General features: G+C 59.2%; 390 protein-coding genes, 5 tRNA genes, 3 rRNA genes, 1 other RNA gene and 4 pseudogenes (2 of these 403 only partly in view). 193 read left to right on the top strand and 210 right to left on the bottom strand.

Annotation, left to right across the window (positions count from 1 at the left end; translation table 11 throughout):
- On the top strand, nucleotides 1-788 hold the 3' portion of the coding sequence (locus VY732_RS04930; RefSeq protein ID WP_331694809.1) for an NAD(P)/FAD-dependent oxidoreductase. It extends 340 nt beyond the left edge of the window; the window shows 788 of its 1,128 coding nt (coding positions 341-1,128); the start codon falls outside the window, past its left edge; the stop codon is at nucleotides 786-788.
- 93 nt (nucleotides 789-881) lie between these two features.
- Nucleotides 882-1,508 carry a helix-turn-helix transcriptional regulator gene (locus tag VY732_RS04925; RefSeq protein WP_331694807.1) on the top strand — a complete coding sequence of 209 codons (627 nt, stop codon included), beginning with the start codon at nucleotides 882-884 and terminating at the stop codon, nucleotides 1,506-1,508.
- Between the two features lie 101 nt (nucleotides 1,509-1,609).
- On the opposite strand, the gene VY732_RS04920 is transcribed toward VY732_RS04925, so the two are convergent.
- The 6 genes from VY732_RS04920 to VY732_RS04895 form a co-directional block, all read right to left on the bottom strand.
- Entirely contained in the window at nucleotides 1,610-2,386 is a 777-nt protein-coding gene (locus VY732_RS04920) for an ABC transporter substrate-binding protein (protein ID WP_077571220.1), read from the bottom strand.
- Between the two features lie 242 nt (nucleotides 2,387-2,628).
- Nucleotides 2,629-3,081, bottom strand: coding sequence for a molybdopterin synthase catalytic subunit MoaE (gene moaE / locus VY732_RS04915; protein WP_137219196.1), 453 nt, complete (start codon nucleotides 3,079-3,081; stop codon nucleotides 2,629-2,631).
- Nucleotides 3,082-3,084: 3 nt separating this feature from the next.
- Entirely contained in the window at nucleotides 3,085-3,327 is a 243-nt protein-coding gene (locus VY732_RS04910) for a MoaD/ThiS family protein (RefSeq protein WP_016985014.1), read from the bottom strand.
- Nucleotides 3,324-3,797, bottom strand: a complete 474-nt coding sequence (gene moaC, locus VY732_RS04905; RefSeq protein ID WP_007914310.1) for a cyclic pyranopterin monophosphate synthase MoaC — start codon at nucleotides 3,795-3,797, stop codon at nucleotides 3,324-3,326. Before moaC ends, VY732_RS04910 begins: the two co-directional genes overlap by 4 nt.
- Nucleotides 3,798-4,038: 241 nt before the next feature.
- Nucleotides 4,039-5,433, bottom strand: a complete 1,395-nt coding sequence (locus VY732_RS04900; protein ID WP_016985016.1) for a PhoH family protein — start codon at nucleotides 5,431-5,433, stop codon at nucleotides 4,039-4,041.
- Between the two features lie 337 nt (nucleotides 5,434-5,770).
- On the bottom strand, nucleotides 5,771-6,895 hold the full coding sequence (locus tag VY732_RS04895; protein WP_331694801.1) for a polysaccharide deacetylase family protein: 1,125 nt from the start codon (nucleotides 6,893-6,895) through the stop codon (nucleotides 5,771-5,773).
- A gap of 328 nt (nucleotides 6,896-7,223) precedes the next feature.
- On the opposite strand from VY732_RS04895, the gene yaaA reads away from it, so the two are divergent.
- The 15 genes from yaaA to VY732_RS04820 all read left to right on the top strand — a co-directional run bounded on the left by yaaA (nucleotide 7,224) and on the right by VY732_RS04820 (nucleotide 27,186).
- Nucleotides 7,224-8,003 carry a peroxide stress protein YaaA gene (gene yaaA / locus VY732_RS04890; RefSeq protein WP_331694800.1) on the top strand — a complete coding sequence of 260 codons (780 nt, stop codon included), beginning with the start codon at nucleotides 7,224-7,226 and terminating at the stop codon, nucleotides 8,001-8,003.
- An 810-nt stretch (nucleotides 8,004-8,813) separates the two neighbouring features.
- Nucleotides 8,814-10,130 carry a nucleotide sugar dehydrogenase gene (locus VY732_RS04885; RefSeq protein WP_007914305.1) on the top strand — a complete coding sequence of 439 codons (1,317 nt, stop codon included), beginning with the start codon at nucleotides 8,814-8,816 and terminating at the stop codon, nucleotides 10,128-10,130.
- Between the two features lie 99 nt (nucleotides 10,131-10,229).
- Entirely contained in the window at nucleotides 10,230-11,711 is a 1,482-nt protein-coding gene (gene alg8 / locus VY732_RS04880) for a mannuronan synthase (RefSeq protein WP_161986611.1), read from the top strand.
- Between the two features lie 35 nt (nucleotides 11,712-11,746).
- Nucleotides 11,747-12,916, top strand: coding sequence for an alginate biosynthesis protein Alg44 (locus VY732_RS04875; RefSeq protein ID WP_331694799.1), 1,170 nt, complete (start codon nucleotides 11,747-11,749; stop codon nucleotides 12,914-12,916).
- Nucleotides 12,917-12,925: 9 nt separating this feature from the next.
- A complete protein-coding gene (algK, locus tag VY732_RS04870; RefSeq protein ID WP_331694798.1) occupies nucleotides 12,926-14,431 on the top strand; it encodes an alginate biosynthesis TPR repeat lipoprotein AlgK in 1,506 nt (501 codons plus the stop codon).
- Nucleotides 14,428-15,909: an alginate export family protein gene (locus tag VY732_RS04865; protein ID WP_095119394.1), complete on the top strand. Its 1,482-nt coding sequence runs from the start codon at nucleotides 14,428-14,430 to the stop codon at nucleotides 15,907-15,909. Before algK ends, VY732_RS04865 begins: the two co-directional genes overlap by 4 nt.
- 26 nt (nucleotides 15,910-15,935) lie before the next feature.
- A complete protein-coding gene (gene algG, locus VY732_RS04860; protein WP_331694797.1) occupies nucleotides 15,936-17,522 on the top strand; it encodes a mannuronan 5-epimerase AlgG in 1,587 nt (528 codons plus the stop codon).
- A 10-nt stretch (nucleotides 17,523-17,532) separates the two neighbouring features.
- Complete coding sequence (locus VY732_RS04855) at nucleotides 17,533-18,993, top strand: alginate O-acetyltransferase (protein ID WP_007914298.1); 1,461 nt, start codon at nucleotides 17,533-17,535, stop codon at nucleotides 18,991-18,993.
- Nucleotides 18,994-19,001: 8 nt separating this feature from the next.
- Complete coding sequence (locus tag VY732_RS04850; protein WP_116029537.1) at nucleotides 19,002-20,126, top strand: mannuronate-specific alginate lyase; 1,125 nt, start codon at nucleotides 19,002-19,004, stop codon at nucleotides 20,124-20,126.
- Between the two features lie 380 nt (nucleotides 20,127-20,506).
- Nucleotides 20,507-22,072: an MBOAT family O-acyltransferase gene (locus tag VY732_RS04845; protein WP_105705580.1), complete on the top strand. Its 1,566-nt coding sequence runs from the start codon at nucleotides 20,507-20,509 to the stop codon at nucleotides 22,070-22,072.
- A 10-nt stretch (nucleotides 22,073-22,082) separates the two neighbouring features.
- Nucleotides 22,083-23,258 (top strand): alginate O-acetyltransferase, encoded by a 1,176-nt coding sequence (locus VY732_RS04840; RefSeq protein WP_331694794.1) that lies wholly within the window; start codon nucleotides 22,083-22,085, stop codon nucleotides 23,256-23,258.
- 14 nt (nucleotides 23,259-23,272) lie between these two features.
- Nucleotides 23,273-23,929: an alginate O-acetyltransferase AlgF gene (locus VY732_RS04835; protein ID WP_007914291.1), complete on the top strand. Its 657-nt coding sequence runs from the start codon at nucleotides 23,273-23,275 to the stop codon at nucleotides 23,927-23,929.
- Nucleotides 23,930-24,144: 215 nt separating this feature from the next.
- Nucleotides 24,145-25,596 (top strand): mannose-1-phosphate guanylyltransferase/mannose-6-phosphate isomerase, encoded by a 1,452-nt coding sequence (locus tag VY732_RS04830; protein ID WP_077571209.1) that lies wholly within the window; start codon nucleotides 24,145-24,147, stop codon nucleotides 25,594-25,596.
- A gap of 264 nt (nucleotides 25,597-25,860) precedes the next feature.
- Nucleotides 25,861-26,325 carry a multidrug transporter gene (locus tag VY732_RS04825; protein ID WP_077571208.1) on the top strand — a complete coding sequence of 155 codons (465 nt, stop codon included), beginning with the start codon at nucleotides 25,861-25,863 and terminating at the stop codon, nucleotides 26,323-26,325.
- Between the two features lie 36 nt (nucleotides 26,326-26,361).
- Nucleotides 26,362-27,186 (top strand): SDR family oxidoreductase, encoded by an 825-nt coding sequence (locus VY732_RS04820; RefSeq protein ID WP_331694793.1) that lies wholly within the window; start codon nucleotides 26,362-26,364, stop codon nucleotides 27,184-27,186.
- A 117-nt stretch (nucleotides 27,187-27,303) separates the two neighbouring features.
- On the opposite strand, the gene VY732_RS04815 is transcribed toward VY732_RS04820, so the two are convergent.
- On the bottom strand, nucleotides 27,304-28,185 hold the full coding sequence (locus VY732_RS04815; protein WP_331695841.1) for a LysR family transcriptional regulator: 882 nt from the start codon (nucleotides 28,183-28,185) through the stop codon (nucleotides 27,304-27,306).
- A gap of 109 nt (nucleotides 28,186-28,294) precedes the next feature.
- On the opposite strand from VY732_RS04815, the gene VY732_RS04810 reads away from it, so the two are divergent.
- Entirely contained in the window at nucleotides 28,295-29,665 is a 1,371-nt protein-coding gene (locus tag VY732_RS04810) for an MFS transporter (protein WP_331694791.1), read from the top strand.
- Nucleotides 29,662-30,060: a DUF4440 domain-containing protein gene (locus tag VY732_RS04805; RefSeq protein ID WP_331694789.1), complete on the top strand. Its 399-nt coding sequence runs from the start codon at nucleotides 29,662-29,664 to the stop codon at nucleotides 30,058-30,060. Before VY732_RS04810 ends, VY732_RS04805 begins: the two co-directional genes overlap by 4 nt.
- A gap of 129 nt (nucleotides 30,061-30,189) precedes the next feature.
- On the opposite strand, the gene VY732_RS04800 is transcribed toward VY732_RS04805, so the two are convergent.
- From VY732_RS04800 to VY732_RS04785, 4 genes are all read right to left on the bottom strand, one after another.
- Nucleotides 30,190-31,056, bottom strand: a complete 867-nt coding sequence (locus tag VY732_RS04800; protein ID WP_331694787.1) for an HlyD family secretion protein — start codon at nucleotides 31,054-31,056, stop codon at nucleotides 30,190-30,192.
- Between the two features lie 10 nt (nucleotides 31,057-31,066).
- The gene (locus VY732_RS04795) at nucleotides 31,067-31,267 is read right to left on the bottom strand and encodes a DUF1656 domain-containing protein (protein ID WP_007914106.1); all 201 of its coding nucleotides are present in this window, start codon (nucleotides 31,265-31,267) and stop codon (nucleotides 31,067-31,069) included.
- Nucleotides 31,257-33,449: an FUSC family protein gene (locus VY732_RS04790; protein ID WP_331694784.1), complete on the bottom strand. Its 2,193-nt coding sequence runs from the start codon at nucleotides 33,447-33,449 to the stop codon at nucleotides 31,257-31,259. The genes VY732_RS04795 and VY732_RS04790 overlap by 11 nt, the downstream gene beginning before the upstream one ends.
- A gap of 140 nt (nucleotides 33,450-33,589) precedes the next feature.
- Nucleotides 33,590-35,089, bottom strand: coding sequence for an efflux transporter outer membrane subunit (locus tag VY732_RS04785; RefSeq protein ID WP_331694782.1), 1,500 nt, complete (start codon nucleotides 35,087-35,089; stop codon nucleotides 33,590-33,592).
- 275 nt (nucleotides 35,090-35,364) lie between these two features.
- Between VY732_RS04785 and VY732_RS04780 the strand changes: the two genes are divergently transcribed.
- Both VY732_RS04780 and VY732_RS04775 read left to right on the top strand, forming a co-directional pair.
- A complete protein-coding gene (locus VY732_RS04780) occupies nucleotides 35,365-36,333 on the top strand; it encodes a LysR family transcriptional regulator (RefSeq protein ID WP_102900633.1) in 969 nt (322 codons plus the stop codon).
- 398 nt (nucleotides 36,334-36,731) lie between these two features.
- On the top strand, nucleotides 36,732-37,106 hold the full coding sequence (locus VY732_RS04775) for a DUF6124 family protein (protein WP_007914120.1): 375 nt from the start codon (nucleotides 36,732-36,734) through the stop codon (nucleotides 37,104-37,106).
- A 394-nt stretch (nucleotides 37,107-37,500) separates the two neighbouring features.
- Here the strand turns inward: VY732_RS04775 and VY732_RS04770 are convergent, their stop codons facing one another.
- Nucleotides 37,501-37,974: a hypothetical protein gene (locus VY732_RS04770; protein WP_331694779.1), complete on the bottom strand. Its 474-nt coding sequence runs from the start codon at nucleotides 37,972-37,974 to the stop codon at nucleotides 37,501-37,503.
- Nucleotides 37,975-38,057: 83 nt separating this feature from the next.
- On the opposite strand from VY732_RS04770, the gene VY732_RS04765 reads away from it, so the two are divergent.
- Both VY732_RS04765 and VY732_RS04760 read left to right on the top strand, forming a co-directional pair.
- The gene (locus tag VY732_RS04765; protein ID WP_331694778.1) at nucleotides 38,058-39,032 is read left to right on the top strand and encodes a 2-hydroxyacid dehydrogenase; all 975 of its coding nucleotides are present in this window, start codon (nucleotides 38,058-38,060) and stop codon (nucleotides 39,030-39,032) included.
- 147 nt (nucleotides 39,033-39,179) lie between these two features.
- Nucleotides 39,180-39,689, top strand: coding sequence for a DUF2165 domain-containing protein (locus tag VY732_RS04760; protein ID WP_077571198.1), 510 nt, complete (start codon nucleotides 39,180-39,182; stop codon nucleotides 39,687-39,689).
- Nucleotides 39,690-39,708: 19 nt separating this feature from the next.
- Here the strand turns inward: VY732_RS04760 and VY732_RS04755 are convergent, their stop codons facing one another.
- Nucleotides 39,709-40,611 (bottom strand): DMT family transporter, encoded by a 903-nt coding sequence (locus tag VY732_RS04755; protein WP_331694777.1) that lies wholly within the window; start codon nucleotides 40,609-40,611, stop codon nucleotides 39,709-39,711.
- A 139-nt stretch (nucleotides 40,612-40,750) separates the two neighbouring features.
- Here VY732_RS04755 and VY732_RS04750 point away from each other — a divergent pair, with 139 nt between their 5' ends.
- Entirely contained in the window at nucleotides 40,751-41,626 is an 876-nt protein-coding gene (locus VY732_RS04750; RefSeq protein ID WP_186616525.1) for an AraC family transcriptional regulator, read from the top strand.
- A 331-nt stretch (nucleotides 41,627-41,957) separates the two neighbouring features.
- Here VY732_RS04750 and VY732_RS04745 read toward each other — a convergent pair whose 3' ends face one another.
- The 6 genes from VY732_RS04745 to VY732_RS04720 all read right to left on the bottom strand — a co-directional run bounded on the left by VY732_RS04745 (nucleotide 41,958) and on the right by VY732_RS04720 (nucleotide 48,361).
- On the bottom strand, nucleotides 41,958-44,387 hold the full coding sequence (locus tag VY732_RS04745) for a TonB-dependent siderophore receptor (protein WP_331694774.1): 2,430 nt from the start codon (nucleotides 44,385-44,387) through the stop codon (nucleotides 41,958-41,960).
- Between the two features lie 205 nt (nucleotides 44,388-44,592).
- The gene (locus tag VY732_RS04740; protein ID WP_331694772.1) at nucleotides 44,593-45,582 is read right to left on the bottom strand and encodes a FecR family protein; all 990 of its coding nucleotides are present in this window, start codon (nucleotides 45,580-45,582) and stop codon (nucleotides 44,593-44,595) included.
- Nucleotides 45,579-46,145, bottom strand: a complete 567-nt coding sequence (locus VY732_RS04735) for an RNA polymerase sigma factor (protein WP_034154542.1) — start codon at nucleotides 46,143-46,145, stop codon at nucleotides 45,579-45,581. Before VY732_RS04735 ends, VY732_RS04740 begins: the two co-directional genes overlap by 4 nt.
- 1 nt (nucleotide 46,146) lies before the next feature.
- The gene (locus VY732_RS04730; RefSeq protein ID WP_116029524.1) at nucleotides 46,147-46,473 is read right to left on the bottom strand and encodes a DUF3325 domain-containing protein; all 327 of its coding nucleotides are present in this window, start codon (nucleotides 46,471-46,473) and stop codon (nucleotides 46,147-46,149) included.
- Nucleotides 46,473-48,059: a PepSY-associated TM helix domain-containing protein gene (locus VY732_RS04725; protein WP_331694770.1), complete on the bottom strand. Its 1,587-nt coding sequence runs from the start codon at nucleotides 48,057-48,059 to the stop codon at nucleotides 46,473-46,475. The genes VY732_RS04730 and VY732_RS04725 overlap by 1 nt, the downstream gene beginning before the upstream one ends.
- Nucleotides 48,056-48,361: a DUF3649 domain-containing protein gene (locus tag VY732_RS04720; RefSeq protein WP_331694768.1), complete on the bottom strand. Its 306-nt coding sequence runs from the start codon at nucleotides 48,359-48,361 to the stop codon at nucleotides 48,056-48,058. Before VY732_RS04720 ends, VY732_RS04725 begins: the two co-directional genes overlap by 4 nt.
- Before the next feature lie 188 nt (nucleotides 48,362-48,549).
- Here VY732_RS04720 and VY732_RS04715 point away from each other — a divergent pair, with 188 nt between their 5' ends.
- The 4 genes from VY732_RS04715 to VY732_RS04700 all read left to right on the top strand — a co-directional run bounded on the left by VY732_RS04715 (nucleotide 48,550) and on the right by VY732_RS04700 (nucleotide 53,083).
- Nucleotides 48,550-49,038, top strand: coding sequence for a sigma-70 family RNA polymerase sigma factor (locus tag VY732_RS04715; RefSeq protein ID WP_116029523.1), 489 nt, complete (start codon nucleotides 48,550-48,552; stop codon nucleotides 49,036-49,038).
- Complete coding sequence (locus VY732_RS04710; protein ID WP_331694766.1) at nucleotides 49,035-49,967, top strand: DUF4880 domain-containing protein; 933 nt, start codon at nucleotides 49,035-49,037, stop codon at nucleotides 49,965-49,967. The genes VY732_RS04715 and VY732_RS04710 overlap by 4 nt, the downstream gene beginning before the upstream one ends.
- 90 nt (nucleotides 49,968-50,057) lie before the next feature.
- Complete coding sequence (gene fecA, locus VY732_RS04705) at nucleotides 50,058-52,391, top strand: TonB-dependent Fe(3+) dicitrate receptor FecA (protein ID WP_331694764.1); 2,334 nt, start codon at nucleotides 50,058-50,060, stop codon at nucleotides 52,389-52,391.
- Between the two features lie 323 nt (nucleotides 52,392-52,714).
- A complete protein-coding gene (locus VY732_RS04700) occupies nucleotides 52,715-53,083 on the top strand; it encodes an endonuclease domain-containing protein (protein WP_331694761.1) in 369 nt (122 codons plus the stop codon).
- Between the two features lie 517 nt (nucleotides 53,084-53,600).
- Here the strand turns inward: VY732_RS04700 and VY732_RS04695 are convergent.
- On the bottom strand, nucleotides 53,601-54,005 hold the full coding sequence (locus tag VY732_RS04695; RefSeq protein WP_116029519.1) for an HPF/RaiA family ribosome-associated protein: 405 nt from the start codon (nucleotides 54,003-54,005) through the stop codon (nucleotides 53,601-53,603).
- Between the two features lie 200 nt (nucleotides 54,006-54,205).
- A complete protein-coding gene (locus VY732_RS04690; RefSeq protein WP_077571187.1) occupies nucleotides 54,206-55,153 on the bottom strand; it encodes a LysR substrate-binding domain-containing protein in 948 nt (315 codons plus the stop codon).
- Between the two features lie 135 nt (nucleotides 55,154-55,288).
- On the opposite strand from VY732_RS04690, the gene VY732_RS04685 reads away from it, so the two are divergent.
- The 3 genes from VY732_RS04685 (at nucleotide 55,289) to VY732_RS04675 (ending at nucleotide 58,674) form a co-directional block, all read left to right on the top strand.
- Nucleotides 55,289-56,665 (top strand): L-serine ammonia-lyase, encoded by a 1,377-nt coding sequence (locus VY732_RS04685; RefSeq protein ID WP_331694759.1) that lies wholly within the window; start codon nucleotides 55,289-55,291, stop codon nucleotides 56,663-56,665.
- Between the two features lie 86 nt (nucleotides 56,666-56,751).
- Nucleotides 56,752-58,053: an HAAAP family serine/threonine permease gene (locus VY732_RS04680; RefSeq protein WP_331694757.1), complete on the top strand. Its 1,302-nt coding sequence runs from the start codon at nucleotides 56,752-56,754 to the stop codon at nucleotides 58,051-58,053.
- Nucleotides 58,054-58,356: 303 nt separating this feature from the next.
- Nucleotides 58,357-58,674, top strand: a complete 318-nt coding sequence (locus tag VY732_RS04675; RefSeq protein ID WP_212622950.1) for a DUF3509 domain-containing protein — start codon at nucleotides 58,357-58,359, stop codon at nucleotides 58,672-58,674.
- Here the strand turns inward: VY732_RS04675 and VY732_RS04670 are convergent.
- On the bottom strand, nucleotides 58,671-59,171 hold the full coding sequence (locus VY732_RS04670) for a phosphate-starvation-inducible protein PsiE (RefSeq protein WP_026000737.1): 501 nt from the start codon (nucleotides 59,169-59,171) through the stop codon (nucleotides 58,671-58,673). The two genes, VY732_RS04675 and VY732_RS04670, sit on opposite strands and share 4 nt — an antisense overlap.
- A 327-nt stretch (nucleotides 59,172-59,498) precedes the next feature.
- Here VY732_RS04670 and VY732_RS04665 point away from each other — a divergent pair.
- Nucleotides 59,499-59,753, top strand: a pseudogene (locus tag VY732_RS04665) (YebG family protein); the annotation flags it as partial.
- A 144-nt stretch (nucleotides 59,754-59,897) separates the two neighbouring features.
- On the opposite strand, the gene VY732_RS04660 reads toward VY732_RS04665, so the two are convergent.
- A complete protein-coding gene (locus tag VY732_RS04660) occupies nucleotides 59,898-60,917 on the bottom strand; it encodes a Glu/Leu/Phe/Val dehydrogenase family protein (RefSeq protein WP_331694755.1) in 1,020 nt (339 codons plus the stop codon).
- A 185-nt stretch (nucleotides 60,918-61,102) separates the two neighbouring features.
- On the opposite strand from VY732_RS04660, the gene VY732_RS04655 reads away from it, so the two are divergent.
- The gene (locus VY732_RS04655; protein WP_077571181.1) at nucleotides 61,103-61,906 is read left to right on the top strand and encodes a SirB1 family protein; all 804 of its coding nucleotides are present in this window, start codon (nucleotides 61,103-61,105) and stop codon (nucleotides 61,904-61,906) included.
- A 50-nt stretch (nucleotides 61,907-61,956) separates the two neighbouring features.
- Here VY732_RS04655 and VY732_RS04650 read toward each other — a convergent pair whose 3' ends face one another.
- The 4 genes from VY732_RS04650 to hmgA form a co-directional block, all read right to left on the bottom strand.
- The gene (locus VY732_RS04650; protein ID WP_331694752.1) at nucleotides 61,957-63,327 is read right to left on the bottom strand and encodes an MFS transporter; all 1,371 of its coding nucleotides are present in this window, start codon (nucleotides 63,325-63,327) and stop codon (nucleotides 61,957-61,959) included.
- A gap of 142 nt (nucleotides 63,328-63,469) precedes the next feature.
- The gene (gene maiA, locus VY732_RS04645; RefSeq protein ID WP_331694751.1) at nucleotides 63,470-64,105 is read right to left on the bottom strand and encodes a maleylacetoacetate isomerase; all 636 of its coding nucleotides are present in this window, start codon (nucleotides 64,103-64,105) and stop codon (nucleotides 63,470-63,472) included.
- Between the two features lie 12 nt (nucleotides 64,106-64,117).
- Complete coding sequence (gene fahA, locus VY732_RS04640; RefSeq protein ID WP_137219281.1) at nucleotides 64,118-65,422, bottom strand: fumarylacetoacetase; 1,305 nt, start codon at nucleotides 65,420-65,422, stop codon at nucleotides 64,118-64,120.
- A 2-nt stretch (nucleotides 65,423-65,424) separates the two neighbouring features.
- Complete coding sequence (hmgA, locus tag VY732_RS04635; RefSeq protein ID WP_331694749.1) at nucleotides 65,425-66,729, bottom strand: homogentisate 1,2-dioxygenase; 1,305 nt, start codon at nucleotides 66,727-66,729, stop codon at nucleotides 65,425-65,427.
- A gap of 164 nt (nucleotides 66,730-66,893) precedes the next feature.
- On the opposite strand from hmgA, the gene VY732_RS04630 reads away from it, so the two are divergent.
- Complete coding sequence (locus tag VY732_RS04630) at nucleotides 66,894-67,673, top strand: IclR family transcriptional regulator (protein WP_331694748.1); 780 nt, start codon at nucleotides 66,894-66,896, stop codon at nucleotides 67,671-67,673.
- Nucleotides 67,674-67,702: 29 nt separating this feature from the next.
- Here VY732_RS04630 and VY732_RS04625 read toward each other — a convergent pair whose 3' ends face one another.
- From VY732_RS04625 to VY732_RS04610, 4 genes are all read right to left on the bottom strand, one after another.
- Nucleotides 67,703-71,167 (bottom strand): dermonecrotic toxin domain-containing protein, encoded by a 3,465-nt coding sequence (locus VY732_RS04625; RefSeq protein WP_331694747.1) that lies wholly within the window; start codon nucleotides 71,165-71,167, stop codon nucleotides 67,703-67,705.
- Nucleotides 71,168-71,319: 152 nt separating this feature from the next.
- Nucleotides 71,320-73,875 carry a helix-turn-helix transcriptional regulator gene (locus tag VY732_RS04620; RefSeq protein WP_331694746.1) on the bottom strand — a complete coding sequence of 852 codons (2,556 nt, stop codon included), beginning with the start codon at nucleotides 73,873-73,875 and terminating at the stop codon, nucleotides 71,320-71,322.
- Between the two features lie 139 nt (nucleotides 73,876-74,014).
- Nucleotides 74,015-75,382 (bottom strand): DUF1329 domain-containing protein, encoded by a 1,368-nt coding sequence (locus VY732_RS04615; protein ID WP_331694745.1) that lies wholly within the window; start codon nucleotides 75,380-75,382, stop codon nucleotides 74,015-74,017.
- Between the two features lie 23 nt (nucleotides 75,383-75,405).
- Nucleotides 75,406-77,199 carry a DUF1302 domain-containing protein gene (locus tag VY732_RS04610; RefSeq protein ID WP_077571172.1) on the bottom strand — a complete coding sequence of 598 codons (1,794 nt, stop codon included), beginning with the start codon at nucleotides 77,197-77,199 and terminating at the stop codon, nucleotides 75,406-75,408.
- 735 nt (nucleotides 77,200-77,934) lie between these two features.
- On the opposite strand from VY732_RS04610, the gene VY732_RS04605 reads away from it, so the two are divergent.
- On the top strand, nucleotides 77,935-80,037 hold the full coding sequence (locus VY732_RS04605) for an S-type pyocin domain-containing protein (RefSeq protein WP_331694743.1): 2,103 nt from the start codon (nucleotides 77,935-77,937) through the stop codon (nucleotides 80,035-80,037).
- A 1-nt stretch (nucleotide 80,038) separates the two neighbouring features.
- A complete protein-coding gene (locus VY732_RS04600) occupies nucleotides 80,039-80,299 on the top strand; it encodes a bacteriocin immunity protein (protein WP_212622959.1) in 261 nt (86 codons plus the stop codon).
- A gap of 43 nt (nucleotides 80,300-80,342) precedes the next feature.
- On the opposite strand, the gene VY732_RS04595 is transcribed toward VY732_RS04600, so the two are convergent.
- The 5 genes from VY732_RS04595 to VY732_RS04575 form a co-directional block, all read right to left on the bottom strand.
- A complete protein-coding gene (locus VY732_RS04595) occupies nucleotides 80,343-81,254 on the bottom strand; it encodes an SDR family oxidoreductase (RefSeq protein ID WP_077571170.1) in 912 nt (303 codons plus the stop codon).
- Nucleotides 81,255-81,463: 209 nt separating this feature from the next.
- Nucleotides 81,464-82,366, bottom strand: coding sequence for an alpha/beta fold hydrolase (locus VY732_RS04590; RefSeq protein ID WP_116029507.1), 903 nt, complete (start codon nucleotides 82,364-82,366; stop codon nucleotides 81,464-81,466).
- Entirely contained in the window at nucleotides 82,366-83,148 is a 783-nt protein-coding gene (locus VY732_RS04585) for a class II aldolase/adducin family protein (RefSeq protein WP_116029506.1), read from the bottom strand. The genes VY732_RS04590 and VY732_RS04585 overlap by 1 nt, the downstream gene beginning before the upstream one ends.
- A gap of 131 nt (nucleotides 83,149-83,279) precedes the next feature.
- On the bottom strand, nucleotides 83,280-83,966 hold the full coding sequence (locus VY732_RS04580) for an LrgB family protein (RefSeq protein ID WP_077571167.1): 687 nt from the start codon (nucleotides 83,964-83,966) through the stop codon (nucleotides 83,280-83,282).
- Entirely contained in the window at nucleotides 83,956-84,342 is a 387-nt protein-coding gene (locus VY732_RS04575; protein WP_331694740.1) for a CidA/LrgA family protein, read from the bottom strand. Before VY732_RS04575 ends, VY732_RS04580 begins: the two co-directional genes overlap by 11 nt.
- A 95-nt stretch (nucleotides 84,343-84,437) precedes the next feature.
- On the opposite strand from VY732_RS04575, the gene VY732_RS04570 reads away from it, so the two are divergent.
- Complete coding sequence (locus tag VY732_RS04570) at nucleotides 84,438-85,325, top strand: LysR family transcriptional regulator (protein ID WP_123594971.1); 888 nt, start codon at nucleotides 84,438-84,440, stop codon at nucleotides 85,323-85,325.
- On the opposite strand, the gene VY732_RS04565 is transcribed toward VY732_RS04570, so the two are convergent.
- Nucleotides 85,315-85,770 (bottom strand): flavodoxin, encoded by a 456-nt coding sequence (locus VY732_RS04565; protein ID WP_331694738.1) that lies wholly within the window; start codon nucleotides 85,768-85,770, stop codon nucleotides 85,315-85,317. The genes VY732_RS04570 and VY732_RS04565 overlap by 11 nt on opposite strands.
- A 153-nt stretch (nucleotides 85,771-85,923) precedes the next feature.
- Here VY732_RS04565 and VY732_RS04560 point away from each other — a divergent pair, with 153 nt between their 5' ends.
- Nucleotides 85,924-86,400 carry a PAS domain-containing protein gene (locus tag VY732_RS04560; protein WP_077571163.1) on the top strand — a complete coding sequence of 159 codons (477 nt, stop codon included), beginning with the start codon at nucleotides 85,924-85,926 and terminating at the stop codon, nucleotides 86,398-86,400.
- A gap of 54 nt (nucleotides 86,401-86,454) precedes the next feature.
- Nucleotides 86,455-87,060 (top strand): hypothetical protein, encoded by a 606-nt coding sequence (locus VY732_RS04555; protein WP_034154507.1) that lies wholly within the window; start codon nucleotides 86,455-86,457, stop codon nucleotides 87,058-87,060.
- Between the two features lie 3 nt (nucleotides 87,061-87,063).
- On the opposite strand, the gene VY732_RS04550 is transcribed toward VY732_RS04555, so the two are convergent.
- Nucleotides 87,064-88,023: a MerR family transcriptional regulator gene (locus tag VY732_RS04550; protein WP_077571445.1), complete on the bottom strand. Its 960-nt coding sequence runs from the start codon at nucleotides 88,021-88,023 to the stop codon at nucleotides 87,064-87,066.
- A 213-nt stretch (nucleotides 88,024-88,236) separates the two neighbouring features.
- Here VY732_RS04550 and VY732_RS04545 point away from each other — a divergent pair, with 213 nt between their 5' ends.
- The 6 genes from VY732_RS04545 (at nucleotide 88,237) to VY732_RS04520 (ending at nucleotide 91,368) form a co-directional block, all read left to right on the top strand.
- Entirely contained in the window at nucleotides 88,237-88,806 is a 570-nt protein-coding gene (locus VY732_RS04545; protein WP_331694736.1) for an antibiotic biosynthesis monooxygenase, read from the top strand.
- Nucleotides 88,807-88,978: 172 nt separating this feature from the next.
- Nucleotides 88,979-89,689 (top strand): dihydromonapterin reductase, encoded by a 711-nt coding sequence (gene folM / locus VY732_RS04540; protein WP_331694734.1) that lies wholly within the window; start codon nucleotides 88,979-88,981, stop codon nucleotides 89,687-89,689.
- A gap of 20 nt (nucleotides 89,690-89,709) precedes the next feature.
- Nucleotides 89,710-90,270 (top strand): GTP cyclohydrolase I FolE, encoded by a 561-nt coding sequence (gene folE / locus VY732_RS04535; RefSeq protein ID WP_331694732.1) that lies wholly within the window; start codon nucleotides 89,710-89,712, stop codon nucleotides 90,268-90,270.
- A complete protein-coding gene (gene folX, locus VY732_RS04530) occupies nucleotides 90,271-90,642 on the top strand; it encodes a dihydroneopterin triphosphate 2'-epimerase (RefSeq protein ID WP_007914273.1) in 372 nt (123 codons plus the stop codon). It abuts the gene before it with no gap.
- A gap of 98 nt (nucleotides 90,643-90,740) precedes the next feature.
- Nucleotides 90,741-91,037 carry a DUF1244 domain-containing protein gene (locus VY732_RS04525; RefSeq protein WP_016987026.1) on the top strand — a complete coding sequence of 99 codons (297 nt, stop codon included), beginning with the start codon at nucleotides 90,741-90,743 and terminating at the stop codon, nucleotides 91,035-91,037.
- Nucleotides 91,030-91,368, top strand: coding sequence for a HopJ type III effector protein (locus VY732_RS04520; protein WP_047299789.1), 339 nt, complete (start codon nucleotides 91,030-91,032; stop codon nucleotides 91,366-91,368). Before VY732_RS04525 ends, VY732_RS04520 begins: the two co-directional genes overlap by 8 nt.
- Nucleotides 91,369-91,555: 187 nt before the next feature.
- On the opposite strand, the gene trxB is transcribed toward VY732_RS04520, so the two are convergent.
- Nucleotides 91,556-92,518, bottom strand: coding sequence for a thioredoxin-disulfide reductase (gene trxB / locus VY732_RS04515; RefSeq protein ID WP_116029496.1), 963 nt, complete (start codon nucleotides 92,516-92,518; stop codon nucleotides 91,556-91,558).
- A gap of 311 nt (nucleotides 92,519-92,829) precedes the next feature.
- On the opposite strand from trxB, the gene cysZ reads away from it, so the two are divergent.
- The gene (gene cysZ, locus VY732_RS04510) at nucleotides 92,830-93,582 is read left to right on the top strand and encodes a sulfate transporter CysZ (protein ID WP_007912358.1); all 753 of its coding nucleotides are present in this window, start codon (nucleotides 92,830-92,832) and stop codon (nucleotides 93,580-93,582) included.
- 42 nt (nucleotides 93,583-93,624) lie between these two features.
- Nucleotides 93,625-94,824: a glycosyltransferase family 4 protein gene (locus tag VY732_RS04505; protein ID WP_331694727.1), complete on the top strand. Its 1,200-nt coding sequence runs from the start codon at nucleotides 93,625-93,627 to the stop codon at nucleotides 94,822-94,824.
- 109 nt (nucleotides 94,825-94,933) lie between these two features.
- On the opposite strand, the gene VY732_RS04500 is transcribed toward VY732_RS04505, so the two are convergent.
- The 3 genes from VY732_RS04500 to VY732_RS04490 all read right to left on the bottom strand — a co-directional run bounded on the left by VY732_RS04500 (nucleotide 94,934) and on the right by VY732_RS04490 (nucleotide 97,354).
- Nucleotides 94,934-96,037: an NADH:flavin oxidoreductase gene (locus VY732_RS04500; RefSeq protein ID WP_331694725.1), complete on the bottom strand. Its 1,104-nt coding sequence runs from the start codon at nucleotides 96,035-96,037 to the stop codon at nucleotides 94,934-94,936.
- 225 nt (nucleotides 96,038-96,262) lie between these two features.
- The gene (locus VY732_RS04495; protein WP_077571144.1) at nucleotides 96,263-96,745 is read right to left on the bottom strand and encodes a glutathione peroxidase; all 483 of its coding nucleotides are present in this window, start codon (nucleotides 96,743-96,745) and stop codon (nucleotides 96,263-96,265) included.
- 123 nt (nucleotides 96,746-96,868) lie between these two features.
- Nucleotides 96,869-97,354, bottom strand: a complete 486-nt coding sequence (locus VY732_RS04490) for an FKBP-type peptidyl-prolyl cis-trans isomerase (protein WP_007912368.1) — start codon at nucleotides 97,352-97,354, stop codon at nucleotides 96,869-96,871.
- On the opposite strand from VY732_RS04490, the gene VY732_RS04485 reads away from it, so the two are divergent.
- Genes VY732_RS04485 through VY732_RS04475 form a run of 3 tightly spaced genes read left to right on the top strand, consistent with a single transcriptional unit; the run spans nucleotide 97,323 to nucleotide 100,715 of the window.
- Nucleotides 97,323-97,649 (top strand): DUF3565 domain-containing protein, encoded by a 327-nt coding sequence (locus VY732_RS04485; RefSeq protein WP_077571443.1) that lies wholly within the window; start codon nucleotides 97,323-97,325, stop codon nucleotides 97,647-97,649. The genes VY732_RS04490 and VY732_RS04485 overlap by 32 nt on opposite strands.
- Before the next feature lie 60 nt (nucleotides 97,650-97,709).
- The gene (gene pta / locus VY732_RS04480) at nucleotides 97,710-99,809 is read left to right on the top strand and encodes a phosphate acetyltransferase (RefSeq protein WP_137219265.1); all 2,100 of its coding nucleotides are present in this window, start codon (nucleotides 97,710-97,712) and stop codon (nucleotides 99,807-99,809) included.
- Entirely contained in the window at nucleotides 99,810-100,715 is a 906-nt protein-coding gene (locus tag VY732_RS04475; RefSeq protein WP_077571142.1) for an acyltransferase, read from the top strand. It abuts the gene before it with no gap.
- A 171-nt stretch (nucleotides 100,716-100,886) separates the two neighbouring features.
- Here the strand turns inward: VY732_RS04475 and cysN are convergent, their stop codons facing one another.
- The 3 genes from cysN to VY732_RS04460 all read right to left on the bottom strand — a co-directional run bounded on the left by cysN (nucleotide 100,887) and on the right by VY732_RS04460 (nucleotide 104,720).
- A complete protein-coding gene (gene cysN, locus VY732_RS04470; protein ID WP_123594960.1) occupies nucleotides 100,887-102,785 on the bottom strand; it encodes a sulfate adenylyltransferase subunit CysN in 1,899 nt (632 codons plus the stop codon).
- Nucleotides 102,786-102,794: 9 nt separating this feature from the next.
- Nucleotides 102,795-103,712 carry a sulfate adenylyltransferase subunit CysD gene (gene cysD, locus VY732_RS04465; protein WP_007912374.1) on the bottom strand — a complete coding sequence of 306 codons (918 nt, stop codon included), beginning with the start codon at nucleotides 103,710-103,712 and terminating at the stop codon, nucleotides 102,795-102,797.
- 249 nt (nucleotides 103,713-103,961) lie between these two features.
- Entirely contained in the window at nucleotides 103,962-104,720 is a 759-nt protein-coding gene (locus VY732_RS04460; RefSeq protein WP_077571140.1) for a Nif3-like dinuclear metal center hexameric protein, read from the bottom strand.
- A 103-nt stretch (nucleotides 104,721-104,823) separates the two neighbouring features.
- Here VY732_RS04460 and algW point away from each other — a divergent pair, with 103 nt between their 5' ends.
- The 3 genes from algW (at nucleotide 104,824) to VY732_RS04445 (ending at nucleotide 108,907) form a co-directional block, all read left to right on the top strand.
- A complete protein-coding gene (gene algW, locus VY732_RS04455; RefSeq protein WP_064387994.1) occupies nucleotides 104,824-105,981 on the top strand; it encodes a Do family serine endopeptidase AlgW in 1,158 nt (385 codons plus the stop codon).
- Nucleotides 105,982-106,069: 88 nt separating this feature from the next.
- Nucleotides 106,070-108,175 carry a TonB-dependent siderophore receptor gene (locus tag VY732_RS04450; RefSeq protein WP_331694720.1) on the top strand — a complete coding sequence of 702 codons (2,106 nt, stop codon included), beginning with the start codon at nucleotides 106,070-106,072 and terminating at the stop codon, nucleotides 108,173-108,175.
- Between the two features lie 12 nt (nucleotides 108,176-108,187).
- Nucleotides 108,188-108,907: a DUF4198 domain-containing protein gene (locus tag VY732_RS04445; protein WP_331694718.1), complete on the top strand. Its 720-nt coding sequence runs from the start codon at nucleotides 108,188-108,190 to the stop codon at nucleotides 108,905-108,907.
- A gap of 453 nt (nucleotides 108,908-109,360) precedes the next feature.
- Here VY732_RS04445 and hisC read toward each other — a convergent pair whose 3' ends face one another.
- The 10 genes from hisC to VY732_RS04395 all read right to left on the bottom strand — a co-directional run bounded on the left by hisC (nucleotide 109,361) and on the right by VY732_RS04395 (nucleotide 117,314).
- Nucleotides 109,361-110,413, bottom strand: a complete 1,053-nt coding sequence (gene hisC, locus VY732_RS04440) for a histidinol-phosphate transaminase (RefSeq protein ID WP_331694716.1) — start codon at nucleotides 110,411-110,413, stop codon at nucleotides 109,361-109,363.
- A 3-nt stretch (nucleotides 110,414-110,416) separates the two neighbouring features.
- Nucleotides 110,417-111,754, bottom strand: coding sequence for a histidinol dehydrogenase (gene hisD / locus VY732_RS04435; RefSeq protein ID WP_322845918.1), 1,338 nt, complete (start codon nucleotides 111,752-111,754; stop codon nucleotides 110,417-110,419).
- 125 nt (nucleotides 111,755-111,879) lie between these two features.
- Entirely contained in the window at nucleotides 111,880-112,515 is a 636-nt protein-coding gene (gene hisG / locus VY732_RS04430; protein WP_007912384.1) for an ATP phosphoribosyltransferase, read from the bottom strand.
- Between the two features lie 124 nt (nucleotides 112,516-112,639).
- Nucleotides 112,640-113,905, bottom strand: coding sequence for a UDP-N-acetylglucosamine 1-carboxyvinyltransferase (murA, locus tag VY732_RS04425; protein ID WP_007912385.1), 1,266 nt, complete (start codon nucleotides 113,903-113,905; stop codon nucleotides 112,640-112,642).
- A 22-nt stretch (nucleotides 113,906-113,927) separates the two neighbouring features.
- A complete protein-coding gene (locus VY732_RS04420) occupies nucleotides 113,928-114,167 on the bottom strand; it encodes a BolA family protein (protein ID WP_016771670.1) in 240 nt (79 codons plus the stop codon).
- Nucleotides 114,168-114,282: 115 nt separating this feature from the next.
- Nucleotides 114,283-114,588, bottom strand: coding sequence for an STAS domain-containing protein (locus tag VY732_RS04415; RefSeq protein WP_331694711.1), 306 nt, complete (start codon nucleotides 114,586-114,588; stop codon nucleotides 114,283-114,285).
- A complete protein-coding gene (locus VY732_RS04410) occupies nucleotides 114,585-115,229 on the bottom strand; it encodes an MlaC/ttg2D family ABC transporter substrate-binding protein (protein ID WP_077571134.1) in 645 nt (214 codons plus the stop codon). The genes VY732_RS04415 and VY732_RS04410 overlap by 4 nt, the downstream gene beginning before the upstream one ends.
- A gap of 11 nt (nucleotides 115,230-115,240) precedes the next feature.
- Nucleotides 115,241-115,708, bottom strand: coding sequence for an outer membrane lipid asymmetry maintenance protein MlaD (gene mlaD, locus VY732_RS04405; protein ID WP_007912400.1), 468 nt, complete (start codon nucleotides 115,706-115,708; stop codon nucleotides 115,241-115,243).
- On the bottom strand, nucleotides 115,708-116,505 hold the full coding sequence (mlaE, locus tag VY732_RS04400; RefSeq protein WP_007912402.1) for a lipid asymmetry maintenance ABC transporter permease subunit MlaE: 798 nt from the start codon (nucleotides 116,503-116,505) through the stop codon (nucleotides 115,708-115,710). The genes mlaD and mlaE overlap by 1 nt, the downstream gene beginning before the upstream one ends.
- The gene (locus VY732_RS04395) at nucleotides 116,505-117,314 is read right to left on the bottom strand and encodes an ATP-binding cassette domain-containing protein (RefSeq protein WP_007912403.1); all 810 of its coding nucleotides are present in this window, start codon (nucleotides 117,312-117,314) and stop codon (nucleotides 116,505-116,507) included. The genes mlaE and VY732_RS04395 overlap by 1 nt, the downstream gene beginning before the upstream one ends.
- A 275-nt stretch (nucleotides 117,315-117,589) precedes the next feature.
- Here VY732_RS04395 and VY732_RS04390 point away from each other — a divergent pair, with 275 nt between their 5' ends.
- From VY732_RS04390 to VY732_RS04345, 10 genes are all read left to right on the top strand, one after another.
- Nucleotides 117,590-118,564, top strand: a complete 975-nt coding sequence (locus VY732_RS04390) for a KpsF/GutQ family sugar-phosphate isomerase (RefSeq protein WP_077571133.1) — start codon at nucleotides 117,590-117,592, stop codon at nucleotides 118,562-118,564.
- Nucleotides 118,564-119,088, top strand: coding sequence for a KdsC family phosphatase (locus tag VY732_RS04385; protein WP_077571132.1), 525 nt, complete (start codon nucleotides 118,564-118,566; stop codon nucleotides 119,086-119,088). Before VY732_RS04390 ends, VY732_RS04385 begins: the two co-directional genes overlap by 1 nt.
- A gap of 8 nt (nucleotides 119,089-119,096) precedes the next feature.
- Complete coding sequence (gene lptC, locus VY732_RS04380; protein ID WP_038357537.1) at nucleotides 119,097-119,669, top strand: LPS export ABC transporter periplasmic protein LptC; 573 nt, start codon at nucleotides 119,097-119,099, stop codon at nucleotides 119,667-119,669.
- Nucleotides 119,656-120,201 carry a lipopolysaccharide transport periplasmic protein LptA gene (gene lptA, locus VY732_RS04375; RefSeq protein ID WP_034154485.1) on the top strand — a complete coding sequence of 182 codons (546 nt, stop codon included), beginning with the start codon at nucleotides 119,656-119,658 and terminating at the stop codon, nucleotides 120,199-120,201. Before lptC ends, lptA begins: the two co-directional genes overlap by 14 nt.
- Entirely contained in the window at nucleotides 120,201-120,926 is a 726-nt protein-coding gene (lptB, locus tag VY732_RS04370) for an LPS export ABC transporter ATP-binding protein (protein ID WP_008085069.1), read from the top strand. The genes lptA and lptB overlap by 1 nt, the downstream gene beginning before the upstream one ends.
- Nucleotides 120,927-121,113: 187 nt before the next feature.
- Nucleotides 121,114-122,604: an RNA polymerase factor sigma-54 gene (locus VY732_RS04365; protein ID WP_077571131.1), complete on the top strand. Its 1,491-nt coding sequence runs from the start codon at nucleotides 121,114-121,116 to the stop codon at nucleotides 122,602-122,604.
- A 73-nt stretch (nucleotides 122,605-122,677) separates the two neighbouring features.
- Entirely contained in the window at nucleotides 122,678-122,986 is a 309-nt protein-coding gene (gene hpf / locus VY732_RS04360) for a ribosome hibernation-promoting factor, HPF/YfiA family (RefSeq protein WP_077571130.1), read from the top strand.
- An 11-nt stretch (nucleotides 122,987-122,997) separates the two neighbouring features.
- Entirely contained in the window at nucleotides 122,998-123,462 is a 465-nt protein-coding gene (ptsN, locus tag VY732_RS04355) for a PTS IIA-like nitrogen regulatory protein PtsN (RefSeq protein WP_077571129.1), read from the top strand.
- Nucleotides 123,463-123,464: 2 nt separating this feature from the next.
- On the top strand, nucleotides 123,465-124,322 hold the full coding sequence (gene rapZ, locus VY732_RS04350; RefSeq protein ID WP_038357533.1) for an RNase adapter RapZ: 858 nt from the start codon (nucleotides 123,465-123,467) through the stop codon (nucleotides 124,320-124,322).
- 15 nt (nucleotides 124,323-124,337) lie between these two features.
- Complete coding sequence (locus VY732_RS04345; protein WP_123594953.1) at nucleotides 124,338-124,613, top strand: HPr family phosphocarrier protein; 276 nt, start codon at nucleotides 124,338-124,340, stop codon at nucleotides 124,611-124,613.
- 94 nt (nucleotides 124,614-124,707) lie between these two features.
- Here the strand turns inward: VY732_RS04345 and VY732_RS04340 are convergent, their stop codons facing one another.
- The 6 genes from VY732_RS04340 to pmbA all read right to left on the bottom strand — a co-directional run bounded on the left by VY732_RS04340 (nucleotide 124,708) and on the right by pmbA (nucleotide 130,348).
- Nucleotides 124,708-125,607, bottom strand: coding sequence for a ZIP family metal transporter (locus VY732_RS04340; protein ID WP_331694705.1), 900 nt, complete (start codon nucleotides 125,605-125,607; stop codon nucleotides 124,708-124,710).
- A gap of 30 nt (nucleotides 125,608-125,637) precedes the next feature.
- Entirely contained in the window at nucleotides 125,638-126,249 is a 612-nt protein-coding gene (locus tag VY732_RS04335) for a superoxide dismutase (RefSeq protein ID WP_116029474.1), read from the bottom strand.
- Between the two features lies 1 nt (nucleotide 126,250).
- Nucleotides 126,251-126,691: a hypothetical protein gene (locus VY732_RS04330; RefSeq protein WP_016984162.1), complete on the bottom strand. Its 441-nt coding sequence runs from the start codon at nucleotides 126,689-126,691 to the stop codon at nucleotides 126,251-126,253.
- 27 nt (nucleotides 126,692-126,718) lie between these two features.
- Nucleotides 126,719-128,101: a class II fumarate hydratase gene (locus tag VY732_RS04325; RefSeq protein WP_331694703.1), complete on the bottom strand. Its 1,383-nt coding sequence runs from the start codon at nucleotides 128,099-128,101 to the stop codon at nucleotides 126,719-126,721.
- Between the two features lie 253 nt (nucleotides 128,102-128,354).
- The gene (locus VY732_RS04320) at nucleotides 128,355-128,750 is read right to left on the bottom strand and encodes a FagA protein (RefSeq protein ID WP_331694702.1); all 396 of its coding nucleotides are present in this window, start codon (nucleotides 128,748-128,750) and stop codon (nucleotides 128,355-128,357) included.
- Between the two features lie 251 nt (nucleotides 128,751-129,001).
- A complete protein-coding gene (gene pmbA, locus VY732_RS04315) occupies nucleotides 129,002-130,348 on the bottom strand; it encodes a metalloprotease PmbA (RefSeq protein ID WP_038357527.1) in 1,347 nt (448 codons plus the stop codon).
- Nucleotides 130,349-130,456: 108 nt separating this feature from the next.
- Between pmbA and yjgA the strand changes: the two genes are divergently transcribed.
- Nucleotides 130,457-130,981, top strand: coding sequence for a ribosome biogenesis factor YjgA (yjgA, locus tag VY732_RS04310; RefSeq protein WP_007915377.1), 525 nt, complete (start codon nucleotides 130,457-130,459; stop codon nucleotides 130,979-130,981).
- 51 nt (nucleotides 130,982-131,032) lie between these two features.
- On the opposite strand, the gene tldD is transcribed toward yjgA, so the two are convergent.
- The 8 genes from tldD to mreB all read right to left on the bottom strand — a co-directional run bounded on the left by tldD (nucleotide 131,033) and on the right by mreB (nucleotide 142,243).
- On the bottom strand, nucleotides 131,033-132,475 hold the full coding sequence (tldD, locus tag VY732_RS04305) for a metalloprotease TldD (RefSeq protein ID WP_007915374.1): 1,443 nt from the start codon (nucleotides 132,473-132,475) through the stop codon (nucleotides 131,033-131,035).
- Nucleotides 132,476-132,479: 4 nt separating this feature from the next.
- Nucleotides 132,480-133,340, bottom strand: a complete 861-nt coding sequence (locus tag VY732_RS04300; RefSeq protein ID WP_331694700.1) for a carbon-nitrogen hydrolase family protein — start codon at nucleotides 133,338-133,340, stop codon at nucleotides 132,480-132,482.
- 58 nt (nucleotides 133,341-133,398) lie between these two features.
- Complete coding sequence (locus VY732_RS04295; protein WP_331694698.1) at nucleotides 133,399-137,205, bottom strand: YhdP family protein; 3,807 nt, start codon at nucleotides 137,203-137,205, stop codon at nucleotides 133,399-133,401.
- 75 nt (nucleotides 137,206-137,280) lie between these two features.
- Nucleotides 137,281-138,738 carry a ribonuclease G gene (gene rng, locus VY732_RS04290; protein WP_077571121.1) on the bottom strand — a complete coding sequence of 486 codons (1,458 nt, stop codon included), beginning with the start codon at nucleotides 138,736-138,738 and terminating at the stop codon, nucleotides 137,281-137,283.
- 58 nt (nucleotides 138,739-138,796) lie between these two features.
- The gene (locus VY732_RS04285) at nucleotides 138,797-139,393 is read right to left on the bottom strand and encodes a Maf family protein (protein ID WP_331694697.1); all 597 of its coding nucleotides are present in this window, start codon (nucleotides 139,391-139,393) and stop codon (nucleotides 138,797-138,799) included.
- Between the two features lie 37 nt (nucleotides 139,394-139,430).
- Entirely contained in the window at nucleotides 139,431-139,922 is a 492-nt protein-coding gene (gene mreD, locus VY732_RS04280; RefSeq protein ID WP_331694696.1) for a rod shape-determining protein MreD, read from the bottom strand.
- Nucleotides 139,922-141,064, bottom strand: a complete 1,143-nt coding sequence (mreC, locus tag VY732_RS04275; protein ID WP_116029467.1) for a rod shape-determining protein MreC — start codon at nucleotides 141,062-141,064, stop codon at nucleotides 139,922-139,924. The genes mreD and mreC overlap by 1 nt, the downstream gene beginning before the upstream one ends.
- Before the next feature lie 141 nt (nucleotides 141,065-141,205).
- On the bottom strand, nucleotides 141,206-142,243 hold the full coding sequence (gene mreB / locus VY732_RS04270) for a rod shape-determining protein MreB (protein WP_002555108.1): 1,038 nt from the start codon (nucleotides 142,241-142,243) through the stop codon (nucleotides 141,206-141,208).
- Between the two features lie 211 nt (nucleotides 142,244-142,454).
- On the opposite strand from mreB, the gene gatC reads away from it, so the two are divergent.
- The 6 genes from gatC (at nucleotide 142,455) to VY732_RS04240 (ending at nucleotide 147,674) form a co-directional block, all read left to right on the top strand.
- The gene (gene gatC, locus VY732_RS04265) at nucleotides 142,455-142,742 is read left to right on the top strand and encodes an Asp-tRNA(Asn)/Glu-tRNA(Gln) amidotransferase subunit GatC (RefSeq protein ID WP_007901429.1); all 288 of its coding nucleotides are present in this window, start codon (nucleotides 142,455-142,457) and stop codon (nucleotides 142,740-142,742) included.
- Nucleotides 142,743-142,758: 16 nt separating this feature from the next.
- Nucleotides 142,759-144,210 carry an Asp-tRNA(Asn)/Glu-tRNA(Gln) amidotransferase subunit GatA gene (gene gatA / locus VY732_RS04260; RefSeq protein ID WP_025109475.1) on the top strand — a complete coding sequence of 484 codons (1,452 nt, stop codon included), beginning with the start codon at nucleotides 142,759-142,761 and terminating at the stop codon, nucleotides 144,208-144,210.
- A 10-nt stretch (nucleotides 144,211-144,220) separates the two neighbouring features.
- Nucleotides 144,221-145,666 (top strand): Asp-tRNA(Asn)/Glu-tRNA(Gln) amidotransferase subunit GatB, encoded by a 1,446-nt coding sequence (gene gatB / locus VY732_RS04255; RefSeq protein ID WP_331694427.1) that lies wholly within the window; start codon nucleotides 144,221-144,223, stop codon nucleotides 145,664-145,666.
- A gap of 148 nt (nucleotides 145,667-145,814) precedes the next feature.
- Nucleotides 145,815-146,189, top strand: coding sequence for a septal ring lytic transglycosylase RlpA family protein (locus VY732_RS04250; RefSeq protein WP_077571111.1), 375 nt, complete (start codon nucleotides 145,815-145,817; stop codon nucleotides 146,187-146,189).
- 46 nt (nucleotides 146,190-146,235) lie between these two features.
- Nucleotides 146,236-147,297: a calcium/sodium antiporter gene (locus tag VY732_RS04245; protein WP_331694425.1), complete on the top strand. Its 1,062-nt coding sequence runs from the start codon at nucleotides 146,236-146,238 to the stop codon at nucleotides 147,295-147,297.
- Complete coding sequence (locus tag VY732_RS04240; protein ID WP_016984177.1) at nucleotides 147,294-147,674, top strand: carboxymuconolactone decarboxylase family protein; 381 nt, start codon at nucleotides 147,294-147,296, stop codon at nucleotides 147,672-147,674. Before VY732_RS04245 ends, VY732_RS04240 begins: the two co-directional genes overlap by 4 nt.
- A gap of 108 nt (nucleotides 147,675-147,782) precedes the next feature.
- Here VY732_RS04240 and VY732_RS04235 read toward each other — a convergent pair whose 3' ends face one another.
- From VY732_RS04235 to kdgD, 5 genes are all read right to left on the bottom strand, one after another.
- The gene (locus VY732_RS04235; RefSeq protein ID WP_116029462.1) at nucleotides 147,783-148,724 is read right to left on the bottom strand and encodes an AEC family transporter; all 942 of its coding nucleotides are present in this window, start codon (nucleotides 148,722-148,724) and stop codon (nucleotides 147,783-147,785) included.
- Between the two features lie 405 nt (nucleotides 148,725-149,129).
- Nucleotides 149,130-150,683, bottom strand: coding sequence for a galactarate dehydratase (gene garD / locus VY732_RS04230; RefSeq protein ID WP_331694424.1), 1,554 nt, complete (start codon nucleotides 150,681-150,683; stop codon nucleotides 149,130-149,132).
- Nucleotides 150,684-150,694: 11 nt separating this feature from the next.
- A complete protein-coding gene (locus VY732_RS04225) occupies nucleotides 150,695-152,059 on the bottom strand; it encodes an MFS transporter (RefSeq protein WP_123594943.1) in 1,365 nt (454 codons plus the stop codon).
- A 138-nt stretch (nucleotides 152,060-152,197) separates the two neighbouring features.
- Entirely contained in the window at nucleotides 152,198-153,643 is a 1,446-nt protein-coding gene (locus VY732_RS04220; protein ID WP_034154458.1) for an aldehyde dehydrogenase family protein, read from the bottom strand.
- A gap of 75 nt (nucleotides 153,644-153,718) precedes the next feature.
- Nucleotides 153,719-154,630 (bottom strand): 5-dehydro-4-deoxyglucarate dehydratase, encoded by a 912-nt coding sequence (gene kdgD, locus VY732_RS04215; protein ID WP_016984321.1) that lies wholly within the window; start codon nucleotides 154,628-154,630, stop codon nucleotides 153,719-153,721.
- 297 nt (nucleotides 154,631-154,927) lie between these two features.
- Here kdgD and VY732_RS04210 point away from each other — a divergent pair, with 297 nt between their 5' ends.
- Nucleotides 154,928-155,308: a hypothetical protein gene (locus VY732_RS04210; protein WP_331694422.1), complete on the top strand. Its 381-nt coding sequence runs from the start codon at nucleotides 154,928-154,930 to the stop codon at nucleotides 155,306-155,308.
- 131 nt (nucleotides 155,309-155,439) lie between these two features.
- The gene (locus VY732_RS04205; RefSeq protein ID WP_331694421.1) at nucleotides 155,440-155,802 is read left to right on the top strand and encodes a hypothetical protein; all 363 of its coding nucleotides are present in this window, start codon (nucleotides 155,440-155,442) and stop codon (nucleotides 155,800-155,802) included.
- Between the two features lie 7 nt (nucleotides 155,803-155,809).
- On the opposite strand, the gene VY732_RS04200 is transcribed toward VY732_RS04205, so the two are convergent.
- From VY732_RS04200 to VY732_RS04185, 4 genes are all read right to left on the bottom strand, one after another.
- Nucleotides 155,810-156,556 (bottom strand): FadR/GntR family transcriptional regulator, encoded by a 747-nt coding sequence (locus VY732_RS04200; RefSeq protein WP_016984324.1) that lies wholly within the window; start codon nucleotides 156,554-156,556, stop codon nucleotides 155,810-155,812.
- A 190-nt stretch (nucleotides 156,557-156,746) separates the two neighbouring features.
- Complete coding sequence (locus VY732_RS04195) at nucleotides 156,747-158,474, bottom strand: ABC transporter ATP-binding protein/permease (RefSeq protein WP_331694418.1); 1,728 nt, start codon at nucleotides 158,472-158,474, stop codon at nucleotides 156,747-156,749.
- 96 nt (nucleotides 158,475-158,570) lie between these two features.
- On the bottom strand, nucleotides 158,571-159,131 hold the full coding sequence (locus VY732_RS04190) for a response regulator transcription factor (protein WP_003221630.1): 561 nt from the start codon (nucleotides 159,129-159,131) through the stop codon (nucleotides 158,571-158,573).
- Nucleotides 159,124-160,386, bottom strand: coding sequence for an ATP-binding protein (locus tag VY732_RS04185; RefSeq protein ID WP_007915316.1), 1,263 nt, complete (start codon nucleotides 160,384-160,386; stop codon nucleotides 159,124-159,126). The genes VY732_RS04190 and VY732_RS04185 overlap by 8 nt, the downstream gene beginning before the upstream one ends.
- Before the next feature lie 315 nt (nucleotides 160,387-160,701).
- Here VY732_RS04185 and VY732_RS04180 point away from each other — a divergent pair, with 315 nt between their 5' ends.
- The gene (locus VY732_RS04180; protein ID WP_077571098.1) at nucleotides 160,702-161,418 is read left to right on the top strand and encodes an SIMPL domain-containing protein; all 717 of its coding nucleotides are present in this window, start codon (nucleotides 160,702-160,704) and stop codon (nucleotides 161,416-161,418) included.
- A 172-nt stretch (nucleotides 161,419-161,590) separates the two neighbouring features.
- On the opposite strand, the gene VY732_RS04175 is transcribed toward VY732_RS04180, so the two are convergent.
- Nucleotides 161,591-161,947 (bottom strand): DUF6124 family protein, encoded by a 357-nt coding sequence (locus VY732_RS04175; RefSeq protein WP_137219249.1) that lies wholly within the window; start codon nucleotides 161,945-161,947, stop codon nucleotides 161,591-161,593.
- Between the two features lie 1,422 nt (nucleotides 161,948-163,369).
- On the opposite strand from VY732_RS04175, the gene VY732_RS04170 reads away from it, so the two are divergent.
- The 9 genes from VY732_RS04170 to VY732_RS04130 all read left to right on the top strand — a co-directional run bounded on the left by VY732_RS04170 (nucleotide 163,370) and on the right by VY732_RS04130 (nucleotide 176,017).
- Nucleotides 163,370-164,971 carry an ABC transporter substrate-binding protein gene (locus tag VY732_RS04170; RefSeq protein WP_331694408.1) on the top strand — a complete coding sequence of 534 codons (1,602 nt, stop codon included), beginning with the start codon at nucleotides 163,370-163,372 and terminating at the stop codon, nucleotides 164,969-164,971.
- Nucleotides 164,972-165,231: 260 nt separating this feature from the next.
- Nucleotides 165,232-166,857 carry an ABC transporter substrate-binding protein gene (locus VY732_RS04165; RefSeq protein WP_077571094.1) on the top strand — a complete coding sequence of 542 codons (1,626 nt, stop codon included), beginning with the start codon at nucleotides 165,232-165,234 and terminating at the stop codon, nucleotides 166,855-166,857.
- A 300-nt stretch (nucleotides 166,858-167,157) separates the two neighbouring features.
- Nucleotides 167,158-168,756 carry an ABC transporter substrate-binding protein gene (locus tag VY732_RS04160; RefSeq protein ID WP_331694405.1) on the top strand — a complete coding sequence of 533 codons (1,599 nt, stop codon included), beginning with the start codon at nucleotides 167,158-167,160 and terminating at the stop codon, nucleotides 168,754-168,756.
- 174 nt (nucleotides 168,757-168,930) lie between these two features.
- A complete protein-coding gene (locus VY732_RS04155; RefSeq protein ID WP_123594510.1) occupies nucleotides 168,931-170,367 on the top strand; it encodes an OprD family porin in 1,437 nt (478 codons plus the stop codon).
- A 77-nt stretch (nucleotides 170,368-170,444) separates the two neighbouring features.
- Nucleotides 170,445-172,040, top strand: a complete 1,596-nt coding sequence (locus tag VY732_RS04150) for an ABC transporter substrate-binding protein (RefSeq protein WP_137219245.1) — start codon at nucleotides 170,445-170,447, stop codon at nucleotides 172,038-172,040.
- A gap of 73 nt (nucleotides 172,041-172,113) precedes the next feature.
- Entirely contained in the window at nucleotides 172,114-173,124 is a 1,011-nt protein-coding gene (locus VY732_RS04145; RefSeq protein ID WP_008085273.1) for an ABC transporter permease subunit, read from the top strand.
- A 10-nt stretch (nucleotides 173,125-173,134) separates the two neighbouring features.
- Nucleotides 173,135-174,058, top strand: coding sequence for an ABC transporter permease subunit (locus VY732_RS04140; protein WP_034154447.1), 924 nt, complete (start codon nucleotides 173,135-173,137; stop codon nucleotides 174,056-174,058).
- A gap of 10 nt (nucleotides 174,059-174,068) precedes the next feature.
- Nucleotides 174,069-175,037, top strand: coding sequence for an ABC transporter ATP-binding protein (locus VY732_RS04135; protein ID WP_016985406.1), 969 nt, complete (start codon nucleotides 174,069-174,071; stop codon nucleotides 175,035-175,037).
- Nucleotides 175,037-176,017 carry a peptide ABC transporter ATP-binding protein gene (locus VY732_RS04130; RefSeq protein ID WP_007917625.1) on the top strand — a complete coding sequence of 327 codons (981 nt, stop codon included), beginning with the start codon at nucleotides 175,037-175,039 and terminating at the stop codon, nucleotides 176,015-176,017. Before VY732_RS04135 ends, VY732_RS04130 begins: the two co-directional genes overlap by 1 nt.
- Nucleotides 176,018-176,228: 211 nt before the next feature.
- On the opposite strand, the gene VY732_RS04125 is transcribed toward VY732_RS04130, so the two are convergent.
- The 3 genes from VY732_RS04125 to VY732_RS04115 all read right to left on the bottom strand — a co-directional run bounded on the left by VY732_RS04125 (nucleotide 176,229) and on the right by VY732_RS04115 (nucleotide 180,632).
- A complete protein-coding gene (locus tag VY732_RS04125) occupies nucleotides 176,229-176,486 on the bottom strand; it encodes a hypothetical protein (protein WP_331694402.1) in 258 nt (85 codons plus the stop codon).
- Between the two features lie 160 nt (nucleotides 176,487-176,646).
- Complete coding sequence (locus VY732_RS04120; protein ID WP_331694400.1) at nucleotides 176,647-177,843, bottom strand: MFS transporter; 1,197 nt, start codon at nucleotides 177,841-177,843, stop codon at nucleotides 176,647-176,649.
- 1,205 nt (nucleotides 177,844-179,048) lie between these two features.
- A complete protein-coding gene (locus tag VY732_RS04115) occupies nucleotides 179,049-180,632 on the bottom strand; it encodes a peptide chain release factor 3 (protein ID WP_007915312.1) in 1,584 nt (527 codons plus the stop codon).
- Nucleotides 180,633-180,990: 358 nt separating this feature from the next.
- Between VY732_RS04115 and VY732_RS04110 the strand changes: the two genes are divergently transcribed.
- The 5 genes from VY732_RS04110 to VY732_RS04090 all read left to right on the top strand — a co-directional run bounded on the left by VY732_RS04110 (nucleotide 180,991) and on the right by VY732_RS04090 (nucleotide 186,232).
- Nucleotides 180,991-181,680, top strand: a complete 690-nt coding sequence (locus tag VY732_RS04110) for an ABC transporter permease (RefSeq protein WP_169844036.1) — start codon at nucleotides 180,991-180,993, stop codon at nucleotides 181,678-181,680.
- A gap of 21 nt (nucleotides 181,681-181,701) precedes the next feature.
- Nucleotides 181,702-182,595 (top strand): glycine betaine ABC transporter substrate-binding protein, encoded by an 894-nt coding sequence (locus tag VY732_RS04105; RefSeq protein WP_331694398.1) that lies wholly within the window; start codon nucleotides 181,702-181,704, stop codon nucleotides 182,593-182,595.
- A 13-nt stretch (nucleotides 182,596-182,608) separates the two neighbouring features.
- The gene (locus VY732_RS04100) at nucleotides 182,609-183,262 is read left to right on the top strand and encodes an ABC transporter permease (protein WP_007915307.1); all 654 of its coding nucleotides are present in this window, start codon (nucleotides 182,609-182,611) and stop codon (nucleotides 183,260-183,262) included.
- A complete protein-coding gene (locus tag VY732_RS04095) occupies nucleotides 183,259-184,416 on the top strand; it encodes an osmoprotectant ABC transporter ATP-binding protein OsmV (protein WP_034154441.1) in 1,158 nt (385 codons plus the stop codon). The genes VY732_RS04100 and VY732_RS04095 overlap by 4 nt, the downstream gene beginning before the upstream one ends.
- 652 nt (nucleotides 184,417-185,068) lie before the next feature.
- Nucleotides 185,069-186,232, top strand: a complete 1,164-nt coding sequence (locus tag VY732_RS04090; RefSeq protein ID WP_034154440.1) for a type III PLP-dependent enzyme — start codon at nucleotides 185,069-185,071, stop codon at nucleotides 186,230-186,232.
- Nucleotides 186,233-186,270: 38 nt separating this feature from the next.
- On the opposite strand, the gene VY732_RS04085 is transcribed toward VY732_RS04090, so the two are convergent.
- From VY732_RS04085 to VY732_RS04070, 4 genes are all read right to left on the bottom strand, one after another.
- Nucleotides 186,271-187,149: a hypothetical protein gene (locus tag VY732_RS04085; RefSeq protein WP_331694396.1), complete on the bottom strand. Its 879-nt coding sequence runs from the start codon at nucleotides 187,147-187,149 to the stop codon at nucleotides 186,271-186,273.
- Nucleotides 187,150-187,194: 45 nt separating this feature from the next.
- Nucleotides 187,195-189,411 carry an alpha-xenorhabdolysin family binary toxin subunit A gene (locus tag VY732_RS04080; RefSeq protein WP_331694395.1) on the bottom strand — a complete coding sequence of 739 codons (2,217 nt, stop codon included), beginning with the start codon at nucleotides 189,409-189,411 and terminating at the stop codon, nucleotides 187,195-187,197.
- Between the two features lie 218 nt (nucleotides 189,412-189,629).
- Nucleotides 189,630-190,385 carry a tetratricopeptide repeat protein gene (locus VY732_RS04075; RefSeq protein ID WP_331694393.1) on the bottom strand — a complete coding sequence of 252 codons (756 nt, stop codon included), beginning with the start codon at nucleotides 190,383-190,385 and terminating at the stop codon, nucleotides 189,630-189,632.
- A complete protein-coding gene (locus VY732_RS04070; RefSeq protein WP_331694392.1) occupies nucleotides 190,382-191,062 on the bottom strand; it encodes a Fe2+-dependent dioxygenase in 681 nt (226 codons plus the stop codon). The genes VY732_RS04075 and VY732_RS04070 overlap by 4 nt, the downstream gene beginning before the upstream one ends.
- A 207-nt stretch (nucleotides 191,063-191,269) precedes the next feature.
- Between VY732_RS04070 and VY732_RS04065 the strand changes: the two genes are divergently transcribed.
- Together VY732_RS04065 and VY732_RS04060 are read left to right on the top strand one after the other, a co-directional pair.
- A complete protein-coding gene (locus tag VY732_RS04065) occupies nucleotides 191,270-193,588 on the top strand; it encodes a TonB-dependent receptor (protein ID WP_137219092.1) in 2,319 nt (772 codons plus the stop codon).
- Nucleotides 193,589-193,820: 232 nt separating this feature from the next.
- Nucleotides 193,821-196,349 carry a sulfite reductase flavoprotein subunit alpha gene (locus VY732_RS04060; protein ID WP_331695840.1) on the top strand — a complete coding sequence of 843 codons (2,529 nt, stop codon included), beginning with the start codon at nucleotides 193,821-193,823 and terminating at the stop codon, nucleotides 196,347-196,349.
- Between the two features lie 223 nt (nucleotides 196,350-196,572).
- On the opposite strand, the gene VY732_RS04055 is transcribed toward VY732_RS04060, so the two are convergent.
- The 4 genes from VY732_RS04055 to ptsP all read right to left on the bottom strand — a co-directional run bounded on the left by VY732_RS04055 (nucleotide 196,573) and on the right by ptsP (nucleotide 203,844).
- A complete protein-coding gene (locus VY732_RS04055; RefSeq protein WP_331694390.1) occupies nucleotides 196,573-198,114 on the bottom strand; it encodes an alkaline phosphatase D family protein in 1,542 nt (513 codons plus the stop codon).
- 182 nt (nucleotides 198,115-198,296) lie between these two features.
- Nucleotides 198,297-200,030 (bottom strand): PTS fructose-like transporter subunit IIB, encoded by a 1,734-nt coding sequence (locus tag VY732_RS04050; RefSeq protein WP_331694389.1) that lies wholly within the window; start codon nucleotides 200,028-200,030, stop codon nucleotides 198,297-198,299.
- 11 nt (nucleotides 200,031-200,041) lie between these two features.
- On the bottom strand, nucleotides 200,042-200,983 hold the full coding sequence (pfkB, locus tag VY732_RS04045) for a 1-phosphofructokinase (protein WP_331694388.1): 942 nt from the start codon (nucleotides 200,981-200,983) through the stop codon (nucleotides 200,042-200,044).
- Nucleotides 200,983-203,844: a phosphoenolpyruvate--protein phosphotransferase gene (ptsP, locus tag VY732_RS04040; RefSeq protein WP_331694386.1), complete on the bottom strand. Its 2,862-nt coding sequence runs from the start codon at nucleotides 203,842-203,844 to the stop codon at nucleotides 200,983-200,985. Before ptsP ends, pfkB begins: the two co-directional genes overlap by 1 nt.
- A gap of 308 nt (nucleotides 203,845-204,152) precedes the next feature.
- Between ptsP and cra the strand changes: the two genes are divergently transcribed.
- Both cra and VY732_RS04030 read left to right on the top strand, forming a co-directional pair.
- Nucleotides 204,153-205,148 (top strand): catabolite repressor/activator, encoded by a 996-nt coding sequence (gene cra / locus VY732_RS04035; RefSeq protein WP_077571058.1) that lies wholly within the window; start codon nucleotides 204,153-204,155, stop codon nucleotides 205,146-205,148.
- Nucleotides 205,149-205,151: 3 nt separating this feature from the next.
- Nucleotides 205,152-205,928 (top strand): TatD family hydrolase, encoded by a 777-nt coding sequence (locus VY732_RS04030; protein ID WP_331694383.1) that lies wholly within the window; start codon nucleotides 205,152-205,154, stop codon nucleotides 205,926-205,928.
- A gap of 7 nt (nucleotides 205,929-205,935) precedes the next feature.
- On the opposite strand, the gene VY732_RS04025 is transcribed toward VY732_RS04030, so the two are convergent.
- From VY732_RS04025 to VY732_RS04005, 5 genes are all read right to left on the bottom strand, one after another.
- The gene (locus VY732_RS04025) at nucleotides 205,936-206,325 is read right to left on the bottom strand and encodes a hypothetical protein (RefSeq protein WP_077571054.1); all 390 of its coding nucleotides are present in this window, start codon (nucleotides 206,323-206,325) and stop codon (nucleotides 205,936-205,938) included.
- A 248-nt stretch (nucleotides 206,326-206,573) separates the two neighbouring features.
- Nucleotides 206,574-207,278 carry a methyl-accepting chemotaxis protein gene (locus VY732_RS29915; RefSeq protein WP_413787284.1) on the bottom strand — a complete coding sequence of 235 codons (705 nt, stop codon included), beginning with the start codon at nucleotides 207,276-207,278 and terminating at the stop codon, nucleotides 206,574-206,576.
- Between the two features lie 1,554 nt (nucleotides 207,279-208,832).
- Nucleotides 208,833-209,672, bottom strand: coding sequence for a regulatory signaling modulator protein AmpE (ampE, locus tag VY732_RS04015; RefSeq protein WP_116029442.1), 840 nt, complete (start codon nucleotides 209,670-209,672; stop codon nucleotides 208,833-208,835).
- On the bottom strand, nucleotides 209,669-210,229 hold the full coding sequence (gene ampD, locus VY732_RS04010; protein WP_116029441.1) for a 1,6-anhydro-N-acetylmuramyl-L-alanine amidase AmpD: 561 nt from the start codon (nucleotides 210,227-210,229) through the stop codon (nucleotides 209,669-209,671). Before ampD ends, ampE begins: the two co-directional genes overlap by 4 nt.
- Nucleotides 210,230-210,293: 64 nt before the next feature.
- Nucleotides 210,294-212,474: a DUF1631 domain-containing protein gene (locus tag VY732_RS04005; protein WP_331694379.1), complete on the bottom strand. Its 2,181-nt coding sequence runs from the start codon at nucleotides 212,472-212,474 to the stop codon at nucleotides 210,294-210,296.
- A gap of 372 nt (nucleotides 212,475-212,846) precedes the next feature.
- Between VY732_RS04005 and nadC the strand changes: the two genes are divergently transcribed.
- The gene (gene nadC / locus VY732_RS04000; protein ID WP_016986492.1) at nucleotides 212,847-213,695 is read left to right on the top strand and encodes a carboxylating nicotinate-nucleotide diphosphorylase; all 849 of its coding nucleotides are present in this window, start codon (nucleotides 212,847-212,849) and stop codon (nucleotides 213,693-213,695) included.
- 89 nt (nucleotides 213,696-213,784) lie between these two features.
- Here the strand turns inward: nadC and VY732_RS03995 are convergent, their stop codons facing one another.
- Entirely contained in the window at nucleotides 213,785-214,084 is a 300-nt protein-coding gene (locus VY732_RS03995) for a DUF6388 family protein (RefSeq protein WP_034154593.1), read from the bottom strand.
- Between the two features lie 275 nt (nucleotides 214,085-214,359).
- Here VY732_RS03995 and VY732_RS03990 point away from each other — a divergent pair, with 275 nt between their 5' ends.
- Nucleotides 214,360-214,854, top strand: a complete 495-nt coding sequence (locus tag VY732_RS03990; RefSeq protein ID WP_123594497.1) for a hypothetical protein — start codon at nucleotides 214,360-214,362, stop codon at nucleotides 214,852-214,854.
- A gap of 6 nt (nucleotides 214,855-214,860) precedes the next feature.
- Here the strand turns inward: VY732_RS03990 and VY732_RS03985 are convergent.
- From VY732_RS03985 to rlmE, 16 genes are all read right to left on the bottom strand, one after another.
- Nucleotides 214,861-214,936: transfer RNA gene (locus VY732_RS03985), tRNA-Thr, on the bottom strand.
- A 129-nt stretch (nucleotides 214,937-215,065) separates the two neighbouring features.
- The gene (pnp, locus tag VY732_RS03980) at nucleotides 215,066-217,171 is read right to left on the bottom strand and encodes a polyribonucleotide nucleotidyltransferase (protein WP_053117036.1); all 2,106 of its coding nucleotides are present in this window, start codon (nucleotides 217,169-217,171) and stop codon (nucleotides 215,066-215,068) included.
- Between the two features lie 193 nt (nucleotides 217,172-217,364).
- Entirely contained in the window at nucleotides 217,365-217,634 is a 270-nt protein-coding gene (rpsO, locus tag VY732_RS03975; RefSeq protein ID WP_003177875.1) for a 30S ribosomal protein S15, read from the bottom strand.
- A 142-nt stretch (nucleotides 217,635-217,776) separates the two neighbouring features.
- Nucleotides 217,777-218,694, bottom strand: a complete 918-nt coding sequence (gene truB, locus VY732_RS03970) for a tRNA pseudouridine(55) synthase TruB (RefSeq protein WP_034154423.1) — start codon at nucleotides 218,692-218,694, stop codon at nucleotides 217,777-217,779.
- 4 nt (nucleotides 218,695-218,698) lie between these two features.
- Entirely contained in the window at nucleotides 218,699-219,100 is a 402-nt protein-coding gene (rbfA, locus tag VY732_RS03965; RefSeq protein WP_007915259.1) for a 30S ribosome-binding factor RbfA, read from the bottom strand.
- Between the two features lie 160 nt (nucleotides 219,101-219,260).
- On the bottom strand, nucleotides 219,261-221,792 hold the full coding sequence (gene infB / locus VY732_RS03960; protein WP_077571040.1) for a translation initiation factor IF-2: 2,532 nt from the start codon (nucleotides 221,790-221,792) through the stop codon (nucleotides 219,261-219,263).
- Between the two features lie 27 nt (nucleotides 221,793-221,819).
- On the bottom strand, nucleotides 221,820-223,301 hold the full coding sequence (gene nusA / locus VY732_RS03955; RefSeq protein WP_077571038.1) for a transcription termination factor NusA: 1,482 nt from the start codon (nucleotides 223,299-223,301) through the stop codon (nucleotides 221,820-221,822).
- 47 nt (nucleotides 223,302-223,348) lie between these two features.
- Nucleotides 223,349-223,807, bottom strand: a complete 459-nt coding sequence (rimP, locus tag VY732_RS03950; RefSeq protein WP_077571035.1) for a ribosome maturation factor RimP — start codon at nucleotides 223,805-223,807, stop codon at nucleotides 223,349-223,351.
- A gap of 139 nt (nucleotides 223,808-223,946) precedes the next feature.
- Nucleotides 223,947-224,023: transfer RNA gene (locus VY732_RS03945), tRNA-Met, on the bottom strand.
- Between the two features lie 97 nt (nucleotides 224,024-224,120).
- Nucleotides 224,121-224,206: transfer RNA gene (locus tag VY732_RS03940), tRNA-Leu, on the bottom strand.
- Between the two features lie 22 nt (nucleotides 224,207-224,228).
- On the bottom strand, nucleotides 224,229-224,615 hold the full coding sequence (gene secG / locus VY732_RS03935; protein WP_016986497.1) for a preprotein translocase subunit SecG: 387 nt from the start codon (nucleotides 224,613-224,615) through the stop codon (nucleotides 224,229-224,231).
- Between the two features lie 4 nt (nucleotides 224,616-224,619).
- On the bottom strand, nucleotides 224,620-225,375 hold the full coding sequence (gene tpiA / locus VY732_RS03930; protein WP_077571033.1) for a triose-phosphate isomerase: 756 nt from the start codon (nucleotides 225,373-225,375) through the stop codon (nucleotides 224,620-224,622).
- A 65-nt stretch (nucleotides 225,376-225,440) separates the two neighbouring features.
- Nucleotides 225,441-226,778 carry a phosphoglucosamine mutase gene (glmM, locus tag VY732_RS03925; RefSeq protein WP_077571031.1) on the bottom strand — a complete coding sequence of 446 codons (1,338 nt, stop codon included), beginning with the start codon at nucleotides 226,776-226,778 and terminating at the stop codon, nucleotides 225,441-225,443.
- A gap of 16 nt (nucleotides 226,779-226,794) precedes the next feature.
- Entirely contained in the window at nucleotides 226,795-227,646 is an 852-nt protein-coding gene (gene folP / locus VY732_RS03920) for a dihydropteroate synthase (protein WP_331694370.1), read from the bottom strand.
- An 8-nt stretch (nucleotides 227,647-227,654) separates the two neighbouring features.
- Entirely contained in the window at nucleotides 227,655-229,562 is a 1,908-nt protein-coding gene (gene ftsH, locus VY732_RS03915) for an ATP-dependent zinc metalloprotease FtsH (RefSeq protein ID WP_331694368.1), read from the bottom strand.
- Between the two features lie 202 nt (nucleotides 229,563-229,764).
- Nucleotides 229,765-230,394: a 23S rRNA (uridine(2552)-2'-O)-methyltransferase RlmE gene (gene rlmE / locus VY732_RS03910; protein WP_008088328.1), complete on the bottom strand. Its 630-nt coding sequence runs from the start codon at nucleotides 230,392-230,394 to the stop codon at nucleotides 229,765-229,767.
- 101 nt (nucleotides 230,395-230,495) lie between these two features.
- Here rlmE and VY732_RS03905 point away from each other — a divergent pair, with 101 nt between their 5' ends.
- Entirely contained in the window at nucleotides 230,496-230,804 is a 309-nt protein-coding gene (locus VY732_RS03905; protein WP_016771761.1) for a YhbY family RNA-binding protein, read from the top strand.
- Between the two features lie 9 nt (nucleotides 230,805-230,813).
- On the opposite strand, the gene VY732_RS03900 is transcribed toward VY732_RS03905, so the two are convergent.
- From VY732_RS03900 to grpE, 8 genes are all read right to left on the bottom strand, one after another.
- Nucleotides 230,814-231,218, bottom strand: coding sequence for a hypothetical protein (locus VY732_RS03900; protein ID WP_016986502.1), 405 nt, complete (start codon nucleotides 231,216-231,218; stop codon nucleotides 230,814-230,816).
- A 28-nt stretch (nucleotides 231,219-231,246) separates the two neighbouring features.
- The gene (gene greA / locus VY732_RS03895) at nucleotides 231,247-231,723 is read right to left on the bottom strand and encodes a transcription elongation factor GreA (protein ID WP_064119469.1); all 477 of its coding nucleotides are present in this window, start codon (nucleotides 231,721-231,723) and stop codon (nucleotides 231,247-231,249) included.
- A complete protein-coding gene (carB, locus tag VY732_RS03890; protein ID WP_077571025.1) occupies nucleotides 231,720-234,941 on the bottom strand; it encodes a carbamoyl-phosphate synthase large subunit in 3,222 nt (1,073 codons plus the stop codon). Before carB ends, greA begins: the two co-directional genes overlap by 4 nt.
- Nucleotides 234,942-235,066: 125 nt before the next feature.
- Nucleotides 235,067-236,203, bottom strand: a complete 1,137-nt coding sequence (carA, locus tag VY732_RS03885) for a glutamine-hydrolyzing carbamoyl-phosphate synthase small subunit (protein ID WP_212622995.1) — start codon at nucleotides 236,201-236,203, stop codon at nucleotides 235,067-235,069.
- A gap of 257 nt (nucleotides 236,204-236,460) precedes the next feature.
- Nucleotides 236,461-237,267 (bottom strand): 4-hydroxy-tetrahydrodipicolinate reductase, encoded by an 807-nt coding sequence (gene dapB, locus VY732_RS03880; RefSeq protein WP_008088318.1) that lies wholly within the window; start codon nucleotides 237,265-237,267, stop codon nucleotides 236,461-236,463.
- 9 nt (nucleotides 237,268-237,276) lie between these two features.
- Nucleotides 237,277-238,401: a molecular chaperone DnaJ gene (gene dnaJ, locus VY732_RS03875; RefSeq protein WP_016986506.1), complete on the bottom strand. Its 1,125-nt coding sequence runs from the start codon at nucleotides 238,399-238,401 to the stop codon at nucleotides 237,277-237,279.
- 297 nt (nucleotides 238,402-238,698) lie between these two features.
- Nucleotides 238,699-240,615: a molecular chaperone DnaK gene (gene dnaK / locus VY732_RS03870; protein ID WP_007915221.1), complete on the bottom strand. Its 1,917-nt coding sequence runs from the start codon at nucleotides 240,613-240,615 to the stop codon at nucleotides 238,699-238,701.
- 102 nt (nucleotides 240,616-240,717) lie between these two features.
- A complete protein-coding gene (gene grpE / locus VY732_RS03865; RefSeq protein WP_007915219.1) occupies nucleotides 240,718-241,284 on the bottom strand; it encodes a nucleotide exchange factor GrpE in 567 nt (188 codons plus the stop codon).
- Nucleotides 241,285-241,524: 240 nt separating this feature from the next.
- On the opposite strand from grpE, the gene recN reads away from it, so the two are divergent.
- Nucleotides 241,525-243,198, top strand: coding sequence for a DNA repair protein RecN (gene recN, locus VY732_RS03860; RefSeq protein WP_331694359.1), 1,674 nt, complete (start codon nucleotides 241,525-241,527; stop codon nucleotides 243,196-243,198).
- Between the two features lie 75 nt (nucleotides 243,199-243,273).
- Here the strand turns inward: recN and fur are convergent, their stop codons facing one another.
- Nucleotides 243,274-243,678 carry a ferric iron uptake transcriptional regulator gene (fur, locus tag VY732_RS03855; protein ID WP_003221515.1) on the bottom strand — a complete coding sequence of 135 codons (405 nt, stop codon included), beginning with the start codon at nucleotides 243,676-243,678 and terminating at the stop codon, nucleotides 243,274-243,276.
- A gap of 97 nt (nucleotides 243,679-243,775) precedes the next feature.
- Here fur and VY732_RS03850 point away from each other — a divergent pair, with 97 nt between their 5' ends.
- Nucleotides 243,776-244,303 carry an outer membrane protein assembly factor BamE gene (locus VY732_RS03850; RefSeq protein ID WP_123594493.1) on the top strand — a complete coding sequence of 176 codons (528 nt, stop codon included), beginning with the start codon at nucleotides 243,776-243,778 and terminating at the stop codon, nucleotides 244,301-244,303.
- A 60-nt stretch (nucleotides 244,304-244,363) separates the two neighbouring features.
- On the opposite strand, the gene VY732_RS03845 is transcribed toward VY732_RS03850, so the two are convergent.
- From VY732_RS03845 to VY732_RS03835, 3 genes are read right to left on the bottom strand one after another with little or no spacing between them, the layout of a single operon-like run.
- Entirely contained in the window at nucleotides 244,364-244,678 is a 315-nt protein-coding gene (locus tag VY732_RS03845; protein ID WP_331694353.1) for an RnfH family protein, read from the bottom strand.
- Nucleotides 244,671-245,105, bottom strand: coding sequence for a type II toxin-antitoxin system RatA family toxin (locus tag VY732_RS03840; protein WP_016986510.1), 435 nt, complete (start codon nucleotides 245,103-245,105; stop codon nucleotides 244,671-244,673). The genes VY732_RS03845 and VY732_RS03840 overlap by 8 nt, the downstream gene beginning before the upstream one ends.
- Nucleotides 245,106-245,112: 7 nt before the next feature.
- Nucleotides 245,113-246,516 (bottom strand): sodium-dependent transporter, encoded by a 1,404-nt coding sequence (locus VY732_RS03835; protein WP_331694350.1) that lies wholly within the window; start codon nucleotides 246,514-246,516, stop codon nucleotides 245,113-245,115.
- A gap of 118 nt (nucleotides 246,517-246,634) precedes the next feature.
- Between VY732_RS03835 and smpB the strand changes: the two genes are divergently transcribed.
- Nucleotides 246,635-247,117 (top strand): SsrA-binding protein SmpB, encoded by a 483-nt coding sequence (gene smpB / locus VY732_RS03830; RefSeq protein WP_008088297.1) that lies wholly within the window; start codon nucleotides 246,635-246,637, stop codon nucleotides 247,115-247,117.
- 134 nt (nucleotides 247,118-247,251) lie between these two features.
- Here the strand turns inward: smpB and VY732_RS03825 are convergent, their stop codons facing one another.
- Nucleotides 247,252-248,019 (bottom strand): FCD domain-containing protein, encoded by a 768-nt coding sequence (locus tag VY732_RS03825; protein WP_007915207.1) that lies wholly within the window; start codon nucleotides 248,017-248,019, stop codon nucleotides 247,252-247,254.
- Nucleotides 248,020-248,281: 262 nt separating this feature from the next.
- On the opposite strand from VY732_RS03825, the gene VY732_RS03820 reads away from it, so the two are divergent.
- The 13 genes and pseudogenes from VY732_RS03820 (at nucleotide 248,282) to VY732_RS03760 (ending at nucleotide 265,384) form a co-directional block, all read left to right on the top strand.
- On the top strand, nucleotides 248,282-249,976 hold the full coding sequence (locus VY732_RS03820) for a lactate permease LctP family transporter (protein WP_034154408.1): 1,695 nt from the start codon (nucleotides 248,282-248,284) through the stop codon (nucleotides 249,974-249,976).
- A 149-nt stretch (nucleotides 249,977-250,125) separates the two neighbouring features.
- Nucleotides 250,126-250,950 carry a (Fe-S)-binding protein gene (locus tag VY732_RS03815; protein ID WP_253498894.1) on the top strand — a complete coding sequence of 275 codons (825 nt, stop codon included), beginning with the start codon at nucleotides 250,126-250,128 and terminating at the stop codon, nucleotides 250,948-250,950.
- Entirely contained in the window at nucleotides 250,947-252,401 is a 1,455-nt protein-coding gene (locus tag VY732_RS03810; RefSeq protein WP_093435718.1) for a LutB/LldF family L-lactate oxidation iron-sulfur protein, read from the top strand. Before VY732_RS03815 ends, VY732_RS03810 begins: the two co-directional genes overlap by 4 nt.
- Complete coding sequence (locus tag VY732_RS03805; protein WP_331694342.1) at nucleotides 252,401-253,072, top strand: LutC/YkgG family protein; 672 nt, start codon at nucleotides 252,401-252,403, stop codon at nucleotides 253,070-253,072. The genes VY732_RS03810 and VY732_RS03805 overlap by 1 nt, the downstream gene beginning before the upstream one ends.
- Nucleotides 253,069-255,879: an FAD-binding and (Fe-S)-binding domain-containing protein gene (locus tag VY732_RS03800; protein ID WP_331694340.1), complete on the top strand. Its 2,811-nt coding sequence runs from the start codon at nucleotides 253,069-253,071 to the stop codon at nucleotides 255,877-255,879. The genes VY732_RS03805 and VY732_RS03800 overlap by 4 nt, the downstream gene beginning before the upstream one ends.
- A gap of 130 nt (nucleotides 255,880-256,009) precedes the next feature.
- Nucleotides 256,010-256,288: a hypothetical protein gene (locus VY732_RS03795; RefSeq protein WP_331694338.1), complete on the top strand. Its 279-nt coding sequence runs from the start codon at nucleotides 256,010-256,012 to the stop codon at nucleotides 256,286-256,288.
- A gap of 95 nt (nucleotides 256,289-256,383) precedes the next feature.
- Nucleotides 256,384-256,772: a transfer-messenger RNA gene (ssrA, locus tag VY732_RS03790) on the top strand.
- 186 nt (nucleotides 256,773-256,958) lie between these two features.
- Nucleotides 256,959-258,245: pseudogene (locus tag VY732_RS03785) on the top strand (integrase domain-containing protein).
- A gap of 405 nt (nucleotides 258,246-258,650) precedes the next feature.
- Complete coding sequence (locus VY732_RS03780) at nucleotides 258,651-259,811, top strand: Fic family protein (protein ID WP_331694337.1); 1,161 nt, start codon at nucleotides 258,651-258,653, stop codon at nucleotides 259,809-259,811.
- A complete protein-coding gene (locus VY732_RS03775) occupies nucleotides 259,808-261,286 on the top strand; it encodes a class I SAM-dependent DNA methyltransferase (protein WP_331694336.1) in 1,479 nt (492 codons plus the stop codon). Before VY732_RS03780 ends, VY732_RS03775 begins: the two co-directional genes overlap by 4 nt.
- Complete coding sequence (locus VY732_RS03770; protein ID WP_331694334.1) at nucleotides 261,279-262,874, top strand: restriction endonuclease subunit S; 1,596 nt, start codon at nucleotides 261,279-261,281, stop codon at nucleotides 262,872-262,874. Before VY732_RS03775 ends, VY732_RS03770 begins: the two co-directional genes overlap by 8 nt.
- A gap of 18 nt (nucleotides 262,875-262,892) precedes the next feature.
- Nucleotides 262,893-264,542, top strand: coding sequence for an AAA family ATPase (locus VY732_RS03765; RefSeq protein WP_331694332.1), 1,650 nt, complete (start codon nucleotides 262,893-262,895; stop codon nucleotides 264,540-264,542).
- Nucleotides 264,539-265,384 (top strand): hypothetical protein, encoded by an 846-nt coding sequence (locus tag VY732_RS03760; RefSeq protein ID WP_331694330.1) that lies wholly within the window; start codon nucleotides 264,539-264,541, stop codon nucleotides 265,382-265,384. Before VY732_RS03765 ends, VY732_RS03760 begins: the two co-directional genes overlap by 4 nt.
- A gap of 612 nt (nucleotides 265,385-265,996) precedes the next feature.
- On the opposite strand, the gene VY732_RS03755 is transcribed toward VY732_RS03760, so the two are convergent.
- Entirely contained in the window at nucleotides 265,997-267,037 is a 1,041-nt protein-coding gene (locus tag VY732_RS03755; protein WP_331695839.1) for a DMT family transporter, read from the bottom strand.
- Nucleotides 267,038-267,310: 273 nt separating this feature from the next.
- On the opposite strand from VY732_RS03755, the gene VY732_RS03750 reads away from it, so the two are divergent.
- From VY732_RS03750 to VY732_RS03735, 4 genes are all read left to right on the top strand, one after another.
- The gene (locus VY732_RS03750) at nucleotides 267,311-268,717 is read left to right on the top strand and encodes a DUF2252 domain-containing protein (protein WP_331694329.1); all 1,407 of its coding nucleotides are present in this window, start codon (nucleotides 267,311-267,313) and stop codon (nucleotides 268,715-268,717) included.
- A gap of 176 nt (nucleotides 268,718-268,893) precedes the next feature.
- Nucleotides 268,894-269,265, top strand: a complete 372-nt coding sequence (locus VY732_RS03745; protein WP_077570986.1) for a DUF6124 family protein — start codon at nucleotides 268,894-268,896, stop codon at nucleotides 269,263-269,265.
- A gap of 260 nt (nucleotides 269,266-269,525) precedes the next feature.
- Nucleotides 269,526-270,113: a ribosomal protein S5-alanine N-acetyltransferase gene (rimJ, locus tag VY732_RS03740; RefSeq protein WP_331694328.1), complete on the top strand. Its 588-nt coding sequence runs from the start codon at nucleotides 269,526-269,528 to the stop codon at nucleotides 270,111-270,113.
- 30 nt (nucleotides 270,114-270,143) lie between these two features.
- On the top strand, nucleotides 270,144-271,622 hold the full coding sequence (locus tag VY732_RS03735; protein ID WP_331694326.1) for an ArnT family glycosyltransferase: 1,479 nt from the start codon (nucleotides 270,144-270,146) through the stop codon (nucleotides 271,620-271,622).
- 66 nt (nucleotides 271,623-271,688) lie between these two features.
- Here VY732_RS03735 and VY732_RS03730 read toward each other — a convergent pair whose 3' ends face one another.
- The gene (locus VY732_RS03730) at nucleotides 271,689-272,510 is read right to left on the bottom strand and encodes a phosphatase PAP2 family protein (protein WP_331694325.1); all 822 of its coding nucleotides are present in this window, start codon (nucleotides 272,508-272,510) and stop codon (nucleotides 271,689-271,691) included.
- The gene (locus VY732_RS03725; protein WP_331694324.1) at nucleotides 272,507-273,178 is read right to left on the bottom strand and encodes a histidine phosphatase family protein; all 672 of its coding nucleotides are present in this window, start codon (nucleotides 273,176-273,178) and stop codon (nucleotides 272,507-272,509) included. Before VY732_RS03725 ends, VY732_RS03730 begins: the two co-directional genes overlap by 4 nt.
- A gap of 253 nt (nucleotides 273,179-273,431) precedes the next feature.
- On the opposite strand from VY732_RS03725, the pseudogene VY732_RS29910 reads away from it, so the two are divergent.
- Together VY732_RS29910 and VY732_RS29905 are read left to right on the top strand one after the other, a co-directional pair.
- Nucleotides 273,432-274,445 (top strand): annotated as a pseudogene (locus VY732_RS29910) (methyl-accepting chemotaxis protein); the annotation flags it as partial.
- Between the two features lie 42 nt (nucleotides 274,446-274,487).
- The gene (locus VY732_RS29905; RefSeq protein ID WP_371748303.1) at nucleotides 274,488-275,351 is read left to right on the top strand and encodes a methyl-accepting chemotaxis protein; all 864 of its coding nucleotides are present in this window, start codon (nucleotides 274,488-274,490) and stop codon (nucleotides 275,349-275,351) included.
- A 146-nt stretch (nucleotides 275,352-275,497) separates the two neighbouring features.
- On the opposite strand, the gene VY732_RS03715 is transcribed toward VY732_RS29905, so the two are convergent.
- The 8 genes from VY732_RS03715 to VY732_RS03680 form a co-directional block, all read right to left on the bottom strand.
- Nucleotides 275,498-275,971, bottom strand: coding sequence for a helix-turn-helix domain-containing protein (locus tag VY732_RS03715; RefSeq protein ID WP_100846304.1), 474 nt, complete (start codon nucleotides 275,969-275,971; stop codon nucleotides 275,498-275,500).
- A gap of 53 nt (nucleotides 275,972-276,024) precedes the next feature.
- Nucleotides 276,025-276,378 (bottom strand): type II toxin-antitoxin system HigB family toxin, encoded by a 354-nt coding sequence (locus tag VY732_RS03710; RefSeq protein WP_228759094.1) that lies wholly within the window; start codon nucleotides 276,376-276,378, stop codon nucleotides 276,025-276,027.
- Between the two features lie 155 nt (nucleotides 276,379-276,533).
- Nucleotides 276,534-277,907 carry a DUF1329 domain-containing protein gene (locus tag VY732_RS03705; protein WP_331694322.1) on the bottom strand — a complete coding sequence of 458 codons (1,374 nt, stop codon included), beginning with the start codon at nucleotides 277,905-277,907 and terminating at the stop codon, nucleotides 276,534-276,536.
- Between the two features lie 163 nt (nucleotides 277,908-278,070).
- The gene (locus tag VY732_RS03700) at nucleotides 278,071-280,029 is read right to left on the bottom strand and encodes a DUF1302 domain-containing protein (protein WP_331694321.1); all 1,959 of its coding nucleotides are present in this window, start codon (nucleotides 280,027-280,029) and stop codon (nucleotides 278,071-278,073) included.
- 48 nt (nucleotides 280,030-280,077) lie between these two features.
- Complete coding sequence (locus VY732_RS03695; RefSeq protein ID WP_331694320.1) at nucleotides 280,078-281,367, bottom strand: phospholipase; 1,290 nt, start codon at nucleotides 281,365-281,367, stop codon at nucleotides 280,078-280,080.
- A 241-nt stretch (nucleotides 281,368-281,608) separates the two neighbouring features.
- Complete coding sequence (locus VY732_RS03690; RefSeq protein WP_331694318.1) at nucleotides 281,609-283,177, bottom strand: FGGY-family carbohydrate kinase; 1,569 nt, start codon at nucleotides 283,175-283,177, stop codon at nucleotides 281,609-281,611.
- 20 nt (nucleotides 283,178-283,197) lie between these two features.
- The gene (locus tag VY732_RS03685) at nucleotides 283,198-284,790 is read right to left on the bottom strand and encodes a glycerol-3-phosphate dehydrogenase/oxidase (RefSeq protein ID WP_331694317.1); all 1,593 of its coding nucleotides are present in this window, start codon (nucleotides 284,788-284,790) and stop codon (nucleotides 283,198-283,200) included.
- 5 nt (nucleotides 284,791-284,795) lie between these two features.
- Nucleotides 284,796-286,391, bottom strand: a complete 1,596-nt coding sequence (locus tag VY732_RS03680; protein ID WP_331694315.1) for an FAD-binding oxidoreductase — start codon at nucleotides 286,389-286,391, stop codon at nucleotides 284,796-284,798.
- Nucleotides 286,392-286,601: 210 nt separating this feature from the next.
- Between VY732_RS03680 and gliR the strand changes: the two genes are divergently transcribed.
- Nucleotides 286,602-287,618: an AraC family transcriptional regulator GliR gene (gene gliR / locus VY732_RS03675; RefSeq protein WP_331694313.1), complete on the top strand. Its 1,017-nt coding sequence runs from the start codon at nucleotides 286,602-286,604 to the stop codon at nucleotides 287,616-287,618.
- A gap of 516 nt (nucleotides 287,619-288,134) precedes the next feature.
- Nucleotides 288,135-288,500 carry a DUF6124 family protein gene (locus tag VY732_RS03670; RefSeq protein WP_137218898.1) on the top strand — a complete coding sequence of 122 codons (366 nt, stop codon included), beginning with the start codon at nucleotides 288,135-288,137 and terminating at the stop codon, nucleotides 288,498-288,500.
- A gap of 406 nt (nucleotides 288,501-288,906) precedes the next feature.
- On the opposite strand, the gene VY732_RS03665 is transcribed toward VY732_RS03670, so the two are convergent.
- The 8 genes from VY732_RS03665 to VY732_RS03630 form a co-directional block, all read right to left on the bottom strand.
- The gene (locus VY732_RS03665; RefSeq protein ID WP_038357449.1) at nucleotides 288,907-289,275 is read right to left on the bottom strand and encodes a glyoxalase superfamily protein; all 369 of its coding nucleotides are present in this window, start codon (nucleotides 289,273-289,275) and stop codon (nucleotides 288,907-288,909) included.
- 118 nt (nucleotides 289,276-289,393) lie between these two features.
- Nucleotides 289,394-290,851, bottom strand: coding sequence for an N-acyl-D-amino-acid deacylase family protein (locus VY732_RS03660; RefSeq protein ID WP_331694310.1), 1,458 nt, complete (start codon nucleotides 290,849-290,851; stop codon nucleotides 289,394-289,396).
- Between the two features lies 1 nt (nucleotide 290,852).
- A complete protein-coding gene (locus VY732_RS03655) occupies nucleotides 290,853-291,713 on the bottom strand; it encodes a MurR/RpiR family transcriptional regulator (RefSeq protein ID WP_331694309.1) in 861 nt (286 codons plus the stop codon).
- 16 nt (nucleotides 291,714-291,729) lie between these two features.
- On the bottom strand, nucleotides 291,730-293,079 hold the full coding sequence (locus VY732_RS03650; RefSeq protein ID WP_331694308.1) for a GntP family permease: 1,350 nt from the start codon (nucleotides 293,077-293,079) through the stop codon (nucleotides 291,730-291,732).
- 631 nt (nucleotides 293,080-293,710) lie between these two features.
- On the bottom strand, nucleotides 293,711-294,379 hold the full coding sequence (locus tag VY732_RS03645) for a Fic/DOC family protein (RefSeq protein WP_331694306.1): 669 nt from the start codon (nucleotides 294,377-294,379) through the stop codon (nucleotides 293,711-293,713).
- A gap of 89 nt (nucleotides 294,380-294,468) precedes the next feature.
- Nucleotides 294,469-295,362 carry an NAD-dependent epimerase/dehydratase family protein gene (locus tag VY732_RS03640; RefSeq protein WP_331694304.1) on the bottom strand — a complete coding sequence of 298 codons (894 nt, stop codon included), beginning with the start codon at nucleotides 295,360-295,362 and terminating at the stop codon, nucleotides 294,469-294,471.
- 103 nt (nucleotides 295,363-295,465) lie between these two features.
- Complete coding sequence (locus VY732_RS03635; RefSeq protein ID WP_331694303.1) at nucleotides 295,466-296,377, bottom strand: LysR family transcriptional regulator; 912 nt, start codon at nucleotides 296,375-296,377, stop codon at nucleotides 295,466-295,468.
- A 108-nt stretch (nucleotides 296,378-296,485) separates the two neighbouring features.
- Entirely contained in the window at nucleotides 296,486-297,076 is a 591-nt protein-coding gene (locus tag VY732_RS03630; protein ID WP_116029403.1) for an NAD(P)H-dependent oxidoreductase, read from the bottom strand.
- 184 nt (nucleotides 297,077-297,260) lie between these two features.
- Here VY732_RS03630 and VY732_RS03625 point away from each other — a divergent pair, with 184 nt between their 5' ends.
- On the top strand, nucleotides 297,261-297,575 hold the full coding sequence (locus tag VY732_RS03625; protein ID WP_331694301.1) for a putative quinol monooxygenase: 315 nt from the start codon (nucleotides 297,261-297,263) through the stop codon (nucleotides 297,573-297,575).
- Here VY732_RS03625 and VY732_RS03620 read toward each other — a convergent pair.
- Entirely contained in the window at nucleotides 297,565-298,329 is a 765-nt protein-coding gene (locus tag VY732_RS03620) for a sulfite exporter TauE/SafE family protein (protein ID WP_331694299.1), read from the bottom strand. The genes VY732_RS03625 and VY732_RS03620 overlap by 11 nt on opposite strands.
- A 214-nt stretch (nucleotides 298,330-298,543) precedes the next feature.
- Between VY732_RS03620 and VY732_RS03615 the strand changes: the two genes are divergently transcribed.
- From VY732_RS03615 to VY732_RS03605, 3 genes are all read left to right on the top strand, one after another.
- Entirely contained in the window at nucleotides 298,544-299,425 is an 882-nt protein-coding gene (locus tag VY732_RS03615; RefSeq protein ID WP_123594454.1) for a LysR substrate-binding domain-containing protein, read from the top strand.
- A gap of 55 nt (nucleotides 299,426-299,480) precedes the next feature.
- Nucleotides 299,481-300,056, top strand: a complete 576-nt coding sequence (locus VY732_RS03610; protein WP_137218889.1) for an NAD(P)H-dependent oxidoreductase — start codon at nucleotides 299,481-299,483, stop codon at nucleotides 300,054-300,056.
- A 199-nt stretch (nucleotides 300,057-300,255) separates the two neighbouring features.
- Nucleotides 300,256-300,666, top strand: a complete 411-nt coding sequence (locus tag VY732_RS03605) for a MerR family transcriptional regulator (RefSeq protein WP_034154373.1) — start codon at nucleotides 300,256-300,258, stop codon at nucleotides 300,664-300,666.
- 69 nt (nucleotides 300,667-300,735) lie between these two features.
- On the opposite strand, the gene VY732_RS03600 is transcribed toward VY732_RS03605, so the two are convergent.
- The 11 genes from VY732_RS03600 to VY732_RS03550 are packed head-to-tail and all read right to left on the bottom strand — an operon-like array spanning nucleotide 300,736 to nucleotide 315,424.
- Entirely contained in the window at nucleotides 300,736-303,351 is a 2,616-nt protein-coding gene (locus VY732_RS03600) for an efflux RND transporter permease subunit (protein WP_331694295.1), read from the bottom strand.
- 33 nt (nucleotides 303,352-303,384) lie between these two features.
- A complete protein-coding gene (locus tag VY732_RS03595; protein ID WP_095119577.1) occupies nucleotides 303,385-304,221 on the bottom strand; it encodes an outer membrane lipoprotein-sorting protein in 837 nt (278 codons plus the stop codon).
- A 59-nt stretch (nucleotides 304,222-304,280) separates the two neighbouring features.
- Nucleotides 304,281-305,579 (bottom strand): DUF1302 family protein, encoded by a 1,299-nt coding sequence (locus VY732_RS03590; protein ID WP_442968559.1) that lies wholly within the window; start codon nucleotides 305,577-305,579, stop codon nucleotides 304,281-304,283.
- Nucleotides 305,580-305,581: 2 nt separating this feature from the next.
- On the bottom strand, nucleotides 305,582-306,346 hold the full coding sequence (locus tag VY732_RS03585; protein ID WP_331694292.1) for an SDR family NAD(P)-dependent oxidoreductase: 765 nt from the start codon (nucleotides 306,344-306,346) through the stop codon (nucleotides 305,582-305,584).
- Nucleotides 306,343-307,080, bottom strand: a complete 738-nt coding sequence (locus tag VY732_RS03580) for a 3-oxoacyl-ACP reductase family protein (RefSeq protein ID WP_116029398.1) — start codon at nucleotides 307,078-307,080, stop codon at nucleotides 306,343-306,345. Before VY732_RS03580 ends, VY732_RS03585 begins: the two co-directional genes overlap by 4 nt.
- Before the next feature lie 9 nt (nucleotides 307,081-307,089).
- Nucleotides 307,090-309,960, bottom strand: a complete 2,871-nt coding sequence (locus tag VY732_RS03575) for an aminotransferase class III-fold pyridoxal phosphate-dependent enzyme (protein ID WP_331694291.1) — start codon at nucleotides 309,958-309,960, stop codon at nucleotides 307,090-307,092.
- 54 nt (nucleotides 309,961-310,014) lie between these two features.
- Complete coding sequence (locus tag VY732_RS03570; protein ID WP_331694289.1) at nucleotides 310,015-311,223, bottom strand: beta-ketoacyl synthase N-terminal-like domain-containing protein; 1,209 nt, start codon at nucleotides 311,221-311,223, stop codon at nucleotides 310,015-310,017.
- Entirely contained in the window at nucleotides 311,220-312,515 is a 1,296-nt protein-coding gene (locus tag VY732_RS03565; protein ID WP_331694288.1) for a beta-ketoacyl-[acyl-carrier-protein] synthase family protein, read from the bottom strand. The genes VY732_RS03570 and VY732_RS03565 overlap by 4 nt, the downstream gene beginning before the upstream one ends.
- On the bottom strand, nucleotides 312,512-313,570 hold the full coding sequence (locus VY732_RS03560; protein ID WP_331694286.1) for a beta-ketoacyl synthase: 1,059 nt from the start codon (nucleotides 313,568-313,570) through the stop codon (nucleotides 312,512-312,514). Before VY732_RS03560 ends, VY732_RS03565 begins: the two co-directional genes overlap by 4 nt.
- Nucleotide 313,571: 1 nt before the next feature.
- Nucleotides 313,572-314,846: a beta-ketoacyl-[acyl-carrier-protein] synthase family protein gene (locus VY732_RS03555; protein ID WP_123594445.1), complete on the bottom strand. Its 1,275-nt coding sequence runs from the start codon at nucleotides 314,844-314,846 to the stop codon at nucleotides 313,572-313,574.
- An 8-nt stretch (nucleotides 314,847-314,854) separates the two neighbouring features.
- A complete protein-coding gene (locus tag VY732_RS03550) occupies nucleotides 314,855-315,424 on the bottom strand; it encodes an acyl carrier protein (RefSeq protein ID WP_331694284.1) in 570 nt (189 codons plus the stop codon).
- A 512-nt stretch (nucleotides 315,425-315,936) separates the two neighbouring features.
- Here VY732_RS03550 and VY732_RS03545 point away from each other — a divergent pair.
- Complete coding sequence (locus VY732_RS03545) at nucleotides 315,937-316,281, top strand: cupin domain-containing protein (protein ID WP_331694282.1); 345 nt, start codon at nucleotides 315,937-315,939, stop codon at nucleotides 316,279-316,281.
- Between the two features lie 163 nt (nucleotides 316,282-316,444).
- On the opposite strand, the gene mmsB is transcribed toward VY732_RS03545, so the two are convergent.
- Both mmsB and VY732_RS03535 read right to left on the bottom strand, forming a co-directional pair.
- Nucleotides 316,445-317,347, bottom strand: a complete 903-nt coding sequence (mmsB, locus tag VY732_RS03540; protein WP_123594444.1) for a 3-hydroxyisobutyrate dehydrogenase — start codon at nucleotides 317,345-317,347, stop codon at nucleotides 316,445-316,447.
- A gap of 10 nt (nucleotides 317,348-317,357) precedes the next feature.
- Nucleotides 317,358-318,884, bottom strand: coding sequence for a CoA-acylating methylmalonate-semialdehyde dehydrogenase (locus VY732_RS03535; protein ID WP_116029391.1), 1,527 nt, complete (start codon nucleotides 318,882-318,884; stop codon nucleotides 317,358-317,360).
- 149 nt (nucleotides 318,885-319,033) lie between these two features.
- Between VY732_RS03535 and VY732_RS03530 the strand changes: the two genes are divergently transcribed.
- Nucleotides 319,034-319,981, top strand: coding sequence for a LysR family transcriptional regulator (locus VY732_RS03530; RefSeq protein WP_331695837.1), 948 nt, complete (start codon nucleotides 319,034-319,036; stop codon nucleotides 319,979-319,981).
- Here the strand turns inward: VY732_RS03530 and VY732_RS03525 are convergent.
- From VY732_RS03525 to VY732_RS03465, 13 genes are all read right to left on the bottom strand, one after another.
- A complete protein-coding gene (locus VY732_RS03525; RefSeq protein WP_371043470.1) occupies nucleotides 319,978-320,430 on the bottom strand; it encodes an OmpA family protein in 453 nt (150 codons plus the stop codon). The two genes, VY732_RS03530 and VY732_RS03525, sit on opposite strands and share 4 nt — an antisense overlap.
- Before the next feature lie 47 nt (nucleotides 320,431-320,477).
- A complete protein-coding gene (locus VY732_RS03520; RefSeq protein WP_331694277.1) occupies nucleotides 320,478-321,746 on the bottom strand; it encodes a diguanylate cyclase domain-containing protein in 1,269 nt (422 codons plus the stop codon).
- Complete coding sequence (locus VY732_RS03515) at nucleotides 321,743-322,318, bottom strand: YfiR family protein (protein ID WP_331694276.1); 576 nt, start codon at nucleotides 322,316-322,318, stop codon at nucleotides 321,743-321,745. The genes VY732_RS03520 and VY732_RS03515 overlap by 4 nt, the downstream gene beginning before the upstream one ends.
- A gap of 90 nt (nucleotides 322,319-322,408) precedes the next feature.
- Nucleotides 322,409-324,547, bottom strand: a complete 2,139-nt coding sequence (gene recD / locus VY732_RS03510) for an exodeoxyribonuclease V subunit alpha (protein ID WP_331694274.1) — start codon at nucleotides 324,545-324,547, stop codon at nucleotides 322,409-322,411.
- On the bottom strand, nucleotides 324,544-328,233 hold the full coding sequence (gene recB, locus VY732_RS03505) for an exodeoxyribonuclease V subunit beta (RefSeq protein WP_331694272.1): 3,690 nt from the start codon (nucleotides 328,231-328,233) through the stop codon (nucleotides 324,544-324,546). The genes recD and recB overlap by 4 nt, the downstream gene beginning before the upstream one ends.
- Nucleotides 328,230-331,682 carry an exodeoxyribonuclease V subunit gamma gene (gene recC, locus VY732_RS03500; protein ID WP_331694270.1) on the bottom strand — a complete coding sequence of 1,151 codons (3,453 nt, stop codon included), beginning with the start codon at nucleotides 331,680-331,682 and terminating at the stop codon, nucleotides 328,230-328,232. The genes recB and recC overlap by 4 nt, the downstream gene beginning before the upstream one ends.
- A gap of 154 nt (nucleotides 331,683-331,836) precedes the next feature.
- Nucleotides 331,837-331,952 (bottom strand): 5S ribosomal RNA (rrf, locus tag VY732_RS03495).
- Between the two features lie 150 nt (nucleotides 331,953-332,102).
- Nucleotides 332,103-334,996 (bottom strand): 23S ribosomal RNA (locus VY732_RS03490).
- Nucleotides 334,997-335,242: 246 nt separating this feature from the next.
- Nucleotides 335,243-335,318 (bottom strand) — tRNA-Ala (locus VY732_RS03485).
- A 30-nt stretch (nucleotides 335,319-335,348) separates the two neighbouring features.
- A tRNA-Ile gene (locus VY732_RS03480) sits at nucleotides 335,349-335,425 on the bottom strand.
- 162 nt (nucleotides 335,426-335,587) lie between these two features.
- Nucleotides 335,588-337,124: ribosomal RNA gene (locus tag VY732_RS03475) — 16S ribosomal RNA — on the bottom strand.
- Together the 16S, 23S and 5S rRNA genes with 2 tRNA genes alongside form the textbook arrangement of a ribosomal RNA operon.
- A gap of 576 nt (nucleotides 337,125-337,700) precedes the next feature.
- Nucleotides 337,701-339,194: a CoA-acylating methylmalonate-semialdehyde dehydrogenase gene (locus VY732_RS03470; protein WP_077570889.1), complete on the bottom strand. Its 1,494-nt coding sequence runs from the start codon at nucleotides 339,192-339,194 to the stop codon at nucleotides 337,701-337,703.
- 76 nt (nucleotides 339,195-339,270) lie between these two features.
- Complete coding sequence (locus tag VY732_RS03465) at nucleotides 339,271-340,620, bottom strand: aspartate aminotransferase family protein (protein WP_116033320.1); 1,350 nt, start codon at nucleotides 340,618-340,620, stop codon at nucleotides 339,271-339,273.
- Nucleotides 340,621-340,758: 138 nt separating this feature from the next.
- Here VY732_RS03465 and VY732_RS03460 point away from each other — a divergent pair, with 138 nt between their 5' ends.
- The 7 genes from VY732_RS03460 to VY732_RS03430 all read left to right on the top strand — a co-directional run bounded on the left by VY732_RS03460 (nucleotide 340,759) and on the right by VY732_RS03430 (nucleotide 348,747).
- Entirely contained in the window at nucleotides 340,759-341,679 is a 921-nt protein-coding gene (locus VY732_RS03460) for a LysR family transcriptional regulator (RefSeq protein ID WP_064387741.1), read from the top strand.
- Nucleotides 341,680-341,810: 131 nt separating this feature from the next.
- Nucleotides 341,811-343,199 carry a uracil-xanthine permease family protein gene (locus VY732_RS03455; RefSeq protein WP_331694267.1) on the top strand — a complete coding sequence of 463 codons (1,389 nt, stop codon included), beginning with the start codon at nucleotides 341,811-341,813 and terminating at the stop codon, nucleotides 343,197-343,199.
- 88 nt (nucleotides 343,200-343,287) lie between these two features.
- Complete coding sequence (locus VY732_RS03450) at nucleotides 343,288-343,938, top strand: TetR/AcrR family transcriptional regulator (RefSeq protein ID WP_077570884.1); 651 nt, start codon at nucleotides 343,288-343,290, stop codon at nucleotides 343,936-343,938.
- 7 nt (nucleotides 343,939-343,945) lie between these two features.
- A complete protein-coding gene (locus VY732_RS03445) occupies nucleotides 343,946-344,527 on the top strand; it encodes an IMPACT family protein (RefSeq protein WP_077570882.1) in 582 nt (193 codons plus the stop codon).
- Between the two features lie 626 nt (nucleotides 344,528-345,153).
- Nucleotides 345,154-346,701 carry an ABC transporter ATP-binding protein gene (locus VY732_RS03440; RefSeq protein ID WP_331694265.1) on the top strand — a complete coding sequence of 516 codons (1,548 nt, stop codon included), beginning with the start codon at nucleotides 345,154-345,156 and terminating at the stop codon, nucleotides 346,699-346,701.
- 13 nt (nucleotides 346,702-346,714) lie between these two features.
- Nucleotides 346,715-347,821: an ABC transporter permease gene (locus VY732_RS03435; protein WP_331694263.1), complete on the top strand. Its 1,107-nt coding sequence runs from the start codon at nucleotides 346,715-346,717 to the stop codon at nucleotides 347,819-347,821.
- Nucleotides 347,821-348,747, top strand: coding sequence for an ABC transporter permease (locus VY732_RS03430; protein ID WP_331694262.1), 927 nt, complete (start codon nucleotides 347,821-347,823; stop codon nucleotides 348,745-348,747). Before VY732_RS03435 ends, VY732_RS03430 begins: the two co-directional genes overlap by 1 nt.
- 59 nt (nucleotides 348,748-348,806) lie before the next feature.
- Here the strand turns inward: VY732_RS03430 and VY732_RS03425 are convergent, their stop codons facing one another.
- The gene (locus VY732_RS03425) at nucleotides 348,807-349,223 is read right to left on the bottom strand and encodes a hypothetical protein (protein WP_331694260.1); all 417 of its coding nucleotides are present in this window, start codon (nucleotides 349,221-349,223) and stop codon (nucleotides 348,807-348,809) included.
- Nucleotides 349,224-349,306: 83 nt separating this feature from the next.
- Between VY732_RS03425 and VY732_RS03420 the strand changes: the two genes are divergently transcribed.
- The 3 genes from VY732_RS03420 (at nucleotide 349,307) to VY732_RS03410 (ending at nucleotide 351,978) form a co-directional block, all read left to right on the top strand.
- On the top strand, nucleotides 349,307-349,657 hold the full coding sequence (locus tag VY732_RS03420; protein ID WP_137217608.1) for a MerR family transcriptional regulator: 351 nt from the start codon (nucleotides 349,307-349,309) through the stop codon (nucleotides 349,655-349,657).
- 22 nt (nucleotides 349,658-349,679) lie between these two features.
- Nucleotides 349,680-350,366, top strand: coding sequence for an SDR family oxidoreductase (locus VY732_RS03415; protein ID WP_123594071.1), 687 nt, complete (start codon nucleotides 349,680-349,682; stop codon nucleotides 350,364-350,366).
- A 253-nt stretch (nucleotides 350,367-350,619) separates the two neighbouring features.
- Nucleotides 350,620-351,978, top strand: a complete 1,359-nt coding sequence (locus tag VY732_RS03410) for an 8-oxoguanine deaminase (RefSeq protein ID WP_212623059.1) — start codon at nucleotides 350,620-350,622, stop codon at nucleotides 351,976-351,978.
- A 124-nt stretch (nucleotides 351,979-352,102) separates the two neighbouring features.
- On the opposite strand, the gene VY732_RS03405 is transcribed toward VY732_RS03410, so the two are convergent.
- On the bottom strand, nucleotides 352,103-353,194 hold the full coding sequence (locus tag VY732_RS03405; RefSeq protein ID WP_331694257.1) for a calcium:proton antiporter: 1,092 nt from the start codon (nucleotides 353,192-353,194) through the stop codon (nucleotides 352,103-352,105).
- Nucleotides 353,195-353,480: 286 nt separating this feature from the next.
- Between VY732_RS03405 and VY732_RS03400 the strand changes: the two genes are divergently transcribed.
- The 3 genes from VY732_RS03400 (at nucleotide 353,481) to VY732_RS03390 (ending at nucleotide 356,696) form a co-directional block, all read left to right on the top strand.
- Entirely contained in the window at nucleotides 353,481-354,554 is a 1,074-nt protein-coding gene (locus VY732_RS03400) for a BMP family ABC transporter substrate-binding protein (protein ID WP_331694255.1), read from the top strand.
- Between the two features lie 142 nt (nucleotides 354,555-354,696).
- Nucleotides 354,697-355,662, top strand: coding sequence for a 2-oxoglutarate and iron-dependent oxygenase domain-containing protein (locus tag VY732_RS03395; protein ID WP_331694254.1), 966 nt, complete (start codon nucleotides 354,697-354,699; stop codon nucleotides 355,660-355,662).
- Nucleotides 355,663-355,742: 80 nt separating this feature from the next.
- Complete coding sequence (locus VY732_RS03390) at nucleotides 355,743-356,696, top strand: adenosine deaminase (protein ID WP_331694253.1); 954 nt, start codon at nucleotides 355,743-355,745, stop codon at nucleotides 356,694-356,696.
- A 118-nt stretch (nucleotides 356,697-356,814) separates the two neighbouring features.
- Here VY732_RS03390 and VY732_RS03385 read toward each other — a convergent pair whose 3' ends face one another.
- From VY732_RS03385 to VY732_RS03375, 3 genes are all read right to left on the bottom strand, one after another.
- Nucleotides 356,815-358,197, bottom strand: a complete 1,383-nt coding sequence (locus tag VY732_RS03385; protein WP_331694251.1) for an MFS transporter — start codon at nucleotides 358,195-358,197, stop codon at nucleotides 356,815-356,817.
- A 125-nt stretch (nucleotides 358,198-358,322) separates the two neighbouring features.
- On the bottom strand, nucleotides 358,323-359,057 hold the full coding sequence (locus VY732_RS03380; RefSeq protein WP_077570861.1) for an ArsR/SmtB family transcription factor: 735 nt from the start codon (nucleotides 359,055-359,057) through the stop codon (nucleotides 358,323-358,325).
- A gap of 317 nt (nucleotides 359,058-359,374) precedes the next feature.
- A complete protein-coding gene (locus tag VY732_RS03375) occupies nucleotides 359,375-360,304 on the bottom strand; it encodes a LysR family transcriptional regulator (protein WP_077570859.1) in 930 nt (309 codons plus the stop codon).
- 119 nt (nucleotides 360,305-360,423) lie between these two features.
- Here VY732_RS03375 and VY732_RS03370 point away from each other — a divergent pair, with 119 nt between their 5' ends.
- From VY732_RS03370 to VY732_RS03360, 3 genes are all read left to right on the top strand, one after another.
- Nucleotides 360,424-360,717: a putative quinol monooxygenase gene (locus VY732_RS03370; protein WP_077570857.1), complete on the top strand. Its 294-nt coding sequence runs from the start codon at nucleotides 360,424-360,426 to the stop codon at nucleotides 360,715-360,717.
- Nucleotides 360,718-360,747: 30 nt separating this feature from the next.
- Complete coding sequence (locus VY732_RS03365) at nucleotides 360,748-361,761, top strand: zinc-binding alcohol dehydrogenase family protein (RefSeq protein ID WP_137217616.1); 1,014 nt, start codon at nucleotides 360,748-360,750, stop codon at nucleotides 361,759-361,761.
- Between the two features lie 160 nt (nucleotides 361,762-361,921).
- Nucleotides 361,922-362,095, top strand: coding sequence for a hypothetical protein (locus tag VY732_RS03360; RefSeq protein ID WP_007914687.1), 174 nt, complete (start codon nucleotides 361,922-361,924; stop codon nucleotides 362,093-362,095).
- A gap of 6 nt (nucleotides 362,096-362,101) precedes the next feature.
- Here VY732_RS03360 and VY732_RS03355 read toward each other — a convergent pair whose 3' ends face one another.
- Both VY732_RS03355 and VY732_RS03350 read right to left on the bottom strand, forming a co-directional pair.
- Nucleotides 362,102-363,304, bottom strand: a complete 1,203-nt coding sequence (locus VY732_RS03355) for a multidrug effflux MFS transporter (RefSeq protein WP_331694249.1) — start codon at nucleotides 363,302-363,304, stop codon at nucleotides 362,102-362,104.
- A gap of 97 nt (nucleotides 363,305-363,401) precedes the next feature.
- Nucleotides 363,402-363,599, bottom strand: coding sequence for a cation transporter (locus VY732_RS03350; protein ID WP_331694247.1), 198 nt, complete (start codon nucleotides 363,597-363,599; stop codon nucleotides 363,402-363,404).
- A gap of 147 nt (nucleotides 363,600-363,746) precedes the next feature.
- On the opposite strand from VY732_RS03350, the gene VY732_RS03345 reads away from it, so the two are divergent.
- Nucleotides 363,747-364,130 (top strand): hypothetical protein, encoded by a 384-nt coding sequence (locus VY732_RS03345; RefSeq protein ID WP_077570848.1) that lies wholly within the window; start codon nucleotides 363,747-363,749, stop codon nucleotides 364,128-364,130.
- 9 nt (nucleotides 364,131-364,139) lie between these two features.
- Here VY732_RS03345 and VY732_RS03340 read toward each other — a convergent pair.
- Nucleotides 364,140-364,232 (bottom strand): annotated as a pseudogene (locus tag VY732_RS03340) (metal ABC transporter ATP-binding protein); the annotation flags it as partial.
- Nucleotides 364,233-364,325: 93 nt separating this feature from the next.
- On the opposite strand from VY732_RS03340, the gene VY732_RS03335 reads away from it, so the two are divergent.
- Together VY732_RS03335 and cueR are read left to right on the top strand one after the other, a co-directional pair.
- Nucleotides 364,326-366,719, top strand: a complete 2,394-nt coding sequence (locus VY732_RS03335) for a heavy metal translocating P-type ATPase (protein ID WP_331694245.1) — start codon at nucleotides 364,326-364,328, stop codon at nucleotides 366,717-366,719.
- A complete protein-coding gene (cueR, locus tag VY732_RS03330; protein ID WP_095122009.1) occupies nucleotides 366,716-367,129 on the top strand; it encodes a Cu(I)-responsive transcriptional regulator in 414 nt (137 codons plus the stop codon). Before VY732_RS03335 ends, cueR begins: the two co-directional genes overlap by 4 nt.
- Here the strand turns inward: cueR and VY732_RS03325 are convergent.
- The 3 genes from VY732_RS03325 to VY732_RS03315 form a co-directional block, all read right to left on the bottom strand.
- Nucleotides 367,083-368,291 (bottom strand): MFS transporter, encoded by a 1,209-nt coding sequence (locus VY732_RS03325; protein WP_331694242.1) that lies wholly within the window; start codon nucleotides 368,289-368,291, stop codon nucleotides 367,083-367,085. The genes cueR and VY732_RS03325 overlap by 47 nt on opposite strands.
- A gap of 661 nt (nucleotides 368,292-368,952) precedes the next feature.
- Nucleotides 368,953-369,849 carry a PA4780 family RIO1-like protein kinase gene (locus tag VY732_RS03320; RefSeq protein ID WP_007914672.1) on the bottom strand — a complete coding sequence of 299 codons (897 nt, stop codon included), beginning with the start codon at nucleotides 369,847-369,849 and terminating at the stop codon, nucleotides 368,953-368,955.
- A 490-nt stretch (nucleotides 369,850-370,339) separates the two neighbouring features.
- Nucleotides 370,340-371,617 (bottom strand): acetyl-CoA C-acetyltransferase, encoded by a 1,278-nt coding sequence (locus tag VY732_RS03315; RefSeq protein ID WP_331694239.1) that lies wholly within the window; start codon nucleotides 371,615-371,617, stop codon nucleotides 370,340-370,342.
- A 284-nt stretch (nucleotides 371,618-371,901) separates the two neighbouring features.
- Here VY732_RS03315 and VY732_RS03310 point away from each other — a divergent pair, with 284 nt between their 5' ends.
- From VY732_RS03310 to VY732_RS03295, 4 genes are all read left to right on the top strand, one after another.
- Nucleotides 371,902-373,254 carry a 3-oxoacyl-ACP reductase gene (locus VY732_RS03310; RefSeq protein ID WP_116031676.1) on the top strand — a complete coding sequence of 451 codons (1,353 nt, stop codon included), beginning with the start codon at nucleotides 371,902-371,904 and terminating at the stop codon, nucleotides 373,252-373,254.
- 2 nt (nucleotides 373,255-373,256) lie between these two features.
- Nucleotides 373,257-374,111, top strand: a complete 855-nt coding sequence (locus VY732_RS03305) for a MaoC family dehydratase (RefSeq protein WP_331694237.1) — start codon at nucleotides 373,257-373,259, stop codon at nucleotides 374,109-374,111.
- Between the two features lie 299 nt (nucleotides 374,112-374,410).
- Complete coding sequence (locus tag VY732_RS03300; RefSeq protein WP_331694235.1) at nucleotides 374,411-376,024, top strand: collagen-like triple helix repeat-containing protein; 1,614 nt, start codon at nucleotides 374,411-374,413, stop codon at nucleotides 376,022-376,024.
- Between the two features lie 134 nt (nucleotides 376,025-376,158).
- Nucleotides 376,159-377,829 carry a ShlB/FhaC/HecB family hemolysin secretion/activation protein gene (locus VY732_RS03295; protein WP_331694233.1) on the top strand — a complete coding sequence of 557 codons (1,671 nt, stop codon included), beginning with the start codon at nucleotides 376,159-376,161 and terminating at the stop codon, nucleotides 377,827-377,829.
- A gap of 666 nt (nucleotides 377,830-378,495) precedes the next feature.
- Here the strand turns inward: VY732_RS03295 and VY732_RS03290 are convergent.
- From VY732_RS03290 to VY732_RS03280, 3 genes are all read right to left on the bottom strand, one after another.
- Complete coding sequence (locus VY732_RS03290; RefSeq protein WP_123596031.1) at nucleotides 378,496-378,906, bottom strand: response regulator; 411 nt, start codon at nucleotides 378,904-378,906, stop codon at nucleotides 378,496-378,498.
- Nucleotides 378,907-378,978: 72 nt separating this feature from the next.
- On the bottom strand, nucleotides 378,979-379,194 hold the full coding sequence (locus VY732_RS03285; protein WP_123596029.1) for a Flp family type IVb pilin: 216 nt from the start codon (nucleotides 379,192-379,194) through the stop codon (nucleotides 378,979-378,981).
- A gap of 18 nt (nucleotides 379,195-379,212) precedes the next feature.
- On the bottom strand, nucleotides 379,213-379,422 hold the full coding sequence (locus VY732_RS03280; RefSeq protein WP_123596027.1) for a Flp family type IVb pilin: 210 nt from the start codon (nucleotides 379,420-379,422) through the stop codon (nucleotides 379,213-379,215).
- A gap of 331 nt (nucleotides 379,423-379,753) precedes the next feature.
- Here VY732_RS03280 and cpaB point away from each other — a divergent pair, with 331 nt between their 5' ends.
- Genes cpaB through VY732_RS03240 form a run of 8 tightly spaced genes read left to right on the top strand, consistent with a single transcriptional unit; the run spans nucleotide 379,754 to nucleotide 387,202 of the window.
- Nucleotides 379,754-380,695 (top strand): Flp pilus assembly protein CpaB, encoded by a 942-nt coding sequence (gene cpaB, locus VY732_RS03275; RefSeq protein WP_331694231.1) that lies wholly within the window; start codon nucleotides 379,754-379,756, stop codon nucleotides 380,693-380,695.
- Nucleotides 380,696-380,715: 20 nt separating this feature from the next.
- On the top strand, nucleotides 380,716-381,933 hold the full coding sequence (locus tag VY732_RS03270; RefSeq protein ID WP_137217624.1) for a type II and III secretion system protein family protein: 1,218 nt from the start codon (nucleotides 380,716-380,718) through the stop codon (nucleotides 381,931-381,933).
- The gene (locus VY732_RS03265; RefSeq protein ID WP_123596019.1) at nucleotides 381,930-383,120 is read left to right on the top strand and encodes a pilus assembly protein; all 1,191 of its coding nucleotides are present in this window, start codon (nucleotides 381,930-381,932) and stop codon (nucleotides 383,118-383,120) included. Before VY732_RS03270 ends, VY732_RS03265 begins: the two co-directional genes overlap by 4 nt.
- Nucleotides 383,117-384,385 (top strand): CpaF family protein, encoded by a 1,269-nt coding sequence (locus tag VY732_RS03260; protein WP_123596017.1) that lies wholly within the window; start codon nucleotides 383,117-383,119, stop codon nucleotides 384,383-384,385. The genes VY732_RS03265 and VY732_RS03260 overlap by 4 nt, the downstream gene beginning before the upstream one ends.
- A gap of 18 nt (nucleotides 384,386-384,403) precedes the next feature.
- On the top strand, nucleotides 384,404-385,288 hold the full coding sequence (locus tag VY732_RS03255) for a type II secretion system F family protein (RefSeq protein ID WP_331694228.1): 885 nt from the start codon (nucleotides 384,404-384,406) through the stop codon (nucleotides 385,286-385,288).
- A gap of 1 nt (nucleotide 385,289) precedes the next feature.
- Nucleotides 385,290-386,174, top strand: a complete 885-nt coding sequence (locus VY732_RS03250; protein ID WP_123596011.1) for a type II secretion system F family protein — start codon at nucleotides 385,290-385,292, stop codon at nucleotides 386,172-386,174.
- A 22-nt stretch (nucleotides 386,175-386,196) separates the two neighbouring features.
- Complete coding sequence (locus tag VY732_RS03245; protein ID WP_331694225.1) at nucleotides 386,197-386,919, top strand: hypothetical protein; 723 nt, start codon at nucleotides 386,197-386,199, stop codon at nucleotides 386,917-386,919.
- Nucleotides 386,920-386,929: 10 nt separating this feature from the next.
- Nucleotides 386,930-387,202: a DUF3613 domain-containing protein gene (locus VY732_RS03240; protein ID WP_331694224.1), complete on the top strand. Its 273-nt coding sequence runs from the start codon at nucleotides 386,930-386,932 to the stop codon at nucleotides 387,200-387,202.
- Between the two features lie 118 nt (nucleotides 387,203-387,320).
- Here VY732_RS03240 and VY732_RS03235 read toward each other — a convergent pair whose 3' ends face one another.
- The 3 genes from VY732_RS03235 to VY732_RS03225 all read right to left on the bottom strand — a co-directional run bounded on the left by VY732_RS03235 (nucleotide 387,321) and on the right by VY732_RS03225 (nucleotide 390,215).
- On the bottom strand, nucleotides 387,321-387,683 hold the full coding sequence (locus VY732_RS03235; protein WP_331694222.1) for a DUF6124 family protein: 363 nt from the start codon (nucleotides 387,681-387,683) through the stop codon (nucleotides 387,321-387,323).
- Nucleotides 387,684-388,829: 1,146 nt separating this feature from the next.
- Nucleotides 388,830-389,618, bottom strand: coding sequence for a response regulator transcription factor (locus tag VY732_RS03230; protein ID WP_137217629.1), 789 nt, complete (start codon nucleotides 389,616-389,618; stop codon nucleotides 388,830-388,832).
- 126 nt (nucleotides 389,619-389,744) lie between these two features.
- Nucleotides 389,745-390,215, bottom strand: coding sequence for a prepilin peptidase (locus tag VY732_RS03225; protein ID WP_331694220.1), 471 nt, complete (start codon nucleotides 390,213-390,215; stop codon nucleotides 389,745-389,747).
- Nucleotides 390,216-390,290: 75 nt separating this feature from the next.
- Between VY732_RS03225 and VY732_RS03220 the strand changes: the two genes are divergently transcribed.
- Both VY732_RS03220 and VY732_RS03215 read left to right on the top strand, forming a co-directional pair.
- Entirely contained in the window at nucleotides 390,291-390,734 is a 444-nt protein-coding gene (locus VY732_RS03220) for a TadE/TadG family type IV pilus assembly protein (RefSeq protein WP_095121976.1), read from the top strand.
- The gene (locus tag VY732_RS03215) at nucleotides 390,731-393,484 is read left to right on the top strand and encodes a PAS domain-containing sensor histidine kinase (protein WP_331694218.1); all 2,754 of its coding nucleotides are present in this window, start codon (nucleotides 390,731-390,733) and stop codon (nucleotides 393,482-393,484) included. Before VY732_RS03220 ends, VY732_RS03215 begins: the two co-directional genes overlap by 4 nt.
- Here VY732_RS03215 and VY732_RS03210 read toward each other — a convergent pair.
- The 5 genes from VY732_RS03210 to VY732_RS03190 all read right to left on the bottom strand — a co-directional run bounded on the left by VY732_RS03210 (nucleotide 393,481) and on the right by VY732_RS03190 (nucleotide 398,006).
- Entirely contained in the window at nucleotides 393,481-395,478 is a 1,998-nt protein-coding gene (locus VY732_RS03210) for a pilus assembly protein TadG-related protein (protein ID WP_331694216.1), read from the bottom strand. The two genes, VY732_RS03215 and VY732_RS03210, sit on opposite strands and share 4 nt — an antisense overlap.
- Before the next feature lie 237 nt (nucleotides 395,479-395,715).
- The gene (locus VY732_RS03205) at nucleotides 395,716-396,273 is read right to left on the bottom strand and encodes a DUF4136 domain-containing protein (RefSeq protein ID WP_137217633.1); all 558 of its coding nucleotides are present in this window, start codon (nucleotides 396,271-396,273) and stop codon (nucleotides 395,716-395,718) included.
- Nucleotides 396,274-396,327: 54 nt separating this feature from the next.
- Nucleotides 396,328-396,942, bottom strand: a complete 615-nt coding sequence (locus VY732_RS03200; protein ID WP_331694214.1) for a DUF4136 domain-containing protein — start codon at nucleotides 396,940-396,942, stop codon at nucleotides 396,328-396,330.
- A 12-nt stretch (nucleotides 396,943-396,954) separates the two neighbouring features.
- A complete protein-coding gene (locus VY732_RS03195) occupies nucleotides 396,955-397,704 on the bottom strand; it encodes a methyltransferase (protein ID WP_331694212.1) in 750 nt (249 codons plus the stop codon).
- Nucleotides 397,704-398,006 (bottom strand): MazG-like family protein, encoded by a 303-nt coding sequence (locus VY732_RS03190; protein WP_007951009.1) that lies wholly within the window; start codon nucleotides 398,004-398,006, stop codon nucleotides 397,704-397,706. The genes VY732_RS03195 and VY732_RS03190 overlap by 1 nt, the downstream gene beginning before the upstream one ends.
- 235 nt (nucleotides 398,007-398,241) lie before the next feature.
- Between VY732_RS03190 and VY732_RS03185 the strand changes: the two genes are divergently transcribed.
- Nucleotides 398,242-398,535 (top strand): hypothetical protein, encoded by a 294-nt coding sequence (locus VY732_RS03185; RefSeq protein ID WP_064388791.1) that lies wholly within the window; start codon nucleotides 398,242-398,244, stop codon nucleotides 398,533-398,535.
- A gap of 230 nt (nucleotides 398,536-398,765) precedes the next feature.
- Entirely contained in the window at nucleotides 398,766-400,115 is a 1,350-nt protein-coding gene (locus VY732_RS03180; protein WP_331694207.1) for an MATE family efflux transporter, read from the top strand.
- On the opposite strand, the gene VY732_RS03175 is transcribed toward VY732_RS03180, so the two are convergent.
- From VY732_RS03175 to VY732_RS03145, 7 genes are all read right to left on the bottom strand, one after another.
- Complete coding sequence (locus VY732_RS03175) at nucleotides 400,109-400,972, bottom strand: alpha/beta hydrolase (protein ID WP_331694204.1); 864 nt, start codon at nucleotides 400,970-400,972, stop codon at nucleotides 400,109-400,111. The genes VY732_RS03180 and VY732_RS03175 overlap by 7 nt on opposite strands.
- A gap of 17 nt (nucleotides 400,973-400,989) precedes the next feature.
- Nucleotides 400,990-401,784, bottom strand: a complete 795-nt coding sequence (locus VY732_RS03170; RefSeq protein WP_077570793.1) for a DUF4123 domain-containing protein — start codon at nucleotides 401,782-401,784, stop codon at nucleotides 400,990-400,992.
- Nucleotides 401,781-403,124: a type VI secretion system Vgr family protein gene (locus VY732_RS03165; RefSeq protein ID WP_137217636.1), complete on the bottom strand. Its 1,344-nt coding sequence runs from the start codon at nucleotides 403,122-403,124 to the stop codon at nucleotides 401,781-401,783. Before VY732_RS03165 ends, VY732_RS03170 begins: the two co-directional genes overlap by 4 nt.
- A 233-nt stretch (nucleotides 403,125-403,357) precedes the next feature.
- On the bottom strand, nucleotides 403,358-405,271 hold the full coding sequence (gene speA / locus VY732_RS03160; protein WP_034151560.1) for an arginine decarboxylase: 1,914 nt from the start codon (nucleotides 405,269-405,271) through the stop codon (nucleotides 403,358-403,360).
- Between the two features lie 219 nt (nucleotides 405,272-405,490).
- Nucleotides 405,491-405,862 (bottom strand): translation initiation factor Sui1, encoded by a 372-nt coding sequence (locus VY732_RS03155; protein WP_137217637.1) that lies wholly within the window; start codon nucleotides 405,860-405,862, stop codon nucleotides 405,491-405,493.
- 188 nt (nucleotides 405,863-406,050) lie between these two features.
- Nucleotides 406,051-406,608 (bottom strand): NUDIX hydrolase, encoded by a 558-nt coding sequence (locus VY732_RS03150; RefSeq protein ID WP_150795281.1) that lies wholly within the window; start codon nucleotides 406,606-406,608, stop codon nucleotides 406,051-406,053.
- 3 nt (nucleotides 406,609-406,611) lie between these two features.
- Nucleotides 406,612-407,679 (bottom strand): DUF2333 family protein, encoded by a 1,068-nt coding sequence (locus VY732_RS03145; RefSeq protein WP_016984927.1) that lies wholly within the window; start codon nucleotides 407,677-407,679, stop codon nucleotides 406,612-406,614.
- A gap of 434 nt (nucleotides 407,680-408,113) precedes the next feature.
- On the opposite strand from VY732_RS03145, the gene gcbA reads away from it, so the two are divergent.
- The 13 genes from gcbA to VY732_RS03080 all read left to right on the top strand — a co-directional run bounded on the left by gcbA (nucleotide 408,114) and on the right by VY732_RS03080 (nucleotide 425,011).
- Nucleotides 408,114-409,784 carry a diguanylate cyclase GcbA gene (gene gcbA / locus VY732_RS03140; RefSeq protein WP_034151562.1) on the top strand — a complete coding sequence of 557 codons (1,671 nt, stop codon included), beginning with the start codon at nucleotides 408,114-408,116 and terminating at the stop codon, nucleotides 409,782-409,784.
- A gap of 51 nt (nucleotides 409,785-409,835) precedes the next feature.
- Nucleotides 409,836-411,782 carry a methyl-accepting chemotaxis protein gene (locus VY732_RS03135; protein WP_331694200.1) on the top strand — a complete coding sequence of 649 codons (1,947 nt, stop codon included), beginning with the start codon at nucleotides 409,836-409,838 and terminating at the stop codon, nucleotides 411,780-411,782.
- A gap of 251 nt (nucleotides 411,783-412,033) precedes the next feature.
- Complete coding sequence (aroQ, locus tag VY732_RS03130; RefSeq protein ID WP_007914604.1) at nucleotides 412,034-412,486, top strand: type II 3-dehydroquinate dehydratase; 453 nt, start codon at nucleotides 412,034-412,036, stop codon at nucleotides 412,484-412,486.
- Nucleotides 412,487-412,534: 48 nt separating this feature from the next.
- Entirely contained in the window at nucleotides 412,535-412,996 is a 462-nt protein-coding gene (gene accB / locus VY732_RS03125; RefSeq protein WP_150652411.1) for an acetyl-CoA carboxylase biotin carboxyl carrier protein, read from the top strand.
- A gap of 17 nt (nucleotides 412,997-413,013) precedes the next feature.
- Entirely contained in the window at nucleotides 413,014-414,372 is a 1,359-nt protein-coding gene (gene accC / locus VY732_RS03120) for an acetyl-CoA carboxylase biotin carboxylase subunit (protein ID WP_077570780.1), read from the top strand.
- Nucleotides 414,373-414,640: 268 nt separating this feature from the next.
- On the top strand, nucleotides 414,641-415,519 hold the full coding sequence (gene prmA / locus VY732_RS03115) for a 50S ribosomal protein L11 methyltransferase (protein WP_008078183.1): 879 nt from the start codon (nucleotides 414,641-414,643) through the stop codon (nucleotides 415,517-415,519).
- A 30-nt stretch (nucleotides 415,520-415,549) separates the two neighbouring features.
- Nucleotides 415,550-416,818: a DUF3426 domain-containing protein gene (locus tag VY732_RS03110; RefSeq protein ID WP_331694195.1), complete on the top strand. Its 1,269-nt coding sequence runs from the start codon at nucleotides 415,550-415,552 to the stop codon at nucleotides 416,816-416,818.
- A gap of 185 nt (nucleotides 416,819-417,003) precedes the next feature.
- Nucleotides 417,004-418,014 (top strand): tRNA dihydrouridine synthase DusB, encoded by a 1,011-nt coding sequence (gene dusB, locus VY732_RS03105; protein WP_116031736.1) that lies wholly within the window; start codon nucleotides 417,004-417,006, stop codon nucleotides 418,012-418,014.
- Nucleotides 418,011-418,331, top strand: coding sequence for a DNA-binding transcriptional regulator Fis (gene fis, locus VY732_RS03100; protein WP_002555375.1), 321 nt, complete (start codon nucleotides 418,011-418,013; stop codon nucleotides 418,329-418,331). The genes dusB and fis overlap by 4 nt, the downstream gene beginning before the upstream one ends.
- An 83-nt stretch (nucleotides 418,332-418,414) precedes the next feature.
- Complete coding sequence (gene purH / locus VY732_RS03095) at nucleotides 418,415-420,022, top strand: bifunctional phosphoribosylaminoimidazolecarboxamide formyltransferase/IMP cyclohydrolase (RefSeq protein WP_095047355.1); 1,608 nt, start codon at nucleotides 418,415-418,417, stop codon at nucleotides 420,020-420,022.
- Nucleotides 420,023-420,177: 155 nt separating this feature from the next.
- A complete protein-coding gene (purD, locus tag VY732_RS03090; protein WP_331694090.1) occupies nucleotides 420,178-421,473 on the top strand; it encodes a phosphoribosylamine--glycine ligase in 1,296 nt (431 codons plus the stop codon).
- 99 nt (nucleotides 421,474-421,572) lie between these two features.
- Nucleotides 421,573-424,350: a hybrid sensor histidine kinase/response regulator gene (locus VY732_RS03085; RefSeq protein ID WP_331694088.1), complete on the top strand. Its 2,778-nt coding sequence runs from the start codon at nucleotides 421,573-421,575 to the stop codon at nucleotides 424,348-424,350.
- 64 nt (nucleotides 424,351-424,414) lie between these two features.
- Nucleotides 424,415-425,011, top strand: a complete 597-nt coding sequence (locus tag VY732_RS03080) for a MarC family protein (protein WP_331694086.1) — start codon at nucleotides 424,415-424,417, stop codon at nucleotides 425,009-425,011.
- Nucleotides 425,012-425,099: 88 nt separating this feature from the next.
- Here the strand turns inward: VY732_RS03080 and VY732_RS03075 are convergent, their stop codons facing one another.
- The 8 genes from VY732_RS03075 to cobG all read right to left on the bottom strand — a co-directional run bounded on the left by VY732_RS03075 (nucleotide 425,100) and on the right by cobG (nucleotide 439,652).
- A complete protein-coding gene (locus tag VY732_RS03075) occupies nucleotides 425,100-425,783 on the bottom strand; it encodes a hypothetical protein (RefSeq protein WP_331694084.1) in 684 nt (227 codons plus the stop codon).
- Nucleotides 425,784-425,833: 50 nt separating this feature from the next.
- Complete coding sequence (locus VY732_RS03070; protein ID WP_331694083.1) at nucleotides 425,834-426,652, bottom strand: hypothetical protein; 819 nt, start codon at nucleotides 426,650-426,652, stop codon at nucleotides 425,834-425,836.
- 112 nt (nucleotides 426,653-426,764) lie between these two features.
- On the bottom strand, nucleotides 426,765-427,544 hold the full coding sequence (locus tag VY732_RS03065; protein ID WP_331694081.1) for a hypothetical protein: 780 nt from the start codon (nucleotides 427,542-427,544) through the stop codon (nucleotides 426,765-426,767).
- A 309-nt stretch (nucleotides 427,545-427,853) separates the two neighbouring features.
- Nucleotides 427,854-434,813: a TcdA/TcdB pore-forming domain-containing protein gene (locus tag VY732_RS03060; protein WP_331694079.1), complete on the bottom strand. Its 6,960-nt coding sequence runs from the start codon at nucleotides 434,811-434,813 to the stop codon at nucleotides 427,854-427,856.
- Between the two features lie 493 nt (nucleotides 434,814-435,306).
- Nucleotides 435,307-437,007, bottom strand: a complete 1,701-nt coding sequence (gene cobJ / locus VY732_RS03055; RefSeq protein WP_331694077.1) for a precorrin-3B C(17)-methyltransferase — start codon at nucleotides 437,005-437,007, stop codon at nucleotides 435,307-435,309.
- Nucleotides 437,007-437,741: a precorrin-2 C(20)-methyltransferase gene (locus VY732_RS03050; RefSeq protein ID WP_419789271.1), complete on the bottom strand. Its 735-nt coding sequence runs from the start codon at nucleotides 437,739-437,741 to the stop codon at nucleotides 437,007-437,009. The genes cobJ and VY732_RS03050 overlap by 1 nt, the downstream gene beginning before the upstream one ends.
- A complete protein-coding gene (locus VY732_RS03045) occupies nucleotides 437,738-438,364 on the bottom strand; it encodes a precorrin-8X methylmutase (protein ID WP_331694076.1) in 627 nt (208 codons plus the stop codon). Before VY732_RS03045 ends, VY732_RS03050 begins: the two co-directional genes overlap by 4 nt.
- Nucleotides 438,357-439,652, bottom strand: a complete 1,296-nt coding sequence (cobG, locus tag VY732_RS03040) for a precorrin-3B synthase (protein WP_331470856.1) — start codon at nucleotides 439,650-439,652, stop codon at nucleotides 438,357-438,359. The genes VY732_RS03045 and cobG overlap by 8 nt, the downstream gene beginning before the upstream one ends.
- A gap of 132 nt (nucleotides 439,653-439,784) precedes the next feature.
- Here cobG and cbiE point away from each other — a divergent pair, with 132 nt between their 5' ends.
- From cbiE to ureC, 20 genes are all read left to right on the top strand, one after another.
- Entirely contained in the window at nucleotides 439,785-440,996 is a 1,212-nt protein-coding gene (gene cbiE, locus VY732_RS03035) for a precorrin-6y C5,15-methyltransferase (decarboxylating) subunit CbiE (RefSeq protein ID WP_331694073.1), read from the top strand.
- Nucleotides 440,989-442,086, top strand: a complete 1,098-nt coding sequence (locus VY732_RS03030) for a cobalt-precorrin-5B (C(1))-methyltransferase (RefSeq protein WP_116031763.1) — start codon at nucleotides 440,989-440,991, stop codon at nucleotides 442,084-442,086. Before cbiE ends, VY732_RS03030 begins: the two co-directional genes overlap by 8 nt.
- Nucleotides 442,083-442,811, top strand: coding sequence for a cobalt-precorrin-6A reductase (locus tag VY732_RS03025; protein WP_331694072.1), 729 nt, complete (start codon nucleotides 442,083-442,085; stop codon nucleotides 442,809-442,811). Before VY732_RS03030 ends, VY732_RS03025 begins: the two co-directional genes overlap by 4 nt.
- A 354-nt stretch (nucleotides 442,812-443,165) precedes the next feature.
- Complete coding sequence (locus tag VY732_RS03020) at nucleotides 443,166-443,477, top strand: hypothetical protein (protein ID WP_331694071.1); 312 nt, start codon at nucleotides 443,166-443,168, stop codon at nucleotides 443,475-443,477.
- Between the two features lie 47 nt (nucleotides 443,478-443,524).
- A complete protein-coding gene (locus tag VY732_RS03015) occupies nucleotides 443,525-443,923 on the top strand; it encodes a DUF2946 domain-containing protein (protein WP_331694070.1) in 399 nt (132 codons plus the stop codon).
- 48 nt (nucleotides 443,924-443,971) lie between these two features.
- Nucleotides 443,972-444,451 (top strand): copper chaperone PCu(A)C, encoded by a 480-nt coding sequence (locus VY732_RS03010; protein WP_331694068.1) that lies wholly within the window; start codon nucleotides 443,972-443,974, stop codon nucleotides 444,449-444,451.
- Between the two features lie 21 nt (nucleotides 444,452-444,472).
- Complete coding sequence (locus VY732_RS03005; RefSeq protein WP_331694066.1) at nucleotides 444,473-444,919, top strand: DUF2946 domain-containing protein; 447 nt, start codon at nucleotides 444,473-444,475, stop codon at nucleotides 444,917-444,919.
- An 84-nt stretch (nucleotides 444,920-445,003) separates the two neighbouring features.
- Nucleotides 445,004-447,124: a TonB-dependent copper receptor gene (locus tag VY732_RS03000; RefSeq protein ID WP_331694064.1), complete on the top strand. Its 2,121-nt coding sequence runs from the start codon at nucleotides 445,004-445,006 to the stop codon at nucleotides 447,122-447,124.
- Nucleotides 447,125-447,274: 150 nt separating this feature from the next.
- Entirely contained in the window at nucleotides 447,275-448,654 is a 1,380-nt protein-coding gene (locus tag VY732_RS02995) for a PepSY-associated TM helix domain-containing protein (RefSeq protein WP_331694063.1), read from the top strand.
- A gap of 256 nt (nucleotides 448,655-448,910) precedes the next feature.
- Nucleotides 448,911-450,176 (top strand): urea ABC transporter substrate-binding protein, encoded by a 1,266-nt coding sequence (gene urtA / locus VY732_RS02990; protein WP_007914554.1) that lies wholly within the window; start codon nucleotides 448,911-448,913, stop codon nucleotides 450,174-450,176.
- 364 nt (nucleotides 450,177-450,540) lie between these two features.
- Nucleotides 450,541-452,043 (top strand): urea ABC transporter permease subunit UrtB, encoded by a 1,503-nt coding sequence (urtB, locus tag VY732_RS02985; protein WP_331694061.1) that lies wholly within the window; start codon nucleotides 450,541-450,543, stop codon nucleotides 452,041-452,043.
- Nucleotides 452,043-453,122, top strand: a complete 1,080-nt coding sequence (gene urtC, locus VY732_RS02980) for an urea ABC transporter permease subunit UrtC (RefSeq protein ID WP_331694060.1) — start codon at nucleotides 452,043-452,045, stop codon at nucleotides 453,120-453,122. The genes urtB and urtC overlap by 1 nt, the downstream gene beginning before the upstream one ends.
- Nucleotides 453,119-453,988 (top strand): urea ABC transporter ATP-binding protein UrtD, encoded by an 870-nt coding sequence (urtD, locus tag VY732_RS02975; RefSeq protein ID WP_007918913.1) that lies wholly within the window; start codon nucleotides 453,119-453,121, stop codon nucleotides 453,986-453,988. The genes urtC and urtD overlap by 4 nt, the downstream gene beginning before the upstream one ends.
- A gap of 135 nt (nucleotides 453,989-454,123) precedes the next feature.
- Nucleotides 454,124-454,822, top strand: a complete 699-nt coding sequence (gene urtE / locus VY732_RS02970) for an urea ABC transporter ATP-binding subunit UrtE (RefSeq protein ID WP_016771889.1) — start codon at nucleotides 454,124-454,126, stop codon at nucleotides 454,820-454,822.
- A gap of 43 nt (nucleotides 454,823-454,865) precedes the next feature.
- Nucleotides 454,866-455,705, top strand: a complete 840-nt coding sequence (locus VY732_RS02965; RefSeq protein ID WP_331694058.1) for an urease accessory protein UreD — start codon at nucleotides 454,866-454,868, stop codon at nucleotides 455,703-455,705.
- Between the two features lie 330 nt (nucleotides 455,706-456,035).
- A complete protein-coding gene (gene ureA / locus VY732_RS02960) occupies nucleotides 456,036-456,338 on the top strand; it encodes an urease subunit gamma (protein WP_007915951.1) in 303 nt (100 codons plus the stop codon).
- Nucleotides 456,339-456,347: 9 nt separating this feature from the next.
- Nucleotides 456,348-456,881 carry a GNAT family N-acetyltransferase gene (locus tag VY732_RS02955; RefSeq protein WP_331694056.1) on the top strand — a complete coding sequence of 178 codons (534 nt, stop codon included), beginning with the start codon at nucleotides 456,348-456,350 and terminating at the stop codon, nucleotides 456,879-456,881.
- A gap of 5 nt (nucleotides 456,882-456,886) precedes the next feature.
- On the top strand, nucleotides 456,887-457,420 hold the full coding sequence (locus VY732_RS02950) for a GNAT family N-acetyltransferase (protein ID WP_331694055.1): 534 nt from the start codon (nucleotides 456,887-456,889) through the stop codon (nucleotides 457,418-457,420).
- Nucleotides 457,420-457,725, top strand: coding sequence for an urease subunit beta (locus VY732_RS02945; RefSeq protein WP_127925651.1), 306 nt, complete (start codon nucleotides 457,420-457,422; stop codon nucleotides 457,723-457,725). Before VY732_RS02950 ends, VY732_RS02945 begins: the two co-directional genes overlap by 1 nt.
- A gap of 202 nt (nucleotides 457,726-457,927) precedes the next feature.
- A complete protein-coding gene (gene ureC, locus VY732_RS02940; protein WP_331694051.1) occupies nucleotides 457,928-459,628 on the top strand; it encodes an urease subunit alpha in 1,701 nt (566 codons plus the stop codon).
- Nucleotides 459,629-459,798: 170 nt separating this feature from the next.
- On the opposite strand, the gene VY732_RS02935 is transcribed toward ureC, so the two are convergent.
- Both VY732_RS02935 and VY732_RS02930 read right to left on the bottom strand, forming a co-directional pair.
- Nucleotides 459,799-460,104 carry a chaperone modulator CbpM gene (locus VY732_RS02935; protein WP_102899419.1) on the bottom strand — a complete coding sequence of 102 codons (306 nt, stop codon included), beginning with the start codon at nucleotides 460,102-460,104 and terminating at the stop codon, nucleotides 459,799-459,801.
- 23 nt (nucleotides 460,105-460,127) lie between these two features.
- The gene (locus VY732_RS02930) at nucleotides 460,128-461,078 is read right to left on the bottom strand and encodes a DnaJ C-terminal domain-containing protein (protein WP_331694048.1); all 951 of its coding nucleotides are present in this window, start codon (nucleotides 461,076-461,078) and stop codon (nucleotides 460,128-460,130) included.
- Between the two features lie 291 nt (nucleotides 461,079-461,369).
- Between VY732_RS02930 and VY732_RS02925 the strand changes: the two genes are divergently transcribed.
- Nucleotides 461,370-461,373, top strand: partial view of an Hsp70 family protein gene (locus tag VY732_RS02925; RefSeq protein WP_331694046.1) — the start only. It continues 1,271 nt past the right edge of the window; only the first 4 of its 1,275 coding nucleotides appear in the window; its start codon is at nucleotides 461,370-461,372; the stop codon falls past the right edge of the window.

The raw sequence follows: 461,373 nt of genomic DNA, 5'->3' as shown, positions 1-461,373 counted from the left end.
AATTGCTCAGCGCCGACGAAGCCTGCGCACGCCTGCCGATCCTGCGCCGGGAAAAAGTCCATGGCGCGATCTACGATCCAAGCGCCAGCGACATCGACACCGACGCCTTGCATCAGGGCTACCTGCGCGGCATTCGTCGCAACAATGGCGAAGTGCGCACTGATTGCGAAGTGCTTGGTCTCAGCCGTGACACCGCTGGCCTTTGGCATGTGCAGACCAACGGTGAGACCCTCAGCGCGCCGGTGATCATCAACGCCGCCGGCGCCTGGGCCGACAAGATCGGTTCACTGGCGGGTGCCAAGCCGCTGGGCCTGCAACCAAAACGCCGCGCCGCGTTCATCTTCGCCGGCCCCGAAGGTGTCGATATTCATCATTGGCCGATGCTGGTCAGCCTCGACGAATCCTTCTATATGAAGCCAGACGCCGGCATGTTTCTCGGCTCGCCGGCCAACGCCGACCCGGTCGAACCCCACGACGTGCAGCCGGAAGAACTGGATATCGCCATGGGCATTTACCAGATCGAAGAAGCCACCACGCTGACCATCCGCCGCCCGACTCGCACCTGGGCCGGGCTGCGCAGTTTCGTCGCCGACGGTGATCTGCTCAGCGGTTTCGATTCGCAAGTGCCGGGATTGTTCTGGGTCGCCGCGCAAGGTGGCTACGGCATCCAGACTTCGCCAGCGATGGGCCAGGCCAGCGCGGCGTTGGTGCGCGGCGAGCCACTGCCCGAGCACTTGCGCAACTTCGGCCTGAGCAGCGCCATGCTCTCGCCCGCCCGCCTCGCCTGATCGTCCACCCGGATGACGCGCCCAACGGATTGCGGCACACTCGCAACGCCTCCTGATCAAGGGGGCGTTGACGCTGCCTGGAGTTCCACTGTCATGACCGCCCCTGAATTCGACCCGGCGCTGGATAACTTCCGTGCCATCGCCGATGCCATCGCCACGCTGTTCTTTCCGCACGCCGAAGTGGTGCTGCACGACCTGCGCACGCAGAAGGTCGACTACATCGCCAATAACCTGTCCAAACGTGAGATCGGCGACGACTCGTCACTGCAAGACATGCTCAGCGAGGATGTCAGCGACCGCAATATCGGTCCGTACGAAAAGCTCAATTGGGACGGTCAGAAGATTCGCAGCCTGAGCAGCGTCCTGCGCGACAGTGAAGGCATGCCGCTGGCGGTGCTGTGCATCAATCTGAATATTTCGCTGTTCGAGAACGCCAAGGCTGCGCTGGACCTGTTTCTGTCGCCGAGCAAACTGATCCCGCAACCGGACTCACTGTTTCGCGATGACTGGCAGGAACGCATCAACACCTTCCTGCACGCCTGGCTGCGTGAGCGGCAACTAAGCCTGAATGTGCTGACCCGCGATCACAAACGTGAACTGGTGCTGGCGCTGCACGCCGAAGGCGCGTTCAAGGGCAAGAGCGCCTCGAACTATGTGGCCAATGTGCTGAACATGGGGCGGGCGACGGTGTACAAGCATTTGAAGGAATTGAAGGGCTAGAGATTTGCGGTGATTTCTCTGACGCCATCGCGAGCAGGCTCACTCCTACAGGGGGAACGCATTCCAAATGTAGGAGTGAGCCTGCTCGCGATAGCGGACTATCAGTCGCCGTAGATGTCGGACTTGAAATACTTCTCGGAAATCTTCTGATACTCGCCACTCGCGCGAATGCCATCAATGGCGCCATTCAACTGGCTGACCAGTTCGGCATTACCCTTGCGTACCGCAATCCCCGCACCCTCGCCCACGTACTTCGGATCCTTCAACTCAGGCCCGACAAATGCATAGCCTTTGCCACGCGGCATCGACAGAAAGTCATTCAGCGGAATGGTGTCGGCAAAAATCGCATCCAGCCGCCCCGCCGCCAAATCCATGTAGATCTCTTCGTTGTTGCTGTAGCGCTTGACGTTGATGCCCTTGGGTTCGAACACCTCAGTGGCGTAACGATCAGTAGTCGTTGCGCGCTGCACGCCGACGTTCTTGCCTTTGAGGCTGGCGTATTGATCGTCGACCGTGGCGCCCTCCTTCATTACGAGGCGCGATGAAGTGAAGTAGTACTTGTGGCTGAAATCCACCGACTTCTTGCGGTCTTCGTTGATGGTCATCGAGGACAGGGCCATGTCGATCTTCTTCACTTTCAGCGAAGGAATCAGACCATCGAACTCACCTTCGACCCACACGCACTTGACCTTCATCTGCGCACACAGGGCATTGCCGATGTCGTAGTCGAAACCGACGATTTCGCCTTTGTCGGTTTTCGAGGCGAACGGCGGGTAAGCGGCTTCGATGCCGATGCGCAGGGTTTGTTCGGCGGCGAACACACTGGCGGAGGCCAACAGGCTGAGGGCCAGGCCGGTGATGAGGGGGAGTTTCTTCATGTTCGTTCTCTCGCGGGTTGTTGTTGGTTTGGCAAGAAAGAGCTGAAACGGAGGGAGACACTTTTTTTGTACTTATAAATCCATATTGGACTTATATGTATAGGCAGTCAATCAGGCAAAGACAGAGGTTTTTGGTGTTGCAGATGACGTCATCGCGAGCAGGCTCACTCCTACAGGGGGAACGCATTCCAATTGTAGGAGTGAGCCTGCTCGCGATGGCTGACTAGAGGGCGACTCAGGGTTTATTTCTTCCAGCGATCGGCGGCAGCATGATCACTGTCCCGCCCTTCAACCCAACGCGGCCCGTCGCTGGTGTTCTCTTTCTTCCAGAACGGCGCGCGGGTTTTCAGGTAGTCCATGACGAAGGCGCAGGCATCGAATGCGGCCTGACGATGGGCGCTAGCGGCGCCGACAAACACGATGGGTTCGCCCGGTTCCAGCGCGCCGATGCGATGCAGCACTTCCAGCTTCAGCAGCGGCCAGCGCTGTTCGGCTTCGATGGCGATCTTGCCGAGGGCTTTGTCGGTCATGCCCGGATAGTGTTCGAGGAACATCCCCGCCACATCCAGGCCATCATTGAAGTCGCGCACGTAGCCGACAAAACTCACCACTGCGCCGACGCCGACATTGGCCGCGTGCATCGCGTTGACTTCAGCACCCGGATCGAACGGCGTGGCCTGCACGCGAATCGCCATGGATCAGCCTCCGGTCACGGTGGGGAAAAACGCCACTTCGTCGCCATCGACCACTGGCTCGTCGAGCTGGCAGAGGTCTTCGTTGCGTGCGCACATCAGATTCTGCTCGCTCAGCACCTCGGCGCCATCGCGTTGTGCCAACAATGCCCGCACGTCGTCGACGGTGGCGAAATCACCCTCAACCTTTACCGAATCCACGCCCAGCGCTTCACGGTAACGGGCAAAAAACTTCACGGTCAGGTTCATGGCTGCTCCGCCTGAAAGTGCCCGCTCTTGCCGCCGACTTTCTCCAGCAGGCGCACGCTTTCGATGGTCATGCCGCGATCAACGGCTTTGCACATGTCGTAAATGGTCAGGGCGGCGACACTGGCGGCAGTCAGTGCTTCCATTTCCACACCGGTCTGCCCGGACAGTTTGCAACGGGCGACGATGCGCACGGTGTCTTCGCCATCCGCGCTGAGTTCGACTTTGACGCCGGTGAGCATCAGCGGATGGCACAGGGGAATCAGATCGCTGGTTTTCTTCGCCGCTTGAATGCCGGCAATGCGCGCCACGGCGAACACGTCGCCCTTGGGATGGCCGCCGCTGACGATCATCTGCAGCGTCGCGGGGAGCATGCGCACCAGCGCTTGGGCCGTCGCTTCACGGAACGTCACGGCTTTTTCGGTGACGTCGACCATGTTGGCGCGACCTTGGGAATCGAGATGAGTCAGCACGGGATTACTCCTGATCAGGAGCGTGGATTGTAAACCTGCGGGTCAAATTTCCGCATCACTGATTATGAAATCACCACTATCCCCTGTAGGAGTGAGCCTGCTCGCGATAGCGGTCTGATATTCAACATCGATGTCGACTGATCGAACGCTATCGCGAGCAGGCTCACTCCTACATTTTGATTTGCGTAGGGCATAAAAAACCGGGCGGCTTTGCGGCCGCCCGGTTTTGGTTGTGATGCAATTACAGATGGGTTTCGGCGTATTCAGCCAGAATCGAACGAGGCACCCCTTGCAGGGTGATGTGCACACCGTTGGGGAAATCCTTGAAGCGTTCGGTCAGGTAGGTCAGCCCAGAGCTGGTCGCGGACAGGTAAGGGGTGTCGATCTGTGCGAGGTTGCCCAGGCACACCACTTTCGAACCGGCACCGGCACGGGTGATGATGGTTTTCATCTGGTGCGGCGTGAGGTTCTGACATTCGTCGATCAGGATCAGGCTCTGCTGGAAGCTGCGACCGCGAATGTAGTTGAGCGATTTGAACTGCAACGGCACTTTGCTGAGGATGTAATCGACGCTGCCATGGGTGTTTTCGTCATCCATGTGCAAGGCTTCGAGGTTGTCGGTGATGGCGCCCAGCCACGGCTCCATTTTTTCCGCTTCGGTGCCGGGCAGGAAGCCGATTTCCTGGTCCAGGCCCTGCACGCTGCGGGTCGCGATGATGCGGCGATAGCGCTTGCTGACCATGGTCTGCTCGATCGCCGCGGCCAGTGCCAGAATGGTTTTACCGGAACCGGCGGCACCCGACAGATTGACCAGATGAATGTCCGGATCGAGCAGCGCGTACAACGCCAGGCTTTGATAGATGTCGCGCGGCTTGAGGCCCCAGGCCTCTTGGTGCAGCAGCGGTTCCTGATGCAGGTCGAGGATCAGCAGTTTGGCCTCGTCAATCTCCTTGATCCAGCCGACAAAGCCCTGTTCATCAATGATGAACTCGTTGATGTGCACGGCCGGCAGGTTATCGATCAGTTGCACTTGGTGCCAGGTGCGGCCGTGATCCTGACGGGTGTCGACCTTGCTCACGCGGTCCCAGAAAGAGCCGGTCATGTTGTGGTAGCCGTTGGGCAGCAGGGACACGTCATCGACCAGTTGGTCGGTGCTGTAATCCTCGGCATCGATGCCACAGGCGCGCGCCTTGAGGCGCATGTTGATGTCTTTGGTGACCAGCACCACCGGTTTTTTCGGGTCGCGGGTGTGCAGGTCGATAAGCTGGTTGATGATTTTGTTGTCGTTCAGATGCTCGGGCAGAATCAGGTTCGATTCCGCCTGCTTGCTCATCAGAATTGACAGCAAGCCCTTCGGCCCGCCCTTGCCGCGCTGGATCGGCACACCCAGCTCGACATCTTCCGGGGACGCATCGCCCAGGGTCTTGTCGATCAGCCGGATGGCCTGACGGCATTCAGCGGCCACGCTGTGATGCCCGCTCTTGAGCTTGTCCAGCTCTTCAAGCACGGTCATCGGGATCGCGACGTGGTGTTCTTCGAAATTCAGCAGGGCGTTTGGATCGTGAATCAATACGTTGGTATCGAGTACATAAAGGATTGGCTGGTTGGAGGAAGGGCTACGTCCGTGATCATCCATACTCGGTCACCTTTGTCAGAGCCAGTAGACGCAATACCTGAGCGGTGCTGCGCCTCGAAGTGACTGCCGAAATCTCACCTGCGGAGATTCAAGTGACTGCAAACAAACGGGTCTTGGAAGACGCCACCTGTGTTGCAGGTTTCGGCGGTCTGTCTTCGTAATACTCCAAAACCGATGACATAAAAAAGTACTTTGACGGTTTTTTTAAGTTTATTTTGCAGAGTGACGAAAAGCCCTTGGCGGACTGCCCAGACCCCGCTAAAGTCGGACGTCCGCCTGCACCGAATCCTGCAAAAAAATCGCCCCAAGCCCAATGTTTCCGGGCTTTCCCCGTTTCTCAGCGAAACGCGTCCTGACAGTCTTCCCAACCGATGCCGCTCTGCGCGGTTTGCGTGATCAGCCACGGCAACGAGGTCTTCACCGCGTCCTGTTTCATGTTGAAATTGATCACCCCGTGGCGCCACAACAGCATCAGCGTCAGTACCCGTTGCGCGCTCGCTGAGCCCTTGAGTTTGCCGGCACCGTCCTGGGCATCGATGTCCCACAGCGCCACTTGCAGGCCCTGAGTGTTAAAGAAACCTTGTGCATCGCTGCGGCGCTGACCTTCCGGCGGGCGGAACAGCGGCACATAGTTTTCCGGCAATTTGTTCTTCACCAGATCAGCACTGCGCCGCACTGAATCCTGCCAGTCCTGCCAGTGGCTGTGGGAGCGGAACTCCCAACCTTGAACGCCGACGCACTGTTTCGAGAAGCCCGCTTGCAGGCTGCTGACCGAGCGATCAGCCAGCCGCGCCTGAATATCCTTGCCCAACACAAAGAACGTGCCGCTCAGGTTTGCCTTGCGCAGGTATTCGGTGAGCCAACCGGTGTTATCCGGTTGCACGTTGGCGGCGCTGTCGAAGGTCAGCAGAAACAACCGGTCGTGCATCTCGTCGCCATTACGCTCGTAGTCGCCGAAACGATCGAATTCGTTGCTGGTCTGCGGTGACAACGCAGCCTTGCGCATCAACTCATCCAGATACTGCAAATGGAAGATCCGGCTCGGTTCGGCCCACTTGGTGTAATAGCTGTCGTCACTGACCACGAACTTGGCGGATTGCTCACGCAGGGTCGGCAGGTCTTCGACGAGGAAACAGAACGAGGCGTCCTGATCGCAGCTTTGCTGGGCGTAGTTGTAGTTCGCCAACAGGCGCTGCCAAAGACGTTGCCGCAGGCTATTGACTGCGTCGATGTTGATCGTGCGCAGGCCCAGGCGCTGAGCCAGCGCGGCTTCATCCATTGATTCGGTGCCGAGCAGACCTCGGGCGAACATGAGGATTTCCGCCCGTGAGGCGACGTCAAACAGCGTCGGATTGCCCAGCTGCTCTGGCCAGGTGCCGCGATCCAGCGTCGCCACATCACCCGGCGCCGCGACGGCACCAAAGCTCAACAGCCACGCGGTGAATAAAAGAACAATGCGCAAAAGGGATGTCTCCATAACAAAACCCGCGCGGCACTATAGCTGATGTGCAAGGCTGAAGGACGCCGCCCTCACCCCAGCCCTCTCCCGGAGGGAGAGGGAGCCGATCTTCATTGATTTCAAAATTTGAGTTCAACTCGATAGATCATGTCGGCGTAAATCGACAGTACAACTCGGTCAGCCCCCTCTCCCTCTGGGAGAGGGCTGGGGTGAGGGAAAAATCCACCAACCGTCGCAAATGCCCCTGCTAACCCCGACCTATAACCCCCATAGCTGGAGTCAACCGCGCCAACCCCCTAGAATCGCCCCCACGATTAAAGGAGACGACTTCATGCTGATGGTGATTTCCCCCGCCAAGACCCTCGATTACGAAACACCGCCGGCGACCCAGCGCTTCACTCAGCCGCAATACCTCGACCACTCCCAGGAACTGATCCAGCAACTGCGCGAGCTGACGCCTGCGCAGATCAGCGAACTGATGCACGTGTCCGACAAGATCGGCGGGCTCAACGCCGCGCGCTTCGGCAGCTGGACACCCGCGTTCACCCCGGACAACGCCAAGCAGGCGCTGCTCGCATTCAAAGGCGACGTCTACACCGGTCTCGACGCACAGTCCTTCAGCGAAGCCAACTTCGACTACGCGCAAAAACACCTGCGCATGCTCTCCGGCCTGTATGGCTTGCTGCGCCCACTCGACCTGATGCAACCGTATCGTCTGGAAATGGGCACCAAACTGGCCAACGCCCGGGGCAAGGACTTGTATGCCTTCTGGGGCACGCGCATCAGCGAATGGCTGAACGAAGCACTGGCCGATCAAGGCGACGACGTTCTGCTCAACCTGGCCTCCAACGAGTACTTCTCGGCGGTCAAACGCACGGCATTGAACGCACGGATCATCAACACCGAGTTCAAGGATCAGAAGAACGGTCAGTACAAGATCATCAGCTTCTATGCGAAGAAGGCCCGTGGCCTGATGAGCCGTTTCGTGATCCAGGAAAAAATCAACGATCCGGCCCTGCTCAAACAATTCGATGTGCAGGGGTATCGCTACAGCGCCGAGCAGTCGAAACCGGACAAACTGGTGTTTTTACGCGATCACGCCCCCGAATAAAGCATGCCCAATGCACGACTCTTTCTATATAGAGTCGTGCAGCTCGCACGATGTCAAAAAACCCCCGCTGTTTTTCGCCATTTTTATGGCGCCAGAAAATCCTCCCTGCCTTTTCTAAGATTAGTTTCACTCGACACTGATCATTTTTTTCAGTAGTGGCACCAAAATTTTTTCACGGTAGTGGCACAAAACTATCTAACGTGATTATTCGCCTGTTAATAAAGGTCGGAAACGAAAGTGCTATCAAATTGAGATTAGTGCCATCTCTGACAATATTTCAAGAAATTTCAGATTTCGCGATGAGCGGACAGGAACTTCGTCCGAATGCATAGCTCATACCACCGGTAACGATTCTCGCCGAGTTTGTACGAGATAACTTACGCAGAGCAGATGGCCATGTAACCAAGTTGTCACAGCAACTTGCCTAGATGACTAACTAGTCTCAAAACAGACGATGGACAGGAGATACGCACCATTTATATCCCCTACAAAGGCCATGGCCGCGCCCTTATAAACGTGCTCGCCTGAGCACCCAACCGCTTGATTCACGGGACTTTCATCCTGACATCGAGCGCGCAAGACGATTGCACAAGAGTCTTCCACAAGGAAGATCGGCTGCATAACAGGGCAAGTCATAACAACAAGGCCTGGTTGCGCACATCTTGAGTGCACTTATTTAGACACTCGGAACTTAGTATGCCTGCACACGGCATTGTGGCGCCTGTATGCCGCACTTTCGAGTGCACTAATGAACGCTGAACACCATTAACTCCGGCCTTCTAAGGCCTGATATATACAGAGGTAATTGCGATGCGCATCAGCATATTTGGTTTGGGTTACGTTGGCGCAGTATGTGCCGGTTGCCTGTCTGCACGGGGCCATGACGTGGTTGGCGTCGATGTTGCCAAAGACAAGATCGACATGATCAACGCCGGCAAGTCGCCGATTGTTGAACCGGGCCTGGGTGAACTTCTGCAACAGGGGATCCAGACCGGTCGTCTGCGTGGCACGACCAACTTCGCCGAGGCGATTCGTGACACTGACCTGTCGATGATCTGCGTTGGCACGCCGAGCAAGAAGAACGGCGACCTCGAACTGAACTACATCGAAGCGGTATGCCGCGAGATCGGTTTTGTTCTGCGTGAAAAAACCACCCGCCACACCATCGTCGTGCGCAGCACCGTGCTGCCGGGCACCGTGGCCAACGTGGTGATCCCGATTCTCGAAGACTGCTCGGGCAAGAAGGCCGGTGTCGACTTCGGCGTTGCGGTCAACCCTGAGTTCCTGCGTGAATCCACCGCCATCGCCGACTACGACCTGCCACCGATGACCGTTATCGGCGAGTTCGACAAGGCCTCGGGCGACGTTCTGCAATCGCTGTACGAAGAACTCGACGCGCCGATCATCCGCAAGGACATCGCCGTTGCCGAGATGATCAAGTACACCTGCAACGTCTGGCACGCGACCAAAGTGACCTTCGCCAACGAGATCGGCAACATCGCCAAAGCGGTCGGCGTCGATGGCCGTGAAGTGATGGAAGTGGTCTGCCAGGACAAGACCCTCAACCTGTCCCAGTACTACATGCGCCCAGGTTTCGCCTTCGGCGGTTCGTGCCTGCCGAAAGACGTGCGCGCCCTGACCTACCGCGCCGGTTCGCTGGACGTCGAAGCACCGCTGCTCAACTCGCTGATGCGCAGCAACGAATCGCAAGTGCAGAACGCCTTCGACATCGTTGAAAGCCACGACAAACGCAAAGTCGCCCTGCTCGGTCTGAGCTTCAAGGCCGGTACCGACGACCTGCGCGAAAGCCCGCTGGTAGAGCTGGCCGAGATGCTGATCGGCAAGGGTTACGACCTGAGCATCTACGACAGCAACGTCGAGTACGCCCGTGTTCACGGCGCGAACAAGGACTACATCGAGTCGAAGATCCCCCACGTTTCGTCCCTGCTCAACGCGGACTTCGATTCGGTGATCGACAACTCCGACGTAATCATCCTCGGCAACCGCGACGAGAAATTCCGCCCGTTGGCCCAGCAAGCGCCGCACGGCAAGCAGGTCATCGACCTGGTCGGCTTCATGGCCAAAGCCACCGACGCCGGTACGCGCACCGAAGGTATCTGCTGGTAACTCAGCGCCAAGCGACAAGCTTCGAGCTGCAAGTCAAAGCGATTTGCTTGCAGCTTGAGGCTTGCAACTTGAAGCCTCTCTTACCTTCGGATGACGTTGATGAGCAAGCTCAAACATTTTTTTCTGCAATCAGCCGGCTGGCTTTTTTATCTCAGTCTGCTGATGGGCCTAGCCTTGATGCTACCCACGTCCACATTCGACTCCGAGTCGAAGGACTTCATTTTCCTGATTGGCGCCGTGGGTATCTGGCGCTACTCGATGGGTGCAACGCACTTTGTGCGCGGCATGATTTTTCTCTACATCGTTTACCCGCACCTGCGCCGCAAAGTGCGCAAGCTGGGTAAAGCGGCGGATCCGTCGCATGTGTTCCTGATGGTCACCAGTTTCCGTATCGACGCGCTCACCACCGCGCAGGTCTACAGCTCGGTGATCCGCGAAGCCATCGACTGCGAACTGCCGACCACCGTGGTCTGCTCGATCGTCGAAATGTCCGATGAGCTGCTGGTCAAAGCACTGTGGGCACGGATGAATCCGCCCGACCGCGTCAAGCTCGACTTCGTGCGCATTCCCGGCACCGGCAAACGTGATGGCCTGGCCTATGGTTTCCGCGCGATCTCCCGTCACCTGCCAGACGACCGCGCCGTGGTGGCCGTGATCGATGGCGACACCGTGCTCGGCGAAGGCACCGTGCGCAAGACCGTGCCGTGGTTCCAGCTGTTCGGCAACGTCGGCGGCCTGACCACCAACGAGTTCTGCGAAGTACGCGGCGGCTACATCATGAGCGAATGGCACAAGCTGCGTTTCGCCCAGCGCCACATCAACATGTGCTCGATGGCCCTGTCCAAACGCGTGCTGACCATGACCGGTCGAATGTCGGTGTTCCGCGCCACCGTGGTGACCAACCCGGAATTCATTGCCGATGTGGAAAGCGACTCGCTGCAACACTGGCGTCTGGGCCGCTTCAAGTTTTTGACCGGCGACGACAAGTCGAGCTGGTTCAGCCTGATGCGCCTCGGTTATGACACCTTCTACGTGCCTGACGCGGCGATCAACACCGTTGAACACCCGCCGGAAAAAAGCTTCATCAAGGCCAGCCGCAAGCTGATGTTCCGCTGGTACGGCAACAACCTGCGCCAGAACTCGCGAGCACTGGGCCTGGGTGTGAAACGCCTCGGCGCCTTCACCTCGGTGGTGCTGTTCGATCAGCGCGTGTCGATGTGGACGTCCTTGCTCGGCCTGACCGTGGCGATGATCGCCAGCTTCAAATACGGCACCGCGTTCATCCTCGTTTACCTGCTGTGGATCGGCATCACCCGCCTGATTCTGACCCTGCTGTTGTCGTGTTCCGGTCACCGCATCGGCCCGGCTTACCCGGCGATTCTTTATTACAACCAGATCGTTGGCGCGCTGGTGAAGATCTACGTGTTCTTCCGCCTCGACCAACAATCCTGGACTCGCCAACCCACATCCCTGACCCGTGATCTCGCCAGCTTTCAACGTTGGTTCAACACTTGGTCGTCTCGGACCATGACCTTCTCCGCCGGCAGCATTTTCGTCGCCGTGCTGCTGATGATGGTCTGACCCGCCCCTATTGAATTAACAAGGAAATCGCCCCTATGAATACCGCCGTCAACGCCAACGTAGTGCATGAATCCGAAGCCCAGCGCCAACACGCCCGTGTGAAAATCCCGGCCAAACTGCGCTTCTTCGGTCCCGACCGGACCCCGGTAGAAGCGCGGGTGCTTGACCTGTCCGCCGGTGGTCTGGCGTTCAACGCCGGGCAGATGCCGCTGACCATCGGCGAGGTGTACAAGGCGCGTCTGCAATTCGTCATCGACAACCTCGGCCTGGCGATGGACGTTGAACTGCAAGTGCGTTCCTACGACCGCCAGACCGGCCGCGTCGGCTGCCAGTTCCAGAACCTCGAGCAGCAGGACATTTCCACCCTGCGCCACTTGATCACTTCACACCTGGCCGGCGACATCGTCAGCATCGGCGAAGTGCTGGCGACCCTGCAACGCGACAACTTCACCAAGGCGCGCAAGGTCAAGGACGGCGGTTCCGGCATGACCCCGTTCGGGCGCCTGAAAGCAGTGACCTTCAGCGCCGGTATCTTCGCGGTCGGTCTGGTCGCGGCGGGTTTCATTTTCAAATCGGTGTACGGCATGTACTTCGTCAGCCACGCGCAGGCCGGTCTGGTCAGCGTGCCGGGGATGAACATCACCATGCCGCGTGACGGCACCGTGCAGAGCCTGGTCAAGTCCGACGGCGTTGCGGCCAAAGGCGCGCCGCTGGCGACCTTCAGCACCAGCATGCTCGACGTGCTCAAGGGCCATCTGGAAGAAGATCAATTGTCCCCGGCCAAGGTTGAAGAACTGTTCGGCAAACAAATGACCGGCACCCTGACCTCGCCATGCGATTGCACCGTGGCCCAGCAACTGGTGGCGGACGGTCAGCACGCGAGCAAGGGTGACGTGATCTTCCAACTGGTACCGCGCAACACCCAGGCCACCGTTGATGCGCGCTTCTCCTATCGCCAGTTCGGCGACGTGCGTCCGGGCACCCCGGTGAGCTTCCAGATTGCCGGCGAAGACAAGACCCGCACCGGCAAGATCGTCAGCAGCACCAGCCTGAAGAGCGCCGACCTGTCCTCCGACATCCGCGTGCAGATCCAGCCTGACGAGCCGCTCGACAGCAGCCTCGCCGGCCGCCCGGTGGAAGTGAACAGCGACCGTGGCCCGAACCTGAACTGGCTGATCGACAAAGCCATGGCTGCCGGTCTTTAAGTCGAGGACATGCCTGTGACTACTCATATCTTCAACACACCGCCAACCCTGTGGGAGCGAGCCTGCTCGCGATGGGAGCGCCGCGGTTTGTCTGATGTACCGAGTTGCCTGAATCGCGAGCAGGCTCACTCCTACATGGGGACGGTGTGTGCCTTGGCATTGGCGGTCAGTCTGGCCGGTTGCGCCGGCCTGCCCGATCAACGTCTGGCCAACGAAGCGCTCAAGCGTGGCGACACCGCCACCGCTGCGCAGAACTATCAGCAACTGGCCGATCTGGGTTACAGCGAAGCGCAAGTCGGCCTCGCCGATATCCAGGTCGACAGCCGCGACCCTGCGCAAATGAAACAGGCCGAGGCGACTTACCGTGCCGCCGCCAGTGTTTCGCCGCGTGCCCAAGCCCGTTTGGGCCGCCTGCTGGTGGCCAAACCGGGTTCCACCGAAGCCGAGCACCACGAAGCCGAAACCCTGTTGAAAAAAGCCGCCGCCAATGGCGAAGGCAACACGTTGATCCCGCTGGCGATGCTCTATCTGCAATACCCGCACAGCTTCCCCAACATCAACGCGCAGCAGCAGATCGATCAGTGGCGCAAATCCGGTTACCCGGAAGCGGGTCTGGCGCAGGTGCTGCTGTATCGCACTCAGGGCACCTACGACCAGCACCTGGATGACGTGGAAAAAATCTGCAAAGCCGCGCTCAACACCACCGACATCTGCTACGTCGAACTGGCCACGGTTTATCAGAAACGTGCCCAGCCAGAACAGCAAGCCGAGCTGATCAAGCAGATGCAGGCCGGTTACAGCCGTGGCACCGTCACTGCACAGCGCGTCGATTCCGTCGCCCGCGTACTGGCCGACTCGACCCTCGGCAAGACCGACGAGAAAACCGCGCAGTCGCTGCTGGAGCCGATCGCTCCGGGCTACCCGGCGTCGTGGGTGACCCTCGCACAACTGCTTTACGACTACCCGGAACTGGGCGACGTCGATCAGATGATGAAGTACCTCGACAACGGCCGCGCCGCCGACCAGCCGCGCGCCGAGCTGTTGCTGGGCAAGCTCTACTACGAAGGCAAAATGGTCCCGGCCGACGCCAAAGTCGCCGAAGAACATTTCCAGAAAGCCGTTGGCCGTGAAGTCGCCGCCGACTACTACCTCGGCCAGATCTATCGCCGTGGCTACCTAGGCAAGGTCTATCCGCAGAAGGCTCTCGACCACTTGCTGACCGCCGCGCGCAACGGCCAGAACAGCGCCGATTTCGCCATCGCCCAGCTGTTCTCCCAAGGCAAGGGCACCAAACCCGACCCGCTCAACGCCTACGTGTTCAGCCAATTGGCCAAGGCACAAAACACTCCGCAAGCCGATGAGCTGGCGACCACCCTCGCCGCGCAACTGCCGCCCGAGCGTCTGGCCGAAGCGCAACGTCTGCTGCAACAAGAGCAAGCCAGCCGTGGCGCTCTGAACCCGAACACGCTGCAACTGCACGCCCTGCAAGAAGAAGACGGCGAGGAAAAATTATGAAGTTGAATCCATTCGTGAAGGCCGGCATTGGCCTTTCGTTCGCGCTGATCTGGTCTTGCCCGACACTGGCCGCGATGACTGAAACCAAGAACTTCGGCCTCGAAGTGAAAGTCACCGGCCAGTCCGAAGACGACCGTGACCTCGGCACCGCCAGCGGCGGCGACGTCAACGGTGTCGGCCTCGACCTGCGTCCGTGGATCTACGGCGAAAGCGGCGCGTGGAGCGCCTACGCCATGGGCCAGGCCGTGACCTCGACCGACATCATCGAAACCGACACCCTGCAACAATCCGACGGTGAACAAGCCACCGACAACAGTGATCGCAAAACCAAGAAAAACTACCTGGCGATGCGCGAGTTCTGGGTCGGCTACAGCGGCCTCACCCCGTACCCGGGCGAGATGCTCAAGTTCGGTCGCCAGCGTCTGCGTAATGACGACGGCCAATGGCGCGACACCAATATCGAAGCGCTGAACTGGACCTTCGACACCACCCTGTTGCGCGCCAACGCCGGTGTTGCCGAACGCTTCAGCGAATACCGCACCGACCTGAAAGAGCTGGCGCCGAAAGACAAGGATCGCCTGCACGCCTACGCCGATGCGGCCTATCAGTGGACGCCGGGCAACTGGGTCGGCATTCGCGGTCACCACACCCACGACGACGGCAAACTCGATTACGCCGAGCCGGGTGTTCCACGCGACTCGCTGGACAAGACCGAGAACGGCGACATCAGCTGGATCGGCCTGACCGCCGACAGCGACGCCTACAACTGGCGCAACACCAACACCGTCAACTACTGGGGCAGCATCACCGGCATGAGCGGCGACCGCGACACGGTCAACGCCTTGAATGCCGATGGTTCGCGTCCGGCGCAAGCCAAGCGCAGCGATGACGTCAACGGCTGGGCCACCGACATCGGTGTGCGCCTGCGCCTCGATCCGCAATGGCAAGTCGGCGGTGCCTATGCCCGTGCCAGCGCCGATTACGAGCAGACCGGTCTGGAGAGCAACCGCTCCAACTACACCGGTACGCGCTCGCGTGTGCACCGTTTCGGCGAAGCGTTCCGTGGCGAAATGAACAACATGCAGACCGCGACCCTGTTCGGTTCGTGGATGGTCAACGACGAGTACGACGCTAGCCTGATCTACCACAAGTTCTGGCGTGTCGATGGCAACAAGCCGGTCGGCAGCAACGGCATCAACGCCGTGGAAAACAACACCGACGACGCCACCGGCGCGATCCTCTCCAGCACCTCGCTGCCGCTTGAAGACGGCAACAAGGATCTGGGTCAGGAGATGGACCTGGTCGTCACCAAGTACTTCAAGCAAGGCCTGTTGCCGGCGGCGTTGAGCCAGTCGATCGACGAGCCTTCGGCCCTGGTGCGCTTCCGTGGCGGTGTGTTCAAACCGGGCGATGCCTACGGCAAGCAGGTTGATTCGTACATGCACCGCGCGTTCATCGACGTGATCTGGCGCTTCTGATGCAAACCGCCAAGGGAGTGCCCGACATGATCAGCACCAGGATAGGCTCACTCAGCCTGCTGGCCGGCGCGATGCTGCTGGCCAGCGCTGGCGCCTTCGCCAACGTGGAGCCGACGGTGCCACAACCGGCCAAGCCGGCCACCATGGCTAAAGAGCTGCAACAAGCCAAGACCTACACCGTCAGCAGCGCGCCGACCGAAGCGCTGAATCTGGCCGCGCCGAAACTGCCGGACATTTCCGGCTACACCGCCGAAGCCGCTGCGGCGAAGATCAACCGCAGCAAAGCGGGCAAGATCAGCGTGCGCCGGATGATGCAGGAAGATGCGCTGAAGGACTTTATCGGCGGCGACAACAAGATGGCCGAATGGGTGGTGCGTCAGCACGGTATCCCGCAAGCGATCTTCGTCGATGACGGCTACATGAACCTCAAGGATCTGGCGCAGAAACTGCCCAAGCAGTATTTCAGCGAAACCTCGCCGGGCGTGTACCTGTCGAAGCTGCCGATCGTGGTGGGCCGTAAAGGCATCCTCGAAATCGACGGCCAGACCCAGGAACTGCGCCTGTCGCAAGAGGCCGGTGCGTTCATGGTCAACGACGGCCAGCTGTTCGTGCGTGACACCAAAGTCACCGGCTGGCGCGAGAAGGAAAACGGCCCGGCGACCTTCCGTTCGCCGAAGGAATTCCGTCCGTTCCTGCTCGCCTGGGGTGGCACCGAGACCTACATCGTCAACAGCAAGATGGCCAGTTTCGGCTACGCCAACAGTAAGTCGTACGGCGTGAGTATTTCCCAGTACACGCCGAACATGGCCAAGGTCCTCAAGCGTCCTGAACCGACTGGCTGGATCGTCGGCTCCGAGTTCTCCGACATGTGGTACGGCTTCTACTGCTACGAGACCCGCGACTTCGTGGTCAAGGGCAACACCTACAAAGACAATATCGTCTACGGCATCGACCCGCACGACCGTTCCCACGGCCTGATCATTGCCGAGAACACCGTGCACGGCACGAAGAAGAAGCACGGGATCATTATTTCCCGTGAGGTCAACGACAGCTTCATCTTCAACAACAAGAGCTTCGACAACCACCTCTCGGGCCTGGTGATCGACCGTAACAGCGTCAACAACATCATTGCCTACAACGAGATCTACAAGAACCACACCGACGGCATCACCCTCTACGAGTCTGCCGACAATCTGCTGTGGGGCAACAAGGTCATCAGCAACAAGCGCCACGGCATCCGCATTCGTAACAGCGTGAACATCCGCCTCTACGAAAACGTTGCCATGGCCAACGGTTTGACCGGCGTCTACGGCCACATCAAAGACCTCACCGACACCGACCGTGACATCAAGCTCGACCCGTTCGATGCGCAGGTGTCGCTGATCGTCGTTGGCGGTGAGCTGGCGGCCAACGGCAGCGGCCCGCTGTCGATCGATTCACCGTTGAGTGTCGAGCTGTATCGCGTGTCGATGCTGGCGCCGACCAAATCCAGCGGCATCAGCTTCAACGGCATCCTCGGCGAGCGCCAGGATGAAATTCTCGACCTGCTGGTGCGCCAGCAGAAAGCCGTGCTGATCGACCCTGTCGAACGCCAGACCGAAATGCGGGACTGAGGATAATTTTATGCACCCACACTTGATCAGATTACTCAGCCTGTCGGCCCTGACCGTGGGCATTCTCGCGGCCAGCAACGGCGCGCGCGCCGATGAAGGCGCCGCTGCCACGCCGCCAAAATTCAGCGCCGAACCGTGCTGCAACCTGTGCCCGGCCGCCCATGACGCGAAGAACTACACCACGCGTTATCAGCAGAACTTCACCACGTTGGTGCAGGCCCAGGGCGACTGGTTGTTCCGGACTCAGGAAGATTTGCGCACCGAGTTCAACACCACCCCGGCCGGCTACAAACGCCTGCAACAACTGCACGATGCGTTCAAGGCCAAAGGCGTTGAGCTGGTGATCGTCTATCAGCCAACCCGTGGTCTGGTGAACCGCAACAAGCTCAACCCGCAGGAAAAAGCCGCGTTCGATTACGAGAAAGCGCTGGGCAACTACAAGACCATGCTCGGCCGTTTCGCCAAGATGGGTTACGTGGTGCCGGACCTGTCGCCGCTGACCAACGAGTCGCTGCCAGACACCCTGCCCGCCCACGATTTCTACTTCCGTGGCGATCAGCACTGGACGCCATACGGTGCGCAGCGCACAGCGAAAATCGTCGCCGAGAAGGTCAAGCAGATCCCGGCCTTCGCCGACATTCCCAAGCGTGAATTCGAGACCAAGCGCTCCGGGCGCATGGGCAAGACCGGCACCCTGCACAACATGGCCGGGCAACTCTGTGGCACCAGTTACGCGATCCAGTACATGGATCAATTCACCACCGAGCCTAAGGGCGAAGCGGGTGACGGCGACCTGTTCGGTGATTCCGGCAACCCGCAAATCACCCTCGTCGGTACGTCGCACAGCGGCAAGAACTACAACTTCGCCGGCTTCCTCGAAGAAGCCATTGGCGCCGACATTCTTAACGTCGCCTTCCCCGGCGGTGGTCTGGAAGGTTCGATGTTGCAGTACCTGGGCAGCGACGAATTCCAGAAGACGCCGCCGAAGATTCTCATCTGGGAATTCTCGCCGCTGTACCGCCTCGACCAGGAAACCATCTATCGCCAGATGATGTCTCTTCTCGACAACGGCTGCGAAGGCAAAGACGCGCAAATGTCCGCGAGCACCACGCTCAAGCCGGGCAGCAAACAAGAACTGCTGGTCAACAGCAAGAACCTGAACCTGCAGAACAGCAGCCATCAGGTCGACATCCGCTTCGCCGATCCTTCGGTGAAAACCCTGCAAGCCACCCTCTGGTACATGAACGGTCGCCACGAGGACATCAAGATCGAGAAACCGGAAACTTCCGACACCGACGGTCGTTTCGCCTTTGAGTTGCGCACGGACGAAGACTGGGCCTCGCAAAACCTGCTGGCGGTCGAAGTCCAGGGCCCGGAAGCGGGTACCGCGCCACAGAAAGTCGAAGCGAAAATCTGCAAACGCAACGTATTCCCGGGCGCTGGGCAACAAACCGCTCAGGTCGGGCAATGAGGTCTGCTATGCGAAACTCGAAACTGAAAACTCTTTTAGCGCCAACGCTGCTCGGGCTGGCGATGTTCGCCGGGGCGACTCAGGCCGCCGCGCCATTGCGTCCACCTCAGGGCTATTTTGCGCCTGTGGATAAATTCAAGACCGGTGACAAAAGCGAAGGCTGCGATGCGATGCCGACGCCGTACACCGGGCCGCTGCAATTTCGCAGCAAATACGAAGGTTCGGACAAGGCCCGCGCAACGCTGAACGTGCAGTCGGAAAAAGCCTTTCGCGACACCACCAAAGACATCACCACGCTGGAACGCGGCACCGCCAAACGGGTGATGCAGTTCATGCGCGACGGTCGTCCGGAACAGCTCGATTGCACGCTGAACTGGCTGACCGCGTGGGCCAAGGCCGATGCGTTGATGTCGAAAGACTTCAACCACACCGGTAAGTCGATGCGCAAATGGGCGCTGGGCAGCATGGCCTCTTCGTACATTCGCCTGAAGTTCTCCGACTCGCACCCGCTGGCCCAGCATCAGCAGGAAGCGCAGTTGATCGAGGCGTGGTTCAGCAAAATGGCCGATCAGGTGGTCAGCGACTGGGACAACCTGCCGCTGGAAAAAACCAACAACCACTCCTACTGGGCTGCATGGTCGGTGATGGCGACCTCGGTCGCGACCAACCGCCGTGACCTGTTTGACTGGGCGGTGAAGGAATACAAGGTTGGCGTCAATCAAGTCGATGCCGACGGCTTCCTGCCGAACGAACTCAAGCGTCAGCAACGCGCTCTTGCCTATCACAACTACGCCCTGCCGCCGCTGGCGATGATCGCCAGTTTTGCTCAGGTCAACGGCGTTGATTTGCGCCAGGAAAACAATGGCGCGCTGAAACGTCTGGGTGATCGGGTGTTGTCGGGGGTGAAAGACCCGGATGAATTCGAGAAGAAGAACGGCAAAGAGCAGGACATGACCGACTTGAAAGAGGACATGAAATTCGCCTGGCTCGAACCGTTCTGCACGCTCTACACCTGTGCGCCTGATGTGATCGAGAAGAAGCACGGCATGCAGCCGTTCAAGACTTTCCGCCTGGGTGGCGACCTGACCAAGGTCTACGACCCGTCGCATGAAAAGGGCAACAAAGGCTCATAAAGCAAAAGCCCCTCACCCTAACCCTCTCCCGGAGGGAGAGGGGACTGACCGAGGTGGCTGTGCGAGTTACGCCGAAATGAAATACCGAGTCGATCTCAGGTGTTGAAAAACAACCGAGATCAGGCTGCACAGAAATACCGAGTCGATCTCAGGCTTTGAAAAAAACGAGATCAGGCTGCAAGGAAATACCGAGTCGATCTCCATTTTTGAAAACCATGGAGATCAGGCTCCCTCTCCCTCCGGGAGAGGGCGGGGGGTGAGGGAAAGATTTCAAGGCCCTGCACAACCCTGACAGAAACACCGTTTCACCCCTCCACTACCACGGGGGGTTTGGGGGGGCTTTGGCCCTTGACTGTTGGTTCAAACATGGAGAGATCGGGATGGTATTTTCATCCAACGTGTTCCTGTTTCTGTTCTTGCCGATCTTTCTCGGCTTGTACTACTTGAGCGGGCAACGCTATCGCAACCTGCTGCTGCTGATCGCCAGCTACGTGTTCTATGCCTGGTGGCGTGTGGACTTCCTCGCGCTGTTCGCCGCCGTCACATTGTGGAACTACTGGATCGGCCTCAAAGTCGGTGCCGCCGGTGTGCGGACCAAACCGGCGCAGCGCTGGCTGTTGCTCGGCGTAGCAGTCGACCTGTGCATCCTCGGCTACTTCAAGTACGCCAACTTCGGCGTCGACAGCATCAACGCGATGATGACGTCGGTCGGTCTTGAGCCGTTCATCCTCACCCACGTGCTACTGCCGATCGGGATCTCGTTCTACATCTTCGAGTCGATCAGCTACATCATCGACGTGTATCGCGGCGACACCCCGGCCACCCGCAACCTGATCGACTTTGCGGCATTCGTGGCGATCTTCCCGCACTTGATTGCCGGCCCGGTTCTGCGTTTCCGCGACCTCGCCGACCAGTTCAACAACCGCACGCACACCCTCGACAAGTTCTCCGAGGGCTGCACGCGGTTCATGCAGGGTTTCATCAAGAAGGTCTTCATCGCCGACACCCTCGCGGTGGTCGCTGACCATTGCTTCGCCCTGCAAAACCCGACTACCGGTGATGCCTGGCTCGGCGCGCTGGCGTACACCGCGCAGTTGTATTTCGACTTCTCCGGTTACAGCGACATGGCCATCGGTCTGGGCTTGATGATGGGTTTCCGTTTCATGGAGAACTTCAAACAGCCGTACATCAGCCAGTCGATCACCGAGTTCTGGCGTCGCTGGCACATCAGCCTGTCGACCTGGCTGCGTGACTATCTGTACATCACCCTCGGCGGTAACCGTAAAGGCACGCTGATGACCTATCGCAACCTGTTCCTGACCATGCTCCTCGGTGGTCTGTGGCACGGCGCGAACATCACTTACATCGTCTGGGGCGCCTGGCATGGCATGTGGCTGGCGATTGAAAAAGCGCTGGGCCTGAACACTTCGCCGCGCAGCCTCAACCCGATCCGCTGGGCACTGACCTTCCTGCTCGTGGTCATGGGCTGGGTGATCTTCCGTGCCGAGAACCTGCACGTTGCCGGGCGCATGTACGGCGCGATGTTCAGCTTCGGTGAATGGTCGCTGTCGGAACTCAATCAGGCCAGCCTTACCGGTCTGCAAGTGGCAACTTTGGTTGTGGCGTACGTAACGCTGGCCTTCTTCGGTCTGCGCGATCTGTACACCAACCAGCCGCCGGCCAAAACCAAACCTGAAGTCAACGTCGAGGCCAACGGCCCTGCCACCGCGACCCCGGGAATGATCAAGGCCGCGCCTGGCGAAAACCCGGCGAGCATCCACGAACCTGGCTACACCGTCGGCGTCGAAGCCCAGGTGCAACCGGCCTACTGGAGCGCGGACTGGTCGCGCTACGTGATGCGCGGCTTGATCCTGCTGCTGTTCATCGCCTCGATTCTCAAACTTTCGGCGCAAAGCTTCTCGCCGTTCCTTTACTTCCAGTTCTGAGGGATCTGACATGACCCGCTCATTACGCATCTTCTACATCGCCCTGTTCCTGGTGACCCTGCTGGTCCTCGGTGTGTGGTCGGTTCGCAGCTTCTTCGGCTTCAGCACCAACGCCGACGCGACGGTGCTCAACGGCCGCTGGACCAAGGCTGTGGAAACGCACTACGACGATGAATTCCCGATCAAGCGTCTGGGCACCAACCTCTGGGCCGCGCTGGATTTCAAACTGTTCAACGAAGGTCGTCCGGGCGTGGTGCTCGGTCGCGATCAGTGGTTGTACAGCGATGAGGAATTCAACCCGATCGTCAACGAAGAGCTGAACCTGCAAGGCAACTACGCGCTGGTCGAAGGCGTACGCCAGACCCTGAAAGCGAAAGGCGTGAAACTGGTGATGGCGATCGTGCCGGCCAAGGTTCGTCTGTACCCGGAACATCTGGGTGAAGTGAAACCGGCGAGCATTCACGAAAATCTCTATCAGGATTTCCACCAGCGCGTGGCGGCCGACAAGATCCTCGCCCCTGACCTGCTCAAGCCTTTCCAACAGGCCAAGCAGAACGGTCAGCAAGTGTTCCTGCGCACCGACACGCACTGGACGCCGGAAGGCGCCGAGATTGCCGCGAACACCCTGGCGAAAACCATCGCCGACAAGTTCCCGCTCAGCGGCGAGCCGCAGCGCTTCGTTACCACGCCAACCGAGAAGGTCACGCACAAGGGCGATCTGCGTCTGTTCCTGCCGCTCGATCCGCTGTTCGAAAACCTGATGCCGGCGCAAGAGCCACTGCAAAAACGCAATACCGTCGCAGCGGGCGAGCAGCCTGCCGGTGACGACGCGCTGTTCGCCAGCAATGAAGTGCCGGTAGCACTGGTCGGCACCAGCTACAGCGCCAACCCCAACTGGAACTTCGTCGGTGCACTGAAACAAGCGCTGCACAGCGACGTGGTGAGCTACGCCGAAGACGGCCACGGCCCGATCCTGCCGATGCTCAGCTACCTGAAAAGCGATGACTTCAAGAACAGCCCGCCACAGGTGCTGATCTGGGAGTTCCCTGAACGATATCTGCCTGTGAACAACGAAATCGGCGACACCGACCCGCAGTGGGTCGCAGAGCTTAAACAAGCCGGCGCGCGCCAACAAAACGTAGCTGTAAACACTAAATCCGAGACGCCCGATCGGGCGCAAAACTGAAAGAGAGGTACACCATGACTTTCACTACTACTCCTCGTCGTCTCGCTAAAAGCTTCGCTCTGGTTGCTGGCCTCAGCGTGCTTTCCGTGCCTGCCTTTGCCGGTGGCGACGCCGCGCTCTACGGCCCGACCGCACCGAAAGGCTCGACCTTCGTGCGTGTCTACAACGCCAGCAACGCAGAAGTCAGCGCGACTGTCGGCAGCACCAATCTGAGCGACGTTGCGCCACTGGCCAGCAGCGACTTCAGCTTCATGCCGGGCGGCGATTACAGTGCCAAGGTCGGCAGCCAGACCCTGCCGGTGAAACTCGCCGGTGACCACTACTACACCCTGGTCAACAACGCTTCCGGCGCGCCGCAGCTGATCGAAGAGCCGCCGTTCAAGAACAAGCAGAAATCCCTGGTGCGCGTGCAGAACCTCAGCGACAAGCCGCTGACCCTGAAGACCGCCGACGGCAAGACCGACGTGGTGCCGAACGTCGCCGCCAAGGGCCGTGGCGAACGTGAAATCAACCCGGTGAAAGTCAGCCTGGCGCTGTACGAAGGTGACAAGAAAGTCGGCGACGTGAAACCGGTCGCCCTTGAGCGCGGTGAAGCTGCGGTGCTGTACGTCACCGGCAGCGGCAGCAGCCTGTCGCCAGTCTGGGTAAAACGCCCGGTATCGACCCGCTAACAAATTTTCCGAACTGACGCATTGCCCCATGTGGGAGCGAGCCTGCTCGCGAATACGGTCTGACATCCAACATCAATGTCGACTGATACGCCGCTTTCGCGAGCAGGCTCGCTCCCACCCTTGACCGGGTTGTCAGTTCGGATACGAGACAAAAACAAGAGTGAAACGACACAGCGTTCGTGCCTCTAACCAATCGATTTTATGGAGTAAACAATATGATTCCGGTGATCTTGTCAGGTGGTAGCGGTTCGCGTCTCTGGCCGCTTTCGCGTAAGCAGTTCCCTAAGCAATTCCTCGCCCTGACCGGCGAACACACACTGTTCCAGCAGACCCTCGAGCGCCTGGTGTTCGAAGGCATGGACACCCCGATCGTGGTCTGCAACAAGGATCACCGCTTCATCGTCAACGAGCAGTTGAGCAACCGCAATCTGGAATGCCAGCGCATCCTGATGGAACCGTTCGGCCGCAACACCGCGCCGGCCGTGGCGCTGACGGCGATGATGCTGGTCAATGAAGGTCGTGACGAGTTGATGCTGGTGCTGCCGGCCGACCACGTGCTGGAAGACCAGAAAGCCCTGCAACGCGCACTGGCCCTGGCCACCGTCGCCGCCGAAAATGGCGAAATGGTCCTGTTCGGCGTGCCGGCGACCAAACCGGAAACCGGTTACGGCTACATCAAATCCACCGGCGATTCGCTGCTGCCCGAAGGCGTCAGCCGCGTTTCGCACTTCGTCGAAAAACCCGACGTCAAACGTGCCACCGAGTACGTCGAATCCGGCGGTTACTACTGGAACAGCGGCATGTTCCTGTTCCGCGCCAGCCGCTTCCTCGAAGAACTGAAAAAGCACGATCCGGACATCTACGACACCTGCCTGCTGACCCTCGAACGCAGCCAGCAAGACGCCGACACCATCACCTTCGACGAAGCCACTTTCGCCTGCTGCCCGGACAACTCCATCGACTACTCCGTCATGGAAAAAACCCAGCGCGCCTGCGTCGTGCCGTTGACCGCTGGCTGGAGCGATGTCGGTTGCTGGTCGTCGCTGTGGGAAGTCAACGAGAAAGACGCCAACGGCAACGTCACCAAAGGCGACGTGGTGATTCAGGACAGCAAGAACTGCATGATCCACGGCAACGGCAAACTGGTGTCGGTGATCGGTCTGGAAAATATCGTCGTGGTCGAGACCAAAGACGCCATGATGATCGCCCACAAAGACAAGGTTCAAGGCGTCAAACAAATGGTCAACACGCTCAACGAGCAGGGCCGCAGCGAAACCCAGAACCACTGCGAAGTCTATCGTCCGTGGGGCTCGTACGACTCGGTCGACATGGGCGGGCGTTTCCAGGTCAAGCACATCTCGGTGAAACCGGGCGCGTGCCTGTCGCTGCAGATGCATCACCACCGCGCCGAACACTGGATCGTGGTCAGCGGCACCGCCGAAGTGACCTGCGATGAAAACGTGTTCCTGCTCTGCGAAAACCAGTCGACCTACATCCCGATCGCTTCGGTGCACCGCCTGCGCAACCCGGGCAAGATCCCGCTGGAAATCATCGAAGTTCAGTCGGGCTCGTACCTGGGCGAAGACGACATCGAACGCTTCGAAGATATCTACGGCCGCTCCACCCCGATCGAACGTGGCGTGTCGGTGAAGACCATCGCGCAATAACGTTCAGTAGAACAAGAAGCCCCCGTCCAGCCCACTGCGTCCCCTATCCGCAGCGGGTTGGGCGGGGGCTTTTTTTGTTCGAACTCTGTGTCGTCTGAACTGGCCCCTTCGCGAGCAGGCTCGCTCCCACATTTGAAATGCATTTCCTGTGGGAGCGAGCCTGCTCGCGAAGAGGCCCGGTCAGACACCGCAAGTCCCGATGCCCATCGCCAACCTCACCTACGCTTAGGTAGGATGACCCTCTCTCTCCTCGAGGTTGTGCGCATGTTCATCGGCATTCTGCTGGTCATTACCTGGTTGATCCTGCTGTTGCGCTACCCGGCCAAGGCCTTGCCGGTCTCGGTGGCGGCGGCGATTGGCCTGGGCTTTGTGGCCATGTGGGTGGTGTGGCTGGACAACCGCGAGATCAAGCAACTGGCGCGCCTTGAGATGCGTATCGCGTACGCCCCGGAGCAATGCCCGGCCGATCGTCCGTTGCAACTGAAAATGAAAAACGCCAACGACGTGCCCCTCACCGAGCTGCGCTGGCGCATTGCAGCCTATGCGCCGGGTGACACGGTCAATCTGGCCGACAACCAATACACCGCGCCACGCTATCGCGGCCCCGGCGAACTGCAAGCCGGCGGCGAATGGGAAGACTGTCTGCCGATGCCGCCGCTGCGCCCCGGTTATCGCCCGCAAACCCTGGAGTTTCGCGCCGAGCGATTGCAAGGCAGTTTCTCCGACTGATCCCCTTCACCACTCTATTTGCACAAGGAATGCGCCATGCCCGTTGCGTTGATTACCGGTTGTTCCAGCGGCATCGGCCGTGCCCTCGCCGATGCGTTCAAAGCCGCCGGTTTCGAAGTCTGGGCCAGTGCGCGCAAGGCTGAAGATGTCGCGTTGCTGGCGTCTGCCGGGTTCACCGCCGTGCAACTCGACGTCAACGACAACGCGGCGCTGGAGCAACTCGGCGAGCGGATCAACCAGCAACACGGCGGCCTCGACGTGCTGATCAACAACGCCGGTTACGGCGCCATGGGGCCGCTGCTCGATGGCGGCGTGGCGGCCATGCAGCGCCAGTTCGAGACCAATGTGTTTTCGATTGTCGGCGTCACTCGCGCGTTGTTTCCGGTGCTGCGCCGGGCCAAGGGTCTGGTGGTGAATATCGGCAGTGTGTCCGGTGTGCTGGTCACGCCGTTTGCCGGTGCTTACTGCGCCTCGAAAGCAGCCGTGCACGCATTGAGTGATGCCCTGCGCATGGAACTCGCGCCGTTTGGTGTACGCGTCATGGAGGTTCAACCGGGGGCGATTCAATCGAGTTTCGCCAAGAATGCAGGGCATGAAGCCGAGCAGTTGATCAACGAGCAGTCACCGTGGTTTCCACTGCGTGAAGGCATCCGGGCACGGGCCAAGGCTTCACAGGACAAACCGACGCCGGCCAATGAGTTTGCGGCTGTGTTGTTGAAGGCTGTACAGCAGAGCAAACCGCCGCGGTTGATCCGCATTGGTAACGGCAGCCGGGCATTGCCGTTGCTGGCGGCGTTGTTGCCCAAGGGCTTGCTCGAATCGACGTTGATGAAGCGCTTCGGGTTGCGCGCAAAGCTCTGAGACCGGGTTGACGCTTTCGCGAGCAGGCTCGCTCCCACATTGGCTCTCTGTCATGCCGAAGATCCCCTGTGGGAGCGAGCCTGCTCGCGAAGAGGCCAGAAAATACACCTCAAACACTCAGCCCCAGCCCTTCATGAAATCAATGAACGCCCGCACTTTCAGCGGCAAATGCCGGGTGTCCGGGTACAGCGCATACACCCCTTGCGGCGCAAACCGGTAATCCACCAGCAAACGCTGTAGCCGCCCGGCATCAAGATCGTCCTGAATCAGCCATTGCGGCAGAATCGCCACGCCTTGCCCGGTCAATGCAAACGCCCGCAGCGTCGCCGAGTTGTCCGCGACGATGGCGGTGGTTCCCGGTTTCGGCTGGTAGAAATGCTCTGTACCGGCCGGATCGGTCACGGTCAGTTCCGGCACCCGTCCATGCCCTAACGTCGGCATCGACTCCAGCGTGGCCAGCGTGACCACCGGCGCGAAGCGCTCGACCAACTCTGGCGCCGCCACGGCAAATATTTCGAACGTCGACAACTGCACCGCACGCAGATTGGAGTCGTGCATGCGTCCCAGCCGAATCGCCATGTCAAAGCGCTCGGAAATCAGATCGGCATGGGTCGAGGATGTGGACAGATGAATGTTCAGCTGTGGTTGCTGCTGGCGAAACACCTCAAGCGCCGGCACCACCTGAGCCAAGGCAAACTCGACCGTCGTGGTGATACGCAGTGTGCCCTTGAGCTGTGCGTGCTCGGAACGCGCCTCTTCGATCGCCAGCCGCGCTTCATCCAGCGTGCGCAAACAGCGTCGATAAAAGCGCTCTCCGGCATCGGTCAGCGCCAGTTGCCGGGTGTTGCGCGTGAGCAAGGTCACACCCAGTTCTTCCTCCAGGCGCTTGAGGTTGAAGCTGACCACCGCCCGCGTTTGCCCTAGCGTATCGGCAGCAGCGGTCAGCGAACCGGCCTCGACCACGGCTTTGAAGGTGTCAAAACGATCCAGGCTGACCATATCCACGGCACTCCTTGTCAAAATAATTTTGACAAATTAGCAGCCAAACCAGCGTTTTTCTATGAGCAGAAGCGCCCTACCCTGCACGTCTCACTACAGGGAAGCTGCCATGGCTTATCGCTCGAAAGTCGCGCTGGTGTATTTGTTGGGCTTCGCGCTCGACCTGCTGAACATGTTCGTCGCCAGCATCGCTTACCCCGACATCGCTCAACAACTGCACGCCTCGGTGACGCAACTGGCGTGGATCAGCAACGCCTACATGCTTGGTCTGACGCTGATCATTCCACTGAGCGTATGGCTGGCAACACGGGTCGGCGAACGGCGGCTGATCCTCGCGTCGCTGCTGTTGTTCGGCCTGGGTTCGGCGCTGGTGGCACAAGCCGGATCGATTGAAAGCCTGATTGCCTGGCGACTCCTGCAAGGCCTCGGTGGCGGACTGCTGCTGCCGGTGGGCCAAGCCCTGGCCTATCGACAATTTCCGGCGACGCAACGCGCGCACTTCACCGGTGTGGTGTTGCTGGTGGCGCTGCTGGTGCCGGCACTGTCGCCGGCGGCCGGCGGGTTGATCGTTCAGGCATTGTCGTGGCGCTGGATTTTCTACCTGAATCTGCCGCTGACACTGCTCGCATTCGGGCTTGGCCTGCTCTGGTTGAAAGCCGATCAACCGTTCAATGAGCGTCCGACGCTGGATGCTCGTGGCCTGCTGCTGGCGGCGTCGGCACTGAGTTTGTTATTGATCGCCGTCAGTCTGGTAAGCGACGCCAGCACCCGAGCACTCGGCATCATAGTTCTGATACTCAGCATCCTGATCCTGGGCCTTTACCTGCGCGATGGCTGGCGCAAACCCGGCGCGATCCTCGATCTGCAACTGATCAAGCACCCGTCGCTGCGTCTGGCGATGTTGATCTACTTGTGTGTGCCCGGGGTGTTCACCGGCACCCACATGATTGCCGTGTTGTACCTGCACACCCTCGGTGTCGGCGCGGCGCAGACCGGCGCACTGATGCTGCCGTGGGCCGTCGGTTCGGGCGTGGCGATCATGCTTGGCAAACGCAGTTTCAACCGCATCGGCCCCAAGCCATTGCTCAGCGTCGGCATGCTCCTGCAATGCCTGGGTATTGTTCTGCTGATGCGCATCGAACAACCGGCGAGCACACCGCTGATCATCGCCTACGCCCTGATGGGGCTGGGCGGCAGCCTGTGCAGCGTGACCGCGCAGAGCTTGGCCTTCGTCGGCATTACGCCAGAAAAAATGGGCCACTCCAGCGCCCTGTGGAACATCAATCGCCAACTCGGTTTCTGCCTCGCGGCGGCGCTGCTCAGCTCACTGCTGGGCGCGTTGGGTGGTGACGGTTTCAGTGCCTGCTTTATCGCCGCCGCGCTGCTGACCGTGTTGCCAACGGTCGCCGTCCTGCGTTTCGACTCGACCCACGTGCTCGCACTATTGAACCCACCTGCCCTTGAGGAAAAAACTGCATGAATGACGCCACCCCCTACCTGGACGAAGTGATCCAGGCGCACGAAGCCATCGAACGATGGTTTGCCGTAGAAGAAGATGACGCCGCGCTGCAGCGATTGCTGGCGCGTTTTTCACCGCGTTTTTCCATGGTGACGCCGTTGGGCCGAGCGCTGGATGTCGATGCCTTGCGCCTGCTGTTCCGATCCGCAGGCGGGCAGAAGAAAGGTTTCAGAATCCAGCTCAGTGAGTTACGCGTGATTGCTTTGCATCAGCGCGGCGCGACCGTGAGTTACCGCGAACAGCAGAGCGATGCGAGCGGTGCGCACACGGATCGGCGCTCGACGGTGGTGTTTGAAAAACTCGAGTCCGGGCGGGTGTTCTGGCTGCATTTGCAAGAGACGTTTTGCAGTGAGTGAATGTTCGGCAGTTTCCTGAAATACCGAGCCGCCCTTATCGCGAGCAGGCTCACTCCTACAGGGGATCTGCGGTGTGACACAGATCCCCTGTAGGAGTGAGCCTGCTCGCGATGCAGACAACTCGGTCCATCAGTTATCCACAGCGCTCTGCTTCACCACCACCGTGCAAGTAATCCCCGCCGCCAACAGAACCCCATCCGGCACTTCATCAATGTGAATCCTTACCGGCACCCGCTGCGCCAAACGCACCCAGTTGAACGTCGGGTTCACATCGGCAATCAACTCGCGGCTTTCCGGGTTGTCGCGGTCATAGATGCCACGAGAAATGCTTTCCACGTGGCCCTTCAAGATTTCGCCGCTCATTAACTGCATGTCGGCCTTGTCGCCCACTTTGACGTGGGGCAGTTTGGTTTCTTCGAAAAAGCCGTAAACCCAGAACGAATTCATGTCGACCACGGCCATTTTCGCCTCGCCGATGCGCGCGTAGTCACCGCGGTGCACGTTGAGGTTGGTCACATAACCGTCGACCGCAGCGCGCACTTCGGTGCGTTTCAGGTTGAGTTCAGCGGCTTCCAGTTGCGCCTGGGCATGTTGGTAATCGGCCAGGGCGGCGTCGGCGATGTTGCTGGCGTCGTCGCGGTTTTCCTTGGAGATCACCAGGTTGTCGAGGTCGGCGCGGCGATGAGCATTGACCTTGCGCATCTCCCACGTCGACTTGCGCGAAGCCACCAGCGACTGCGCTTGTTTGACCGCGATACGGTAATGCTCGGAGTCGATCTGCATGAGCAAATCGCCCTTCTTCACCAGTTGGTTGTCGCGCACCGGCACATCGATCACTTCGCCAGTGACGTCGGCGGCGACGTTGATGATATCGGCACGCACGCGACCGTCGCGGGTCCACGGCGTGTTCATGTAGTGCTCCCACAACGTGCGGCCGATCCACAACGCCAGGGCCAGCACCAGCAGGGTCGCGAGCAGGCTGAAAAACTTTTTCATCAGATCGTTCTCAACGGTAGACAGTCAGCGCCATGGCGCCGAACAGACAGGTAAACAGACTCAGACGCAGCAGCGCCGGGTGCCAGAAAAAGCGGTACAGATCGAATCCGGACAAAAAACGATCCACCGCCCAGGCCAGCGCCGCAGCAATGAAAAACATCAAAGTCATGGTCGGCATGTACACGCCGTGGAAGGCGATTTCACGAGGCATGGGCAAGTCCTTCGGGCTTGGCGATGGCGTAGGCAGCGAGCGGTGATTGCGGGTCGAGCAGCGAAGTGCGGATGAAGTGCAGATAGCTCTTCACCCGACGCAATGCCGAGGTATCGAAGTGCGGCGCGAACGGCTCATCAGTGGCCGCGACACGGCTGATCGCATGGTCGACCGCGACCAGTGCGCGTTCGAGATTGCTGGAGTTCGGTTGCAGAAACAGTCGCACCAACGCACGACCCATCACACGGATCGCTTGTCGCCATGGTTGCGATTCGGCATAGGCCGGGTGCACCGGCAGGATCGCCTGCTCCTTGCGCAGCTCGATGATCGCGTGGCCGACTTCCAGTACCACGAACATCCAGCGCAGCAGGTTCTTTTGCACCTTCGGCTCCCCAGCCGCCAGACCGTAAGCCTGGTGCAGCAGATCGCGGGTACGGCTCTCGAAACTCGACGCCAGGCCTTTCAGTTTGCCGCTGATCGCGTAGACCACTTGGCCGCGCAGATCCTGCTCCAGACGCTTCCACAACCAGCGACTGTTCGGCGGCAGAATAATCGCCCCCGCCGCGGCGCAGACCAGCATGCCCATGACCATGGCGATGTAGTCGTTGATGAAGGTGTAAGGGTTGTAAATGGTCAGGTTGTCCGGCACCGAACCGGTGCTGAAGAAGATCAGCAAACCGAGGCCTACACCGGCGTATTGCGGCCGCGACGTGAGGAACGAGCCGAGCACGATCACCGGTGCGAGCATCACGCACAGCAGCGGGAAACCGTCTATCCACGGGAAGATGAAAAACATCTCGACGAAGCCGATCAGCGCACCGAGGAAGGTCCCGCACGCCATCTGAAAGGCCATGCGTTTCGGGTTTGGCGTGGCGGCGGAGAGGCCCACGGTGGCGGCCGCAATCAACGTCATCGTCGCGCCACTTGGCCATGCGGTGGCGACCCAGTAACTGCCCAGCACAACCAGAATGAACGAGGCGCGAATGCCCGACGCGGCGGCGGCCCACCAATTGGTTTGCGGGGTGAACGGCTCGTCCCAGCGCTCACGTTCGTGGCGGTGATCGGCCAAGGATGCGTGGGTCTGTGCATAACTGTGCAAATCATCGACGAAGCGATAGAGCAGTTCGTAAGCGGTGTGGAAATCCAGTTGCTCGGCTTCGCTCGGCTCGCTCTCCTGGAAGATAGCGCGCAGGCTGCGCACGCGTGCCGGCAGGCCTTCCTTGTAGCTCGCCAGCGCTGTCGCCAAACGCGCAGCATCGGGGCTGGTCAGGGCGCGACCACTGAAGCCGTCGAGCACTTCGGCGAGATCCTGCAGACCCGGTCTGATCGCCGCGACCACATGTTCTTCGCCATTGCCACGCAAGCGTTCAAGCAACTGATGCAGGGCGTTGAACCGGGTGGTGATGCCCATGAACTCGCTGTTCAAGCGGCTCAGGCGACCGTTGCGCCGACGCATGTGCGGGTCTTCGAACACGGTCACGCTGCGCAGCCCTTCCAGCCCCACGGCTTCGGCGATAAAACGCACGTTGCTCGCCTCGAAAGACTCGGCTTTGCTGCGTCCGCGCAGGCCATCGGTGACGAACAGCGCGAACACACCGAAACGCTGATACAAGGCATTGCGCATGGCGGCGCTGGCGGTTTGCGGCAGGACCGCGGCGCTGACCAGAGTCGAGCAGAGAATCCCCAGGGAGATTTCCAGCACCCGCCACACCGCCGCCATGAATGCGCCGTCCGGGTGCGCCAGCGCCGGTAATCCGACCATCGCTGCGGTGTAACCGGCGAGGACAAAACCGTAGGCGCGGAAGTTACGACAACGTGCGGCACCGGCCGAGCAGATGCCGACCCAGATCGCCAGCGAGCCGAGGAACAGTTCGGTGTTCTGCGCGAACAATGCGATCAGCGTGACCATCATCGCCGAGCCGGCCAACGTGCCGAGGAAGCGATAGAAACTCTTGGCGAACACCTGGCCGCTCTGCGGCTGCATGACGATAAACACGGTGATCATCGCCGTGCGCGGTTGCGGCAATTCCAGACGCATGGCCAGCCACAACGTGAGGAATGCAGCGATCAACACCTTGAAGATGTAGACCCAGGTCACGCCATCGCTGCGCGCCCAGTCGAAAAAACCACGGCGCCATTCCAGGGAGTAGAGCCAGCGCAAAGGTGCGGGCAAGAGAGTCATTGAATTGTGCTCATGGATTCAGGCAAGACGCGGTCCCTGTAGGAGTGAGCCTGCTCGCGATAGCCATTTCACATTCAACATTTCTGTCGACTGAAACACCGCTATCGCGAGCGGGCTCGCTCCCACATTGGGTCGTGTGTTCAACGCAGGAGTGCCGGGGTTTTCGGCGCTTGGGTTTTCTCGGCAGTCGGCACGTCATTGCCGGCACCGAGGCCACCGCCCAGCGCAGTGACCAACTCGGCATGCGCACTCAACCGCGCCGCCTGCACCTGCTGCTGCACTTGCTGCTGCTTGAACAGCAACGTCTGCGCATTGAGCACGTTGAGGTAATCGGTGAGGCCGCGTTGATAAGCGATCATTGCAATGTCGTAGGTCTTCTGCGCCGTGGCCACCGACTCGGCGGCGAAGCCTTGCTGCTTGTCCATGGACTCGCGGCGAATCAGTTGATCGGAGATATTCTTCAGCGCATTCACCAGCGTCTGGTTGTAATGCGCCACGGCGATGTCGTAACCGGCGGAGGCCTCACCCAATTCGGCGCGCAGTCGGCCACCGTCGAAGATCGGGAGCGAGATCGCCGGGCCGACGTTGTAGTTGAGTTTCTTGCCGGTCAAAAACTCCAGCGCGCCACCGCCGGTGGCCATGTAGCCGAGGCTGCCGACCAGATCGACGTTGGGGTAAAACCCGGCATGCGCCACATCGATGCCACGCGCCTGCGCCGCCACTTGCCAGCGACTGGCGACCACGTCCGGACGCTGACCGAGCAGTTCTGCAGGCAAGGCCGACGGCAGTTTCAACGCTGCACCGAGAGACAGGGTCGGACGCTGCAACTGCGCCCCCTCCCCCGGCCCTTTACCCGCCAGCGCGGCAAGTTGATTGCGACTGAGGGCAATCTCCTCATCCAGCGCATCGAGCTGACGATGGGTTTCCGGCAGCGGCGTTTCGGCCTGACTGACTTCGAAATGTGTGCCGATGCCACCATTCAGACGCTTCTGCGCCAGATCGAGAATCTGCTGTTGCTGCTTAAGCGTCGCCGCAACGATGTCGCGCTGCGCGTAATGCAGCGACAGTTCGATGTAGGCGCGAACGATGTTGTTCTGCAATTCAAGCTGCGCCAATCGCGCCTCGGCCGCGCTCATGTGCGCCAGATCCACCGCCCGCTCGCTGGCATTGCTTTCACGGCCCCAGAGGTCGAGGGCGTAGCTGAAACCCAGTGCGGCGTTGTTGTCCCAGGTGGTGGTGTTGGCCAGCTCGCCGGGGCCGTAGAACTGATCGGTCGGCCAGTTGTGGCGCTTGAGTGTCGACTCGCCATTGATCTGCAACGACTCAGCCGCCTCGGCGACGCCGGCCATGGCTTTGGCTTGGCGGACTCGTGCGGCGGCCATGGCCATGCTCGGGCTGCCCTGCACGGCGAGGTCGATCCAGCGATTGAGTTGCGGGTCGCCGTAGGCTTGCCACCATTGCGCGGTGGGCCAGTTAGCGTCACGGGCGGCGTGGGCGATGGCGTCGTCGGTGGCCAGTGAATTGGCCTCCAGCGCCTTGCCCTGTGGAGCAATTCCGTCCGTTGAGATGCAGCCGCCAAGACCCAGGGTAAAAGCCAGAACACTGAGCGGCAAAAGCGCTCTGTTGATGCGACGCGGCACAGCTGCGAATTCCTGAGAGAGGGGTAGATCGAGGACCCGTGCAGGAACTGCCGCAGGCTGCGATCCTTTGATCTTGATTCCCTTAAAACAAAATCAAAAGATCGCAGCCTGCGGCAGCTCCTACAGGGATCGGCGCAATTCTATGGAAGGCCCTGTACGGCGATAAGCTGGGATTTCTGTGAATCTTTGTTACGGTTAACGAGATAATCCCTAAGTCGGGGGTCTCGCCCCGGAAACTTCGTGTCACAATTTGCCATCTCCCTTGAGAGCACCCCATGGACACTTTGCAAAACATGCGCGCCTTCAGTTGTGTCGCCGAAGCCGGCAGCTTCACTGCCGCCGCCGTGCAACTCGACACCACCACCGCCAACGTCTCGCGCGCGGTCTCCAACCTGGAAGCCCACCTGCAAACCCGCTTGCTCAACCGCACCACGCGGCGCATCGCCCTCACCGAAGCGGGCAAACGCTACCTGCTGCGCTGCGAACAGATTCTGGCCTACGTCGAAGAAGCCGAAGCCGAAGCCAGCGACGCCCACGCGCGCCCGGCCGGGCAATTGAAAGTGCACACCATGACCGGCATCGGCCAGCACTTCGTCATCGACGCCATCGCCCGCTACCGCAAGACCCACCCCGACGTGACCTTCGACCTGACCCTGGCCAACCGCGTGCCGGACCTGCTCGACGAGGGCTACGACGTGTCCATCGTGCTCGCCAGCGAACTGCCGGACTCGGGTTTTGTCTCGCAACGGCTGGGCATCACCTACAGCATCGTCTGCGCCTCCCCGGCCTACGTGAAAGCCAACGGCGCCGCGCAAAAGCCCAGCGACCTGCTCAACCACGCCTGCCTGCGCCTGGTCAGCCCGGTGATTCCGTTGGAGAAGTGGGCGTTCGACGGCCCGGAAGGTCAGGAAATGGTCACCATCAACAGTTCGCCGTTTCTGGTGAACTCCGCCGACGCGATGAAAACCGCGATCACCAGTGGCATGGGCGTGGGCGTGTTGCCGGTGTATGCGGCGATCGAAGGCTTGCGCAACGGCACGCTGGTGCGGGTCATGCCGAACTACCGCTCGCAAGAGCTGAACCTGTATGCGATCTACCCGTCGCGGCAATATCTGGATGCGAAGATCAAGACGTGGGTCGAGTATCTGCGTGGGTCGTTGCCGGAAATTCTCGCAGCACACCAGGCCGAATTGGCCGCCTATGAACTGAGCGGCAGCCTCGCCGGCGTGCGCGTCGCTAACTGATTTCAACACACTACGAAACGTGTAGGAGCTGCCGCAGGCTGCGATCTTTTGATCTTGATGTTTAATCGCAGCCTACGGCAGAGCCTACAGAAACGGGTATTTCACGGATCTTTCCGACAGGTTTTGACGGTTGTCCGTCGGAAGTGCGGTGGCTAGGATTTGGGTGTCACTGACGCATCAGCGACCGGGTCTGGAAAACCCGATTTCAACTACCAAAGCTCATGGCATACTGCGGCGCTTTTTAGCTCGCAATGTTATGGCGGCTGTGCGCGGGAGGCCCTAGGGCCTGCCGGTTTTGGGAAGTTGGCCGGTTTTTCCAGTCCGCGCACAGCTGCCACCCTATCGTCTGGAAAACGAACAGTGGCGGCTTCACCCAACTTGCCACGAGTATGTTTCCTATGTTCAAACCAACGCCTAATCCACCTGAAACCGACGACACCACCCCCTACGAATTCCCCGGCTCAAAGAAATTCCACGAAGCCGCCGACCGTGCCCTCGACCACTACCTCAAACCCAACGCTCTCACCCTGCGCTTCCACAAACCCAGCACCATGTTCCAGGTCGCCCCGGAGCAGGACAGCGAAAGCCTGCTGGTCCACGCCTGCGAATCACTGGCCCAGGCCAGCCTGATGACCAGCGACATCGCCGCCTACATCGACCTGCCGCAACGGCGCACGATTCTGGCGATTCAGCAGATCATCATGCTTGCCGAACTGGCGGTGAACCGGGTGCTGGATAACCACGAAATCCCGCAATCCCCGGCACACAACTAAAAGCCCCTCACCCTAACCCTCTCCCGGAGGGAGAGGGGACTGACCGTGGGGTTTGGAAGAGGTGCGCCGACGTGAAATATCGAGTCGAACTCAGGTTCTGAAACAGATCAAAAGCCCCTCACCCTAGCCCTCTCCCGGAGGGAGAGGGGACTGACCGTGGGGTTTGGAAGAGGTGCGCCGACGTGAAATATCGAGTCGAACTCAGGTTCTGAAACAGATCAAAAGCCCCTCACCCTAGCCCTCTCCCGGAGGGAGAGGGGACTGACCGTGGTGATTGCGAGAGATACGCCGAGGTGAAATACCGAGCCGGACTCAGATTCTGAAACAGATCAAAAGCCCCTCACCCTAGCCCTCTCCCGGAGGGAGAGGGGACTGACGGAGGTGTTTGGGCGAGTTACGCCGACTTGAAATACCGCGTTGAACTCAGATCTTGAAAAGCCCACAAATCGGCTCCCTCTCCTTGGGGAGAGGGCTGGGGTGAGGGCGAATCCACCACAAAACCAAAGCCGAACACCCGCTCTTCACCACTCAATAGGCCGAGTGTCAGCTCGCCTGCTCTTGATCTTGATCCACGGGCGACGTCGGAAGGCTGAGTGGAGGGATTGATCCGGGCGTGGGAGCGCAGCGACCGTTTGGCGAAGCCAAACACAGCGAGAGGAGGTGCAGCGAAGCAAACCGTAGGCGCTGCGCCCGGATCGATCCCGGAGCGAAGGAACCCCGAGCCCCAGCGAGCGGGCCGCACGTAGGAGCAAGCGTTTTTTTGCTTACTTTTTTTAGGCGTTTGTAAAAAAAGTGAGTCGCCGTCAGGGCGAAACCCTAAGCCGCCATTACCGAAGAAACGGATAAACACACCGAACAACCACAACATGGTCGGCCCAGAGGCCGCCAAGACAACCCCAAGCCAGAAATGTTAGCGTGCTTGGTATCAAGCCCGAACAAGAGCCAACAACGATGAAAAAGACTGTCCTGGCCTTCAGCCGCATCACCCCACCCATGATCGAACGCCTCCAGCAAGAATTCGACGTCATCGTCCCCAACCCAAAAGCCGGCGACATCAACGCCCAATTCAACGAAGCCCTGCCCCACGCCCACGGCCTCATCGGCGTCGGCCGCAAACTCGGCCAGGCCCAACTCGAAACCGCGACAAAACTGGAAGTGGTCTCAAGCGTCTCCGTCGGCTACGACAACTACGACCTCGCCTACTTCAACGAACGCGGGATCATGCTCACCAACACCCCGGATGTGCTCACCGAAAGCACCGCCGACCTCGCCTTCGCCCTGATCATGAGCAGCGCCCGCCGCGTCGCCGAACTCGACGCCTGGACCAAGGCCGGCCAATGGCAAGCCAGCGTCGGCGCCCCGCTGTTCGGCTGTGACGTCCACGGCAAAACCCTCGGCATCGTCGGCATGGGCAACATCGGCGCCGCCGTCGCCCGTCGTGGCCGCTTCGGCTTCAATATGCCAATCATCTACAGCGGCAACAGCCGCAAGACCGACCTGGAACAAGAACTCGGCGCACAATTTCGCAGCCTCGATCAACTGCTCGCCGAAGCCGATTTCGTCTGCCTGGTGGTGCCGCTCAGCGACAAGACCCGCCACCTGATCAGCCATCACGAACTGGCCCTGATGAAACCGGACGCCATTTTGGTGAACATATCGCGTGGCCCGGTCGTCGATGAACCGGCCCTGATCGAAGCCCTGCAAACCAAACGCATTCGTGGCGCCGGCCTCGACGTCTACGAAAAAGAACCGCTGGCCGAGTCGCCGCTGTTCCAGCTCAGCAATGCCGTGACTCTGCCGCACATCGGCTCGGCGACGAATGAAACCCGTGAAGCCATGGCCAATCGTGCACTGGCCAACCTGCGCAGCGCCCTACTCGGCGAACGCCCGCAGGATCTGGTCAACCCGCAAGTCTGGCGCGGATAAAAAAACACGGGCAAGTGCGTTATCGCACTTGCCCGTTAGTTATGCCTTACACAACTTGAAATTGAACAACAAAGCCAATTAAACAACAGCATTATAAGCTCTGCCTGCCTGTCGAATAATCGACAAACGCTATGGAGAGCCTATACCTTGAACACCCTGACAACCGAAAAACTCATTCGTTACAGCAAAGTCATATTGATGGCTTACATCAGCTTCTTTGGCGTGCTGGTGATGATCCACAACTTTACCGACTACAATTCAAACTACACCTACGTGGCTCATATCCTGAGTATGGACACCACCACCGCCAGTGAATCCATCAAGTACCGAGCCATTGAATCACCGATGATTCATCACCGGATCTACTGGTTCATCATCACGCTGGAAGTCACGTATACCGTCCTGTGCCTGATAGGCACTTATCAGTTATATCGCCACATCGATGCTTCCGCAGAGATATTCCACGAGGCAAAAAAGTTCTCGATCATGGGCATATTGGCAGCCATTTTCATTTATTACGTGTGCCTGCAAACCGTGGGTGTGGAATGGTTTGACATGGACACTTCGCAATCTTGGAATGCCAAGGATTGGGCGCGACATATCGTTGACTTCATCTTCCCGGCAATGATTTACATCACATTGAAAGTCGAGCGCTGAAGTTCAGCGCTCGTTTATTTCAAGCCAACTTTCCCTGTACCGGCGCCACCACCGCTTTCGGTTTACGAAACACCAGTACGTTGCCCAGCATCACTAACACCAGACCGACCAGCGCCGGCGCTGTCCACTGATAACCTTCAGCAAATGCCGAGACGTTCAGCGCCACCACTGGAAACAACACCGTGCAATAAGCCGCGCGCTCCGGGCCCATGCGTCCGACCAGCGTCAGATACGCAGTAAAACCGATCACTGAACCCGGGATTACCAGATACAGCAGCGCACCGACGTAACGCGGGCTCCAGTCCATGTCGAACGGAATGCCCTTGACCAGGCACCACACCGACAACATCGCCGCCCCATAGGCCATGCCCCAGGCGTTGGTAGTCAGCGGCTTGAGACCGGCCTTCTGCTGCAGACTCGAAAGCATGTTGCCCGCCGAGAAACACAAGGTGCCGCACAACGCCAGGCCCAGACCGAGCAAGGTTTGCGGGCTGGCCTGATGCCCGGCCAATTCCGGCCAGAACAACATGCCCAGGCCGAACAACCCAAGCGCACCGCCCATCAGCACATTGCGTGCGATGCGCTGGCCAAAGAACACCCGCGCATTCAGCGCGTTCCACAGTGTTGCGGTAGAAAACACCACCGCGACCAGACCGCTCGGGATCCACTGACTGGCGGTCAGGAAGCACATGAAGTTGACGCAGAACAGACACAACCCCTGCGCCACGCAGATCAGATGCCCACGGCGGTTCATCGGCTGCAAGCGACGGCTGAGCAGCAACAGCGCAAACAGCACCAGCGCGGCGAGGCCGAAGCGATAGACGATCGACAGCGGAATCGCCACCACGCCCAGTTGCCATTTCAGGGCAATCCAGGTGGTGCCCCAGATCAGCACGGTCAGCAAATACAACGACAGGTTCATGGCACACACTCCTCGATAGGCCTTGAGTGTCTGCCCGGGCGGGCGTTGCGCGCTTGCAGATTCTTGCGCTTTTGTCTGGCGGGAGGCTGGCAGCGCGGCGCCCACGGAGTAGGATGCAAAGCGTTGAAGAGAACCGACCATGGCCGCCATCGATACCCTGCAAGTCTTTCAAGCGTTAAACAGCTCGCCCAACGCACGCCTTGTGCACAGCGCCGAGCTTGGCGACGGCTTGTCTGCCGCTTTGTGGACCAACCACCACGATGCGCAGGATTATGAAGCGCCGAGCCACCACACCCTGTCCTGCTACATCGCCGGTGGTACCGGCACATTCCGTCGCGATCAACCCGGTCAAAAAGGCGGGCCGGACAAGCTGTGCATCCTGCCGGCCGATCACGAGTCAGGCTGGGTGATCAACGGCGATATCCGCTTGGCGCACCTGTATTTCAGCGCCGAACAATTTGCCCTCGGTTGCGTCACGCTGCTGGATCGCGAACCCCGTGAGATGCAATTGCGCGAGCAGACCTTCCTCGAAGACCCACAACAGGCACAACGCTTCCGGCAGTTGCTGACGCTGAATTGGGACGAACCCGCCGAGCGTTTGCTGACCAGCAGCCTCGCCCATGAATTGATCAGCCACACTTTGCTCAGTCAGGTCGGCGCACGTCAGGGTTTGCGTTTGAAGGGCGGGCTCGCACCACATCAGCGTCGGCAATTGGTGGAGTTCATCGACACTCAGTTGGCCGAGCCGATTAGCCTGGGGCAACTGGCCGGGATGTGTGCCCTGTCGGAATACCACTTTGCGCGGATGTTCCGGACGAGTTTCGGCCTGCCGCCGCATCAATACGTGCTGGCGCGGCGCTTGAGCCGGGCACGGGAGTTGTTGCGCGGGACGGCGTTGCCGTTGGGTGAGATTGCGCTGGCGTGCGGGTTTGCCAGTGCCAGTCATTTCACTAATCGGTTCAAGCAGGTGTTGGGCGGGACGCCGGGAGAGTATCGGCAGGCGTTTTTGCGTTGAGCCCCTCTCCCCTCACCCCAGCCCTCTCCCGGAGGGAGAGGGAGCCGACCGAGTTGTCTGGCGTTTTACATCGACCTGAATGATCGAGTCGATTATGGATTCCAAGCATTACTTTCAGGTCGATGTATCTCTGGAATATCCCACGGTCAGTCCCCTCTCCCCCAAAGAGAGGGAGCCGACCGAGGTGTCTGGCGCTGTACGTCGACCTGAAACACCGAATCGATTATGGATTCAAAGCATCACGTTCAAGTCGGTGTACCTCTGGAATATCCCACGGTCAGTCCCCTCTCCCTCCGGGAGAGGGTTAGGGTGAGGGGCTTTTGATCTTGCCTCAAAACTCCAACGTACTCGACAGCGATACCTGCCGCGAATCCCCCATCGACACAAAAAACCGGCTCGCCGCCGAGGTGTAATACGTGCGATCAAACAGGTTCTTCACATTGAGCTGAAACTTGACCTTCTGCCCTTCAACTTTGGTGTCGTAAGTGGCAAATGCATCAGCCACGGTATAACTCGGCAAGTCGAAATCGTTGACCGCGTTCCCCGCACGTTCACCGACATAACGCGCTCCAGCCCCTACGCGCAACTGGTCACCGCCAATCACACTGCCGAAGTCATACACCGCCGACAACGAGCCGGAATTCTTCGCCACGTTTTGCAGGCGCTTGCCTTTATAGTCCGGGTCTTCGGTGACTTCGGCATCGGTGTAGGCGTAGCTGCCAATCATGCTCCAGTGATCGCTCAACTGACCGGTCAGGTCCATTTCCAGACCGCGCGAACGCACCTCACCGGCCGCGCTGTAGATCGTCGTCGGGCCTTCGGAGTTGGCCACCAGCACGTTACGTTTCTTGATGTCGAACAACGCAATGTTGCCGGTCACACGCCCCGGCAGATCCAGGCGCGCACCGAGCTCCCACGACTTGGCTTCTTCCGGCGCGATGCTGCCGTCGAGCACGGTGCTGCTGCCGCTCAGTGGGGCGATGGTCGAGTTGGGTTTGAACGATTCGGTGTAGCTGCCGTAGAACGACAAGGCGTCGGTGTAGCGATACACCAGACCGGCGCGCGGGACGAACTTCTGGCCGTTGCTGTCGGTGTTGGCCTTGAACGGCACGCCTTTGCCGGCGTACTGGTCGTACTCCTGGAAGCGCCCGCCGGCGACCAGAATCCACTGGTCGTTGAGGTGAATCGAGTCCTGCATGAACACCGAATCGCTGCGCAGTTCATCGGTCTGCGCACTGTCGGGAGCGCTGACCGTCGTACCGGCGACTTCGCGACCGTACACCGGATTGAGGTAGCTGAACGTAGTCAGGCTTTTCTGCCGGATCAAGTCCTCGCGGTAGATCTTGCGGTACTCGTCATCCACGCCGAACACCAGATCATGCTGCATGCCCAGCAGGTTGACCTTGCCTTCAAGACTGGCCGTGGTGAACCGGTCGGTGCTGATCGCATTCTGGGTGCCGTCCATGCTGCGGGTCAGCGTGCCTTTTTTGGTGTCGATGGCGGTCACGCGGACTTGGCTGGCGTCGTAGGTTTCGCGGTTCCAGCTGAAGCCGAAATGCGCTTTCCAGTCGTCGTTGAGTTCGTGATCGGCTTCAAAGTGATACAGATCCGAACGGCCTTCCATGTTGTTGAACGGTTCGTCCAGACGCTCCTTGCGCGAGATGTCCAGCGGATGATTGGTGCGCGGATCGATCAGCGTGCCACGGTCGAACGGTGTGAGAAATTCGCGGTGTTCGTAGGCAAACAGCAGCTTGGTGCTTTCACCGAACCAGGCCAGCGACGGGGCGATCAGGGTTTCACGATGGGTGCCGAAGTTGCGCCAATAATCTTCGTCTTCGTGGTCGAGTACCATGCGATAGGCCAGCCCGGAATCGCCCAACGGGCCGGTGCTGTCGAGGGTGCCGCCGCTACCGTTCTTGCCCTCGCCGTAGGTTGAGCCGCGTAAGGTCAGGGCGTTGTACTGCGTCAGTTCGGGCTTCTTGCTGACCAGGTTGACCACGCCGCCCGGGTCTTGAATGCCGTACAGCAACGAAGCCGGGCCTTTGAGCACTTCGACACGATCAACGGTGGCGTTCATGCCACGGCCCTGCACGATCGGCATGCCGTCGCGCATGATCGAGCCGTTGCGGTTGTCACCGAAACCGCGGGTCATCACCGAATCCTGAGTGCTGCCCAAGGTGTTGCCCTGAGTGATGCCGCTGACATTGGCCAATGCATCATCGAGATTGCGTGGTGCCTGATCGCGGATCACTTGCGCCGGGATGACGTTGACGGTCTGCGGGATTTCCTGCAACGACGCCGAAGAACGCATCACCGAACTGGTTTCCGGCGGCTGATAGCTCATCGATTCGTCGCGCAGTGAAGTGATGGTGGTGGCGCCGAGGTTCAACGCGCCTTCAGTGGGTTTCGGCTCCAGTGCCAGCGTGTGGCTATCGGTGCGGCGGAAGTTGAGGCCAGAGCCACTGAGCAAGCGTTGCAGTGCCTGTTCGGCACTCATCTGGCCATTGACGGCCGGCGCGGTGAGGCCGTACGGCGCTTCGTCGGTGTAGACCACGCTTTGCCCGGTGACGCGGCTGAGGTCACTCAAGGCTTGCGGCAGCGGTTTGGCGGCCAGGGAAAAATTGAACTGCTTTTGCGCCTGGCTGCTGACGGTTTCAGCGGCCAGAGACACGCTTATCGGCAGCAATGCCAATGCCGAAAAACTCAATGCCGACACGCCCAACCACTGTTTGACCGAACCCGATTTTGCCCTGGACTTCATGACTCAATGACCTGTGTAGAACCGCAACGGATGCGAATGACTCGCAGTTTCAGTCACTACACGGATGGGGCTTGGGTTTACCTCACCAACATTTGAAAATTATTTTTTGTGGTGTTCGATCGGGCGCCATCGCGAGCAGGCTCACTCCTACATTTGGAATGCGTTCCCTTGTAGGAGTGAGCCTGCTCGCGATGGCTTTAGCGCCTCAACGCAAAATAATCAGATGCCCCAACACCTGATGCTGCTCAAATCCCATGACCCCTTGCAGTGAACTGAGCACCGCCTGCGGATCCTTGCTCGGAAAACTGCCACTGACCTTGCGCGCCGCCAGTTCATCGTTGAGCAACACAATCCGCCCCGGGTAATAACGCCGCAGATCGTCCACCACATCGCCCAGCGTCGACTTGTAATAAGTCAGCCAGCCCTGACGCCAGGCCAGTTGCGCCTCGCTGTCCACCGCGTGAAGCTTTTGCGCCGTGCCTTCGCCGTAAGCAACCTGCTGACCAGCGGTGAGAACCTGCTGTTCGCCGTCGCGATCCGCCGTCACCCCAACGCGTCCGGACAACACCGTGACCTGCGCGCCATGCGGTTGCAGTCGCACTTCGAACTGCGTGCCGAGCACCCGCGCCTCGCCCTTTTCGGCCTCCACCACAAACGGCTCGCCAGTGTGCGTTACCGTGAAAAAACCGGCACCACGACGCAACTGAACATGTCGCTCGCCCTGACTGAAATCCACGGCAATCGCGCTATCGCCATCCAGCGTCACTTGCGATTGATCGGCGAGTATCACCGTGCGGATTTCACCGGGCGCCGAGACATAATCCGCGCCCAGATCATCGATCCAGCGCTGCGGTTGCCAGCCGGTGCCGAGGCTGACCATCAGCAAAAGACACGCCGCCATCGCCAGCGCCCCCGACCAACGCAAAAGCTGCGGACGACGCGGGCGATCCATCGCATCGAGATAGCCCTGCAATGCCAAGGCCTCTTCATCGGCCAGCGTGCGCGCAGGGCTTTCGCTCAATTCCCAGAGCACTTGCGCCTGCGCATAGGCCTCGGCATGCGCCGGATCGGCACGCAGCCATTGACTGAAGGTCAGTTGATCGCCGGCGCTCGGCCGGTCATGCAACAGGCTCAGCCAGGCAAACGCAGCCTGCTCTTGCGCGGGCGTCGGAATAATGGAGTCGGATGGCTTCACGGTGCTTTCCCTGGCAGGCGTGGCGCGGGTTCGCGCAGGCTGGCCTTGCAGGCCTCGAGGGCGCGCATCATATGTTTTTCCACGGCACTTTGGGACAAGCCCATGGCTTTGGCGATGTCCGCGTATTTGCGGCCGTGGATGCGATTGAGCAAAAAGATCTGCCGGGTGCGCTCGGGCAAGGCGCGCAACGCCGCTTCGACATGCTTCAGATCATTGCCCGCTTCCAGCGCCGCTTGCGGTTCGCTGCCGTGGCTGTCCGGCGCGTCCGGTTGCCAGCCCTCGTTGACCCGCGTGCGGGTGCCTTCGCTGCGCAGATGATCGATGGCGATGTTGCCGGCGCAGCGCAAAAGATAGGTGCTGAGTTCTTCGACTTGCACCAGCGGCCGCCGCCAGAAACGCAGAAACAGATCCTGCACCAGATCTGCCGCCGTCGCCCGGCAACCGACGCGGCGGTTCACCAGCGCTTCCATTTGCGAACGCTGGGACAAAAACACCTGGAGAAAATGCGCACGCGCCCCGCGCGGCTCGTCGTCGCGGGATTCCGGCGGCAGACCGATCAGCACTTCAGCACTGCGCCCATGCAGCAACCGGGCTGGCCAGCAGACTGACACCGGCCAGCGCCAACGCGAAACGCGGGCGATACGGCAGCAGCAATACCAACGCCAGGGCGCTGAGCATCAGTACGGCGAACCAGTCGACCAGGCCGAAACTCCAGCCGTTGGGGGTCACCGCCGCCCACAGCGAAAAGCCCAGCAGCAACCAGCCGGATAATGCCAGGCTCTGACGACGACGCGCGGAAGGCTTGTGGCCGAGCAATTCATCGTGGTGGCGAGGCATCGACAGGCACAACGCGGTGAATCCGGCGTAAGTCAGCAACAAGGGCAAAAGCATCAGTTCGTCCCTTGCTCAAGAATGATCGGCTGGGCCTTTTCGCGACGAGGCTTTTTAACGCTGACCGTGTTGCCAGCGCGCTGCATTGTCCATGCAGCCCAAGCGAGGAAAAAACCTGTTGCGAGGCACGCCAGATCAAAACCGGCCAACGCCCAATCGCGCTGCAGCAAAGCCACGCCGAGATTCCAAGGGGTGGTCAGCGCATTGATCAGCGGCACCGCGACAAACAGCGCCGCCCCCAGCACAAGCTGTTCAACCCAGGCTTTGCGCCCCGGTCGTACCATCGCGTGCAGCACGCTCAGGCCCCAGGCCATGAAGAAAGCGTTCACCTCCCAATCTGCACGCTCGGCAAGGCTCACCGGCAACAGACGATTGGCCAGGAAGAACACCGCCACCGCCGACACCAGCCCGGCCATGCTGGCGATATTCAGCACTTCCACCAGCCGCAGTTCGAACGGCATCACGCCGCTCTTGGCGTGTTTGAGCTGACGTTTGCCCAGCCAGATCACCAGCCCGGTGCCGATCATCGCCGTACCCGCCAGCCCGCAGATGAAATACAGCCAGCGCAACACCGGCCCGGCAAAGTGGCCCATGTGCAAACCATAGAACGCGCCACCCACCGCCATCGCCATCGGCTGTTCCGGTGTGCTGCCGAGCATCTGCCCGGTCACACCGTTGAAGGTCACGGCACGGCCAAAATCATGCACCACGCGATCGCCGGCACGCGACAGCACCACCGTGGCATTGGCATCGCCCGGATTGCTCACCGACAGACGCGCCGTATGGCCGCCCGACCATTGCTCGCGGGCCTTGCTCAACAGCGGCGCCATGGCCGCCAACGGCGCAGCGATATCGGCGCGTTCCGGGGTCTTCGACGCCGGGAAAACTTCGTCATAGAACGTGCGCACGTCACTGCCATACGACGCGACGATGCTCGCCGGCATGACCATCGACATGAAAATCACCAGGCTGCTGTAGGTGATCATCAAGTGAAACGGCAACACCAATACGCCGACCGCGTTATGCCCGTCGAGCCAGGAGCGCTGACCCTTGCGCGGGCGGAAGGTGAAGAAGTCCTTGAAGATTTTCTTGTGGGTGATGATCCCGGTGATCAGCGCGACAAACATCACCATCGCGGCGATGGTCGACAGCCAACGGCCCCACGGGTAAGGCATTTGCAGCTGAAAGTGGAAACGGTAGAAGAACTCGCCGCCCATGCTGTCGCGGCCCTGCACTTCGGTGCCGGTTTGCGCATCCAGGGTTTTCGCTTCGAAACGTCCGCGCTCACCCGGTTTTGCCGGTGCTGGCTGCCAACGCACGGTCAGGGCGGGATCCCGGGCATCGGGCAAATCGATCAGCCAGCGTGACGCGCCGGCCGCGTGTTGCTGCAGATAATCCTGAGCCAGTGTCAGACTCGTCTCGGCACTCACCGATCGCGCGGGGATTTCCGGCTGCATCCAGTGGCTGATTTCATCTTTGAAATAGGCCAGCGTCCCGGTCAGAAAAATCGCGAACAGCAACCAGCCGAACAGCAGTCCGGCCCAGGTGTGCAGCCAGGCCATCGCCTGACGAAAGCCCTCTTTCATGCCAGGCCCAATCCACGTGCCGCGCCGGAAATGGTTGCCAGAATCACGCTCGGCACCAGCAAGCCAACCCAGGCCGACCACGCCGTACGGCAGGCAAAACACCAGAGCACCGCCACCAGATAGACCAGAAAGGAAATGGTCATGCCGGTCACCACCGCTTCGGCGCGACTCAACGGCAACCACAACGTCAGCGTGACACTGGCCAGCGCCGCGACGAGATAGCCGCCAAACACCGCGGCCAGCAGCCGTGAGGTGACGGCCAGACGATAGGACATGGGAAGTGTGGCGAGTTTGCCTTTCATGTTTCGACCCTGAAACGAAAAACGTCCGACCGATAAGCCGAACCTTGAGGCGAGCAATATTAATGATAAATATTCTCATACGCAAAAGCATCTGATTGCCGGTTGAGCGTTTCGCCACCTACAATGCGAACACTTCTTGTTCTCTAACGTACTCTCTACCGCGTCAAGAAAGCGCCCGGAGTCCACCGTTGTCGTCCGCCCATCCCGTCGAATCGCTCTATCAGGCTCATCACAGCTGGCTGACTGGCTGGCTACGGCGCAAGCTCGGCTGCCCGGACAGCGCGGCGGACCTGGCACAGGACACGTTTATCAAGGTGCTGAGCGCCCGCGAACCGCCGGTGATCATCGAGCCGCGCGCCTTTCTGACCACGCTGGCCAAACGCGTTCTGTTCAATCATTACCGCCGTCAGGATCTGGAGCGCGCCTACCTCGACACACTGGCGCAAATGCCGGACATGGTCGCACCGTCGGAAGAAGACAAGGCGATCATCCTGCAAACCCTGATGGAACTGGATGAGTTGCTCGACGGTTTACCGCGTCAGGTCAAACGCGCCTTTTTGCTGGCGCAGGTCGATGGTCTGACTTATCCACAGATTGCTGGCGAACTGGGCATTTCCGTGGCCACGGTTAAACGGCATTTGAACAAAGCGGCGATGCGCTGCTATTTCGCCCTATGAACCGCGCACCGGATTTCTCCTCTCAAGTGGCGGAACAGGCCGTGCATTGGTTGCTGGAAATGCAGCAAGGCGCACTGAGTCCGCGCCAGCAAATGGCGATGCAACAATGGCTGGATGCGCACAGCGAGCATCGTCGGGCGTGGGAGCATATTCAGCGGGTCAACCAGCGTTTACGCGGAGTGTCCTCACCACTGGCGCACGCGGCGTTGAATGGAGCGAAGTCCGGCAGTCGTCGTCAGGCACTGAAACTGCTGCTGATTCTCGGCGCCGGTTCGGCGGTCACTTGGGGCATGCGCGAACACACACCGCTGCCGTCGCTGCTCGCCGATTTCCGCAGCCCGATCGGGCAACGGCGCAAGGTCGCACTGGGTGCCGGCGATCAGTTGCAACTCAACACAGCCAGCGCGGTGGATGTCGACACTTCGGCGCGACTGATCCGCTTGCTCGAAGGCGAAATCCTCCTGACGGCCGCGCAATCTTTCGAAGTGCGCACGGCTCAGGGCCTTCTGAAAACCCAAGGCGCGCGCCTCAATGTGCGCCAGTTTGCCGATCGCACGCAGGTTGCGCTGTTCGGCGGTCGGGTCGAACTGAACAGCAATGGACGCGCGCCGATGTTGCTGCCGGTCGCGCGTCAGCTCAGTTTCACCTCGGCATCGGTCAGCGAGACCAAACCGCTGGATGCCAACAGCGGCGCCTGGGCCGACGGCATGCTGGTCGCGGCGCACATGCGCCTGGGCGACTTCCTCGATGAGCTCGGCCGCTATCGTCGCGGCCGGCTCAATTGCGCCAAGAACGTCGCCGACCTGCTGATCTCCGGGACTTACCCGCTGGACGACAGCGAGCGGATTCTCGACCTGCTGGAAATCAGTTTGCCGGTGAAGGTGAGGCGCTTTACCCGTTACTGGGTGAGCGTCGAAGCACGGGTTTAAAAAACATCAAAAATAAATGAGCCGTTTTTCAGATCTGGCGTGACAGAGAAGGAAAGCCCCCTTGATTCAACCTTCTCAGGATCAACCACCATGCACCCAACCCGCCTCACGCCACTGGCCCGCAGCCTGCGCAATCTCGTCCTCGGCGTCAGTCTGAGTTTCAGCGCCCTGCCCGCCGCAGTGGCTGCCGATGCCAAGGCGTACCACATCGCGCCATCATCGCTAGAGAACGCCCTCAACCAGTTTGGCCGTGAAGCAGGCGTGTTGATTTCATTCGGTTCGCAAGTCACCAGTGGTGTGCAAAGCCGAGGTCTGGAGGGCAGCTACACGCCTGAACAAGGTTTGAATGCGCTGCTCGAAGGCACCGGTCTGCAAGCACGCGCCGAGGGCAACAACGCGTTCAGTCTGCAACCGGTGGCAGACGCTGCGCTGGAGCTGGACACCTCGACAGTCGTCGGCGACTGGCTCGGCGATGCTGCGCAAATCAACGTCTTCGAACATCCCGGCGCCCGTGATGTAATCCGCCGCGAAGAGTTCGAGCGTCAGGGCGCGACTCAGCCGCGTGATGTGCTCAACCGCATTCCCGGCGTCAACGCCCCGGAAAACAACGGCACTGGCAGCCACGACATGGCGCTGAACTTCGGCATTCGTGGGTTGAATCCACGCCTGGCGGCGCGCTCGACGGTGTTGATGGACGGCATTCCGGTGCCGTTCGCGCCTTATGGCCAGCCGCAGTTATCGTTCGCGCCAATCAGCATGGGCAACATGGATGCCGTGGACGTGGTGCGCGGCGGCGGCGCGGTGCGTTACGGACCGCAGAACGTCGGTGGTGTGGTCAACTTCGTGACCCGGGCGATTCCTGACGAGCCAACGGTCAAGGGCGGCTTTCAGACCGAAACCAGCCCATCGTCGAGCCATGACGGCTTCAAGACCAGCGCCAACCTGCTGGCCGGCGGCACCAATGAAAATGGTCTGGGCGGCGCGTTGCTCTACTCCGGCACCCGTGGTGGTGACTGGCGTGAACACAGCGACACCGAGATCGACGACCTGATCCTCAAGGGCAAATACCAGCTCGACGACGCCAACAGCTTCAACGCCATGGCCCAGTACTACGAAGGCAAGGCTGATATGCCCGGCGGTTTGAACGTCGCCGATTACGACGCCGACCCGTACCAATCGACACGGCCGAAAGACCAGTTCTGGGGCCGCCGCACGATGTTCAATTTCGGCTATCGCTATCAGGAAGATCGCCGCGAATTCACCGCCAATACCTTCTTCACCAAGACCCTGCGCAGCGGTTATCTCGATCAGGGCACGTTCCTTTCGCTGTCGCCGCGCGAGTATTGGGTGCGCGGTCTGGAAACCCGTTTCGCCCAAGGCTTCGACCTCGGCCCGACCAGCCATGAAGTCGGCGTCGGCTACCGCTACATCAACGAGGCTGGTCACGAACTGCGCTATCGCACGCCGATCAGCAGCAACGAATACCCGACCACTGCCAGCCGCAACGACCGCGATACCCGTGGCGGCACCGAGGCCAATGCTTTCTTCGTTGACGACCGCATCGACATCGGCAAATGGACGATCACCCCGGGCGTGCGCTACGAGATGATCGAATCGCAGCAGACCAACAACCTGACCAACGTCAAATACAAGGGCGACTACAACACCGCGCTGCCGGCGTTGAACGTGCTCTATCACCTCACCGACAGCTGGAATCTGTACGCCAACACTGAAGGCTCGTTCGGCAGCGTGCAATACAGCCAGATGCCCAACCGTGTGACCAGCGGCGAAGTGAAACCGGAAAAGGCGCGCACTTGGGAACTCGGCACGCGCTATGACAATGGAGCGTTGCGGGCCGAGATCGGCGCGTTCCTGATCAACTTCGACAATCAGTACGAAAGTAACCAGACCAACGACTCGGTGATCGCCCGTGGCGAAACTCGCCATCAAGGGATCGAGACCAGCGTCAATTACGCGCTGGATGACTTGAGCCCGGCGCTGGCCGGTTTTGATGTCTACGCCACTTACGCTTATGTTGACGCGACCATCCGCGAAGACGGACCGAACAAAGGCAATCGCGTGCCATTCTCGTCGAAGCACAAAGGCACGATTGGCGTCGGTTACACCGAAGGGCCATGGAAGTTGAATCTGGACAGCAGCTTCCAGAGCGACCAGTTCGCTGACAACGCCAATACCTCGAAAGAAAGTGCCGATGGCAGCACCGGCAAGATTCCGGGCTACATGCTGTTCAGCAGCCGCGCCGGGTATGACTTCGGGCCGCAGTTGTCGGATCTGAATGTGGCGGTGGGCGTGAAGAACATCTTCAACACGCAGTACTTCACCCGTTCGTTTGATGACAACAACAAGGGTAAGTATGTGGGTGAGCCGCGGACGGTTTATGTGCAGACATCGGTGGCGTTCTGAGGATTGAAAAGCCCCTCATCGGAACGCCGCCCGCCTAACCCTCTCCCTGAGGGAGAGGGGACTGATTGGGGGGTGCTTGCGAGGTACGCCGACCTGAACGTGCTGTGCCGAATCCATAATCGACTCGACCTGAACCCGCTGTGCCGAATCTTTAACCGACTCGACCTGAAACCGCTTTACCGAATCCATAATCGACTCGGTTTTTCAGGTCGATGTACCCCGCAATACGACTCGGTCGGCCCCCTCTCCCTCCGGGAGAGGGCTGGGGTGAGGGGAATGGGCTACAGTGAAATATCAAACCAACTTCACAAGGATCGTGAAGCATGCAAACCCGCCCCACCCTCGCCCAATTCGCCCGCCAGTTACGCGTCAACCAAACCGATTGCGAACAGCTGCTCTGGCAAAAACTCCGCTCCCGCCAAATCGCCAATCTGAAATTTCGCCGGCAGTTTCCCTGTCCGCCCTATGTGCTGGACTTTTACTGTGCCGAACTGAAATTGGCGATTGAACTAGACGGTGGTCAGCACTATGAAACGCCGGGACTGATTCATGACCAACGCCGGACGCACTATCTGAATCAAAAGGGCATTGAAGTCGCGCGTTTCAGTAATCTCGAGGTGATCCAGCAGATGGACGATGTGCTGGAGCAGATCATAAGAATTGCGGCGAATCGAAAAATGCCCTCACCCTAACCCTCTCCCAGAGGGAGAGGGGACTGACCGGGGGATGCTTGCGAGGATCGCCGACCTGATTCTGCTTTACCGAATCCATGATCGACTCGGTCTTTCAGGTCGACGTACCTCTTCAGACACCTCGGTCGGCCCTCTCCCGGAGAGAGGGGGGACTGATTGCGGGATGCTTCAGAAATACATCGACCTGAAAGTGCTTTGCCGAATCCATAATCGACTCGGTCTTTCAGGTCGATGTACAACGCCAGACACCTCGGTCGGCCCTCTCCCGGAGAGAGGGGGACTGATTGCGGGATGCTTCAGAAATACATCGACCTGAAAGTACTGTGCCGACTCCATAATCGACTCGGTCTTTCAGGTCGATGTACCTCTTCTGACACCTCGGTCGGCCCCCTCTCCCGGAGGGAGAGGGCTGGGGTGAGGGGCCGCTTTCTTATGCCCTGCGCAAAAACCGCCACAAACAAAAACGGGCCTGCATTCGCAGGCCCGTTCTCATTGGGTGGCTTATGAAATCAGCGCATCAACTGTTGATCGCTGCCTGTTCGTTCTCAAGAAATTCTTCCTCCAGCAGAGCGTCATTCGCCTTGCTAAATGGCACCACAGCAGCACGTGGCTTACCTCGCAGTTTGCCGAAAAGGTGCTCCAGTGCGTGCTCGAGTTTTTCGGCAGCGCCGTCGATCGCCTGTTCCAGCGAATCGGCCTTGTGGGTCACGGAAATCGGTTGATGGCCTTTTGGCCGCGCTTCCAGTTGGCAGCGCATGTCATGGGGACCTGGTTTGTCACCGTTCTCGTCGGCCAGATGGACTTCGACGCGGGTCAGGTCTTCTTCATAACGTTCGAGCGTGCTCTCAATGGTTGTACGTACCCACTCCTCCAGTCGTTGACTACTTTGAATATGGTTATCGCTGTTGACTTGGATTTGCATAGTTCATCCCTTATTTCAGCTAGCTCGTGAGAGGCCTTGAGTTGAATTTCCTGACCTCCTGGTTACAACAATCGGCCCGACCGGCGAACATTTCAACCCCTGAAAAAAGATAAATATTCATTCGCAAAAAAAGCCGGACAACCGAGCAAAGCACTGGTAAGGTCGGGAGTTGGGTCGCCTCGCAACCCGGCAAAATTTGCTCACAATTGCCCGTCGTTCAACGGGTGCAAGCTGCGAAATATCCCCGCCTCTTCGACCAGCCAATCATGCACCGCACGTACGCCCGGATGGCTCAACGCCCCTGGCGCGTACAGCAACACGTAGCGTTTGTGATTCGGTACCGACAGGCCAAACGGCACAATCAATGTCCCTCGCTCCAGTTCATCGTTAAGCAATGTCCGTCGGGCAATCGCCACGCCCATACCGGCAATTGCCGCTTCAATGGTCAGGTGATTGCGATTGAACGTGTGCCCGCGCCGTACGTCGGCGCCTTCAAAGCCGATCGCGTTCAAGTAGAACTCCCACTCCGCGTATTCATAACTGCCACGCCAGGCAGTGATGTCATGCAGCAACGGGAAATGCACCAGATCCGCTGGCCCATGCAATCGCGGACGACCACGCAACAGACTCGGCGCACACACCGGGAAAATCTGCTCATCGAGCAACGCTGTGGATAACAGCCCGGGGTAACTGCCGTCGTTCAGATCAATCGCCAGATCAAAGTCACCCTCGTGCAACGGCACGCTGCTGTCCTCGGCGACGAGCCGCAGCTGAATATCCGGATAGCGCTGTTGCAGGCGCGGCAAACGCGGCGTCAGCCACTTGCTGAGGAATGACGGAATCGAGCGCAGGCGCAGAATCCCGCTGATCATTCCGGCATCAAGCCGTCGCAATTCCGCATCGATGCTGCCATATGCCTCATTGACGGTAATCGCCAACCGCTGCCCCTCTGCACTCAATTCCACACCGCGCGCGCGCCGATGAAACAGGCGAAACCCGAGGCGTTCTTCCAGTTGGCGAATCTGCTGGCTGACCGCCCCCGGGGTGATGTGCAGTTCTTCGGCACAGCGGGTAAACGACAGATGCCGCGCGGCACAGGAAAACACCTGAAGCCAGACATAGGTCTGGGCATGCAATTGACGACTCATCGTTTAGTCCTGCTAAAGGCTTACTTAGGAAGTTTCGTTAGTCACGTAGGACTGAGGTAGGCAGTATCGCCGACATTGCGCTTGTCCTACAAAAAATGGCAGCGATTCCTACTCCATTGCTTGTAAGGGTTTAGCATGGCTATCAGTGTTTTCGATCTATTCAAAGTCGGCATCGGCCCGTCCAGTTCCCACACCGTCGGCCCGATGCGCGCAGCAGCGACCTTCGCTCAAGCGCTGATCGATCAACATTTGTTGAACGATGTGCGTCGTGTGGAAATCCGTTTGTACGGTTCGCTGTCGGCCACGGGTGTCGGTCACGCCACTGACCGCGCGACGGTGATGGGCCTGATGGGCGAATGGCCGGACAGCATCGATCCGGCGACCATCGATCCACGCATCCAGGAACTGCGCGAGACAGGCCAACTGTCCCTCGCCGGGCAAAGAGAAATTGCCTTCGACTGGCAGCGTGATCTCCTGCTGCTGGACGAGAGCCTGCCCTACCACCCCAACGCCATGTCGCTGACTGCCTTTGGCGAAACTGCCGAGCTGTTCGAGCAGACGTACTACTCGGTTGGCGGCGGTTTCATCATTGAAGCAGCGGAAGCCGAGTCCGGTGTGGCGCCGGCCGGTGACGTGGTGTTGCCGTACGATTTCTCCAGCGCCGCCGAACTGCTGTCGCTGTGCAAACAGCACAACCTGCGCGTGTCCGAACTGATGATGGCCAACGAGCGCGCCTGGCGTAGCGACACCGAAATCCGTCAGGGTCTGCTGCACATCTGGTCGGTGATGCGTGAATGTGTGGAGCAGGGCCTGCGCCACGAAGGCATCCTGCCCGGTGGTCTGAATGTGCCGCGTCGTGCAGCGAAACTGCATCGCAGCCTGCTGGAGATAGGCAAGCCCAACGTGATCAGTTCGACGCTGTCGGCAATGGAATGGGTCAACCTGTTCGCCCTCGCCGTCAACGAAGAGAACGCGGCCGGCGGGCGCATGGTCACCGCGCCGACCAATGGTGCTGCGGGGATCATCCCGGCCGTTCTGCACTACTACATGAAATTCAATCCGGACGCGTCTGACGATGATGTCGTCGCTTTCTTCCTCGGTGCGGCCGCCGTCGGCATTCTCTGTAAGAAAAATGCCTCGATCTCCGGCGCCGAAGTCGGCTGTCAGGGCGAAGTCGGTTCGGCCTGCGCGATGGCTGCCGCCGGCCTTGCCGATGTACTCGGCGCCACCCCGGAACAATTGGAAAACGCCGCCGAAATCGGCCTGGAACACAACCTTGGCCTGACCTGCGACCCGGTCGGTGGCCTCGTGCAAGTGCCGTGCATCGAGCGCAATGCCATCGCCGCCGTGAAGGCGATCAACGCCACGCAAATGGCTTTGCGCGGCGACGGCAAACATTTCATTTCCCTGGACCGGGTGATCCGCACCATGCGCGATACCGGCGCCGACATGCACGACAAATACAAAGAGACTTCACGGGGCGGCCTGGCCGTGAGCTGGGTGGAATGCTGAGGCGCATTCCCTGACCGCCCCGGCAGACCGCACCCGACGGTCTGCCAACCGTGAGCCCGAGCAAAAATAATAACGAGGCGATACCGATGACCGATGTACGTACACCTGCTGCCGATAATCCCGCTGTAGACCGCACACGCAATGCAGAAACAGCCCACAAGGGCTGGAACAAATTCGACACCACCTGGATGCTTGGACTGTATGGCACCGCCATCGGCGCCGGGACTTTGTTTCTGCCGATCAACGCTGGTGTAGGCGGTTTCTGGCCATTGTTGATTCTGGCTGTGCTGGCCTTCCCGATGACGTTTTTTGCCCACCGTGGTCTGTGTCGTTTTGTCTTGTCCGGTCGCTCCGGGGACATCACCGAAGTGGTCGAAGAACACTTCGGCTTCGGTGCCGGCAAGCTGATCACGCTGCTGTATTTCTTTGCGATCTTCCCGATCCTGCTGGTCTACAGCGTGGCGCTGACCAACACCCTGAGCAGTTTCCTCGAACATCAACTGCACATCGCCCCACCGCCACGGGCAATCCTCTCGCTGGTACTGATCCTCGGTTTGATGGCGATTGTTCGTTGCGGTCAGAGCGTGATCGTCAAAGCCATGAGCGTGTTGGTGTATCCATTCGTCGCCGCGTTGCTGCTGCTCGCGGTCAGCCTGATTCCGAACTGGAACGGCGCGTTCTTCGCCAGCGCCAAAGACGCCATGCCGATGTCTGATTTTCTCAAGACGCTATGGCTGGCGATTCCGGTGATGGTGTTCTCGTTCAACCATTCGCCGATTATCTCCGCGTTCGCCGTTGATCAAAAACAACGTTACGGCGAGCAGGCCGAACGCAAAAGCAGCGGCATCCTCGCCATGGCCCACGGCATGATGGTCGTCACGGTGATGTTCTTCTGCTTCAGTTGCGTGCTGGCGTTGTCGCCGGCGGATCTGGCAGCCGCCAAGGCACAGAACATTTCGATCCTGTCGTACCTGGCCAACCACTTCCAGACCCCGGTCATCGCTTATGCCGCGCCGTTGATTGCGCTGGTGGCGATCACCAAATCCTTCCTCGGCCACTACATCGGCGCCAGCGAAGGCTTTCAAGGCATGATCGTGAAAACCCTGCGCAGCCGTGGCCGGGTGATGTCGGCGAGCTGGCTGAACCGCGCGACCGCCGTGTTCATGATCCTCAGTTGCTGGGCCGTGGCGACTTTCAACCCGAGCATCCTCGGGATGATCGAGGCTTTCGGTGGGCCCGTGATTGCCTGTCTGCTGTTCTTGATGCCGATGTACGCCATCCGCCGCGTGCCAGCCTTGCGCCAGTATTCGGGGCAAGCGTCCAACGTATTTGTGGTGTTGATCGGTCTGATTGCACTGTCAGCGATCATCTACCTGGTTCTGCCCTGAAAACGGGCCATTAAAAAAGGCGAGCCGCGTAGCTCGCCTTTTTTATGCCCGTGTTCATTGTTCGACAATTTTCCCGGCACAGCCCTTGCTACGTCCCTATAGGAGCTGCCGCAGGCTGCGATCTTTTGCTCTTCATGATCGAAATCAAAACACTGAAGGTCAAAAGATCGCAGCCTCGTTTCTCTCGACAGCTCTACATGAAGCAACAAATACAGGCCACGGAATGGCCGGTGATCCGGTTTGGCGAACCAACCCGATCACGGCCGGTCAACAACTGCACGTTCAATCAGGCGGTGACGCATCATGGACAATCCTTTTCAGATCATTACCGATGCCTTCGCGCCGGACTATCAGATCAACCTGAGCATTCAGGGCCTGGACGGCAGCATCATGCTGACCCTGTCCAACAGCGGCCGGATCGTGGCCAAACGCATGATCAGCGCCGAACAGCGCAATGACCCTGCGCGTCTCAAGCGGCTGGTGCAAAGCATTCAATTCGGCATCGCTATCGAACAGGGCCACAGCGCTATGGCGATCCTCGAAGCGATGACCGGTGGCGACGGGCTGACCCCGCCACCGCCCCTCGTCAGCAGCCAGCCCCGACCTGCGGCCGGGCTTTAAAGCTCGCCCTTCTCGACTTCCGGATGCTCGCTGGAACCGGCGCCAAGTTTGCGCTGTGGTTTCTCGATCTTCACCGAAGGAAATTGTGACGAGGCGTAACGCACCACCAGAATCGAGAAGGCCAACAGCAGAATCCCGCCGCACAGGTAGATGATGCCCATGTCCGGCGGGTTGTGGTGCGAGACATTGGAGATCAGCAGACGGGTCAGCGCGGTGATCGCCACATAGATCAGAAAGCGCACCGGCATGTGGTTGGTCTTGAAGTAAATCCCGACCATCGCCCCCAATTCGAGATAGATGAACAGCAGCAGAATGTCATCGATCTTGATGTGGCCTTCCTCGAGCATCCCGAGAAACTCCATCACCGCCGCCCACGCCGTCACCGCACCGATGGCGAACAGCGCCAGATAGTGGAAGGTCTCGACGAACAGGTTGCCCAGGGACTCGGCCAGTTGATGCACGTTTTGCCGCAGTTTCTCGGCCCAGTTGATTTTCACGATGATGTTCCTTAGCTCGAATGCGAGCGGATGATGCGTGTTGGACGTGACGGTTTTCTGCACGTAACGGTTTTCATGCAGAAAAGAGGCCACGCCATCATGGCGAACCGCCGCCAGACCCGCGCCGTGGCGTTTGGTCGCACCGCTGTGCTTTTGTGGGAGCGAGCCTGCTCGCGAATGCAGCGACACGGTCTCCCTGACAAACCCGAAATCCGGTCTACATTGAAAAGCCACTACCCATGGCGCAGGGATTCGCTTATCCTTTTCGCTGTATATGGATACAGTAGTCGTCAAGACAACTTAATGTGAAGGCATGTGAGGTGGTGAATGGCCGTCGAAGTGGTATACCGCAGCAGCCGAGATCTGGAGCGCTTGTTCATGGATAAAGCCGAAGCTGACCGTCATGACAAAATGCTCGAACTGGCCGAATATCTGGCCGATGTGCTGCAAAAAGCCGTTCCGTCCCTGACTGAACAGCAAGTGGAAGAAGCCGGGATCTACATGGCGAAGAATCGCGATGTGTTCGCCCGGGCGTTCAAGAGCCAGCCGGATGCACTGTCCGAGCTGCTCAATGCACCGGCGGAACCGGTCGATAATGCCGAAGCTGCAGAGCCTGCTGAAACGCCGGCGAAGCCAGCCAAAGCGGCGAAGGCTGCGAAGTAATCCAGCCCGAATTGAATAGGCCCCGAGTCGAATGGCTCAGGGCCTTTTTCATGCCTGTGGAACTCAGCGATACAAAACTTTCTCTGCCAACTCATCCGCCACTCGCGCCGGTGAACGTTTTTCCGCTTGAGCATGGGCGAAAACTTCGGTCAGCCGTGAACTGATTTTCGACAGATGCGCAGTAATCGTCGGCAATTCCTCACCACGATGTTTCAGCGAAACGTAGATCAGGCCTCCGGCATTGATCACGTAGTCCGGCGCATACAGAATCCCGCGCCGCTCCAGTTGATCGGCGACATCCAGGTGCGTCAGTTGATTGTTTGCCGAACCCGCCACCGCCGAGCAACGCAGTTGAGTAACGCTGTGGCTGTTCAGCACACCGCCCAGACCGCACGGAGCGAGGATGTCACACGGCGTACTGAGTAACGCGTCGTTAGCGATCGGGTGAGCATTGAGTTGTTCCATCGCCAGTTGCACTTTGCCGTGGTCAATGTCGCTGACCAGCAGTTCTGCCCCGGCGGCGTGAAGTTGCTCGGCCAACGCGTAACCGACATTGCCCAGGCCCTGAATCGCGATGCGCAAACCTTCGAGATTGTCGCTGCCCAGCCGGGCCATGGCGGTTGCCCGAATGCCGGCAAACACGCCCATCGCTGCGTGTGGTGCGGGGTCACCGGCCGACGTGGTGCTGGTGACATGCTGGGTCTGCTGAGCGATGCAGTCCATGTCCGCCACCGAGGTACCGCTGTCGATCGCGGTGATGTAGCGACCGTCGAGCTGTTCGATGCAGCGGCCAAAGGCTTCGAACAGCGAGCCTCGGTTTTCCACATGCACCGGACGCACGATCACCGCAACGCCACCGCCTTGCGGCAACCCCGCCAGTGCGGCCTTGTAACTCATGCCCTGAGCGAGGCGAATGGCATCCTCAACGGCAGATTCGTCATTGGGATAGGCAAGATAACGACATCCACCCAAGGCTGGCCCGAGGCGACTGTTATGGATGGCAATGACCGCCTTCAACCCGGTGACCGGGTCGACGCTAAGGTGCAGCGATTCCAGGCGAGTGCTTTGCATGAGCGCAAACATCGTTGGGCTCCCGAATCACTTCTTGTAGAACGCCAGTATAGGCCTGCGCCCGAAAATTGCTGGAGCGCACCGGAATAAGCGCCCGCGTCGACAACGGCTTTGCGGCATAACCCGACACCGGTGTTGCGGGGCACTGGACGAATCTCGCGGACCGGGCTAAAACGAGGCATTCCCCGGAGATTTCGATGAGTGCGCGTCAACGTTTTTTCGAATGCCTGCACCGTTCACCGCCCGCGCTGTTCGAAGCCGCGCTGTGGATGGCGGCCGAGCACGAAAAAGCCGTCGATCCCGACGCGCTGTTGCAGGAATTCAAAGACCTGCAACAACGGGTGAGTTACGGTTTGCCGATGCTGCCGGTGAGTGAGCTGGCGCAACCGTTGTTACGCCGCATGACCGATCTGGGTTTTGCACAGGATGATTTTCTGCCACTGCGCCCGCAGGCTGCGCTGCTGCACAAAGTGTTGCAGACCCGTCGCGGCCAGCCGCTGGCATTGGCGCTGATTGCCCTGGAGCTGGCGCGCGGTCTGGAGATTCCTCTGGTCGGGGTCAACTTCCCCGGGCATTTCCTGTTGCGAGTGCCCGGTGCCGATCACTTGCTTGATCCCTGCGGTGGCCGGCGGTTGTACCCCAATGATTGTCGCGAACTGTTGCAGCGCCAGTACGGGCCGAACATGAAGCTGAATGCCGAACATCTGCTGACCGCCTCGCCGGTGCAAATGCTTCAGCGCCTGTCGCGCAACCTGCGCCAGTTGTACCTGACGCATGATGATTTCATTGCCGCGCTGATCGATGCCGAACGCGTGCTCGAACTGGGTGACGCCGGAGCCGCTGATTACCTGGCCCGGGCCAGTCTTTATCAGCGGCTTGACTGTCCGAATGCCGAGCGCTTCGATCTGGAGCATGCGCTGATGCTCAGCGATGACCCGATTCAACGCCTGCGCCTGACCGAGCGGCTCGGACACCTGCCGCCCAACTCGGTCGTCCACTGATACCTTGTGGGAGCTAGCCTGCTAGCGATGCAGGCAGCTCGGTCTCTCAGTTAAACCGCGTTATCGTTCTTCGCTAGCAGGCTAGCTCCCACAGGAGATTGCGCTGTGTCAGTGGGCGAACGTACCTGAATAATCAGCAACGCGGCGATCACCGCCGGGATCGCGCAAAAGAAGAAAATCTGCGCCACCGGAATGTGCATCGCCAGCAACAGGCTGCCAAACAGCGGCCCGAGAATCGAACCAAAACGCCCCACACCCAACGCCCAACCGGTGCCGGTTGCACGCACATGCGCCGGGTAGAAATTGCTGGCAAACGCATTCAGCGTCAGTTGCCCGCCGATGATGCAGAAACCTGCAGCGAAGACGCAGGCCACCAGATAACGCGGATTGTCATGATTGAGTCCCAGCAGAATCGTGCACAGCGCCGCCCCTGCCAACACCGCTGACAACAAACGAACCTTGCGCTTCAAGCGGTCGGCAAACCAGGCCATACAGATCGCGCCCAAAGTACCGGCGAACAGAAACATCGACGTCACCAGATTGGCTTCGTTGAGTTTCAGGCCGCTTTCCAGCAACAGCGTCGGCAACCAGCTGATCATGAAATACAGCAAAATAAGGCTGACAAAAAACGTCGCCCAGATCAGCAAGGTCGGCCGCGCGTAGCCATTGCGGAACAACTCGACCACGGTCAGATTGCTGCCCTGCTCGCGCTCGTTCTGCTCCAGGGTTGCGACCGGTGGTTGCCAGTCCGGCAACATCCGCGCGGTGACTTTGCGCAATCGCGCATACGGCGGCGCATCACGCAACAGACGTGGCAACGACTCCGGCAGCATCCACCAGAGAAACGGAAACAGCAGCAACGGCGTGACGCCACCGGCGAGAAACACCGCCTGCCAGCCGAACTGGTCGATGAAACCGGCGGCGACAAAACCACCCGCCGCGCCACCGAACGAGAAGCCACAGGCTGCCAGCGTCACCATCAAGGTACGCAAACGCGGTGGCGAGTATTCCGACATCAACGCCATGGCACTGGGCATCGCCCCGCCCATGCCGATGCCACAGATGAAGCGCGCGATCATCAGCGTGTTGAGCGAGTCGGCGAAGACCATCAGCACGGTCAGCGTGGCGTAGATCAGTACGCAAGCGAGCAGGATCCGGCGCACGCCAAAGCGGTCAGCCAGCGGCGTGACCGCCAGTGAACCAAGGGTGAGACCGAGCAGATTGGCGCTGAACACAGGCCCGAACGCAGATTTTTCCAGGCCCCAGTCCTGGGCCAGCGCGGGCACCACGTAACCGAGCACCTGGGCGTCATAGCCGTCGGTGACCAGCAACAGCGCGAGCAGGATCAACAGTAACCACTGATAGCGGGACACTGGACGGGCGTCGAGTGCCGCGCGGAAGCTGGCAATCTGGTTGTGCATCGCAAGGTACCTGTTTTGTTTTTATGATTATGTGAACGGCGATATTCCCTTGTAGGAGTGAGCCTGCTCGCGATAGCGGTGGGTCAGTCAGAACATGAGTGACTGACACTCCCTCATCGCGAGCAGGCTCACTCCTACAGGGTTATGGGGTGTCTGGTTGATTGGCGGGATGGGCCTTGATGAACGCTGAATGTTCAGCCGCCAGTGCGGCGACCCGACGAATTTTCGGATACGCCTCAAGGCTGACATTGAACCGCTGCGCCGCATACAACTGCGGAATCAGGTACACATCCGCCACGCACGGCCACTCGCCGAAACAGAATCCCTCGTCGCCAATCAGTTGCTCAACCGTCGCCAGGCCCTGGCTGATCCAGTGGCTGATCCACTCGACCACCTGCAGCTCATCGTGCCCCGACTGACGCAGGCGATTGAGCACACTGACGTTGTGCAGTGGATGCACGTCGCAGCCGATCACCGCCGCTACACCGCGCACCTGCGCACGGGCGAGCAGATCTTCAGGCAGCAACGGCACCTGTGGATAACGTTCTTCCAGGTACTCGATGATCGCCGGCGATTGAATCAGCAAACCGCCCTCATCAGTGCGCAAGGCCGGCACCCGGCCCTGTGGATTGATCGCCAGATACGCCGCTTGCCGATGCTCGCCACCCGGCGGTGCGATCAAATTGACCGGTAACGCCTGATAGTCGAGGCCCTTCAACGCCAGCGCAATTCGCACCCGGTACGACGAGGTCGAACGGTAATAGGTATAGAGATCCATAAGCCGCTCCTGTCAGCGCGCCGCCAGCACTTTGCCGCGGCATTCGCCGAAGCCGATCGAAGCAAAACCATCACGGGCGCAGCGAGCGCGCAGAATGATTTCGTCACCGTCCTCGAGGAATTTACGCACCTCGCCGGAGGCCAGTTCGATCGGCTTTTTGCCGCCCTCGGTGATTTCCAGCAGGCTGCCGAACTGACCGTTTTCCGGGCCGGACAAGGTGCCCGAACCGAACAGATCGCCGGCCTGCAACTGGCAACCGTTGACGCTGTGGTGCGCGATCATTTGCGCAACGGTCCAGTACATGTAGCGGGTGTTGCTCAGCGTCAGGCGATGGGCCGGCAGGTTCTGCTCGCGCATGGTTTCGGTGAGCAACAGCACTTCCAGCTCGATGTCGAAGGCACCGCCGTCCTGATCGCGCTTGTCGAACAGGTACGGCAACGGTTGCGGATCACCTTCAGGACGCTTCGGCTGCGCAGTGCGGAATGGCTCCAGCGCTTCCGCCGTTACCACCCATGGCGAGACGCTGGTGATAAAACTTTTCGACAGGAACGGACCCAGCGGCTGGTATTCCCAGGCCTGGATATCACGGGCCGACCAGTCGTTGAGCAGGCAGAAACCGGCGATGTGATCAGCGGCGTCACCGATGGCGATCGAATCGCCCATCTCGTTGCCCTGGCCGATCCAGATGCCCAGTTCCAGCTCATAGTCCAGGCGCGCGCACGGGCCAAACACAGGTTCGGTCTGACCGGCCGGCAGCGTCTGGCCTTTCGGACGACGCACGTCGGTGCCGGATGCACGCACGGTGGAGGCGCGACCGTGATAACCGATCGGCACATGCTTGTAGTTCGGCAGCAGCGGGTTATCCGGACGGAACAGTTTGCCGACGTTTTGCGCGTGCTCGATGCCGACGTAGAAATCGGTGTAGTCGCTGATGCGTGCCGGCAGGTGCAGTTGGCAATCGGCGGCCAGTGGCAACAGTTTCGCGCCTTGAGCTTCGATGTTGCCACGGTGCGTGCTGCCTTCACTGAACAGTTCCAGCAGGCGTGTGCGCAAAGCCACACGTGCCTCGCGACCGAGATCGAAGAACGCGTTCAACTGGCCGCCGTGCATGGCTTCGACGGCGCTACGTGCAGCACCGTCGAACAGCCCTGCTTCCAGAGCAACTTGCAGATCGAAGATGTGCTCGCCAATCGCCACGCCAGCGCGCGGTGCCGAATCGGTGATGCTGAATACGCCGAGCGGCAGGTTCTGCAGGGGGAAATCAGCGTGGCCGTTGGCCGAAACGACCCAACTGCGGGTGATGGAAGTCTGAGTCATGGTTATCTCCGGGTCGGGTCGAACGTGGCGGGCAGCGTGGCCCAGCAAGCGTCGTAAGTGGATTGCAGTTGCGGGCAGTCGAGGGCGAAACGGCTTGGGCGCAGCACCTGGCTGGTCTCGAACATGAAGGCCATGGTGTTGTCGATTTTCGCCGGTTTGAGCTCGGCGTTGATCGCTTTGGTGCAGGTCTCGCCATCCGGGCCATGAGCGCTCATGCAACTGTGCAGCGACGCACCGCCGGGCACGAAGCCTTCGGCCTTGGCGTCGTATTCGCCCTGGATCAGGCCCATGAATTCGTTCATCAGATTGCGGTGGAACCACGGTGGCCGGAAGGTGTTCTCGGCGACCATCCAGCGTGGCGGGAAGATCACGAAGTCGAGGTTGGCCAGACCGTGCACGCTGGTCGGCGAGGTCAGCACGGTGAAGATCGACGGATCCGGGTGATCGAAGCTCACCGTGCCGATGGTGTTGAAACGGCGCAGATCATATTTGTACGGCACGTTGTTGCCGTGCCAGGCGACCACGTTGAGCGGCGAGTGATTGAGTTCGGTGGCCCACAGCTGGCCGAGGAATTTCTGCACCAGGGTGGTCGGTTGCTGCAGGTTCTCGTAAGCGGCGACCGGGGTCAGGAAATCGCGCGGATTGGCCAGACCGTTGCTGCCGATCGGGCCCAGATCCGGCAGACGCAGCGGCGCGCCATGGTTCTCGGCGACGTAGCCGCGTGCTTGCGGGTCAAGCAACTCAACGCGGAATTTCAGACCTCGCGGCAGTACGGCGATTTCCAGCGGCGCGACTTCCAGCACACCCAGTTCGGTGGCGATGCGCAGACGCCCGAGTTGCGGCACCAGCAGCAGTTCGCCGTCGGCGTTGAACAACACGCGCTCCATCGAACGGTTGGCGGCGTAGTTGTAGATGCTGATGCCGGACGGTTTTTCCGCGCCAGCGTTGGCGACCATGCTCACCAGACCGTCGATGAAATCGGTCGGTTCGGCCGGGATCTCCAGCGGGTTCCAGCGCAGGCGATTGGGCGTCACCTCACCCAACGGGCCACCGGCCAATTGCCGCTCCAGTTTGACGAAGGCCGGGTGATTGGCCGACGGCTGAATCCGGTACATCCAGGTGCGCCGCGCTTCACTGCGAGTCATGGTGAACGCGGTGCCGGAAAACAATTCGGTGTAGAGGCCGTACGGGGCTTTTTGCGGGGAGTTCTGGCCGACGGGCAGCGCGCCGGGCAACGCTTCAGAGCTGAATTCGTTGCCGAAACCGGACTGATACGCCAGCGCCTGAGCGGTTGAATCGAGGTTCATGGAGCCTCCTGAACAGGGAGTCGGCAGTGGCCCATCGCTCTGGCTCAGAGGTTTCGGCACGCCGGGGTTGTTATTATCGTAATTCGATTACGCATAACGTAATTTGCTCGCTATCCAGCGTCAAGCTATAAAGACGCCCATTCGTTTCGGAACCCGGCCGCACCATGGAAAAAACCAGCGACAGCAACGGCAAACAGAAAGTCCGCTCCGCCGAAGTCGGCACCGACATCCTCAAGGCCTTGGCCGAGTTGTCGCCGTCCACTTCATTGTCGCGACTGGCCGAACATGTGCAGATGCCAGCAAGCAAAGTGCATCGCTATCTGCAGGCGTTGATTGCCTCGGGTTTTGCCGAGCAGAACGCCGCCACCAACCATTACGGTCTCGGCCGTGAAGCGTTGCGCGTGGGCCTGGCCGCCCTCAACAGTATGGACGTGCTGAAGGTCGCCGCCCTGCCGCTGGCCGAACTGCGCGATGAACTCAACGAAACCTGCTTTTTGGCGGTGTGGGGCAATCAGGGCGCGACCGTGGTGCACATCGAACCGGCGGTGCGTGCGGTGACGGTGGTGACGCAATTGGGTTCAGTGTTGCCGCTGCTCAGTTCATCGACGGGGCTGGTATTCAGCGCCTATCTGCCACATCGCGAAACCGATGATTTGCGCGAGCAGGAAATCGCCGCTGCCGATCATCCGCTGAAAGACGAGAAGACGTATGCAACGCTGTGCGAACAGATCCGCGAACGCGGTCTGCATCATGTGCATGGCCTGCTGATGCCGGGTGTGGATGCGTTATCCGCACCGGTGTTCAATGCTGTCGGACAAGTCGCCGCCGTGCTGACCATCGTTGGCCCGACCTCGCTGTTCCATGCCGACGAAAACGGCCCGGCGGCGCAGCGGTTGCTGGCGGCGACGCGGGCCGTGAGTTGGCGGATGGGTTATGAAAGATAAATCCGCGGACTAAGAGCGCTCGAAACGGCTCAACGAACCGTGGTCTTGCTCAATACCGAGTCAGCATCTTCCATCAGTGACTTGAAGAAACCAATCAGTTCATCTGTGGGGTCTTCATGGCCGGTGTAATACGTAACGAGTTCCGCGACTGTCCGAGCGTCTTCAAACAAACTGAGGAACGAGCGTTGCGCACGAGTAAGCTCTTTAACCGGTGCCCCCGCCGCCGCTGCCTGACCCAATGTCAGCAGTTCGCTCAATACATCCCGTATATGTCCCAGCGCAGCGGAATAATCACCCCGTCGGTGTGACTGCGAAGCGTCGTAGATGCTTTTCATCATCTGCACAGCCACCACGACAGTGCCCACGGGAGGCACCAGCAGGCTCACGATGTTCGCGACCTTCAACAGGTTGCCGTAAATAATACCGGCGATTATTTCATTGAGGCTGGTGGTGCGTTCGTCGATATCGCTCAATACACGGCGCACTCGCTCGTCATGGAAAGTGAACAGATCAGGCAATAACGAACGCTGCTGCGTGCGAATGACCGGTTTGGTATCGGCGGTTGCAACCAGATTGTCGAAATAGGCGTTGATCACCTTTTGGTCGAGCAGCAGTATCCGCTGGCTGTAGTAGTTCCTGAACGGGCCGTATCGAAAACGAATCGAAGGAATGAACTCAGCGATTGGCCGGAAGCTGACCAGATCCGGCGCGTCAGGCGTATAGAGCAAATCGACGAACCCTGAAGACATCTTCAGTCGGAAAATATAAACGCCGCCAACCGTGCGATCCCAGGCAGCCGTCAAACCCAGCTCACTGATATTGAATTTATACAGACCGACGTCACCTTCGGCGACGCTATTCACAATCGACTGATAGCCGCCACTTTCTTCCAGATTATCGATAGTCCGCTGGATAGCAGAGAAATACTCTACTGACAGTCTGCCATTGGTAAAGTCGGCAAAAGCACTGCAGTACATTTCACAGCGAATTCTTCGCGCGTGTACTGCGCGCCTGAACGCGTAATCAGGATGAGCCTTGTTCTGATATTGCGCTTTCAGCATGGCGGTATATCTGTCGCCGGGACGGAAAGTTTTCGACAGTGAGGACAGGTCTCGGATATCCAGTTTTTCAATGCCGGGATGGCCATTCACCAAATAGTATTTCGGGCTGAATTTCGTTTCGTAGGCCGGATGCACTGCTTCAAAGGCGAGTCCCTCAAGCAAAACGTCGGTAACGCTCTTACGAAACTCTTCGGTTTGAACAATGATCTGATCGGGATTGACCGAAACATTGCTCCCACGAGTACGCAAAATGTCTTCTATCTGCGCTTTCACCGAGTCATAAGTGAACTGCTCGAATGTCGGAAAACCATTATCCCGTGCATCAACCGTAGACAGTGCCTTTAGCTCGGTTGTCAGACGCGAATAACGCTTGCGGCCTTCGATGCCCAGCGCCCGATAACCTACCGGAGCAATGGCCTTGTGCAGGGCAACTTCGGCTCGGTAAGCGATATTTACATAGTCTGCCAACGGTGCCTTGAGATTCAGGCCAAGATCGACCGGCCGGCCATCGAGCGTGTAGCGGTAGTTCAGCTGTGTGGGATCGCTGCCGAGCAACTTACCTGCTTCGTGCAGGTAGTCTGGATGGATCAGCAATGCAGCGTATTCACGATCTGCGGACAATGCCGACTCCAGCCAGAGGTTCGCTGCATAAACATCGGAAAATTTTTGCAGTTCAAATTCACCGCCAGGCGTTTTCACCAGCATCAGCGACGGTACATATTCTCTGGCCGAAATGATCAGGACATCTTTCAACGCGGGTACTTGTAATTTGATTCGCAATCCCTGAATGGTCACCGTTGGGTCACTGGCCATGGCTCGCGCGATGATATTCGCATCGGTGGAGTCCAGCTTTCCGGAGTGGCGAGCAACAAAAACTGCAAACTCCATCTGGCTGAAGAGGTAGTTGCGGTAGGCCTCCTGGTAATCAATCGAGGGCGAGGAGGCAAGGCTGCCGGTAAATTCCAATCGCAGGTTGCGATTCTCCAGCCACTGCTCGAGCGCCACCGTCGTCAGCCGACTGCCGTCGGGAACGCCGATGATAGTCAGCGCGGCTTTATAACCATTGTCATGCAGACCGAAAACGATAAATTCTGTCAGCGTCCGGGTGTCTTCCTGCTCGACAGTACGTCCGGCAATTTGCAGGGTGTACGAGCTATGGACACTTATTGTTTCTGGATCGAGGTGTTCCCCGAGCGTCCTGTGCGCCCATTCGGCGAACGTACGCACCACATAATCCTTAAACGAAAAGTACGCATCGAAGACGGTTGAATACGCGGTCTGGTATTGATCCCTGGACTCTTCAAGCTCGTTATATCGCTGTTGAATATCGCTACCAGCACCATGGAGCCAAAACGGCCAGTCGGTGCGTTTCAACGCAGCCCAAAGCAGATAGAAGCGAGTGTCGATACCGTAGCGCAGCACGTGCAGGCCTTGATTCTCCTGCAGCACGGAGGTGAGCGGACTATCCAATTGTTCCCGGCCACTGAACAACGATGACACGCTTTCAAGCTGGCCTTCGAGATGAGTCTCTACACAAAAGGCGTGAGGACTTCGCGTAGCCTTCGGGTATCGGATCTGATCACTGCCCAAGGACAATCGCTGCTGAAGTTTGCGGTGCAAATCGGTATTTTTTTCAAAGAACTCGAAGCCGTTTTCCGGCGTGTGCATGAGGTAAGAGGTCGACTCGTTGACCAGCGGCATTTCTGCACCCGCACGCTCGGCGTTGTCCAGAACGAAACAGGGCTGGAGCGACAGTAGGTAATCCTGCGCCGGTTGCAACTTCACTTCGAACACTGCGCGACCGGCGTCTGCGTCGAGCAGATGGGCGAATCGCTCACCCAACCGGGCATCGAAATTGTTGGCCATGATCGACAGGGACAGCTCTGCACTCGTGACCACGGCGTACGCTGCGATGAAAGCCTGCTTGTTCGACAGCGATGCAGTGTCCGGGCGAATGGTTTTCGCTGGCGCCGCCCAGAACTTTGCGATCTCGGTTCGCAACGTTTTTTCCAGTCCGGCAGCTACAACAGCGATCAGATCTTCGACAATAAGCGTATTCAGAACATTGACTTTGAATTGCTCACTAAACGTGTCCGGCAGAAAAAACACACCATCGCCGCCCACGATGTAAGCGGGACTGACATTGTTATCAAGACAATGGACAGTGACGTCCCAAAGAGTGCCCGAAGGTCGATTTTCATTGGCGGGGAAAGCAGGATTCGTATTGACATAGACTTTGTCGATATCGACCGTTTTGCCCAAACGCTTTAATTCACTTTCAAGCATGTTGCGAAGAATATCCAGCACGCTTGGCATGGCATCGATGATCTTCAATAGACCTGCTTTTGCCTGGCTTGCCTTTTCCCACTCTTCAGCCCATGTAACTTTTTCACCCAACGAACCACGCATCAAACTTTTAAATAACTTGGCCACAACAATTCCTTACTTGACTATCCAGGGCTGCGAGTGCAGCCATGCAGAGGGTCGCAAGGTAGTTTCTTTTTCAATCAACCTGAAGTCCGAACAATTTACAAAACATGCCAACAAATAACCAGAACCATTTGCACCCACAGAAAATCACAACACTAAGCCAATATCCCCATCAACTTTGCTTTCGCCACAGCCTGAGTTCTGCGCTCCACACCCAACTTTCCGTTAATCCGTCTCGCGTGTGTTTTTACTGTGTGCAACGAAATAAAAAGTTGTTCTGCAACTTGCTGATTCGAAGCACCTTGAGCAATTAACATCAGCACTTCACGCTCACGCCGACTGAGGCCCGACGCCAGATCACGGTTATCGCATTGCCTGGCAGGAAACTGCTTGGCAGACACTGTTCCGAGACTGCCTCGGCGTAATTCCCACTCCCGCATGGCGTGCTGTAATTGGCAGCGTTCCACCAGCATTGCGGCACGCTGGAAAGCTTGCTGCGCCGCTTCCGTGTCACCGTTCGATTCGGCCAACTGGGCGAAGGCCAGCAACAACTCCGTTTCCGCCGTCAACATGCCTCTGGCCTGGGCCTGATTCAGCAATCGTTCAATGGTTGGCAGACAGTTTTCATCCGGATTCAACTGCGTATGCGCGCAGGCCAACAGGTATTCAATGCGGATAATCAGCTCGAATGTCGCGGGCGGCGCCTGGAGTGCAGAGGGTCCACGGTAATGCCGTAACAGCCGGCCCAACGCCTCTTGCACCAATTGCGGTCGCCCCTGCTGCAACCAGAACTGGCTGCTGACCTGAAGCACGACACCGCGATAGACCGTATCGGGAATCTGCCGCTGCTGCATGACCCTTTCGGCCTCGCGCAGGCGCTCGAAAGCGCAGGCATAATCGCCTCGATTGCCGGCCAGTTGAGCCTGCCCGAGGTAGCCATACAAGACCCGCTTGTCTGCACTGCGCAAGCAATCTTCAAGGCCTCGGCTGAACAGATCCGCAGCCTGCTCTTCAAGCCCCATGCACAGCGCCAGCCGTCCTCGTCGCAGGGCAATTCGGCCCAGCAGCGGCGTGGGCACCAGAGTGCGCTGGCGCAGCAAATGCTCAATGTCCACCAGCAGACTTTCGGCACGCACGGGCGCTCCTCGCTGCTCGAGCCATTGCGCATGATCAAGCTCGAGCAACCCTTCGAACAACAGGGAGCCATGCGCGCGCGCCAGGCACAGCGCCTCGCGGTTGAGGGCATGGGCCTGATCGAGTTCACCGCACAGTAAGGCCTGCTGCGTCAGTCCCGACAGACACATCAGACGGGCCTGCCAGGCATCGTCGGTCAGGGCCGACAATGCCTCCTGAAAACAGGCGCGCGCCGGCTCCATTTGCCCCTGCAAGTGGCAGAGCCAACCTTGTTGCGCCTGCCAACGTGCCAGCAGTTGCTGCTCCAGATGTCTCGTTGGCTGCGGCATGAAGCGCACGAGATGGGCCATGCATTGCGCGGCCTGTTCGAATCGGCCGGCGAACAGTAATGCCCCGGTGACCAGCCCGATCAATTGCGGTGACATCAAGGTCAGCTCGCGACTTTGCTGCTCATGCAAGCGCAACAGCAGGACGACCGTCTGGTCTTCCAGCAAATCCTCGAAGCTCAAATGCTGCAACAGGCTTACGGCCGTTTCGTACTCTTCGGCCAACAACGCTTGCTCGAACGCAGCTCGCCAATCCTGCACCGCAGTGAACCACTGACAGGCGCGTCGGTGCCACGAACGCGCACACGGCCAATGCGACTCCTGCATGATTCGCGACAGCGGGCGAAAGACCTGCAGCCAATCGGCGGACTCCTGCCAAGGCTCGATAAAGCAGCCCAGCACTTGCAGATCATGCAACAGCTGTGCGCCTTCGCCGGGGCCGAACAAATGCTCGCATAGTGGCGCGTTGAACCGTGGCAGGTGAGCCAGAACACGCCATGCCTCATCCTGCTCTGGCGTCAGGTTGCTGAAGAGTTCGTGCTGCAGATAATCGAGCAGGGTATCGACACGCTGTTGTGGCTGCAGGTTTTGCGACCAGTCGCATTTTTGCAGGAGCGCCATGCGCGCACCCGCGCACCAGCCGCCGGTACGCTGGATGATACGGGCGGCGACCCGGTCCGCCTGGTCTGGCGGCAAATGGCGCAACACCGGTACAACCTCATCGTGGGTCAGTGCCAGGCTGGCGCGCTCGGATTCGTAGAGTTCGTCATCGAGCAACAGGCGCGGCCAGTTGCACTGTGGCCGGCGACGAGTGCTGATCCACCAGGTAAGCGCCGGGCTGCTGACCGCCAACAAACGATCCAGTAAAGCATCCAGAGCCGGATCCGGCAGACGACTGTAATCGTCGATAAACAGCGAAGTCGTCCTGGACCAACGTGCCAGCTCCGCCATCAGTTGCGTAACGTCAAGGTCTTCGACCAGCCCGAGCGCTCGGGTCAGACGCAGGCAAAACTCCTCGCAGTCGAGCGCTGCTCCCGCCAGCGGCAGCCAAATCGTCTCGCAGTCTGCACGCACCTGCAGAAAACATTCGCTGAGCAGTGCGGTTTTGCCACTGCCAGCGGGTGCGCACAACAGCCTGACCCGCGCGTTCGAAGCCAGAAGAGGCGCACTCAAGCGACTGCGAGGCTGATGATGGGAAGAAAGTCTGGGCAAAAAACCGGGTCGATCCAGGCACGGAGTCATGGCAGTCATCGAGTGAGCCTTCTTATCGTTGTGCGCTCACCCTAGCCCTCTCCCGCGCGCTTGTTGACGAGTATTCAGCGCGCTGATTGGCGTCCATAAAAAAGGCGACCGAGCGGTCGCCTTTTGTGCAACTGATGTATCAGAACCGTTACCGCACACCCTCTGCACGCAAGGCCGCTGGCGTGTAGTCGGCAGCCTTGGCTTCAAAGCCGAATTCGTAACTGTGCTTCTCTTCGTTCTTCATCCCCAAGGCAATGTAGCGGCCGGCAATGATGTCGTAGAGCGCTTCCAGTGTGTATGCCTGTGCCTGATGCTCGTAGTGATATTCAGAGTGGCCTTCGGCTACGCGCCAGAGTTGACCGCGACCGTCGTAGTGGTCGGCCAGTGCAACCTGCCAACTGTCCTCGTCGATATACATGTGGCGCTTGGCGTAGATATGCCGCTCATTCGGTTTGACGGTGCCGATCACTTCCCAGACCCGGTGCAACTCATAGCGCGTCAGGTCCTGATTGATGTGCCCGGCCTTGACGATGTCGTCGTATTTGAGCTTCGGCGAATCGAGTTTGTAGCTGTTGTACGGGATGTACATTTCCTTCTTGCCGACCAGTTTCCAGTCGTAGCGATCCGGTGCACCGGAGAACATATCGAAGTTGTCCGAGGTGCGCAGGCCATCGGCGGCGGTGCCCGGACCGTCATAGGCAACCTGCGGTGCACGACGCACACGGCGCTGGCCGGCGTTGTAGATCCAAGCCAGACGCGGTTCCTTGACCTGATCGAGGGTCTCGTGCACCAGCAGCACGTTACCGGCCAGACGCGCTGGCGCGGTCACCGACTGCTTGAAAAAAGTCAGCACGTTGGCAGCTTTTTCCGGATCGATATCCTTGATCAGTTGCGGCACGGCGATCTCTTCTTCGAAGCGGATCGGCGTGTAGCTGCCGTTGGTCTGCGGGGTCACCTGAGTAATGATGCGTTTGACGTTGCCGCCGTGATAACGGGTGATGTGGTTCCACAACACCTCGACGCCGTTCTTCGGAATCGGGAACGCGTAATAGCGATTGCCGGTGAAATTGGCCAGGCCGTTACCGTCGTTGATGGTGGTCACGTTGAGCGCACTGCGCTTGGCCGACTCGTAGATTTCCGCCGGTGCGGCGACGGTGCGGTGGGTCGAATAGACCGGGATCTTGTAAGTCTCCGGGTAGCGTTTGAACATCGCCACCTGGCCATCGGAAAGTTTGTCCTTGTACTTGTCGACGTTGGCCGCGGTAATCGTGAACAACGGTTTTTCGTTGGCGAACGGGTCAGCGAGGAAGCCTTTGCTGTCCACCGCTGCAGCATTTTTCGGGATGCCGCCGGTCCATGCCGGGATAGAGCCATCGGCATTACCGGCCTTCTCAGCGCCGAGCGGGGTCAGGCTGGTGCCGAGCTTGTTGGCCTCGTCTGGCGACACCGCCGCCATCACGTTGGCAGCCAGCAGACTCAGGGCCAGCACGCCACATTGCAGAATCATTTTGCGCATTGCTTTCATCCTTCTCGGGCAGATCAGAAGTTCACGCCGAAGCTCAGAGCGACGAAGTCACGGTCTTCGAGGACGTTGTAGTCACCACCGAAAAAGTCGGTGTAACTGAGGCTCGCGGTGTAGGTGTTGCGGTAGTCGGCATCGACGCCGACGCTGATCGCTTTCGCGCCTTCGTTGAACAGCCCGTTGGGGCCGTAACCGGCGACGTCATGCGACCACGACAGGTTGGGTTTGAGGTTGATCCCGCCGATCACGTTGGCGTAATCGAGGATCGCCCGGGCGCGGTAGCCCCACGAGGTCGAGGTGACGAAACCGCCGGTGTCGCCGCCGAAACCGTATTGGCCATATACCGAGTCGCGGCCATAACGCAGCTTGTCGCGCGACTCCAGACCGCCGACCCGCACCACCGCCGCTTCACCGACCAGAGTCAAGCGCTGAGCGCCCCAGACCTGATCGAAGAAGTGCGTGAGGGTGCTCTGGATTTGCGTGACTTCTTTGCGCCGATAACCTTTGTTGTCCGCTCCCGGTGAGGTCGAAAGTGGCGACGCCGTGCCACCGGCAATCGGGTTGAGCAGCGCCAGCGTCAGGTCGTTGGTGTTGACTTGCACCGGCGCATTCGGTCGGTAGCTGATCTCGCCGGTCCACGCGGTACCGGTGGGCAATGTGGTGGAAAAACTCGCGCCGTAGAGACGAATGTCTTCCGGGTATTCAAGGTAATACCCACCACGTCCGAGCATGACGCTCTGCGCCAGACCGGAGCCGCTGCCGGGGGCCAGACCATTGGCGATCCCGACCATGCCCGGTAACGCCGCCAATGTCGAAAGACCGGCCGTGGTAGTGCCAACCGTCGGTGTACGGCTGTGGTAGTTCATGAAGTAGAGACCGTACTCTGTGTCGTCGCCGAGCCAGCGCAACGCTGTCCCCCACTGCCCGGAATCTCGCGCATCGCGGTCGCCGCCACGGGGAATCACCACGCCTTCGCGGGTCACCTGAATGCCTTGTCCAAAGGCCTGGGTCAGCGGAACAAACGGCGCGATCGCCGGGTTGCCGACGGTGTAGCCGTTGTTGCAACCATCCGCCGCCACGTCGACGCCGAAGAAGGTGCCGCAATTGTCGAGAACGGTCTGGTCCCATTCCAGTTGATAGAAGCCTTCAACGGTCAGTTGATCGGTCAGGCCTTGCGAACCAAACAGCATGTTGACCGGAATCAGGCCTTCCTTGATCTCCGCACCAGGGCGGCGAAACGCTGAAACGTCGATCGGGTTGATGCTGTTGATCGAGTTGCCGATAAACGTACTTTCGCCCCAGCTCACCACCTGTTTGCCCGCGCGCACGGTGCCCGGCAGGTCGGCGATGGAATAGTTGTGATAGACGAATGCATCGAGAATTTGTGCGCCGGAAGATTTCGCGCCTTCCTTGCGCCCGCTATCGCTGATCTGCTTGAACTCGCGGTCCTCGTCTTTCAGTTCGAAGTCATACCAGTACTTGCCACGCACGAAGACACCGGTGTCGCCGTACTTGAGTTCGAGGTCGTGAATACCTTTGAAGATTTTCGAGAAGGTCTCGCCCTTCTTGAAATTCAAACGCCCGTCATCACCGGTCGAGGATTGCCCGGTACCACCATTGACCGTGCCGACCAGCGACTTGTCGGCATCGCGCATGCCCCAACTCGCACCGATCGACAGCGACGAGTCGAAAGTGCCCTCGATTTCGCCAATGTTGAACGCAACCGCTTGCGCCTGGGCGCAGCAACCCAGAGCCACCGCGGCTGCCAGCGCCTGCGGTGTGAAGATGGCGCGCATTGTTTTTGTTGTCATGCGTCTTCCCCGGTGAGTGACAGAAGGCCCCACCCTACTGCCGGGCAACCGCGTCGATAAGCGCACCAAGGAGGTATTCGTGTTGTCGCTCGAAAGGATGAATGGCCTTGCGCCGCTGGGCTTTGCGTCGCTCATGGATTGGCTGGATGGAGGATCATCAGTGCAGCGCATGGTGCGCATGGGTTCGTGGGACTGTTGCATGCCCCGCAACAGTGCATGTCCGGAATCGGTATTTTTCCTACGCGCTCAAGACCTTATTCTGAACGCGCTTTCACGGGACACGCCTTGAAGCACGAAGCACTGGCCTTTGAGCAACTCAGGCCATTGCTGAAAAATTTCAGATGAATCGAAGACTTCGGTTTATCGCCCCGGTGTTCACTGACGTTGATTTGTAGCTCCTTGATCCAACGTCTTACCTTGGCCGCTGCGTTTGCAGCGGCCTTTTTTATGGGCGATTAATTCGTCAGAAGTTGCCGCTGCTGAACATTCACCGCCGCGTATTGTAGGAAGCGTCCGAAACTTCATTAAGCCTTATCCCTTCTCGACCACTTCAATACTTTTCTCTATTTCTCACAAGAAGCTTCCGACAATCTTCTGCGCCCCTTCCGAGAGATTATTAACTTAGCATATAGATACCTGTTCACAACATTTACACAGGCACTCAGCTCGACAGCCATCAGTCAATAACGGATAGCTGCCAGCTCATTTTGATATCGCATTTAAAAAGGAATTTAAATGCACAGACCACCCGATATTACTCTACCCGCCACATCTGTTAACGCACCCGCACCGGAATGGATGACACCCATTACGACTACTTCGCGCCCTCGCGGCAGCGGTATGTTTGGCAATGGAACCAACCGTCAACTTCAGCAGGTCGAAACATCCGTCAGAACCCAGGGAATAACAAGAACAGTCCGACAAGAGTTCGAAACCAAATCTCAAGCACTACCAACGAATCTGGAAGCTGAAATTTCCAGTCATCGGTCTCAGTATCCCAACTCATCTTTATCCGCCGTACAGGCGTGGCAACGAGAGGTGGATATTCGAGAGGCGTTGCGCACCAGAAAAACTGCCGAGCTTGCGCAGAGAACCACCATTGCGAACGCTTTTTTCGGTAGCGACCCTCGGGATAAATCGTTTGCCGACTTTGTCCGCAAAGCGACCACCATCGACACGTTGATCTGGCCCGGGGCTCGCTCCACACAACTCTGGGAACAGTCCTTTCTGGCGGCCCACGAAGCACAACTTCTGAGGCAGTCGATTGCGCTATTGCAGCAGCAATCGGCGACTGCACACGTCTATTTGAGGGCGGCGCAGAACCAAGAGCAAGCCGCGCGAGTGGCTGCCGAGCAGGCGAGAGTTGCGGCGGAGCAAGCGCAACAATTGGCTGCGCAACGCAGCCGTATCGCAGCAGAACAACAGCGGCAAAAAGACATTGCGGACGCGGTGCGACGTGAGCAGGAACAAGCCCAGGCCCGGGAACAGACAAGGCTTGCTGCGTTGGCGGAAAAGCAGCGCTTGGCTGACGAGCAAGAGCGGTTAGCCGTTGAAGCGCTGCATCGCGAGCAAGAACTCAAACTCAGCGATGAAAAAAAACGCATCGAGCAACAGAAAAAAGCAGAACAAGCCGCGCGAAGAAAGAGACAGCGGCTGGCGCGCCTGAAAGCCCGGGCCGACGCCGAAGTCCAAGCGGAACAAGCTCGCTTGAAAGCCGATTGGAAAAAACAGACAGAGGCACGCTGGAAAAACCCGGTATTCGCTCACGTCGGTTCAGCGGCTGTATCCGGATCAACTTTCTCAGGAACGCTTGGCGAGATCGCTATCGATCAAGCCACAACATTGGCTCTCAATGGTGCACTTCGTCGTGGCGTCGCCTCCGCGGTGGCAGCTGCTTCCGCTTTCGCTGCTCCTGCCGTAGTCGGTTTTGCTGCCCTGCTAGTCCCCTCTGAACTGGGAAACGGTGATCTCTTTTCCGCAAGCGTCCCGTTATCAAATGTTGCATCTGATCTGACTGACGATTTGTATGAGTTAGCGGCCGTCGGCGGCCGCGCTCATCTTCCCGTAAGACTTGGCACCAGAACGGTGGGCAACCGGGTAGAAATCGTCATTGTCAGCACCGATGGCGTAACTGTTCCCAGCGATGTGCCGGTAAGACTCGCTGACTTCGATCCAGAAAAAAACGTGTACGTAGCTACCGCCGGCTCCAACGGCCCTACCGTTACTTGGACGCCGCTGATCGAGCCAATTGATCCGTCGTCTGCTCTTCCGCAGGTCGACAGACAGCTACCAGTCTATGACGGTGCAACAGTTAAATCCGCCGACGGACGAATAGATCCATTTCCTGAATTGGATCTGTATGAGTTCGGCGGATACATCACCCTATTCCCGATTGAGTCAGGCATACCGCCGATACTCACGGTATTCAGGGATCGAAGGCAGGATCCGGGGGTTGCCAGCGGTTTGGGGCAACCGGTTTCAGGTAATTGGCTTGGAACTGCTTCAACGTCGAAGGGCGCCCCCATTCCCGCGCAGATCGCGGATAAACTTCGAGGAAAGGAGTTTTCCAATTTCAGGGCATTTCGGAGGGCGTTCTGGAAAGCAGTTGGGAATGACCCAGCATTACTTGAACAATTTTCAAGACTCAACAAAATAGACTTGAGAGACGGATTGGCTCCCAGCGCATTACCTTCGGAGCAAATAGGCAAGCGTAAAAAATTTGAAATACACCACCACAAGCCAATTAGCGAAGGTGGCGACGTCTACGATATAAACAATCTAACGGCGCTAACACCAAAACAGCATATTGAATTGCACTTAAAAAAAGGAAAATTATAAGATGGAATTAAAAAACAGACTAGAAGACTACACTGAGTCCGAATACCTGGCAGTTATAGAACGGCTATTCCAAGGAAAATTCTCATCAGAACGAAAACATGATCAATTCGTCGACAACATTGTTCACACTTCTGAACACCCGAATGGGACAAACATTCTTTACTACCCGGAAGAAGGTGTTGAAGATAGCCCGACAGGCGTATTAGAAGCCATCAAGGCTTGGCGCGCAGCAAACGGAAAACCTGGATTCAAGCCGGAATAAAAAAGCGAGCAGGCATTCGATGCCTGCTCGCTTTGCGCTCTCTTTACAACGAATACTTCTGCAAATTCGCCATCATTTCCTTCAGCGCCTCAATATTGTCCTTCGGATGCGCCGCGCCTTCGAAATCGCAAATCTGCTGCCAATGCGCCGCGACATCTTCCGGCGAAAAGCCTTCGCGCGGATCAAACCCGGCGCCGAGGCTGCGCTCCCAGCGCACCTTGCCCATCCAGCCGCCACCGACCTCGAACAACCCGGAAGTTTCCTGGCATTGCTCACTGGCCAGATACACCACCAACGGGCTGACCAGCTCCGGCTTCAATTGCTCGAATACTTGCGGCGGGATCAGGCCTTCGGTCATTCGCGTGCCGCCGGTAGGCGCGATGGCGTTGACGAGGATGTTGTTTTTGCGGCCTTCGATGGCCAGGGTGCGGGTCAGACCGTAGAGGCCGAGTTTGGCCATGCCGTAGTTGGACTGGCCGAAGTTGCCGTAGATGCCCGATGTGGAGGCGGTGAAGATCACCCGGCCATAGTTTTGCTCGCGCAGGTGCGGCCACGCGGCGCGGGTGACTTTGTAGGCGCCTTCGACGTGGACGCGGTAAACCAGATCCCAGTCAGCGTCGTCCATTTTGTGGAAGGTCTTGTCGCGCAGGATTCCGGCGTTGTTGACCACGACGTCGACGCGGCCGAAGGCATCGAGGGCGTTCTGCACCAGTTTGTCGCCGTCGGTGACCGAGTCGTGGTTGGCTTCGGCAATGCCGCCGGCTTCGCGGATTTCCGCCACCACGCGATCGGCCGCGGAGGCATTGGCGCCTTCACCCTGGGTCGAGCCGCCGAGATCATTGACCAACACCCTGGCGCCCTGCTTGGCAAACAACAATGCGTGGGCGCGTCCGAGGCCACCACCGGCTCCGGTGACGATGACAACTTTATCTTCGAAACGCACAGACTCATTCATCGCAGCAACTCCAGCAGGCCAGTATTGAGCCTGAGTGTCAGGCACAGGGCTTTTGGTCACAACGAATACGGCTGAGGCTGAATGGTGTGCAATAAGGTTGCGCGATGATGAAGGCGTCAAAGAAACAAAAGAGCAAAAGATCGCAGCCTGCGGCAGCTCCTACATTAGATTTGTGTAGGAGCTGCCGCAGGCTGCGATCTTTTGCTCTTTCAGGAGCAGGCGACTTTGCGCGGTGGCAGCACAAAACGCTCGCGAAACGCCAGATAGTGCTTGAGCACCTGCACCGGCGCTTCGGTCTGGGGATAGTGACCAATGCCCGGCAGCAGCACCGTGTCGGCATCGGGAATCAATTCGCGGTAACGCTCGACCATGTGCGCCCCGGAAATCGGATCGACTTCGCCGTCGATCACCCGCAACGGCACGTCACCGCGCTGCATGGCGGCCACCCAACGATCACGCTGCACCCGACGCTCGGGAATGTAGCTGATCAATTTGTGCATGATCCGAGGCCCGCGATTGCTGTCGACCAGGCTCCAGAAATCGTCCAGTTCACTTTCGCTCGGCCGCGTTTGCGGACCGAAGATCTGCCGGAAGCTTTTCACCAAAGCATCACGAGTAAACGCCCGACCAATCATCCAGCCCAACGGGCTAAGCAGCAATTTCTGCATCAGCACCGGACGATGGGTTTCCGGAAACAATCCGCCGTTGAGAAACACGCAACTGGCGATCTCGATCTGGTCTTCGTAGTGTCGGGCAAGCAGTTCTTGCGCAACGCTGTCACCGTAATCATGCGCCAGCACATGCACCGGTTGTTCAACCTGCAAATGCGCGAGCAATGCCTGTTGCAGGTCAGCCTGTTCCAGCAGGCTGTAGGTGTGATTGATCGGTTTGGCCGAATCGCCAAAACCGAGCATGTCGCAGGCAATCACTCGATATCGCTGGGCCAGCGGCTGCCACAGGTAATGCCAATCCCAACTGGCGGTCGGGAAACCGTGGATCAGCAACAGCGGCTCACCCTGTCCCGCCGTCCAGTAGCGGATCGGCTGGCCACGAAAGACAAACGTCTGGCTGCGTTTGCGCCAGACACACAGAGGAATCTCGGCAAGAGGCATTAGAGTTTATATCCGGGGTCTTGTTTATCGAGTTTGCGCAGCAACGCCGGCCAGGCCAGCGCACCACCCATGCCTTGAGCACTTTTGGTGACGCCGGCGATCATCGCTTTGGCGCCGGCCAGAATGTGCGGTTCAATGGCGATCAGTTCAGCACCACCGGTTTGCGCCATGACCTGAATGTCGCAGGCGCGCTGGAAGGTGAACATCATCAGAAACGTATCGGCGATGGTGCCACCACAGGTCAGCAGACCGTGGTTGTGCAGCATCAGGAAATTGTTCTCGCCCAGATCGGCTTGCAACCGCGCCTTCTCTTCGTGATTCAGCGCCACGCCTTCATAGGCGTGATAAGCCAGACTCGAGAGAACGAACAGCGACTGCTGACTGATCGGCAACACACCCTGCTTTTGCGCCGACACCGCGACACCGGAGGCGGTGTGCGTATGCAGCACGCAAACCACATCGTGTCGCACTTCGTGCACGGCGCTGTGGATGGTGTAACCGGCGGGGTTGATCTCGTAGGGGCTGTCCATGAGTTTGTTGCCGGCCTGATCGACTTTCACCAGGCTCGACGCGGTGATCTCATGGAACATCAGACCGAACGGGTTGATCAGGAAATCTTCGGTGCCCGGCACCTTGGCGGAAATATGGGTGAAGATCAGATCGTCCCAGCCATGCAGCGCGACCAGACGATAACAAGCGGCGAGATCGACTCGGGTCTGCCATTCCGCAGCACTGACCTGGTCTTTGACGTTAAGGGACGATTGGACGGGGGCTACGCTCACTGTATGCACCTCTGCGTTCTTATTGTTCTGCACGTACGAGCAGTCTAGTCAGGCGCAGAGGATCGCGTAGTTGCATTGGCAGCCAGCTTGATGACTGACCGAGTCAGCAACGCAAACACCTTGGATCCATGTCAAAGCAACGACGCCAACAAAGGTGCAGCGAATAGATTCAGCAAACCGGTCAGCACCATCACCAGTCCGGCGACAGAACCTTCTTCACCGCCCACTTCATGGGCCCGGCTGACACCGGCACCGTGCGCGCCCACCCCGAACAGCGCACCGCGCGCCAAGGCACTGCGCAACGGCAACCACTTCAACAACACGCCGCCGAGCATCGCGCCAAACACACCGGTGAACATCACGAAGACTGCCGTCAATTCCGGCACACCGCCGAGATTTTGCGCCAGCGGCATAGCGAATGGCGTGGTGATCGAACGCGGGACCAGTGACATCGTCACCGAGCTGTCGAGTGCCAGCGCCTTGGCCAGTCCGAACGAAGTACCGATCGAGGCTGCACTGCCGGCAACCATGCCCAACAGCAGTGCCGACCAGTGCCGCATCAGCAAGCGCCGTTGCTGCCAGATCGGCACGGCGAAGGCGACGGTGACCGGGCCGAGCACCAACATCAGCCAGTGGGTGTTGCTGGAATACTCCGCATAAGCGGTGTGCAGCGGCACGGCGAGCGCCAGCAGCAACGCCGGCACCAGAATCAACGGCGATAAAACGTAGCGCCCGGTGCGCCGATACAACCAGCGACTGAACAGGTATGCCGCCAAGGTAAAGGCCAGCCAGAACATCGGCATCCATTCAAGCTTCATGGGAGCGCCTCGCGCGCACGGCCAGTTCCACGGTGAACGCAGTCACCAGCATCACCATCAAAGTGCTGGCCGCGATCATCAGCAAAATCCGCCAGCCGTCATTGCGCAGCAACGCGCCGTAGTCGAGCAAGCTCATCAGTGCCGGGATGAAGAACAACAACATCTCGGCCATCAGCAAACCCGCGCCCAATTGCAGCGCCGCCGGTTTGACCCAGCCGAAAGCGAAGGCCAACAGCAACAGCGCCATGCCGATCACGCCGCCGGGAATCGGCCAGGCTAGCCATGCGGCGAGTTGGCAGCCAAGCAGGTAGAGACCGAGTAACACGGCGAGTTCGACGAAGAGACGGAAAAAGTGTTTGAGACCGGCGGCGTTCATGATTGTGCTCCTGACAGGGGCCTATTTTACGAAGCGGCCTGCCATCCCCGAAGCGAATTGTTAGACTCAACATCATTCCAAAATGGAATCAGGCGATGGAATTCAAACAGCTGCGCAGTTTTGTCGAAGTCATGCATCAGGGCGGTTTCACCCAGGCCGCCAAAACACTGCACATCAGCCAGTCAGCGGTGAGCAAACAAATCGCGCAACTGGAGCAGAGCCTCGGCACGCCATTGCTCGAACGACTCGGTTCGCAGTTGCGCCTGACCGCCGCTGGCAGTGTGGTGCTGCAACGGGCCGAGGGCATGCTGCGCTTGCGTAACGAATTGCTCGCGGAACTGGATGATCTGAGTCATCTGGCGCGTGGCGAATTGCGCCTGGGTTTGCCGCTGCTGGGTAGCGATGCACTGTTCGCAGAATTGTTTGCCGAATACCGCCGACGCTACCCGAATATCAGTATTCAGTTGCTTGAGGGTGGCAGCCGCAACATCGAGCAGGCAGTGCTGAGCGGTGAACTGGAACTGGGCGGCAGTCTGTTGCCAAAGGATCCGCAATTCGATTGTCAGCCGTTCTGCGATGAGCCACTCGACGCCCTGTTGCCGGCCGATCATCTGCTGGCTGGTCGGGGTGAGATCGGGCTGGAAGAATTGGCCGAAACGCCCTTTCTGCTCTATCAGCGCAGCTTCGTGCTCAACGACCGCTTGTTGCAGGCGTGCCAGCAACTGGGCTTCACGCCGAAGGAAGGCGGACGCAGCGGTCAGGCGGATTTTCTCGCGGCGCTGGTGGCCGCCGGACAAGGCGTGGTGCTGTTGCCCAGCGTGGTCGCACGCGGGCTGGTGCGGCCAGGCGTGGTACGCCTGACCTTGCGAGCGCCAGATTATCTGCGTTGGGATATCGCCTTCATCTGGCGTCGCGGCGCCTATCTGTCAAAAGCCGCACAGGCGTGGCTGAGCTTGTTGCGCGAGCGCGCGGTCAGCCCTTGAGGGCGCCGATCAACTGCGCCAGCCAAGGCTCGGCGTCGGTTTCCGGGGTGACGCTTTCGCTGGCGTCGATGCGCAGCATCTCTTGCACTTCACGTACGCCCAGTTCGCCAAACAGTTCCCGCATTTGCTCGCCACCGCCACAGAAGGTGTCGCCGTAACTGGCGTCGCCCAGCGCAATCACTGCGCCCGGCAAACCACGCCACGCGGCTGGCAACTGATCGCGAATGGTCGAGTACAGCGGTTGCAGGTTATCCGGCAACTCGCCCATGCCGGTGGTGGAAGTCACCGCGAGCAACGCTTCAGGAGCGAACGACTGAATGTCCGCCAGGCTGGCGCGCGAGTTGTAGAAGGTTTCAAAGCCAGCGGCTTTCAACAGGTTCTGGGCGTGACGGGCGACTTCTTCGGCGGTGCCGTAGACCGAACCGGAGAGGATGGCGACTTTCATCAATCTGATCCTGCAACTGAAAAAAAGAGCGGCGATAGTAACAGCCTCCAACGCAAAGCTGCGACTGGATCTCAATTGGCGGTAATGGCCAGTAGACAGCGCCTACGGTTCTTCTAGAATGCGAGCCACTGACAACTCTGAAAGGATTCAAAGATGATCAACGCCAGTCTGCTGCAAATGGTGATCAATGCGTCGAACGACGGCATCGTGGTCGCCGAGAAGGAAGGTGAACAGAACGACATCCTGATTTACGTGAACCCGGCGTTTGAGCGACTGACCGGCTACACCAGCGAAGAAATCCTCTATCAGGACTGCCGTTTCCTGCAGTCCGGGGACCGCGATCAGGAAAGCCTGAAGCTGATTCGCGAGACGCTGGATAACGGCGGATCGTGCCGGGAAATCCTGCGCAACTACCGCAAGGACGGCACGCCGTTCTGGAATGAACTGTCGCTTTCGACGGTAAAAAACGCCGATGACGGGCAGACTTATTTCGTGGGTGTACAGAAGGACGTCACCGTTCAGGTCAAGGCTCAGCAGCGCGTGGCGCAGCTCGAAGCCCAAGTCGCAGCCCTTGAAGCAGAACTGGCTGCACTGAAAGCGACAAACGGTCAAAACAAAATCGCGAACTAATTGTCATTAACTACAATCACCAATGACTTTGTATCTATATCTTTCGAGTTAGCCATGCAGCGTGACGCCCTCCTCACTCAGGATGAGCTGGATTTCATCCAGACCATGCAGCACAACCCGCAACTGAACGTGCGGGATGCGACGTCGAGTCTGCTGGTTAACGGCGGTTCGCAGATCCGTGATTTGCTCACGCGCCTGGCCGCTCACGAGCAAGTGACCATTCAGGCCAACTTCGAAAATCAGCAGATGACCTTCCCGCTGCATCTGGTGGAGGACGAGTTTCACGCGCTGCACTTGCGCCTCGGTGTGCCGAGTATTTATGAAGACGGCCCGATGGTGCGGCCATGGCGGTTGACTCTCGAAGAGCCAGTAGCCCTGGAGAACGCCAAAGGTCAGCCGGGCACGTTGTGGGTCCATGAGGTTTCGCACAAAGGTGTGCTACTGGAAGTGCGCAACAAGACCAAACCTCCCAAGCATTTCGCGTTGTGGTTCAGCCCTTCGGGTTATGAGCGGATTTCATTGCGTGGCAATTTCGAACGGGAAACCGAAAATGGTTTCTATGCCTACGAACTAAGCCAGACCGACACTGACGAAACCGAACGCCTGCGCCAGTTCATCCTGCAGCAACATCGCCTGACGCATCCTGCCCTTCACACCTGAGTTTCAGGTATCCAGATTGCCGGCCAGAAACTGCAACATGCGCTGACGCATGTTCGCCCCTTCATTGCCCAGACAGGCAACAGAGGAGCCAGCCAGGCTGTCCTGCGCCAGATCTGAAGCATCGCCCGCCAGCATCAACTGACAATCGAGGCTTAACGCCAGCCGGTTCAGACGCCGAGGTAATTCGGCGCTGGGCGCGTGATTGGAAAACAGCACGAGTGCATCAGGTTTGATCTTTTCGCACACCAGCGTCAGCTCATCGAACGGCTGACCTGTCGTCAGCACCCGAACACCGGCATTGCTGTCGCTGAGAAACAACGCCGCCACCAGCAATTCCAGCTCCCGACACTGCCCGGCCAGCGCACTGACGATCACCCGGCGCGGTTGCGTGCCGCGCAGCATGACAATCCGCTGCAATACGCGCGCGCGCAGGAATCCATCGAAGAACAGCCACTCGCTGGTTTGCCCGAAAGCCTCCTGGCGCTGCAACAATTGCAGCCACAACGGCATGAGGATGTCCTGGAACACCACCGGCAACGCGTAAGAAGAGAAAATCTGCCCATAGACGCGGTCCAGTTGCTGGTCATCGAACGCACTGACCGCCTGCTGGATCTGTTCCTGCCACTGCAGGTAATCAGCCTGCACCAAATCATCCGGGATGATGTGCGCGAGCACTTTCATCGGCTCGGTCTTGGCGAGAATCTTGCCGACCTTGCTCACGGCGACACCGCGATCAATCCAGTCGACGATGCTGCGCACGCGCTCGATATCGGTCATCGAATAGAGCCGATGCCCGCTCTCGGTGCGGGTCGGTTGAATCAAACCATAGCGCCGCTCCCACGCGCGCAAGGTTACCGGATTGACACCAGTCAGGCGTGCGACCTCACGGATCGGGAACAGATCGGCGCGTTCGAGCGCAACAGAGGCCTGCGTAGCGGGGTTTGCGTCCGTGATGACAGGCATATGGCGCTCAACTTCCATTTCGGTTCAATTGGATCCCATTCTAACGCTTATGCCCCGATGGGGTTCAAGTGATGAAATGCGACGAAAGTCGCTGGTTTAATCGTGAAAAACCGGAATAATCCTTGCTTGTTGAAAAACGCAGGCCTCTACCCCGGCCCTGCGTCAGGCGAAATTCCTACCCGGAGTGACGCACTCGTAATACGGAGATACAAAATGTCTACTTCCCCCGTCACGCTGATGGTTGCCCGTCGCGTCGCCGACGGCCGTTATCAGGATTTGATCGCCTGGCTGCGCGAAGGCGAACAACTGGCCACTGACTTCCCCGGTTACCTGGGCTCTGGCGTGCTCGCTCCGCCGCCCGGTGATAACGAGTTTCAAATCATTTTCCGTTTCGTCGATGAACAGACGCTGCATGCGTGGGAATACTCGGCATCGCGCACCGCGTGGCTGAGCCGTGGCAGCGATCTCTTCGCCCACCCGAAAGAGCATCGGGTCAGTGGAATCGAAGGCTGGTTCGGCGCGGCCGGTCAGCGTCCACCGCGCTGGAAGCAGGCAGTCGCGATCTGGCTGGCGTTCTTTCCGGTGTCGCTGCTGTTCAACTTTGTTCTCGGCCCTTTGCTCGCTGACATGAGTTTGTTGCCGCGCGTGTTGATCAGCACGGCGTGCCTGACGCCACTGATGGTTTACTTCTTTATTCCGCTGTCGACGCGCTTGCTGGCGAACTGGCTGAACAGCACCCCGGTGCGTCCGTTGCCTGCGACGTCTTCTGCACAGAATCGATGATCTCTGTGTGGGAGCGAGCCTGATCGCGAATACGGACTGACCTTCAGCATTGATGTCGACTGAGACACCGCTTTCGCGAGTAGGCTCGCTCCCACAGTAATGGGGGCCGACGATAGGTGGGCAAGCCAAGTCGCTGTTATAGTTTTTGCTCCCACCGCGATGCGAGCCGTTCATGCCAAATTCCGCAGCCCCGATCCTCATCACCGGTGCCGGCCAGCGTGTCGGCCTGCATTGCGCGCAGCGGTTACTCGAGGACGGCTATCGCGTCATCTTCACCTACCGCAGCGAACGCCCCGGCGTACAGACGTTACGAGATCTGGGCGCCATCGGCCTGTTCGCCGATTTTTCCAGCGAAGCCGGAATTCTCGCCTTCATCAACGAACTGAAAACCCAAACCGACAGCCTGCGCGCCATCGTGCACAACGCCTCCGAATGGCTGGCCGAAACCCCGGACAGCGAGGCCGAAGCCTTCACCCGCATGTTCAATCTGCACATGCTCGCGCCGTACCTGATCAACCTGCACTGCGGTGAATTGCTAAAGCGCTCGACACCCGCCGACATCATCCATATCAGCGACGATGTCACCCGCAAAGGCAGTAGCAAACACATCGGCTATTGCGCGACCAAGGCCGGGCTCGACAGCCTGACGCTGTCCTTCGCCGCCCGCTATGCGCCGGCCATCAAGGTCAACGGCATCGCCCCCGCCCTGCTATTGTTCAATCCCGACGACGACGCGGCGTACCGCGCCAAGGCCCTGGCCAAATCCGCGCTGGGCATCGAACCCGGCTGCGAAGTGATCTATCAGAGCCTGCGCTATCTGCTCGACAACCCCTATGTCACCGGTACGACCCTGACCGTCAACGGCGGACGGCACGTCAAATAAGCCGACTCGCGAGGATTTCCATGACCCGCTCACTGCCCGATAATTACCGCGAAATCCTCATCGGTCTCGGTGAAAATCCCGACCGCGAAGGATTGCTCGATACGCCAGTGCGCGCGGCCAAGGCCATGCAATACCTGTGTCACGGTTATGAACAAAGCGTCGATGACATTGTGAACGGCGCGCTGTTTGCCTCGGACAGTGACGAAATGATCATCGTCGCCGACATCGAGTTGTACTCGTTGTGCGAACATCACCTGTTGCCCTTCATCGGCAAGGCCCATGTGGCTTATATTCCGACAGGCAAGGTGCTGGGCCTGTCGAAAATCGCGCGACTGGTGGACATGTTCGCCCGGCGCCTGCAGATTCAGGAAAACCTCACCCGGCAAATTGCCGATGCAGTGCAACAGGTCACCGATGCTGCCGGCGTCGCCGTGGTCATCGAGGCCAGACACATGTGCATGATGATGCGCGGTGTCGAAAAACAGAATTCGACCATGAACACCTCGGTCATGCTCGGCGCGTTTCGCGAGTCGAGCAACACCCGTCAGGAGTTCCTGCAATTGATTGGACGGAGCAAGTAAATGCCACAACTTCAGCCGGGAATGGCGCGTATCCGGGTCAAGGATTTGCGCTTGCGCACCTTTATCGGGATCAACGAGGACGAGATCCTCAACAAACAGGATGTGCTGATCAACCTGACCATTCTGTACGCCGCGCAGGAAGCGGTGCGTGACAACGACATTGATCACGCACTGAATTACCGCACGATCACCAAAGCGATCATCGCCCACGTCGAGGGCAACCGTTTTGCGCTGCTCGAACGCCTGACGCAGGAACTGCTCGATCTGGTGATGAGCAACGGTTCGGTGCTGTATGCCGAAGTCGAAGTCGACAAGCCCCATGCGCTGCGGTTTGCCGAATCGGTCTCGATCACGCTCGCGGCTAGCCGCTGAGCTTCAAGCTTCGAGCTGCAAGCGGTAAGCTAACGGCCGACCCGATCCAATCTTGCAGCTTGAAGCTTGCCGCTCAAAGCTGTCTCGCAGAGACCCCCATGACTGATCAACAACGCCTCGAACTCGAAGCCGCCGCCTTCCGCCGGCTGGTCGCCCACCTGGACAGCCGCAAGGACGTGCAGAACATCGACCTGATGAACCTCGCTGGGTTCTGCCGCAACTGCCTGTCGAAATGGTACAAGGCCGAAGCGGACGAGCGTCAGATCGAAGTTAGCCTCGATGACGCCCGCGAAGTGGTTTACGGCATGCCGTACGCCGAGTGGAAAGCCCAATATCAGCAAGAAGCCAACGCCGACCAGCAAGCGGCGTTCGCCAAAGGAAAAACCCATGAGTGATCTGAACACCCTGCGCGCCAGCCTCAAGAGCGGCGAGCACGCTTTCGCCGACACCCTGGCTTTCATTGCTGCGGGTTACGACTACCAGCCGCAAGCCTTCAACAACGGTGGCGTGGAAAACGCCGCCGGGCAGAACGAAGGTTCGTGCAAGACCTTGGGTCTGGCACTGCTGGAAGGTCTGAGCGATGAGGAAGCGCTGTTGGCGTTCGGCGAACATTATCGTTCGGTGGTCGCGACGCCAGAGGGCAGCGATCACGGCAACATCCGTGCGTTGATCCAGCACGGTCTGGCCGGCGTCAAATTCACCGCCCAGCCCCTGACTCGCCGCTGATCCCAGCTGCAACGCCCCCCTGTAGGAGTGAGCCTGCTCGCGATAGCGGTGTATCAGTCGACTCATATGTTGACCGGTACACCGCTATCGCGAGCAGGCTCACTCCTACAATGAATTGCGTTGGAGCAGGAATAACGGGCACAAAAAAACCGGCCAATCTCTGGCCGGTTTTTTTATGCCTGCGATCTTAGAACGAAGCGTTCTGCAGACCGTCCAGGTAACGCTCGGTATCCAGTGCCGCCATGCAGCCAGCGCCGGCCGAGGTGATGGCCTGACGGTAAACGTGATCAGCCACGTCACCCGCAGCGAAGATGCCTTCGACGCTGGTTGCAGTCGCGTTGCCTTCACGGCCGCCATGCACCACCAGATAACCGTCTTTCAGGGTCAGCTGGCCTTCGAACAGCGAAGTGTTCGGGGTGTGGCCGATGGCGATGAACACGCCGTCGACGGTGATTTCGTCGAAGCTGCCATCGTTGTTCTTCAGACGCGCACCGGTCACGCCCATGTTGTCGCCCAGCACTTCGTCGAGGTTGGCGTTCAACTTGAGGATGATCTTGCCCTCGGCGACGCGAGCGTTGAGCTTGTCAATCAGGATCTTCTCGGCGCGGAAGGTTTCGCGACGGTGGATCAGGGTCACGGTGCTGGCGATGTTGGCCAGGTACAGTGCTTCTTCAACGGCAGTGTTGCCGCCGCCGACCACTGCAACAGGCTTGTTGCGGTAGAAGAAACCGTCGCAGGTCGCGCAGGCCGAAACGCCTTTGCCCATGAACGCTTCTTCCGAAGGCAGACCCAGGTAACGAGCGCTGGCGCCGGTAGCGATGATCAGGGCATCGCAGGTGTAGGTCGCGCTGTCGCCGGTCAGGGTGTAAGGCTTGGCAGCGAAGTCGACGGCGTTGATGTGATCGAAAACGATCTCGGTTTCAAAGCGCTCGGCGTGCTCGCGCATACGCTCCATCAGCACAGGGCCAGTCAGACCGTGGACGTCGCCCGGCCAGTTGTCGACTTCGGTGGTGGTGGTCAGTTGACCGCCAGCCTGCATGCCGGTGATCAGCAGTGGCTTGAGGTTGGCACGGGCCGCGTATACCGCAGCGCTGTAACCGGCAGGGCCGGAACCGAGAATAATCACTCGCGAATGACGGACTTCAGACATGACCTGCTCCTGTTGACCGGGCCAAAAAACGGGCACGGATCGCCGGACTGCCGGCGGGAATAAAAAAGGACCGTGGAAAACCTTGGGGAAGGCTTGAGCTCGACAGTCCTGTAAAAAGTTGGGTGCAGCGTATCGAGGGGGGCAAGATTAAGGAAATACGGTTTAACAATCCAGCTCATAGGTGGTCTCTATGCCGACACACTGACGAGATGGACGTCTTTGTTACAGTGAATGTCGATCGCTCTACCGCGCTTTCGCCGCCGTGGCAAAGTCGGTAAGGTCGGCGCGTTTTCCCTTGCTCGGAGCACCTTATGCCCGCCCCCGTTCTGTCCGGCCCGCAATACCTGCGCGAAGGCCTGAAACTGGTTCTCAGCCCTGGCTTGCGCCTGTTCGTGTTGCTGCCGCTGGCAATCAACCTGGTGCTGTTCGTCGGATTGATCTATCTGGCCGGCCACCAGTTCAGCCTGTGGGTCGATACGCTGATGCCGTCGCTGCCCGAATGGCTGAGCTTCCTCAGCTACATCCTCTGGCCCTTATTCGTCGTGCTGGTGGCGTTGATGGTGTTCTTCACCTTCACCATGCTGGCCAACGTGATCGCCGCACCGTTCAACGGTTTCCTTGCGGAAAAAGTCGAAGTGGTGGTGCGCGGCACTGATGACTTCCCGGCGTTCAGTTGGGGAGAATTGATCGCGATGGTCCCGCGCACCCTCGCCCGGGAAATGCGCAAACTCGGTTACTTCCTGCCCCGCGCCATCGGCCTGTTCATCCTCTCGTTCATCCCCGTGGTTAACATCATCGCCGCGCCGCTGTGGCTGCTGTTCGGTGTGTGGATGATGGCGATCCAGTACATCGACTACCCGGCGGACAACCACAAACTGGGCTGGAACGAAATGCTCGCCTGGCTGCGCCAGAAGCGCTGGCAGAGCATGAGCTTTGGCGGGATCGTCTATTTGGTGTTGCTGATACCGGTGGTCAACATCCTGATGATGCCGGCGGCTGTGGCCGGGGCGACGTTGTTCTGGGTGCGTGAACGTGGCGCAGAGAATCTGGTGACTCAGCGCTAACGCGACGTCACAAATCCATCATCCGAACGTCACAAGCACGACATGGCCTCAGCCGACACTGAGGTCATGACGACAGCTCTACACATCACCCTGATCAGCGAAACCTTCCCACCGGAAATCAACGGCGTGGCCAATACCCTTGGCCGCTTGTGCGATGGGTTGCGCGCGCGTGGGCATCAGGTTGAACTGGTGCGACCGCGTCAGGCCGGTGATCCGCAGCGCAGTGAGGATGACTCGCTGTTGCTGTGTCGGGGCTGGCCATTGCCGGGGTATCCGGGGCTGCAATGGGGTCAGTCGTCGATGCACAAACTGCTGCGGCGCTGGAAACGTCAGCGTCCCGATGTGCTGTATATCGCCACGGAAGGACCGCTCGGGTTATCGGCCCTGCGTGCGGCGCGCCGTCTGGGGATTTCGGTAGTCAGCGGTTTCCATACTAATTTTCAGCAGTACACCAGTCAGTACGGCCTCGGCTTACTGACGCGGATGCTCACGCATTATCTGCGCTGGTTTCACAATCGTTCGGCCATGACGTTGGTACCGAGCGTCAGCCAGCGCCTGGAACTGGAGCGGCGCCATTTCGAGCGATTGGCGCTGTTGTCGCGCGGTGTCGACAGCCAGTTGTTTCATCCGAGCAAACGGCTGAATGCCTTGCGTGAGCAATGGGGCCTGTCCGAGCAGGACATTGCGGTGATTCACGTAGGACGGCTCGCGCCGGAGAAGAACCTTGGCCTGCTTAAACGCTGCTTCGAAAATCTGCGTGACACTTATCCACAGCGCAATCTGAAACTGATCGTGGTCGGTGACGGCCCACAACGACTGGCGCTGGAAAAGGATTTGCCCGAAGCGATCTTCTGCGGTGCGCAGCGCGGTGAAGCGTTGGCGGCGCACTACGCGTCCGGGGATCTGTTTCTGTTTCCGAGCCTGACGGAAACCTTCGGCAACGTGGTGCTGGAGGCGCTGGCTTCAGGGTTGGGCGTGGTGGCTTACGATCAGGCTGCGGCGGCGCAGCACATTCGCCATGGCTACAACGGCGTGCTGGCGATGCCTGGTGATGAGCAGGCCTTTTGCGAGGCGGCGGCGTGGTTGCTGGAAGAGGATGAGACGTTGCGTTGCGTGCGTTTGAATGCGCGGCAGCATGCGAGTCGCCAGGGTTGGCCGGCGGTTATCGAGCAGTTTGAAAAGCATTTGCGCGGGGCTTGTTTGGGGGAGCAGGTTGTCCCGAATGCGCAGACACTGCCTTGAATCCAGGCGACTTGGAGACCGCCATCGCGAGCAGGCTCACTCCTACAGGTGGAATGCATTCCAATTGTAGGAGTGAGCCTGCTCGCGATGGCGTCAGTACAGCCGCTGATTAAACCAGCGTCATCAACGCCTCACGGCTGAACGGCAAGATATCCTGCTCGCGCCCTTCACGAACCTTCAGCGCCCAGTCCGGATCAACCAGCAACGCACGCCCCACCGCCACCAGATCGAATTCCTCTTTGTTCAGGCGCTCCAGCAGGTTCTCCAGACTGGCCGGTTGCGCGACCTTGTCGGTGTTGACCATGAACTGCAGGAACTCGCCATCAAGGCCAACGCTGCCAACGGTGATGGTCGGCTTGCCGGTGAGTTTGCGCGTCCAGCCGGCCAGGTTCAGCTCGGAACCGTCGAATTCCGGCTCCCAGAAACGCCGCGTCGAGCAATGGAAAATATCTACGCCAGCGTCGGACAATGGCTTGAGGAATTCGCCCAGCACTTCCGGGGTTTGCACCAGACGTGCGGTGTAATCCTGCTGTTTCCACTGCGAGAAACGGAAGATGATCGGGAAACCTTCGCCGACCGCTGCACGTATGGCTTGAATCAGTTCAATGGCGAAACGCGAACGGTTGGCCAGGCTACCGCCGTATTCGTCGGTGCGCTGGTTGCTGCCTTCCCAGAAGAACTGGTCGATCAGGTAACCGTGGGCGCCGTGGATTTCCACGCCGTCCATGCCGATGCCTTGTGCATCTTTGGCCGCTTGAGCGAACGCGGCGATCACGTCCTTGATGTCCTGTTGGGTCATGCCGTGCACCACGACCTGACCGTCCTTGAGTTTTTCCGACGGACCGTAAGCCGGCACGCTGGCGTCCGGCTCGGTGCCGATGCGGCGCACGCTGCCGACATGCCACAGCTGCGGAACAATTTTGCCGCCTTCAGCGTGAACAGCGTCGACAACTTTCTTCCAACCGGCCAATGGCGCGTCACCAAAGAACTGCGGCACGTTGGGGTAACCGTTGGAGGCGATGTGGCCGACGGTGGTGCCTTCGGTGATGATCAGGCCGACACCGGCCGCTGCGCGACGACGGTAGTACTCGATGACTTTCGAATTAGGCACGCCACCCGGAGAGAAGGAGCGAGTCATCGGCGCCATGACCACACGGGTCGGCAGTTCGAGGGCACCGAGATGGAACGGTTTGAACAAGGCTTGAACCGGCATTGGAAGGCTCCACAGGGAATGACTTTATGACGGCGATAATATGGAGAGCCCAAGCCGTTGAACAGCATTATTGATTTCGGTGATTAAGGATTAAAAGACGCAAAGCAAAAGATCGCAGCCTTCGGCAGCTCCTCCATGATCGGATGCGATTGGAACAAAAAAAATCGCAGCCCCGACAATCCCGTGTAGGAGCTGCCGAAGGCTGCGATCTTTTGATTTTGCTTTTCAGCCCAGCGCTTTTTCAATCGCATGAACAATGGTCGGATCATCCGGCGCCGTGCGCGGCGAAAACCGGGCCAGCACCCGGCCGTCCTTGCCGAGCAGAAACTTCTCGAAATTCCAGGTGATGTCACCGGGAAACTCCGCGCCCTCGCCCGCCAGCAGACGGTAGAGCTGGTGACGATCATGACCGTTGACTTCAAGCTTGCTCGACAACGGAAACGTCACGCCATAGTTAAGGCTGCAGAAGTCCTGAATGTCCTTTTCGGAACCGGGTTCCTGGCCGGCAAACTGGTTGCACGGCAGGCCCAGCACACTGAAGCCTTTGCCTTTGAACTGCTGATAGAGGTTTTCCAGCGCCGCGTACTGTGGGGTCAAGCCGCATTTGGAGGCGACGTTGACCACCAGCACGACTTGGCCCTTGAACGGCGCCAGCGGTAGCTCCTGACCATCCAGGGCTGTCAACTTAAGGTCGTGAAAAGCACTCATGACGAACTCCAAGATTCCCGTGTTCTACTCGAAACAGCCACTTGGCGAGGTCACCAAGGACAGCCGCGGACTAAAAAGGCGCCCGCAGGCGCCTCTCCAGTACTCGAAGCTTAGCGCAGAAAATCAGTGGTGATGGCCACCTTCGCCATGGACGTGACCATGAGCGATTTCTTCCTGGCTGGCGTCACGGATGTCAACGATCTTCACTTTGAAGTTCAGGCGCTGACCGGCCAGTGGGTGGTTGCCGTCGACAGTCACGTCGTCGCCGTCGAGGTCACGGATGGTGACGATTTGCATCTGGCCGTCCGGCGCCGAAGCGTGGAACTGCATGCCGACTTCCAGCTCGTCAACGCCTTCGAACATGCTGCGGCTCAGGGTGCTGACCAGCTCAGCGGCGTATTCGCCATAAGCGTCTTCCGGTTCAACGGAAACTTCCAGCTCGTCACCAACAGCTTTGCCTTCCAGAGCTTTTTCCAGGCCCGGGATGATGTTGCCTGCGCCTTGCAGGTAGACCAGCGGAGCGCCGCCGGCGGAGCTGTCGATGACCTCACCAGCGTCGTTGGTCAGGGTATAGTCGATGGAGACAGCCTTATTGGCGGCGATCAGCATGGGGCGAGACCTTTTGCAGAAGAATATAGAAAGGCCAAGTTTAGCGAAGCAAACGCGCGAAAGCGAACACAACCCGGACAAACGGGTTTCGACGATCGCAGGCTTCCATCAGGACGAAGAGGGTCATTGGGTGGCCGAGCTTTCCTGTGGCCACACCCAGCACCTGCGCCATCAGCCGCCGTGGCAATCACGTGCCTGGGTGCTCGACCCGGCGCAACGTATTGAAAAAATAGGCCAACCCTTTGCCTGCGGTTGGTGCGCACAAGGCTCGGTTAGCGCTAACCTTGGCGACTGAATTTCGGTAGGTCGTCAGCCATAAGCGACCGCCATTGCCATGCACCCTTAGAGAATTCGCATGCAAACTTTTTTTATCGCCCCCACCGATTTTGGCGTGGGTCTGACCTCCATCAGCCTCGGGCTGGTGCGCACGCTTGAGCGAGCCGGGCTGAAAGTCGGTTTCTTCAAACCGATTGCCCAGCCGCACCCGGGCGACACCGGCCCTGAGCGTTCCACCGAACTGGTGGCGCGCACCCACGGCCTGAAACCGCCGCAACCGCTCGGCCTGGCCCACGTCGAGCGGATGCTCGGCGATGGTCAGCTCGATGAGCTGCTCGAAGAAATCATCACCCTTTATCAACAGGCGGCCGTCGGCAAAGACGTGCTGGTCGTCGAAGGCATGGTGCCGACCCGCAGCGCCAGCTACGCCGCGCGGGTCAATCTGCACCTGGCCAAGAGCCTCGATGCGGAAGTGATTCTGGTCTCGGCGCCGGAAAACGAAGTGCTCGCCGAGCTCTCCGGCCGGGTCGAATTGCAGGCGCAATTGTTCGGCGGGCCGAAAGACCCGAAAGTCCTCGGCGTCATCCTCAACAAGGTCAAGACCGACGAGAGCATGGACGCCTTCGCCACGCGTCTGAAAGAGCATTCGCCGTTGCTGCGCAGCGGTGATTTCCGCCTGCTCGGCTGCATTCCCTATCAGCCGGAACTCAACGCGCCACGTACCCGCGACGTCGCCGACCTGATGGGCGCGCAAGTGCTCAACGCCGGCGACTACGAAACCCGGCGCATGACCAAAATCATCATTTGCGCACGGACCATGCGCAACACCGTCGAGCTGCTCAAGCCCGGTGTACTCGTGGTGACGCCGGGGGATCGCGACGACATCATCCTCGCCGTCAGCCTCGCGGCGATCAACGGCGTGCCGCTGGCCGGCCTGCTGCTGACCAGCGACACCCTGCCCGATCCGCGCATCATGGATTTGTGCCGTGGCGCCTTGCAGGCCGGTTTGCCGGTGCTGTCGGTGAGCACCGGTTCCTACGACACCGCCAACCTGCTCAACGGTCTGAACAAGGAAATCCCGATCGACGACCGCGAACGTGCGGAAATCATCACCGACTTCGTCGCTAGTCACCTCGACGCCAAGTGGCTGCACCAGCGCTGTGGTACGCCTCGGGAAATGCGCCTGTCGCCGGCAGTATTCCGCTATCAGTTGATTCAGCGTGCGCAAGCGGCGAACAAACGAATCGTTCTGCCGGAAGGCAGCGAACCGTTCACCGTACAAGCGGCGGCGATCTGTCAGGAACGCGGCATCGCCCGTTGCGTGTTGCTAGCGAAACCGGAAGATGTCGAAGCCGTCGCCCGCGCCCAAGGCATTACGTTGCCGCCGGGCCTGGAAATTCTCGATCCGGACCTGATCCGCGAGCGCTACGTCGAGCCGATGGTCGCCCTGCGCAAAACTAAAAGTCTCAATGCGCCAATGGCCGAGCAGCAACTGGAAGACACCGTGGTGATCGGCACCATGATGCTCGCACTGGATGAAGTCGACGGATTGGTCTCCGGCGTGATCAACACCACCGCCAATACCATCCGCCCGGCTCTGCAATTGATCAAGACCGCGCCGGGCTGCACGCTAGTGTCATCGGTGTTCTTCATGCTCTTCCCGGAGGAAGTGCTGGTCTACGGCGACTGCGTGATGAACCCGCACCCAAGCGCCACCGAACTTGCCGAGATTGCCCTGCAAAGCGCCGACTCGGCGGCAGCGTTCGGCATCACCCCGCGCGTGGCGATGATCAGTTACTCCAGCGGCGAATCGGCGACCGGCGAAGAAGTCGAGAAAGTCCGCGAGGCCACCCTGCTCGCCCACGAACAACAGCACTCACTGCTGATCGACGGCCCGCTGCAATACGACGCCGCGGCCAACGCCGAAGTTGCTCGGCAACTGGCGCCGAACAGCCAGGTCGCCGGTCGCGCCACCGTGTTTGTGTTCCCCGATCTGAACACCGGCAACACCACTCACAAAGCGGTGCAACGCAGTGCCGATTGCGTCAGCCTCGGGCCGATGCTGCAAGGCCTGCGCAAACCGGTGAACGACTTGCCGCGCGGCGCGCAAGTCGATGACATCGTCTACACCATCGCCCTCACCGCGATTCAAGCCGCCAACCGACCTATGGATGTGTAAATGCTGGATTTTCTACCTGCACCATTGCGCGGCGTGATCGCCTCGCTGCTGTTGGCACTCAACACCATTCTGCTGTGCTCGTTTCTGTTCTGCGTAGCGCTGATCAAAGTGCTGCCGTTCGACCTCGCCCGACGCGCCTCGCTGTGGCTGATGAGCCACACCCACGAAGCGTGGATCAGCAATAACAAGGGCTGGATGAATCTGGTGCGGCGCACGCGCTGGCACATCAGCGGTCTGCAAGGCCTCGACTATCAGCACTCGTATCTGATCACCAGCAACCACCAGAGCTGGGTCGATATTCTGGTGCTGCAATACGTGCTCAACCGCCGGATTCAGCCGCTGAAATTCTTCCTCAAGCAGGAGCTGATCTGGGTGCCGGTGATCGGTCTGGCGTGGTGGGCGTTGGGCTTTCCGTTCATGAAGCGCTACTCCAAGGCGTACCTGGCCAAACACCCGGAGAAGAAAGGCAAAGACCTTGAAACCACGCGCAAGACGTGTGCGAAGTTTCGCAATAACCCGGTGGGGATTTTCAACTTCGTCGAGGGCACGCGCTTCACCGAAGGCAAGCATGCGCAGCAGCAGTCGCCGTTCAAATACCTGCTCAAACCCAAGGCTGGCGGGATCGCGTTTGTGCTGGATGCAATGGGCGAACAACTGGAGTCGATCGTCAACGTGACCATCCACTATCCGGCCGGGCGTCCGGGGTTCTGGGATTTGCTCTGCGGCAATGTGCGCGATGTGGTGGTGCACTTTGAAGAGCTGAAGATTCCCCAGCAGTTCATTGGCAAGAATTACGATCAGGACGGCGAGTATCGATTGCAGTTTCAGGGCTGGATCAACCAGCTGTGGCTGGACAAGGATGCGTTGCTGGAACAGATGCACCGCGAATATCCAGCCAAACACTAACCCCCTGTAGGAGTGAGCCTGCTCGCGATAGCGGTGGATCAGCCACCAACAATGTTGAATGACACACCGCTATCGCGAGCAGGCTCACTCCTACAATTGACCGAGTTGGCCCCAATAAAAAAGCCCGCCGATGATTGCTCATCGGCGGGCTTTTTATTTGGTAGCTAACGCTTAGATCGCGCCACGCTTGCGCAGCAGATCCAGCACTTGCTTGACGCTGTCTTCCAGACTCAGCGTCTGCGTGTCGATCACCAGATCGGCATTCAGCGGCACGTCGTACGGGAAGGATTCGCCCGGGATGTTGTCGCCAGCGGCGGCATACAGACCTTGCGGATCACGCTCGGCGCAGACAGCCGGCGAGGCCTGCACGTAGACCGTCAGCAGACGATCCTTGCCGATCAGCTCCCTGGCTTGCTCGCGCCCCTCAGCACTCGGTGCAACGAACGCAGCCAGGGTCAGCAGACCGGCTTCGTTGAACTGACGCGCCACGTGTGCGGCACGGCGCCAGTTCTCGGTACGCCCGGCGCGATCCTGTGGCAGACCTTTGTTGAGGTCGTGACGCAGGTTCTGGCCATCCAGTACAAACACCGCACGGCCCAGGTCGAACAGCTTGCGCTCGACCGCGTAGGCCAGCGTGCTTTTGCCGGCGCCCGACAGGCCGCTGAACAGCACAGTGGCCGGTTGCTGACCGAAACGCTGAGCGCGTTCTTCAGTGGCAACGTGCGCCAGTTTGCCGTGGTGCGTGGCAGTGCCATGGGTCACAGGCTGCGCGACGATCATGCCGGCGCCAACAGTGCCGTTGGTCAAACGGTCGATGATGATGAACGCGCCGGTGGTGCGGTTGCTTTCGTAACCGTCGAGGGCGATCGGCGCGTCGAGCGCGATCTTTACCTTGCCGATTTCGTTGAGCTGCAACGCGCTCGCCGGGCCTTCTTCAAGGGTGTTGACGTCGACCTTGTTAACGATGCTGGCAATCGAGCCCGGCACGTAACTGGTGGCGCGTTTGATGTCGTATTTCTTGCCCGGCAGCATCGGCTCTTCAGCCATCCACACCAGCATCGCTTCAAAGCTGTCGGTGACCGGCGGCACGTTGTCGGCATGCACCAACAAGTCGCCACGGGAGATGTCGATTTCGTCTTCCATGGTCAGCGTTACGGCCTGACCTGGACCGGCGTGTTCCAGTTCACCTTCGAAAGTGACGATGGATTTCACCCGGCTGCTTTTGCCCGACGGCAGCACCACGACTTCGTCACCCTTGTGCACGATGCCGCTGGCGAGGGTGCCGGCGAAACCACGGAAGTTCAGGTTCGGACGGTTGACGTACTGCACCGGGAAACGCAGATCGGTGAAGTTGCGATCGCCCGCGACTTCCACGGTCTCGAGGATTTCCATCAGCGACTGGCCTTTGTACCAAGGCGAGCGCTCGGATTTGTTCACCACGTTGTCGCCCTTCAGGGCAGACATCGGCACAAAGTGCATGCTGGTTGGCTTCATCTTCAAGCCTTCGGCGAACTTCAGGTAGTCGGCCTTGATCGACTCGAACACGCCTTCATCGAAGCCCTTCAAGTCCATCTTGTTGATGGCGACAACGATGTGCTTGATGCCCAGCAGGGAGGCGATAAAGCTGTGGCGACGGGTCTGGGTCTGCACGCCGTAACGCGCGTCGACCAGAATGATCGCCAGGTCACAGGTGGACGCACCGGTGGCCATGTTGCGGGTGTACTGCTCATGGCCGGGAGTGTCGGCGATGATGAATTTGCGCTTGGCGGTGGAGAAATAGCGGTAAGCAACGTCAATGGTGATGCCCTGCTCCCGCTCGGCCTGCAGGCCGTCGACCAGCAACGCCAGGTCGATGTCGTCACCGGTGGTGCCGACTTTCTTCGAGTCGCGGGTGATCGCTTCGAGGTGATCTTCGTAGATCATTTTCGAGTCGTGCAGCAGGCGCCCGATCAGGGTGCTCTTGCCGTCATCGACGTTACCGCAAGTCAAAAAGCGCAGCAGCTCTTTACGTTCGTGCTGGCCCAGGTAGGCGAGGATGTCCTCGCTGATCAAATCAGAAACATGCGACATGACAGCCCCTTAGAAATAGCCTTGACGTTTTTTATCTTCCATCGAGCCGGCGCCATCGTGGTCGATGACTCGGCCCTGGCGCTCGGAAGTTCGCGTCAGGAGCATTTCTTGAATGATGTCCGTCAGGCTTTCGGCCTCGGACTCCACGGCACCCGTCAACGGGTAGCAGCCAAGGGTGCGGAAACGCACTTTCTTTTTGACGATGCGCGCTTTGTCTTCGTCGGACAGGTGCTCAAGGATGCGCTCGTCGTCGATCATGATCAGCGTGCCGTTCTTCTCGATCACTTCGCGTTCGGCGGCGAAGTACAACGGCACAATCGGGATGCCTTCGAGGTAGATGTACTGCCAGATGTCCAGCTCGGTCCAGTTCGACAGAGGGAATACACGAATGGATTCGCCCTTGTTGACCTTGCCGTTGTAGACGTTCCACAGCTCTGGACGCTGGTTTTTCGGGTCCCAACGGTGCTTGCTGTCGCGGAACGAGTACACGCGCTCTTTGGCACGGGATTTCTCTTCATCGCGACGTGCGCCGCCGAACGCTGCGTCGAAACCATGCTTGTCGAGTGCCTGTTTCAGGCCCTCGGTTTTCATGATGTCGGTGTGCTTGGCGCTGCCGTGGGTGAACGGGTTGATGTTCTGCGCCACGCCGTCCGGGTTGATGTGCGTGATCAGGTCCAGGCCCAGTTCTTCGACCATCTTGTCGCGGAACTTGTACATCTCCTGGAATTTCCAGCGGGTGTCGACGTGCATCACCGGAAACGGCAGTTTGCCCGGGAAGAACGCCTTGCGTGCCAGGTGCAGCATCACGGCGGAGTCTTTACCGATGGAGTACAGCATCACCGGGTTATCGAACTCGGCGGCCACCTCGCGGATGATGTGGATGCTTTCCGCCTCCAGCTGTTTCAGATGCGTCAGTTTGTCGACCATGGCTACTCACGAAAACTTTCTTATGAACGGCCAGCGGGCCGTGTTCGAGCGGGAAATCCTAGCACAGCGGCCTCTTCTAATCAGGACGCCAACTAGATCGAAAGGGTATATGAATATGCCCACTCGTTTGGGCGATGCCCCCTGTAGGAGTGAGCCTGCTCGCGATAGCGTTGTCACATTCGACATAGCGGTGACTGACACTCCGCTATCGCGAGCAGGCTCACTCCTACAGGGGATTTGCGGTGGTTTTCAGATCGGGTTGGGGCAATCGATGAAGATGTGTTCGACGGCGAAGCGTTTCGCCAGGTAGTCGCCCAGTGCCTGCACGCCGTAGCGTTCGGTGGCGTGGTGACCGGCAGCGATGAAGCTGATGTCGTTCTCGCGGGCGCTGTGAAAGGTCTGCTCGGAGGCTTCACCGCTCAGATAAAGATCGACGCCCGCCGCGACGGCCTGATCGATATAGCCCTGACCGCCGCCGGTGCACCAGCCGACCCGACGAATCATCGGATTGCCTTCAATCAGCAACGGTTCGCGGCCCATCACTTCTTGCACCTTGCGGGCGAAATCGCGGGCGGTCAGCGGTTCTTTCAAAGACCCGACCAGACCAACGATTTTCAGATTGTCCGGGTCCAGCGGGCCTTCCACAGTGATGTCCAGTTGACGCGCAAGTTGCACGTTGTTGCCAACGTCCGGGTGCAGATCCAGCGGCAAGTGATAGGCAAGCAGACTGATGTCATGCTTGAGCAAGGTCTTCAGTCGACGCTGCTTCATTCCAGTGACGCATGGGTTCTCGCCCTTCCAGAAGTAACCGTGATGCACCAGCACCAGATCGGCCCCGGCCTCGACGGCAGCGTCCAGCAACGCTTGGCTGGCCGTGACGCCGCTGACGATGCGCATCACCTGCGGACGGCCCTCGACCTGCAAACCGTTGGGGCAATAATCGGCAATTTTCGCACTGCCAAGGTAACGGTCGGCTTCTTCGACGAGGGTGCTGAGGGCAACGGCCATGAAAGACTCCTAAATATCCCGTTCAGAGGCACGCGCGGCCTCGTATAATGCGCGACATTATGGGCGGTCTGACCCCGCCTGCAACTCTTCCAGGACGTGCTTAATGTTCAAGGCGCTGCGTTTTATGGGCTGGCCGTTGTTGGCCGGCGTGCTTATCGCTCTGTTGATTATTCAGCGTTACCCGCAGTGGGTCGGGCTGCCGAGCCTCGACGTCAACCTGCAACAGGCGCCGCAAACCACCAGCGTGCAGCAGGGGCCGGTGTCCTATGCGGACGCGGTGACCATCGCCGCGCCTTCGGTGGTCAACTTGTACACCACCAAAGTCATCAACAAACCGGCGCATCCGCTGTTCGAAGATCCGCAGTTCCGCCGTTTCTTCGGCGATAACTCGCCGAAGCAGAAACGCATGGAATCGAGCCTCGGTTCCGGCGTGATCATGAGCCCGGAAGGCTACATCCTCACCAACAACCACGTGACCAGCGGCGCCGACCAGATCGTCGTGGCGCTGAAGGATGGCCGCGAAACCCTCGCCCGCGTCATCGGCAGCGATCCGGAAACCGACCTTGCAGTGTTGAAGATCGATCTGAAAACCCTGCCGGCGATCACCGTCGGTCGCTCCGACAACATTCGTATCGGCGACGTCGCGCTGGCCATCGGCAACCCATTCGGCGTTGGCCAGACCGTGACCATGGGCATCATCAGCGCCACCGGGCGTAATCAGTTGGGCCTGAACAACTACGAAGACTTCATCCAGACCGACGCGGCGATCAACCCGGGCAACTCCGGCGGCGCGCTGGTCGATGCCAACGGCAACCTTACCGGCATCAACACGGCGATCTTCTCCAAGTCCGGCGGCTCGCAAGGCATTGGCTTTGCGATCCCGGTGAAACTGGCGATGGAAGTGATGAAGTCGATCATCGAACACGGTCAGGTGATTCGTGGCTGGCTGGGCATTGAAGTGCAGCCGCTGACCCAGGAACTGGCTGAGTCGTTTGGTCTGTCCGGGCGTCCGGGAATTGTCGTTGCGGGGATCTTCCGCGATGGCCCGGCACAGAAGGCAGGCCTGCAATTGGGCGACGTGATTCTGAGCATTGATGGCGAGCCGGCCGGCGATGGCCGTCGTTCGATGAACCAGGTTGCACGGATCAAACCGACCGACAAAGTGACGATTCAGGTGATGCGCAACGGCAAAGAGCTGAAGCTCACCGCTGAAATCGGCCTGCGTCCGCCACCGGCGCCGGTGAAAGAAAAAGAAGAATAAAACTTTCTTCGCGCTAACCGCGCGAATAAAAGACATTCTCAACAGGCATGTTATATTGTTTCAATTCTAAGAATTGGAACAACATAACATGTCGTCTCGAACAAAGGCTTCCCTGCTCGGTCTGAGCCTTGGTCTGCTGGTCGATCCAGCCTTCGCCGAAGAGCCCAAACCCCTCGAACTCGACGCCATCAGCGTCATCTCCGACTACGAATCGCCGACCGGCCCGGTCAAGGGCTATCGCGCCACACGTTCATCCAGTGCAACCAAAACCGACACCGCGATCCGCGATATCCCGCAGGCGATCAGCGTTGTGCCCGCCAGCGTGCTCAAGGATCTGGGCAGCACCAGTGTCGAGCGCGCGCTGGATTTCGCCGGTGGCGTATCCAAGCAAAACAACTTCGGCGGCCTGACGCTGTACGAATACAGCGTGCGCGGCTTCACCACTTCGGAGTTCTACAAGGATGGCTTCAGCGCCAATCGCGGTTATCCGAGCACACCGGATGCGGCCAACATCGAGCGCATTGAAGTGCTCAAAGGCCCCGCCGCCAGTCTGTATGGCCGAGGTGATCCCGGCGGCACGGCAAACATCGTCACCAAGAAACCGCAGCCCGAAGCTTTCACCACTCTGCAAACCAGCGCCGGTAGCTGGGATCGTTATCGCACCGCGCTGGACCTCAACACACCGCTGGATGATCAGGGCAATGTGCTCTCGCGGATCAACCTCGCCGTTGAGGACAACCACAGCTTCCGCGATCACGTCGACAGCCAGCGCGTATTCCTCGCGCCCTCGGTCAGTTGGCAATTGAACCCGGACACGTCGCTGTTGGTGGAAAGCGAAATCGTCCGTCACAGCTCCACCTTCGATCGCGGCATCGTCGCACCGAACAACAAATGGAGCGGCGTGTCGCGCTCGACCTTCCTCGGCGAACCCAACGACGGCAACATCGACAACCACAACAATCTGCTGCAGGCGACGCTCGAACATCACCTCAACGACAGCTGGAAACTGCGTCTGGCAAGTCACTACAAGGAAGGCAAACTTTGGGGCTACGCCTCCGAGAATCGTCCATTGAACGCCGACGGTCACACCGTCAACCGCCGCTATCGCGAGCGCGACACCAACTGGCATGACAGCATCACCCAGCTTGAGCTGCGCGGTCTGTTCGACCTCGGCCCGTGGCAGCACGAACTGCTGATCGGCAGCGAATACGAAAACTTCCGCAAGAACGAGCGCGTCACCACGATTGCCGGCGGCCCTTACGCCATCGACATCTACAAGCCGATCTACGGTCAGCCGAAACCCAACGGCGCCCGCTCGGGCAGCGACTTTTTCGAACACGTCGAAAGTCATGCACTGAACCTGCAGGATCAAATCGTCTTCACCGACAAACTGCGCGGGATGATCGGTGCGCGCTTCGAGCACTTCGATCAGCACATTGACGACCACAGCCGCAACGCCACCAGCAACCAACGTCACGATGCCCTCACCCAACGCGTCGGCCTGCTCTATCAACTGACGCCGGATACCGGTCTCTTCGCCAATGCCTCGACCTCGTTCAAACCAAACAATGGCCTCGACGCCTCCGGCAAATCCTTCGACCCGGAAGAAGGCGTCGGCTACGAAGTCGGGATCAAGAACGAGCTATTCGACGAGCGCCTGAGCAGCACCCTCGCCTTCTTCCACATCGACAAGGAAAACGTCCTCGCCCTCGATCCGGCCAGCGACACCAGCCGGGCGATGGGCAAGGCACGCAGTCGTGGTTTCGATCTGCAAATCACCGGACAAGTGACTGACGCAGTGCGGCTGATCGGCGCCTTCGCTTACATCGATGCCGAGGTGACCCAGGGCGACGCGGCAATTCCCACCGGTAGCCGCATCCTCGGCGTGGCCAAACGCAGCGGTAGCCTGCTCGGGGTTTATGAGTTTCAGGATGGCCATTTGCGTGGCTCGGACGTTGGCGCGGCGTTCACTTATGTCGGCGATCGCTCGGGAGAATCCGGCAGCGACTTCGAATTGCCGGCGTATCACACCGTCGACCTGCTCGCGCATTACAAGGCCAGCGACAACGTCACTGTCGGCCTGAACCTGAACAACCTCTTCGACGAGAAGTATTACGAGCGCTCCTACAGCAACTACTGGGTCAACCCCGGCGAACCGCGCAATTTCACCGTCAGCCTGACTCTCAACCTGTAAAAGGACGTCACCATGCAATACGGCAAATCCCTTGTACTCATCGCCGCGCTGTTCGCCGGTCAGGTCTCGGCCCATGGCCTGTGGACTGAGCAAAGGCGCGGCAATATCGAAGTGGTCTACGGTCATGGCGCTGAGGACAATGCGTTCAAGGCGCAGAAGATCAGCGGCGCGTGGGCTTATGACGCGGACGGCAAGATGATTCCGGTCAGCGTCGAGCGTCTGGCGGATCATGCACGTTTGAAGCCGCTGAAGGCCCCCGCTGTGATGGCGGTAGCCCTCAACAATGGCATGTGGTCGCAGACGGCTGACAAAAAGTGGGTCAACGAAGGCCGCAGCAAAGTGCCCGGCGCTGTCGAGGCGACCGAGACGTTCAAGTACAGCCTGGCGATTTATCAGCCGGGGGCGACGTTGCCGAAGCTGGATCAGATCAAGTTGCTGATTCTGCCGGAGGTTGATCCGCTGACGGTTGGGCCGGGCAAGTCATTGCCAGTTCGGGTGTTGCTCGATGGCAAACCGGCGGCTGGGGTGAAGTTGATTGGCGACTATCGCAGTGCGCCGAACACGTTGAGCACCGAGACTGACAAGGAGGGTCGGGCGCAGGTATTGGTGAGGAATGAAGGGTTGAATGTGATTGCGGCGCAGGTAGAAGTGCCGGTGAAGGGCAGCGTGGATGTGGATAGTCGTAGGTTGTTCAGTTCGCTGACGTTCCTTGGCGAGCCGCATCACGAATAAAAGCACACCCTCACCCCAGCCCTCTCCCTGAGGGAGAGGGGGCCGACCGCGTTGTCTTTCGAAGTACATCAACCTGAAAGACCGAGTCGATTATGGATTCGGTGCAGCACTTTCACGTCGGCGAAACTCTGCAATATCCCCAATCAGCCCCCTCTCCCTCTGGGAGAGGGGGCCGACCGAGTTGTCTTGCGAAGTACATCGACCTGAAAGACCGAGTCGATTATGGATTCGGTACAGCACTTTCACGTCGGCGAAACTCTGCAATATCCCCAATCAGCCCCCTCTCCCTCTGGGAGAGGGGGCCGACCGAGTTGTCTTGCGAAGTACATCGACCTGAAAGACCGAGTCGATTATGGATTCGGTAAAGCAGCATCACGTCGGTGCAATTCAACAGCATCCCCCAATCAGTCCCCTCTCCCTCTGGGAGAGGGTTAGGGTGAGGGGCTCTTGCTTTTAGAGGTCGCCAAGTCCATCGATAAGCGCCTGATTCTGCTCCGGCGTACCAATCGAAATCCGCAGGAACTGCGCAATCCGCTCCTGCTTGAAGTGCCGCACGATCACACCCTGCTCGCGCAGTTTGGCCGCCAGTCCCGCCGCGTCATGCTGCGGATGCCGGGCGAAGATGAAGTTCGCCGCCGATGGCAACACTTCAAAACCCTTGGCCTGCAACTGCGCGATCACCCACTCCCGGCTCTCGATGACCAAACGGCAGGTCTTGTCGAAATGCTCGCGATCTTCGAACGCCGCCGCTGCGCCAACAATCGCCAGACGATCCAGCGGATAAGAGTTGAAGCTGTTCTTGATCCGCTCCAGCGCCTCGATCAGATCCGGATGTCCGACCGCGAAACCCACGCGCAAACCAGCCAGCGAACGCGACTTGGACAGGGTTTGCGTCACCAACAGGTTGGGGTAACGGTCCACCAGACTGATTGCGGTTTCGCCGCCGAAGTCGATATAGGCCTCGTCTACGACCACCACCGAATCCGCGCTGGCCTTGAGGATTTGCTCGACCGCTTCCAGCGCCAGCAGGCAACCGGTTGGCGCGTTCGGGTTAGGGAAAATGATCCCGCCATTCGGCTTGGCATAGTCCGCCGGGTTGATCTGGAACTGCGCGTCCAGCGGCACCGCATCAAACTCGATGCCGTACAGACCGCAGTAAACCGGATAGAAGCTGTAGCTGATGTCCGGGAACAGCAGTGGCTGATCGTGTTGCAGCAAGCCATGGAAAATGTGCGCGAGCACTTCATCCGAACCGTTGCCGAGGAACACCTGATTGCTCTGCACGCCGTAATACTGGGCGACGGCAGTTTTCAGCAGGTCACTGTTCGGGTCCGGGTACAGACGCAGGTTATCGTTAAGCTCGACCTGCATCGCCGCCAAGGCTTTTGGCGATGGGCCGTAGGGGTTTTCGTTGGTGTTGAGCTTGACCAGTTTGGTCAGCTTCGGCTGTTCGCCCGGCACGTACGGCACCAGATCCTTGACGAACGGGCTCCAGAATTTACTCATCGCTCAGTTCCCCTGCCCTTGTAGAAAGTCTTCGTCTTTGATGCGGTATTCAGCGCTGCGCGCGTGCGCGCTCAGCGATTCGCCACGGGCCAGCACCGATGCAGTCTTGCCCAGCTCGGAAGCGCCGGCTTCGGAGCAGAAGATGATCGACGAACGCTTCTGGAAGTCGTACACGCCCAGCGGCGAAGAGAAGCGCGCAGTGCCGGACGTCGGCAGTACGTGGTTCGGGCCTGCGCAGTAGTCGCCCAGCGCTTCGGAGGTGTGACGGCCCATGAAGATCGCACCGGCGTGGCGGATCTGCGGCAGCCAGGCTTGCGGATCAGCGACCGACAACTCCAAGTGTTCCGGGGCGATACGGTTGGCAACTTCAATGGCTTGGGCCATGTCCTTCACGTGAATCAGCGCACCACGGCCATTGATCGAGGTTTCGATGATGGTCGCGCGATCCATGGTCGGCAGCAGTTTGTCGATGCTCGCGGCGACCTTGTCGAGGAACTCGGCATCCGGGCTAACCAGAATCGCCTGGGCATCTTCGTCGTGCTCGGCCTGCGAGAACAGGTCCATGGCGATCCAGTCCGGATCGGTCTGGCCGTCGCACACCACAAGGATTTCCGAAGGGCCGGCGATCATGTCGATGCCGACCTGACCGAACACGTGACGCTTGGCGGTGGCGACATATATGTTGCCCGGGCCAACGACTTTGTCGACTTTCGGCACGCTTTCGGTGCCATAGGCCAGAGCAGCAACAGCCTGAGCGCCACCGATGGTGAACACCCGGTCGACGCCCGCGATGCACGCGGCCGCCAGCACCAGCTCGTTGATTTCACCGCGCGGCGTTGGCACGACCATGACCACTTCGGTCACGCCGGCGACCTTGGCCGGAATCGCATTCATCAACACCGACGACGGGTACGAAGCCTTGCCGCCCGGCACATACAGACCGGCGCGATCCAGCGGCGTGACCTTCTGGCCAAGCACAGTGCCGTCGGCTTCGGTGTAGCTCCAGGAATCCTGTTTCTGTTTTTCGTGGTAGCTGCGCACGCGAGCGGCGGCTTTTTCCAATGCTTCGCGCTGCGCAACGGTGATGCGGGTCAGGGCCAGTTCCAGGCGCTCGCGCGGCAGGATCAGGTCGGCCATCGAGGCGACTTCGAGGCCATCAAACTTCTGGGTGAACTCGACCAGCGCCGCGTCACCGCGCTCGCGCACAGCCTTGATGATGTCCAGCACCCGCTGATTGACCGAGTCGTCAGACACACTTTCCCAGCTCAGCAGATGATCCAGATGATGCGCGAAATCCGGGTCAGCAGCGTTGAGTCGGCGAATTGCAGTCGTTGCGGTCATAGCGAGAGCCTCATAGGAATGGCAAAAACTCAGGCGCCCTAACTTAGCAGTCGTTTCCGCTTGGGCACCTGAGATTCTGGCTATGAGGCGGATAGACGGGCGCGACTTAACGGCGCGCAGGTAAATCAGCCGCGGTGTCGCGATTCCACTGCGTTGCGCAGGGTATCGATCAACGCCTGGATTCGGGCGTGTTGCATTTTCATCGAAGCTTTATTGACGACCAGGCGCGAGCTGATCGTGGCGATCAGTTCCTGAGGTTCCAGGCCGTTGGCGCGCAGGGTATTACCGGTGTCGACCACGTCGATGATCTTGTCGGCCAGACCGATCAGCGGTGCCAGCTCCATCGAGCCGTACAGCTTGATGATATCGACCTGACGGCCCTGCTCGGCGTAATAACGCTTGGCAACGTTGACGAACTTTGTCGCCACGCGCAGACGGCCCTTGGGCTCAGGCGCACCGATCTTGCCGGCGGTCATCAGCTTGCACTGGGCGATTTGCAGATCCAGTGGCTCGTACAGGCCCTGGCCGGTGTATTCCATCAACACGTCTTTACCGGCAACGCCGAGGTCAGCCGCGCCATGCTCAACGTAAGTCGGCACATCGGTGGCACGCACGATCAGCAGACGAACGTCGTCCTGCGTCGTGGGAATGATCAGCTTGCGGCTCTTGTCCGGATTCTCGGTCGGCACAATGCCCGCTTCGGCGAGAAGCGGCAGGGTGTCGTCAAGGATGCGGCCCTTGGACAGTGCGATGGTCAACATGGGAAACGTCAGTCCTTATCAAGGTACTCATGTCCGGTCGCAATCGGCGCCGGACACACATCGAGCCGGAAACCGGCTCGACTCTTAAAATCAGTGGACACGTCCCTGTGTCCCAATGCAGCTATCAGCCCGGAACGCGACGGATCTTGGCGCCGAGCATCTGCAGTTTTTCTTCGATGCACTCGTAACCACGGTCGATGTGGTAGATGCGGTCGATCAGCGTGTCGCCTTCGGCAACCAGCGCCGAGATCACCAGACTGGCCGAAGCCCGCAGGTCGGTGGCCATTACTGGCGCGCCTTTGAGGACTTCAGTACCGGTGACGATGGCAGTATTGCCTTCGACCTGGATCTTGGCGCCCATGCGGTGCAGTTCGTACACGTGCATGAAACGGTTTTCGAAGATCGTCTCGATCACCGCACCGGTGCCTTCGGCAATGGCGTTGAGCGAGATGAACTGCGCTTGCATGTCAGTCGGGAATGCAGGGTACGGCGCGGTGCGCACGTTGACTGCTTTCGGACGCTTGCCGTGCATGTTCAGCTCGATCCAGTCTTCACCGCAGGTGATTTCTGCGCCGGCTTCACGGAGTTTTTCCAGAACGGCTTCGAGGATGGTCGGATCGGTGTCCTTGACCTTGACGCGACCACCGGTCACGGCAGCAGCAACCAGGTAGGTGCCGGTCTCGATACGGTCAGGCATGACTTTATAGAAAGCCGAACCCAAACGCTCGACGCCATCAATGGTGATGGTGTCGGTGCCAGCACCGGAAACCTTGGCACCCATGGCATTGAGGAAGTTCGCCAGGTCAACCACTTCAGGTTCGCGAGCGGCGTTCTGCAACACGCTGCGGCCCTTGGCCAGAGCAGCGGCCATCATGATGTTCTCGGTACCGGTCACGCTGACGGTATCGAAGAAGAAGTGCGCACCGCGCAGGCCGCCTTCAGGCGCCTTGGCCTTGATGTAGCCGCCTTCGACGTCGATCACCGCGCCCATGGCTTCGAGACCACGGATGTGCAGGTCAACCGGACGCGAACCGATGGCGCAACCGCCAGGCAGTGCGACTTCGGCCTCACCGAAACGGGCAACCATCGGGCCCAGTACCAGGATCGACGCACGCATGGTTTTCACCAGTTCGTACGGGGCGATCAGGGTCTTGATGGTGCGCGGGTCGATTTCGACGCTGAGTTTCTCGTCGATCACCGGCTCAATGCCCATGCGACCGAACAGCTCGATCATGGTGGTGATGTCGTGCAGGTGCGGCAGGTTGCCAACGGTCACCGGGCCATCACACAGCAGGGTCGCAGCCAGGATCGGCAGGGCGGAGTTTTTTGCGCCGGAAATGCGGATCTCGCCATCAAGACGAGCGCCACCGGTAATAATCAATTTATCCATAAGAATCTCGACGCCCTTAGGCTCAGGTGCGCTCGGCCCAGGCCGCGCGGCTGAAAAATTTCATAGTGACCGCATGGATGCTGCCATCGGTGATCCATGGGTTCAAATGGGCATAGACCTGCTGCTGACGCTTCACCGGGCTCAACGCCGCCAGTTCATCGCTAATCACGTTCAGCTGGAAATTGCAGCCTTCGCCCTCAACTTCTACCAACGTTCCGGGCAGCTTTCCTTCAAGGAAGCTCTTCACTTCTACGGCCTGCATGCTCAACCTCAATCGGCGCCCTGTGCGCACGGGTCGGACATCATACAAAAAAGCCCCGCGCCTGCGAACCCCGCATGGCAGGACTCTGACGGGGGGCTTCTTTATAGATGCGGGTTCAGGGGTGCGCCAACAGTTCGGTCAGTTCACTGACCTGAGCAATTTCGCGCATGTCTTCGGGCATCGCACGGATGCTCACAGCCTTGCCGGCCGCGCTGGCATCGCGCATGAAGCACAGCAGCAACGACAAACCGACGCTGCTGGACTTCTTCACCGCCGAGCAATCGATCACCAGCGAAGCAGCCTTGCTGGACTTGATCAGCGCCTGGCCTTGCTTGCGCAGGTCGGCACCGGTGCGATAGTCCAGCACTCCGCTGAGCAGAAGCTCGTCGACATCACTCATACGAACTGCGGCCTCATTCATTGCGCGGGGTTCTTTTCGGTGGCTTCCTTGGCCTTGGCCACTTCACCGGCCCAACCATTGATGGTCTTGTCCAGGTCGTTGCCATTGCGCTGCATCGCGTCGGCGAACTGATCACGGAACAGCTTGCCGATGTTGATGCCGTTGATGATCACGTTGCGCAGTTTCCACTCGCCGTTGATCTTCTCCAGTGTGTACTGCACAGGATAGATTGCGCCGCTGCTGCCCTTGACGGTCATGTTGACGCTGGTGCGGTCGCCCGATTCGTCCTTGGCAGGATCAACAGTAATGCCCTGGTTGTTGTACTCGAGCAAGGCATTACCGTAGAACTGGAACAGGCCTTTCTTGAAGTTTTCCTGGAAGGTCTGCATCTGCGCCGGCGTGGCCTTGCGCGAATACTTGACCGTCATAATACTCTTGGAAATGCCTTCGGCGTCCACCACTGGCCCGACGATGCTGTTGAGCGCCGCGTAGAAATCCGTCGGATCCTGCTTGTATTTCTCTTTGTTGGCAGCCAGGTCGGCCAGCAACCGGGTGGTAGTGTCCTGCACCAGTTCATGCGCGGATTGCCCAGGCGCAGCGTTAGCCATCAGTGGCAATGCCGCGAGCAACACCAACAGGCCACGTCGCAAGGTAGAAATCATTCAAAAGCTCCTCATTTGGCGTCTTTGCTAACGGTATTGAGCAGGAATTTACCGATCAGGTCTTCCAGTACCAGTGACGACTGGGTGTCGTGAATGGTTCCACCATCCTTCAGCGGTTTGTCTTCCCCGCCGACGCTGATACCGATGTACTTCTCGCCCAGCAGACCAGCGGTCAGGATAGACGCTGTGGAGTCAGTCGGCAGGTTGTCGACCTTTTTATCCACTTGCAGGGTGACCCGACCGGTGAAGCTGTCGCGATCCAGATCGATCGCCGTGACCTTGCCGATGGTCACACCGGCCATGGTCACTTTGGCTCTGACCGTCAAACCGGCGATATTGTCGAAATAGGCATACAGTTTATAGGTGTCGGTGGTCGACGTCGGAGACAGACCACTGACCCGCAAAGCAAGCAGCAACAAAGCCAGGATCCCTGCCAGCAGGAACAGGCCGACACCGATTTCCAGGGTGCGGTTTTGCATCAGAAATCTCCAAACATCAAAGCAGTCAGAATAAAGTCCAGGCCGAGCACTGCCAGCGAGGCAAATACCACGGTCTTGGTGGTGGCGCGACTGATGCCCTCGGAAGTGGGCTCACAGTCATAGCCTTGGAATACGGCGATCCAGGTCACGACAAAGGCGAAAACGATACTTTTGATTACGCCATTGAGCACGTCACTGGTGAAATTCACGCTGTTCTGCATGTTCGCCCAATAAGAGCCTTCATACACACCCAGCCAGTCGACGGCCACCCACGAACCGCCCCAAATCCCGACCACGCTGAAAATCATCGCCAGCACTGGCAGGGAAATGAAACCGGCCCACAGGCGCGGGGCAATTATGTACTTGAGCGGATCGACGCCGATCATTTCCAGACTGGAAAGCTGTTCGGTGGATTTCATGTTGCCGATCTCGGCGGTCAGCGCCGAACCGGCACGACCGGCAAACAACAATGCCGTCACCACCGGACCGAGTTCACGCAACAGGGTCAGTGCAACCATCTGCCCCACCGCCTGCTCCGAACCGTAGCTCGACAGAATGCTGAAGCCCTGCAGCGCCAGCACCATGCCGATGAAGATCCCGGAAACGACGATGATCACCAGCGACATGACGCCGACTGAATGCAGCTGCTTGACCAGCAGACTGAAACCTCCGCTGATCCCGCCACGCCCCAGCAAGGCATGAAACAGGAACAGCGTCGCACGACCGAACACCGCGACGGCGTCGATCGCCGCCTCGCCGAACCGGCGCACGCGTTCTATTAATGAAATTCTGCGCATCAGCGCTTCCCCAGAAGATCTGCGCGGTAATCCGTCGCTGGAAAATGGTACGGCACCGGGCCATCGGGATCGCCGGTCATGAACTGACGGATACGCGGCTCGTCCGAGTTCATCAACTCGTCCGGCGTACCCTGCCCCAGCACCTGACCATCACCGACAACATAGATGTAGTCGGCGATGCTCGCGGTTTCAGCCAGATCGTGGGACACCACGATACTGGTAATCCCCAGCGCATCGTTGAGCAGACGGATCAATCGGACCAGCACGCCCATGGCGATCGGGTCCTGCCCGACGAACGGTTCGTCGTACATGAGGATCTGCGGATCGAGCGCAATCGCCCGCGCCAGTGCGACGCGGCGTTTCATGCCACCGGACAGCTCGTCCGGCATCAGCTCGATGGCACCGCGCAGACCAACCGCCTGCAGTTTGAGCAGGACGATGTCGCGGATCATTTCTTCCGGCAGATCGGTATGAACACGCAGGGGGAAAGCCACGTTCTCGAATACATCGAGATCGGTGAACAGCGCGCCGCTTTGAAACAGCACACCCATGTGCTTTCGCGCATCGAACAGATCGCTGCGCGAAAGCGCAGGCAGGTTCTGGCCGTTGACCCAGACTTCGCCGCTGGCAGGGCGCAATTGTGCGCCCATCAATCGCAGCAGCGTGGTCTTGCCACACCCGGAAGGCCCCATGATGCCGGTGACCTTGCCGCGCGGGATGCGAATATCGACGTTATTGAAAATGCTGCGCGCACCGCGCTTGAAGGAAACTCCCTTCAGCTCGACCGCGTAGGCGTTATCGGCACTCATCTAAACTCCTTGCGATGCAGCCTCTCACTCGGACGCCTGTCTTTACTTAAAAAGTACGTACATCCCGGGCAGGCCGAACTGGCGGCGAACTATATCACTGCAAAGGCTACGCGCCCAAGGCTTGTACCTGCCTGAGTTCGGCGATATGACAGGTGCGCAGGCTCTTTTGCCGGGTTTTGGTAACCAGGAATGACAAAGCACGACGAACTAGCGTGAGGCTTTGCAACATAACCGCTATAATCGCCGCCTTTTCATCGGGCTAAACGATTTCTGACATGAGCCAATCCAGCGATCTGATTCAATCGGCACAACGCACCATCCAACTCGAAGTGGAAGCCGTACAAGGCTTATTGCCCCATATCGACGCCGATTTCGTACGCGCTTGCGAGATAATCCTGAACAGCAAGGGCCGTGTAGTCGTGGTCGGCATGGGCAAATCAGGACACATCGGCAACAAGATTGCCGCCACGCTGGCCAGCACTGGCACTCCGGCCTTTTTTGTTCACCCGGCCGAGGCCAGCCATGGCGACATGGGCATGATCACCCGCGACGACGTGATCCTGGCCCTGTCGAACTCCGGCTCGACCAACGAAATCGTCACGCTGCTGCCGCTGATCAAGCGCCTTGGCATCCAGCTGATCAGCGTCACCGGCAACCCGCAATCGCCGCTGTCCAAAGCTGCCGAAGTCAATCTCAACGTGCACGTCGAGCACGAGGCCTGCCCGTTGAACCTGGCGCCGACCTCTTCGACGACTGCGGCCCTGGTCATGGGCGACGCCCTCGCCGTCGCGCTGCTTGAGGCCCGCGGCTTCACCGCCGAAGACTTCGCCTTCTCCCATCCTGGCGGTGCCCTCGGCCGTCGCTTGTTGCTGAAAGTGGAAAACGTCATGCATTGCGGTCAGGCGTTGCCGCAAGTACAACGCGGCACATTGCTCAAAGACGCGCTGATGGAAATGACCCGCAAGGGCCTGGGCATGACCGTCATCCTTGAAACTGACGGTAAACTGGCCGGGATCTTCACTGACGGCGATTTGCGCCGCACACTGGATCGCAGCATCGACATTCGCAGCGCCACCATCGATCAGGTGATGACGGCCCACGGCAAGACGGCCCGGCCGGAAATGCTGGCCGCCGAAGCCCTGAAAATCATGGAAGATAACCGAATCAACGCTTTGGTAGTCGTAGACGAGGAAGATCGCCCGGTCGGCGCCTTCAACCTCTCCGATCTGCTGCGCGCAGGAGTCATGTAATGAGCAACGATCTGCTGCAACGCGGCAAAGCGATCAAACTGGCGGTTTTCGACGTCGATGGCGTCCTTACCGACGGGCGCCTGTACTTTCTTGAAGACGGTAGCGAATTCAAGACCTTCAACACCCTCGACGGTCAGGGCATCAAGATGCTGATGAACGCCGGCGTGCAGACCGCCATCATCAGCGGCCGCAAAACGCCGGTGGTCGAGCGTCGAGCGAAAAACCTCGGCATCCCGCACCTGTTTCAGGGGCGCGAAGACAAATTGGTCGTTCTTGACGGCCTGCTGGAGCAACTGGGCCTAAGCTATGAACAGGTCGCCTACCTCGGTGACGACCTGCCTGACTTGCCGGTGATTCGCCGTGTAGGCTTGGGCATGGCCGTGGCCAACGCGGCCGACTTCGTCCGCGAACACGCCCATGGCGTTACCCGAGCCCGCGGTGGTGAAGGTGCCGCCCGCGAATTCTGCGAACTGATCCTGCGCGCCCAAGGCCACCTCGATGCGGCCAACGCCGCGTACCTGTGAGCCAAGCCATGTTCAGCAAAAAATTTCGTAACTTCCTGCTGTTCGGCTGCATCGCTGCGATTTTCGCAGCGGTCGGCTACTGGAATATCAGCCCGGAACGCTTTCTCGACAAACCACCGGTCACCTCGGTGGAAACGCCTATCGACTGGTATGCAACCAACACGCATACCCTGCAATACCTGCCGGATGGCAAGGTGCAGTATGAAATGACGTCCGAAAAAGCCGAGCACGTGAAGGCAACCGACGTCACGCTCGTGACCAAACCCGACCTGAACATGTATCGCGGAACGGAATTTCCGTGGCACGTGACCAGTGAGCGCGGCGAAGTGAACTCAGGCGGCACCGAAGTCGAACTGATCGATTCGGTACGCGTTGCGCGCACCGATGAAAAGAAGCGTGACATCCTGATCACGTCCACTCGCATGACCGTGTTCCCGCAGCAGGAATATGCGCAGACCGAGCAACCCGTTAGAATCGACGGCGCTGGCGGTGTATCGACTGGCGTTGGAATGAAAGCGTACCTGAAGGAAAGCAGGATACACCTGCTATCGAACGTAAGAGGACAGTATGAGGCTCGTTAAAACCCTCCCTATTTTGCTCAGTCTGGGCGCAGCACTGGGAAGCGTGAGCGCCTGGGCTCTGCCGAACGATCAGCAGCAACCTATCCGCATTCAGGCCGACGACGCCCAACTGGATGACAAGAACGGCATCGCCACCTACAAGGGCGACGTGATCATCACCCAAGGCTCGATGAAGGTGACCGGTAATACCGTGACCATCACCCGCACCCCGGCCGGCGATATCGACGTGGTGACTTCGGTGGGCAACCTTGCCTACTTCGAACAACTGCAGACCGCTGGCGACACCAAGCCGGTTCAGGGCTGGGGCGTGACGATCCAGTACCATGCTGCGCAGAATCGCGTCGTGCTGATCGACAAGGCCAAGGTTGTCGACAAGGACAACAACACGACGCAAGGCGAGAAAATCGTCTATGACACCGTGAAGAAACTGGCCAGCGCCGGTCGCGCTACCGGCAGCAAGGTTACCGAGGCGCGTCCGCGCATCGATATGGTGATCCAGCCGAAGAAGAAAACCGACGAGAAAACCCAGTAATGGCAACTCTGAAAGCTCAGCACCTGGCCAAGGCCTATAAAAGCCGCCAGGTCGTGCGTGACGTCAGCCTGTCGATCGACAGCGGCCAGATCGTCGGCCTGCTCGGCCCGAACGGTGCCGGCAAGACCACCTGCTTCTACATGATCGTCGGCTTGGTACAGGCCGATCAGGGCCGCGTACTGATCGATGATCTGGACGTCAGCCACCAGCCGATGCACGGCCGTGCAAAGGCCGGGATCGGCTATCTGCCGCAAGAAGCGTCGATCTTCCGCAAACTGTCGGTGGCCGACAACATCATGGCCATCCTCGAGACCCGTCAGGAACTCGACAAGGCCGGTCGCCGCAAAGAGCTGGAAAGCCTGCTGCAGGAATTCCACATCAGCCACATCCGCGACAACCTCGGCATGAGCCTGTCCGGTGGTGAACGCCGCCGGGTGGAAATCGCTCGCGCGCTGGCAACGGCACCGAAATTCATCCTGCTCGACGAACCGTTCGCCGGTGTCGACCCGATTTCGGTCGGCGATATCAAGCAGATCATCCACCACCTCAAGGCCAAAGGCATCGGTGTGCTGATCACCGACCACAACGTTCGTGAGACGCTGGATATCTGCGAAACCGCTTACATCGTCAACGATGGTCAGTTGATTGCCGAGGGCGATGCAGAAACCATCCTGGCCAACGATCTGGTCAAGGAAGTGTATCTGGGCCACGAGTTCCGCCTGTAAGCGCAACAGTGCCCGGTGCGCCGCCCGGGCGCTGTATCGATTCAAGCAGGATTTAATACGCTTTAATTGTTACAGCGCTCTAGGCAAACACTTCAGTTTCAGGCATATAATTTGCTTAAGTTTGGCGCTCCGGCGCCCTGTAGTGGATGGCGCATAGCGCCGGCGAATAAGGTGTTAAGCCCCTGCCATGAAACCATCGCTAGTCTTGAGAATGGGCCAGCAGCTGACGATGACACCGCAGCTGCAACAGGCCATCCGCCTGCTCCAATTGTCGACCCTGGATCTGCAACAGGAAATCCAGGAGGCGCTGGAATCCAATCCGATGCTCGAACGCCAGGAAGAAGGCGACGACTTCGACAATTCCGACCCCATGGCCGACAACGCCGAACAGAAGCCCACCGAAATCCAGGAACCCTCCTATCAGGAAACCGCGCCGACGGTGGACAACCTCGAGGACGGCGAATGGAACGAGCGCATCCCCAACGAGCTTCCGGTCGACACGGCCTGGGAAGACGTCTACCAGACCAGCGCCAGCAGCCTGCCCAGCAGCGACGATGACGAGTGGGATTTCACCACACGCACGTCCGCCGGCGAGAGCCTGCAAAGCCACTTGCTGTGGCAGCTGAACCTTGCACCGATGTCCGACACCGATCGCCTGATCGCCGTGACCCTGATCGATTGCATCAACAATCAGGGCTACCTGGACGAAACCCTCGAAGAGATCCTTGAGGCGTTCGACCCGGAACTGGACATCGAACTGGACGAAATCGAAGCCGTCCTGCACCGCATCCAGCAGTTCGAACCGGCCGGCATCGGCGCGCGCAATCTCGGCGAATGCCTGCTGCTGCAATTGCGCCAGTTGTCGGCCAAGACACCTTGGCTGGCTGAAGCGAAACGTCTGGTCAGCGATTACATCGACCTGCTCGGCAGCCGCGACTACAGCCAGTTGATGCGGCGCATGAAGCTCAAGGAAGACGAACTGCGTCAGGTCATCGAGCTGGTGCAAAGCCTTAATCCGCGCCCGGGTTCACAGATCGAATCAACCGAAGCCGAATACGTCGTGCCCGACGTGATCGTGCGCAAGGACAACGAACGCTGGCTGGTCGAACTCAATCAGGAATCGGTGCCACGCCTGCGCGTCAACGCCCAGTACGCTGGTTTCGTCCGCCGCGCCGACACCAGTGCCGACAACACCTTCATGCGCAACCAGTTGCAGGAAGCCCGCTGGTTCATCAAGAGCCTGCAGAGCCGCAACGAAACCCTGATGAAAGTTGCCACCCAGATCGTCGAGCATCAGCGCGGTTTTCTGGAGTACGGCGACGAAGCGATGAAGCCATTGGTCCTGCATGACATCGCCGAAGCGGTCGGCATGCACGAATCGACGATTTCACGGGTGACCACGCAGAAATTCATGCATACCCCGCGCGGTATTTATGAGCTGAAATACTTTTTCTCCAGCCACGTCAGCACCTCCGAAGGCGGCGAATGCTCGTCCACGGCGATCCGCGCGATCATCAAAAAACTGGTTGCTGCGGAAAATCAGAAAAAGCCGTTGAGTGACAGCAAGATCGCTGGTTTACTGGAGGCACAAGGCATTCAGGTGGCTCGCCGCACCGTCGCCAAGTACCGCGAATCCCTCGGGATCGCGCCTTCGAGCGAACGCAAGCGGTTGATGTAAGCCACGTTACAGCGTTCCAGTGGCAGGCTATCCAGCCTGCCGCTTTATGCACTGGCAACGAAGGAGAAGCTGTATGCAAGTCAACATCAGTGGACACCAACTGGAAGTGACCGAACCTCTGCGCGACTACATCAATGAGAAACTTCAACGATTGGAGCGCCATTTCGACAAGATCACCAACGTGCAAGTCACGATGTGCGTCGAAAAGCTTAAGCAGAAAATCGAAGCCACCTTGCATATTCCCGGCAGCGAAGTGGTCGCCAACGCAGAAGATACTGATATGTATGCTGCGATCGACTCACTGACCGACAAGCTGGATCGCCAACTCAAAAAGCATAAGGAAAAGACCCAAAGCCTCCTCCAGGGCGCGACAGGTCGATAACCCCCCATTCCATGATCCGACTTGAAAGTATCCTGACCCCCGGCCGTTCCCTTGTGAACGTGCCGGGCGGCAGTAAAAAGAAAGCTCTCGAACAAATTGCCAACCTGATCGCCCGCGAAGTGCCGGATCTGGCCATGCAGGATGTCTTCGAGGCGTTGATTGCCCGTGAAAAACTCGGTTCCACCGGTTTTGGTAACGGCATCGCCATCCCCCATTGCCGCCTCAAGGGTTGCCAAGCGCCGATCAGCGCGCTGATGCACCTTGACGCTCCGATCGATTTCGACGCCATTGACGGCGCTCCGGTTGACCTGCTGTTTGTTTTGCTGGTCCCGGAAGCCGCCACCGATGCGCATCTGGAGTTGCTACGTCAGATCGCCAGCATGCTGGATCGTAAGGAAGTGCGCGAAAAGCTGCGTAGCGCACCGAGTAGCGAAGCCTTGTATCAGGTCGTCCTGAGCGAGCAGAACGGGCATTAATCATGCGTTTGATCATCGTCAGCGGCCGTTCCGGCTCGGGTAAAAGTACGGCTCTGGATGTCCTTGAGGACAACGGCTATTACTGCATCGACAACCTGCCCGCAGGCTTGCTGCCGGAACTGGCCGAACGCGCGCTGATTCACACTGAGCTGGCGCAACCGCTGGTGGCCGTATCGATCGATGCGCGCAACCTGCCGAGTCATCTGACGCGCTTTCCCGAGTTGCTTGAAGATGTCCGGGCCAAGCACATCCAGTGCGATGTCCTGTATCTGGACGCCGACGAAGAAACCTTGCTCAAGCGTTTCTCCGAAACCCGCCGTCGCCACCCGCTGAGCAACGCCAATCGCTCGCTGGCCGAAGCTATCCAGGATGAAACCGCCCTGCTCGGCCCGATCGCCGACCTCGCCGACCTGAAGATCAACACCACCAATCTGAACCTGTATCAGCTGCGCGACTCCATCAAGCTGCGCCTGCTGAATCAGCCGGAGCCGGGCACCGCGTTTCTGGTCGAGTCATTCGGCTTCAAGCGCGGCATGCCGGTGGATGCAGATCTGGTGTTCGACGTGCGCTGCCTGCCCAATCCGTACTGGAAGCCGGAACTGCGTGCGCAATCAGGTCTTGATGCGCCAGTGGCCGAGTACCTGGCCGCACAGCCGGAGGTCGAAGAAATGTTCCAGGACATCTTCACCTACCTGCACAAATGGTTACCGCGCTTTGCCGCGAGCAACCGTGCCTACGTCACCATTGCCATTGGCTGCACCGGCGGACACCATCGCTCCGTCTACCTGACCGAACGCCTGGGTCAGGCCTTGCAGAAAACCCTGAAGAACGTCCAGGTTCGCCACCGCGACCTCACTTAAAGGATTCACACCGCGATGCCTGCTCTGGAAATCGAAATCATCAACAAGCTGGGCCTGCATGCCCGCGCATCGGCCAAGTTTGTCGGGGTGGCCGGGCAGTATCCGGATTGCTCGATCAGAGTGGGCCGCACGCCAGACACCACGGTTGACGGTAAAAGCATCATGGCAATGATGATGCTGGCGGCTGGCAAGGGCACCAAGATCTATTTGAGTACTGAGGGCGAGAAAGATCAGGAAGCGCTGGATGCGCTGGTGGCGTTGATCAACAACTATTTCGACGAAGGTGGCTGACAGCCAAAATCAAAAGATCGCAGCCTTCGGCAGCTCCTGCATTGGAATGCGTTCCCTGTAGGAACTGCCGAAGGCTGCGATCTTTTGATCTGCTTCAGCCCAACGCCGTATCCATCACCATCATCAGACAAAACCCGATCAACAGGCCAAGGCTGGCCAGTTTGTCATGACCATGGCGTCGTGATTCCGGGATGACCTCGTGGGTCACCACCAGCAACATTGCCCCCGCCGCCAGTGCCAGACCTAATGGCAGCAGCACCTGCGCCAGACCGACCAGCCACGCACACAGCAACGCAAACACCGGTTCGACCAGACCTGACGCCGCGCCGATCAGGAACGCCTTGACCCGCGACATTCCTGCCCCGGCCAATACCAGCGCAATCACCAGACCTTCCGGCACATCCTGCAGGGCAATGCCCATGGCCAGACTGTCCGCATCCGGCATGCCGCCGCCGGCAGAGACGCCAACGGCCATGCCTTCCGGGATGTTATGGGCAATGATGGCGAACACGAACAGCCAGATCCGCGGCGGAATAACCGGATGCTCGACAGTGCCGACGAGCATTTCCGGGGACGCGCCGGAAACCTGGCGATCGACCAGATACAAGCCAAACGCACCGAGCATGATGCCGAAGCAGATCAGGCCACTGGCGCCCCACGGAGTCAGGCCGAGGCTTTCAGCGGCGGCAATGCCCGGCACGATCAACGAAAACGCCGTCGCCGCCAACATCACCCCGGCACCAAAACCCAGCAAAGTATCGCTGAGTGCCTGCGGCATGCGCCGAATCACCAGCACCAGCACCGGCACCGCGCCAAGCGCCGTGCCGAGGGCGCAGATCGCGCCGCCCTGCAACGCCCGCGACAGCCTCGGCTCGAGATCCAGCCATTCCAGCCCGTGGGCGACCAGCAAGGTCATGCCCGCCAACAGCAACAGCGATCCCACTGCGTAACGAAACATACGCCCACTTCCGATCGCCAGTGTCTCAGTGCCCATAGTCAGCCTTGGATTGTTTTTATAGAAGACTTAAACCAGTGCGGCCTGATAGCGCGCAGCCACTTCAGGCCAATTGATCACGTTGTAGAACGCATTGATGTATTCCGGACGACGGTTCTGATAACGCAGGTAATAGGCGTGCTCCCAGACGTCGAGACCGAGAATCGGCGTGTTGCCATTCATCAACGGGCTGTCCTGGTTGCCGCTGCTTTCCACGATCAGTTTTTTCTCCGGGGTCACGCTGAGCCAGGCCCAGCCGCTACCAAATCGAGTCAGTGCGGCTTTGGTGAAGGATTCCTTGAAGCTGTCGAGGCCGCCCAGATGTTCATCGATGGCCTTGGCCAGCGCGCCATCCGGCTTGCCGCCACCGTTGGGCACCATCACTTCCCAGAACAGCGAATGGTTGGCGTGACCGCCGCCCTGATTGATCACCGCCGCACGGAGTTTTTCCGGCAGATCCTTAACGCTGGCGACCAGTTTTTCTACCGGCCACTCAGCGTATTCAGTGCCTTCTACCGCCGCGTTGAGGTTGTTGATGTAGGTCTGGTGATGCTTGGTGTAGTGAATCTCCATGGTTTGCGCATCGATATGCGGTTCGAGGGCGTCGTAGGCGTAAGGCAAGGCAGGCAAGGTAAAAGCCATTTCAATGGACTCCATGGTGATGTGGGGCAGGCGCGCGGCGCGCATTGCCGGTATCCGGGTGCAGCAGGCGCTGGGTGCGCGGGTATTCGCCGTGTTCACTGATGAAATTCAGCAGCTCGACGTAGGTCTTGCTGCTCTGGCGCAGCGCTGCTTCACGCAAGGCCAGGCGCTGACGTTCGTCCTGCATGGTCTGCAACAGTCGTTGATGGATCGCGCAGAGGTATTCGGCGCTCTCCTCCGGCTGGTTCAGGCGCAAGTGCAGATCCGCCAGGTTGTGGTGAGAAATGACGCAGGCCGCCACCGCTTCGTCGGCATCCGCCCAGCGTTCGAATAACACTTGCGCCAGGGCCAGGGCTTGCAGGTAAGCCTCACGGGCGTCGATCAATTCGCCGAGCATGAAGCAGCGATTGGCCCGTTCGATCGTGCGTTTCCAGTGCTCCATGGTGAGCCTCCAAAGCGGTTGCAGGTTTTACACGCCGCCGGCGGTGAGTTTCTCGGGATTGAGCAACTCTTCCAGTTGGCTGCGCGACAGGTCGGTATGTTCGAGGGCGACGTCGATCACCGCGCGGCCTTCCTTGTAGGCCTGCTTGGCGATTTCAGCGGCTTTCTGGTATCCGATGATCGGGTTGAGCGCGGTGACCAGAATCGGGTTGCGTGACAACGCTTCCTTCAGGCGCGACTCGTTGACCTTGAAGCTGGCGATGGCTTTGTCGCCGAGCAGGCGGCTGGAGTTGGCCAACAGTTCGATGCTGCTCAACAGGTTTTGCGCGATGATCGGCAGCATCACGTTGAGTTCGAAGTTGCCCGACTGTCCGGCGATGGTGATTACCGAGTCGTTACCGATGACTTGCGCGGCGACCATGGCGGTGGCTTCCGGAATCACCGGATTGACCTTGCCGGGCATGATCGACGAGCCCGGTTGCAAGGCCTCCAGTTCGATTTCGCCGAGGCCAGCGAGCGGGCCGGAGTTCATCCAGCGCAGGTCGTTGGCGATTTTCATCAGCGACACGGCGGTAGCTTTTAGCTGACCGGAGACGGCGACGGCGGTGTCCTGGGAGCCGATCAGCGCAAACAGATCCTTGCCCGGGGTGAATTGCACGTCGGTCAACTGGCTCAGCTGACGACTGAAACGCGCGGCGAATTCAGGATGCGCGTTGATCCCGGTGCCCACCGCCGTACCGCCCTGCGCCAGCGATTGCAGACTCGGCAGCAAATCCTGCAGGTGGCCGATGTTGGCCTTGAGCTGCTGCGCCCAGCCATTGAGTACCTGGCTCATGCGCACTGGCATCGCGTCCATCAAATGCGTGCGGCCGGTTTTGACGTGGTGATGTACCTGCTCGGCTTTGTGCTCGATCAATTGCACCAGATGCAACAGCGCCGGCAGCAATTGTTCGTGCAGGGCCAGCGCGGCGCTGACGTGGATGGTGGTCGGGATGATGTCGTTACTGCTCTGGCCGCAGTTGACGTGATCATTGGCGTTGACCGGCTCGCCGAGCAAACGGCTGGCCAGGGTGGCGATCACTTCATTGGCGTTCATGTTGGAACTGGTGCCGGAGCCGGTCTGGAAGATGTCCACCGGGAAATGCTGCATGAAATCGCCTTCGAGCAAACCTTGCGCGGCGTCGCTGATGGCTTTGCCCTGAGCGGCAGTGATCTGGTTGAGTTCGACGTTGGCGCGGGCTGCAGCGGCTTTGGCGAGGATCAGCGCGCGGATGAATTGCGTCGGCATCGGCTTGCCGCTGATCGGGAAGTTATCCACTGCGCGCTGGGTCTGCGCGCCGTAGAGAGCGCCCACCGGCACCTGCAGTTCGCCCATGCTGTCGCGCTCAATACGTGTCTGAGGGTCTGCCATCAGTTATTTCCTATGTCGCGTTGTGTATGAAAGCGGGCCAGGCAAGGCGCAGTCCGCTGGTAATGGTTTTTCCCTTGCCAAGGACTGCAACGCAGTCTGGCCCGCTTTCAGACACAACCCGGAGGGCCGCGCCTGCTGTTGCGCAGGGCTGCGTTGCTCGGAGCTTATTTGGAACGACCAAACCTCACTCCTCGCGCCTTGCCCTGCGCAACAGCAGGCGCGGCGCGGCATAGGAAATAACTGATGGCAGACCCTACTCATCGGTAAATCCTTGGACTAATTCAATGAGAGGAATCGAGGGAAGCAGTTCGCAAGTGGCGAGCTGCCAGGTGTAGCGTTGCCAGCGGTTGAGCCGGCATTTGCACAGGGACAGGCGTTCCATTTCACGCAACGGGCGCCAGGCTTGATCAAGACAGAGGCTGCGCCAGTGCCACGGCAAGGCGATGTCGGTGGCCGTGTCGAGCAGCAAACGGAAGGAGGTTTCAGCGATGGTCCAGGGAGACGTTGCCGTACAACAGGCCAGATACCGGCCTTCGGCCAGATAGTGTTCGATCAGGCGCGGCTCGTCGGGATCCATCGCGCAACGGATCTGGCGACTCATCCAGCGCCAGCTTTCGAGGTACGGCTGCTCGTGCAAGGCAAAACTCATGATCCGGGGCTCATCCGATAATGAGATTTATTATTAGATGATAATGAGAACCAAAACAAGAGTGCCTAGTTACACAGACTCCATTGTGGGAGCGAGCCTGCTCGCGAAGGCGTCCTGTCAGTCACCGCTGCGGTCGGCTGTTAAATCGCTTTCGCGAGCAGGCTCGCTCCCACATTGGTTTTGTGTGGAGCCAATAAAAAAGGCGCGCCACCCGATGAGGTAGCGCGCCTTTTGTGTAGGACGGCTGGGCTTTAGCTGCCCGCGACAGTCATCCGCTCGATCAACACCGAGCCGGTGCGAATGTTGCTGCGCAGTTCCAGATCATTCCCCACGGCAACAATCTGCTTGAACATGTCACGCATGTTGCCGGCGATGGTCACTTCCTGAACCGCAAACTGGATTTCGCCATTCTCGACCCAGAAACCTGCTGCACCACGCGAATAATCGCCGGTGACCATGTTCAAGCCATGGCCCATCAGTTCGGTGACCAGCAACCCGCGCCCCATGCGCTTCAACAGCGCCGCCTGGTCTTCGTCGCCATGGGTGACGAACAGGTTGTGTACGCCACCCGCGTTAGCGGTGCTCGGCATACCCAGTTTGCGTCCGGAGTAAGTGCCGAGGATGTACGACACCAACTCGCCTTTTTCGACGAAAGGTTTGGCATACGTCGCCAGACCATCACCGTCGTACGAAGCACTGCCCATTGCGCGCATCAGATGCGGACGCTCATCGATGGTCAGCCATTCCGGGAACAGCTTTTGCCCCAGAGTGCCTTCAAGAAACGACGATTTACGATACAGACTGCCGCCAGACACCGCCGAAAGGAAACTGCCAAACAGACCGCCCGCCAGCTCTGCGGAAAACAGTACCGGCACCTCGCAGGTCGGCACTGGACGCGCGCCGAGACGGCTTGCCGCCCGTTGCGCAGCACGTTGACCGATGCTCACCGGATCGGCCAGCAATTCGCCCTGACGGCTCACGTCATACCAGTAATCACGCTGCATCTGGCCATCAGCTTCGGCGATCATCACGCAACTCAGGCTGTGCCGAGTCGAGGCATATCCACCGATAAAACCGTGGCTGTTGCCGTAAACGCGGCAGCCCTGATGGGTGCTGAGGGTGGTGCCATCGGCGTTCTTGATCCGCGCATCGGCGTCGAATGCTGCCGCCTCACAGAGCAGAGCCTTCTCGATAGCTTGCTCCGGAGTGATGTCCCATTCATGGAACAGATCGAAATCCTGCTGCTCGCGGGCCATCAGCGCAGCGTCAGCCAGGCCCGAGGCTTCGTCTTCCGAGGTATGTTTGGCGATGGCCAGTGCCGCAGCAACGGTCTCGCGAATCGCATCCGGGCCGGTTGCCGAGGTGCTGGCCGAGCCTTTGCGCTGGCCTACATACAGCGTGATGCCAAAGCCCTGATCACGGTTGAATTCGACCGTTTCGACTTCGCGCTGGCGCACCGAGGTCGACAGACCCTGCTCGAGCGACACGGCTACTTCGCAGGCGCTGGCGCCCTGACGCTTGGCTTCGGCGATGATCTGCTCGACTTGTTCCTGCAGTGCCGGCAATGCCTGCGGGCCGACGCTTTGAACTGCACTCATGCTCATCTCCACTCAAATTCTGCTTTCGGCTAGGGTCATCGAGCGACCGGGCCGGACAAGCGGCCCCCGACTGGTTATCATGGCGGCGTTTCTTTGCGGACTGCCACCATGGTTGATTCTTACGACGACTCCCTCGATACGGGAGAAAAAAGCAAATCTCAGGTCAAACGCGAGCTGCATGCTCTGGTTGACCTCGGCGAGCGCCTGACAACACTCAAGCCTGACTTGATCGCAAAACTGCCACTGACCGACGCCATGCGCCGGGCCTTGGCCGATGCGCCCAAGCACACCGCGAACATCGCGCGTAAACGGCACTTGCAGTTCATCGGCAAACTGATGCGCGATCAGGACACTGACGCGATTCTGACCTTGCTCGATCAACTTGATGCCTCCACTCGCCAGTACAACGAGCGTTTCCACAATCTCGAACGCTGGCGTGATCGCCTGATCGCGGGCGACGATGCCGTGCTGGAAAAATTCGTCGTCGAGTACCCGGACGCCGATCGCCAGCAATTGCGTTCCCTGATCCGTCAGGCTCAGCACGAGGTTGCGCAAAACAAACCTCCTGCTTCCAGCCGCAAGATCTTCAAGTACATCCGTGAGCTGGACGAGACTCAACGCGGTCTGCGTTGATATTCGCCACCGGGTGGCCGCCCTGCGCGCCACCCGAAGCTCCACCTCTTCTTATGCGCCCGTGCCACCCACGGTGATCGCATCGATTTTCAACGTCGGCTGACCGACGCCTACCGGCACCGACTGCCCATCCTTGCCGCACGTACCCACACCGCTGTCCAGCGCCAGATCATTACCGACCATCGACACCCGGCTCATCGCCTCGGGGCCGTTGCCGATCAACGTCGCGCCTTTGACCGGCGCGGTGATCTTGCCGTCTTCGATCAGATACGCCTCGCTGGTGGAGAACACGAACTTGCCGCTGGTGATGTCGACCTGACCGCCGCCGAGGTTGGCGCAGTAGATGCCCTTCTTCACCGAAGCAATGATTTCCGCCGGATCGCTTTCGCCGCCGAGCATGTAGGTGTTGGTCATGCGTGGCATTGGCAGATGCGCGTAAGACTCGCGACGACCGTTACCGGTGCGAGCCACCCCCATCAGACGCGCATTAAGCTTGTCCTGCATGTAGCCCTTGAGTACGCCGTTTTCGATCAGCGTGGTGCACTCGGTCGGGGTGCCCTCGTCGTCGACGCTCAGCGAACCGCGACGGCCGCTCAATGTGCCGTCATCGACGATAGTGCAAAGTTTCGAGGCAACCATTTCGCCCATGCGCCCGCTGTAGGCCGAACTGCCCTTGCGGTTGAAGTCGCCTTCGAGACCGTGGCCGACGGCTTCGTGCAACAGCACACCGGACCAGCCCGAACCCAACACCACCGGCAACGTACCGGCCGGTGCCGGAATTGCTTCAAGATTCACCAGCGCTTGGCGCAAGGCTTCGCGGGCATAACCCATGGCGCGGTCTTCGGCGAGGAAATAACGGTAGTCGGTACGCCCGCCGCCGCCATGCCCGCCACGCTCGCGACGGCCATTCTGCTCAACAATCACACTGACGTTGAAACGCACCAGCGGGCGCACATCCGCCGCCAGGCCGCCGTCGGTGGACGCCACCAGAATGCGTTCCCAGACGCCAGCCATGCTGACGCTGACCTGCTGAATACGCGGGTCAAGCGCGCGGGTAGCCACATCGATGCGCTTGAGCAGCTCGACTTTCTCGGCGCGAGTCAGCACTTCCAGCGGGTTGTCCGGCGCGTACAGTTGCGCGACATCCTGCGTGGTGAACGCTTGCACCGTGCCGTTCTGGCCGGCGCGGGAGATCGAGCGCGCGGCACGGGCCGCTGCGCCGAGGGCTTCGAGGGTGATCGCGTTGCTGTAGGCGAAACCGGTTTTTTCACCGGACTGCGCACGTACGCCGACACCTTGGTCGAGGTTGAAGCTGCCTTCCTTGACGATGCCGTCTTCCAGCGCCCACGACTCGGAGATCTGGCCTTGGAAATACAGGTCGGCCGCATCGATGCCGGGGCCGGCAAGATCACCGAGCACGCCTTGCAGGCTCTCGATCGTCACGCCGCCGGGCGCCAACAGGTGATCACTGACTGAGGACAACAACTCGCTCATAGGTTTACGCCTTAAATTCGTGTTCTGAAGCAGGCCGCTGGGCGCCCTGCGAGAAAAACCGCCGATGACTGGTCACCGGCATTCGCGCCCTGATGGACGCTTGTTCAATACTGTCGCGTTCGGCCAACAACACCGCTTCGCCTTGATCCTGACTCGTCAGCACGCGGCCCCACGGGTCGATAATCGCCGCATGGCCGAAGGTTTCGCGCGGTCCCGGATGGGTCCCGCCCTGCGCGGCGGCCAGCACATAACATTGTGTCTCGATGGCCCGCGCGCGAATCAGCACATCCCAATGCGCTGCGCCGGTCACCGCAGTAAAGGCTGACGGTGCGGTGATCAACTCGGCACCGGCGGCACGCAATTCGCTGTACAGCTCGGGAAAGCGCAGGTCATAACACACGGTCAGACCGAGCTTGCCCACCGGCGTTTCGGCAACCACCACGCCACTGCCATAAGCATAGTCATCGGATTCGCGATAACGGCCGCGATTGTCCGCCACATCGACATCAAACAGATGCAACTTGTCATAGCGTGCAACGATTTCGCCATGCTCATTGACCAGCAGCGAGCAGGCATTGGCTTTGGCCGTCGGTTGATTGACCGGCGGCAACGGCAAAGTGCCGGCCACTATCCATAACTTGAGGTCGCGGGCAGTCTGTTTCAACCACGGCAGGATCGGTCCTTCGCCGAGCGCCTCGGCACGGCCGATGTCAGCAACGTCACGACGGCCCATGGCGGCGAAGTTTTCCGGCAGCACCGCCAGCTTCGCGCCGCCGGCAGCAGCCTGTTCGAGCAGGCGTCGGGCCTGAGCCAGATTGGCCAGCACGTCGCTCTGGCTGACCATTTGAATCACCGCTAAAGACATGGCGAACTCCGCAAGAGGTATGCGGCCATGCTACTCCATCGGTTCAGGGGCTGGCTGTTCAAAAAGGTTTGTCGAAGGTGATTTTCGGCTCTTTCCATGGACCTTTGACGGTGTATTTCACACTGGCAAAGCGCGCCACACGATCACCGATGAGCTTGTCGATCAGGAACAGTGCGCCGCCAACCGCTGGTGCGCCGACGATCAACGCTGCGATCGGCAGGTTGTTGGTCACCGGCAAGGTCACCAACAATTTGGCGTCGACCTTGTCGCCGACCAGATCCAGAGTGCCGTCCAGCTCAAGGTTGCTCGAAGGGCCGGTCAGGCGAATCGGCTCACGGGTGACATACACACCATTGTTTGCCACCAGCAAGCCTTTGACCCGGTCGTAGCTCAAGCCTTTGCCGAACAGATCGGAGAAGTCCAGACGCAAACGGCGGCCGATAGAGTTGAAGTTGAGCAGACCGAAGACTCGCAACGCCTGGGCGCCGCCCTCCACTTCGACAAACTGGCCTTTGTTCAGCGACGCATCGAGGGTGCCGGAGAAGCGCTTGGTCGCCAGCCATGCCGGCGAGCCCGGCCAACGGCCATCGACGTCCATGTGGAATTCTTCGCTGGTCACGCTCGGGGCAAATCCCCAGCCCTTGAGGACATCAGCGAGATTCTTGCCGCCAATCCGGCCCTTGAACCAGCTGTTGGTCGCACCCGGCGTGCCTTCCCAACCGCCATTACCCTGCAACAGGATGCCTTTGAGGCCCATGTCGAGGTTGTTCAGGGCGATGCCTTTGGCAGTCGGGCGCACCTTCAGCGACCAGCCGCCGACCAGATCCGGGCCGAGGAACAGTTGATTGATGGTGATATCCAGCGCGGGAATTTTCGTCGGATCGACCGACACCAACGGATCTGGCGAATTCTCGTCAGCCTGCACCGTCGGGTCCGGCGCTGGCAGTTTCACGTATTGCAGATTGACCGCAATCGGCACGCCCTTGGCGTCTGGCAGGCTTGCCGAACCTTTGGCCTGCTGGCTGTCGAGCGCCAGATTCCACGCGCCCGGCTTGCGATTGACCTGAACCGACGCCTGATCCAGCGTGGTGCCGAACGCGGTGAGCTTGCCGACCTTGAAATCAGCACTGTTGAGCAATTGCTTGGCGCTGCCGCCCGGATCCTGCCCAGCGTATTTGTTCACCAGGTCCTGCCACGGTGCGACGTCCAGCTCCGAGAGCACCCCGCGAATCCGCAAACCCTTGGCGCCCGGCAGCACGGCTTCGCCGGCACCGAGGAACAGCTCGCCACGGCCCTCGGCAAAATTGCTCGGCGGCGCGGCAAAAGTGAAGTTGGCCAGTTGGTCGTAATTGACCCAGTAACGCCGCTCCTGCCCCTGCAAGGTCATGCGGAACACGGTATCGCGCCCGACATCCGCCGCCATGCCGAACGGCGCGGGCAAGTCCACCGCAACGCCTTTCATGCTGGAGCTGACCAGCAACTGGCTGTCGGCGCCGTCCAGATTCAATTGCAGTTGATACGGAATGGTCCCGGAGACCGGCAGTGGTTGTGTCACGCCCAGCCAGTCTGTGAGTTTCTTGACCTCGACCTGCCCGGATGCCGCCACCCGAGTCCTGAGTTTGCCAGGGCTGCCGTCGGCGAAAATCTGCGCAGTGACCGGTTTATCGAAGGCACGCGCGGCGATGTTCTGCCCGCTGAGACCTTTGGCGCTGTCAAAGCGGAAATCACCCTTGAGCTGGGTCAGCTCAAGTTTCGGCTCGGCCAGCTTGAGGCGCGCATTGGCGGTTTTGAAGTCGACGAGGATTTTCGGCTGGTCGCCGCCCTTGTCCAACGGGATATCGAGCTTGAGCTTGCCTTGCAGATCGCCCGCGCCTTCCCAACCGGCGAAGGTTTCACCGGTGCCGATCGGTGCGTCCTGCAGAATTTTCAGGCCATCACCGAGGCCGCCGGCAAAGCCGCCATCGAGATACATGTGCGTGTGTTGCCCGGCCGGTACGTGGGGAATATTGACGAAGACATCGCTGACCTGAGTGTCGAGCAACTGGCCCTTGTCAGCCCAGATCCGCACGCCACTGTCTTCGATGAACACGTCGCCACTGACCTTGCTCACGTGCGGCCAGCCTGGCTGGAAGGCCAGTTCAGCGTCGTGCACCTTAAAGAACAGACTGATGCTGCGATCGGCCTCCCCGGCGTTCTTGCTCAGCGAGCCCTGATACTGGAAGAAACCCTGATCGACCGCGCCTTTGAGAATCGCCGTACGCAGCCACTCGTCGAGCGCCGGGCTCAACACTTCGGGCAGGTATTTGGCCGTATAGCGACCATCGCCATCGACCAGACCGACCCGCAGGTCCATGTAGTCTTCCTGGCTATGATCGAAATGCAGGCGAATCAGGAAATCGCCGGCAATCTTGCCCTCCTCGCCGAGCACCTTCAGGTATGGAGCGATCAGGGTAAAGCCGTCTTTATCGAGCTTCCAGGTCAGCCGCGCGTTGGCCTGGAGGTACTGCCATGGCTTGGCGAAAATCGGATCGAGGTGCAGGACAAAATCCTTGCTGTCCATGCGCAACTCGCCACCGTCGAGGTTGCCACTGAGGCTGCCGCTGACGTTTCGAGCTGCCGGCGCGCCGTGATAGGCGTCGAAACCGACGTTATCCAGGTTGGTGGCGAAGCTGAATTTGTTGCCATCGGTGGCATTGGGGCGGAAATCCAGCAACACATTGCGCAGACCACCGGTGACTTTCAAATGATCAACGGCCGTGGCGAATCCTTGCGGCAGCGGCCCCAAGGCGTTCAGTAGTGGAGTGATCGGGGTCAGATCGAGACGATCCGCCTGCAAGTGCCAGAGTTCTTCGACCTTGTCGGTCGCGCGCATCTGCTTCAGCTGTACATGCGACTCCCAACGGTTTTCACCAAAACTCATCGCCAGCGAATCGAGGGTAACGGTCGCGCCCTCCGCACTGTTCTCGTAGTAGGCGTTTAGCGCCAGATTATTGATCTGGATCGGCTTGCGATCGGCGTAAGCGCCGGTCAGTTGCGGCGCGTTCAAACGGAGCGCCGCACTTTGCAGCGTGCCCTTGGCCCAATTGACCCAGAGTTCGCCGCCGGCCTTGATCTCGGAAAAATTCCATTGTTGGGTCAGACGCTCCGGCAGCCACTTCGACCAGTCGCTTTGCGGCAGGCTGGCATACCCCTCCACCACACTGTCCTGCCATTGCTCCGGGCGAATTCGCGTGCGCAGACTCAACGCGACAGGCTGGCCATCGGGCAAGGTCAAACGCGCATCGAGGCGCTGACGGCTGGCGCCGGTTTTCAGATTGAGGCCGACATAGGTGAGCGTCAGCGGCGCGTGATCCTGCGGCTGCAAGGTCACCTGACTGTCGAGCACCGACAGTTGTTGAATCATCTGCGAGCGCTTGAACAGTTGCTGCGGATCGAGCGGCTGATCGTTCTGCACCGGCAGACCTTCCAGCGCCCAAGTGCCGTCTTCGGCCTCCTTGAGGCTGATTTTCAGGCCGTTGAGTTCGAGATGGGCAATGCGCACTTCGCGCGCCAACAGACTGGCCCAGAGATCCGGCACCGCTCGCACGCGGTCCAGACGCAACGCATTGGCACCAGCCCCGACCATCACATCATGGGCCAGCAGGATCGGCGCAAAACCGCTCCAGTTGCCTTCCAGTTCGCCGATCTGCAACGGCATACCAAGGGCGGCGCTGGCCTTGTCTTCGATGTCGGCGCGATACTCGGCCACCAACGGGGTCAGCTCACGGCCGAGACTGACGTACAACGCCATCAACACCAGAACCAACGCGCACAGGCCCAGCCCCCAACGGGTGAGTGCGGCCAGAATGCGTGTCAGACGCTCCATGTCAGTTGGCTCCCATGGCAAAAATACTGCGAAAAGCTGAGGCCAGCCGCGGTGGAATTAACGTGACGCAGGGGATCAGAGCAGCACCACGTCATATTGTTCCTGGGAATACATGGTTTCCACCTGGAAGCGTATGGTGCGCCCGATAAACCCTTCAAGCTCGGCAACGTTACCGGATTCTTCGTCGAGCAAGCGGTCGACGACTTTCTGGTTCGCCAGCACCCGGTAACCCTCGGCCTGATAGGCTCGCGCTTCACGGAGAATCTCGCGGAAGATCTCGTAACAGATGGTTTCCGCGGTTTTCAGTTTGCCGCGGCCCTGGCAACTGCTGCACGGTTCGCACAGCACTTGTTCGAGACTTTCACGGGTGCGCTTGCGGGTCATCTGCACCAGACCCAACTCGGTAATGCCGATGATGTTGGTCTTGGCGTGATCACGCTCCAGCTGTTTTTCCAGGGTGCGCAGCACTTGGCGCTGGTGTTCTTCATCTTCCATGTCGATGAAGTCGATGATGATGATCCCGCCCAGATTGCGCAGGCGCATCTGCCGGGCAATCGCGGTGGCCGCTTCGAGATTGGTCTTGAAGATGGTTTCTTCGAGGTTGCGATGGCCGACGAACGCGCCAGTATTCACATCGATGGTGGTCATGGCTTCCGCCGGATCGACCACCAGATAGCCACCGGATTTCAGCGGCACCTTGCGTTCGAGGGCTTTCTGGATTTCGTCTTCGACGCCGTACAGATCAAAAATCGGCCGTTCACCCGGGTAATGCTCCAGACGATCGGCGATCTCCGGCATCAGTTCGGCGACGAACTGCGTGGTTTTCTGGAAGGTTTCCCGGGAATCAATACGGATCTTCTCGATCTTCGGGTTGACCAGATCACGCAGCGTACGCAACGCCAGACCGAGGTCTTCGTAAATCACGCTCGGCGCGCCTATGGTTTTGATCTGCTCGTTGATCTGATCCCACAGGCGGCGCAGGTAGCGGATGTCCATGAGGATTTCATCGGCGCCAGCGCCTTCGGCGGCGGTGCGCAGAATGAAACCGCCGGCCTCCTTGATGCCTTCTTTGGCCACGCAATCGCTGACCACCTGTTTGAGGCGTTCGCGTTCGGCTTCGTCTTCGATTTTCAGCGAGATGCCGACGTGGGCGGTGCGTGGCATATACACCAGATAGCGCGACGGGATCGACAGCTGCGTAGTCAACCGCGCGCCTTTCGAGCCGATCGGGTCTTTGGTGACCTGCACCACCAGGCTCTGGCCTTCATGCACCAGCGCGCTGATGCTTTCCACCGCCGGGCCTTCACGCAGAGAGATTTCCGCCGCATGAATGAATGCCGCGCGATCCAGGCCGATGTCGACGAACGCCGCCTGCATGCCCGGCAGTACCCGAACAATCTTGCCCTTATAGATGTTGCCGACGATCCCGCGTTTTTGCGTGCGCTCAACGTGGACTTCTTGCAGCACACCGTTTTCGACCACCGCCACGCGCGACTCCATCGGCGTGATGTTGATCAGAATCTCTTCACTCATGGCAGGATCTCGTTCAGGCGTGTTCACGATAATGGCCGCATCTGGATTCGTACGACGCTTATTGCGCGTTCAGGTTTTGCCAACAGGGTATGCCGAAATGGCCTAACAGTTCTGCGGTTTCGCAAACCGGCAACCCGACCACTGCCGAGTAACTGCCGTTGAGCCCCGCGACAAACACCGCGCCGAGCCCCTGAATGCCATAACCGCCGGCCTTGTCCCGCGGCTCGCCACTGGCCCAATAGGCGGCGGCTTCATCCCCGCTGATAGGCCGGAACCGCACCAGACTGCGCACCACCCGCGACTCACAGCGCTCGTCTTCCAGCACAGCGATGGCGGTCAGCACTTCATGCTCCTTGCCAGACAACATCATCAGCATGGCGCATGCATCGGCTTCGTCCACCGGTTTGCCAAGAATTTTGCCGTCAAGCACCACGGCGGTGTCGGCACCCAGCACGCAGAATGGCTGAGCGGACACGATTGTGCGCCGCCCGGCCTCGGCCTTGCCGCGCGCCAGACGCTCGACGTAGGCCGACGGCGATTCTTCGGGCAATGGAGTTTCGTTGATATCCGCACTGATGGCGGAGAACGCAACGCCGATCTGCGTGAGCAATTCACGGCGGCGCGGCGATCCGGAGGCGAGGTAAAGCGGCTTCATCAAAACATCTCCCTGTTCAGTGCCCAGCTTCACCGGCTCAATTGATTTTGTAGCGTCGGCGCAATCCGCGTAGGGCAAAGCTGACCCAAGGCCAGAGCAAGGCGCTCACCAGTGCCGGTAGAACCAGCGCCAGGGTGGGTTGACGGTTACCGGTCAAGGCACTGAGCCACAACTGCACCAGTTGCGCGAGGCCGAAAATCACCAGAATCACCAGGCATTGCTGCCACATCGGAAACATCCGCAGGCGTTGTTGCAATGACAGCACGAGGAAAGTGATCAGCGTCAGGATCAACGCGTTCTGCCCCAGCAGCGTGCCGTAGAGCACGTCTTCAGCCATGCCCAGACAGAACGCCGTGACCATGCCGACCGTTTGCGGCATGTACAGCGCCCAGAATGTCAGGAGCAGTGCCAGCCACAGCGGACGCAGGATTTCCATGAATTGCGGCAACGGCGAGACACTGAGCAACATGCCGATGAGAAACGTCAGCCAGACAATCCAGCCGTTTCGCGATGCGGTAGCCCCGACCATTATTCTTGTCTCCCGGTTGTCGCCGGCGCACTGACGGGCGGTTTTGCCGCAGGTCGTGCAGCGGGCTGGGCAGCTGGAGGTTTGCTGGCCGCCGGCGTCGCTGCCGGTGGTTTGGCCGCTGCTGGCGGTTTGCTTGCTGCGGGTTTGACCGGTGTGGTGCTGGCGGCAGCGGCCGGTGCGGCAGGCGTTGCTGGCGTCGTCGCAGCCGCTGCAGGCGGTGTCACGGTTTTCGGCACAGTGGCCGGAACAATCGGGCCGCCGCCAAAGGCATCAAGATTTTCCTGGGCTTGCGCGACATCGTTGGCGCGCTCTTCGGCGGTACGATTGTCGCTGAACACCAGCAGCAGGTATCGACTGCGATTGAGTGCGGCCGTCGGCACGGCGCGGACGATCGCGAACGGCTGACCGGAATCGTGAATGACTTCCTTCACCGTGGCCACCGGGTAACCGGCCGGGAAACGCTGGCCGAGACCGGAGCTGACCAGCAGATCGCCTTCCTTGATATCGGCGGTGTCAGCGACGTGACGCAATTCCAGACGTTCCGGGTTACCGGTGCCGCTGGCAATCGCACGCAAGCCGTTGCGGTTCACCTGCACAGGAATGCTGTGCGTGGTGTCGGTCAGCAGAAGTACACGCGAGGTGTACGGCATCAACTCGACCACCTGGCCCATCAAGCCGCGCGCATCGAGCACCGGTTGACCCAGCACCACGCCATCGCGCTCACCTTTATTGATGATGATGCGATGGGTGAAGGGGTTGGGGTCCATGCCGATCAACTCGGCCACTTCGACCTTTTCATTGACCAGCGCAGAGGAGTTGAGCAACTCGCGCAGCCGAACGTTCTGCTCGGTCAGTGCAGCAAGCTTTTGCATGCGGCCCTGATACAGCAGATTTTCGGTCTTGAGTTTTTCGTTTTCGGCGACCAGTTCGGTGCGACTGCCGAACTGACTGGCAATCCCTTCCCACAGCCGTCCGGGCAGGTCAGTGATCCAGTAGGCGTCCATCAACACCAGCGACGCTTGTTTGCGCGCAGGCTTGAGCAGGTCGAAGCGGGCATCGACCACCATCAGCGCGACCGACAGCACGGCCAGCACCAACAGGCGCACACCCAACGAAGGGCCTTTGGCGAAAAGCGGTTTAATAAGCCGCTCCTCCCAGGCAAATGTTCTGTTTATTCATACGGCATCAAACCGGCCTGGATGAAGACTGACAGAAGATAAACGCCAACAGGCAGCACTGCAAAGTGCTGCCTGCGCGCTCACCCACGTATTGCAATCGGCGACTTATTCGCTCGAAAGCAGATCCATGGTGTGCTTATCCATCATTTCCAATGCACGGCCACCGCCGCGAGCAACACAGGTCAGCGGATCTTCGGCAACGATGACTGGCAGACCGGTTTCCTGGGCCAGCAACTTGTCGAGGTCACGCAGCAACGCGCCACCACCGGTCAGCACCAGGCCACGCTCGGCGATGTCGGAAGCCAGTTCCGGCGGCGATTGCTCCAGAGCGCTTTTCACGGCCTGAACGATGGTCGCCAGAGACTCTTGCAGAGCTTCCAGTACTTCGTTGGAGTTCAGGGTGAATGCGCGTGGAACGCCTTCGGCCAGGTTGCGACCGCGAACGTCGACTTCGCGAACTTCGCCGCCCGGGTAGGCCGTGCCGATTTCCTGTTTGATGCGCTCAGCGGTGGATTCACCGATCAGGCTGCCGTAGTTACGGCGCACGTAGGTGATGATCGCTTCGTCGAAGCGGTCGCCGCCAACGCGGACGGATTCGGCATAGACCACACCGTTCAGGGAGATCAGCGCGATTTCGGTAGTACCACCACCGATATCCACGACCATCGAACCGCGTGCTTCTTCGACCGGCAGGCCGGCACCGATCGCAGCAGCCATTGGCTCTTCGATCAGGAACACTTCACGGGCACCGGCACCGAGGGCCGATTCACGGATGGCACGACGCTCAACCTGAGTGGATTTGCATGGAACGCAGATCAGCACACGAGGGCTAGGCTGCAGAAAGCTGTTTTCGTGAACCTTGTTAATAAAGTATTGCAGCATCTTTTCGCAGACGCTGAAGTCGGCGATCACGCCGTCCTTCATCGGACGAATGGCAGCAATGTTGCCCGGCGTACGGCCGAGCATGCGCTTGGCCTCGGTGCCGACAGCAACGACACTTTTCTGGTTACCGTGTGTCCGAATGGCCACAACCGATGGCTCATTCAGGACGATACCGCGCTCGCGCACGTAAATAAGGGTGTTGGCAGTGCCCAGGTCAATGGAAAGATCGCTGGAAAACATGCCACGCAGTTTCTTGAACATGGGAAAGGGACCCTAGGCAACGCGTGGGTAAAAAAGTGCGGCAAACTCTAACAACGACAGGGATTTTGGGCAAGGCGCCAATATGTTAAATTGGCCGCTTTTCTGTGCACCAAGCCCCACAATCGCGGCCTTATGACCGTAGAAGTGCGGTAGTGTTCCGACAATCTAACACACGGACGCCGTCCGTTCTGTTTTCCACAGGAGAATCCCGATGGCGCTAGAACGCTCCGACGTGGAAAAAATCGCTCATCTGGCCTGCCTTGGCCTTAATGATGCCGATCTTCCACACATTACTTCCGCTCTCAACAGCATTCTCGGTCTGGTCGACGAAATGCAGGCTGTTAATACCGACGGAATCGAGCCTCTGGCCCACCCGCTGGAAGCCAGTCAGCGCCTGCGCGCCGACGTTGTGACTGAAACCAATCACCGCGAGGCCTACCAGTCCATCGCACCAGCGGTCGAAAACGGCCTGTATCTGGTTCCGAAAGTCATCGACTAAAGGGAAAGAGCCTGCAATGCATCAAATGACTCTGGCCGAGATCGCCCGCGGTCTCGCCGATAAAAAGTTTTCCTCCGAAGAGCTGACCAAAGTCCTGCTGGCGCGCATTACCCAGCTCGATCCGCAGCTCAACAGTTTCATCAGCCTCACCGAAGAGCTGGCCCTCGAGCAGGCGAAAGCTGCCGATGCACGCCGCGCCAACGGTGAGAGCGGCGCCCTGCTCGGCGCGCCGATCGCTCACAAAGATCTGTTCTGCACCCAGGGCATTCGCACCAGCTGCGGCTCGAAGATGCTCGACAACTTCAAAGCCCCGTACGACGCCACCGTGGTCGCGAAACTGGCCGCTGCCGGTGCCGTGACCCTGGGCAAGACCAACATGGACGAATTCGCCATGGGTTCGGCCAACGAGTCGAGCTGGTACGGCGCGGTGAAAAACCCGTGGAACCTGGAACACGTGCCGGGCGGTTCGTCCGGTGGTTCGGCGGCGGCAGTTGCCGCGCGTCTGTTGCCAGCGGCAACCGCCACCGACACCGGCGGTTCGATCCGTCAGCCAGCAGCGTTCACCAACCTCACCGGCCTGAAACCGACCTACGGTCGTGTTTCGCGCTGGGGCATGATCGCTTACGCCTCCAGCCTCGATCAGGGCGGTCCGTTGGCGCGCACGGCCGAAGACTGCGCAATTTTGTTGCAAGGTATGGCCGGCTTCGATCAGAACGATTCGACCAGCATCGATGAGCCGGTTCCGGATTACTCCGCAAGCCTCGGCGACTCGCTGCAAGGCCTGCGCATCGGCGTGCCGAAGGAATACTTCAGCGCCGGTCTCGACCCGCGCATCGCCGAGCTGATCCAGAACAGCATCAAAGAGCTGCAGAAGCTCGGTGCCGTGATCAAGGAAATCAGCCTGCCGAACATGCAGCACGCGATTCCTGCGTACTACGTGATCGCGCCAGCAGAGGCCTCGTCGAACCTGTCGCGTTTCGACGGCGTGCGTTTCGGCCATCGCTGCGAGCAACCGAAAGACCTGATCGACCTGTACAAGCGCTCCCGTGGCGAAGGCTTCGGCCCGGAAGTCCAGCGCCGGATCATGGTCGGTGCCTACGCGCTGTCCGCCGGTTACTACGACGCCTACTACCTGAAAGCGCAGAAGATCCGTCGTCTGGTGAAGAACGACTTCATGGCAGCCTTTAATGAAGTCGACATCATCCTCGGCCCGACCACGCCGAACCCGGCCTGGAAGCTCGGCGCCAAGAACAGCGACCCGGTCGCTGCCTATCTGGAAGACGTCTACACCATCACCGCCAACCTCGCGGGCCTGCCGGGCCTGTCGATGCCGGCCGGTTTTGTCGACGGTCTGCCGGTGGGCGTGCAGTTGCTGGCCCCGTATTTCCAGGAAGGTCGCCTGTTGAACGTTGCCCACCAGTATCAGCTCAACACTGACTGGCACACCCGCACCCCAACCGGCTTCTGAGGAGACACACATGCAATGGGAAGTCGTGATCGGGCTGGAGATTCACACTCAGCTCACTACCCGGTCGAAAATCTTTTCCGGTAGTTCCACCACGTTCGGTTCCGAGCCGAACACCCAGGCCAGCCTGATCGACCTGGGCATGCCCGGCGTTCTGCCGGTGCTGAACCAGGAAGCGGTGCGTATGGCGGTGATGTTCGGTCTGGCGATTGATGCCGAGATCGGTCAGCACAACGTGTTCGCGCGTAAAAACTACTTCTACCCGGATCTGCCGAAGGGCTACCAGATCAGCCAGATGGAATTGCCGATTGTTGGCAAAGGCCACCTGGATATCGCCCTGGAAGACGGCACCGTCAAACGTGTCGGCATCACCCGCGCGCACCTGGAAGAAGACGCCGGCAAGAGCCTGCACGAAGAATTCAACGGTGCCACCGGCATCGACCTGAACCGTGCCGGCACGCCGCTGCTGGAAATCGTTTCCGAACCGGACATGCGCAGCGCCAAGGAAGCCGTGGCTTACGTCAAGGCGATCCACGCGCTGGTACGTTATCTGGGCATCTGCGACGGCAACATGGCCGAAGGCTCGCTGCGTTGCGACTGCAACGTGTCGATCCGTCCGAAAGGTCAGGTCGAATTCGGCACGCGCTGCGAGATCAAGAACGTCAACTCGTTCCGTTTCATCGAGAAGGCGATCAACTCCGAGATCCAGCGTCAGATCGAGCTGATCGAAGACGGCGGCAAAGTGATCCAGCAGACCCGTCTATACGATCCGAACAAGGACGAAACCCGTCCGATGCGTTCGAAAGAAGAAGCCAACGACTACCGTTACTTCCCCGATCCGGACCTGCTGCCGGTGGTCATCGAAGAGTCGTTCCTCGGCGAGGTGCGCGCCACCCTGCCGGAACTGCCACCGCAAAAGCGCGAGCGCTTCCAGGCGCAATTCGGCCTGTCGGTCTATGACGCCAGCGTGCTGGCCACCAGCCGCGAACAAGCCGATTACTTCGAGAAAGTCGCGAGCATCGGCGGCGACGCCAAACTGGCGGCGAACTGGGTGATGGTCGAGTTGGGCAGCCTGCTCAACAAGCAAGGCCTGGACATCGATGAGTCGCCGGTTTCTGCCGAGCTGCTGGGCGGCATGCTGCTGCGCATCAAGGACAACACCATCTCCGGCAAGATTGCCAAGGTTGTGTTCGAAGCGATGGCCAACGGTGAAGGCAGCGCAGACGAGATCATCGAAAAACGTGGCCTGAAGCAGGTTACCGACAGCGGCGCGATCTCGGCGGTGCTGGACGAAATGCTCGCGGCCAACGCCGAGCAAGTTGAACAATACCGTGCGGCTGATGAAGCCAAGCGCGGCAAGATGTTCGGCTTCTTTGTGGGTCAGGCGATGAAAGCGTCGAAAGGCAAAGCCAACCCGCAGCAAGTGAACGAACTGCTGAAAAGCAAGCTCGAAGGCTGATGAAAATGGAGCCAGACAAACAGCCTGGCTCCATCCCCTGTAGGAGTGAGCCTGCTCGCGATAGCGATTTGACAGTCACTTTTCCGGTGTCTGACATTGCGCTATCGCGAGCAGGCTCACTCCTACATTTGTTTTCGGGAAACCTTGAATGAAGCGTCTGCTCAGCCTTTTTGCCCTGCTCTCTTTACTGGCCGGTTGCGCCAGCACCGACACCATCGACCCGCACGGTTACGACCAGACCGGCGTCGCCTCTTATTACGGTGCCAAGCACCACGGTAAACGCACCGCCAGTGGCGAGCCGTTCAACCAGAATTCCCTGACCGCCGCCCACCGCCAGCTACCCTTCGGCACACGGGTGAAGGTCACCAACCTGAAAAACGATGAATCCGTCGTGGTCCGTATCAACGACCGTGGCCCGCATACCCGTGGACGCCTGATCGACGTGTCCCGCGAGGCCGCCGAACAACTCGGCATGCTGCGCAGCGGCACCGCACGGGTTCGCGTGCAGGCCCTCGACGACTGATGGAGCGCTGACCATTTTCGGATTAGCCGACTTACCCCTGATCAGCGTGATCGAACTGCTCGCCGGCCTGTGCCTGCTGATCTTCGGCGCAGAGCTGATGGTGCGCGCAGCGGTGCGTCTGGCAGCGCGCCTGCATGTGCGGCCACTGATCATCGGCCTGACCATCGTCGCCCTCGGCAGCAGCGCGCCGCAAATGGCCGTCAGTTTGCAAGCGGCACTGGCGCACAACCCGGACATTGCCGTCGGCAGCGTGGTCGGCAGCAGCATCTTCAACATTCTCGTCACCCTCGGCTTGTCAGCGCTGATTATTCCTTTGCGTGTCTCGCGGCAACTGGTGCGGCTGGATATTCCGCTGATGATCGGCGCCAGTCTGCTGGTGTTCGTCCTAGCTTGGAACGAAGAGATCGGGCGCTTTGACGGCCTCCTGTTGTTGGGCGCGTTGGCGTTGTATCTCGGCTTGTTGTTGCGTCAGTCACGGCATTCGGCGCGGCCGCACACGGATCGAGTTGAAACAACCCAAGCGTCGTGGATCGGCAGTTCGCTGATGATCATCGTCGGTTTGGCGATGCTGGTATTCGCCGGCCATCTTCTGCTCGGGGCTGCCGTGGTGGTGGCAACTGATCTTGGATTTTCCGAGCGCGTCATTGGCCTGACCGTTGTCGCTGTCGGCACCTCCCTGCCGGAACTAGCGACCTCGCTGATCGCCGCACTGCGCGGGCAACGGGATATTGCCGTCGGTAACGTGATCGGTGCCAACCTGTTCAATCTGCTCGGGGTACTCGGCCTGACCGCATTGATCGCACCGACGCCGCTGTCGGTGTCGCCGAACGCACTGGATTTCGACCTGCCGGTGATGCTCGGCGTCGCCGCGCTGTGCCTGCCGGTGTTCTATTCCGGCTACCGCGTGACCCGCGCCGAAGGTCTGCTGTTGCTCGGTTTGTATCTGGCGTACGGACTGCACGTGGTGTCGTTCACCACCGGCATGCCACTGGCCGGCAAGCTTGAGCGGCTGATGCTGTTTTATGTCTTGCCGACGCTGTTGACGTTTCTGCTGTTCACGTCCGTACGCGCCTGGCGCCGCCAACACCACAAGAGGGATATGCCATGACCGAATCGAAGAAGTCCGGGGTTGAAGTCCGCCGCCAGGTAATGGGCGATGCGTTTGTTGATCGCGCGCTGGGCAACGCCACCGAGTTTACTCAACCGTTGCAGGACTTCGTCAATGAACATGCCTGGGGCGGCGTGTGGAATCGCGAAGGTCTGCCGCTGAAAACCCGCAGCCTGATCACCCTCGCCGCGCTGACAGCACTGAAGTGCCCGCAAGAGCTGAAGGGCCATGTGCGCGGTGCGCTGAACAATGGCTGCACCGTGGATGAGATTCGTGAGGCGCTGCTGCATTGCGCGGTGTATGCCGGCGTGCCGGCGGCGATCGATGCGTTTCGGGCGGCGCAGGAAGTGATCGATACCTACCAGAAACCTGAGTGATTGAACTGACGCCTTCGCGAGCAGGCTCGCTCCCACATTGGATTGCATTTCACATGTGGGAGCGAGCCTGCTCGCGAAGAGGCCCTGAGCAACACCACAACATCAAAATCAGATCCACCCACCCCACTGCAAAACGAAGATCCCGACGTTGGTGGTAATCGCCGCCATCAACGTGGTCATCACGATAATCGCCGCCGCCAGCTCATGATTGCCCTGCGCCGCGCGGGCCATGACAAAACTCGCCGCCGCCGTCGGGCTGCCGAAATACAGAAACAGTATCCCCAACTCCGCCCCACGAAATCCCCACAACCACGCGCCGAGCGTCGCCAGCACCGGCAAGCCGACCATCTTCACCAGACTGGAACTGAGCGCCATATTGCCGCTCTTGCGCAGCGCCGCCAGTGACAGCGTGCCGCCGATGCAGATCAGCGCCAGCGGCAAGGTGGTCTGCGCCAGATACTGCCCGGAAGTCTCCAGCCAGCCCGGCAAACCGATCTTGAAATAGGCAAACGGCGCCGCCGCAATCACGCTGATGATCAGCGGATTGCTGAACACGCTTTTGCAGATGCTCCACGGATCGGACTTGATCACCGGGCTGTACACCGCCAGCACGATGGTCGACAGCGTGTTGTAAAACAGGATCACCAGCGCCGCGAGAATCGCCCCGAGGGAAATCCCGTAATCGCCGTACATGCTCGCCGCCAGCGCCAGCCCGATGACGCCGTTATTGCCGCGAAATGCGCCCTGGGTGTAGATGCCGCGATCTTCACGCGGGCAACGGAAAATCGCCCAACCCCAGGCCAGGGCAAAGCTCACCAGCGTAGCGAGGGAGAAGTAGATCAGCAGGGACGGTTGCAACGCGGCGTGCAGGTCGGCATGCAGAATGCCGAGGAACAGCAGCGCCGGCATGGTGACGTTGAACACCAGCGACGAGGCGGTGTGGATGAAGTTGTCGTTGATCCAGTCGATGCGCTTGAGCAGCACACCGAGAAACAGCATGGCAAACACCGGCGCGGTGATGTTCAGGGTTTCGAGGAAGATTGCCAGCATGCCGGGGAGCCTTGGGTGAGCGTCGTTAGGGGCCAATGATAAAGCAAAAGCCCCTCACCCTAGCCCTCTCCCGGAGGGAGAGGGGACCGATCGGGGGATATTGCAGAAATCCATCGACCTGAAATGACATCGCTGAATCCATAATCAACTCGGTATTTCAAGTCGATGTATAGCGCCAGACAACTCGATCAGCCCCTCACCCTAACCCTCTCCCCGAGGGAGAGGGGACCGATCGGGGGATATTCTAAAAATCCACCGACCTGAAATGACATCGCTGAATCCAGAACTGCCTTTAGCAGGCCATGATCAACTCGGTATTTCAGGTCGATGTATAGCGCCAGACAACTCGGTCGGCCCCCTCTCCCTCTGGGAGAGGGCTGGGGTGAGGGCCAAGCCGATCACGCATCAAGTAATCGGCGCCGGGTTGAACAACGTAATGTCGTTATGCAGCTTGTGCTTCTCCGCCCAGGTCTGCTGCTTGCCGCTCGCCACATCCAGGTAATAGTGGAACAACTCCCAACCCAATTCCTCGATCGTCGCGCGCCCGGTCGCAATCCGCCCGGCATCGATATCAATCAGATCCGGCCAACGCTGCGCCAACTCCGTCCGCGTCGAGACCTTCACCACCGGCGCCATCGCCAAACCATACGGCGTGCCACGCCCGGTAGTGAACACATGCAGGTTCATCCCCGCCGCCAGTTGCAACGTCCCGCAAACAAAATCACTTGCCGGCGTCGCACAGAAAATCAAACCCTTCTGCTTGAACCGCTCGCCCGGGCCGAGCACGCCGTTGATCGCGCTGCTGCCGGATTTGACGATCGAACCCAGCGACTTCTCGACAATGTTCGACAACCCGCCCTTCTTGTTGCCCGGCGTGGTATTGGCGCTGCGATCTGCCTCGCCCTTGGCCAGGTAACGGTCGTACCAGTCCATCTCACGCACCAGTTCCTCGGCAACGGTTTTGCTTTCGGCACGTGAAGTCAGCAGGTAAATCGCATCGCGCACTTCGGTGACTTCGGAAAACATCACCGTCGCCCCCGCGCGCAACAACAAGTCCGAAGCATAGCCCAGCGCCGGGTTGGCGGTGATCCCGGAGAACGCATCGCTGCCGCCACACTGCATGCCGAGGATCAGTTCGGACGCCGGCACGGTTTCGCGGCGGCGTTGGTCGAGTTTCTTCAAACGGACTTCAGCCAATTCCATGATCTGCTCGATCATCTCGGTGAAGCCGTGACTGGAATCCTGCAAGCGATACAGCCACGGATCGCTGAGATCCACCGAAGCATCGTCCTCGTGCATGACCTGCCCGGCCTGCAATTTCTCGCAGCCCAGACTGATCACCAACGCCTCGCCACCGAGGTTCGGGTTGCGCGCCAGATTGCGCACGGTGCGGATCGGGATGTAAGCGTCGGTGGCGGTAATCGCCACGCCGCAGCCGTAACTGTGAGTCAGCGCCACCACGTCATCGACGTGCGGGTACTTCGGCAGCAGCTCGTCCTTGATGCGTTTCACCGCGTGATCGAGCACGCCGGTGACGCACTGCACGGTCGTAGTGATACCGAGAATATTGCGCGTGCCGACGGTACCGTCGGCGTTGCGATAACCCTCGAAGGTGAAACCTTCCAGCGGTGCCTGCGCGTCCGGCACCTCGGTGGACAGCGGCAAGCTGTCCAGCGGCGGCGCGGTCGGCATGCGCAGTTGATCTTCCTTGACCCAACTGCCACGGCGAATCGGCTGCAACGCGTAGCCAATCACCTGACCGTAGCGAATCACCTTGCCGCCCTCGGGAATGTCTTCAAGGGTGACCTTGTGGCTCTGCGGCACAAATTCCAGCGTCACCAGGCCATCGGCAAATTCAGTGCCGGCCGGTGCGCCCTGGTCGTTGACCACTACCACCACATTGTCCCGCTCGTGCAGGCGGATGTGGCGCGGCGAGTCGGAATGTTCAATCAACTGCATGACGCCGCTCCTCAGGAATGCGCTTGAGACAATTTACCGGTGGCTTCAGTACCGCCATTGGTTGGCGGCTCTTTGAGTACCACACGTTTGATCGGGCCGACGATGACCAGATAGCTGAACACCGCGACCAGTGCGTTGGCACCGACGAACACCAGCGCCCATTTGAACGAACCGGTGGAGCTGATGATGTAGCCAATCACGATCGGCGTGGTAATCGAAGCGATGTTGCCGAAGGTGTTGAACAGGCCACCGCTCAGACCGGCGATCTGTTTTGGCGAGGTGTCGGAAACCACCGCCCAGCCGAGTGCGCCAACGCCTTTGCCGAAGAACGCCAAGGCCATGAAGCCGACGACCATCCATTCAACATCGACATAGTTGCAGGCAACGATACTGCTGGATACCAGCAGACCGGCAATGATCGGTGCTTTACGGGCGAAGGTCAGCGAGTGGCCTTTGCGCAGCAGGTAATCGGAAATCACCCCGCCGAGCACGCCGCCGATGAAGCCGCAGATTGCCGGCAACGAGGCGATAAAACCGGCCTTGAGAATGGTCATGCCACGCTCTTGCACCAGGTACACCGGGAACCAGGTCAGGAAGAAATAGGTGATGCCGTTGATGCAGTACTGGCCCAGATACACGCCAAGCATCATGCGGTTGGTCAGCAACTGGCGGATGTAATCCCATTTCGGGCCATCAGCCTTTTTGCCTTGCTTGACGTCCATGTCGACCATGCCGCCGTTGTCGGCAATGAACTGCACTTCGGCTTCGTTGGCCATCGGGTGTTGACGCGGGCTGTGGATAACCTTCAGCCAGATGCCAGAGAAGACGATGCCGAACACGCCCATGACGATAAACACGTGTTCCCAGCCGAAGGAGTAAACGATCCAGCCCATCAGCGGTGCGAACAACACGGTGGCAAAGTATTGCGCCGAGTTGAAGATCGCCGAAGCGGTGCCGCGTTCAGCGGTCGGGAACCAAGCGGCGACGATGCGCGCGTTGCCGGGGAACGATGGCGCTTCAGCCAGACCGACCAAAAAGCGCAGCATGAACAGCGCAACGATGGCCGTGGACATGCCGAACTCACCGACAAAGCCTTGCAGCACGGTGAACAGCGACCAGGTGAAAATGCTCAGGGCATAGACTTTTTTCGAGCCGAAGCGATCGAGCAGCCAGCCACCGGGGATTTGCCCGGCCACGTAGGCCCAACCGAATGCAGAGAAGATGTAGCCGAGGGTGACTGCGTCGATGCCCAGATCTTTTTGCAGGCTGGAGCCGGCGATGGCGATCGTGGCGCGGTCGGCGTAGTTGATCGTGGTCACCAGAAACAGCATGAGCAGGATCAAATAGCGGACGTGAGTCGGCTTGGACGATTGCATGTAGATGTACTCCCACTGATTATTTTTATGCGCGGGTGAATCTTCTTTGGTATTCCCTGTAGGAGCTGCCGAAGGCTGCGATCTTTTGATCTTGAAAGATCGCAGCCTTCGGCAGCTCCTACAGGGGTATTGCGTGTATCAGGAGCCGATGTAACTGGTCTTCACGACCGTGTAGAACTCTTGCGCATAGCGGCCTTGCTCACGTGATCCATAGGATGAACCTTTACGGCCACCGAACGGAACGTGGTAATCGACGCCAGCGGTCGGCAGGTTGACCATGACCATCCCGGCTTGCGAATGGCGCTTGAAGTGGTTGGCGTACTTCAACGAGGTGGTTGCAATACCCGCCGACAGACCGAACTCGGTGTCGTTGGCCATCGCCAGCGCCGCGTCGTAGTCAGCTACGCGAACGATGTTGGCCACCGGGCCAAAGATCTCTTCGCGGCTGATGCGCATCGACGCTTCACTGTCGGCAAACAGCGTTGGCGCGAGGAAGTAGCCTTCGGTATCGCAAGTCACCAAGCCACCGCCGCTGACCAGACGCGCACCTTCGGACTGGCCGATGTCGATGTACTTCATGTCTTGTTCCAGCTGCGCTTGCGAAACCACTGGACCGATATCGGTGCCGGATTTCAGTGCGTGGCCGACCTTGATCGACTTCATGCGCTCGGCCATGGCTTCAACGAACTTGTCGTGAATCCCGGCGGTGACGATCAAACGGCTCGACGCGGTGCAACGCTGACCGGTGGAGTAGAACGCGCTCTGCACCGACAACTCGACCGCTTGCTTGAGGTCGGCGTCGTCGAGAATGATCTGCGGGTTCTTGCCGCCCATTTCCAGCTGAACCTTGGCCTGGCGCGACACGCAGTTGACCGCGATCTGACGACCCACGCCCACCGAACCGGTGAAGCTGATGCCGTCGACTTTCGGGCTCTGCACCAGCGCATCGCCAACTACGCGACCGCTGCCCATCACCAGGTTGAACACGCCGGCCGGGAAGCCTGCGCGAGAGATGATTTCCGCCAGTGCCCACGCACAACCCGGTACCAGATCGGCCGGTTTCAACACCACGCAGTTGCCGTAGGCCAACGCCGGGGCGATTTTCCATGCAGGAATGGCGATCGGGAAGTTCCACGGAGTGATCAGACCAACCACGCCCAGTGCTTCGCGAGTCACTTCAACATTGACGCCCGGACGCACCGACGGCACGTAGTCACCGGACAGGCGCAGGCATTCACCGGCGAAGAATTTGAAGATATTGCCGGCGCGGGTCACTTCGCCGATGGCTTCGGGCAGGGTCTTGCCCTCTTCCCGGGCCAGCAGGGTGCCGAGTTCTTCGCGACGAGCCAGAATCTCAGTTCCGACTTTATCCAGCGAGTCGTGACGGGCCTGAATACCCGAAGTCGAATAGGCCGGGAACGCGGCGCGGGCAGCGTCGATGGCGGCGTGAACCTGAGTCAGGTCAGCCTTGGCGTAATCGCCGATGGTGTCGCTCAGTTCCGACGGGTTGATGTTGGCCGAATAGTCGGCACCGGCAACCCATTCGCCGTTGATGTAGTTGTCGTAGCGTTTTGCATTTGTCACAGGGGCAGCCCTCAAAACTAAAAGCCTTTACGCAAAAAGCCGCTGATTACTCAGCGGCCGCGTTTTTGTCGGGTGTTACTGCGCACCTTGCTTGTCGATCAGCGCGGCGAGCATTTCGTACTCTTCGCCAGTCAGATCGGTCAGCGGTGCCCGCACCGGGCCTGCGTCATAGCCGGCGATTTTTGCGCCTGCCTTGACGATGCTCACGGCGTAACCGGCCTTGCGGTTGCGGATGTCCAGGTACGGCAGGAAGAAGTCGTCGATGATCTTGCCGACGGTGGCGTGATCTTCACGGGCGATCGCGTGGTAGAAGTCCATCGCGGTTTTCGGAATGAAGTTGAACACCGCCGAGGAGTAAACCGGCACGCCCAGCGCCTTGTAGGCAGCTGCGTAAACTTCGGCGGTCGGCAGACCACCCAGGTAGCTGAAGCGATCACCGAGGCGGCGACGGATCGACACCATCAACTCGATATCGCCCAGACCGTCCTTGTAACCGATCAGGTTCGGGCAGCGCTCGGCCAGACGTTCCAGCAGCGGCGCGGTCAAGCGGCAAACGTTGCGGTTGTAGACGACCACGCCGATGTTGACCGATTTACACACGGCTTCAACGTGAGCAGCAACACCGTCCTGGCTCGCTTCGGTCAGGTAGTGCGGCAGCAGCAACAGGCCTTTGGCGCCCAGACGCTCGGCTTCTTGAGCGTATTCGATGGCCTGACGGGTCGAACCACCGACACCGGCGAGGATCGGCACGCTGGTTTCACAGGTGTCGACGGCAGTCTTGATGATTTCCGAGTATTCGCTGGCCGCCAGGGAGAAGAACTCACCGGTGCCGCCGGCGGCGAACAGTGCCGAGGCGCCATACGGGGCCAGCCATTCCAGACGTTTGATGTAGCCTGCGCGGTTGAAATCGCCCTGCGCGTTGAAATCGGTCACCGGAAAAGACAGCAGGCCGGCAGAGAGGATGGACTTCAGTTCTTGTGGATTCATTATTCGAACACCCTGGTAGCAACGTTTTTTGTGATTGGTCCGTTCAGCCTTCGCCGAAGTTGTAGGTCATCGTACAACTTAAATAATAACCGTCAACTGCATTTCATCGTTGTGGGTGTTTTTTTGTCGGACAAAGCTGTTTAAGGCTTGGCAGGAATCGTCGCAAAAGCCCGTATTTAAAGGGTTTTAGCGCAGAAATGTCTGGTCAAGATTCGTTTACTGAGCGCTGGAGAAACGCCGGGTAAGGTGCGACGACTGCCACGAAGGATCGTGGCGGACCATTCGAAGGAAGCCAAAATGTCGATGAATTACGCTGCCCCTACCCTTTCGCAAATTGCCGCCTCGGCCTCCGACACCCTCACACTTCAGCTATCGATGCTGCCCGATGTGATGATCGTCCAGGTCCCCGACTCCAGCGATTTTCCGGCGAACTGGAGCGTCTACCCGATTCTCGGCGATGACCCGGAAGAGCCGGAATGGTCAGGTGAAGAAGTGAACACCGGCACCTGGGACGATGCCGAGGACGAGATGGAGAAACTGACGGGAATCGAGTTGCAGATGCCTAAAGAGGCGCTACGGCCGTACCTGAACAGAGAGGTTGAATTGCGCTACAAGTTTTGTGATGAGTCGAGTATGGAGCCGTTTTCGCAGGTGTTGAGGTTGCGGATCGAGGGCTGAACCTGGTCGTGCGGGAGCGGTGACCGTTCGTCGGAACTGGTATTTCTTACAGGTGCCAGGCTCTCGCGTTCCAGACATTAATCAGCTTGAGCTGCCAACGGCTCGTTTCGACAACTAAAAGGATTTTGAACATGACAGATAAACGTTTCGCCATCCAAATGCTGCCAGCGCCTGTGCTGAAGGAAGCAATCAATAACGTCCTGCACGTACATAGCCTGGTGGACCCCGCTCACGGAATAGTACCTGCGTCTCAAGAAGCGGCCTCAGGGGACAGAATTACACTGAATGTGTACGACTCTGACGGCGCCGAGCAGTGGTCACACTCCGTAGTACTGACTGCAATCTCCGCTGGAAAGCCCGTTGAGTTTGCAATCCCGAAAGCGCTATTTGAAAAAATGCTCAAAGCTGGCAAGAACGCGGGCTTGCAGTACTCCATCGAACGTGCGGGCAACCAAAAGCTTTCAATACAACTGGTAATCGAGCTTAAAGACTGATCCAACCTCAACCCTGCGCCTGCGCCTCTTCATGGGCTTGGCGCAGTCTTTCACGGCTGTTGGTCAGGTGCAGACGCATCGCCGCACGCGCCGCATCGGAATCCTGACGGGCAATCGCGTCGTAGATTTCTTCGTGCTCACGGCTCAGGCGGCTCATGTAGTGCTGCTGATCATCATGGGCCAGTCGCGCCGAATTCAGCCGCGTACGCGGAATGATGCTGGTGCCCAGGTGGGTCATGATGTCGGTGAAGTAGCGGTTGCCGGTGGACAGCGCGATTTCCAGGTGGAAAGCAAAGTCTGAAGCTACCGCATCGCTGGCATGGGCAGCGCTTTCGTTTAACGCATCGAGGGCGGCGCGCATGGTTGCCAGTTGCTCGGCACTGCGGCGTTGTGCGGCAAGGCCGGCAGATTCCACTTCGAGGCTGATGCGCAATTCGAGAATCGCCAACACATCACGCAGGGTGACGACGGTGGCCGGGTCGATGCGGAAACCACTCGGGCTCGGCGTGTCGAGCACGAAGGTGCCGATGCCGTGGCGGGTTTCCACTTGCCCTGCAGCCTGCAAACGGGAAATCGCCTCGCGCACCACGGTGCGGCTGACACCATGGGCTTCCATGATCGCCGACTCGGTGGGCAGTTTGTCACCGCGCTTGAGCAGGCCATCGCGGATCTGCTCGCTCAGCACCGTCACCAGTTCCTGGGCCAGGCTGCGGCGCTTGCGCGGGAGACGCGGGGTTTCGATCAGGTTTTCCATGGTGTGCATCTAGTCTCGAAAATTCGGCTTGGAGGCATGATAGCTCAAGCGGGTTGTACGATCACTTTCCGGTTTACATCGCTTTATGTAGGAGTGAGTCTGCTCGCGATGACGTCCGCATATTCAGCATCAATGTGACTGACCCTACGCTATCGCGAGCAGGCTCACTCCTACAGGGGTTTAGCGGTGATCAGGCAGTCACGGTCTGTTCAACCAAATGGCCACTGTCGATCCGCACATGCCGTGGGTGGAAGCGTTTCAAGCTGCTGCGATGGCCGACACTGACAATGCTCAACCCCGGTATCTGATCAATCAACGCCTGATACAGCGTCGCTTCGTCTTCCTCATCCATCGCCGAAGTGGCTTCGTCCATGTACAGCCACTGCGGTGCGTATAGCAACGCGCGAGCGAAGGCCAGTCGTTGCTGTTCGCCCGGCGAGAGCATGCGTTGCCAGTGATTGGCCTCGTCCAGCCGCGCGACCAGATGCGGCAAGCGGCAGGTTTCCAACACTTGTGCATAACGTTCCGACGCGTAGGTGTCGCCCGGTTGTGGATAACTCAAGGCTTCACGCAGGGTGCCGATCGGCAGATACGGTTTCTGTGGCAGGAACAGATAACGCGCCGCCGGCAAACGAATGTTGCCGTGCCCCGCCGGCCACAAATGCCCCATCGCCCGTAGCAGCGTCGACTTGCCGCTGCCGGAACGCCCACTGAGCATCACTCGCTCACCTGGTTCCACAGTCATATCGGCACTGGTCAGCAGATGACGACCGTCGGCCAGATCAAGACCGAGGTTGTGCACCTTCAATTCGTTGCCCTGATTCTGCACGTCGATCGCTGGCGTGCGCTCTTCGTTGTCGGTCATGGCCTGACGGAAACTCAGCAGACGATCACAGGTGGCGCGCCAGGAAGCGAGGCTCTGGTACGCACTGATGAACCAGCTGAAACTCTCCTGGACGTTGCCGAATGCCGAGCTGATCTGCATCAGCTCACCCAGCTCGATCTTGCCGGCGAGGTAACGCGGCGAAGCCACGATAAACGGAAAGATAATGGCCGCCTGACTGTAACCAGCGGTGAAAAAGGTCAGGCGCTTGGACACTTTCATGATGTCCCAGAAGTTGTGCCAGACATTGCCGAAGCGGGCGCTCAGACGACGATTTTCGTTCGGCTCACCGTTGTACAACGCGATGCTTTCGGCATTCTCGCGAATCCGCACCATGGAAAAACGCAGGTCAGCCTCAAAGCGTTGTTGTTGGTTGTTCAGACCGATCAAGCGGCGACCAATCAAGTGCGTCAGCCAACTGCCCACCACCGCATACACCAGCACACACCAGAACATGTAGCCGGGAATGGTGATGCCATAGAATTCGATGCTACCCGACACGCCCCACAAAATGATCGAGAACGACACCAGACTGACGATATTTCGCAGCAGCCCGATGCCCAGCTCAAGGGTGTTGGAGGTGAAATTGTTGAGGTCTTCGGAAATCCGCTGGTCCGGGTTATCGGTGTAACCGCCCTGCTCCAGCTGGTAATAATTCTTGTCGGCGAGCCAGCGGGAGAAATGCTTTTCGGTCAGCCACGCCCGCCAGCGGATCGTCAGCATCTGCGTCAGATATTGTCTGTACACGGCACCGACAATCGCCACGGCCGCGATTACACAAAAGTACAGAATCAGATTCCAGAACGCCGCTTCATCCTTCTTTTGCAGCGCGTTGTAAAAATCCTTGTACCAAGTGTTGAACCACACCGAGATGCCCACGCTGACCAGCGAGAGTGCGATCACTGCAATCAGCAGCGTCCAGGCCTTGACCTTCTCCTCACTGCGCCAATAAGGCGTGATCATCGCCCACACTTTGCGAAAAAACTGCCCGCGCACAGCATCGTTGACCGCGGAGTATTCAGCGTTCTGATTCATGGATAAGGCTCGATATAGAAAAGAACAGACACGCACCGATCATAGATGATCGGTGCGTTTTATCGCGAGGGCTGGCGATAGTCGTTCAGCGCAGGTTCAGCGACGAACCGGGCGCTTCTGCAGTTTGCGCTGCAGGGTGCGGCGGTGCATGCCCAGGGCGCGGGCAGTGGCGGAGATGTTGCCTTCGTGCTCGGTGAGCACGCGCTGGATGTGTTCCCACTGCAGGCGATCGACCGACATCGGGTTTTCCGGCACCAGACTGTCGAGATCGGCGTGCTCGGACAACAACGCGGCCAGCACGTCGTCGGCATCGGCCGGTTTGCACAGGTAGTTGCACGCACCGCGCTTGATCGCCTCGACGGCGGTGGCAATGCTCGAATAACCGGTGAGGATCACCACGCGCATTTCCGGGTCCAGCTCCAGCAGTTTGGGCAACAGCACCAGACCGGAATCGCCGTCCATTTTCAGGTCGAGCGCGGCGTAATCAGGCAGATCGGCCTGGGCGATGGTCAGGCCTTCTTCGGCAGATCCGGCGGTGCTGACGCGAAAGCCACGCCGAGCCATGGCGCGGGCCATTACTCGGGTAAACGTTGCGTCGTCGTCGACCAGCAGCAAATGCGGCAGTTCTTCGCCTTCGACTTGGATTTCGTCACTCATGTTGGTCTCCTCGGGCGCCGTGGGGCAGGCGCAGCTCGGTGAGCGTGCCGCCTTCCTCATGACTATAGAGTTTCACTGAGCCGCCGGCGCGTGTCACGCTGGCCTTGCTCAAAAACAGGCCCAGGCCGAAACCTTTGCCCTTGGTGGTAAAAAAAGGTTTGCCGATCTGCTCGGCGATGGCCAGCGGCACACCGGCGCCGTGGTCACGAATGCTGATGGTCAGGTTCTCGACGTCCCAGTCCAGGGTTACCTTGAGGTTTTCCGGACAGGCATCGGCGGCGTTGTTGAGCAGATTCAACAGCGCCTGAGTCAGGTCCGGCGGCGGCGCCATGCGTGGCACGGTGCCTTGGCCGAGGCGATGGAAACGGTAGCTGGCCTCCGGACGCATCAGGTGCCAGCGGTTCAGCGCTTCGTCGAGCCAGTCAGTGACGTCCTGCATCTCCACGGCCAAGCGACGATTGGCTTCGGCGGCACGCACCAACTGCTGCAAGGTCTCTTTGCAGAGTTTGACCTGATCCTGCAGCACCTTCAGATCATCCTGCAGCATCGGGTCGGGGTGGTCCTGCTGCATTTCCTTGAGCAACACGCTCATGGTCGCCAGCGGTGTGCCAAGTTCATGGGCAGCCCCAGCGGCCTGGGTGGCCACGGCGAGCAACTGCTGATCGCGCAGACCTTCTTCACGACGGATCGCGCGTAATTCTTCCTGACGGCGCAACTCTTCAGCCATGCGTGCAGCGAAGAAGGTGATCACCGCAGCGGCCAGCGCAAAGCTCAGCCACATGCCGTAGATCTGCAGGTTCTCGCGGGCGACGGGCAAGGTTTCCAGTGGATAGAAACGCGTCAGCATCACGGTGTACAGCGCCAGCGCGATGCCGGAGAGAATCACCGAATAGCGCCACGGCAGCGTCACCGCAGCGATGGTCAGTGGCACCAGATAATAAGAAACGAACGGGTTGGTCGAACCGCCGGAGAAGTACAGCAGCGCACTGTGGATCACCAGATCACAGGCCAGTTGCAGCGCATATTCAAGCTCGGTTACCGGCCACGAAGTACGCAGGCGCACAGCGGTGAACACGCAGAGCAGCGTCGAGCAGCCGAGGGTCATCGCCAGTTGCACCCACGGCAACGGCAACAATTGCAGCCAGTAGGCCAGACCAACGGAGCCGGCCTGCGCGGCGAGTACCAGGGTGCGGATGAAAGTCAGCCGCCAGAGGTTCTGGCGAGTGGCGGAAGTCAGTTGTACGGGGGCGAGCATGAGCTCTCCTGATGAGCGCTCCAGGCGGATCGCACGGAGTATAACCAAGCCGCGCGCCCGAGAGGCGAAAGTGCGGCAAACGACCACATGGCGAAAACATCTTCGGCGGCTATAAGGGCCTCTTCGCGAGCAGGCTCGCTCCTACCTTTGAAATGTATTCCCCTGTGGGAGCGAGCCTGCTCGCGATTGGCTGCGCAGCAGCCCCGGCCATCTGTATAGAAGTTGTAACTGGGCGAACCGGATCATAAAAGCTAGAGTCTGATGGTTTCACGCAGGCCCCCGAACCATCACCTGCGCCCTCATCAAGGAGCTTTCATGCACACATTTCGCCGCAGCGCCGCCCTTCTCGCCCTCACCATCGGCAGCGTCGCCAGCCTCCCGGCCCTGGCCGCGGATGAGCTGCACTACAACCAGATTTCCCTGCGCGCCGAAGTCAGCACGGAAGTCGCCCGCGACCTGATGATCGTCACCCTCTACACCGAAGAGCAAAACACTGACCCGGCGAAACTCGCCGCCGACGTCAGCACCACCATGAACAAGGCCCTGGCCCAGGCCAAGCAAGTCAAAGACATCACCCTGCGCCAAGGCAGCCGCAACAGCTACCCGATCTACGACACCAAGGGCCAGAAGATCACCGGCTGGCGTGAACGCGCCGAACTGCGCCTGGAAAGCTCTGACTTCGCCGCGCTGTCCAAACTCACCGGCGAACTGCTGGGCGACCTGAAAATGGGCGGCATGGACTTCGCCATCGCCGACCCGACCCGCAAATCCAGTGAAGACGCCCTGCTCAAAGAAGCCGTAACCGCCTTCAAGGCCCGCGCGCAATTGGCTACCGACGCACTGGGCGGCAAGGGTTACAAAATCGTCAACCTGAACCTCAACAGCAACGGTTATCCACAACCGTACCTGCGCGCACCGATGATGATGAAAGCGGCGGCCATGGACTCGGCGCCGGTGACGCCGGAAGTTGAAGCAGGTACGAGCCAGGTCAGCATGACCGCTGATGGTTCGATTGAAGTGTTGATGCAGTGATGTGATTCGAGCTGAATAAAAAACCGCCGATCTGTGAAGGGTCGGCGGTTTTTTTGTGCCCGCAAATTTTGTGTTGAATGTTCCGTCGCCATCGCGAGCAGGCTCACTCCTACACTTTGGAATGCATTCCCCTGTAGGAGTGAGCCTGCTCGCGATGAACGATAACGCGGTATCAAGTCTGTGGATCAACCCGATCCAACGCCCGATTCACCGCCAGCTCGGCCAGCATGATGATCTGCTGAATCGCCAACGCCGTATGACGCTCAGGCCGGCCCAATTGATCGGCAAAATTACCCGTTAGCGTGTTCGCCGACGCGAGTGACCCACAGGCATGCGCCAGCAGGCTTTCGGTGTCGATGTTCGGCTGGATCAGGAACATCGTGCTGGGTTGGCGGGGTTTGAGGGGTTCGGGGCTGAGGTAGAAATCCAGGGCGCGCTTGATGGCTTCGCGGGTTTTGATCTGGTCGTCGGCGCGGATGGCGTCTTCGAGTGGGGTATCGAGGGGTGGGTCAGGTATCAATTTATCCATGGAAAATTTCCTTATGAACTGACGCCATTCATTTCCGATCTCACTCGAGAAATGAGGTGGCAACTATGTGCGGAGTGAGATTACCGGTAAGGAAACCAACCCGGCCGGACAAAGTCCGCCCGTACATAGCCGCCATAAAAACTGCTGACAGCATGAGCTGGCGGCGATTATGGAGGGGCTTGTGCAGGTTTCCAAATTCAATAACCGGGAATCTCACCTCCCGATCGCTGAGTTTTCAGCGACACCCAGAGCCTAAAGAGCGCACGTCCGACGGACAACCTGAAAACCTTGTGGGAAGGTTCTGGTTATCTGACACAGATTTAAACAGCCAAAAGCCAACCCTCACCCTAGCCCTCTCCCGGAGGGAGAGGGGACTGATCGAGGTGTTTGCCAGAGCTACGCCGACTTGAAATACCGAGTCGAACTCAGATTCTGAAACAGATCAAAAGCCCCTCACCCTGGCCCTCCCGAAACGTCGGACCGCCCGTAGGGAGAGGGGACTGACCGAGGTGTTTGGGAGAGTTACGCCGACTTGAAATACCGAGTTGAACTCAGATTCTGAAACAGATCAAAAGCCCCTCACCCTGGCCCTCTCCCGGAGGGAGAGGGCCAGGGTGAGGTGTTTGGGCGAGCTACGCCGACGTGCAATTCCGAGCCGAACTCAGATCCCGAAACAGATCAAAAGCCCCTCACCCTAGCCCTCTCCCAGAGGGAGAGGGGACTGACCGTGGTGTTTGGGAGAGCTACGCCGACGTGAAATACCGAGCCGAACTCAGATCCCGAAACAGATCAAAAGCCCCTCACCCTAGCCCTCTCCCGGAGGGAGAGGGGACTGACCGAGTTGTTTGGGAGAACTACGCCGACGTGCGATACCGCGTCGAACTGAGGCTTTGAAAAACACACAAATCGGCCCCCTCTCCCTCCGGGAGAGGGCTGGGGTGAGGGGCGAATCCACCAAAAAACCAAAGCCGAACACCCGCTCTTCACCACTCAATAGGCCGAGTGTCAGCTCGCCTGCTCTTGATCTTGATCCACGGGCGACGTCGGAAGGCTGAGTGGAGGGATTGATCCGGGCGTGGGAGCGCAGCGACCGTTTGGCGCAGCCAAACACAGCGGGAGTAGGTGCAGCGAAGCAAACCGGAGACGCTGCGCCCGGATCGATCCCGGAGCGAAGGAACCCCGAGCCCCAGCGAGCGGGCCGCACGTAGGAGCAAGCCTTTTTGGTTACTTTTTCGGCGTCTGGAAAAAGTGACCCGCCGTAAGGGCGGAACCCTAAGCAGCCCTAACCGCAGCAACGGATATACCCACAAAACCCCAGATATACCGAGTTAGACACCTCCCCAAGAAAAACGATATTTCCGAACACCCCCAGATCCCCGCTAACCTCAACCAACAACCACCTCCAATCTCCCCGGGGACTCCATGCCAAGATTCACCTTGAAACCGCTCCTGATCTCCCTGGCCCTGGCCACAACCGCCCCACTGGCAAACGCCGCCACCACCCTGGTCTACTGCTCCGAAGCCAGCCCGGCAGGCTTCGACCCCAGTCAATACACCAGCGGTACCGACTTCGACGCCTCCGCCGAAACCGTCTTCAACCGCCTCACCCAATTCAAACGCGGCGGCACCGACATCGAACCCGGCCTGGCAACAAAATGGGACATCTCCCCGGATGGCCTGCAATACACCTTCCACCTACGCCAAAACGTAAAATTCCACACCACCGACTACTTCAAACCGACCCGCGACTTCAACGCCGACGACGTGCTCTTCACCTTCCAGCGCCTGCTCGACCCGGACAACGCCTTCCGCAAGGCCTACCCCGCCGAATCCCCCTACTTCACCGACATGGGCCTGAACACCACGATCAAATCGGTAGAAAAACTCGACGAGCAAACCGTGCGCTTCAACCTCAACAACGTCGACGCCGCCTTCGTGCAAAACCTCGCCATGAGCTTCGCCTCGGTGCAATCGGCTGAATACGCCGCCCAACTGTTGAAGGAAGGCAAAGCCGCCGATCTCAACCAGAAGCCGATCGGCACCGGCCCGTTCGTGTTCAAGCGCTACCAGAAGGACTCGCAAATCCGCTACGCCGCCAACACGGCCTACTGGAAACCCGAAGACGTCAAAATCGATAACCTGATCTTCTCGATCACCCCCGACGCCGCCGTACGCCTGCAAAAACTCAAGGCCGGCGAATGTCAGGTCAGCGGCTACCCACGCCCGGCCGACATCGAAGTGATGGAAAAAGACCCGAACCTGCGTGTGCTCAAGCAGGCCGGTTTCAACCTCGGTTTCCTCGCCTACAACACCACCCACGCCCCTCTCGACCAGCTCAAGGTTCGACAGGCGCTGGACATGGCCATCGACAAACCGGCAATCATCAAAGCCGTTTACCAAAGCGCCGGCCAGTTGGCCCAAAACGCTTTGCCGCCGGCGCAATGGTCGTATGACCCGAACATCAAGGATGCGCCCTACGACCCGGTAAAAGCGCGGGTGCTACTTAAAGAAGCAGGGGTTGCGCCGGGTACAACCATCAACCTTTGGGCGATGACAGTGCAGCGTGCGTCGAACCCGAATGCGCGGATGTCAGCGCAGATGATCCAGCAGGATTGGGAGAAAATCGGCATCAAGGCCAACATCGTCAGCTATGAATGGGGCGAGTACATCAAACGCGCGAAAAATGGCGAACACGACGCCATGATCTATGGCTGGACAGGGGACAACGGTGACCCGGACAACTGGCTTGGCGTGCTCTACAGCTGCGCGGCGGTAAAAGGCAGCAACTACGCCAAATGGTGCGATCCGGCCTACGACAAACTGGTCCAGCAGGCCAAGTTGTCCACCGACAAAGATCAACGGGTAAAACTGTATCAACAGGCGCAACTGATCCTTAAACAGCAAGTGCCGATCACGCCGATTGCCAACTCCACGGTGTTCCAGCCGCTGCGCAAGGAAGTCACTGACTTCCGGATCAGCCCTTTCGGTCTAACCCCGTTCTATGGCGTGGGTATAAATAAGTAACACCGAGCCCCAAGGCGGCGCGCACAACGTGACCAACGCACCGTTTTGGGGCTTCATTTGCACCGTAAAAACCACCCGCAAACGGTCAAATGCGTCAGAAGTTATACAGATGCGACATTAAGGTACGTTCGTGCCACGCTTTGAGGCCGGCAGTCACTCTGGATCTTGCAATGGGTATGGCCCCTGCATAAGTATCCGCAGGCACGACTCACGAGGTCGTACCTCACAACTAAAAAATGACAACAAATCATGAGGCCAACATGCTTAAACACGCGGTCATTCCGTTTTTAGTCGGCGCAGGCTTGTTAGCCTCCGCACCTTTCGCATCCGCTGCGACTAACCTGGTGTTCTGCTCCGAAGGCAGCCCGGCCGGTTTCGACCCAGGCCAGTACACCACCGGAACCGACTTCGACGCCTCAGCCGAAACCATGTTCAACCGCCTGACCCAGTTCGAGCGCGGCGGCACCGCCGTGATTCCTGGTCTGGCGACCAAGTGGGACATTTCCGATGATGGCCTGACGTACACCTTCCACCTGCGTGAAGGCGTCAAGTTCCACACCACCCCGTATTTCAAGCCGACTCGTGAGTTCAACGCCGACGACGTGCTGTTCACCTTCAATCGCATGATTAACAAGGATGACCCGTTCCGTAAGGCGTACCCGACCGAATTCCCGTACTTCACCGACATGGGGATGGACACCAACATCACCAAGATCGATAAAGTCGACGACCACACCGTCAAGTTCACGCTGAAAGAAGTGGATGCCGCGTTCATCCAGAACATGGCCATGAGCTTCGCCTCGGTGCAGTCCGCCGAGTACGCAGCGCAGCTGCTGAAAGAAGGCAAGGCTGCCGACATCAACCAGAAGCCGATCGGCACTGGTCCGTTCGTGTTCAAGAGCTACCAGAAAGATTCCAACATCCGTTACACCGGCAACAAGGATTACTGGAAGCCTGAGGATGTGAAGATCGACAACCTGATCTTCGCCATCACCACCGACCCGTCGGTACGTATTCAGAAGCTGAAAAAGAACGAGTGCCAGGTCACCCTGTTCCCGCGTCCAGCCGACCTGAAAGCGCTGAAAGAAGACAAAACCCTGAAAATGCCTGACCAGGCTGGTTTCAACCTGGGTTACATCGCCTACAACGTGATGGACAAGGTCAAGGGCAGCAACGAAGCCAACCCGCTGGCAGACCTGCGTGTACGTCAGGCGCTGGACATGGCGGTGAACAAGCCGCAGATCATCGACTCGGTTTACCAGGGCGCCGGCCAACTGGCCGTCAATGCCATGCCGCCGACCCAGTGGTCTTACGACACCACCATCAAGGACGCCAAGTACGATCCTGAGAAAGCCAAACAGCTGCTCAAGGAAGCCGGCGTCAAGGAAGGTACCGAGATCGTGCTGTGGGCGATGCCGGTGCAGCGTCCATACAACCCGAACGCCAAACTGATGGCTGAAATGCTCCAGTCCGACTGGGCCAAGATCGGCTTGAAAGTGAAGATCACCAGCTACGAGTGGGGCGAGTACATCAAGCGCTCCAAAGGTGGCGAGAACCAGGCCATGATCATTGGCTGGAGCGGTGACAATGGTGATCCGGACAACTGGCTGAACGTGCTGTTCGGCTGCGACTCGCTCAGCGGCAACAACTTCTCCAAGTGGTGCGACAAGAAGTTCGATGGCCTCGTCAAAGAAGCCAAGCGTACAACCGACCAAGGTAAGCGCACCGAACTGTACAAAGAGGCACAACACGTCCTCAAAGATGCAGTCCCGATGACACCTATCGCTCACTCGACGGTGTATCAACCCATGCGCGCCAACGTGCAGGACTTCAAGATCAGCCCATTCGGCTTGAACTCCTTCTACGGCGTCAGCGTCAGCAAATAAGGCACTGCAACGGCGACGTTTTTGACGTCGCCGTTGTTTTACCTGCCGGGAAGTTAGGAAATTGCCTACAACCAATTCCGCTGCGGATTACCACAGTGGTATAGGACGCGTCGCCTTTTCCTACGAGCTTTAAGGCATTTACGCATTTACTGCCAGGACCGCGGCCCCTACCGTCGGGTACTGACCAGTTTCTGCGTGGGCCACCGGTTTGCTGCACGTACTGGATTGAGCTCAATGCTGCCAAAACGTCTCCGGATGAGACGACGGCGCGTTGAACAACACTAAAAAAGAGGGAGCGTCATGCGCCATACCTTGACTTTTTCCGCATTGCTGGGCGCCGGCCTGTTGGCCGCCTCGTCCGCCAGTTTCGCCGCCAGCAAAAGTCTGGTGTTCTGCTCTGAAGGCAGCCCGGCGGGTTTTGATACCGCGCAGTACACGACGGCCACCGATAACGATGCCGCCGAACCGCTGTACAACCGCTTGGTCGAGTTCGAAAAAGGTGCGACCAATGTTGTACCTGGCCTGGCAACCCAGTGGGATATTTCCGAGGATGGTCTCAAGTACACCTTTCACCTGCGTGAAGGTGTGAAGTTTCATACAACGCCGTACTTCAAGCCGACCCGCGATTTCAACGCCGATGACGTGTTGTTCACGTTTAATCGCATGCTCGATGCCCAGCAACCTTTCCGTAAGGCCTATCCCACCGAATTCCCGTACTTCAACGGGATGAGCCTGAACAAGAACATCGCCAAGGTCGAAAAGACCGGGCCGCTGACCGTGGAGTTCACGCTCAACAGCGTCGACGCCGCGTTCATTCAGAACATCGCCATGAGCTTCGCCTCCATCCTGTCCGCCGAATACGCCGACAAACTGCTGGCCGAAGGCAAGCCGAGCGATATCAACCAGAAACCGATCGGCACCGGGCCGTTCGTGTTCAAGAGTTATCAGAAAGACTCGAACATCCGTTACACCGGTAATAAACATTACTGGGATCCGAGCCGGGTCAAACTCGACAACCTGATCTTCGCGATCAACACCGACGCCTCGGTACGCGTACAGAAGCTCAAGGCGGGCGAATGCCAGATCACCCTGCATCCGCGCCCTGCCGATGTTGAAGCGCTGAAGGCCGACCCGAAACTGCAACTGATTTCCAAGCCGGGTTTCAACCTCGGCTACATCGCCTATAACGTGCGCCACAAGCCCTTCGACCAGCTCGAAGTGCGCCAGGCGCTGGACATGGCGGTGAATAAACAAGGGATTCTCAACGCTGTTTATCAAGGCGCCGGCCAACTGGCCGTCAACGCCATGCCGCCGACCCAATGGTCCTACGACGACAGCATCAAAGATGCCGCCTACAACCCGGAAAAAGCCAAAGAGCTACTCAAGGCCGCCGGCGTCAAGGAAGGCACCGAGATCACCCTGTGGGCGATGCCGGTGCAGCGTCCATACAACCCGAACGCCAAACTGATGGCCGAAATGCTCCAGGCGGACTGGGCCAAGATCGGTCTGAAAGTGAAGATCGTCAGCTACGAATGGGGCGAGTACATCAAGCGCACCAAAAATGGCGAGCACGACATCAGCCTGATCGGCTGGACCGGTGACAATGGCGATCCGGACAACTGGCTCGGCACGCTGTACAGCTGCGATGCCATTGGCGGCAACAACTACTCCATGTGGTGCGATCCGGCGTACGACAAGCTGATCAAACAGGCCAAGGTCGTCACCGACCGCGGCCAGCGCACCGTGCTCTACAAACAGGCTCAGCAATTGCTTAAACAGCAAGTGCCAATCACGCCTGTCGCCCACTCGACGGTCAACCAGCCGTTAAGCGCGAGGATCGAAGGGTTCAAAGTCAGCCCGTTCGGTCGCAACGTGTTCTCGGGTGTCGGTATCGATTAAACCAGACGATTAGCCGCAACGCTGGGGGGCGCTGTCTAGCCCCTCACGCAAGCGCTTTGCCGAAATTCGCCAATCCGGCCTTTGGCAAACGTTTGCGATGTGTGAATGAGTTCTAAACCAATAACCGGCATATCAAAAAAGCCGGCATAAAAAGAAAGTAAAGGAGCTTCACCCATGAAACTGAGCAGCACCGCGATACTGGCCCTGGCCATCAGCAGCATCACCGCCACGGCTTATGCGGAAACCCAAAGTCAGGCGTTCACCCCGGTGACCGTCAACACCAAGAGCGCCCAGGCTGAGGCCACCGGCTTCGTAGAAGGACAGTCGATCACCGGTACCACGCGTAACTGGTACGCCAACGAACAACTGAAGCGTGGCGGCAAGTTCGCCTACAAGAAGAATGGTTCGCTGGCCGAAACCGACCGCCGGATCAACTGGGTTCAGGGCACCATCGTCAAGTACAACTCGGGCTTCACCGAGGGCACCGTAGGTTTCAGCACTGAAGTGGCAGCCTATAACGCGATCGCCCTGGAGCGTGACCGCGAGAACCTCGCGGCCGGTAACGGTGGCGCGCCAAAAACTGGCACGGCGTCGGGTAACAACCGTACGCTGACGCACAAGGGCAGCGGTGATGCGGTCGATCAGTGGAGCAAGCTGGGCCTGGCCAACATCAAGGCCCGCGTTTCCAACACCACTCTGACCGCCGGCCGCATGGGCTTCAGCAGCCCGCAAGTCGACGTGATCGGTAACCGTGCACTACCATCGAGTTTCGAAGGTATTTCCCTGCACAGTGAGGAACTGAACAACCTGTCTTTCGACCTGGCCACTTTCGACCGTGTTTCGCCACGTTCGGAACAAAGCCTGCAGAAATTCCGTGCTGAATATGCCAACGGCCGTGTCGAATCCGACCACGTAAACACCGCCGGCATCACGTATCAGCCGCTCGAAAGCCTGAAAACCAGCCTGTGGGGCACGCAGGTCGAAGACCTGTGGAACCAGTACTACTTCGGTGCCACCCATGAATTGGGTGACAGCAGTGTCCTCGCCCTGACCACCGGCCTGAACTACTACAAGACCGTGGATGAAGGCAAAAAGCTGCTGGGCGATATCGACAACGATACTTACTCGCTGTCGTTCGGCCTGACTCACCAGGCCCACAACCTGACCTTCTCCTACCAGCAAGTGAACGGTAACGAGTACTTCGACTACCTGCACGAAACCAACGGCATCTACCTGGCCAACTCCCTGCTGTCGGACTTCAACGGCCCGAACGAGAAGTCCTTCCAGGTTTCCTACGCCATCAACATGGCTGAATACGGCGTTCCAGGCCTGAAGTTCAACATCTACCAGGCGCGTGGCTGGGGCATCGACGGCACCCACTACAACGGCAACAAAGGCGTGGCAGGCAAGGGTTATGACGGCATCCAGGAACAGGATGGCGAACACCACTATGAATACGGTATCGGGGCGACCTATGCCGTACAAAGTGGTCCTCTGAAAGCCACCACCATTCGCGGCACTTACACCGCGCACCGTGCGAGCGAATTCCAGTCCGACGGCAGCATCAACGAGTTCCGTCTCGTGACCACGATTCCATTCAACATCCTGTAAAAACGCCAGTCGACGGCTGACTCATGATGAGTCGGCCGTTCGGCTTTTTGTCTTCAACCGATTGCAGAGGGTTATCGATGAAAATGCTTCCCCTACGTGCGGCCATCGCGGCTGCGTTGCTGAGTGTCGCTGTTGGCGTCTCGGCCAAACCCTTGGTGGTCTGCACCGAAGCCAGTCCGGAAGGCTTCGATATGGTCCAGTACACAACTGCAGTCACGGCGGACGCTGTGGCCGAAACCATCTTCAACCGCCTGGCCGACTTCAAGCCCGGCACCACTGAAGTGATCCCGGCTCTCGCCGAGTCCTGGGACATCAGCGAAGACGGCCTGACCTACACGTTCCACCTGCGTAAAGGCGTCAAGTTTCACACCACCGAATATTTCAAGCCGACCCGCGACATGAACGCCGACGACGTGGTCTGGAGCTTCCAGCGTCAGCTGGACCCGAATCACCCGTGGCACAAGCTGTCGAGCGTGGGCTTCCCGTACTTTGAAAGCATGGGCTTCAAGGAACTGCTGAAAAACGTCGAAAAAGTCGACGACAACACCGTCAAGTTCACCCTGACCCGCCGCGAAGCGCCGTTCCTGGCCGATATCGCGATGGCGTTCTCCTCGATCTATCCGGCCGAATACGCCGACCAGTTGCTCAAGGCCAACAAGACCGGCGACCTCAACAACAAGCCGATCGGCACCGGCCCGTTCATCTTCCAGCGCTACGCAAAAGACGCTCAGGTGCGCTTCAAGGCCAACCCGGATTACTTCCGTGGCAAAGCGCCGGCTGACGCGTTGATCCTGGCCATCGCCACCGACAACAACGTGCGCCTGCAAAAGCTCAAGGCCAACGAGTGCCAGATCGCCCTGTATCCAAAACCGGACGACATCCCGAGCATCAAGAAAGACAGCAACCTGAAAGTCGACGAGCTGGACGCGATGACCGTCTCGTACATCGCCATGAACACCCAGCACAAGTACATGAGCGACGTGCGCGTACGCAAAGCCATCGACATCGCGTTCGACAAGGAAGCCTATGTCAACGCGCTGTTCGGCAAGGGCAATGCCTCGGTCGCGGTCAACCCGTACCCGCCAACCCTGCTCGGCTACAACCACGACTTGAAGAACCCGCCACGTGACCTCGACAAGGCTCGCGCCCTGCTCAAGGAAGCCGGAGTTCCGGACGGCACCGTGTTTACCCTGTTTACCCGCAACGGCGGCGGCCCGACCAACCCCAACCCGATGCTCGGCGCGCAAATGATGCAGGCTGACCTGGCGAAAGTCGGGATCAAGATCGACATTCGCGTGATGGAATGGGGCGAAATGCTCAAACGCGCCAAGGCCGGTGAGCACGACATGGTCTCGGCCGGATGGGCGGGCGACAACGGCGACCCGGATAACTTCCTGACGCCTATGCTCAGTTGCGAAGCTGCCAAGAACGGCGAAAACTACGCGCGCTGGTGCAACGAGAAATTCCAGGCACTGCTCGACGAAGCACGGGCTAAAGTAGATCCGGCCGAACGCGCGAAACTCTATGAGCAGGCTCAGGTCCTGTTTAATCAGGATCAACCGTGGATCAGCATGGCCCACACCCGGATGTTTACCGCAATGCGTAAAAATGTAGAGGGCTATCACATCAGCCCTCTCACCACTAATAACTTCGCCACTACCCAGGTGAAGTAGATAAGAAACTCCCGGCGTCCCTGACCCCAGGGATGCCGGGCACGCCTAACCGGCTGATGAGGTACCACACAAGATGTTTAGTTTTATTGCCCGCCGACTGGGGTTGTTGATCCCCACGTTTTTCGGCATCACCTTGCTGACTTTCGCGTTGATTCGCATGATTCCGGGCGACCCCGTGGAAGTGATGATGGGCGAACGTCGGGTCGACCCCGAAATGCACGCTCAGGCAATGGAACGCCTAGGTCTGAACAAGCCACTGTATGCCCAGTATCTGGACTACATCGGCAAACTGGCCCACGGCGATCTCGGCGAATCCCTGCGTACGCGTGAAAGCGTATGGACCGAGTTCACCTCCCTCTTCCCGGCGACCCTGGAACTGTCCATGGCCGCCCTGCTGTTCGCCGGCATTCTCGGGCTTCTGGCCGGGGTGATCGCGGCACTCAAGCGAGGATCGCTGTTCGACCACGGGGTGATGGGCATCTCCCTCGCGGGGTATTCGATGCCGATCTTCTGGTGGGGCCTGATCCTCATCATGTTCTTCTCGGTGAGCCTCGGCTGGACGCCGGTTTCCGGGCGGATCGACTTGCTCTACGACATCGAACCGCGGACCGGTTTCATGCTGATCGACACGCTGCTGGCCGACGACGTCGGGGCGTTCTTCGATGCACTGCATCACCTGATCCTGCCAGCCATCGTGCTCGGCACCATTCCGCTGGCGGTGATCGCGCGGATGACCCGTTCGTCGATGCTCGAAGTGCTGCGCGAAGACTACATCCGCACCGCCAAGGCCAAGGGCCTGTCGCCGTCGCGCGTGGTGTTCGTCCACGGTCTGCGCAACGCACTGATTCCGGTACTCACCGTGGTCGGCCTGCAAGTCGGCACCCTGCTGGCCGGTGCAGTTCTGACCGAAACCATCTTCTCCTGGCCCGGCATCGGTAAATGGCTGATCGAAGCCATCGGCGCCCGGGACTACCCGGTTGTGCAAAACGGCATCCTGTTAATCGCCTGCCTGGTGATTCTGGTCAACTTCGTAGTGGACATCCTCTACGGCTTTGCCAACCCACGCATCCGTCATCAGCGCTGAGGTCCATACCATGAGCACTCCAACATCCTCAGTAGCCACCGCCGCCAACGCGGATCAAAGCCTGCTGTACCCGTCGCCGTACAAAGAATTCTGGCAAGCCTTCTCGAAGAACAAGGGCGCGGTTGCCGGCCTGCTGTTCATGTTGCTGGTGATCTTCTGCGCACTGTTCGCGCCGTGGGTCGCGCCGCACAACCCGAGCGAGCAATACCGCGACTTCCTGCTGACGCCGCCGGCGTGGCTGGAAGGCGGGCAGATGCAATTCCTGCTCGGCACCGATGAACTCGGTCGTGACCTGCTGTCGCGTCTGATCCAGGGCTCGCGCCTGTCGCTGCTGATCGGTTTGTCGTCGGTCGTGATGTCGCTGATTCCGGGGATCCTCCTCGGTCTGTTCGCCGGGTTCTTCCCGAAGATGATCGGCCCGACCATCATGCGTCTGATGGACATCATGCTCGCCCTGCCGTCGCTGCTGCTGGCTGTGGCGATTGTCGCCATCCTCGGCCCTGGCCTGATCAACACCGTGATCGCCATTGCTGTGGTATCCCTGCCGTCCTACGTACGTCTGACCCGCGCTGCGGTGATGGGCGAACTGAACCGCGACTACGTGACCGCCGCGCGCCTGGCCGGTGCCGGTCTGCCACGTCTGATGTTCATCACCGTGCTGCCGAACTGCATGGCGCCGCTGATCGTTCAGGCGACTCTGAGCTTCTCCTCGGCGATTCTCGATGCCGCTGCGTTGGGCTTCCTCGGCCTTGGCGTACAACCGCCAACCCCTGAGTGGGGCACCATGCTGGCCTCGGCCCGCGACTACATCGAACGCGCCTGGTGGGTAGTGAGCCTGCCTGGTTTGACCATTTTGCTCAGCGTGCTGGCAATCAACTTGATGGGCGACGGCCTGCGCGATGCGCTGGACCCGAAACTCAAGAACGCCGCCTGAGGAGATTCCCATGTCACTGCTAGAAATCAAGAATCTCAACGTTCGCTTCGGCGACAAGACCGCGACCCCGGTGGTCGACGGCCTCGACCTGAAAGTCGACAAAGGCGAAGTACTGGCCATCGTTGGCGAGTCGGGTTCGGGCAAATCCGTGACCATGATGGCGCTGATGGGCCTGATCGAGCACCCCGGCATCGTCACCGCCGACTCGCTCAGCTTTGACGGCAAAGATATGCTCAAGCTGAGCAACCGTCAGCGTCGGCAGATCGTCGGCAAAGACCTGTCGATGGTCTTCCAGGACCCGATGACCGCACTGAACCCGAGCTACACCGTCGGTTTCCAGATCGAAGAAGTGCTGCGTCTGCACCTGAAAATGTCCGGCAAGCAAGCGCGTAAACGTGCGATCGAACTGCTGGAAAAAGTAGAAATCCCGGGCGCCGCGAGCCGTATGGACGCCTACCCGCACCAACTCTCCGGCGGTATGAGCCAGCGTGTTGCGATCGCCATGGCGATTGCCGGCGAGCCGAAACTGCTGATCGCCGACGAACCGACCACTGCACTGGACGTGACGATTCAGGCACAGATCATGGATCTGCTGCTGGCGTTGCAGAAAGAACAGAACATGGGCCTGGTGCTGATCACTCACGACCTCGCGGTCGTGGCTGAAACCGCCCAGCGCGTCTGCGTGATGTACGCAGGCCAGGCTGTTGAAGTCGGTCAGGTGCCGCAACTGTTCGACGTCCCGGCACACCCCTACAGCGAAGCGCTGCTCAAGGCGATTCCCGAGCACAGCCTCGGCGCCGCACGTCTGTCGACCCTGCCGGGCATCGTCCCGGGCCGCTACGACCGTCCGCAGGGTTGCCTGCTGTCGCCGCGCTGCCCGTACGTGCAGGACAGCTGCCGCGCACAGCGTCCAGGCCTTGATCCAAAAGCCCACAGCCTCGCCCGCTGCTTCTTCCCGCTGAACCAGGAGGTGGCGTAATGGCCGTCGTACTTACCGCCCGCGACCTGACCCGTCACTACGAAGTCTCCCGTGGCCTGTTCAAGGGCCACGCGACTGTACGCGCGCTGAATGGCGTGTCGTTCGAACTGGAAGCCGGCAAGACCCTCGCCGTAGTTGGCGAGTCGGGCTGCGGCAAATCCACCCTAGCCCGCGCGTTGACGCTGATTGAAGACCCGTCGTCCGGCTCCTTGAAAATTGCCGGCCAGGAAGTCGCCGGTGCCGACAAGGCCCAGCGCAAGCAACTGCGCAAAGACGTGCAGATGGTGTTCCAAAGCCCGTACGCGTCGTTGAATCCACGGCAGAAAGTCGGTGACCAGCTCGGCGAGCCGCTGCTGATCAACACCAACCTGAGCGCTGCCGAACGTCGCGAGAAAGTCCAGGCGATGATGAAGCAGGTCGGCTTGCGTCCCGAGCACTATCAGCGTTATCCGCACATGTTCTCCGGCGGTCAGCGTCAGCGTATCGCCCTGGCTCGCGCCATGATGCTGCAACCGAAAGTGCTGGTGGCGGATGAACCGACCTCGGCACTGGACGTGTCGATTCAGGCGCAGGTACTCAACCTGTTCATGGATCTGCAGCAGGAGTTCAACACCGCTTACGTGTTCATCTCGCACAACCTTGCGGTGGTGCAACACGTGGCCGATGACGTGATGGTGATGTACCTCGGTCGCCCGGTGGAACTGGGCCCGAAAAACGACATCTACGAGCGTCCGCTGCACCCGTACACCCAGGCGCTGCTGTCGGCGACCCCGACCATTCATCCGGACCCGAACAAGCCGAAAATCAAGATTGTCGGCGAACTGCCTAACCCGCTGAACCCGCCACCGGGCTGTGCTTTCCACAAGCGCTGCCCGTATGCGACCGAGCGTTGCAGCACGGAAGAGCCGGCGTTGCGCCAGCTCGACAGCCGGCAGGTGGCTTGCCACTACGCCGAGCAGTTCCTCGACGGCGCGGCGTAAGCAAATCTGGAGGCTACAAAAAAACTGTAGGAGTGAGCCTGCTCGCGATTGCGTTATTTCAGTCAACATCCTCATCGACTGATACACCGCTATCGCGAGCAGGCTCACTCCTACAGGGATCGCATTTCAAACAGAGTGACGTGTTGAGCAAACCCCTTCCACCTCGATTGCGCATCAGTCGAGGCAGTAGGGGTTTTCTTTTGCCTGCGATTTACGTCTGGCTATCACCTTCGTCGTCATCAGAGTCCGGTTCATCAGTGGTCGAGTCGTCATCATCGGCGCTGCCACCCTGCCCCTGATCGCCCGGCTCGGACTCGGACTTGGCAAGCATCAAGCCGCTATGCCCGACCTGCCCGTTGAACGCCTGAGAATCGTGATCCTCGCACTCGGCCCAGGCCGTCGCGGTGCCGAGGGACAGCATGACCATCACTTTCAACAGCAATAAAACCCGTAGCAACCTGCTTTTCATAGCCGACTCCATCCATTTTCAGGTGAGACATTCGTGCCTGACTGGCGCTGTGTGAAATCTAGTTCCGATCCATCGGGTTCACCAGATAGGACGCTAAGGAGCGGGCAGAAATGCCCTTCATGGAAAGACAGTTTTCGAATAATACTCATAGCCGCAACAGCTAAGCGCCGCCGCGTGATCGCGTGGCCTGCCAAGTCAGCGGGATGGAAATCAACACCATCAGCGCACTCGCCAGCCACACACTGTGGCCCCCCAATTGACCATACAACTGGCCACTGAGCACCGGTGACAACAGTGCACTAGCGCTCCAGCTCATAAAGAACAGGCCGAAGTACTGACCGCTTTTGCCGCCCTGGGCAAAACGCATGGCCAGCACATTCAGCGGCGGCATGAAAAACGCCTCGCCCAGGGTCCAGATCAGCGTCGACAGGCAGACGTAAAACAGCCCGGAACCGAACGGCAGCATGCCCAACCCGCACGCCAGCAACACACTGCCGAGCAGCATTTGCCGACGCATACCCCAGCGCTCGCCCCAATGCGATAGCGGAATCTGCAGGGCGATCACCAACAACGCATTGAGGCCGAACTGCCAACCGATGGCCTCAGTGCTCAGGTGGTAGTAATCACGCAGATAATTGCCCAGCGTGCTGTAGACCGTGTCGAACGCGATGCCCAGCACGGCCGTCGCTGCCAGCAACCAGAGGAATGGCTTGTCGCGATATGGCACCGCGGAACCTGCGTCGTCCGTGGACTTTTCGTCATTGATCAGCACCGGTCGCTGCCACGTGGTGCGAACAAACCAGAGCAGCGCCAACAACGTCATCGCCGCGCTGCCGAAAAACACCCAGCGAAAATCGGTCTGCGCCAACACCCCGCCCGCAACGCCGGCGGCCGCCATGCCGAGGTTGCGCGCCACCCGGCTCAAGGCCTGCGCACGCGAACGTTGAGTGACTTCGCAATATTCCATGATCAGGCGTTGGTGCAGCGTGCGAATAGCCCCGTCGATGGTTCCGCTGAGCAACAGCAATGCCGCCAGCAACGGCACCAGCGTCACCAGCCCCAGCAGAATCAGCACCCACACCGAAATAAAGAACAACGCCGCCGTCAGCCGCGCCGTGCGCACATGATCACTGAGCCAGCCCCCGAGCATCGAACCGACCAGCAAACCCGCACCGTACGCCGACAGCAGCCAGCCAACCGTCTCGATCGCCAGCCCCAGTTCCTGACGCAGGTACAACGCCATGAACAGCTTGACCATGCTGCTCAAGCGATTGATGAACAACAACGCCGCGAGCACCCAGGCCATCACGCCGAAATAGCCGTTCAGCCGTAGCAGGTGAGTCAGCCGACTCGTCATTCCATTGACCTCTCAAAGCGACTTGCGTGGAGCTGGAACACTAACGGCCAGCAGGCTGGTTGTCGCGTTCAAGTGCATCGAGATCACGAAAAACGGAGTCGTCCTACAGCCATTGCGCGCGATAAAATCGTGCCGAAGATCAACAGCCCCTCACCCTAACCCTCTCCCAGAGGTAGAGGGGACTGACCGAGGTGTTTGGGAGAGTTACGCCGACGTGAAATACCGAGTTGAACTCAGATTCTGAAACAGATCAAAAGCCCCTCACCCTAGCCCTCTCCCGGAGGGAGAGGGGACTGACCGAGGTGTTTGGCAGAGCTACGCCGACTTGAAATACCGAGTCGAACTCAGATTCTGAAACAGATCAAAAGCCCCACCCTAACCCTCTCCCGGAGGGAGAGGGGACTGACCGAGGTGTTTGGGCGAGCTACGCCGACGTGAAATACCGAGTCGAACTCAGATTCTGAAACAGATCAAAAGCCCCTCACCCTAGCCCTCTCCCGGAGGGAGAGGGGACTGACCGAGGTGTTTGGGCGAGCTACGCCGACGTGAAATACCGAGTCGAACTCAGATTCTGAAACAGATCAAAAGCCCCTCACCCTAGCCCTCTCCCGGAGGGAGAGGGGACTGATCGAGGTATTTGGGGGAGATACGCCGACGTGCGATACCGCGTCGAACTGAGGCTTTGAAAAACACACAAATCGGCCCCCTCTCCCTCCGGGAGAGGGCTGGGGTGAGGGGAAGCAACACCACAAATCCAAAGCCGACCACGCTGTGCTCCTCACCACTCAATAGGCCGAGTGTCAGCTCGCCTGCTCTTGATCTTGATCCACGGGCGACGTCGGAAGGCTGAGTGGAGGGATTGATCCGGGCGTGGGAGCGCAGCGACCGTTTGGCGCAGCCAAACACAGCGAGAGGAGGTGCAGCGAAGCAAACCGTAGGCGCTGCGCCCGGATCGATCCCGCAGCGAAGGAACCCCGAGCCCCAGCGAGCGGGCCGCACGCAGGAGCAAGCCTTTTGGGTTACCTTTTCGGCGTTTGGAAAAGGTGACCCGCCGTAAGGGCGGAACCCTAATCAGCAACACCCGCAGCAACGGATATACACCCAAAAACCCAATAGCATGGTCGGCCCAGAGGCCGCCAATACCAGGGCGAAAAAAAGCCCCCTAGGCATGCACCTAGAGGGCTTCGGACCAACCAATTCAGAACTTAATGATGCTCACGCGTCGCACGGAATTTCACATCCGGCCAACGCTCTTCCATCAACGCAAGGTTAACCCGCGTCGGCGCCAGGTAAGTCAGGTGCCCCCCGCCATCGACCGCCAGGTTCTCCACAGCCTTGTTAGAGAATTCCTCAAGCTTCTTCTTGTCGCTGCACTCAATCCAGCGCGCGGAATACACAGTGATCGGCTCATACGAGCACTCAACCTTGTATTCCTCCTTCAAACGGCTGGCGACCACATCAAACTGCAGCACACCGACGGCGCCCAGAATGATGTCGTTGCTGCGCTCCGGGAAAAACACCTGCGTTGCACCCTCTTCGGCCAACTGCTGCAGACCCTGACGCAACTGCTTGGACTTCAGCGGATCACGCAGACGCACACGACGGAACAGCTCCGGGGCGAAGTGCGGGATACCGGTAAAGCCCAGGGTTTCACCTTCACTGAAGGTGTCGCCGATCTGGATGGTGCCGTGGTTGTGCAGACCGATGATGTCGCCGGCAAAGGCTTCTTCAAGCTGCTCACGCTCGGAGGAGAAGAACGTCAAGGCGTCGCCGATGCGCACGTCCTTGCCGGTGCGCACGTGGCGCATCTTCATGCCTTTCTCGTACTTGCCGGAGCAAATGCGCATGAAGGCGATGCGGTCGCGGTGTTTCGGGTCCATGTTCGCCTGGATCTTGAAGATGAAGCCCGAGAACTTCTCTTCCACCGGCTCGACGGTACGCTCGTTGGCGACACGGGCCAATGGACGCGGCGCCCAATCAACGACGGCGTCCAATACGTGGTCAACACCGAAGTTGCCCAAAGCAGTACCGAAGAACACCGGAGTCAACTGACCGTCGAGGAATTCCTGCTGGTTGAATTCGTGGCAGGCGCCCTGCACCAGTTCCAGCTGTTCGATGAAACGCTCGTACTCGTCGCCCAAATGCGCGCGGGCTTCGTCGGAGTCGAGTTTCTCGATGATCTTGGTTTCGGTGCGTTCGTGACCGTGACCGGCGGTGTAGACAATGATGTAGTCGTCGGCCAGGTGATACACGCCCTTGAAGTCACGGTAACAACCAATCGGCCAGGTGATCGGCGCGGCCTTGATCTTCAGAACAGCTTCGATTTCGTCGAGCAGTTCGATCGGGTCGCGGATGTCACGGTCGAGTTTGTTGATGAAGCTGACGATCGGCGTATCACGCAGACGGCAGACGTCCATCAGCGCAATGGTCCGTGGCTCGACACCTTTACCGCCGTCGAGAACCATCAATGCCGAGTCCACCGCCGTCAGGGTGCGGTAAGTATCTTCGGAGAAGTCTTCGTGGCCCGGGGTGTCGAGCAGGTTGATCATGTGTTCGCGATACGGGAACTGCATGACCGACGTGGTAATGGAAATGCCCCGCTGTTTCTCCATCTCCATCCAGTCGGATGTCGCATGGCGATCGGATTTACGGGATTTCACCGTACCGGCCACTGCAATCGCCTTGCCCATCAACAGGAGCTTTTCGGTGATCGTGGTTTTACCGGCATCGGGGTGGGAAATAATGGCGAAAGTGCGGCGTTTCGCGACTTCGGCGGCCTGGTTGGTCATGGGAAATCGCCTGGCGGTGATTCAAAAAAGGGCCGCGATTATAGCCCAACTCGATGCAATAACCGAACCGTTGAGCACATTAAGGGTGGCCAAATGCTGCCGCAGATGGGAACCTTTTAAAGCACGGAGACGTCCATCCCCTGTTACGAATTTTCGTCAGGGGCTGAAAAATCAGCAAGTTAGCCTGACGAGGCTGCGCTCATGGCTCGCTTTCAGCCCCCTTTTGCGGCGCTGAAAAACGGCTACTTTTCGCGAACGACGCTCCCGGCAGCCAAGGCTTGGCTTGCCACACGGGACTTCGCTCGCCGACTACAAAAAAAGGAGTCCGCCTGTGGCTATCCGCTATGGCAAAGGGCTGATGGGAGGTGCGGTGGTGATCGCGCTCCTGGCCCTGCTGGTCCACTGGATCGGCATCAACACGATCGAACACTACCGCGACGATTTGTTGTTTTACCTGCAAGCTCATCTGATTCTCGTCCTCGCTTCAATGCTGGCCGCCCTTGTCGTGGGCATCCCCGCCGGTATCTTTCTCAGTCGCCCGACCATGGTCGGCCGCGCCGAACGCTTCATGCAGATCTTCAATATCGGTAACACCGTGCCACCGCTGGCCGTGCTCGCGATTGCCCTGGGCGTCCTCGGCATCGGCAGTGGCCCGGCGATCTTCGCTTTGTTCCTCGCCTCCCTGTTGCCGATTGTGCGCAACACCTACGAAGGCCTGAAAAACGTGCAGGGCTCGCTGAAAGAAGCGGCCGTCGGCATCGGCATGACCCCGCGCCAAGTGCTATGGAAAGTCGAATTGCCCAACGCCGTGCCGATCATCGTCGGTGGTGTGCGCGTGGCTTTGGCAATCAACGTCGGCACCGCGCCGCTGGCCTTCTTGATCGGTGCCAACAGCCTCGGCAGCCTGATCTTCCCTGGCATCGCCCTGAACAATCAGCCGCAACTGTTGCTCGGCGCCGCGTGCACCGCGCTGCTGGCCTTGCTGCTCGATGGCGTCGTCACCCTCGCCAGCCGCCTCTGGCTGGAACGCGGTTTGCGCCCGTCTTAAGGCTTTTGCGAAGGAATACCTATGAAACGATTTAGTTTGATTCTGGGCTGCATCCTGCTGTTCGCAGGAGTAGCGCAAGCCGCTGAAAAACCGCTGATCCGCCTCGGCGCCCGGGTCTTCACCGAGCAGACCCTGCTCGCCGAAATCACCGCGCAATACCTGCGCAGCAAAGGCTACGACGCACAGATTACCGGTGGTCTCGGCAGCAACCTTGCCCGCAGCGCTCACGAAAGCGGGCAGCTGGACATGCTCTGGGAATACACCGGCGTGTCGCTGGTGGCCTACAACCATGTCACTGAAAAACTCGACAGCGCCCAGTCCTACGCCCGGGTAAAAGAACTCGACGCGAACAAAGGCCTGGTCTGGCTGACCCCGTCGAAATTCAGCAACACCTACGCCCTCGCCCTCCCTGAAAAGGTCGCCGAGGAATATCCGCAGATCAACAACATCAGCCAGTTGAACGAAGTGCTGCGCGCCGAGGCCAAGACCAATCACCTGGTGGCGCTGGATACCGAGTTCGCCAACCGCTCCGACGGCCTGATCGGCATGGTCGATCTGTACGGCATGAACCTGACCCGCAAGAACATCCGCCAGATGGACGCGGGCCTGGTTTACACCGCACTGCGCAACGGCCAGGTGTTTGCCGGTCTGGTTTACACCACCGACGGTCGCCTCAACGCTTTCGGCCTGAAACTGCTGGAAGACGACAAGCACTACTTCCCCGACTACACCGCCGCACCGGTGGTGCGTCAGGCTTATCTCGATAAGCACCCGCAACTGGCCGAACAGCTCAAGCCGCTGGCCGAACTGTTCGATGACGAAACCATGCGCCAGCTCAACGCGCGGGTCGACGTCGATCACGAAAGCCCATCGAAAGTTGCCGCCGATTTCCTGCGCCAACATCCGCTGAATTAAGAGAGGAGAAGTCATGGAATTCCTGAACGCCTTTTCCCATCTCGACTGGCAGCAGGTAATGCACCTGACCTGGCAGCACATCACCCTCGTCGGCATCGCCGTGACCCTGGCGATTGTCGTTGGCGTGCCGCTGGGCATTCTGATGACACGCTTTCCGACCCTCGCTGGCCCCTTGCAAGCCAGCGCCACGGTGCTGCTGACCGTGCCGTCGATTGCCCTGTTCGGTCTGCTGCTGCCGTTCTACTCGAAGTTCGGCCAAGGCCTCGGGCCGATGCCGGCAATCACCGCCGTGTTCCTTTATTCATTGCTGCCGATCATGCGCAACACCTACCTCGCCCTGACGGGTGTAGAGCCGGGTATCCGTGAAGCCGCGCGCGGCATCGGCATGACCTTCGGCCAGCGTCTGCGCATGGTCGAATTGCCGATTGCGGTGCCAGTGATCCTCGCCGGCGTGCGCACCGCCGTGGTGATGAACATCGGTGTGATGACCATCGCCGCGACCATCGGCGCCGGCGGCCTCGGTGTATTGATCCTCGCGTCCATCAGCCGCAGTGACATGTCGATGCTCATCGTCGGCGCACTGCTGGTCAGTCTTCTGGCCATTTTCGCTGACCTGTTTCTCCAATGGCTGCAACGCTCGTTGACTCCAAAAGGACTGCTCAAATGATCGAACTTCAAAACCTCAGCAAAACTTTCCAAAGCAACGGCAAAGATGTCAAAGCCGTGGACTCGGTAAGCCTGACCGTCAATGAAGGCGAAATCTGTGTGTTCCTCGGGCCATCGGGTTGCGGCAAAAGCACCACGCTGAAGATGATCAATCGCCTGATCAAACCGACCTCGGGCAAGATCCTCATCAACGGCGAAGACACCACCGATCTCGACGAAGTAACGCTGCGGCGCAACATCGGTTATGTGATCCAGCAGATCGGTCTGTTCCCGAACATGACCATCGAAGAGAACATCGTCGTCGTGCCGAAACTGCTCGGCTGGGACAAACAGAAATGCCACGACCGCGCCCGCGAGTTGATGAGCATGATCAAGCTCGAGCCCAAGCAGTATCTGCATCGTTATCCGCGTGAATTGTCCGGCGGCCAGCAACAGCGCATCGGCGTGATCCGCGCACTGGCGGCGGATGCGCCGCTGCTGTTGATGGACGAACCGTTCGGTGCGGTCGACCCGATCAACCGCGAGATGATCCAGAACGAATTCTTCGAAATGCAACGCGCGCTGAACAAGACCGTGATCATGGTCAGCCACGACATCGACGAAGCGATCAAACTCGGCGACAAGATCGCGATTTTCCGCGCTGGTAAACTGCTGCAGATCGATCATCCGGACACGCTGCTCGCGCACCCGGCAGACGACTTTGTCAGCAACTTCGTCGGCCAGGACAGCACGCTCAAACGTCTGTTGTTGGTGAAAGCCGAAGATGCCGCGGACAACGCACCGTCGGTGAGCCCGGAAACGCCGGTGGCTGATGCGCTGGAATTGATGGACGAGCATGACCGTCGCTACGTGGTGGTCACCTGTGCCGAGAACAAGGCGCTGGGCTATGTGCGCCGTCGTGATCTGCACCGTCAGACCGGCACTTGCGCGCAGTTCCTGCGTGAGTTCAACGCCACAGCGGCGTACGACGAGCATTTGCGCATCCTGCTGTCGCGCATGTACGAGTTCAACCGTTCGTGGTTGCCGGTGATGGATGCCGAGCGGGTGTTCCTCGGTGAGGTGACGCAGGAGTCGATTGCGGCTTATCTGAGTTCGGGGCGTTCGCGCGGGATGAAGACCAGTATCGTCTCGCCGGCTGAAGCAGTGGTCGCCTGATTTTCGGATAGGAAACACAAATCCCTGTAGGAGTGAGCCTGCTCGCGATAGCGCAATATCAGTCAATGAAGATGTCGGCTGAAAAAAAGTCATCGCGAGCAGGCTCACTCCTACAGGACCGGGGGTGTTACCAAGTCCTTCACAAGGCGGAAAAGAATCTCAACACCTGAGAACCAGACAGCATGCCCTGGACAGCCTTCCAAACAACCAAAATCCCCCTCACCCCCTCCTTTCGCCGCCAACGTCGCCGATATTGCCGCCTTCACACTTACCCACGATTTCGCCGACATAATCCGCGAACGTGCAGGTATTTTTAACACTGGAAAATTCTCGGGGAACATCTGCCCGTCATCTCGGTCGGCTACAAAGAGTGATGAACGCGACGCACGTCAGAAGCGTGCAAAAACGCGACATTTTTAGTTGATCTCACGCCCCTCACGCCCTAAAGTTCGCGCCGAACGTCCATGCTGGAAACGATCCATCCGGCTCAAGTACTGACGACGAGACAGCAAGGCCAAGGGAAAGCTGCACCTCCCATGGCCTTTTTGCTTTCGGCGACATGCCTTGGGAAGTAGGCGAACCAAAGTGGGGATACGGAGGGCGTTCATTTGCACCCATTGATTAACTTAGTTTGCCAGTAGGAGTTCCCAGCATGTCGATCCAGGTCGAAGACTATTTCGCGCGCGCTACATTCGACAAAATGAAGGCGTTCGCCGACAAACAGGAAACCCCGTTCGTGGTGATCGACACCGCGATGATCGCCCAGGCCTACGATGACCTGCGCGCCGGTTTCGAATTCGCCAAGGTCTACTACGCGGTCAAGGCCAACCCGGCTGTCGAGATCATCGACCTGCTCAAAGAGAAAGGTTCGAGCTTCGACATCGCCTCGATCTACGAACTGGACAAAGTTATGGATCGCGGCGTCAGCGCCGACCGTATCAGCTACGGCAACACGATCAAGAAATCCAAGGACATCCGCTACTTCTACGAGAAGGGCGTGCGTCTGTTCTCCACCGACTCCGAAGCCGACCTGCGCAACATCGCCAAGGCTGCACCGGGCTCGAAAGTCTATGTGCGCATCCTCACCGAAGGCTCGACCACGGCTGACTGGCCACTGTCGCGCAAATTCGGCTGCCAGACCGACATGGCCATGGACTTGCTGATCCTCGCTCGCGACCTCGGCCTGGTGCCTTACGGGATCTCCTTCCACGTCGGTTCGCAACAGCGCGACATCAGCGTTTGGGATGCGGCGATCGCCAAGGTCAAAGTGATCTTCGAGCGTTTGAAAGAAGAAGACGGCATCCACCTCAAGCTGATCAACATGGGCGGTGGCTTCCCGGCCAACTACATCACCCGCACCAACAGCCTGGAAACCTACGCCGAAGAAATCATCCGCTTCCTCAAAGAAGACTTCGGTGATGACTTGCCGGAAATCATTCTCGAGCCGGGCCGTTCGCTGATCGCCAACGCCGGTATTCTGGTCAGCGAAGTGGTGCTGGTTGCACGCAAGTCGCGCACTGCCGTCGAGCGTTGGGTATATACCGATGTGGGCAAGTTCTCCGGCCTGATCGAAACCATGGACGAAGCGATCAAGTTCCCGATCTGGACCGAGAAGAAAGGCGAGATGGAAGAAGTCGTCATCGCTGGCCCGACTTGCGATAGCGCCGACATCATGTACGAGAACTACAAGTACGGCCTGCCGCTGAACCTGGCGATCGGTGATCGTCTGTACTGGCTGTCGACCGGTGCGTATACCACCAGTTACAGCGCGGTTGAGTTCAATGGCTTCCCGCCGTTGAAATCGTTCTACGTGTAATCAATGCCCTGATGAAAAGGCCCATGCATGGGCCTTTTTTATTTGCGCAACCATGTCTCAAGGTGATCGACCATCGCCATGAACTCGTCGGCCACTTCCTTTATACCCGCTAATTGGAAATTCAACTCTCTGAGTGTCGACACGCGCTGGGCTTTCAACAACTCATTGATCGCAGTGTCTATGCGTAAAACGGTCTCCCCGATAAACACGCTGATTTGCGCACTCACGGAAGCCAATCCGTGAAACAACCGGGCAACATCAGCCTTGTACTCTGCGGCGCGAACGACTGCATTCAAAGAGGAATACGTGATGTCCCAAACCGGTACTGTGCGGGTATCGCGGAACAGTTCCGGGACAATTGTCGGCTCGGCATGGCATTGGCAGATGCGATGGTCCATTGCCCTGACAAACACGGAGTGCAATCCGAACGACTCATCATGCACCTCTGCGATGGGGTATTTCAGTTGTTGGATCACCGCCCTGAGCGAATAAAAGCGCAGCGTCAACTCGTGAATCAGGCCCCGCACGTCAGTGGCTGGAGACAACTTCCACGTTGGCGATCCGGACAGGCTGTACAACTTGAAATCCACTTGATCGAGCCGCTCGCTCCTCGAGGTACTTTGGCTGATGTCCCGGGTTTCGTGGGTAAATACGGTGAGATCCGAAACGTAAACCTTGCACAAGTCCCGGGCCTCATCAGTCCATTCCCAGAACTCTTGCAGATAACGCTCATTGAAGCGGGCGTTGTTCAAGCGCGAGTCGCTGGCCAACACGGCAGGTACATGACCGCTGACCCGGCAGCGCTCAAATACCACGGCAATATTGTTAAACGTCGGCACAAGAGACCCGAGAAACGCCGTGTAGCGATCCAGTACGCGCCGCTGCCCGGCAGAAAACTCATAGGCAAGTGTATTCATCGCTACTCAAGAGGCGATGGGCGCACAGCCCACCGCCCCAACTCCTTACAGTTGAACCGCTTTCAGATACTTGACGACGTCGGTAATCCGGGCAATCGCGTCGGTTGCACGGTCTTCTACCGGCTGAACCCTGTCCTGCTTGAAATCTCGGCAAAACGATTCAAAACCCGCGACCAGATTGGAAAACTCATTCACATAGCTCCAACGCCTGTCATCCAATTGATCAAGCACCTCGACCAGTTGAATTTTCCCCTCGGTCTGGGCGATCTCGTTCGCGTATTTTTTGACCTGCGCTCGCAAGTCAGCGGCCTTGTCCCTGAGTTTGTTGTAGCCCGCCAGCATGTTCAGGAAGGAAATCGATTCACCAATCCCGGCAATGATTTTTTTCAGCGTGTCGACGGCCAGCAGTGCGACCGCAACCTGTGGTGGCGCCATCCCCAAGGCTTTGAGACTGTCCAGGGATAACTGCGTTTCCTTGCCGATCTTCTCTATACCTGCCTTGGCGATCAAGTCGATGCCTTCGGCCACCGATTTCATTTCTACTTCCAGAGCGATCACTTTCTCCTCAGCTTTTACTTTCAGCGCATGCGTGATGTCCTGATCCTGTTGCAGCGTCGCAATCCATTCCTGCGAAGCGGCTCGGTCATAGGCCGTGCTCATAGCGTTGCGGGTAGTTTTCAGATCTTCGAAGCGTTCGCAGATTTTTTTGTAGAGGCTTTTAAGCTCGGTTTCCATATCCTCACGGACTTCATCTGCATCTTCTGGATAGGCAAGTTCAGCCTGAAAGCCCTTCAGCTTGGTCTGTGCGCGCTCCATAGCGATAACATCGCTCTGGGATTGATTACGGATATCAAAGCCGGTTTTCTGGATGGCATCGGCCAGTTCTTTCATGGTCCGCACGGTGCCCGGCAAATAATTGAACTGTTCAAACAACATTTGCGCTGTAACATTACGCTCCTGAACCGCAAGAGCATGCTCTCGAAGAGCAGCAACATCTAAATCGGGGTAGGTTTTAATATTATACGGCGATAGCATTACTGTCTTGCTCCTGAATACCGAAAAGCTGTTTCCATACTCTTTATCCGCTGCAGCGAAAACGCCCAGCAGTTGATCAGAACTCGATTTGATCTGTTCCCATGGATCAGTAATAGCCAGAATCTGGTTTTTGAATCGTCGCAGGGAAGTTACCTCCAAGAGAAGATCAGCTTCTTTGACAGATGCAGTGACATAAGTACTCAGCGCATTCCACACCAACATCAGGTTTTGCGTGGCGACTTCAGCTTCGATGGTTACGTAACTCAGATTTTGCAAGTCGTCGCGTACTTTGTTCAACGAACTCAGGGTCTGGCTCTTACTGGCCATTTTCTGGTTAGCCGATTGTTGTTGTTCTTTAAGTACATTTCGCTCCTTGCGGATCTTTTCAGCTTTCACGCCCTGATAGATACCCAGAATCAAGCCACCAATGTTCAAGGTCGCTGCAGATTTGATTGCTTCCTGAACCAGTTGGTCATACTGCTTGTTGAGTTCATCGATCTCTTTCGAGCGCTGGTCAATCTCACCCTGGAGGACCTGAATGTCCGCCTGGTAAGTATTTCGCGACACAAACTCCAGGCGCAGCTTGATCTCCGGCAATACTTTTTCGCGCATATCAATGCCAAAGCTGTCCAGCTGCGCCCGCACCCGTTCGGCTTTTTCATGGCACTGCCTGACCTTGCCGAGCATGTCGTTAAGGTAGGCCTTGATCTCCGGAACATCCCCTGCCGGCAATGCAAGATCAGGAAGATTGGGGATCTGTCGCTTGAGTTCCAGATATTGTTCCGGCGTGTTGATATCGTGCTCTTCCAGATACCTCGAAGCTTTCAGATCCTCATAGATCTCGACGATGCCTTTACCTGTGCGGATGATGCTGCCGGCGAAAATCTTCAGGTCGGTTCCGGTGAGCATGACTTGCTCGCGTAACGGCGACCAGCGTTTGGCGTGATCATACGTCGTGGTAAAGGTGCGCAGAAAATCTGCCGGTTTGAGGCCTACGCCACCGGTATCACCGGCACCGTAATTCAAATAGGCAATGACGTCTTGCAATCTGACGGGCAAAGACAGCCCTAGAACTTCATACTTCCTTAAACTAATGATCTGCTCTTTGGTTAACTGAATACCGGTATCCCGATTGTATTCTTCACCCTCGCCTAAAGAGGCATTAACAAATGCTTGAGGCGCCTTGGTGGCAGCCTCGACAATCTTGCTGTCAATTGTGGATTGCATAAAAGACTCCTTGTCTTAGTTTGATGATTAATTTGTCAAACAGGCTGCGAAGCGGAAATCCCTTATCACCAACCCGAAACAAACCTTAGAGCACCAAAACAAAAACAAACAAGCGTCAATATATTAAAAATCAAGACAACAAAGAACAAAGCCATATATCTTCAAGGCAAATTAAATAACCAAAAGCCCTTCGAACAACTAAAAACCCAAATAAACCCTTACTCGCTAACCCATTCATTCAGACGTAATAAGTATTCGTCTGCCAGTGCACGGATCTGCGCGTGGCGAGCGTTCTTCAATGATTCACTGGCGACCCGGAGAAAGTTGGAATTCCCCCCGACCAACGCCTTGCGCAGCCAGTCGAGCGCCTCTTCGACACGCCCCTCATCCGCGAGCACCGCTGCAAAACTGAACTGCCCGCGAAAATCACCCCCCTCAGCCGAGCGCCGATACCAGTCGCGAGCCGCGGCCGCATCCACCGGGCATGCCTGCCCTTCTTCCAGATACCGCCCAAGCAGGTTCATCGATTTCGCATGTCCCCGCTCAGCAGCGCACCGATACAGCGCCAACGCCTGCGAATGATCCATCGCGACGCCCCGCCCTGTCGCGAGCAGATTTGCGAGGTTGTACATCGCCCAATCCAGTCCGGCCTCCGCGGCGATCCGGTAATGCTGCGCAGCAACCGACGCATCCACCGCAATGCCCCAACCATGCTCATGACAACGCCCGAGCATGTTGCGCGCCATCAGGTGCCCGCGCCCGGCGGCGATGCCGAACCAGCGCAGCGCCAGCGCTTGATCCTGCGCTATTCCCTGGCCATCCAGCAGGATTTGCCCAAGCAACGCCTGCGCTTCAACTTCACCCTCGCCCGCCGCCAGCAGAATCGCCTGCGCCGCGCGTGCCGGGCTTTCTACAAGCATGGCGCTGAGCTGCTCGCCGCTGAGGACTTCCTCGCGGCGCAGTAGGAAACTCATACCTCGACCCAGCGCCGCAGCAGGTTGTGATACGTACCGGTGAGGCGGATCAGCGAAGGATGATCAGGCATGTCTTGAGTCAGTTGCTGAATCGCACCATCCATCTCGAACAGCAACGCGCGCTGACTGTCTTCACGCACCAGACTCTGAGTCCAGAAAAACGACGCATAGCGCGCCCCGCGAGTGACCGCGTTGACCTTGTGCAGGCTGGTGCCGGGGTACAAGACCATGTCGCCGGCCGGCAACTTCACCCGTTGCGTGCCGTAGGTGTCTTGGATTTCCAGCTCGCCGCCGTCGTAATCCGCAGGCTCGCTGAAGAACAGCGTGGCCGACAGATCGGTGCGCACCCGTTCGATGCTGCCCTTGGGTTGGCGCACGGCGTTGTCGATGTGGAAATCGAAACTGCCACCGGCCGTGTAACAGTTCACTAACGGCGGGAAGACTTTGTGCGGCAGCGCGGCGGACATGAACAATGGGTTTTTCCACAGCCGTTCAAGCATCGCCGCGCCGATTTCCTTCGCCAGCGGATGGCCTTCGAGCAGTTGCAGATTGTGCTTCGCTTTGGCCGACTGGAAGCCAGCGGTGATCTTGCCATCGGCCCAATCGGCCTGCTCCAACGCCTGGCGAATGCGCTGCACTTCGTCTTTCGCGAACAATCCGGGAATGTGCAGCAGCATGGGGTTGTCACCTGATGGCAAAGAGGCGGCAATGGTATTGATTCTTATTGGCCGTGTAAAACCCGAGAGACGAATGAACTGGCAAAAACCGTAAGGTTAAATTGTAAAGAATGTAAATTCAGTGCGAATAACAATGTTTCGCAATTGATACGAATACCTGTTTACCCTATATTCCGCCGCCTCAAATCCTTGGGGAGGGGAATAAAAATGGCACGTCAGCACGCACAATTACCGGTCAGTTCACCACGTCTGCTCGCCTCTGCAATCGGTGTGGCAATCACCGCCGGCTCCGCTGGCCAGATGGTCTTCGCCGCGGAAAAAACCGACAGCAAAGCCACCGGCAATGCCATCGCCCTGGACGCCACCGCCATCACCGGCGAAGCGCAGGACTCGACGTCCTACCAGGTCGAAAAAGCCTCCTCGCCCAAGTACACCGCGCCGCTGGTCGACACGCCGCGCTCGGTCACCGTTATTCCGCAACAAGTTCTGAAAGATACCGGCGCGCTGAACATGCAGGACGCGCTGCGCACCGTGCCGGGCATCACCTTCGGCGCCGGTGAAGGTGGTAACCCACAGGGCGACCGTCCGTTCATCCGTGGCTTCGACGCCCAGGGCGACACCTACCTCGATGGCGTGCGCGACACCGGTTCGCAGAGCCGCGAGATCTTCGCCGTGGAAAACATTGAAGTCAGCAAGGGCCCGAACTCCGCCATTGGCGGTCGCGGCGCGGCAGGCGGCAGCATCAACCTGGTGAGCAAGAAAGCGCACTTGGGCAACTCGTTCGACGGCGGCTTCACCTACGGCTCCGACCAGACCCAGCGCTACACCCTCGATGGCAACTACCAGTTCAGCGACACCGCCGCCGGCCGTCTGAACCTGATGAGCCACGAGAGCAACGTCGCCGGTCGCGACAAAGTCGATTACGACCGCTGGGGTATCGCACCGTCCTTGGCGTTTGGCCTGGGCACCGACACCCGCGTCAACCTCGACTACTACCATCTCGAAAGCAACGACACCCCGGATTCGGGCGTTCCGTACACCATTCCGGCCGGCGGCTCCGCTGCACGCACCAAGTCCAATCCGGACAAGCCTTACGCCGGCGGTGACCACAGCAATTTCTACGGTCTGGATCGCGACTTCCGCAAGGGCCGCACTGACACCGCGACCTTCGCCATCGAGCACGACCTGAGCGACTCGCTGACGATCAAGAACACCCTGCGCCACGGCACCAGCATGCAGGATTACATCCTGACCCAGCCGGACGACAGCAAGGGCAACGTCAACAACGGCACGGTCTGGCGTCGGGCGAATACGCGGGTGAGCAATACCGAGACCACCACCAACCAGACTGACCTGTTCGGTAACTTCTACGTCGCCGGCTTCAAGAACAGCTTCTCCACCGGCATTGAATACACCCGTGAGGAAAGCCAGAAGTCCTCGTATAACGTCAACACCGACACCACGCCGCGCACACCGGGCAACTCCAGCACTAACTGCACCCCGTCGATGGTCGGCGCTTCGAGTGGCTACAACTGCACCTCGCTGTCGAATCCAAACGCAAACGATCCGTGGAACGGCGCCATTTCGCGCAACTACGCCGGCACCGACACCCAAGCCAACACCTACGCGCTGTATGTGTTCGACACCCTGGAGCTGAACGAGCAGTGGCTGGTGAACATGGGGCTGCGTTACGACCACTTCGACACTGACTACAAGACCTACAACGCTGCCGGCACCACCACGTCCAAGGGTGACGACACCAGCGAGTTCGTCACCGGTCAGTTCGGCGTCGTCTACAAGCCGGCGGAAAACGGCAGCATCTACGCCTCCTACGCCACCTCGGCCACGCCGCCGGGCAACACCTTGGGCGAAGGTCAGGAAGGCAATCCGTTGGGCGGCACCCCGGATCGCAGCGGCAACCTGCTGAGCAGCGACATGGAGCCGGAAACCACCAAGAACTACGAAATCGGTACCAAGTGGGATCTGCTCAACGATCGCCTGTCGCTGACTGCTGACATCTTCCGCACCGAGAAAGAAAACGCTCGTGTGCAAGTCGACACCACCTCGTACGAAAACGCCGGCAAGACCCGTGTGCAAGGTGTCGAGCTGTCGGCCAGCGGCAAGATCACCGACAAGTGGCAAGTGTTCGCCGGTTACGCGTTCATGGACAGCGAACAAGTCGATGGCGGTCCACTGGGCCGGGCCAACGATGGCAACGAGCTACCTAACACGCCGAAAAACAGCGCCAGCCTGTGGACCACTTATCAGGTCACGCCGAAGCTGACCATCGGTGGCGGTGCGTTCTACGTCGACGACGTGTACGGCAGCGTGGCCAACACCACCATGGTTGACTCATATGTTCGCTACGACGCGATGGCGGCTTACAAGCTGACCAAGAACGTCGACCTGCAACTCAACGTGCAGAACCTGACCAACGAAACCTATTACGACAAAGCCTTCTCGACCCACTTCGCCAATCAGGCGGCTGGCCGTACGGCACTGTTGAGCACTAACTTCCACTTCTGACCGATGTAATCAATGTGGGAGCGAGCCTGCTCGCGAAGGCAATCTTTCAGCACCATCAATGTTGACTGACATACCGCTTTCGCGAGCAGGCTCGCTCCCACAGGGGAAAGTCGGAAGTCAGGCCCCGTTCATTCAGTTGAACGGGGCTTTTGTGCGTAAGAAAGAACGCTTCTCGATAACCCACGGCATAATGCGCGCCGTGAAGACAATTTTCGAACGGACGGCGAGTGACGTGTTGAAGAAAACCCTGTTCCAGTTGCACTGGTTTTTTGGCATCACCGCAGGCCTGGTGCTGGCCCTGATGGGCATCACCGGTGCGGCCTATTCGTTTCAGGACGAAATCCTGCGGGCGCTGAATCCCTCCGTTCTGCAAGTGGAAAAGCAAGTCGCCGGTGTCTTGCCGCCCGTCGAACTGGTCGAGCGTATCGAATCCACATCCGGCAAAAAAGTCTCGATGCTCTGGGTCGAAACCGACAGCGGCAACGCCGCGAAAGTGTTCTTCACGCCGCCCAAAGGTGAACGGCGCGGCGAGATGCGTTACTTCGATCCGTACACCGCTGAGTTCATGGGCGATGCCGTCGGCCAGGATTTCTTCGGCCTGATGCTGCAACTGCACCGCTTCCTCGCCATGGGCGATACCGGCCGCAACATCACCGGCGCCTGCACGCTGATTCTGCTGTTCTTCTGCCTTTCAGGGTTGTACCTGCGCTGGCCGCGGCAGTGGAACAGCTGGCGTGTTTGGCTGACCCTCGACTGGAAGAAAAAGGGTCGTGCCTTTAATTGGGATCTGCATTCGGTGGCCGGCACTTGGTGCCTACTGGTCTATCTGCTGCTGGCGTTGACCGGATTGTCCTGGTCGTATGAGTGGTACAACAAAGGCCTGACCAAATTGCTCTCCGACGCGCCGCAAAACGAGCGCGTGCGCGGCGGTCGCGGTCCAGCGCCAGAGGGCCCGGCGCCAACCGCCGACTACGCGGCAATGTGGAGCAGCATCTACAGCGCTGCCGGCCCGGGACTGGCCGCGTACAACATCCGCATGCCGGCCGTCGCAGGCCAACCGGCGACCGTGTTCTACCTGCTCGACAGCTCGCCGCATGATCGCGCGCTGAACCAGATCACTCTCGACCCGGCCACCGGTGTGGTCAAACGCGTTGACCGCTACGCCGACAAGAGCTTCAAGGCGCAACTGCTGACCAGCATTTATGCGCTGCACGTCGGTAGTTACTTCGGCCTGGTCGGGCGGATCATCATCACGCTCGCAGCGGTGTGCATGCCGCTGTTTTTCATCACCGGATGGCTGCTGTACCTCGATCGTCGGCGCAAGAAAAAGCAGATCAAGGATGCGCGCAAAGGCCTCGCTCAACCGGCCGGCGATGCTTCGGCGTGGCTGATCGGTTTCGCCAGCCAGAGCGGGTTTGCCGAGCAACTGGCGTGGCAGACCGCCGGGCAATTGCAGGCCGCCGGATTGCCGGTGAAGGTGCAGCCACTGGCGAATGTCAGCGAGCAGGATTTGCGTGAATCGAACAACGCACTGTTTGTGGTGAGCACGTTTGGCGATGGCGAAGCACCGGACAGCGCACGCGGATTCGAGCGCAAGGTGTTGAGCAAGGCAGCAACACTCGACAGTCTGAATTACTCGGTGCTCGGCCTCGGTGATCGTCAGTATCAGCACTTCTGCGGTTTCGCCAAACGCCTGCACCATTGGTTGGCTGAGCACGGCGGCAAGACATTGTTCGCGCCGGTGGAAGTCGATAGCGGTGATCCGTACGCCCTGCGTCACTGGCAAACCCAACTCGGCCTGCTCACCGGGCAAGCACCGGTCGATACCTGGCAGGCGCCGAGCTACGACAACTGGACCCTGATCCGCCGCGAACTGATGAACCCGGACAGCAGCGGTGCACCGGTTTATCTGTTGGGCTTGAGCGCACCGAACACCAGCAGTTGGCTGGCCGGCGACCTGGTCGAGGTGCTGCCGCGCAACTGCCCGTGGGCCATCGAACACTTCCTCGATGGCCTCGGCATTCGTGGCGAGACCACAGTGAAAATCAACGGCCTCGATGAGCCGCTGGAAGTGGCGCTGGCGTCGCGCCAATTGCCCGAGCATCGCGCCCATCTGGTCGGCCTGCACGCGCAATCACTGGTCGATGCGATGGTGCCGCTGGCCATGCGCGAATACTCGATCGCCTCGATTGCCGCCGACGGCGTGCTGGAGTTGATCGTGCGTCAGGAACAGCACTCGGATGGCAGCCTGGGCATCGGCTCTGGCTGGCTGACCGAGCATGCGCCGGTGGGCGGCAGCATCAGTTTGCGGGTGCGGCGTAACAGTGGTTTCCATCTGCCGAACGAACCGCTGCCGATGATTCTGCTGGGCAACGGCACCGGTCTGGCCGGGCTGCGCAGTTTGCTCAAGGCGAGGATCGCCGATGGCCAACAGCGCCAATGGTTGTTGTTTGGCGAGCGCAATCGTCAACACGATTTCCTCTGCCGCGCGGAGCTGGAAGAGTGGTTGATCAATGGCAATCTGGCGCGGCTGGATCTGGCGTTTTCGCGGGATCAGGCGGAGAAGGTTTATGTGCAGGATCGTTTGCGTGAGTCGGCTGATGAGCTGAAGAAATGGCTGGCGGAGGGGGCGGTGATTTATATCTGCGGCAGCTTGCAGGGAATGGCTTCGGGGGTTGATCAGGTGCTTAACGACATTCTCGGCAGCGCCGAAGTCGAGCGGTTGATTGAGCAGGGTCGATATCGGCGTGATGTCTATTAAAAGCCCCTCACCCTAGCCCTCTCCCAGAGGGAGAGGGGACTGATTGGGGGATGCTTGAGATGTACGCCGACCTGCGACTGCTTTACCGAATCCATAATCGAGAAAGGCTTTGTGCTGATCTCCTAATCGACCCGGTCTTTCAGGTCGATGTATGACGCAAGACAACTCGGTCTGCCCCCTCTCCCTCCGGGAGAGGGCTGGGGTGAGGGTTAGCTTTTGATCTTCAAGCGGGCTGCAACTTTTTCTCAAAAACCGCCACCCCATTCAAATCCCGCAACACCACGCTCATCTCCCCACTCCCCCCTTCAATATTCACCTCGCCAAAAAACTGAAACCCGGCAAACGGCGAAGTGTTCTGCGCAGGCGGTGCCTTCTCGAACACCACTTCCGGGCCAAAGGTTTTATCCAGCGGATTAGGCCCAAAGCTCCCGGCATTCAGCGGCCCCGCGACAAACTCCCAGAACGGTTCGAAATCCTGAAACGCCGCGCGATCCGGGTGATAGTGATGCGCCGCGCAGTAATGCACGTCCGCCGTCAGAAAAACAAAATTGCGCACCTGCTGTGCACGCAGGAAGCCAAGCAACTCGGCGATTTCCACCTCGCGCCCCTGCGCCGGTCCCGGATCACCGTTAGCCACTGCCTCCCAACGCGCCACACCCGGACTGACCTCGCCATCCGGCACGCCAAGACCAATCGGCATGTCAGCGGCGATGACCTTCCACTGAGCTTTGGATTTCCTCAAGCCACGTTTGAGCCAGTCCAGTTGCTCACGCCCCAGAAACGGTTTCGCCGCGCCGAGGTTGTCGTCATTGGCGCCACGATAACTGCGCATGTCGAGCACGAACACATCGAGCATCGGCCCATAACTGAGCTTGCGATAAATCCGCCCACCACCGTCGGCAGCTTGCAAACGCATCGGTGAATATTCCAGCCAGGCCTTGCGTGCGCGCCCGACCAGGGTGTGGATATCTTTCTCCTGATAGCGCTCGTCGAGCTGCTTGCCCGGTGACCAGTTGTTGACCACTTCATGGTCGTCCCACTGCCAGATCTGCGGCACTTCGGCGTTGAAGCGGCGGATGTTTTCGTCCATCAGGTTATAGCGGTAGTTGCCGCGATAGTCGTCAAGGGTTTGCGCGACTTTGCTCTTGGCTTCGGTGGTGAGGTTGCGCCAGATGCGACCGTTTTCCGTGGTGAGCTGCGCGGGCACCGGGCCGTCGGCGTAGATCGTGTCGCCGCTGTGGATAAAGAAGTCCGGCAGGCGCAGACGCATGGCTTCATAGATGCGCATGCCGCCGATGTCCGGGTTGATGCCGAAACCCTGGCCGACGGTGTCGCCGCTCCAGACGAAACGAATATTGCGCCGCGCCGTCGGAGCGCTGCGCAGGTGACCGAGCCACGGTTCACTGGCGACGCCGGTGCGGGCGTCCTTGAAATACACGCGATAGAAAATTGCCTGATCGGCCGGCAGCCCGGTGAGCTCAACGCGGGCGGTGAAGTCGCTGCGGGCATCGGCCAGCGCCGAGACCACCCGGCGCGGGTGACGAAACTGGCTGCGGGTGTCCCACTCGACCACCATATGCGCCGGGCGATCGCTGCGGCTCCAGATCATTGCGCGGTTGCCTTGCAGGTCGCCGGACTGCACGCCATCGGTCAACTGCGGACGATCCTTGACCGAGGCAATCACCGCCGGCGCCAGGCTTGGCATCAGCAGACCGGCGCCGACGACTTGCATGACACGCCGGCGACCGGGGTTGAAATCGCTCATGGTGTTCTCCCTGAAAAAAGGAAAACTTAAGCACGCTCACATGACCCGGAAATGACACCAGACACACCGCAGAACCAATTGTAGGAGTGAGCCTGCTCGCGATATCGGTATATCTGCCAAGACTCATGTCACTGACAGACCGCTATCGCGAGCAGGCTCACTCCTACAGGGGGTTTGCGTTGTCAGGCCTTCGCCGGTTCCAGCGCCAGCTCGACGGCTTCCGGGCGTTTGACCGTCGCGTAGACAACGGCGGTCAATAGGCTCCCCGCGACAATCGCCAGCAGATACAACAGTGCATGATTGATCGCATTCGGAATTGCCAACACAAACAAACCACCGTGCGGCGCCATCAGTTTGCAGCCGAAGTACATCGACAACGCACCGGTCAGCGCACCGCCGGCAATGCTCGCTGGGATCACCCGCAACGGGTCTTTCGCCGCAAACGGAATCGCCCCCTCGGAGATAAAACACAGCCCCAGTACCAGCGCCGCTTTACCCGCCTCGCGTTCAGTCTGGGCGAACTTGCGCCGCGCAATGAACGTGGCGATGCCCAGACCAATCGGCGGCACCATGCCCGCGGCCATGGTCGCGGCCATTGGCGCATAACTCTGCGACGCCAACAGCCCCACCGAGAACGCGTACGCGGCTTTGTTGATCGGCCCGCCGAGGTCGACGCACATCATGCCGCCGAGCAATACACCGAGCAGAATCGCGTTGGTGGTGCCCATGCTGTCGAGGAAATGCGTGAGCGCCCCAAGCATGCCGGCGACCGGTTTGCCGACCACGTAGATCATCACCAGACCGGTGAACAGACTGGCGAACAACGGGATGATCAGAATCGGTTTCAGCGCTTCAAGACTTTGCGGCAAGGCGACATAACGGCTGATCGCTTTCGCCGCATAACCGGCGATAAAACCCGCGACGATGCCACCGATAAACCCGGCGCCCAACGTGCTCGCCAGCAAGCCGCCAATCATCCCCGGCGCCAGGCCCGGACGGTCAGCAATCGAATAGGCGATATAGCCGGCCAGCAATGGCACCATCAACTTGAACGCAGTTTCGCCGCCGATCTGCATCAGCGCAGCGGCCAGCGTGCCCTCTTCCTTGAACGCGGTGATACCGAACACGAACGAAAGCGCAATCATCAAACCGCCGGCCACGACCATCGGCAGCATAAACGACACGCCGGTCAGCAAGTGTTTGTAGATGCCGGTTTTCTCTTGCTTGGCCGGTGCCTTGCCGTCACTCGCGGCGCTTTCCACTGCACCTTCGGCCAAGGCTTTTTTCAGCGTGGCTTCGGACTGCTTCAAGGCGATCCCAGTGCCGCAGCGATAGATTTTCTTGCCAGCGAAACGCTCGGTGGCGACTTCGATATCCGCCGCCAGCAACACCACGTCAGCCTCAGCAATCGCCGCTGCGCTCAACGGGGTTTTCGCGCCCACCGAGCCTTGGGTTTCGACCTGCAATTCATAGCCCAGACGCTTGGCAGTTTGCTGCAAAGCTTCGGCGGCCATGAAGGTGTGGGCGACACCGGTCGGGCATGCGGTGATGGCGACGATGCGTGGCGCACGCGGCGCATCGGCAACCGGTTCTGCCGCGCTGGCGACGTAAACCTCAGCCTCTTCAGCACCACGACGCAGCACCGCTTCAACATCCTGCAACGCCTGCGCCGGGGCAATCTGGAAAACACGTTTACCGACAAAACGCGTCATGTCGACCGCGCCTGTGGCGACCAGCAAAACCCACTCGGCCGCGGCAATGGTCGCCGCCGACAACTCGCGTTCCGGGTGCGCCGCATCGACCACTTCAACACTGGTGCTCCAGCCCTGACGCTGCGCCGCCGCATCGAGCAGACGCGCGCACAGCACACTGGTAACCATGCCGTTCGGGCAAGCCGTAACAATGGCTAATTTCATGACAAACCCTCTTATTGTTCTGTCAGGGGACGCACGCGCACGCCCTGTTCGAGCTGCGCCAGTTGCGCCGCATCGTTGATGCCGAAACCGATCTGGGTCACCGCCATCGCCGCAATCGCGGTGGCCGTGCGCAGGGTTTGTTCAGGCGTGTCGGCGCTGAGCAAACCGTGGAGCATGCCGGCCAGCAACGAATCACCGGCACCGACCGTGCTGGCGACGCTGACCTTCGGTGGCGTGGCGTGCAGTGCCGAACCGACACTGAACCAGTTCACGCCGTCAGCACCGTGGGAAATCACCACGTGCTCGATGCCTTGCGCATGCAAGCGCGCCGCTGCTTGCGCTTCCGCCGCGTGGGAAACCACCTCGCAACCGAGCGCGTCGGCGAGTTCTTCGGTGTTCGGTTTGATCAGCCACGGTCTGGCCTGCAACGCTGCACGCAATGCTTCGCCGCTGGAATCGAGAGCGACTTTCAGACCGAGCTGATTGAGCCGTTCGATCAGTTCACGCAACCATTGCGCCGTGACGCCACGCGGCAAACTGCCGGCGACCACCACCGCATCGTGACCTGGTGCAATCTGCATCAGACGCTCCAGCAACGCCTGCTGCGCGGCGGCATCGACCACCGGTCCCGGGCCGTTGATGTCGGTGATACGGCCACTCTGTTCAGCTACTTTGATGTTGCTGCGCGTCTCACCGGGCACACGGATAAACGCGTCAACAAAACCACGCTTGGCGAACAGCGTTTCGAACGCTTGCAGGTTGTCTTCACCGAGAAACCCGCTGACCGTCAGTTGATGGCCAAGATCGGCCAGCACTTGCGCGACGTTCACGCCTTTGCCGGCGGCGTGGGTGTGCATCTCGTCGCTGCGATTGACCTGACCGGCCTCCAGCCGCGGCAACTCAACGGTGAGGTCGAGCGCGGGGTTGAGGGTCAGGGTAAGAATCTTGGCCATTACAGGGCCTCCACTAGTGCGCGCACTTCATTCGCGCTGCCCACGGCCAGGGCCTGTTGAGCAAGGGTTTGCGCCTGAGTCAGGCTGAGTTCGCGGATGCGCGCTTTCACTTCAGCAATGCTGCGCCCAGAGACACTGAGTTCATCGACACCGAGGCCAACCAGTACCGGAACTGCCAACGGATCAGCTGCGAGTTCGCCGCACACGCCGACCCATTTGCCGTGGGCATGGGCCGCGCGCACGGTGATGTCGATCAGTTGCAGCACCGCTGGGTGCAAGCCATCCGCCTGCGCCGACAAGGTCGGGTGACCACGGTCGATGGCCAGTGTGTACTGGGTCAGGTCGTTGGTGCCGACGCTGAAGAAGTCGACTTCCTTGGCCAATACCGGCGCGAGTAACGCGGCGGACGGCACTTCGATCATGATCCCCAGTTGCAGATCAGCAACCGGGATTTCCAGGCGCAGACGTTCGGTCATGTCGCGGGCCTGACGCCATTCTTCGACGCTGCCGACCATTGGGAACATGATTCGCAGCGGACGGTTGTCGGCCGAACGCAGCAAGGCGCGCAATTGCGCCTCCATGATCTGCGGGCGCTGCAAGGTCAGGCGAATACCGCGTACGCCGAGGAACGGGTTTTCTTCCTTGGCGATCGGCCAATACGGCAACGGTTTGTCGCCACCGACATCCAGCGTGCGCACCACCAGCGGACGCCCGGCAAGACCGTCAAGCACGCGGCGGTATTCAGCTTCTTGCGTGGCCTCGTCCGGCGCTTGCGGATGGGCCATGAAAATCAGTTCGGTACGCAGCAGACCGATGCCTTCGGCGCCCTGCTCCACTGCGCTGATCACGCCCGCGCTTTCGCCGATGTTGGCGAACACTTCGACGGCGTGGCCATCGGTGGTGTGTGCCGGTTGATGGCGTTGTTCGGCGGCAATCTTCAGGCGTTGTTCGCGGCTGTCGCGTTCTTCGGTAGCGCGTTGCAGGGTCGCCGCATCAGCGTCGACATGCAGACGACCGCGTTGACCGTCGAGCAGCAACGGCGTGCCCGGCGCCAGCAGCAACACCGCCGCGCCAGCGCCGACCAGCGCCGGGATGCCGAGGGCGCGCGCAACGATTGCACTGTGCGCGGTGGCGCCGCCGCGAGCGGTAAGAATCCCCGCGACACGTGCCGGGTCCAGCCGCGCGACGTCGGACGGGCCGACCTCGTCCATCACCAGAATGTACGGTTGCTCAGGTTCGCTCGGCGTCTGCACGCCACACAGTTGCGCCAACACGCGACGACCGACGTCTCGCAGGTCCGCCGCGCGCTCGGCAAGCAAGGCATCCTGCAGCGATTCCTGTTGTTTGGCCGCCGCCTCGATCACCGCCATCCACGCCGCTTCGGCGCTTTCGCCCTGCTTGAGGCGGGTGTCGACTTCGTCGGTGAGTTCCGGGTCGTCGAGCATTTCCTGGTGGGTGATGAAAATCTCGCGGATGGCTTTGGCTTTGCTGCGCTCGATCAAACCTTGAATGTCACTGCGCACATCACTGAGCGCTTGCTTGAGACGTTCGCGCTCAACGGCGGCGGACTCGCCGCGCAGCGGGTAATCGATGGCTTGTTGTACCTGAATATGCGCAGGCCCGATGGCAATGCCGGGCGCGGCGGGGATCGCTTGCAACTGGCTGCCAGAGGCTGGGGCGATCAGCACTTCGGCGATGTCGGCGATGACTTCACGTTGCTGACTGACGGCGGGCAGCGGCTCGACTTCTTCACCAAGCCCTTCTTCGATAGCGGCCAAGAGTGCCGGCAAAGCATCAGCGGCGATACTCGGTTCAGCGATCAACTCCAGCACCTGACCACGACGGGCACCAAGGCTGAGCAATTTGCTCAAACTCTTCACCGACACGGCGCTGTCCTGACCGTCGACGATGCGCACGCGAATCTCGCCGTCAAAACTCTTCGCCAGTTGCGCGAGGATCTTCGCCGGACGCGCGTGCAGACCATGGGCATTGGCCAAGGCAATGCGTGCGCTTGGCCAATCGGCGGGCAATTCACCGCCAAGCACTTCGAGAACTTTACGGCTGCTGGTGGCCCGGCCCAGTTCATGGCCGCGCCCTTCGATGAGCAATGCGCAAAGACGTTCGAGCAGCGCCTGATGCGCCTCGCCCAGACTGGCCAGACAGAACAAGCCACTGAGTGGCTGGCCGAGGTAGCGCATCGGTTTGTCCGGGGTTACAAACGCCAGCCCCGGACGCTTTACGGTTTGCTCGCTGTGCAACCACCACAAACCATCGCCCAACGGCAGTGCTTCGACCTGTTGCAGCACCGCCGAGAAACCGTTGCTCACACAATCGGCCTGACGCAACAGACGTGCGCCACGCCAGACCAGTTCTTCGAAATCGTCGGCCGAGACGCCGAGGCCAATCATCTGCGCATCCAGCGCCAGCTCCTGCGGCGCGCCTTGCAGCAGTTTCAGCAGCGCTTCCGGGGAACTGGCACGGCGCAAAGCCTGGCCCAGATCGGTTTCGCCGAGGGCGCGGGTCAGCAGTTGCAGCAGTCGCAGGTGTTCGTCGGATTTGGCGGCAATGCCAATCGCCAGATAAACGATCTGGCCATCGCCCCAATCCACGCCTTCCGGGAACTGCATCAAGCGCACGCCAGTGGCGAACACCTGATCGCGGGTTTCCGGGGTTCCGTGGGGAATGGCAATACCTTGACCGAGAAAGGTCGAGCCCTGGGCTTCCCGGGCCTGCAATCCGGCGAGGTAACCGTCGGCAACCAGACCATCGGCCACCAGGTGATTGGCCAGCAGTTGCAGGGCAGCGGGTTTATCCACAGCCGATTGGCCCATGGATATCTGCTCTATAGTGAGCTCGAGCATGCGATCTCCTTTTTGGCGCTATATGAGTGCCAGGTATTGTTTTGGATGGTTTGCAGCTTAGGCGCTTTACCGCTTTGCTTTTCAGCGGCAGTTTTGGCGGTTTCACGGCAGAACCGGCCAAAGACGTCTAAAACGTAGAAAATACGCTTGCTGAAACGTTTAATCTAGATTGATCGGCACGTTACTCGATAATGTCCCATCCTTGAAGTCCAACTTGTCGGATGCGCTGCGACAATAGTCGCCTGCCCTAATCGGGTAGGATTGGCGAAAATGTGGCGGCAAGCTCGAAAAAACAAGGAAATACCGGGTTGAAACTCAGTGATATCGCGCGGTTGGCCGGAGTGTCCGTGACCACCGCCAGCTACGTCATCAACGGCAAGGCCGAACAGCAACGCATCAGCACCGCCACCGTCGAGCGGGTGCGGGCGGTGGTCGATCTGCACGGCTTCACGCCGAACCCTCAAGCGGCCGGGCTGCGTAGCCGGCATACGCGCACGCTGGGCTTTATTCTGCCGGATCTGGAGAACCCCAGTTACGCGCGGATCGCCAAACTGCTCGAGCAAGGTGCGCGGGCGCGCGGCTATCAATTGCTGATCGCCAGCTCCGACGATGCGCCGGACAGCGAGCGACAGTTGCTGCAACTGTTCCGCGCGCGTCGCTGTGATGCGCTGATTGTCGCCAGTTGCCTGCCGGCCGGCGATGACAGCTATCGGCAGCTACAGGCCAAAGGTCTGCCGATCATCGCCATCGACCGGGTCATGGAACCCGAGCACTTCTGCTCGGTGATCAGTGACGACCGCGAAGCCAGCCTGCACCTGACCCAGAGCCTGCTCGATCCGCAACCGAAGCAGATCGTACTGCTTGGCGCCCGTCCGGAACTGAGCATCAGCCAGGAACGTGCCGCCGGTTTCAAACAGGCTCTGGTCGATTTCAAAGGCGAAGTGCTGGTCGAACACGCCGAATCCTTCAGCCGTGAGTGCGGCAAGCAACTGATGGAAGAACTCCTGCAGCGTCTGGGACATTTGCCGGATGCACTGGTGACGACTTCCTACGTGCTGCTGCAAGGCGTGTTCGACGCGCTGCATGACTTCCCGCTGAAATCGCGGCCACTGCGCCTCGGCACCTTCGGCGATACGCAGTTGCTGGATTTCCTGCCGCTGCCGGTCAACGCCATGGCCCAGCAGCACCAGTTGATAGCGGACAAGGCGCTGGAACTAGCGCTGGCCGCTGTCGAGCAGTCGGAATACAAGCCCGGCGTGCAAGCCATCGCGCGGACCTTCAAGCAGCGCATTCACCAGGACTGAGCCGTGGAGCTGATCGACAGCCACACCCACCTCGACTTCCCCGACTTCGACGCCGATCGTTCGGCGTTGCTCGCCGAAAGCCGTGCCCTCGGGGTGCGGCGGATGGTGGTGTTGGGCGTTTATGAAGGCAATTGGCAACGGGTCTGGGATCTGGTGCAGAGCGATGCCGATCTGTATGCGGCATTCGGCCTGCATCCGGTGTATCTCGATCAGCATCGTCCTGAGGATTTGTTGGCTTTGGGTGATTGGCTGACGCGGCTGCGTGGTCATCGGCAATTGTGTGCGGTGGGCGAGATCGGTCTGGACTACTTTATCGAAACCCTCGACCGCGAGCGGCAACAGGCGCTGTTCGAGGCGCAGTTGCAATTGGCGGCGGACTTCGAATTACCGGCATTAATCCACGTTCGCCGTAGTCACGCGGCGGTCATCGCTACGCTCAAGCGCTTCAAGCTCAAACGCGCTGGAATCATCCACGCCTTTGCCGGCAGTCGCGAAGAAGCGCGCGAATACACCAAACTCGGTTTCAAACTCGGACTGGGCGGTGCACCGACCTGGCCGCAGGCGTTGCGCATGCATCGGGTACTGGCGGAACTGCCGCTGGATTCGATCGTGCTGGAAACCGATTCGCCGGACATGGCACCTGTCATGTTTCCCGGTCAGCGCAACAGCCCGGCGCACTTGCCGGTGATTTGTAAGGCCTTGGCCGAGCTGATGAAGATCAGCCCGGCGCAACTGGCCGCTGCCAGCACCGCGAACAGCTGTGAAGTATTCGGCTGGTAACAAGCCCTCAGTCGGCGTGCGCCTTGGCGGCCTCCAGAATCAGCATCAGATGCTGACGCTGGCGTGCGTAACGGACGACCACGAAGTACACGAAAATCGTGATCAGTGAAGCGTTCAGTTGTTCGGTGACGCTCAGCAGCCCCACCCATTCCATTACCAACGCCACCAGCAATGCGGTGCAGACTGTTACTGAAGCGCTGAAACGCAGCAGTGCAAGCGAATCAAGGGATTTGAAGCGTTTGATCTGTTGCGGGCAACGCAATTCCAGCGTTTGCTGACAATGCTCGCAGGTAAACGGTTCATTGATCGAGATGGCATTGAGTTGCCACGGTTTGAGCAGCAGCGTGGTCTGGCAATGAGCACAACGGCCCTGGACTCCCAGAGTTGCGGCAGACATGAGCGGCCTCCTCTACGCGAACGATTGGGTATGGATACTGGATCATTGCTGGGGAAATGCCAGAGTCTGCAGAGAAACAGGATTGGGCTTACGTGCCGAAGTGAAAAAGTCCTACAAAAGGTTCTGACAAAACGCAAAACCCTGTGGGAGCGAGCCTGCTCGCGAAGGCGGTGTGTCAGGTGACAGCGATGTCACTGACAGATTGCATTCGCGAGCAGGCTCGCTCCCACATTCTGATCCGGCTTGTTTCAGACGCGGAAGGCGCTGATCAGTTGTTTGAGCTCTACCACTTGGGCTGACAGCGCACGGCTGGCATCTTCAGTCTGATGCGCACCTTGCGCCGTGCGCTCGCCGGCGCGGTTGATCTCAACGATGTTCTGGTCAATGTCATGGGCCACCGCCGTTTGCTGTTCAACCGCCGCAGCGATCTGCTGGTTCTGATCGACGATCATGCCGACCGCGCCGAGGATGTTTTCCAGCGCCTGCTGGACCTTCTCCGACTGCCCCACCGTGCCGCTGGCCATCTGATGGCTGACGCCCATGGCTTTCACCGCCGCCCCAACGCCGCCGTGCAGTTTGGCGATCATCTGTTCGATTTCTTCGGTCGATTGCTGGGTGCGTTTGGCCAGCGTGCGCACTTCGTCCGCCACCACGGCAAAACCACGCCCCTGCTCGCCGGCACGCGCCGCTTCGATCGCGGCATTCAGCGCCAGCAGGTTGGTCTGTTCGGCGATGCTCTTGATCACTTCCAGTACGCGGCTGATCGATTGGCTGTCGCTCGCCAACTGGTTGATCACCCGTACCGACTGATCGATTTCACTGGCCAGCGCGGCAATGCTGCCCTGCTGTGACTCGACCAGGCCACGACCACTGATGGTCTCGTCATTCACGCTGTGGGCACTGCTCACCGCTGCGGCGGCACTGCGCGCCACCTCCAGAGAGGTCGCCGACATCTGGTTCATTGCCGTCGCCACTTGCTCGATCTGCGTACGTTGCCCTGCGACCGCTTGGTTGCTTTGCGCCGAAACGTTTTCAACCTGTCCGGCCTGACGCTCGACCTCGCCGACGGTCTGGCCTACCCGCTCGATCAAGTCGTGAATCTTCTTCACCGTGCCATTGAACACTTCGCCCAATTCACCTAACTCATCGCGACTGCTGGCCTTGAAGTTGACCGTCATGTCCCCGGCCGCGACTTTGTCCATCATTGCTCCAAGGCGTTTCAGCGTGGTGCGGGTCGAGGCGTAGAAACCACCGTAGAGATAGAAAATCAGCACAAACACCACCGACAGCGCCACCGCCTGCAAGACCATGTGCGTGCGGTTCTGCGCCAGACGCTGCTGCAATTGAGTGTCGAGGAATTTCAGCGTGGCTTCGTTGAGCTGGTAAGTCCGGTCGATAAGCCCGGTGACCTGATCGTAAAACGCCTGCCACGGTGCATCGAGCGTGTCAGCCATCACAACTTGTTCTTCGAACAGCTCGCTGGCCTGTTTCAGCGAGGCCTTGCTGCTCTCGGCCGCCGTGCTGAGGTTGTCCCGCGCGGCTTTGCTGGAGCCGAGGGCGTCCTGCAGTTTCAAGCCGTATTCGGCCTGGAGTTTTTCGATCTGCACCAGCAGCTCATCAAAACGGGTGCTCGAAGAGCTGTTGAGAAACCCCTGGCCCAATGAATACGAGCCCATCGCCCGGCCTTCGCCGAGGGTTTGCGTGACGCTCGGCGTGATCAGGGTGATCAGTTCGCTGAGCTGACGGATGTCGCTCTGATTATCGCGGCTCAGTCCGGCCTGACTGGTGATGATCTGACTGAAAATCTGCGCACTGGCCAGCAGTTTGCCGATCAACGCGCTTTTGCTCTGCAGCGAGTTTTCCGCTTGCTGGGCCTTGAATGCAGCGATCATTTCGTCGCGCTTGCCATCGAATACCTGGACCTGCTCAGGGTCGTCGGTCATCGCCGTCAGCCCTTGCAGGTGGGCCAGTACCGCTTGTTCGAGGGTGGTGATTTGCGCTTCGACATTGCCGGCCTTGCCGGACTGGCCGAGGGTGACGTTGATCTGCACCAGATTGTTGAGGGTTTCCAGATCCCGGCGCAAGGCCAGGCTGCTGCCCAGCAGATCGAGGCTTTGCAGTTCGACGCGGGTGCCCTGGAATTCGCGATAGGAATCGCGCACCAGATAGAAATTGGTCACCAGCATCGGCACCAGGAACAGCACGCTGATCAGGCTGAACTTCATGCCGAAGCTCAGACGGTTCATCAGCGAGACAGCGGGATAGAGCAAGCTCTTCACTGGAAGTCTCCCTTGGTTTTTCTTGTTTTTATTGGCAGGCGCGGGGCGACAGCAGATAGCCACTATCGGGCGCCATCTCTGTATAGCTCAAATCGAAGGGAGGTTTTGTAACTTAAGGTTAACGACAAAAAGATCGCAGCCTGCGGCAGCTCTCACAGGAAACACACAATCCCTGTGTAGGAGCTGCCGCAGGCTGCGATCTTTTGATCCTTCTTTAAATCAGTGAAATCAGTGGATCAGGACTGTCCACAAGGCAAACCCGGCATACCACAGCACCGCCGCACGCAGCAGCAGTTCCCACAGGCAATCGAGCGTGTTGATGCCTTCCGGCCCGACCACTGGAGGTGGAATTTCACCCGCCGCCAAACCGACCCGATTGATCAGTTGCGCAGCGCTGATGTTCCAGTTGAGCAGCTCATGCAGCATCACTCGGCTGACCGCGACAAAATTGCCGACCAGCGCCAGACTCGCCGCCAACAAGCGCACCGGCAGCCAGTCAAAGGCATGCCGCAGTTGCGCGGCGCGCTCGACCAATGCCGGGTTCTGGCCATGTTCCTGCGCCAGCGCCAACAGGCGATACGCCAACGCCGCCACCGGGCCAAGTACGAAATACCAGAAGATCACCGCAAAAAAGCTCTGATAGGCCTGCCACAGCAGATGCCCTTGCACGCTTTCAAGCAACTGCTCGCCGCTGTCGGCGCAGATATTCAGATCGCGCTTGGCCACGTGCGCCGCGGCTTGCAGATCCTCACGGCGCCAGGCATCACGAAAGGGCCCGAGACCGCCAAGCAAGTCGCCGCGCCCCAGACTGTAAATCACCACCAGCAAATGCACCGGCAACGCCAGCAAGCCGTAAGCCACCGGCTCCAGCACCACCAGCAACAGCGCCAGCAACGCCACTGGAAACAGCACCAGAATGCTCAGCACCAGCCACGGCTGTTTGGCCAGCCGCTCGCTGCTTTCCAGCTTGTTCAGTTCGCGGATCCATCCGCCATCGCGTTGAACCCGATGACGCAGGGCCGAAAACTTCTCGATCCACAGCGCCAGCAGTAACACCAGAAAACTCATTGTCCTTCCTCTTGTGCCAGGGCTGCGCGGTAACGTGCCCAGTCGAATGCCGGGCCAGGATCGGTCTTACGCCCGGGTGCTATGTCGCTGTGCCCACAAATGCGGGCGCCGGTGATGGCCGGAAATGCTGTCTGCAACTGGCGAGTCAACGCCGTCAACGCCTGATACTGCGCGTCGGTGAACGGTAGATCATCGGTGCCTTCGAGCTCGATGCCCACGGAAAAATCGTTACAGGTTTCGCGCCCTTCAAAAATTGACACGCCGGCATGCCAAGCCCGCTCAAGACAGGAGACAAACTGGGTGACCTTACCGTCACGTTCGATCAGAAAATGCGCCGAGACGCGTAGGTCAGCGATCCCTGCAAAGTAGGGATGTTCGGTGACATCCAGACGATTCTGGAAAAATTCCTGCACCTTGCCCGTGGCGAACTGCGCTGGCGGCAGGCTGATGTTGTGGATGACCAACAGGGAAATTTCGCCCGCAGGGCGTTCATTGAAGTTGGGCGATGGGCAGACCTGCACCCCGTGACACCACCCGCTAGCGGGATCCAACTGCATACCGATTCCTTCAACGCCGACTGTGTTGGCGCCCAGTATGCCGTGATCGGCCCCCGGCGCGCGATCACTTGCCGCGATTGAGTCGCCGCAGATTGCCCAGCACCGACTCCAGCGCCCGGTCGAACAGCAAGGTGTCGTCCAGCGCACGCACCACACCGCGCTCGAATTCCAAGGCCAACGTAATGCGGCTGCGCTCCAGCACCTTCATCCCGGTGCGATCGACAAATACATACTTGCCGGTGGCTTCGACAATTGCCGCCAGCTTGCAGCGCAGACTGTTTTCCTCGTCTTCCTGAAACGCCACCCAGCTGCCCAGGCGCAGTTGCTCGACCTGGCGCAGACCCGCAGCGTCATGGGGCAAGCGTACCGACGTCAGCGCCATGCTGCCCTCGTCGGCAGTTTGCAGCATGATCTGCTGCGACACCTCGATCATCGGTGCGGCCGGATCCGCCTCGACGGAACGCTCCAGCACCCGTACATGCAGGGCTTCCAGCTCACTGAAAAATTCACTGGTGGCGAATGGATCGAACGCCGAACTGCTCAGGCCATCACGCAGCGATTTGAGCAAGCCCGGCACCAGTGCCAGCAAGCGCAGACTGGATTCAGTGTCGTCATGACGCTGCACGCTCCAGATCAATTGCTCCATGGTTTGCACGTCGGCCTGCCATTCGGCTGACTGATCGCCATGCTTGAGGCAGGTCAGCAGGAGTACTTTGCTCCAGGCGTCCTGGACGAAGGTGACCACGGTCGGCGGCAGCGTTTTACCCAGCAACGCTTGATTCAGCGCCCGTTCGACCCGGCGCCGGGCCAGTTCGGTTTTTGCCCGCCCCTCTTCGGCATCGCGCAACCGTTGCTCAAGCAACTCACTGCGTCGGCGTTCGTCGCTGGTGAACGCGAGGAAATCGGCCAGTAACTCGGAAAAAATCGCCGGATCATCGACAAAGTCAGTCAGCAGTCGCTGCACCACTTGTTCGATACGCAGGTACAAGCTGTCACGCGCGTCACCGTCACAATCGCCCCAGCCCATGGCCGCCTCGGCGATTTCATTGAGCAGGCGCCGCGCCGGATGGGTGCTGCGACTGAAGAAACTCTTGTCGAGCACCGCGACCTTGAGCATCGGAATCTGCAACCGCGCGATCAAGGCCTTGAGCGAATCCGGCACATTGCGGTCTTCAAGAATACAGTCGAAGACCATGGCTATCAGGTTGATCACGTCTTCGTCCGCATCGCCCACGATGCGCGATTTGCCACTTCTGACGCTGACTCGAGTCAGCAGTTGCTCGAGCTGATTGCGCAGATCGAAGTCATCCTGAGCCGCAAGCGCCGGCACGTACTGTTGCAGGTGCGAGAGCAGACGCAACAGGTCGCGAGTGGAAATCGGCTGCGCCGCTGCGCTGGACTCCAGCGTTGGTGCGACACTGCCGCGCACATGCAAAAGCAACTCCTGCAATGCCGCGAAAACTTCCTGTACACCTTCCTCGACTGGCGCCGGGTCGTGGCCTTCCTCGCGGTCGACATCGGCTGCCGCACGATCCATTGCGCGACGTGCCGGGGCTGCTTTCAATTCGGGCAACACACCGGTGGCAAGCAGCAATTGATTGGCTTCGGCGTAGAGCTGTTCGGTGTCGGCCAAGACATAGCGCTCGAACAGTTTGAGCAGGATCAGTTTGACCTTGATTTCCACGCCCAGGTTACGTCCGGCCTGCAGGAAAAACTCGCAGAGCAGCGCCGGGCCTAGCGGGTTGTGCTGATGATTGAGGGTATTGCCGAGCAGCGCGTTGAGCCGCGCGGTCAGTTGATCGAGCGCGAAGCCGTCACGCTTGAGTACGCGACCGACCATGGTCTCGACCGCCACACTGCGTTCCATGTCGTCGCTGCGTGGCGCCAACTCGTCATATATCAGGGCATGGGGCAGCGTGTGGTGCGTGGGATCGTATTGAGTCAGGCCGACAAAGGCTTCAAAAAACTGCTCAAGAAAACCACGCTCGATGTTTTTGCGCTTCAGACGCAGGTCGCGCATGGCTTCGAAAAAAATATTCTGTTCGACATCGTTGCGCGCCCGGTCGGCCATTTCAAACAGCGTGTCGTCGGCGTTATCGAACAGCTCCTGCAAACCGTGACGCAGTTGCTGGGCAGCCTTGTCGCGAACCTGAAGCAGAATCACAGGCAGGCGGGCGAGCGGCGAGTGATTCGCCTGATCGGCAGTGCCTTTGTGCAAAGGCACCACTTTCCCGTCGTTGTGCATCCAAGCCTCCTGAAACGGTGATTCGTTCGGTCAAGCCAACCCGGCCCCCTGTGGGAGCGAGCCTGCTCGCGATGGCGGTGTATCAGCCGCAGCAATGTCACTGAGAGCATGCATTTCCGAGCAGGTTCGCTCGCACAAGTTCAATCAGGACGTCAAAGCTATGACGTCAAATGCAAGGCGAATTATCTTTCATAACTTGCACCCGGCGCCATAGCCGTCAGGGTTTCCCCTATACCGCCCCTTTCAGTGACCACGACTGGCCGGGTTTGCTCAAAGAAAATCGACCGGATGCAGGCAAGCACGCGCGTTCTCGCCTTGGGTTGGCTCGCGCCATGCCCCTATAATCGAACCACTTTGTTTGTGGAGCCCGTTATGCCGAATCTACGTCTCGCCGATTTGACCGCCGAAATCGAAGCCAACGTGCGCCGTGCGTTGCTCGAAGACATCGGCAGCGGCGACATCACCGCGCAACTGATCCCGGCCGAACGCTTGGCCAAAGCCACCATCATTACGCGCGACGCGGCTGTCATCTGCGGCACCGCGTGGGTCGATGCCGTGTTCCGTCAGCTTGATCCGCGGGTCGCGGTGCATTGGCAGGTAGTCGATGGCGAACGGGTGAAACCCAATCAGCCGCTGTTTCACCTCGAAGGCCCGGCCCGTTCGCTGCTGACCGGTGAACGCAGTGCGCTGAATTTCCTGCAACTGCTGTCCGGCGTAGCCACGCGCGCGCAGTACCTTGCCGATTTCGTCGGCACCACTCAGGTCAAACTGCTCGACACCCGCAAAACTCTGCCGGGCTTGCGTCTGGCGCAGAAATACGCGGTGACCTGCGGTGGCTGCCACAACCATCGCATCGGTCTGTACGACGCGTTCCTGATCAAGGAAAACCACATCGCCGCCAGCGGTGGCATTCCACAAGCCATTGCCGCTGCGCACAAGATTGCGCCGGGCAAACCGGTGGAAGTCGAAGTGGAAAGTCTGGATGAACTGAAAGAAGCGCTGGCTGCTGGCGCCGACATCATCATGCTTGATGAGTTGAGCCTGGACGACATGCGCGAAGCCGTGCGCCTGAACGGTGGCAAGGCAAAACTGGAAGCCAGCGGCGGCATCAACGAAAGCACGCTGCTGCCGATCGCCGAAACCGGCGTGGATTACATCTCGATCGGTGCGATGACCAAGGATGTCAAAGCGGTGGATCTGTCGATGCGACTCAGCCTTTAAGCAGCAGCGGCAAGTTCCAAGCTACAAGCTGCAAGCCAAAGCGCTTTTGCGTTGACTTGCAGCTTGCCGCTGAAAGCTTGTAGCTGCTGTTATACGACGAGATTGTTCATCTCGCAGTACTCGTCCCATTCGACACCCAGTACTTCGGCCGCCTCTTTGTGCAGCACAAGGCGCTGCGCCTCGAACTCCTCCGGCGTGCTCGTGTACTTGAGCGTCAGTTCCCACGGCTGCAGGCCCTGGGCTTCAGCCTCGTCTTCGAAGGCCCACTGAATCTGATCTTTCTGATCATCAGGACTGAGGTCCTTGATCTCTTCCTTCAGATCCGGTACGTCCAGAATGTACTTTTCCAGCGCCTGTTCGTGACGTTGCTCTTGAGTTAATTCGGTCATGGCGTTCTCGCTGATCGTAAGAATGGAGGATGGATCTGGATCATCAAGGATCTCTCTGACGCGGATTTGTCCGGCCTTCGGAACCATTCGGGATCATCTGAAAACTGCTGGGCGATGCTCATGCAGGCTCCGAATATAGGACGTTTGCATGACGAATTACACGGCTCTTTACATCTCTCTCACAAAAAGCTGACCTGCGGAACATAAATGCGGATTTCGAGTCATAGCGATGTGCCACTTCGGCACTTCTTCGCTGTTCACAAGGAAACCCAGTGATGCGCAGCTTTTCGAAAATTTCTTCTGTTGTGTCTGCCACCGCTCTGATCGCCACTTTGGTTCTGCCGGCCAGTGCAATGGCTGTTGAATTGAGTAACAGCAGCGCTTCCTACGGCGACAAGGTTTCACTGATTCACAACGACTACGGCAAAGACGTGGTGATCAGAAGCGATGTCAGCATCGATGACCTGAGAAAAATGCGCGATACCATCAGCGAGCAATCGCGCCAGATCGAAGAACTGAAACGCAGCAGCGGTTCGAGCTCAAGCTCCAGCGGCAAGGAAATCGATGATCTGAAAAACAAGGTCAAAGACCAGGACCGTGAACTGGACACGCTCGGTCGTCAGGTCGAAGACCTCAAGCGCAACAGTGGCTCCAGTTCCAACTCGAACAGCAGCGAGATTTCGAATCTGAAGCAGAAAATCAACGATCAGGATCGGGCGATGGAACAGCTCAAACGTACCGTCGAGGATCTGAGCCGCAAGGTGAAATAAGAGAGGTGGTGCCCGAGACAGGAATCGAACCTGCGACCTTCGCGTTACGAGTGCGCTGCTCTACCGGCTGAGCTACACGGGCGGTGGGCTAAACCTAGCACCGGTTCTGAAGTCCGGCAACTTCGCAGAATGTCTCGATATTTCGCAGACAAAAAAATGCCCCACCGTTTTCACGGCGGGGCATTTTTATTGCGCTAACGCTTTGGGCTGATTAAACGCCCGAAGCCTTGGCCGCTGCTACGTCTTTGATGGACAGCTTGATACGGCCGCGGTTGTCCACGTCCAGTACCAGCACTTCCACTTCCTGGCCTTCTTTCAAGATGTCGGTCACTTTCTCTACGCGAGCGTCGCTCAGCATCGAGATGTGCACCAGACCGTCCTTGCCAGGCAGGATGTTGACGAATGCGCCGAAATCGACGATGCGTTCAACTTTACCCACGTAGATCTTGCCGATCTCGGCTTCAGCGGTGATGCCCAGAACGCGCTGACGTGCTGCTTCAGCGGCTTCCTTGGTTTCGCCGAAGATCTTGATCGAACCGTCGTCTTCGATGTCGATCGAAGCCTTGGTTTCTTCGCAGATCGCACGGATGGTCGCGCCACCTTTACCGATAACGTCACGGATTTTGTCGGTGTCGATTTTCATCGCGATCATGGTCGGAGCGTTGGCCGACAGTTCGGTACGCGACTGGCCGATGATCTGGTTCATCTGACCGAGGATGTTCAGGCGCGCTTCCAGGGCTTGGCCCAGAGCGATTTCCATGATCTCTTCGGTGATGCCCTTGATCTTGATGTCCATCTGCAGCGCGGTAACACCTTTGGCGGTACCGGCTACTTTGAAGTCCATGTCGCCCAGGTGGTCTTCGTCACCGAGGATGTCGGTCAGGACGGCGAATTTCTCGCCTTCTTTAACCAGACCCATGGCGATACCGGCAACCGGCGCCTTCATCGGCACACCAGCGTCCATCAGGGCCAGGGAAGCGCCGCAAACGGAAGCCATCGAGCTCGAACCGTTGGATTCGGTGATTTCCGAAACTACACGGATGGTGTACGGGAACACGTCAGCGGCTGGCAGCATGGCCGAAACCGAACGACGGGCCAGACGGCCGTGACCGATTTCACGACGACCTGCACCACCCATGCGACCACACTCGCCCACCGAGAACGGAGGGAAGTTGTAGTGCAGCATGAACGGGTCTTTTTTCTCGCCTTCCAGGGTGTCCAGCAGCTGTGCGTCACGGGCGGTGCCCAGTGTTGCAACAACCAGAGCCTGGGTTTCACCACGGGTGAACAGCGCCGAACCGTGAGTCTTCGGCAGAACGCCGACTTCGATGTTCAGCGGACGTACGGTTTTGGTGTCGCGGCCGTCGATACGTGGCTTGCCGTTAACGATGTTTTCGCGAACGGTGCGGTATTCGATTTCGCCGAAAGCGGCTTTGACTTCGCTGGACGAAGGCTGGCCTTCTTCACCGGACAGTTTGGCAACCACTTGATCCTTCAGCTCACCCAGGCGAGCGTAACGGTCGGCCTTGATGGTGATGGTGTAAGCCTGGGAGATCGCTTCGCCGAACTCGGCACGGATAGCGCCCAGCAGTTCGGTGGCTTCTGGCGCCGGAGCCCAGTTCCAGGTTGGCTTGGCAGCTTCAGCGGCCAGTTCTTTAACAGCGTTGATCACCACCTGGAATTCGTCGTGAGCAAACAGTACCGCGCCCAGCATCTGGTCTTCGGTCAGCTCTTTGGCTTCCGATTCAACCATCAGTACGGCGTCGGAAGTACCGGCAACGACCATGTCCAGGCTCGAAGCAGCTTGCTGCTCGTAAGTCGGGTTCAGCAGGTAGCCGGTGCTTTCGTGGAAAGCTACACGAGCGGCGCCGATCGGGCCGTCGAACGGAATGCCCGAGATGGCCAGGGCAGCCGAGGTACCGATCATCGCAGCGATGTCCGGATCGGTCTTCTTGCTGGTGGAAACGACGGTGCAGACAACCTGCACTTCGTTCATGAAGCCTTCCGGGAACAGCGGACGGATCGGACGGTCGATCAGTCGGGAAGTCAGGGTTTCTTTCTCGGAAGGACGGCCTTCACGCTTGAAGAAACCACCAGGGATCTTACCGGCAGCGTAAGTCTTTTCCTGGTAGTGAACCGACAGAGGGAAGAAGCCCTTGCCTGGATCAGCTTGTTTTGCGCCAACTACAGTCACCAATACGCTGACGTCGTCGTCAACGGTGACCAATACTGCGCCGGAGGCCTGACGGGCGATACGGCCAGTCTCGAGGGTAACGGTCGATTGACCGAACTGGAATTTTTTGATTACCGGGTTCACGGTGTCCTACCTTCTTTGTGGCTCTTGGGGGAACTGGTTTCTTGCGAATTCTTGGGCAATGTCGGGAATCGGCCCAACCGTTGTCCGGGGTAAAACGTGTATCCAGATAAAACTTGAGGCTGGGAGCCTGCAAGCCGCCGGCGGTAAACCGCAGACGTCCGACAGACAACCAACCTCATAGCGCAATCGCTGATTAGCGACGCAGACCCAGGCGACCGATCAGAGTCTGATAACGACCCAGATCCTTGCCTTTCAGGTAGTCCAGCAGCTTGCGACGCTGGTTTACCATGCGGATCAGACCACGACGGGAGTGGTGATCTTTACCGTTGGCCTTGAAGTGACCTTGCAGCTTGTTGATGTTGTGGGTCAGCAGTGCAACTTGCACTTCTGGCGAACCAGTGTCACCAACAGCTTGCTGGTAGTCAGCAACGATTTGAGCTTTTTCTTGAACGTCGAGAGCCATGAGGCAATCCTTTTATCAGGAAACTGTTTCAAAGAAACAGTTTCAACAGGCCAGGGACAAATCCCTGTATCTATAAATGAGTAGTGACCGTGCCTGTTAACAGCCACCCTCGCCAGCCTGCTTTGACACAGACCGGTTTCGGTCATTCCGACCGAATCAGTCGACGTGGCGCAATACGCCCGTCTTCGCTCACTTCACCGATACCGATGAAGCGACCATTGTGATCCTGTACCCGTACCATGCCGAACTTCGGAGCATCCGGGGCACGTACCGGCTGGCCGTTGAGCCAGTAGAACGCGCTCGCTTCCGAGAAGTGCAGCAACGGCCAGTCCAGCAGGCCGCTGTCCGATGGCATCAGGAAGCGATCAACTGCTTCGTTGCCGCCTTCGGCATGTACTGCTTCAAGCTCTTCGAGGGTAACCGTCTGCGCGAGGGTGAAAGGCCCGGCCTGGGTACGGCGCAATTCAGCGACGTACGCACCACAACCGAGTTGCTCACCAATATCCTCCACCAGGGTGCGAATATAGGTGCCCTTGCTGCAATCCACCGCAAGACGCGCAGTATCGCCTTCGAAGGCCAGTAATTCCAAGCGCGCAATAGTAACAGAACGCGGTTCGCGCTCCACTACTTCGCCTGCACGAGCCAGCTTGTACAGCGGTTGGCCATCACGCTTGAGCGCCGAGTACATCGGCGGTATCTGACTGATTTGCCCACGAAATTTCGGCAATGCCGCTTCGACATCGGCGCGACCAACGGTCACCGGGCGCTCCTGCAAAACCTCACCTTCGGCATCGGCCGTGGTGGTGGTCTTGCCCAGTTGCGCCAGGGTTTCATAACCCTTGTCGGAATCGAGCAGGTATTGCGAGAACTTGGTCGCTTCGCCAAAGCACAACGGTAAAACACCGGTGGCCAGCGGGTCGAGGCTGCCGGTGTGACCGGCCTTCTCGGCATTCAGCAGCCAGCGAACCTTCTGCAACGCGGCGTTGGAGGTGAACCCCAACGGCTTGTCGAGCAGGATGATGCCACTGACGTTACGACGGATACGTTTGACCTGAGCCACCGAATTACTCCTTGGTGTCTTCAGGTTCAGCAGCGACCGGATGCTGATTGTCTTCAGCAACCGCACGCTCGATCAGGGCCGACAGATGCGCACCACGTACGACGGATTCGTCGTAGTGGAAGTGCAGTTGCGGCACGCTGCGCAGCTTCATTTCACGGGCCAGTTGCATACGCAGGAAGCCTGCGGCGGCGTTGAGCACCTTGATGCTTTGTGCGATGTCTTCAGCGTTGTCCTGCCCCATTACGGTGATGAAAATCTTCGCGTGACCGACGTCACGGCTGACTTCAACAGCGGTAATGGTGACCAGACCCACACGTGGATCTTTGACTTCGCGACGGATCAGTTGAGCCAGCTCACGCTGCATCTGATCGCCGATACGTTGGGTACGGCTGTATTCTTTTGCCATGATTTTGTTACCTGTTACTGCCCAGCGGTGAAACCCGCAAGGTCTGAAAGCGGCAAACGCCCGGCCTGACAAAAGCCAGACCGGGCGTTGCGTTTAGAGTCCGGGTGATGCGCCACACTGGTGAGTGTGGCCGGCCATCACGGCTCCTGAAGTGCGCGAGTTAGAGGCTGCGAGCAACCTGAACCTTCTCGAAGACTTCGATCTTGTCGCCGACTTTGACGTCGTTGTAGCTCTTCACGCCGATACCGCATTCCATGCCGGCACGTACTTCGGAAGCGTCATCCTTGAAGCGGCGCAGGGATTCCAGCTCGCCTTCGAAGATAACGATGTCTTCACGCAGTACACGGATCGGACGGTTACGGTGCACAACACCTTCGATCACCATGCAGCCAGCGATCGCGCCAAACTTCGGCGAACGGAACACGTCACGCACTTCGGCCACACCCAGGATGTTCTCGCGAACATCGCTGCCGAGCATGCCGGTCAGGGCTTTCTTGACGTCTTCGATGATGTCGTAGATCACGTTGTAGTAACGCATGTCCAGACCTTCCTGCTCGACGATCTTCCGTGCGCCAGCATCGGCACGCACGTTGAAGCCGAACAGTACAGCGTTGGAAGCCAGTGCCAGGTTAGCGTCGGACTCGGTGATACCACCGACACCGCCGCCAACTACGCGCACTTGTACTTCGTCGTTGCCCAGGCCATTCAAGGCACCGTTCAACGCTTCCAGCGAACCACGGACGTCGGATTTGAGGACGATGTTGAGCGTCTTCTTCTCGGCCTGACCCATGTTTTCGAAGATGTTTTCCAGCTTGCCGGCGTGAGCGCGAGCCAGTTTGACTTCGCGGAACTTGCCTTGACGGAACAGAGCCACTTCACGGGCTTTCTTCTCGTCGGCAACCACGCTCATCTCGTCGCCAGCGTCCGGGGTACCGTCCAGGCCGAGGATCTCGACAGGGATGGAAGGACCGGCTTCCTTGATTGGCTTGCCATTCTCGTCGAGCATGGCGCGAACGCGGCCATAGTTCGAACCGACCAGCACCATGTCGCCTTGGCGCAGGGTACCGTCTTGAACCAGAACGGTTGCCACCGGGCCACGACCTTTGTCGAGACGCGATTCAACCACAACGCCACGGCCAGGAGCCGATGGGGTCGCTTTCAGTTCGAGAACTTCAGCTTGCAGCAGAACGGCTTCAAGCAGCTCGTCCACGCCAGTACCGACCTTCGCCGAAACCGGTACGAACGGCGTATCACCGCCCCACTCTTCGGAAGTCACACCGTGAACCGACAGTTCGCTACGGATGCGATCGAGATCGGCGCCCGGCTTATCGATTTTGTTCACGGCTACAACCAGTGGAACGCCAGCCGCTACTGCGTGCTGAACAGCTTCAATGGTCTGCGGCATCACGCCGTCGTCCGCTGCAACCACCAGGATCACGATGTCGGTCGCCTTGGCACCACGAGCACGCATTGCGGTAAACGCGGCGTGACCAGGGGTATCGAGGAAGGTGACCATGCCGCGTTCGGTTTCAACGTGGTATGCACCGATGTGCTGGGTGATACCGCCGGCTTCGCCAGCAGCTACCTTGGCACGACGGATGTAGTCGAGCAGGGACGTTTTACCGTGGTCAACGTGGCCCATTACGGTCACGACTGGCGCACGGGAGAACGACTCACCTTCAAACTTCAGGGACTCGGCCAGGGAATCTTCCAGGGCGGTGTCGCTGACCAGGGTCACTTTGTGGCCCAGTTCTTCGGCTACCAGTTGAGCAGTTTCCTGATCAAGCACCTGGTTGATGGTCGCTGGAGTACCCAGTTTGAACATGAACTTGATGATTTCAGCAGCCTTGACCGACATCTGATTGGCGAGATCGCCAACAGTGATGGTCTCGCCGATCTGCACATCACGCACGACAGGGCCGGTTGGGCTCTGGAAACCGTGAGCGTTGCGCTTCTTCAGCTTGGCCTTGCCGCGACCACCGCGACGGAAGCCATCGCTTTCTTCGTCGGTAGTGCGTGGCGCCACACGTGGAGCCGGCGCTTTTTCTTTGACCGAGGCGCGATGCGGAGCGTTTTTGCGCTCGCCATCACCACCACCGCTGCGACGATTGTTGTCGTCGGCACGTGGCTTGTCCGGACGGCGCTGTTCGTTCTGCTTGTTGCGAACGTCAGCAGACGGAGCTGGAGCAGCGGCAACTACCGGTGCGCTTTCGCGAACAGGTTCGGCAACTGCAGCCGGCGCCGCAACGGCGTCGCTGGTAGCGGTCTGCGCAGCAGCAGGCTGATTACGCGCTTCTACTTCGGCGCGTTGCTTGGCTTCTTCTTCAGCCTTCTGACGGGCAGCATTTTCTACTGCGCGACGCTCATCCAGTTCACGCTTGCGCTCGGCTTCGATTTCTTCCGGGCTGCGCTGTACGAAAACTTTCTTCTTGCGGACTTCAACGCTGATGCTTTTGCTGCCAGCAACACGCAGGGTGCTGGTGGTTTTACGCTGCAGCGTGATCTTGCGTGGTTCTTCCACTTTCGCCTTGTGGCTGCTTTTCAAGTGAGTCAGCAGGGACTGCTTCTCACTGTCAGTCACATTTTCTTCGGCGGCGGTGTGCGGCAGACCTGCCTCACGCATCTGCTGCAACAGGCGCTCTACCGGTGTTTTGACCTCATCGGCCAGTTGTTTCACCGTGACTTGCGTCATGCACTTCTCTCCTCAGGCCGCGCCTAATTACTCGAACCAGTGGGCTCGGGCGGCCATGATCAACTTGCCGGCACGATCATCGTCAATGCCGTCGATGTCGAGCAGGTCGTCAATAGACTGCTCGGCCAGGTCTTCGCGGGTAATTACGCCGCGCACCGCCAGTTCCATCGCCAAATCCTTGTCCATACCCTCAAGCGAGAGCAGGTCTTCGGCCGGATGGGCGTCTGCCAGCTTTTCCTCAGTAGCGATGGCTTTGGTCAACAAACGATCCTTGGCACGAGCGCGAAGCTCGTTGACGGTATCTTCGTCAAAGCCGTCGATGTTGAGCATTTCTTCCAACGGTACGTAGGCAATCTCTTCCAGACTGGTGAAGCCTTCATCTACCAGCACCTGTGCCAGGTCTTCGTCGACTTCCAGCTCGTCGATGAAGTTGCGCAGGATGTCGCCGGTTTCTGCTTGCTGCTTAGCCTGGATGTCCGATTCGGTCATCACGTTCAGGGTCCAGCCAGTCAACTGGCTCGCCAGACGCACGTTCTGACCACCGCGACCGATGGCCTGAGCCAGATTGTCTGCGCCAACGGCGATGTCCATTGCGTGGGCATCTTCGTCAACGATAATTGCCGCAACCTCAGCCGGGGACATGGCGTTGATCACGAACTGAGCCGGGTTGTCATCCCACAGGACGATATCAACACGCTCACCGCCCAACTCACCCGACACTGCCTGGACGCGCGAACCGCGCATACCAATGCAAGCGCCTTGCGGGTCGATGCGTTTGTCCTTCGAGCGAACGGCGATCTTGGCGCGCGAACCCGGATCACGGGACGCTGCCATTACTTCGATCAGGCCTTCGGCAATTTCCGGCACTTCGATGCGGAACAGCTCGATCAGCATTTCCGGCGCAGTACGCGACAGGATCAGCTGCGGGCCGCGGTTCTCGGTGCGGATTTCCTTGAGCAGCGCACGCAGACGCACGCCGACACGGAAGGTTTCGCGAGAAATGATGTCTTCACGGGCCAGCAACGCTTCAGCATTGTTACCCAGATCGACGATCACGTTGTCGCGGGTGACTTTTTTCACGGTGCCGGAGATGATTTCTCCCAGGCGCTCGCGATAAGCGTCAACCACTTGAGCGCGCTCGGCTTCGCGAACTTTCTGCACGATGACTTGCTTGGCAGTCTGCGCAGCAATGCGGCCGAACTCGATGGATTCGATCTTTTCTTCGACAACGTCGCCAACCTTGGCACCCGGATGCGTTTCGGCAACCTTGCTTGGCCAGGTTTCGATGGCCGGATCGTCGAGATCATTCTCTTCGACGACCGTCCAGCGACGGAAAGTTTCGTATGCCCCGGTGTGGCGGTTAATTTCCACACGCAGGTCAACTTCGTCTTCAAAACGCTTTTTGGTAGCAGTGGCCAAAGCCAGCTCCAGCGCTTCAAAAATTACGCTTGCCGGTACGCCCTTTTCATTGGATACCGACTCAACAACCAGCAGTACTTCTTTGCTCATCGTACGCCTCGCCTTTCGCAAGCCATTGGATCCGCGGGATCCGCGTCTCAGTCAAAACTGGGAATAATGTTGGCCTTGTCGATCATATCGATCGGCAACAGGAACTCATGGTCATCTACCTGCACCACGACGTCCTGTTCTTCTACACCGCGCAGAAGGCCCTGAAAGTTGCGTCGACCTTCAAAAGGCGAGCGCAGCTTGATCTTCACTTGTTCACCGGCAAACTTTGCAAACTGCTCAAGAGTGAACAGTGGGCGCTCCATGCCAGGCGAGGAAACTTCGAGGGTGTATTCAACGGCGATCGGATCTTCAACATCCAGTACACCGCTGATCTGACGGCTGACAATGGCGCAATCGTCCACCAGCACGCCGCCCTCTTTATCGATATAAACGCGCAACATCGAGTGACGACCCTGAGCCGAAAACTCGATACCCCAGCATTCATAGCCCAGGGCCACGACCACCGGGGCCAGCAAGGCCTGCAACTCTTCTAGCTTGCTCGACACCTGAACCCCCTAGTGCATGATATGTGCATGCTTTGCAAAATAAAAAAATGGGCATAACGCCCATCCTTGAAACGCCGTCGAACAGCGGCGTTGAAAGTGTCCAGCTAACAAAAAGCCCCTGAAAAGGGGCTCCTTAAACTGGTTGCGGGGGCCGGATTTGAACCGACGACCTTCGGGTTATGAGCCCGACGAGCTACCAGACTGCTCCACCCCGCGACAAAGCTGGGGCGGAAGTATACGACCGATCCCTTATAGGGTCAATGTAACCTTCCACCTGCAAGAAAGCCCGCAACAGCGGGCTCTCCTGACTAATTGGTACCGAGAAGGGGACTCGAACCCCTACACCCTATGGGCACAACCACCTCAAGGTTGCGTGTCTACCAATTCCACCACCTCGGCAAAACTACGTTTGAAACCCTTCTTACTTCTGCTCTTGAGCTGGAGGTACGTCAGTCGCTGGAGTAGCCGACTTTTGCTCTTGAAGCACCGGTACATCATCAGAAGCCGGTTGTTGTTGCTTAGGCACTTCCAACACTGCTGGATTTGGGAGACCTGCCTGAGTCAGCTGATGAGCCTTCTCTTTAGCAAAGTAACCTAACCCCAAGCTGGTTATGAAGAAACCGGCGGCAAGTATAGCAGTAAACTTACTAAGAAAGGTAGAGGAACCTTGGCTTCCGAACACAGTATTTGAAGCACCTGCTCCGAAAGACGCGCCAGCGTCCGCACCCTTACCCTGCTGCAGCAAAACCAGAGCAACTACGCCCAATGCACCCAGCAGATGAAAAACGACTACGACTGTTTCCAGCATTTTTTCAGTTTCCCGCGGCGCGACAGATCGCACCGAACTCATCTGCATTCAGGGAAGCTCCACCAATGAGCCCCCCATCGATATCCGGCATGCCGAACAGTTCGACCGCATTGGCCGCCTTCACGCTGCCGCCGTATAGAAGCCGCACACCTCGTGCGACTTCAGAATTCTCTGCCGCCAACTGCTCGCGGATGGCTTTATGCACATCCTGAGCTTGTTGCGGCGTTGCAGTCAGTCCGGTACCAATGGCCCAGACAGGCTCGTAAGCAATGACTGCCTTGGCAAAAGCACCGACACCCAGCTCCTCGATGATGCTGCCCAGCTGACGCCCGACAACTTCAAGAGTTTTCCCGGCTTCACGCTGCTCAAGGGTCTCCCCTATACACAGCACCGGAATCAAGCCACATGCCTGTGCCGCTGCGAACTTGCGATTCAGCATCCCGTCTCGCTCACCCATTATCTGGCGGCGTTCGGAGTGCCCGACAAGTACCAGGGAACAACCTGCATCCACCAATTGACTCGGAGCAATTTCACCGGTCAATGCACCTTGCATGGATTCCACCGCAGAGTTCTGCGCGCCGATCGAAATCGACTTGCCTTTCAAGCCATCAATCACTTGATTGATATACAAGCAAGGCGGGAATACCGCGACATCAACACCGCTTGGCAAGGCCAGATGACGAAGGCCGTTGATCAGCTCAGCGACGCTGGCGCGGGTACCGTGCATCTTCCAGTTACCAGCTACCATAGGGCGACGCATGCTGTACCTCGTCGGTCAAAGTGGGCGCAGATGTTACCCAACACAATCATGGCTTGCAAGCCGAATCAGGCAGAAACTTCAGTTACCAGTTTTGCCAGCTCTTCGGCATAGTTGCGAACCTGAGTTTCATCCTCGCCTTCGACCATTACGCGCACCAACGGCTCTGTCCCGGACTTGCGCAAAAGCACGCGACCGCGCCCCGCCATTGCCTGGGTGACTCGCGCACTGGCTTCCTTGACAGCCGGATGCTCGAGCGGACTTTCGCCACCACCGAAACGTACATTGATCAGCACCTGAGGGCACTTGCGCAATGCCTGACGCGTTTGCGCCAAACCTTCATTACGGGTCTTCAGCGCCATCAACACTTGCAGTGCGGCAATGATCGCATCACCGGTCGTGGTGTGATTGAAGCAAACGATATGCCCCGAATTTTCGCCACCTACCAGCCAGTTGCGTTCAAGCAACTCGGCGATCACGTAACGGTCGCCGACATTGGCACGAATAAACGGAATCGAAAGCTCTGCAAGCGCGAGCTCCAACCCCAGATTACTCATCAAGGTGCCAACCACGCCGCCCTGCAATTTGCCACGCTCATGCAGGTCTCGAGCGATGATGTACAACAATTCGTCGCCATCAACGATGGCGCCAGTGTGGTCGACCATCAAAACCCTATCGCCATCACCATCGAAAGCAATACCCAGGTCGGCGTGCTCAGCGAGTACCGCAGCCTGCAACTGCCCCATATGGGTCGAGCCGCAATTTTCGTTGATGTTCAGACCATTAGGTTGCGCCGACAGAACGACGACCTCCGCGCCCAACTCGCGGAAGACGCTCGGAGCCACCTTATAGGTCGCGCCATGCGCACAGTCGATAACGATCTTGAGGCCGGAAAAACTGGTTCCCGTTGGCACGCTGCTTTTGCAGAATTCGATGTAGCGCCCCGACGCATCGTTGATTCGCGATACTTTGCCGATCTTGCTCGATTCGACCACGGTCATCGGGGTGTCGAGCAGCTCTTCGATCATCAGCTCCAGTTCATCCGGCAGCTTGGTGCCTTTACCGGAAAAGAATTTGATGCCGTTATCGTCATGCGGATTGTGCGAAGCACTGATCACGATACCGGCCTCAGCCTGGAACGTGCGCGACAGATAGGCGATAGCCGGCGTCGGCATAGGGCCCAGCAGCATCACATCGGCACCCGCCGACGTCAGGCCGGCCTCAAGCGCCGATTCGAACATATAACCGGAAATCCGCGTGTCTTTGCCGACTAGCACCTTGCAGGCACCCATCTTGCGAAAGGCCATGCCGGCCGCCCAGCCTAGCTTGAGCATGAAGTCTGGAGTAATCGGGTATTCACCGACGCGACCACGAATGCCGTCAGTACCAAAGTATTTCTTGCTCATAAGTGCTCCGTCATTCTTATTCGGCTGATTCCACGGCTGCGATCATGCGCACCACGTCTACCGTTTCCGCAACATCATGGACGCGCAATATACGCGCACCTTTCACCGACGCCAGAGCCGCCAGCGCAAGTCCGCCATGCAGCCGCTCGCCGACAGGACGATTCAAGGCCTGCCCGATCATGCTCTTTCGAGAAACACCCACTAACAAGGGCCTGCCCAACGCATGCAGGGCTTCCATGTGCTTGAACAAGCTTAGATTGTGCTGCAGGGTTTTGGCGAAACCGAAACCCGGATCGAGAATGATTCGCTCGACAGGAATACCGGCAGCCGCACATTGCGTCATGCGCTCAGCGAGAAAGTCGCCCACTTCGCGCGTGACATCCTGATAATGCGGATTGTCCTGCATATCTCCGGGCTCGCCGAGCATATGCATGAGGCACACCGGCAAACCGGTAGCCGCCGCCGCATCCAGTGCGCCGTCGCGCTGCAGCGAACGCACATCGTTGATCAACCCGGCCCCCAAGCGCGCGGTTTCGCGCATCACGGCGGGTGTGGAGGTATCCACCGAAATGATCACATCAAGCTCACGATTGATCAGCTCGACGATCGGTGCCACACGTTCAAGCTCTTCGAGCGGGGACACTGCTCGCGCGCCAGGACGAGTAGATTCGCCACCAACATCAATCAGCGTCGCACCGGCTGCAACCATGGCAGCAGCGTGACGCAAGGCCGCATCCAGCTGGCTGTATTGGCCGCCGTCGGAGAAAGAATCAGGGGTGACATTGAGAATACCCATGACATGCGTCTGGGCCAAATCAAGAACCCGGTTGCCGCAAGGCAACCGGGTCAGGGACTGTACAGAAGTCATTTCAAACCTTAAACGTCAGCAGCCGGGCCGCCAATCGGTGTTTCCGGACGCTCGTCTCGAACCACTGGTGGCGGCGGCGTACCGGTGCCACCTGACCAGTCACGAGGCTCGCGAGGTGTACGACCTGCCATGATGTCGTCGATCTGTTCAGCATCGATCGTTTCGTACTTCATCAGGGCATCAGCCATGACATCAAGCTTGTCACGGTTGTCCGTGAGGATCTGCTTGGCCGTGCCGTAGCACTGGTCAATGATGCTGCGCACCTCGGAGTCGATCAGCTTGGCTGTCTCACCGGAGAAGCTGGCAGCCTGGCCGCCACCGCCGCGACCGAGGAATACTTCACCCTCTTCTTCGGCGTACATCAACGGACCGAGTTTTTCCGACAGACCCCACTTGGTCACCATGTTCCGCGCAATCTGGCTGGCACGCATGATGTCGTTAGAGGCGCCAGTGGTTACACCGTCGAAGCCAAGGGTCATTTCTTCAGCAATACGGCCGCCGTACAGCGAGCAGATCTGGCTGATCAGCGCACGCTTGGACAGGCTGTAGCGATCTTCTTCCGGCAGGAACATGGTCACACCCAGCGCACGGCCGCGCGGAATGATCGACACCTTGTACACCGGATCATGCTCAGGCACGACGCGACCAACGATGGCGTGACCTGCTTCGTGATAAGCGGTGTTCTGCTTCTCTTTCTCGGACATGACCATCGATTTGCGCTCGGCGCCCATCATGATCTTGTCTTTGGCCAGTTCGAACTCTTTCATCTCAACGATGCGCTTGCCGCTGCGTGCAGCGAACAGCGACGCTTCGTTGACCAGGTTTGCCAGATCAGCACCGGAGAAGCCCGGGGTACCACGCGCGATAACGGCCGGAGCAACGTCGTCACCCATTGGCACTTTGCGCATGTGAACCTTGAGAATCTGTTCGCGACCACGGATATCCGGCAGACCGACGACAACCTGACGGTCGAAACGGCCCGGACGCAGCAGCGCAGGGTCGAGTACGTCAGGACGGTTGGTTGCAGCGATAACAATGATGCCGTCATTCATCTCGAAGCCGTCCATCTCAACCAGCAGTTGGTTGAGAGTCTGCTCTCGCTCGTCGTGACCGCCACCCATGCCGGCGCCACGATGGCGACCGACGGCGTCGATTTCGTCGATGAAAATGATGCACGGCGCGTGCTTCTTGGCCTGTTCGAACATGTCACGAACACGGCTGGCACCAACACCGACGAACATTTCAACGAAGTCAGAACCGGAGATGGTGAAGAACGGAACCTTGGCTTCGCCGGCAATCGCCTTGGCCAGCAAGGTTTTACCGGTACCCGGAGGACCGACCATCAACACGCCGCGAGGAATGCGGCCGCCCAGGCGCTGGAACTTGCCCGGGTCACGGAGGAATTCAACCAGCTCGCCGACTTCTTCCTTGGCTTCGTCGCAACCGGCAACGTCAGCCAATGTGGTTTTCACCTGATCTTCGGAGAGCAGGCGCGCCTTGCTCTTGCCGAAGCTCATCGGTCCGCCCTTGCCACCGGCACCGCCCTGCATCTGGCGCATGAAGAACATGAACACCGCGATGATCACCAGGATCGGGAAGCTGGCCACCAGAAGCTGGGTCCAGATGCTTTGCTGTTCAGGCTGCTTGCCTTCAACCACAACGTGGTTGTCGACCAGATCGCCGATCAGGCCATTGTCCTGAATTGCCGGACGAATGGTCTTGAAACTGTCGCCATCATTGCGTTTGCCGGTGATTACATAGCCATCAACCGCTACGCGCTCGACCTTGCCATCCTTGACCTGCTGGATGAAGTCGGAATAGTTGAGGGTCTGCGGCTCGTTAGGGCTGGAGAAGTTGTTCATCACCGTCACCAGGACAGCCGCGATGATCAACCACAGGATCAGATTCTTTGCCATATCGTTCAATTAACTACCCTCTGAAGCAAGCTCCGCTACTGGCGCGCGCTTCGCATGATATTCACCGGCCTAACTTACTACATTACCTACGACTCTGGCAGGCGCCGTCTGTAACCCTTTGTGAAACACTTTCTACACAATATTCGTTAATGCTCGCCGGGCGAAATACTAAAAACCTATCACCCTGCACAAAAACCTCGTTTTACTCGCTACGCCCGCGATAACCCCAAGCCAGCATATATTGCTCGCGGGAGCTGCCACGAGAGGAGTCCGGCTTGATCATCTGGATCTTGTCGAACTTCTTGCGAGCATCCTTCAGGTAAACATCAAACCCTTCGCCCTGAAAAATCTTGATCACGAAATTACCGCCCGGCTTGAGGATCCGCTCCGCCAGATCAAGTGCCAGCTCACACAGGAACATGGCCTTCGGCATATCCACTTCAGGCGTACCACTCATATTGGGGGCCATATCGGAAATCACAAGGTCCACCTGCGAATTACCCACCGCTTCAAGAATCTGCGCGAGCACTGCGTCCTCGGTGAAGTCACCCTGAATAAAGGTCACGTCAGGGATGCTGTCCATTTCCAGAATGTCCGAAGCGATCAAACGCCCCTGACCGCCGATCAGACGGCTGGTGACCTGCGACCAGCCACCAGGTGCCGCACCGAGGTCGACAACGCTCATGCCAGGACGGATCAGCTTGTATTTCTCCTGGACTTCCAGAAGCTTGTAACTCGCACGCGAGCGGTAGCCATCCTTCTGCGCTTGCTTCACATAGGGATCGTTGACATGTCGCTTCAGCCAACCAAGGCTTGTCTTGGAACGCGCCATTGGGCACCTCGATAATAAGAGTCGTGATTAATTGGGCGGATCCACGAGCCCTCGGGTAAAATGGCCGCCATTTTACAGAATCCAGACGAAAGGGTCAGATTATGCCGCTCACTCCAGAGCAGAAGAAACAGTACAAATCCATTGGCCACCACCTCAAACCGGTTTTGACGGTGGCTGACAACGGTTTGACTGAAGGTGTTTTAGCCGAACTTGAACGCGCTTTGGCGGATCACGAGCTGATCAAAATCAAGCTCAATATCCTCGATCGCGAATCGCGCCTGGCGCACATCGCAGAGCTGTGCAAGGTTGGCAAAGCGGATCTGGTACAGGTCATCGGCAAGATGGCACTGGTTTACCGCAAGAATTTCAGCGCCAACAAGCAGCTGTCGAACGTTCATCGCTTCAAGTGATGAAAAGGGTCACGGGTGTGCCTGGCGCACCCTGCCACTCCATCCCGGCACCGGCTGCATCACCAGCACCAGCCCGGAAAACCCCAGAACCAGATAACTGAATACCTGCCAGCGCTGCGCATCCGGCCAGCCGACACGCACTGCGACAAACATCGCACACGCATACAACGCCATCAACAGCACCTGCCCCCGAAAATCTCGCCATAGACTGGCAAGGCCCTCGGCCTGTACCAGCACCAAAGCCTGAAAAATAACGCATGCGGCGGAAAAACCTACCACCAGCACTTCAAATGCACTGGCCACTTCATCGATCAGCAATGGTGCCAGGCCAATCTTGCCCAGCGCCGGCTGCAAACCGAGATGTATCAGCCATAGACCGCCGACCCAAAGCATCTGGGTCAGCTGCCAAAGCATGGCGCCCGCATGCAGCGGGCGCCCTTTTTCAGATGTGACGGACTTCGACAATCTCGTACTCGATCACGCCGCTCGGCGTTTTCACGGCGACCACATCGCCCTCTTCCTTGCCGATCAAGGCACGGGCCAAAGGCGAGCCAACCGAAATCTTGCCGAGTTTGAAGTCAGCCTCATCCTCACCCACGATGTGGTAAGTGACGCTTTCGTCGGTCTCGACGTTGGCGATTTCGACGGTAGTACCGAAAATCACTTTGCCAGTGTGCGGAATCGACGTGACGTCAATGATGACCTGATTCTGAATCCGGCCTTCGATGTCGCGAATCCGCGCCTCGACCATGCCTTGCTGTTCGCGTGCGGCATGGTATTCAGCGTTTTCTTTCAAGTCTCCCAACTCGCGGGCCGTACCGATGTCCTGGCTGAGCTTCGGACGAACGACCTTGGTCAGGTGAGCGTGTTCTTCTTCCAGGGCTTTAGCGCCCTGGACGGTCATTGGGTATTTGATCATGCCTTCAATCCTGCGTGTAGATCCTGCAAGCGGCGCACGGTCTTTTCCGGACCGAACTTCAGCGCTTCACAGATAGCTTCGCCAGCAGCAATGGTGGTGGTGCAGTAAATCTTGTGCTGCAAGGCATTACGACGAATGGAGTACGAATCAGCGATCGACTGACGACCTTCGGTGGTGTTGATGATCAGGGTGACTTCGTCATTCTTGATCATGTCGACCACGTGCGGACGCCCCTCGGTCACCTTGTTCACACGGCGCACTTTCAGGCCTGCGGCTTCGATCAGCTTGGCAGTACCGGCAGTGGCAACCACTTCGAAACCCAAGTTGATCAGATCACGGGCCACGCCTGCAACCAATGGCTTGTCGTCGTCGCGCACGCTGATGAACGCAGTACCGCCGGTCGGCAGCACTTCGCTGGCACCCATCTGGGCTTTGGCGAATGCCTCACCGAAGGTGTCACCTACACCCATCACTTCACCGGTCGACTTCATCTCTGGGCCGAGGATCGGGTCAACGCCAGGGAATTTGGCGAACGGGAACACCGCCTCTTTCACGCTGTAGAAGTTCGGAATGATTTCTTTGGTGAAGCCGATTTCTTTCAGGGTCTTACCGGCCATCACGCGGGCAGCGATCATGGCCAGGGAAACACCGATGCACTTCGATACGAACGGTACGGTACGGGAAGCGCGCGGGTTGACTTCGATGACGTAGATGTCTTCGCCCTGCAAAGCCAACTGCACGTTCATCAGGCCGACAACGCCCAGCTCCAGAGCCATTTTCTTGACCTGTTCGCGCATCTCGTCCTGGATGTGCGCCGGCAGCGAGTACGGCGGCAGCGAGCACGCGGAGTCACCGGAGTGAACGCCAGCCTGTTCGATGTGTTGCATGATTGCGCCGATCACCACGTCTTTGCCGTCACAGACCGCATCCACGTCCATTTCGATGGCGCAGTTGAGGAAGTGGTCGAGCAGCACAGGGCTGTCGTTGGACACTTTCACCGCGTCACGCAAGTAGCGCTTGAGCTCTTCTTCTTCGTAAACGATTTCCATCGCGCGACCACCCAGGACATAGGATGGGCGCACTACCAGTGGGTAGCCGATCTTGCTGGCGGCACGAATCGCTTCGTCTTCGCTGCGCACGGTGGCGTTTGGCGGCTGACGCAGGTTCAGACGCTCAACCATTTGCTGGAAACGCTCACGGTCTTCAGCGCGGTCGATGGCGTCAGGGCTGGTGCCGATGATTGGCACGCCAGCCGCTTCCAGAGCTCGCGCCAGTTTCAGCGGAGTCTGACCACCGTACTGGACGATCACGCCTTTCGGCTTCTCGACGCGGCAGATTTCCAGCACGTCTTCGAGGGTTACCGATTCGAAGTACAGACGGTCGGAAGTGTCGTAGTCGGTGGAAACGGTTTCCGGGTTGCAGTTGACCATGATGGTTTCGTAGCCGTCTTCGCGCAGAGCAAGGGCAGCGTGAACGCAGCAGTAGTCGAACTCGATGCCCTGGCCGATACGGTTCGGACCGCCACCCAGAATCATGATTTTGTCGCGGCCCGACGGCGCGGCTTCGCACTCTTCCTCGTAAGTCGAGTAGAGGTATGCGGTGTCGGTGGCGAACTCGGCGGCGCAGGTGTCAACGCGCTTGTAAACCGGGAACACTTCCAGCTTGTGACGGTGAGTCCGCAGGTTCTTCTCGGTCACACCCAGCAGCTTGGCCAGACGCTGATCGGAGAAGCCTTTGCGCTTCAGCTTGAACATCAGGTCGCGGTCGATCGCGGACAGACCAAGGGTCTTGACCTTCTCTTCTTCCTTGATCAGATCTTCGATCTGTACCAGGAACCACGGGTCGATCATGTTCATGGCAAAGATTTCTTCGACGGTCATGCCGGCGCGGAAAGCGTCCGCCACGTACCAGATACGCTCGGCGCCCGGCACTGTCAGTTCGCGCTTGAGCACGCTCATGCTTTCCGGGTTGCTCAGGTCGAGCTTCTCGTCCAGACCGCAAACGCCCACTTCCAGACCGCGCAGAGCTTTCTGCAGGGATTCCTGGAAGGTACGGCCGATGGCCATGACTTCACCAACCGACTTCATCTGAGTGGTCAGGCGTGCGTCAGCCTTGGCGAATTTCTCGAAGGCAAAGCGTGGCAACTTGGTGACGACGTAGTCGATCGACGGCTCGAAGGACGCCGGGGTCTTGCCGCCGGTGATGTCGTTCGACAGTTCGTCGAGGGTGTAGCCCACAGCCAGTTTGGCCGCGACTTTGGCGATCGGGAAACCGGTGGCTTTCGAAGCCAGTGCCGAGGAACGCGATACGCGCGGGTTCATTTCGATCACGACCATGCGGCCAGTGTTCGGGCAGATACCGAATTGAACGTTGGAACCACCGGTCTCGACGCCGATCTCGCGCAGTACCGCCAGCGAGGCGTTACGCAGGATCTGGTATTCCTTGTCGGTCAGGGTTTGTGCTGGAGCCACGGTGATCGAGTCACCGGTGTGCACGCCCATCGGGTCGAAGTTTTCGATCGAGCAGACGATGATGCAGTTGTCCTTTTTGTCGCGGACAACTTCCATTTCATATTCTTTCCAGCCGATCAGCGATTCGTCGATCAGCAGCTCTTTGGTCGGCGACAGGTCCAGACCACGGGCGCAGATTTCTTCGAACTCTTCACGGTTGTACGCGATACCGCCACCGGTGCCGCCCATGGTGAAGGACGGACGGATGATGCACGGGAAGCCGAGGGTTTCGAGAACCGCGTTGGCTTCTTCCATGCTGTGCGCGATACCGGAACGCGGGCACGCCAGGCCGATGGATTTCATCGCCTTGTCGAAACGAGAACGGTCTTCAGCCTTGTCGATGGTGTCAGCGTTGGCGCCGATCATTTCTACGCCGAACTTCTCCAGAACGCCTTCGCGTTCCAGGTCCAGGGCGCAGTTCAGAGCCGTCTGGCCGCCCATGGTTGGCAGTACCGCGTCCGGACGCTCTTTTTCGATGATCTTGGCAACGGTCTGCCACTTGATCGGCTCGATGTAGGTGGCGTCGGCCATGTCCGGGTCGGTCATGATGGTGGCCGGGTTGGAGTTCACCAGGATGACGCGGTAACCCTCTTCGCGCAGGGCTTTACAGGCCTGGGCGCCGGAGTAGTCGAATTCGCAGGCCTGGCCGATAACGATCGGGCCAGCGCCGAGAATCAGGATGCTTTTAATGTCTGTACGTTTTGGCATGGGTTTGTCACTCAAATCCGCAGGTCAGTCGGCAAGCCGTCTTGATCGATTTCTGAAGTCCCGAGGGGGCCGCCGGTGTCGGGGCCGCCCTCGAGGGCTTCTCTCTACAGTCTCAAGGCGAACGCTTAGCGTCGCTTGGCCATCTCGTTGATGAAGCGGTCGAACAGTGGCGCGACATCGTTCGGGCCCGGGCTCGCTTCAGGGTGGCCCTGGAAGCTGAACGCGCTCTTGTCGGTGCGTTCGATGCCTTGCAGGGTGCCGTCGAACAGCGATTTGTGGATCGCACGCACGTTGGCTGGCAGGGTTTCTTCGTCTACCGCGAAACCGTGGTTCTGGCTGGTGATCATTACGACGCCAGTGTCCAGATCCTGCACCGGGTGGTTGGCACCGTGGTGGCCGTGGCCCATTTTCAGGGTCTTGGCGCCGGAGGCCAGTGCCAGCAGTTGGTGACCGAGGCAGATGCCGAATACCGGAATTTCGGTTTCCAGCACTTCCTTGATCGCCTTGATCGCGTAGTCGCATGGCTCCGGATCACCAGGGCCGTTGGACAGGAACACGCCGTCCGGCTTCAGTGCCAGCACATCAGCGGCTGGCGTCTGCGCAGGCACCACGGTGACGCGGCAGCCGCGCTCGACCAGCATGCGCAGGATGTTGACCTTGACGCCGTAGTCGTAGGCAACCACGTGGTAAGGCAGCTCGGAAGCGTCGATGGTCGCGTGGCTGTCGGTCTTCAGATCCCAGACAGTCGAGCACCACTCGTATTGAGTCTTGGTGCTGACGACTTTCGCCAGATCCATGCCCTTCAGGCCCGGGAAACCTTGCGCAGCGGCGATGGCCGCTTCTTCGGAAATGTTGTCGCCGGCCATGATGCAGCCGTTCTGTGCGCCTTTTTCACGCAGGATGCGGGTCAGGCGGCGGGTGTCGATACCGGCGATGGCGACAACGTTGTTGGCTTTCAGGTAGTCGGACAGGGACATCGTGTTACGCCAGTTGCTCGCTACCAGCGGCAGGTCACGAATGACCAGGCCAGCGGACCAGACGCGGTCGGACTCGGCATCTTCCGGCGTGGTGCCGGTGTTGCCGATGTGCGGGTAAGTCAGGGTAACGATCTGTTGGGCGTAGGAAGGATCGGTAAGGATTTCCTGATAGCCGGTCATTGCGGTGTTGAACACCACCTCACCAACGGTTTGACCGTCGGCACCAATGGCTTCGCCGCGAAAAATGCTGCCATCAGCAAGGGCAAGTATGGCTGGCTTAGTCAAGAAGACCTCCCGTAAATAACGCATGAAAGGGCGATCGCAGGTTGTAAAAAAGCGGAGTGACGTATGGACACGTCACCCCGCTTCTTCACTGAATTATTCTGCGCGCTTTTAGTGGACACACTAAAGCTGTAGCTTACAGAAAAAGGCTTTTTTGGTCCACCGCTAAAGAGCCGAAAAGGCCGGAGAATGCGACAGGTCGTCGCCAAGCGGAGAAAAACCAGCGCAAACAGGGCATTTGCGCCGGGTTCAGCAGTGTATCAACGCAGGTCGAGCACGTCTTGCATGTCATACAGACCCGGCTCGCGACCATCCAGCCACAGCGCAGCACGAACCGCGCCCTTGGCGAACGTCATACGACTCGAAGCCTTGTGCGTGATCTCCAGACGCTCACCTTCGCAGGCAAACAGCACGGTGTGATCACCCACCACATCACCACCACGAACAGTGGCGAAGCCGATAGTTTCACGCTCACGAGCGCCAGTGTGACCCTCACGACCGTAGACCGCGACTTTCTGCAAATCACGATCGAGCGCACTGGCGATCACTTCGCCCATGCGCAACGCTGTACCCGACGGCGCATCGATCTTGTGCCGGTGATGCGCTTCGATGATTTCGATGTCCGCTTCATCACCCAGCACGCGCGCCGCCATATCGAGCAGTTTCAGCGACAGATTGACGCCGACACTGAAGTTGGCCGCAAACACGATCGGAATATCCTTGCCCGCCTCGACCAGCAACTGCTTCTGCGCAGCGTCCAGACCGGTGGTGCCGATGACCATCGCCTTGCCGGCCTTGCGGCAGAACGCGAGGTTTTTCAGCATCACTTCCGGCAGGGTGAAGTCGATCAATACATCGAACTCTTCAGCCACTGCCTCAATGTGCCCGGACAACGGCACACCAATACGACCCAGCGATGCCAGTTCACCGGCATCGACGCCGATCAGTGTGCTGCCCGGACGAACCACAGCGGCGGTCAAACCGGTCAGCGGCGCGCGCTGCTGCACGGCCTCGACCAGAATCTTACCCATGCGCCCAGCAGCGCCCATCACAGCTATACGTCGCATGCCGACTCCTTACAGATCGCCGAAGAAGCGCTTCACACCGTCGAACCAACCGGTGGTTTTTGGCGAATGGCTATTGTCGTCCGCCAGCGAGCTGCGGAATTCTTCCAGCAGTTCGCGCTGACGACGGTTCAGATTGACCGGCGTTTCAACCGCGACACGGCACATCAAGTCACCCGCACCGCCGCCACGTACCGGCGCCACGCCTTTGCCGCGTACGCGGAACTGCTTGCCGGTCTGGGTGCCTTCAGGGATTTTCAGTTTGACGCGACCGTCGAGGGTCGGAATTTCCAGCTCGCCGCCCAGCGCCGCATCGACGAAGCTGATCGGCACTTCGCAGAACAGATGCTTGCCATCGCGCTGGAAAATATCGTGCTCGCGGACATTGATGACCACATACAGGTCGCCCGTCGGACCGCCCTGCGTGCCCGCCTCGCCTTCGCCGGACAGACGAATGCGGTCGCCGGTATCGACCCCAGCCGGCACTTTGACCGACAGGGTTTTGTACTCTTCGACGCGACCGTCACCGTGGCAGGAGTCGCACGGATCGGAAATGATCTTGCCTTGGCCATGGCAACGCGGGCAGGTTTGCTGCACCGAGAAGAAGCCCTGCTGCATGCGCACCTGACCAATGCCACCACAGGTCGGGCAAGTCGAAGGCGAGGAACCTTTCTTGGCACCCGAACCGTCGCACGGCTTGCAGTTGACCAGTGTCGGAACGCGGATATTCACCGACGTACCGCGCACCGCTTCTTCCAGGTTCAGCTCCAAGGTGTAGCGCAAGTCGCTGCCACGCTGAGCGCCGCCACGAGAACCACCGCGACCGCCACCGAAGAAATCACTGAAGACATCACCAAAGATGTCCGAGAAGTTCTGACCGCCGAAACCGGCGCCACCGCCACCCATGCTCGGGTCGACACCAGCATGGCCGTACTGATCGTACGCCGCACGCTTGCTCGAGTCGGACAGCACTTCATAGGCCTCATTGGCCTCTTTGAACATTTCTTCCGACGCTTTGTCATCGGGATTACGGTCCGGGTGGTGCTTCATCGCCAGACGACGGTAAGCCTTCTTCAGGTCCGCATCGCTTGAGCCGCGCTCAACACCCAACACTTCGTAATAGTCACGTTTTGCCATAAGTCTTCTGCACTCTTGAGGACGTTCGGCAAACCCCTCCTGAGGATGGCCAAACTCGTTGAGCCCCAATACAGGCCCGGACCCAACTCACGTCAATTCAACGATCCTGGTCTTTGTTTCTTGCGGTACTTTCGGCACGAAAAGCAGGAGCATTCCCGGCCATACCGCCAACATCCGAACCTTGTCGCATGCTGTAAAAATTCGCGTATTCCAGATACGCCAACGCGGGAGCTAGCTCCCGCGCGGCGACATCCTACCAGTCACTGCCTGAAGGCAGTCAACCGGCCGACCAACAACTTACTTGTGGTCTTTGACTTCTTCGAACTCTGCATCGACAACGTCGTCAGCCTTCTCAGCCGATTCGCCTTGCGGGGCTGCGCCATCAGCTGGCTGAGCCTGTTCGGCGTACATCTTCTGAGCAACCGGAGCGGAGACTTTCGACAGCTCTTCAACCTTCGCTTCGATAGCAGCCTTGTCGTCGCCTTTGACAGCGGCTTCCAGAGCAACCACAGCGGCTTCGATCGCAGTCTTCTCTTCGGCGGTGACTTTGTCGCCCGCGTCAGCAATCATTTTGCGCGTCGAGTGAACCAGTGCGTCACCCTGGTTACGGGCAGCGGCCAGCTCTTCGAACTTGCGGTCTTCCTCAGCGTTGGCTTCGGCGTCACGCACCATGCGCTCGATTTCTTCGTCGGACAGACCGGAGTTGGCCTTGATCACGATCGACTGGGTCTTGCCGGTAGCCTTGTCTTTCGCACCAACGTGCAGGATGCCGTTAGCGTCGATGTCGAAGGTCACTTCGATCTGTGGCACGCCACGTGGAGCAGGTGGAATGTCGGCCAGGTCGAACTTGCCCAAGGACTTGTTCTGAGTGGCTTGCTTACGCTCGCCCTGCAGCACGTGAATGGTCACAGCGCCCTGGTTGTCGTCGGCAGTCGAGAACACTTGCGATTTCTTGGTAGGAATCGTGGTGTTTTTCTCGATCAGCGCGGTCATCACGCCGCCCATGGTTTCGATACCCAGGGTCAGCGGGCTGACGTCGAGCAGCAGAACGTCTTTCACGTCACCGGCCAGAACAGCACCCTGAATCGCAGCACCCATGGCAACAGCTTCGTCCGGGTTAACGTCTTTGCGAGCTTCTTTACCGAAGAAATCGGTCACCAGCTTCTGTACCAGCGGCATACGGGTCTGACCACCGACCAGAATCACGTCGTTGATCGCGCCAACGTCCAGACCGGCATCTTTCATGGCGATGCGGCAAGGTTCGATGGTGCGCTGAACCAGGTCTTCAACCAGTGCTTCGAGCTTGGCACGCGAGATCTTCACGTTCAGGTGCTTAGGACCGGTCGCGTCTGCAGTGATGTACGGCAGGTTGACGTCGGTCGACTGAGCGGACGACAGCTCGATCTTGGCTTTCTCAGCGGCTTCTTTCAGGCGCTGCATGGCCAGCGGATCACCTTTGAGGTTCATGCCGCTTTCTTTCTTGAATTCGTCAACGAGGTAGTCGATCAGACGAATGTCAAAGTCTTCACCGCCGAGGAACGTGTCACCGTTGGTGGCCAGAACTTCGAACTGGTGCTCGCCATCAACTTCAGCGATCTCGATCACGGAAACGTCGAACGTACCGCCACCCAGGTCATAAACGATCACGGTGTGATCGCCCTTGGCCTTGTCCATACCGTAAGCCAGAGCGGCTGCGGTTGGTTCGTTGATGATACGTTTTACGTCCAGACCAGCGATGCGGCCGGCGTCTTTGGTCGCCTGACGCTGGCTGTCGTTGAAGTAGGCCGGAACGGTGATCACCGCTTCGGTCACGGTCTCGCCGAGGTAGTCTTCGGCGGTCTTCTTCATCTTCTTCAGAATTTCAGCCGAGATTTGTGGCGGTGCCATTTTCTGGCCGTTCACTTCAACCCAGGCGTCGTTGTTGTCAGCCTTGACGATCTTGTAAGGGACCATCTGGATGTCTTTCTGCACAACTTCTTCGTCGAAACGACGACCGATCAGACGCTTAACTGCGTACAGGGTGTTGTGCGGGTTGGTTACAGCCTGACGCTTGGCCGACTGACCTACCAGGATTTCACCATCGTTGGCGTAAGCGATGATCGACGGCGTGGTACGCGCGCCTTCAGCGTTTTCGATAACTTTTGCTTTGCCGTTTTCCAGCACGGAGACGCAGGAGTTGGTAGTCCCCAGGTCGATACCGATAATTTTGCCCATGTTAACTCTCCCGAAACTTTGGATTTTTTTGCCGCAGTAGTGGTGGCTGACTGCGGTAATACTTAAACGCTTGACTTCTAAATGGGGGCCTTGCGGCTAATTTCAAGCCTTCTCGTCAATCGAAGGCGAAATTGGCGCAGGCGCCTTGCTGACCACAACCATGGCCGGACGCAGCAGGCGGCCGTTGAGCTGGTAGCCCTTCTGGAACACCTTCAGAACGCTGTTCGGTTCTACGTCGGCGCTTTCTTGCATGGCCATCGCCTGATGCTGAACGGCGTTGAACGGTTCGCCATGCGGGTCGATCGCTTCCAGCTGATAACGCTTGAGCGTGTCGTGGAACATTTTCAGCGTCAGCTCGATGCCTTCACGCATCGGACGAATGCTTTCGTCGTCCGGGTTCGACAGCTCGAGGCCGCGCTCCAGGCTGTCGACGATCGGCAACAGGTCGCCAGCGAATTTTTCCAGGGCAAACTTGTGCGCCTTCTCGACGTCCTGCTCAGCACGGCGACGGACGTTCTGCAGATCGGCAGCAACACGCAGAGATTGATCCTGCGCGGCGGCCAACTGCTCTTCGAGCACTTGTACACGGGTCGCCAGGTCATCACCCGAACCTTCGGGCGCCTGATTGGCTTCTGGGTTTTGCGTATCTACTGTCTGTTCGTCAGCCATAGAATTCTCCTTTCAATTTCGTCCGCGAGCCTGACTCGCGCTTCTGCCCCGATATATGGGGCCGCAAAATCAGGCTTCAAGGGCCTGCAAACATTAACCCTACAAAAAAGTGTCGAATCTTCATTCCTCAATGCGCTAAGCAGATTTGAAGTTCAAGCAAATCGAGCTAAGGGCGGGCATTGTCAGCCTGAAACAAAACACTGTATAAATAACCAGACCTAAAGCCTGGGAGCGGCCTTTATGCTGGTGCACCTGTCCGTACACAACTACGCCATCGTTGAACATCTCGATCTCGAACTCGATCGCGGGATGAGCGTGATCACAGGGGAAACCGGCGCCGGCAAGTCGATCATGCTCGACGCGCTGGGACTGACTCTTGGCGATCGCGCCGACAGCGGCGTGGTTCGTCCCGGCGCCGACAAAGCCGATATCCTCGCGACTTTCGATCTGGCCGACATCCCTGAAGCCAGCCTTTGGCTGGCCGAGCGTGACCTGGAGACTGATGGCCCGTGCATCCTGCGCCGGGTGATCACGTCGGAAGGTCGTTCGCGCGGCTACATCAATGGCACCCCTTGCCCACTCGGTGACCTCAAGTCGCTGGGCGAATTGCTGATCGATATCCACAGCCAGCATGAACATCAGTCCCTGCTGAAAACCGATACTCATCGCCGCTTGCTGGACGAGTACGCCGGCGCTACCGATCTGGCCCGCCAGGTTCAACTCGCCGCCCAGCGCTGGCGCCAGACTCGCCAGGAACTCGAGCGCCTCTCCAACTCCGGTGATGAACAACGCGCGCGCCACCAATTGCTCAGCTATCAGCTCGAAGAGCTGGAAAACCTCGGTCTCGGTGATAACGAGCTGGAGCAACTGGAGCAGGAACACAAAAACCTGACCAACGCCGAGACCCTGCTAGGCATTTGTCGGCAAGTGGTCGAACAATGCAGCGAAAGCGATTCCGGCAATGTATTGAATGCACTGACTGCCAGCCTCAACCGCCTGTCGAGCGTGAACAATTCCGTTGGCGCACTGGGCGAAGCCAGCAGTTTGCTGACCAGCGCGCAGATCCAGGTCGAAGAGGCCGTCGGTGAACTCAATCGTTTCCTCGATAACTTCGATGCCGATCCGGCGCGCCTGCAATACCTGGAAGAGCGTCTCGACGCGATCTACACGCTGGCACGCAAGCATCGGATTCAACCCACCGAAGTGGGTGAAATGCAGCAGAAACTGCTGGATGAGATCGAAACCCTCAACGCCAACGACGAATCCATCGAGCGCCTGGGTGATGAGCTGGCCTCGTATGCCCGCCACTATCAAGAGAAGGCGCGAGAACTGAGCGATTTGCGGCATCAGGCTGCCGGCAGTCTCGCCAGTGCGGTTGAGCAGGAAATTCAACGACTGGGCATGCCGGGTGGTCGCTTCACTATCGAATTGAAGGCCAACAGCAGCGATGAACTGCTGCCCAACGGACTGGAACAGGTCGAATTACTGGTCAGCGCCAACCCGGGCCAACCGCTAAAGGCGCTGGCAAAAGTCGCTTCCGGCGGCGAGCTGTCACGGATCAGCCTGGCGATTCAGGTGATCACCGCGCAGACATCCCGCGTTCCGACATTGGTATTCGACGAAGTGGACGTCGGCATCGGTGGGCCGACCGCAGAAATTGTCGGCCAACTGTTGCGCCGTCTCGGCGATCGCGGCCAGGTATTGACCGTGACGCACTTGCCGCAAGTGGCAGCGCAGGGTCATCAGCATTTGTTTGTGCACAAAGTGCGCGGTGAAGAGGCGACCCACACTGCCGTCTCCAAACTGAGCAAGAACGACCGTATAGAAGAAGTGGCGCGCATGCTCGGCGGCATCGATCTGACCAAGGAGTCCCTGGCTCACGCGAAAAAAATGGTCGTCACCGCCAAAGTTTGACAACGACAGAAAGCACGAAGGCGACCCTTGGGTCGCCTTCGTTCGTTTCGCGAATGTGAAATTCGCGCGACATGCTTACTTTTTCTTGCGCACGTACAGCACCAGGTTGTGATCTACCAGATCAACACCGTGCTCCTCGGCAATTGCCTTCTGGAGCTTTTCGATTTCCGGGCTGACGAATTCGACGACTTCACCGGTTTCCACGTTGACCATATGGTCATGGTGGCCACCGTCGGCCAACTCGAATACCGCGTGGCCGCCGTCGAAGTTGTGACGGACCACGAGGCCAGCGGCTTCGAACTGGGTCAGAACACGGTAAACCGTGGCCAGACCGACGTCCTCGCCAGCTTCCATCAACGCCTTGTAGACGTCCTCGGCACTCATGTGACGCTGCTCGGTAGAGTCGAGCATTTGCAGGATCTTGACCCGTGGCAGGGTCACTTTGAGGCCGGCTTTGCGTAGTTCGCTATTTTCAACCATGGTCAGCTTTCTCGCGATGCTGCTTCGCAGCTTCTCTTAATGCGGGTATGATCGGCGTTTACGTTGTCCCAGCCAAGATAGTGGAAGTCGCCCACCGATGCAAAACACCAAGCTCTTGCTAACCAGTTTCACCTTTGTGGGACTGCTCGCACTCGCCGGTTGTTCATTCCCCGGGGTTTACAAAATCGACATCCAGCAGGGCAATGTCGTCACGCAGGACATGATAGACCAGTTACGCCCGGGAATGACCCGGCCGCAAGTACGGTTTATCATGGGTAACCCTCTGCTTGTCGACACGTTCCATGCCGATCGCTGGGATTATCTGTACAGCCTGCAACCGGGTGGCGGTGAACGCCAACAGGAACGCGTCAGCGTTATTTTCAACTCAAACGACCAGCTTGTCAGCCTGTCCGGTGACTTTATGCCGGGCGTAAGCCGTGATGAAGCCATTCTCGGCAAGGACAATGGCACGACCGTGACCGCTCCTGCTGAAAACGCCGAGAAGCCAAAACCGGAAAAACCGGTCAAGCCAGGTTCCTTGCTGGATCAGATCCAGAAGGACGTCGATGGTGTAGAAACCGTTCCGGTTCCGACACCAGAGCCGCTGGACACCTCGCCGCAATAATTTGCGACGCAATAAAAAACCCGGAAATTCCGGGTTTTTTATTGCCTGCGATTTGGCTTTTTACGCGTTTCGCGCTTTGGCTTCGGCAGCCTTGGCGGCCCGCAAGCGTCGTACCTCTTTCGGATCGGCCAGCAATGGACGATAAATCTCGATGCGCTCCCCTGCCTCAATCACCCGCGTATCCGGGTCAGCCACCACTTTGCCGAAGATACCCAACGGACACTCCGCCAGATTCAGCTCAGGAAACTCGCTACCAATACCCGATACAAACACCGCAGCCCGCACCGTCGCGCCTTCATTGACGCTGAATGAGCGCAATACCTGACGATCCACGGCCGCGTATACCACCTCTATCTCGATCACCGACTCAACCATGCATCTGCTTGGCGCGCTGGCAGAACGCGTCCACCAGCGTATTGGCCGCCTGATTGAACAGCGGCCCCAACGTCGCGCGCACCAGCGGCCCGGCGTAATCGAACGACAGATCCAGACTGATCTTGCAGGCCTTCTCGTTCAACACCTTGAACACCCAGACACCGTGCAACTGATTGAACGGCCCTTCTTCCAGGTTCATTTCGATCGACTGCCCCGGCACCAGCGTATTACGCGTCACAAAATGTTGACTGAGCCCGCCCTTGGCCACGCCGACACTGGCGCGCATATGTTCCGGCGAGCTTTCCAGCACCTCAGCCGAAGAGCACCACGGCAGAAATTCCGGGTAACGCGCCACGTCATTGACGAGGTCGTAGAGGAATTGCGCCGGGTATGGCAGCAGTGCTGAGCGTTGAATATGTGTCGTCATGTGAGCGTTACTTCCAGAGCTGAGCGGCAAACACTACAAGAATGCCGATGGGCGCCACGTAGCGCATCAAGAACAAAGACAGGGCAAACAGTGCCGGGTTGCGGATCGACAACTCGTCGCGTACCGCTTCACGCCCCATCACCCATCCGGCAAACAGCACAAAACACAGGCCACCGAGCGGCAACATGATCCGCGAGGTGAAGAAATCGATCACGCCAAAGAAGTCCAGACCGCTCTGCGCACCCCATTGGTAGAGGTGGAACATCCCGCCTTCGTTCACGAAAAATTTGGCTTCCTTCCAGATATTGAAGGAGAACACCGTGCCCAGACCGACGAACCAGCAGATGAACGCCAGCCAGAAAGTCACCCATGCGCGACTGACTTTCGTGCGCTCAACCAGATAGGCAACCATCGGCTCCAGAAGGGAGATCGCCGAACTCCATGCCGCAATCGCCACCAGCACAAAGAACACCACGCCCATCAACTGACCGAAAGCCACGTTACCAAAGGCAAATGGCAGGCTGACGAACATCAGGCCAGGCCCTTCACTAGGATTCAGGTCACCGGCAAACACAATAGGGAACAAGGCCAGACCGGCGACCAGCGACACAAAGGTGTCCAGCAGTGCTACACCGACAACCGTGCCCGACAACGACGAACTCTTCGGCATGTAAGCGCCGTAGATCATGATCGAGCCGACACCAACGCTCAGCGAGAAGAACGCGTGCCCCATCGCTGGCAACAAGCCGTCGAGAACTTTTTCCGGGTGGAAGTCGAACATGAAATGCACGCCTTCCATGAAATGCCCGGTGGTCATGCTGTAACCCAACAACACCAGAATCATCACAAACAGCAGCGGCATCATGATGCGCAGGCTGCGCTCAAGCCCGGCGACCACGCCTTTGGCGATGACGAAGGCCGACAGCAGCATGAAAATCGTGTGCCAAAGTGTCAGGCGCCATGGATCGGAGATGACATTACCGAAATACGCACCGACCTGATCGGCCGTGGCGCCCTGGAAATCACCGCGGCCCATGTCGACGATGTAGTCCAGCGACCAGCCGCCGACCACACTATAGAAAGACAGGATCAGCAACGCCGTGATCATCCCGGCAAATGCCCCCCACGACCATTTGCCCGAGTGCCCGGCTTCCAGCGCCAGCACCTTCAAGGCGTTCGCCGGACTTTGCCGGGCGCGCCGGCCGATCAGGGTTTCAGCGAGCATGACCGGGATGCCGATCAGTGCGATGCACGCCAGAAACATCAGTACAAACGCACCGCCGCCGTAGACCCCGACCATGTAGGGGAACTTCCAGATACTACCCAGTCCCACGGCCGAACCGGTCGCGGCGAGTATGAATACCCAGCGGCTAGCCCAACTGCCGTGGACAGAAACCTTGTCTGTCGACATCGTTTATCACGCCCAAGCGTTAGAAAAGAGGCCGCATTGTCCGGGATTCACTCAACCTGCTCAAGCACGCAGCATCACCGTAGCCGACAGCCGTTTATCTCCATATAATGCCGCCCCTATGGCTAAACAGAAGAAACACCCAACAGGGACCATCGCGCAGAACAAAAAGGCGCGACACGATTACTTCATCGAGCATAAGTTCGAGGCTGGTCTGGTCCTGGCCGGCTGGGAAGTAAAAAGTCTGCGGGCAAGCAAGCTACAGCTGGTCGACAGCTATGTCCTGCTCAAGGATGGCGAAGCGTGGTTGCTCGGCAGCCACATCACCCCTCTGATGACCGCAAGCACCCACGTCATCGCTGACCCGGTGCGCACACGCAAATTGCTGCTCAACCGCCGCGAGCTGGAAAAGCTTGCCGCGATGGTGCAGCAAAAGGGTTACGCCTGCGTCTGCCTGTCCTGGTACTGGAGCAAGCACATGGTCAAGTGCGAGATCGCTCTGGGCAAGGGCAAGAAGGAATACGACAAGCGTGACACCGAGCGCGAGCGCGATGCCGGCCGTGAGCTGCAGCGCGCAGTGCGCAACAAGGGCAAGGAAGATTAATTTTCTCTGCCTTTAGAGCGTATTCGCGAGCAGGTCGAATCGTCGCACCGTCGCTCCCACCTTGGAATGCATTCCAATTGTGGGAGCGAGCCTGCTCGCGAAAGCTATTGCAGCATCAACGCAGAAATAACTGATCACATCCCCTTGCGCCGCTCCGCCCGAGCCATGCGCTGAACTTCCTGCCGCACCTCTTCCAGCACTTCCTGCACATACAAAATATGTCGGCTGGAGACTTCTCGCGCCTGCTCCGCACGACCTTCGATAATCGCCAGATACAATTCCCGATGCTGGGTAATCAGCATGTCGCGGGTTTCCGTGCGCTGCTTGTACATGCCGCCGATGTTGGTGACGACGTTGCGCTTAAGCAGATCGAACAGCCCTCGAATGGTGTGCAACAGCACGGCGTTATGACTGGCCTCGGCAATCGCCAGATGAAATTTCGCATCCGCCGCGCCCTCCTCAGCCCGACTCACTTCGTCATGGCGTGAATAACAATCCTGCAACTCTTCGAACGCCGCCGTCAGCCGCTCGCGATCAACATCGGTCGCGCGCAATGCTGCGTAATAGGCACACGATGCCTCCAGAGTGTGTCGAAATTCCAGTAGATCGCGTTGTGCCTCGGGGTTGCTTTCGAGCAACTGCAGCAGCGGATCACTGAACGTTGAGCCCAGGCTCTCGACCACATAATTGCCGCCGCCCTGGCGACTGACCAGCAAGCCTTTCGCCGCGAGTTTCTGAATCGCTTCGCGTAGCGACGGCCGTGATACGCCAAATTGCTCAGCCAGCGTGCGCTCCGCCGGCAGCCGCTCACCGGACTTCAGCGTGCCCTCAAGGATCATCCCCTCGAGTCGCTCGACAATGTCGTCAGACAAACGGCGCTGACGTATCTGATCAAACCCCATAGCTCATTTCTCCACGATCCCGACCGCTCGCCGGGCTCTCTATTCTGGCCTATCGGCGCCTTGCCGACACCTACCAGACGCCACTTGCCGAAACCGGATCAGATGCGCTCTGCACCGCTTGTTCGACAAAAGTTTCAGGGCGACAAATTGACACACCGACATCAAGGCTTTTACCCTAGCCAACAGCGATTGTAAATTGGTCTTACCAATTATCCAAGAACGCTGACAGTGCCTGACCAACAACAATTAGGGGCCACCCCATATGCAAACCTGGCAACAGCTCTACAGCCCGCTCGGCAGTCTCGGCGTATCCGCACTCGCGGCCGTCATCCCCATCGTGTTCTTTTTCCTCGCATTGGCGGTGTTCCGCCTCAAGGGCCATGTGGCCGGGAGCATCACCCTCGCCCTGTCGATTGCCGTAGCAATCTTCGCGTTCCAGATGCCGGTCGACATGGCCTTCGCCGCTGCCGGTTATGGTTTCGCCTACGGTCTGTGGCCGATTGCCTGGATCATTGTCGCGGCGGTGTTCCTCTACAAACTGACGGTCAAAAGTGGTCAGTTCGAGGTCATTCGCAGTTCGGTGTTATCGATTACTGACGACCAGCGCCTGCAAGTACTGCTGATCGGTTTCTGCTTCGGTGCATTTCTGGAAGGTGCCGCCGGTTTCGGCGCGCCCGTGGCGATTACTGCGGCACTTCTCGTCGGCTTGGGCTTCAACCCGCTGTACGCCGCTGGCCTGTGCCTGATCGCCAACACCGCACCGGTTGCGTTCGGTGCACTGGGGATTCCGATCATTGTTGCCGGTCAAGTCACCGGGATCGATGCGTTCAAGATCGGCGCCATGACCGGTCGCCAACTGCCACTGCTGTCGTTGTTCGTGCCGTTCTGGCTGGTGTTCATGATGGACGGCCTTCGCGGCGTGCGCGAAACCTGGCCGGCTGCACTGGTCGCGGGGCTGAGCTTTGCCATCACGCAATACTTCACCTCGAACTTCATCGGCCCGGAGCTGCCGGACATCACTTCGGCGCTGGCCAGCCTGATTTCCCTGACCCTGTTCCTGAAAGTCTGGCAGCCGAAACGCACCGCAGGTGCGCAAATCGCTGGTGCCACATCGAGTGCAGCGATCACCGCCAGCGTCGGCGGTTTCGGTCAAAAGCGCACCACCGTGGCTTCGCCTTACAGCCTCGGGGAAATTTTCAAAGCGTGGTCGCCGTTCCTGATCCTCACCGTGCTGGTGACCATCTGGACCCTGAAGCCTTTCAAAGCGATGTTCGCCGCTGGCGGCTCGATGTACAGCTGGGTGTTCAACTTCGCGATCCCGCACCTTGATCAGTTGGTGATCAAAACCGCACCGATCGTGGCTGCTCCAACGGCAATCCCGGCGGTGTTCAAACTTGATCCGATTTCCGCGACCGGCACGGCGATTTTCTTCTCCGCGCTGATCTCGATGCTGGTCCTGAAGATCAACTTCAAAACTGGTCTGACCACTTTGAAAGAGACCTTCTACGAACTGCGCTGGCCAATTCTGTCGATCGGCATGGTGCTGGCGTTCGCCTTCGTTACCAACTACTCGGGCATGTCTTCGACCATGGCGCTGGTACTCGCCGGTACGGGCGCAGCGTTCCCGTTCTTCTCGCCATTCCTCGGCTGGCTCGGTGTGTTCCTCACTGGTTCCGATACATCGTCGAATGCTCTGTTCAGTTCGCTGCAAGCGACCACGGCACACCAGATCGGCGTCAATGACACTCTGCTAGTGGCAGCCAATACCAGCGGCGGCGTGACCGGCAAGATGATCTCGCCACAATCGATCGCCGTGGCCTGCGCCGCGACCGGACTGGTGGGCAAGGAATCGGATCTGTTCCGCTTCACCCTCAAGCACAGCCTATTCTTTGCAACGATTGTCGGTCTGATCACTCTGGCTCAGGCCTACTGGTTCACCGGCATGCTGGTGCACTAAACCTACAAGAAGCATGGAAAAAACCGACGCCGATCCGTGATTTCGGCGTCAGCAATTCACAACCCGGTCTGTAAGGCTGCTGAAAGCAACGCTCTTTATATTCAGCAGCCGCACAGACGGATAACCGGGCCCACCCGGAGACACGCCTGATGAGCGAGCTTTTTTACAACGCCGTGCCAAACGCGACCCGTGTGGCCCCGCCACTGCCCGAACCTCGGCAATACCCCAGCGAGAAACCATCGCGGGTCTACCTGTTCGGCACGTGCGTGGTCGATCTGTTCTACCCCGAAGCCGGGATGGACGCGATCCACTTGCTGGAGCGCGAAGGGATCCGGGTCGAGTATCCGCAAGGGCAAAGTTGCTGCGGGCAACCGGCCTACACCTCGGGTTACACCGAGCAGGCGCGGACGGTAGCGCGCTCGCAACTGGCGCTGTTTGCCGGGGATTATCCGGTGGTGGTGCCGTCGGGTTCCTGCGCTGGCATGCTGCGCGAGCATTACGCCGACTTGTTCAAGGACGAGCCGGAAACGTTGAAACAGGTTCAGGCCCTTGCGGCCCGCACCTATGAACTGGCCGAATTCCTGCTGTTCGTCTGCAAAGTGCAGCTCAAGGACAGCGGCGAGCCGGTCAAAGTCGCGCTGCACACTTCGTGTTCGGCACGTCGCGAAATGAACACCCACCTGCACGGCCGCGAGTTGTTGGCGCAGTTGAGCAACGTGGAACGCGTCAACCACGACCACGAAAGCGAATGCTGTGGCTTCGGCGGAACATTCAGCGTCCGTATGCCAGACATTTCCGGCGCGATGGTGGCTGACAAGACCAAAGCGTTGAAGGATTCCGGCGCGCATCAGGTGTTGAGCGCCGACTGTGGCTGTTTGATGAACATCAACGGCGCATTAGAGAAACAAAAAGAAGCGCTACGCGGGCAACATCTCGCCAGCTTCTTGTGGCAACGAACCGGGGGTGCGCAATGAGCACTTCCGCGATTATTCCTACGGTCGCCGTAGAAGAAGATTTCCGCACCCGGGCACACAATGCCTTGGGCGATCAGCAGCTACGGAACAACTTCCGCACGGCGATGGATTCACTGATGGTCAAGCGGGCAGCCGCTTTCAGTGATGCCCACGAAAGAGAACATTTGCGCGCACTGGGCAATTCGATCAAGGCCCGCGCGCTGTCCAAGTTGCCCGACCTGCTCGAGCAACTGGAACAGAACCTGACCCGCAACGGTGTGACAGTGCACTGGGCGGAAACGGTAGACGAGGCCAATGGCATCGTCTTATCGATCATCCGCGCTCACGAGGCGCGGCAAGTGATCAAGGGCAAATCGATGGTCAGCGAAGAGATGGAGATGAACCATTTCCTCGAGGCTCGGGACATTGAATGTCTGGAGTCCGATATGGGGGAATACATCGTCCAGCTCGACCACGAGAAGCCTTCACACATCATTATGCCGGCGATCCACAAGAATGCCGGTCAGGTCGCGTCCTTGTTCCACGACAAACTTGGCGTGGAATACACCAAGGACGTTGACCAACTCATTCAAATCGGTCGCAGAGTCCTGCGGCAGAAATTCTTCGAAGCGGACATCGGCGTCTCCGGTGTCAACTTCGCCGTCGCCGAAACCGGCACCCTGCTGCTGGTGGAAAACGAAGGCAACGGGCGCATGACCACCACCGTGCCGCCGGTGCACATCGCCGTCACCGGCATCGAAAAGGTTGTGGAAAACCTGCGTGACGTGGTGCCGCTGCTGTCACTGCTGACGCGCTCGGCGCTGGGCATTCCGATCACCACTTACGTCAACATGATCTCCGGCCCGCGTAAGGAACACGAACTCGACGGCCCGCAGGAAGTGCATCTGGTCCTGCTCGACAATGGTCGCAGCCAGGCTTTCGCCGACAGTGAATTGCGCCAGACCTTGAACTGCATTCGCTGCGGCGCTTGCATGAACCATTGCCCGGTCTATACCCGCGTCGGCGGCCACACCTATGGCGAGGTGTATCCGGGGCCGATCGGCAAAATCATCACCCCGCACATGGTCGGCTTGGCCAAGGTTCCGGATCACCCGAGTGCTTCGTCGCTGTGCGGTGCCTGCGGTGAAGTGTGTCCGGTAAAAATTCCGATCCCGGCGATCCTGCGGCGCCTGCGCGAAGAAAACGTCAAAGCCCCGGACAGCCCGAATCAAGTGATGCGCGGTCAGGGCAGCAAGTATTCGCGCAAGGAACGCTTTATCTGGAACGCCTGGGCCAAGCTCAACAGCTCGCCAACCTTGTATCGATTGTTCGGATTCTTCGCCACGCGCCTGCGTGCCCTGACTCCGAGTAACGTCGGCCCGTGGACGCAAAACCACAGTGCGCCAAAACCCGCCGCGCGCTCGCTGCACGACATGGCCCGCGAGCATCTGGCCAAACAGGGAGACCGCTGATGAGCGCCAAGCAAAATATCCTCGGCAAGCTGCGGAAAAGTCTGACTGGCACAGCGCCGATTGCCGACGACTTCGACGTCGATCTGGTGACGCAGCCTTACACCTACAGCGCCGAACAACGCATCCCGCAACTGCGCAAATTGATGGAAGCAGTGCACACCGAAATCCACCTGACCTCGGGCGAAGAGTGGCCAGCGTTGCTCGCGCAATTGCTGCGTGACCGTCAGCTGCCGAGCCTGTTGATCGCACCGACTACAGCGCACGGGCAGAAAATCGTTCAGCACTGGGTGAACAATCCCGAGCTGCCGACGCTGAAATCCTACGACCGGCCGATGGAAGAATGGAAAGCCGAGCTGTTCAACGACACGCCGGCCAGCCTCACCGGCACCCTTGGCGCGATCGCCGCTACCGGCAGCCTCATCATGTGGCCAACCCGCGAGGAACCACGGCTGATGAGTCTGGTACCACCGGTGCATTTCGCCCTGCTCAAGGCCAGCGAAATCCGCGACAACTTTTATCAGGTGCAGCAGGAGTTCGAATGGGCACAAGGCATGCCGACCAACGCATTGCTGGTGTCCGGCCCTTCGAAAACCGCCGACATCGAACAAGTGCTGGCCTATGGCGCCCACGGACCGAAAGACTTAGTGGTACTGATCCTGGAGGACCAATGACGCTTCCGGTGAATTTCCTGCGTGATGCGCAACAACTGATTCCGGCGGAGCGCCGTTTTGATGATCCGTTATCGACGCTGGCTTTCGGCACCGATGCGAGTTTTTATCGACTAATTCCGCAACTAGTGATTCGCGTCGAATCGGAAGACGAAGTCGTGGCCCTGCTGAAACTGGCTCAACGCGACCATGTCCCGGTGACCTTCCGTGCGGCCGGCACCAGCCTTTCCGGTCAGGCGATCAGCGATTCTGTTTTGATCGTGCTTGGGGATAACTGGAACGCCCGCGAGATTCGTGGCCAAGGCATGCAGATTCGCCTGCAGCCGGGCGTGATCGGCGCACAAGCCAACGCTTGGCTGGCACCGTTCGGGCGCAAGATCGGCCCGGATCCGGCGTCGATCAACGCCTGCAAGATTGGCGGCATCGTCGCCAACAACGCCAGCGGAATGTGCTGCGGCACCGCGCAAAACACCTATCACACGCTGGCCGGGATTCGCCTGGTGCTGGCCGATGGCACGCGTCTGGATACCGAAGACGCTGCAAGTGTCGCGGCATTCCGCGCCAGCCACGGCAATCTGCTTGAGCGCTTGGCGACTTTAGGTCGCGAGACCCGCGCCAACACCGAACTGGCTGCAAGAATCCGCCACAAATACCGTCTGAAAAATACCACCGGCCTGTCTCTGAATGCCTTGGTGGATTTCGATGAGCCTGTGGATATCTTGAGCCACCTGCTGGTCGGCTCCGAAGGCACCCTCGGCTTCATCAGCGCAGTGACCTATGACACCGTGATCGATCACCCGAACAAGGCCTCGGCGCTGATCGTGTTTCCGAATGTGGAGACCTGCTGCAACGCCGTCACCGTGTTGAAAAGCCAACCGGTGTCAGCCGTAGAACTGCTGGATCGACGCAGCCTGCGCTCGGTGCAAGACAAACCCGGCATGCCCGCTTTCGTACAACAGCTGTCGAACAATGCCTGCGCGCTGCTGATCGAATCCCGCGCCGCCTCTTCCACTTTGCTGCAGGAACAGCTGGCGCAGATCATGGCGTCGCTCAGCGGTTTCCCGGTGGAGAAGCAGGTCGACTTCACCGAAGACCCCGCCGAGAACGCCAAGCTCTGGGCGATCCGCAAGGACACCTTCCCCGCTGTCGGCGCCGTGCGCAAAACCGGCACCACGGTGATCATCGAAGACGTGACCTTCCCGGTCGAACAACTGGCGATCGGCGTCAATCGCCTGATCGAGTTGTTCGACAAACATGCCTACGACGAAGCGATCCTTTTCGGACACGCGCTGGAAGGCAACCTGCACTTCGTCTTCACCCAAGGCTTCAACAACCCGGAAGAAGTCGCACGCTATCAAGCGTTCATGGATGACGTCGCGCAACTGGTCGCGGTGGAATTCGGCGGCTCGCTGAAAGCCGAACACGGCACCGGCCGCAACATGGCGCCGTTCGTGGAACTGGAATGGGGCAGCGACGCCTATCAACTGATGTGGCAGCTCAAACGTCTGCTCGACCCTAACGGCATTCTTAACCCGGACGTGGTGCTCAGCGAAGATCCGCAGATCCACCTCAAACATCTGAAGCCGCTGCCGGCGGCCGACGAGATTGTCGATAAGTGCATCGAGTGCGGCTTCTGCGAACCGGTCTGTCCGTCAAAAGGCCTGACCCTGAGCCCGCGCCAGCGCATCGTCATCTGGCGCGATATTCAGGCGAAGAAACGTGCCGGTGTCGAGACCCGCGAACTGGAAGAAGCCTACGAGTACCAAGGCATCGACACCTGCGCCGCCACCGGCCTGTGCGCACAACGTTGCCCGGTAGGCATCAATACCGGTGAGCTGGTGAAAAAGCTCCGTGGCCGACACGCGACGCATCAGAAAACCGCCGACTGGATCGAAGGAAATTTCGCCAAGACCCTGCAAGGTGCACGCTTCACCCTGCACGTAGCCAACGGCGCGCGGATGCTGCTCGGCGCACCGCGTCTGGCGAAACTTTCGGCAACAATTACGCGCCTGTCCAAGGGCCAGGTGCCGCTGTGGACGAATGCGATGCCGCAACCGGAAAAAGCGATTCGCTTCAGCCCCAGCGTGTCGGACGAACGCCCGCGTGTGGTCTATCTGGCCGCGTGTGTCTCGCGAGTCATGGGCCCGGCGGCGGGTGATAAAGAGCAAATGTCGCTCTACGACAAAACCCGTGGATTGCTGGAAAAGGCCGGTTACCAAGTGGTCTTTCCGGACAACCAGGACAACCTCTGCTGCGGTCAGCCTTTCGCCTCAAAAGGCTACGCCGAACAGGCCGAACACAAGCGTCAGGAACTGATCAGCGCATTGCTCCATGCCAGTCGCGGCGGGCTCGATCCGATCTACTGCGACACCAGCCCGTGCACGTTGCAACTGGTTCAGGACGTAGGAGAAACCCGCCTGGATCTGTACGACCCGGTGCGCTTCATCCGTACGCACCTTCTCGATCGACTCGACTTCACCCCGCAAGACGCGCCGATTGCCGTACACGTGACCTGCAGCACGCAGCATCTGGGCGAAAGCCAGGCGTTGATTGATCTGGCGCGCAGATGCAGCAACAACGTGGTGATCCCGGAAGGCATTCACTGCTGTGGGTTTGCCGGCGACAAGGGCTTCACCACGCCGGAACTGAACAGCCATTCGCTGCGCACGCTCAAGGATGCCGTGCAGCATTGCAGCGAGGGGATTTCCACCAGCCGCACCTGTGAAATCGGCCTGACGCAACATGGCGGAATCGACTACCACGGGCTGGTCTATCTGGTGGATCGCGTGACCCGGGCGAAGGCCTGCTGAAGAAAAATAGAACCCTTGAGGTCGACTGTAGTCCACAGAATAACCCCGACTGATCGGGGTTTTTCTTCCATACGGTTGCCCGTCCTGACGGCCAGCGAAGTCTGGACCCACTCGGTTCAAGGAGATACACATGAAACGTTCTGTACTGTTAGGTCTGTTCGTTACTGCATCGATGATGGCTTCCGCTTCGTTCGCCGCTGACAAGCCTGCGGACCTGTGTGATGCCAATATTCAGACCATCAATAATATGAAGGGTCAGCTGTCAGCGAAGCCAGAACTGAGCCAAAAGGCTGAAGCCACTGTGACCAGAGCACACGACCTCAAGGCCAAAGGTCAAATCGATAACTGCGTTGCGGAAACCCAGCAGACCATTTTGGAACTTCAAAAATCCACCGGCACCAACAACTGATTACGTCCCGGCCAACCTTCGGGTTGGCCTTGTGGGCTGATTGGCGTACACTGCACACGCTTGTTGCTCAAACAGATGTACTGAGCAATGAGTTCGGGGCCGTTTAGGATTCGACGCCGGTTGCGAAACTCTAGGTGCATGCCGACTTGGTAACAGAAGTCGTAAATCCACTGTTGCAACTACTTATAGTTGCCAATGACGACCAATACGGTGTTGCTCTCGCTGCTTAATTGCAGCTGACAATGCTCCTGGTACCTTCGGGTCCAGCAATCATCAGGGGATGTCTGTAAACCCAAAATGATTGTCATATAGAACAGAATCGCCGTGCAGTACGTTGTGGACGAAGCGGCTAAAACTTACACAACTCGCCCAAAGCACCCTGCCCGTCGGGTCGCTGAGGGTTAACTTAATAGACACGGCTACGCATGTAGTACCGACAGCGGAGTACTGGCGGACGGGGGTTCAAATCCCCCCGGCTCCACCACTTCATCATCTAAAGACGTCCACGGACGTCTTTTTTTGTGCCTGAAACCCGGTAAATACAGGGGCTTCAGCGCTTATGGAGGCTTTGCAGGGTTTCTGAGTTCCAGGCTCTTTGGTATCCCAGGTGGTATCCCGGACTCCCAAATGCTATTTTCAGGATACCAAAACGGTGCTGGAGGTAGCCCTCATGCCTACTAACGCAACCCGCCTCTCCGATCGCCAGCTCAAGGCAGTCAAGGCAACTGGTAAAGACTTCGTCCTCAGCGACGGCGATGGCTTACAGCTTCGAGTACGCGCGAGCGGCTCAATGATGTGGAATTTCAATTACCGCGAGCCTTTGACCAGAAGCCGTATCAACATGGCCCTCGGTCCATACCCTGACCTCTCGCTGGCCAACGCCCGGAAGAAAGCCGCAGAGGCACGTGAGCTGCTCGCTTTGGGCACTGATCCCAAAACCCAGCGTGATGAGGTAAGGCAAGCCAAACTTGCTGAGACTGAAAACACTTTCGAGAAGGTGGCCACCGCCTGGTTCGAGCTGAAGAAAGATTCCTCAACCAAAGCCTACGCTGAAGACATTTGGAGATCGCTGACGCTCCATGTTTTCCCAAGCATGAAAACAACGCCGCTCTTTCAAATCACCGCCCCGATGGTTATCAAGATCCTTCGCCCAATCGACGCCAAAGGGAGCTTCGAGACCGTGAAGCGATTGAGTCAGCGACTCAACGAGATCATGACCTACGGGGTCAACTCGGGGCTGATATTTGCGCCCCCCCTCAGTGGTATTCGGGCGGTGTTCAAGAAACCCGAGAAAGAGAACATGGCTGCGCTTCCACCTGAGGAGCTTCCCGAGTTCATTACGGAAATCGCAAACGCCAGCATTAAGCGTACGACCCGCTGCCTAATCGAATGGCAGTTGCACACAATGACCCGCCCTGCCGAAGCAGCCACCACACGATGGGCAGATATCGACTTCGACAAACGCGTTTGGACCATTCCGCCAGAGAGAATGAAAAAGCGTCGGCCGCACACAATCCCCCTTACCGATCAGACACTTTCGTTTACTGGAGACGCTCAAGCAACTCAGCGGTAACAGAGAGTACGTGTTCCCCTCAGATAGCCCCCCCCCCCCCCCGCACCCATGCCAATAGCCAGACCGCCAACATGGAGTTGAAGCGCATGGGCTTTCAGGACCGTTTAGTCAGCCACGGCTTGCGTTCGATGGCGAGCACCATCCTGAATGAGTATGGTTGGGATCCGGAGTTGATCGACGTCGCGCTGGCGCATGTCGACAAGGACGAAGTTCGTGGCGCCTACAACCGGACGGATTACATCGAACGCCGGCGTCCGATGATGGCTTGGTGGAGTGAACATATCCAGAAGGCGGCCACCGGCCACCGGCAGCCTGTCGACATCGGCCATCAATCAAATCAGAGATCGCAACGTCGTACCGATTCGCCGAACATCCAAAAGGTAAGCGCAACCGATACTATCCGTGTCGTGTAGTAGGGCTAAAGGAGTGACGACAGTCGCCAGATCTCTGGTATGCCTGCGCCTCTTCATCCCATACTCAGGGGCTCACGCTTAAAGGTCTGGAGTCGCGACAACACAAGCATGCAGTGTCGATAAGCCCTGCATCCGAAGCTGCCGGCCCACCGCTGGCGCTCCACGTTGCCTGTCTCGCCTCCTATTGTTTCTGGGTCCCCCCGCTGCATCATTGGAAGGATGGCCCTCGAGTAAAGCTGAGTTCGAGAGCCGAATCGTTGAATTGCTTATCGGCAGCCTTACCTGACCTAGACAAGAAACTGAGCAAACCCCATAATCGGCTCATGTAACGAGCCAAATAAAGAGAGTCAATTTGACTCACATGAGACTTTTTCCCTTGCGCAATGCTGATTGGATTTGGCAGCACCCCGACTGGCCGAAATTTACTTGGCAGTCGGAACGATTGTCGCCATTGCTGCGATCCTGTATCGAAACGCAAGGCCGGCTACTGGGTATAATTGGTGCCGTTGATAGCGTTGCAGTAACACAAAATAGTCTTGACGCGATGTTGCAGAATATAGTTTCTTCATCTGCCATCGAAGGCGAACCAATTAATGTAGAATCCGTGCGCTCTTCATTAGCTTACCGTCTTGGAATAGCTGTAGAGAATCCTGGTTCTCGCAGTGAGAACCTAGTGACATTGCTGATGGACGCCATAAGTGGTGCTGATCAACCATTGAATGAGCAACGCCTATTCGCTTGGCATAGTTGGTTATTTACCCGAGATGATTTCTCGCTCGTTCGGGGCGAAAAAATTGGCCAATTACGCGGTGAGGAGCCGATGCAGGTTATCTCCGGCCGCCTGGATTGCCCGACCGTGCATTTCGAAGCTCCTCCTCGTACAAATCTAGAAAGACAACTAGCTGATTTTTTGGATTGGCTAGAAACCAGCCAAAAAGATCTATCTCTAGACCCTCTTCTTCGAGCTGGAATCGCTCATTTTTGGTTTGTCACTTTACATCCGTTTGAGGATGGTAACGGCCGTTTGGCCCGAATTGTTACTGACATGGCTCTCGCACAGGGTGGAAGTAACGCTATTCGCCACTACGCTATGGCGGCTAGCATACTCAGTAATCGCGCTGGTTATTACCAAGTGTTAGAAACTCGGCAAAAAGGTGATTTAAACATTACAGATTGGCTAGAGTGGTTTCTCGCTACTCTTCTGCACAGTTTGGATCAGGCGTTATCACATTTAGACAGTATCTTAGCTAAGACCCGCTTTTGGGAGGCATACCGTGAGGCCGGATTATCCTCGGAGCAAATAAAAGTGCTTAACCGCCTACTTGATGGCGGCGAAAAAGGATTTGAGGCCGGAATCAGCGCAGCTCAGTACCAAGCCTTATCCAAAGTATCTAAAGCGACTGCTACGCGTCACTTGAGCGATCTGCTTGAGAAGGGCTGCTTGCGGCGTCTGCCCGGCGGAGGACGAAGCACCCGTTACCAGATAAACCAGCCTGGCAGCACATGCTGCCCGACACTTAAATTGAGTAATGCATGACTAACATCGACATCGTCCATAAACTCTGGAGCCTGTGCGACGTATTGCGCGATGATGGCATCAACTACAGCGATTATGTGACAGAGCTCGTTCTGCTGTTGTTTATAAAAATGGAGTATGAACAGGTACAGAACAACTTAAATTTTAAGCATAAATTGCCGGTTGGCTGCCGCTGGACAGATCTCACCGACAAAGTCGGTTTGCTTCGTCTAAATCACTATAGGCAGATGCTAACGGATTTGGGCGCGAGCTCCGACCCATTGATCGCTGCTATATACTCAGAAGCCCAAACTCGCCTCATTGAACCACACCATTTCGACCAGCTAATTAAGAATCTCGACGCAATCGACTGGTTCAGTGCTCGCCAGGATGGCCTTGGAGATCTCTATGAGGGTCTACTTGCAAAGAATGCAAGTGAAACTAAATCAGGCGCTGGTCAATACTTCACTACACGCCCACTAATCGATAGCATTATCCGCGTTATACAGCCCCGAGCAGGTGAGGTGATCCAAGATCCCGCAGCTGGAACAGCCGGCTTTTTGATTGCAGCAGATGCCTATATCAAGCAAAACAGTAACGATCATTCAGATTTGGACGAGCGGGGTCGCCACTTCCAGCGTAACGAAGCTTTTATCGGTATTGAATTAGTTCCCGGAACCCGTCGCCTGGCACTGATGAATTGTTTACTACATGGTATTGAAGGTAGTAGTGAAGGAGTTATACGGTTAGGAAATACCCTCGGCCAGGCTGGAGTAAACTTACCCAAGGCTGATCTGATTCTTTCCAACCCTCCTTTTGGTACCGCCAAGGGCGGTGGCGGCCCTACACGGGATGACCTCACTCACAAGACAAGTAATAAGCAACTAGCGTTTCTTCAGCATATTTATAATGGGCTCAAGGCCGGTGGGCGAGCCGCAGTTGTGGTGCCAGATAACGTCCTATTCGACGCTGGTGTCGGTACCGACGTACGTCGTGAACTAATGGACAAGTGCAACCTTCATACCATCCTCAGATTGCCCACAGGCATTTTCTATGCACAAGGTGTCAAAACCAACGTTCTATTTTTTCAGAAAGGAAGCGTCGAGAATCCCAAGCAACAAGAGGGCTGCACTCAGCGAGTATGGGTGTACAACCTACGCAGTAATATGCCTAATTTTGGGAAGCGTACAACCTTTGGGGCATATCACCTCCAGCCTTTCGAAGACGCATACGGAGATAACCCAAATGGAAATAGTCAACGGGCAGAAAATGTAGAAGGTGTTGGTGATTTAAGTCGTTTTCGAGTATTTACTCGCGAGGAAATCAGGGAGCGCGGTGACTCATTGGACATTAGCTGGTTAAAGAATACGGACAGTCTTAATTCGGTTGATCTACCCACGCCGGAAATACTCGCTAGCGAAATTATGACTGAGCTTACTGAAGCCCTCCATGACCTCGAGCAACTGATGCAAGAGCTGGAGGCTGGGTATGACTGAACTCCCAGCTTCTTGGCTCAAAGTGACTCTCGGTGATGTGGTCGACTACGGAAATACTACTACCGTTCAGCCTCAGGACATGGATTCATCAGCGCTGCTAATTGAGCTTGAAGACGTCGAGCGTGATACATCCAGACTGATAGATATTAAAACCGTAAAGCAACGCGCACCGAAGAGCTCTAAAAATAAGTTTACAGCAGGGCAAATTCTTTATGGAAAACTACGACCATATTTGAATAAAGTTCTTAAGATAGACCAGGATGGTTATTGCTCAAGTGAAATAATTACCCTATCGCCAGGACTGCTTGATCGTGGCTATCTGTTTTACTCGCTAAAGTCGCCTTCATTTCTCGAGTATGTAAAAGAGGCATCTCACGGCATGGGTATGCCACGCTTAGGGACACCTAAAGCAAAAGCAGCCCCTTTTGTTTTACCTCCTCTTCATGAGCAAATTTATATTGCCAAGAAGGTAGATGGCTTAATTGCACGTGTTGGCACGCTTAAGGCCAGAATTGACGCGATTCCTATCCAAATTAAAAAATTTCGCCAATCTGTCTTCACAGCCGCTGTCTCTGGCCGACTCACAGAGAATTGGCCAACAGCTAGCCGTTCTGCTTGGTCTTACAAGAAAGCAATGGATATTTGTGAAAAAGTTCAAAGTGGCGGTACGCCAAAAACTGGATTTTCCCAAAGCGGTATCCCATTCTTAAAGGTCTATAATATCGTTGATCAAAAAATTGATTTCGAATATAGACCGCAATTTATTGAAGCGTCCATACACAAAACCTCATCCTCAAAGTCAATAGCATTACCTGGCGATGTAGTTATGAACATTGTAGGCCCACCACTCGGCAAGATTGCAGTAATTCCAGATTCTCATCCAGAGTGGAACATTAACCAGGCAATTGCACTGTTCCGGCCGAGTAAAGAAATTATTTCTGGCTGGATTAATATTGTACTCGAGGGAGGGGACAATCTAAAAAACATAATGCATGAAACAAAGGGGTCGGCTGGGCAGATAAACATCTCACTATCTCAGTGCCGAAACTTCTTATTTCCTGTCCCATCTATTGAAGAGCAAAAGGAGATAGTTCGACGTGCTGCAAAGCTCCTCGCTTTTGCCGATCGGTTCGAAGCAAAAGTATTTGAAGCACAAGCACATGTTGACCGTTTGCCACAAAGCATCTTGATGCTAGCTTTCAGCGGCGAACTCACAGCTGACTGGCGCGCGGCAAATCCAGACTTAGTTAATGGGGAAAATAGCGCAAAGGCACTACTGGAAAAAATAGAATCTGAGCGCAAGGCATTGACCAAGCCGTCAACTCCAAAGAAAAATGGTATAAGAAAAATGAAAGACAAGATCGTAAGCGATCAACCTATTAAAGTTGTAGATGCGCTTAAAAAATCTGGCAAACCTTTAAGCGGCCAGCAACTTTTGAGTGCCGCTGGCTATCCCCGCGACAGTAACGTTGAGCAACTCGAACAGTTTTTTTTGGATATCCGGTCTGCCTTAAACTTGCAGCAAATCATCAAACAATATCGGGATAACGACGGCCAAGACTGGTTCGCCTTGAAAGATACAGAATAAAATTGCTAGGGAAGGCTCATGAAAGTCGATAAGCTACATATTCGGTCACGCTTCAAAAACCTGGAAAATGTTCTTGTTGAGTTCGATGAGAACAACCTGATGACTGTTATTGTTGGGCGTAACGGTTCTGGCAAATCCAACGTATTGGAAGCTTTAGTATCGATTTTTCGAAATCTGGACTTGGGCGAAGCCCCCCCATTCTCCTATCGTCTAGTCTATCGGCTCGGACAACAGCCTCACGAGAATAACCCTAGTGATAACTGGTTAGAAGTAACCATTGACGGAGAACCAAATAGGGGCACACTTGCCAAACAGTATGAAGTTAAGGTCGTAGATCTTCTAACTCTTGAGTCTTCTAAACTGTCCGGTGAAGAATTTGGTTTAACCGTTCCATTTTCCAAAGTTAAAAGAGACAAGGATGGTAACGCTCCTTATCTTCCTAAGTATGTGTTTGCTTATTACTCCGGCCCTAGCGACAGGCTTGAAAAATACTTTCATAGACATCGAGCAAATTTTTATAAAAGGTTGCTCGAGAGTAAAGTTGATCTCAAGGGTGATATCCGGCCGTTATTCTATGCCAAACCTAATCATAGTCAGTTTGTATTGCTTGCTTTTTTTCTTGCTGACAAAAGTGAAACTCAAAGTAGTTTTCTTCGAGAGCATCTAGGTATCGAAGGGTTAGACAGCATTCATTTTGTCATGAGACGTGCAGCATGGACTCAGTCAGATAAAAAGAAAGAGCTTTTCTGGGGCGCATTTGGTGTCGTAAGAAAATTTCTAGATGCTCTATATCCCCATGTAATAGCTCCGGTAAAAGTTGAGCGAAACGAAGGAATGACCTTAACGGGGAAGGGAAATAGAAATGAGTTTTTTCATTTGTTCTTGCCAAACCTGGATTCACTACGCGAATTTGCTGAAGGGTTGACAGCAGCTGAGCTATTTAAAATGCTGGAAAGCACGCTTCTTTCTGAAATAATTTCAGAAGTTAGTATACGCGTCAAAGTTTCCAGCAGTAATGAAGCATTAACTTTCCGTGAACTTAGTGAAGGTGAGCAGCAATTATTAACGGTGCTAGGCTTGTTAAGATTTACAGGAGGTAAAGATTCATTATTTTTATTGGATGAGCCCGACACCCACTTAAACCCTTCTTGGGCCATAAAGTACCTCCAATTTTTGCGAGAATTTGTACCCAATCACGAAACCAGTCATTTGCTTATGGTTACACATCATCCGCTAGCAATAGCGGAGCTCAAAAGACAGCAAGTCCAAGTGATGTGGCGGGACGACAACTACAGAGTCCATTCAAGAGAGCCATATGTAGATCCTCGTGGTATTGGATTTATGTCAACTCTAACGGAGATCTTTGGGCTGAATACAACGTTAGACTTAGAGACTCAAAAGCTTGTAGATGATCGTAATGAGCTGGCTCATATTCAATTACGGTCTCCTGAGCAAGATGATGCTCTGGCCGTACTTAATGATGAACTTAATCGCTTGGGATTTTCCTTAGAAAACAGGGAACCACTTTATAATGAGTTTCTTTTGGCTTGGCAGGACTTGCGATATTCTGAAAAACCACCGTTAACGCCTGACAAAGCTGCGAGAAGGCGCGAAGCAATGAAAAAGGTTATTACCGCTCTATTAGAAAAAGAGGTTCTCAGCAAATGATTCATATCAATAGAAATGCTGATATTATTCCTCAGAAGATTCTTGATGTCGCTTCGCGTGCTCAGATAAAGCTGGAGCAACTACCTATAGAGAAAAGAAAAGATTACATTAAGAGCAAGTCTCACATTTGGCGTGGATTCGCTAAGCACCTCTCAAAGATGTCGCATGGGAAATGCTGGTACTCCGAGGCGAAGGATGCGGGCGCCAATTTTGATGTAGATCATTTTCGTCCGAAGTCAGAGGCTAAACGCACTGAAGAAATTACGGACGAACACGGCTACGCATGGCTCGCCTTCAGCTGGGAAAATTTCCGACTTTCAGCCCAGAATTGTAATCGTTTGAATAAAGATGAAGGCAATGAAGTTACCGTAGGCAAGGGAAGTTGGTTTCCTTTACTGGAGGGCAGCAGAAAAGCTAGTTGGGACGATCGTTGCATCGATGATGAGTTACCGTTGTTACTTGACCCGCTGGTTAGAGGCGACCTTAACTTTATAGATTTTGATGACCGTGGACTTTTCGTTAAGAGTTTATTTTGTGTTGGTTTACCAGCGAGACGTATCAAAGACTCAGCTATTATTTATGGGCTAAACTTCGAGCGCATGAGGGAAGCTCGATTTTCGGCAATGAAAGAGGCAAAGGAGCTTTATGAAACCATACAGATAAGCGCTGAGGATCTAGATATGCTGGGTGATCAGGCTCCAATGCGAGCAATTGAACGGCAAATTGAGGCACTCAAGGCAAAAACTCGTGCCGATGCAGCATTTAGCCGGGCAGTGCGCGTACAGCTCCAAAAGCTTGGAGCATCAGATATATTCATTGATAGAGCTATGGATGTGGCTTAAATACGGGGGTTAAATGCGTGCAGCACCTTAGAGCGCAGCCCTTAGATCGTTTTTTTTTAAAATTACTGGTTAGAAGTCCGCTGAGGACTTTAGAATTAGTTTCAAATAAAGTACGAGCAACAAACACGATTTAATTACAAAACATCGAGCAGTGGCGCTATTTAGGCATCCTACGCTTCTTTTTTGGGGTGATTTCAATATACAACTTTATGGTAGGTATAACCTTTTTAAAGGATGACTGCGTCATTGATCAGCCTACAGCCAACGAAAGGCTGTTGATGTCCAGTTTTGTTGTCGCAGTCTTACAACTCGGATCAGTTGCTGCTTTCTGTCCTGAGTGCCGCACGAAAATCACTGTTAATCATGACTGCGAAGCAATATTTCTGGTTGAATCCAAGCGGCTCAATGGAAACGCTATTTCATGATGTATTTCAATTGATATTCCAACCAAAAAACAAAAAGTATGAGTTATAAAAAACAATAAGATAGAAGTCAGGTTCAGATTACCCGGCCCACCAACTCTCAACGACAAAGCCCGCCAAGTGCGGGCTTTGTCGCATCTGGCCATCCCATCAGCCCCTACCGCCAAAAACCAATCCCTCCCCACACACCTCAATGCTCATGTCGATGATGCACATCCGGAAAATGCGCATGCCGATGCCGCATCGGCGTATGCACATGCGGATGACTATGCGGCTCCGTTCCATCCCAGTCAGCCCCGTGCACATGCTGGTGATGCTCGTCGTGTATGTGGCGATGATCATGCTCAAGCAGTTCGTGCTGATGCTCATGAATATGGTTCTCCATCAGATGAATCCACACCCCCACGGCCATCAACGCTGCTGCGAGCAGGAACATCAGCGATACCGACTCGCCCAGCAGTAGAATCGAGATACCTGCGCCCAGAAACGGCGCGGTGGAAAAGTACGCGCCGGTGCGCGCACTGCCCAGTCCGCGCAGGGCGAGGACGAACATCACCAGGCTGACGCCGTAGCCGAGAAACCCGACCAGCAGGATCGGCACCAGCGAGGCGGCGGCGGGCAGTTGTGTGCCAATGAACAAGGCGAGGCTGCAGTTGACCACCCCCGCCACAAGACCTTTGCTGCCGGCGATAAACAGTGCATCCGAGGCAGAGACCTTACGCGTCAGGTTGTTGTCGATGGCCCAGCAAAAGCAGGCGAAGGCGACGGCCAGCGGGCCTGTCCAGTCCTGCGCCGACACGGCTTCTTGCGGCCATGACAACACGACACCGCCGGCCACGATGGCGAGCATGCCGATCACGATTCGCCGATCGGCATTTTCCTTGAACACGACCCACGCCAGCAGCGCCGTGAGCACTGATTCCAGATTGAGCATCAGTGACGCGCTCGCGCCGGACGTTCTGGTCAAACCGAACATCAACGCCACCGGTGCCAGCACGCCGCCGAAGCCGATGGCTCCTACCAGCCACGGCCATTCGCCGGCTCCGAGTCCGGAACGCTGCCAGCCTCGATCGCGGGCGAAACGCAGGACGGTCAAACCCAGACCACTGCCCAGATAGAGCAACCCGGCCAATAGAATCGGTGAAATCTGTACGCCCAACAGCTTGGCGAGTGGTGTACTGGCGCCAAACAATGCTGCCGCAACCAACGCGTAGAGCACGCTCACATTCATGAAGGGATCACTCGCTCGGGCCGATGAAATATTGGCAACGATCATGGCAAAACTCAGGTGAGAATTATGTGAACCGTTCCCTGAAGGTTCCCCTCTCCTTCAAGCACACACGCCCCTCCAGCAACATTTGATCCACGCAATCCAGGGCGCTGGGGCGATGCAGCCTCTATGTTGCGAACATCGAGATAGGGATTTTCACCGGACTCAAGCCAGCGGATAAACCCCGGAAGCGCTTCTACACTCACAGCGCCCCTTACGCCAGACCGAGCCCCCATGACCGCACTCAAAGATCGCATGCAACAAGGCAAAGACGCGCGCAAGAAGTGCCCGCGCAGCGCTCAGGCATCCACCGGCAAAATGAACCGTGACCCGATTCCGTTGATCAAGGCCTCCAGCCAGGGCCGCGTCGCGTCGCTGGTCGAACTGCGTTACGGGCGCATGCTGGTGTCGCCGTTCACGTTCTTTCGCGGCAATGCCTTGTTGCAGGCGCACGATTTGTCGGGCACGGCGAACATGGGCCTGAACTTGCCCATTTGTGGTGACTGCCATCTGATGAATTTCGGCGGTTTCGCCACACCTGAGCGCAATCTGCTGTTCAGCGTCAACGATTTCGACGAAGCGCATCCCGGACCGTGGGAGTGGGATCTCAAGCGTCTCGCGGCAAGTTTCGTGGTGGCCGCCCGCGATTTGCGCCACGGCGAGTCGGTCGAGGAACAGGTGTGCCGTGAGATGGTCGGCGCCTATCAGACGACGCTGCTGGAATGCGCCGAACAGAGTTCGCTGGAAAACTGGTACGAGTCCATCAGCTACAACGATCTGCTTGCGCAGGCGCGCAAAAGTACCCTCGAACATGTGGAGCGCGCCATCGAAAAGGCTGAGCGGCGCACCCACGCCGAGCTGCTGCCCAAAATCAGTGAGCGCGATGCCAGTGGTCGTCTGATTATTCGCGATGACCTGCCGGAAATTTTCCACCTGCACAAAAACACCACGCTGCTGAACGCCGACGATGACTGGTTGCGGTTGTCGGACTGGCGACCTCTCTACGATGCGTTCATGCGTGATTATCGAAACACGCTGCAACCTGACCGTCGCGAGCTGCTCTCACGCTTTCACGCCCAGGACATGGCCTTCAAAGTGGTTGGCGTCGGCAGTGTCGGCACTCGCTGTCTGGTGGCGCTGCTGACCGACGATCAGGAATTTCCGTTGTTCCTGCAGTTCAAGGAAGCGCGACGTTCGGTGCTCGCCGATTACGTCAAAGTCAAATCGCGCACGCGCCACGAAGGCCAACGCGTGGTCGAGGGGCAGCGGCTGATGCAGGCCGCCAGCGATCTGTTTCTCGGCTGGACCACCGGTCCCAGCGGTCGGCACTTCTATGTGCGGCAACTGCGCGACATGAAAATCTCCGCTGAGCTTGAGACCTTCGACGCCGAAACCTTCGCCGCCTATGGACGTGTGTGCGGCCGAGCCCTCGCCCGGGCACATGCCAAGGCATCCGGCCTCGCGGCGCAAATCAGCGGTTACATTGGCAAAGGCGATGCGCTGGCCGATGCGCTGCTGAAGTACGCGCAAAGTTACACCGCACAAAACGAACGCGACTTCGAGCGTTTCCAGGTGGCTTGTCGCAAGGGCCGTTTGCGCGCCCGGTCAGAAGCTGATTTTGCGGCTGACCACATGCCTTGAGTGGGGCCGGCTCCTCCTTCCCACACCCAACGTCCTAGGAAAATTCCTGCAACACGCGTCGACTTTGGTGAACTGGTGGACGGTTCCTCAGGACGTTACCCTCCACGACCACTGCCATCCAACGGACGGTTTGGCAGCCGCAACTGCAGTGAATGTTCACTCCACGGAGCTACGTCATGAAAAAGACCCCACAACTTTCGCTGGTTGGCTCGGCACCTTCCGACGCGCCCGCTTCCAGCCCCCAACCTCAGTCGAACACCACCGCACGCACCGAGGCGACCCGTCGGCGGCGGAATGTTCCTCTCAATCAGCTCATCAGGGTGCGCGACGATGTCGACACACTGACCCTGCTCACCCACGCCAGCGAGATCCTCGACTCCCTCGTCGCCATCAGCGCAAACCTTGCCGATGAGTTCGACGGCTCCAAACGCCATGTGGCGGTGGCAATGAAGCAACTGAGCGCACTGGCCGAGATCCTGGTCTGTCGGGCACGGGATAATCTTGATCCGCAGGGTGTGAACACCTGCGGGCCTGAAACCCGCCATTGACGGGTGAAACCTGTACGAGTCGCCCCGTCGCTCGGGTGAGCATCGGCCAACGCCGAGCCGCCCATCGAGATGAATTTTTCTTCACTGCAGCTGCGCGGCCAAGCCTTGTACAGTCCGCTCGCTCATTCAAGAAACTACGGTTCGCCCGCGCTCCTGCGGGCTTTTTTTTGCCTGAAACAAAGTCCCTTCTGCACCACGACTTGCCGTGACCTGGCTAATTGCGCGACGCTGCCGGAAGATCCCAAACCCCGGAGCGCCCGATGCCGCTGTTGACCCTGCCCTGCCAACGCCTGACGCTCGCAATACTCGCTCCAGAGCAGGCCGAGCTAGAAAGCGAGTTCTACCGACGTAACCTGCGCCACCTCGCGCCATGGTCACCCATCCGCACCACTGAATATTTTTCCACCGAGCAGATTCGCCGACGCCTTGAAATACAGGCCAGCGCATTCGAGGCCGGGCTGGCCATGCATTTCGCGCTGCTGACGCCGGACGGCCAGCAGATGATCGGCGCGTGCAACTTCAGCGGCATCATTCGTGGTGCCTTTCAGGCGTGTTATCTGGGTTATCACATCGACGAGGCCCAACAGGGTCAGGGCTTGATGCAGGAAGCGCTGGAGGCTGGTATCTCTTACATGTTCGAGACCCAGAATCTGCACCGGATCATGGCCAACTACATTCCGGGCAACGAACGCAGTGCGCGCTTGCTGGAGCGCCTGGGCTTCGAACGTGAGGGTTACGCCAAGGCGTATCTGAACATTGCCGGACGCTGGCAGGACCACGTGCTGACGGCGCTGGTCAACTCGAGGTTCGAAACGCCGGAAAAGCGCTGGTCGAAACCTTTGGCGTGAGTTTCACAATTCGTTAAGGATTGCCGTCGTATGCTCAGGCCTCCCGCCCCTTCCGGTTGCCTGAAACCTATGTCGCGTGCCGTCACTTCGCTGTTTCTGCTTGCTGCCCTGCTGTTTTTCTTCGCGCTGGGCAACCACCAATTGCAAGGCTCCACCGAGGCCCGCGTAGCCGGCATCGCCATGGAGATGCATCTGGACGACGATTGGGTGACACCGCGCCTGTTCGGCGAACCGTTTCTGGAAAAACCACCACTGAGCCTGTGGCTGGATGCTGGTGCGATGCGCGTGTTCGGTGTTTCACCGTGGGCCGTGCGGCTGGCGTCGGCGGTGGCTGGCTTGCTCAGCGTGACGCTGCTGTACGGCATGTTGCGCCGCTTTGAACGGCCGAAAATGATTGCCTGGACGGCGGGCATTCTGCTCGCGACCATGGCCAGTTACTGGAGCAATGTGCGCGGCGTCGGCGAGGACGCGCTGCTCGCCCTCGGCGTGACCACGGCGCTGCTGGCCTTTTTCCAGGCGCAACGGGCGTCGACCGCGGGCAACTCGCTGTTGTTTGTCGTCGGAATCGCCATCGCCACATTGAGCAAGGGTGTGCTGGGGCTGGCGATGCCGGGGGTAGTGATTTTTGCCTATTTGCTGACCGACAACCTTATGGACAGGCGCCTGAAAATCACGGATTGGCTGCGGCCGGGCTTACTGACCCTGGTCGGTTTGATTCCGCTGTTGATCTGGCTCGTCATCCTCTTTCAGCACGGCGGCGCGCAGGCCGTCAAAGAGGTGTTGCTGACCAACAGCATCGGACGCTTCAGCGGATCGTTCGTCGAAGCCGGACACTACGAACCGTTCTATTACTACCTCGCCAAACTGCCGGAAGCCTTCCTGCCGTGGAACATTCTGGTGTACCTGGGGCTCTGGCATTTCCGCAAACAATTGAAGGCCAACCGCTACTTGCTGTTTTTCAGCCTGTGGATCGTTGCGCAGTTCGTGATGCTGACGTTGGCGTCGAGCAAGCGCACGGTGTATCTGATGTCGATGACGCCAGCCGCAGCGGTGATTGCGGCGGAGTATGCAAACGTGCTGTTCCTGCGATTGAAGCAGTACGAATCCGCCAATCATTTCATAGGCCGAATCGCCCGTCACCGTCAGACATTGGCAGTAACTGTGCTCACGCTGGTGATCGGCAGTTATCTCGCCGCCGCGCAATGGGCACTGCCCCACGCCGACAAAAAGCTTTCGTTCCTGCCATTGAGCGCAGAGATTCAGACGCTGCAAACCGCCGGACATCAAGTCGCACTGTTTCAAGCCAATGAGCGGGTCGGTGGCGCCACGGTCTTCTATACCCAGCAAGTACTCAAAGGGCTGGATACCGAGGCGCAGTTGCGAGATTTCCTCACGGCCTCGTCCTCGCATGTCGTGGTGATGGCCGGCGACAGCGAACCCGCGCCGCCACTGAAAGTGCTCAAAACCATGATGGTCGGGCGCCAGGCGTATTACTTCGTCAGCTATTGAGGCCTGCGCAGACGCATAAAAAAACCCGCCGATGATTGGCGGGTTTTTCATTTCATTCGAACGGGTTCAGAGAGAAACCTCAGGTTGAGCACTGAACGCTTTCTGCGTGCGCTTGCCCAGCACCGGCACATCCAGCCGCGCCCGTCCGTAGAAGGCCAGCGCTGTCAGCAAACACGCCAGCCAGACGAAGATTCCGGCCCAGAAGGTGTGGGACATGTAGTGCCAGCCTTGCAGGACGCGAGTAGTGCCATAAACGAATCCCAGCAACAGCGAGCCCCACAAGATTGCACTGGAAAAACGCCATTGATAGCGCCGCGCCACGAAATACAGCGCCAGCATGGTGAAGCCGCCCGACGCATGACCACCCGGCCAGCACCGGCCACTACCCGCTTCATGGAACAGTTGAAAGTTGCTGTACCACTCGACGTGAGCCATTTTTCCGCCGTACAGCGTGGTTTCGATCGGGCAGTAAACGCTGGTGTGGGATTTGAGGAAGTGAATCACCCCGGTGCATACCGCGAATGCGACCACCACAAACAGAAAATCCCTACGGTGATCAGCGGCAAATCGCAGCACTGGCGCGACTTTGCTGCGCTCCAGCATCGCACCAAGGCGCGGACGTTTCTGCGGATTGACCAATGGCCAGACCACCGACAGCAGCGCGCCGATCAGGGCGATTTCCGCCGTCCAGTTGGGAATGATCCGCGCCCATTTATGCGTAAGCTTCTCAAAGAAGTGGATTTTGTCGAGCGGGAAGGACTGCGTCAGCGGATCGAACAACAGGTTGCTGAAGGCGATGTCGATTTTGGTCATGTCGAACATCAGGAACACCAGCGCCGCACAAGCGAGCGGAATACCAAAATTGTAAGCGTAGAAACGGGATTTCATCGGGTGGTCACCGTGCGCCAGTCGGAGGCTTCAATAAAGCCGAGCATCTTGGGAGCCGCCGGGCTGGCAGCGGAAACAAACAATGACGAGCCATAACCCATGTCCGAGGTCGGCACTTTGAGGTCTTTCTCGATTTGCGCCATGCATTCGCTGTGGGTCACCAGGACCAGATTGCGACCGGGAACCTTGTGGGCCAGAGCGTCCTGCAACATGCGGCCCCGGCAGTTGATCAACCAGTCGTCACCGCTGGCGGCATGGTTGAACATGTAACCGGCGGTCTGCACCGTGCGCATCGACGGGCTGTTGTAGATGTCGGCGTTGTTCAGGCCCAGTTGTTCGAACCGTGCACCGACCGCCACCGCGACACTGCGCGAGCGATCGGTGATGCCGTCGTTGCCACTCAGGCACGCCGCTTTGGAGTGATCGCAGCGTTCGACATGACGCACCAGCACGATCATCTCGCCCTTGGCCCAACCGGCTGCCAGCGCCTGCGCACCGGCGACATTGCCGTGGGCCAGATCCGGCACCGCCGCCGGCGCCAGCAACCACAGGGTCAGGGGGATCACCAGTATCGATGCTGCCAACACCACCCAAGTATTGCGAAAACGCGCCAAAAAGCTCAGATCGATCGAGCGTTTGACGCCGAACAGACTCAGTCTCAATTCCACAAAAACCGCCTCGCCACTGTGCATCACAGGTTCATTCGATGCGACGAAGGTACAGAGGCTCGCGTGGGCAGCCAGTGAAACCCATGTGAAAAAAGTCTTGGGATCCGATGTTACAAATTCCGTAGGACAAAATCCTTTCAGCTCTGGGAAATGCGGCCGATACAAACCTGCTAACACCCTTGCTGGCTCAAAAAAACAACAATCTTCCAGCCTAACCGACGACAAGAAACCCAACGTTTCTGGAGGATTTTTGATGAATAGCTGGTTCGGCAACATCAGCGTGAACATGAAACTGGGCCTGGGCTTCGGCCTCGTGCTGGCCCTGACCTGCGTGCTGGCCCTGACAGGCTGGACCAGCCTCGGTGGCCTGATCGACCGCAGCAACTGGATGAGCGACATCACCCAGCTCAATGCCGGTCTGACCAAACTGCGCGTGGTGCGTCTGCAATACATGCTGACCAATGGCGATGAAACCGCCGCGCAGAATGTGCAAACCACCCTTGAAAGCTTCGCCGCGCAACAACAGAAGCTGATCAATAGCTTCAAGAGCCCGGAAAACGTCAAACTGCTCAAGGAGCAGGCCGCGACCATCGCTGAATACCAGACGTCGCTGAACAAAATGCGCAACGCCTATCGCACCGGCAACAGCGCCCGCGACAGCATGAGCGTGAGTGCCGAGACCGCGTACAACCAGATCGAATCGATCAGCAAACGCGTGCAGCAGATGGACATGAGCGAACAGCGTTTCGAACAGTTCCAGGCGATCACCGCCGCCAAGGAAGCGTTCATCCTCGCGCGCTACGAAGTGCGTGGCTACACCGCTACCACCAACGCCGACACCGAGCAGAAAGCCGTCGGCCAGGTGGATGTCGCGATCGCCAGCCTCAAGCAACTGAACGTGCATTTCGCTGATTCTCAGCAAGATGCCCTGCGTCAGTTGGAAACCGCACTGATCAATTATCGCAGCGCATTGATGGCGTATAAAAACGCCAACACCGACGCCGTGCAGGCCCGCAAGGAAATGACCGATCAAGGTACCGCGATCGTCAACACCAGCGAGCAGCTGTACCAGATCCAACTCGACCGTCGTGACATCGAAAGCGCCCAGGCGCGTACCTTCCAACTGATCAGCACCCTGCTGGCACTGTTGGTCGGCGTGATTGCTGCGGTGATCATCACCCGTCAGATCACTCGTCCGCTGCAAGAAACCCTGGCCGTGGTCGAGCGCATCGCCAGCGGCGACCTGACCCAGAACGTCACCGTCACCCGCCGCGACGAACTTGGCGTACTGCAACAAGGCATCGCCCGCATGGGTGTGACCCTGCGTGACTTGATCAGCGGCATCCGCGACGGCGTCACCCAGATCGCCAGTGCTGCCGAAGAATTGTCGGCCGTTACCGAGCAGACCAGCGCCGGTGTAAACAGCCAGAAAGTCGAGACCGATCAGGTCGCCACCGCCATGCACGAGATGACCGCCACCGTGCAGGAAGTCGCGCGCAATGCCGAAGAAGCCTCGCAAGCAGCCGCTGCTGCTGACGGCGAAGCCCGTGAAGGCGACAAAGTGGTCAACGAAGCCATCGCGCAGATCGAACGTCTGGCCAGCGAAGTGGTGCGTTCGACCGAAGCCATGAGCGTGCTGCAACAGGAAAGCGACAAGATCGGCAGCGTCATGGACGTGATCAAGGCTGTTGCCGAACAGACCAACCTGCTCGCGCTCAACGCCGCGATCGAAGCCGCGCGTGCCGGTGAAGCCGGTCGTGGGTTTGCCGTGGTCGCCGACGAGGTTCGTGGTCTGGCTCAGCGTACGCAGAAATCCACCGAAGAAATCGAAGGCCTGGTCGCCGGTCTGCAGAACGGCACCCAGCAGGTTTCGGCGGTAATGAGCAACAGCCGCGCCCTGACCGACAGCAGCGTGGCGCTGACCCGCAAGGCTGGCGCATCGCTGGAAAACATCACCCGCACGGTGTCGAACATCCAGTCGATGAACCAGCAGATCGCCGCCGCAGCCGAACAGCAGAGCGCCGTGGCTGAAGAGATCAGCCGCAGCATCATCAACGTGCGCGACGTGTCTGAACAGACCGCAGCGGCGAGTGATGAGACGGCTGCGTCGAGTGTTGAACTGGCGCGTCTGGGTGGGCAGTTGCAGCAGATGGTCAGCCACTTCCGCGTTTGATCCTGATTTCGCGCTGAAGCTACAACCGAATCGCGAGCAGGCTCACTCCTACAGGTAACGCGTCGATCACAGATTATGTGGGCGACGCCAATCCCCTGTAGGAGTGAGCCTGCTCGCGATTGCGTTAGACCTGTCACGGCATCCCGTCAAACCACACCGTGCATAAAAAACTCGACTGGCACTTTAAAGAACTCGGCGAATCCCTTTATCTGGGCAACGGTCATTTTTCGCTTGTTATTCAATATCTCTGAAACAGCACTCTGAGTTGCGATCTCAGACAAGTCCTTCTGTTTAACGCCTCTTTCCGACAGCAGAAACGCCAGCGCTTCAGATTGGGACGAATAAGCAATCAACACCGTTTCATTTTCGTACTCATAAACCCGATCAGCCACAAACTCCGCAAATCGTGCCGCAGCATGATCCTCGGTGCTTGCGTGGGAATAAAGCTCATCAATCAGGGCCATTCGCACTTGCAGATCGTCATCATTTTTTATCGGATCATGGCAGGCAGACAACAACTTGGACAAAGTCGCTAGCTGATCGCCCAGTCCCTCAAGCATGGGTGAAATATCGGCTATGAAGGAATCCAGTCCTGTCGCTTCGACTTTATTACGCTTCATTGAGATCACCTGTATTTTCGTTAAACATAAATAGCGTATTTCATTCTGGCCAACTACTTGACATCACCCTTCCACCATTTGTCATATCCGGCATGGGGAAGAATGTCTTTGATATAGATAGTGCCAGTCTTCGTGTTGATCCACGTAATGACACGGCACTCGTTTTTCTTGATATCAAAAACGTAAATATCAAGCGGACCTTTCTTGCTCGTCAGCCTCAGCTTCGAGTGAGGGATACGATCGACGTTCCAACCTGAGGCGCTGGCCCAGTCTTGACGAAGCTTCTCAAACGACTCGAAGCGCAGCGATGCTCTGTCGAAGATGGTTAGCCACAAGGTGAGAGGATCTCTCCACTGGCCATGAGTCTCAATGGCCCGCGCAACCGCCGCTTTTGTGATCACTCTCATACAATTATCGGTTCTGGTATCCCTACATGCGGCAAAATTATCTCAAATACAGATATCTGTAAAGCAGATATTTTTAGCTCCACAGAAAAACCCGAAGCCAAATGTATCAGTGGCTTCGGGCTTTTTCTGTCAGTGGTGGACTTAGACTTCAGCCATCACCGCGTCCCACGCTGCCGCAACGCCGACGGCATGAAGTAAGCATCCTCCGGCACCGGCTGCGCAAAATCGACAGTCTCCGCCTCTTCGTTATCAAGGTTCTGCACGTAATAACGACGCGCCTGCAAATCGTGGAAAACATCCAGCGCACTCCACGTCGTCGGCAGGTCGTAGAAGTTTTTCAGGTAGGCCATCGACACGCGCCACAACTCCCCTCTCCCATCGTACTGATCGACCAGCGCGGCGCCCCAGCTGTCTTCATCGAGAAACAGCACGCGCTTGGAATAGATGTGTCGCGAACCTGGTTTGAGGTTGCCTTCCACCACCCAGACCCGATGCAGCTCATAGCGTGTGTATTGCGGGTTGAGGTGACCCGGGGTGAGCAATTGCGCGTACTTCACCTCGGGGCTGCCGACTTTGTAGTTGTTGTAGGGGATGTAGATTTCCTGTTTGCCCTTGAGCTTCCAGTCGTAGCGATCGGGTGAGCCGTTGAACAGGTCGGTGTCGTCAGCGGTGCGCAGGCCATCGGATGAAGCGATCGGCGTGTCGTAGGCGAGGTTCGGTGCGCGGCGCACGCGGCGTTGGCCGGCGTCGTAGATCCAGGCTTGGCGTGCGTCTTTGAGTTGATCGAGGGTTTCGTGCACGAGTGCGGCACCGCCGGCCAGTCGCGCCGGGCTTTTCACGAAAGCGAGGTAGTAGAACAGGATGTTTTTCAGATCGGCGAACTGGCCGTTCGGGCGGTAATAGTTGAACAGCGCTTCCTGCTGCGAGGTCACCAGCGCGAAGCTGCCGTTGCGCTGGACCGGCGCTTCGGAGGCGCGGCGCACGACGTAGATGCCGCGGTAGCGGGTGATGTGGTTCCACAGCACTTCGATGCCGTCCTTGGGCACCGGGAACGGCACGCCGCCGTAGGCATCGGAGAAGCCGCTGCCGCCTTCGAGCAGCTTGGCCGAGGTCGCATTCTTGAGGGTGTTGTCGTACAGCCATTGCGGCGCGGAACCGGAGCGCCGGGATGGGTAGATCGGCATCTGAAAGGTGTCGGGGTAGCTGTTGAACAGCGCGATCTGGCCGGGGCTGAGGTGGGCTTTGTATTGGTCGAGATTCGCTTTGGTGATGGTGAACAGCGGTTTGTCGGCGGCGTATGGATCGGGGTGATGCTGGCCGGGTTTGTAGCCGGCCGGGGCTTGAGTGATGCCGCCGGTCCACGCGGGGATGGTGCCGGCGGCGTTACCCGCGCGCTCGGCGCCCATGGGGGTCAGGGTGGTTTTCAGTTGTTCGGCTTGTTGCGGGGTGATGGCCGCGAAAGCGGTGCTGGCCGCCAGCCCGATGACGAGCGCTAGCGTGGTCTTGGTCAATCGTGAAGTGTGAAACATGATCAATCTCCGAAATGGGAGTGAGGTCTGCAAATCACCGTAGATCCCCTGTAGGAGTGAGCCTGCTCGCGATAGCGGTGTGTCAGACAACATCTACAGCGACTAAAAATCCGCTATCGCGAGCAGGCTCACTCCTACAGGGCGTGCGCCTGTGGTCTGGGTATCAAAGGAAATACTTGAGATTGAACCCGACGTTATCGCGGTCGCGAATGCCGTTGTTCTGCCCGCCGCCATAGAACTCGGTGTATTGCAACTCGGCTTCGAGCTTGTTCTGGTAGTTGGCCTTGATCCCCAGCGTGTAAGCCTTGCGACCTTCGATGGTGTTGCCGGCCTGATAGCTGTTGCCCTCGAAATCGTCCTTGTAAACGATGTACGGCGAGACGTTGACCCCGGCGTACACGTCGTTCCAGGTGCCGTTGAGCATCGCCGTGTAGCTGTAGGAATTGCGGTTGACCTGATCGTCGCGATCACCGCCAGACACATAGGAATAGTTACCGGTGCCGGCGTAATAACGTCGGCTGCCGTCATACGCGGTGTATTGCAGGCTGCTGCCACGCAAATGCTCGGAGGCCAGTTCGAAGATGCCGAACAGCGAGTCGAACGAAGCCGTGGGTCCGAAGTTGTAGATGGTGCCGAGCGAGGTGTTGAACGCTTCCACGCGTTCGGCGTTGTTGATCTCGCTGTTGAGATTGACCATCTGCCCGCCGACGTTGATCGACCGACCCGTCACCGCCACAGCTGCACCGTTGGCCAGGTCACCGATCAAATCGTTGGTAGCCGCGACACCTATCGGCAGATTCGGCCGATAAGCAATTTCGCCGAATACCGACGCCTCACCCAACGTGGTGTTGAAGCTGAAGCCGTACATGCGAATATCTTCGGCATAACGCCGATGCGCCTGGATATTGCCCATCACGTCGGCCGTCGCCAACCCATTGGCCAGCGCCCCGGCCTGACTGCCGGCGACACCGGACAACAGGTTGCTCAGCGCATCCATGTCGATGCCTTTGTAGCCGCCCAGGTCCGCCGCGATGGTCGGCTCCTTGGCGTGGTAGTTGACCATGTACAACCCGAACTCGGTGCTGTTGAGCTGTTCGGCGATATAGCGAAAGGCAAAACCGAACTGGCCATCGTTGCGCGCGTTGTAGTCCTTGCCGATGCTCGCCACTTTCAGTGTGTTGCCGTAAGCCGGAGTGACGCCGTTGGCGTACAGGCCAGTGGTTTGCAGGGCGGAGTTCAGCATCGGGTTGTTGCCCAGCGCGCTGTACAAACCGATGACGTTGCCAAACCCCGGCACAGGCGTATCCAGCGCGGTGCCACTGAAGTTGTTGTAACCGGTATTACCACCGTCGGCGAACAGGTCGGTTTGCGAATAAAACGTGCCGACCGGGTCGATGCGGGTTTCCTTCCAGTTGGTCTGGTAGAAACTCTCCATGGTCAGCGAATCGGTCAGGCCGATGTTGAAACTCAGCGCCTCGACCGGCACCAGCACTTCCTTCACTTCGGCGCCGGGCAAGCGGTACTTGGCGGCGTCCACCGGGTTGGTGGTGTTGATCCCGCCGCGATAGAAAATCCCCTCGCCCCAGTTGAACACTTGTCGACCGACGCGCGCCGTTACTGGCATCTGCGCAACGTCCCAACTGCCGTGCACATAGGCGTCGAGCATCTCGATGCGGCTGCCGGCGATGTCGCGGGTCTGGCCGGTGAAATGATCGTCCTGCGGGTAGCTCTGGCTCGGTTGCGACGGGCGGTTGTTGTCGTAGTAGTCGTTGCGTTTGTCCATCAGTTGCGTGTCGTAGAACGCGGTGCCGCGCACAAACACACCGTAGTTCTGATAATTGGCTTCAAGCTCGGAGGTGATCTTGTAGACCTCGGAAACCAGCCCGGTGTCGAAGTTGCGATTGCCGTCGTTGGTGTTGACGTCATCGTTAGTCTTGTCGCGGCCCTGCACTCGCCACAAACGGCCATAGGACAAGGTCGTGTCGACAGAGCCGGTCACTTGTTTGTCCATGAAGCTGAATTCCACCGCGTGCGCCGCATCGACTGCGCACAGTTGCAGCAACCCGGCCAGGCCGACACCGGGGAGCGCGGCGCCCGTCAGGCGCAATCGAGTGTTGATCATCTTTTCCTCCTTCCCTGTGTTTTTATTGTTTTGGTGTACGTTGCCGCGCTACGGCGCCAATCCCGCGCTGACATAAATCCGGCTGTGCGCGCCGAAATGCCCAAGCAGCTTGAACAACTGCTGGTTGAGTGCCGGGTGGTCGAAATCTTCGCTATGAAGTTGATTACCGCTGCTGAAATCACTGCTGACCGGCGCCGTTTCCAGCCACTGCCCGATGGCTTCGTCGAAGGCTGCGGAGTCGTTGACCGCTTCGGCGCTGACCACTTCGCGCAGGTAGTCGACCGAGTACGGCGGGTAGCTTTTGTCCTGAGCCACATCGGTGTAAGCCGCGAGCATCGGATGCGCCTGACCGGCGCGCAGCAAGCGTCGCAGCCAAGTCGATTGGTACTTCTCAACTTCCATATGTCGAGTGGCGACGCGTTCGATCGAGGCTTGTTTGTCAGCGGCGAAACCGGCCAGCGCCTTGCCTTCCAGCAGAAGAAGATTGGCAAGGTCGACGCCCGGCAACGGCTTGGCGTGATACGGCTGGGTCAGGTCTTGAATGTGGTGCAGGCCCCAGCCGAGAAAGCGATAACCCCAATACGGATGACCGCTGGCAAACGCCAATCGCGCCAGGCCCATGTATTGATACGCGCGCCAGTCCGGCCAACTGCGTTCGAGGAAACCGGCAGCGGCGTACACCACCGCGCTTTCATGGAAGAAGCCCATGTGGAACGGCGCCTGTGAGCTGTACTGGAAGCGCGCATCGCCGAACGGTTGCGAGCCGAAACCGTAGATCGCGCCGACGTTGCCGGGGTTGTCGCTGAACAGATTGATGTCGTGACCGTAATCCGGCTCGTCGGCGGCGCTGGCGAGCACGGCCAGGGCTGCGACTTTTTCATGATCGGTGACCACGATGAAACGCTGGCGATTCCACGGTGACAGGGTTTGCTCGACCATGACCTGATTGGCCTGCAAGTGCTCGCGCTCGGGCAGGTCTTTGCCGGGCAGCGGCTGGATGACCATCGCCAGATGAATCTCGGGATTGATGCGCAGTGCCGAGAGGAAATCGTGGCGCAGATTGTCACTTGGGACTGCGGGCAATTTCAGATTGTCGGGGCGTGGCGGGTACTGAGCGAAGTGCTCGCGGGCGAAGCTTTCCTGCTGCTCCAACAGCGCCAGCACGGCCGGGTATTGCTCGGTGAGAAACTGTTCCAGTGGCTCGACTTCCACCGCTGGTGCATCGCGCAACGACGGCAGATCCTGCAACGCCAGATAGCTGCCGACCGTATGGTTCGACCAGCCCCAGGCGCTCGGGGCGGTTGCACAAAGCAGCAACAGGAGGAAGGTCAGCTTCATTGCTTTTCGTTCTTATTGGAAGTGCCGTGGGGGATGAGCCTAACAACCGACCCCGCCGCTGACACTGTCCGATCTCACCAGAAAAAGTCTCCGATGGCGCCAATTACCCGATATCAAAAACACCACCGCCCCCTGTAGGAGTGAGCCTGCTCGCGATAGCGGTGTGTCAGTCAAATAGATGTTGGCTGACACACCGCTATCGCGAGCAGGCTCACTCCTACAGGGGATTTGTGGTGTTCTTTCAGGCGGGGTAACCGGTGATTTTGCGGATGCTCTGATATAGCGGCTTGAGCTGGCGGTACATGCGCAGGTAGACCTCTTTGTACAGTTGCTCGTAGATTTTCTGCGCCTCGGGCTGTGGGGTGAAAACCGCACCCACCCGGGTCATTGCCGCGATCGCCGTGGGGAAATCCGCATGCAACCCCAACCCCACCGCACAACAAATCGCCGCGCCCAGACCCGACGCTTCGTACACATGCGGACGCTCCGCTGGCAGGCCGAAAATGTTCGCCGTCAACTGCATCGCAGCATCACTCTGCGAGCCACCTCCGGCAACCCGCAACCGCTTGACCGACACCTTCGAACGCCGCTCGATGTTCTCCATGCCCTGACGCAACGCATACGCCAATCCCTCAAGAATCGCCCGGTAAATATGCGCGCGGGTGTGCACATCGCCGAAGCCGATCATCGCGCCTTTCGCCTCCACGCCCGGCTCACGAATCCCCGGCGACCAGTACGGTTGCAGCATCAGGCCCATCGAGCCGGGCGGCACCGCATTAACCAATGCATCGAACAGTTGCTCCGGCTCGATGCCCTGCTCTTTGGCCTGCTGCATCTCGCGCAAACCGAACTCGTTCTTGAACCAGCTGACCATCCAGTAACCGCGATAAATCATCACCTCGCAGTTGAACTGATCGGGCACCGCTGACGGGTACGGCGGAATCAACGGGACAATTTCCAGATAGCGCGAGCGGGTGCTGGTGATCGTCGCCGTGGTGCCGTAGGACAGGCACACCGTGCTCGCATCGACCACGCCGGCACCGACCACTTCGCACGCTTTGTCGGCGCCGGCAGCAATCAGCGGCAAGCCCTCGGGAATGCCGGTGTGGCGAGCGGCTTCGGCGGTGATGTGGCCGAGGGTTTCACCGGGTTTGTGCAGGGTCGGCAATTGCTCAGGACGCACCGCCAGCGCCTGCCATTTCCAGTCACTCGGCGCAGCCCATTTCAGCCGTTTGAAGTCGAACGGCAGATATCCGACGCAGCAACCCACCGAGTCGACAAAACGTCCGCACAGTCGATGAGTGAGAAACCCCGACAGCAGTAAAAACTTGTCGGTCGCCGCCCACACTTCAGGTTGGTGTTTTGCTATCCAGTTAGCCTCAGCCTGAGCGCGAAAATAATCCACGGTGCCTTGCGCGCCGACCAGTTTGAACAACCAGCCCCACGGCCCTTTGATCCCGCCCTCGACTTCACTCTGACGTTGATCGAGCCACAGAATCGCCGGACGTAACGGCTTGCCTTCGGCATCGACATTGATCACCGTGCCGCGCTGAGTGGTCAGGGAAACGCCGGCAATCTGCGCGCGATCAATCCCCGTTTGCTGCCAGACCTGCTGACACGCCTCGCCGAGCTTCGCCCAGTAATACTCCGGATCCTGCTCGGCCCAGCCCGGTTGCGTCGAGTAATACGCCTGCAACTCGACCTTGCCTTTGCCGAGCAGATTGCCCTGCAGATCGAAGAGCAGCGCGCGCACGCTCTGGGTACCGTTGTCGATCGCCAGCAGGTAACGCTTGTTCGGGTGGTTATCCATGGAGCTCTCTTCAAGGGGCATCAAGGCGTGGCATCCGGCAGACCGTGATGGCGTTGCCACAACGCCCGATAACGCTGTTCTTCCTGCTGCCAGTGGTCGTCGCTCCAGGCCAGTCGTGGCTGGCAGAGTTGGCGGATGGCGGTGAAATACTCTTCGCCACCGCGCGGCAACAGCAGACCGAGACGCGTGCGGCGCTGGAGCAGATCGTCGAGGTGCAGAACCATTTCCGACTCACAGGCGAAAGCCAGTTCGGCCCACAGAGTGTCCGTAGCGCCGACCGTGGCGTGGCCGATTTCTTTGATCAATTGCGCCAACTTCGGCAGATCTCGACCATGCCTCCCGGTCAGACGTCGCCACTGATGGCTGCTCAACTCAGGAATCGCCTGCACAGGAACAGCGGCAAACACGGGCGCGGCGTCATCGACGAAAGGACGTTCGAGCATCGCCGCGCAGGCCTTGAGCACTTCGATGGCTTGCGGGCGAAACGTGGTGAGTTTGCCGCCGGCCAAGGTCACGCAACCGGGCTCCTGCCACAGCACATGTTCACGGGTTTCGTTCGACGGTTTGTCTTGATGCGCACCTGCGCTGCCCACCACCGGACGTACGCCGGACCATGTCGACAGCACATCCGCCGCACTCACTTCGGCGCCGGGAAACTGTTGCGTGCAGGCCGCCAGCAGATAGTCGAGTTCTTCGCCGCTGATGCTCGCGCTCTGATCCAGATCCTCACGGTGATCGAGGTCCGTGGTGCCGACCACTGTCGCGCCCTCCCATGGAAAAACAAACACCGGACGCCGGTCGCGCTCATGCAGAAACGTGAACGCCTGCGCCACCGGCAGACGCCAACCCGGCAGCAATAAATGACTGCCGCGTAACGGCCGTAATTGCCGTGGTGCCTCCGTCGGCCGCAAGCGCTCGGCCCATGCGCCGGTGGCCACAGCAAGCACGCCGCAGCGCAATTGCAGTGACGTGCCGCCCTCGCAATCCTCGACCTGAACGCCACACACTCGCCCATTTTCACGCAGCAAATGCTCCACGCGAACGCCGTTAATCACGTCCGCGCCATCCGCCCGAGCTTCGCTCAACACACGCATCACCAGCCGCGCATCATCGGTCAGCGCATCGACAAAACAGGTGCCACCGAGCAAGTCGTTTTCCTTCACCCCCGGCGCCAGATAACGCAGTTGTTGCGCATCATGAAAGCGATGGCTGCGACGCCCGGCCAGAGCGTCGTAAACGCTCAGCAAACCACCCAACACCCGAGGTCCGGGAAAGCCGCCGCGATAGTGCGGCATCATGAAACTCATCGGCTCGATCAGCCCCGGCGCTTCGTCGAGCAAGCGCTGACGTTCGCGCACCGAATCACGGGTCAGGCGCCACTGGCCCTTGGCGATGTAACGCAAACCGCCATGGACCATTTTCGATGATCGACTTGAGGTGCCCCAGGCGAAATCGCGTTGTTCCAGCAGCAGGCAGCGCCAGCCTCGACGCGCTGCTTCACGCAGGATGCCGGCGCCGCTGATGCCGCCACCAATGACGATCAGATCCCAGGTTTCCTCCGCCAGCGTTGGCAGAACTTGCTGGCGCCACGCGGCGTTCCAGTCCTGACTCATGGCCGTCACTCCGGCAACAGCGTGCCGGGGTTGAGGCGCCCGGCCGGATCGAAGTGTTTGCTCAACGCCTGCAAGGTATCCATCGCCAACGCACCCTTCTCACGCAACAGGTACGGCGCGTGATCCTTGCCGACGCCGTGCTGGTGACTGATGGTGCCGTGGTTGTCGACGATGGTCTGGCTGGCCGCGTGTTTGAGTGCTTTCCAGCGCGCCAGCGTCGCGGGGTAATCCGCCGCCGGGCGAAACACGTAGGTGGTGTAGATGCTCGAACCCTCGCCGTAAACGTGGGACAGGTGGGTGAACACATGCACGCGTTCGCCTTCGGCGGCCAGGGCCTCGCGCAGGCTGCTTTCGATGAGGTTGAGCAGGTTGTCGACGTTGCTCCAGTCGGTGGCGGTTTCGAGGGTGTCGACCACGTAACCGGCATTCCACAGGTTCTCGCGCAGGTAAGGGAAACGGAAGCGGTTCTGCGCCCACTTCTTGCCGAGCAAGGTGCCGGTGAACACGCCGCCGAAGGCCTTCAAATTTTGCCGTGCCTGTGTCAGCGACAATGCGTTTTGTCGGCGATTGCCGGTGACGCCGAAGGTCAGCAGGCATTTGCCCGCACCCGCGCCACGCAGATTCAGGTACTTTTCCAGCCAGGCGATTTGTTGCGGATGACCGGCCAGCGCCAGTTGCGTTTCGGTTTCCACAGCGTTGGACAGGCGCAGCATCGACAGTGGTACGCGTGCCTGGGCCAATTGGCGAATGGCTTGCAGGGCCTTGGTCCAAGAGGGCAAAAACACACCGTAGAAACGCTCGTCAGCGGGCAATGCGCTGACCCGCACCTTAACCTCGGAAATGATCCCGAAACGGCCCTCGCAACCGAGCACCACTTCGCGCAAATCTGGCCCGGCAGCCGAAGCCGGGAAGGTTGGAATCCGCATCGGCCCGGCAAACGTTTCCAAAGTGCCGCCAGCAAATAACTGCTCGATCCGGCCATAGCGCAACGACTGCTGACCGCTGGAACGACTGGCGACCCAACCGCCCAATGTCGACAGCTCCCACGACTGCGGGAAATGCCCCAGCGTATAGCCCCGCGCACGCAACTGACTTTCCACCTGCGGGCCACTCGCACCGGGGCCGAAAGTTGCCATCAGGCTCTGTTCATCGAGGTCGATCAGGCGATTCATCCGCGCCAGCGACACCGTCACCACTGGTCGCACAGAATTTGGTGGATTGATGTGTCCGGCCACCGACGTGCCGCCGCCATAAGGGATCAGGCACAAGTCCTGTTCATGGGCGAGTGCCAGCAATTGGCGAATGTGCTCAGCAGTCTCGGGAAACGCCACCGCATCCGGGTAATTGCCCAAAGCACCTTCGCGCAACGCCAGCCAGTCCGGCAGGCTCTGGCCCCGCGCATGCAGCAAACGATCATGGGCATCGACGCTGTACAAGCTGTGCGCCGGCAATCGCGAAGCCGGCACCCGGGCCAATGCGGATTCCAGTGTCGCATCGGGCAGCGCGCGCCCCTCGCCCAGTCGTTCATGAAGAAACTCCGCGCCCTGGGCCGGCAGTTCGACCACCGTGGTTGCATCTCCCCAGCCGTTCCAGCGTCGCATGCGTGTGTCCTTTTAACCGTCGGATCAGTGATATTTCAGGCCCCCATACTAGCCAGCGACCGCAAAGTGTCACGGTCGCATCCGGCCAGTTCGTGTAGCCAATTGAGTCAAACGTCGCGCAAGCGTCAGCCATTTACTTTAGTCGGGGTTTCAAATTACCTTTCAGGCTATTCGTCCGCCTCCGCTGCCGTTGATCAAAGGAATGGGATCATGCAATCGCTTGGCTTCACCTCGGTTCCGCCGCTGCTCAAGTACCTGCGCCATGCCGAACAACTGGGCATGGCCATCGAGCCTGCATTGGCGGCGGCGGGTTTGCAGGCGCAGCAGTTGAGCGACAACACCCTGCGTTTGCCCGGTGAGGCGCATGAGCGGCTGCTGGATTATTTCTGCGAGCACTCGGGCGATCCGTTGTTCGGGCTCAACGCGGCGAATTTCGTCCTGCCCAATTCGTGGAGCGTGCTCGGTTACATCACCATGAACTGCGCGACGCTGGGCGATGCGATGAGCCGAATCATGCCGTTCGAGAAACTGGTGGGGGACATGGGCGTCAGCCGCGCCGAGGTGCAGGACGGCCATGTGCATCTGATCTGGACCTGCCGTTATCAGCGTCCGCGAATCCGCCGGCATCTGGTGGAAAACGTGCTGGGGTCGTGGCTGCAATATGCACGCTGGATCGCCGATACGCAGATGTCGCCGGCCGGGGTCTGGCTGGAACATTCGTGCCCGGCAGAGGCCACGCCGGCGCAGTACGAAGCGTTTTTCGATTGCCCGGTGTTGTTCGATCAGCCGTATTCGGCGCTGGTCGTGCCGCTGGCTTATTTGCAGTTGCCGTTGCGCCAGGCCGATGCGCAGTTGCTGCGCACGCTGGAAGAACACGCTATGGGATTGATGGCGACGCTGGAGGATGCGTCGCTGGAACAGCAGGTGAAAAACATTCTGCGGCAGTTGCTCAAGGAGGGTTTGCCGCGCAAGGAGCAGGTTGCCGAGCAGCTCGCAGTATCGGTGCGAACGTTGCAGCGGCAGTTGCATCAGGCGGGGACGTCGTATCAGCAGATTCTCGATGATTTGCGCCAGGAACTGGCTGAGCATTATTTGCTCAACAGTACGCTGCCGATTCAGGACATTGCGCAGTATCTGGGGTTTACCGAACCGCGCTCGTTTCATCGCACGTTCAAGAGTCGGCGGGGGATGCCGCCGGGGGAGTTTCGGCAGATGCATCGAGGGTGAATGTTCCGGCCCCTTCGCGAGCAGGCTCGCTCCCACAGTTGATCTCCGTTGTTCACAAAGTTGATGTTCACCGCCGACCCACTTCGGGAGCGAGCCTGCTCGCGAATGCGCCAGTTGCCGCAGCCAATTCCTACAGGTAAATCTTCGATACTTGAGCGCAATAAACATCCAGCATCACAGGTGTTTAAAGACACTCAGTGATACGCGAAACAGCCCACAAATCCTTGCGCCGCTGCCTACGCCTGCGCCAGAATCCGCCGGCTTGTGCGCCCTGAGCATGCTGCGTAACTTGATTGCGTCACTGATTCCCAGTGATCGAGCTTAGCGGCTCGGCTACATTCGCTCCCCGCTGCACGAATATCATCCAGTCAGGTATTTGCCTGCGCTTAATGGTGGCTGTGCGCATGGCACCTTCGGGTGCGCCGGGGTGGGATGCGACCGGTCCGCTAACTTGCGCACAGCTGCCTCCCTTTTGCTTAGCGGCGAAATGGATGCGGCTTTAAAAGGTACGCTCCCATGTTCAAAGTAACGCCAAACCCGCCGATCACTGACCCGGCCTCCCCCTACGAATCCGCCGATTCGAAGAAATTCCACGAAGCCGCCGAGCGCGCTCTAGACCACTATCTCGCCCCACCCACCGCGCAGATCATGGCCACGCCTTACCAACCCAACCGCCTCTACATGGCCAACCCGGCATCCGCGACCGAGCCCTTGCTGGTCGACGCCTGCGAAACGCTGGGTTCTGCCTCGGTGATGCTCAACGACTTCGCCGCCGTGCTCGAAGGTTCGCACCGCAAGACCCTGCAAGGCATCGCGCAAGTGGTGATGGTGGCGGAAATGGCGGTCAATCAGGTGCTCGATAAGTTCGTGCCGACCGAGTAACGAAAAAGCCCGCTGTCCGACTGTAATGGTCAGGTGGCGGGCTTCTTTTTGCGGTGGGCCATTTTCCCCTCACCCCAGCCCTCTCCCAAAGGGAGAGGGGGCCGACCGAGGTGTCTGGCGCTATACATCGACCTGAATGACCGAGTCGATTATGGATTCGACCGAGCAGGTTCAGGTCGGTGTATCTCTCAAGCATTCCCAGATCAGATCGGTCCCCTCTCCCTCCGGGAGAGGGCTAGGGTGAGGGTGAAGGGCCAACCGTGGGATGTTCGCTAAATACACCGACCTGAAAGTGCTGCCGTGAATCCATAATCGCTGCAGATCTTTCACGTCGATGTACAGCGCCAGACACCTCGGTCAGTCCCCTCTCCCTCTGGGAGAGGGCTAGGGTGAGGGGCTGTTCAGCTCAGAGACAAATCGCGTTGGTAAACACCAGCCGATTACCAAACGGATCAACGATCGTCATGTCCTGGCTCCCCCACGGCATCGCCTGAATGCCCGGATGCGAAAACTTGTAATCCTTGGCCTCCAACTGCTGCTGAAACGCCTCCAGCTCATCCGTCTCGATCCGCAGCGCCGAACCCGGACACGCGTCGCCATGATGCTCGGACAAATGCAGCACACACTCGCCACGCGACACCTGCAGATACAACGGAAAATTCGCCTCGAAGCGATGCTGCCAGTCGATCTTGAAACCCAGAAAATCGACGTAGAACTCGACAGCTTTGGCTTCATCGAAGATCCGCAGGATCGGGGTGGTTTTGCCGAAGCTCATGGGGTGCTCCCTGACTGATTGACCCCACAGTGTAGACGGGGTGGATGTCAGCAATTCGGCCTGTTGATGGCTTTCTTTAATTGCAATGTGCCACCACTGTGACGCAGTCCGCGAAACCTCAGTGAAAGTTGTCGCGCAGATCACCCTGTCGAGCGAGAAAACGCCCTTCCCTGCGCCCATTCGCCTGCCCGTCGCGATAACTTAATACACCGTTGATCCAAACCCCATCAATCCCCTGCGCAGCCCGTTGCGGATCATTGAAGTCCGCCACATCACGCACCGTCGCCGGATCGAACAACACCAGATCCGCCCAATAGCCTTCACGAATCTCACCGCGCTCCGTCAAACCAAATCGCGCCGCCGACAAACCGGTCATCTTGTGCACGGCGGTGTGCAGCGGAAACAGGCCGACGTCACGACTGAAATGTCCGAGAACCCGTGGGAAAGCGCCCCACAGGCGCGGATGCGGGAACGGGTCTTCCGGCAGTCCGTCAGACCCGATCATCGACAACGGATGGGCGAGGATTCGTCTGACATCCGCCTCGTCCATCCCGTAATACACCGCACCCGCCGGTTGCAAGCGTTTCGCGGCATCAAGCAATGGCAGATCCCATTCGGCAGCGATGTCGATCAGGTCGCGGCCGCTGACTTCCGGGTGCGGCGTCGACCAAGTGATGGTAATGCGGTGCGCGTCGGTGACTTGCTTCAAATCCAGCGTCGATGAACTCGCCGCATACGGGTAGCAATCGCAACCGACCGGATGAGTTTTGGCGGCCTCTTCCAATGACGCGAGCAGTTGCGGACTGCGCCCCCAGTTACCAACGCCGGCACATTTGAGGTGGGAAATAATCACCGGTGAACGCGAGTGACGACCGATGCTGAACGCTTCATCCATCGCCTCCAGCACCGGTTCGAATTCACTGCGCAGGTGCGTGGTGTATACCGCGCCAAACGCTGTGAGTTCTTCGGTCAGTTGCATGACTTCATCGGTGGAGGCGCTGAAGGCGCTGGCGTACGCCAAGCCTGTGGATAAACCCAACGCACCGGCCTCAAGGCTTTCGCGTAACTGTTCGCGCATCGCGGCGATTTCTTCGGGCGTCGCGGTGCGGAACAAGTCATCGAGATGATTGCTGCGCAGCGCCGTATGGCCGATCAGTGCCGCCACGTTCAGCGTGGTATTGGCCGCTTCCACCGCCGCACGATAATCGCTGAAGCGTGGATAAACGAACGCCGCCGCCCTGCCGAGCAGGTTCATCGGATCCGGTGGATTGCCCTTCAATGTCACGGGCGAAGCGCTGATCCCGCAGTTGCCGACAATCACCGTGGTCACGCCTTGACTGAGTTTGGGCAACATCTCCGGCTGGCGAATGACCACAGTGTCGTCGTGGGTGTGCACATCGATAAAACCGGGCGCCAGCACGCGGCCAGCGGCGTCGATTACCTCGCTGGCGGTGGCATCGTGCAAGTCACCGATGCGCTCGATGCGACCGTCAAGAATCGCCACGTCAGCGTGGTAACCGGGCGCATTGCTGCCATCGATGATCAGGGCATTGCGAATCAGGGTGTCGTACAGCATGTCAGTCTCCCAGCGGCAGGTGATCGTCGCCGCCACGGTATTCGTCGAGGGCGAGTTTGATCCGCCGCAGACGCTCTTGATTGTCTTCAGGATTGGCCAGCGCCAGCTCGGTCGCCAGCACATCGATGGCGAGCAGCATGCCGTAGCGGGCCGCCGTCGGTTTGTAGATGAACGAGGTTTCCGCGCCTTGCAGCGGCAGGACGATGTCGGCCAGTTCTGCCAGCGGCGAATCGGCGCGGGTGATCGCCAGAATGCGTGCGCCGTAGTTGCGCGCCAGTTCCACGGTCTCAAGTAATTCCGGAGTGATGCCGGTCAGCGAACAGACGATGAGCACTTGCTCGGCGTTGAGGCTGGCGGCGGTGACACGCATCATCACCGCGTCATGACACACGGCAATCGGGTAGCCGAGGCGCACCAGGCGTACCTGCAATTCATCGCTGCACAGGGTCGAGCAACCGCCCATGCCGAAGGCGTGAATCATCCGTGCCTGGCCGAGCAATTTCACCGCATCGCCGAAGCGTGACTCGTCGAATCCGGCCAGGTGCTGGCGCAGCGTGGTTTCGATGTCGCCGACGATCTGCCCGTAGAACGCCGACTGTTCAGGCGTGCCCGCCGGGTCGAGAAAACGGCTGCCAACGCCGCTGGCCTGAGCCAGTTGCAGGCGCAGATCTCGTAGGTCGCGGCAGCCCACCGTGCGGGCGAAACGCGACAGCGTGGCCGTGCTGACTTCGGCACGTTGCGCGAGGTCTTCGAGGCTGGCGCTCGCGGCGAAGCCAACGTCGTCGAGCATCAGCCGGGCGATGCGCCCTTCGCCGGCGCTGAAGGAATCCTGGCGGGCGCGGATCTGGTAGAGGATGTCCATGGGCGGCAGGCTCCGGTTACAGCAGGTAAGAAAGGCCGACGGTCAGGCCGAACGCGACCAGCGAGATCAGCGTCTCGAGCACGGTCCAGGTCTTGAACGTCTGCGCGACCGTCATGTTGAAGTATTCCTTGATCAACCAGAAGCCGCCGTCGTTGACGTGGGAAAAGATAACCGAGCCGGCGCCGGTCGCCAGCACCAACAGTTCAGGGTGTGGATAACCCAGACCAATGGCCACCGGCGCGACCACGCCGGACGCGGTGGTCATCGCCACCGTCGCGGAACCGGTGGCGACGCGCATCAACGCCGCGAACAACCAGCCCATGACCAGCGGCGACAGGTGGAATTCGTGGGCGAGACCGACAATCTGATCGGTGACACCGGCATCCACCAGAATGCGGTTCAAGCCACCGCCAGCACCGACCAGCAAGGTGATACTGGCGGTAGGTGCCAGACATTCGTTGGTGAATTTCAGAATCGATTCACGGTTGAAACCCTGGGCGATGCCGAGCGTCCAGAAACTCAACAAGGTCGCCAGCAGCAGCGCGATCACCGAGTTGCCGATGAACAACAGAAACTGATTGAAACCGCTGCCCGGCGTGGAAATCAGGTTGGCCCAGCCACCGATCAACATCAACACCACGGGCAATAGAATGGTCGCCATGGTGATGCCGAAACCCGGCAGTTTGTCGCGCGGTTCGCGGTCGAGGAATTGTTTTTCCAGCGGATTATCCGCCGGCAGTTGAATGCGCGGCACGATGAATTTGGCGTACAGCGGCCCGGCAATGATCGCGGTGGGAATGCCGATGGCAATCGCGTACAGCAAGGTCTGCCCGACCGACGCCTGATAGGCCTGCACCGCGAGCATCGCCGCCGGGTGCGGCGGCACCAGCGCATGCACCACCGACAGGCCGGCAACCATCGGCAAACCGACCATCAGAATCGACACGCCAACGCGGCGCGCCACGGTGAACGCAATCGGCACCAGCAAGACGAAACCGACTTCGAAGAACAGCGGCAGACCAACCAGAAACGCGATGCAGACCATCGCCCAATGCGCATTCTTCTCGCCGAATTTATCGATCAGCGTGCGCGCCATCTGCTCGGCGCCGCCGGACTCGGCCATCATCTTGCCGAGCATCGTCCCGAGCGCGACCACCAGCGCGATATGCCCCAGCGTCTTGCCTACCCCGGCCTCATACGCCCCCACCACACCCGACGGCGGCATCCCCGCGACCAGCGCAAGACCAATGGAAATCAGGGTGATGACGATGAACGGATTGAGCCGGTAACGGGCGATCAACACGATCAGCGCAATGATGGCGACGGCGGCATACACCAGCAGCCAATCGCCGAAGGAAGGCGTCATGCGGTACTCCTCGAAAGGGTCACGTTCGAATGGGTTGTGAAACTCATAAATCATTTCGAGATCGAGATTTCAAACCACATGAAAGTAATTTTCGTGGAGAGGCAAGGCGTGTCGCAGATGGATATGTCTTGTCGTGATTAATGAAAATCAGGGGGCGGGATTTACATACTTTTACAGCCAACACAGCCCCCTGTAGGAGTGAGCCTGCTCGCGATTGCGCCGTAACAGTCAATATCTTCATTGGCTGAATGACCGCTATCGCGAGCAGGCTCACTCCTACAGTTTTGATCGCACTCCTCCAGACAGAATGCGCAAAACCTGTGGGAGCTGGTGGACGACTCACACCATTTCGTTACGAATCCATTCAACCACCGACGTACGCTTCGGTGCCCAGCCATAGACATGTTTTTCAAATCCAGCCAAGCGCTATACTCGCCTGACAACCTCCGCGGAGTCCCTGCCATGAGCCCCACGCCCCGCACCAAAAAAAAACTGACAACCGAAACGTTGATCCGCGCAGTTGCCAGTTCGACTGCCATCGAGACAGGTCAAAGCGTGGAGACCATTGAGCGCAAACTCAAACTCAGGTCCAGTAAGTTCCTGCACTTGTCCCTGGCCAAGTAGTCCCGCCTCAAGTCCATAATGCTTGTCGGACCCAATACTCCATGGGTTCGTAGTTGCAGTTCAGCCCTTGGTTGATGGCTGCAAAATAAGCCTCTTTGTTTCGCTCCCAACTGCTGTAGTCCAGCGGCACGTAGCCCGCCTGCACGGCCATGACATCCGCCAGTAATCGCGACAAGCGTCCGTTACCTTCGCGAAAGGGATGAATAAGGATGAACTCGACGTGCGTTACAGCAATGGCGCGAATCAGGTTCTCGTCCAGATCGGGCCGGCATGGCGTGTATTTGGCAAGACAGTCCCTTTCAAATACGTCGAGCAACCGAGGGATCTGCGGCGCAGCGGCGAAGAAAAATCCATCCTTGCCCAAATTTACCGCACGGACATCGCCAGCCCATGGATAGATGTTCCCGAGCCAGTGTCGATGCCAATCTTTTAAATCCTGAACTGTCAGTGGTCGATCAGGTAAATGCTCGATGAGTACCGATTGGTAAAGCTTTTCCAACAAAACCAGCTCTGCATCGTCCATGTCTTCAGGATCGGTAATTCCCAGCTTATTGCTCAGCACTTGCTCATTCGAGCCAGGCTGAAAAGTGCTCTGTGCCCCTTCTGCGTCGTAACGGTTAATCATCCCTGTACCTGCTGAATTGGCGATGTTCAGAGCACCATAGGTCTGGCGCAATACAAGCGCAAAGCCTGAAACGAAAACGGCCGCCCGATGGCAGCCGTTCTGAAGGGTGATAGCAAAGCCCGGCGGGGCTCAAACATCCATCACACCATTTCGTTACGAATCCATTCAACCACCGACGTACGCTTCGGTGCCCAACCCAACAGTTCGCGGGCGTGTTTGCCGCGCACTCGGCTGTTGGAGCCGAGGCCGTAGTTGGCCATTTCGTAGCCCCATTCGGCTTCGGCGTCTTTCAGTGGCCAGTCTTGTGGTTGGCCCAGGTTCAGCGCTTCAGCCATGGCGGTGGTCATGTCGATGAACGAGGCTTCGCCGCTTTCGACAAAGTAGAACGTGCCCGGGACGTTTTTGGTCAGCGCCAGCAGGTACAGGGCGACGACGTCTTCGATGTGCACGTTGGACCAGATGTTCTGGCCTGGGCCGACGTGGCGCACTACGCCACTTTTGCGTGCCTGCTTGAGCAGTCGCGGCAGTTGCACGCTGTCGCGATTGACGCCCAGGCTGTGGCCATAGATCAGCGTGTTGCAGATCACCGCCGAATTCACGCCGTCCTGCGCAGCGGCGAGGATCAGATTGTCGATGGCCACGCGCGCGGCTTTGTCGACGGTTGGTTCCGGCAGGTTGTCCTCAAAGTAGATGACGTCGCTGGACTTACCGCCCGATGCGTCGCCAACGATGCTCGAACCGCTGGTGTGCAGGAAGACTTTGTTGGAACCGCGCAAGGCATCGAGCAACGCTTCGACCGCGCCGCGATGGTCGCTGCTGGCGGCGTTGATTACTGCGTCGGCAGCGCGGGCCTGCTCAGCGAGCAGCGCTTTGTCGTCAAGAGTGCCGATGACCGCGATGATCCCGATGGCTTGCAGTTCATCAGCCTGTTCAGGGCTGCGCACCAGTCCGGTGACTTGATGCCCGGCCTGAACCAGACCAGTAGCGATCGAACCGCCGATAAATCCGGCAGCGCCGGTGACGAATACGTTCATGGAATAACTCCCTGCGTGAGTAAGTGATGGGACGAGTATCTGCCCGTGAGCCGGGGGGAAAAACCCGTCCCCGCCCAATTCACTCTTGCGCAGAGGTCACGAATCAGCCCTTGAAATCGGCGCTGGCGTAAGCGGCGAGTTTGCTCTGGATAAAGTCGAGGAAGCATTGAATGCGCAGCGCCAGTTGCGAGTTTCGGTAGTACACGGCGTTGATCGGCTGGCGATAACCACTGTTGAACTCGCCGAGCAGGACTTTCAGGCGCCCGGCACGGATGTCATCGATGGTCATGAAGTGCGACAGACAGGCGATGCCCTGCCCTTCCAGCGCCAGATGGCGCACGGTCTCGCCGCTGGACGCGCTGATCGCCGGGGTGATCGGCCAGCGATCGCCGTGCACATAGCGCAGCGGCCATTGGTTGAGGCCTTCGTTCTGGGTGAAGCCGAGCAAGGTGTGTTCGCTCAGATCAGCAACTTGCTGTGGCGCGCCGTGTTTTTCCAGATAGGCCGGGCTGGCGACGATCAGCAGCGGACTGCAACCGAGCGCGCGCGCGTGCAGCGTCGAGTCAGCGAGGGTGCCGATGCGGATGGCGATGTCAGTGCTTTGTTCCAGCAGGTCAATGATCAGGTCATTGCTGTTGAGTTCGAGCTGGATGTCCGGGTAGAGCCGGCGGAATTCGTCGATGTACGGGACCACCGCGTGGAGCATGAACGGTGACGCGGCGTTGATCCGCAAGCGCCCGGACGGGGTTTGCTGACGTGAAGACAGACGCTCTTCGAGTTGCTCCATCTGATCGAGAATCAATTTGGCCTGCTCGAAGAAATACTTGCCCTCCTCGGTCAGGTCCATGCGCCGCGTGGTGCGATTGATCAGCGTGGTGTCGAGCTTGGCTTCCAGCTTCGACAACGTGCGGCTGACCGCGGAAGGGGTTTGCCCGACCTGTTCGGCGGCGGCGGAAATCGAACCGCATTCGATCACGCAGACGAAAATCTGCAACTCATCGGATCTGGCTTTCACGGGTATCCTCGTTGAAATCGCCAAGATCGCAGATGAATGCAACTCCCTGTAGGAGCTGCCGCAGGCTGCGATCTTTTGCTGTTACCACCGATAGTAGCCCGAAACCATTCAGGCCTTGAGACCAAACACCTCGCTCAAATGCCGCTCATAACGCGCCACATCAGCCTCGATGTTCGGACGCTTCATCACGTCGACACACAAGAACGTCGGCAACCCGGTCATACCGAGAAACTCGTTGGCCTTGTGAAACGGGAAGTACACCGCATCCACACCTTTGGCTTCAAAGAAATCAGTCGGGTCATCAAAGGCCTGCTGCGGTGCGTTCCAGGTCAGCGACAGCATGTATTGCTTACCCTGAATCAGGCCACCGCTGCCGTACTTCTGCGAGGCGTCGGAACGGGTGCGGCCGTCGCTGGCGTAGAGGCTGCCGTGGCCTTCGGTGAAGACTTCGTCGAGGTACTTTTTTACCGTCCATGGCGCGCCCATCCACCAGCCCGGCATCTGATAAATGATCACGTCGGCCCAGAGGAATTTCGCCACTTCTTCAGCAACGTCGTAGCCCTCGTCGATGAAGGTGGTTTTCACATCGACACCGCCACGATCGAGCACGCTCAGCGCGGCTTCGTGCAGGGTGGTGTTGTAGCGACCGTCAGAGTGAGCGAATTTTTTACCGCCATTGAGCAACAGCACTTTTTTCATGAGAAAGCCTCGGCGCAGCCAGTGGGCTGGATGGAGAAGGGAAACTGGAATGGCGGCAGATTAATGATGTGTCGCGCGCGGAATAAGGCCTGATTGCGCAAAATACATTTGATCAAAAGGCACGAATCCATTGCCGATTGTTGCAATAACATCCGCGGCATTCTGAATTTGAGGAGTCGTTGTGATGAGTGAACGCTTGGGTTTTATCCTGCACGCCAAGACCCGTCCGGAACAAGCCGAAGCTTTCGAGGCGTTGTTCCGCGCTTACGTTGAGCCGAGTCGCGCTGAGCCAGGTTGTATCGAGTACCACATGCTGCGCGACAAGGAAGATCCGACGCTGTTTATCTTCTACGAAATCTGGGCGTCGCAAGCGCACCTGGATGTGCATTCGAATCTGCCGCACATGAAGGCATTCTTTGAGCGGCGCATGGATTATCTGCAGCGCGATTTTGATATCCGCCAGATCGAAATGCTCAGCGAAGCCTCGGCTAACCGCTGATCAATAAATGGGCGCCGAGCGCGCCCATACCGATAAAGAACACCCGCTTGAACAACACGGCGCTGATACGTTCGCGCAGCCATTGGCCCAGCAGCATGCCGAGAATGGCCGGGATCAGCGCCAGCAGCGAAGCACTCAGTTCGCCGCCACCGAGGGCGCCGCGCCAGAGCAATCCAGCGGCCAACGCTAACGTTGAAACGGTGAAAGACAGGCCCAGCGCCTGCACCAGTTGATCACGATTCAAGCCCAGCGCTTGCAGGTACGGCACCGCCGGAATCACGAAGACGCCGGTGGCCGAGGTGATTACGCCGGTGATCAAACCGCACGCCGGACCCAGCCAGCCTTCATGGCGCGGATTGACGCTCAGCGTTGGCAGAAACAAACCACTCAACGCATAAAGCAACAGCGCCGCGCCCAATCCGCGCACCACCCAATGCCCGCCCGCCATGCCGATCCATAACGTGCCGACGCCGGTGCCGAGGAAGATCATCAGCAGCATTGGCCAGAGGCGTTTGATCAGTCCTTTCAAATGCCCGCCGAATGCCAGTTGCCAGACATTGGTCAGGGTTGCCGGGATGATCAGCAACGCAGCTGCCTGCGACGGCGCCATAGCCAGACCGAGCAGTCCCATGGCAACGGTGGGCAGGCCGAGGCCGATCACGCCTTTGATCAGACCGGCGAGGATGAAGGTCATCACGACCAGCAAAGACAAGGCCAGACCGAGGTGTTGGTAGAAGTCTGTGAGAGTGTTCATGGCGCTACTGTGCGCCAGTCCGGGTTGGCTGAAAATCTGCCATATACTGAGGGTGCCTCTCGCCGGACAAGAGGCTGATATTTTCTTTGAAGCCTATGGCCTCATCGCGAGCAGGCTCACTCCTACAGGTTTTGCGTTCGCCACAGATCCCATGTAGGAGTGAGCCTGCTCGCGATGAGGCCAGCCCAGACACCAGAACTTTCAGAGGCTGCCCATGCACTTCGACCTCACCGACCTGCGCCTCTACCTGCACATCCTCGACACCGGCAACATCACCGCCGGCGCCGCCCGCAGCCATTTATCCCTGGCCGCCGCCAGCGCCAGAATCCGCGCCATGGAAGCCTCGCTTGGCGTCGACTTTCTCGAGCGCGGCCGCCGTGGCGTCACGCCGACGGCCGCCGGAAAGGCGCTGGCCCAGCACGCGCGCATCCTCCTGCAACAGGCCGAACGCCTGCAGCAGGATCTGGCCGACTACGCCCAAGGCGTCAAAGGTCAGGTGCGCTTGCTGTGCAACACCACGGCGATCACCGAATACCTGCCGGAAGTACTCGCGGACTTCCTGCGCGATCACCCCAATCTCGACATCGATTTGCAGGAGCTGCCCAGCGCGCGCATCACGCACGCCTTGCGCCAAGGCGCGGCGGACCTCGGGATCGTCTCCGATGCGGTCGACACCCATGGCCTGCAAACCCGGCCCTTTCGCGATGATCCATTGGTGCTGATCCTGCCCCCCGAGCATGTTTTGGCGAGTCAGGCGTCGCTGACGTTTGGTGAAACCCTGGCGCACGACTATGTGGCGCTTGGCAGCCACAGCGCGCTGGCGATTCACCTGGAGGAACAAGCGCTGCACATCGGCCAGCGCATGTCGATCCGGATCCGTGCCGATGGCTTCGAGGGCGTCATGCGCATGGTGGCGCGAGGTGCGGGGCTGGCCATCGTGCCCAAGGTGGCCATCGAGCGCTGGGCGGCGGTGCACTCGGTAACGTGCCGGCCGCTGGACGAAGTCTGGGCGCATCGCACTCTGCAACTGTGCGCGCGGGATTTCGACCACCTGCCCGGTTACGCCCGCGCCTTGTTTGATGCGCTGGTGCCTTGACTCTACCGCTAGGGGCAGACTCTATCCTGTGCGCTTCATTTCAGGAGTACACACAATGAGCAAACGAATGCTCGTGATTCTGGGTCACCCCTCCACCGACAGCTTTTGCGGGGCATTGAGTGAGACTTACGTTCAGGCCGCCAAGGACGCCGGGCATGAGGTGCGGCTGTTGCGTCTGGATGCGCTGGAGTTCGACCCGGTCCTGCACGAAGGCTACAACAAGGTGCAGCCACTGGAACCGGATCTGCTGCAAGCCCAGGCCGATATCACCTGGGCCGAGCACCTGACATTCGTCTATCCGATCTGGTGGGGCGGTATTCCGGCACTGTTGAAAGGCTTCGTCGACCGGATTTTCCTGCCGGGTTTCGCCTTCAAATACCGCGAAGGCAAAGCCTTCCCCGACAAGCTGCTCAAGGGCCGCACCGCGCATTTGCTGGTGACCATGGACACGCCGTACTGGTACTACAAATGGATCTATGGCATGCCCGGGCTGAATCAGATGCGCAAGACCACGCTGGAATTCTGCGGCATCAAGCCACTGAAGACGCTGACCTTCGGGCCAATCCTCGGCTCCAAGCCAAACCAGCGCGATGCCTGGCTGGAACAGGCGCGCGTGACCGCCGCCGTCTAAGGTTTTCCAGCCGCCTCAACTGACGGCGCACCCGCCGCCGTCAGTGCCTCTTCGGGTTCCCTTCACGAGCCCGTCCGTCGCCTGTGCACGTCATTTACGCGCAGTTGCAATTTTCCGATGGTATTGGACATATAATCGCCGCCGATCCGGCATGACGCCTGATCGCGCTACGCTATGTTTGATCATCGAGACGGACCTTATGTATATCGGCAAAGCCGCCCAGCTGTCGGGCACCACAGTCAAAAGCATTCGCCATTACGAAGAAATCGGCCTGTTGCCCGAGCCCAAGCGTGAAGGCAAATACCGCATCTACAGCCAGCAAAGTGTCGAAGTGTTGACGTTCATCAAGTGCGCCCAGCAACTGGGCTTCAAGCTCAAAGAGCTGCAGGTGATCCTCAACAACTACCGCGGCGACGAATTCCCGTGGGACATGGCGCAACGAGCCATCGCCGAAAAAAAAGCCGAACTGGTGACCCAGATCGGCGATTTGCAGCAATTGCATGATGGCCTCGAGGCGTTTGAACACAACCTCAACGACGCCCGCCAGGAATGCCAGTTCGAGCGCATCGCTCGCTATGGCGAAAAAAACCCGGTCAATACACTGAACTGAAAACCCTGCTGCGCCGCATGACCGGGTTCGCCTGTCGTCTCAGGGCAGGCGCGCCCGGTCGTTGGCGAGTCAGCCCGGTACCGCCTCCCCTTCTGTGCGCAGCGCTTGAACCGGCGCATGCACCGGCGCAATCGCCGCAAAGAACCACGGCGATACCAGCGTCACCAGGACAATGGTCATGACCCCGCTGGAAAACAGCGCCATCGCCACCAATGCGCCGAGATCGACAATCGGCTTGAAGTCGGAAAACAGCAGCGCCATGAAGCCGACGGAGAAGATCACCACGTTGATCACCGTCGAACGGCCGACGCTGTGCATCGCCTGCAAAATGGCCGCGTCAATCTCAATGCCCTGCTGCACCAGCAACTTGATGCGTGACAGCAGGTGCACCGCGTAATCCACCACGCCGACCACGAGGAACGTCACCAGCGTCGTGCCGATGTTCAGCTCAATGCCGAACAGGAACATGAAGCCGTAGACCGTCACCGAGGTGGTCAGCAAGGTCAACATGCCGAGCACACCGAGGCGCACCGATTTCAGCCAGTACATCATCATCAACGTGACGACCAGCAAGGCCAGGGAAAAACTCAGCACCTGGCCCTGGGTGATTTCCTGCAACACCCCGGTCCAGATCAACGGCGTGCCGGCGTGGGTCACCTCAAGGTTGGCCGGTTTGTTCACCAGTAGCCAGGCGTCGAGGCGGTCGAGCATGCCCTGATAGTCGCTGGCGACCGACGAGGTCATGGTGTACAGGGTCAAGGCCTTGGAGAAATCGGCGTTGAGCACGTTGTTCAGGTCAGAGCCACCACCGTTTTCGAACAACATCACGTGCTGCTCGATCAGCGAATTGCCCGGCACTTCAAACTGCTCGACCTGCCCGTCGTCATTGACCGACGAGACCTTCTCAACGGCATTCGGCACCCGCAGATACTCCGGGTTCATGTCGTTGAGCACCAGGTTCATGCGCTTGACGTAGGTGGCCAGCGAGTAGCCATAACTGACGTTCGGCTGCTGTTTGATGAAGTGGTCGAGCTTGTCGATGAACTGCACCACTTCGGTGGTCAGCACGCCGCGCGGCTCTTTGCTGTCGATCGCGATCCAACCCGGCGCCGTGCCCGCCACTTTGGCGTGGTTGATGAACTGATCGGACACACGAATGTGGCTTTCCGGCTTGAAGTAAGCAATGCCGGAGTCTTCGATATCGACGCGGAAGGTGAACACCGTGGCCAGCGCCAGCAGCGGCAGCATCACCATCAGGATCGGTTTGCGAAAGCGGATCATCCAGGCACAGAACGCCACCAGATAGCGCGAGATGATCGAGTCCTGGTGTACCACAGCCTTGGCTTGCTGCGGCTGATCCTTGCCCCAGATGGAGATCCACGCCGGAATCAGCAACAGCGAAATGATCAGCGCCGCGGTCAGACCGATCGACATGAACACGCCGAAATTGCGGATGCTGACAATGTTGTTGGTGGTGGAAATCATGAACGTGGCGATGGTCGTCACGGTCGTCAACACCACCGGCACCACCATCAAGCGCTGGGTTTCGCGGTTGGCCTCGCGATTGCTCTTGCCCGCGTTTTTCTGCTCGTAATATTCAGCCATCACGTGGATCGCATCCGAGCAGCAAATGGTGAACAGGAACACCGGCAGCACACTGGTCAGCAGGTCGAACGGCACGCGCAATAGCGCCATCAGGCCCAAGGTCCAGATGGTGCAGAACAGAATATTGAACAGCGGCAGCAGCACGCCCAGTGGTTTGCGGAAGAAGAAAATCAGCAGCAAGGTAATCAGCAAAAACACGATCGGGAACAGCACGGCCAGGTCGTGATCGATGATCTCCTGCTGCGCGGCGATGAAGATCGGCATGCCGGCAATGAAGATTTCGTCCTTGTACTCCGGGTGCTCGGCTTGATACTGCGCGACGATGCCGCGCACGATCTGATAAGCCCGCAGTTGCGCCTGAGCGTCGTCCTGCTTGGTGCCGAGTTCGGCCACCAGCATTGCGACTTTCTTGTCCTTGGACACCACCCCGTCAACCATCAACTCGTTGCCCATGATCTGCGACTCGACCAGTGCCGGGTCCATGTCATAGGCATTCAGGGTTTTGTGGATCAACAGCTCGCCGTCGTCGGTCAGGACGATGTTTTCCAGATCACCCATCGAGGCCATTTCGCGGATCGGGTTGATCCGTTCGGCGAGAAAGGTCAGGAACAGCTGATCATGGGAATCCCAGCTCTGGCTCTGGGCATGATCACGCAAGGCCTTGGCGTTGGCGTAATCGTTCTGCGAAAAACCACCCTCGAGAATGTCCCGGGTCAACAACTGCGCACGACTGTCGTCCGGGTGCCGGGCAACAATCTGCGCCAACTGCTCCTTGTCGGCATCGTTAGCCAGGATCATCTTGCGCACCGACTGCGACATCGAAAACAGCGCGTTGAGCGTGTTTTTGTTGAACACCGTTTGCGGGTTGTTCAGCGCCACCATGACCGAGTCGAACGTGCCGGTGAATTCACCCTGCAAATCGATGATGGTCTTGCGTGCCGGGTGGCTTTCCTTGAGCAGGTAAGGGTTGGTGTCGGACACCAGCGCGCCCAGCGTATAAGTGAAATACGCCGTAATCGCCACCAGCAGGAAAACAATCGCCCGCGCATAGCGCTCGACGAAATTCAGATATCTTTCCATGATCATGCGGTTCCAGGTCGTCGGGGTCGGCGCTTAGCGGGCAGACACGGCAAATTCCGGCAGGTCACCGGTTTTCAGCCCGCGCTTGATGGCGGTCTGGGTGAAGAGGCGGTCTTCCAGCGAGACGTTGTACTGCAACTGGTTGAAGCGCATTTCCGAGCGGGTGCCGTCGATGAAGTGCTCGGTTTCACTGAGCACAATGCTGTCGATCGAATCGATGGTCGCGACTTTCTGCGTGCGCATCTGCTTGATCAACACGCCTTTGACGTCGAAGAAATCCTGACGCATGACCAGGAAGTTCTGCTTGTCGATCCACACCTTCAGCTTGTTGTAACCAGTCTTGGCCAGCACCTCGGGGGACGCCGGCTCGCGCTCGATCACGTAGCAGTCGCGGCCCTTGATCTGTTCTTCGCCGACGAGTTTCTGCGAGTAGTCCTTGACGCGGATCTTGTCCAGATCGGCATACGAGTACTCACTGCCCATGAACGAGCCACGCTTGTCGGTGGTGGAGATGCGGCGGGTCTGACGGCTGACCGGCAAGTACATCCACTGGCTGTCTTCCAGGCCGAGGGTTTCGTGCGGGTTTTCGATGTGGAAGGCCACGTCACGGACGTCAGTCGGCGCGGAAAAGTACATGCTGAACTTGTCGCTGTCCGGGTAATCCTTTTGCAGATAGGTGAACTCGCGAACGCGGGTATTGCCTTTCTTGTCATGCAGGATCAGCGAAACCTGGGACATGAAGCTGTTCCCGTCATTGCGATCGCGTACCTGACGGATGATCTCATCGGCATTACCAGCCTCGGCGGCACTGGCGCAGGCGCTGCCGAGGATCAGTGCGGCGGTGGTCAGACTTTTCAAAAACGGCAACATGACAACTTCCTTTTCGTTGGATGAATGCACCTGCGCACGAGAGCGGCAGGCGTGATGGGTCAGAACAGATAACCGGCCGACAGCCGCACTTGATCGCGCTTGCTGTACTCGCCAAAAGTCTTCTCGGGCTTGCCGAAGAACACATCCACTTCCAGGCCGAGCTTGATGTAGTCGACCGGCTTGTAGGTGAAGATGCCTTGCAGCAAGGCGTCGTCCTGAAACGGCGGTGAGCCAGCGACCACCAGACGACTCTTGAGGCGGTCCTGCCAATGGGTGCCTTCGGCCGACAGGGTGAACAGCGGTTCGTGTTTGTCCTGCAACATGCCGTCCTGCCAGTCGAGTAACACCTGCTCCTGCCACTGCGCGGAGATCAGCCAGTCGCGCAACAGGTAGTCGACACCCAGCAGCGACTTGACCATCGGCGTGCTGTCCGCACCGTAGGCTCGGGTCGGATTGGTCACTCGCCAGTTGTCGAAATACGCCACCTCGCTGCGCACCACGATGCTGTGTCCGGCATCGATCGCCAGCCCGGCACCGCCCATGGTGTAACGGGGAAACTGCCGCTCCAGCCGCGTGCGGCCGTCATCGGCGAGGCCTTCGACGGCGTACACCGGGTCTTGCTGACGGGCGCTCAAGGCGACAAAACTGGTGTCCACCACGCCGATCCGGCCGTTGGCGCTCAGGCCGTAGGAATAGCCCTTGTCGCCGTCATAGCCGGGTTTGGAATCGAGCAGGAAATACTGCGGGTCCGGCGTAGCAAACAGTGGCGCGGCAAACTCACTGCCCTCAACCGGCGCCCGGTTTTTCACGAAGTCGGTGATCCACAACGCCTCCAGTTCCCACTCGCCCACCGGTTGCGCAAAACGCACCATGGGCACGGCGATGCGGCTGTCTTCGAGCAGCGGCGTCAGACCATCGCGATAGTCCAGCGGGTTGATCTGATCGAGCACGCGCAATTCATCCGCGCGACCCCAGACCACTTGCTGCCAGCCCACCGTCACTTCGCCGTCACCCAACGAATGGCCGACGTAGAGGTGCCGCCAATCGGCGTCGAAACGGTACTTGTCCCGCGCCCGCTCGCTGTACGGATTGTTGCCGTCATAGCGCGCGTCATAACGCACGCGGCCCTTGGCCTTGTAGTAACCGCCGTCCCAGTTGTCTTCCAGGTTGGCCTTGAAATACACGGCTTTTTGCGTGACCTGATCATCGCCATGCAGACGCATGGCCGTGGCCACGCCGACTTCGCCGTCGGCGTAATCGGGCTTCAGATCAGCGACGGTAAACTCGGCCATCGCGGTGGGCGCAGCCATGCACGCCCACACCGCACCCACGATGTGACTGTTGTGAAATCGAGGCATCGCTACATTCCCAACCCGACACCGCCATCGATCACCAGACTTTGGGCGGTCACCCCGCCAGCCTCGGGGCTGGCCAGGTAACGCACCATCGCCGCCACTTCTTCGCTCTGGATGAAACGACGCATCGGCAGTTTCTTCTTCGCGTTGCGCACGATCTGTTCCTGGGTCAACCCGGCAATCGCCGCCTGCGTCGCCAGTTCACCCTGCAACATCGGCGTATCGATCCACGCCGGCAGAATCGCGTTGACGGTGATCTGCCGCGAAGCGAGATCCAGCGCCAGTGCCTTGGTCATGCCGACGATGCCGTGCTTGGACGCGCAGTACGCGGTGTTGCGCACCTTGCCCGCACGGCCGAGGATCGACGACATGTTGATGATCCGCCCACGGTCGGGCATCAGCGCCAGACACAACGAGGTCACGTAGTACGTGCCGTTGAGGTTGACCGAAATCACCTTGTGCCAGTTGTGCAGATCCTCCGGTTCGTTCTCGTTGCAGATGCCGGCGCTGTTGACCAGCACATCGACGTATTCGACTTGCGAACCGAGGTTTTTAAAGAACGCTTGCATGGCCGGCAGGTCGGCAATGTTCGCCGCATGGGTTTCGACCCGCGCCTTGATCTGCTCCTGTCGCTCGTCGACCCAGCGCTGCAGTTCGGCCAGATCGAGATCCAGCAGGATCAGGCGATTGTCGGCGTCGGCGGCAAAATTTTCGGCGACCGCGCGACCGATGCCTTTGGCCGCACCGGTGATCAGAATGGTCCGACTCATGGCATCTTCAACCCGCCGTTAACCGACAGGACCTCCCCGGTCAGGTACAAACCGCGATCGGCGAGGTACAGCACCGCTTCGGCAATTTCTTGCGGTTCCGCGTAGCGCTTGATCAGCAGACGCGACTGGATTTCTTCTTCCTGACTGCCGATCAGTGCCGTGCTCATCTCGGTCTTGACGATGCCCGGGGCGACCGCGTTGACGCGAATGTTGCGCGGCGCCAGCTCCACCGCCAAAGCACGGGTCAACGACTCGACCCCGCCCTTGGCAGCGGCATAGTTGCTTTGGCCTTTGCCGGGCTTCTGCGCCGCCACCGAACTGATGTTGACGATGCAACCGCTGCGCTGGCGCAACATGCCCGGCACCACCTGCTGGCAGCACAGCATCGTGCCGATCAGGTTAGTCTGGATCACCTCGACCAGGTCGCGCGCCGACATCGTCGCCAGCAAACCATCGCGAGTGATGCCGGCGTTGTTAACCAGCAGATCGATACGCTGAAAATGCTGATCGACCCGCTCGAAAAACGCCTTGATGCTGTCGCCGCTGCTGACATCGCACTGCAACGCCAGGCAATCGATTCCCGACGCCTGAACCTCATCGCGCAAGGTCATTGCCGCGACTTCATCGCGCACGTAACTGAACGCGATCTGATAACCCGCCCCGGCCAGGGCCAGGACAATCGCCCGACCGATGCCACGACTGCCACCGGTCACCACTGCTACTTTATTCGGCATGACCGTTCCTTAGAGCGAGTTGTCGGTTTTGAACTGCGCGAGGGTGAAACCGTGAGTCGCCGCCAGTGCACGAATCTGCTGCACTTGCTCGCGGCTGATGTCGCCGTAGGAGTAGTGCTGTTTCATCCCGGACAGGCCCATCAGCACCGATTCGGCCATGCACGCGTACAACTGACCTTGCTTGAGGTAGGCCCGAACGTTTTTCACCAGGCCATCACCCAGCGGCGTCTGCACGATGCCGCCGTGCATGTAGAGCACGTCGCTGCGTTGGCTGGCGAGGTTCTGGTCAACGTTCAGCGGAACGGCGATGTCGCAGATCACACTGTTTTCGGCGAAGTGCTCGGCAAAGAGAAACGGCTGCGGTGCGTTCGCCGCGCAGAGCACGATGCGCGCCTGTTTCAGCACATCAAGATCGTTGCTGACGGTGATGAAGGCGTTCGCGCCCAAGCGTTCTTCGACCAGTTTCGCCACGCGCAGGCCTAGATCGACACTGCTGCCATGGGCCTGCAACAGTGCATCGATGCCGTCGATTTGCTGCAGACGACGGGCGAGGCGGTCGTGTTCGGCGACACCCTTGAGGATCGCGCGAGCGGCTTCGGCATAAATCTGTTGCGCGGTTTTTTCCAGACGACGCAGGGAACCGTCGCGGCCGCTACCGATGAGGATCAAGTGCTCGACGCTGGTCGACAACAACGAGGCGTAGGTCGAGGCGATGTTGCCCGCTGCACCGACCACCGCAGCGGTTTGCTCGCTCAGTTCCAGGCCTTGCTGCTTGCAGCCCTGTTCGATGGCTTCCAGGCCCATGCCGATGGTCAGCGCGTTGCCGGAAGTCAGCGCCATGTCGGGGATCTGCAGCGCTTGGCAGTTGTTGGTGACGATCGAGGTGTACATGCCCAGCCCGGCGACGCTGTAACCATCGGCGCGGGCATCCTTGATGCGATTGCCGACTTCTTCGCGGATGGTTTGCAGATCGCCGCTGGCGATATACGCCGCCATGGCATCGGAATCCATGCACAGCGGATACAGGGTGAATTCCACGGCAGTGCCGAGTTTCGAGCGAATCTGCACCGGGCCGATCGGCGCGGCACGGCGCTCGGGCGCCATGCGTTTGATGAACTCGCGCTTCTGCTCGGCGCTCAGGGTCGACAGTGAAGGATCGACGTCGCTGAGCATGTCCGAATCAATCAGATGGTTGATGAACGCCACGCGCGCCACCACGCGCACGTTCTCGTCAGACTTTGGGCGGGTTTCAGTCTCCTTGAAGCTGACCTCGCGCGCCGGTACGTCAGCGATGCTGTCGGCGCACACACCGGCGGCCAGCGGGAAGGCATCGCGGCGGCGCAGCATGTCGCAGACTTTCTGCAGGGAGCCGATCAAGCCATCGATTTCTTCGAAGGTGATGCACACCGGCGGTTCCAGACGGATCACATTGGCGTTGCTGCCCGACGGCGCCACGCGCAGGGATTCGAATTGCAGCAGGTAGCCGGCGATGATGTAGCCCAGTGCATCGTTGTACTGCGCCGATGCCTGAACCAGTGAGCTGGTGCCGGTCAGATCGTGTAGTTCGAAGCCCAGCAGCAAGCCGCGACCACGCACGTCGGCGATGACGTCCGGGTAGGCAGACTTCAGTTCCAGCAGCGACGCCTTAAGGTACTCGCCCTTCTTGTTCACGTCCTTGAGCATCGCGCTGTCGTTCTCGAACAGACGGCGCAGGGCCGACAAGGCGATATGGCAGGACGCATCATCTTCGGCGAAGGTCGAACTGTGGATGTAGCTGAAATCGTTTTCGTAGTGGCTGGCGCGAATCACCGTCGCGGCAATCTTCATCAGGCCACCGCCGAGCGCTTTCGACAGGCAGTAGTAATCACCCTGCAAGTTGAAATGACTGGCGCCGAGCAAGGTGCCGGTGCGGCCGAAACCCGATTGCACTTCATCGATGATCAGCGGGCATTGCTGCTCGTTGCACAGACGCCGCAGGCCCAGATAAAACTCATTGGCGAACTCGTTGATCCCGCCCTCGCCCTGAATCGGCTCCAGCAATACCGCCGTAATCGCGCTGAACGCTTCGCGGCGCACCTGCAGGGTTTCGCCGCTCCATTCCAGGCTCAGCCAGTGACGAATATGACGGGCCGGCAGCTCCTGCAATTGCTGTGGCTGTTGCGGGTCGATGAACTCGACGTTGAGGCCGAAACGGGCGAACGGCTTGCGGTACTGCTTGCCGTACGTCAGTTGAACGGTGTTCACCAGTTTGCCGTGGAAGCTGCCGCGCACAGCGAGGAATACCGGCTCGACATGCAACTGCGCCAGGTTGTGCTGACGCACCGCTTCGGCCACTTGGCGCACGGTGACGCAGGACAGATTCTGCGGCAGCAGACCGGCTGGCAAATCGAGATCGTCGATGTCCAGTTCGACGTAAGCCTTGTCGCTGGCAACCAGATTGGCGAGGGCGAAGTCACGCTCGTCGAATTGCTTCTGCAGGTTTTTCTGACGACGGTATTCGGCGTGCTTGACGGCGATTTCCACCGACTCGGCGCCACTGTTGGAGAAGGTCGAAATGTAGCGTTCGCTGTTGTTCAGTTCACGGTTGAACGCTTCACTGAGTTCACGCCCCAACTGTCCCGCCGCACCGCGCACCGACATTTGTGCGTTGAACGGTACATCGGCACGCAACAGGTCGACGAGTTGATCGACAAATTGCGGATCGTTGTGGCCATACAGCGCAGCGCCGTAACCGCCGAGAAAGTCGGTGACGGTCACTTCATCGCCCTGGCGGTCGCGGTAAAACAGTTTGCTGCCCAGCGCTCTGTGGAACTGGCATTCGAGGCCCAGAGCCTGCATCAATTCAACGAATTTCGGCCGTACGTAATCGCGGTAATCCATGACAGTTCTATCCCTTAAGTAAAAAATCAGCTGCGTTTCGTTGCGTGCCGACGGTCAGTCGGCCGCGTGAAATTCGAGTTGGTAACCGGCGCTGAAACCGTTGTCGTCGCGGTTGATGACCAGGCAATCGTGCAGCACGGCATCGCGCGGCCCACCGATCACAAACGGCAGATGCGCATCCAGCGGTTGCTCCAGGCCACTGACCGGCGGGATGCTTTGCGCCTGCAAGGCCTGCCGGGCAAAGATCAGGTCAACCAGACTCGGTGCACCACTTAGAATGCCGGTCAGCGGTGTGCTGCTGGTGATGTGCGCGGCGCCGGTTCGCGCCAGCGTGCGGGCCAGATCGGCATCCTTGTGCGGATCGCCCGTGGCGCTGCTGATCAGCAGATCCACCTGTTTGTCCGGCAGGTTCAGCGAATCCAGACGCGGGTGTGCGAACAGAGCGGTCAGACAGGTTTGCGGCCCGGCCGGCAGATCATCGGCGCGGCGCAACACCAGTGCCGCCGCACCTTCGCCGGCAATACCACCACTGCCCTGGCGATCGAAGGCGCGCAGGCTTTGCGAAGCATCGGTGCTGATTACGCCAGCCTCGGCCAGTGCGGCGAGCGCCAGCGGATCCAGTTCACTGCCCGCGCCCACCACAATGGCCGCATCGATCCGACCGCTCTGCAACGCCGCGCAGGCTTCGCGCAGCGCCGCCAGATTGCCGGCCACGCCTTGCATGTAGGCGTTGCATTCGCACTCAAGCTTCAAGGCCAGACTGACCACCCCGAGCAAACCGTTGCTCAGGCTCTTGAGCACTAGGAACGGATCGAGCGCGCGCTCCTGCAACACGCGTTTGGCCAGACGCTGCATGTCGGCACCGGTCTCGGTCTGACACTCGTGCAACAGTTCGCCGTAAGACGCGAGCGACGGATGGGTGTAACCGCCCTGGCAGCAATAGAGACCAAAACGCACGTTGTCGCGGCCCGGTTCAAGCCCGGCCTCGGCCAACGCCTGGCGCACCGCACTGACGCCCCAGATCACCGCCGGCGGGCAGTAACGCTGGAGGTTTTGCGCAATGTCCTGACGGCTACGTTGATGATCTCGATCAGCGATGTGTCCGAATGCAGTGACACGCTCGCTGTGGAACAACGACGAGTTCAGGGGCGAGATCGCGCTACGCCCTTCGCGGGCCGCCGAGCAGAAACCCTCAACGCCCCAGCCGGTGGGCAACACACAACCGCTGCCGGCGATCGCGACACGTACAGTGGCGTCAGTCATTGTCCATGCTCCCGATATTTGCCAAGGGCCAGCGAGGTATTGAGGCCACCGAAACCGAAGGAATTGCTCAACGCGTAATCCACTCGGCGGCTGACGGCCTGACCGGCGCAGTAATCCAGATCGCACTGTTCGTCGGCGTCATGCAGGTTCACCGTTGGCGTGACCAGATCGTTGAGGCAGGCCAACGCGGTGACAATACATTCAGGGGCGCCAGCGGCTGCGATCAGGTGACCGAACTGTGATTTGTTGGCGCTGACCGCCAAGGCTTGATAGTGCTTGTGTTCGGCGAACACGCTTTTGATCGCCAGGGTTTCGGCCACGTCGTTGAGCGGTGTCGAAGTGCCGTGGGCGTTGATCAGATCGATCTGCTGCGGGCGTAGCCCGGCGTCGTCGAGCGCGGCCTGCATCGCCAGTGCCGCACCGCGTCCTTCGGGTTGCGGTGCGGTGACTTTGTAAGCGTCCAGACTGCTGCCGAAACCCAACACCTCGGCATATGGCGTGGCGCCACGAGCCAAGGCATGTTCGAGGCTTTCCAGCACGACGAAACCACCGCCCTCGCCGGCAATCAGACCGCTGCGATCACGATCGAACGGGCGACACAGATCCGCGCCCCAGCGCTGCTCGCCGGACGCAGCACCGAGTAGATACAACGCAGCCATGGTATCGAGATTGAGCACCGAGTCGGCGCCCCCCGCCAGCGCTACGCTGACCTCTCCGCGACGAATCATCTGAAAGGCATTGCCAATGGCTTGCGAAGCACCGGCACAGGCACTGCTGATGTTGATCACCGGCCCTTCACAACCCAGGTCGTCGGCGATTACCCGCGCCAAACGGTCGTTGCTCTGACGCAGCGAGCCATCGGCATTCACTTGCCCGGCCCGCGACATCAGGTACGACCAGCTCGGGGTGCCGCCATTCGGCGCTTCGCTCAGCAGCATGTCGGCGAGCATATGCTGCGGTGCTCCCGAAGCACACAGCACCGCCGCGCCACGCAACTGTTCTGACTGCAAGCCGCTGTCGTTGACGGCTTGCGTGGCAGCCACCCAGCCAAACCGGCTGCGCTTTTCCAGCGGCATCGTCCAGGCCGGATGGCTGTGCAGTTTTTCCGGCAACTGGCGCATGTCGACAGGCGCTGCATAACGCACCGCGAACGACGCCTCTTGCACGTCGTCCGGCTGCCATGGCCGCACGCAATGTTCGGCGCCGAGCATTTTTTCCCAGAGGGTCTGCCATTCGAAACCGAAACCGGTGACGGCGCCCATGCCGGTGATCACAATCCGTGTCGCACTCATGCGTGCTTCTCCATGGTTTCACTGGCCAACAGCAATGCGCCCCAGTGACCGGCGCGAGTGTGGCTGACAAGCAACGTGTAGCCCGGCGTCGCCGCGACTTCACGGCTGAGGTGCAAGGTCAGTGCGACCTCGGTCAGCAAGCCGCTGGCGCCCAGTTCACCGGTCATGGCGCGGGTGCTGCGAATCTCGCGCGGGAAGGCTTCGAGCAACTTCATCACTTGCCCGTCAGCGCAATTGCCGACGATATGCTCGACGTCGCCGACCCGCAGTTTCTCGACACTCAGGACCTGGTCGATCACGCGCCGACCCACCGCCACAGACCGTTGCGGATCGGTGCTGTAACCACGGGCAAACCCGGCGATGCGCACGGCGTGTGCCGCACCCGGCGGGGGTGTCGAGGCCAGCAACAGCGCCGCGGCGCCCTCACCGAAAATCGGTTCGCTCGCCTGATCAGCCTCGCGCAGGTACAGGGCCGGGGTCAGGTTCGGACTGCTGCTGACCACCAACGCGGCGTCGGCATGCCGCTCGCCGATCTGCTGGCAGGCTTCGATCAGCGCATCCAGCCCGGCATTGTCCTGGGAACAGAACCCGCCCATCGGCCCGTGACAATTGAGCGCTTCAGCCACATAGGCCATCACGCTGCTGTTGAGCAGGGTCAGCGCATGCAGGGGAGGTGTGTTGGCCAATAACTGCGCCAGTTGTTTTTGCGGCTGTTCGATGATCGCCTGCACCGCATCCCAGCAAGGACTCGGCGCATCGACTTCGGGAATGGCCGCTGTCAGGGCAATGCGTGACGCGGGCAATTGCAGAGCCGACAGCGCTGGCGCCAACCGTGCGGCGCAATGCAACAGGCGCAAGCCCTGCGGTTCGACGCTGCGCTGGATCTTGCGATCAAACAGATCACTGGCCAGTCGCGGCGTCGGCAAGGCAAATGCCTGACGCTGTGCGTCAAAGGCCAGCGGTTGCGCCGCGCAGGGTGTGCCGAGCAAGTCAGCGCATTCACTGCCCGCCACATTCAGCACCGCAGCGGCATTGAGATAGATGGCTCGGTTCATGTCATGCCCTCCCCAAAACCAGCGAGCTGTTGATGCCGCCGAAGCCGAACGAGTTGGACATCACCACGCTGATCGGCTGTCGTACCGGCTCGCTCAAGAACTTCAGCGACGGGTATTCGGCACGCTCGGGGTCGTAATTCAGGGTGGGCAACAGCACACCGTCACGCAGGCTCATCAGCGACAGCACTGCTTCGATCGCGCCACTGCCCGCCAGCGAATGACCGATGGCGGACTTGTTGGCGGTGAAGGTCATGAAGTCCTGGCAGCCGCCAAACAGACGCTGCAGCGCCAACGCTTCACAACTGTCATTGGCCTGTGTGGAGGTGCCGTGGGTGTTGACGTGTTGCACGGCGCTGCGCAGCAGCCCGGCGTCTTCGATTGCAGCTTCCATGCATTCCTCGTATTTACTGCCGTCGCGACTGCTGGAGGTCATTTTCTGCGCCTCGCAGACATTCGCGTAACCCAACACCCGGCCCAATGGCGCAGCCTTGCGCCGCTGCGCGTGTTCAGCGGATTCGAGAATGACCATCGCCGAGCCTTCACTGAGGACAAAACCGCTACGGTCGGGCATGAACGGGCGGCTCTGTTCGCTCGCCGGCAAGTCGGCCTGACAGAGCGCGCCGAGGCTGTTGAACATGTAATAAGGCAGTTCGTTGGCCATCAGTTCGACGGCGCCGCAGATAGCCAGATCGATCTCGCCGCGCTCGATGGCCCGGTAAGCACTGCCGATGGCCATGGTGCCGGCGGCACAGGCATCGGAATGGGTCGAGATGTGATCGCGGATGCCGAGCCGATCGGCCAGGTGTTGCGTCTGTTGATCGACTCGCCGGGTGAAGGTCGCGCTGGACGCTGCCGGACTGTCCAGCAGACGGTCGAGGTCGACGCGGCCGGCCTCGTCCATGCAACGGCTGAGCCGCTGCAGATCGTGGCTGTCGGCACAGTACTTGTTGGCGCCCAGAAACAGACCGCTGCGACTGTGGGCAAAGTCTGCCGGCGTCAGGCCGGCGTGCTCCAGCGCCTGCCGGGCGACGTATTCGGCCAGCACACTTTGCCGTGGGTGCAGCGCCGCGTTGCCGCCGAAACCGGCAGCGATGCGCTGCCACTGCGTATCGTCGATAAATCCGGCGGCGCTGTTGTTGAATCCCAGCGCCTTGAACCGGGGATGTTCGCGGACACAGGATTGCTTCCGGCAAATCCGCTCGAACAACGTGGCAGCGTCCAGCGCCATGGGCGCCACCAGACCGAACCCGCTCACATAGACTTCTCGTGCCCGCATGAGAACTCCTACACCGCTTCTTTGGTGTGAGTGGTGACAAACTGCTCAACCAATTGACGCGACACTTCATCGCCATCCGCCGGCACCAGACGTGCACTGCACGCGCCGCAGACCACTTGTTGGCGCTCGTTCAGAACAGCTTGGTGAGCGTTGCAATCCGGGCAGGTCGCCGGCAGGTAGTTGAAGAGATTGCGGCACTGGTTGGCCCAGTTACGCACGGTGGTCGCGGCGAACACCTGAGCCGGTTGCATGCCCGCCTTCAGCTGATCCGGGGTGTAGGCGCTCAGGCTTTGCTCAAGCAGGCGCTTGCCGCTTTCGGTGATGCGACCGTTGGCGAGAAACTCGCTGGCATCACCGCAAACCGCCACCGCATGGTCAAGCACGCTGGTTTTCGGCAGTGTGCAGCCATATTGGCGGCCCAGCTGGAAGCTCAGGTCGACGATGTCCAGCGAGTCGGCACCGAGGTCTTCGACGATGCTGCTGTTTTCTTCGATGTCATTCGCATCCATCACCAACAGCTGTGCGAGGATTTCGCGAGTGCTGGCAACGACATGTTCCAAGTCCAATGGATTGTTCATTTCTATCTCCCTATATGTCGTGACTACTTCATGAATTCGACTTATGAAAAGTAACTTTTCCCACAGCAACTTCTCACGCGGCGGGAATCTAAACTCTGCCCTTAAGGGGAGAGTCAACGAACTATTCAAGGTTTTTTTACAACTCGAAAAAAGTCCGCAAAACCCCACTGACACCGCACCTCCTTGGTGCGATGAACGACTTATTTACTTAACAAATACGGGGTAAGGTGGGGCGCCCGCGGTATCAGGCAGGCTGACTATCGAAAGCAACTAAGGACGCAACGGAACAGACGTACTAAAAGTAAAAACCAGACAAGTAAAATAGTTATAACTTCATAACCTTTGTTTTAGGTCAGTACTGCCGTTAATTGATTTTGCTGGAAGGTTTACTCCCCTATCCGTAAAACCTGGCAGCGTTTATGGATATCTGCATGTCGAACACAGACATCTGGGCCAAGGCGCGGCGCTATAGGGTGCAGCTTCCGTTTGATCGCCTTGTCTGGAGCCGACACATGACTGCCCCTGTCACCGTTCTACGCGACACTCATCCGCTGCCGGTACTCGATGCCTGCAAATGGGAAAAACTCGAAGGCGACCCGCACACCGTCAACCTCAATGCCTACACCAGCGAAGACGGCAGCAAGATCATGGGCACGTGGATCTGCACACCGGGCAAATGGCGCGTCGATTATGTGAAGTGGGAGTACTGCCATTTCCAGGAAGGCTACTGCGTGATCACCCCGGACGGCATGGCGCCGATTCATCTGCGCGCCGGCGATATTTTCGTGGTTGAGCCGGGGATGAAAGGCACGTGGGAAGTGGTCGAGACCGTGCGCAAATATTTCGTGTTCGCCTGATGCAAAAAAGCCGGGAGATCACCCGACGTGATTTCCCGGCAAACAATGTCTGATATACGCAAATCCCCTGTGGCAGCGAGCCTGCTCGCGAAAGCGCACGGTCAGTCACTTCCTTGTTGAAGCGACCGCCGTCATCGCGAGCAGACTCGCTCCCACAGTTTGTTCAGCGCTGTCCGTCTATTGCAGGCTTGCGATAGCTGTTGATGATCGCCGAGAAATCCTTCCCGCCGTCACCGCGCTGACTCATCGCCTGATACAACTGCTGCGCCACCGCGCCGAGCACCACTGGTTGGTGCGCCTGACGCGCCGCTTCCGTGGCCAGGCCCAGATCCTTGAGCATCAGTTCCGCGCCAAACCCACCGGTGTAACCGCGCGAGGCCGGCGCTGTTTCAACGATGCCCGGCCAAGGGTTGTACATCTCCGAACTCCAGCAGCGCCCGGTTGAACTGTTGATAATCCCGGCCAGCACAGTCGTGTCGATGCCCAGTGCATCGCCCAGCGCCATCGCCTCGCTGACACCGACCATCGAAATCGCCAACAGCAGGTTATTGCAGATCTTGGCGATCTGCCCGGTGCCGACTTCACCGCAATGCACGATGTTGCGGCCCATCTGCGCCAGCACCGGTTGCAGGGTGGCGAACAGTTCCGGAGTGGCGCCGACCATGAAGGTCAGCGTGCCAGCGGTCGCACCGCCGGTGCCACCGGACACTGGCGCATCAGCCATGGCCACACCCTGTTTTGCGGCAGCGGCCGCTACATCACGGGCAGTCTGCGGATCGATGGTGCTGCAATCCACCGCTGGCACACCTTGGCGAATGCCAGCCAGCACACCGTCCTCACCGAGCCAGACACTGCGCACATGCACCGCGGCCGGCAGCATGGTGATCACCAGTTCGGCATCCTCGGCCGCTTCACGCGCCGAAGCGCGAATGGTCCCGCCCAGTTGCTCCAGTTCCGCCAGCACGGTTTTGTTCAGGTCGACCAGACTCAGCGAGTGGCCAGCCTTGATCAGGTTGCGCGCCATTGGCGCGCCCATGTTGCCCAGACCGATAAATGCGATTTTCATGATCGATTCCTCAGCGCAGGTTGATGGTGGTGTTCACGCCGTCGTTGACGCTGTCGTCATCGAACCAGCGCGCGGTGACCGTTTTGGTCTGCGTGTAGAACTGCACCACTTGCTTGCCGTACGGGCCGAGGTCGCCGAGTTTCGAACCGCGCGAACCGGTGAAGCTGAAGAATGGCACCGGCACTGGAATCGGGATATTGATGCCGACCTGGCCGACGTCGATTTCCGTCTGGAATTTACGCGCCGCCGCACCGCTCTGGGTGAACAGGCCGGTGCCGTTGCCGAACGGGTTGGCGTTGACCAGCGCAATCGCCTGATCAAGGGTGTCGACTTCCAGCACCACCAGTACCGGGCCGAAGATTTCCTGAGTGTAGATCTGCATGTCGGTGGTCACGCCCGAGAACAGGGTCGGGCCGACAAAGTTGCCTTGCTCGTAACCCGGCACCTTGATGTCGCGGCCGTCCAGCTCAAGCTTGGCGCCTTCCTTGATGCCGCTTTCGATCAGATCGAGAATTCGCGCCTTGGCTTTCTTCGAGATCACCGGACCAACATCGGTGCCAGGCTCATTGCCGGCGTTGACGGTGAGTTTCTGCGCCAGCGCTTTCAGGTCCGGCAGCCATTGTTTCGCCGCACCGACCAGCACTACCACGGAGGTGGCCATGCAACGTTGCCCGGCCGCACCGAAACCGGCGCCGACCAAGGCATTCAGCGCTTGCTCGCGGTTGGCATCAGCCAGCACCACGGCGTGGTTCTTCGCGCCCATCATTGATTGCACACGCTTGCCGTGTTTTCCCGCCAAGTCGTAAACGTGGGTGCCGACCGCAGTCGAGCCGACGAAGGACACCGCTTTGATGTCCTTGTGCGTGCACAAGCCATCAACCACGTCTTTACCGCCGTGAACCACGTTCAACACACCGGCCGGAACGCCGGCCTCGATTGCCAGTTCCACCAGCAACATGGTCGACAGCGGATCCTGCTCCGAAGGTTTCAAGACGAAGGTGTTGCCGCAGGCGATGGCCATCGGGAACATCCACAGTGGAATCATCGCCGGGAAGTTGAACGGGGTGATGCCGGCGCACACACCGATTGGCTGACGCAGGGTGTAAGTATCAACGCCGCCGGCGACGTTCTCGGCGAACTCGCCCATTTGCAGCGTGCCGATAGAGCACGCGTGCTCGACCACTTCCAGGCCACGGAAAATATCGCCCTCGGCGTCTGCAATGGTTTTGCCCTGCTCGGCACTGAGCACCACGGCGATGCGCTTGGAGTGTTCGCGGATCAGCGCTTGCAGCTTGAGCATGATGCGCATGCGCGCGCCGATCGGGGTCAGTTTCCAGGTCTGGAAGGCACGCTGAGCAGCGCTGACGGCAGCATCGACTTCAGCGGCGGTAGCGAACGGCACTTTCGCCAGCACTTGCTGGGTCGCCGGGTTGACGATGTCGTGCCATTCGGTGGACTGCGACTCGACCCACTCGCCGTCGATCAGCAGTTTGACCTTGTGCAGCGTGGTGTCGTTGGGCGTAAGCGATGCGTTCATGCTGGTCTCCGAAACTTGTTTTTATCGTAGGAGCCAAGGCGAAAGGTTCGCCTTGAGATGAGGCGTGTGTCACGAATTGGTTGTCGGACTGTTTTTGGAGTATAGATGTGCAAACTTCTAATAAGAACGCACATATAAGCCCGTCCATCATGCAAAAAAACATCACCTCTCTAGGTTCGCTGAACTGGGACGACCTCAAGTTTTTCCTCGAAGTCGCCCGCACCCGCAAGGCCAGCACCGCGGCCAAACGGCTGGCTGTCGACTACACAACCGTTTCGCGACGGATCAGTTCGCTGGAAGCGGCATTGGGCACTTTGCTGTTCGAGAAGTCGCGCACCAGCGGCTTCGTCCTGACCAGCGAAGGCCAGCGTTTGCTCGGTTATGCCGAGTCGATTGAAAGCACATTGCACATGGCCTGCGAGCAAGTCTCCGGCTCCGGTGTGGCACTCTCTGGACATGTGCGTATGGGCTGCACCGAAGGTTTCGGCAGCTTTTTCATCACCCCGCAGCTAAGCCATTTCGTCGACGCCTACCCGGCAATCTCGGTGGACATCCTGCCGCTGCCGCACTTCATCAGCCTGTCCAAGCGCGAGGCCGACATCGTTATCGCGCTGGAACGGCCGGAGCATGGGCCTTACGTGTGCTGCAAACTCTGCGACTACCGTTTGCAGCTCTACGCGACTCAGGAATATCTCGACAAACACCCACCGATCCGCCGCCCGGCAGACTTGAGCAAGCATCAATTCATCAGTTATGTGGATGATCTGGCGTTCAGCTCGGAGCTGCTGTACCTGGCGAACGTGTTGCCCGGCGCCAGCGCCAACTTGCGCAGCACCAGCGTGATCGCGCAGTTCGTCGCGGCGCAGCAGGGGCGCTCACTGGCGATACTGCCGTGCTTCCTCGCCGCGCAGGATCCGCGCCTGCTGCCGGTATTGCCGGAGGACATCGATATTACCCGGCAGTTCTGGATGTACTGCCGGGAGGATCTGAGGAAGTTGAAGCGGATCACTTTGTTGTGGGATTACATCCGTGAGGTGACCGAGCGTAATCAGGCATTGCTGATGGGACAGACCCGCGAGATGCAGTTCGCCGATTAGTCGGCGCTGACCACAATCGACACACGGCGGTTCTCCGTGCGACCGGCCGCCGTATCGTTGGACGCCACCGGCTCTTTGCTGCCCAGGCCTTGCAACTGGATGTTCTCTTGCTTCATGCCGACCGTGCCCAGCACGTTGGCGACACTTTTCGCACGACGCAGCGATAGTTGCTGGTTGTACGTCTCTTTGCCCGATGCGTCGGTGTGGCCATCGACCCGCACGCGCTCGATGCCGACACCCAGCAATGCCTTGCCGATGCGTTCGACGATCTCGGTGCTTTGCGGGTTCAGGCTTTCGACGTCGCTGCCAAACAGCACTTTGCCGGACAAGCCAAACTCCCAGCCCTCGTCGGTCAGCTCAAAACCCTGTTGTTTGAGAACGGCGACTTGCGCCGGGGTCAGGCCTTTTTGCGGTGCGGTCTGGCAACCGGTCAGAGCCAGTACGGCCATCAACAGCACCACGTAAAAAGATCGAATGGACAGTGTGAACACGAGAATCAGCTCCTGGTTTGAACGGAATCGACCGGGTGCTCCGCCCCGGCCGTGAATTGGGCGCCGCGCGACAGACGCTTGGCTTGATACATCGCCGCATCGGCTGCATCGAGCAAGGCCCCCGGCGTGACACCATGATCGGGAAAAACCGCAATGCCGATACTGAGCGAGGTCACCACACTGGTGTCGCCCGGCAGCGCGATGGGCATGTCCATGCTGGCGAGGATCTTGTCGGCAATGCGCTCGGCATCTTCGACCTTGTGCAGCGGCGTGAGCAGCACGGCGAACTCGTCACCGCCCAGCCGCGCCACCAGATCCTCTTCGCGCAACTGCGCACGAACGCGATTGGCCACCGCCACCAGCACCGCATCACCCGCCGCGTGGCCGAAGTTGTCGTTGATGCCTTTGAAGCGGTCACTGTCGAGAAACAACACGGCAACACGCTCATCGTGTTTGCTGGCACTGCGCAACGCGCGGATCAGGCGTCCTTCGAAAAAGGCACGATTCGGCAGACCGGTAAGGCTGTCGTGACTGGCTTGGTGAGCGAGGGTTTCGTTTTCGTTCTGCAGATGGGTTTGCCAGGACTCCAGCTCATCGAGCAAGGCGTTGAAGTCATTGCCGAGATTGTCGAGCTCGGCGATCTGCGCCGGAGGCACGCGGCGATCCAGCGCGCGTTCGCTGCGGGCCGCGTGGGCCACATTGGCCAGACTGCGCAGAGGACCGGTGATCGCGCGTAACTGGCGGCGCGCCAGATGAAGCGCAACCCAGGCGCTGATCGCGGTACAGAGGATGATCCCCGCCAGACCGCTGAGCAGAAAGCGCATCAGGCTGCCACCATGGCCGGTGAGCAGTACACGACCGATTTCACGGTCCTGATGCTCGATCGGCAGGCTGACAGGCTTTTCCAGGATGGCGCGGGTGATCTGCATTTCCAGCTCAGAGAACAAACCGTTCTCCGGGCGTTGCCAATGCGCGAGCAGCTGTCCCTGACTGTCCAGCACCTGGGCGTCAGCGACCTCTTCGGAGGAAGCAATCAGCGCCAGCGATTCATTGGCGGCGGTCTTGTCGTTGAACACCACCGCGGCTTCCACGGTGTAGCTGATCGAACGGGCGATCAAGTGCAGGTTGTGATCGGCGTACACCCGTAAAGCCAGTACGCCGAGCAGCGTCAGCGAAACGCTGGCCATCGCCACGCCCACCAGCGCGACCGTCAAATGCCCTCGGCCAATGACCGAGCCCAACGTTGGGCGGCTATTCGATCTGAACAGGTTCATGGCGCCGCCGGTTTGCGACGCGACAATTGCAGCACGCTGGGGTGAATGCGCACGCCGCTGCGGGCAACGGAGTCGAGATTGACCTCGAAGGACACTTGCTCATCGCCAACGCGCAGACAGAACAGGCTGCCGACCGTGCATTGATCACCACCTTCGCTGATGCTCAGCACCGGGTGACCGATCAGCGAAGCGAACAAGCGAGTGCGTTCATCGGGCGTGAGTTTGCCGATGTACACCGCATCACATTCGCTGACGATGGCCGGGTTGTCGGCCAGCAGGCGACGTACGGTGACCGGGCGGCCGGTGGCTTGCGTGGTGCCTTTGACCAGATCGTCGGTGTATTCGGTGGGGCCGACGATGCACAGGCGCAATTGCGCCGGCTCAACCGGCCAGCGCGCGTAGCTGAGAATGCCAAGAACTACCTGCGTGACAGATTTGGCCCGTTGTTCGGCCATGCCTGTCGGCGCTTGTGGTTGCGCGACAGCTGCACCCGTCAACAACCAGAGCAGCGCAACAAGCAACGCGTGCTTGCAGACAACTACGCGCCCTGTCGCCCAGACAGACACCTTCATGCAGGGATTCTCTTGGATCGTAGCGGAATGATGCCGCAACGATAGCACAGCAGTGAAACGCCAGCGAGACAGCGACCTCTGACCGGTTGGTCAGTAATCGCCGCCAAGCTTCTGGTTCTTCACCCCAGAGGCGCGCCCCCCCTCCTCCAGTTCCAGCATCAACCCGCTCAGGCGTTTGACCTTGCGCTGCACTGCCTCCTCGAACACTCCCGGGCGGGATTCGATCAGGGTGAACCAATGCTTGGCGCGGGTGATGCCGGTGTAGATCAGTTCTTTGGTCAGCACCGGATTCAAGGCGTCGGGCAGAATCAGCGCCGTGTGGGCAAATTCCGAGCCTTGGGACTTGTGCACCGTCATCGCATAGACGGTTTCGACGTCATTGAGGCGGCTCGGCAATACGAAGCGCACGCCGCCCTGACCGTCGTTGCGCGGGAACGCCACGCGCAACACCGGTTTGCCGGCGTCGGGTCCTTCGCGCTCGGGCAGTTTGAGGGCGATGCCGATGTCGCCGTTCATCAAGCCCAGACCGTAGTCATTGCGGGTCATCAGCACGGGCCGGCCTTCGTACCATTGCTGATCGTTTTCAATCAGACGTGCTTTGAGCAGCGCGGCGGTGATCCGTTGATTCAGACCTTCGACGCCCCACGGCCCTTTGCGCACGGCGCACAGCAACTGAAAGGTGTCGAACGCCTGCAAGACTTCGCGGGCCCAAATGACCCAGTCCGGATGTTCGAGTGGCCGGCCCGAGGGTGGACGCTGATCACGCAGCACGCTCAGATAATGGCGATAGCCTTGTGGGCCGTCGCCATGCCCCTCCAGCAACAGGCGCTCGAGCTTGTGATCGTGTTCGCCCTTGAGCGGCAGCGAATACACATCGTCATAGTGCCCGGCAGTGAGCAACTGCCGCGCTTCATCCGGCAACTGTTGGTTGACCCGACGCGCGAGCTGACCAATCCCACTGCCCTCGCCGAAGCGCCGGGAGTGGCGCAACATCACCACTTGCTGGGCCAGTGGGTGGGTGCCATCGACGTCTTCATGCAAGCCACTGTCCGGCAGCGACTCACCGCTGACCGACTCCAGCCACTGTCGGGTCTGCGGGTTGTACCAGCCACTCTCGGCGTCTCGGCACAAATCTCCCAGCACCGCGCCGGCCTCCACAGAGGCCAATTGATCCTTGTCGCCGAGCAATACCAGTCGCGCATGGGCTGGCAAGGCATCGAGCAGATTGGCCATCATTTCCAGGTCGATCATCGAAGCTTCGTCGACCACCAGCACATCCAGTGGCAGGCGATTGCCGACATGGTGACGGAAGTGGCGGGTGCCGGGACGGCTGCCCAGCAAGCGATGCACGGTGGTGACGTCGCAAGGGATTTTCGCCCGCACCGCTTCGCTGACTTCCAGCGACTGCACTTGCTGGCTGATGGACTCGGTCAACCGCGCCGCAGCCTTGCCTGTCGGTGCCGCCAGACGAATCCTCAGCGGTTGGTCTGCGGCGACTGCGGGCGCTTGAAGCAAGGCCAGCAAACGCACCACGGTGGTGGTTTTGCCGGTGCCCGGTCCGCCGGTGACAATGCTGAAAGCGCCACGAGTGGCGAGGGCGCAGGCGAGTTTCTGCCAGTCGATCACCTCTCCGGGTCTGGCTGATCCGAACAGCTCGTTCAAGCGCTGCGGCAGATCGACCGGCGTTGGCTCGACTTGCTGCAGACGCTGGCGCAACGCCGTATCGATGCGCCGTTCGTACGTCCAGTAGCGTCGTAGATACAGGCGTTTTCCCGAGATTACCAACGGACGTTGTTGTGCTGAATCGCTGGTATCCGCCGACAATGCGACCAGAGAGCTGCCCGCCAGCACCTTGCACCAGTGAGCACCATTGAGCGCCTCGAGCAATTGCGAAGGCAGCAACAAGACACCACCTTGCACGTCTCCTTCGGGGGGTAGCGACAGCGCGAAGTCGGGCGCCTTCAGGGTTTCATAAAGATCGAGACAGACATGACCGTGGCCAAGTTGATGACTGGTCAGGGCAGCAGCGAGTAACACCAGCGGATCCGTATCGCGATCAAGTTCGTGAAGGAACGCGACGAATGCTTTGTCCAGCGCACGCAGCCAGCCGCGCTCGACCCACCGGGTCAACAAGATCAACAGGTCATCGGCGCTGGTAAGGGGCGATAACTTCGACAGACTGTCAGCAGCCAGCGGTGTAGGGAGCAGATCGGCAAAGGTGCGGCTCATAGCAGGACTCCCTGTTCCCAGGCGGGTTCGGTCTTGGGTTCGGGTTTGCCTTGGAACATCCGGTCGAGGCGCTCGATAAGCTCACGCGGCGGACGTACAAAATAGACACCGCGACTGTCAGCACGGGTGCCGCGCAGAAACAGATACAACGCCCCGCCGACATGCCGGTCGTAGTCGTAATCTGGCAGCCGGGCCTTGAGCTGGCGGTGCAACGCCAGCAGGTACAACACGTATTGCAGGTCATAACGGTTGTCGAGGATCGACTGTTCCATGGCCTGCTCGGTATAGGCCAGATCATCCACGCCAAGCCAGTTGGACTTGTAGTCGGCCACGTAATATCGGCCATCGTGTTCAAAGGTCAGGTCGATAAAGCCTTTGAACATGCCGTTGAGTTGCACCGGTTCTGCCGCCACACGGGCCACGCCCCTGTGAGTGTGCTGACGCACCAGTTCGTCGAGTTTGAGTACATCGACTTTATGGCTGGCGAACCAGAACTCCATCTCGACTCGATACTGCTTCAACTGTTCAAGAACAACGGGCGGTTGCCCGCCTGCAACCGGCAAAGGTGATTTGAGCAGATGTTGCAGCCAGTCACTCAGGGTGATGATCCAGCCTTCCCAGCCCCGCAAGTTACAGCGACGGGCAATCGCATCTTCCAGCGCCTCGCGGGTAACGGCAAAGCCGTCATCACCGGCCCATTCCAGCAAACCGTGAAGAAACGTTCCTGGATTGGGGCCACGAGGAAAGCGATGGATATCGGCGCCACCGGCAATTATTTCCCGCGGAGCATCGGGATCGAGGCGCTCATCATCGAATAGTTTTTGCGCTTGTGGACTGTCCGGTGCTTCATCGCTGCCGACACTCAACACGTCGCTGATGCGCAATGCACTGTAGGAGGCGATCCACCAGTTTTCGCTGGCCTTGCGCTTGGGCACTAGCGTCGCACTCAGCACGGCGTCATTGCGTGGCGGCTGGTAATGCTCGTCGGTGGGTTGTGGCATTTCATCGATGTGAATGGCCGGGCAGTCTTGTTGCAGGTCTTGCAGCCAGCGTTTCAGTTCACTGGACTCGCCCAGCGATGCGCCGCCACCGAGCAGATAACCCAGCGCCGAAAGGTGCAGCACCGAGCTGTTGTTATTGCCGCGTTTGAGATCCGTCACACCCAACCAGCAGGCGTGCTGCGCCCGCGTCAGGGCAACGTAGAGCAGGCGCAGGTCTTCAGCCAGGCGTTCGTCGTCCGCTTGCGCAATCAGTTCGGCGGTTGGCTTGAGACTTATCTGAGCCTTCCCCGCGCCGTCGTGGTAATGCAACGGCAAGCGACTGCCATCCACGGGTTTCGCCGAACAGATGAACGGCAGGAACACCAAGGGATATTCCAGGCCTTTGGACTTGTGGATGGTCACGACTTTGACCAGTTGCTCGTCACTTTCCAGACGCAGAATCTGCTCTTCGCCAGCCTGACCGGACACAGCCAGCAGCTCAGCCAGATGACGAATCAGCGCTTGTTCACCGTCCAGCTCCGCAGCCGCTTGCTGCATCAATTCCGACAGATGCAAAAGGTTGGTCAGTACGCGCTCGCCATCACTGCGTTGCATCAGGGTTTGTGGCAAGTGGAAGTCATGCAGCAGGCGGCGCAACATCGGCAGCACGCCTTGCTTGCGCCATAACTCGCGATAGCCACGGAACTGCATGACCCGGGTTTCCCATACCAGCTCGTCCTGGTTCAGACGTTCCAGCTCTGCCAATGGCAGGTTCAGGGTGATACAGGCCAGTGCGGCTTTCAGGGAACGTTCGACATCCGGTTCGGCACAGGCCTTGAGCCAGGACAACAGGTCGTGAGCCTCTTGCGCCGCGAACACCGAATCCTTGTCCGACAGATAAACACTGCGCACGCCGCAGGCGGCGAGTTCACTGCGTACGGCCTGGGCTTCTTTGCCGTCGCGCACGAGAATCGCAATGTCGGACGGCTTCAGACCTCTGAAGTCTTTGCCATCCTGCACGAACCCCGCGTCAGCGCTTTGCCCGCCATTGAGCAGCGCGGTAATTTCGCTGGCGCACGCGGCTGCCAATTGCTGGCGATAGACCACGCCGGACAGTGGCTGGTCGCTGGACAAGTGCCAGACATTCAACGCCGCGACATCTTGCCCGGCAACCTGCAGGCGCTCCTTGCGGCCTTGAGATTGCACGGGAAGGAACGGCACCGGGTTGTCGCCGCTTTTCTCGCGGAACAAAAACGCACCGCGTCCCTGCTCTCGGGACTCGGCGCGTGCGAATACATGATTGACCGCGTTGACCATGCCGTGGCTGGAGCGAAAGTTGGTGCCCAGGGTATGCAGCCGGCCAGTAGTGGCCTGACGTGCGCGCAGGTAGGTGTAGATGTCCGCACCGCGAAAAGCGTAGATCGCCTGCTTCGGATCACCGATCAGAAACAGCCCGGTGTCAGGACTGTTCTCCTCAATGCGATAGATGCTTTCAAAGATTCGGTACTGCACCGGGTCGGTGTCCTGGAACTCGTCGATCAGCGCGACCGGGAACTGTTCGCGAATCAACGTCGCAAGACGCTCGCCCCCGTCGGACTGCAAAGCCGCATCCAGGCGTAACAGCATGTCATCGAAGCCCATCTCGGCGCGACGCCGCTTCTCTTCTTCAAAGCGTGCGCCTACCCATTTGGCGGCATGTTGCAGCACAGCGGCGTCGGGGCTCGGCAATGCATCGAGGCTCGACTTGAGTTTTGGCATGGCGTCCAGGCCCGGGTGGCTCGGGGCCTGACCTTTCCACGCCTCGGCCATGCCGTCGGGGGTCAGTCGGGTGAAACCGGTGCCGATATCCAGTTGCTCCAGGGACTCGTCTTCGGCCCATGCCTTGAGCTTTTCAAACCAGGGCTCGAAGTAACGCGCCTGCATTTTGCGTCCGTCGACGGATTTGCTCGCAACACCTTGATGGCAGATGGCGAGCAATTCGTCTGCCCACTGACGCCATGGCATTTTCAGTTCGAACAGCGCTGCACGGCGTTCTTGCAGGCATTCATCGATCAGCTCTGCGGGAGCCTTTCCCTCGTCACTGTCGCGTTCACTGGCGAACAGGCCGCGCACGCGAGGCAACAAGGCCGCCGGCCCGCCCCAGTTGCTACGCACCCAATTCAAGGCGTCGCCCTGCATCGGGTAACAGAACAGCCGCCAGTAATCGCGCAACACTTCGCCGAGCAAGTCGCTGTGATCGGTTTCCAGGGATTGAGTGAACAAGCTGCCGCTGTCGAACGCGTGCTCACGCAGCATGCGCTGACACCAACTGTGGATGGTCGAAACGGCGGCCTCGTCCATCCATTGCGCAGCGACATCGAGGCGGTTGGCACAACCGGGCCACTGTTGAGCGTCGAACTGATCACGTAATTCGGCGATCAGCGCATCGGGCGCTGGCGTTTCGTCGCGAAAGAATCGAGCGGCCTCAGCCAGGCGCGTGCGTATGCGCTCACGCAGTTCCTTGGTCGCGGCATCGGTGAAGGTCACCACGAGAATCTGCGGCGGCAACAATTCGCGACCGAACCCGCTCGACTCGTCACCGTGCCCCAGGATAAGCCGCAGGTAGAGCGCAGAAATCGTGAAGGTTTTACCGGTACCGGCACTGGCTTCGATCAACTGGCTGCCCTGTAACGGAAAGGCCAGGGCAAGGGGTGTCTTGGTACTCATGCGCGAGCCCCTTCGGTGGACAGCGAACGCCAAGGCGCTTCAAACAGCGGGCGATACAACGCGTCGCACCAACCGGAAAATGTTTCGTCCTCCAGCAATGCATCGAAGTCGGCGTATTGCCGGGACAACGCCGGGCTCTCGCGGCGCTCACCTTCGCTGGTCTGCCCGTCACCTTCATAGGCTTTACGCGCTGCCGCTTCGGCCTTCAGCGGGTCGCTCTGAGAGAGCCACGCGAAGGCAGTTTTTACAGCGATCGGCAGTGGCTGTCGCATCCCGGCCTGCCAGGCGAGGAGCAAATCGCCGAGGAAACGTACCGCTCGTTCTGGCGCCATGGGTTCAAGCAACAACGTATCGTCGCTGGCTACCAATGCAGTGCTCAAGGAAAGCCCGCTGGCGCAGGCCACCAGATGATTGACCCACGGTTTGGTCAGGCGATGCCATTTTCGGCTTTTGATCGAGCCAATGCTGTTGGGAATGGTCGTGACCGACAACAGGCCACTGTCGGCGCGCTGATGCAAACCGGCGAGCCAGCCTTCGAGTCGCAAGCCCTGCAATTCAAGGTTGACCGGCGTGGCACTGCTCAACGGGGTCGGCCACAATGTCAGCAGTTGCTGATAACGCTGCAGTAGATCCGGCAGAGGTTCGATCAGCTCTCGCTGCAGGCACTCGCCGAACCCGGCCATTGGTAGCAGACCGCTGTTCTGCAGGCGTCGGGCCTGGGCAGTCAGCGCCTGATCGACATTGTCCGGCTGCCTGAGTGCGGCTTCGAGCAGACTGTCGCTGAGTGTGTAGCGCTGCAATGCGTCCAGTACGAAGGGTTCCTCGTCGGCCAGCGGTGCTTCGGCGGCCTCGAAATACACTTTGAGGCGTTGGCTGAAAAAATGCCGAACCGGGTTGCGCAAAAAGTCCTGCAACAACGCGAGGCTCAACGGTTCCTCTTGCACATAAGGGCTGAGTAACTGTGTTTCGTTTTGAGATTCGTGCTGTTGATGCAGAACCTGCCATTCGCTGGCATAGCTGAAGAGTTGATCGCCTTCATGAAAATAGCGCGCACTGAACGGCTGCAGCGGGTGCTCTTGCGTCATGGCACTAAGCAGATCGCGGTTTTCATCGAGCAATCGCCAACCGCTGGCGAGGTGATCGCGCAACTGGCCGATCAACACGGAGGCCGGTCGCTCACTGTTATCGCGGATGCTGCGGCCGACCCAACTGATATAGAGCTGGTTACGTGCAGACAACAGCGCCTCGAGCAAAAGGTAACGGTCGTCTTCTCGCCGCGAGCGATCTCCAGGACGGTAATCGCTGCCCATGAGATCAAAGTCCAGCGGCGGCTGTGCGCGGGGGTAATCGCCGTCGTTCATCCCCAGCAGGCAGACCAGTTTGAATGGAATGGCGCGCATGGGCATCAGCGTACAAAAGTTCACGGCACCGGCCAGAAAGCGCTGAGACAAACGCCCTTGGTCCAGCCCCGCGAGCCAGGCTTCACGAACCACGGTCAGTGGTAGCTCATCCGTCAGACCTACAGCCTCACACGTTTCCAGCCAGGTTTCGCGAAGCTCCTCCAACTGGGTCAACAAGTAGTCGTCATGCTCGTTGCTGGCTTTGAAGAACAGTTGCATCAGCGCTTGCAATCGATATCCCCACTCCTTGGGCTGAGCGGGTTGGGTCAACTGCTGATGGGCAAGTTCCAAGGCATCGAGCAGGGCCACCAACGGCCCGATCAGTGCAGCGTCGAGTCCACCAATTTCATCATAAGGTTCAATCCCTTCACACGCATTGGCGCTGCCTACGGCGTAGCCCAGAAGCATGCGGCGCAGACCGAAATGCCAGCTGTTTTGTTCGAGCTCGTCGGGTAAACCCAGGCCCGCGCGTTGCTCGGCACTCATGCCCCAACGCACGCCCGCGCCTTCTATCCATTGGTGCAGTGTTGGCAAGTCGCGCTCCTCAACACCAAAGCGCGCGCGAAGTGCAGGCACGTCGAGCAGGTCGAGGATTTCACTGACCGGAAAACGACTGTCGGGCAGCTTGAGCAGGTGTTCGACCGCGATCAGCAATGGATCCCGACCACGCTGCCCCTGATCCGCCAATGTGAAGGGGATGAACCGCGCATCGTGGCGATCGAGCTGACCAAACACCGCGCGGATATGCGGTGCGTAGCTATCAATGTCAGGCACCATCACGATCACATCGCGAGGACGCAGATCCGGGTTGGCGCTGAAGCGCGACAGGAGTTGGTCGTGCAGTATTTCGACTTCACGCTGAGCGCTGTGGGCAATGTGAAAACGGATCGACTCGTCATGTACCAGATCAACAGCAGGCCAGTGTTCGCGGGTTTCATTGAGTGGGCGCAACTCCAGGATGTCGTCCTGTAATTGATTGAGCAGGTTATGTGGCTGAGTGTCGCTGAACAGGTCTATGCGACCATCGCGAAAAGCCGCCCGATAGCTATTGGGATCGTCATAGCTGTCGAGCAGGTTGATGTAGTCCCGGCCTTGTTTACCCCATGCCGCCAATAGCGGATGGGCGTGTTGATGCAGTGCATCAGGGTCTAGCACTGTGGGCATTCCAGTCTTGCGCGATTGCCGCTTGTATTGATGCCGCAGCAGATCCTTGTCGGCGACAATATCGGCCCAGTGGTGTCGGCACGGGTTGTGAACACACAGCAGGACCTGACTGAAACGCGCAAGGCCAGCCAGTGCTTCAAGCACCTGGGCTGGCAGCGAAGAAATCCCGAAAACGATTACCCGCGAAGGCAGTCCCCCGGGAGCTTCGGCAAGATTGTTGATGCGTTCGATGAACCGTTGGTGAACGCCGGCACGACTCTGTGCCATACCCTGTTCGCCAACGTCATCCAGCAGCGCACGCCACAACTCTGCCTGCCAGCAACTGGTCGGAGGCAGTGGTTTTACTTCTCCCCTGACACTACGCAACTGATGCCGACCTTCGGCCCAGTCCTCCAGCCAGTCGGCCCGGTAAACCTGATACTGGTCGAACAGATCCGCCAAACGTTCGGACAATTGATAGCGCTTGCGCAGGTCGGTGTCATGGGTAAGGAAACGTTGCAACGGCTCGAAATGCGGGCGATCAATAACCTGCGGGAGCAGGCGCATGAGGCGCCAGGTCAGCGGGGCTTTATCGAGCAGGGATTTGGGAGGAATTTCATCTCGGCCCAGTACCATGCGGTACAGCTGCCACATGAAACTACCCGGCAGTTGCACATCAATCGCCGCCGCGATACCGCAACCGCCGAGATCATCTTCCTCAGGGTCTTCAGCCAAGGCCAGTTTGAGCCATTGGGCGATACCATTGCTCTGTACCAGCGCTATTTCGTTTTCCAGGGGAGCCAGTGGATAACGTCGCATTATGCTGATCACAAGGCTGCGCAGTTCGTCCAGGCTATTGCTCTGGACCACCATGAATGCAGCGTTGAGGGACTGGGCGTCCGGCATAAGGGTTTCCTTGGAAAAGTACAAAAGCCAGGGCAGAACCTTAGCATTGTCGACAGGTTGTGACAGCCGGACGGCGCCTGTGAATGCTGTAAGAACTTTCCTGCGGGCAAAACAAAACCCCAACTGCTTTCGCAATTGGGGTTTCGGAATTTAATCTTGACGATGACCTACTCTCACATGGGGAAACCCCACACTACCATCGGCGATGCATCGTTTCACTGCTGAGTTCGGGATGGGATCAGGTGGTTCCAACGCTCTATGGTCGTCAAGAAATTCGGGTACTGAGTCGTGACCAGATGGCCTCGCTTCAGCAAATCGGGTATGTGACAGCTTTCGGTGTTTGTGAACATCGAACTTTCGGTTCGTTTCGTCTTCACACACCGCAACTTGGCCTTTCGACGCAAATTGCTTGGGTGTTATATGGTCAAGCCTCACGGGCAATTAGTATTGGTTAGCTCAACGCCTCACAGCGCTTACACACCCAACCTATCAACGTCGTAGTCTTCGACGGCCCTTCAGGGAACTCAAGGTTCCAGTGAGATCTCATCTTGAGGCAAGTTTCCCGCTTAGATGCTTTCAGCGGTTATCTTTCCCGAACATAGCTACCCGGCAATGCCACTGGCGTGACAACCGGAACACCAGAGGTTCGTCCACTCCGGTCCTCTCGTACTAGGAGCAGCCCCTCTCAAATCTCAAACGTCCACGGCAGATAGGGACCGAACTGTCTCACGACGTTCTAAACCCAGCTCGCGTACCACTTTAAATGGCGAACAGCCATACCCTTGGGACCGGCTTCAGCCCCAGGATGTGATGAGCCGACATCGAGGTGCCAAACACCGCCGTCGATATGAACTCTTGGGCGGTATCAGCCTGTTATCCCCGGAGTACCTTTTATCCGTTGAGCGATGGCCCTTCCATACAGAACCACCGGATCACTAAGACCTACTTTCGTACCTGCTCGACGTGTCTGTCTCGCAGTCAAGCGCGCTTTTGCCTTTATACTCTACGACCGATTTCCGACCGGTCTGAGCGCACCTTCGTACTCCTCCGTTACTCTTTAGGAGGAGACCGCCCCAGTCAAACTACCCACCATACACTGTCCTCGATCCGGATAACGGACCTGAGTTAGAACCTCAAAGTTGCCAGGGTGGTATTTCAAGGATGGCTCCACGCGAACTGGCGTCCACGCTTCAAAGCCTCCCACCTATCCTACACAAGCAAATTCAAAGTCCAGTGCAAAGCTATAGTAAAGGTTCACGGGGTCTTTCCGTCTAGCCGCGGATACACTGCATCTTCACAGCGATTTCAATTTCACTGAGTCTCGGGTGGAGACAGCGCCGCCATCGTTACGCCATTCGTGCAGGTCGGAACTTACCCGACAAGGAATTTCGCTACCTTAGGACCGTTATAGTTACGGCCGCCGTTTACCGGGGCTTCGATCAAGAGCTTCGCGTTAGCTAACCCCATCAATTAACCTTCCGGCACCGGGCAGGCGTCACACCCTATACGTCCACTTTCGTGTTTGCAGAGTGCTGTGTTTTTAATAAACAGTCGCAGCGGCCTGGTATCTTCGACCGGCATGAGCTTACGGAGCAAGTCCTTCACCCTCACCGGCGCACCTTCTCCCGAAGTTACGGTGCCATTTTGCCTAGTTCCTTCACCCGAGTTCTCTCAAGCGCCTTGGTATTCTCTACCCAACCACCTGTGTCGGTTTGGGGTACGGTTCCTGGTTACCTGAAGCTTAGAAGCTTTTCTTGGAAGCATGGCATCAACCACTTCGTGTTCTAAAAGAACACTCGTCATCAGCTCTCGGCCTTAAGATCCCGGATTTACCTAAGATCTCAGCCTACCACCTTAAACTTGGACAACCAACGCCAAGCTGGCCTAGCCTTCTCCGTCCCTCCATCGCAATAACCAGAAGTACAGGAATATTAACCTGTTTTCCATCGACTACGCTTTTCAGCCTCGCCTTAGGGACCGACTAACCCTGCGTCGATTAACGTTGCGCAGGAAACCTTGGTCTTTCGGCGTGGGTGTTTTTCACACCCATTGTCGTTACTCATGTCAGCATTCGCACTTCTGATACCTCCAGCAAGCTTCTCAACTCACCTTCACAGGCTTACAGAACGCTCCTCTACCGCATCATCAGAAGATGATACCCGTAGCTTCGGTGTATGGTTTGAGCCCCGTTACATCTTCCGCGCAGGCCGACTCGACTAGTGAGCTATTACGCTTTCTTTAAAGGGTGGCTGCTTCTAAGCCAACCTCCTAGCTGTCTAAGCCTTCCCACATCGTTTCCCACTTAACCATAACTTTGGGACCTTAGCTGACGGTCTGGGTTGTTTCCCTTTTCACGACGGACGTTAGCACCCGCCGTGTGTCTCCCATGCTCGGCACTTGTAGGTATTCGGAGTTTGCATCGGTTTGGTAAGTCGGGATGACCCCCTAGCCGAAACAGTGCTCTACCCCCTACAGTGATACATGAGGCGCTACCTAAATAGCTTTCGAGGAGAACCAGCTATCTCCGAGCTTGATTAGCCTTTCACTCCGATCCACAGGTCATCCGCTAACTTTTCAACGGTAGTCGGTTCGGTCCTCCAGTTAGTGTTACCCAACCTTCAACCTGCCCATGGATAGATCGCCCGGTTTCGGGTCTATTCCCAGCGACTAGACGCCCTATTAAGACTCGCTTTCGCTACGCCTCCCCTATTCGGTTAAGCTCGCCACTGAAAATAAGTCGCTGACCCATTATACAAAAGGTACGCAGTCACAGAACAAAGTCTGCTCCCACTGCTTGTACGCATACGGTTTCAGGATCTATTTCACTCCCCTCTCCGGGGTTCTTTTCGCCTTTCCCTCACGGTACTAGTTCACTATCGGTCAGTCAGTAGTATTTAGCCTTGGAGGATGGTCCCCCCATATTCAGACAAAGTTTCTCGTGCTCCGTCCTACTCGATTTCATGACTAAGAGATTTTCGCGTACAGGGCTATCACCCACTATGGCCGCACTTTCCAGAGCGTTCCGCTAATCTCAAAGCCACTTAAGGGCTAGTCCCCGTTCGCTCGCCACTACTAAGGGAATCTCGGTTGATTTCTTTTCCTCAGGGTACTTAGATGTTTCAGTTCCCCTGGTTCGCCTCTTGCACCTATGTATTCAGTACAAGATAACCATCTTATGATGGCTGGGTTCCCCCATTCAGACATCTCCGGATCAAAGTCTGTTTGCCGACTCCCCGAAGCTTTTCGCAGGCTACCACGTCTTTCATCGCCTCTGACTGCCAAGGCATCCACCGTATGCGCTTCTTCACTTGACCATATAACCCCAAGCAATCTGGTTATACTGTGAAGACGACATTCGCCGAAAATTCGAATTTCTCAATTAAGAGAACTCACAAATTTTACCTTAGCCTGATCCGTTACCAGTGAAAGTAACGTTCAGTCTATCTTTCTATCACATACCCAAATTTTTAAAGAACGAACTAGTCAAAGACTAGAAATCAACATTCACCATCACAACAATGGAATGCTCATTTCTAAGCTTTATACAAGAGAAGCAGTAGTGGTGGAGCCAAGCGGGATCGAACCGCTGACCTCCTGCGTGCAAGGCAGGCGCTCTCCCAGCTGAGCTATGGCCCCGTATTTCTACAGGCGTTTCCCACACAAAATTGGTGGGTCTGGGCAGATTCGAACTGCCGACCTCACCCTTATCAGGGGTGCGCTCTAACCAACTGAGCTACAGACCCAATTTCGAGCTACTAAGGCCGACCTCACCCTGCTCTTAACCACAAAGCATGGGGTACGCTCTAACCAACTCAGCTACAAACCGATACAGGCTGCTTCTTTCGTCTTCTTCAATGAATCAAGCAATTCGTGTGGGAACTTATGGAGCAGCTGATGTCGTCGATTAAGGAGGTGATCCAGCCGCAGGTTCCCCTACGGCTACCTTGTTACGACTTCACCCCAGTCATGAATCACACCGTGGTAACCGTCCTCCCGAAGGTTAGACTAGCTACTTCTGGTGCAACCCACTCCCATGGTGTGACGGGCGGTGTGTACAAGGCCCGGGAACGTATTCACCGTGACATTCTGATTCACGATTACTAGCGATTCCGACTTCACGCAGTCGAGTTGCAGACTGCGATCCGGACTACGATCGGTTTTATGGGATTAGCTCCACCTCGCGGCTTGGCAACCCTTTGTACCGACCATTGTAGCACGTGTGTAGCCCAGGCCGTAAGGGCCATGATGACTTGACGTCATCCCCACCTTCCTCCGGTTTGTCACCGGCAGTCTCCTTAGAGTGCCCACCATTACGTGCTGGTAACTAAGGACAAGGGTTGCGCTCGTTACGGGACTTAACCCAACATCTCACGACACGAGCTGACGACAGCCATGCAGCACCTGTCTCAATGTTCCCGAAGGCACCAATCCATCTCTGGAAAGTTCATTGGATGTCAAGGCCTGGTAAGGTTCTTCGCGTTGCTTCGAATTAAACCACATGCTCCACCGCTTGTGCGGGCCCCCGTCAATTCATTTGAGTTTTAACCTTGCGGCCGTACTCCCCAGGCGGTCAACTTAATGCGTTAGCTGCGCCACTAAGAGCTCAAGGCTCCCAACGGCTAGTTGACATCGTTTACGGCGTGGACTACCAGGGTATCTAATCCTGTTTGCTCCCCACGCTTTCGCACCTCAGTGTCAGTATCAGTCCAGGTGGTCGCCTTCGCCACTGGTGTTCCTTCCTATATCTACGCATTTCACCGCTACACAGGAAATTCCACCACCCTCTACCATACTCTAGCTCGACAGTTTTGAATGCAGTTCCCAGGTTGAGCCCGGGGATTTCACATCCAACTTAACGAACCACCTACGCGCGCTTTACGCCCAGTAATTCCGATTAACGCTTGCACCCTCTGTATTACCGCGGCTGCTGGCACAGAGTTAGCCGGTGCTTATTCTGTCGGTAACGTCAAAATTGCAGAGTATTAATCTACAACCCTTCCTCCCAACTTAAAGTGCTTTACAATCCGAAGACCTTCTTCACACACGCGGCATGGCTGGATCAGGCTTTCGCCCATTGTCCAATATTCCCCACTGCTGCCTCCCGTAGGAGTCTGGACCGTGTCTCAGTTCCAGTGTGACTGATCATCCTCTCAGACCAGTTACGGATCGTCGCCTTGGTGAGCCATTACCTCACCAACTAGCTAATCCGACCTAGGCTCATCTGATAGCGCAAGGCCCGAAGGTCCCCTGCTTTCTCCCGTAGGACGTATGCGGTATTAGCGTTCCTTTCGAAACGTTGTCCCCCACTACCAGGCAGATTCCTAGGCATTACTCACCCGTCCGCCGCTGAATTCAGGAGCAAGCTCCTGTCATCCGCTCGACTTGCATGTGTTAGGCCTGCCGCCAGCGTTCAATCTGAGCCATGATCAAACTCTTCAGTTCAAACATCTTTGGGTTTTTAAGAAACCCTAAACTTGGCTCAGCAATCGTTGGTTACATCTTTGATTTCTCGCGGAGTAACTTGCGATGCTGATAATCTTGTTGACTATCAGTCTGACCCCACAAGCACCCACACGAATTGCTTGATTCAGTTGTTAAAGAGCGGTTGGTTAAGATCTTTCGTCTCAACCGAGGCGCGCATTCTACAGCAGCCTCATTTGCTGTCAAGTGATTATTTTCAGAAGCTTTCGAAGAATTCTTCAGCAACTTCAACCACTTGCGCTTCCGATCTCTCGTCAGCGGGAGGCGAATTCTACAGCGTTACACGCTGCTGTCAACACCTCTTTTTCAACTTCCTTTCGGCTTCGATGAACTGAAGCAACTTGCCGCCGAAACCTACATAACTCATTGAATCTCAAGGAGTTTTCCGTTTCGACTGCGCCGGAAGTGGGGCGAATTATAGACATCTGAAATCTGCCGTCAACACCTATTTTCATAATTCTGTCACATCGGTCAAAAAACCCCGAAAACACGAAGGCCGACCCCAAGGGGTCGGCCTTCGTTGCATCGCCCTTCTACTTACAAGCTAGGGAAGGCGAACTGCGAAGCCTCATGGCTGGCACGCTGCGGCCAGCGCTGAGTGATCGCCTTGCGACGGGTGTAGAAGCGCACACCATCCGGACCATAAGCGTGCAGGTCGCCGAACAGCGAGCGCTTCCAGCCGCCGAAGCTGTGGTAAGCCACCGGTACCGGCAGCGGCACGTTAACGCCAACCATGCCGACTTCGATCTCGTCGCAGAACAGACGCGCGGCTTCACCGTCACGGGTGAAGATGCAGGTGCCGTTGCCGTATTCGTGATCGTTGATCAGTTGCATCGCCTCTTCCAGGCTATTCACGCGAACGATGCACAGGACCGGACCGAAGATCTCTTCTTTATAGATGCGCATTTGCGGGGTGACGTTGTCGAACAGGCAGCCGCCGAGGAAGAAGCCTTCTTCGTGACCGGCCACGCTGAAACCACGACCGTCGACCACCAGGGTCGCGCCCGCTGCCACGCCGTCATCCACGTAACCGCTGACCTTGTCGCGCGCCTGACCGGTTACCAGTGGGCCCATATCCAGACCGCACGAAGTGCCGGCACCGATTTTCAGCGCCTGAATCTGTGGAACCAGTTTGGCCACAAGCGCATCTGCCACTTGATCGCCAACACACACGGCAACCGAGATCGCCATGCAGCGCTCACCGCAGGAACCGTAGGCCGCGCCCATCAGTGCGCTGACCGCATTGTCCAGATCGGCATCCGGCATCAGCACCGCGTGGTTCTTCGCGCCGCCCAGCGCCTGAACGCGTTTGCCGCGCTTGGTGCCTTCGGCGTAAATGTATTCTGCAATCGGCGTCGAACCAACGAAGCTCAGCGCTTTGACTTCCGGCGCTTCGATCAAGGCGTCCACCGCAGTCTTGTCACCGTGCACCACGCTCATCACGCCTTTCGGCAGACCGGCTTCCAGCAGCAGCTGAGCGATCAGCAGAGTGGAGCTCGGATCGCGCTCGGACGGTTTGAGGATGAAGCAGTTGCCGCAGACGATCGCCAACGGGTACATCCACAGCGGCACCATGGCCGGGAAGTTGAACGGGGTGATCCCGGCAACGATGCCCAGCGGCTGAAAGTCCGACCATGCGTCGATGTTCGGGCCGACGTTGCGGCTGTACTCGCCCTTGAGGATTTCTGGCGCTGCGCACGCGAACTCGACGTTCTCGATACCGCGCTTCAATTCACCGGCGGCGTCTTCCAGAGTCTTGCCGTGCTCTTCGCTGATCAATTGCGAGATGCGCGCTTCGTTCTGCTCCAGCAGTTGCTTGAAGCGGAACATCACCTGCGCACGTTTGGCCGGTGGCGTGTTGCGCCAGGCCGGGAACGCAGCCTTGGCGGCATCGATGGCTTTCTGGATGGTTGCCTGGCTGGCCAGTGGCAGCTTGTGGATAGCCTGACCGGTAGACGGGTTGAACACATCTACCGCGCGACCGTTCTCGGTCACCAGTTCGCCGTTGATCAAATGCGGGATAACGCTCATCGAAAACTCCTGAATTCTTGTGCGCAGACGCCCGCAAGAGGCGCCTGCTATTTGCATAGCTATATAGAAGGAAAAATCAGTCGAGCTTGTTCAGCACTTCGCCGACCGCGTCGAACAGACGATCGAGGTCTTGCGGCTTGCTGTTGAAGGTTGGGCCGAACTGCAGGGTGTCGCCGCCGAAGCGCACGTAGAACCCGGCTTTCCACAGGGCCATACCCGCCTCGAACGGACGCACGATGGCGTCGCCGTCACGACCGGCAATCTGGATCGCACCGGCCAGGCCGAAGTTACGGATGTCGATAACGTTCTTCGAGCCTTTCAGGCCATGCAGCGCGTTTTCAAAATGCGGTGCGACTTCAGCGACGCTCTGCACCAGGTTTTCCTTTTGCAGCAGGTCGAGTGCTGCAAGACCTGCGGCGCAAGCTACCGGGTGCGCCGAGTAGGTGTAGCCGTGCGGGAATTCCACGGCGTATTCCGGGGTCGGCTGGTTCATGAAGGTCTGGTAGATCTCGGAGCTGGCAATCACTGCGCCCATCGGGATCGCGCCGTTGGTGACTTGCTTGGCGATGCACATCAGGTCCGGAGTAACGCCAAAGGTGTCGGCACCGAACATGTTGCCGGTACGGCCGAAACCGGTGATCACTTCGTCGAAGACCAGCAGGATGCTGTGCTGATCGCAGATCTCGCGCAGACGCTTCAGATAACCCTGCGGCGGTACCAGTACGCCAGCGGAACCGGCCATAGGTTCTACGAATACGGCGGCAATGTTCGAAGCATCGTGCAGTTCGATCAGCTTCAGCAGCTCATCGGCCAGCGCGATACCGCCCTGCTCCGGCATGCCACGGGAGAAAGCGTTGCTGGCCAGCAGCGTGTGTGGCAGGTGATCGACGTCCATCATCGCCTGACCGAACAGCTTGCGGTTGCCGTTGACGCCGCCAAGGCTGGTGCCGGCGATGTTCACGCCGTGGTAGCCACGGGCACGGCCGATCATTTTGGTTTTGGTCGACTGGCCTTTCAAGCGCCAGTAGGCACGGACCATTTTCACCGCGGTGTCGGCGCACTCGGAACCCGAGTCAGTGAAGAACACGTGATTGAGGTTGCCCGGGGTCAGCTCGGTGATTTTCTCGGCCAACTGGAACGACAACGGGTGGCCGTACTGGAAGCCCGGCGAGTAATCGAGGGTGCCCAACTGTTTCGAGACCGCTTCCTGAATTTCCTTGCGGGTGTGGCCTGCGCCACAAGTCCACAGGCCAGACAGCGAGTCATATACCTTGCGGCCCTTGTCGTCGATCAGCCAGCTGCCTTCGGCGCCAACGATCAAACGCGGGTCGCGCTGGAAGTTGCGGTTGGCGGTGTACGGCATCCAGTGCGCGTCCAGCTTCAGTTGGCTGGCCAGTGGCGACGGCGCGTTTTCAGGCATGTTCATCGGGCAAAACCTCGCAGGGCATAAGCGTCAGGGAGATAAAAAGCGTTGTTGCAGCTAAATTGCCACGGCGATAAAGTCGGTGAAATTCAACTCTTCTAACCTTCAGTTAGAACTTTGCTAAACAATGAGAACAATAAGATGAGCAGCCGCCGCCCCGATCCGCTGGCCCAGGTCAGTGACTTTGATATTCGCCTGCTGCGGATTTTTCGCAGCGTGGTGGAATGCGGCGGCTTCTCGGCAGCGGAAACCGTGCTCGGCATCGGTCGTTCGGCGATCAGCCAACAGATGAGCGACCTGGAGCAGCGCCTCGGTTTGCGTCTGTGCCAGCGTGGTCGCGCCGGGTTTTCGCTGACCGAAGAAGGTCGCGAGGTGTATCAATCGGCGCTGCAACTGTTAAGTGCGCTGGAAAGTTTCCGCACCGAGGTCAACGGTCTGCACCAGCATTTGCGCGGTGAGCTGATCATCGGCCTGACCGACAACCTCGTCACCCTCCCCCACATGCGTATCACCCACGCCCTCGCCCAGTTGAAGGAGCGCGGGCCGGACGTGCAGATCCAGATCCGCATGATTGCGCCGAATGAAGTCGAGCAAGGCGTGCTTGATGGGCGGCTGCATGTTGGCGTGGTGCCGCAGGCCAGTGCACTGTCGGGACTGGAATATCAACCGCTGTACAGCGAGCGTTCGCTGCTTTATTGCGCGGTGGGCCATCCGTTGTTTTACGTCGATGACAAGCAACTGGATGACGAACGCCTGAACAGTCAGGACGCGATTGCGCCGACGTTTCGTTTGCCGGCGGATATTCAGGCGCATTATCAGGCGCTCAATTGCACGGCCAGTGCTTCTGACCGTGAAGGCATGGCGTTTCTGATCCTGACCGGACGTTACATCGGGTATTTGCCGGATCATTACGCCAGTCTTTGGGTGCAGCAAGGTCGGTTGCGTGCGCTGAAATCGCAAACGCGTTTTTATGACTTGAGCCTCGCATCGGTCACGCGCAAGGGGCGGCGCCCTCATTTGGTGCTGGAGAGCTTTTTGGAGAGTCTGGCGGCGACGCGTTGAAGGCAAGATCAAAAGATCGCAGCCTGCGGCAGCTCCTGCATTTGCGGGTTATTTGCCGATAAAGCTGAGCAAGTGGACAGGTTTTTGCAGAGGAAGAATTACTTCGTTCCTTTGATAAGAAGCCTTCAGCCATGCAGCCAGATTCCGCACCGTCCAGCGACCTGATCTACGGCCTCGATGACCGCCCCAAACCACTCGCCGCCACCCTTGCCGCGCTGCAACACGTGCTCGCCAGTTTCGTCGGCATCATCACCCCGCCGCTGGTGATCGGCTCGGCGCTCGGGTTGACCGCCTATTTGCCTTACTTGATCAGCATGGCGTTGATGGTTTCGGGCGTCGGCACCTTTATTCAGGCGCGGCGGCCGTTCGGCATCGGCGCGGGGATGATTTGTCTGCAGGGCACCAGTTTCGCCTTTCTCGGCGCGGTGCTGTCGGCGGGGTTTCTGGTCAAGCAACGTGGCGGCAGCCCGGAAGACATTCTGGCGATGATTTTCGGTGTGTGCTTTTTCGGCGCAATCGTGCAGATCGTTCTCAGCCGCTTCATCGGTCAACTGCGTCGCGTGGTTACGCCGCTAGTGACCGGGATCGTCATCACTCTCATTGGCATCAGCCTGATCAAGGTTGGTATCACCGATCTGGGCGGTGGCTTCAATGCGACGGACTTCGGTGCGCCGGGCAATCTGGCGCTGGGCGTGTTTGTGTTGCTGACGATCATTCTGCTCAACCGCTCGAACACGCCATGGGTGCGCTTGTCGGCAATCATCATCGGTTTGCTGCTGGGCAGTCTGGCCGCGTGGTTCAGTGGGAAACTGCTGCCGCAACCATTGCCTGACTTGCCGCTGGTGAGCTTTCCTACGCCGTTCAAGTTTGGCTTCAGCTTCGACTGGACGGCTTTCCTGCCGGTCGCGCTGATTTATCTGATCAGCACCATCGAAACCGTCGGCGACCTCACCGCCAATTGCATGCTCGCTCGCCAACCGATCAGCGGCCCTTCTTATATAAGCCGCTTGCGCGGTGGCGTACTCGGCGATGGCGTGAGCTGCATGATCGCCGCGACCTTCAGCGCCTTCCCCAACACCACGTTTGCGCAGAACAACGGCGTGATCCAGTTGACCGGCGTCGCCAGCCGTTACGTCGGGCTGTACATCGGCGCGATCCTGTTTTGTCTGGGTATGTTTCCAATGATCGGCGCGGTGCTGCAACAGATTCCGAAACCGGTGCTCGGCGGCGCGACCCTGGTGATGTTCGGCGCGGTGGCCGCTGCCGGCGTGCGCATCCTCGCGCAGTCGCCACTGGATCGACGCAGCATGTTGATCATCGCCACGTCGTTCGGCGTCGGCCTGGGCATTGCCGCACAACCGAACCTGCTGCACCTGCTGCCGAAACTGGTGCAAAACCTGTTTGATTCAGCGATCACCAGCGGCGGCCTGACCGCAATCATCCTTTGCCTGCTGCTGCCGGAGTCGAAAACCGAGGCCGCTGAAGCGCACGCATCGCTGAACAAGATCGAACAGGCATAACGGTTTTATCGCGCAAAGACTTGTCGGATGCCTGTGGGTGCGCTATCAACGCACTTGGTTGCACCCACAGACAAACCCGGAAGTACCTATGACCTTTGAAGTCCCAGCCCATGGCGGCAAACCCGCCAGCCGCATTCGTCAGAAGAACGAAGAGACCATCCTCAAAGCCGCCGAAGACGAGTTCGCCCGTCACGGGTACAAAGGCACCAGCATGAACACCATCGCGCAGAATGCCGGGTTGCCCAAGGCGAACCTGCATTACTACTTCACCAACAAACTCGGTTTGTACGTGGCGGTGCTGAGCAACATCATCGAGCTGTGGGACAGCACCTTCAACACCCTCACCGCCGAGGACGATCCGGCCGAAGCACTGACTCGCTATATTCGCGCCAAGATGGAATTTTCCCGTCGCCAACCACAAGCCTCGCGGATCTTCGCGATGGAAGTGATCAGCGGCGGCGAATGCCTGAGCGAATATTTCAATCAGGATTACCGCGCCTGGTTCACTGGCCGCGCAGCGGTGTTTCAGGCGTGGATCGATGCCGGCAAAATGGACCCGGTGGATCCGGTGCACCTGATCTTCCTGTTGTGGGGCAGCACTCAGCATTACGCGGATTTCGCCACGCAGATCTGTCGCGTCAGCGGTCGCAGCAAGCTGACCAAGCAGGACATGGAAGACGCCGGCAACAACCTGATCCGCATCATTCTCAAAGGCTGCGGCCTCACTCCTTCTCTATAAGACGTTTATGCCTTTCACCCTCAGCGGTTTTTGCGAGTACCGCGAAGAGATTCGCAAAAGCCGCTTTATCACTTTCGCCACGCCGATCGGCAGCCCTGCCGAGGCGCAGGCTTTTTTCGAACAACACAGCGATCTCAACGCCTCGCACAATTGCTGGGCGTGGAAGCTCGGCGATCAATACCGTAGCAATGATGACGGCGAACCGGGCGGCACGGCGGGTCGGCCGATTCTCGCGGCGATTGAAGCGCAGGATTGCGATCAGGTCGCGGTGCTGGTGATTCGTTGGTATGGCGGCATTCAACTTGGCACTGGTGGGTTGGCCCGAGCGTATGGCGGTGGGGCGAACAAATGTTTACAGACGGCGGCGAAGATTGAGTTGATCAGTCGGGTGCCGTTGAGTTGTGCGTGCGGGTTTGCCGAGTTGGCGTTGGTGAAGTTGCGCGTTGCGGACTTGGGTGGATTGGTTGTCGAAGAAAACTTCACGGCAAACGGCGTTGAGTTGAAGTTGGCTGTGGGGGAAGCGCAGATCGAGGTCTTGCAAACGCAACTTGCTGATTTGAGCCGTGGGCGGATTTTGCTTCAACGATAAAAGATCAAAAGATCAAAAGATCGTCCGATCGCGGCCCGAGCGTTCCGCAGCTCCTACACTTGAAATGCGTTCCCCTTTAGGAGCTGCCGAAGGCTGCGATCTTTTGGGGCGATCCCGAATTTCCTTATTCCACAGAGTTGCCCACATCGGCTGTGCACCCGACTGTGGATAACCTGAGTACATTTCGCTGTAACCCTTCTGTCACGTGGCTTTGCGCGGTTTGTTCACTTTTCGTTCAATTCACCCGACGAAACGAAATTTTCAAACAGAAACAGTCAGTTAGCGCGGTTTATCACCATTAGAAGAAAGCACCGCAGTGCTTATGCCCGGGTTTGCAGCTTGCGCACAATAACTGTGGAGCAACCTGTGGATAACCCGTTCATGGCTGGCGCAGTCGCAGGTCCCGCCTAGTCCACAAGGTTTTGCTCGTTTTTTGATCAGTTGCCGACGGGCAAAACTGGCGCCCGTTCAACGGCTTTGCTCTGAATTGGTGCCGCCGTCGCGCGTGATTCGCTCCTGAATGCTCTGCGCCAAGCACCTCCACACGCGGCCCGCCCGTGTTCCTGACTCAATGGCCAGGAAATTGCTTTATCCACAGGTACAACTCCAAGCAAGTCGAGCCTGTCATGCCAATCGCTCCTCCCCTCCCGCGCCTGCAATTGCGCCATATCAGTAAACGCTACCCCGGTTGTCTGGCCAATGACGCCATCGACCTGAGCATCGCACCCGGGGAAATCCATGCCCTGCTCGGTGAAAACGGTGCGGGCAAAAGCACCCTGATGAAGATCATCTACGGCGTTACCCAGGCCGATTCGGGCGAGATGCTCTGGCAAGGTCAGCGGGTCAACATCCGCAATCCGGCACAGGCGCGGCAGTTGGGCATCGGCATGGTGTTCCAGCATTTCTCGCTGTTCGAAACCCTCAGCGTCGCGCAGAACATTGCGCTGGCGATGGGCGCTGCGGCCGGCACACCGAAACAACTGGAACCGAAAATTCGCGAAGTGTCACGCCGTTACGGCATGGCGCTGGAGCCTGAAAGACTTGTCCACAGCCTGTCGATCGGTGAGCGCCAGCGCGTGGAAATCATTCGCTGCCTGATGCAGGACATTCGCCTGTTGATTCTCGACGAACCGACTTCGGTGTTGACGCCGCAGGAGGCCGATGAGTTGTTCATCACCCTGCGTCGCCTCGCTGCCGAAGGCTGCAGCATTCTGTTTATCAGCCACAAACTCGCCGAGGTTCGGGCGTTGTGTCACAGCGCGACAGTTCTGCGCGGTGGTCGAGTGGCCGGGCATTGCCTGCCAGCGGAGTGTTCGGATCAGCAATTGGCGCAGTTGATGGTTGGCGAAGCGGCGGCGTTGATTGGCGACTATCCGAAGGTCAGCGGTGGCGCGGCGTTTTTGCAGGTGAAGGGATTGAGTTGGCACAACCCGGATCCGTTCGGCTGCTCGCTGACGGACATTGATGTGCAAGTGCGCAGCGGTGAAATCGTTGGCATCGCCGGGGTCGCGGGCAACGGTCAGGATGAATTGCTGGCCCTGCTCAGTGGCGAACAAACCTTGCCTCGGGCGCAAGCCGCGACCATTCGATTCGCCGAACAACACGTCGCTGATTTACGCCCGGATGCGCGACGCAAACTGGGCCTGGCTTTCGTCCCCGCCGAACGTCTCGGCCATGGCGCGGTGCCGGAATTGAGTCTGGCCGATAACGCTCTGCTTACCGCGTTCCAACAAGGCTTGGTCAGCCACGGTTTGATCGAACGCGGCAAAGTCGAAGCCCTCGCCCGACAGATCATTCAGCGCTTCGGCGTGAAAACCCCGGACACGCAAACTGCCGCGCGCAGTTTGTCCGGCGGCAATCTGCAGAAATTCATCCTCGGCCGGGAAATCCTTCAGCAACCGAAACTGCTGATCGCCGCGCACCCAACCTGGGGCGTCGACGTTGGTGCTGCCGCGACCATTCACCGCGCGCTGATCGCGCTGCGCGATGCCGGCGCGGCGATTCTGGTGATTTCCGAAGATCTCGACGAACTGTTCCAGATCAGCGATCGCCTCGGCGCGTTGTGTGGCGGGCGTCTGTCGGCGCTGCACAACACCGGCGATACCCAACTCAGCGATGTCGGCGGCTGGATGGCCGGCCAGTTCGACAACCCACCTTCAGCCGCCACGGTTTAACGGAGTTTTCCACATGCTGCTTTCCCTCGAACCCCGTGGCCAGCAATCGCGTTTGATGCTGTGGTGCTCACCGTTATTGGCGGCGGCGCTGACGCTTGGTTGCGGTTCGCTGCTGTTTATAGCCCTTGGTCATGATCCGCTGCAAACCTTGCATACGCTGCTGATCGCACCGGTCAGCGACTTGTATGGCGTCTCCGAATTGCTGGTCAAAGCGCTGCCGATTCTGCTTTGCGCGCTGGGCCTGGCAGTGGCCTATCAGGCGCGAATCTGGAACATCGGCGCCGAAGGCCAATTACTCCTCGGCGCGCTCGCCGGCAGTGCCTTGGCGGTGAACATCATCGGCATGCAAAGTCGTTGGGCGCTGGTATTTATTCTGCTCACCGGCACCCTCGCCGGCGCGGCGTGGGCCGGGCTGACCGCATGGTTGCGCACACGCTTCAACGCCAACGAAATCCTCACCAGCATCATGCTCAACTACATCGCCCTGAACCTGTTGCTGTTCTGTGTACACGGGCCGCTGAAGGATCCGGCCGGGTTCAACTTTCCCGAATCGGCGATGTTCGGCGATGCCAGCCGTTTGCCGTTGTTGATGGAGGATGGCCGCGTGCATGCCGGGGTGTATTTCGCCCTGCTCGCACTGGTTGCGGTGTGGGTGTTGTTGCAGAAAAGCTTTGTCGGTTTCCAGATCAAAGTGCTCGGGCTGGACAAGCGTGCGGCGGGGTTTGTCGGCTTTCGCGAGAAGCGGTTGATCTGGCTGGCGCTGTTGATCAGCGGCGGCTTGGCCGGGCTGGCGGGTGTCTGCGAAGTGACCGGACCGATTGGCCAATTGGTGCCGCAGGTGTCGCCGGGTTATGGCTACGCGGCGATTACCGTGGCGTTTCTTGGGCGTCTGAATCCGATCGGGATTCTGTTTTCGAGCCTGCTGATGGCGCTGTTGTATATCGGTGGCGAGAGCGCGCAGATGACCCTGAACCTGCCGCAGGCGATCACCCAGTTGTTTCAGGGAATGATGCTGTTTTTCCTGCTCGCCTGTGACGTGCTGATCCTCTATCGGCCACGCCTGAACCTGCGCTGGGTGAAGCGCACCTCGACCACCGCCGTAACTGCCGGAGCGCTGTGATGGATATCGATCTGCTGAGCAATATTTTCTATGCCATGGTGCGGTGCGGCACGCCGCTGTTGCTGGTGGCACTGGGTGAACTGATTTGCGAAAAGAGCGGCGTGCTCAATCTTGGGCAGGAAGGGATGATGCTGTTTGGCGCGGTGATCGGTTTTATCGTCGCGCTGAACAGCGGCAACCTGTGGCTGGGCGTGTTGTTGGCGATGCTCGCGGGGATGTTGCTGTCGTCGCTGTTTGCCTTGGTGGCGCTGGTGTTCAACGCCAATCAGGTGGCGACCGGGTTGGCCCTGACGATTTTTGGTGTCGGGCTGTCGACCTTTGTCGGTGCGGCTTGGGTGGGTAAACCGCTGGCGGGTTTTGAGCCGTTGGCGATTCCTTGGCTGAGTGAAATCCCGCTGATCGGGCGGATGCTGTTTGCTCAGGATCTGCTGGTGTATCTGTCGTTCGCGCTGTTTGCGCTGGTGGCGTGGGTGATCGTCAAAAGTCGTGTCGGGTTGATCATTCAAGCGGTCGGAGAAAATCCGGATGCGGCCAGTGCGATGGGGCTGCCGGTGTTGACCGTGCGGACCCTGGCGGTGCTGTTTGGCGGGGCAATGGCCGGGTTGGCCGGGGCTTATTTGTCGCTGGCGTACACGCCGATGTGGGCGGAAAACATGACCGCCGGGCGTGGCTGGATCGCCTTGGCGCTGGTGGTATTTGCCAGTTGGCGAGTATGGCGGTTGTTGCTCGGGGCGTATCTGTTTGGCCTCGCCAGTATCCTGCACTTGGTGGCGCAGGGGTTGGGGCTGGCGATTCCGTCGAGTTTGCTGGCGATGCTGCCGTATGTGGCGACGATTGTGGTGCTGGTGTTGTTGTCGCGGGATGCGTTGCGCACAAGATTGTATGCGCCGGTGTCGCTTGGGCAGCCTTGGCAGGCGGGGCATTAATTATTGTTTCGGCGGGCCTCTTCGCGAGCAGGCTCGCTCCCACATTTGACCGAGTTCAGTCAGACTCCCTGTGGGAGCGAGCCTGCTCGCGAAGACTTACTTACAGGCAACGCCTGAGCAATGCCCCACGCCAGTTCGAAGACCAGGAAAACAAGCAATATCGAACTGGCACCGTGGAGCAAGGCATACCCCTGCCAAGCCGCAAACAAAAATCTGGCCACCGCGTCATAGCGCCCATAAAGCGCCTGCGGATCACGAATCCGCAGCACCGCCCAAACACACACCACCGAACCCAAGAGATTCGCCATCAACATATGCACAGGCTGAAACGCCGGCAGTTCGCCGGGTAAATTCAGCGCGGTCAAAAAACCATGCAAAGCGGCAAAACTCCACGGCGTGGCAAACGCTGCCGTGACGATCAAGTCATACCAGGCACTGCCGCGCACCACGTTGCGATACTGCGTTGAAGTCCACATCATCCATGCTCCAGAAATTCAGGGAGCCACCACGGTAAAGCCTGGAGTATGCTCGAGGGTCAATAGCCCTTTTGAGAGCCAGCATGCGCATCGGTGAGTTAGCCCAGGCCAGCGCCGTCAGCCGTGACACCCTGCGTTTCTACGAGCAACGCGGGTTGATTGCGGCGCAACGCAGTGCCAACGGTTATCGCGACTATCCGCCGGAGATGGTGCAACTGGTGCTCTACATCAAAACCGCGCAGCGCCTGGGATTTACCCTCGGCGAGATCGGCGACAGCGTTGCCGCATTGTGGAGCGCGCCAGATCCGGAGAACGCCGTGGCGCAGTTGCTGCGCGACAAACTGCAATTGATCGAAACCCGCATGCGCGAACTTGATGCGCTGCGGCAGGAGTTGCAACTTCGCCTCGGTCAGGCCTGTCCATTGAATCCATGATCCTCATTCATCAAGGAAGCCCATCATGTCTGCAAAAAACGCACTGATTATCGGCGCCTCCCGGGGCCTTGGCCTCGGTCTGGTGAAAACCCTGCTGGCCGACGGCTGGCAAGTCACCGCCACCGTGCGCAATCCTGCCAATGCCGATGCGCTCCAAGCATTAGGCAAGGTGCGGATCGAGAAGCTCGACATGGACGATCAGCAAGCGGTCATTGCTCTGAGCCAACAGCTCAAGGGCGAAACCTTCGACTTGCTGTTCGTCAACGCCGGGGTCAAAGGCCCGGCCGATCAAACCCCTGGCGGCGCGACACTGGCTGAAGTCGGTCAGCTGTTTTTTACCAACGCGGTGGCGCCGATCAATCTGGCTCAGCGTTTTGCCGGGCAGATTCGTGACGGCAGCGGTGTGCTGGCGTTCATGAGTTCCGGACTGGGCAGCGTGACCGTGCCGGACGCGCCGGAGCTGGCGCTGTACAAGGCGAGCAAGGCTGCGCTGAATTCGATGACCAACAGTTTTGTCACGCAATTGGGCGAGCAGAAGATGACCGTGTTGTCGCTGCATCCGGGTTGGGTGAAGACCGACATGGGCGGCGAAGGGGCGGACCTTGACGTGGAAACCAGCACCCGTGGGCTGGTCGATCAGGTGAATGCGTATACCGGCAAGGGTGGGCATCACTTCATCAATTACAAGGGTGAAACTATTCCCTGGTAAGCACGCAAATCCCCTGTAGGAGTGAGCCAGCTCGCGATAGCGGTGTGTCATTCAGCAAAAGTGTTGCCTGATACACCGCTATCGCGAGCAGGCTCACTCCTACAAGGGACCGTGGTGAATGGTCGGGTTGGGCTTGCCCGATGCGGCGTTTTGTTTGAAACTGCGCACCTCGTCCACGCGGCGACCCTGGATCAGCAGACAGGGCATCACTGAGCTGGCAACCCTGAACCCCATTTTCAGAGGAGCCGGCAACATGCCCGCGACCCGTACCTGGTTAAAAAATCCCCTCGCCATTTTCACTTCCAACGCGCTTGATGCCCGTGGCGGTCTAGTCGTGCAAGACGGTGTCATCGTCGAAGTCCTCGCCGCTGGCCAGCAGCCGTCGGCGCCGTGCAATGCAGTGTTCGATGCCCGCGAGCATGTGATCCTGCCGGGCCTGATCAACACCCACCACCACTTCTATCAAACCCTGACTCGCGCCTGGGCCCCAGTGGTCAATCAGCCGTTGTTCCCGTGGCTGAAAACCCTGTACCCGGTGTGGGCGCGCCTGACACCGGAAAAACTCGCCCTCGCCACCAAAGTGGCTTTGGCCGAATTGCTGCTGTCCGGCTGCACCACCGCTGCCGACCACCACTACCTGTTCCCCGACGGTCTGGAAAACGCCATCGACGTGCAAGTCGAAACCGTGCGTGAACTGGGCATGCGCGCCATGCTCACTCGCGGTTCGATGAGCCTCGGCGAGAAGGACGGTGGCCTGCCGCCGCAGCAGACCGTGCAGGAAGGTCAGGTGATTCTCGACGACAGTCAGCGCCTGATTCACGAGTACCACGAACGTGGCGACGGCGCGCAGATCCAGATCGCCCTGGCGCCGTGCTCGCCGTTCTCGGTGACTCCGGAAATCATGTCGGCCAGTGCTGAGTTGGCGAACAAGCTCGACGTGCGCCTGCACACGCACTTGGCCGAAACCCTCGACGAAGAAGATTTCTGCCTGCAGCGTTTCGGCCTGCGCACTGTCGATTATCTCGACAGCGTCGGCTGGCTCGGCCCGCGCACTTGGCTGGCGCACGGCATCCATTTCAACCCGGACGAAATCGCTCGTCTCGGCGAGGCGGGCACCGGTATCTGCCATTGCCCGAGTTCGAACATGCGTCTGGCTTCCGGCATCTGCCCGAGTATCGATCTGACTGACGCGGGTGCGCTGTTTGGTCTGGGCGTGGATGGGTCGGCGTCCAACGATGCGTCGAACATGATTCTCGAAGCGCGTCAGGCGTTGTACATCCAGCGTCTGCGTTACGGCGCCGAAAAGATTACGCCGGAGCGCGTTCTGGGCTGGGCGACCAAGGGGTCGGCGAGCTTGCTGGGCCGTACCGATATTGGTGAGATTGCCGTGGGCAAGCAGGCGGATCTGGCGTTGTTCAAGCTTGATGAGCTGCGTTTCTCCGGCAGCCATGATCCAATTTCGGCGCTGCTGCTGTGCGGTGCTGATCGTGCGGATCGGGTGATGATTGGTGGCAAGTGGCGCGTGGTTGATGGCCAGGTTGAAGGCCTTGACCTGAAAGGCCTGATCGCCGATCACAGCCAGGCGGCTCGCCAGTTGATCGCCGGTACCTGATACACCGCCGTTCAAAACTGTGGGAGCGAGCCTGCTCGCGAAGAGGGAGTGTCAGACAACATGTTTGTTGAATGACACACCGCTTTCGCGAGCAGGCTCGCTCCCACATTGGTTTCTGTCAGCCTCAAAGGCCCAGCAGGGACAGCATGATGAAGGTCGCAAACAATACGAAGTGGGTCATGCCCTCAATGGCATTGGTCTCACCATCATTTAGGTTGATCGCGCTGACGATCAGCGTGATGAAGATCATCACCGTCTGCACCGGCGTCATCGCCATTTGAAACGGTTGGCCGGTGTACAGCGCCATCGCCTCCATCACTGGCACGGTCAGAATCACCGTCGACAATGACGCGCCCATCGCAATGTTCACCACCGACTGCATGCGGTTGGCCAACGCTGCACGCAACGCCGTCAAAATCTCCGGCGCCGCGGAAATCGCCGCGACCAGAATCGCCGTGATCACCGGCGGTGCGCCCGTGCCTTCCAGGCCCAGATCGAGGGTCTTCGACATCACTTCGGCCAATGCGCCGATCACCACAATGCCAAACACCAGAATGCCGATCGACAGGCCGATGCCCGGTGCTTTCGCCTGCGCGTCCTGCGGTTCTTTCTTGCGGCGTTTGTCCGGGTAGCTGTAGCTGAAAAAGTAACTGTGCGGGCCGACTTGCATGCGCAGAAACAGCGCGTAAAGCACCACCATTGCACCGATGGTGAACGCCGAATAGATCTTCCAGTTGGCCTCGGGAATAAACTCCGGCACCACCATCGATACGCCCATGGCGGTGAGGATCATCACGCTGTAGCTGCGCGCGGAATCGTCGTTGTACGACTGTTCGCCGTGCTTGATCCCGCCCATCAGCGCGGCGAGGCCGAGGATGCCGTTGATGTCGAGCATCACCGCCGAATAGATCGTGTCGCGCACTAACGTGGGCGACGCTTCGTTGCTCATCATGATCGCGAGAATCACCACTTCGACCAGCACAGCCGCGAGCGTGAGGATCATCGTGCCGTAAGGGTCGCCGACCTTTTCCGCGAGCAATTCGGCGTGATGGGCGACGCGCATCGAGGCGGCGACGATGAAAGCGATCAGCACCAGGCCTGCAGTCAGCGCGACGATCTGGCCGCTGTGCAACATCCAGTGTTCCAACGGATAGGCGATGCACGCGGCGATGACGGCCAGGAGCAGAAAGCTTTCTTGCTTGAGGATTGTGAGCATGGCGGGCCTTTTGCCGAAGAGAGCGAATGAGCTACTGACTGCGGGGCGGCGCTAACGTTTCGTTACACCTTAGCGCACCAAGCGCTGGCAGGGCTTTTGGCAGTTGCACTTTTATTGGCCTTGAGGGCGCTATCGCGAGCAGGCTCACTCCTACAGTTGACCGCATTCCCCTGTAGGAGTGAGCCTGCTCGCGATGGCCGTTACGCGATTTCGGATTGTTTGTTGTCCTGTTGGTCAGCAATTTGCATTGGCCCTGACCACACACAACAAAATGGAGCTCCAATTCATGCAAATACGTCCGCTGCACAAACTGCTGTGCGCCGCCCTCGGTCTGGGGATCAGTCTGAGCGCCAGCGCTGCCGATCCGCTGAAGGTCGGTTTCGTCTACATCGGCCCGATCGGTGACCACGGCTGGACGTATCAGCATGAACAGGGGCGCAAGGCACTCGCAGAAAAACTAGGTACGCAGATCACCACCAACTACGTCGAGAACGTTGCTGAAGGCGCCGACGCCGAGCGGGTCATCCGCAACATGGCCAAGGACAACTACGACCTGATTTTCACCACCTCCTTCGGCTACATGAACCCGACATTGAAGGTCGCCAAGCAATTTCCCAAGGTGACCTTCGAACACGCCACCGGCTACAAGCAAGACAAGAACCTCGGCACCTACCTGGCGCGCACCTACGAGGGGCGCTACGTCGGCGGTTTCCTCGCGGCGAAGATGACCAAGACCAAGAAGATCGGTTACGTCGCTTCGTTCCCGATCCCCGAGGTGATCCGCGATATCAACTCGATTCAACTGGCCTTGAACAAGTACAACCCAGGCACCGAGATCAAAGTGGTGTGGGTCAACTCGTGGTTCGACCCGGGCAAGGAAGCCGATGCGGCCAACGCGCTGATCGATCAGGGCGTCGACGTGGTGTTCCAGCACACCGACAGCCCGGCGCCGATTCAGGCCGCCGAACGTCGTGGCGTGTACGCGGTGGGTTACGCCTCGGACATGGCGCACTTCGGCCCGAAAGCGGTGCTGACCTCGATCGTCAACGACTGGGCGCCGCACTATATTCAGGCAACGCAGAGCGTGATCGACCACACCTGGAAATCCCAGGATTATTGGGGCGGGTTGAAGGAAGGCACGGTTGAACTGCCGATCAGCGACCTGGTGCCGGCGCCGGTGAAAGCCGAGGCCGAGCAGATCATTGCCGACATCAAGAGCGGCGCGTTGCAGCCGTTTACCGGGCCGATCAAGGATCAGGCCGGGGTCGAGAAAATCCCGGCGGGCGTGAGCGCGACGAATGCGGAACTGGCGTCGATGAACTATTACGTTGAAGGCATGAAGGCTGAGATGCCGAAGTAATCCCAGTCATACCACCGTCCCTTGTAGGAGTGAGCCTGCTCGCGATAGCGGTGGGTCATTCAGCAAAAGTGTCGCCTGATACACCGCTATCGCGAGCAGGCTCACTCCTACATTTGATCTTCAGCGCTCTCAAGGATTGTGTATGGATCAGCTTCCGATCATCGACATCACCCCGCTCTATAGCGACGACGAAAACGCCTGGCCTGCCGTGGCAAAACAAATCGACCTAGCCTGCCGCGAGTGGGGTTTCTTCTACATCAAGGGTCACCCGATTTCGGCGCAGCGCATCGACGCCGTGCTCAATCAGACTCAGCGTTTTTTTGCCCTGCCCGCAGCGGAAAAACTCAAGATCGACATCACCCAGACGCGACACCATCGCGGCTACGGCGCCATCGCCACCGAGCAACTCGACCCGAGCAAGCCCAGCGACCTCAAAGAAACCTTCGACATGGGCCTGCACCTGCCGGCCAACCATCCCGACGTGCTCGCCGAAAAACCGTTGCGCGGGCCGAACCGGCATCCAGCGCAAACCGGATGGGCTGAGTTGATGGAGCAGCACTACCTCGACATGCAGGCACTCGCGCAAACCCTGTTGCGGGCGATGACCCTCGCCCTGAACATCGAACGCGACTTCTTCGACAGCCGTTTCAACGACCCCGTCAGCGTGCTGCGCATGATCCATTACCCACCGCGCCACACCGCCAGCTCCGCCGAGCAGCAAGGCGCCGGCGCGCATACCGATTACGGCTGCATCACCCTGCTCTATCAGGACAGCGCCGGCGGCCTGCAAGTGAAAAACGTCAAAGGCGAATGGATTGATGCGCCACCGATCGACGGTACCTTCGTGGTCAACCTCGGCGACATGATGGCGCGCTGGAGCAACGACCGTTATCGCTCGACCCCGCACCGGGTGATCAGCCCGCTCGGCGTGGATCGCTACTCGATGCCGTTCTTTGCCGAGCCACACCCGGACACGCGCATCGAATGCCTGCCCGGATGTCAGGACGCACAGCATCCAGCGAAATATCCGACCACCACCTGCGCCGAATTCCTGCTGTCGCGCTTCGCCGATACCTACGCTTATCGCCGTGAGCAGGAAGCCGTGTGATGGATCGCTTGGTCAGGTTTTGCCAATTGTTTCGGCGAGCATCTGTAGAATGCCGCCATTGCACCTGATGAGAAAAGAATATGTACGACTGGCTCAACGCCTTGCCCAAGGCTGAACTGCACCTGCATCTGGAAGGCTCGCTGGAGCCCGAGCTGCTGTTCGCCCTGGCCGAACGCAACAAGATCGCCCTGCCGTGGAACGACGTGGAAACCCTGCGCAAGGCTTACGCGTTCAACAACCTGCAGGAATTCCTCGACCTGTATTACCAGGGCGCGGACGTGTTGCGCACCTCGCAGGACTTCTACGACCTGACTTGGGCGTACCTGCTGCGCTGCAAAGCGCAGAACGTGATTCACACCGAACCGTTCTTCGACCCGCAGACCCACACCGACCGGGGCATCCCGTTTGAAGTGGTGCTCAATGGCATCGCCGCGGCATTGAAGGATGGCGAGCAGCAACTGGGTATTACCAGCGGTTTGATCCTCAGCTTCCTGCGCCACCTCAGCGAAGAAGAAGCCGAGAAAACCCTCGATCAGGCGCTGCCGTTCCGTGACGCGTTTGTCGCGGTCGGCCTCGACAGTTCCGAGATGGGCCACCCGCCGAGCAAGTTCCAGCGTGTGTTTGATCGTGCCCGTCACGAAGGCTTCCTGACCGTCGCCCACGCTGGCGAAGAAGGCCCGCCGGAGTACATCTGGGAAGCCATCGACCTGCTGAAAATCCAGCGTATCGACCATGGCGTACGCGCCATCGGAGACGAGCGCCTGATGCAGCGGATCATCGACGAGCAGATCCCGCTGACCGTGTGCCCGTTGTCGAACACCAAGCTTTGCGTGTTCGATCACATGTCGCAGCACAACATTCTCGACATGCTCGAGCGTGGCGTGAAGGTCACGGTGAACTCCGATGACCCGGCGTACTTTGGTGGTTATGTGACCGAGAACTTCTACGCGCTGCATGAGCATTTGGGCATGACCCAGGATCAGGCCAAGCGCCTGGCGCAGAACAGCCTGGATGCGCGACTGGTAAAACCATAAGCAACACCGCAAAACCCTTGTAGGAGTGAGCCTGCTCGCGATAGCGGAGTGTCAGCCACAGATGTGTTAGCTGACAGAACGCAATCGCGAGCAGGCTCACTCCTACATTGGATAGGTGTTAGCCGATGGATTGGGTTTCAGTCAGCTCCTCCAGAGTTTTACCCCGCGTCTCCATCCCGAACAGCCACACCACCCCCGCCGCGATCGCAAAACACGCCGCCCCCAGCGCAAACACCCCGCCCTGCCCGGTAATCGGGAACACCAGCCCGGTCACCAACGGCCCGAGCAACGAACCCACGCGGCCAATTGCCGAGGCAAAACCCGAACCGGTTGCCCGCGCCGACGTCGGATACAACTCCGGCGTATAGGTGTAGAGCACCGCCCACATACCGAACAGGAAAAACTGCATCAACAGCCCGGTGCCGATCAGCAGCGCCACGTTGCCGCCAAACACCGCACTCTGCCCATACAGAAACGCCATCACCCCGCCACCCAGCAAAGTGACGATGCACACCGGTTTGCGCCCCCAGCGCTCGACCAGCCACGCGGCCATGAGAAAGCCGGGAATCCCGCCCAGAGATATCAGCACCGTGTAATACACCGACTGCGTCACGGCAAAACCCGATTGTTGCAGCAAGGCACTCAGCCACGAGGTCAGTCCGTAAAACCCGAGTAGCGCAAAGAACCACAGACTCCAGATCATCGTCGTGCGCTGGCGATACTGTGGCGACCAGATCTGTTTGAGCGCCGCAAAGAAGTTGCCCGGCGGCGTCACCGTGCGCGGCAAACGAATCGGTTCCGGCAGTGCCGCACCGCCCAGCGATTTGCGCACCCGCGCCTCGATGCCGTTCAACACCTTGTCTGCCGCGTCATGCCTGCCGGCCTGCTCCAGCCAGCGCGGTGACTCGGGAATGAAAAAACGGATCGCCAGCACAAACACTGCTGGCACTGCCAACACCAGAAAGATGTCGCGCCAACCGATCAACGGCAGCAGAAAATAAGACAGCACGCCGGCCGCCACGAAACCCAGCGGCCAGAAGCCATCCATCAACGCGATGTAACGTCCGCGTCGTTGCGCCGGAATCAGCTCGGACAACATCGACTGGGCGATCGGAAACTCCATTCCCATGCCAATCCCCAACAGGATGCGGAACAGCGTCAGCGTCTCGACCGTTTGCGCCGTCGAGCACAGATAACTGGCCACGCCCCACAACACGATGCTCCACTGAAACACCGGTTTGCGCCCGAAGCGATCGGCGAGCATGCCGGACAGCGACGCCCCCAGCACCATGCCGAAAAAGCTCGAACTGGCGAGCAACCCCGCTTGCGCACTGCTCAGACCGAACTCGGCTTTGATCGAGCCCAGCAGGAACGTCATCATCGCCAGGTCCATGGAGTCGAAGAAAAACGCTAGGGCGATGATGATGAAAATGATCCGGTGATAACCGCTGATGGGCAGTCGTTCCAAGCGTTCTGCCGCGCTGTAGCCGTGAGTGTCCATGCCGCCCCCCTATCCGAAATGTCCCGGGATCGAGTGTGCGCGATAGCGACACCGCGTTCGTGCTGGATGCGACCTGTTCGCAACCGTGGACGACGCCAGAAGTGCTGACGTCGAAAGCCAGTGCTCTACAACGCCATTTCCAGCTCGGTTTCCTTGGCGAACCGGTGCAGTTCCCGCTGGCCGGTGGCCGTCAATTGCAGGGCTCTTGAGTCGTTGGGCAGCGTCAGCCAACCGGACTGCATGAATAGCTGCAGCAACGCCGCGCCGAGTGAGCCACCCATGTGCGGACGGCGCTCGCTCCAGTCCGGGCAAGCGCACGCCACTTGTACGTTGCGATGAGCCAGCGCCTGAATGAACACGCCGCGCCCGGCCAGCAATTTCGCCCCTTTGTGGGTCACCACGACACGTTGTTCAAGCTGCTCGATCCAGCCGGCATCAAGCAGCCGCTGATACAGATCCGCCGCCAGCGTGCCGCCGAGGTGGTCATCGCAAAAACGCGCGCGCAACAACGAGGACGGTGCGGTCTGCGGTTTGGCCATGGGGGTGGTGCGTTTGAATACTTCGGGAATTTCCCTTGGAGCACTGGCGATGGTGGCGCTGGCCAATGCTTCTATCGCGGCCCCGACCTCCGGTGCCGAGAGACGGAAAAAGCGTTTGCGACCACGGACTTCGACCTTCAACAGCCCACCCGTGGAAAGCCGCGCCAGATGTGCGCTGGCCGACGACGGCGACAGCCCTGCCAGTAGCGCAAGCTCCTCGGTTTGCCGGGCCGAGCCATCCATCAACGCCCACATCATCGCGCTGCGCTTGGGGTCGGCCAGCAGCGTGGCAATCTGGCTGATGCAAGGTGCATGTTCCATGTGTTCACTCCCTGTTGAATCGTATCGTCTACTGCTCGGAGACATCTTGGCCGGTAATGAGTCATCGGCCAAGACGCGAAAATCGCCATGAACCGGGGCGAGGCAAGCCGCTGACGCAGCCTGCTCCGGCACAGAACCCGCAGCAGATGCGCGACCGTCACTCGAAGACTGGCGACGCGCTGCGAGGGTCTCCGGGCCGGGGGGTCGGTGCTGGCATGAGGCGGGCGCTAGTATAAGCGGGTTAGCCCCCGCGTCCCGCACTGGGGCCTGCGCAGGTGGTGATTGTTCCTGACAGAAATTTCTCTATTTACCTGCGACTAATGATCAACTTTCGGAAAAACGGGAAATTGACTACTCAAATCAGCGCATCGGCTGGCGAGCATTTCCCTCAGAAGGTTCACCGGCTTACTCAATTGTGCGCGATGGGCGCACAGCAAATTCAGCGGTGCGCGCTCACAAAGCAGCTCTGGCAGCAGCACTTTGAGGCGCCCGGCGAGCACATCGGCGCCCACGTCCAGCCACGACTTGTAGGCAATTCCGGCGCCGGCCACCGCCCACAGGCGCACGACGTCAGCGTCATCGCTGAAGCGGTCGCCACTGACAGTCAGCCCGACTTCACGTTTACCGTCGTGAAAACTCCAGTGGTCATGAACCCGGCTGCCGAGCATGTACAGCAGGCAGTTGTGCTGAGCCAGTTGCTCAAGCTGACGCGGCTCGCCGTGCCGGGCCAGATACGCCGGCGAGGCGCACAGCACGCGGCGGTTTTGCGGGGCGATGGGTAAGGCGACCAGACTTGAATCTTCCGGCTCGCCATAGCGCAAGGCGATGTCCACCGGTTGCCGAAACAGATCGGCGATGCGGTCGCCAAGCAGCAAACGCACGGTCAGCTTGGGGTGTTCGCGCTGGAACTCATCGAGCCACGGCAGCAACAGGTTGCGGCCGAAGTCCGAAGGCGCCGACAACTGCAACACCCCGCTGACCTGATCCTGGCCGCTGGCCAGCAGACGCCGGCCTTCATCGAGGTTGCTCAACGCCGCGCGGGCGTATTCGAGAAAGCCCTCACCCTCGGCCGTCAGACGCAAACTGCGGGTCGAACGCGCGAGCAACCGCGCGCCGAGTTGCTGTTCGATCCTTTTCAACGCCGCGCTGGCCACTGCCGCAGACATGTCCATCACCCGCGCGGCCGCCGACAGACTGCCCAGATCCGCCGCCCGGACAAACAACTGCAAGTCGTCAAAACGCAGCATGCTCAGCCTCGATTATCAAAAAAATATTGAAAGAGACTGCTCTTTTAGCCGGTTTTATCTCGCAGAGAAATAGCCAATCATCTCTCCATCGCATTCATCCCGCTTCTCTGGAGCCGAGCATGTCCCAGCCGTTCACCGCTATCGCCACCCTGATTGCCAAACCCGGCCAGCAGGATCTTCTTGAACAGGGCCTGCGCGCCTTGGTTGAACCGAGTCGCGCCGAAGACGGTTGCAGCCAGTACGACTTGCACCGCGATCTCGCCGACCCGCAGGTGTTTTATGTGATCGAGCACTGGGCCAGCGAAGCGATTCTCGAGGCGCACAACGCCAGCGCACACTTCCAGCATTTCCAGGCCAGCGCCGGTCACGCCATCGAACACTTTCAGCTCAAGCGCCTCGGCGCGATTGCCTGATCTTCTACTATTAACTGTACGGAGCCATTCATGAAAGCCATCGCCTATTACGCTTCCCTGCCGATCAGCGACGCCAAATCCCTGCAAGACATCGAACTGCCAGAACCGGTCGCCGGCCCGCGCGACCTGCTGGTGGAAGTCAAAGCCATCTCGGTCAACCCGGTCGACACCAAAGTGCGCCAGAACGTGGCGCCGGAAAACGGCGCGGCGAAAGTGCTGGGCTGGGACGTTGCCGGTGTGGTCAAGGCTGTTGGCAGCGACGTGACGTTGTTCAAGGCTGGCGACAAAGTCTTCTACGCCGGCTCCATCGCCCGTGCCGGCGGTAACAGCGAACTGCACGTGGTGGATGAGCGCATCGTCGGCCATATGCCGAAATCCCTCGGTTTTGCCGAAGCCGCCGCACTGCCGCTGACCGCGATCACCGCGTGGGAATTGCTGTTCGAGCGCCTGCAAATCCGCGAAGGCAAAACCGATGAAGGCCAGAGCCTGCTGATCGTCGGTGCCGCCGGCGGGGTTGGCTCGATCCTCACGCAATTGGCAAGGCAACTGACCGGGCTGAAGGTGATCGGCACCGCATCCCGCGAGCAGACCCGCGATTGGGTCAAAGAACTGGGCGCCGACCTGGTCATCGATCACAGCCAGCCGCTGAGCGAAGAACTCAAGCGCGCCGGGATCGACAGCGTGACTCACGTCGCCAGTCTGACCCAGACCGATCAGCACCTCGATCAACTGGTCGAGGCGCTGGCGCCGCAAGGCAAACTGGCACTGATCGACGATCCGAAGTCGCTGGACATCAGCAAACTCAAGCGCAAGAGCCTGTCGCTGCACTGGGAGTTCATGTACACCCGCTCGCTGTTCGAAACGCCGGATATGATCGAGCAGCACAAACTGCTCAATCGCGTGGCTGAGCTGATTGATGCCGGGACGTTGAAGACCACGGTGGGCGAGCACTTCGGCACGATCAATGCCGCGAACCTGCGTCGCGCCCATGAGCTGCTGGAAAGTGGCAAAGCCAAGGGGAAAATTGTTTTAGAAGGTTTCTAAAAAACCGCACAGCGCAGCCTTCGCCGAACCTAGAGCGGTCGGCGGGGCTGCGCTGTTTTTTGCCGTCAGTCCGATGCTTGACCGTTGTCACAATTGCGATCGTATTCAGGTCTACAATCGAAGCCTCTGCGATATATCTTTTACGCAAGGGAGGTCAGCAATGAAGATCCTGATAAAAGAAGTGGCAAAGTCTCAATGGCAGGTTCGTCTGGACCAACACGCCGTGACATTCCGCAGTGAAGCCGAAGCATTGGCCTTCACCCGCACCCTTGAAGCGCGACTTTGCGCGCCCCATCAGATTCCCGACCGCAGCCAGCAGCGCGCCGCCGGCTGAGGTTATTTATGCCTCGGCCTGAGCTTGCGCCAGTGCCCGGGCATTCTGCAGACGGCGGGTGAGTAGCGCCACGCACACCACCAGCAAACCGCACAGGCTGATGACGATTGCCATCGGCACGGCGCTGCCGTCGTGCAACACCCCGACCAACGCCGAAGCCCCGGCGGCGACGCTGAATTGCATGCAGCCGAGCAGCGCCGAAGCACTGCCGGCGCGTGCGCCCTGCCCGTTCATCGCGCAAGCGGCGGCGTTCGGGCTGATGCAGCCTAGGCTCGACACGCAGATGAACAGTGGAATCAGCAGCGGCCACAAGGATTCGGTATGCATCGCGCTGACCGCGAGCAACGCCAGCCCGGCGGCGAAATACACCCACACCGCCCGCGACAGCAGGAAGGCCGGGCCGCGCTTGGCCAACATCCGCGCGTTGACCTGCGCCACCAGAATGAACCCCGCCGCGTTGGTGCCGAACAACCAGCCGAAATGCTCGGCCGGCACGCCATACAGTTTGATGAAGATGAACGGTGAGCCGGCGATATAAGCAAACATCCCGGCGATGGCGATGCCGCCGGTCAGGGCATGGCCGAGGTAAACCCGATCCTTGAGCAAGCGCCCGTACTGACGCAGTGCGCCGGACAACGGCTGGCGCGGCATGTGCGCCGGCATACTTTCCGGCAGCCCCAGCGCCACCGCCAATCCGGCCAGTGCACTGAACCCGGTGAGCACCAGGAAGATCGACTGCCAGCCTGTGGTGTTGACCAGCAGACCGCCGAGCATCGGCGCCAGAATCGGCGCCAGGCCCATCACCAGCATCAATTGCGAAAAGACCTTCGCCGAACCCACCGCGTCGCATTTGTCGCTGACCACCGCCCGGGAAATCACCATCCCCGCACAACCGCCCAGTGCCTGGACGAAACGTGCGCCGATCAGCCATTCCAGGTTTGGCGCATAAGCGCAGGCCAGTGATGCCAACGTGAACAGCGTGAGGCCGACCAGCAATGGAATGCGTCGGCCGAAGCGATCCGCCACCGGGCCGTAAGCCAGTTGGCCAATCGACAACCCGGCGAAATATGCCGCCAGCGTCATCTGCACGTGTTTCTCGTCGGTGCCGAACGCCAGCGCCATCGAGGGAAATGCAGGTAAATAGAAGTCGATCGCCAAGGGCCCGAAGGCGGTCAAGGCACCGAGAATCAGAATGGTACGGAAGTTCATCAGGCATCCAGGTTGGCAAGTCGGCAAGTCGGCAGCCCGACAGTCTAGCCGCGCCCGGACGCCTTGAACATTCCGATAGCTCGCTAACTATAAAACTTCAGACGAGTTTCACTGCGTAGCCTTCTTCACTGATGACTTCCATCACTTGTTCGGCACTCAGTGCACTCTCGACGCCGACTTCTTTCGCGGCCAGATCAACCCGCACACTGGCCGCCGGATCTTTGGCCTGCACCGCGTTGGTGATGGCTTTGACGCAGTGACCGCAGGACATGCCTTGAACATTGAACACTTGCATGAAATGACTCCTTTGAGTGAGGTTGCCGGCAGTTTCGAGCTTGCCACGATGGCAAGGTCAAGTTCTTCAATAAACTGCCGGGCTGGCAATCGGCGCCGCGCTCGGCCAAGCTGCGCACATCAATGACTCGATTCAGGAGATTCAGCCATGCGCTGGTCAGCTTTCAGCCTGTTTGGCTTTCTCAGCCTCTTTGCCGCAATTCCTACAGTGCAAGCCGCTGGTGAGGATTACGGCGTTCTGATCATCTCCCGTGAGCGTCTGGAAGTGGCAACCTCCTGCGAGATCGGTGTGTATATCCAGGATCAGCTGTCGGCACGCCTGTTTCAGGAACAGAGCACATCGTTCAACTTGCCACCTGGCACTGTTTCGCTACGTCTGAAACTACTGCCGGGGCAAGTACCCGGTTGCAATCCGGGCTTGCTCGCACCGGGTTCGCAGGAAATAAAACTGCAGGCGGGCGATGTGCAGAAGTACCGGATCGCGATGACGCAGGAAGGCATGTACCTGAAGCGCGCCGATCTCGGCTATTAAGCAAATACAAACCTGTGGGAGCGAGCCTGCTCGCGAATACGGTGTGTCATTCAGCGATGATGTTGACTGACCCGCCGCTTTCGCGAGCAGGCTCGCTCCCACAGTTGGTTTTGCGGCGCGTCAAAGAATGGCGCTTGACCTTGCCCGCATGGCAAGGTTGATCCTTGTAGGTATCTACTACAGGGAGTACGACCGATGTCCGATTCCATCACTTTCGACCTGCCGATTGCCGGCATGACCTGCGCCAGTTGCGCCGGGCGTGTCGAGCGGGCCTTGAGCAAAGTCAGCGGCGCCAGTGCCGTCAGCGTCAACCTCGCCACCGAGCAGGCCCGTGTGCAGGCGCCGGGCGACAGCTTGCCGGCGTTGATGGACGCGGTCGAACGTGCCGGGTACAGCGTCCCGCAGCAAACCATCGAATTGACTATCGAAGGCATGACCTGCGCGTCGTGCGTCGGTCGCGTCGAGCGTGCGCTGAACAAAGTCCCCGGAGTGAAAAGCGTCAGCGTCAACCTGGCCAACGAACGTGCGCACCTCGAATTGCTCGGTCAGGTCGACTCACAAACCTTGCTCGACGCCGTGAACAAGGCCGGTTACTCGGCCAGCGTCTGGCAAGCCGAACACCCACAAAACGATAACCAACAGCAACGTCTGAAACATGAACGCTGGGCACTGATCTGCGCGATCGCCCTCGCCCTGCCGCTGGTGGCGCCGATGTTGCTGCAACCGTTCGGCATCCACTGGATGCTCCCGGCCTGGGCGCAATTCGCCCTCGCCACGCCGGTGCAGTTCATATTCGGTGCACGCTTTTATGTAGCGGCGTGGAAAGCCGTTCGTGCTGGCGCCGGCAATATGGACTTGCTGGTCGCCCTCGGCACCAGCGCCGGTTACGGCCTGAGCCTTTACGAATGGGCCACCGCTGCCGGGCGCATGCCGCATCTGTATTTCGAAGCGTCGGCGGTGGTCATTGCCTTGGTGCTGCTCGGCAAATACCTGGAGAGCCGCGCCAAACGCCAGACCGCCAGCGCCATCCGCGCGCTGGAAGCGTTGCGTCCGGAGCGGGCGATTCAAGTGATCGATGGCCGCGAGCAGGATGTCGCCATCAGCGCCCTGCGCCTCAACGATCTGGTGTTGGTCAAACCCGGCGAACGTTTCCCGGTCGATGGCGAAGTCATCGAAGGCCAGAGCCACGCCGACGAAGCACTGATCAGCGGCGAGAGTCTGCCGGTGCCGAAACAACCCGGGGACAGGGTCACCGGCGGCGCGATCAATGGCGAGGGTCGCTTGCTGGTGCGCACTCAGGCGCTCGGTGCGGAAACCGTTCTGGCACGGATTATTCGACTGGTCGAAGACGCTCAGGCCGCCAAAGCGCCGATCCAGAAACTCGTGGATAAAGTCAGTCAGGTGTTCGTGCCCACCGTGCTGGTTTTAGCGTTGGCCACTCTGATCGGCTGGTGGCTCTACGGCGCGCCAATCGAAACTGCGCTGATCAATGCGGTCGCTGTTCTGGTCATCGCTTGCCCGTGTGCACTGGGTCTTGCGACGCCGACGGCGATCATGGCCGGCACCGGCGTAGCGGCGCGCCACGGCATTCTGATCAAGGACGCCGAAGCACTGGAACGCGCCCATGAAGTCAGCAGCGTGGTGTTCGACAAGACCGGCACACTGACCTCTGGCACGCCGCGCATCGCCCATTTCAGTGCAGTGGATGGCAATGAAGACGCGCTGCTGAAACTGGCCGGCGCGCTGCAACGCGGCAGTGAACATCCGTTGGCCAAAGCGGTGCTGGATGCAGCCGCCGAACGAGGCCTGAACGTGCCGGATGTCAGCGACAGTCAGTCGCTGACCGGTCGCGGCATTGCCGGCAATCTCGATGGACGACGTCTGGCGCTGGGCAATCGGCGGTTGCTTGAGGAAAGTGGTTTGAGCGCCGGCAACCTGAGCGAATCTGCCCAAGCCTGGGAAGCCGAAGGCCGCACCCTGTCATGGTTGATCGAGCAAAGTCCTGAACCGCAAGTGCTCGGCTTGTTCGCCTTCGGTGACACCCTGAAACCCGGCGCACTAGAAGCCGTGCAACAACTCGCCGCCCGCCATATCCAAAGCCATCTGCTGACCGGCGACAATCGCGGCAGTGCCAAAGTCGTCGCCGAAGCCTTGGGCATCAGCAATGTTCACGCCGAAGTGCTGCCGGCAGACAAAGCCGCCACCATCACCGAGCTGAAAAAAACCGGCGTGGTTGCCATGGTCGGCGACGGCATCAACGACGCCCCGGCCCTCGCCGCAGCCGACATCGGCATCGCCATGGGCGGCGGCACCGATGTGGCCATGCACGCGGCGGGCATCACCCTGATGCGTGGTGATCCACGGCTGGTGCCGGCGGCGCTGGAGATCAGCCGCAAGACTTATGCGAAGATCCGTCAGAACCTGTTCTGGGCCTTCGTCTATAACCTGATCGGCATTCCGCTGGCGGCGTTCGGTTTTCTCAACCCGGTACTGGCCGGTGCAGCCATGGCGCTGTCGAGCGTCAGCGTGGTGAGCAATGCGCTACTGTTGAAAACCTGGAAACCCAAGGACCTGGAGGAGCACCGATGAACATCGGTCAAGCAGCCAAACACAGTGGCCTGAGCGCAAAAATGATCCGCTATTACGAGTCGATCGGCCTGCTCAAAGCAGCGCATCGCACCGACAGCGGTTATCGGGTCTATGGCGACGATGACCTGCACACGCTGGCATTCATCAAGCGCTCGCGGGACCTGGGCTTTTCGCTGGAAGAGGTCGGTAAACTGCTGACCCTCTGGCAGGATCGCCAACGGGCCAGCGCCGATGTGAAAGCGTTGGCCCGCCAGCACATCGACGAGTTGAATCAGAAGATCCGCGAACTCGGCGAATTGCGCGACACCCTGCAAGACCTCGTCGAGCACTGCAACGGCGACCACCGCCCCGATTGCCCGATCCTCAAGGAACTGGCGTCGGGCTGCTGCGCGCAACCCGCCCGCGCTTGAGGGCGAGCACTTTCACCGTGAGCAAGGTGCCGAGGGGAATGCCATGGAACAGCATGACCACGGCACCCGGCGTCCACCACCCGTAGAACGGCGCGGCGATGAGCATGCCGATGCCGAACCCGGTCATCTGCAGCAAGGTCAGCACGCTGAAAATCGGCAGGCGCAAGCGCTCGGGTTCGCGTTGTAGACGCGACATCAGTCCGACTTCGGAAAAACCGTCTCCCAACCCCGCCGGCAAGGAAAACAGCAGCAGACCGTAGAGGCTGTGTTGCTGGAACATCAGGATAAAGCCGCAGGACATCAGCGCCACGCCGAAGAAGAACCGCCGCTCAAGGTGGATGTTGTCCGAGCCTTTGAGACGGCTGGCGATTCGCGCACCCAGCAATTTGCCGCTGGCCCACACCGCGAGCATCAGGCCCAGCGTGGTGCTCGCAGAATCCGGTGTGAGCAGTTTGGAAATAATCGGAAAGCCGACGTTGTGTGCGGCGCTGCCCAGGGTGTCGGCCATCGTCACCGCAAGCATCGCGGCAATCACTGGTGCCGCGCGCAGGCCTTGCTTGAGTGCGATCCATTCGCTGCGTTCCGGTGCTTCGTTGACTGTGACTGGCGCGAACCGCAGCGGCACGATCAATAACGCTGCCAGCAAATAGGTCAGCGCATTCAGGGCGAATACCGTTTCAAAACCAAAACCCGCGACCAGCAAACCTGAAACCAGACTGCCAGCGACCATCGCGCCGGATGAGGCTGAGGTGACCCAGGCGTTGGCCTTGAGCAATTGCTCGGCGGGGATCAGACGCGGTAATTGACTGTTGAGGCCGATGGCGAACATCGAATTGCCCAGGCCCAGGCCGAACGCAATCACCGGCAACAGCAGGGCCTGCTGGCTGACGGGCACAACCAATAACAGACCCAGCACACTGGCGCGCAGCAGATCGAAGGCGATCAGCGGCGCGCGACCACTGCAACGGCGGTAAAACGCGGTGCCGATCAGACTGGCAAAAATTCCTCCGCCCACGCGGCTGGCGAGAAAGATCCCGACGCTCATGGCGCTGTTGCTCAGCAGATAGACGTAGGTGGCCAGCGCAACCATGTTGAGGAAGGCGCCGAAGTCGGAGATCAGGCGTGCAGTGACGATCAGGTGGGTGTTGCGCGGGGTAGTCACATTCAGTCCTTGAGTGTGGTTGGAGCGGTGGACAGTAGACGCGAAATTGCGTTGATCCGAAAGTGGCCCTCACCCTAGCCCTCTCCCAGGGGGAGAGGGGACTGATTGGGGGATGCTGTGGAGATACGCCGACCTGAATTTTCTTTACCGAATCCAAACAGGTCCAAATGCTGACCTCATCCAATCCATAATCGACCCGGTGTTTCAGGTCGATGTATGACGCAAGACATCTCGGTCGGCCCCCTCTCCCTCCGGGAGAGGGGGCTGATTGTGGGATGCTGTGGAGATGCGCCGACCTGAATTTTCTTTACCGAATCCAAACAGGTCCAAATGCTGACCCCATCCAATCCATAATCGACCCGGTGTTTCAGGTCGATGTATGACGCAAGACACCTCGGTCGGCCCCCTCTCCCTCCGGGAGAGGGGGCTGATTGGGGGATGCTGTGGAGATGCGCCGACCTGAAATTTCTTTACCGAATCCAGACAAGTCCAAATGCTGACCTCGTCCAATCCATAATCGACCCGGTGTTTCAGGTCGATGTATGACGCCAGACATCTCGGTCAGCTCCCTCTCCCTCCGGGAGAGGGCTGGGGTGAGGGGTTTTGGGGCTTCCGGTTCAAACAAAAAAACCCGGCCGAAGCCGGGTTTCTCGTCAAGCGATCACTGCATCCACGGCGGCGGCGGTGGTTCGTCGGATTTGCCTTTCGGCTCGTCGTCCGCAGCACGGATGGCCTGCTTGCGTTCCTCGTCGAGGCGCGCCGCTTCGATCTCGCGCAACACTCCGCCAACATCGGCCAGGTCTTCCGGGTCATCGAACTCGCCGGTCAGCACACTGTTCGGGTGCAAGGTGCCGGCTTCGTACAACGCCCACATTTCCTTGGCGTACTTGGTCAGCTTCAATTCCGGCGCAAAGCGCCCGAAGTACGAAGCCATGTTGCCGACATCCCGCTCCAGCATGCTGAACGCGTGGTTGTTACCGGCAGCATCGACGGCCTGCGGCAGGTCGATGATGACCGGGCCGGTCGGCGTCAGCAGCACGTTGAACTCCGAGAGGTCACCGTGCACCAGACCAGTACACAACATCAGCACGATCTGCGAGATCAGGAACGCGTGATACTCGCGCGCCTGATCCGGCTCCAGCACCACGTCGTTCAGACGCGGCGCGGCATCGCCGAATTCGTCGGCCACCAGCTCCATCAACAGCACGCCGTCGAGGAAGTCATACGGTTTTGGTACCCGCACACCGGCGCCGGCCAGACGGAACAGTGCCGCCACTTCGGCGTTCTGCCAGGCATCTTCGGTCTCTTTGCGACCGAACTTGGAGCCTTTCGCCATTGCGCGAGCCTGTCGGCTGTTGCGGACCTTGCGGCCTTCCTGATACTCGGCCGCCTGGCGGAAACTGCGTTTGTTCGCCTCCTTGTAGACCTTTGCGCAACGTAACTGATTGCCGCAGCGCACCACATAAACAGCTGCTTCTTTACCACTCATCAGTGGGCGCAGCACTTCGTCGACCAGACCGTCCTCGATCAGGGGTTCAATGCGTTTTGGAGTCTTCATCAGCTTTTATTGTGGGTCCTTTATTACCAAACACGCGAATGTCACTCGTTATACGGCAATCCTCGCATTACGGGGAGGGGTTGCCGACCTGTGAACCTGTGAATGCACACACTGTGCCGAAAAATCGACCGCTGCGAATCATAGCCGAGCCTTGCCTGTTTGTTGGTATCGGCCGTTGAGGGCATTTGCGACAGAATCTGACATCTGTGGTTTCAGCCCTTTTACCCTCACCCCAGCCCTCTCCCGGAGGGAGAGGGAGCCGACCGAGGTGTCTGGCGTTATACATCGACCTGAAATACCCCGTCGATTATGGATTGGGCTAACCATCTGACTGAAACACCGTCGATTATGGACCGGGCCAAACATCTGAGTTAAACACCGTCGATTATGGATTCGGTAAAGCTCGATCAGGTCGGCGTATCCCTCAAACATCCCCCAATCAGTCCCCTCTCCCTCCGGGAGAGGGTTAGGGTGAGGGGCTCTTCTAGCGTTAGCGTTCAATGATGGCGGTAACGCCTTGGCCGCCCGCCGCGCAAATCGAGATCAGACCCCGGCCCTTGCCCGCCGCATCCAGCAGTTTCGCCAAATTGGCGACGATACGCCCGCCAGTCGCGGCGAACGGATGCCCAGCCGCCAGCGAACTGCCCTTCACATTCAGTCGGCTGCGATCGATCGAGCCCAGCGGTGCATCGAGGCCCAGACGGGTTTTGCAGTATTCCGGATCCTCCCAAGCCTTCAGCGTGCACAGCACCTGCGCCGCAAAAGCCTCGTGAATTTCGTAGTAATCGAAATCCTGCAAGGTCAGCCCGTTGCGCGCCAGCAACCGCGGTACTGCGTACGCCGGCGCCATCAGCAGCCCTTCGGCGCCGTTGACGAAATCCACCGCCGCCGCTTCGCCATCGCGCAGGTACGCGAGAATTGGCAAACCCCGTTCCTTCGCCCATTCCTCACTGCCGAGCAATACCACCGACGCGCCATCGGTCAGCGGTGTGGAGTTGCCTGCGGTCAGCGTACCTTTCGCGCTTTTCTCGAACGCCGGTTTCAGCGTCGCGAGTTTTTCCAGGGTCAGGTCCGGACGCAGGTTGTTATCGCGAGTCAGGCCAAGGAACGGCGTCATCAGGTCGTTGTGCCAGCCTTCGCTGTAAGACGCAGCCAGTTTTTGGTGGCTTTCGAGGGTCAGTTGATCCTGCTCTTCACGCGGGATCTGCCAGGTCTGCGCCATCAATTCACAGTGCTCGCCCATCGACAGACCAGTGCGTGGTTCACCGATGCTTGGGAAATCCGGAATCAGATGTTTGGGCCGCAATTGCAGAAAGGTTTTCAGCTTGTCGCCGGTGGTCTTGGCGCGGTTGGCTTGCAGGAGGATTCTGCGCAGGCCTTCGCTGACGCTGATCGGTGCGTCCGAGGTGGTGTCGACGCCACCGGCAATGCCGCAGTCGATCTGGCCGAGGGCGATCTTGTTGGCGACCAGGATCGCCGCTTCCAGGCCGGTGCCGCAGGCTTGCTGAATGTCGTAGGCGGGAGTCGCCGGTGACAGACGCGAGCCGAGCACGCATTCACGGGTCAGGTTCATATCTCGTGACAACTTCAGTACCGCGCCCGCCACCACTTCGCCGAGGCGCTGACCGTGCAGGTTATAGCGTTCGATCAGGCCTTCTAGGGCGGCGGTGAGCATTGCCTGATTGCTGGCCATGGCGTACGGCCCGTTGGAGCGGGCGAAAGGGATACGGTTACCGCCGATGATCGCGACGCGGCGCAGCTGACTCATGAATAACTCCTTGTCCAAAGGTCTGAATTCACGCCAATCCCTTGTAGGAGTGAGCCTGCTCGCGATAGCGGTGGGTCAGATAAACATTTCTTGACTGATACACCGCTATCGCGAGCAGGCTCACTCCTACAGGGGGTCAGCTGTGTTTATGAATGTGCGTTCGGCAACACAAACGCCGGGGGCAAACTACTCTGCTGTTCAAGCGTAGGCCTTATTGCGTGGATCGAACGATTGTTTGCCATCGACAGTCCACACTTTGAACCCCAACTTCTGGAGAGCGTTCCATGTCTGACCGCTATATCGACTTCGCCAACTCGTCCATCGGCCATCGTCTGGTCGGGGCGCTGGGCCTGCCGTCGCCGGTGCGACTGGAACGCTGGCAGGCCGGGCGCCTGCGGCCGGTGGAAGGTGCACTGCTGATCGGCGGCGGGCCGCTGGCCGAACGCGTCAGCGCTTTCGCCAACCGTTTGACCGAGAGTATTTACCGCTACGGCGAGCAACCGACGACCGCGACTGAATGGATTCCCGGCCACGGCCCGAAACTCAAAGCCGTGGTGTTCGACGCCAGTGAATTGCTGCACACCGACCAGCTCAAACAGCTGCGCGAATTCTTCCAGCCATTGATGAAAAACCTTGAGCACAGCGCGCACCTGGTGATTCTTGGCCGCGCCCCGGAAAGCCTCGGTGATCCGTTTGCCGCCAGTGCGCAACGAGCACTGGAAGGGTTTTCCCGTTCGCTGGCCAAGGAACTGCGCAGCGGCGGCACGCTGCAACTGATCTACGTCGGCGAAGGCGCTGAAGATCAACTGGAAGGTCCGCTGCGGTTTTTCCTCTCGCCAAAAAGCGCGTTCGTGTCCGGACAAGTGATTCGCCTGACCGCTTGTGCGACGCCAGTGAATGACTGGACACGGCCGCTGGCCGGGCGCAAGGCGCTGGTCACCGGCGCTGCACGCGGCATCGGTGCGTCGATTGCGGAAACCCTGGCTCGCGATGGCGCCGAGGTCATTTTGCTCGACGTCCCACCGGCGAAGACCGATCTGGAAGCCCTCGCCGCCCGTCTCGGTGGCCGCGCGATCACACTGGATATCTGCGCCGCCGACGCCGCCGCGCAGCTGGTCGAACACCTGCCTGACGGCCTCGACATTCTGGTGCACAACGCCGGCATCACCCGCGACAAGACCCTGGCCAACATGACCCCAGAGTTCTGGGACGCGGTGCTGGCGGTCAACCTCAACGCGCCGCAAGTGCTGACCCAAGCGCTGCTCGACAGCGGCACGCTGCACGACAACGCGCGGGTGATTCTTTTGGCCTCGATCAGTGGCATCGCCGGCAACCGTGGGCAGACCAACTACGCCGCGAGCAAGGCCGGGCTGATCGGTCTGGCGCAGGCCTGGGCACCCACGCTGCTGGCACGCGGTATCAGCATCAACGCCGTTGCCCCCGGTTTCATCGAAACGCAGATGACCGCGCACATTCCGTTCGGCCTGCGTGAGGCCGGGCGGCGCATGAGTTCACTGGGCCAGGGCGGCTTGCCGCAGGATGTCGCCGAAGCCGTCGCATGGCTGGCGCAGCCGGGCAGCGGCGCATTCACCGGGCAGGCGTTGCGGGTCTGTGGACAAAGTGTTCTGGGGGCTTAGGCATGAGCATCGAATGGCACACGCTGGATCGCGAACCGAGTCTGCCCGGGCTGTACGCACGGGCGGCGACGCGACGGAAAATCACCGGCACGCAATTGCCCGACAGCGGTTTGCGCTGTTGGGTCGATGTCGATGGCAAACGCTTGGCGGCCTATCGCAAGGTCTGCGGATTCGTCGATGACGGTCTGCTGCCACCGACGTATCCGCATATCCTCGCCTTTGCCTTGCAGATGCAATTGCTCACCGCCAAGGACTTTCCGTTTCCGCTGCTGGGGTTGATTCATCTGAGCAACCGCATTCGCGTGTTGCGCCCGATGGGCGGGATCAGTCGGGCGCAGGTGAGCGTGCGCGTGACGAATCTGCAAGCGCATCCCAAAGGTGCGACGTTCGATCTGCTGACCACGCTGGATGACCAGCTCGGGCCGCTGTGGGAAGCCGAAAGCCAGATGCTCTGTCGCGGCGTGAAGCTTGAGGGCGAAGCTGTCGAACAAACCTGGGATCCCTCGCAATCGCTGGTGGAGGTGGCGCGCTGGAAAGCCCCGGCCGATATCGGTCGGCAATACGCCAAAGTCTCCGGAGACTACAACCCGATTCACCTGAGTGCAGCCAGCGCCAAGCTGTTCGGTTTTCCAACAGCGATCGCCCATGGTTTGTGGAACAAGGCGCGGACGCTCGCGGCGCTGGGTGATCATTTGCCCAAGGCCAACCTTGAGATCGCCGTGCACTTTCGTAAACCGGTGCGCCTGCCCAGTGAGGTGAGCTTGCTGGCGAGTGCGGCGGGGTCCAGTGGTGAGTTGCGGCTGATCGGTGCACAAGACCTGGAGCACATGGTCGGGCAGTGGCAACCGATTGCCTGAGCACGCGGGACACCGTTAATTGTGTGTATATAACTTAAGTTTTCGCCGTCCTTCCTCCTTCCACTGAAAAAAACCGGGCCTTGATTATCAAGGCCTTTTTTTGTGCGGCTATATCGTGGGTATTAGTCCTTAGGCGCTGAACTTCGCCCTCTATATAAAGGCGTTAATACCAACTTGAGAATGGTCTGAAACCCGCCCCTGGACTGAGATTGAGCACAACGGTCGAAGGCATCACCGACGACAGATCGGCGAGCCATCGAAGTCAACGAACGTTGTGACAGGTGCAAGGAATCTCAATCATGAAAACTCAAGACGTGTGGTGCAAATCGGCAATCGCTCTGGCATTGATTCTCTCCCTTGGCCTCGCTGGCTGCAGCAGCGGCGGTGGCGGCCATCACAGCAGCTCCGGCAGTTCTGCGGCGGACGGTACGGCGGGTACTGGCGGCACATCGGGTAGTGACGGCACGGGGAGCACAGGTGGCACGGGTGGCAGCGGTGATACCGCCGGTACTGGCGGGACCGGTGGGACCGGTGGTACTGGCAATACTGGCGGAACGGGTGGCACTGGTGGCACCGATCCGACCAATCCAACCAACCCGACAGATCCGACCGATCCCACCAACCCGACCAATCCAACCACCACACCGTTGGTGACCACCACGCTGGTGCAGGATGTCGGTAATACCGTCGCTGGCGTCGGCGATGGCGTTGGCCAGATCGGTGACTCGCTGAGCAGCGTTCCTGTTGTCGGTGACGTTGTACAAAGTGCGGCCAACACCGCCGGCAATGTCGTCAGCACCTTGGGTGACGGTGTCGCCAATGGCGTAGGCAAGCTGGCGACCGACCCTAAAGGCCTGACCACCACCGTCGCTTCGGTCGGCGGCGTGGTGACCGATGTGGGTAACGGCGTCTCTGATCTCAGCGGCAAACTGGCAACCGCGACCGGCAGCGTTCCGGTGGTGGGCGGTGTTGTGACCAAAGTCGCGCCGCTGCTTGATGGTGTCGGCGAGAAAGTCACCATGCTCGGCAATACCCTCGACACCACGCTGACCAACGGCCCGACCAGCCAACTGACGAACAAGGTCGGCGGTAGTCTGGTACCCGTGATCGCGATGGTCGAAAGCACCACGGACAAACTCGGCACTGCCACCGGGCTCGGCGATCCACTCAAAGGCGCGATCTCGCAAGTCGGCACCTCGGTGAACACCTTGGGCGGCAGGCTCACCGATGCGGGTAACGGCAATGCCTTGACCAACACCCTCGGCGGCGCGTTGAGCGATACCGGCACCGCGGTCGGCAAGGCTGGCGGTCTGGTGTCCAACGGCACCGGCTCGGGTACTGGTGGCGTGGGTGGTGGTCTGGGTGGCGGCCTCGGTGGTACTGGCCTGCTGCAAACCGTCGGCGGTGCCGTGGTCAACGTCGGCGCAGGGCTGAATGCCGGCAATACCAATGGCGTCGTCAGCGCCGGCGGCGTTACCGCTACCGGCCTCGGCAATACCGTCGCTTCGCTCAACACCGTACTCGGCGGATCGGGCACCCCGATCACCGCGACAACCTCACCTCTGGCCACGGTTGGCGCCACCTTGGGCACGAGTGTGAATCCGGTCACCAGCGCTGTGACCAACGTGACTCAACAAGTCGGCGCAGCGACCGGTATCGGATCACCCGTCGCAAGCCTCACCGGCCAGGTTGGCGGTGCGGTCAGCAGTATCGGCACCACCATTGCCGCGACCAACAACCCGGTCACCACGGCGGTCGGTGGACTGGTCAACAACGTCGGCGGTACCGTCGCCGCCGTCGGTGGTCTGGTCAACGGCGGTACCAGCGGGGGTACCAGCGGAGGTACCACCGGTGGCGGTCTGGGCGGTGTACTCGGCGGTCTGACCGGCGCCTTGGGAGGTAACCAACGCTAAATTGCACCTGGCCGATTCGACGGCCTCACCTACAGCGCCTACGCTTGGTTGAGGGCGGAAGATTCCCACGAGTCTTCCGCCTTTTTTCTTAGGAGAATTCAGCCCAGTGCTGTGATCTGACCATGGAGTGTCCTATGCGCGTAATGGCATCCCTGCTGTTCCTGAGTCTCAGTTCCGCCGCCCTCGCCGACACCCTGCCCAGTTTTCTCAACAGCAACGAAACCATCCGCAACCTGCCCGTGCCGAACTTGCCCGCCGACGCCTATCGCCCGAGCGCCACACCGGTGCAAGTGCCGGACGCCGGTGCAGCCGCCGCGCAGCCACTGCTGATGGATACCAAGATCAATTTGCAAACCGTGCAGATCGAAGGCGGCACCCTCTATCCGCTCAACGAGCTCGCCGAAATCTACAAACCCCTGATCGGCCGCCAAGCCACGCTCGCCGACCTGATCGAAGCCACGCGCAACATCACTCGGCGCTATCAGCAGGACGGTTACCTGCTGTCCTACGCGTTCTTGCCGCAGCAAAATTTCAATGACGGCGTAGCGCGCGTGGTGCTGGTGGAAGGCTACGTTCGCGATATCCAGATCGAGGGCGATGTCGGCCGGGTCAGAGCGCTGCTCGACAAACTGGCAGCGAAGATCCAGGCCGAACGACCACTGACCCGCAAGACCTTCGAGCGCTACACCACGCTGATGACGCGCATCCCCGGCGTCACGATCCAGGCCCAGGTGCCACCGCCTGGCACTACCGACGGAGCGACAACGCTGGTCGCCCAGGCCAGTCGCAAACCCTTCACCAGCACGCTGAGCACCACCGAAGACAACCGCAACGGCACCCAGGCCCTGCTCGGCGTCAGTAGCAATTCGCAAACCTCGATGGGCGAACAACTGACCCTCAGCGGTCTGTTTCCACCGGGTGATGATCACGAACATTACTACCGCCTCGACTACAACCAGTTCCTCAATGACGAGGGCGCGCAACTTGCCTTGTCCGCTTCACGCTACCGCGCCGATCCCAGTACCGAAGTGCTCATCGACGGCGGTGGTCGACTCAGCACCCATCGTGAAAACGACCGCTACTCCATCGGTTTCACCCTGCCGTTGATTGCCGCCTCCAACGAATTGCTGACCGCCGGCTCGCGCCTGTACGCCGTCGATGACAAGACCCGCTACAACGGCATCAACTTCCCGTTCAGCACCGAGTTCCGCACCGACATACGCGCTCTGGCTTTCGAAGGCGACTGGCGCAAGGCCGATGCCCGGCAACTGCGGATTCTCAGTGGCGGCGTGTATCAGGGTTTCGACAGCCTGGGCGCGCATACCAACTACGACGGCATCGATCTCGATTTCTTCCGCGTACGCCTGTCCGGGGTGCAGAGCAACAAGTTCCTCGACAACTGGCAAGGCGTGCTGTCCGCCGCGCTGTACTGGAGCGACGACAGCCTGCCCGACAGCGAGCGCGCGGTGTTCGGCGGGCAGAATTTCGGGCGCGGTTATCCCGACGACCAAGCGTCCGGTGACAAGGGCTGGGGCGTGGCGTACGAGGTCAACTACAGCTTCAACCGCGACGGCAACTGGGTGCGCATCCTGCAACCATATGTCGTGCTCGATCGCTCGCGCAGCTGGTTCAATGAACTGCCGGTAAAGGCCAATAACCTGTCATCGGCGGCGATCGGGCTGCGGTTTGGCGATGCCAAGTACTACAACATTGCGCTGGAGGCGGCGAAGGCGATGTCGGATGAAGCCCTGGATACGTTCAATCGCAGGCCGCGGTACAGCATCAGTTTCAGTTATCAGTTGTAAGCTGAAACACCAAGAGGCTTCGGCAGTGGCGGGTGGAATGTACAACCGGCAGAAATGGGTCGGATTGCAGGGCGCCTTCGCGAGCAGGCTCGCTCCCACAGTTGAATCAGGTGCATCCAGAGAGAGATTGATCGGCTGTCGGGGCGCCATCGCCAGCAGGCTGGCTCCCACAGTCGAATGGGGTGCATCCAGAGAGAGATTGATCAGCTGTCGGGGCGCCTTCGCGAGCAAGCTCGCTCCCACAGTTGAACTGGGTGCATACAGAGAGAAATTGGTCGGTGAGCCCACCTCGCACCGCGTCGCTCCTCACCACTCAACAGGATGAGCGTTAGCTCGGCTGCAGCTCTTGATCTTGATCTTGATCTTGATCTTGATCTTGATCTTGATCCACGGGCGACGTCGGAAGGCTGAGTGGAGGGATTGATCCGGGGGTGGGAGCGCAGCGACCGTTTGGCGCAGCCAAACACAGCGAGAGGAGGTGCAGCGAAGCAAACCGGAGACGCTGCGCCCGGATCGATCCCGGAGCGAAGGAACCCCGAGCCTCAGCGAGCGGGCCGCACGGAGGAGCAAGCCTTTTTGGTTACTTTTTCGGCGTCTGGAAAAAGTGACCCGCCGTAAGGGCGGAACCCTAAGCCGCCGTTACCGCAGCAACGGATATCTCCCCAATCACCCAGCCACATTACTCCGAGGCTTGGGAAACAGATTATCCAGAGTCTCCAACAACCTGACGTAATAAATCGGCTTGCGAAACAGATCTACCACCTGCAACCGTAACAGGTCACTGACATCCTCCATATCCGCATGCCCCGACATCACAATCACCGGCAAATGCTGGCGCGACGTATGCTCACGCAAGCGCTTGATCAACGACATCCCGGACTCCTCCGGCATACGCAAATCAGTAATCACCAACGCAATATCGGGATGGCGCGTCAGATGATGCAACGCCAGCTTCACCGACGTTGCGGTATGACAGACAAACCCCTCCCCCTCCAGCAACTCCGCCAGTTCCAGCAACGCGTCCTCCTCGTCGTCAACCAGAAGCAACTGTTGGCGCGGCAGCGAGGAAGCAGTCATGGGCAATCCCTGAAAACTGAAAGTGAACCCGAGTGTAGCCCGACATTCGCCGGGCATTGAGCTTCGTTCAGCTCAGGGCGACGGTGCAGGCGTGGTCGACACGGCCGTTCCGCCCAGCGCTACCAGCAAGTTATTGAACATGACCAGCACACGGCCACCCACCGGCGTGACGAACACGATGACTACCACCGCCACCATCGCCACCACAATCGCATACTCGATGGCCGATGCTGCGTCTTCGTTGGCCAGGAAACTGCGGGCACGAATCATCAGGTACTCAAAGAGCATCGCAGTTCTCCTCAGTGGTCAAGGCCGGGTCACGGCTGTGCCGCCCAGTCCGGTCAGGATGTTGTTGAAGTAAAACAGCACCCGATTACCCAGCGGGGTGACGAATGCCACAACCACCACAGCAACCATCGCCACCACAATCGCGTACTCGATCGCCGACGCTGCTTCCTCGTTTCTGATCAACAGACGGACTCGGGCCATCAAGTAATCAACAATCATCTGGAACATACATCCACTCCTTCGCGCCATTGGCGCCGATGTCGCACTACAGCGGCAAGGTTCCACCGTGCCATTTGAGCATTGTCAACAAACCCCCACCCAACAACTGTAAGAACGAATTAATCACAAAGGATTAATCACATCGCGAAGTTGCCGGTTGCTGCTGTTAATTGGCCAAGACTCATACTTTAGTGGGTTATTTTCCTGTCAGTAATGGCGTTTTGGCTTGGATCAGCTAGCGTGGAAATAGCGAAATAGTTGCATGTTCATAGCTGCCGGATTGGGAACTTCTCTCGTAAGCAAGTGCGGTGGGTAGTGCAGCAGGAAAGGGAGAACCGTCATGAACAGTCGCGTCACCATGGGCCTTGCAGCCATTCTTATGCTTGGAGCGATCTTTGTCGGTTACTGGGGACTGGTGCTCAGTCGTCAACCGGCGCCTGTCGCCGAAGCCCCCATTGCCCCAGCCGTCAGCGTTGAAAAAACTGTCGCGATCGCCGAAGACCAGACCCGCCAACCGGTGGTGGTGTTGCTGCACGATGTACCGCCGTTCACCGCGCTGACGGCAGCCGATGTCGCGGTGGAAAAACTGCGCAGTGCACCAGCCGGCAGCTTGAACAATGTCGATCAGGCCATCGGCCGCACACCCTGGCGGCACCTCAGCGCCGGCACTTGGCTGAACGATGAAAGCTTCAGCGCCGGCGGCTCACTGGCACGCATGATTCACAGCGATGAACGCGCCCTCACCGTGGCCGTCGACGAAGTGATCGGCGCGGCCGGGCAACTGATCCCCGGGGATTACGTCGATGTTTTGCTCTACCTGCGCCAGGACACCAGCAACCTCGAACAGTCGGCGCAGATCGTCGTCCCGGCCATGCGCGTGCTCGGGGTGGGTGAACAGTACGGCCTTACCAACGACGGCCAACCGGCCTCGCCGGCCCTGAGCGCCGAGGAAAAACTCAAACAGGATCAACGCCGCATCGCCGCGCGCACCGTGGTGCTGGCGGTGCCGGAACAACTGCTCAGCCGACTGATGCTGGCAACGCAAGTCGGCACCTTACGTCTGGCCGTACGCAGCAGCGAAGAACAACGCCTGGCCAAATACTGGGCCGGCGAAACTCAGGCGCCGGCACATCTGAACACTGCCAATAGCCAACTCTTCCAGTTCACCCAACTGGCCTTGGGCACCGGGCCGAAAGCGCCTTCCAGCGGTGGTTCCGGCGCAGCCCCGAAGCCTGCCGTGGAAATCATTCGCGGCAATCAGATCACCCAACAAACCCCATGACAGCGCAAGGATCCAAGGGCATGCAGAGTCGTTTCAGGCCGACATTCAAACCCATGCTGTGCGCCCTGTTACTGATGGGACTGTCGATAGACGCCGCGTTGGCGGCAGTCGGCAATTGCTCGGCACTCGGGCGCATGCCGCCAGTGATCGAAATCGGCGAAGGCTTTCAGCAGGACGTGCAATCGCCAGTGGCGATCACTCGTCTGGCCATTGGCGATCCGAAAATCGCCGACGTGCACGCCAACGGCAGCTCGTCCTTTCTGCTCACCGGTGTTGCGCCCGGCGCCACCAGCCTGATGGTCTGGACGGCGTGTTCCAGCGAGCCACGCCAGAGCATGGTCTTCGTTCAGGGCGCCGCCACGGCCGCCATGACCGGCACCCTGCCATCGGATGACCCAAACCTGCCGTCCCAGGTGCAGACCGATATTCGCTTCGTCGAAGTCAGCCGCACCAAACTCAAGGAAGCCACCGCCTCACTGATCGGCACGCGCGGCAACTTTCTCTTCGGTTCGCCCGGCACCCTGCCTCCGATTGATGGTGTGCCGCAGCCCCGCCTGCCGGTGGACAACTCGTTGTTCAACTTCTCGTGGATCGGCGGCAAGACCATGGCGATCATCAACGCCCTGGAAACCAGCGGCTTCGCCTATACCCTCGCGCGGCCGAGTCTGGTCGCGCTGAACGGCCAGAGCGCAAGCTTTCTCGCCGGCGGTGAAATACCGATTCCGGTGCCCAGTTCCGGCAGCGACAGCGTGTCGATCGAGTACAAGGAATTCGGCATTCGCCTGACCCTGACGCCGACCATCATCGGCCGCGATCGCATCGCCTTGAAGGTCGCCCCGGAAGTCAGCGAACTCGACTTCAGTAACGCGGTACAGATCGCCGGCACCACCGTGCCCGCCCTGACCATCCGCCGCACCGACACCAGCGTGTCACTCGGCGATGGCGAAAGCTTCGTCATCAGCGGCTTGATCAGCACCACCAACAGCTCGCAGGTGAACAAGTTTCCCGGCCTCGGCGATATCCCGGTGCTCGGCGCCTTTTTCAAAGGCTCGCAGATCAAGCGCGAAGAACGCGAACTGCTGATGATCGTCACCCCGCATCTGGTCCAGCCACTGGCCGCCGATGCGCAACTGCCGTCGTTACCGGGCGAAAAACTGCGCAACTACGACCCGAACTTCTACCGCATGTTCTTCCTTGAAAACGGCAACTTCGACAAGCGCAGCGGGTTATCGCAATGAGCCAGAGCCTGAGCCAGACCTTTCTCGCCATCACCCGCAACAGCACCGATCTGGAGTGGCTGCAAGGCGCGCTCGCACCGTTGGGCCAAGTGGTCAGCGCCGGTGGCGGCAGCCTCGACGAACTGCTGGCGCTGGTGGACGTGACCTTTGCCAATCTGGTGTTCGTCGGTCTTGATCGCGAGCACGTGGTCGCCCAGAGCGCGTTGATCGAAGGCGCGCTGGAGGCCAAACCGATGCTGGCGATCGTGGCCCTCGGCGACGGCATGGACAATCAGTTGGTGCTCAACGCGATGCGTGCCGGCGCCCGCGATTTTGTCGCCTACGGTTCGCGTTCGAGTGAAGTCGCCGGCCTGGTACGGCGCTTGAGCAAACGCCTGCCGCCCGTGGCACCGAATACGCAATTGGGCGGCCTCACGGTGATGTATGGCGTGCAGAGCAGTTCCGACGGCGCACTGCTGGCCAATCACATGGCCTTGGTGGTGCAAAAAAGCGGTCAGCAAACCTTGTTGCTTGATCTCGGTTTGCCGCGCGGTGACAGCCTCGCCCTGCTCGGGCTGGAGAGTTCGTTCCACTTCGGCGATGCCTTGCGCCACTTGCGCAGGCTCGACGCCACGTTGATCGACAGCGCCTTCACCAGTGCCGAAGCCGGCCTGCGCATTCTCGCCTACGCCAGCAACGACGAGCCGCTGGAAAACACCAGCGCCGCCGAGCTGTACATGTTGCTCAGCGCCTTGCGCCAGCACTTCCAGCACATCGTCGTGAACCTCACCGGGCAGACCGACAGCGAAGCCTTGCGCACCTTTGTCAGCCACTGCGACAAGTTGCTCTGGTACACCGATCAGAACGTGCTCAACTGCCGACGCAACCTTGCCGTGCTCAATCTGTGGCGCGAAAAAGGCATGAAGCTCGACCACGGACGCCTGCTGATCGACCGCTACTTGAGCAATGTCGCGCCCGATTCGGAAACCCTCGGCAAGACCTTCAACCTGGAAGTGATTGCCACGCTGGCCCTCACTCCAGAAGTTCGTCTGAACGCGAAAAACCAGGGTGTCAGCCTGTTCGAACTGGCCCCGCGAGAAAAGCTCACCCAGAGCCTGCGCGCCCTCGGCGAACGTCTGGCGAAACGCTCCGAAGGCCTGGCCAAGCCCAAAGTGACCTGGTTCGACCGTTTGCGAGGCACCTCATGAGCGCAGAAAAACTCTTCGGCGCGACACCCCGCAGTGGCGTCGGCAACAGCGATCACGAAGGCCTGAAACTGGTCCTGCATCGCTACATCATTGATGCCCTCGAAGAGTCGGGCAAAAACCTGCTGGAAGGTTCACGCCAGCAACTCGCGCAATTTGTCACCGACAAAGTCGCCGAGTACATCGCGCGTTTGCACCTGGCGATATCGCGCTACGAAATGGAACGGCTGGCCGAAGAGATCGTCGACGAGCTCACCGGTTTCGGCCCGCTGGAAGTATTGCTGCGCGATCAGTCGGTAACCGAGATTCTGGTCAACGGCCCGCACCGGGTGTTCATCGAACGCGACGGTGTGCTGCACCAGAGTGACCTGCGGTTTATCGACGCGCACCACGTCGAACGCGTGATGCAACGCATCCTCGCGCCGCTCGGTCGGCGCCTCGACGAATCATCGCCGATGGTCGACGCGCGCCTGCCGGATGGCAGCCGGGTCAACGCGATCATCCCGCCGATTGCCCTCGACGGCCCGTGCCTGTCGATCCGCAAGTTTCGCAAGGACATGCTCAAAAGCAGTGACCTGATGGCGATGCAAACCATCGACCTGTCGATCTTCGAGTTTTTCCAGGATGCCGTCGGCAAGCGCTGCAACATCCTGATCAGCGGCGGTACCGGCACCGGCAAAACCACGCTGCTGAATATTCTCAGCCAGTTGATCAACCCGCACGAACGTCTGGTGACCATCGAAGACGTCGCCGAATTGCAGCTCGGTCACCCCCACGTGGTACGCCTGGAAACCCGTCCGCCGAACGCCGAAGGCCACGGTGAAGTGAAGGCCAGCGACCTGATTCGCAACGCCCTGCGGATGCGCCCCGACCGGATCATTCTCGGCGAGATACGTGGCGTCGAAGTGGTCGACGTCCTCACCGCGATGAACACCGGTCACGACGGTTCGATGAGCACCGTGCACGCCAACAACGCCCAGGATGCCCTGCTGCGTCTGGAGACACTGGTCGGCCTGACGGGTCGCTCCATCGCCGAACGCACCCTGCGCCAGATGATCTGCGCCGCCCTCGACGTGATCATCCAGTTGACGCGCATGCCTGACGGGCGCCGCTGCGTCAGTGAAGTCGTGGAAGTGGTCGGCATTCGCGAGGACGTCTACGTCACCAACACCCTGTTCCGCCTCGACCGTCGCAGCGGTTTCGGCTTCCTGCGCGAAGCCGTCAACCCGGCCGGCGACAAGCTGCGCCACGAAGCGCATCTGAGCTGACGGCAAGGAGCACCGAGCATGCTGGGACCGATCATTCTCATCGTTATCTGCCTGACGCTGCTGGGGCTGTCGATCCGTCTGTTCCTGCAAGGCTTGCGCAAGACCGCCACGGAAAAAGTCCTCAACCGACTGGCCGCCGGACAGCCGCAACTGGCGCCTGAAAAACCTGTGTGGGTCGGCCTGGAGCGGATGTTTCTGCGTGCTGGACTGGGCCGTCCGAGCGAGCGTTTCGGCCTGTGGCTGAGTCTGTGGGCGCTGGTGATGGCGCTGGGGTATTTTCTTGCCGACTGGATCGGCCTGCTGCTGATGATCGTCATACCGCCACTGCTGTTGCGGCTGTACATCGCCATTCTTTACCAGCGCCGGATCAAACGCATGATCGAGCAACTGCCGCAGTTGCTCGATCACACCGTACGCAGCCTGAAGTCCGGGCGCACTCTGAGCGACGCGGTGATGGGCGGCATTGAAGCCAGCGAAGATCCGCTGAAAAAAGCCATGGGCCGGGTCCAGCGCAACGTGCAATTGGGCGTGAACTTGCCGGATGCCGTCAGCGACTTTGCCGAACTCTACGAACAGGACGAACTGCGCATGTTCGCCCTCGGACTGAAGGTCAATCATCGCTACGGCGGCAACGCCAGCGAGCTGCTGGAGAACCTGATCAAACTGATCCGCGAACGCGATCAGGGCGCCCGGCAACTGCGCGCCCTGACCGGCGAAACACGCATGACCGCGTGGGTGCTCGGCTCATTGCCGTTGCTACTGGTGAGTTACTTCATGCTGACCAATCCCGGCTACATGCTCGGGATGTGGAACGACGCGAGCGGCCAGCACATGCTGATCAGCGCCGCCGTGTTGCAAGTGTTCGGCAGCCTGGCGCTGTGGCGCATGTTGCGGAGCGTCTGACATGGTCTACCTCGCCGCTCTCATGTTGCTGCTCGGCGCCCTGCTACTCGTGGTCAATCACTTGCTGACCGAACGGCGTCGGGTGCGTCAGGTCAATCAGCGCTTGCAAGGGCATCTGGTGCGTGAAAACCGCTTCGGCAGCTGGCTGCGCGCACTGGGCGGCAGCAAGTTCGGACAACGCTCGGTGAGCATCGACAGCGAAACCCAGACTCTGCTCAACCGCATCGGCTGGCGCCGCTCTAGCGAACGGGCGCTGTACGCCGCCTGCCAGATCGGCACGCCGTTGCTGACATTGGGTTTGGCGATTTTTTTGCAAGAGGTGTTTTTCCCGCAGGCTGACAACCGCTGGATCGTGCCGATGCTCGCCACCGGCGGCGGCTATCTGCTGCCCAAACGCTTGCTGGCCTACGCGGCGGCACGCCGGCAGAAAACCATCGCCGTGGAGGTGTCGACGTTCATTCCGCTGCTTCGCATCCTCTTCGAATCCGGCATGGCCGTTGAACAAGCCCTGCGTGTACTCAGCATCGAAGCGCAAAAATTGTTGCCGGAACTGACCAGCGAACTGCGCCTGATTCTGACTCGTGTCGACTCCGGTCTGGAGCTCGGCCAGGAATTGAACAAAGCCGCGGTGATGCTCGCCGTCGACGAATTCACTGACACCTGCGTGATCCTCCAGCAACTGATTCAACAGGGCGGCGGCGCGATGAAATCGCTGCTGGCGCTCAAGCAATTGCTGGATGACCGGCGCCTGACGCGCCTGCAGGAATACATCTCGAAAATGTCCGCGAAGATGTCGGTGGTGATGATGCTGTTTCTGTTTCCGGCACTGCTGATCGTCCTCGCCGGCCCGGGCTTCACCGCGATTGCCCGGGCGTTCGCCAACTGACCTTGCTCATGGAGAGCGTTTGATGAAAGTACTGATAGTCATGGCAAGTCTGTTGCTGCTCGGCGGTTGCGCCACCGACGGCCAGGCACCTTGGACGGCACTGCTGGCACCGAGCAGTTGCAGCAAAATGACTCAGGAGCAGGAACTGGCCCTGAACCTCGCGGACGACCTGGCCAACGACGGCAAACTGCACGCCAGCCTGGCCAACCTGCAAAGCCTGCCGGACAACATCAGCGAAGTGCGCCTGCGCAAGGCGAAGGTTTATCGTCTGCTCGGCCGCAGCGAAGCCGAGCCGCTGTATCGCGGCCTGCTCGGCGGCTGCCTGACCGCCGAAGCCGAACACGGCCTCGGCCAGCTCTATGCCGCCCGTGGCGACAACGGCCAGGCCCAGGCCCACCTGCAACGCGCCGCCCGCCTGGCCCCCACCGACGATAAAATCCGCAACGACCTCGGCGTGGTCTACCTCAACCAACTACGCCTCAACGACGCCCGTTTCGAGTTCCTCACCGCCATCGAACTCAAGCAGAACAACCAACTGGCGACCCTGAACATGGTCACCCTGCTGCTGTACCAGAACGACTGGCCACAAGCCGCCGAAATCGTCAGCCGCGCGAAACTGACCCCGGAACAATTCACCGAAGCCCAGGAACGCGCAGAAAAACTCAAAGCCCCGGTCAAGCCCAAACCCGCCACCAGCAATCAAGTGGCCGCCGTCGCTGATCCGTTGCCGTCATCGCTCAAATAAGGAGACAGCCATGCATCCCTTCAAAGGCCTGTGCTACCTGACCCTGCTCAGCCTGCCCCTCAGCGCCGCCGCCATCGACGCCGGCCCCGCCTCCGCGCAACAACAGGAAACCGAAGGCTGGCTGGTCCTGCAAAGCCGCAACAAAGCCGCCTCGCCCAAGCCACAAGCGGCAACTGCGACCGAACGGGATCTGGCGATGCAGCGCTGGTTGAAGAAGTACAAATATGAGATACCGGATTTTTATGACCCGGATGCGGGTGGGAAGATCGAGACCAAGAATTAGTGATGTGGTGACCTTGCGGGCGCTTTCGCGAGCAGGCTCGCTCCCACCTTTTGAAATGCACTCCACCTGTGGGAGCGAGCCTGCTCGCGAAGAACGATGATACGGTGTGGCTGCCGGATCAGGTCTGCGGATCTACCCGATCCAATGCCCGGTTTACTGCCAGTTCGGCGAGCATGATGATCTGCTGAATCGCCAGCGCGGTATTGCGCTCAGGCCGGGCCAACTGATCGGCAAAGTTACCGGCCAGTGTGTTGGCCGAGGCCAGGGATTCGCAGGCGTGGGCGAGCAGGCTTTCGGTATCGATTTTCGGATGGATGAGGAACATCGTGGTGGGTTGGTGAGGTTTCGCAGGTTCGGGGCAGAGGTAGAAATCGAGGGCGCGTTTGATCGCTTCGCGGCTCTTGACGAGGTCGTCGGCGCGGATGGCTTCTTCGAGCGGGGTGGTGGATTCGGTGGGTGGGTCGGGGATCAGTTTGTCCATTGAAACAACTCCAAAGTCTTTGCCACCACCCACTGCCATTCTCACGGGGCAAAAGGTGGCAGCTGTATGCGGGGTGAGAATACCGGTTATGGACACCCGGCCAGACCGAAGTCTGCCCGCACACAGCCGCCATGACACATTGCAGACAGCAGACAAGCTGGCGGCAATTATGCGTGCACAAGGACTGGATGACCATAAATTGCCGGGTTCTCACACCCGATCGCTGAGTGTTCAGCGACAGCCAGAGAAGAGCGCACGTCCGACGGACAACCTGAAAACAGTGTGGGAAGGTTCCGGTTATCTGCCACAAATTTAAACAGCCAAAAGCCAACCCTCACCCTAGCCCTCTCCCAGAGGGAGAGGGGACTGACCGAGTTGTCTGGGAGAGCTAAGCCGACGTGAAAGACCGGGTCGAATTCAGACTCTGAAACAGATCAAAAGCCCCTCACCCTAGCCCTCTCCCAGAGGGAGAGGGGACTGACCGAGTTGTCTGGGGGAGCTACGCCGACGTGAAAGACCGAGTCGAATTCAGACTCTGAAACAGATCAAAAGCCCCTCACCATAGCCCTCTCCCAGAGGGAGAGGGGACTGACCGAGTTGTCTGGGGGAGCTACGCCGACGTGAAAGACCGAGTCGAATTCAGACTCTGAAACAGATCAAAAGCCCCTCACCCTAGCCCTCTCCCAGAGGGAGAGGGGACTGACCGAGTCGTTTGGGAGAGCTACGCCGACGTGAAAGGCCGGGTCGAATTCAGACTCTGAAACAGATCAAAAGCCCCTCACCCGCTCCTAACCACTCAACAGGATGAGCGTTAGCTCGGCTGCAGCTTTTGATCTGTTGGCCCCTTCGGCAGGCTGAGTGGAGGGATTTATCCGGGGGTGGGAGCGCAGCGACCGTTTGGCGAAGCCAAACACATCGAGAGGAGGTGCAGCGAAGCAAACCGTAGGCGATGCCCCCGGATAGATCCCGGAACGAAGGAACCCCGAGCCCTAGCGAGGGGCCGAACGCCGGGGCCCAGCCTTTTGGTTACTTTTTGGCGTCTGAAAAAGTGACCCGCTGTAAGAGCGGAACCGTCAGCGGCAACACCCGCAGCAACGGATATTCACCCAAAACCCCAAGAACCTGGTCGGCCCACAGGCCGCCAAGTCAATGCGCCGTAACCCGCTGCCGCGCAGCCGATGCACTCGGCGAAAGAGCCAGAGCCAACTGCGTCCGATTATGCATATGCGTCAACCGCAACACCTGCGAAACATAAAGCTTCACCGTGTTCTCGGTAATCCCCAACTCACAGGCAATCTGATAATTGGTCTGCCCCTTACCGACCAACCGCGCCACATCCAATTGCCGCGGCGACAACTGATTGAAAATCGCCGGCATCTCCTGCGCATCAGCCTCGGCAGGCTCACCACCCGACACATCGCGAGCCACCGCCGAAGGACTGCGCCGCACCTTGTCCAGGTCCTGGTACAGGTCATCAATCGACTCAGACAAATACTGCAACTTCTGATTCAAATGCCCCAACTGCAGATTCTTCTGCCGCTCCTGCAGAGCAACCTCCTGACGCCGCACACCTTCGAGCAACTCATCCAGATCAATCGGTTTCTGATAATAATCGGCAATCCCAGCCCGCAACGCCTTGATCACGTCCTGCTTGTCGGCACGCCCGGTGAGCATGATCGCCTCAAACGCGCGATGCTTGCCCGCCAGCCGCTGCAATGCCTGGATCAACTGAATGCCATCCATGTCCGGCATGTGCAGATCACTCAGCACCAGACCGATCTCCGCGTCCTCACTGAACCGCTCGATCGCCTGCTGACTGGACTCACACGGCACACAGCGATAACCGCTGCTTTCAAGAAACTCGCACAACTCCTCCACGATCAACGGCTGATCGTCGACCACGAGGACTTTTACCGCAGACGTAAGCTTGTTCACGTGCTACTCCATGTCCCAGGCCAAAGCTGACCATTCCTGTACTGCCAGCCTTTGGCTGTATAACCAGTCCCTTTGAAAGTAGACGCACTTTCCGACTATGTACATAGAACTAGTGGCGCTTGGCGACTAATGGATCCAAAGTAGAACGAGCACCGTACCGATCAGCACGAACGGTGCAAATGGCAGCTTTTTTGACATATCTGGCCCTAGATATCGCAGACGTTCTCTAAGCCCTTGACTCATATGGAGCCAGACTCTTGGCGCCAACAGCATCCAGAGCACGCTGGCGAACCCCGCACCGATAAACACGCCGAGAATAAACAGACCGTCCGTCGCAAGGCCAAGAGCTGTCATTAATTTCACATCGCCGGCGCCCATCCGACCCATGAAAAACCCCGGCAGGGTCAGCACCAGTGCGATCAGGCAGGCCCAGCCGCCCTGCCCCGCCTCAGCACCCAACCAGGTGCTGCCGGTCCACAGCAGATAAACCAGCGCCAGCGCCGCCGCGCCAAGGGTCAGGCCATTGGCAATGCGTCGTTGGCGGGCGTCTTGCGCCGCGCACAGCCCCAGCCAGATCAAGAGGACAAAACTGTACATCGGGTAAAAACCGTCCATTTTTGCGGAATGATTCTATGCTGATACTACGCAGTGACAGTCAGGGTAGACGCACTCATGAAAACCGGCTTTCGGAAGTCGCAAAAAGGTGCGGTGGCGATCGAGTTCGCCTTGGTGTTCATCATTTTTTTTGCCGTGTTTTACGGTCTGGTCAGTTACAGCCTGCCCTTGGTGATGATGCAATCGTTCAACCAGGCCACGTCCGAAGCGGTGCGCCGCAGTGTCGCGGTCGATCCCAACACGCCCAACTATTCAACGGTCGTGCTCAACACCGCGAACGCCACGCTGACCCAGCAATTGTCCTGGATTCCGCCGGTCTTCAACCTGGTAGTCGGCGTTGATACCAGCAGTCAATACAGCGCATCAGGCCTGCTGACGGTGCGCGTGGATTATCCGGTCAGCAAGTTGAATCAGGTCATGCCGTTCCTGGTGCTTCCGGTCGTTGGCACAGTGCCCAATCTGCCCACCTACCTGACCGCCAAATCGAGTCTGCAATTTTGACCTCGGGGGACAAGCTCTTCGGGCGCTTGCTCAAACGCACGCCGGCCGCCGCCCACGAGTTGCCCGACCCACTCGGCTCACCCGCGACCGGCTTGCACCTGTACCTGAACGATGACGGCGGTGTGCTGCAAATCGCCGGCCCGCTGCGCCATCTGCTGGCGCAGTTCAAACCTCAAGATCAACCCTTGCCACTCAGCACTTATTTGCTGCCGCACAGCACACTGACCATCGAAGGTCGGCCACGGGAGTGGCAGGGGCTCTTGCTGGATCTCGACTTCTGCGGCCTGGGCGAGCAAACCGTGCACCTGCGTGGCTGGGTACAGCCGCTGGGCGACGGCTGGCTGATGCAGTTGATCGACATCGCTGACTTGCTGCTTGAACGCCAACAATCGCGTCAGCGTGATGCCTGCCAATTGATCGCCGGGCAGGTCAGCGAACAGTTACGCGCCTGCAGCCAAGTGCGTTTGCCGGTGATCGTCAGCGAACAATTGCAAATGATCGCCCAGCGCTGGCATATCCCCTGTCTGGCGCTGGCCTTGCTCGATGATGAGCAACAGGGCTGGCAAATCCATCGCCAGTATCGCGCCCACGATGCGCAGGATCTGTGGCATGACGGGCAGCGCCTGGGCACGCCATTGGACAGCCTTAACGGTGCCGCGCCGCAACGCGTCGGCGCGCAGCATGGCCTCGATGAACATTCGCGGGTGCAGGTTCTGTTTGGCAGTGCCGAAGGTTTCGCGGTGCCGTATAGCGATGAGCGCGGTGTGGTGGCCTGGCTGCTCTGCGGTTTTTATCCCGTGGACAGCGCCGCGCCATACCTGACCGAGCGCGACTGGATGACGCTGTTCGGCGCGCTCGCCGGGCCGTTGCTCGGGCGCCTGCGCGAACAACAACATCACCTGCAACTGGAGCGCATCGAGTCGCTGCAAACCCTGCTTGGCACCGGCTGGTGGGAGATTTTGGCAGGCGACGCCCACGTTCAACTGGCCCCCGCGCTGGCGGCGGCCCTGAACGTGAACCCTGGCGGATTAGCGTTGGAAGACTGGCTGGCGCAAATCCATCCCGCCGACCGCGACGAGTTGCGCAGCCGTCTGCAAGCCTTGCAACAACACGGCGAAGCCCTGACGTTATCGGTGCGCCTGCGCGGTGGTAATAACGAGCAGGCGCCCACGTGGTATCGCGTGCAGGGCCAAGTGATTGGCAATGGCGAGTACCGCCGGCTGGTCGGTTTCATGCTCGATATCAGCGACATCCAGAACCAGCAACAACGGGCCGCCGCCGCCCATGCACGGCTCGACAATCTGATCGCCAGTTCGCCCGCAGTGATTTATGTCCAGAACTACCACGAAGGCGCGCTGATCCCGGCGTTCTTCAGTGCCAGCCTGCACCCCTTGCTGGGCTGGAGCCTTGAGGACTGCGGCAGCGGCGCACTGATCGAAATGATTCACCCTGACGATCGCGACCTGTATTTCGCCCGCAGCCGTCAGTTGTTGCGCGAAGGTTCGGTGCGCGCACGTTATCGCCTGCGCGACCGCCACGGTGAATATCACTGGCTGCTCGATGAAGCCAAACTGCTGCGCAATGACCTCGGCCTGCCGGTGGAAGCGGTCGGTTTGTGGCTGGACGTCACCGAAGCGACTCTGGCGGCCGAGCAGGTGAAAAAGAGTGAAGAGCGCTACCGGATTCTGGTGGAGGATTCGCCGGCGATGATCTGTCGCTACCGCCCGGACCTGATTCTGACCTTCGGCAACCGACCGCTGGCGACGTACCTGGAATGCACACCGGAGCAACTGCCGGGGGTCGATCTGGGCAGTTGGATGTCCGCGGAACAACGCGCCGCCTTCGTCCTGCGCCTCGCTTCACTGACCGCAGAGGAACCGGTAAGCACCGCAGAAATCAGCCTGCAACTGCCCGGCCGCGAACACGCCTGGTGGGTCTGGTCCGATCGCGGCGTGTTCGACGAACACGGCCAATTGATCGAAGTGCAAGCGGTGGGCCGCGACAACACCGAAGTGCGCCGCTCGCAGCAGCAACTCACGCAAAGCGCGAAAATGGCCACCCTCGGTGAAATGGCCACGGGTCTTGCCCATGAAATCAATCAGCCGTTGAACGTGATGCGCATGGCCATCGTCAACGTGCTCAAGCGTCTGGGCAACGGCGATGTGCAGGTCGACTACCTGACCGACAAACTCAATCGCATCGATGCGCAGGTGCAGCGCGCGGCGAAAGTAGTCGATCACATGCGCGTATTCGGCCGGCGTTCGGAGATCGAGCAGCAACTGTTCAACCCCGCCTCGGCCATCGAGGGCACGCTGTCGCTACTGGCCGAAGGCATGCGCGGCAAAGGCGTGGACTTGCGTATCAGTGAGACCGGGTTCGAGGTGCAAGTGCGCGGCTATGTCGATCAGCTTGAGCAGGTATTGATCAACCTGATGGTCAATGCGCGCGACGCGTTGCTGAGCAAACGCGAGAAGGACTCGAGCTTCAAACCGTGGATTGCGATCTACGCTGAACGCGATGAACAGAGCGTACGGCTGTGGGTCGAGGACAACGGTGGCGGCATTGATCCGCGCTTGCTGGAGCGGATCTTCGAACCGTTTTTCACCACCAAGCCGATCGGCGTCGGCACCGGATTGGGGCTGTCGGTGAGCTACGGCATCATCGACAACATGGGCGGCGAGTTGAGCGTGCGCAATTCGGTGGAGGGCGCGCGGTTCTGCATCGAGTTGCCGATTGCCGCGGATGCCTAGATCACCAGATAGGCCTTGCCGGTCTGGCCGCAGGTCATGTTGGCACCGACGTCGACGTCCATCAGGTTGATGCCCAGACCTTTGAGCAGGTTGTTCAGCAGCGGATCGAGCAACGGACTAATTGCCCCGGTCACCACGGGCAACAATCGGTTGGTGACATCGCTGATCAACGAGGCAACACCGGTGACGATGGCACCCAGCGGATTACTGCCCTGCGGTTTGTAGACGATCAGGTTGATGCCCGCGAGGGTGTTCGACAGGCTGCCGACGATGTTGCTGGTTGGCGCTGCCGGCAAGATGCTCGGCGGCAGTTTGAGGTTGGCCGGGGTGGCAAACGGTGTGCTGCTGGAGAACACCAGGTCTTGCGAGTTTTGCCCGACACTGGTGTCGAGCATGATGCCGATGCCTCCCGCGCCGAAAGGAACATGGGTGGCAGGATCACAGGTGCCGAGCAGCAGGATTTTGTGACAGGTGACGATCCCCAGATCGATCAGCGCCAAGGGCGCCACCGTGGGTTCGGCCGCTGAAGAAAAGGCATTGGTCGAATCGATCTTGCCGAGTTTCAAGTCAGCGATGGACGTAATGGTATGCGCAGTCAGGCTCTTGGTGCCGGTGGTGCCCGTCGGACAGCTGTAATCGGTGACATAACTCTTGGCGCCGCCGGCATCCAGACTGATGTCAATTTGCGGTGATGGCAGCAATTGTGGATCAAGTTGCTCACAACCGGCGCCCAACAGGCACAGGACCGAATTGAGCGTACTGACCAGATTCAGACTCAGTAGTGCATTGAGGGTCGGGGTCAATCCACCCACCAGCCCCAGCACGGCATTGGCCAGTCCCGTCACCCCGGACAGTACCGGCAGATTCACTGAGACCAGCGTGCGAACCTGCGCCGTACGCACATAAATCCGGTCCGCCCCGGTCGGGTTGAGCTTGGCCCGCGCCGGATCGCCAATCGCGGAAAACTGCGGTGGCTCGATCACTTTCACCCGCACCGTGACATTCGCCAACCCCAGCACGCTGATCGGCAACGTTGCCGCCACCGCACTCTTGCTGTTGGCCAGTTGCACCACGCCCTGAATCAGCTGCAGCAGTTGCAGATTGGCGTCCAGTCCTGCCGATGTAGTGCCGGTCTGCAATTGCAGGATGTCACCCAGTTTGACCGGCGCCGCGTTGATCGCGGCCACCTGCAATTGGCCCAGCGCAGTGATCACCTGGGCGGTCGCGCCGTTGAGTTGCACCACCGTCGCCGCCGCCTGAATCAGTTGCGTCACCGTGGCCTGAGTGTTGAGTAATTGCGTGTAGTTGCCCACCGCGACGTTGAGATTGATTGCCAGTTGATCAAGGTATTTGAGCAAGTTGATGTCGGTGTTCAGCAGGCCATCCCAGCCCAGTGCCGTGAGGTTGACGTTGCCGCCGAGCAGCCCGGAAAACAGCGGGTTGAGGATGTTCGACTGGGCCGTATCGATGTTGGCCAGGGTGCTGCGAATATTCAGCTGGGCCACCGTCGGCTGCGGTTTGGCGGCCACCGCCGAGGCATTGAGCGTGGTATTGAGACTGACCGGTGTGCCGCTGAACAAGGCCTGTACGCCACCGGCAAAACTGGTGGTCACCGTGCGACTGGCGACGACTTTGACCGCTGCTGCTTGCGTGGCATCCACCGCGAATGTGCGCAGGCCGGTAGCGGCGGTCACCAAGGTGCCGCACGTGGTGGCGAGGGTGTTGCTGGCATCCACAATGTAGCCATTGCGCACGGCGCTTTGCCCGGCATAACTGGCGGCGCTCAGGCCCGGCAGGCAATTACCGCCACGGCTGACGGCTTCGAGGGCGGCGTTGTCGACCACCCGCTGCAATTTGCGTTGTTCCATGTACAAGCGGCCGGTGTCGACCACCAACAGCAGCATCACCACCGCCAGACTGAGGGTGGCCGCCGCCATCAAGCCAATCGCCCCGCGCTGGCGGGCCGGGCCGTTGAATCGCGAACGAGGCGACATGGCGCACTCCTTTGCCGTTACCTCCATTGATGCAAATGAGTGTAGACGCGCCTAATGGCAACGCGCCATTTCGAACAGACAAACATCCCTGTGGGAGCGAGCCTGCTCGCGAAGGCGTCGTGTCAGACAAATAACAGTTGCATGACACCCTGCTTTCGCGAGCAGGCTCGCTCCCACATTGGAATTCAGGGTGGAACAAAAAAATGGGAGCTCAACAGCCCCCACCTTTTAACGGATTCACCGCGGTGGATAGTTGGCCAGAATCCGCGTGACCGTCTCGCGGATGGCGTTGCTGCGATCCTGCGGATTCGGTTTGCTGGAGAGCATCTGCTCATCACTGCCGCGCCACACCAGTTTGCCGTCCTTGCCGTCGAGCAGGTCGATCTGGATCGTTGCGACCTTGTAGGTGATGTTGCGCGTTTCGTTGTACATCGGCGCGCCCCAGTAGCCGTTCCACGGGCCACCCCAACCGCCGCCGTAATTGGTCGTCACTTGCTGCTGGCGATCCTCGACGATCAGGTAAGTCTGCACATTCAGGTCGCCCTTGGCGCCCGCAGTGGCCGGGCGCAGACCGCGCTGGTCGAGTTGATCGGCGACGGCCTGGCGGATGCGTTGCTCGGTCAGGTCGCTTTTGATTCGCGGATCATCGGGGCGATATTGCAGGGCGGGGTCTTTCCAGCTCCAGCTGCGATAAGCGGCGAAGTCGCGGCTGGCATCGAAGTCATGATTGACCTGGTTGGCGGCGCAGGCACTGAGCAGTGCGGCCAAGACCAGTAGAGCGAGACGGCGGAACATGGTTTTTCTCCGATTGAAGACATGAACCTGCGGCAGCTTCTGATTGGCAGGAAGCTAACTGGGAGGATACGCCGACATGGCCTTTTCCACAGCCTCGCGGATCGAATCGGTGCGATCGATTTCGCTGCCCTTGTTCGCGGTTTCGGCACTGGCACTCCAGACCGGTTGCCCAGTGCCTGCATCAAACAGATCGACCTGCACCACCACGACCTGCTCGGAATACGTGCGTACGATCGGCACCGTGTTGTACATACCGTAACCGCGTCCATATCGATCATAGCTGCCGTATCCACCGCCGTAATAACCGTAGTCGTCCTGAACCTGACGCAAACGGGTTTCCAGTCTTAGATTGGCGCTGACCAGCAGGTCGGCCGGGCGATGGTCGTGCAACGGGCGCAAACCGCGTTGGTCCAGCGCATTGCTCACCGCTTCGGCCACTTGCGCCGAATCAGCCCACGCCGTGCCCGGTGGCAGTTGCCCGTTGCGCCACGCCCAACTGCGATAACGCCCATAATCGCGCGGCGGCGCCGGGTACGCGCTGCGGTCGAAGGTGGTGGCGGCTTGCGGCGGCGCCGGCGGCAAGGGCCGCGATTGCGCCACGTAGGGGTTGCTGCTCTGGCAAGCAGCCAACCCCAGACACATCAGCAGTAACCCGGATTGAGCTTTCATGTCGCGCTCCGATCAGATCGGCCGGCAGATCCAGTGCAAATAGCGCCCAAGCCCGGCGAAGCTTGGGTGACGACGGTGAGCGAGCTCCATCTCAAGCAAATCCACAAGTTCAGCGCGGGCCTGGAATTCCACCGGCATGTAGTCGTGGAAAACCCGGATCCCGCTCTGGCTTTCGACCTGCCACAGGCCGTCGAGTTGCGTTGCCAATTCCCTTGGATCGAGCGGCTGCTGCGGGGTCAGGCTCTGCTTTTCGCCGGCCATGACGTTCTTGCGCATTTTCTTGAAATGGCCTTTGAGCAGGTTGCGATAGATCAGCGCATCGCGGTTGTAGAACGCCAGCGACAACCAGCCACCGGGTTTGGTCAGTTGATGCAGCACCGGCAGGATTGCATGGGGATCGGCGAGCCATTCCAGCACGGCGTGGCAGATCACCAGATCGTACGGTTCGGTGAGTTGCCCGAGCAGTTCCTGCCACGGCGCCTGAATGAACGTCGCGGTTTGCCCGGCTTCAGCGAAACGCTGGCGCGCACCTTCAAGCATCGGCGCGGCCGGCTCGGTGAAGGTCACCTCGTGGCCGCGCTCGGCCAGCCACAGCGACATATGTCCGAGGCCGCCGCCAACGTCGAGCACCCGCAACGGGCGATCCGGCAGCGCTTCGGCGAGGTCTGCCTGCAACACCGCGAGACGGATCGCACCTTTGGCGCCACCGTAGATTTTTTCGGCGAACCGCGTCGCCAACTGATCGAAATGTCGGTCGCTCATCAGCTGAACCGCCGTTCGCTGTCGGCGAGCTTGCTGCGCACCACTTCATTCATGTCCAGCCCCAACTCGCTGCACAGCAGCAACAGATACAGGACGATATCGCCAACTTCTTGCCCTGCATGAGCGAGTTTGTCAGCGGGTAACTGGCGCGACTGGTCTTCGGTCAGCCACTGGAAGATTTCCACCAGTTCGGACATCTCGACACTGGCCGCCATGGCGAGGTTTTTCGGGCTGTGAAATTGCCGCCAGTCATTGCGGTCGCGAATGGCGTGCAGGCGTTCGGTCAGTTCAACAAGGTTCATCGGGCTCTCCTGAAGGCGTATAGCTTCGGGGGGATACGACTTGAAGGCAAGCGTAAACCCTGTAGGAGTGAGCCTGCTCGCGATGACGCCATTACATTCAACATCATCGTTGACTGACACACCGCTATCGCGAGCAGGCTCACTCCTACAAGGGCGGTGCAAACCTTCTATCATGCAGGGAACTCGGCCACCCGCGTTGTGGCCCAAGGCTCAGCTCTTTCATCAGGATGCACACATGCAGGTAGAAAGCTTTTTCGAATGGCTCGGGCAGGCGCTCGGTTCGATCATCCGCTTTATCGTCGATGGGCTCAGTGGGCTTTTCAATATTTTGAGCAATGCCGGCGGCAACTTCGTCGACGGGCTGGCGAAGACGCTGGGCATGGACACCTCGATCATCAGCATCATCGCGCTGATCGTCGGGCTGATGCTGTTGTGGTCGGCGATCCGGGCGTTCATGAATGCGTCGATCATTGCCGGGATCATCTGGTTGTTGCTGGGATTGTGGCTGCTTAGCTGGATTATTCATTAGGCCTTTGAAGAGCCCCTCACCCTAACCCTCTCCCGGAGGGAGAGGGGACTGAATGGGGGATATTCAAGAGCTACACCGACTTGAGCGAGCTTCAGCGAATCCATAATCGGCACATTCTCTCAGGTCGATGGATGACGCCAGACACCTCGGTCGGCCCCCTCTCCCTCTGGGAGAGGGCTGGGGTGAGGGTGGCTTCTACCGCTACAATGCCGCTCCCCCAAGGAGCCCGCATGTCCACTCTGACCGCCGACTGGCGCGACCGCCCGACTCACCGCAAGGTCTGGGCACTCGCCGCGCCCATGATTCTTTCGAATATTTCCGTACCGCTGGTGGCGCTGGTCGACAGCACTGTCATTGGCCACTTGCCCCACGCCCATCAATTGGGCGCGGTGGCAGTCGGCGCCAGCCTGTACACCTTTCTCGCCTGGGCCATGGGCTTTCTGCGCATGGGCACCACCGGGTTTGCCGCGCAAGCTGCCGGGCGCAGCGACGGCGCGGCGTTGCGGCAGATTCTGTTGCAGGGCTTGCTACTGGCGATGGGACTGGCACTGGTGCTTGGCACGCTGGGTGTGCCGCTGAGTGGGGTTGCGCTGCACTTCATGCAACCGTCGGCGGAGCTGGATCAGCTCACTCGTGATTTTTTCCACACGCGGTTGTTCGGCCTGCCAGCGGCGCTGGCCAGTTATGCGCTGGTCGGCTGGTTCCTCGGCACGCAGAACGCCCGGGCGCCGCTGGCGATTCTGCTGAGCACCAACCTGATCAACATCGTCCTCAATCTGTGGTTCGTCATCGGCCTGGACTGGGGCGTGGTCGGTTCGGCGCGGGCCTCGGTGATCGCCGAATGGAGTGGCGCCCTGCTCGGCCTGCTACTGACTCGCAAGGCGTTGCGGGCGTACCCGGGGCACATCGTCTGGGCGGCGTTGAAAATCTGGCAGAGCTGGCGTCCGTTGCTGGCCGTCAACCGCGACATCTTCATCCGCAGCCTGGCGCTGCAATCGGTGTTTTTCCTGATCACCGTGCAAGGCGCGCGGCTGGGTGATTCGACGGTGGCCGCCAACGCGCTGCTGCTCAATGGCTTGCTGCTGACCGCACATGCGCTGGACGGTCTGGCCCATGCCGTCGAGGCCTTGTGCGGACACGCCATCGGCGCCCGTGATCGTCTGGCCCTGCGTCGCTCGCTGGTGGTGGCGGGCGGCTGGTCGCTGATCGCCAGCCTCGGTTTCGCCAGCCTGTTTCTGCTGGCCGGGCACCTGTTCATCGAGATGCAGACCGACATCCAGAGCGTGCGCGATACCGCGTTCGTCTACCTGCCCTACCTCGCCGTGCTGCCGCTGATTGCGGTCTGGAGCTACCTGCTCGACGGCCTGTTCATCGGCGCCACCCGCGCGCGGGAAATGCGCAACGGCATGCTGATCACCGTGGTTTTGCTGCTGCCGTTCGCCTGGGCGCTGCAAGGTTTCGGCAATCACGGGCTGTGGATATCTTTTCTGCTGTTCATGGTGCTGCGCAGCCTGACCCTCGGTGCGCAAGCCTGGTGGCTGAAGCGCAATGATGGCTGGTTCAGTGGCGGCGTTCACTGAGCCGGCGTGTGCGCAATAAACCCGACGACCTGATCGAGCACCGGCGCCAGTTGCCGCAACGGTCGTGACAAGGTTGCCACCAACGTAATGTGATTGGGCCGCGAGTAATACAAATCCTGCACCGGCACCCCGGCCTGGCGCAGCTTGCTCGCAAGACCACCGGTGTTGCGCGTCGGGTTGACCAGATCATCTTTGCTTGCAGCAATCAGCAGAGCCGGCGGTGCGCCGCGACTGACATGGTTGATCGGCTGCGATTGCGGCGGCGAGTCCGGCCAGAAAAATACCGGGCGCACCTCGGGATTCTTGATTGGCAGAAAGTCATAAGGCCCGGCCAGACCGATCCAGCCCTGCAAGTCCCGTGGCGACATGCCCACCGCCGCGAGCCACTCACCATCCAGCGCAAGCATCGCCGCGTTATATCCGCCAGAGCTGTGCCCCATCACATACAAGCGCTGCGGGTTGCCGGAAAACTCGCGGATATGCGCTTTGGCCCACGCCACCGCCCGCGCGCCGTCCTGCAAAAACAGCGGATAGCGCACCTGCGGATACAAGCGATAATCCGCCACCACCGTGACAATTCCCCGCGACGCCAGCGCTTCGCCGACAAAGCGGTAGTCGACGCGCGAACCGCTGTTCCAGCTACCGCCATAGAAAAACACCACCACCGGCGCGCCGGGCATCGGCCGATGCGGTACATACACATCGAGCTTCTGCCGAGGGTCGTCGCCATAAGCGATGCCCACGGTCTTGTCGTAGGTACTGTCCGGGGTCAGCGCATTGAGTAACTGCACAGGCGAGCAACCGCTCAACACCAGCAGCAACACGATGCCCAACCCATGCCGGAATAAACCTGCCATACGCGCCGAACCTCGCTTCAGGACTGATCGCCGTGCCACTGCCGTCGTACATGGTCAAGCCGCTGCTGTTGGGTCAGCCCCACCGGCGGTGGCACCAGCACGGCACGCGGATGCAGCAAGCGTAGCCATAACCAGCCATCGAGCACGGTGCGGTCGCTGAATCCCAACGCCAGGCCTTGTTGAACATGGGAGGACATCGTCGCGTAATCGGTTCCCAGCGATTGGCACCAGCGCCAGACATGTTGCTCCAGAAGGCAGGTTTGCAAGCGTTCGCGCTGGCGTCGGGTCAGGCTCTCTTCGATGCTCAGCGGTTCGACGGCAAGCCCCGGATTGCGCAACTGCTGCCAGCCCTGACTGCCAATTGCACGGTCGGCCCAGGTCCCGCCGAACCAGCGCATCTGACGGATCGGCCCGAGCCAGCGGCTCAACTCAGCGGCGTCGCAGGCGTCGAAAAAATAGCTCGCAGTCTGTCGGTTGTAATAGCTGAGCAAGGCCCGATGACTCAAGCCGAACGACACCGTGAGCATGCGTTGCAAGTGGCTCAGCAACCGTTGAGCACAGACCTCACTACCCAGCAGCAACCCGCGCCAGGTGTTCGGGTCGCTGTGACACAACGCGGCCAATGCCGGGCAATCGCGCAAATCGATCAGCACCGGGCCGTGCTCGCTGACCGGTTCGAACTCAGTGCCATCGAACAGATTGAAGCACTGCACGTCGGCGAACGCCCGGCGCAAGATCAGCAAGGCCTGCGGTGCATCCGGGCCATCGAGCAACAGCCACTGCGCCATGGACTCGAGTATCGCGCCACTCATGTTGCGCCGCTCTGTTCAAGCGCGGTGACCAGTCGACAACTGCACACCGACTGGGAGCAATGGTTGAAACTGCCGCCGCCAGGGATCAGGCACAACAGCAGCAAAGGTTCACCCGACATCAGCCGTTGCTGCAGGCCGTCACTGACCAGGCTGTCGGGCAGTGGCAACGCCGGGACCTCGTTGCAGTCGCTGTCGGCGGCGATGGGCGGCTGCAGCACACCGCTGATCATCGGTTGATCCGGATCGCCCTCGAAAAAGCTCACCACCACCTCGACCCCATCGCTCAGCGCGGCCATGGGCGCCTGTGCCAGAGATGGCGCGAGCGGCAGCCAACAGTGACTCGGCGCCGCCCCTTCGCCTTGATACAGCCAGTCGAATTGCACCGCCACCGGGCGCAAGCGGTCGGGTTGTGGTTCATCGACCGCCACCACCCAGGCGCGTTGCAGGCTGTGCATGCGCAGGCGCGATAGCGCTTTGGCCGAGGCACACGGTACCTGCACCGCGCCGAACAGTCGGTTGGCGTACGGCGGTTCGTGGGATGGATCGGCGCGATGCTCAATGCGTGTCAGCAACCATGGGCGATTGCATTCGGCGAAGGGGTGCCCAGTCACCCGCAGCCAATGGCCGCTGCGCAACGCTGCCAGATCACTGCGACCTTCCGCGCGTTGCACAGCTGATGCATTGGCCGCAGTTGTGCTTTGCAATTGCCACTGGTGCAAGGCCGCAGAACCGTCGGCGTTGTCTTCGCACCGATAACGCACGGCACCTGCCAATGGCAACTGCGCCGGATCATCGGCAAAGACCAGGCAATGCCGGTCGCGGTCATGTTCAAAGTAATAGTGAATCCGCGCCTGCGCACACAAGCGCTGGAGCAGTTGCAGATCGGACTCGCGGTATTGCGTGCAGAACGTCCGGGCCGGGTAGTTGCCATGCAATTGGAAACGGCGCTGAGGACCGACGATCCCGTGCTCCCTGAGCACTTGCTCGATGATCTGCGGCACCGAACGACCACTGAAGATGCGCTGACTGAAGCGCAGCGCGAGGCAACCCAGCTTCGGCCCCAGACGAATCCGGCTCAACTGCAAGCCTTGTCCGTGCTCATGCTGGACAAGGCTCAGCAGTTGCCCGTGCACGCCCTCCCCCGACGGCCCGAAACAGAGGAACGCCGAACGGTACAGCAGGCCGGCGAGATCCAGGTGCGGATCGTCGATCAACACATCGATCTCGAACGCAAAGGATTCGCTGAGGGCTTCGCTACCGGTAAAGGCCAGGACTTCGAAGGGGTCGGACAGGCCCGCTACATCGAGACGAAACGACGACTCGTTGACTGGTTCGAACATGGGCGGATCTCTACAGGAGGGGCGGCCGGGGATTCTCGCCGAGAGCCATGGCCGAGTAGAGAGCTGAAGTACAACTTAGGAAATGACCTACGCGAAAAGCAGACCGGATGACTTTTCTGGCCGGGAATGCCAAGCCTTTCGCAAAGATATTGGGAGATATCCCACCGGGTCATGCGAATTTTCCGCCACCTACAGGAAAAATTCACACAACCCGGCGAGATCGCCACCTGGCCTCAGGAAGACAGGTAGGAGGAGCGGGTCAGGCCCAGACGCAAGGCATCGAGAAATTGCGTGCGCTCACTGGCACTGATGCGGGCACTGGCGCACTTGTCGCGGTAGTGAGTCATCAGTTCTTCCGGCGACAAGTGCACGTAACGCAGCATGTCTTCGATGGTGTCGTGGGTCTCGATGCCAGCGTGGTACACGCTGCCATCGGCGTTCTGGTAGATGTTCACCGAGTCGGTGTCCCCGAACAGGTTGTGCATGTCACCAAGGATTTCCTGATAGGCGCCAACGAGGAACACGCCCAGCAGGTAGTCTTCGCCTTCGTTCAAACCGTGTACCGGCAGACTGGTTTCGATGCTCTGCTCGTCGACGTACTGGTTGATCTTGCCGTCGGAGTCGCAGGTCAGATCCTGCAGCACCGCGCGGCGCAACGGCTCTTCGTCGAGACGGTGCAGCGGGATGATCGGCAGAACTTGGTCGATCGCCCAAGTGTCCGGCAGGCTCTGGAATACCGAGAAGTTGCAGATGTACTTGTCGGCCAGCTTGTCGTTGAGCTCGTCGAGCACCTGACGGTGCGAACGCTGACGGGCTTTCAGCGAGTTGTGCAGGCGACGGCAAACAGCGAAGTAGCACTGCTCGGCCAAGGCTTTTTCGGCCAGGGTCAGTTTGCCGTCGGCGTACTGCGCGGCCACGTCGCTCATGTAGTGGGTGGCGCGCCAGTAGGTCTCGGTGACCATTTCGATGTCGGTCGGGCCGAGCAGATCAACCAGCCACTGCACGGTTTCCGGCAGCGATTCCTTGTTTTCGATCTGCGGAATTTCGTCGTTGTGTTTCTCGACGTCGGTCACCTGCACCACCAGCATGGCGTGGTGTGCGGTCAGCGAACGGCCGCTTTCGGAGAAGATGTGCGGATGCGGCAGGGCCTGCGCGTCGCAGAATTCCTTGAGCATGCCGACCACGACACCGGCGTAATCGTCCATGTCGTAGTTGATCGAACTGGCGTTGCGCGAGTGCGTGCCGTCGTAGTCGACACCCAGACCGCCACCGACGTCGATGTGATCGACCGGCAGACCGAGGTTACGCAGCTCGCCGTAGTAACGGATCGCTTCTTTGAAGCCGTGCTGATAGTCAGCGAGGTTGGCAATCTGCGAACCCATGTGGAAGTGCAGCAGACGAATGCCTTGATCCAGGCCAGCGGCGCGGAAGCGCTCGACCACCGACAGCAGTTGCGCCGCCGACAGACCGAACTTGGATTTCTCGCCACCGGTGTCTGCCCACTTCGACGACGCCAGCGACGACAGACGCACGCGCAGGCCGACCTGTGGCTTGACCTTCAGCGACGCGGCTTCTTCGATCACCAGACCGACTTCGGATTCTTTCTCGATGACGATGAAGACGTTATGGCCAAGCTTCTGGCCCATCAGCGCAAGACGGATGAACTCACGGTCCTTGTAACCGTTGCAAACGATGGTGCCGCCCTTCGGCGCCAGTGCCAGCACGGCCAGCAGCTCAGGCTTGGAACCGGCTTCCAGACCGATGGATACGTCCTGGGTGGCGATGATGTTCTCGATCACCGCTTCTTGCTGGTTAACCTTGATCGGGTACAGCGCGGTGTACTTGCTCTGGTATTCCAGGCGCTCGATGTTCGCATCGAAAGCGCCGGTCAACTGGCGTACACGGTCTTGCAGGATATCGGGGAAGCGAACCAGCAACGGCAAGGACAAACCGCTTTTGCGCAGTTGGTCGACTTGCTCGAACAGGTCGATAGGCGAGCTGCTCGGGCCGTTCGGACGAACTTCGACGCGACCGGCGTCATTGATCGCGAAATACCCGGCCCCCCAATGGCGAATCCCGTAAACACTGCGGCTGTCCGCAACTGTCCATTGGCTGCCATCGTCTTTGCGTGTGCGTCGTACGGACATCGAAGTCCCCTATAAAGAAGTCATAGTGCGTCGCCTGATCGCAGGCCGGCGCAGTCTAAAGTATGAAAATGACGGTTCGTCAGCGCGGCGGTAGACCGCACTGACTGCGTGGAGTTTAGAAACCGGTCATGAACAGGCTCTGTGAAAACCATGGAGACGACGCCGGATCTGCAATGTTTCAGACCCGGATCAAGCCGCAGGTGGTTTTCACAGAGGCTGCTAGCCGCCGGACTTCTTCGCTTTGAAACCGTGCTTGATCAGCTCAGCCAAGAGTAGCTCGACATGATCGCCCTGGATTTCGATGATGCCGTCTTTCAACGCCCCGCCGGTGCCGCAACGTTTCTTCAACGTTGTCGCCAACTCTTTGAGCGCGTCTTCGGTCAGAGGCACGCCGGTGATGGTGGTCACCGTCTTGCCGCCACGGCCCTTGCTCTCGCGACGCACGCGGGCAATGCCGTCGCCGGCCGGGATCACGGTTTGTTTGCAGATACAGGCGTCCACCGGTTTGCTGCATTCCGGGCAATGACGACCTGCGTCGGTGGAAAATACCAGGCCACCTAAGGCGGCGAAGGATGCGGCTTTTTTGGCCACCGGCAATCCTCTTGGGAGGACAAAGACTGATCGCAACCTTGGGCAAGGTCAGCGACCGCGAAGCCCCACTCAGGCAGGGGCAGCGCTACTGCACCGGATGCTTCAATAAAAGCAGGACGGTGCAGCTTGAAAAGGTCGCGCAGTGTAACGGCAAAAATGCGACTTGCTAAGTGCCAATCGGCGCCAATTCATGTGTTCTTTGCGACGTCGCTTTGCTGCGCCTTCAGATAGCGCTTCAACGCGGCCAGAGAGTCCGGGCAATAAGGCTTTTGCTGGATTTCCTGCATGACCTGCTCGACCGGAATAAAGCGTGCTTCGAGGACTTCTTCCGGCTGCAGTTTGAGCGGACCGTCCCATACAGCGGAAAACGCCGAACACCACAGGCGATTGCCGGTGTCCTCGAAGTAGAAATGGTCATGGGCAGTCAACTCGACGCCGCTGACACCCAACTCTTCTTCCAGCTCTCGGGCCGCCGACTCGGCGTAAGTCTCATCGGCCTGCACCATGCCGCCTGCCGCGACATCCCAGTAACCCGGGTAAATTGCCTTGCTCAACGTGCGCCGGTGCACGCAAAGATCACCGGCGGAATTGAACAACATGATGTACGTGCCACGGCCGATCAGCCCGCGCTCGCGTAAATCGGCGCGCACGAGAGCGCCGAGCAGGTTGTCCTGCTCGTCGACCCAGGCGATCTGTTCAGCATCCGAGGCGGCGCGATGGGCCGCCTCTTTGGCGTTCTGGCTCATGAATCAGCCCTGATTGAGCAGTTGACGCAAATCGATCACAGCAGCGTTGGCACGGGAAATATAGTTGGCCATGACCAGCGAGTGGTTGGCCAGCACGCCGAAGCCACTGCCGTTAAGAATCATAGGACTCCAGACCGGTTCCTGCGAGGCTTCCAGTTCACGGATGATCTGACGCACGCTGACGGTGGCGTTCTTCTTCGCCAGGACATCGGCGAAGTCGACTTCGATGGCGCGCAACAGGTGCGAGAGTGCCCAGGCCTGACCGCGTGCTTCGTAGAACACGTTGTCGATCTGCATCCACGGAGTCTCGACAACTTCCTCGTCAACCTGCGGCACTTCGCCGATGGCCGGCACTTCGGTTTTCAGTGCAGTGTTGAGTTTGACCCGGCCAACACTGGCCGACAGGCGTTGCGACAGCGAGCCGAGACGGGTGCCGACATCGCCGAGCCAGTTGTTCAGGTTGTCGGCGCGGGCATAGAACAGCGCGTTTTTCTGGGTTGGATCAGACAGGCGCGCCTGATAGCGGCTCAACGAATTGATACCTTCCTGGTACTCCGACTCACTCGACGGCAGGATCCAGCTCTTGTTGTCGAAGTTGAAGCGCGGTTCGGCCTTGGCCAGATCGGCATCTTCCGCCGACTGCGATTGCGAACGGGCAAAATCTTTGCGCAGAGCGCGGGTCAAGTCACGCACCTGCACCAGTACGCCGTATTCCCAGCTCGGCGTGTTGTCCATCCACAGACCTGGCGGGAAGCGGTCATTGGAGATGTAGCCGCCCGGCTTGTTGAGCAAGGTGCCGGCAACGGTCTTCAGGGTTTCAACCGTGGTGTAGCCGATCACCATCTGCTTGCCTTCTTTCTCGGCAGCCACCTGGGCGTTTTGTGCGACCGGAAACAGCGCCGGCTCCTGGCTCCAGTACCAGCCCAGGCCAATGGTCACCAACAGATAAATGCCGATCAGCGTGGCCAGCGCACGGCTGAACAGCAGCCCGCCAACATAGCTGCGGGTGGCCGACTTGGGCTCGGCGGCACGTTCAGGCGCGCTGCCCGCGCGGTTTTTCCAGTCCAGCATGGCGATATCCTTTCAAATCTTGGGTTCAACGGTTCGACCACAACCATACAACAACGTGCCAGAGCCGGGCACCCGCGCGTAACGATAAGCCGCAAATCATGTGGGCGAATGACGCTTCGACGCTGACTAAGGGAATCCCCGATGCCCGCGCCTCAGCGATTCGAATGGCAGGCTATTGAAAACCCTTGCAAAGCTCATTCATCGCGCGCATGAACGTACGACTGACAACTCATCCAGATCGCCCTGATCAATCAGGGAGCGCCCGGCCTACGGGGGCTTGAGCGACGACAAGGTCAAAAACAAAACCGCCCGGTCAGAAACTGAATGGTGACGCATTGCAGATTATTGACGTACGACACTCGTCTAAGGGAAAAGAGGTGCTAGCATAGAGCCACCAGTCGATCTCAGCATGCAGCCTAACTAGTAGTCAGGATATGACCGAGCCAGAAGACCCCAGCCGTGAGCGTCTCAAGCACCACTTTGCCCAGCGGGTAATTCATCAGGCACGTCAGATTCTTGAGATATGGCAGCGCCTGCAACGCAGTGAGTGGTCCACTGTCGACCTCGCCGAACTGAGCGAGGCCAACCTGCGCCTGCTGCGTTTTGCCGAGCGCTTCGAACAGCCGGAACACACTCAGCTCGCGCGGCACATCAGCCAATCGCTGGAAGCAGTGGACGCCAACCGCGGCCGCCTCAGCAGTGGCCTGATCACTGACCTCAATCGCTTGATGCAGCGCTTGTCGCGCACCGGCCTGCGCCATGGCGATCAGCTCGACCAGACCTTCCTGCCGCCACTGCGCAAACCGATCTACGTGATGCTGCAGGATCACGACCGCGCCGAACGGCTGGCCAAACAACTTGAATTCTTCGGTCTGAGCGCGCAGGCGCTGGACAGTGTTTCGGCTTTTCGCTCCTCGATGGTCGAGCGCCTGCCGGCAGCTATCGTCATGGACGTGGATTTCAGCGGCGCCGGCATCGGCCTGAAACTCGCCGCCGAAGCCCAGGTCGGGCTCGAGGAGCCACTGCCGCTGCTGTTCTTCAGCCTGCACGAAACCGACACGCCGACCCGTCTCGCCGCCGTGCGTGCCGGGGGCCAGGAATTTCTCACCGGCACCCTCGAAGCGTCGAGCCTGCTGGAAAAGATCGAAGTCCTCACCTGCGTCGCCCAGTACGAGCCTTATAAAGTGTTGATCATCGACGACTCGCGTGCGCAGGCTTTGCACACCGAACGCCTGCTCAACAGCGCCGGTATCGTCACGCGCACCTTGATCGAACCGATTCAGGCGATGGCCGAACTGGCCGACTTCCAGCCCGATCTGATCATCCTCGACATGTACATGCCGGCCTGCACCGGCACCGAACTGGCCAAGGTGATTCGCCACAACGACCGCTATGTCAGCGTGCCGATCATTTACCTGTCGGCCGAAGACGATCTGGACAAGCAGCTCGACGCCATGAGCGAGGGCGGCGATGATTTTCTGACCAAACCGATCAAGCCGCGTCACCTGATCACCACCGTGCGCAACCGCGCCGCCCGCGCGCGCAACCTCAAGGCGCGGATGGTCCGCGACAGCCTCACCGGTCTGTACAACCACACGCACATTCTGCAATTGCTCGAAGACTGCTCGTTCCGCGCCCGCCGCGAGAACAAGCCGCTGAGCTTTGCCATGCTCGACATCGACCACTTCAAACGGGTCAACGACAGCCACGGCCACCCAATGGGCGACCGGGTGATCAAAAGCCTGGCGTTGTTTCTCAAACAGCGTTTGCGCAAGACCGATTTCATCGGCCGTTACGGCGGCGAAGAGTTCGCCATCGTCATGCCCGACACCGATATAGAAGCCGCGCACAAGGTGCTCGACGAAATCCGCCAGCGCTTCGCCGAAATCCATTACCCGGCGCAGCCCCAGGATTTGTGGTGCACCTTCAGTGCCGGCGTGGTGGAAATGCACGACGACTGCGACAGCCTGATGATGGCCAGCCAGGCCGATGAGGCGCTGTACCGCGCCAAGGGTGCCGGGCGCAATCGCGTGCAGACTGCGCGCGACTCAAAGCAAAGTGCCACTTTTTCATCGGATTCCACTGACTCGGTCATAACCCTGTAACAGAACCGCAATAAATTCAGGCGCTTACCATTTCTGCCGTTGGTAGCCGTCATGCGCCTGAAGTTGCTCACCAATCTCAATACGCTGCTGCTGGTCGCCGTGTGCCTCGCACTCGGCGCGACGCTGTGGTGGTCGCAAAAAGCCCTCGAACGCCCGTATCTGTTGATGGAGCGTTATCTGGGGTTGTCGCAACAATTTCAGAACGAGGTGGCACGCAACGTCGAGGATTACCTCGCCAGCGGCGACGCCTTGCGCCTGAGCAGCGCCAGCCAGGCCATCGACGGTTTGCGCGAAGACCTCGGTGAATTGCCCCCGGCGCTGGCCGACACCCTGCGCCCGAGCTTGACGGGGCTGGAAGAATTCAGCAAAACCGACCTGCTCGCTGCCGGCAAACTGGCCGGAGACCCGCAGGCCTTGCTGTTGCAGGCCGAGCGCGAATTGAGCGCCAGCCTCGATCAGCTCAGCACTTACGCCAACGGTAACGCGGCTTATCTGACGCCGCTGCTCGCCGCTTCGCAGCATTTGGGCAAGCTGTCGCTGGCGCGGGACAAACTGGTCAGCAGCGGGCGCAGTGAGCTGGCCGTCGATGTTGAGCGCGAAGTCACCAATATCCGCTCGCAGGCTCAAGTGATTGATGCCCTGCCCTTGCTCGGCGTTGTCGCCAAGAGTGAATCGGGCAGCGACGATTTCGCGGCGATGATGGGCATCGAAAACACGGAAAAAACTGTCGCGCAAGATGCTGGCGTCGGCCTCAAGCGCGAACTCAACAGCTTGCTCGGACGTTATCCGGCTGAGCTTGAGCGCACCCGCGATCAGATCCAGAAACGCACTGACCTCAGTACCGCCGCCCATCAGAAAATCGCCGCGGTGCAGCAAGCCATTGCCGGACTGGAGCCAGTCGTGCGGGCCCAGCACGGACAAATCCAAGGCGAAGTACGCTTGATGCAAGGCGTGATGATCGGCCTGATTCTGCTGATCGCGCTGTTGATCGACACCTTGCAGCGGCGACTGGCTCGTACGCTGACCAATCTCGCGCCTGCGCTGTCGACCTGGGCAGAAGGCGATTTCAGCCGCGATATTCACCTGGGCAAAACCAACCGTGAACTGCACGACATCGAAGCCTCTTTGAACCGCTTGCGCGCCTATCTGGTGGATCTGGTCGGGACCATTCGCGGCAATGCCGAACAAGTCGCGGGCAGCAGCCGTACCCTCGCCGAGCTGAGCAACGACTTGCACAGCGGCGCCGAGCATCAGGCTGGCGACACCGCGCTGATCCGTGATTCCCTCGGCGAACTTGAAGCGACAATCCAGCAAGTGGCCGGTGACGCACAGCAGGCGGCGGATGCCAGCCGTCATGCCGGACTGGCCGTCGAGCATGGGCAGACGGTCATTGGCCAAAGCCTCACCGGCCTGCACGCGTTGGTCGGTGAAGTACAAGGCAACGCGCAGATGATCGAACACCTGGCAGAGGAGTCGGCAACCATCGGCGGTGTGTTGACGGTGATTCGTTCGATCGCCGACCAGACCAACCTGCTGGCGCTGAACGCGGCGATCGAAGCGGCGCGTGCCGGGGAAATGGGTCGGGGTTTCGCCGTAGTGGCCGAAGAAGTGCGCTCACTGGCACAACGCACCGCAGGCGCGACAGCCGAGATTCAGACGCTGATTGCCGGCCTGCAAACCGCTGCTCGTCAATCGGTCGAAGGCATGCGCGCGCAGGTCGAACACGCCGAAGCCACCGCCAATCAGGCGCAAGCGGCGGACGGTGCGCTGGATAAAATCGTCGGCGCGATCCAGACCATTTCCGACACGGCGATCCGCATCGCCGATGTCACCGCGCAGCAAAGCGGTGCAGTCAGCGAGATTCGCGATCACAGCGAGCGGATTCATCAATTGGGTGGGGATAACTTGCTGCGCATCGGCCGTGGGCGCGAACAGGGTGAGAATCTGCTGGTATTGGGTGGGCAACTGCATACAGCCGTTCAGGCCTTTCGCGTCTGATAGACCGCTATCGCGAGCAGGCTCACTCCTACAGGGAACGCATTTCAACTGTAGGAGTGAGCCTGCTCGCGATAGCGTCATTTGTATCACCGCCTATCTTGCGGAATGACCGGATCAAATCACTTGGTCACATATTTCGCGCAAACATCGGCCATCGTGCTGGCTATTGCATAGAACTGGACAGTCACAAAGTCTTTGCGGCATAGTCGCCGGGTTCTGACGATTGCTCATTCATAACAAGGACTACGCAGATGGCAACCCTACTGGTGCTGCACGGCCCCAACCTGAACCTGCTCGGCACCCGCGAACCCGGCACCTACGGTTCAACGACCCTGGCGCAGATCAATCAGGATCTGGAGCGCCGCGCCCGTGAAGCCGGCCATCATCTGCTGTATCTGCAAAGCAATGCCGAGTACGAATTGATCGACCGCATCCACGCCGCGCGCGGCGAAGGCGTGGATTTCATTCTGATCAATCCAGCAGCTTTTACGCACACAAGTGTCGCATTACGTGACGCGTTGCTGGGAGTGAGCATCCCATTCATCGAAGTGCATTTGTCCAACGTGCACAAACGCGAACCTTTCCGCCATCACTCTTACTTCTCCGACGTAGCGGTGGGAGTGATCTGCGGCCTTGGCGCCAGCGGTTACCGACTGGCCCTGGAGGCTGCACTAGAACAGCTTGAAACACAGGCAACGACTTGAACTACAAGCGTTAAGCGCCCCTGACCGACCCTTGGGAGTTGATGATTCATGGATATCCGTAAAGTTAAGAAACTGATCGAATTGCTGGAAGAGTCCGGCATCGACGAGCTCGAGATCAAGGAAGGCGAAGAGTCCGTACGCATCAGCCGTCACAGCAAGACCCCGGCTCAGCAGTACTACGCGCCGGCGCCGATGCAAGCACCGGCTGCCGCACCTGCCGCTGCTGCTCCGGTTGCTGCTGCAGCCCCGGTTGCCGCTGCCGCTCCTGCGCTGAACGGCACTGTTGCCCGTTCGCCGATGGTCGGCACCTTCTACCGTAAATCTTCGCCAACCTCGCCGTCCTTCGTTGAAGTTGGCCAGACCGTGAAGAAAGGCGACACTCTGTGCATCGTCGAAGCCATGAAGATGATGAACCACATCGAAGCTGAAACTAGCGGTGTGATCGAGTCCATCCTCGTCGAAGACGGCCAGCCGGTTGAGTACGACCAACCGCTGTTCACCATCGTTTGAACTGCGGAGAGCCTTTGATGACTGCGAAGTTGGAAAAAGTTCTGATCGCTAACCGCGGTGAGATCGCCCTGCGGATTCTGCGTGCCTGCAAAGAGATGGGCATCAAGACCGTCGCCGTTTACTCCAAGGCCGACAAAGAGCTGATGCACCTGGGTCTGGCAGACGAATCCGTCTGCATCGGCCCGGCTTCTGCCGCGCACTCTTACCTGCACATCCCGGCCATCATCGCTGCCGCTGAAGTGACTGGCGCTACCGCCATTCACCCAGGCTATGGTTTCCTCGCGGAAAACGCCGATTTTGCCGAGCAGGTCGAGAACTCCGGCTTCGCCTTCATCGGCCCGAAAGCCGACACCATTCGCCTGATGGGCGACAAGGTTTCGGCCAAGCACGCGATGATCGAAGCAGGCGTACCGACCGTTCCAGGTTCTGACGGCCCGTTGCCGGAAGACGAAGAAACGGCGCTGCGCATCGGTCGCGAAGTCGGCTACCCGGTGATCATCAAAGCCGCTGGCGGCGGTGGTGGTCGCGGCATGCGCGTGGTGCACAAGGAAGAAGACCTGATCGCCTTCGCCAAACTGACCCGCACCGAAGCTGGCGCGGCGTTCGGCAACCCGATGGTCTATCTGGAAAAATTCCTGACCAATCCACGTCACGTGGAAGTGCAGGTTCTTTCCGACGGCCAGGGTCATGCGATCCATCTGGGCGACCGCGATTGCTCGCTGCAACGTCGTCACCAGAAAGTTCTCGAAGAAGCGCCGGCACCTGGCATCGATGAGAAAGCGCGCGAAGAAGTACTGGCTCGCTGCGTCAAGGCGTGCATCGACATCGGTTACCGCGGTGCGGGTACTTTCGAGTTCCTGTACGAGAACGGTCGTTTCTACTTCATCGAAATGAACACCCGTGTTCAGGTGGAGCACCCGGTTTCGGAAATGGTCACCGGTATCGACATCGTCAAGGAGATGCTCAGCATCGCCGCTGGCAACAAGCTGTCGTTCACGCAGGATGATGTGGTGATCCGTGGTCACTCGCTGGAATGCCGGATCAACGCTGAAGACCCGAAAACCTTCATGCCGAGCCCGGGTACGGTCAAGCATTTCCACGCTCCAGGCGGCAACGGCGTTCGCGTCGACTCGCACCTGTACAGCGGTTATGCGGTTCCACCGAACTACGACTCGCTGATCGGCAAGCTGATCACTTACGGCGCGACCCGCGACGAAGCCATGGCCCGCATGCGCAATGCCCTGGACGAAATCGTGGTGGACGGGATCAAGACCAACATCCCGCTGCACCGTGATCTGGTTCGCGACGAAGGCTTCTGCAAGGGTGGTGTGAACATTCACTACCTCGAGCACAAGCTGGCTGGCGAGAAGCACTAAGCTTCAGCCCGCACCAGACAAAGCCGCCTTCGGGCGGCTTTGTTGTTTCTACAGATTTCACAAAACCCTGTAGGAGTGAGCCTGCTCGCGATGAGGCTGGCACATTCAGCATTTATGTTGACGGCAACATCGCCATCGCGAGCAGGCTCACTCCTACAAGGGATTGGCGCTACAAATCCAGCTCCCACAAACCGCCTGCGCTCGCGTAAACTTGCGCGCTTCTCGCCGGCCACTAGGCTGCAATCAATATTTTTCAAAGGTGCCCGCCATGCCTTGGCTGCAAGTACGTCTCGCCATCAGCCCGGAACAAGCCGAAACCTACGAAGACGCTTTCCTTGAAGTGGGCGCCGTGTCGGTGACCTTCATGGACGCCGAAGATCAGCCGATCTTCGAGCCGGAACTCAACACCACCCCACTGTGGGCGCACACGCATTTGCTGGCGCTGTTCGAAGGCGGCACCGAACCGGCACCGGTTCTGGCCCATCTGGAACTGCTGACCGGCAGCCCGCTGCCTGAGCATCACAGCGAAGTCATCGAAGATCAGGACTGGGAACGCAGCTGGATGGACGGTTTTGAGCCGATGCGTTTCGGCCAGCGCCTGTGGATCGTGCCGAGCTGGCACGCCGCGCCGGAACCTGATGCGGTCAACTTGCTGCTGGATCCGGGCCTGGCCTTCGGTACCGGCACCCACCCGACCACCGCCCTGTGCCTGGAATGGCTCGACGGTCAGGACCTGAAAGACTGCAACGTGCTGGATTTCGGCTGCGGCTCGGGGATTCTGGCGATCGCCGCCCTGTTGCTCGGTGCGAAAGAAGCGGTCGGCACCGACATCGACGTGCAGGCGCTGGAAGCGTCGCGCGACAACGCCGGGCGCAACAACATCGCTGAAGCACTGTTCCCGCTGTACCTGCCGGAAGATCTGCCGCAGGTTCAAGCCGATGTGCTGGTCGCCAATATTCTCGCCGGCCCGCTGGTTTCGCTGGCGCCGCAACTCTCCAGCCTGGTGAAATCCGGTGGCCGTCTGGCGCTGTCGGGCATCCTTGCCGAGCAAGGTGATGAAGTCGCCGCTGCTTATGCGCAGGACTTTGATCTCGATCCGATCGCCAATCGCGATGGCTGGGTGCGCATCACCGGTCGTCGGCGCTAATATGTCCGCCTGCATAATCCGGATCGCCGCATGACCGACAGTTTCGTCACCCAGTGCCCGCATTGCCAAACCAGTTTCCGTGTCAGCCATGCTCAATTGAGCGTGGCCCGCGGGGTGGTTCGCTGCGGCTCCTGCCTGCAAGTGTTCAACGCCGCCAAACAGCTGCTGGAACAACACGCCGGCAAGGACGCGGTGACGCCGGTTGCGCCGCCCATGGTTGCGCTGCCGGACGAAGCGCCGTCGGCTTTCGAGCCACCGCCCGTCATCGAGCAGCCCGAGCCGCGCGCCATCAGCCAAAAGCAGTGGAGCGCCTCGGCGCTTGATCTCGACAGCCTCGATCTGGATGAAGAACTGGCCCGTCTCGAACAACGGGAAATCCAGCCCGCCACCGAGCTCGGACGCGTGCGCGAAGACTCCCTGAGTGCCCGTCGCGACAGCCCGGAGCCGGATGACGCGGCATGGCCAGGCAGTCTGTTCAGCGAACCTGCCGACGAGCGGCAGCCTGAGCCGGACGACGAGCCGCCGATCGACGACATTGAACCGGTCAAATCCGAGCGCACCGAGCCTTCGCTGTCGCTGGAACCGGTGGATCTGGATGACGAGCCAGCGATCCCGCACCTGCGCCTGCACGACCCGATCGACCCCAATGCCCGCCGCGAACGCTTGTCGGCCAATGACAAACCCGATGCCGACGATTTGCCATCGATTGAGCCGCTGCGCAAAAAACGCGAGCGCGCAGAACCCGGCGTACGCGCAGAAGTTCTGCAAGACCTGACCGACGACCCGTTGCAACTGGACTGGCAGAAACGCCGCTCGCCGTGGGGTCGTCGCTTGCTTTGGCTGATGCTGGTCTTGCTGGCGGCAGGTGGGCTGGCTGCGCAGTACATCTCTTATCACTTCGATGAACTGGCCCGACAGGATCAATACCGCCCGTGGTTCCAGCAAATCTGCCCGCAGATCGGCTGCACGGTGCCGTCCAAAGTCGACATCGCCCGAATCAAGAGCAGCAACCTGGTGGTGCGCAGCCATCCGGAGTTCAACGGTGCGCTGGTGGTCGATGCAATCATTTACAACCGTGCGACGTTCTCCCAGCCATTTCCATTGTTGGAGCTGCGCTTTGCCGACCTCAACGGCCACCTGATCGCCAGTCGTCGCTTCAAACCCGGCGAATACCTGAGAGGCGACCTCGAAGGCCTGGCGGAAATGCCGCCGCAGACGCCGATTCACATCGCGCTGGATATTCTCGATCCAGGCCCGAAAGCGGTGAATTACAGCCTGAGTTTCCACTCGCCCGAGTGACGCGCTTCATCGCTTTCGAATTGACGGCGGTTTTCTGACTTTGTCACGCACAACCAAACCGGTGGCGATAACAGAATAACTGTTCAGATTTTGTTCAATTCAGCCTTTATCCAGTCATCGAGAGCGGGTATCATGCCAACCCTTTTTCGAACTCTCATGATCCGGCCCCACCTCAGGGAAGTCCTATGTCGGCGGTACGCATCGGCCCATACACATTGCAGAACGGCTTGATTCTCGCCCCGATGGCGGGCGTCACCGATCAGCCCTTTCGTCAGCTGTGCAAGCGTTTGGGCGCAGGGCTTGTAGTCTCGGAAATGGTCACCAGTGACATGAGCCTGTGGAACACCCGCAAGTCGCGCATGCGCATGATCCACGAAGGCGATCCCGAGCCACGCTCGGTACAGATTGCCGGTGGTGATGCACAGATGCTGGCGGATGCAGCCCGGGCCAACGTCGAACTGGGCGCACAGATTATTGATATCAACATGGGTTGCCCGGCAAAGAAGGTCTGCAACAAGGCCGCCGGTTCCGCGTTGTTGAAAGATGAAGCACTGGTCACCGAGATCCTGCAGGCCGTCGTGGCTGCGGTTGATGTGCCGGTCACCCTGAAGATCCGCACCGGTTGGGATCGCGACAACAAGAACGGTCTGACCGTGGCGAAGATCGCCGAGCAGGCCGGGATCACCGCGCTGGCAGTGCATGGCCGCACGCGCGCCGATCTGTACAAGGGTGAAGCCGAGTACGACACGATTGCCGCGATCAAGCAGGCGGTGTCGATCCCGGTGTTTGCCAATGGCGATATCGATTCGCCGGAAAAGGCCCGTTACGTGCTTGACGCAACCGGTGCCGATGGCCTGTTGGTAGGCCGCGCCGCCCAAGGGCGGCCATGGATTTTTCGCGAGATCGAACACTTCCTGCGTACCGGCGAGAAATTGCCGGCACCGGAGCTGATCGAGGTGGAACACATACTGCTAGAGCATCTGGCCGCACTTCACGCTTTCTATGGGGATGTGATGGGCGTGCGCATTGCGCGCAAGCATGTGGGCTGGTATCTCGCAACCTTGCCGGGCGCCAGGGAGTTTCGCGCCCACTTCAATCGTTTGGATGGTACGGAAACACAATGCGCCAACGTTCGGGAGTTCTTCGCCGAGCGTTACAAGAGCCTGACAGGGGACGAAGAAGGGGTGGCCGCATGACGATGATGACCGAGACTTTAGTGAGTGGAACAACACCCGTGAGCGACAACGTGAATTTGAAACAGCACCTCAATACCCCGAGCGAAGAAGGTCAGACCCTTCGCGGGAGTGTCGAGAAGGCGCTGCACAATTATTTCGCCCACCTTGAGGGCGCGTCCGTCACGGATGTGTACAACCTGGTGCTCTCCGAAGTCGAGGCTCCCCTGCTCGAAAGCGTGATGAACTACGTCAAGGGCAACCAGACCAAGGCCAGTGAGTTGCTGGGACTTAACCGCGGCACGCTGCGCAAGAAACTCAAGCAGTACGATCTGCTGTAAGCATTCAATCAAACCAGAAAGGCGCCCGCGTAAAAAACGGTCGCCTTTTTTGCTGACTTCCTTTGCTTTTGATGGAAATTGAGATGACCGACCAGACTACCCGCCTGCCGATCCGCCGCGCCTTGATCAGCGTTTCCGACAAGACCGGGATCCTCGAATTCGCCAAGGAGCTCGAAGCTCTGGGCGTCGAGATCCTCTCCACCGGCGGGACGTTCAAGCTGCTGCGCGACAACGGTGTTGCCGCAGTGGAAGTCGCGGATTACACCGGTTTCGCCGAGATGATGGACGGTCGGGTGAAAACCCTGCACCCGAAAATCCACGGCGGCATCCTCGGTCGTCGCGGTATCGACGACGCGATCATGAGCGAGCACGGCATCAAGCCGATTGATCTGGTCGCCGTTAACCTCTATCCGTTCGAAGCCACCATCAACAAGCCAGGCTGCGACCTGCCGACCGCTATCGAGAACATCGACATCGGCGGCCCGACCATGGTCCGTTCGGCGGCGAAAAACCATAAAGACGTAGCGATCGTGGTGAATGCCAGCGATTACGCCAGCGTGCTCGAAGGCCTCAAGGCCGGCGGCCTGACCTACGCTCAGCGTTTCGACCTGATGCTCAAGGCCTTCGAACACACTGCTGCCTATGACGGCATGATCGCCAACTACATGGGCACCGTGAATCAGGCCGCTGAAACACTCAGCACCGAAGGCCGCAGCGAATTCCCGCGCACCTTCAACAGCCAGTTCATCAAGGCTCAGGAAATGCGCTACGGCGAGAACCCGCACCAGAGCGCGGCGTTCTACGTAGAAGCCAAGCCTGCCGAAGTCGGCATCGCCACCGCGACCCAACTGCAAGGCAAAGAACTCTCGTACAACAACGTGGCTGACACTGACGCCGCACTGGAATGCGTGAAAAGCTTCGTCAAGCCAGCCTGCGTGATCGTCAAGCACGCCAACCCGTGCGGCGTGGCAGTCAGCCCGGACGCTGAAGGCGGTATCCGTCAGGCCTACGAACTGGCTTACGCCACCGACACCGAGTCGGCGTTCGGCGGCATCATCGCTTTCAACCGTGAACTGGATGCCGAGACCGCCAAGGCGATCGTCGAGCGTCAGTTCGTTGAAGTGATCATCGCCCCAAGCGTCAGCGCAGAAGCCCGCGCGATTGTTGCGGCGAAAGCCAACGTGCGCCTGCTGGCGTGCGGCGAGTGGTCGGCTGACCGCGCTGCTGCGTGGGACTACAAGCGCGTCAACGGCGGCCTGCTGGTACAGAGCCGCGACATCGGCATGATCAGCGCCGATGACCTGAAGGTCGTGACCAAACGTGCGCCGACCGAACAGGAAATCCATGACCTGATCTTCGCCTGGAAGGTTGCCAAGTACGTTAAGTCCAACGCCATCGTCTACGCCAAGAACCGTCAGACCATCGGTGTCGGCGCGGGCCAGATGAGCCGCGTAAACTCGGCACGTATCGCCGCGATCAAGGCTGAGCACGCCGGCCTGCAAGTCGCCGGTTCGGTCATGGCCTCCGACGCGTTCTTCCCGTTCCGCGACGGCCTGGATAACGCGGCCAAGGTCGGTATCACTGCGGTGATCCAGCCGGGTGGTTCGATGCGTGATGCTGAAGTGATTGCTGCAGCCGATGAGGCTGGCATTGCGATGGTCTTCACCGGCATGCGCCACTTCCGTCACTAAGAACACGTTCCAATGTAGGAGTGAGCCTGCTCGCGATAGCCATTGATCAGTCAAAGCTGCAGTGACTGACACACCGCAATCGCGAGCAGGCTCACTCCTACAGAAAAGCGTCCCCGCGGCGCTCAACAGAATTAGCGTCATCCGAGGTTTTTGAAATGAATGTTTTGATCATTGGCAGCGGTGGCCGTGAACACGCCCTGGCCTGGAAAGTGGCTCAGGATCCGCGCGTGCAGAAGGTTTTCGTTGCACCGGGCAACGCTGGCACCGCCATCGAAGCCAAGTGCGAAAACGTCGCCATCGACGTGCTGGCCCTTGAGCAACTGGCCGACTTTGCCGAGAAAAACGTTTCCCTGACCATCGTTGGTCCGGAAGTGCCACTGGTGGCTGGCGTTGTCGATCTGTTCCGCTCCCGTGGTCTGGACTGCTTCGGCCCGACCGCCGGTGCTGCGCAGCTGGAAGGTTCGAAAGCCTTCACCAAGGATTTCCTCGCGCGCCACAAGATCCCGACCGCCGACTACCAGAACTTCACCGAGATCGAGCCGGCTCTGGCTTATCTGCGTGAAAAAGGCGCACCGATCGTGATCAAGGCCGATGGCCTGGCCGCCGGTAAAGGCGTGATCGTCGCCATGACCCTGGCTGAAGCCGAAGACGCCGTGCGTGACATGCTCGCTGGCAACGCTTTCGGTGACGCCGGTTCGCGTGTGGTCATCGAAGAATTCCTCGACGGCGAAGAAGCTTCGTTCATCGTCATGGTCGACGGCAAAAACGTTTTGCCGATGGCCACCAGCCAGGACCACAAACGTGTTGGCGACGGCGACAGCGGTCCGAACACTGGCGGCATGGGTGCCTACTCCCCTGCCCCGGTGGTCACCGCCGACGTGCACCAGCGCGTGATGGATCTGGTGATCTGGCCGACCGTGCGCGGCATGGCCGATGAAGGCAACGTCTACACCGGTTTCCTTTACGCCGGTCTGATGATCGACAAGGCCGGTAACCCGAAGGTTATCGAGTTCAACTGCCGCTTCGGCGATCCGGAAACCCAACCGGTGATGCTGCGTCTGCAATCGAGCCTGGTGCTGCTGGTCGAAGCCGCTCTGGCGCAAGCGCTGGACAAGGTTGAAGCGCAGTGGGATCCACGTCCGAGCGTCGGCATCGTGCTGGCCGCTGGCGGTTACCCGGGCGATTACGCCAAGGGCGCAGCGATCAACGGTCTGGACGCAGCGGCGAAGCTGGAAGGCAAAGTCTTCCACGCCGGCACCGCGCTGAAAGATGACAACGTCGTAACTGCCGGTGGTCGCGTGCTCTGCGCCACTGCAATGGGCGCCAGCGTCGGTGAAGCGCAGCAGCAAGCCTACAAGCTCGCGGCCGCCATCGACTGGGAAGGCTGCTTCTACCGCAAGGACATTGGCTACCGCGCCATTGCCCGTGAGCGTGGCGAAACCCAGGAATAAGCTGTCGATCAAGTCCGGCGAGGGATACCGTTCCTCGCCGGGCTGTTCCGCCGCCGCGCATCGTTATATTCTGGCATCAACCTACGAAGGGATTTCGCCGTGCGCTGGCTCAGGATTGCCATAAGCTTCACCGTCACGATGCTGACCTTGCTCTGCATGCTCCCGGCCCAGGCCGCGCAAGGCAGTGGCTGGTCGGTATTGCTCGACGATCAGGGCAATCTGCAACTGAGCGATATCCGCTCCGCTCGCTACACCAATCAATTCAGCCCCATCGACCTTGACCGCCTCACTGCGTCCGAGCCCGATGGCGCATTGTGGTTGCGTTTCCGGCTGGCGCCGGGCAAGCACGAACAAGTGCTGCGCATCTTCGCCCCTGACCTGTCAAAGCTCAGTCTCTACGTGCTCGACGGCGACCAGCTGATCGAGCAACGCAACACCGGCACCGATCAGCCACAGGCCGAACGACCGTTGCCGAGCAGCGACTTCATGCTGCCACTGCCACAGAGCGACAAACCTCTCGACGTCTATCTGCGTCTGGTCTCCGATCATCAGTTGCGCCCGCACGTGACTCTGCAATCAGCGGTGATGAGCGCGGCCAACCACAATCAGACGCTGGTCTTCGGTTTGCTGTTCGGCTGCCTCGCCATGCTGTTGTTGCACAACCTGGTGCGCTACGCCTATTCCCGCTCGCGCAGCAGCCTGTGGCTGGCGGTCTGCGAAGGCTTGTTGGGCCTGAGCCTGTTGCTGCTGCTCAACCTCGCCGGCCCCTGGCTGCCGAACTGGCATGCGGTGCAGACGCCGGGCGCCTATCTCGCGTTGCTGTTGACGGCTCCAGCCGGGTTGATGTTCGCCTATCGCTTCTTCGCCCCGCTCGGTCCGCACCCGCTGAACAAACTGTTGATTGGCGACATCCTGTTTATCGTGACCTGCAGCCTGTTGCTGTTGTTCGTCAACACCCTGCCGCTGAACATCATCACTTATGCACTGGTGGCGCTGGCCGGCCTGAGCATGTTGTTCGTCGCGTTCTATCACTGGCAGAAGGGTTACCGTCCGGCGCGCTTGTTCGTCGCGGCGATGGTGGTGTTCAACATCGGCACATTGATCATTCTGCCTGCCTTGCTGGGGCTGACGCTGGTGTCGCCGCAAGGCTTGATTATGACCCTGATGGCGTTCATCTGCATCAGCGGCCTGTTGATGAGCATCGCCCTCGGCGAGCGTCAGCGCAGCATCACCGAAAGCCGTTTCAGCGTCAGCCGCGACCTCGCCGCGAGCAATGCCGAGATCAACGCCAAAGCCGAATTCCTCGCCAAGATCAGCCACGAAATCCGCACCCCCATGAACGGCGTGCTGGGCATGACCGAACTGCTGCTGGGCACGCCCCTTTCGGTCAAGCAACGCGACTACGTACAGACCATTCATAGCGCCGGCAACGAACTGCTGACGCTGATCAACGAAATCCTCGACATCTCCAAGCTCGAATCCGGGCAGATCGAACTGGACGACGTGCAGTTCGACCTCAACGCCTTGATCGATGATTGCCTGAGCATCTACCGCGCCAAGGCCGAACAACAAAACGTCGAGCTGATCAGCTTTATCCAGCCGCAAGTGCCGCGCGTAATCAGCGGCGACCCGACCCGCCTGCGCCAGACGCTGCTGAGCCTGCTGGAAAACGCCCTGAAGAAAACCGATGAAGGCGAAGTGCTGATCGTCGTCGCGCTCGACGAACGCAGCAGCAAGCCACGCCTGCGCATCGCCGTGCAGGACAGTGGCGCGCCAATGGAGCAGGAAGAACGCGACGCACTGATGCACGCCGAACTGCACAGCAAACACTTCCTCTCGGCCAACCGCCTGGGCGGCAATCTGGGGCTGGTGATCGCACGGCAACTGATCCGTTTGATGCAGGGCGAATTCGGTATCAAGAGCGGCGCCAGTCAGGGCAGCACGCTGTGGCTGACCCTGCCACTGGATCCGGATCGCCTCGAACACCCGACCTCCGACCTCGACAGTCCGCTGCAAGGCGCACGGGTGCTGGTGGTCGACGACAACGACACCTGCCGCAAAGTGCTGGTGCAGCAATGCAGTGCGTGGGGGTTGAATGTCAGCGCCGTGCCTTCCGGCAAAGAAGCGTTGGCCTTGCTGCGAACCAAGGCGCACCTGCGTGATTACTTTGATGTGGTACTGCTCGATCAGAACATGCCGGGCATGACCGGCATGCAGCTCGCGGCCAAGATCAAGGAAGACCCAAGCCTGAACCATGACATCCTGCTGATCATGCTCACCGGCATCAGCAATGCGCCGAGCAAGATCATCGCGCGCAACTCGGGGATCAAACGTATCCTCGCCAAACCGGTGGCCGGCTACACGCTCAAGACCACCCTGGCCGACGAACTCAATCAGCGCAACAAAGGCCAGGTGGTGTTCCAGCCGCAAGTGGTCACCCCGGCCACGGCGGCGAAAGTGCCGAGCGATTTCCGCATCCTCGTCGCCGAAGACAATACGATTTCGACCAAAGTGATTCGCGGCATGCTCGGCAAGCTCAATCTGCAACCGGACACCGCCGCCAACGGCGAAGAAGCGCTGCAAGCGATGAAAGCCCAGCGTTACGACCTGGTGCTGATGGACTGCGAAATGCCGATCCTCGATGGTTTCTCGGCGACCCAGCAATTACGCGCCTGGGAAGTCAGCAACCAACGCATCCGCACGCCAATCGTGGCGTTGACGGCGCATATCCTCGCCGAGCACAAGGAGCGCGCGCGTCAGGCCGGGATGGATGGGCACATGTCCAAGCCGGTGGAGTTGTCGCAATTGCGCGAGCTGATCGAGCATTGGGTTGCTCAGCGAGATCAGCAGAATCGAGCCGCAACGCCCACCTCCTGAGCCGACAGACCCCGTAGCGCCTGATAGACTCCCCCACGACTTCCCTCGCCAGTGAGCTTGCACCATGCTCCATGTGTTATTCAGCGTTTACCTGAAGATGCTGGTGCTCTACAGCCCGTTCTTCGTGCTCTCCTGCTTTATCAGCCTGACCCGCGGTTATTCGCGCAAGGAGCAACGGCGCCTGGCATGGAAAGTTGCGGTGGCCACGCTGGTCTCCAGCGTCTTGCTGTATTTGTTCGGACGGGTGATTTTCGATGTATTCGGAATTACCGTGGATGCGTTCCGGATCGGTGCCGGCAGCGTGCTGTTCATCTCGGCACTCGGCATGGCGCAAGGCAAGTCAGCGGTGCAGGCCGATAACGTGCAGCAAGACGTGACCATCGTTCCACTGACCATTCCTATCACGGTCGGTCCCGGGACCATCGGCGCATTGTTGGTGATGGGCGTTAGCCAACCCCATTGGGACGACAAACTCACTGCCATCATGAGCATCGTACTGGCCAGCTTCACAGTCGGGGTCGTGCTTTATCTGTCAAACCGGATTGAACAGATTCTGGGGGATCAGGGTTTGCAGATAGTGAGTAGATTGATGGGGTTGTTCGTCTGCGCACTGGCTGCGCAGATCATATTTACCGGAATAAAGGGTTACCTGGTGCCTTGAGTGCCACGCAGTGATGGAGACCCCAGACGTGAAAGCGCGAAGCTTTCCATTCTTCTGCCCATTTTTAACCAATATTCAATCGAGCGGTTTAGACAAACCGCTCGATTTCCATGGTTTCTCTTCCGTCGAGAGTTCTGAGCACCATGGCTCTTTTGGAATCGGCATAGTCCTCATCCAGCTGCGCGACAAAGTACGCGGCATGAATACTTTCAACCATCTCACCCAATGTGAATTCCTGCCGCAAAAAGCAGGCTTCGACAGGTTGGCGCGTTGCAATGTTAAGTATCACGTATTTCACCGTGGATTTATCGTCAACGACGCCGACCTGGACTCGGACACGATTGACCATTCCCTCTCCTTCCAAGACTGGCGAAACTGATTCAACTGCGCGCTGCCTGAATAAAATCGATGCTTTGCTGTCGGCATTCAATTGCGAAAAATCCTGCATCAGCCGCTCCAGCAGACACTTTTCCTCAGCCGATAAAGCCCCTGACAATGCAGCACAAACCATCTCTGTTGGCGTCAGGGATTTATCGAGCGAGGTTGAAAACCCCTCATGACTGAGCCAGCCCGATAGTTTATAGAGGCAAAAACGCTGAACTTGTGAGTAGCGGTCATTCCAGGCTTTGTAGTCTGCAAACAACGGAAACCTGTTATTGCACGACAACTGCATGTAAACAGATGAGGACAGAATATCTTCCAGATGCTGGTCAGGTAGCGATGTGGCGCATGCCAACAGGCATCCGGCGTTGGCATATCCATGGTATTTCATACTTTATCAATCCATGAAGAGGCCAGGCGCCAAGCGCCTGGCCTGAAAAATCAGAAACCGTATTCCATTTCCAGAGCAGCGTCGATCGCTTCGTAGAAGCGATTGGCTGCCGCTTCTTTCTTCGCGGTGAAGTCTTCGTCGGGGTACATGGTAAATACGCCATGCCCTTTGATCACACTGGAAGAAGATTCGGTTTTGTCGAAGAACGCAACATGCGAGCTGCCGGATTTAATGCTGTAGCTGATCGCGCCTACGGTAAGGTAAATATCATCGTCTTTGCTTTCGGCCGCGCTCATCACGCCGAAGTTCGAACCACCGGCCTTCTTGCCATTTTTCTCATAAAGCTTCAGAGCTTCGGCGTTACCTTCGAGGCCTTTGATGGCCGCGTCAGCCCCCAGCTTCATCACTTCACCAATGGTTCCAACGCCCACTGCACCCAGTGCTGCCTTGGCGATGTCCACAACCAGATTCGACATCGTCACGCCACTGGAGACGGTTTCCTCAAAGGTCTCAGGCTTACCGAAATGTGCCCAGCCCATGGCATTCAAACCCTGGAGCATGTAGGACAGACGCTTGGCTGCGTCTGCTTTGTTCGGGTACTTGATCTGCGCAGACAAATCAGCAAACAGAAACGTACGCTTGATAATGGTCTTATGGCGACGCTTCATACCTTCAGGAAAGGCGATCATCGTCGAGTTAAGTACCGCGTTACTCAAGGCATCCTTGTCTGGCAGGTCCAGTTTGAATGCTCGGGCGAAAGGCATGATCGAACGGGAACCCTTCAGAACAGCGATGCCTTCCTTACAGCAGTCTTCGATAAACTTGAGACTTTCCGCTTCATTCATTTTTACAGCAATTACGTCATTCATTTCTATATCCATATATTTATAAAAAGCCGTTGCGGCTTGAACAACAAACTAACCAAACGCCAAATTCACATCAACAGAAAGAACATTACAACAAGTAAACTTGCGCCACACCTCACACACCAATCAACTCCGACCGCAAGTCGATTTCCCTCATATCATCTTCTTCAAGAATCGCCTCTACTTCGGCACGGACTTGTGCGTAAGCATTTCTGTCCAGAAAAAAACTAAGATAGTTATGACGCAGTACAACTTCACCCGAGCGCCAGTGGCAGAAAAGGAAATTCTCCACTTGGCGCATGGCATTCAATCGTGAATGATTCAAGACCAGTGTGATTCGTCCTTGCTGGTCGCGTCCGGACGGCATTGTTTGAAACGACTGCCCCCAAAGACTTTCCTTCGCATAAGAGGCTAATCCCGCTTTATGGTTTTTCAGTGCGGCAAAGGCAGCCAGCGTGTTATCCAGCATCGGCTCGTTGCCCAGTGCCCTGACAACATCGACCATTTTGCTGGAGATGTCGCCGGAAAAATCCTCGTACTTTTTTTCGCCGGGCTTCCGATCCGAGTGCCACCCAAGATGATTCAATGCCTTGGCATATAGATCAAGCCACGCTGTAAGGTCGAGCTTTTCGTCTTTGTACTTATTACTCAGAATCTGGGCAAGCCTCACACTATTTCTTATTTCACGCTTCTCATCCCGGCTCATTCCCTCCATGTAATTCAGCAGCGTATCACCCAGCAATACTGCATTTTGACTGCCAATGCCCTCAAGCGCCGAGTGACTTTTAACGGAAAACACGCGGTGCCGGATTTTCGGCGCTGTGAGCAATTTTATTTCACGAAGAAACGTCAAACGTTCAGCGAGCGGTGGAATGACACTAACGTCTACACTCATCTTGATTCCTTTTTGATTACGATACTTTAATGACCTGCCAGTGCTTTAACCCAAATAAAACCGACAGATACCAAACACCATAAACAGCACAACTTGGAAATCACAGGAAAACCACACCAACATATTTAACAAAACATTATCAAAAGTCCTGTTTACATCAGCAGCGTCAAGATAGATTTGTGAAGAAATACAGATCTCTATCGTTCATGCGACAGGCGTCCAGATAACATACGAGATATGATTGCCCGCATTCTTAGTGCAAAAAAACGCCTCCGAAGAGGCGCTTTGGTTTTCAGACGAATTCACCGGTCAGGGCAAATGGTCCGCCAGCATCGCCAAGCAGGCAGTTGCGTCATTGCCCTGCACGCGCGCAAGGGTCTTCAACCATTGTTCGAGTGCACACAGGAATTGACGGCCAGCGATTTTGACAGCCAGTTCGCATGAACCCTGCTCCTCAATCCCGCGAACGATCAGACTGTGACCATTGTCCGGGTCGGCGAGTACCAGGTGGCCATCGACCCGCGACATCAGCCAATGCCCACACTCAGGCATATCCAGCATCAGCAAGCCAGGTTCCGCCTCCTGCTCCCCGGAAGGGCGCCGTACATCAACAACGATGCAATCCAGACGCTGCCAGGTTGCGGCCGATATCCGATAACCCTCTGTGTACGAACCAAAGGTCAGAATCAACCTTTCGATATTGTCAGGAAGCAATGGCTGCACCTCGGTGAGGTCATCACTCACTTCCAGCACCATGACCTCCTCGTCACGGTGCGCGTAGCTATCCGGCAACCAGACGCCATCGACCGTCCCGGCGCTGAAGATCAATGGGTCAATCGGGTCGAACAGCAGCGGACTGGCCGCATCACGCGTACCGAGGAACGTCGGCCATTTTCCGTCGTCCCGAGCAGACACCTCGAATAGTCGATCAAGCTTCGGAACGTAGTATCGGTAGCGATTGCCAGTATTTTCGACGGGGAGAACCGCGGCATGATCTTGCCCGTCCAGCCGCAGTTTTAAACGCTTCTGCAATTGCGCTGGCGTCTGGCCGGGAACGTATGACCAGCGGTTTTCCATGCCGACAATTCGCGCCGGTTGCTGATCCTGCAGTTGCAGTGTCACACCTTCGCGGGTACGCCCGAGCAGCCCGTCGCCATGCGGCAGCACTTCGCAAAACGCCCACGACGCCCATACTCGCTCGGCCTGTGGCAACACTTGGCGATGCAGCAACACGCTGCCGTCGCCGAACGCCGTGCGCAGCTGCTCGAGGGAGACCAGCGTCTGGCGCCACAGCTGTCCGGAAGAAACATCAAGCAGCCAAATCCCTTGCCGGTCGGGAGTCAGCCCCAGCAACGTCAGCTCGTGGTTGCCCATGGCGTCCATCAGCACAAGCTTTTCGTCGATACACCACACTGGCAGAAACGTCTGACCCGCTTGGGCACGCAGGCCGATGATGGCAAATGCGGCGCTGCTGTATTCCTTGGCAAGCGCCGGTAATGCCGCCAGCCAATCGGGGGTTTGTTGCAGCCAACGCTGGCCGAGGCCGACAAACTTCAGCACAGGTCTATCCAGCTCGGACAGCCAGTTGTCGTCCTTGGCGCCGAGGTCGATTTCGAACATTCGCCCATCGTCTTGGGTGGCCAGGAAGCTTTCGCCAACGCGCGTAACGTCGATCACACCCTTCGCAAGCGCCTCGTGCCACACCACGTCGTCACGCAGCTGGATGCCATGACTGAGCATTTGACTTTGCCGACTGTAAAACAGCAGCGCAGCGGCGGGATCAGAGGATCGAGGCATCAGCAACACCCTGTCCGCTTCAATGTCGGCGCCAGCCCGGAAGTACCTGTCGTGATGCGCGGCAATCCATGCCCGCTCAAGCAGTTGATCGAAGGACCAGGCACGGGCGTGAATGTATGGCGCGTAGTTCCAGGTGCTGATGGGCGAAGCCATGCCGGGTGTCTCGTCCGTGTAGGGACGACGCTGTTTCTGGCGATGGCGGAAAAACCCGATTCTCGTGCCCTCCTCAGGCTTGAGAAAAGAGTTTTCCAGACCGGGCGACCACAGGTGGATGTCCGTCAGGGTCACTTCGCGGTCGGTCAGATGAAACTCCAGCGTCGTGCGCACATTCATGGACTTTTGTTCTACCAACTGCTGCGAGACTCGCAGCGTGCCGTCAGCCAGTTGCCCGAAAGCGCTGATCTTCGTACCAAGTTCCAGACTCAGTAACCGATAACGATGTACGACCGAAGCAGTGATCACATCGACGCGCCAGACCGTGGCATGGTCGGGATGATAGAACCACGCATGAGTCGTGTTGGCGGCGCCCAGCATCAGGCCGTCGTTGACTTCGCGCGGCAGATCGCGCGCAAATAACAAACGTTTTTGAGCGATGTCGTAAAAGGCCGTTGTGCGCACAGCGTGGCTGGCCGGATTGAACGGCACCCTGAACCGGTGAAGCGTGATGTAACCCATGCCCAGGCGCCCTTCATTGTCTCGCTGGCGCAGATGGGCAAGGACATCACGCGGGTTGTCTTTAGCATCGTTGAGGGTGATGGAAAGCAGGCGCAGCGCCTGGCGTTGCCAGTCCAGTTGAAACAACTCTCCCCCGGCCAGTTCGATCAGCCCCTCGAAGGCCGACAGCACGATACCGTCGACCGTCAGTTGACGCCCCGCCAGGTATGTCTGCGGGGCGCCGTCATCCATCTTGGGTACATCATCAAAGCAGACCTGCTCGATGCTGGCCCAAGGGGCATGCACCAGCCATTGGGTCGCTCCATTGAATTTCACGGTTTTCAGTCCCGGGGTCAGACGAAGCTGGCAGCGGTCTGACGTGGCGCTGATTTCGTAGGACAGCTTGTGCTGGCACTCCATCGGCAAAGTCGGCACCGCCAGTTGGCGCACCTGTTCGTCCAGCACCACGCTGATCGTTGTCGGTTTATAGACCGGATGCAGTTTGTAGAGGATGTGTTTGAAAGAGGGTGTGCTGTGCAGATAAAAACGCCGGTTGCCCTGTTTGTCGTATTCCAGCTTGTCCGCCGCACTGTTGCGCAATTGCGGATAGCGTGTGTGGATGCGCTTATCCAGATGGCTCGTCAGCGTATCGCCCAGTGCCGCGAACGGATTGAAATACGAGTACCAGCCTGGCTCAGGCACTTCACTGGCGTTACGAGGCTCGACCTGCTCTCCCGGCAGAGGCTCGTACACATAGCCCGCGCCTCCCAGTTGATATTCGTAGCCGTAATAGCAGAGCGGTGTGCAAGGCAACACCACGGTATGCAGTGCAGCGGCCTCCTGGATATTCAGCGCTGTGCTTTCGGGGAGACCGAAAGCCTGCCGGATATTGAGGGAACGGTGTATCTGCTGCGGATCATCGTTGTATTGCGGCAACTCGAGTGCGCCGCCGCCCCACGGATAAAAGCGCTGACTGTCAAAGCGCACCCGCCGGTCCTGCAAATCCAGATGGGTGATCACGGCTTCTGGCGGGAACTGCAATACACCCTCCGCGACAGTGAACGCGCCCGGCTTGTAAGCGTTGTGGATGGCACGCAAATGATTGCCCACCGCTGTTGCCTTGTCGGCAATCTGCCCAAGATTGCTGGCGATGGCCGTGGCACCGATGCCGATACCGAGCAACGGCACAGACAGAAACGCCGCCGCCGCGCCAACCGTTCCGCCTGCCGCCAATGCCACAACATCCAGGCCCAACGCCACTGTGTTGAACGCCAGAGACGTGGAGAACCGCGAGCGCTGCTCGTGATTTTGCGCCAATGCCAGGTTATGAATGTCGAAGCCAATGTTGGCCAGCGAAAACGCAAAACCAACACCCGTTGCCGCGCGACCGAGCACACGGCCGGACAACGACGACTGGCGCAAGAGCAGCGCCTGTTCACTGGCCACCGCCTGCCGCACCAGGTTGATCATCTGCGCGGTATCGCTGAGTACGCCAAAACCCAACTGCGCATAGCTGACGTAAACCTGGACCTGCAACGCAATCGACAAGGCTGGCAACTGATCACCAGCCTGGTATTCACGATGGCGCATTTCACTGATCAGCGTCTGGATCGCAAAGGCGAAACTCAAGCGGCTGCCGCCATCCGCCTCGGCAGGAGCACTCGGTTTGCCTACCTTCACCCGCTGATGCAAATGCTGCTTGAGCTGAGTGAAGCGCGGGTCGGCCGTGGTCACTGTTCGCACTTGATGCGGATTCTGTGCATCGACCAACGTCAGCGAAAAGCCGCCGTCCACCTGCGATTTGAGCGTTTCCAGCAATGGCAAATATTCACGCCCGAGCGAGTGTTCACTGCGCAACCGCTGCATGGCCTGATCAAACGCCTGCGCCCAATAGCGCGCATCCACCTGTGCCAGGCTGGCCCCCATTCGCGCGTTTTCGCCGAGCGAACGCTGGCGCGCCACGGCCTGTTTTGCCCAGATCGGGACACTGCGTGAATCACTCGAAGGTATGCGCAAAAAACTGTCCAGACGCAAACCGCTCGATAGCTTGCGGGCTGCCATCGCCTCGGTGTTCAACTCGATCACGTTGAATCGCGCCCCGGCCATCTCGCCCAGACCGTAGAGCCTGGCCAGGGCACTGTCGCCTGCACTCAGATAACGCTCAATGCCAAGTTTCACCTGCGCGCCTTCGGCGAACGCGTAAATGGCAAAGTTCGGGTCATAGAAGCGGTAGACGAATTGGTCTCCAGCCTGCACTTTGGCCACCAGCAAGGCGTGATCGCCGGTGTCGAGCAACAGGACGGTGGTCGCACTTTTCGCCTCCAGTGTCTGAATGACCGAGTCCAGACTCTGCAAGCCGCGAGATTCACCAATAGCACGGGTGGGCAAGGCCCGCAGTTCACTCAACGCACTGAGCAAAGCCTGTGAACTCGGTTCCTGATGGTTGACGTTGGCCGTGGCGACATGCCCCACCAATGTCCGTTCGGCCGACTCGCCGGCAGCCACCGCTGCGCCCATCAGCAACGCCAGCGGATAACACCGACGTCCCGGTTCACTGCTCGTGTGCATCAGCAAATCCTGCGACAGTTGCCGGGCCGAGGTCGCGCCGGCCTCGACGAACATCTCGCGCACCTGCGCACTGCGCTGAAGAATTCGCGAACGGTATTCACCTTGCGCCGTGCGCGTGATCTGCCCGATACGTTCGCCCCATTGGCGCAAGGTCAGTGCTTCAAACAGTGCCTGAACCTTGAGTTCGCGGGCCGTCAGGAGGCCATGCAGCTGTCCACGCGCCAGCGCGGCCTCGAAGGCGGGCGACTGCCGCTGACGCAGGGCTTTTTCAACCGCATCATAACGAGCGAAAGTACCGTCGCCGTCAGTCTCGACAGCGAGGTCGCGCACGGTTTGCCAAACACTGGCAAAGCTCGCGTCGTCCAGACTTGTCGCGCCGAAAATCCCCCCGAGCATGACGCGCACCAACGGGCTGAGTTGTTCCAGCGGCAGGGAATCATGGGCAATGCGGCTGAGCAGTTCGTTGAGGTTGCTTGAGGCTTCGGCGCCATGGGAAACGGGCAGTTCGCGCACAGGTTGCGCAAGGATCAACTGACGATTATCGAAGCCGATGGAAAAGGCTTGGGTGAAGGTAATGTCACCGCTGAGCTTGTCCCTCATGGCTCGCACAAAGGGTTCGCCCAGATCATCCATCAGTTGTTGCAGGACCGACGTCAGCAGCACTGCTTTACCGCCGACTACGGGCCAGCCTTGTTTGAACGTCAGCGTCTGTTGCGGCTGAAGCAGATCCGCCAGTTGGCCGGTGTAGCGTGATTTGAGTTTGCCGGTTTTCCACTTTTCCTGCTCTTTGGCCAGCCATTGCTCGGCGTCATCATTGACGGTCCAACCGGAGATCGCTTCCTCCTCGGTCTGCACGTTGTAACCCTCGGCCAGTCGCAAGCGCTCCTGAACCGTAACCTCGTTGTGCGGCAGGAGGTGAGTCTCGACATAGTTTTTCAACCCGGTAACCGCCGCACCAGGCCCGGTAAGCGCAATGGTGCCGCGCGCTCCGACGCGAATGCCGTCACGGTAGTAACTTAAAATCGCCTCGCTCAACTTGCCCAGAAAATCCTGCAGCGTGCGCGTCAGTTGCCCCTGCTCGATTTTCTCGTTCATGACGTTTTCTATGACGTCGAGCAATCGTTCAGTCTGTGACCAGTCTACGGACGACGCGATGGCCGACTGTTCAACGGCCTGCAGGCAGTCATAGTTGAACCGGATCAATTGCATGACCGCGAGCGTCATCTCGCTCTGCGGTTGTGCCAGCAGATAAGCGTTCATCTCTCTACTGAATTGCGCGCCCATACGCAGGCCATGCTGCGGACTGTGGACTTCACGCGGTGCGACAAATATAGGCTCGACGCCGGGCTTGCTGCGGGCAAAGACCAGCAGTGCCTCGCGATGTTCGGCTGGCAATGCATCCGTGTGATCGGTGTAGCGCAGACGATCGCGACCGGGCATCAACGTTTCATCATGATTGAGCAAAAGCTGCAACACCCCTATCCGTTGCTCGTCACTGAACCCACTGATGTCGACACCGCCCAGTCTGTCAGCCAGCGGCGGCAAGTAATCCATGTCACTGTAACGCCCGCCTTCGGCATATTCGGCCTGCAAGCGAACAACGTCACTTGCCGCCGCAAAGTTACCGCGCATTGACACTTCGCGTTGATAGACATCCTCTAGAAAGTGCCCGGCGAAATCCCGCCGAACATCACGCAACTGCAAGTCGCCGCCGGCCATTTGCAGATGGCTTTGCAAGCAGCGATGACGAAAGGCTTCCAGCGTCGTGCGGTCCTTGCCGTAAGCGCGCACCATCAGGTCGATCCGGGCCTGATCAGCTTTCCCGCGCCACTGCGGTTGTTGCAGGTATTCGAACATCTCGCGCTTCAATACACGCGCACGATCTTCGATCATCTTTGCAAGTTCATCGGGGTTGGTCACGGTGTCCCCGCCAGACTCCATCGCAGCAACTCTGGCGCTGTCGGATATAACCCGATTCATTTCGAAAGCCAGTAACGCATCGCTGTCGTACCAGAGATTGAACTGGTAACTCTCGGCAGCCAGCACCTGACGCCAGATATTCATGTAATCGCGCTGGATATTGCCAACCTCACTGCCGCCCACCCAGACAAAATGCATGATTTTGGGTATCGGACTGGGCACGTCGCTGAGCATGTTTACAGTGCCCGCCAAACGGGCGGCGTAATCGCGCAATTTTTCTTTGACGGTATCGATCAACGCTATCGCGGGCGCTGAGTTACGCTTTGCCAAGCGTTCAAAATTTTCCAGAAATAGTGTTACAACCTGCAGCTTTTGAGCAAGGCTCGTGGCTTGGCCGGCATTCTCGTAAAGCGCCAGCAACGTTGCATATTCGGCAGAAGCGGAAAACGCCTTGAATGCGAGTTTTAACCCGGAGTATTCATCAGCGGAAATAAAATTAAATTCGTCAACATATTGCTCCATGACACCCATCAGACTTCATCCTTTATTCGTTGAGAGAATCCTCAACGAAGTTAGTCTGCTCGTGGGGCAACTTCAAAAATCACAAAATTCAAATAGTTTCCCAAGAAACATCAAACAACAGACAAGTTGATTCCGCGCATGATTCGGTAATAAACAGGTGCATGACAAGTCGTTCGATAAACAAACGAAGCGGCGCTCCCAACGGATGCGCCGCCGTGTTTTAAACTTAATCATCCGGCAATGAAGTTCGACTTGATGTCACACCGAGGCAACTTATTTACAACTTGCCTCGGCTCGGCGCTCAGGAAAGCGGCTTTTCGCCGTACCAGCGCGGCGTGTAAACCCAATCACCACCGCTGGCACGCGCAAACGTGCAGGTGGTCGAAGAACCAATCAGCACCATGGTGCGCATGTCCACTTGCTCCGGGGTCAACGCGCCCAGAGTCGTGGTGCGTAGAGTCTGGCCGGGACGACCGATGTCGCGGCCCAACACCACCGGTGTTTGCGGCGTGCGATGCTGCGCGACAATCTCCAGCGCCCGGCCCAGTTGCCACGGACGTGCGCGGGAGATCGGGTTGTAGAACGCCAACGACAGATCCGCTTCAGCGGCCAGATCCAGACGCTTTTCGATGATCGACCAGGGCTTCAGGTTATCCGACAGCGACATCACGCAGAAGTCATGACCCAGCGGTGCGCCGGCTTGCGCGGCGGTGGCCAGCGAAGCGGAAACGCCCGGCAGGATTTCCAGATCGACGCTGTGCCACGCCGGATCGGCCGACTCGTGCAACGCTTCGAGCACTGCGGCAGCCATGGCGAACACACCCGGATCGCCCGAGGACACAACGATCACCGAGCGTCCCTCGGCGGCCAGTCTGAAGGCGTGACGGGCGCGTTGCATTTCTTCACGGTTGTCGGTGCAGTGCTGCACTTGATCGGCGCGAAACGGCCCGGCCATGCGCACGTAGGTTTCGTAACCGAGCACATCGGTCGCGCGAGCCAGTTCGGCTTTTACCGCCGGCACCATCAGCTCGGCAGCACCGGGGCCGAGGCCGATCACGGCGAGACGACCGCGTGGCCGGCCAATGCTGGAAACCTCCAAAGGCTGCTCGGCGACCGCGATTGCCATGCCGTGGCCGGTCAGGACCGTTGCCGCTGGCACTGCGACACCCGCCAGGGTTTCGAGGTTGCTTTGTGCCGCGACAAAGCGCAGCGGCACACCCAGTTCAAGCGCCGCTTCACGCAAAAGTGGCGAAGCCATTTGCGTCTCGCTGGCCAGCAGACAGGCCAGCGACTGCACGGCGATCTTCGCCTGCTGCAACGCGCTGCGAACGGCATCCGCCAGGTCCGCCGTTTCAGCACTCACCGCCACCGCCACGCTGCGTGGATAGATCATTAATTCACTGGCACTCGCCTCACGCGCGGCACTGCCGACATGAATCGAGCGCTGCGCCTGCGGATCTTCCGGCAATTGCGCCTGATCCAGCCACGGCGCCGCGCCTTCGATGCGCACGCTGTGGCCAGCCAACAGATCGGAGACGAAACGCTTGCCCAGTTCCAGATCACCCAGTGCGTAACCGCTCGGAGGATTGAGCAGGCACGTACCAAAACGCAACTCGCCACTGGTGGTGATGGCTGCGGCGACTTGCAGCCCGGCAGCGATGTCTCGCGCCATGACATTGACCCCGCCGAGGCCGCCCAACAACGGCACCACCGCGCTGCCGTCTTCGGCCACGGCGAGTACCGCAGGTTCGGCGCCCTTCTCCAGCAACAGAGGCGCCAGCGTGCGGATGACGATGCCGGCCGCGCACAGGGCAATGATCGGTGTGTCCTGCTGATACAGCGCGCGCAGGGTCTCGCCGAATTCCTGATAAGTGCAATCGGCGCCTTCGACGCGCCCGGCGAGGCCGTGGATCTGCGCCGCCGGATAGACCTGCTGAATACGCCGCGCGGTGGCCAGGCTGCCCTGACCGAGAATGACGATGGCGGGGATGGATTGAGTCATCAGCCTTGCCACCGTTCGCCCGGCACGATGATCAGCGAGAAGTACGGCGACGACATCGGCTCGACCTGATCCATCGGCACAATCTTCTGATTGGCCATGGTCGCGCGCTCGACGTACAGCGCGCGCTCGGCCAGCCCCAGTTCTTCGAGTACCTGACGCACTTTCGGGAAGTTGCGCCCCAGCTTCATGATCACCGCCGCGTCGGCATCGGCCAGTCGGCGTTTCAATTCTTCATGGGGCAACACGCCCGATAGCACCGACAGACTCTGATTGCGATACACCAGCGGCGCGCCCAGTACCGAAGCGCCGCCCAGCATCGAGCACACGCCCGGCACCACTTGTGCTTCGTAGCGAGTGGCGAGGCGGTCGTGCAGGTACATGTAGGAACCGTAGAAGAACGGATCACCTTCACAGATCACCGCGACATCGCGACCGGCGTCCAGATGCGCGGCGACCGTCTCGGCAGCTTCGTCGTAGAAGTCGCTGATGACTTGCTCATAGGAAAGTGGCGCCGGCAGTGCTTCGGTGGTCACCGGGTAGACCAGCGGCAGCAGGTTCTGCGCTTCTTGCAGGTGCGCCTCGATGATGCCGAAGGCGTTGCCCTTTTTGCCCTTGGCGACGAAGTACGCCACCACCGGCGACTCACGTAGCAGGCGCAGGGCTTTGACAGTAATCAGTTCCGGATCACCCGGGCCGACGCCCAGGCCAATCAAACGTCCTGTGGCCTGCATCATTCGATCTCCGTGGCGAGGGCATTGACGGCGGCGGCGGCCATGGCGCTGCCACCGAGGCGGCCTTGCATGATCACGAACGGCACGCCACGGCTGTCAGCGGCCAGGGCGGCTTTCGATTCGGCGGCGCCGACGAAGCCCACCGGAAAGCCGAGGATCAGCGCCGGTTTCGGGGCGCCAGCATCAAGCATTTCCAGCAGATAGAACAGTGCGGTCGGCGCGTTGCCGATTACCACGACGCTGCCTTCCAGATGTGGACGCCACAGTTCCAGCGCGGCGGCGGAACGGGTGTTACCCAGCTCACGGGCAAGCGCAGGCACGCTCTCGTCACGCAAGGTGCAGATCACTTCATTGTTGGCCGGCAGGCGCGCACGGGTCACGCCTTCGGAGACCATTCGCGCATCGCAGAGGATCGGCGCACCGGAGGCCAGCGCGTCGCGCCCGGCCTTGCCCGCGCCTTCGGAGAATTGCAGACCATCGATCGCCTCGACCATGCCGCAGGCGTGAATCACCCGCACCGCGAGTTTTTCCAGATCGGCCGGGATGCGCGCGAGATTGGCCTCGCTGCGAATGATCGCGAAGGAGTTGCGATAAATCTCCTGACCATCGCGGATGTAATCAAGCATCAATGGGGCTCCGAGAGCGGGCGTCGAGCAGGGTCGCGGCCGCTTCAATAGTAAGGTTGCGAGCGTGCAGCGCGCCGAAACCCGGCAGCGTTGCATCGCGAAAATAGAGGTCGTAATGACCGGGACTGACGGCCAGCAACGTCACCGGGGCACAGTGGGCGGCGGCGCAAGAGCGCGTGCAGCCGCTGAGGTGTACGTTGAGGGCCGAGGGCAGCAACGTCGCCAGATGGCGGGCGTCCTGCTTGGTGTCGGCAAGACCTTTGCCGCAGCCATTGGAGCCGGTGCAGGCGATCAGGCGTGCAAGGGGTTCGGCAGCGCAAGTCAGCAGGCTCAGTTGCTCAAGTCCCTCCAGCACTTGAGCCGCATCGCTTGCTTTGACATCCGGCAGCAGCAGGCTTTGCCAAGGTGTGAAACGCAGGCTGCCATTGCCGAACTGGCGGGCCAGTTGCGCAGCCCCGCGCAGCATTGCCGGATCGAGACGGCCCAGCGCCGGCACCGCACCGATGTACACCTGACCCGCCGTATTCTGTGGATGAACGCCGATGTGCAGATCGTCCGCCACGGCCGTGCGCTGCCAATGGCTGATTGCCTTGATCGGCAGACACGTTCTCAGTTGTTCGAGAATTGCCAACATCGGCCATTCCTCGAGTAAATGGCGCATGCGCGTCTGCTCGGGACGTGCCAACGCCAGGAACAGCTCCAGCACTGCCACCACCAGCGCATGGCCATGTTCCAGCGCCACCGCGCCGATCGCGCGATCCGTCGGGCATCCGGCCAGACCGAACGCCAGCAAGGTTTCACCGTCACGCTCGAACGCCGACAACCACAGGTCATGAGAATGTTCGAGCATCGCCAGCGCTTCACCGCCATCGAGTTGCACGGCGAACTTGGCGCTCAGCTCGTGGAAGCGTGGATGGCTTTGCAAAGTGTCGAGGATCTGCCCGGCGAGGTCGCGCGTGTCGAACTGCATCTGCCGATCGATCCCGGCAGCGGGGCTGAGCATCAGGTTGCGCACATCGTCAGCGGCCGCCGTGCGCGGGCCTAGACCGGCGGCGAGCAGACGCTCGATCAGCGCTGCGGATTGCTCACCGATCCCGCGAATCTGCAGATTGGCGCGGTTGGTCGCCTCGATCGCCGCGCCGAACTGTTCGGCGGCATCGGCCACCGCGTCGGCCTGATCGGCACTGATCGAGCCGCCATTGAGCTTGATCCGGCAGATACCGCCGTCCAGTGCCTGGACGATACGCAGCAACCCCGGGCAGGCCGAGGGGCGTAGAGCGGTGGACATCGGGCGTTCGTTCAAGGGGTTGACCGGCTACGTGGGAAAGGCGCTTCGCGGGCGAAGGCGCGGTATTATGCCTGCTTTGTCCGCTGGCATGAAAAGACTGCCCGTCGGAACGGCGTGTTTAGAGGAATATAGATGTCACCCTGGCTGACGGTAGTGGGAATCGGTGAAGACGGCTTCAAGGGCCTGGGCAAAAACGCCCGGCGTGCCCTGCTGGGCGCTTCGCGGATCATCGGTGGCCAGCGTCAACTGGATTTGTTGCCGGTGTGCATTCGCGGTGAACGGCAGTTGTGGCCGAGTCCGTTTTCCCTCGCGCCTGTGCTCGAACAGCGTGGCGAAGCGGTCTGCGTATTGGCCAGTGGTGACCCGATGTTCTACGGCGTCGGTGCCAGCCTCGCCCGCCAGGTGCCGAGCGACGAGATGCTGATCCTGCCAGCGCCGTCGTCCTGTTCACTGGCCGCCGCCCGCCTCGGTTGGCCGCTGCAGGAGGTGGTGACGCTGTCGCTGGTGGCCCGACCGCTGGCGGCGCTCAATGCCCAACTATTCAGTGGCGTGCGGTTGTTGTTGCTGAGCAACGACGGTCAGAGCCCGGCGGCTGTTGCGCAGTTGCTCCGCGAGCGCGGCTTCGGCTCCAGTCGCATCAGCGTTCTCGAGCATCTGGGCGGTGACGCCGAGCGACGCATCGACAGCAGCGCCAACGCCTGGAGTGACACGCCGATAGCCGACCTCAATGTCATCGCCGTCGAATGTCTGGCCGACGCACAGGCTCCGCGCCTTTCACGTCTCGCCGGATTGCCGGATTCGGCATTCCAGCACGACGGCCAGTTGACCAAGCGCGACGTACGCGCCATCACCCTCGCCCGCCTTGCCCCGACCCCCGGCGAACTGCTCTGGGATGTCGGCGCCGGCAGCGGTTCGATCGGTATCGAGTGGATGCGCGCGCACCCGAGCTGCCGCGCCTTGGCCATCGAGGCCGATGACGGCCGTCAGCAATTGATCGAACACAACCGCGATGCGCTGGGTGTGCCTGGCCTGCAATTGATTCGCGGCAAAGCACCGCTGGCACTGGCCGGGCTGGAGCGCCCGGACGCGATTTTCATCGGCGGCGGCGTGACCCGTGAGGGCGTCTTCGAAACCTGTTGGGAACACCTGAAGCCCGGTGGCCGTCTGGTCGCCAACGCAGTGACGCTGCAAAGCGAAGTGGCGCTGATGAACTGGCGCGAGCGCTTCGGCGGCGAACTGACGCGCATCCATGTCGCCCAAGCGCAGCCACTTGGCGAGTTCGACACCTGGCGTCAGGCGTTGCCGATCACCCTGCTCGATCTGGTCAAACCCCTCGATGCGTGACGAAACCGCCGAACAACCCGCGCCCTTGCGCAGCGGCCTGACCACCGGCAGTTGCGCCACCGCCACCAGCCTCGCCGCCGCGCGTCTGTTGCTCGGCGGGCTGTCGGCGGATGCGGTGCAGATCGTGTTGCCCAAAGGCAAACAGGTGCAGATGCGTCTGGAGTTCTGTCGTTTGACCGATGACGGCGCCGAGGCCGGAACGATCAAGGATGCCGGCGACGACCCGGACGTGACCCACGGTGCGCTGCTCTATTCGCGGGTACGGCTTTTGAGTGAGCCGGGCATTCGTTTCAATGCCGGTACGGGCGTGGGCACCGTGACTCGGCCGGGACTGGTGCTGGGTGTCGGCGAACCGGCGATCAACCCGGTGCCACGCAAAATGATCAGCGATCACCTGACGCTGCTCGCCGCCGAGACCGGTTACGGCGGCGGCTTCGACGTCACCGTCAACGTCGAGGGCGGCGAAGCGCTGGCGCTGAAAACCATGAATCCGCGACTGGGCATTCTTGGCGGGCTGTCGATCCTCGGCACCAGCGGCATCGTCCGGCCGTTCTCCTGCGCGGCATACATCGCTTCGATTCATCAGGGTATCGACGTCGCCAAGACCAACGGCTATCTGCACATCGCCGCCTGCACCGGCAACGCCAGTGAAGACACCATGCGCCGGGTCTACAACCTGCCGGAGATCGCCCTGATCGAAATGGGCGACTTCGTCGGTGCGGTGCTCAAGCATCTGCGCAAAGTGCCTGTGGATAAACTCAGCCTGTGCGGCGGCTTCGGCAAGATCAGCAAACTGGCCGCCGGGCACATGGATCTGCATTCGCGGCATTCGAGTATCGACTTGCCGCAACTGGCGGAGTGGGCGGCGGCGATTGGCGCCGATGAGGCTTTGCAGCAAGGCATTCGTGAAGCCAATACCAGTCAGCAGGCGCTGGCCATGTCCAGTGCAGCAGGGATCGCCCTCGGTGATGAAGTCTGTCGCCATGCGTTGAATTTCGCCCGCAGCGTAGTGCCGGCACAGGTGCAGGTCGAGGTGTTTGCGATTGATCGTCAGGGCGGAGTTGTCGGGCATGCCGGAGGTTTTGCATGAAGCGGATTTTGCTGCTCGGCGGCGTCACGGAAGCGCTGGCGATTGCCCGCACGCTGGGGCCGCAGCATATCTACAGCCTCGCCGGCGTTGGCCGGGTGCCGACGGATCTGCCCTGCAAGGTGCGCGTCGGTGGTTATGGTGGCGCTGAAGGTCTGGCGCAATTCATCCGCGACGAAGGCATCGATCTGCTGCTCGACGCCACGCATCCCTATGCCGCACAGATCAGCCAGAACGCCGCAACCGCCGCGCGACTGACCGACACCCCCTGCTGGGCCCTGCGCCGCCCGGCCTGGCAGCCGCAGCCCGGTGATGATTGGCGTGAAGTCAGCGACTGGGCCGAGCTGATCACTGCCCTCAAGCCGTTTCGCCGACCGCTGTTCACCCTCGGCCGCGAACCGCTGCAGCACCTCAATGAAATCCCTCAGGACCAGTTCTGGACTCTGCGCGCCCTCGACGTTTACCCGAGCAATGAACGCTGCGAAGTGATCGGTGCGCGTGGGCCGTTTCTGCTTGGGGATGAGCGCGCACTGTTCGAGCGGCGGCAGATCGATGTGTTGATCAGCAAGAACAGCGGCAGCACCGCGACCGAGCCGAAGCTGGAAGTGGCGCGCGAGCGCGGGGTGCCGGTGCTGGTGTTGAAGCGGCCGGGGTTGCCAGAAGTTGATAGGGAATTTCGATCGGTCGACGAAATCCTCGGGGCCCTCGCGCTCTTCGATCGTATTTAAATCAGTCGTACCGTCACTCCGGTGTACACAGATCATCTGGACGACACAGACCATTGTAGGAGTGAGCCTGCTCGCGATGACGTCAGCACAGCCAGCACCTCATTGCCTGACACACCGCTATCGCGAGCAGGCTCACTCCTACAATGTCCCGGGTTCGACTGAATATCTGACCTGGGTGATAAATCGGAGCAACGATTCGATTCGCCAGCGAAGACGTCTGGTCTTGTGGCATATGACTTGAATCCTACAACCGCGCCGGACACTGCCCACAACAACTTAACGAATCACTGACTATCGGCAGTCAGCGTCCACCTCTACGCTCAACGTCTTTGATTCCAAGGGCGTATATATCCAATGTCAGAAAAATTCTCCCGTTTCGACGTCAAGGATTACCTCAAATCGCCTGCCGATCTCGGCCAATACATTAAGGGCTGTGAGATCGAAAAACCGGGCGATGGGCAGCTCAACCGGGTGGTGCTCCGAGACTTCAAGCAGACCATTCGTGCACGAATAGAAAGCGACTCGAATTTCGCCCAGGCAATGCGAATCGAAGCCGCTACACTCATTTACAACGGCGAAATCGAGCTGGAGCGCAGGCTTCTCAAGCTCTTGCAGGAAGCGCTGCGACACCAAACCGCACGACGCTTTTTTACTTATCGGCCCTGATCAGGCTAAATAGCCGCGCCTGATCGCCCACCCAATGGATCTGTCCCATGAACCGACACCGGCTAGCAATTGCCTGGATCGCCTGCTTTGCAGTGCTGTTCAACATGCTCGCCATGCCGATGACCGGGGCGATGGCGCAGGCGGCCAACTCACCGGCCGAGCAATTGCTCTGGAGCAGTTTCTGTACCGGCAGCGGGACCAAGATGGTGGCGATCAACATCGGCACCACCGAACAAAAGGCCCCGAGCAACGACACTCATTCGAACATGCAGCATTGCTGGTGCTGCTCAGGCTCTGCGCCATTGGTGGCGCTGCCGGGGCATTCGCCGCAGCTGTATTTCGCCCGTTACGAAAGTAATCGCAGCGTGGCGCCCGCCTTGCTGCAAACACCGACGCCGCGTCAGCAATGGCCGAGTCTCAATCCCCGCGCTTCCCCTCTGGTTTGATTTGTTCGCGCAATTGACCTGCGTTTCAAATCGTTCTGGAGAACTGCCATGTTGAACAAACTCATCGTAATCGCCGCGCTGCTGTTGCCGGCGTGCTTTGCCCATGCCCACGAATACAAGGCGGGCGAACTTGAGATCGCCCACCCGTGGTCGCAGGAACTGCCGCCGAATGCACCGACGGTCGCCGCCTATTTCATCATTCACAACGCTGGCAAGACTGACGATCGTTTGCTCAGCGTCGATTCGTCCATCGCTCCGGAAGCGCAACTGCACGAACACGTCATGCAGGGCGATCTGATGAAGATGCAGCAAGTGCCGAGCGTGGCCATTCCCGCCGGCGGCAACGTGACGTTTGCGCCGATGGCCTATCACGTGATGCTGCTCAACCCGAGCGATCGCAGCCTGCTCAGCGACGGCAAGCGCTTCCCGCTGACACTGCATTTCGAGAAGGCTGGTGACGTCACCGTCGACGTCTCGGTGCAGAAGAAGCCGCCGGAAACCACGCAGGCCCACGCGCACGCCCAGTAAGCCTTCCGGCAGACTCCGCCCATGCGCCCGCTGAGCGCCAGGCCCTCCCGGCAACGCCGTCAGACTGAACACCTGACTCGCGGCAGCTGGATCGCCCTGTTCGCCATGTTGATGATCTTCATCGGCCCACTGATTTCTCAGTCGATGCCGATGGATCAACACGCCTCGACATCGATGCCGATGAGCATGGACATGTCGATGGACATGCCGGGCATGGATCACAGCGGCCATGATGCACAACCGACGGCAGAACACTGCCCGCCGCAATCCTCGCACCACGTGCTCTGGGAAAAGTGCGGTTATTGCAGCCTGCTGTTCAATTGCCCGGCACTGACCGGTGGCGGCGATTTCGTCGCCTTCAATATCCCGCCGCTGAACACCTTCACCCCACCCTCCCCGCGCCTGGGTCATGCCCGGCAGACCTTTTTTCCCGGAGCGCGCAGCCGCGCTCCGCCCGTCGCAGCGTAAACACGCACCTTTGATTGCACACGGTTGAGAAGACAGCTTCAGGCTGCCGGCCGTGTCGTTTACGACTGTTTGATGGAAATTGTCATGTCCAGGTTTGCTGCTGTTTCACGCTCGGGCACTGCCCCGGCGTCCTTCGCTTTGAACGAATCGCGGATTCGTTTCAGGCACGCTACCGCCGTCCTTTGCGGCGTCCTGCTGTCCCCGCTGGTGCTGGCCGATGATCACGCCGGCCACAACGAAGAACTCAGTCCAACGGTGATCACCGCGATTGCGCCGAGCTCACCACTGACCATCGTCACCAACCCCAAGGATCCGCGCCAACCGGTGCCGGCCAGCGACGGCGGCGATTATCTGAAGACCATCCCCGGCTTCGCGCTGGTACGCAATGGCGGCACCAACGGCGATCCGGTGCTACGCGGCATGTTCGGTTCACGCCTGAACATCCTCACCAACGGCAGCATGATGCTCGGCGCCTGCCCCGGCCGAATGGACGCGCCGACCTCATACATCTCGCCGGAAACCTACGACAAACTCACCGTGATCAAAGGCCCGCAAACCGTGCTTTGGGGTCCGGGCGCATCAGCGGGCACGGTGCTGTTTGATCGTGAGCCGGAAAGCTTCGGCGAACTCGGCACCCGCGTGAACGCGAGCATTCTCGCCGGCTCCCACGGACGCTTCGACAAGGTCGTCGACGCCGCTGCCGGCGGGCCGTTGGGTTACGTGCGAGTAATCGGCAACACCGCGCATTCCGACGATTACCGCGACGGCAATAACGACATCGTCGCCTCGCGCTACGACAAGTGGAACGGCGACGTCGCCATCGGCTGGACCCCGGACGCCGACACCCTGATCGAACTCACCGCCGGCAAGGGCGACGGCGAAGCGCGCTACGCCGGACGCGGCATGGACGGCTCGCAGTTCCTGCGCGAAAGCCTCGGCCTGCGTTTCGAAAAATCCAACATCACCGACGTGCTGGAGAAACTCGAAGCGCAGGTCTACTACAACTACGCCGACCACGTGATGGACAACTACACCCTGCGCACGCCGTCCGGCACCGGGATGATGGCCGGGCCCATGGCCTCCAACGTCGACCGCCGCACCCTCGGCGCAAGGATCAAGGCCACCTGGCGCTGGGCTGACATCCAGCTCATCACTGGCCTCGACGCACAAACCAACGAACACCGTCAGCGCAGCGGCATGGGCATCGATACCTACAAGGATCAGCCGTACAGCAAGGATGCCGATTTCCATAACTACGGCGTGTTCAGCGAAATGACCTGGTACGCCGCCGACCGCGATCGACTGATCACTGGCGCCCGCGTCGACCGCGCTTCGGCCAAGGATTATCGACAGACTACTGGCTCGGGAATGATGTCCCGCCCGAATCCGACCGCCGACGACACCCGTTCCGACACGCTGCCCAGCGGTTTCATTCGCTACGAGCATGACCTGGCCGACAGTCCGACCACTCTGTATGCAGGCCTCGGCCACGCGCAGCGCTTCCCGGATTACTGGGAGCTGTTTTCGCCCAAGTCCGGCCCGGCAGGATCGGTCAACGCGTTCGATTCGATCAAACCGGAAAAGACCACTCAGTTCGACTTTGGCGTGAACTACAAGAGCGCCGACCTCGAAGCCTGGGCCTCGGGTTATATCGGCGTGGTCCGCGACTACATCCTCTTCGACTACACGCCCGGAATGATGGGCATGAGCACCTCGCGCGCCGAGAACATCGACGCGCGAATCATGGGCGGTGAACTCGGTGCCGCGTACAGACTCACCGACCACTGGAAAGCCGATGCGACCCTGGCTTACGCCTGGGGCAAGAACAGCAGCGACGGTTCGGCACTGCCGCAGATGCCGCCACTGGATGCACGTTTCGGTCTGACCTATAGCCAAGACAACTGGAGCGCCGGGGCACTGTGGAGAGTAGTCGCCGCGCAAAACCGTATCGACCAGAACAAGGGCAACGTGGTCGGCAAGGATTACGACAAGAGTTCGGGCTTCGGCGTGTTCTCACTCAACGGTGCCTATCGGATCAACAAACACTGGAAGGTCAGCAGCGGCGTCGACAACCTGTTCGGCAAGGCTTACGCCGAACACCTGAACCTGGCGGGCAACGCCGGGTTCGGCTACCCGGCCAACGACCCGCAAGCGATCAATGAACCGGGGCGCACGCTCTGGACCAAGGTCGACATGAGTTTCTGACAATCACCCACCCATGTGGGAGCGAGCCTGCTCGCGAAGGCGTCGTGCCAGACGACATCAACGTTGGATGTGCCGTCCCCTTCGCGAGCAGGCTCGCTCCCACAGGGTTGCAGAACAACTAGAAGATCCAAGCCAAGCGGAGCACACGTGATGAAACAGCCCAAACCGAATTTCTACAACCTGGCCTGGCGTTGGCATTTTTACGCCGGCCTGTTCGTCGCCCCGTTCATGGTGATGCTGGCCCTGACCGGCATCATTTACCTGTTCAAACCGCAACTCGATTCACTGATGTACAGCAGCCTGCTCAATGTCCCGGCCGGCCATCACACGGTGCCGGCCGATGACCTGCTGCAACGGGTAAAAAGCGCTTACCCGCAAGGCCAGGTTACCCAGTACCTGCCGCCGGTGAATGCCGAACGCAGCGCACAGTTTGTGGTGAAAAACGCCGGACACGAACTCAACGTATTTGTCGATCCGTACCACGGCGACATCCTCGGCGAGCAGGATGCCAAGCAGAATCTGCAAGCCATCGCCCGCGCGATCCACGGCGAATTGATGATCGGCACCGTCGGTGATCGCCTTATCGAAATGGCCGCCGGTTGGGGCGTGGTGCTGGTGGTGTCCGGCCTGTTCCTGTGGTGGCCGCGCGGTCAGGCCGCGGGGATTCTGTGGCCGCGCCTGAACAGCCGCGGTCGCGTGTTGTGGCGTGATCTGCACGCGGTCACCGGGTTCTGGGGCGCGACCTTGCTGTTGGTGATGTTGCTCAGCGGCATGACCTGGACCGGTTTCTGGGGCAAGCAATACGCCCAGGTGTGGAACGTGTTCCCGGCGGCAATGTGGGACAACGTGCCGACCTCCGACGTCGAGGCGCGCAGCCTGAACACCGCCACCCGCCAGACCGTGTCATGGGCGATGGAAAACACGCCGATGCCGATGTCCGGCGACCACGCCGAACACATGAACCACGGCGCCGCCAACGCGGGCCCCGCAGCACCCGCCATCAGCCTGCAAGACGTGCAGAACATCGCCACCCAGCGCAAGGTCGAGCCGGGTTACAGCATCACCCTGCCGACCACCGCCACCGGCGTGTTCACCATTGCCGTGTTCGCCGATGACCCGCGCAACGACGCCACCCTGCATGTCGATCAGTACACCGGCAAGGTCCTCGCCGACGTGCGTTTCGAGCAATACGGCAGCGTCGCCCGCGCCACGGAAATCGGCGTGATGCTTCACGAAGGCAAGATGTTCGGCACCTTCAATCAGATCGTTGTGCTGCTGATCTGCCTGATGATTCTGCTCAGCGCCGTCAGCGGTGTGGTGATCTGGTGGAAGCGTCGGCCACAGGGCAAATTCGGCGTACCGCCGCTGCGCCATGACTTGCCGAAGTGGAAAACCGGCGTGGTGATCATGCTCGCACTGGCGGTGGTGTTCCCATTGGTGGGGGCTTCGTTGGTGGTGGTGTGGTTGCTGGACCGAGTGCTGCTGTCGCGGATGAACCGGCAAACCGAGTCTGCGTCGACTTCATCCTGAAACCGCACTCGAACTTCTTCAACGCCAATCCCGTGCGGGCTCCCCTGCACGGGATTTTTTTTGCGCCCCAATCTGGCGCGGCGGCCTGCACCAATGCGCCATGGGCGTTCCTTCGTGGTGCATGCGCTGCGCAGCCAAGCGCTCTAACACGACATTTTCTTGCCAAAACCCGACCGGGCACAGCCCTTGCAAAACACCCTTCAGTCGTCCGCATCTGCCAACCAGAAAAACTTCAAATGTTCATGGAGATCGCACAATGAAGCGTCGCAGTTTGATCAAGGCTTTCACACTCACGGCATCCATTGCCGCGATGGGCATGACCTGGACTGTCCAGGCCGCCGAGACCATCAAGGTCGGGATTCTGCATTCGTTGTCCGGCACCATGGCGATCTCCGAAACGTCGCTCAAAGACATGGCGCTGATGACCATCGACGAGATCAACGCCAAGGGCGGCGTCAACGGCAAGATGCTTGAGCCGGTGGTGGTTGACCCGGCATCGAACTGGCCGCTGTTCGCCGAAAAAGGCCGGCAGTTGCTGACTCAGGACAAGGTCGCCGTGGTGTTCGGCTGCTGGACGTCGGTGTCGCGTAAATCGGTGTTGCCGGTGTTCGAAGAACTCAACGGTCTGCTGTTCTACCCGGTGCAATACGAAGGCGAAGAGATGTCGCCGAACGTCTTCTACACCGGCGCCGCGCCAAACCAGCAAGCGATTCCGGCGGTTGAATACCTGATGAGCGAAGAAGGTGGCAGCGCCAAGCGCTACTTCCTGCTCGGCACCGACTACGTCTACCCGCGCACCACTAACAAGATCCTGCGTTCGTTCCTGCATTCCAAAGGCGTGGCCGACAAGGACATCGAAGAGGTCTACACGCCGTTCGGTCACAGCGACTATCAAACCATCGTCGCCAACATCAAAAAATTCTCCGCTGGTGGCAAGACTGCCGTCATCTCGACGGTCAATGGCGACTCCAACGTACCGTTCTATAAAGAGCTGGCCAACCAGGGCCTGAAAGCCACCGACGTGCCGGTTGTGGCGTTCTCGGTCGGCGAAGAAGAACTGCGCGGTATCGACACCAAACCGCTGGTGGGCAACCTCGCGGCGTGGAACTACTTCGAATCCGTCGAGAACCCGCAGAACAAGAAATTCGTCGCTGACTGGAAAGCCTACGCGAAGAAACACAACCTGCCGGGCGCGGACAAAGCCGTGACCAACGACCCGATGGAAGCCACTTACGTCGGCATCCACATGTGGGCGCAGGCGGTCGAGAAAGCCAAGTCCACCGACGTCGACAAAGTCCGCGAAGCCCTCGCCGGGCAGACCTTTGCCGCGCCGTCGGGCTACACATTGACCATGGACAAGACCAATCACCACCTGCACAAACCAGTGATGATCGGCGAGATTCAGGCCGATGGTCAGTTCAACGTCGTGTGGCAGACCGAAGGACCGATCCGCGCGCAACCGTGGAGCCCGTTCATTCAGGGCAACGACAAGAAGCCGGATTATGCGGTGAAGAGCAACTGAGGCGGATTCAGTTTTTGAGGTGGGCTTTAGATTTCCCCCCTCACCCCAGCCCTCTCCCTCAGGGAGACGGGGAAAGGGAGCCGATCTTCATGCTTTTCAAAGCCTGAGTTCGGCTCGAATTCGCAGGTCGCAGCACATCGTCCAAACACCTCGGTCAGTCCCCTCAATTTCAAGAGGGTGAGGGGGAAAGGGAGCCGATCTTCATGCTTTTCAAAGCCTGAGTTCGGCTCGAGTTCGCAGGTCGCAGCACATCGTCCAGACACCTCGGTCAGTCCCCTCTCCCTCTGGGAGAGGGTTAGGGTGAGGGGCGGATTCACAGCCGGATACCGCTCCATCGGCCACCGCAAGAAAGGAAACTCCACTAATGCCCACTGCCATACACCGCTTTCTCATAGCCATCGCACTCTTGCTGCCAATGCTGGCCCATGCCGGCGACGCCGAAGACTTCGTCGCGGCCAATCCCGTGCAACAGGCCAAACTCCTGGAAACCTGGGCCGCGCAGCCCGATCCGGCCCGTATCGAATTGATCAACGCCCTGCAACAAGGCGAGTTGACCATCGACGGCCAACCCAAAACCCTGCGCCTGAACAATCGCCTGCGGGGTCTGATCGACACCGCCATGGCCAGCCATCAATTGCTCGCCGCCGACGCCAAAATCCGTCTGACTGCCGCGCAGCAATTGCAGAAAAGCGCGAAACCCGCGCAGCTGAAATTCCTCGACCAGCAACTCGCTGGCGAAAAAGATGAAGGCGTGCATGCCGCCCTGAGCCTGGCGCTGGCCAATCTGCAGTTGGTCGACACTGACCCGGCGGTGCGCCTCGCCGCCGTAAGACTGCTCGGCGAAACCGGCGATCCACTGGCGCGCACGCGCCTCGAAGGCTTGCTCGAAACCGGCGTCGAGAGCGATGCCGGCGTGCGCACCGCCGCTGAAACCAGCCTCGCTCAGGTCAAACGCAAACTGCTGATCGGCGAAGTGCTCGGTCAGGCGTTCAGCGGCATGTCGCTCGGGTCGATTCTGCTGCTCGCCGCACTCGGTCTGGCGATCACCTTCGGCCTGCTCGGCGTGATCAACATGGCCCACGGTGAGATGCTGATGCTCGGTGCCTACTCGACCTACGTGGTGCAGTTGATGTTCCAGCGCTACGCCCCCCAAGCCATCGAGTTTTATCCGTTGATCGCACTGCCGGTGGCGTTCTTTGTCACGGCGGCGATCGGCATGGCGCTGGAGCGCACGGTGATTCGCCATCTCTACGGCCGCCCACTGGAAACCTTGCTCGCCACCTGGGGCATCAGCCTGATGCTGATTCAACTGGTGCGTTTGTTGTTCGGTGCGCAGAACGTTGAAGTGGCGAACCCGGCGTGGCTGTCCGGTGGCATTCAAGTGCTGCCGAATCTGGTGCTGCCGTACAACCGCATCGTGATCATCGCTTTCGCCCTGTTTGTGGTGGTGCTGACCTGGCTGCTGCTGAACAAAACCCGCCTCGGCCTCAACGTTCGCGCCGTCACCCAGAACCGCAACATGGCCGCCTGCTGCGGCGTGCCGACCGGTCGCGTCGACATGCTCGCCTTCGGCCTCGGCTCGGGCATCGCCGGTCTCGGCGGCGTGGCGCTGAGCCAGATCGGTAACGTCGGCCCGGACCTCGGCCAGAGCTACATCATCGACTCGTTCCTGGTGGTGGTGCTTGGCGGCGTTGGCCAACTGGCCGGCAGCGTGCTCGCCGCATTCGGCCTGGGCATCGCCAACAAGATTCTCGAACCGCAGATCGGTGCGGTGCTCGGCAAGATCCTGATCCTCGCGCTGATCATTCTGTTTATCCAGAAACGTCCGCAAGGCCTCTTCGCACTGAAAGGACGGGTGATCGACTGATGAACCAGCCTCTGTTAGTCACGGCCACACAAAAGGCCGGGCCGAAAGTCACGATAGCGGTCGGCGCGGTGATTCTCGCGTTGCTGATCGCCCTGCCGCTGTTGTCGTTGTTGCCGGCGGAAAATGCCCTGTCGGTCTCGGCGTACACGCTGACGCTGGTCGGCAAAATCCTCTGCTACGCCATCGTCGCCCTGGCGCTGGACCTGGTCTGGGGTTACGCCGGTTTGCTGTCGCTGGGTCACGGTCTGTTCTTTGCGCTCGGCGGTTATGCGATGGGCATGTACCTGATGCGCCAAGCGGCGGGCGATGGTCTGCCGGCGTTCATGACTTTCCTGTCGTGGACGGAATTGCCGTGGTACTGGACCGGCACCAGCAGCTTCCTCTGGGCGATGTGTCTGGTGGTATTGGCGCCGGGCTTGCTGGCGCTGGTGTTCGGTTTCTTCGCCTTCCGCTCGCGGATCAAAGGCGTGTATTTCTCGATCATGACCCAGGCCCTGACCTTCGCCGGCATGCTCCTGTTTTTCCGCAACGAGACCGGGTTTGGCGGCAACAACGGCTTTACCAATTTCCGCACGATTCTCGGTTTCGGCATCACTGAACCGGGCACCCGCGCGGTGCTGTTTCTGGCCACGGTGTTGTTACTGGTGGCGAGTCTGTTCATCGGCTGGCGCCTGGCGCAGAGCAAGTTCGGCCGGGTGCTGACGGCGCTGCGTGATGCGGAAAACCGCTTGATGTTCTGCGGCTACGATCCGCGCGGTTTCAAGTTGTTCGTGTGGGTCTTGAGTGCGGTGTTGTGTGGTCTGGCCGGGGCGTTGTACGTGCCGCAAGTGGGCATCATCAACCCGAGCGAAATGTCGCCGACCAACTCGATTGAAGCGGCGGTGTGGGTAGCCCTCGGCGGTCGCGGCACCTTGATCGGGCCGTTGCTCGGCGCCGGTGTGGTCAACGGCATGAAGAGCTGGTTCACGGTGGCGTTCCCCGAGTATTGGCTGTTCTTCCTCGGCGCGCTGTTCATCGTCGTGACACTGTACCTGCCCAAAGGCGTGATCGGCCTGCTGAAGAAACGAGGTGAACAATGAGAGTCACAGCGAGCGCTGAATTCATGCTGGAACCGGCCTTCTTTCCCGTCGAACCGAACAAGGACGCCGGCACCAGCCGCGACTCGATCGGCCTCGGTCAGCGCGTCGGGCCGGGCCTTGATACCCGTCACGGCACGATCCTCACCCTGGAAGACATCAGCGTCAGCTTCGACGGCTTCCGCGCGCTGAATAATCTCAACCTGTACATCGGCGTCGGCGAACTGCGCTGCATCATCGGCCCAAACGGCGCGGGCAAAACCACGCTGATGGACGTGATCACCGGCAAAACCCGACCGAGTCACGGCAAGGCCTGGTTCGGCGAAACCCTGGATCTGACGCAGATGAGCGAAGTGCAGATCGCCCAGGCTGGCATCGGCCGCAAGTTTCAGAAGCCGACAGTGTTCGAGGCGCTGAGCGTGTTTGAAAACCTGGAGCTGGCACAGAAAACCGACAAGTCGGTGTGGGCCAGTTTGCGTGCGCGATTGAGTGGCGAGCAGAAGGACCGGATCAGCGAAGTGCTGGAAACGATTCGCCTGACCACCTCGGTCAATCGTCAGGCGGGGTTGCTCTCTCACGGGCAGAAGCAGTTTCTCGAGATCGGCATGCTGTTGATGCAGGACCCGCAATTGTTGCTGCTCGATGAGCCGGTGGCGGGGATGACCGATGCGGAAACCGAGTTCACCGCTGAACTGTTCAAGAGCCTGGCGGGCAAGCATTCGCTGATGGTGGTGGAGCATGACATGGGCTTTGTCGGCTCGATTGCCGACCATGTGACGGTGTTGCACCAGGGCAGCGTGCTGGCCGAAGGCTCGCTGGAACAGGTGCAGGAAAACGAGCGCGTGATCGAGGTCTACCTCGGCCGCTAATGCTGCAAACATCGATCAAAACTGTAGGAGTGAGCCTGCTCGCGATAGCGGTGTATCAGACAAACAGATGTTGACTGACACACCGCTATCGCGAGCAGGCTCACTCCTACAAAGGGATTTGAGGAGACTTTTGACATGCTGCAAGTCGACAAGCTGCACCAGTACTACGGCGGTAGCCACATCCTGCGCGGCTTAAGCTTCGACGTGAAGGTCGGCGAAGTCACCTGCCTGCTCGGCCGTAACGGCGTCGGCAAAACCACCCTGCTCAAATGCCTGATGGGCTTGCTGCCGGCCAAAGAAGGCGCGGTGAATTGGGAAGGCAAACCGATCACCACGTTCAAGCCACACCAGCGCGTACACGCCGGGATCGCTTACGTGCCGCAAGGCCGGGAAATCTTCGGCCGCCTGACCGTGGAAGAAAATCTGTTGATGGGGTTATCACGGTTTCCCGGCAGCGAAGCCAAAGAAGTCCCAGGTTTCATCTACGAATTGTTCCCAGTGCTGCTACAAATGAAGCAGCGTCGCGGTGGTGACCTCTCCGGCGGTCAGCAACAGCAGCTGGCGATCGGTCGAGCATTGGCCAGCCGTCCACGGTTACTGATCCTCGATGAGCCCACCGAAGGCATTCAACCCTCGGTGATCAAGGAGATCGGCGCGGTGATCAAGCAACTTGCGGCGCGCGGTGACATGGCGATTCTGCTGGTCGAGCAGTTCTACGATTTCGCCGCGGAACTGGCCGATCAATACCTGGTGATGTCCCGGGGCGAGATCGTGCAGCAGGGTCGCGGTGAAAATATGGAGGCCGAGGGTGTACGCGGGCTGGTAACGATCTAGTACAACGAACTAATCTGTAGCTTCCTAACGATAATTACACACCATGAATTCGACTGTTGCACCTGCCCTGTTTACCCCGAGCTGGCACGCCGAGCTGGAACTCGCCTACGCCCGTTTCGGCGACTGCACGCGCCCGGTCATGCGCCGACACCTCGGCCCGCTGCGGGTGCAAAAGCACCTGTACGCCGAAGGCCCCGAGGTCTGCCAGCACATCATCGTCCACCCGCCGGGCGGGATTGCCGGCGGTGATCGACTGGACATCAGCGCCCGCGTCGAGCAACACGCCTGGGCGCAGATCACCAGCCCCGGCGCGGCCAAGTGGTATCGCGCCGGTGGGCCGGCTTATCAGAAACTGGATTTGAAAGTGGCTGCCGGAGCGACGCTGGAATGGCTGCCGCAGGAGACCATCGTCTACAGCGCCGCGCAGGCTGAACTGAGCACTTCGATTGATCTTGAAGGTGATGCGCGGCTGTTTTACTGGGACGTGGTGGCGCTGGGACGCCCGGCCAGTGGCGAGCGTTTTGACCGCGGGCATTTTCAGGCGCACCTGGATATTCGCCGCGATGGCCGATTGCTCTGGCATGAGCGCCAGCGCATTGTCGGTGGCGACGGTTTGCTTGATTCGCCGATCGGGCTGGATGGCAATCCGGTGTTTGCGACGTTGTTGGTCACCGGTGAAATTGATGCTGAGTTGCTTGAGCGTTGTCGTTCGCTGGGGCATGACGTGCGCGGGGATTTGAGCCAGCTGCCAGGGCTGCTGGTGGCCCGTTGTCTGGCCAGTGAAGCGTTGCTCGCCCGCGCCTGGCTCATCGATTTATGGCGCTTGCTCAGACCGGCCCTGCTCGGGCGTGACGCGATTTCTCCCAGAATATGGAGTACCTGAAAAAGCCCCTCACCCCCCGCCCTCTCCCGGAGGGAGAGGGAGCCTGACCGAGTCGTTTGAAATGAATTTAACTGCCTGAACGAATACCGCTGACTGAACCGGCCATTGAAAACAACCGAGATCAGTCCCCTCTCTTTCGGGAGAGGGCGCCCGACCGAGTCGTTTGAAATGAATTTAACTGCCTGAACGAATACTGCTGACTGAACCGGCCATTGAAAACAACCGAGATCAGTCCCCTCTCCCTCGGGAGAGGGCTAGGGTGAGGGGTGGCTCCAACTGACACCCCGCGCCCGCAGGAACCTCACAAAACTGCCCTTACGGAACCCCACAATGGACCTGACCCCACGCGAAAAAGACAAGCTGCTGATCTTCACCGCCGGCCTCGTCGCCGAGCGGCGTCTGGCCCGCGGTGTGAAACTCAATTACCCGGAAGCCATGGCCTACATCTCCGCAGCGCTGCTCGAAGGCGCGCGTGACGGTCAGACCGTGGCCGAGCTGATGCACTTCGGCACCACCCTGCTCAGCCGCGAACAAGTGATGGAAGGCATCCCGGAAATGATCCCGGAGATCCAGGTCGAAGCGACGTTCCCCGACGGCACCAAACTGGTCACCGTCCACCAACCGATCGTCTGAGGCCGCGTCATGACTTACTCCATTCGCGATGCCGTTCACGCCGACCTGCCGGCGATCCGTGACATCTACAACGACGCCGTGCTCAACACCACGGCGATCTGGAATGAACAAGCCGTCGACCTCGGCAACCGTCAGGCATGGTTCAGCGCGCGTCAGGCTCAGGCCTATCCGATTCTGGTGATCGTCGACGCCGACAACAGTGTGCTCGGCTACGCTTCCTTCGGTGACTGGCGGCCGTTCGACGGCTTCCGTCACACCGTCGAGCACTCGGTCTACGTGCGCAGCGATCAGCGCGGCAACGGCCTCGGCCCGCAACTGATGACTGTGCTGATCGAACGGGCGAAGACCTGCGACAAGCATGTGATGGTCGCCGCCATTGAAAGCGGTAACGCCGCCTCGATCCGCCTGCACGAACGCGCCGGTTTCGTCATCACCGGGCAGATGCCGCAAGTCGGCACCAAATTCGGCCGCTGGCTCGATCTGACCTTCATGCAACTGACCCTCAACCCCGGCGCGGAGCCGCCTGACGCCAACAAGGAGTGACACCGATGAACGCCGCCCAACTGCGCCGCGTCAATGCTGAAAGTTTTGCCCATTACCGTCAGGGCCTGATTGATCTGCTGCTCGATGCCGTGGGTTACGGCGCCAGCGTCGGCTTCATGGCCGACCTCGATGCGGCTCAGGCGCGCGCGTATTTCGATGAGGTTCAGGACAACGTCAACAAAGGCAGCGTGCTGCTTTGGGTGGTGGTCAAGGACGAGCAGGTGCTGGCCAGTGTGCAGTTGGGTCTGTGCCAGAAGTCCAACGGCCTCAACCGCGCCGAGGTGCAGAAACTGCTGGTGCGCGAACACGCACGGCGTCGCGGTCTCGGTCAGCAATTGATGAGTGCGCTGGAACTCGAAGCGCCCAAACACAAGCGCGGCATGCTCTACCTCGACACCGAGGCCGGTTCGCCCGCCGAGGATTTCTACAAGGCGCTGGGTTACACCCGCGCGGGCCAGATTCCTGATTACGCCTGCGACCCGACCGGCACTTATCGGCCGACTGCCCTCTATTACAAGATTCTGCAAGGAGCCCAGTGATGATTCCTGGCGAGTACCAGATCCAGCCCGGCGACATCGAACTCAACGTCGGCCGCCGCACCCTCAGCCTGAAAGTCGCCAACAGCGGCGACCGGCCGATCCAGGTCGGTTCGCACTATCACTTTTTTGAAACCAACGACGCGCTGACCTTCGATCGCGCGGCGAGCCGTGGCATGCGCCTGAATATTCCGGCGGGCACGGCGGTGCGCTTTGAGCCGGGGCAGAGCCGTGAGGTTGAGCTTGTGGATTATGCCGGGCATCGGCGGGTGTTCGGGTTTGCCGGACGGATCATGGGTGATCTCTGATATCTGCGTGCACCGCTGCCCCTCACCCCAGCCCTCTCCCGAGGGAGAGGGAGCCGTTCACCGATAACCGCCCCACCGCGACCAGTCCCCTCTGCGGAGCCGATCACCGATTGCCGGCCCACCGTGTACAGTCCCCTCTCCCTCTGGGAGAGGGCTAGGGTGAGGGTCGATGGCTCACCACTATTTTCCTGAAGGACGCTGCATGAAAATCTCCAGACAAGCCTACGCCGACATGTTCGGCCCCACCGTCGGCGACAAGGTGCGCCTGGCCGACACCGAGCTGTGGATCGAAGTCGAACAAGACTTCACCACCTACGGCGAAGAAGTGAAATTCGGTGGCGGCAAAGTCATCCGCGACGGCCAAGGCCAGAGCCAACTGCTGGCCGCCGAAGTGGTCGACACACTGATCACCAACGCACTGATCATCGACCATTGGGGCATCGTCAAAGCCGACGTCGGCCTCAAGGACGGCCGCATCGCGGCGATCGGCAAAGCCGGCAACCCGGATGTGCAGCCGAACGTGACCATCGCCATCGGTGCCGGCACAGAAGTGATCGCCGGCGAAGGCATGATCCTCACCGCCGGTGGCATCGACACCCATATCCACTTCATCTGCCCGCAGCAGATCGAAGAAGCGCTGATGAGCGGCGTCACTAGCATGATCGGCGGCGGCACCGGCCCAGCCACTGGCACCAACGCCACCACTTGCACCTCCGGGCCATGGCATCTGGCGCGCATGCTCCAGGCCGCCGATGCGTTCCCGATGAACATCGGCCTCACCGGCAAGGGCAACGCCAGCCTGCCGGAGCCGCTGATCGAACAGGTCAAGGCCGGCGCCATCGGCCTCAAGCTGCACGAAGACTGGGGCACCACGCCGGCGAGCATCGACAACTGCCTGAGCGTTGCCGACCAGTTCGACGTGCAGGTGGCGATCCACACTGACACCCTCAACGAGTCCGGCTTCGTCGAAACCACCCTCGGCGCATTCAAGGGTCGCACCATCCACACCTATCACACCGAAGGTGCCGGTGGCGGTCATGCGCCGGACATTATCAAGGCCTGCGGTTTCCCGAACGTATTGCCGAGCTCGACCAACCCGACCCGGCCGTTCACCCGCAACACCATCGACGAACACCTCGACATGCTGATGGTCTGCCATCACCTCGACCCGAGCATCGCCGAAGACGTCGCGTTTGCCGAAAGCCGCATCCGCCGCGAAACGATTGCCGCCGAGGACATCCTCCACGATCTCGGCGCGTTCTCGATGATCAGCTCCGACAGCCAGGCCATGGGCCGCGTCGGCGAAGTCATCACGCGGACCTGGCAAACCGCCGACAAGATGAAAAAACAACGCGGGCCACTGCCGCAGGACGGCGCAGGCAACGACAACTTCCGCGCCAAACGCTACATCGCCAAGTACACGATCAACCCGGCAATCACCCATGGCATCAGCCATGAAGTCGGTTCGGTGGAAGTGGGGAAATGGGCGGATCTGGTGCTGTGGCGCCCGGCTTTCTTTGGCGTGAAGCCGACGCTGATCCTCAAGGGCGGCGCGATTGCCGCGAGCCTGATGGGCGATGCCAACGCCTCGATCCCGACGCCACAACCGGTGCACTACCGTCCGATGTTCGCCAGTTACGGTGGCTCGCTGCATGCCACCAGCCTGACCTTTATCAGCCAGGCCGCGCAGGAGGCAGGGTTGCCGGAAGCGTTGGGGCTGAAAAAGAAAATCGCCGTGGTGAAGGGGTGCCGAGATGTGCAGAAAACCGACCTGATCCACAACGACTATCTGCCGAACATCGATGTCGATCCGCAGACGTATCAGGTCAAGGCTGATGGTGTGCTGCTGTGGTGTGAGCCGGCGGAAACATTGCCGATGGCGCAGCGGTACTTCCTGTTCTGAGCACAAAAAAAGGCCCTTCGGGGCCTTTTCAGTGTTGAGTCAGAACTACCGCGTCATCGTTCTTCGCGAGCAGGCTCACTCCTACAGGGACCTGCGTACACCGATCCATTGTAGGAGTGAGCCTGCTCGCGATAGGGCCAGATCAACCCCCACACAAACCTTCAGACTGTCTACTCGACCACCAGCCGCCCCAACCGCTGGCGCAACATGCGGTTCTCGGCACGCAATTCGCGCACCTCTTCCAGCAGATCCAGCGCCAGCGCAACACCTTCCCACTCCAGCTCCAGATCACGACGCAACTTCACCGCCCGTTTGGCCAAGGCCAATTCGTAATCGGTGAAGCGCCATTCCCGGGGCTGCGCGCCCTGAGGTTCGAGGATGCCGTGCTCGACGATTTCGATCACGTAGACGTCCGACAAATCGGCCGCCTCACAGAATTCTGCCAGGTCCAGTTGAACGATCAGGGGGCTGCTCATGATGGGCTACTCCGTCGTCGAATTCAGAAGTTCTCGCGTGGGTTGAAGGCGGCTTTCTTCGCCAGTTCCTGCCACAGCGCCTTGACCTCGTCGTCGGCCGCTTTCGGCATCACCGCTTTGAGCTGCACGAACAGATAACCTCGCTCGCCTGCCTTGTTTTTCAGACCATGTCCCTTGGCACGCATGCGCTGGCCGTTCTGGCTACCGGCGGGCACCTTGAGGTTGATCTTGCCGGTCAGGGTCGGCACCGCCACTTCGGCACCCAGCGCCAGCTCCCACGGAGCCAATGGCAGGGTGATGATCAGATTTTCGCCTTCGACATCGAATTTCGGGTGCGGCGCAAAACGAATGGTCAGGTACAGATCACCATTGGCCCCGCCACCGACGCCCGGTGCACCCTGGCCTTTGAGGCGGATGCGCTCGCCGTCGGTCACGCCCGCCGGGATCTTCACGTTCAGGCTCTTGCTGGTATTGCTGACGTGCTGGCCGTTGGCGTTGTATTGCGGCACCTGGAAGGTGACTTTCTTCGATTCGTTAGCGAGCGTCTCCTCGAGGAAGATCGGCAGTTCCATTTCCACGTCTTGCCCTCGGCGCCCTGCACTGCGTTGTTGCCGACCTTCGCCGCCACCGAAACCGGGGCCGCGATTGCCGAAGATCGAACTGAAGAAGTCCGAGAAGTCGCCGGTGTCGCCACCACCGCCGCCAAAGCCGCCACGGCTCTGCCAGCCCGGAGGCCCCTGGAACGGCTGACCGTGCTGGCCATAACGGCGCAGTTCGTCGTATTCGGCGCGTTTATCGGCGCTTTTCAGCGATTCATAGGCTTCCGAGGCGTCTTTGAACTTGGCCTCGGCGTCCTTTTCCTTGCTGACATCGGGGTGGTATTTGCGCGCCAGCTTGCGATAGGCAGCCTTGATTGCCTTGTCGTCTGCTGTCGGCTCCACGCCGAGTATCTTGTAATAGTCTTTGAAGTCCATTGAAGGAATCACCATCCGTTATCGATTTCGCGCCGATGCCAGCATGCGCCGATTCGCGCGTGCCGGGTTGACCGATCTCAAGGTTGTGACCGGGTGGCGCTGCAGAAGTTTATCGGCAGTGGACGGCGGTTCTTGCGACCGCCGGTGGTTCTGCCGGCCCATGCCAGCAAGTTTGGGGCAAAGCTGCGAGTTTCAAGCAGTTTAGTCGTGAAATAGCAGATGACCGGCCTTCGAATCTGGCGCGCACTGACATACACTGCGCGGCCGTTTTTTTGACCGGAACCGAAAGACATGA

Source organism: Pseudomonas sp. ZY71, from assembly GCF_036542145.1.
Lineage (GTDB): Bacteria > Pseudomonadota > Gammaproteobacteria > Pseudomonadales > Pseudomonadaceae > Aquipseudomonas > Aquipseudomonas koreensis_A.
This window is presented reverse-complemented; position numbering and strand designations above follow the sequence as displayed.

Excerpts from the sequence above, each read along its gene's own strand:
- VY732_RS03735 (WP_331694326.1), top strand. The coding sequence starts at position 270,144 with ATGCTCAGGCCTCCCGCCCCTTCCGGTTGCCTGAAACCTATGTCGCGT.
- VY732_RS04415 (WP_331694711.1), bottom strand. The coding sequence starts at position 114,588 with ATGAATGAGGCCGCAGTTCGTATGAGTGATGTCGACGAGCTTCTGCTC.
- VY732_RS03440 (WP_331694265.1), top strand. The coding sequence starts at position 345,154 with ATGCCAATCGCTCCTCCCCTCCCGCGCCTGCAATTGCGCCATATCAGT.
- VY732_RS04210 (WP_331694422.1), top strand. The coding sequence starts at position 154,928 with ATGTCGATGAATTACGCTGCCCCTACCCTTTCGCAAATTGCCGCCTCG.
- VY732_RS03665 (WP_038357449.1), bottom strand. The coding sequence starts at position 289,275 with ATGAGCTTCGGCAAAACCACCCCGATCCTGCGGATCTTCGATGAAGCC.
- VY732_RS04690 (WP_077571187.1), bottom strand. The coding sequence starts at position 55,153 with ATGAGTCGTCAATTGCATGCCCAGACCTATGTCTGGCTTCAGGTGTTT.
- VY732_RS04845 (WP_105705580.1), top strand. The coding sequence starts at position 20,507 with ATGGTATTTTCATCCAACGTGTTCCTGTTTCTGTTCTTGCCGATCTTT.
- VY732_RS03795 (WP_331694338.1), top strand. The coding sequence starts at position 256,010 with ATGAAACGTTCTGTACTGTTAGGTCTGTTCGTTACTGCATCGATGATG.
- VY732_RS03370 (WP_077570857.1), top strand. The coding sequence starts at position 360,424 with ATGTCCCAGCCGTTCACCGCTATCGCCACCCTGATTGCCAAACCCGGC.
- VY732_RS03750 (WP_331694329.1), top strand. The coding sequence starts at position 267,311 with ATGACCGCACTCAAAGATCGCATGCAACAAGGCAAAGACGCGCGCAAG.
- VY732_RS04750 (WP_186616525.1), top strand. The coding sequence starts at position 40,751 with ATGGCCGCCATCGATACCCTGCAAGTCTTTCAAGCGTTAAACAGCTCG.
- rapZ (WP_038357533.1), top strand. The coding sequence starts at position 123,465 with ATGCGTTTGATCATCGTCAGCGGCCGTTCCGGCTCGGGTAAAAGTACG.
- accB (WP_150652411.1), top strand. The coding sequence starts at position 412,535 with ATGGATATCCGTAAAGTTAAGAAACTGATCGAATTGCTGGAAGAGTCC.
- algW (WP_064387994.1), top strand. The coding sequence starts at position 104,824 with ATGTTCAAGGCGCTGCGTTTTATGGGCTGGCCGTTGTTGGCCGGCGTG.
- VY732_RS04065 (WP_137219092.1), top strand. The coding sequence starts at position 191,270 with ATGGCACGTCAGCACGCACAATTACCGGTCAGTTCACCACGTCTGCTC.
- folM (WP_331694734.1), top strand. The coding sequence starts at position 88,979 with ATGCCAAATTCCGCAGCCCCGATCCTCATCACCGGTGCCGGCCAGCGT.
- VY732_RS04170 (WP_331694408.1), top strand. The coding sequence starts at position 163,370 with ATGCCAAGATTCACCTTGAAACCGCTCCTGATCTCCCTGGCCCTGGCC.
- hisD (WP_322845918.1), bottom strand. The coding sequence starts at position 111,754 with ATGACCGCAACGACTGCAATTCGCCGACTCAACGCTGCTGACCCGGAT.
- VY732_RS03590 (WP_442968559.1), bottom strand. The coding sequence starts at position 305,579 with ATGCCTCGATTTCACAACAGTCACATCGTGGGTGCGGTGTGGGCGTGC.
- VY732_RS04840 (WP_331694794.1), top strand. The coding sequence starts at position 22,083 with ATGACCCGCTCATTACGCATCTTCTACATCGCCCTGTTCCTGGTGACC.
- mlaE (WP_007912402.1), bottom strand. The coding sequence starts at position 116,505 with ATGCGCAGAATTTCATTAATAGAACGCGTGCGCCGGTTCGGCGAGGCG.
- VY732_RS03535 (WP_116029391.1), bottom strand. The coding sequence starts at position 318,884 with ATGAACGCATCGCTTACGCCCAACGACACCACGCTGCACAAGGTCAAA.
- VY732_RS03395 (WP_331694254.1), top strand. The coding sequence starts at position 354,697 with ATGGATCAGCTTCCGATCATCGACATCACCCCGCTCTATAGCGACGAC.
- VY732_RS03680 (WP_331694315.1), bottom strand. The coding sequence starts at position 286,391 with ATGCGACGCTGGAACGGCTGGGGAGATGCAACCACGGTGGTCGAACTG.
- VY732_RS03530 (WP_331695837.1), top strand. The coding sequence starts at position 319,034 with ATGCAAAAAAACATCACCTCTCTAGGTTCGCTGAACTGGGACGACCTC.
- VY732_RS03180 (WP_331694207.1), top strand. The coding sequence starts at position 398,766 with ATGTCCACTCTGACCGCCGACTGGCGCGACCGCCCGACTCACCGCAAG.
- VY732_RS03655 (WP_331694309.1), bottom strand. The coding sequence starts at position 291,713 with ATGGACATCCTCTACCAGATCCGCGCCCGCCAGGATTCCTTCAGCGCC.
- VY732_RS04070 (WP_331694392.1), bottom strand. The coding sequence starts at position 191,062 with ATGCTGCTGCACATTCCCGGATTGTTCGCGAAAGACGAAGTGCAGCGC.
- VY732_RS04005 (WP_331694379.1), bottom strand. The coding sequence starts at position 212,474 with ATGCACAACGACGGGAAAGTGGTGCCTTTGCACAAAGGCACTGCCGAT.
- VY732_RS03020 (WP_331694071.1), top strand. The coding sequence starts at position 443,166 with ATGTCAGAAAAATTCTCCCGTTTCGACGTCAAGGATTACCTCAAATCG.
- VY732_RS03335 (WP_331694245.1), top strand. The coding sequence starts at position 364,326 with ATGTCCGATTCCATCACTTTCGACCTGCCGATTGCCGGCATGACCTGC.
- VY732_RS03410 (WP_212623059.1), top strand. The coding sequence starts at position 350,620 with ATGCCCGCGACCCGTACCTGGTTAAAAAATCCCCTCGCCATTTTCACT.
- VY732_RS03905 (WP_016771761.1), top strand. The coding sequence starts at position 230,496 with ATGCCGCTCACTCCAGAGCAGAAGAAACAGTACAAATCCATTGGCCAC.
- prmA (WP_008078183.1), top strand. The coding sequence starts at position 414,641 with ATGCCTTGGCTGCAAGTACGTCTCGCCATCAGCCCGGAACAAGCCGAA.
- VY732_RS04450 (WP_331694720.1), top strand. The coding sequence starts at position 106,070 with ATGTCGTCTCGAACAAAGGCTTCCCTGCTCGGTCTGAGCCTTGGTCTG.
- VY732_RS04325 (WP_331694703.1), bottom strand. The coding sequence starts at position 128,101 with ATGGCAGACCCTCAGACACGTATTGAGCGCGACAGCATGGGCGAACTG.
- VY732_RS03425 (WP_331694260.1), bottom strand. The coding sequence starts at position 349,223 with ATGTGGACTTCAACGCAGTATCGCAACGTGGTGCGCGGCAGTGCCTGG.
- VY732_RS03380 (WP_077570861.1), bottom strand. The coding sequence starts at position 359,057 with ATGGAACATGCACCTTGCATCAGCCAGATTGCCACGCTGCTGGCCGAC.
- VY732_RS04520 (WP_047299789.1), top strand. The coding sequence starts at position 91,030 with ATGAGTGATCTGAACACCCTGCGCGCCAGCCTCAAGAGCGGCGAGCAC.
- VY732_RS03135 (WP_331694200.1), top strand. The coding sequence starts at position 409,836 with ATGCGCCTGAAGTTGCTCACCAATCTCAATACGCTGCTGCTGGTCGCC.
- VY732_RS02955 (WP_331694056.1), top strand. The coding sequence starts at position 456,348 with ATGACTTACTCCATTCGCGATGCCGTTCACGCCGACCTGCCGGCGATC.
- VY732_RS03320 (WP_007914672.1), bottom strand. The coding sequence starts at position 369,849 with ATGAAGACTCCAAAACGCATTGAACCCCTGATCGAGGACGGTCTGGTC.
- pta (WP_137219265.1), top strand. The coding sequence starts at position 97,710 with ATGCAAACTTTTTTTATCGCCCCCACCGATTTTGGCGTGGGTCTGACC.
- VY732_RS03620 (WP_331694299.1), bottom strand. The coding sequence starts at position 298,329 with ATGAACACTCTCACAGACTTCTACCAACACCTCGGTCTGGCCTTGTCT.
- VY732_RS03660 (WP_331694310.1), bottom strand. The coding sequence starts at position 290,851 with ATGCTGTACGACACCCTGATTCGCAATGCCCTGATCATCGATGGCAGC.
- VY732_RS04725 (WP_331694770.1), bottom strand. The coding sequence starts at position 48,059 with ATGAAAGAGGGCTTTCGTCAGGCGATGGCCTGGCTGCACACCTGGGCC.
- VY732_RS03810 (WP_093435718.1), top strand. The coding sequence starts at position 250,947 with ATGAGCACTTCCGCGATTATTCCTACGGTCGCCGTAGAAGAAGATTTC.
- VY732_RS03065 (WP_331694081.1), bottom strand. The coding sequence starts at position 427,544 with ATGAGTGTAGACGTTAGTGTCATTCCACCGCTCGCTGAACGTTTGACG.
- VY732_RS04555 (WP_034154507.1), top strand. The coding sequence starts at position 86,455 with ATGCAGCGTGACGCCCTCCTCACTCAGGATGAGCTGGATTTCATCCAG.
- VY732_RS04115 (WP_007915312.1), bottom strand. The coding sequence starts at position 180,632 with ATGACCAACCAGGCCGCCGAAGTCGCGAAACGCCGCACTTTCGCCATT.
- VY732_RS03300 (WP_331694235.1), top strand. The coding sequence starts at position 374,411 with ATGAAAACTCAAGACGTGTGGTGCAAATCGGCAATCGCTCTGGCATTG.
- VY732_RS03600 (WP_331694295.1), bottom strand. The coding sequence starts at position 303,351 with ATGGAAAGATATCTGAATTTCGTCGAGCGCTATGCGCGGGCGATTGTT.
- VY732_RS03255 (WP_331694228.1), top strand. The coding sequence starts at position 384,404 with ATGCTGGGACCGATCATTCTCATCGTTATCTGCCTGACGCTGCTGGGG.
- VY732_RS03585 (WP_331694292.1), bottom strand. The coding sequence starts at position 306,346 with ATGAGTCGGACCATTCTGATCACCGGTGCGGCCAAAGGCATCGGTCGC.
- VY732_RS04775 (WP_007914120.1), top strand. The coding sequence starts at position 36,732 with ATGTTCAAACCAACGCCTAATCCACCTGAAACCGACGACACCACCCCC.
- VY732_RS03290 (WP_123596031.1), bottom strand. The coding sequence starts at position 378,906 with ATGACTGCTTCCTCGCTGCCGCGCCAACAGTTGCTTCTGGTTGACGAC.
- algK (WP_331694798.1), top strand. The coding sequence starts at position 12,926 with ATGCCTGTGACTACTCATATCTTCAACACACCGCCAACCCTGTGGGAG.
- cysD (WP_007912374.1), bottom strand. The coding sequence starts at position 103,712 with ATGGTCGACAAACTGACGCATCTGAAACAGCTGGAGGCGGAAAGCATC.
- VY732_RS03170 (WP_077570793.1), bottom strand. The coding sequence starts at position 401,784 with ATGAGTGGCGCGATACTCGAGTCCATGGCGCAGTGGCTGTTGCTCGAT.
- folE (WP_331694732.1), top strand. The coding sequence starts at position 89,710 with ATGACCCGCTCACTGCCCGATAATTACCGCGAAATCCTCATCGGTCTC.
- pfkB (WP_331694388.1), bottom strand. The coding sequence starts at position 200,983 with ATGGCCAAGATTCTTACCCTGACCCTCAACCCCGCGCTCGACCTCACC.
- VY732_RS03615 (WP_123594454.1), top strand. The coding sequence starts at position 298,544 with ATGCACTTCGACCTCACCGACCTGCGCCTCTACCTGCACATCCTCGAC.
- VY732_RS04140 (WP_034154447.1), top strand. The coding sequence starts at position 173,135 with ATGAGCACTCCAACATCCTCAGTAGCCACCGCCGCCAACGCGGATCAA.
- VY732_RS03205 (WP_137217633.1), bottom strand. The coding sequence starts at position 396,273 with ATGTTCCGCCGTCTCGCTCTACTGGTCTTGGCCGCACTGCTCAGTGCC.
- fur (WP_003221515.1), bottom strand. The coding sequence starts at position 243,678 with ATGGTTGAAAATAGCGAACTACGCAAAGCCGGCCTCAAAGTGACCCTG.
- fecA (WP_331694764.1), top strand. The coding sequence starts at position 50,058 with ATGCACCCAACCCGCCTCACGCCACTGGCCCGCAGCCTGCGCAATCTC.
- VY732_RS03295 (WP_331694233.1), top strand. The coding sequence starts at position 376,159 with ATGCGCGTAATGGCATCCCTGCTGTTCCTGAGTCTCAGTTCCGCCGCC.
- nadC (WP_016986492.1), top strand. The coding sequence starts at position 212,847 with ATGCCGAATCTACGTCTCGCCGATTTGACCGCCGAAATCGAAGCCAAC.
- VY732_RS04545 (WP_331694736.1), top strand. The coding sequence starts at position 88,237 with ATGTCTACTTCCCCCGTCACGCTGATGGTTGCCCGTCGCGTCGCCGAC.
- VY732_RS03360 (WP_007914687.1), top strand. The coding sequence starts at position 361,922 with ATGAAGATCCTGATAAAAGAAGTGGCAAAGTCTCAATGGCAGGTTCGT.
- ampD (WP_116029441.1), bottom strand. The coding sequence starts at position 210,229 with ATGCAGTTGGATCCCGCTAGCGGGTGGTGTCACGGGGTGCAGGTCTGC.
- rlmE (WP_008088328.1), bottom strand. The coding sequence starts at position 230,394 with ATGGCGCGTTCCAAGACAAGCCTTGGTTGGCTGAAGCGACATGTCAAC.
- nusA (WP_077571038.1), bottom strand. The coding sequence starts at position 223,301 with ATGAGCAAAGAAGTACTGCTGGTTGTTGAGTCGGTATCCAATGAAAAG.
- urtC (WP_331694060.1), top strand. The coding sequence starts at position 452,043 with ATGAACCAGCCTCTGTTAGTCACGGCCACACAAAAGGCCGGGCCGAAA.
- VY732_RS03800 (WP_331694340.1), top strand. The coding sequence starts at position 253,069 with ATGACGCTTCCGGTGAATTTCCTGCGTGATGCGCAACAACTGATTCCG.
- ureA (WP_007915951.1), top strand. The coding sequence starts at position 456,036 with ATGGACCTGACCCCACGCGAAAAAGACAAGCTGCTGATCTTCACCGCC.
- VY732_RS03575 (WP_331694291.1), bottom strand. The coding sequence starts at position 309,960 with ATGGATTACCGCGATTACGTACGGCCGAAATTCGTTGAATTGATGCAG.
- VY732_RS03315 (WP_331694239.1), bottom strand. The coding sequence starts at position 371,617 with ATGAGTCAGCTGCGCCGCGTCGCGATCATCGGCGGTAACCGTATCCCT.
- VY732_RS04660 (WP_331694755.1), bottom strand. The coding sequence starts at position 60,917 with ATGTTTGCGCTCATGCAAAGCACTCGCCTGGAATCGCTGCACCTTAGC.
- VY732_RS04710 (WP_331694766.1), top strand. The coding sequence starts at position 49,035 with ATGAACCGCGCACCGGATTTCTCCTCTCAAGTGGCGGAACAGGCCGTG.
- recB (WP_331694272.1), bottom strand. The coding sequence starts at position 328,233 with ATGAGTACCAAGACACCCCTTGCCCTGGCCTTTCCGTTACAGGGCAGC.
- VY732_RS02950 (WP_331694055.1), top strand. The coding sequence starts at position 456,887 with ATGAACGCCGCCCAACTGCGCCGCGTCAATGCTGAAAGTTTTGCCCAT.
- purH (WP_095047355.1), top strand. The coding sequence starts at position 418,415 with ATGACCGACCAGACTACCCGCCTGCCGATCCGCCGCGCCTTGATCAGC.
- gatC (WP_007901429.1), top strand. The coding sequence starts at position 142,455 with ATGGCGCTAGAACGCTCCGACGTGGAAAAAATCGCTCATCTGGCCTGC.
- VY732_RS03730 (WP_331694325.1), bottom strand. The coding sequence starts at position 272,510 with ATGAAATCCCGTTTCTACGCTTACAATTTTGGTATTCCGCTCGCTTGT.
- VY732_RS04770 (WP_331694779.1), bottom strand. The coding sequence starts at position 37,974 with ATGTTGTGGTTGTTCGGTGTGTTTATCCGTTTCTTCGGTAATGGCGGC.
- VY732_RS03390 (WP_331694253.1), top strand. The coding sequence starts at position 355,743 with ATGTACGACTGGCTCAACGCCTTGCCCAAGGCTGAACTGCACCTGCAT.
- VY732_RS04185 (WP_007915316.1), bottom strand. The coding sequence starts at position 160,386 with ATGCTCGCCCCCGTACAACTGACTTCCGCCACTCGCCAGAACCTCTGG.
- VY732_RS04790 (WP_331694784.1), bottom strand. The coding sequence starts at position 33,449 with ATGACTCTCTTGCCCGCACCTTTGCGCTGGCTCTACTCCCTGGAATGG.
- VY732_RS03420 (WP_137217608.1), top strand. The coding sequence starts at position 349,307 with ATGCGCATCGGTGAGTTAGCCCAGGCCAGCGCCGTCAGCCGTGACACC.
- rimJ (WP_331694328.1), top strand. The coding sequence starts at position 269,526 with ATGCCGCTGTTGACCCTGCCCTGCCAACGCCTGACGCTCGCAATACTC.
- VY732_RS03770 (WP_331694334.1), top strand. The coding sequence starts at position 261,279 with ATGACTGAACTCCCAGCTTCTTGGCTCAAAGTGACTCTCGGTGATGTG.
- VY732_RS04125 (WP_331694402.1), bottom strand. The coding sequence starts at position 176,486 with ATGAAAAGCAGGTTGCTACGGGTTTTATTGCTGTTGAAAGTGATGGTC.
- VY732_RS03670 (WP_137218898.1), top strand. The coding sequence starts at position 288,135 with ATGTTCAAAGTAACGCCAAACCCGCCGATCACTGACCCGGCCTCCCCC.
- VY732_RS04295 (WP_331694698.1), bottom strand. The coding sequence starts at position 137,205 with ATGGAGCGTCTGACACGCATTCTGGCCGCACTCACCCGTTGGGGGCTG.
- VY732_RS04525 (WP_016987026.1), top strand. The coding sequence starts at position 90,741 with ATGACTGATCAACAACGCCTCGAACTCGAAGCCGCCGCCTTCCGCCGG.
- VY732_RS04175 (WP_137219249.1), bottom strand. The coding sequence starts at position 161,947 with ATGGATAAATTGATACCTGACCCACCCCTCGATACCCCACTCGAAGAC.
- cueR (WP_095122009.1), top strand. The coding sequence starts at position 366,716 with ATGAACATCGGTCAAGCAGCCAAACACAGTGGCCTGAGCGCAAAAATG.
- VY732_RS02965 (WP_331694058.1), top strand. The coding sequence starts at position 454,866 with ATGAATTCGACTGTTGCACCTGCCCTGTTTACCCCGAGCTGGCACGCC.
- VY732_RS04100 (WP_007915307.1), top strand. The coding sequence starts at position 182,609 with ATGGAATTCCTGAACGCCTTTTCCCATCTCGACTGGCAGCAGGTAATG.
- VY732_RS03235 (WP_331694222.1), bottom strand. The coding sequence starts at position 387,683 with ATGGACAAACTGATCCCCGACCCACCCACCGAATCCACCACCCCGCTC.
- VY732_RS04910 (WP_016985014.1), bottom strand. The coding sequence starts at position 3,327 with ATGAACCTGACCGTGAAGTTTTTTGCCCGTTACCGTGAAGCGCTGGGC.
- gatA (WP_025109475.1), top strand. The coding sequence starts at position 142,759 with ATGCATCAAATGACTCTGGCCGAGATCGCCCGCGGTCTCGCCGATAAA.
- VY732_RS04385 (WP_077571132.1), top strand. The coding sequence starts at position 118,564 with ATGAGCAACGATCTGCTGCAACGCGGCAAAGCGATCAAACTGGCGGTT.
- VY732_RS03015 (WP_331694070.1), top strand. The coding sequence starts at position 443,525 with ATGAACCGACACCGGCTAGCAATTGCCTGGATCGCCTGCTTTGCAGTG.
- VY732_RS04080 (WP_331694395.1), bottom strand. The coding sequence starts at position 189,411 with ATGCAATCCACAATTGACAGCAAGATTGTCGAGGCTGCCACCAAGGCG.
- VY732_RS04820 (WP_331694793.1), top strand. The coding sequence starts at position 26,362 with ATGCCCGTTGCGTTGATTACCGGTTGTTCCAGCGGCATCGGCCGTGCC.
- VY732_RS04630 (WP_331694748.1), top strand. The coding sequence starts at position 66,894 with ATGGAAAAAACCAGCGACAGCAACGGCAAACAGAAAGTCCGCTCCGCC.
- VY732_RS04025 (WP_077571054.1), bottom strand. The coding sequence starts at position 206,325 with ATGTCTGCCGCAACTCTGGGAGTCCAGGGCCGTTGTGCTCATTGCCAG.
- VY732_RS03580 (WP_116029398.1), bottom strand. The coding sequence starts at position 307,080 with ATGCCGAATAAAGTAGCAGTGGTGACCGGTGGCAGTCGTGGCATCGGT.
- hisG (WP_007912384.1), bottom strand. The coding sequence starts at position 112,515 with ATGTTGACCATCGCACTGTCCAAGGGCCGCATCCTTGACGACACCCTG.
- VY732_RS02945 (WP_127925651.1), top strand. The coding sequence starts at position 457,420 with ATGATTCCTGGCGAGTACCAGATCCAGCCCGGCGACATCGAACTCAAC.
- recD (WP_331694274.1), bottom strand. The coding sequence starts at position 324,547 with ATGAGCCGCACCTTTGCCGATCTGCTCCCTACACCGCTGGCTGCTGAC.
- VY732_RS03745 (WP_077570986.1), top strand. The coding sequence starts at position 268,894 with ATGAAAAAGACCCCACAACTTTCGCTGGTTGGCTCGGCACCTTCCGAC.
- VY732_RS04885 (WP_007914305.1), top strand. The coding sequence starts at position 8,814 with ATGCGCATCAGCATATTTGGTTTGGGTTACGTTGGCGCAGTATGTGCC.
- VY732_RS04475 (WP_077571142.1), top strand. The coding sequence starts at position 99,810 with ATGCTGGATTTTCTACCTGCACCATTGCGCGGCGTGATCGCCTCGCTG.
- VY732_RS02995 (WP_331694063.1), top strand. The coding sequence starts at position 447,275 with ATGAAACAGCCCAAACCGAATTTCTACAACCTGGCCTGGCGTTGGCAT.
- VY732_RS04095 (WP_034154441.1), top strand. The coding sequence starts at position 183,259 with ATGATCGAACTTCAAAACCTCAGCAAAACTTTCCAAAGCAACGGCAAA.
- VY732_RS04195 (WP_331694418.1), bottom strand. The coding sequence starts at position 158,474 with ATGAATCAGAACGCTGAATACTCCGCGGTCAACGATGCTGTGCGCGGG.
- secG (WP_016986497.1), bottom strand. The coding sequence starts at position 224,615 with ATGCTGGAAACAGTCGTAGTCGTTTTTCATCTGCTGGGTGCATTGGGC.
- VY732_RS03630 (WP_116029403.1), bottom strand. The coding sequence starts at position 297,076 with ATGAAAAAAGTGCTGTTGCTCAATGGCGGTAAAAAATTCGCTCACTCT.
- VY732_RS04765 (WP_331694778.1), top strand. The coding sequence starts at position 38,058 with ATGAAAAAGACTGTCCTGGCCTTCAGCCGCATCACCCCACCCATGATC.
- purD (WP_331694090.1), top strand. The coding sequence starts at position 420,178 with ATGAATGTTTTGATCATTGGCAGCGGTGGCCGTGAACACGCCCTGGCC.
- VY732_RS04190 (WP_003221630.1), bottom strand. The coding sequence starts at position 159,131 with ATGAGTGACGAAATCCAAGTCGAAGGCGAAGAACTGCCGCATTTGCTG.
- VY732_RS03240 (WP_331694224.1), top strand. The coding sequence starts at position 386,930 with ATGCATCCCTTCAAAGGCCTGTGCTACCTGACCCTGCTCAGCCTGCCC.
- VY732_RS04205 (WP_331694421.1), top strand. The coding sequence starts at position 155,440 with ATGACAGATAAACGTTTCGCCATCCAAATGCTGCCAGCGCCTGTGCTG.
- pmbA (WP_038357527.1), bottom strand. The coding sequence starts at position 130,348 with ATGAGTGCAGTTCAAAGCGTCGGCCCGCAGGCATTGCCGGCACTGCAG.
- VY732_RS04815 (WP_331695841.1), bottom strand. The coding sequence starts at position 28,185 with ATGGTCAGCCTGGATCGTTTTGACACCTTCAAAGCCGTGGTCGAGGCC.
- VY732_RS03545 (WP_331694282.1), top strand. The coding sequence starts at position 315,937 with ATGACTGCCCCTGTCACCGTTCTACGCGACACTCATCCGCTGCCGGTA.
- greA (WP_064119469.1), bottom strand. The coding sequence starts at position 231,723 with ATGATCAAATACCCAATGACCGTCCAGGGCGCTAAAGCCCTGGAAGAA.
- VY732_RS03405 (WP_331694257.1), bottom strand. The coding sequence starts at position 353,194 with ATGCTCACAATCCTCAAGCAAGAAAGCTTTCTGCTCCTGGCCGTCATC.
- VY732_RS04800 (WP_331694787.1), bottom strand. The coding sequence starts at position 31,056 with ATGAAAAAGTTTTTCAGCCTGCTCGCGACCCTGCTGGTGCTGGCCCTG.
- dnaJ (WP_016986506.1), bottom strand. The coding sequence starts at position 238,401 with ATGGCAAAACGTGACTATTACGAAGTGTTGGGTGTTGAGCGCGGCTCA.
- VY732_RS03705 (WP_331694322.1), bottom strand. The coding sequence starts at position 277,907 with ATGTTTCACACTTCACGATTGACCAAGACCACGCTAGCGCTCGTCATC.
- VY732_RS04755 (WP_331694777.1), bottom strand. The coding sequence starts at position 40,611 with ATGAACCTGTCGTTGTATTTGCTGACCGTGCTGATCTGGGGCACCACC.
- VY732_RS04590 (WP_116029507.1), bottom strand. The coding sequence starts at position 82,366 with ATGCCTCTTGCCGAGATTCCTCTGTGTGTCTGGCGCAAACGCAGCCAG.
- VY732_RS03610 (WP_137218889.1), top strand. The coding sequence starts at position 299,481 with ATGAGCAAACGAATGCTCGTGATTCTGGGTCACCCCTCCACCGACAGC.
- VY732_RS03385 (WP_331694251.1), bottom strand. The coding sequence starts at position 358,197 with ATGGACACTCACGGCTACAGCGCGGCAGAACGCTTGGAACGACTGCCC.
- VY732_RS04600 (WP_212622959.1), top strand. The coding sequence starts at position 80,039 with ATGGAATTAAAAAACAGACTAGAAGACTACACTGAGTCCGAATACCTG.
- VY732_RS04615 (WP_331694745.1), bottom strand. The coding sequence starts at position 75,382 with ATGCGCAAAATGATTCTGCAATGTGGCGTGCTGGCCCTGAGTCTGCTG.
- ftsH (WP_331694368.1), bottom strand. The coding sequence starts at position 229,562 with ATGGCAAAGAATCTGATCCTGTGGTTGATCATCGCGGCTGTCCTGGTG.
- tpiA (WP_077571033.1), bottom strand. The coding sequence starts at position 225,375 with ATGCGTCGCCCTATGGTAGCTGGTAACTGGAAGATGCACGGTACCCGC.
- VY732_RS04620 (WP_331694746.1), bottom strand. The coding sequence starts at position 73,875 with ATGACTGCCATGACTCCGTGCCTGGATCGACCCGGTTTTTTGCCCAGA.
- hpf (WP_077571130.1), top strand. The coding sequence starts at position 122,678 with ATGCAAGTCAACATCAGTGGACACCAACTGGAAGTGACCGAACCTCTG.
- VY732_RS03560 (WP_331694286.1), bottom strand. The coding sequence starts at position 313,570 with ATGAACCGAGCCATCTATCTCAATGCCGCTGCGGTGCTGAATGTGGCG.
- VY732_RS04875 (WP_331694799.1), top strand. The coding sequence starts at position 11,747 with ATGAATACCGCCGTCAACGCCAACGTAGTGCATGAATCCGAAGCCCAG.
- VY732_RS03650 (WP_331694308.1), bottom strand. The coding sequence starts at position 293,079 with ATGACGCCTTCCTTCGGCGATTGGCTGCTGGTGTATGCCGCCGTCGCC.
- VY732_RS04390 (WP_077571133.1), top strand. The coding sequence starts at position 117,590 with ATGAGCCAATCCAGCGATCTGATTCAATCGGCACAACGCACCATCCAA.
- VY732_RS03220 (WP_095121976.1), top strand. The coding sequence starts at position 390,291 with ATGAAAACCGGCTTTCGGAAGTCGCAAAAAGGTGCGGTGGCGATCGAG.
- VY732_RS04120 (WP_331694400.1), bottom strand. The coding sequence starts at position 177,843 with ATGACGAGTCGGCTGACTCACCTGCTACGGCTGAACGGCTATTTCGGC.
- VY732_RS03025 (WP_331694072.1), top strand. The coding sequence starts at position 442,083 with ATGAAGCGGATTTTGCTGCTCGGCGGCGTCACGGAAGCGCTGGCGATT.
- smpB (WP_008088297.1), top strand. The coding sequence starts at position 246,635 with ATGGCTAAACAGAAGAAACACCCAACAGGGACCATCGCGCAGAACAAA.
- VY732_RS04235 (WP_116029462.1), bottom strand. The coding sequence starts at position 148,724 with ATGCTGGCAATCTTCCTCGAAACCCTGAACATCACCGCGCCGGTGTTT.
- VY732_RS29915 (WP_413787284.1), bottom strand. The coding sequence starts at position 207,278 with ATGTCGGCGACCTCTCTGGAGGTGGCGCGCAGTGCCGCCGCAGCGGTG.
- VY732_RS04680 (WP_331694757.1), top strand. The coding sequence starts at position 56,752 with ATGACCGATGTACGTACACCTGCTGCCGATAATCCCGCTGTAGACCGC.
- VY732_RS03265 (WP_123596019.1), top strand. The coding sequence starts at position 381,930 with ATGAGCCAGAGCCTGAGCCAGACCTTTCTCGCCATCACCCGCAACAGC.
- VY732_RS04110 (WP_169844036.1), top strand. The coding sequence starts at position 180,991 with ATGGGAGGTGCGGTGGTGATCGCGCTCCTGGCCCTGCTGGTCCACTGG.
- VY732_RS03465 (WP_116033320.1), bottom strand. The coding sequence starts at position 340,620 with ATGAACATGCCTGAAAACGCGCCGTCGCCACTGGCCAGCCAACTGAAG.
- VY732_RS03195 (WP_331694212.1), bottom strand. The coding sequence starts at position 397,704 with ATGAGCGACCGACATTTCGATCAGTTGGCGACGCGGTTCGCCGAAAAA.
- VY732_RS04550 (WP_077571445.1), bottom strand. The coding sequence starts at position 88,023 with ATGCCTGTCATCACGGACGCAAACCCCGCTACGCAGGCCTCTGTTGCG.
- cobG (WP_331470856.1), bottom strand. The coding sequence starts at position 439,652 with ATGTCCACCGCTCTACGCCCCTCGGCCTGCCCGGGGTTGCTGCGTATC.
- murA (WP_007912385.1), bottom strand. The coding sequence starts at position 113,905 with ATGGATAAATTGATTATTACCGGTGGCGCTCGTCTTGATGGCGAGATC.
- VY732_RS03005 (WP_331694066.1), top strand. The coding sequence starts at position 444,473 with ATGCGCCCGCTGAGCGCCAGGCCCTCCCGGCAACGCCGTCAGACTGAA.
- VY732_RS04085 (WP_331694396.1), bottom strand. The coding sequence starts at position 187,149 with ATGAATACACTTGCCTATGAGTTTTCTGCCGGGCAGCGGCGCGTACTG.
- VY732_RS04240 (WP_016984177.1), top strand. The coding sequence starts at position 147,294 with ATGACCGAATCGAAGAAGTCCGGGGTTGAAGTCCGCCGCCAGGTAATG.
- grpE (WP_007915219.1), bottom strand. The coding sequence starts at position 241,284 with ATGGCTGACGAACAGACAGTAGATACGCAAAACCCAGAAGCCAATCAG.
- VY732_RS03030 (WP_116031763.1), top strand. The coding sequence starts at position 440,989 with ATGCGTGACGAAACCGCCGAACAACCCGCGCCCTTGCGCAGCGGCCTG.
- VY732_RS04420 (WP_016771670.1), bottom strand. The coding sequence starts at position 114,167 with ATGCAGGCCGTAGAAGTGAAGAGCTTCCTTGAAGGAAAGCTGCCCGGA.
- VY732_RS04250 (WP_077571111.1), top strand. The coding sequence starts at position 145,815 with ATGAAGCGTCTGCTCAGCCTTTTTGCCCTGCTCTCTTTACTGGCCGGT.
- VY732_RS04700 (WP_331694761.1), top strand. The coding sequence starts at position 52,715 with ATGCAAACCCGCCCCACCCTCGCCCAATTCGCCCGCCAGTTACGCGTC.
- VY732_RS04345 (WP_123594953.1), top strand. The coding sequence starts at position 124,338 with ATGCCTGCTCTGGAAATCGAAATCATCAACAAGCTGGGCCTGCATGCC.
- VY732_RS04300 (WP_331694700.1), bottom strand. The coding sequence starts at position 133,340 with ATGTCTTTAGCGGTGATTCAAATGGTCAGCCAGAGCGACGTGCTGGCC.
- VY732_RS03365 (WP_137217616.1), top strand. The coding sequence starts at position 360,748 with ATGAAAGCCATCGCCTATTACGCTTCCCTGCCGATCAGCGACGCCAAA.
- VY732_RS03820 (WP_034154408.1), top strand. The coding sequence starts at position 248,282 with ATGCAAACCTGGCAACAGCTCTACAGCCCGCTCGGCAGTCTCGGCGTA.
- hmgA (WP_331694749.1), bottom strand. The coding sequence starts at position 66,729 with ATGAACCTCGATTCAACCGCTCAGGCGCTGGCGTATCAGTCCGGTTTC.
- VY732_RS03835 (WP_331694350.1), bottom strand. The coding sequence starts at position 246,516 with ATGTCGACAGACAAGGTTTCTGTCCACGGCAGTTGGGCTAGCCGCTGG.
- VY732_RS04565 (WP_331694738.1), bottom strand. The coding sequence starts at position 85,770 with ATGAAAGTCGCCATCCTCTCCGGTTCGGTCTACGGCACCGCCGAAGAA.
- alg8 (WP_161986611.1), top strand. The coding sequence starts at position 10,230 with ATGAGCAAGCTCAAACATTTTTTTCTGCAATCAGCCGGCTGGCTTTTT.
- VY732_RS04495 (WP_077571144.1), bottom strand. The coding sequence starts at position 96,745 with ATGAGTGCTTTTCACGACCTTAAGTTGACAGCCCTGGATGGTCAGGAG.
- dapB (WP_008088318.1), bottom strand. The coding sequence starts at position 237,267 with ATGCGACGTATAGCTGTGATGGGCGCTGCTGGGCGCATGGGTAAGATT.
- VY732_RS03840 (WP_016986510.1), bottom strand. The coding sequence starts at position 245,105 with ATGACGACACATATTCAACGCTCAGCACTGCTGCCATACCCGGCGCAA.
- VY732_RS04795 (WP_007914106.1), bottom strand. The coding sequence starts at position 31,267 with ATGCCTCGTGAAATCGCCTTCCACGGCGTGTACATGCCGACCATGACT.
- dnaK (WP_007915221.1), bottom strand. The coding sequence starts at position 240,615 with ATGGGCAAAATTATCGGTATCGACCTGGGGACTACCAACTCCTGCGTC.
- VY732_RS04340 (WP_331694705.1), bottom strand. The coding sequence starts at position 125,607 with ATGGGCACTGAGACACTGGCGATCGGAAGTGGGCGTATGTTTCGTTAC.
- VY732_RS04505 (WP_331694727.1), top strand. The coding sequence starts at position 93,625 with ATGGCCTCAGCCGACACTGAGGTCATGACGACAGCTCTACACATCACC.
- VY732_RS03050 (WP_419789271.1), bottom strand. The coding sequence starts at position 437,741 with ATGATGCAGGCCACAGGACGTTTGATTGGCCTGGGCGTCGGCCCGGGT.
- VY732_RS03805 (WP_331694342.1), top strand. The coding sequence starts at position 252,401 with ATGAGCGCCAAGCAAAATATCCTCGGCAAGCTGCGGAAAAGTCTGACT.
- algG (WP_331694797.1), top strand. The coding sequence starts at position 15,936 with ATGATCAGCACCAGGATAGGCTCACTCAGCCTGCTGGCCGGCGCGATG.
- VY732_RS04135 (WP_016985406.1), top strand. The coding sequence starts at position 174,069 with ATGTCACTGCTAGAAATCAAGAATCTCAACGTTCGCTTCGGCGACAAG.
- VY732_RS03225 (WP_331694220.1), bottom strand. The coding sequence starts at position 390,215 with ATGTACAGTTTTGTCCTCTTGATCTGGCTGGGGCTGTGCGCGGCGCAA.
- VY732_RS04695 (WP_116029519.1), bottom strand. The coding sequence starts at position 54,005 with ATGCAAATCCAAGTCAACAGCGATAACCATATTCAAAGTAGTCAACGA.
- VY732_RS04490 (WP_007912368.1), bottom strand. The coding sequence starts at position 97,354 with ATGCTGATCGCCGCCAATAAGGCTGTCTCCATCGACTATACCCTGACC.
- VY732_RS03715 (WP_100846304.1), bottom strand. The coding sequence starts at position 275,971 with ATGAAGCGTAATAAAGTCGAAGCGACAGGACTGGATTCCTTCATAGCC.
- VY732_RS04160 (WP_331694405.1), top strand. The coding sequence starts at position 167,158 with ATGCGCCATACCTTGACTTTTTCCGCATTGCTGGGCGCCGGCCTGTTG.
- VY732_RS03700 (WP_331694321.1), bottom strand. The coding sequence starts at position 280,029 with ATGATCAACACTCGATTGCGCCTGACGGGCGCCGCGCTCCCCGGTGTC.
- VY732_RS04165 (WP_077571094.1), top strand. The coding sequence starts at position 165,232 with ATGCTTAAACACGCGGTCATTCCGTTTTTAGTCGGCGCAGGCTTGTTA.
- VY732_RS04570 (WP_123594971.1), top strand. The coding sequence starts at position 84,438 with ATGGAATTCAAACAGCTGCGCAGTTTTGTCGAAGTCATGCATCAGGGC.
- VY732_RS04655 (WP_077571181.1), top strand. The coding sequence starts at position 61,103 with ATGAGTGCGCGTCAACGTTTTTTCGAATGCCTGCACCGTTCACCGCCC.
- VY732_RS02935 (WP_102899419.1), bottom strand. The coding sequence starts at position 460,104 with ATGAGCAGCCCCCTGATCGTTCAACTGGACCTGGCAGAATTCTGTGAG.
- VY732_RS03470 (WP_077570889.1), bottom strand. The coding sequence starts at position 339,194 with ATGAGCGTTATCCCGCATTTGATCAACGGCGAACTGGTGACCGAGAAC.
- VY732_RS04445 (WP_331694718.1), top strand. The coding sequence starts at position 108,188 with ATGCAATACGGCAAATCCCTTGTACTCATCGCCGCGCTGTTCGCCGGT.
- VY732_RS03755 (WP_331695839.1), bottom strand. The coding sequence starts at position 267,037 with ATGAATGTGAGCGTGCTCTACGCGTTGGTTGCGGCAGCATTGTTTGGC.
- VY732_RS03685 (WP_331694317.1), bottom strand. The coding sequence starts at position 284,790 with ATGAGTCAGGACTGGAACGCCGCGTGGCGCCAGCAAGTTCTGCCAACG.
- VY732_RS03995 (WP_034154593.1), bottom strand. The coding sequence starts at position 214,084 with ATGACCGAATTAACTCAAGAGCAACGTCACGAACAGGCGCTGGAAAAG.
- VY732_RS04335 (WP_116029474.1), bottom strand. The coding sequence starts at position 126,249 with ATGGCTTTTACCTTGCCTGCCTTGCCTTACGCCTACGACGCCCTCGAA.
- VY732_RS03000 (WP_331694064.1), top strand. The coding sequence starts at position 445,004 with ATGTCCAGGTTTGCTGCTGTTTCACGCTCGGGCACTGCCCCGGCGTCC.
- rbfA (WP_007915259.1), bottom strand. The coding sequence starts at position 219,100 with ATGGCAAAAGAATACAGCCGTACCCAACGTATCGGCGATCAGATGCAG.
- VY732_RS04365 (WP_077571131.1), top strand. The coding sequence starts at position 121,114 with ATGAAACCATCGCTAGTCTTGAGAATGGGCCAGCAGCTGACGATGACA.
- VY732_RS04055 (WP_331694390.1), bottom strand. The coding sequence starts at position 198,114 with ATGAGCGATTTCAACCCCGGTCGCCGGCGTGTCATGCAAGTCGTCGGC.
- VY732_RS04850 (WP_116029537.1), top strand. The coding sequence starts at position 19,002 with ATGCGAAACTCGAAACTGAAAACTCTTTTAGCGCCAACGCTGCTCGGG.
- VY732_RS04810 (WP_331694791.1), top strand. The coding sequence starts at position 28,295 with ATGGCTTATCGCTCGAAAGTCGCGCTGGTGTATTTGTTGGGCTTCGCG.
- urtE (WP_016771889.1), top strand. The coding sequence starts at position 454,124 with ATGCTGCAAGTCGACAAGCTGCACCAGTACTACGGCGGTAGCCACATC.
- VY732_RS03435 (WP_331694263.1), top strand. The coding sequence starts at position 346,715 with ATGCTGCTTTCCCTCGAACCCCGTGGCCAGCAATCGCGTTTGATGCTG.
- VY732_RS03555 (WP_123594445.1), bottom strand. The coding sequence starts at position 314,846 with ATGCGGGCACGAGAAGTCTATGTGAGCGGGTTCGGTCTGGTGGCGCCC.
- accC (WP_077570780.1), top strand. The coding sequence starts at position 413,014 with ATGACTGCGAAGTTGGAAAAAGTTCTGATCGCTAACCGCGGTGAGATC.
- VY732_RS03190 (WP_007951009.1), bottom strand. The coding sequence starts at position 398,006 with ATGAACCTTGTTGAACTGACCGAACGCCTGCACGCCATTCGCGACCGC.
- VY732_RS04605 (WP_331694743.1), top strand. The coding sequence starts at position 77,935 with ATGCACAGACCACCCGATATTACTCTACCCGCCACATCTGTTAACGCA.
- recN (WP_331694359.1), top strand. The coding sequence starts at position 241,525 with ATGCTGGTGCACCTGTCCGTACACAACTACGCCATCGTTGAACATCTC.
- recC (WP_331694270.1), bottom strand. The coding sequence starts at position 331,682 with ATGCCGGACGCCCAGTCCCTCAACGCTGCATTCATGGTGGTCCAGAGC.
- VY732_RS03825 (WP_007915207.1), bottom strand. The coding sequence starts at position 248,019 with ATGGGGTTTGATCAGATACGTCAGCGCCGTTTGTCTGACGACATTGTC.
- VY732_RS04150 (WP_137219245.1), top strand. The coding sequence starts at position 170,445 with ATGAAAATGCTTCCCCTACGTGCGGCCATCGCGGCTGCGTTGCTGAGT.
- yjgA (WP_007915377.1), top strand. The coding sequence starts at position 130,457 with ATGGTTGATTCTTACGACGACTCCCTCGATACGGGAGAAAAAAGCAAA.
- VY732_RS03305 (WP_331694237.1), top strand. The coding sequence starts at position 373,257 with ATGAGCATCGAATGGCACACGCTGGATCGCGAACCGAGTCTGCCCGGG.
- ptsN (WP_077571129.1), top strand. The coding sequence starts at position 122,998 with ATGATCCGACTTGAAAGTATCCTGACCCCCGGCCGTTCCCTTGTGAAC.
- VY732_RS04805 (WP_331694789.1), top strand. The coding sequence starts at position 29,662 with ATGAATGACGCCACCCCCTACCTGGACGAAGTGATCCAGGCGCACGAA.
- VY732_RS03355 (WP_331694249.1), bottom strand. The coding sequence starts at position 363,304 with ATGAACTTCCGTACCATTCTGATTCTCGGTGCCTTGACCGCCTTCGGG.
- VY732_RS03175 (WP_331694204.1), bottom strand. The coding sequence starts at position 400,972 with ATGGCAGGTTTATTCCGGCATGGGTTGGGCATCGTGTTGCTGCTGGTG.
- VY732_RS04180 (WP_077571098.1), top strand. The coding sequence starts at position 160,702 with ATGCACACATTTCGCCGCAGCGCCGCCCTTCTCGCCCTCACCATCGGC.
- VY732_RS04090 (WP_034154440.1), top strand. The coding sequence starts at position 185,069 with ATGTCGATCCAGGTCGAAGACTATTTCGCGCGCGCTACATTCGACAAA.
- cysZ (WP_007912358.1), top strand. The coding sequence starts at position 92,830 with ATGCCCGCCCCCGTTCTGTCCGGCCCGCAATACCTGCGCGAAGGCCTG.
- VY732_RS04145 (WP_008085273.1), top strand. The coding sequence starts at position 172,114 with ATGTTTAGTTTTATTGCCCGCCGACTGGGGTTGTTGATCCCCACGTTT.
- VY732_RS03640 (WP_331694304.1), bottom strand. The coding sequence starts at position 295,362 with ATGAACGTATTCGTCACCGGCGCTGCCGGATTTATCGGCGGTTCGATC.
- mreD (WP_331694696.1), bottom strand. The coding sequence starts at position 139,922 with ATGGTCGGGGCTACCGCATCGCGAAACGGCTGGATTGTCTGGCTGACG.
- cpaB (WP_331694231.1), top strand. The coding sequence starts at position 379,754 with ATGAACAGTCGCGTCACCATGGGCCTTGCAGCCATTCTTATGCTTGGA.
- VY732_RS03450 (WP_077570884.1), top strand. The coding sequence starts at position 343,288 with ATGACCTTTGAAGTCCCAGCCCATGGCGGCAAACCCGCCAGCCGCATT.
- VY732_RS03080 (WP_331694086.1), top strand. The coding sequence starts at position 424,415 with ATGCTCCATGTGTTATTCAGCGTTTACCTGAAGATGCTGGTGCTCTAC.
- VY732_RS03110 (WP_331694195.1), top strand. The coding sequence starts at position 415,550 with ATGACCGACAGTTTCGTCACCCAGTGCCCGCATTGCCAAACCAGTTTC.
- VY732_RS04610 (WP_077571172.1), bottom strand. The coding sequence starts at position 77,199 with ATGACAACAAAAACAATGCGCGCCATCTTCACACCGCAGGCGCTGGCA.
- VY732_RS03525 (WP_371043470.1), bottom strand. The coding sequence starts at position 320,430 with ATGGCCGTACTGGCTCTGACCGGTTGCCAGACCGCACCGCAAAAAGGC.
- VY732_RS03245 (WP_331694225.1), top strand. The coding sequence starts at position 386,197 with ATGAAAGTACTGATAGTCATGGCAAGTCTGTTGCTGCTCGGCGGTTGC.
- VY732_RS03010 (WP_331694068.1), top strand. The coding sequence starts at position 443,972 with ATGTTGAACAAACTCATCGTAATCGCCGCGCTGCTGTTGCCGGCGTGC.
- VY732_RS03595 (WP_095119577.1), bottom strand. The coding sequence starts at position 304,221 with ATGTTGCCGTTTTTGAAAAGTCTGACCACCGCCGCACTGATCCTCGGC.
- VY732_RS04650 (WP_331694752.1), bottom strand. The coding sequence starts at position 63,327 with ATGCACAACCAGATTGCCAGCTTCCGCGCGGCACTCGACGCCCGTCCA.
- glmM (WP_077571031.1), bottom strand. The coding sequence starts at position 226,778 with ATGAGCAAGAAATACTTTGGTACTGACGGCATTCGTGGTCGCGTCGGT.
- VY732_RS03845 (WP_331694353.1), bottom strand. The coding sequence starts at position 244,678 with ATGGTTGAGTCGGTGATCGAGATAGAGGTGGTATACGCGGCCGTGGAT.
- VY732_RS04925 (WP_331694807.1), top strand. The coding sequence starts at position 882 with ATGACCGCCCCTGAATTCGACCCGGCGCTGGATAACTTCCGTGCCATC.
- VY732_RS03400 (WP_331694255.1), top strand. The coding sequence starts at position 353,481 with ATGCAAATACGTCCGCTGCACAAACTGCTGTGCGCCGCCCTCGGTCTG.
- VY732_RS03570 (WP_331694289.1), bottom strand. The coding sequence starts at position 311,223 with ATGACTGACGCCACTGTACGTGTCGCGATCGCCGGCAGCGGTTGTGTG.
- VY732_RS04500 (WP_331694725.1), bottom strand. The coding sequence starts at position 96,037 with ATGCCGGTTCAAGCCTTGTTCAAACCGTTCCATCTCGGTGCCCTCGAA.
- ampE (WP_116029442.1), bottom strand. The coding sequence starts at position 209,672 with ATGAGTTTTCTGGTGTTACTGCTGGCGCTGTGGATCGAGAAGTTTTCG.
- VY732_RS03455 (WP_331694267.1), top strand. The coding sequence starts at position 341,811 with ATGCAGCCAGATTCCGCACCGTCCAGCGACCTGATCTACGGCCTCGAT.
- VY732_RS04835 (WP_007914291.1), top strand. The coding sequence starts at position 23,273 with ATGACTTTCACTACTACTCCTCGTCGTCTCGCTAAAAGCTTCGCTCTG.
- VY732_RS04225 (WP_123594943.1), bottom strand. The coding sequence starts at position 152,059 with ATGCAATCGTCCAAGCCGACTCACGTCCGCTATTTGATCCTGCTCATG.
- moaE (WP_137219196.1), bottom strand. The coding sequence starts at position 3,081 with ATGGCGATTCGCGTGCAGGCCACGCCGTTCGATCCGGGTGCTGAAGTC.
- VY732_RS04855 (WP_007914298.1), top strand. The coding sequence starts at position 17,533 with ATGCACCCACACTTGATCAGATTACTCAGCCTGTCGGCCCTGACCGTG.
- lptC (WP_038357537.1), top strand. The coding sequence starts at position 119,097 with ATGTTCAGCAAAAAATTTCGTAACTTCCTGCTGTTCGGCTGCATCGCT.
- fahA (WP_137219281.1), bottom strand. The coding sequence starts at position 65,422 with ATGACTCAGACTTCCATCACCCGCAGTTGGGTCGTTTCGGCCAACGGC.
- VY732_RS03165 (WP_137217636.1), bottom strand. The coding sequence starts at position 403,124 with ATGTTCGAACCAGTCAACGAGTCGTCGTTTCGTCTCGATGTAGCGGGC.
- VY732_RS03210 (WP_331694216.1), bottom strand. The coding sequence starts at position 395,478 with ATGTCGCCTCGTTCGCGATTCAACGGCCCGGCCCGCCAGCGCGGGGCG.
- urtA (WP_007914554.1), top strand. The coding sequence starts at position 448,911 with ATGAAGCGTCGCAGTTTGATCAAGGCTTTCACACTCACGGCATCCATT.
- infB (WP_077571040.1), bottom strand. The coding sequence starts at position 221,792 with ATGACGCAAGTCACGGTGAAACAACTGGCCGATGAGGTCAAAACACCG.
- VY732_RS04200 (WP_016984324.1), bottom strand. The coding sequence starts at position 156,556 with ATGGAAAACCTGATCGAAACCCCGCGTCTCCCGCGCAAGCGCCGCAGC.
- dusB (WP_116031736.1), top strand. The coding sequence starts at position 417,004 with ATGTCGGCGGTACGCATCGGCCCATACACATTGCAGAACGGCTTGATT.
- speA (WP_034151560.1), bottom strand. The coding sequence starts at position 405,271 with ATGTCCGTACGACGCACACGCAAAGACGATGGCAGCCAATGGACAGTT.
- VY732_RS03565 (WP_331694288.1), bottom strand. The coding sequence starts at position 312,515 with ATGAGTGCGACACGGATTGTGATCACCGGCATGGGCGCCGTCACCGGT.
- VY732_RS04780 (WP_102900633.1), top strand. The coding sequence starts at position 35,365 with ATGGACACTTTGCAAAACATGCGCGCCTTCAGTTGTGTCGCCGAAGCC.
- VY732_RS03185 (WP_064388791.1), top strand. The coding sequence starts at position 398,242 with ATGCAGGTAGAAAGCTTTTTCGAATGGCTCGGGCAGGCGCTCGGTTCG.
- VY732_RS03850 (WP_123594493.1), top strand. The coding sequence starts at position 243,776 with ATGCAAAACACCAAGCTCTTGCTAACCAGTTTCACCTTTGTGGGACTG.
- VY732_RS03695 (WP_331694320.1), bottom strand. The coding sequence starts at position 281,367 with ATGAAGCTGACCTTCCTCCTGTTGCTGCTTTGTGCAACCGCCCCGAGC.
- urtB (WP_331694061.1), top strand. The coding sequence starts at position 450,541 with ATGCCCACTGCCATACACCGCTTTCTCATAGCCATCGCACTCTTGCTG.
- VY732_RS04830 (WP_077571209.1), top strand. The coding sequence starts at position 24,145 with ATGATTCCGGTGATCTTGTCAGGTGGTAGCGGTTCGCGTCTCTGGCCG.
- VY732_RS04580 (WP_077571167.1), bottom strand. The coding sequence starts at position 83,966 with ATGAAGCTTGAATGGATGCCGATGTTCTGGCTGGCCTTTACCTTGGCG.
- VY732_RS03200 (WP_331694214.1), bottom strand. The coding sequence starts at position 396,942 with ATGAAAGCTCAATCCGGGTTACTGCTGATGTGTCTGGGGTTGGCTGCT.
- maiA (WP_331694751.1), bottom strand. The coding sequence starts at position 64,105 with ATGGATCTCTATACCTATTACCGTTCGACCTCGTCGTACCGGGTGCGA.
- VY732_RS04825 (WP_077571208.1), top strand. The coding sequence starts at position 25,861 with ATGTTCATCGGCATTCTGCTGGTCATTACCTGGTTGATCCTGCTGTTG.
- VY732_RS29905 (WP_371748303.1), top strand. The coding sequence starts at position 274,488 with ATGGGTGTGACCCTGCGTGACTTGATCAGCGGCATCCGCGACGGCGTC.
- VY732_RS04285 (WP_331694697.1), bottom strand. The coding sequence starts at position 139,393 with ATGAAGCCGCTTTACCTCGCCTCCGGATCGCCGCGCCGCCGTGAATTG.
- fis (WP_002555375.1), top strand. The coding sequence starts at position 418,011 with ATGACGATGATGACCGAGACTTTAGTGAGTGGAACAACACCCGTGAGC.
- VY732_RS03690 (WP_331694318.1), bottom strand. The coding sequence starts at position 283,177 with ATGGATAACCACCCGAACAAGCGTTACCTGCTGGCGATCGACAACGGT.
- VY732_RS04900 (WP_016985016.1), bottom strand. The coding sequence starts at position 5,433 with ATGGATGATCACGGACGTAGCCCTTCCTCCAACCAGCCAATCCTTTAT.
- VY732_RS04410 (WP_077571134.1), bottom strand. The coding sequence starts at position 115,229 with ATGATTTCTACCTTGCGACGTGGCCTGTTGGTGTTGCTCGCGGCATTG.
- VY732_RS03045 (WP_331694076.1), bottom strand. The coding sequence starts at position 438,364 with ATGCTTGATTACATCCGCGATGGTCAGGAGATTTATCGCAACTCCTTC.
- VY732_RS04745 (WP_331694774.1), bottom strand. The coding sequence starts at position 44,387 with ATGAAGTCCAGGGCAAAATCGGGTTCGGTCAAACAGTGGTTGGGCGTG.
- VY732_RS03350 (WP_331694247.1), bottom strand. The coding sequence starts at position 363,599 with ATGCAAGTGTTCAATGTTCAAGGCATGTCCTGCGGTCACTGCGTCAAA.
- folX (WP_007914273.1), top strand. The coding sequence starts at position 90,271 with ATGCCACAACTTCAGCCGGGAATGGCGCGTATCCGGGTCAAGGATTTG.
- ptsP (WP_331694386.1), bottom strand. The coding sequence starts at position 203,844 with ATGCTCGAGCTCACTATAGAGCAGATATCCATGGGCCAATCGGCTGTG.
- VY732_RS03430 (WP_331694262.1), top strand. The coding sequence starts at position 347,821 with ATGGATATCGATCTGCTGAGCAATATTTTCTATGCCATGGTGCGGTGC.
- urtD (WP_007918913.1), top strand. The coding sequence starts at position 453,119 with ATGAGAGTCACAGCGAGCGCTGAATTCATGCTGGAACCGGCCTTCTTT.
- VY732_RS02930 (WP_331694048.1), bottom strand. The coding sequence starts at position 461,078 with ATGGACTTCAAAGACTATTACAAGATACTCGGCGTGGAGCCGACAGCA.
- VY732_RS04720 (WP_331694768.1), bottom strand. The coding sequence starts at position 48,361 with ATGAAAGGCAAACTCGCCACACTTCCCATGTCCTATCGTCTGGCCGTC.
- carB (WP_077571025.1), bottom strand. The coding sequence starts at position 234,941 with ATGCCAAAACGTACAGACATTAAAAGCATCCTGATTCTCGGCGCTGGC.
- gliR (WP_331694313.1), top strand. The coding sequence starts at position 286,602 with ATGCAATCGCTTGGCTTCACCTCGGTTCCGCCGCTGCTCAAGTACCTG.
- lptB (WP_008085069.1), top strand. The coding sequence starts at position 120,201 with ATGGCAACTCTGAAAGCTCAGCACCTGGCCAAGGCCTATAAAAGCCGC.
- gcbA (WP_034151562.1), top strand. The coding sequence starts at position 408,114 with ATGACCGAGCCAGAAGACCCCAGCCGTGAGCGTCTCAAGCACCACTTT.
- VY732_RS03345 (WP_077570848.1), top strand. The coding sequence starts at position 363,747 with ATGCGCTGGTCAGCTTTCAGCCTGTTTGGCTTTCTCAGCCTCTTTGCC.
- VY732_RS03900 (WP_016986502.1), bottom strand. The coding sequence starts at position 231,218 with ATGCTTTGGCAGCTGACCCAGATGCTTTGGGTCGGCGGTCTATGGCTG.
- VY732_RS03990 (WP_123594497.1), top strand. The coding sequence starts at position 214,360 with ATGCGCAGCTTTTCGAAAATTTCTTCTGTTGTGTCTGCCACCGCTCTG.
- VY732_RS04685 (WP_331694759.1), top strand. The coding sequence starts at position 55,289 with ATGGCTATCAGTGTTTTCGATCTATTCAAAGTCGGCATCGGCCCGTCC.
- mmsB (WP_123594444.1), bottom strand. The coding sequence starts at position 317,347 with ATGAAAATCGCATTTATCGGTCTGGGCAACATGGGCGCGCCAATGGCG.
- VY732_RS04050 (WP_331694389.1), bottom strand. The coding sequence starts at position 200,030 with ATGAAATTAGCCATTGTTACGGCTTGCCCGAACGGCATGGTTACCAGT.
- VY732_RS03070 (WP_331694083.1), bottom strand. The coding sequence starts at position 426,652 with ATGAATGACGTAATTGCTGTAAAAATGAATGAAGCGGAAAGTCTCAAG.
- VY732_RS03280 (WP_123596027.1), bottom strand. The coding sequence starts at position 379,422 with ATGTTCCAGATGATTGTTGATTACTTGATGGCCCGAGTCCGTCTGTTG.
- mlaD (WP_007912400.1), bottom strand. The coding sequence starts at position 115,708 with ATGCAAAACCGCACCCTGGAAATCGGTGTCGGCCTGTTCCTGCTGGCA.
- VY732_RS04675 (WP_212622950.1), top strand. The coding sequence starts at position 58,357 with ATGGACAATCCTTTTCAGATCATTACCGATGCCTTCGCGCCGGACTAT.
- VY732_RS03375 (WP_077570859.1), bottom strand. The coding sequence starts at position 360,304 with ATGCTGCGTTTTGACGACTTGCAGTTGTTTGTCCGGGCGGCGGATCTG.
- cbiE (WP_331694073.1), top strand. The coding sequence starts at position 439,785 with ATGTCACCCTGGCTGACGGTAGTGGGAATCGGTGAAGACGGCTTCAAG.
- VY732_RS04730 (WP_116029524.1), bottom strand. The coding sequence starts at position 46,473 with ATGCTTTTGCCCTTGTTGCTGACTTACGCCGGATTCACCGCGTTGTGC.
- gatB (WP_331694427.1), top strand. The coding sequence starts at position 144,221 with ATGCAATGGGAAGTCGTGATCGGGCTGGAGATTCACACTCAGCTCACT.
- VY732_RS03270 (WP_137217624.1), top strand. The coding sequence starts at position 380,716 with ATGCAGAGTCGTTTCAGGCCGACATTCAAACCCATGCTGTGCGCCCTG.
- VY732_RS04460 (WP_077571140.1), bottom strand. The coding sequence starts at position 104,720 with ATGGCCGTTGCCCTCAGCACCCTCGTCGAAGAAGCCGACCGTTACCTT.
- VY732_RS03285 (WP_123596029.1), bottom strand. The coding sequence starts at position 379,194 with ATGCTCTTTGAGTACCTGATGATTCGTGCCCGCAGTTTCCTGGCCAAC.
- VY732_RS03445 (WP_077570882.1), top strand. The coding sequence starts at position 343,946 with ATGCCTTTCACCCTCAGCGGTTTTTGCGAGTACCGCGAAGAGATTCGC.
- VY732_RS03310 (WP_116031676.1), top strand. The coding sequence starts at position 371,902 with ATGTCTGACCGCTATATCGACTTCGCCAACTCGTCCATCGGCCATCGT.
- VY732_RS03520 (WP_331694277.1), bottom strand. The coding sequence starts at position 321,746 with ATGAACCTGTTCAGATCGAATAGCCGCCCAACGTTGGGCTCGGTCATT.
- VY732_RS04130 (WP_007917625.1), top strand. The coding sequence starts at position 175,037 with ATGGCCGTCGTACTTACCGCCCGCGACCTGACCCGTCACTACGAAGTC.
- aroQ (WP_007914604.1), top strand. The coding sequence starts at position 412,034 with ATGGCAACCCTACTGGTGCTGCACGGCCCCAACCTGAACCTGCTCGGC.
- VY732_RS04575 (WP_331694740.1), bottom strand. The coding sequence starts at position 84,342 with ATGAACGCCGCCGGTCTCAAACACTTTTTCCGTCTCTTCGTCGAACTC.
- VY732_RS04330 (WP_016984162.1), bottom strand. The coding sequence starts at position 126,691 with ATGGAGCACTGGAAACGCACGATCGAACGGGCCAATCGCTGCTTCATG.
- VY732_RS03760 (WP_331694330.1), top strand. The coding sequence starts at position 264,539 with ATGATTCATATCAATAGAAATGCTGATATTATTCCTCAGAAGATTCTT.
- cysN (WP_123594960.1), bottom strand. The coding sequence starts at position 102,785 with ATGTCGCATGTTTCTGATTTGATCAGCGAGGACATCCTCGCCTACCTG.
- VY732_RS03250 (WP_123596011.1), top strand. The coding sequence starts at position 385,290 with ATGGTCTACCTCGCCGCTCTCATGTTGCTGCTCGGCGCCCTGCTACTC.
- hisC (WP_331694716.1), bottom strand. The coding sequence starts at position 110,413 with ATGAGTAAATTCTGGAGCCCGTTCGTCAAGGATCTGGTGCCGTACGTG.
- trxB (WP_116029496.1), bottom strand. The coding sequence starts at position 92,518 with ATGTCTGAAGTCCGTCATTCGCGAGTGATTATTCTCGGTTCCGGCCCT.
- VY732_RS04395 (WP_007912403.1), bottom strand. The coding sequence starts at position 117,314 with ATGAGTGCCGATAACGCCTACGCGGTCGAGCTGAAGGGAGTTTCCTTC.
- folP (WP_331694370.1), bottom strand. The coding sequence starts at position 227,646 with ATGACTTCTGTACAGTCCCTGACCCGGTTGCCTTGCGGCAACCGGGTT.
- VY732_RS03260 (WP_123596017.1), top strand. The coding sequence starts at position 383,117 with ATGAGCGCAGAAAAACTCTTCGGCGCGACACCCCGCAGTGGCGTCGGC.
- VY732_RS03710 (WP_228759094.1), bottom strand. The coding sequence starts at position 276,378 with ATGAGAGTGATCACAAAAGCGGCGGTTGCGCGGGCCATTGAGACTCAT.
- mreB (WP_002555108.1), bottom strand. The coding sequence starts at position 142,243 with ATGTTCAAGAAACTGCGTGGCATGTTTTCCAGCGATCTTTCCATTGAC.
- rng (WP_077571121.1), bottom strand. The coding sequence starts at position 138,738 with ATGAGTGAAGAGATTCTGATCAACATCACGCCGATGGAGTCGCGCGTG.
- VY732_RS03625 (WP_331694301.1), top strand. The coding sequence starts at position 297,261 with ATGAGTGAACGCTTGGGTTTTATCCTGCACGCCAAGACCCGTCCGGAA.
- tldD (WP_007915374.1), bottom strand. The coding sequence starts at position 132,475 with ATGAGCGAGTTGTTGTCCTCAGTCAGTGATCACCTGTTGGCGCCCGGC.
- VY732_RS03460 (WP_064387741.1), top strand. The coding sequence starts at position 340,759 with ATGAGCAGCCGCCGCCCCGATCCGCTGGCCCAGGTCAGTGACTTTGAT.
- cobJ (WP_331694077.1), bottom strand. The coding sequence starts at position 437,007 with ATGACTCAATCCATCCCCGCCATCGTCATTCTCGGTCAGGGCAGCCTG.
- VY732_RS03815 (WP_253498894.1), top strand. The coding sequence starts at position 250,126 with ATGAGCGAGCTTTTTTACAACGCCGTGCCAAACGCGACCCGTGTGGCC.
- ureC (WP_331694051.1), top strand. The coding sequence starts at position 457,928 with ATGAAAATCTCCAGACAAGCCTACGCCGACATGTTCGGCCCCACCGTC.
- VY732_RS04595 (WP_077571170.1), bottom strand. The coding sequence starts at position 81,254 with ATGAATGAGTCTGTGCGTTTCGAAGATAAAGTTGTCATCGTCACCGGA.
- VY732_RS03775 (WP_331694336.1), top strand. The coding sequence starts at position 259,808 with ATGACTAACATCGACATCGTCCATAAACTCTGGAGCCTGTGCGACGTA.
- VY732_RS04155 (WP_123594510.1), top strand. The coding sequence starts at position 168,931 with ATGAAACTGAGCAGCACCGCGATACTGGCCCTGGCCATCAGCAGCATC.
- VY732_RS04320 (WP_331694702.1), bottom strand. The coding sequence starts at position 128,750 with ATGAGTTTTGCCTTGCACGAGCAGCCGTACCTCGAAAGCTGGCGCTGG.
- VY732_RS03145 (WP_016984927.1), bottom strand. The coding sequence starts at position 407,679 with ATGCTGGACTGGAAAAACCGCGCGGGCAGCGCGCCTGAACGTGCCGCC.
- VY732_RS04075 (WP_331694393.1), bottom strand. The coding sequence starts at position 190,385 with ATGAGTTTCCTACTGCGCCGCGAGGAAGTCCTCAGCGGCGAGCAGCTC.
- VY732_RS04920 (WP_077571220.1), bottom strand. The coding sequence starts at position 2,386 with ATGAAGAAACTCCCCCTCATCACCGGCCTGGCCCTCAGCCTGTTGGCC.
- VY732_RS04865 (WP_095119394.1), top strand. The coding sequence starts at position 14,428 with ATGAAGTTGAATCCATTCGTGAAGGCCGGCATTGGCCTTTCGTTCGCG.
- VY732_RS04485 (WP_077571443.1), top strand. The coding sequence starts at position 97,323 with ATGGAGACAGCCTTATTGGCGGCGATCAGCATGGGGCGAGACCTTTTG.
- VY732_RS03515 (WP_331694276.1), bottom strand. The coding sequence starts at position 322,318 with ATGAAGGTGTCTGTCTGGGCGACAGGGCGCGTAGTTGTCTGCAAGCAC.
- VY732_RS03075 (WP_331694084.1), bottom strand. The coding sequence starts at position 425,783 with ATGAAATACCATGGATATGCCAACGCCGGATGCCTGTTGGCATGCGCC.
- garD (WP_331694424.1), bottom strand. The coding sequence starts at position 150,683 with ATGCAGTTGATTGAACATTCCGACTCGCCGCGCCACATCCGCCTGCAC.
- VY732_RS03550 (WP_331694284.1), bottom strand. The coding sequence starts at position 315,424 with ATGAACAATCCATTGGACTTGGAACATGTCGTTGCCAGCACTCGCGAA.
- lptA (WP_034154485.1), top strand. The coding sequence starts at position 119,656 with ATGAGGCTCGTTAAAACCCTCCCTATTTTGCTCAGTCTGGGCGCAGCA.
- yaaA (WP_331694800.1), top strand. The coding sequence starts at position 7,224 with ATGCTGATGGTGATTTCCCCCGCCAAGACCCTCGATTACGAAACACCG.
- VY732_RS04105 (WP_331694398.1), top strand. The coding sequence starts at position 181,702 with ATGAAACGATTTAGTTTGATTCTGGGCTGCATCCTGCTGTTCGCAGGA.
- VY732_RS03765 (WP_331694332.1), top strand. The coding sequence starts at position 262,893 with ATGAAAGTCGATAAGCTACATATTCGGTCACGCTTCAAAAACCTGGAA.
- rpsO (WP_003177875.1), bottom strand. The coding sequence starts at position 217,634 with ATGGCTCTCGACGTTCAAGAAAAAGCTCAAATCGTTGCTGACTACCAG.
- VY732_RS03150 (WP_150795281.1), bottom strand. The coding sequence starts at position 406,608 with ATGAGCCAGAACGCCAAAGAGGCGGCCCATCGCGCCGCCTCGGATGCT.
- kdgD (WP_016984321.1), bottom strand. The coding sequence starts at position 154,630 with ATGAATCCACAAGAACTGAAGTCCATCCTCTCTGCCGGCCTGCTGTCT.
- VY732_RS03605 (WP_034154373.1), top strand. The coding sequence starts at position 300,256 with ATGTATATCGGCAAAGCCGCCCAGCTGTCGGGCACCACAGTCAAAAGC.
- VY732_RS04560 (WP_077571163.1), top strand. The coding sequence starts at position 85,924 with ATGATCAACGCCAGTCTGCTGCAAATGGTGATCAATGCGTCGAACGAC.